389 protein-coding genes, 10 tRNA genes, 3 rRNA genes, 10 pseudogenes and 2 CRISPR repeat arrays are annotated in these 461373 nt (G+C 40.1%); of the genes and pseudogenes, 205 read left to right on the top strand and 207 right to left on the bottom strand.

The genetic code is table 11. From position 1 onward, the window contains the following. The first annotated feature begins 1 nt into the window (after nucleotide 1). Nucleotides 2-433 (top strand): hypothetical protein, encoded by a 432-nt coding sequence (locus tag C6N34_RS07845; RefSeq protein WP_006275965.1) that lies wholly within the window; start codon nucleotides 2-4, stop codon nucleotides 431-433. Between the two features lie 193 nt (nucleotides 434-626). On the opposite strand, the gene C6N34_RS07840 is transcribed toward C6N34_RS07845, so the two are convergent. The 10 genes from C6N34_RS07840 to C6N34_RS07795 form a co-directional block, all read right to left on the bottom strand. Continuing rightward, nucleotides 627-905 carry a YggT family protein gene (locus C6N34_RS07840; protein ID WP_057179036.1) on the bottom strand — a complete coding sequence of 93 codons (279 nt, stop codon included), beginning with the start codon at nucleotides 903-905 and terminating at the stop codon, nucleotides 627-629. Nucleotides 906-933: 28 nt separating this feature from the next. Next, entirely contained in the window at nucleotides 934-1272 is a 339-nt protein-coding gene (locus C6N34_RS07835; protein WP_115538200.1) for a hypothetical protein, read from the bottom strand. 42 nt (nucleotides 1273-1314) lie between these two features. Beyond that, on the bottom strand, nucleotides 1315-1965 hold the full coding sequence (gene upp / locus C6N34_RS07830; RefSeq protein WP_006275962.1) for a uracil phosphoribosyltransferase: 651 nt from the start codon (nucleotides 1963-1965) through the stop codon (nucleotides 1315-1317). Nucleotides 1966-2051: 86 nt separating this feature from the next. Continuing rightward, entirely contained in the window at nucleotides 2052-3029 is a 978-nt protein-coding gene (locus C6N34_RS07825; protein WP_181406979.1) for a hypothetical protein, read from the bottom strand. Nucleotides 3030-3097: 68 nt separating this feature from the next. Next, a complete protein-coding gene (locus tag C6N34_RS07820; protein ID WP_115538199.1) occupies nucleotides 3098-4057 on the bottom strand; it encodes a hypothetical protein in 960 nt (319 codons plus the stop codon). Nucleotides 4058-4163: 106 nt separating this feature from the next. Then, a complete protein-coding gene (locus C6N34_RS07815; protein WP_147290736.1) occupies nucleotides 4164-5594 on the bottom strand; it encodes a hypothetical protein in 1431 nt (476 codons plus the stop codon). A gap of 37 nt (nucleotides 5595-5631) precedes the next feature. After that, complete coding sequence (locus tag C6N34_RS07810) at nucleotides 5632-6429, bottom strand: hypothetical protein (RefSeq protein ID WP_096547278.1); 798 nt, start codon at nucleotides 6427-6429, stop codon at nucleotides 5632-5634. Nucleotides 6430-6510: 81 nt separating this feature from the next. Further along, the gene (locus C6N34_RS07805; RefSeq protein ID WP_096547279.1) at nucleotides 6511-9771 is read right to left on the bottom strand and encodes a hypothetical protein; all 3261 of its coding nucleotides are present in this window, start codon (nucleotides 9769-9771) and stop codon (nucleotides 6511-6513) included. A 60-nt stretch (nucleotides 9772-9831) separates the two neighbouring features. After that, nucleotides 9832-11328, bottom strand: a complete 1497-nt coding sequence (locus C6N34_RS07800) for an FtsZ/tubulin family protein (protein ID WP_115538197.1) — start codon at nucleotides 11326-11328, stop codon at nucleotides 9832-9834. A gap of 6 nt (nucleotides 11329-11334) precedes the next feature. Further along, nucleotides 11335-11793, bottom strand: coding sequence for a hypothetical protein (locus C6N34_RS07795; RefSeq protein WP_236107480.1), 459 nt, complete (start codon nucleotides 11791-11793; stop codon nucleotides 11335-11337). 217 nt (nucleotides 11794-12010) lie between these two features. On the opposite strand from C6N34_RS07795, the gene C6N34_RS07790 reads away from it, so the two are divergent. The 10 genes and pseudogenes from C6N34_RS07790 to C6N34_RS07745 all read left to right on the top strand — a co-directional run bounded on the left by C6N34_RS07790 (nucleotide 12011) and on the right by C6N34_RS07745 (nucleotide 26107). Then, the gene (locus C6N34_RS07790) at nucleotides 12011-13417 is read left to right on the top strand and encodes a hypothetical protein (protein ID WP_115538195.1); all 1407 of its coding nucleotides are present in this window, start codon (nucleotides 12011-12013) and stop codon (nucleotides 13415-13417) included. A 245-nt stretch (nucleotides 13418-13662) separates the two neighbouring features. Then, nucleotides 13663-14547: a Uma2 family endonuclease gene (locus C6N34_RS07785; RefSeq protein ID WP_236107478.1), complete on the top strand. Its 885-nt coding sequence runs from the start codon at nucleotides 13663-13665 to the stop codon at nucleotides 14545-14547. A gap of 127 nt (nucleotides 14548-14674) precedes the next feature. Next, nucleotides 14675-15487 (top strand): annotated as a pseudogene (locus C6N34_RS07780) (Uma2 family endonuclease); the annotation flags it as partial. Nucleotides 15488-15848: 361 nt separating this feature from the next. Further along, nucleotides 15849-16661, top strand: a pseudogene (locus C6N34_RS07775) (Uma2 family endonuclease); the annotation flags it as partial. A 403-nt stretch (nucleotides 16662-17064) separates the two neighbouring features. Further along, nucleotides 17065-17985: a Uma2 family endonuclease gene (locus C6N34_RS07770; RefSeq protein ID WP_236107476.1), complete on the top strand. Its 921-nt coding sequence runs from the start codon at nucleotides 17065-17067 to the stop codon at nucleotides 17983-17985. A gap of 127 nt (nucleotides 17986-18112) precedes the next feature. Then, nucleotides 18113-18949: pseudogene (locus C6N34_RS07765) on the top strand (Uma2 family endonuclease); the annotation flags it as partial. A 275-nt stretch (nucleotides 18950-19224) separates the two neighbouring features. Then, the gene (locus C6N34_RS07760) at nucleotides 19225-21255 is read left to right on the top strand and encodes a type I restriction-modification system subunit M (RefSeq protein ID WP_115538180.1); all 2031 of its coding nucleotides are present in this window, start codon (nucleotides 19225-19227) and stop codon (nucleotides 21253-21255) included. After that, a complete protein-coding gene (locus C6N34_RS07755) occupies nucleotides 21252-22583 on the top strand; it encodes a restriction endonuclease subunit S (RefSeq protein WP_115538179.1) in 1332 nt (443 codons plus the stop codon). Before C6N34_RS07760 ends, C6N34_RS07755 begins: the two co-directional genes overlap by 4 nt. 46 nt (nucleotides 22584-22629) lie before the next feature. Beyond that, nucleotides 22630-25581: a type I restriction endonuclease subunit R gene (locus C6N34_RS07750; RefSeq protein ID WP_115538178.1), complete on the top strand. Its 2952-nt coding sequence runs from the start codon at nucleotides 22630-22632 to the stop codon at nucleotides 25579-25581. Between the two features lie 25 nt (nucleotides 25582-25606). Then, nucleotides 25607-26107, top strand: a complete 501-nt coding sequence (locus tag C6N34_RS07745) for a dihydrofolate reductase (RefSeq protein ID WP_115538177.1) — start codon at nucleotides 25607-25609, stop codon at nucleotides 26105-26107. A gap of 124 nt (nucleotides 26108-26231) precedes the next feature. Here the strand turns inward: C6N34_RS07745 and C6N34_RS07740 are convergent, their stop codons facing one another. Beyond that, nucleotides 26232-26798 carry a Uma2 family endonuclease gene (locus C6N34_RS07740; protein ID WP_096547023.1) on the bottom strand — a complete coding sequence of 189 codons (567 nt, stop codon included), beginning with the start codon at nucleotides 26796-26798 and terminating at the stop codon, nucleotides 26232-26234. 1354 nt (nucleotides 26799-28152) lie between these two features. Here C6N34_RS07740 and C6N34_RS07735 point away from each other — a divergent pair. Further along, nucleotides 28153-28665, top strand: a complete 513-nt coding sequence (locus C6N34_RS07735; RefSeq protein WP_006277555.1) for a DUF456 domain-containing protein — start codon at nucleotides 28153-28155, stop codon at nucleotides 28663-28665. Between the two features lie 19 nt (nucleotides 28666-28684). On the opposite strand, the gene C6N34_RS07730 is transcribed toward C6N34_RS07735, so the two are convergent. Then, the gene (locus C6N34_RS07730; RefSeq protein ID WP_256450146.1) at nucleotides 28685-29476 is read right to left on the bottom strand and encodes an extracellular solute-binding protein; all 792 of its coding nucleotides are present in this window, start codon (nucleotides 29474-29476) and stop codon (nucleotides 28685-28687) included. Nucleotides 29477-29576: 100 nt separating this feature from the next. Next, a CRISPR array of direct repeats spans nucleotides 29577-31967; the repeat unit is 36 nt; unit sequence GTCGCAATACCTATTCCTTCTTATGAAGGTCAAGAC. Nucleotides 31968-32945: 978 nt separating this feature from the next. On the opposite strand from C6N34_RS07730, the gene C6N34_RS07725 reads away from it, so the two are divergent. From C6N34_RS07725 to C6N34_RS17185, 11 genes are all read left to right on the top strand, one after another. Continuing rightward, entirely contained in the window at nucleotides 32946-35210 is a 2265-nt protein-coding gene (locus C6N34_RS07725) for a Cas10/Cmr2 second palm domain-containing protein (RefSeq protein ID WP_115538175.1), read from the top strand. Continuing rightward, entirely contained in the window at nucleotides 35207-36178 is a 972-nt protein-coding gene (locus tag C6N34_RS07720; RefSeq protein WP_115538174.1) for a hypothetical protein, read from the top strand. The genes C6N34_RS07725 and C6N34_RS07720 overlap by 4 nt, the downstream gene beginning before the upstream one ends. Further along, a complete protein-coding gene (locus C6N34_RS07715; RefSeq protein ID WP_115538173.1) occupies nucleotides 36175-36954 on the top strand; it encodes an RAMP superfamily CRISPR-associated protein in 780 nt (259 codons plus the stop codon). Before C6N34_RS07720 ends, C6N34_RS07715 begins: the two co-directional genes overlap by 4 nt. Before the next feature lie 21 nt (nucleotides 36955-36975). Continuing rightward, a complete protein-coding gene (locus tag C6N34_RS07710) occupies nucleotides 36976-37416 on the top strand; it encodes a hypothetical protein (RefSeq protein ID WP_057177044.1) in 441 nt (146 codons plus the stop codon). 41 nt (nucleotides 37417-37457) lie between these two features. Beyond that, nucleotides 37458-38972 (top strand): RAMP superfamily CRISPR-associated protein, encoded by a 1515-nt coding sequence (locus tag C6N34_RS07705; RefSeq protein ID WP_115538172.1) that lies wholly within the window; start codon nucleotides 37458-37460, stop codon nucleotides 38970-38972. 166 nt (nucleotides 38973-39138) lie between these two features. After that, complete coding sequence (gene csx2 / locus C6N34_RS07700; protein ID WP_115538171.1) at nucleotides 39139-40407, top strand: TIGR02221 family CRISPR-associated protein; 1269 nt, start codon at nucleotides 39139-39141, stop codon at nucleotides 40405-40407. A 181-nt stretch (nucleotides 40408-40588) separates the two neighbouring features. After that, nucleotides 40589-41695, top strand: coding sequence for a putative CRISPR-associated protein (locus C6N34_RS07695; protein ID WP_115538170.1), 1107 nt, complete (start codon nucleotides 40589-40591; stop codon nucleotides 41693-41695). 53 nt (nucleotides 41696-41748) lie between these two features. After that, a complete protein-coding gene (locus tag C6N34_RS07690; RefSeq protein ID WP_181407008.1) occupies nucleotides 41749-41943 on the top strand; it encodes a hypothetical protein in 195 nt (64 codons plus the stop codon). 49 nt (nucleotides 41944-41992) lie between these two features. Continuing rightward, nucleotides 41993-42256 (top strand): autotransporter domain-containing protein, encoded by a 264-nt coding sequence (locus C6N34_RS07685; RefSeq protein WP_115538169.1) that lies wholly within the window; start codon nucleotides 41993-41995, stop codon nucleotides 42254-42256. A gap of 357 nt (nucleotides 42257-42613) precedes the next feature. Further along, on the top strand, nucleotides 42614-42907 hold the full coding sequence (locus C6N34_RS17190; RefSeq protein ID WP_115538168.1) for a hypothetical protein: 294 nt from the start codon (nucleotides 42614-42616) through the stop codon (nucleotides 42905-42907). Next, the gene (locus C6N34_RS17185; protein WP_057177049.1) at nucleotides 42885-43205 is read left to right on the top strand and encodes a hypothetical protein; all 321 of its coding nucleotides are present in this window, start codon (nucleotides 42885-42887) and stop codon (nucleotides 43203-43205) included. The genes C6N34_RS17190 and C6N34_RS17185 overlap by 23 nt, the downstream gene beginning before the upstream one ends. Nucleotides 43206-43324: 119 nt before the next feature. Here C6N34_RS17185 and phoU read toward each other — a convergent pair whose 3' ends face one another. From phoU to C6N34_RS07650, 6 genes and pseudogenes are all read right to left on the bottom strand, one after another. After that, nucleotides 43325-43990, bottom strand: coding sequence for a phosphate signaling complex protein PhoU (gene phoU, locus C6N34_RS07675; protein ID WP_006276356.1), 666 nt, complete (start codon nucleotides 43988-43990; stop codon nucleotides 43325-43327). Nucleotides 43991-44037: 47 nt separating this feature from the next. After that, the gene (locus C6N34_RS07670) at nucleotides 44038-45378 is read right to left on the bottom strand and encodes an ATP-binding protein (protein ID WP_057177051.1); all 1341 of its coding nucleotides are present in this window, start codon (nucleotides 45376-45378) and stop codon (nucleotides 44038-44040) included. A gap of 366 nt (nucleotides 45379-45744) precedes the next feature. Further along, nucleotides 45745-46494: a winged helix-turn-helix domain-containing protein gene (locus C6N34_RS07665; RefSeq protein WP_057177052.1), complete on the bottom strand. Its 750-nt coding sequence runs from the start codon at nucleotides 46492-46494 to the stop codon at nucleotides 45745-45747. Nucleotides 46495-46797: 303 nt separating this feature from the next. Next, nucleotides 46798-47571 (bottom strand): 1-(5-phosphoribosyl)-5-[(5-phosphoribosylamino)methylideneamino]imidazole-4-carboxamide isomerase, encoded by a 774-nt coding sequence (gene hisA / locus C6N34_RS07660; RefSeq protein WP_057177053.1) that lies wholly within the window; start codon nucleotides 47569-47571, stop codon nucleotides 46798-46800. Between the two features lie 38 nt (nucleotides 47572-47609). Further along, nucleotides 47610-47701, bottom strand: a tRNA-Ser gene (locus C6N34_RS07655). Between the two features lie 66 nt (nucleotides 47702-47767). Further along, nucleotides 47768-47881 (bottom strand): annotated as a pseudogene (locus tag C6N34_RS07650) (IS200/IS605 family transposase); the annotation flags it as partial. A 35-nt stretch (nucleotides 47882-47916) separates the two neighbouring features. Here C6N34_RS07650 and C6N34_RS07645 point away from each other — a divergent pair. Both C6N34_RS07645 and C6N34_RS07640 read left to right on the top strand, forming a co-directional pair. Then, nucleotides 47917-48243: a DUF2499 domain-containing protein gene (locus C6N34_RS07645; RefSeq protein WP_057177057.1), complete on the top strand. Its 327-nt coding sequence runs from the start codon at nucleotides 47917-47919 to the stop codon at nucleotides 48241-48243. A gap of 6 nt (nucleotides 48244-48249) precedes the next feature. Continuing rightward, on the top strand, nucleotides 48250-48546 hold the full coding sequence (locus C6N34_RS07640; RefSeq protein WP_006276350.1) for a DUF3593 domain-containing protein: 297 nt from the start codon (nucleotides 48250-48252) through the stop codon (nucleotides 48544-48546). Between the two features lie 18 nt (nucleotides 48547-48564). Here C6N34_RS07640 and csaB read toward each other — a convergent pair whose 3' ends face one another. From csaB to C6N34_RS07615, 5 genes are all read right to left on the bottom strand, one after another. Further along, a complete protein-coding gene (gene csaB, locus C6N34_RS07635) occupies nucleotides 48565-49602 on the bottom strand; it encodes a polysaccharide pyruvyl transferase CsaB (RefSeq protein WP_115538167.1) in 1038 nt (345 codons plus the stop codon). Between the two features lie 20 nt (nucleotides 49603-49622). After that, complete coding sequence (locus tag C6N34_RS07630) at nucleotides 49623-51884, bottom strand: transglycosylase domain-containing protein (RefSeq protein ID WP_115538166.1); 2262 nt, start codon at nucleotides 51882-51884, stop codon at nucleotides 49623-49625. A gap of 54 nt (nucleotides 51885-51938) precedes the next feature. Further along, nucleotides 51939-52391 carry a signal peptidase II gene (lspA, locus tag C6N34_RS07625; protein WP_115538165.1) on the bottom strand — a complete coding sequence of 151 codons (453 nt, stop codon included), beginning with the start codon at nucleotides 52389-52391 and terminating at the stop codon, nucleotides 51939-51941. A 49-nt stretch (nucleotides 52392-52440) separates the two neighbouring features. Then, nucleotides 52441-53028 carry a biotin transporter BioY gene (locus C6N34_RS07620; protein ID WP_057177056.1) on the bottom strand — a complete coding sequence of 196 codons (588 nt, stop codon included), beginning with the start codon at nucleotides 53026-53028 and terminating at the stop codon, nucleotides 52441-52443. A gap of 97 nt (nucleotides 53029-53125) precedes the next feature. Next, complete coding sequence (locus tag C6N34_RS07615) at nucleotides 53126-54667, bottom strand: ATP-binding protein (protein WP_236107474.1); 1542 nt, start codon at nucleotides 54665-54667, stop codon at nucleotides 53126-53128. Nucleotides 54668-54803: 136 nt separating this feature from the next. Here C6N34_RS07615 and C6N34_RS07610 point away from each other — a divergent pair, with 136 nt between their 5' ends. The 9 genes from C6N34_RS07610 (at nucleotide 54804) to C6N34_RS07570 (ending at nucleotide 61937) form a co-directional block, all read left to right on the top strand. Beyond that, nucleotides 54804-55409, top strand: a complete 606-nt coding sequence (locus C6N34_RS07610; protein WP_057176898.1) for a vWA domain-containing protein — start codon at nucleotides 54804-54806, stop codon at nucleotides 55407-55409. Nucleotides 55410-55489: 80 nt separating this feature from the next. Continuing rightward, entirely contained in the window at nucleotides 55490-56263 is a 774-nt protein-coding gene (locus C6N34_RS07605) for an ABC transporter permease (protein WP_057176897.1), read from the top strand. A 124-nt stretch (nucleotides 56264-56387) separates the two neighbouring features. Further along, nucleotides 56388-57290, top strand: coding sequence for an ABC transporter ATP-binding protein (locus C6N34_RS07600; protein WP_057176896.1), 903 nt, complete (start codon nucleotides 56388-56390; stop codon nucleotides 57288-57290). Nucleotides 57291-57316: 26 nt separating this feature from the next. Continuing rightward, nucleotides 57317-57709: a DUF2358 domain-containing protein gene (locus tag C6N34_RS07595; RefSeq protein WP_057176895.1), complete on the top strand. Its 393-nt coding sequence runs from the start codon at nucleotides 57317-57319 to the stop codon at nucleotides 57707-57709. Nucleotides 57710-57752: 43 nt separating this feature from the next. Continuing rightward, nucleotides 57753-58940 (top strand): TRC40/GET3/ArsA family transport-energizing ATPase, encoded by a 1188-nt coding sequence (locus tag C6N34_RS07590; protein ID WP_057176894.1) that lies wholly within the window; start codon nucleotides 57753-57755, stop codon nucleotides 58938-58940. A 51-nt stretch (nucleotides 58941-58991) separates the two neighbouring features. Then, a complete protein-coding gene (locus tag C6N34_RS07585) occupies nucleotides 58992-59150 on the top strand; it encodes a hypothetical protein (protein WP_236107472.1) in 159 nt (52 codons plus the stop codon). Nucleotides 59151-59166: 16 nt separating this feature from the next. Further along, nucleotides 59167-59859, top strand: a complete 693-nt coding sequence (locus tag C6N34_RS07580; RefSeq protein ID WP_141302948.1) for an IS1 family transposase — start codon at nucleotides 59167-59169, stop codon at nucleotides 59857-59859. Between the two features lie 37 nt (nucleotides 59860-59896). After that, nucleotides 59897-60412 carry an HAD family hydrolase gene (locus C6N34_RS07575; RefSeq protein ID WP_236107470.1) on the top strand — a complete coding sequence of 172 codons (516 nt, stop codon included), beginning with the start codon at nucleotides 59897-59899 and terminating at the stop codon, nucleotides 60410-60412. Between the two features lie 7 nt (nucleotides 60413-60419). Next, nucleotides 60420-61937, top strand: a complete 1518-nt coding sequence (locus C6N34_RS07570) for a methyltransferase domain-containing protein (RefSeq protein ID WP_115538190.1) — start codon at nucleotides 60420-60422, stop codon at nucleotides 61935-61937. Here C6N34_RS07570 and C6N34_RS07565 read toward each other — a convergent pair. Further along, nucleotides 61913-63277 carry a TIGR03279 family radical SAM protein gene (locus C6N34_RS07565; protein WP_115538189.1) on the bottom strand — a complete coding sequence of 455 codons (1365 nt, stop codon included), beginning with the start codon at nucleotides 63275-63277 and terminating at the stop codon, nucleotides 61913-61915. The genes C6N34_RS07570 and C6N34_RS07565 overlap by 25 nt on opposite strands. A gap of 43 nt (nucleotides 63278-63320) precedes the next feature. Then, entirely contained in the window at nucleotides 63321-64226 is a 906-nt protein-coding gene (locus C6N34_RS07560; RefSeq protein ID WP_057176891.1) for an undecaprenyl-diphosphate phosphatase, read from the bottom strand. Nucleotides 64227-64395: 169 nt separating this feature from the next. Here C6N34_RS07560 and C6N34_RS07555 point away from each other — a divergent pair, with 169 nt between their 5' ends. Next, nucleotides 64396-65238, top strand: a complete 843-nt coding sequence (locus C6N34_RS07555) for a DUF3120 domain-containing protein (protein WP_115538188.1) — start codon at nucleotides 64396-64398, stop codon at nucleotides 65236-65238. Here C6N34_RS07555 and C6N34_RS07550 read toward each other — a convergent pair. Continuing rightward, complete coding sequence (locus C6N34_RS07550) at nucleotides 65206-65898, bottom strand: IS1 family transposase (RefSeq protein ID WP_141302948.1); 693 nt, start codon at nucleotides 65896-65898, stop codon at nucleotides 65206-65208. The two genes, C6N34_RS07555 and C6N34_RS07550, sit on opposite strands and share 33 nt — an antisense overlap. Nucleotides 65899-66096: 198 nt before the next feature. Here C6N34_RS07550 and psbU point away from each other — a divergent pair, with 198 nt between their 5' ends. Together psbU and nadB are read left to right on the top strand one after the other, a co-directional pair. After that, nucleotides 66097-66525, top strand: a complete 429-nt coding sequence (gene psbU / locus C6N34_RS07545) for a photosystem II complex extrinsic protein PsbU (protein ID WP_040008377.1) — start codon at nucleotides 66097-66099, stop codon at nucleotides 66523-66525. A gap of 92 nt (nucleotides 66526-66617) precedes the next feature. Further along, nucleotides 66618-68273 carry an L-aspartate oxidase gene (gene nadB, locus C6N34_RS07540; protein WP_115538932.1) on the top strand — a complete coding sequence of 552 codons (1656 nt, stop codon included), beginning with the start codon at nucleotides 66618-66620 and terminating at the stop codon, nucleotides 68271-68273. A gap of 54 nt (nucleotides 68274-68327) precedes the next feature. Here the strand turns inward: nadB and C6N34_RS07535 are convergent, their stop codons facing one another. Both C6N34_RS07535 and btpA read right to left on the bottom strand, forming a co-directional pair. Continuing rightward, nucleotides 68328-69326, bottom strand: a complete 999-nt coding sequence (locus C6N34_RS07535) for a vitamin K epoxide reductase family protein (RefSeq protein ID WP_115538931.1) — start codon at nucleotides 69324-69326, stop codon at nucleotides 68328-68330. A 41-nt stretch (nucleotides 69327-69367) separates the two neighbouring features. Then, nucleotides 69368-70180: a photosystem I biogenesis protein BtpA gene (gene btpA / locus C6N34_RS07530; RefSeq protein ID WP_115538930.1), complete on the bottom strand. Its 813-nt coding sequence runs from the start codon at nucleotides 70178-70180 to the stop codon at nucleotides 69368-69370. A gap of 672 nt (nucleotides 70181-70852) precedes the next feature. Between btpA and rimO the strand changes: the two genes are divergently transcribed. The 5 genes from rimO (at nucleotide 70853) to C6N34_RS07505 (ending at nucleotide 77112) form a co-directional block, all read left to right on the top strand. After that, nucleotides 70853-72172: a 30S ribosomal protein S12 methylthiotransferase RimO gene (rimO, locus tag C6N34_RS07525; RefSeq protein WP_057176887.1), complete on the top strand. Its 1320-nt coding sequence runs from the start codon at nucleotides 70853-70855 to the stop codon at nucleotides 72170-72172. A 76-nt stretch (nucleotides 72173-72248) separates the two neighbouring features. Beyond that, the gene (locus C6N34_RS07520) at nucleotides 72249-73742 is read left to right on the top strand and encodes a DEAD/DEAH box helicase (RefSeq protein ID WP_115538929.1); all 1494 of its coding nucleotides are present in this window, start codon (nucleotides 72249-72251) and stop codon (nucleotides 73740-73742) included. Between the two features lie 82 nt (nucleotides 73743-73824). After that, on the top strand, nucleotides 73825-75291 hold the full coding sequence (locus C6N34_RS07515; RefSeq protein ID WP_057176885.1) for a BCD family MFS transporter: 1467 nt from the start codon (nucleotides 73825-73827) through the stop codon (nucleotides 75289-75291). A 3-nt stretch (nucleotides 75292-75294) separates the two neighbouring features. After that, nucleotides 75295-76113 (top strand): inositol monophosphatase family protein, encoded by an 819-nt coding sequence (locus tag C6N34_RS07510; RefSeq protein ID WP_115538928.1) that lies wholly within the window; start codon nucleotides 75295-75297, stop codon nucleotides 76111-76113. Between the two features lie 48 nt (nucleotides 76114-76161). Beyond that, nucleotides 76162-77112, top strand: coding sequence for an MDR/zinc-dependent alcohol dehydrogenase-like family protein (locus tag C6N34_RS07505; protein ID WP_115538927.1), 951 nt, complete (start codon nucleotides 76162-76164; stop codon nucleotides 77110-77112). 51 nt (nucleotides 77113-77163) lie between these two features. Here the strand turns inward: C6N34_RS07505 and thiC are convergent, their stop codons facing one another. Then, nucleotides 77164-78537 carry a phosphomethylpyrimidine synthase gene (thiC, locus tag C6N34_RS07500; RefSeq protein WP_057176904.1) on the bottom strand — a complete coding sequence of 458 codons (1374 nt, stop codon included), beginning with the start codon at nucleotides 78535-78537 and terminating at the stop codon, nucleotides 77164-77166. 159 nt (nucleotides 78538-78696) lie between these two features. After that, the gene (locus C6N34_RS07495; protein ID WP_057176882.1) at nucleotides 78697-79587 is read right to left on the bottom strand and encodes a phosphodiester glycosidase family protein; all 891 of its coding nucleotides are present in this window, start codon (nucleotides 79585-79587) and stop codon (nucleotides 78697-78699) included. Nucleotides 79588-79623: 36 nt separating this feature from the next. On the opposite strand from C6N34_RS07495, the gene C6N34_RS07490 reads away from it, so the two are divergent. Further along, entirely contained in the window at nucleotides 79624-80199 is a 576-nt protein-coding gene (locus C6N34_RS07490) for an rRNA large subunit pseudouridine synthase E (protein WP_006276321.1), read from the top strand. A gap of 25 nt (nucleotides 80200-80224) precedes the next feature. Next, entirely contained in the window at nucleotides 80225-81223 is a 999-nt protein-coding gene (locus C6N34_RS07485; RefSeq protein WP_329606434.1) for a serine/threonine phosphatase, read from the top strand. Nucleotides 81224-81748: 525 nt separating this feature from the next. On the opposite strand, the gene C6N34_RS07480 is transcribed toward C6N34_RS07485, so the two are convergent. Next, nucleotides 81749-82702, bottom strand: a complete 954-nt coding sequence (locus tag C6N34_RS07480) for a heme o synthase (protein ID WP_115538925.1) — start codon at nucleotides 82700-82702, stop codon at nucleotides 81749-81751. A gap of 26 nt (nucleotides 82703-82728) precedes the next feature. After that, on the bottom strand, nucleotides 82729-83652 hold the full coding sequence (locus tag C6N34_RS07475) for a COX15/CtaA family protein (protein WP_006276317.1): 924 nt from the start codon (nucleotides 83650-83652) through the stop codon (nucleotides 82729-82731). Nucleotides 83653-84044: 392 nt separating this feature from the next. On the opposite strand from C6N34_RS07475, the gene C6N34_RS07470 reads away from it, so the two are divergent. From C6N34_RS07470 to C6N34_RS07460, 3 genes are all read left to right on the top strand, one after another. Beyond that, a complete protein-coding gene (locus C6N34_RS07470; protein ID WP_006276316.1) occupies nucleotides 84045-85049 on the top strand; it encodes a cytochrome c oxidase subunit II in 1005 nt (334 codons plus the stop codon). Between the two features lie 74 nt (nucleotides 85050-85123). Then, nucleotides 85124-86743, top strand: coding sequence for a cytochrome c oxidase subunit I (ctaD, locus tag C6N34_RS07465; protein ID WP_006276315.1), 1620 nt, complete (start codon nucleotides 85124-85126; stop codon nucleotides 86741-86743). Nucleotides 86744-86823: 80 nt separating this feature from the next. Further along, nucleotides 86824-87441: a cytochrome c oxidase subunit 3 gene (locus tag C6N34_RS07460; protein WP_115538924.1), complete on the top strand. Its 618-nt coding sequence runs from the start codon at nucleotides 86824-86826 to the stop codon at nucleotides 87439-87441. Between the two features lie 66 nt (nucleotides 87442-87507). On the opposite strand, the gene C6N34_RS07455 is transcribed toward C6N34_RS07460, so the two are convergent. The 11 genes and pseudogenes from C6N34_RS07455 to C6N34_RS07405 form a co-directional block, all read right to left on the bottom strand. Beyond that, nucleotides 87508-88278 carry an endonuclease/exonuclease/phosphatase family protein gene (locus tag C6N34_RS07455; protein WP_006276313.1) on the bottom strand — a complete coding sequence of 257 codons (771 nt, stop codon included), beginning with the start codon at nucleotides 88276-88278 and terminating at the stop codon, nucleotides 87508-87510. A 53-nt stretch (nucleotides 88279-88331) separates the two neighbouring features. Further along, the gene (locus tag C6N34_RS07450) at nucleotides 88332-89054 is read right to left on the bottom strand and encodes a response regulator transcription factor (protein WP_006276312.1); all 723 of its coding nucleotides are present in this window, start codon (nucleotides 89052-89054) and stop codon (nucleotides 88332-88334) included. A 379-nt stretch (nucleotides 89055-89433) separates the two neighbouring features. After that, nucleotides 89434-89856 (bottom strand): annotated as a pseudogene (locus C6N34_RS07445) (ATP-binding protein); the annotation flags it as partial. A 14-nt stretch (nucleotides 89857-89870) separates the two neighbouring features. After that, nucleotides 89871-90386, bottom strand: a complete 516-nt coding sequence (locus tag C6N34_RS07440) for an IS630 family transposase (RefSeq protein ID WP_074404718.1) — start codon at nucleotides 90384-90386, stop codon at nucleotides 89871-89873. Between the two features lie 74 nt (nucleotides 90387-90460). Then, a complete protein-coding gene (locus C6N34_RS07435; protein ID WP_006279024.1) occupies nucleotides 90461-90820 on the bottom strand; it encodes a helix-turn-helix domain-containing protein in 360 nt (119 codons plus the stop codon). Between the two features lie 68 nt (nucleotides 90821-90888). Beyond that, the gene (locus C6N34_RS07430) at nucleotides 90889-91086 is read right to left on the bottom strand and encodes a hypothetical protein (protein WP_147290760.1); all 198 of its coding nucleotides are present in this window, start codon (nucleotides 91084-91086) and stop codon (nucleotides 90889-90891) included. A gap of 23 nt (nucleotides 91087-91109) precedes the next feature. Further along, nucleotides 91110-91295 (bottom strand): annotated as a pseudogene (locus C6N34_RS17285) (ATP-binding protein); the annotation flags it as partial. A gap of 32 nt (nucleotides 91296-91327) precedes the next feature. Further along, a complete protein-coding gene (locus C6N34_RS07420; RefSeq protein WP_115539219.1) occupies nucleotides 91328-91957 on the bottom strand; it encodes a ribonuclease H-like domain-containing protein in 630 nt (209 codons plus the stop codon). A 62-nt stretch (nucleotides 91958-92019) separates the two neighbouring features. Next, nucleotides 92020-92622: a CAP domain-containing protein gene (locus C6N34_RS07415; RefSeq protein ID WP_057176877.1), complete on the bottom strand. Its 603-nt coding sequence runs from the start codon at nucleotides 92620-92622 to the stop codon at nucleotides 92020-92022. Between the two features lie 232 nt (nucleotides 92623-92854). Continuing rightward, nucleotides 92855-93547 (bottom strand): pirin family protein, encoded by a 693-nt coding sequence (locus tag C6N34_RS07410; protein ID WP_115539220.1) that lies wholly within the window; start codon nucleotides 93545-93547, stop codon nucleotides 92855-92857. 18 nt (nucleotides 93548-93565) lie between these two features. Further along, a complete protein-coding gene (locus tag C6N34_RS07405; protein WP_115539221.1) occupies nucleotides 93566-94078 on the bottom strand; it encodes a CAP domain-containing protein in 513 nt (170 codons plus the stop codon). Nucleotides 94079-94154: 76 nt separating this feature from the next. On the opposite strand from C6N34_RS07405, the gene C6N34_RS07400 reads away from it, so the two are divergent. Continuing rightward, the gene (locus tag C6N34_RS07400; protein WP_115539222.1) at nucleotides 94155-94865 is read left to right on the top strand and encodes a COP23 domain-containing protein; all 711 of its coding nucleotides are present in this window, start codon (nucleotides 94155-94157) and stop codon (nucleotides 94863-94865) included. Nucleotides 94866-94911: 46 nt separating this feature from the next. Here the strand turns inward: C6N34_RS07400 and C6N34_RS07395 are convergent, their stop codons facing one another. The 3 genes from C6N34_RS07395 to C6N34_RS07385 all read right to left on the bottom strand — a co-directional run bounded on the left by C6N34_RS07395 (nucleotide 94912) and on the right by C6N34_RS07385 (nucleotide 101011). Continuing rightward, on the bottom strand, nucleotides 94912-95289 hold the full coding sequence (locus C6N34_RS07395) for a response regulator (protein ID WP_115539223.1): 378 nt from the start codon (nucleotides 95287-95289) through the stop codon (nucleotides 94912-94914). Between the two features lie 69 nt (nucleotides 95290-95358). Further along, a complete protein-coding gene (locus C6N34_RS07390) occupies nucleotides 95359-98157 on the bottom strand; it encodes a PAS domain S-box protein (RefSeq protein WP_236107468.1) in 2799 nt (932 codons plus the stop codon). A gap of 79 nt (nucleotides 98158-98236) precedes the next feature. After that, nucleotides 98237-101011 carry a PAS domain S-box protein gene (locus tag C6N34_RS07385; RefSeq protein ID WP_236107466.1) on the bottom strand — a complete coding sequence of 925 codons (2775 nt, stop codon included), beginning with the start codon at nucleotides 101009-101011 and terminating at the stop codon, nucleotides 98237-98239. A gap of 355 nt (nucleotides 101012-101366) precedes the next feature. Between C6N34_RS07385 and C6N34_RS07380 the strand changes: the two genes are divergently transcribed. The 4 genes from C6N34_RS07380 (at nucleotide 101367) to C6N34_RS07365 (ending at nucleotide 108565) form a co-directional block, all read left to right on the top strand. After that, nucleotides 101367-102902, top strand: a complete 1536-nt coding sequence (locus tag C6N34_RS07380; protein WP_115539226.1) for a response regulator — start codon at nucleotides 101367-101369, stop codon at nucleotides 102900-102902. A gap of 292 nt (nucleotides 102903-103194) precedes the next feature. Continuing rightward, complete coding sequence (locus C6N34_RS07375; RefSeq protein ID WP_006278253.1) at nucleotides 103195-103926, top strand: foldase protein PrsA; 732 nt, start codon at nucleotides 103195-103197, stop codon at nucleotides 103924-103926. Between the two features lie 39 nt (nucleotides 103927-103965). Next, a complete protein-coding gene (locus C6N34_RS07370; RefSeq protein ID WP_115539227.1) occupies nucleotides 103966-106971 on the top strand; it encodes a peptidase domain-containing ABC transporter in 3006 nt (1001 codons plus the stop codon). A 28-nt stretch (nucleotides 106972-106999) separates the two neighbouring features. Beyond that, on the top strand, nucleotides 107000-108565 hold the full coding sequence (locus C6N34_RS07365) for an HlyD family efflux transporter periplasmic adaptor subunit (RefSeq protein ID WP_115539228.1): 1566 nt from the start codon (nucleotides 107000-107002) through the stop codon (nucleotides 108563-108565). A 71-nt stretch (nucleotides 108566-108636) separates the two neighbouring features. On the opposite strand, the gene ndhO is transcribed toward C6N34_RS07365, so the two are convergent. After that, nucleotides 108637-108864 (bottom strand): NAD(P)H-quinone oxidoreductase subunit O, encoded by a 228-nt coding sequence (gene ndhO / locus C6N34_RS07360; RefSeq protein ID WP_057176868.1) that lies wholly within the window; start codon nucleotides 108862-108864, stop codon nucleotides 108637-108639. Between the two features lie 129 nt (nucleotides 108865-108993). Beyond that, the gene (gene psaC / locus C6N34_RS07355; protein ID WP_071985099.1) at nucleotides 108994-109239 is read right to left on the bottom strand and encodes a photosystem I iron-sulfur center protein PsaC; all 246 of its coding nucleotides are present in this window, start codon (nucleotides 109237-109239) and stop codon (nucleotides 108994-108996) included. Between the two features lie 397 nt (nucleotides 109240-109636). Between psaC and C6N34_RS07350 the strand changes: the two genes are divergently transcribed. Then, a complete protein-coding gene (locus tag C6N34_RS07350; protein ID WP_057176867.1) occupies nucleotides 109637-109993 on the top strand; it encodes a DUF6464 family protein in 357 nt (118 codons plus the stop codon). Here the strand turns inward: C6N34_RS07350 and fmt are convergent. Beyond that, a complete protein-coding gene (gene fmt / locus C6N34_RS07345; RefSeq protein WP_057176866.1) occupies nucleotides 109983-110978 on the bottom strand; it encodes a methionyl-tRNA formyltransferase in 996 nt (331 codons plus the stop codon). The two genes, C6N34_RS07350 and fmt, sit on opposite strands and share 11 nt — an antisense overlap. Nucleotides 110979-111340: 362 nt before the next feature. Between fmt and C6N34_RS07340 the strand changes: the two genes are divergently transcribed. Both C6N34_RS07340 and C6N34_RS07335 read left to right on the top strand, forming a co-directional pair. Beyond that, complete coding sequence (locus tag C6N34_RS07340; RefSeq protein WP_115539229.1) at nucleotides 111341-112552, top strand: hypothetical protein; 1212 nt, start codon at nucleotides 111341-111343, stop codon at nucleotides 112550-112552. A gap of 312 nt (nucleotides 112553-112864) precedes the next feature. Further along, nucleotides 112865-116041 (top strand): DUF4114 domain-containing protein, encoded by a 3177-nt coding sequence (locus C6N34_RS07335; protein WP_236107464.1) that lies wholly within the window; start codon nucleotides 112865-112867, stop codon nucleotides 116039-116041. 29 nt (nucleotides 116042-116070) lie between these two features. Here the strand turns inward: C6N34_RS07335 and C6N34_RS07330 are convergent, their stop codons facing one another. Then, nucleotides 116071-116523 carry an NUDIX hydrolase gene (locus C6N34_RS07330; RefSeq protein WP_115539231.1) on the bottom strand — a complete coding sequence of 151 codons (453 nt, stop codon included), beginning with the start codon at nucleotides 116521-116523 and terminating at the stop codon, nucleotides 116071-116073. Between the two features lie 173 nt (nucleotides 116524-116696). After that, nucleotides 116697-117134: a cupin domain-containing protein gene (locus C6N34_RS07325; protein WP_057176862.1), complete on the bottom strand. Its 438-nt coding sequence runs from the start codon at nucleotides 117132-117134 to the stop codon at nucleotides 116697-116699. A gap of 262 nt (nucleotides 117135-117396) precedes the next feature. On the opposite strand from C6N34_RS07325, the gene C6N34_RS07320 reads away from it, so the two are divergent. Both C6N34_RS07320 and cobW read left to right on the top strand, forming a co-directional pair. Beyond that, nucleotides 117397-118800 (top strand): amidohydrolase, encoded by a 1404-nt coding sequence (locus C6N34_RS07320; protein WP_115539232.1) that lies wholly within the window; start codon nucleotides 117397-117399, stop codon nucleotides 118798-118800. A 78-nt stretch (nucleotides 118801-118878) separates the two neighbouring features. Then, on the top strand, nucleotides 118879-119952 hold the full coding sequence (gene cobW / locus C6N34_RS07315; protein ID WP_057176860.1) for a cobalamin biosynthesis protein CobW: 1074 nt from the start codon (nucleotides 118879-118881) through the stop codon (nucleotides 119950-119952). A gap of 74 nt (nucleotides 119953-120026) precedes the next feature. Here cobW and C6N34_RS07310 read toward each other — a convergent pair whose 3' ends face one another. The 4 genes from C6N34_RS07310 to C6N34_RS07295 all read right to left on the bottom strand — a co-directional run bounded on the left by C6N34_RS07310 (nucleotide 120027) and on the right by C6N34_RS07295 (nucleotide 121682). Next, the gene (locus C6N34_RS07310; protein WP_057176859.1) at nucleotides 120027-120245 is read right to left on the bottom strand and encodes a hypothetical protein; all 219 of its coding nucleotides are present in this window, start codon (nucleotides 120243-120245) and stop codon (nucleotides 120027-120029) included. A 104-nt stretch (nucleotides 120246-120349) separates the two neighbouring features. Next, entirely contained in the window at nucleotides 120350-120658 is a 309-nt protein-coding gene (locus C6N34_RS07305; RefSeq protein ID WP_057176858.1) for a DUF3181 family protein, read from the bottom strand. A 19-nt stretch (nucleotides 120659-120677) separates the two neighbouring features. Then, entirely contained in the window at nucleotides 120678-120935 is a 258-nt protein-coding gene (locus C6N34_RS07300; RefSeq protein ID WP_040010320.1) for a hypothetical protein, read from the bottom strand. A 90-nt stretch (nucleotides 120936-121025) separates the two neighbouring features. Beyond that, entirely contained in the window at nucleotides 121026-121682 is a 657-nt protein-coding gene (locus C6N34_RS07295) for a helix-turn-helix domain-containing protein (protein ID WP_115539255.1), read from the bottom strand. A gap of 273 nt (nucleotides 121683-121955) precedes the next feature. Between C6N34_RS07295 and C6N34_RS07290 the strand changes: the two genes are divergently transcribed. Then, entirely contained in the window at nucleotides 121956-122255 is a 300-nt protein-coding gene (locus tag C6N34_RS07290; protein ID WP_115539233.1) for a ferredoxin, read from the top strand. An 83-nt stretch (nucleotides 122256-122338) separates the two neighbouring features. Here the strand turns inward: C6N34_RS07290 and C6N34_RS07285 are convergent, their stop codons facing one another. Both C6N34_RS07285 and C6N34_RS07280 read right to left on the bottom strand, forming a co-directional pair. After that, nucleotides 122339-123916: a SpoIID/LytB domain-containing protein gene (locus C6N34_RS07285; protein WP_115539234.1), complete on the bottom strand. Its 1578-nt coding sequence runs from the start codon at nucleotides 123914-123916 to the stop codon at nucleotides 122339-122341. Between the two features lie 130 nt (nucleotides 123917-124046). Then, the gene (locus tag C6N34_RS07280; protein ID WP_115539235.1) at nucleotides 124047-125210 is read right to left on the bottom strand and encodes a glycosyltransferase; all 1164 of its coding nucleotides are present in this window, start codon (nucleotides 125208-125210) and stop codon (nucleotides 124047-124049) included. 130 nt (nucleotides 125211-125340) lie between these two features. Here C6N34_RS07280 and shc point away from each other — a divergent pair, with 130 nt between their 5' ends. Next, nucleotides 125341-127263 (top strand): squalene--hopene cyclase, encoded by a 1923-nt coding sequence (gene shc, locus C6N34_RS07275; protein ID WP_115539236.1) that lies wholly within the window; start codon nucleotides 125341-125343, stop codon nucleotides 127261-127263. Here shc and C6N34_RS07270 read toward each other — a convergent pair. From C6N34_RS07270 to C6N34_RS07240, 7 genes are all read right to left on the bottom strand, one after another. Beyond that, the gene (locus C6N34_RS07270; protein ID WP_115539237.1) at nucleotides 127250-128407 is read right to left on the bottom strand and encodes a SpoIID/LytB domain-containing protein; all 1158 of its coding nucleotides are present in this window, start codon (nucleotides 128405-128407) and stop codon (nucleotides 127250-127252) included. The genes shc and C6N34_RS07270 overlap by 14 nt on opposite strands. A 100-nt stretch (nucleotides 128408-128507) precedes the next feature. Then, a complete protein-coding gene (locus C6N34_RS07265) occupies nucleotides 128508-130712 on the bottom strand; it encodes a GumC family protein (RefSeq protein WP_236107462.1) in 2205 nt (734 codons plus the stop codon). A 186-nt stretch (nucleotides 130713-130898) separates the two neighbouring features. Then, a complete protein-coding gene (locus C6N34_RS07260; RefSeq protein WP_115539239.1) occupies nucleotides 130899-131558 on the bottom strand; it encodes a DUF1361 domain-containing protein in 660 nt (219 codons plus the stop codon). Between the two features lie 19 nt (nucleotides 131559-131577). Continuing rightward, nucleotides 131578-132039: a hypothetical protein gene (locus C6N34_RS07255; RefSeq protein WP_072149048.1), complete on the bottom strand. Its 462-nt coding sequence runs from the start codon at nucleotides 132037-132039 to the stop codon at nucleotides 131578-131580. 48 nt (nucleotides 132040-132087) lie between these two features. Further along, nucleotides 132088-132852, bottom strand: a complete 765-nt coding sequence (locus tag C6N34_RS07250) for an energy-coupling factor ABC transporter ATP-binding protein (RefSeq protein ID WP_102939209.1) — start codon at nucleotides 132850-132852, stop codon at nucleotides 132088-132090. An 11-nt stretch (nucleotides 132853-132863) separates the two neighbouring features. Continuing rightward, complete coding sequence (locus C6N34_RS07245) at nucleotides 132864-133511, bottom strand: energy-coupling factor transporter transmembrane component T family protein (protein WP_057176848.1); 648 nt, start codon at nucleotides 133509-133511, stop codon at nucleotides 132864-132866. Next, entirely contained in the window at nucleotides 133504-134427 is a 924-nt protein-coding gene (locus C6N34_RS07240) for an energy-coupling factor ABC transporter permease (RefSeq protein ID WP_006279062.1), read from the bottom strand. Before C6N34_RS07240 ends, C6N34_RS07245 begins: the two co-directional genes overlap by 8 nt. A 251-nt stretch (nucleotides 134428-134678) precedes the next feature. Here C6N34_RS07240 and C6N34_RS07235 point away from each other — a divergent pair. The 3 genes and pseudogenes from C6N34_RS07235 to C6N34_RS07225 form a co-directional block, all read left to right on the top strand. After that, nucleotides 134679-134960 (top strand): annotated as a pseudogene (locus tag C6N34_RS07235) (helix-hairpin-helix domain-containing protein); the annotation flags it as partial. Nucleotides 134961-135120: 160 nt separating this feature from the next. Continuing rightward, nucleotides 135121-135555 (top strand): ferritin-like domain-containing protein, encoded by a 435-nt coding sequence (locus C6N34_RS07230; protein WP_115539240.1) that lies wholly within the window; start codon nucleotides 135121-135123, stop codon nucleotides 135553-135555. A 72-nt stretch (nucleotides 135556-135627) separates the two neighbouring features. Beyond that, complete coding sequence (locus tag C6N34_RS07225) at nucleotides 135628-136575, top strand: FTR1 family iron permease (RefSeq protein WP_115539241.1); 948 nt, start codon at nucleotides 135628-135630, stop codon at nucleotides 136573-136575. 3 nt (nucleotides 136576-136578) lie between these two features. Here the strand turns inward: C6N34_RS07225 and C6N34_RS07220 are convergent, their stop codons facing one another. Next, nucleotides 136579-137175: a molybdenum cofactor guanylyltransferase gene (locus tag C6N34_RS07220; protein ID WP_115539242.1), complete on the bottom strand. Its 597-nt coding sequence runs from the start codon at nucleotides 137173-137175 to the stop codon at nucleotides 136579-136581. 26 nt (nucleotides 137176-137201) lie between these two features. Further along, nucleotides 137202-139940: a CBS domain-containing protein gene (locus C6N34_RS07215; RefSeq protein ID WP_115539243.1), complete on the bottom strand. Its 2739-nt coding sequence runs from the start codon at nucleotides 139938-139940 to the stop codon at nucleotides 137202-137204. Between the two features lie 118 nt (nucleotides 139941-140058). On the opposite strand from C6N34_RS07215, the gene psbZ reads away from it, so the two are divergent. From psbZ to C6N34_RS07190, 5 genes are all read left to right on the top strand, one after another. After that, nucleotides 140059-140247, top strand: coding sequence for a photosystem II reaction center protein PsbZ (gene psbZ, locus C6N34_RS07210; RefSeq protein ID WP_006279055.1), 189 nt, complete (start codon nucleotides 140059-140061; stop codon nucleotides 140245-140247). 155 nt (nucleotides 140248-140402) lie between these two features. Further along, nucleotides 140403-140906: a 6,7-dimethyl-8-ribityllumazine synthase gene (ribH, locus tag C6N34_RS07205; protein WP_006279054.1), complete on the top strand. Its 504-nt coding sequence runs from the start codon at nucleotides 140403-140405 to the stop codon at nucleotides 140904-140906. A gap of 101 nt (nucleotides 140907-141007) precedes the next feature. Next, nucleotides 141008-141079 (top strand) — tRNA-Gly (locus C6N34_RS07200). Between the two features lie 183 nt (nucleotides 141080-141262). Continuing rightward, the gene (locus tag C6N34_RS07195; protein ID WP_006279053.1) at nucleotides 141263-141670 is read left to right on the top strand and encodes a hypothetical protein; all 408 of its coding nucleotides are present in this window, start codon (nucleotides 141263-141265) and stop codon (nucleotides 141668-141670) included. 15 nt (nucleotides 141671-141685) lie between these two features. Further along, a complete protein-coding gene (locus C6N34_RS07190; protein ID WP_115539244.1) occupies nucleotides 141686-142915 on the top strand; it encodes a glutamate-5-semialdehyde dehydrogenase in 1230 nt (409 codons plus the stop codon). Nucleotides 142916-142943: 28 nt separating this feature from the next. Here the strand turns inward: C6N34_RS07190 and gcvP are convergent, their stop codons facing one another. After that, complete coding sequence (gene gcvP, locus C6N34_RS07185) at nucleotides 142944-145844, bottom strand: aminomethyl-transferring glycine dehydrogenase (RefSeq protein WP_115539245.1); 2901 nt, start codon at nucleotides 145842-145844, stop codon at nucleotides 142944-142946. A gap of 115 nt (nucleotides 145845-145959) precedes the next feature. Here gcvP and C6N34_RS07180 point away from each other — a divergent pair, with 115 nt between their 5' ends. From C6N34_RS07180 to hypB, 18 genes are all read left to right on the top strand, one after another. After that, the gene (locus C6N34_RS07180; RefSeq protein WP_057176842.1) at nucleotides 145960-146631 is read left to right on the top strand and encodes a pentapeptide repeat-containing protein; all 672 of its coding nucleotides are present in this window, start codon (nucleotides 145960-145962) and stop codon (nucleotides 146629-146631) included. A gap of 167 nt (nucleotides 146632-146798) precedes the next feature. Next, nucleotides 146799-147623: an SDR family oxidoreductase gene (locus C6N34_RS07175; protein WP_115539256.1), complete on the top strand. Its 825-nt coding sequence runs from the start codon at nucleotides 146799-146801 to the stop codon at nucleotides 147621-147623. A 9-nt stretch (nucleotides 147624-147632) separates the two neighbouring features. Further along, the gene (gene trmFO, locus C6N34_RS07170; protein ID WP_006279048.1) at nucleotides 147633-148991 is read left to right on the top strand and encodes an FADH(2)-oxidizing methylenetetrahydrofolate--tRNA-(uracil(54)-C(5))-methyltransferase TrmFO; all 1359 of its coding nucleotides are present in this window, start codon (nucleotides 147633-147635) and stop codon (nucleotides 148989-148991) included. 74 nt (nucleotides 148992-149065) lie between these two features. After that, nucleotides 149066-149138, top strand: a tRNA-Arg gene (locus C6N34_RS07165). A gap of 434 nt (nucleotides 149139-149572) precedes the next feature. Further along, nucleotides 149573-150223, top strand: coding sequence for a dTMP kinase (gene tmk / locus C6N34_RS07160; RefSeq protein ID WP_006279047.1), 651 nt, complete (start codon nucleotides 149573-149575; stop codon nucleotides 150221-150223). 16 nt (nucleotides 150224-150239) lie between these two features. Continuing rightward, nucleotides 150240-151181, top strand: a complete 942-nt coding sequence (gene holB / locus C6N34_RS07155) for a DNA polymerase III subunit delta' (protein ID WP_115539246.1) — start codon at nucleotides 150240-150242, stop codon at nucleotides 151179-151181. Nucleotides 151182-151649: 468 nt separating this feature from the next. Then, nucleotides 151650-152150 carry a DUF2231 domain-containing protein gene (locus tag C6N34_RS07150; RefSeq protein WP_006279045.1) on the top strand — a complete coding sequence of 167 codons (501 nt, stop codon included), beginning with the start codon at nucleotides 151650-151652 and terminating at the stop codon, nucleotides 152148-152150. Further along, complete coding sequence (locus C6N34_RS07145) at nucleotides 152147-152755, top strand: DUF2231 domain-containing protein (RefSeq protein WP_057176840.1); 609 nt, start codon at nucleotides 152147-152149, stop codon at nucleotides 152753-152755. The genes C6N34_RS07150 and C6N34_RS07145 overlap by 4 nt, the downstream gene beginning before the upstream one ends. 60 nt (nucleotides 152756-152815) lie before the next feature. Next, nucleotides 152816-153757: a cytochrome c oxidase subunit II gene (locus tag C6N34_RS07140; RefSeq protein ID WP_057176839.1), complete on the top strand. Its 942-nt coding sequence runs from the start codon at nucleotides 152816-152818 to the stop codon at nucleotides 153755-153757. Nucleotides 153758-153799: 42 nt separating this feature from the next. Then, the gene (locus C6N34_RS07135; protein WP_115539247.1) at nucleotides 153800-155473 is read left to right on the top strand and encodes a cytochrome c oxidase subunit I; all 1674 of its coding nucleotides are present in this window, start codon (nucleotides 153800-153802) and stop codon (nucleotides 155471-155473) included. Nucleotides 155474-155560: 87 nt separating this feature from the next. Continuing rightward, complete coding sequence (locus C6N34_RS07130) at nucleotides 155561-156151, top strand: cytochrome c oxidase subunit 3 (protein ID WP_057176837.1); 591 nt, start codon at nucleotides 155561-155563, stop codon at nucleotides 156149-156151. Nucleotides 156152-159711: 3560 nt separating this feature from the next. Continuing rightward, a complete protein-coding gene (hypF, locus tag C6N34_RS07125; RefSeq protein WP_115539248.1) occupies nucleotides 159712-162111 on the top strand; it encodes a carbamoyltransferase HypF in 2400 nt (799 codons plus the stop codon). Nucleotides 162112-162157: 46 nt separating this feature from the next. Further along, nucleotides 162158-163705 (top strand): ATP-binding protein, encoded by a 1548-nt coding sequence (locus tag C6N34_RS07120; protein WP_057177074.1) that lies wholly within the window; start codon nucleotides 162158-162160, stop codon nucleotides 163703-163705. Nucleotides 163706-163813: 108 nt separating this feature from the next. Beyond that, nucleotides 163814-164092, top strand: coding sequence for a HypC/HybG/HupF family hydrogenase formation chaperone (locus C6N34_RS07115; protein WP_057177073.1), 279 nt, complete (start codon nucleotides 163814-163816; stop codon nucleotides 164090-164092). A gap of 15 nt (nucleotides 164093-164107) precedes the next feature. Continuing rightward, a complete protein-coding gene (gene hypD / locus C6N34_RS07110) occupies nucleotides 164108-165235 on the top strand; it encodes a hydrogenase formation protein HypD (protein WP_006276834.1) in 1128 nt (375 codons plus the stop codon). 7 nt (nucleotides 165236-165242) lie between these two features. Further along, the gene (gene hypE / locus C6N34_RS07105) at nucleotides 165243-166346 is read left to right on the top strand and encodes a hydrogenase expression/formation protein HypE (protein WP_115539257.1); all 1104 of its coding nucleotides are present in this window, start codon (nucleotides 165243-165245) and stop codon (nucleotides 166344-166346) included. Between the two features lie 35 nt (nucleotides 166347-166381). After that, nucleotides 166382-166723, top strand: coding sequence for a hydrogenase maturation nickel metallochaperone HypA (gene hypA / locus C6N34_RS07100; RefSeq protein ID WP_006276832.1), 342 nt, complete (start codon nucleotides 166382-166384; stop codon nucleotides 166721-166723). Further along, nucleotides 166714-167595, top strand: coding sequence for a hydrogenase nickel incorporation protein HypB (gene hypB, locus C6N34_RS07095; RefSeq protein ID WP_115539249.1), 882 nt, complete (start codon nucleotides 166714-166716; stop codon nucleotides 167593-167595). The genes hypA and hypB overlap by 10 nt, the downstream gene beginning before the upstream one ends. Here the strand turns inward: hypB and C6N34_RS07090 are convergent. Next, nucleotides 167555-168493, bottom strand: coding sequence for a phosphoribulokinase (locus C6N34_RS07090; RefSeq protein WP_115539250.1), 939 nt, complete (start codon nucleotides 168491-168493; stop codon nucleotides 167555-167557). The two genes, hypB and C6N34_RS07090, sit on opposite strands and share 41 nt — an antisense overlap. 197 nt (nucleotides 168494-168690) lie before the next feature. Between C6N34_RS07090 and C6N34_RS07085 the strand changes: the two genes are divergently transcribed. The 5 genes from C6N34_RS07085 (at nucleotide 168691) to secF (ending at nucleotide 174063) form a co-directional block, all read left to right on the top strand. Continuing rightward, the gene (locus tag C6N34_RS07085; protein ID WP_115539251.1) at nucleotides 168691-169353 is read left to right on the top strand and encodes a class I SAM-dependent methyltransferase; all 663 of its coding nucleotides are present in this window, start codon (nucleotides 168691-168693) and stop codon (nucleotides 169351-169353) included. 50 nt (nucleotides 169354-169403) lie between these two features. Continuing rightward, the gene (locus C6N34_RS07080; RefSeq protein WP_115539252.1) at nucleotides 169404-170480 is read left to right on the top strand and encodes a D-alanine--D-alanine ligase family protein; all 1077 of its coding nucleotides are present in this window, start codon (nucleotides 169404-169406) and stop codon (nucleotides 170478-170480) included. Between the two features lie 118 nt (nucleotides 170481-170598). Further along, the gene (locus C6N34_RS07075; protein ID WP_115539253.1) at nucleotides 170599-171582 is read left to right on the top strand and encodes an alpha-ketoacid dehydrogenase subunit beta; all 984 of its coding nucleotides are present in this window, start codon (nucleotides 170599-170601) and stop codon (nucleotides 171580-171582) included. Nucleotides 171583-171703: 121 nt separating this feature from the next. Beyond that, nucleotides 171704-173110, top strand: coding sequence for a protein translocase subunit SecD (secD, locus tag C6N34_RS07070; RefSeq protein WP_057177067.1), 1407 nt, complete (start codon nucleotides 171704-171706; stop codon nucleotides 173108-173110). Continuing rightward, nucleotides 173107-174063 carry a protein translocase subunit SecF gene (gene secF / locus C6N34_RS07065; protein WP_006276825.1) on the top strand — a complete coding sequence of 319 codons (957 nt, stop codon included), beginning with the start codon at nucleotides 173107-173109 and terminating at the stop codon, nucleotides 174061-174063. Before secD ends, secF begins: the two co-directional genes overlap by 4 nt. A 33-nt stretch (nucleotides 174064-174096) precedes the next feature. Here secF and C6N34_RS07060 read toward each other — a convergent pair whose 3' ends face one another. From C6N34_RS07060 to C6N34_RS07045, 4 genes are all read right to left on the bottom strand, one after another. Beyond that, the gene (locus C6N34_RS07060) at nucleotides 174097-174321 is read right to left on the bottom strand and encodes a hypothetical protein (RefSeq protein ID WP_006276824.1); all 225 of its coding nucleotides are present in this window, start codon (nucleotides 174319-174321) and stop codon (nucleotides 174097-174099) included. Between the two features lie 8 nt (nucleotides 174322-174329). Further along, nucleotides 174330-174584 (bottom strand): hypothetical protein, encoded by a 255-nt coding sequence (locus tag C6N34_RS07055; RefSeq protein ID WP_057177066.1) that lies wholly within the window; start codon nucleotides 174582-174584, stop codon nucleotides 174330-174332. 192 nt (nucleotides 174585-174776) lie between these two features. Beyond that, nucleotides 174777-175826, bottom strand: a complete 1050-nt coding sequence (locus tag C6N34_RS07050) for a 3-deoxy-7-phosphoheptulonate synthase (RefSeq protein WP_115539254.1) — start codon at nucleotides 175824-175826, stop codon at nucleotides 174777-174779. Then, nucleotides 175795-175941, bottom strand: coding sequence for a hypothetical protein (locus C6N34_RS07045; protein WP_006276821.1), 147 nt, complete (start codon nucleotides 175939-175941; stop codon nucleotides 175795-175797). Before C6N34_RS07045 ends, C6N34_RS07050 begins: the two co-directional genes overlap by 32 nt. Before the next feature lie 28 nt (nucleotides 175942-175969). Here C6N34_RS07045 and C6N34_RS07040 point away from each other — a divergent pair, with 28 nt between their 5' ends. Then, nucleotides 175970-177367, top strand: a complete 1398-nt coding sequence (locus C6N34_RS07040; protein ID WP_057177064.1) for a glycosyltransferase — start codon at nucleotides 175970-175972, stop codon at nucleotides 177365-177367. A gap of 81 nt (nucleotides 177368-177448) precedes the next feature. Here C6N34_RS07040 and C6N34_RS07035 read toward each other — a convergent pair whose 3' ends face one another. Continuing rightward, on the bottom strand, nucleotides 177449-178474 hold the full coding sequence (locus C6N34_RS07035; protein ID WP_057177063.1) for a glucokinase: 1026 nt from the start codon (nucleotides 178472-178474) through the stop codon (nucleotides 177449-177451). 129 nt (nucleotides 178475-178603) lie between these two features. On the opposite strand from C6N34_RS07035, the gene pdhA reads away from it, so the two are divergent. Together pdhA and C6N34_RS07025 are read left to right on the top strand one after the other, a co-directional pair. After that, nucleotides 178604-179641 (top strand): pyruvate dehydrogenase (acetyl-transferring) E1 component subunit alpha, encoded by a 1038-nt coding sequence (gene pdhA / locus C6N34_RS07030; RefSeq protein WP_057177062.1) that lies wholly within the window; start codon nucleotides 178604-178606, stop codon nucleotides 179639-179641. Nucleotides 179642-180047: 406 nt separating this feature from the next. Further along, the gene (locus C6N34_RS07025) at nucleotides 180048-181706 is read left to right on the top strand and encodes an IS1634 family transposase (protein ID WP_115539016.1); all 1659 of its coding nucleotides are present in this window, start codon (nucleotides 180048-180050) and stop codon (nucleotides 181704-181706) included. 149 nt (nucleotides 181707-181855) lie between these two features. Here the strand turns inward: C6N34_RS07025 and C6N34_RS17055 are convergent, their stop codons facing one another. Then, nucleotides 181856-182347, bottom strand: coding sequence for an RDD family protein (locus C6N34_RS17055; RefSeq protein ID WP_329606433.1), 492 nt, complete (start codon nucleotides 182345-182347; stop codon nucleotides 181856-181858). Nucleotides 182348-182577: 230 nt separating this feature from the next. On the opposite strand from C6N34_RS17055, the gene bchI reads away from it, so the two are divergent. From bchI to C6N34_RS06980, 7 genes are all read left to right on the top strand, one after another. Next, nucleotides 182578-183690 (top strand): magnesium chelatase ATPase subunit I, encoded by a 1113-nt coding sequence (gene bchI / locus C6N34_RS07010; protein ID WP_115538480.1) that lies wholly within the window; start codon nucleotides 182578-182580, stop codon nucleotides 183688-183690. 176 nt (nucleotides 183691-183866) lie between these two features. Then, nucleotides 183867-184916 carry a class 1 fructose-bisphosphatase gene (gene fbp, locus C6N34_RS07005; protein WP_006276816.1) on the top strand — a complete coding sequence of 350 codons (1050 nt, stop codon included), beginning with the start codon at nucleotides 183867-183869 and terminating at the stop codon, nucleotides 184914-184916. 206 nt (nucleotides 184917-185122) lie between these two features. Then, complete coding sequence (gene zwf, locus C6N34_RS07000; RefSeq protein WP_057177060.1) at nucleotides 185123-186652, top strand: glucose-6-phosphate dehydrogenase; 1530 nt, start codon at nucleotides 185123-185125, stop codon at nucleotides 186650-186652. 32 nt (nucleotides 186653-186684) lie between these two features. After that, nucleotides 186685-188055, top strand: coding sequence for a glucose-6-phosphate dehydrogenase assembly protein OpcA (opcA, locus tag C6N34_RS06995; protein WP_115538481.1), 1371 nt, complete (start codon nucleotides 186685-186687; stop codon nucleotides 188053-188055). A 409-nt stretch (nucleotides 188056-188464) separates the two neighbouring features. Continuing rightward, complete coding sequence (locus tag C6N34_RS06990; RefSeq protein ID WP_115538482.1) at nucleotides 188465-190309, top strand: CheR family methyltransferase; 1845 nt, start codon at nucleotides 188465-188467, stop codon at nucleotides 190307-190309. A gap of 250 nt (nucleotides 190310-190559) precedes the next feature. After that, a complete protein-coding gene (gene ppsA / locus C6N34_RS06985; protein WP_369806411.1) occupies nucleotides 190560-192998 on the top strand; it encodes a phosphoenolpyruvate synthase in 2439 nt (812 codons plus the stop codon). Between the two features lie 130 nt (nucleotides 192999-193128). After that, complete coding sequence (locus tag C6N34_RS06980) at nucleotides 193129-196221, top strand: PAS domain S-box protein (RefSeq protein ID WP_115538484.1); 3093 nt, start codon at nucleotides 193129-193131, stop codon at nucleotides 196219-196221. On the opposite strand, the gene C6N34_RS06975 is transcribed toward C6N34_RS06980, so the two are convergent. From C6N34_RS06975 to C6N34_RS06960, 4 genes are all read right to left on the bottom strand, one after another. After that, entirely contained in the window at nucleotides 196213-197325 is a 1113-nt protein-coding gene (locus C6N34_RS06975; RefSeq protein WP_115538485.1) for an ATP-dependent 6-phosphofructokinase, read from the bottom strand. The two genes, C6N34_RS06980 and C6N34_RS06975, sit on opposite strands and share 9 nt — an antisense overlap. A gap of 39 nt (nucleotides 197326-197364) precedes the next feature. Next, a complete protein-coding gene (locus C6N34_RS06970; protein WP_115538486.1) occupies nucleotides 197365-198411 on the bottom strand; it encodes a dihydroorotate dehydrogenase-like protein in 1047 nt (348 codons plus the stop codon). Nucleotides 198412-198423: 12 nt separating this feature from the next. Next, nucleotides 198424-202026: a pyruvate:ferredoxin (flavodoxin) oxidoreductase gene (gene nifJ / locus C6N34_RS06965; RefSeq protein WP_115538487.1), complete on the bottom strand. Its 3603-nt coding sequence runs from the start codon at nucleotides 202024-202026 to the stop codon at nucleotides 198424-198426. Nucleotides 202027-202253: 227 nt separating this feature from the next. After that, the gene (locus C6N34_RS06960; RefSeq protein ID WP_057177919.1) at nucleotides 202254-202511 is read right to left on the bottom strand and encodes a HetP family heterocyst commitment protein; all 258 of its coding nucleotides are present in this window, start codon (nucleotides 202509-202511) and stop codon (nucleotides 202254-202256) included. 505 nt (nucleotides 202512-203016) lie between these two features. Between C6N34_RS06960 and pgmB the strand changes: the two genes are divergently transcribed. Then, nucleotides 203017-205056 (top strand): beta-phosphoglucomutase, encoded by a 2040-nt coding sequence (gene pgmB, locus C6N34_RS06955; protein ID WP_115538488.1) that lies wholly within the window; start codon nucleotides 203017-203019, stop codon nucleotides 205054-205056. Between the two features lie 7 nt (nucleotides 205057-205063). Here the strand turns inward: pgmB and C6N34_RS06950 are convergent, their stop codons facing one another. Continuing rightward, nucleotides 205064-205729, bottom strand: a complete 666-nt coding sequence (locus C6N34_RS06950) for a PAP/fibrillin family protein (protein WP_115538489.1) — start codon at nucleotides 205727-205729, stop codon at nucleotides 205064-205066. A gap of 259 nt (nucleotides 205730-205988) precedes the next feature. Here C6N34_RS06950 and C6N34_RS06945 point away from each other — a divergent pair, with 259 nt between their 5' ends. Continuing rightward, complete coding sequence (locus C6N34_RS06945; protein WP_006276802.1) at nucleotides 205989-207308, top strand: NYN domain-containing protein; 1320 nt, start codon at nucleotides 205989-205991, stop codon at nucleotides 207306-207308. A 49-nt stretch (nucleotides 207309-207357) separates the two neighbouring features. Here the strand turns inward: C6N34_RS06945 and C6N34_RS06940 are convergent, their stop codons facing one another. Then, nucleotides 207358-208143, bottom strand: coding sequence for an ABC transporter ATP-binding protein (locus tag C6N34_RS06940; RefSeq protein ID WP_057177916.1), 786 nt, complete (start codon nucleotides 208141-208143; stop codon nucleotides 207358-207360). Nucleotides 208144-208448: 305 nt separating this feature from the next. Between C6N34_RS06940 and C6N34_RS06935 the strand changes: the two genes are divergently transcribed. After that, nucleotides 208449-209801: a serine/threonine-protein kinase gene (locus tag C6N34_RS06935; RefSeq protein ID WP_115538490.1), complete on the top strand. Its 1353-nt coding sequence runs from the start codon at nucleotides 208449-208451 to the stop codon at nucleotides 209799-209801. 28 nt (nucleotides 209802-209829) lie between these two features. After that, nucleotides 209830-210870: a PstS family phosphate ABC transporter substrate-binding protein gene (locus tag C6N34_RS06930; protein ID WP_057177914.1), complete on the top strand. Its 1041-nt coding sequence runs from the start codon at nucleotides 209830-209832 to the stop codon at nucleotides 210868-210870. Between the two features lie 322 nt (nucleotides 210871-211192). On the opposite strand, the gene C6N34_RS06925 is transcribed toward C6N34_RS06930, so the two are convergent. The 5 genes from C6N34_RS06925 to pflA all read right to left on the bottom strand — a co-directional run bounded on the left by C6N34_RS06925 (nucleotide 211193) and on the right by pflA (nucleotide 220298). After that, nucleotides 211193-213961, bottom strand: coding sequence for a bifunctional acetate--CoA ligase family protein/GNAT family N-acetyltransferase (locus C6N34_RS06925; protein WP_115538491.1), 2769 nt, complete (start codon nucleotides 213959-213961; stop codon nucleotides 211193-211195). 36 nt (nucleotides 213962-213997) lie between these two features. Further along, the gene (locus C6N34_RS06920) at nucleotides 213998-214444 is read right to left on the bottom strand and encodes a hydrogenase maturation protease (RefSeq protein ID WP_006278677.1); all 447 of its coding nucleotides are present in this window, start codon (nucleotides 214442-214444) and stop codon (nucleotides 213998-214000) included. Between the two features lie 33 nt (nucleotides 214445-214477). Continuing rightward, entirely contained in the window at nucleotides 214478-216754 is a 2277-nt protein-coding gene (gene pflB, locus C6N34_RS06915) for a formate C-acetyltransferase (protein WP_115538492.1), read from the bottom strand. A 58-nt stretch (nucleotides 216755-216812) separates the two neighbouring features. After that, nucleotides 216813-219431, bottom strand: coding sequence for a bifunctional acetaldehyde-CoA/alcohol dehydrogenase (gene adhE, locus C6N34_RS06910; RefSeq protein ID WP_115538495.1), 2619 nt, complete (start codon nucleotides 219429-219431; stop codon nucleotides 216813-216815). Nucleotides 219432-219527: 96 nt separating this feature from the next. Beyond that, nucleotides 219528-220298: a pyruvate formate-lyase-activating protein gene (gene pflA / locus C6N34_RS06905; protein WP_057177910.1), complete on the bottom strand. Its 771-nt coding sequence runs from the start codon at nucleotides 220296-220298 to the stop codon at nucleotides 219528-219530. 449 nt (nucleotides 220299-220747) lie between these two features. Between pflA and C6N34_RS06900 the strand changes: the two genes are divergently transcribed. Beyond that, the gene (locus C6N34_RS06900) at nucleotides 220748-221131 is read left to right on the top strand and encodes a pentapeptide repeat-containing protein (protein WP_115538493.1); all 384 of its coding nucleotides are present in this window, start codon (nucleotides 220748-220750) and stop codon (nucleotides 221129-221131) included. Here the strand turns inward: C6N34_RS06900 and mnmE are convergent. Beyond that, a complete protein-coding gene (gene mnmE, locus C6N34_RS06895) occupies nucleotides 221090-222472 on the bottom strand; it encodes a tRNA uridine-5-carboxymethylaminomethyl(34) synthesis GTPase MnmE (RefSeq protein WP_115538494.1) in 1383 nt (460 codons plus the stop codon). The two genes, C6N34_RS06900 and mnmE, sit on opposite strands and share 42 nt — an antisense overlap. Nucleotides 222473-222483: 11 nt before the next feature. Here mnmE and C6N34_RS06890 point away from each other — a divergent pair, with 11 nt between their 5' ends. From C6N34_RS06890 to hpnH, 3 genes are read left to right on the top strand one after another with little or no spacing between them, the layout of a single operon-like run. Next, entirely contained in the window at nucleotides 222484-222684 is a 201-nt protein-coding gene (locus C6N34_RS06890; protein ID WP_057177908.1) for a hypothetical protein, read from the top strand. Between the two features lie 52 nt (nucleotides 222685-222736). After that, nucleotides 222737-223723: a hopanoid-associated sugar epimerase gene (gene hpnA, locus C6N34_RS06885; RefSeq protein WP_057177907.1), complete on the top strand. Its 987-nt coding sequence runs from the start codon at nucleotides 222737-222739 to the stop codon at nucleotides 223721-223723. An 11-nt stretch (nucleotides 223724-223734) separates the two neighbouring features. After that, a complete protein-coding gene (gene hpnH, locus C6N34_RS06880; protein WP_057177906.1) occupies nucleotides 223735-224751 on the top strand; it encodes an adenosyl-hopene transferase HpnH in 1017 nt (338 codons plus the stop codon). Nucleotides 224752-224835: 84 nt separating this feature from the next. Here the strand turns inward: hpnH and C6N34_RS06875 are convergent, their stop codons facing one another. From C6N34_RS06875 to C6N34_RS06865, 3 genes and pseudogenes are all read right to left on the bottom strand, one after another. Continuing rightward, on the bottom strand, nucleotides 224836-226383 hold the full coding sequence (locus C6N34_RS06875) for an AAA family ATPase (protein WP_236107460.1): 1548 nt from the start codon (nucleotides 226381-226383) through the stop codon (nucleotides 224836-224838). 156 nt (nucleotides 226384-226539) lie between these two features. After that, complete coding sequence (locus tag C6N34_RS06870; RefSeq protein WP_211942032.1) at nucleotides 226540-228084, bottom strand: AAA family ATPase; 1545 nt, start codon at nucleotides 228082-228084, stop codon at nucleotides 226540-226542. A gap of 192 nt (nucleotides 228085-228276) precedes the next feature. Then, nucleotides 228277-228456: pseudogene (locus tag C6N34_RS06865) on the bottom strand (photosystem II q(b) protein); the annotation flags it as partial. Between the two features lie 173 nt (nucleotides 228457-228629). Here C6N34_RS06865 and C6N34_RS06860 point away from each other — a divergent pair. Beyond that, nucleotides 228630-228884: a hypothetical protein gene (locus C6N34_RS06860; protein WP_147290748.1), complete on the top strand. Its 255-nt coding sequence runs from the start codon at nucleotides 228630-228632 to the stop codon at nucleotides 228882-228884. A gap of 168 nt (nucleotides 228885-229052) precedes the next feature. Next, the gene (locus tag C6N34_RS06855) at nucleotides 229053-229340 is read left to right on the top strand and encodes a hypothetical protein (protein ID WP_115538614.1); all 288 of its coding nucleotides are present in this window, start codon (nucleotides 229053-229055) and stop codon (nucleotides 229338-229340) included. A 230-nt stretch (nucleotides 229341-229570) separates the two neighbouring features. Here the strand turns inward: C6N34_RS06855 and plsY are convergent, their stop codons facing one another. Next, the gene (gene plsY / locus C6N34_RS06850) at nucleotides 229571-230254 is read right to left on the bottom strand and encodes a glycerol-3-phosphate 1-O-acyltransferase PlsY (RefSeq protein WP_115538613.1); all 684 of its coding nucleotides are present in this window, start codon (nucleotides 230252-230254) and stop codon (nucleotides 229571-229573) included. Between the two features lie 17 nt (nucleotides 230255-230271). Further along, a complete protein-coding gene (locus C6N34_RS06845) occupies nucleotides 230272-231429 on the bottom strand; it encodes a DUF3086 domain-containing protein (protein ID WP_057177925.1) in 1158 nt (385 codons plus the stop codon). 153 nt (nucleotides 231430-231582) lie between these two features. Here C6N34_RS06845 and C6N34_RS06840 point away from each other — a divergent pair. Both C6N34_RS06840 and C6N34_RS06835 read left to right on the top strand, forming a co-directional pair. After that, nucleotides 231583-231654, top strand: a tRNA-Gln gene (locus tag C6N34_RS06840). 84 nt (nucleotides 231655-231738) lie between these two features. Beyond that, nucleotides 231739-233010 carry a hypothetical protein gene (locus C6N34_RS06835; protein WP_006278690.1) on the top strand — a complete coding sequence of 424 codons (1272 nt, stop codon included), beginning with the start codon at nucleotides 231739-231741 and terminating at the stop codon, nucleotides 233008-233010. Between the two features lie 159 nt (nucleotides 233011-233169). Here the strand turns inward: C6N34_RS06835 and ileS are convergent, their stop codons facing one another. The 4 genes from ileS to C6N34_RS06815 all read right to left on the bottom strand — a co-directional run bounded on the left by ileS (nucleotide 233170) and on the right by C6N34_RS06815 (nucleotide 238975). Then, the gene (gene ileS / locus C6N34_RS06830; protein WP_115538612.1) at nucleotides 233170-236061 is read right to left on the bottom strand and encodes an isoleucine--tRNA ligase; all 2892 of its coding nucleotides are present in this window, start codon (nucleotides 236059-236061) and stop codon (nucleotides 233170-233172) included. A 92-nt stretch (nucleotides 236062-236153) separates the two neighbouring features. Next, the gene (gene cysW, locus C6N34_RS06825; protein ID WP_006278420.1) at nucleotides 236154-237011 is read right to left on the bottom strand and encodes a sulfate ABC transporter permease subunit CysW; all 858 of its coding nucleotides are present in this window, start codon (nucleotides 237009-237011) and stop codon (nucleotides 236154-236156) included. Continuing rightward, nucleotides 236998-237873: a sulfate ABC transporter permease subunit CysT gene (cysT, locus tag C6N34_RS06820; protein ID WP_057177901.1), complete on the bottom strand. Its 876-nt coding sequence runs from the start codon at nucleotides 237871-237873 to the stop codon at nucleotides 236998-237000. The genes cysW and cysT overlap by 14 nt, the downstream gene beginning before the upstream one ends. Nucleotides 237874-237898: 25 nt before the next feature. After that, nucleotides 237899-238975 carry a sulfate ABC transporter substrate-binding protein gene (locus tag C6N34_RS06815; protein WP_115538611.1) on the bottom strand — a complete coding sequence of 359 codons (1077 nt, stop codon included), beginning with the start codon at nucleotides 238973-238975 and terminating at the stop codon, nucleotides 237899-237901. 315 nt (nucleotides 238976-239290) lie between these two features. Between C6N34_RS06815 and C6N34_RS06810 the strand changes: the two genes are divergently transcribed. The 4 genes and pseudogenes from C6N34_RS06810 (at nucleotide 239291) to C6N34_RS06795 (ending at nucleotide 243828) form a co-directional block, all read left to right on the top strand. Next, nucleotides 239291-240349 carry a sulfate ABC transporter substrate-binding protein gene (locus C6N34_RS06810; RefSeq protein ID WP_115538610.1) on the top strand — a complete coding sequence of 353 codons (1059 nt, stop codon included), beginning with the start codon at nucleotides 239291-239293 and terminating at the stop codon, nucleotides 240347-240349. Nucleotides 240350-240434: 85 nt separating this feature from the next. Then, the gene (locus tag C6N34_RS06805; RefSeq protein ID WP_115538609.1) at nucleotides 240435-241598 is read left to right on the top strand and encodes a GuaB3 family IMP dehydrogenase-related protein; all 1164 of its coding nucleotides are present in this window, start codon (nucleotides 240435-240437) and stop codon (nucleotides 241596-241598) included. A gap of 294 nt (nucleotides 241599-241892) precedes the next feature. Continuing rightward, a pseudogene (trxA, locus tag C6N34_RS06800) lies at nucleotides 241893-242213 on the top strand (thioredoxin); the annotation flags it as partial. Nucleotides 242214-242454: 241 nt separating this feature from the next. Next, nucleotides 242455-243828 (top strand): D-alanyl-D-alanine carboxypeptidase, encoded by a 1374-nt coding sequence (locus C6N34_RS06795; protein ID WP_115538608.1) that lies wholly within the window; start codon nucleotides 242455-242457, stop codon nucleotides 243826-243828. 86 nt (nucleotides 243829-243914) lie between these two features. On the opposite strand, the gene lysS is transcribed toward C6N34_RS06795, so the two are convergent. The 4 genes from lysS to C6N34_RS06775 form a co-directional block, all read right to left on the bottom strand. Then, nucleotides 243915-245477, bottom strand: a complete 1563-nt coding sequence (gene lysS, locus C6N34_RS06790; RefSeq protein WP_115538607.1) for a lysine--tRNA ligase — start codon at nucleotides 245475-245477, stop codon at nucleotides 243915-243917. An 82-nt stretch (nucleotides 245478-245559) separates the two neighbouring features. Further along, entirely contained in the window at nucleotides 245560-246024 is a 465-nt protein-coding gene (locus C6N34_RS06785) for a DUF29 domain-containing protein (RefSeq protein WP_057177894.1), read from the bottom strand. Next, the gene (locus tag C6N34_RS06780) at nucleotides 246021-246836 is read right to left on the bottom strand and encodes a TlyA family RNA methyltransferase (protein WP_115538606.1); all 816 of its coding nucleotides are present in this window, start codon (nucleotides 246834-246836) and stop codon (nucleotides 246021-246023) included. Before C6N34_RS06780 ends, C6N34_RS06785 begins: the two co-directional genes overlap by 4 nt. 60 nt (nucleotides 246837-246896) lie before the next feature. Then, nucleotides 246897-248903 (bottom strand): glycoside hydrolase family 10 protein, encoded by a 2007-nt coding sequence (locus C6N34_RS06775; protein WP_115538605.1) that lies wholly within the window; start codon nucleotides 248901-248903, stop codon nucleotides 246897-246899. A gap of 1006 nt (nucleotides 248904-249909) precedes the next feature. Between C6N34_RS06775 and C6N34_RS06770 the strand changes: the two genes are divergently transcribed. After that, nucleotides 249910-250992, top strand: coding sequence for a septal ring lytic transglycosylase RlpA family protein (locus C6N34_RS06770; RefSeq protein ID WP_057177891.1), 1083 nt, complete (start codon nucleotides 249910-249912; stop codon nucleotides 250990-250992). A 143-nt stretch (nucleotides 250993-251135) separates the two neighbouring features. Then, complete coding sequence (locus C6N34_RS06765; RefSeq protein WP_115538604.1) at nucleotides 251136-252734, top strand: bifunctional pantoate--beta-alanine ligase/(d)CMP kinase; 1599 nt, start codon at nucleotides 251136-251138, stop codon at nucleotides 252732-252734. Here C6N34_RS06765 and C6N34_RS06760 read toward each other — a convergent pair. From C6N34_RS06760 to C6N34_RS06750, 3 genes are all read right to left on the bottom strand, one after another. After that, nucleotides 252716-252862 (bottom strand): hypothetical protein, encoded by a 147-nt coding sequence (locus C6N34_RS06760; RefSeq protein ID WP_181884031.1) that lies wholly within the window; start codon nucleotides 252860-252862, stop codon nucleotides 252716-252718. The two genes, C6N34_RS06765 and C6N34_RS06760, sit on opposite strands and share 19 nt — an antisense overlap. A gap of 72 nt (nucleotides 252863-252934) precedes the next feature. Beyond that, nucleotides 252935-254068: a DNA-methyltransferase gene (locus C6N34_RS06755; RefSeq protein WP_236107458.1), complete on the bottom strand. Its 1134-nt coding sequence runs from the start codon at nucleotides 254066-254068 to the stop codon at nucleotides 252935-252937. A 13-nt stretch (nucleotides 254069-254081) separates the two neighbouring features. After that, the gene (locus C6N34_RS06750; protein WP_115538603.1) at nucleotides 254082-254276 is read right to left on the bottom strand and encodes a hypothetical protein; all 195 of its coding nucleotides are present in this window, start codon (nucleotides 254274-254276) and stop codon (nucleotides 254082-254084) included. A gap of 862 nt (nucleotides 254277-255138) precedes the next feature. Between C6N34_RS06750 and C6N34_RS06745 the strand changes: the two genes are divergently transcribed. From C6N34_RS06745 to C6N34_RS06735, 3 genes are all read left to right on the top strand, one after another. Next, complete coding sequence (locus C6N34_RS06745; protein WP_115538602.1) at nucleotides 255139-255714, top strand: Crp/Fnr family transcriptional regulator; 576 nt, start codon at nucleotides 255139-255141, stop codon at nucleotides 255712-255714. A 184-nt stretch (nucleotides 255715-255898) separates the two neighbouring features. Then, complete coding sequence (locus C6N34_RS06740) at nucleotides 255899-257533, top strand: iron uptake porin (protein ID WP_115538601.1); 1635 nt, start codon at nucleotides 255899-255901, stop codon at nucleotides 257531-257533. A gap of 121 nt (nucleotides 257534-257654) precedes the next feature. Next, entirely contained in the window at nucleotides 257655-258320 is a 666-nt protein-coding gene (locus C6N34_RS06735; protein WP_115538600.1) for a conjugal transfer protein TrbI, read from the top strand. Nucleotides 258321-258832: 512 nt separating this feature from the next. On the opposite strand, the gene groL is transcribed toward C6N34_RS06735, so the two are convergent. Continuing rightward, nucleotides 258833-260470, bottom strand: a complete 1638-nt coding sequence (gene groL / locus C6N34_RS06730) for a chaperonin GroEL (RefSeq protein WP_115538599.1) — start codon at nucleotides 260468-260470, stop codon at nucleotides 258833-258835. 89 nt (nucleotides 260471-260559) lie between these two features. After that, on the bottom strand, nucleotides 260560-260871 hold the full coding sequence (groES, locus tag C6N34_RS06725) for a co-chaperone GroES (protein ID WP_006278399.1): 312 nt from the start codon (nucleotides 260869-260871) through the stop codon (nucleotides 260560-260562). A gap of 416 nt (nucleotides 260872-261287) precedes the next feature. Here groES and C6N34_RS06720 point away from each other — a divergent pair, with 416 nt between their 5' ends. Both C6N34_RS06720 and C6N34_RS06715 read left to right on the top strand, forming a co-directional pair. Continuing rightward, nucleotides 261288-262538: an RNA-guided endonuclease InsQ/TnpB family protein gene (locus C6N34_RS06720; protein WP_115538598.1), complete on the top strand. Its 1251-nt coding sequence runs from the start codon at nucleotides 261288-261290 to the stop codon at nucleotides 262536-262538. A 391-nt stretch (nucleotides 262539-262929) separates the two neighbouring features. Next, nucleotides 262930-263562, top strand: a complete 633-nt coding sequence (locus C6N34_RS06715; RefSeq protein WP_006278397.1) for a response regulator transcription factor — start codon at nucleotides 262930-262932, stop codon at nucleotides 263560-263562. A gap of 120 nt (nucleotides 263563-263682) precedes the next feature. Here the strand turns inward: C6N34_RS06715 and C6N34_RS06710 are convergent, their stop codons facing one another. The 4 genes from C6N34_RS06710 to C6N34_RS06695 all read right to left on the bottom strand — a co-directional run bounded on the left by C6N34_RS06710 (nucleotide 263683) and on the right by C6N34_RS06695 (nucleotide 268354). Continuing rightward, nucleotides 263683-264795: a hypothetical protein gene (locus C6N34_RS06710; protein ID WP_057178156.1), complete on the bottom strand. Its 1113-nt coding sequence runs from the start codon at nucleotides 264793-264795 to the stop codon at nucleotides 263683-263685. Nucleotides 264796-265072: 277 nt separating this feature from the next. Continuing rightward, a complete protein-coding gene (locus C6N34_RS06705) occupies nucleotides 265073-266704 on the bottom strand; it encodes a tetratricopeptide repeat protein (protein ID WP_057178157.1) in 1632 nt (543 codons plus the stop codon). 6 nt (nucleotides 266705-266710) lie between these two features. After that, nucleotides 266711-267490 (bottom strand): MBL fold metallo-hydrolase, encoded by a 780-nt coding sequence (locus C6N34_RS06700; protein WP_057178158.1) that lies wholly within the window; start codon nucleotides 267488-267490, stop codon nucleotides 266711-266713. An 87-nt stretch (nucleotides 267491-267577) separates the two neighbouring features. After that, nucleotides 267578-268354 carry a circadian clock KaiB family protein gene (locus C6N34_RS06695; RefSeq protein WP_006278392.1) on the bottom strand — a complete coding sequence of 259 codons (777 nt, stop codon included), beginning with the start codon at nucleotides 268352-268354 and terminating at the stop codon, nucleotides 267578-267580. Nucleotides 268355-268798: 444 nt separating this feature from the next. Here C6N34_RS06695 and C6N34_RS06690 point away from each other — a divergent pair, with 444 nt between their 5' ends. Further along, nucleotides 268799-269170, top strand: a complete 372-nt coding sequence (locus C6N34_RS06690; protein WP_057178160.1) for a hypothetical protein — start codon at nucleotides 268799-268801, stop codon at nucleotides 269168-269170. A 281-nt stretch (nucleotides 269171-269451) separates the two neighbouring features. Continuing rightward, nucleotides 269452-270573 carry a non-hydrolyzing UDP-N-acetylglucosamine 2-epimerase gene (gene wecB, locus C6N34_RS06685; protein ID WP_006278389.1) on the top strand — a complete coding sequence of 374 codons (1122 nt, stop codon included), beginning with the start codon at nucleotides 269452-269454 and terminating at the stop codon, nucleotides 270571-270573. A 15-nt stretch (nucleotides 270574-270588) separates the two neighbouring features. Here the strand turns inward: wecB and C6N34_RS06680 are convergent, their stop codons facing one another. Genes C6N34_RS06680 through C6N34_RS06670 form a run of 3 tightly spaced genes read right to left on the bottom strand, consistent with a single transcriptional unit; the run spans nucleotide 270589 to nucleotide 273595 of the window. Continuing rightward, complete coding sequence (locus C6N34_RS06680) at nucleotides 270589-270741, bottom strand: hypothetical protein (protein WP_167317754.1); 153 nt, start codon at nucleotides 270739-270741, stop codon at nucleotides 270589-270591. A gap of 32 nt (nucleotides 270742-270773) precedes the next feature. Further along, nucleotides 270774-272744, bottom strand: a complete 1971-nt coding sequence (locus C6N34_RS06675; RefSeq protein WP_115538597.1) for a serine/threonine-protein kinase — start codon at nucleotides 272742-272744, stop codon at nucleotides 270774-270776. Between the two features lie 23 nt (nucleotides 272745-272767). Then, nucleotides 272768-273595 (bottom strand): squalene/phytoene synthase family protein, encoded by an 828-nt coding sequence (locus tag C6N34_RS06670; protein ID WP_006278387.1) that lies wholly within the window; start codon nucleotides 273593-273595, stop codon nucleotides 272768-272770. A gap of 151 nt (nucleotides 273596-273746) precedes the next feature. Between C6N34_RS06670 and C6N34_RS06665 the strand changes: the two genes are divergently transcribed. Together C6N34_RS06665 and C6N34_RS06660 are read left to right on the top strand one after the other, a co-directional pair. Then, a complete protein-coding gene (locus tag C6N34_RS06665; protein WP_071242574.1) occupies nucleotides 273747-274493 on the top strand; it encodes an HAD family hydrolase in 747 nt (248 codons plus the stop codon). A 5-nt stretch (nucleotides 274494-274498) separates the two neighbouring features. After that, nucleotides 274499-274571: transfer RNA gene (locus tag C6N34_RS06660), tRNA-Ala, on the top strand. Nucleotides 274572-274755: 184 nt separating this feature from the next. On the opposite strand, the gene C6N34_RS17000 is transcribed toward C6N34_RS06660, so the two are convergent. The 3 genes from C6N34_RS17000 to C6N34_RS06650 form a co-directional block, all read right to left on the bottom strand. Continuing rightward, nucleotides 274756-274884 carry a hypothetical protein gene (locus C6N34_RS17000; RefSeq protein ID WP_268906692.1) on the bottom strand — a complete coding sequence of 43 codons (129 nt, stop codon included), beginning with the start codon at nucleotides 274882-274884 and terminating at the stop codon, nucleotides 274756-274758. Nucleotides 274885-274981: 97 nt separating this feature from the next. After that, nucleotides 274982-277102: an AAA family ATPase gene (locus C6N34_RS06655; protein ID WP_057178164.1), complete on the bottom strand. Its 2121-nt coding sequence runs from the start codon at nucleotides 277100-277102 to the stop codon at nucleotides 274982-274984. Nucleotides 277103-277145: 43 nt separating this feature from the next. Next, on the bottom strand, nucleotides 277146-277964 hold the full coding sequence (locus C6N34_RS06650; protein ID WP_057178165.1) for a hypothetical protein: 819 nt from the start codon (nucleotides 277962-277964) through the stop codon (nucleotides 277146-277148). Nucleotides 277965-278272: 308 nt separating this feature from the next. Here C6N34_RS06650 and C6N34_RS06645 point away from each other — a divergent pair, with 308 nt between their 5' ends. The 5 genes from C6N34_RS06645 (at nucleotide 278273) to trxA (C6N34_RS06625) (ending at nucleotide 288977) form a co-directional block, all read left to right on the top strand. Then, entirely contained in the window at nucleotides 278273-284056 is a 5784-nt protein-coding gene (locus tag C6N34_RS06645; protein ID WP_115538596.1) for a phytase, read from the top strand. A gap of 174 nt (nucleotides 284057-284230) precedes the next feature. Further along, entirely contained in the window at nucleotides 284231-285625 is a 1395-nt protein-coding gene (locus tag C6N34_RS06640; RefSeq protein WP_115538595.1) for a cation:proton antiporter, read from the top strand. Between the two features lie 168 nt (nucleotides 285626-285793). After that, nucleotides 285794-287665 carry an N-acetylmuramoyl-L-alanine amidase gene (locus C6N34_RS06635; RefSeq protein WP_115538594.1) on the top strand — a complete coding sequence of 624 codons (1872 nt, stop codon included), beginning with the start codon at nucleotides 285794-285796 and terminating at the stop codon, nucleotides 287663-287665. 37 nt (nucleotides 287666-287702) lie between these two features. Next, complete coding sequence (gene murI / locus C6N34_RS06630) at nucleotides 287703-288560, top strand: glutamate racemase (protein WP_006278378.1); 858 nt, start codon at nucleotides 287703-287705, stop codon at nucleotides 288558-288560. Between the two features lie 99 nt (nucleotides 288561-288659). Beyond that, complete coding sequence (trxA, locus tag C6N34_RS06625) at nucleotides 288660-288977, top strand: thioredoxin (RefSeq protein ID WP_115538593.1); 318 nt, start codon at nucleotides 288660-288662, stop codon at nucleotides 288975-288977. 36 nt (nucleotides 288978-289013) lie between these two features. Here the strand turns inward: trxA (C6N34_RS06625) and prmA are convergent, their stop codons facing one another. Both prmA and serA read right to left on the bottom strand, forming a co-directional pair. Further along, a complete protein-coding gene (gene prmA, locus C6N34_RS06620) occupies nucleotides 289014-289919 on the bottom strand; it encodes a 50S ribosomal protein L11 methyltransferase (RefSeq protein WP_115538615.1) in 906 nt (301 codons plus the stop codon). 57 nt (nucleotides 289920-289976) lie between these two features. Further along, nucleotides 289977-291557, bottom strand: a complete 1581-nt coding sequence (gene serA / locus C6N34_RS06615) for a phosphoglycerate dehydrogenase (protein WP_006276725.1) — start codon at nucleotides 291555-291557, stop codon at nucleotides 289977-289979. A gap of 117 nt (nucleotides 291558-291674) precedes the next feature. Between serA and C6N34_RS06610 the strand changes: the two genes are divergently transcribed. Both C6N34_RS06610 and C6N34_RS06605 read left to right on the top strand, forming a co-directional pair. Further along, nucleotides 291675-292352, top strand: a complete 678-nt coding sequence (locus tag C6N34_RS06610) for a ComF family protein (RefSeq protein WP_006276726.1) — start codon at nucleotides 291675-291677, stop codon at nucleotides 292350-292352. Nucleotides 292353-292377: 25 nt separating this feature from the next. Then, on the top strand, nucleotides 292378-292845 hold the full coding sequence (locus tag C6N34_RS06605; protein WP_006276727.1) for a PPC domain-containing protein: 468 nt from the start codon (nucleotides 292378-292380) through the stop codon (nucleotides 292843-292845). Between the two features lie 1138 nt (nucleotides 292846-293983). Here the strand turns inward: C6N34_RS06605 and rrf are convergent. The 3 genes from rrf to C6N34_RS06590 all read right to left on the bottom strand — a co-directional run bounded on the left by rrf (nucleotide 293984) and on the right by C6N34_RS06590 (nucleotide 298722). Then, nucleotides 293984-294101: ribosomal RNA gene (gene rrf / locus C6N34_RS06600) — 5S ribosomal RNA — on the bottom strand. A gap of 77 nt (nucleotides 294102-294178) precedes the next feature. Further along, nucleotides 294179-296999: ribosomal RNA gene (locus tag C6N34_RS06595) — 23S ribosomal RNA — on the bottom strand. A 235-nt stretch (nucleotides 297000-297234) separates the two neighbouring features. Next, nucleotides 297235-298722: ribosomal RNA gene (locus C6N34_RS06590) — 16S ribosomal RNA — on the bottom strand. Together the 16S, 23S and 5S rRNA genes form the textbook arrangement of a ribosomal RNA operon. Before the next feature lie 469 nt (nucleotides 298723-299191). On the opposite strand from C6N34_RS06590, the gene ctpC reads away from it, so the two are divergent. Further along, nucleotides 299192-300457, top strand: a complete 1266-nt coding sequence (gene ctpC, locus C6N34_RS06585; RefSeq protein WP_057177343.1) for a carboxyl-terminal processing protease CtpC — start codon at nucleotides 299192-299194, stop codon at nucleotides 300455-300457. Nucleotides 300458-300607: 150 nt separating this feature from the next. Here the strand turns inward: ctpC and C6N34_RS06580 are convergent, their stop codons facing one another. Next, nucleotides 300608-300949 (bottom strand): hypothetical protein, encoded by a 342-nt coding sequence (locus C6N34_RS06580; protein WP_235528923.1) that lies wholly within the window; start codon nucleotides 300947-300949, stop codon nucleotides 300608-300610. A gap of 96 nt (nucleotides 300950-301045) precedes the next feature. Here C6N34_RS06580 and C6N34_RS06575 point away from each other — a divergent pair. From C6N34_RS06575 to C6N34_RS06520, 13 genes are all read left to right on the top strand, one after another. Further along, a tRNA-Tyr gene (locus C6N34_RS06575) sits at nucleotides 301046-301131 on the top strand. A 31-nt stretch (nucleotides 301132-301162) separates the two neighbouring features. After that, nucleotides 301163-301234, top strand: a tRNA-Thr gene (locus tag C6N34_RS06570). A 149-nt stretch (nucleotides 301235-301383) separates the two neighbouring features. Continuing rightward, nucleotides 301384-301686, top strand: coding sequence for a 30S ribosomal protein S14 (gene rpsN, locus C6N34_RS06565; protein ID WP_006276731.1), 303 nt, complete (start codon nucleotides 301384-301386; stop codon nucleotides 301684-301686). Between the two features lie 92 nt (nucleotides 301687-301778). Continuing rightward, nucleotides 301779-301976: a helix-turn-helix domain-containing protein gene (locus C6N34_RS17180; protein ID WP_072149081.1), complete on the top strand. Its 198-nt coding sequence runs from the start codon at nucleotides 301779-301781 to the stop codon at nucleotides 301974-301976. Between the two features lie 114 nt (nucleotides 301977-302090). Next, nucleotides 302091-302429 (top strand): cytochrome c6 PetJ, encoded by a 339-nt coding sequence (gene petJ / locus C6N34_RS06560; RefSeq protein WP_115539369.1) that lies wholly within the window; start codon nucleotides 302091-302093, stop codon nucleotides 302427-302429. A gap of 147 nt (nucleotides 302430-302576) precedes the next feature. Continuing rightward, on the top strand, nucleotides 302577-303686 hold the full coding sequence (locus tag C6N34_RS06555) for an energy transducer TonB (protein WP_115539370.1): 1110 nt from the start codon (nucleotides 302577-302579) through the stop codon (nucleotides 303684-303686). 211 nt (nucleotides 303687-303897) lie between these two features. After that, entirely contained in the window at nucleotides 303898-307149 is a 3252-nt protein-coding gene (gene carB, locus C6N34_RS06550; RefSeq protein WP_236107456.1) for a carbamoyl-phosphate synthase large subunit, read from the top strand. A gap of 616 nt (nucleotides 307150-307765) precedes the next feature. Continuing rightward, nucleotides 307766-308722, top strand: coding sequence for an RNA polymerase sigma factor, RpoD/SigA family (locus C6N34_RS06545; RefSeq protein ID WP_040008653.1), 957 nt, complete (start codon nucleotides 307766-307768; stop codon nucleotides 308720-308722). Nucleotides 308723-308951: 229 nt separating this feature from the next. Further along, the gene (locus C6N34_RS06540) at nucleotides 308952-309299 is read left to right on the top strand and encodes a DUF760 domain-containing protein (RefSeq protein ID WP_006276736.1); all 348 of its coding nucleotides are present in this window, start codon (nucleotides 308952-308954) and stop codon (nucleotides 309297-309299) included. Between the two features lie 121 nt (nucleotides 309300-309420). Further along, entirely contained in the window at nucleotides 309421-309840 is a 420-nt protein-coding gene (gene mutT / locus C6N34_RS06535; RefSeq protein ID WP_006276737.1) for an 8-oxo-dGTP diphosphatase MutT, read from the top strand. Nucleotides 309841-309862: 22 nt separating this feature from the next. Next, nucleotides 309863-310726, top strand: coding sequence for an alpha/beta fold hydrolase (locus C6N34_RS06530; protein WP_115539372.1), 864 nt, complete (start codon nucleotides 309863-309865; stop codon nucleotides 310724-310726). Nucleotides 310727-310792: 66 nt separating this feature from the next. Next, on the top strand, nucleotides 310793-311404 hold the full coding sequence (hemJ, locus tag C6N34_RS06525; protein WP_006276739.1) for a protoporphyrinogen oxidase HemJ: 612 nt from the start codon (nucleotides 310793-310795) through the stop codon (nucleotides 311402-311404). A 53-nt stretch (nucleotides 311405-311457) separates the two neighbouring features. Continuing rightward, complete coding sequence (locus tag C6N34_RS06520; RefSeq protein ID WP_115539374.1) at nucleotides 311458-312330, top strand: DUF6671 family protein; 873 nt, start codon at nucleotides 311458-311460, stop codon at nucleotides 312328-312330. 348 nt (nucleotides 312331-312678) lie between these two features. Here C6N34_RS06520 and C6N34_RS06515 read toward each other — a convergent pair whose 3' ends face one another. Continuing rightward, nucleotides 312679-313839, bottom strand: a complete 1161-nt coding sequence (locus C6N34_RS06515) for a zinc ribbon domain-containing protein (RefSeq protein WP_115539375.1) — start codon at nucleotides 313837-313839, stop codon at nucleotides 312679-312681. Between the two features lie 51 nt (nucleotides 313840-313890). After that, on the bottom strand, nucleotides 313891-314730 hold the full coding sequence (locus C6N34_RS06510; RefSeq protein WP_115539376.1) for an alpha/beta fold hydrolase: 840 nt from the start codon (nucleotides 314728-314730) through the stop codon (nucleotides 313891-313893). Nucleotides 314731-314883: 153 nt separating this feature from the next. Here C6N34_RS06510 and C6N34_RS06505 point away from each other — a divergent pair, with 153 nt between their 5' ends. Next, on the top strand, nucleotides 314884-316398 hold the full coding sequence (locus C6N34_RS06505; RefSeq protein WP_236107447.1) for an AAA-like domain-containing protein: 1515 nt from the start codon (nucleotides 314884-314886) through the stop codon (nucleotides 316396-316398). 73 nt (nucleotides 316399-316471) lie between these two features. Continuing rightward, complete coding sequence (gene dacB, locus C6N34_RS06500) at nucleotides 316472-317986, top strand: D-alanyl-D-alanine carboxypeptidase/D-alanyl-D-alanine endopeptidase (RefSeq protein ID WP_115539378.1); 1515 nt, start codon at nucleotides 316472-316474, stop codon at nucleotides 317984-317986. Nucleotides 317987-318130: 144 nt separating this feature from the next. Here dacB and cobO read toward each other — a convergent pair whose 3' ends face one another. Beyond that, nucleotides 318131-318808, bottom strand: coding sequence for a cob(I)yrinic acid a,c-diamide adenosyltransferase (gene cobO / locus C6N34_RS06495; RefSeq protein WP_115539379.1), 678 nt, complete (start codon nucleotides 318806-318808; stop codon nucleotides 318131-318133). A gap of 107 nt (nucleotides 318809-318915) precedes the next feature. On the opposite strand from cobO, the gene C6N34_RS06490 reads away from it, so the two are divergent. Both C6N34_RS06490 and purB read left to right on the top strand, forming a co-directional pair. Continuing rightward, the gene (locus C6N34_RS06490; RefSeq protein ID WP_006277976.1) at nucleotides 318916-320016 is read left to right on the top strand and encodes a homospermidine biosynthesis protein; all 1101 of its coding nucleotides are present in this window, start codon (nucleotides 318916-318918) and stop codon (nucleotides 320014-320016) included. Between the two features lie 169 nt (nucleotides 320017-320185). Further along, a complete protein-coding gene (purB, locus tag C6N34_RS06485) occupies nucleotides 320186-321481 on the top strand; it encodes an adenylosuccinate lyase (RefSeq protein WP_057177333.1) in 1296 nt (431 codons plus the stop codon). A 122-nt stretch (nucleotides 321482-321603) separates the two neighbouring features. Here purB and hemH read toward each other — a convergent pair whose 3' ends face one another. Then, nucleotides 321604-322767 (bottom strand): ferrochelatase, encoded by a 1164-nt coding sequence (gene hemH / locus C6N34_RS06480; RefSeq protein ID WP_057177332.1) that lies wholly within the window; start codon nucleotides 322765-322767, stop codon nucleotides 321604-321606. Nucleotides 322768-322845: 78 nt separating this feature from the next. Here hemH and C6N34_RS06475 point away from each other — a divergent pair, with 78 nt between their 5' ends. Both C6N34_RS06475 and C6N34_RS06470 read left to right on the top strand, forming a co-directional pair. Beyond that, entirely contained in the window at nucleotides 322846-323484 is a 639-nt protein-coding gene (locus C6N34_RS06475; protein WP_096545958.1) for a class I SAM-dependent methyltransferase, read from the top strand. Between the two features lie 189 nt (nucleotides 323485-323673). Continuing rightward, nucleotides 323674-326448, top strand: coding sequence for a cation-transporting P-type ATPase (locus tag C6N34_RS06470; protein WP_096545956.1), 2775 nt, complete (start codon nucleotides 323674-323676; stop codon nucleotides 326446-326448). On the opposite strand, the gene C6N34_RS06465 is transcribed toward C6N34_RS06470, so the two are convergent. Further along, nucleotides 326449-327807, bottom strand: a complete 1359-nt coding sequence (locus C6N34_RS06465; RefSeq protein ID WP_115539380.1) for an NAD(P)/FAD-dependent oxidoreductase — start codon at nucleotides 327805-327807, stop codon at nucleotides 326449-326451. 217 nt (nucleotides 327808-328024) lie between these two features. Between C6N34_RS06465 and ilvC the strand changes: the two genes are divergently transcribed. Next, complete coding sequence (gene ilvC / locus C6N34_RS06460; protein WP_115539381.1) at nucleotides 328025-329020, top strand: ketol-acid reductoisomerase; 996 nt, start codon at nucleotides 328025-328027, stop codon at nucleotides 329018-329020. Between the two features lie 84 nt (nucleotides 329021-329104). On the opposite strand, the gene C6N34_RS06455 is transcribed toward ilvC, so the two are convergent. Further along, nucleotides 329105-330223, bottom strand: a complete 1119-nt coding sequence (locus C6N34_RS06455) for an ATP-binding protein (RefSeq protein WP_115539382.1) — start codon at nucleotides 330221-330223, stop codon at nucleotides 329105-329107. Nucleotides 330224-330458: 235 nt separating this feature from the next. On the opposite strand from C6N34_RS06455, the gene C6N34_RS06450 reads away from it, so the two are divergent. The 7 genes from C6N34_RS06450 to C6N34_RS06420 are packed head-to-tail and all read left to right on the top strand — an operon-like array spanning nucleotide 330459 to nucleotide 334483. Next, nucleotides 330459-330794, top strand: a complete 336-nt coding sequence (locus tag C6N34_RS06450) for a cation:proton antiporter subunit C (RefSeq protein WP_096547717.1) — start codon at nucleotides 330459-330461, stop codon at nucleotides 330792-330794. Nucleotides 330795-330815: 21 nt separating this feature from the next. Continuing rightward, a complete protein-coding gene (locus C6N34_RS06445) occupies nucleotides 330816-332273 on the top strand; it encodes a cation:proton antiporter (protein WP_115539383.1) in 1458 nt (485 codons plus the stop codon). Continuing rightward, a complete protein-coding gene (locus tag C6N34_RS06440; RefSeq protein WP_115539384.1) occupies nucleotides 332270-332653 on the top strand; it encodes a Na+/H+ antiporter subunit E in 384 nt (127 codons plus the stop codon). Before C6N34_RS06445 ends, C6N34_RS06440 begins: the two co-directional genes overlap by 4 nt. A 2-nt stretch (nucleotides 332654-332655) precedes the next feature. Then, the gene (locus C6N34_RS06435) at nucleotides 332656-332919 is read left to right on the top strand and encodes a hypothetical protein (RefSeq protein WP_115539385.1); all 264 of its coding nucleotides are present in this window, start codon (nucleotides 332656-332658) and stop codon (nucleotides 332917-332919) included. Then, a complete protein-coding gene (locus tag C6N34_RS06430; RefSeq protein ID WP_115539386.1) occupies nucleotides 332903-333193 on the top strand; it encodes a monovalent cation/H(+) antiporter subunit G in 291 nt (96 codons plus the stop codon). Before C6N34_RS06435 ends, C6N34_RS06430 begins: the two co-directional genes overlap by 17 nt. Next, a complete protein-coding gene (locus C6N34_RS06425; protein WP_115539387.1) occupies nucleotides 333186-333773 on the top strand; it encodes a DUF4040 domain-containing protein in 588 nt (195 codons plus the stop codon). Before C6N34_RS06430 ends, C6N34_RS06425 begins: the two co-directional genes overlap by 8 nt. Nucleotides 333774-333775: 2 nt before the next feature. Further along, a complete protein-coding gene (locus C6N34_RS06420) occupies nucleotides 333776-334483 on the top strand; it encodes a Na(+)/H(+) antiporter subunit B (RefSeq protein ID WP_115539430.1) in 708 nt (235 codons plus the stop codon). Between the two features lie 219 nt (nucleotides 334484-334702). Here C6N34_RS06420 and C6N34_RS06410 read toward each other — a convergent pair whose 3' ends face one another. Then, a complete protein-coding gene (locus C6N34_RS06410) occupies nucleotides 334703-335128 on the bottom strand; it encodes a DUF29 domain-containing protein (protein ID WP_115539388.1) in 426 nt (141 codons plus the stop codon). 149 nt (nucleotides 335129-335277) lie between these two features. Between C6N34_RS06410 and def the strand changes: the two genes are divergently transcribed. Further along, nucleotides 335278-335850 (top strand): peptide deformylase, encoded by a 573-nt coding sequence (def, locus tag C6N34_RS06405; protein ID WP_057176994.1) that lies wholly within the window; start codon nucleotides 335278-335280, stop codon nucleotides 335848-335850. A 2-nt stretch (nucleotides 335851-335852) separates the two neighbouring features. Continuing rightward, nucleotides 335853-336056, top strand: coding sequence for a hypothetical protein (locus tag C6N34_RS06400; RefSeq protein WP_115539389.1), 204 nt, complete (start codon nucleotides 335853-335855; stop codon nucleotides 336054-336056). 22 nt (nucleotides 336057-336078) lie between these two features. Here the strand turns inward: C6N34_RS06400 and aat are convergent, their stop codons facing one another. Continuing rightward, entirely contained in the window at nucleotides 336079-336672 is a 594-nt protein-coding gene (gene aat, locus C6N34_RS06395) for a leucyl/phenylalanyl-tRNA--protein transferase (RefSeq protein ID WP_096545937.1), read from the bottom strand. A gap of 26 nt (nucleotides 336673-336698) precedes the next feature. Between aat and C6N34_RS06390 the strand changes: the two genes are divergently transcribed. Further along, nucleotides 336699-337028, top strand: a complete 330-nt coding sequence (locus C6N34_RS06390) for a hypothetical protein (protein ID WP_006276054.1) — start codon at nucleotides 336699-336701, stop codon at nucleotides 337026-337028. 59 nt (nucleotides 337029-337087) lie between these two features. Beyond that, nucleotides 337088-337912, top strand: a complete 825-nt coding sequence (locus C6N34_RS06385) for a hypothetical protein (RefSeq protein ID WP_236107445.1) — start codon at nucleotides 337088-337090, stop codon at nucleotides 337910-337912. A 22-nt stretch (nucleotides 337913-337934) separates the two neighbouring features. Here the strand turns inward: C6N34_RS06385 and C6N34_RS06380 are convergent, their stop codons facing one another. Then, nucleotides 337935-339239, bottom strand: coding sequence for a YcjF family protein (locus C6N34_RS06380; protein ID WP_235678408.1), 1305 nt, complete (start codon nucleotides 339237-339239; stop codon nucleotides 337935-337937). A gap of 129 nt (nucleotides 339240-339368) precedes the next feature. Further along, nucleotides 339369-340058 (bottom strand): annotated as a pseudogene (locus C6N34_RS06375) (protein kinase domain-containing protein); the annotation flags it as partial. 298 nt (nucleotides 340059-340356) lie between these two features. On the opposite strand from C6N34_RS06375, the gene C6N34_RS06370 reads away from it, so the two are divergent. Continuing rightward, the gene (locus tag C6N34_RS06370) at nucleotides 340357-341601 is read left to right on the top strand and encodes an FG-GAP repeat domain-containing protein (protein ID WP_006276057.1); all 1245 of its coding nucleotides are present in this window, start codon (nucleotides 340357-340359) and stop codon (nucleotides 341599-341601) included. 51 nt (nucleotides 341602-341652) lie between these two features. Here C6N34_RS06370 and C6N34_RS06365 read toward each other — a convergent pair whose 3' ends face one another. The 7 genes from C6N34_RS06365 to clpP form a co-directional block, all read right to left on the bottom strand. After that, entirely contained in the window at nucleotides 341653-342246 is a 594-nt protein-coding gene (locus tag C6N34_RS06365; protein ID WP_057177006.1) for an anthranilate synthase component II, read from the bottom strand. A 48-nt stretch (nucleotides 342247-342294) separates the two neighbouring features. After that, nucleotides 342295-342765 (bottom strand): diacylglycerol kinase family protein, encoded by a 471-nt coding sequence (locus tag C6N34_RS06360; RefSeq protein ID WP_057176991.1) that lies wholly within the window; start codon nucleotides 342763-342765, stop codon nucleotides 342295-342297. Between the two features lie 216 nt (nucleotides 342766-342981). Further along, nucleotides 342982-343506 (bottom strand): rRNA maturation RNase YbeY, encoded by a 525-nt coding sequence (gene ybeY, locus C6N34_RS06355; protein WP_115539392.1) that lies wholly within the window; start codon nucleotides 343504-343506, stop codon nucleotides 342982-342984. 14 nt (nucleotides 343507-343520) lie between these two features. Continuing rightward, nucleotides 343521-343676, bottom strand: a complete 156-nt coding sequence (locus C6N34_RS06350; protein ID WP_072149056.1) for a DUF3285 domain-containing protein — start codon at nucleotides 343674-343676, stop codon at nucleotides 343521-343523. Between the two features lie 129 nt (nucleotides 343677-343805). Further along, nucleotides 343806-344456, bottom strand: a complete 651-nt coding sequence (locus C6N34_RS06345) for a flavin prenyltransferase UbiX (protein ID WP_057176989.1) — start codon at nucleotides 344454-344456, stop codon at nucleotides 343806-343808. A 110-nt stretch (nucleotides 344457-344566) separates the two neighbouring features. Continuing rightward, nucleotides 344567-346888 carry a ribonuclease R family protein gene (locus C6N34_RS06340; protein WP_057176988.1) on the bottom strand — a complete coding sequence of 774 codons (2322 nt, stop codon included), beginning with the start codon at nucleotides 346886-346888 and terminating at the stop codon, nucleotides 344567-344569. Nucleotides 346889-347294: 406 nt separating this feature from the next. Next, the gene (gene clpP, locus C6N34_RS06335) at nucleotides 347295-347900 is read right to left on the bottom strand and encodes an ATP-dependent Clp endopeptidase proteolytic subunit ClpP (protein ID WP_006276063.1); all 606 of its coding nucleotides are present in this window, start codon (nucleotides 347898-347900) and stop codon (nucleotides 347295-347297) included. A 62-nt stretch (nucleotides 347901-347962) separates the two neighbouring features. On the opposite strand from clpP, the gene C6N34_RS06330 reads away from it, so the two are divergent. From C6N34_RS06330 to C6N34_RS06310, 5 genes are all read left to right on the top strand, one after another. After that, nucleotides 347963-348115, top strand: coding sequence for a hypothetical protein (locus tag C6N34_RS06330; protein WP_161489518.1), 153 nt, complete (start codon nucleotides 347963-347965; stop codon nucleotides 348113-348115). 216 nt (nucleotides 348116-348331) lie between these two features. Then, nucleotides 348332-348970, top strand: coding sequence for a hypothetical protein (locus tag C6N34_RS06325; protein WP_006276064.1), 639 nt, complete (start codon nucleotides 348332-348334; stop codon nucleotides 348968-348970). Between the two features lie 16 nt (nucleotides 348971-348986). Further along, nucleotides 348987-349793, top strand: coding sequence for a pentapeptide repeat-containing protein (locus tag C6N34_RS06320; RefSeq protein WP_057176987.1), 807 nt, complete (start codon nucleotides 348987-348989; stop codon nucleotides 349791-349793). 209 nt (nucleotides 349794-350002) lie between these two features. Next, the gene (locus tag C6N34_RS06315) at nucleotides 350003-351175 is read left to right on the top strand and encodes an aromatic ring-hydroxylating dioxygenase subunit alpha (protein WP_057176986.1); all 1173 of its coding nucleotides are present in this window, start codon (nucleotides 350003-350005) and stop codon (nucleotides 351173-351175) included. A 440-nt stretch (nucleotides 351176-351615) separates the two neighbouring features. After that, nucleotides 351616-353490 (top strand): bifunctional serine/threonine-protein kinase/formylglycine-generating enzyme family protein, encoded by a 1875-nt coding sequence (locus tag C6N34_RS06310; protein ID WP_115539393.1) that lies wholly within the window; start codon nucleotides 351616-351618, stop codon nucleotides 353488-353490. On the opposite strand, the gene fabD is transcribed toward C6N34_RS06310, so the two are convergent. The 4 genes from fabD to C6N34_RS06290 form a co-directional block, all read right to left on the bottom strand. Next, nucleotides 353446-354369: an ACP S-malonyltransferase gene (fabD, locus tag C6N34_RS06305; protein ID WP_115539431.1), complete on the bottom strand. Its 924-nt coding sequence runs from the start codon at nucleotides 354367-354369 to the stop codon at nucleotides 353446-353448. The genes C6N34_RS06310 and fabD overlap by 45 nt on opposite strands. Before the next feature lie 40 nt (nucleotides 354370-354409). Next, nucleotides 354410-355411, bottom strand: a complete 1002-nt coding sequence (locus C6N34_RS06300; RefSeq protein WP_057176984.1) for a beta-ketoacyl-ACP synthase 3 — start codon at nucleotides 355409-355411, stop codon at nucleotides 354410-354412. A gap of 189 nt (nucleotides 355412-355600) precedes the next feature. Next, nucleotides 355601-356626, bottom strand: a complete 1026-nt coding sequence (plsX, locus tag C6N34_RS06295) for a phosphate acyltransferase PlsX (RefSeq protein ID WP_006276070.1) — start codon at nucleotides 356624-356626, stop codon at nucleotides 355601-355603. A gap of 64 nt (nucleotides 356627-356690) precedes the next feature. Continuing rightward, nucleotides 356691-357317: an SDR family oxidoreductase gene (locus tag C6N34_RS06290; RefSeq protein ID WP_006276071.1), complete on the bottom strand. Its 627-nt coding sequence runs from the start codon at nucleotides 357315-357317 to the stop codon at nucleotides 356691-356693. A 182-nt stretch (nucleotides 357318-357499) separates the two neighbouring features. Here C6N34_RS06290 and C6N34_RS06285 point away from each other — a divergent pair, with 182 nt between their 5' ends. Beyond that, entirely contained in the window at nucleotides 357500-358192 is a 693-nt protein-coding gene (locus C6N34_RS06285) for a DUF1997 domain-containing protein (protein ID WP_181407014.1), read from the top strand. 63 nt (nucleotides 358193-358255) lie between these two features. Here C6N34_RS06285 and C6N34_RS06280 read toward each other — a convergent pair whose 3' ends face one another. Continuing rightward, nucleotides 358256-358726: a DUF4079 domain-containing protein gene (locus tag C6N34_RS06280; protein WP_057176982.1), complete on the bottom strand. Its 471-nt coding sequence runs from the start codon at nucleotides 358724-358726 to the stop codon at nucleotides 358256-358258. A 149-nt stretch (nucleotides 358727-358875) separates the two neighbouring features. On the opposite strand from C6N34_RS06280, the gene C6N34_RS06275 reads away from it, so the two are divergent. Together C6N34_RS06275 and C6N34_RS06270 are read left to right on the top strand one after the other, a co-directional pair. Then, nucleotides 358876-360132, top strand: a complete 1257-nt coding sequence (locus C6N34_RS06275) for an ankyrin repeat domain-containing protein (RefSeq protein ID WP_115539394.1) — start codon at nucleotides 358876-358878, stop codon at nucleotides 360130-360132. 1 nt (nucleotide 360133) lies between these two features. Next, a complete protein-coding gene (locus C6N34_RS06270) occupies nucleotides 360134-360670 on the top strand; it encodes a DUF4330 domain-containing protein (protein ID WP_006276075.1) in 537 nt (178 codons plus the stop codon). Between the two features lie 51 nt (nucleotides 360671-360721). Here the strand turns inward: C6N34_RS06270 and C6N34_RS06265 are convergent, their stop codons facing one another. Beyond that, nucleotides 360722-361465 (bottom strand): WecB/TagA/CpsF family glycosyltransferase, encoded by a 744-nt coding sequence (locus C6N34_RS06265; protein ID WP_006276076.1) that lies wholly within the window; start codon nucleotides 361463-361465, stop codon nucleotides 360722-360724. A 94-nt stretch (nucleotides 361466-361559) separates the two neighbouring features. Between C6N34_RS06265 and C6N34_RS06260 the strand changes: the two genes are divergently transcribed. Next, on the top strand, nucleotides 361560-363236 hold the full coding sequence (locus C6N34_RS06260) for a SpoIIE family protein phosphatase (protein WP_115539395.1): 1677 nt from the start codon (nucleotides 361560-361562) through the stop codon (nucleotides 363234-363236). A 3-nt stretch (nucleotides 363237-363239) separates the two neighbouring features. Further along, on the top strand, nucleotides 363240-363668 hold the full coding sequence (locus C6N34_RS06255) for an ATP-binding protein (RefSeq protein WP_006276078.1): 429 nt from the start codon (nucleotides 363240-363242) through the stop codon (nucleotides 363666-363668). On the opposite strand, the gene C6N34_RS06250 is transcribed toward C6N34_RS06255, so the two are convergent. Continuing rightward, nucleotides 363665-364447 carry a PD-(D/E)XK nuclease family protein gene (locus tag C6N34_RS06250; RefSeq protein ID WP_115539396.1) on the bottom strand — a complete coding sequence of 261 codons (783 nt, stop codon included), beginning with the start codon at nucleotides 364445-364447 and terminating at the stop codon, nucleotides 363665-363667. The two genes, C6N34_RS06255 and C6N34_RS06250, sit on opposite strands and share 4 nt — an antisense overlap. A gap of 111 nt (nucleotides 364448-364558) precedes the next feature. Between C6N34_RS06250 and queG the strand changes: the two genes are divergently transcribed. The 3 genes from queG (at nucleotide 364559) to C6N34_RS06235 (ending at nucleotide 367643) form a co-directional block, all read left to right on the top strand. Continuing rightward, complete coding sequence (queG, locus tag C6N34_RS06245; RefSeq protein ID WP_115539397.1) at nucleotides 364559-365533, top strand: tRNA epoxyqueuosine(34) reductase QueG; 975 nt, start codon at nucleotides 364559-364561, stop codon at nucleotides 365531-365533. Further along, complete coding sequence (locus tag C6N34_RS06240; RefSeq protein ID WP_115539398.1) at nucleotides 365508-366164, top strand: HAD-IA family hydrolase; 657 nt, start codon at nucleotides 365508-365510, stop codon at nucleotides 366162-366164. The genes queG and C6N34_RS06240 overlap by 26 nt, the downstream gene beginning before the upstream one ends. A 126-nt stretch (nucleotides 366165-366290) precedes the next feature. Further along, nucleotides 366291-367643 (top strand): C1 family peptidase, encoded by a 1353-nt coding sequence (locus tag C6N34_RS06235; RefSeq protein WP_057176977.1) that lies wholly within the window; start codon nucleotides 366291-366293, stop codon nucleotides 367641-367643. 113 nt (nucleotides 367644-367756) lie between these two features. On the opposite strand, the gene C6N34_RS06230 is transcribed toward C6N34_RS06235, so the two are convergent. The 4 genes from C6N34_RS06230 to C6N34_RS06215 all read right to left on the bottom strand — a co-directional run bounded on the left by C6N34_RS06230 (nucleotide 367757) and on the right by C6N34_RS06215 (nucleotide 369889). Further along, nucleotides 367757-368566: a TPM domain-containing protein gene (locus tag C6N34_RS06230; protein WP_006276082.1), complete on the bottom strand. Its 810-nt coding sequence runs from the start codon at nucleotides 368564-368566 to the stop codon at nucleotides 367757-367759. 174 nt (nucleotides 368567-368740) lie between these two features. Beyond that, nucleotides 368741-369148, bottom strand: a complete 408-nt coding sequence (locus C6N34_RS06225) for a hypothetical protein (RefSeq protein ID WP_006276083.1) — start codon at nucleotides 369146-369148, stop codon at nucleotides 368741-368743. 14 nt (nucleotides 369149-369162) lie between these two features. Beyond that, a complete protein-coding gene (locus C6N34_RS06220; RefSeq protein ID WP_057176976.1) occupies nucleotides 369163-369522 on the bottom strand; it encodes a YtxH domain-containing protein in 360 nt (119 codons plus the stop codon). A gap of 97 nt (nucleotides 369523-369619) precedes the next feature. Next, the gene (locus C6N34_RS06215; RefSeq protein WP_236107443.1) at nucleotides 369620-369889 is read right to left on the bottom strand and encodes a hypothetical protein; all 270 of its coding nucleotides are present in this window, start codon (nucleotides 369887-369889) and stop codon (nucleotides 369620-369622) included. A gap of 186 nt (nucleotides 369890-370075) precedes the next feature. Between C6N34_RS06215 and C6N34_RS06210 the strand changes: the two genes are divergently transcribed. From C6N34_RS06210 to C6N34_RS06200, 3 genes are all read left to right on the top strand, one after another. Next, a complete protein-coding gene (locus C6N34_RS06210; RefSeq protein ID WP_115539400.1) occupies nucleotides 370076-370789 on the top strand; it encodes a hypothetical protein in 714 nt (237 codons plus the stop codon). A 164-nt stretch (nucleotides 370790-370953) separates the two neighbouring features. Further along, nucleotides 370954-371739, top strand: a complete 786-nt coding sequence (locus C6N34_RS06205) for a DUF1350 family protein (RefSeq protein WP_115539401.1) — start codon at nucleotides 370954-370956, stop codon at nucleotides 371737-371739. 216 nt (nucleotides 371740-371955) lie between these two features. After that, a complete protein-coding gene (locus C6N34_RS06200; RefSeq protein ID WP_115539402.1) occupies nucleotides 371956-373089 on the top strand; it encodes a PP2C family protein-serine/threonine phosphatase in 1134 nt (377 codons plus the stop codon). Here C6N34_RS06200 and C6N34_RS06195 read toward each other — a convergent pair. After that, nucleotides 373086-373412, bottom strand: coding sequence for an STAS domain-containing protein (locus C6N34_RS06195; protein ID WP_115539403.1), 327 nt, complete (start codon nucleotides 373410-373412; stop codon nucleotides 373086-373088). The two genes, C6N34_RS06200 and C6N34_RS06195, sit on opposite strands and share 4 nt — an antisense overlap. Before the next feature lie 112 nt (nucleotides 373413-373524). Further along, complete coding sequence (gene moaC, locus C6N34_RS06190) at nucleotides 373525-374019, bottom strand: cyclic pyranopterin monophosphate synthase MoaC (RefSeq protein WP_057176972.1); 495 nt, start codon at nucleotides 374017-374019, stop codon at nucleotides 373525-373527. A gap of 40 nt (nucleotides 374020-374059) precedes the next feature. Here moaC and C6N34_RS06185 point away from each other — a divergent pair. Continuing rightward, nucleotides 374060-374133 (top strand) — tRNA-Arg (locus C6N34_RS06185). Between the two features lie 68 nt (nucleotides 374134-374201). On the opposite strand, the gene C6N34_RS06180 is transcribed toward C6N34_RS06185, so the two are convergent. The 8 genes from C6N34_RS06180 to C6N34_RS06145 all read right to left on the bottom strand — a co-directional run bounded on the left by C6N34_RS06180 (nucleotide 374202) and on the right by C6N34_RS06145 (nucleotide 381551). Continuing rightward, a complete protein-coding gene (locus C6N34_RS06180) occupies nucleotides 374202-374999 on the bottom strand; it encodes an LmeA family phospholipid-binding protein (protein ID WP_115539404.1) in 798 nt (265 codons plus the stop codon). Between the two features lie 119 nt (nucleotides 375000-375118). Beyond that, complete coding sequence (locus C6N34_RS06175; RefSeq protein WP_057176970.1) at nucleotides 375119-375718, bottom strand: hypothetical protein; 600 nt, start codon at nucleotides 375716-375718, stop codon at nucleotides 375119-375121. A 37-nt stretch (nucleotides 375719-375755) separates the two neighbouring features. After that, nucleotides 375756-376994, bottom strand: coding sequence for a glycoside hydrolase family 10 protein (locus C6N34_RS06170; RefSeq protein ID WP_057176969.1), 1239 nt, complete (start codon nucleotides 376992-376994; stop codon nucleotides 375756-375758). A gap of 328 nt (nucleotides 376995-377322) precedes the next feature. After that, nucleotides 377323-377619 (bottom strand): hypothetical protein, encoded by a 297-nt coding sequence (locus tag C6N34_RS06165; RefSeq protein WP_236107441.1) that lies wholly within the window; start codon nucleotides 377617-377619, stop codon nucleotides 377323-377325. A 36-nt stretch (nucleotides 377620-377655) separates the two neighbouring features. Continuing rightward, complete coding sequence (locus C6N34_RS06160) at nucleotides 377656-377847, bottom strand: RNA-binding S4 domain-containing protein (protein WP_006276096.1); 192 nt, start codon at nucleotides 377845-377847, stop codon at nucleotides 377656-377658. A 2-nt stretch (nucleotides 377848-377849) separates the two neighbouring features. Continuing rightward, complete coding sequence (gene glcD / locus C6N34_RS06155) at nucleotides 377850-379343, bottom strand: glycolate oxidase subunit GlcD (protein ID WP_057177001.1); 1494 nt, start codon at nucleotides 379341-379343, stop codon at nucleotides 377850-377852. A gap of 61 nt (nucleotides 379344-379404) precedes the next feature. After that, nucleotides 379405-381132, bottom strand: coding sequence for a succinate dehydrogenase/fumarate reductase flavoprotein subunit (locus C6N34_RS06150; RefSeq protein WP_057176968.1), 1728 nt, complete (start codon nucleotides 381130-381132; stop codon nucleotides 379405-379407). Nucleotides 381133-381233: 101 nt separating this feature from the next. After that, nucleotides 381234-381551 (bottom strand): hypothetical protein, encoded by a 318-nt coding sequence (locus tag C6N34_RS06145; RefSeq protein ID WP_006276099.1) that lies wholly within the window; start codon nucleotides 381549-381551, stop codon nucleotides 381234-381236. 290 nt (nucleotides 381552-381841) lie between these two features. On the opposite strand from C6N34_RS06145, the gene C6N34_RS06140 reads away from it, so the two are divergent. Further along, a complete protein-coding gene (locus C6N34_RS06140; protein WP_115539405.1) occupies nucleotides 381842-382603 on the top strand; it encodes a metallophosphoesterase family protein in 762 nt (253 codons plus the stop codon). Nucleotides 382604-382627: 24 nt separating this feature from the next. On the opposite strand, the gene C6N34_RS06135 is transcribed toward C6N34_RS06140, so the two are convergent. Genes C6N34_RS06135 through C6N34_RS06125 form a run of 3 tightly spaced genes read right to left on the bottom strand, consistent with a single transcriptional unit; the run spans nucleotide 382628 to nucleotide 384385 of the window. Continuing rightward, entirely contained in the window at nucleotides 382628-383482 is an 855-nt protein-coding gene (locus C6N34_RS06135; RefSeq protein WP_057177000.1) for a M48 family metallopeptidase, read from the bottom strand. Between the two features lie 7 nt (nucleotides 383483-383489). Continuing rightward, nucleotides 383490-383936 (bottom strand): cyanase, encoded by a 447-nt coding sequence (gene cynS, locus C6N34_RS06130; RefSeq protein ID WP_115539406.1) that lies wholly within the window; start codon nucleotides 383934-383936, stop codon nucleotides 383490-383492. Between the two features lie 59 nt (nucleotides 383937-383995). Continuing rightward, nucleotides 383996-384385: a hypothetical protein gene (locus C6N34_RS06125; protein ID WP_040008191.1), complete on the bottom strand. Its 390-nt coding sequence runs from the start codon at nucleotides 384383-384385 to the stop codon at nucleotides 383996-383998. 270 nt (nucleotides 384386-384655) lie between these two features. On the opposite strand from C6N34_RS06125, the gene cofG reads away from it, so the two are divergent. Beyond that, the gene (gene cofG / locus C6N34_RS06120; protein WP_057176965.1) at nucleotides 384656-385591 is read left to right on the top strand and encodes a 7,8-didemethyl-8-hydroxy-5-deazariboflavin synthase subunit CofG; all 936 of its coding nucleotides are present in this window, start codon (nucleotides 384656-384658) and stop codon (nucleotides 385589-385591) included. Between the two features lie 67 nt (nucleotides 385592-385658). Here the strand turns inward: cofG and C6N34_RS06115 are convergent. After that, nucleotides 385659-385731 (bottom strand) — tRNA-Val (locus tag C6N34_RS06115). Between the two features lie 162 nt (nucleotides 385732-385893). On the opposite strand from C6N34_RS06115, the gene C6N34_RS06110 reads away from it, so the two are divergent. Genes C6N34_RS06110 through C6N34_RS06095 form a run of 4 tightly spaced genes read left to right on the top strand, consistent with a single transcriptional unit; the run spans nucleotide 385894 to nucleotide 388947 of the window. Next, entirely contained in the window at nucleotides 385894-386496 is a 603-nt protein-coding gene (locus C6N34_RS06110; protein WP_057176964.1) for a metal-binding protein, read from the top strand. An 8-nt stretch (nucleotides 386497-386504) separates the two neighbouring features. Beyond that, entirely contained in the window at nucleotides 386505-387344 is an 840-nt protein-coding gene (gene mazG / locus C6N34_RS06105) for a nucleoside triphosphate pyrophosphohydrolase (RefSeq protein WP_057176999.1), read from the top strand. A gap of 26 nt (nucleotides 387345-387370) precedes the next feature. Then, entirely contained in the window at nucleotides 387371-387943 is a 573-nt protein-coding gene (locus C6N34_RS06100; RefSeq protein ID WP_115539407.1) for an L-threonylcarbamoyladenylate synthase, read from the top strand. 35 nt (nucleotides 387944-387978) lie between these two features. Beyond that, nucleotides 387979-388947, top strand: a complete 969-nt coding sequence (locus C6N34_RS06095; protein WP_057176962.1) for a sensor histidine kinase — start codon at nucleotides 387979-387981, stop codon at nucleotides 388945-388947. On the opposite strand, the gene C6N34_RS06090 is transcribed toward C6N34_RS06095, so the two are convergent. Further along, the gene (locus tag C6N34_RS06090) at nucleotides 388907-389368 is read right to left on the bottom strand and encodes a GNAT family N-acetyltransferase (RefSeq protein ID WP_006276109.1); all 462 of its coding nucleotides are present in this window, start codon (nucleotides 389366-389368) and stop codon (nucleotides 388907-388909) included. The genes C6N34_RS06095 and C6N34_RS06090 overlap by 41 nt on opposite strands. Nucleotides 389369-389840: 472 nt before the next feature. On the opposite strand from C6N34_RS06090, the gene C6N34_RS06085 reads away from it, so the two are divergent. Further along, nucleotides 389841-390554: a rubrerythrin family protein gene (locus tag C6N34_RS06085; protein ID WP_115539408.1), complete on the top strand. Its 714-nt coding sequence runs from the start codon at nucleotides 389841-389843 to the stop codon at nucleotides 390552-390554. 30 nt (nucleotides 390555-390584) lie between these two features. On the opposite strand, the gene C6N34_RS06080 is transcribed toward C6N34_RS06085, so the two are convergent. Genes C6N34_RS06080 through pilM form a run of 3 tightly spaced genes read right to left on the bottom strand, consistent with a single transcriptional unit; the run spans nucleotide 390585 to nucleotide 393189 of the window. Beyond that, complete coding sequence (locus tag C6N34_RS06080; protein ID WP_115539409.1) at nucleotides 390585-391322, bottom strand: pilus assembly protein PilO; 738 nt, start codon at nucleotides 391320-391322, stop codon at nucleotides 390585-390587. Next, nucleotides 391319-392089 carry a PilN domain-containing protein gene (locus C6N34_RS06075; RefSeq protein ID WP_057176959.1) on the bottom strand — a complete coding sequence of 257 codons (771 nt, stop codon included), beginning with the start codon at nucleotides 392087-392089 and terminating at the stop codon, nucleotides 391319-391321. Before C6N34_RS06075 ends, C6N34_RS06080 begins: the two co-directional genes overlap by 4 nt. A 29-nt stretch (nucleotides 392090-392118) precedes the next feature. Continuing rightward, nucleotides 392119-393189 (bottom strand): type IV pilus assembly protein PilM, encoded by a 1071-nt coding sequence (gene pilM / locus C6N34_RS06070; RefSeq protein WP_115539410.1) that lies wholly within the window; start codon nucleotides 393187-393189, stop codon nucleotides 392119-392121. 37 nt (nucleotides 393190-393226) lie between these two features. Here pilM and C6N34_RS06065 point away from each other — a divergent pair, with 37 nt between their 5' ends. Next, on the top strand, nucleotides 393227-394501 hold the full coding sequence (locus C6N34_RS06065) for an ABC transporter substrate-binding protein (protein ID WP_006276114.1): 1275 nt from the start codon (nucleotides 393227-393229) through the stop codon (nucleotides 394499-394501). Nucleotides 394502-394578: 77 nt separating this feature from the next. On the opposite strand, the gene C6N34_RS06060 is transcribed toward C6N34_RS06065, so the two are convergent. The 3 genes from C6N34_RS06060 to C6N34_RS06050 form a co-directional block, all read right to left on the bottom strand. Next, nucleotides 394579-395967, bottom strand: a complete 1389-nt coding sequence (locus C6N34_RS06060; RefSeq protein ID WP_115539411.1) for a bifunctional folylpolyglutamate synthase/dihydrofolate synthase — start codon at nucleotides 395965-395967, stop codon at nucleotides 394579-394581. A gap of 37 nt (nucleotides 395968-396004) precedes the next feature. Beyond that, on the bottom strand, nucleotides 396005-396130 hold the full coding sequence (locus C6N34_RS06055; protein ID WP_006276116.1) for a photosystem II protein Y: 126 nt from the start codon (nucleotides 396128-396130) through the stop codon (nucleotides 396005-396007). 156 nt (nucleotides 396131-396286) lie between these two features. Then, on the bottom strand, nucleotides 396287-396832 hold the full coding sequence (locus tag C6N34_RS06050) for a gamma carbonic anhydrase family protein (RefSeq protein WP_057176956.1): 546 nt from the start codon (nucleotides 396830-396832) through the stop codon (nucleotides 396287-396289). Nucleotides 396833-397033: 201 nt separating this feature from the next. Here C6N34_RS06050 and C6N34_RS06045 point away from each other — a divergent pair, with 201 nt between their 5' ends. The 3 genes from C6N34_RS06045 (at nucleotide 397034) to C6N34_RS06035 (ending at nucleotide 400958) form a co-directional block, all read left to right on the top strand. After that, the gene (locus C6N34_RS06045; protein WP_057176955.1) at nucleotides 397034-397546 is read left to right on the top strand and encodes a TIGR02652 family protein; all 513 of its coding nucleotides are present in this window, start codon (nucleotides 397034-397036) and stop codon (nucleotides 397544-397546) included. An 81-nt stretch (nucleotides 397547-397627) separates the two neighbouring features. Continuing rightward, nucleotides 397628-398074 carry a VOC family protein gene (locus tag C6N34_RS06040; protein WP_057176954.1) on the top strand — a complete coding sequence of 149 codons (447 nt, stop codon included), beginning with the start codon at nucleotides 397628-397630 and terminating at the stop codon, nucleotides 398072-398074. A gap of 40 nt (nucleotides 398075-398114) precedes the next feature. After that, nucleotides 398115-400958 carry a M16 family metallopeptidase gene (locus tag C6N34_RS06035; RefSeq protein WP_115539412.1) on the top strand — a complete coding sequence of 948 codons (2844 nt, stop codon included), beginning with the start codon at nucleotides 398115-398117 and terminating at the stop codon, nucleotides 400956-400958. Nucleotides 400959-400990: 32 nt separating this feature from the next. Here the strand turns inward: C6N34_RS06035 and C6N34_RS06030 are convergent, their stop codons facing one another. Both C6N34_RS06030 and C6N34_RS06025 read right to left on the bottom strand, forming a co-directional pair. Continuing rightward, nucleotides 400991-402541: an AAA family ATPase gene (locus C6N34_RS06030; RefSeq protein WP_057176998.1), complete on the bottom strand. Its 1551-nt coding sequence runs from the start codon at nucleotides 402539-402541 to the stop codon at nucleotides 400991-400993. Between the two features lie 70 nt (nucleotides 402542-402611). Next, on the bottom strand, nucleotides 402612-403958 hold the full coding sequence (locus C6N34_RS06025; RefSeq protein WP_006276122.1) for a trans-splicing intein-formed DNA polymerase III subunit alpha C-terminal partner DnaE-C: 1347 nt from the start codon (nucleotides 403956-403958) through the stop codon (nucleotides 402612-402614). A 63-nt stretch (nucleotides 403959-404021) separates the two neighbouring features. On the opposite strand from C6N34_RS06025, the gene C6N34_RS06020 reads away from it, so the two are divergent. Then, the gene (locus tag C6N34_RS06020) at nucleotides 404022-405290 is read left to right on the top strand and encodes a molybdopterin molybdotransferase MoeA (RefSeq protein ID WP_115539413.1); all 1269 of its coding nucleotides are present in this window, start codon (nucleotides 404022-404024) and stop codon (nucleotides 405288-405290) included. Between the two features lie 21 nt (nucleotides 405291-405311). Here the strand turns inward: C6N34_RS06020 and C6N34_RS06015 are convergent, their stop codons facing one another. Continuing rightward, entirely contained in the window at nucleotides 405312-406892 is a 1581-nt protein-coding gene (locus C6N34_RS06015) for a B12-binding domain-containing radical SAM protein (RefSeq protein WP_006276124.1), read from the bottom strand. A 390-nt stretch (nucleotides 406893-407282) separates the two neighbouring features. Here C6N34_RS06015 and C6N34_RS06010 point away from each other — a divergent pair, with 390 nt between their 5' ends. Then, nucleotides 407283-407918 carry a CPP1-like family protein gene (locus tag C6N34_RS06010; protein WP_057176951.1) on the top strand — a complete coding sequence of 212 codons (636 nt, stop codon included), beginning with the start codon at nucleotides 407283-407285 and terminating at the stop codon, nucleotides 407916-407918. An 18-nt stretch (nucleotides 407919-407936) separates the two neighbouring features. On the opposite strand, the gene ptsP is transcribed toward C6N34_RS06010, so the two are convergent. The 7 genes from ptsP to C6N34_RS05975 form a co-directional block, all read right to left on the bottom strand. Beyond that, nucleotides 407937-410435 (bottom strand): phosphoenolpyruvate--protein phosphotransferase, encoded by a 2499-nt coding sequence (gene ptsP / locus C6N34_RS06005; RefSeq protein ID WP_057176950.1) that lies wholly within the window; start codon nucleotides 410433-410435, stop codon nucleotides 407937-407939. An 87-nt stretch (nucleotides 410436-410522) separates the two neighbouring features. Continuing rightward, nucleotides 410523-411302 carry a photosystem II S4 domain protein gene (locus tag C6N34_RS06000; RefSeq protein WP_006276127.1) on the bottom strand — a complete coding sequence of 260 codons (780 nt, stop codon included), beginning with the start codon at nucleotides 411300-411302 and terminating at the stop codon, nucleotides 410523-410525. Between the two features lie 45 nt (nucleotides 411303-411347). Further along, the gene (locus tag C6N34_RS05995) at nucleotides 411348-411848 is read right to left on the bottom strand and encodes a hypothetical protein (RefSeq protein ID WP_040008162.1); all 501 of its coding nucleotides are present in this window, start codon (nucleotides 411846-411848) and stop codon (nucleotides 411348-411350) included. 51 nt (nucleotides 411849-411899) lie between these two features. Then, a complete protein-coding gene (locus tag C6N34_RS05990; RefSeq protein WP_115539414.1) occupies nucleotides 411900-413705 on the bottom strand; it encodes a TolC family protein in 1806 nt (601 codons plus the stop codon). A 130-nt stretch (nucleotides 413706-413835) separates the two neighbouring features. Further along, complete coding sequence (gene kaiC / locus C6N34_RS05985) at nucleotides 413836-415389, bottom strand: circadian clock protein KaiC (RefSeq protein ID WP_006276130.1); 1554 nt, start codon at nucleotides 415387-415389, stop codon at nucleotides 413836-413838. 46 nt (nucleotides 415390-415435) lie between these two features. Continuing rightward, nucleotides 415436-415780 carry a circadian clock protein KaiB gene (kaiB, locus tag C6N34_RS05980; RefSeq protein ID WP_006276131.1) on the bottom strand — a complete coding sequence of 115 codons (345 nt, stop codon included), beginning with the start codon at nucleotides 415778-415780 and terminating at the stop codon, nucleotides 415436-415438. Then, a complete protein-coding gene (locus C6N34_RS05975) occupies nucleotides 415780-416262 on the bottom strand; it encodes a circadian clock protein KaiA (RefSeq protein WP_236107438.1) in 483 nt (160 codons plus the stop codon). The genes kaiB and C6N34_RS05975 overlap by 1 nt, the downstream gene beginning before the upstream one ends. Nucleotides 416263-416696: 434 nt before the next feature. On the opposite strand from C6N34_RS05975, the gene C6N34_RS05970 reads away from it, so the two are divergent. Next, nucleotides 416697-419903, top strand: a complete 3207-nt coding sequence (locus tag C6N34_RS05970; protein ID WP_057176948.1) for an ATP-binding protein — start codon at nucleotides 416697-416699, stop codon at nucleotides 419901-419903. Here the strand turns inward: C6N34_RS05970 and C6N34_RS05965 are convergent. Next, nucleotides 419882-421711: an ArnT family glycosyltransferase gene (locus tag C6N34_RS05965; protein ID WP_115539417.1), complete on the bottom strand. Its 1830-nt coding sequence runs from the start codon at nucleotides 421709-421711 to the stop codon at nucleotides 419882-419884. The two genes, C6N34_RS05970 and C6N34_RS05965, sit on opposite strands and share 22 nt — an antisense overlap. A gap of 44 nt (nucleotides 421712-421755) precedes the next feature. After that, the gene (locus C6N34_RS05960) at nucleotides 421756-422313 is read right to left on the bottom strand and encodes a hypothetical protein (protein ID WP_115539418.1); all 558 of its coding nucleotides are present in this window, start codon (nucleotides 422311-422313) and stop codon (nucleotides 421756-421758) included. Between the two features lie 81 nt (nucleotides 422314-422394). On the opposite strand from C6N34_RS05960, the gene C6N34_RS05955 reads away from it, so the two are divergent. Together C6N34_RS05955 and C6N34_RS05950 are read left to right on the top strand one after the other, a co-directional pair. Then, complete coding sequence (locus C6N34_RS05955; protein ID WP_057176946.1) at nucleotides 422395-422727, top strand: DUF565 domain-containing protein; 333 nt, start codon at nucleotides 422395-422397, stop codon at nucleotides 422725-422727. A 39-nt stretch (nucleotides 422728-422766) separates the two neighbouring features. Beyond that, complete coding sequence (locus tag C6N34_RS05950; RefSeq protein ID WP_115539419.1) at nucleotides 422767-423834, top strand: glycerate kinase; 1068 nt, start codon at nucleotides 422767-422769, stop codon at nucleotides 423832-423834. On the opposite strand, the gene C6N34_RS05945 is transcribed toward C6N34_RS05950, so the two are convergent. From C6N34_RS05945 to C6N34_RS05935, 3 genes are read right to left on the bottom strand one after another with little or no spacing between them, the layout of a single operon-like run. Next, nucleotides 423802-424503 (bottom strand): DevA family ABC transporter ATP-binding protein, encoded by a 702-nt coding sequence (locus C6N34_RS05945; RefSeq protein WP_057176944.1) that lies wholly within the window; start codon nucleotides 424501-424503, stop codon nucleotides 423802-423804. The genes C6N34_RS05950 and C6N34_RS05945 overlap by 33 nt on opposite strands. Before the next feature lie 41 nt (nucleotides 424504-424544). Further along, nucleotides 424545-425699 (bottom strand): ABC transporter permease DevC, encoded by a 1155-nt coding sequence (gene devC / locus C6N34_RS05940; RefSeq protein ID WP_057176943.1) that lies wholly within the window; start codon nucleotides 425697-425699, stop codon nucleotides 424545-424547. Between the two features lie 37 nt (nucleotides 425700-425736). Then, nucleotides 425737-427173, bottom strand: a complete 1437-nt coding sequence (locus tag C6N34_RS05935; RefSeq protein WP_006276140.1) for an HlyD family efflux transporter periplasmic adaptor subunit — start codon at nucleotides 427171-427173, stop codon at nucleotides 425737-425739. Nucleotides 427174-427487: 314 nt separating this feature from the next. Between C6N34_RS05935 and pdxA the strand changes: the two genes are divergently transcribed. Next, on the top strand, nucleotides 427488-428555 hold the full coding sequence (gene pdxA / locus C6N34_RS05930) for a 4-hydroxythreonine-4-phosphate dehydrogenase PdxA (RefSeq protein WP_115539420.1): 1068 nt from the start codon (nucleotides 427488-427490) through the stop codon (nucleotides 428553-428555). Here the strand turns inward: pdxA and C6N34_RS05925 are convergent. From C6N34_RS05925 to C6N34_RS05900, 6 genes are all read right to left on the bottom strand, one after another. Then, on the bottom strand, nucleotides 428538-429266 hold the full coding sequence (locus tag C6N34_RS05925) for a phycocyanobilin:ferredoxin oxidoreductase (RefSeq protein WP_115539421.1): 729 nt from the start codon (nucleotides 429264-429266) through the stop codon (nucleotides 428538-428540). The two genes, pdxA and C6N34_RS05925, sit on opposite strands and share 18 nt — an antisense overlap. A gap of 40 nt (nucleotides 429267-429306) precedes the next feature. Next, nucleotides 429307-429900, bottom strand: a complete 594-nt coding sequence (locus C6N34_RS05920) for a Maf family protein (protein ID WP_071241659.1) — start codon at nucleotides 429898-429900, stop codon at nucleotides 429307-429309. Between the two features lie 106 nt (nucleotides 429901-430006). Then, nucleotides 430007-430567 (bottom strand): photosystem II reaction center PsbP, encoded by a 561-nt coding sequence (gene psbP, locus C6N34_RS05915; protein ID WP_006276144.1) that lies wholly within the window; start codon nucleotides 430565-430567, stop codon nucleotides 430007-430009. Between the two features lie 44 nt (nucleotides 430568-430611). After that, a tRNA-Lys gene (locus tag C6N34_RS05910) sits at nucleotides 430612-430683 on the bottom strand. A gap of 58 nt (nucleotides 430684-430741) precedes the next feature. Beyond that, the gene (locus C6N34_RS05905; protein ID WP_115539422.1) at nucleotides 430742-431614 is read right to left on the bottom strand and encodes an aldose epimerase family protein; all 873 of its coding nucleotides are present in this window, start codon (nucleotides 431612-431614) and stop codon (nucleotides 430742-430744) included. 65 nt (nucleotides 431615-431679) lie between these two features. Next, on the bottom strand, nucleotides 431680-433437 hold the full coding sequence (locus tag C6N34_RS05900; protein ID WP_181884059.1) for an N-acetylmuramoyl-L-alanine amidase: 1758 nt from the start codon (nucleotides 433435-433437) through the stop codon (nucleotides 431680-431682). A 30-nt stretch (nucleotides 433438-433467) separates the two neighbouring features. On the opposite strand from C6N34_RS05900, the gene C6N34_RS05895 reads away from it, so the two are divergent. After that, the gene (locus C6N34_RS05895) at nucleotides 433468-435111 is read left to right on the top strand and encodes a CTP synthase (protein WP_057176938.1); all 1644 of its coding nucleotides are present in this window, start codon (nucleotides 433468-433470) and stop codon (nucleotides 435109-435111) included. Between the two features lie 21 nt (nucleotides 435112-435132). Here the strand turns inward: C6N34_RS05895 and urtE are convergent, their stop codons facing one another. The 5 genes from urtE to urtA all read right to left on the bottom strand — a co-directional run bounded on the left by urtE (nucleotide 435133) and on the right by urtA (nucleotide 440270). Further along, nucleotides 435133-435831 carry an urea ABC transporter ATP-binding subunit UrtE gene (gene urtE / locus C6N34_RS05890; protein ID WP_057176937.1) on the bottom strand — a complete coding sequence of 233 codons (699 nt, stop codon included), beginning with the start codon at nucleotides 435829-435831 and terminating at the stop codon, nucleotides 435133-435135. 7 nt (nucleotides 435832-435838) lie between these two features. Then, complete coding sequence (gene urtD, locus C6N34_RS05885; RefSeq protein WP_115539424.1) at nucleotides 435839-436585, bottom strand: urea ABC transporter ATP-binding protein UrtD; 747 nt, start codon at nucleotides 436583-436585, stop codon at nucleotides 435839-435841. Beyond that, a complete protein-coding gene (gene urtC / locus C6N34_RS05880; protein ID WP_115539425.1) occupies nucleotides 436539-437705 on the bottom strand; it encodes an urea ABC transporter permease subunit UrtC in 1167 nt (388 codons plus the stop codon). Before urtC ends, urtD begins: the two co-directional genes overlap by 47 nt. Then, complete coding sequence (locus C6N34_RS05875; RefSeq protein ID WP_057176935.1) at nucleotides 437698-438852, bottom strand: ABC transporter permease subunit; 1155 nt, start codon at nucleotides 438850-438852, stop codon at nucleotides 437698-437700. Before C6N34_RS05875 ends, urtC begins: the two co-directional genes overlap by 8 nt. A 128-nt stretch (nucleotides 438853-438980) precedes the next feature. Continuing rightward, the gene (gene urtA / locus C6N34_RS05870) at nucleotides 438981-440270 is read right to left on the bottom strand and encodes an urea ABC transporter substrate-binding protein (protein WP_006276152.1); all 1290 of its coding nucleotides are present in this window, start codon (nucleotides 440268-440270) and stop codon (nucleotides 438981-438983) included. 280 nt (nucleotides 440271-440550) lie between these two features. On the opposite strand from urtA, the gene C6N34_RS05865 reads away from it, so the two are divergent. Further along, nucleotides 440551-440994, top strand: coding sequence for a DUF2267 domain-containing protein (locus tag C6N34_RS05865; protein ID WP_057176934.1), 444 nt, complete (start codon nucleotides 440551-440553; stop codon nucleotides 440992-440994). A 16-nt stretch (nucleotides 440995-441010) separates the two neighbouring features. On the opposite strand, the gene C6N34_RS05860 is transcribed toward C6N34_RS05865, so the two are convergent. The 6 genes from C6N34_RS05860 to mutL form a co-directional block, all read right to left on the bottom strand. Further along, nucleotides 441011-441688 carry a J domain-containing protein gene (locus C6N34_RS05860; protein ID WP_057176933.1) on the bottom strand — a complete coding sequence of 226 codons (678 nt, stop codon included), beginning with the start codon at nucleotides 441686-441688 and terminating at the stop codon, nucleotides 441011-441013. A gap of 104 nt (nucleotides 441689-441792) precedes the next feature. Then, entirely contained in the window at nucleotides 441793-442737 is a 945-nt protein-coding gene (gene cysK / locus C6N34_RS05855) for a cysteine synthase A (protein ID WP_057176932.1), read from the bottom strand. A gap of 18 nt (nucleotides 442738-442755) precedes the next feature. Beyond that, nucleotides 442756-443205 carry an RrF2 family transcriptional regulator gene (locus C6N34_RS05850; RefSeq protein WP_006276156.1) on the bottom strand — a complete coding sequence of 150 codons (450 nt, stop codon included), beginning with the start codon at nucleotides 443203-443205 and terminating at the stop codon, nucleotides 442756-442758. A 171-nt stretch (nucleotides 443206-443376) separates the two neighbouring features. Then, entirely contained in the window at nucleotides 443377-444987 is a 1611-nt protein-coding gene (locus C6N34_RS05845; RefSeq protein WP_115539426.1) for an iron uptake porin, read from the bottom strand. A 259-nt stretch (nucleotides 444988-445246) separates the two neighbouring features. After that, a complete protein-coding gene (locus tag C6N34_RS05840; RefSeq protein WP_115539427.1) occupies nucleotides 445247-446350 on the bottom strand; it encodes a glycosyltransferase family 1 protein in 1104 nt (367 codons plus the stop codon). A 243-nt stretch (nucleotides 446351-446593) separates the two neighbouring features. After that, nucleotides 446594-448246 (bottom strand): DNA mismatch repair endonuclease MutL, encoded by a 1653-nt coding sequence (gene mutL, locus C6N34_RS05835; protein WP_115539428.1) that lies wholly within the window; start codon nucleotides 448244-448246, stop codon nucleotides 446594-446596. A gap of 107 nt (nucleotides 448247-448353) precedes the next feature. Between mutL and C6N34_RS05830 the strand changes: the two genes are divergently transcribed. Then, nucleotides 448354-448686, top strand: coding sequence for a rhodanese-like domain-containing protein (locus C6N34_RS05830; RefSeq protein ID WP_006276160.1), 333 nt, complete (start codon nucleotides 448354-448356; stop codon nucleotides 448684-448686). A gap of 86 nt (nucleotides 448687-448772) precedes the next feature. Here the strand turns inward: C6N34_RS05830 and C6N34_RS05825 are convergent, their stop codons facing one another. From C6N34_RS05825 to C6N34_RS05800, 6 genes are all read right to left on the bottom strand, one after another. Then, nucleotides 448773-449201 carry a DUF7680 family protein gene (locus C6N34_RS05825; RefSeq protein ID WP_115539429.1) on the bottom strand — a complete coding sequence of 143 codons (429 nt, stop codon included), beginning with the start codon at nucleotides 449199-449201 and terminating at the stop codon, nucleotides 448773-448775. Next, a complete protein-coding gene (locus tag C6N34_RS05820) occupies nucleotides 449177-452503 on the bottom strand; it encodes an ATP-binding protein (protein ID WP_236107436.1) in 3327 nt (1108 codons plus the stop codon). The genes C6N34_RS05825 and C6N34_RS05820 overlap by 25 nt, the downstream gene beginning before the upstream one ends. Beyond that, nucleotides 452500-453015 (bottom strand): IS630 family transposase, encoded by a 516-nt coding sequence (locus C6N34_RS05815; protein ID WP_074404718.1) that lies wholly within the window; start codon nucleotides 453013-453015, stop codon nucleotides 452500-452502. Before C6N34_RS05815 ends, C6N34_RS05820 begins: the two co-directional genes overlap by 4 nt. Before the next feature lie 74 nt (nucleotides 453016-453089). Beyond that, nucleotides 453090-453449 (bottom strand): helix-turn-helix domain-containing protein, encoded by a 360-nt coding sequence (locus C6N34_RS05810; protein WP_006279024.1) that lies wholly within the window; start codon nucleotides 453447-453449, stop codon nucleotides 453090-453092. 68 nt (nucleotides 453450-453517) lie between these two features. After that, the gene (locus C6N34_RS05805; protein WP_115538289.1) at nucleotides 453518-455530 is read right to left on the bottom strand and encodes an SNF2-related protein; all 2013 of its coding nucleotides are present in this window, start codon (nucleotides 455528-455530) and stop codon (nucleotides 453518-453520) included. Between the two features lie 95 nt (nucleotides 455531-455625). After that, entirely contained in the window at nucleotides 455626-457956 is a 2331-nt protein-coding gene (locus C6N34_RS05800) for a DUF1156 domain-containing protein (RefSeq protein ID WP_181884002.1), read from the bottom strand. Between the two features lie 29 nt (nucleotides 457957-457985). Between C6N34_RS05800 and C6N34_RS05795 the strand changes: the two genes are divergently transcribed. After that, a protein-coding gene (locus tag C6N34_RS05795; RefSeq protein ID WP_236107022.1) for an IS1 family transposase occupies nucleotides 457986-458673 on the top strand; the annotation gives its coding sequence in 2 pieces (ribosomal slippage) (nucleotides 457986-458249 and nucleotides 458251-458673; 687 coding nt in all). A gap of 56 nt (nucleotides 458674-458729) precedes the next feature. Then, a CRISPR array of direct repeats spans nucleotides 458730-460622; the repeat unit is 36 nt; unit sequence GTTTCCATTGATTCCACTTCCCAGAGGGAAGCGGGT. Nucleotides 460623-461373 lie beyond the last annotated feature (751 nt).

Below are 461373 nucleotides of genomic sequence, written 5' to 3'. Positions count from 1 at the left end.
TATGCGTTTAAAATCAGTTATCCTAGTCTTTTTTGTTTGTTTAACTAGTTTTCTTGGATTGATAATTACTCCATCAGCTTTAGCATTAACTAGTATTAAACTATTCGATTTATCCTATCAAGATTGTCCTTCAGACCTAGCTCAAGGTGCTGTAGTCAGTGGTAGTTCCAGATTCGCTAACTGTTTTATCATCACAGGTAAGGCACAAAATGGCACTTACAAAACTGTTTATGATGCTGACGTATATGGTAGAATCTATGATGCGAATAATGACCCCATCTTACAAAATCGCTCCCGCTTGGGGTCAATTGCCCAAGTACCACCCGGTATCAGTAATTTTGAGTTAAGAATTTCCGTACCAGCTAATCAACCAACTCCACTCAAGTTGAAACAGTTTAAAGCATCAGGATTTAGCGCCATGATCCGAAAATAGATACTAATACCTGTTTAAATCATACCCACAGGTAAAGGTATTCGCTAGAAAGTTCTCAAGGTATTTCCTAGTTTTCCGAGTGTAAGTATAAATATAAGGTGAACGTAGGTTGGGTTGAAGTATGAAACCCAACGCCTGCATGGGTCTCGTTCCTCGACCCATCCTACAAATAATTGTGCCTCCCTACTTAGGTCTAAAATCCCCCTAAAGAAGTTGCACTACTAAGGTTCTCCAACAAACTGGAGACTATATTAAGCACCAAGAAGGCCAAAATAGGCGAAATATCAATACCTCCCAGGGAAGGAATGATATTGCGGAACAGATTGAGATAGGGGTCACTAACCTGACTTAATGCAGCAAATGGCTGATTGTACCAGTTAATTTGTGGGAACCAGGTTAGCAGAACTCTGACAATTAGCACGTAGCTATAAATTTCCACAAAGGAGGCTAAAGTTTGGAAAAGTAAATACATAGTTAGGAGAGGTTTCTACCTTAGATGATTATTCCTGAATTAACGAGGATTGAGAAGAACCAGGGGAACTACTATTAACACTGTTTAATTGTTCTCGCACATCATCAATTGTAGCATTGAGCTGGGCAATTTTGTCTTCTAGAGACCGCCTTGCTGTTTCCATGGCGAGATCTTGACTAACTGCTGATTTCATGTGTTTTCTTCTCGTCCCACCTTTACCCATTTCTAAATCATCACTGTTACCTCCATCCTCCGTTTCTGCTCTTTCCCTTCTCGATGCTAATACCGTGCCCAAAATGCCACCTACCACACCTCCAACAATTGTCCCCAGTAGAAACCCACTGCCAAACCCATCTTTCTGACTCATACTTTCACCGCCTTCAATAAGTAGTAGCTAATATGGTAGCTTTTAAGTACCAAAAATGCGATCGCCTGCATCTCCTAGTCCCGGCACAATGAATCCTTGGTCATCTAGATTTTCATCAATAGTGGCACTGTAGACGACCAATTGAGGATAAGCAGCATTTAGTCTTTGCAAAGCAGGTTTTGCCGCGATTACACAAACAATTCGAGTTAATGCTGGTTCCACACCTCTTTGTGTCAATTCTGCCATTGTTGCCATTATAGATCCTCCTGTGGCCAACATAGGATCGACAATTAAGACCCTAGTGTCGGGGGCAAATTTTTCCGGTAACTTATTGAGATAACAGGATGGTTCCAGGGTTTTTTCATCTCGGGTTAATCCCAAATGATAAACACTAGCTAAGGGTAACACAGTTTGTGCTCCTTCCCATAAACCCAATCCCCCACGGAGAACGGGGACAGCTGCTAAGGGTACTTGTGAATTGATAAAAGTAGCTGAGCATGGAGCTAAAGGTGTTTGAACTACGCTTTCTTGAGTAGGTAGCCATTCTCTAGTGGCTTCATAGGTTAACCACCTTCCTAATTCGGTAATAGCAGAGCGGAATAGCACTGAAGGGGTAGCTGCTTCACGAGCTACAGACAACCAGTGTTTAATTAAGGGATGGGGTGGGACATAAACAAGGAGTTGTGGTTTCATGGAAGAAATTGTTGAGTGGACAGGATCAAAAGTCTTCATAGTAGTATACAATAGGCATTTTAATCCGTGAAGACTTAATACTCTAGTTAATCTCTACTTGACCTGCTCTCTAAAGATTCTAAGCGTACCCTGAGTAAATCTATTTGGAGTCTAATATCTTGGGATCTCAACTGCTCCAGTTGGGAGCTAATATCATTTAATTGACGGTCTAACTGTCGATTAGCTCTCCTGAGTTCCAAATTGGTATTTGCTTGATTATCTCTTATTTCCCAAATAAGAGATTGCCAATCTTCCTGGGGGGTAACTTGTTCTAATTGAGATTTTATCTCATTTAACTGTCGGTCTAATTGTTGATTAGCTCTCATGAGTTCCAAATTGGTATTTGCTTGATTGTCTCTTATTTCGGATATAGAAGCTTGCCAGTCTCCCTGGGAAGAAATATGTTCTAATTGAGATTTTATCTTATTTAACTCCTGATGAATTTTCGAGATTTCCGAATTGGTATTTGTCTGATTATTCTGTATAGACTTGTGCAAAGATTTAGCCAGTGAATCTTTTCCACCATGATTAGTAAACTCTAAAATCCCCTTTTCCTCCATTTTCCATTCCCTTCCACTGGGTAAAGTCTGGAATCTTGCGGGTTTAATTAATAAATAATGATTATCTGTAGAAGGACTACCACCCTGAAAATCAAATACTTTAGCCATGCTTTTTAGTCTATAAATATAAGACTTAACCTCAATAGAGGGTATAACAAAAATGTTATCTTCATCCGAGACAATTAACCAATACTTACCATAGTCATCGGGTTGTAAAATAATGGGCTGGTCTCCATCCCGATAACTTGCATCAGTTAACTGTGTAACAATTGAGTTTCTGAGTAAAACCCCGGGTACTTCATTATAAACTTCTATTATTTCCTCTTCCGAGATATTTACGGGAATAATTTTTTCCATATTACAAGCACCAGTAACCATGACCGGGCCATTGTTTCTTGCATCAGCTGTAGATAGGTAGCTTTCTATCTTTTGAATTCTAGCGAGGATATCATCTGAATTAACCATTTTCCAACTCCAGTTATTTAAATTACCACGTAACTAAAACTAATTAGACCAGCTAAAATTATTATAGGTTAAAATTCTAACTCTCCCCGTTGAAATAGCTCCCATTTACTACCCTTTAAGAAAACGATTGCTGGATTAATCAACTTAAAACTTTTCCTACTATTGGGATCATATTTAATACATTCAAAAAACACAGATATAGCATCATAATTACGACTAGTAACTCTCATGTTAAATTTAGGAACAAGATAGATCATATTTCGTTGATTGATAATCCAATAATTACCCTGTCTGTTTTCTTCTAAAACAGGCCTAGTGTAACGACCAGAACGACGGTCGCGAGCTGTAAGTTTAACCTCTGATACTCTAATTACCATATCAGCTAGCAACTTAACTTTGCCATTATACAGTGCTATTATAGGATTATCAAAAATATTGGGTCCTAATTTTGGTGTTTGATATGGTTGATCTGTTGGTGGTTTAGGTTGAGGAATTTCTTGTGGGATTTGCTGAGGAATTGGGGAGACTTGCTCACCATCAGACTTATCCGAGTTAGTTAAGTTATTGATTGTGTCCGTTAAGGTTTTTTGTCTAACTAGCACCACCTGTAATTGATTTTCCAAAGCATCGAGTCTTATCACACTACTCTTATGGTAGCGATAAATTATGTTAAAGTCTTTAATCAAATTTGGATTTTCTGTGACTTGAAATAATACAAATAAACAAATAAACATACCAGCACAACATAGCACAGCCACCATTATTATGACTTTTTCCATTTCATCTAATCTACTTTTAATTTCCGCAAGTTCCTTCGCATTATTATTTGGCTTAGGATCTACCTTGGTGGGTAAGGATTCAGGTGCTGGAGTATTACTATTAATAATCTTACTACTTAAAGTAGAAATCCGCTGCTTTAGGTCAAAATATTCCACCCAATCATCCACAGCACGAACATGGGGAAACAACAGTAATATGCTAGATAATGTGAGGGTGAGGTAAAAATGGTACTTCAAACGGTACTTCATAAGTTAGTTCCATATTGGTCATTTTTATGTTTGGGTTTATATATAAGTGGGTGGGTGGAATTAAATATAATATGAACGTAGGTTGGGTTGAAGTATGAAATATGGGTTAAAATTCCAACTCTCCCCGTTCAACTAACTCCCATTTGTCACCGGTTGAGGAAACTATTGCCGGACTAATCAGTCTAAAATCCTTAAAATCATTTATGCTCTTGTGATCATATTTAAAACACTCAAAAAATAGAGATATTGTACTATAATTATGACTATTAATTCTGATGTCAAATTTAGGAACAAGATAGTTCACAGTACCTTCGATGATAACCCAATAATTACCCCGTCTAGTTTCCTCTAAAACAGGTTGAGTATAACGACCCAAGCGACGCTCATAAGCTGTAAGTTTAGCCTCCGACACTGGAATTGCTCTATCAATTAGCACATTAGCCTTGTTGTTATAGAGTACAATGATAGGATTTTCCAAATTATTGGGTATGAATGGTAATTTTTGTGATTGATAACGTTTATCTACTGGTAGTTTAGGAGGTTCGGGAATTGAAACTTGCTCACCATTAAACCTATCTAATTTACTTAAGTTATTGATTTTCTCAATTAAAGTTTTTTGCTTATCTCGTATGACCTCTAACTGGGTTTCTAAATAATTGAACTTTTTCATAGTATTATTGTTAGATTGATCAAGTCTGTTAAGTCGTTTGATCATTTCTGGATTTCCTATGATTTGAGACAATACATATATACAAACAAAAATACCGATGAAAAAGATCAAACCTATGATTATTGCTGTTTTCTCCATTCCATCTAATCTACTTTTGAGTGCTGCGAGTTCTTTCGCATTATTATTGGGTTCATTATTATTTGACTTAGGATCCACTTTGGTGGAGGAAATTGGGATATTGCTAATACTGTTAGTACTTAATACTGCTACTGATTTTATCCCAGTTTTACCAGTCAAAGATTGAATGGTTGTAATCTCCTTTTCTAACTGTTGGATTTTTGCATTAGTAAATTTCTCTATTTCTTCCTGTGTTGTTTTGCCAAAGTTTCCATAATATTTTTTGTTTACTTTTTTTTTGGCAAAAAACCCCAAATATTTTTGTATTCCAGTTACTCCTTTCGGTTCTAATCCATTTTCCAAGTATTTGGTAGCACGGTCAAGTTCTTTAAGGATAGCATTACTCCTAGCAACCGGGGGAGATAAGAGGGGAGTTTGAGGTAAGGTAGCAATCTCCTGCTTTAGGTCATTAATTTGGGCAAGAACCGCACGAGAGTTCAAATTTCCAGTATCTTTTTTATCTTGAACAAAATTCTTTAAATTCCGATTGAAGGATCTTACCGCATTTTTTAACCCTGCAAATTTTTCTGGGATATTCTGTTGCTGATTGACACCTATGGCAATATTAGTTATATTACCCGGTGGTGGATCTTGCACCAGATCATCTACAGCACGAACGGGAGAAACCAAGAGCAATATACTAGATAATGTGAGGGTCAGGTAAAAGTGGTGTTTCATAAGTTTATTCATAGTTTTTTATAAGTTTTTTTAATTTTTATGTTTGGGCTTATATTTGTGTTTTAAACTCTAAGATTCCAGTGTCTTGTAATTGCCATTTTTCTTGATTAGGAATAGGGATAACCTTAGCAGGTTTAACCAGCATCATATCATCTAAACTTACATGCTCATTGTCGTCATAATTCCGGAAATCAAATAACACTGATATAGTTTTATAACTGTGCTGATTAATTTTATGCTTGAGTTTTGGCACCAAATATTGATTAGCAATAATCCAATAGTCTCCCCTACCTCTGGAATTCAACTCAAAAATTGCTGGATCTTTGCCACCAGACCAACGATGAGACTTGCTTTCTTCCGTTTCAGAAACATCTATCTTATCTGTAAATTCCGCGTGATTATTATAATTCTCCACCAAACTAGTTATTTCTGGGTCATCAATTTCATAGTTACTTACTTGTTTATCCTCCTCATAATCCCCAGGCCTAGTTGTTTGTGTTTGATTACCGAAAGAGTCTTTTTCTTGGCTTTTTTCATTAATTTGCCGTAGAATACTGAGCATTTCTGGCAAATTCTGAGTATTAGCCTGGATATCCTCTATTTTTGCCAAATATTGTTTTAGTAATGAATGATTTCTTTCCTGTAAAAGTGAACATTCCTTCTGCAATTGAGATAATCTGTCCCAGGTTTTTCTGGCCCACTTTACTGTTTGTAGTTCACCTGATACTGCTCTCATATTATGAGGAGCTGGGAACAAATGCCAACCACATTGTGGACAAAACTCACCTGTTTCTATACTTATATTATACTTGTTATATTTCCACCCACATACAGGACAATCTTGCATCTTTAACCTCCACATTATATAAATGATAAACTTTGGGCAAGGGAGCGGGCAATTTAGTTTGCCCACTTGTAATCTGCGGTCTTACTTTCCGGCCCATTCTTTGCCTAGAACCCTCAAAAGAGCTTTTAATGCCATTATAAAAGGTGGTTCTTGCCTAATATCTTCAATACTACCTCGGATACTATTAAGATCATTTCTCAATTCTCTTTCTGTTGCACGCCACAATTTTGCATTGTAGTCTGGATCTGGGTCATCTAAATTTTCCTTAACCTGGTAGGTTTCTAATGGTTTCACACCCTCAATACGTAGTTCATCTAGGCTGGTATGAAAGGAATTTAAAAACAATTTCAACTGATTGAAAGAGATTTGATATGTACTAATATCACTTCTGAAATTTAAACGATCGTGATAGTCAAAAGTTTGACCATTAATAATACAGTCCTCACCAGCAATAATCGGATCTCTATCATTCCTACCCAAACCTCTTAATCTTCTCTCTCTTAAAACCAAACCACAAGCAGCTTCATCCTTGGGGTTTTGACTTAGAAGTGTGGGTTGGTCTGTCTGAGGTAATTTGGCAGCAATACTCATCATTTTATTAAACAAAGCATTAATTTCTGAATGGCGATTAAATTCACCACCTTCTGCTAACCAGTGTAATAAACGAGAGCCATTGCCACCAATATAAACCGATGTAATTTCATCTCTAGAGTATTTTTGCTCTTGAGACAAAACAGAGAGAATTTGACCTATATAGAAGTATAACCCAGAAATACCAATTGCCATCAGACGTATAAGTCCTTGAAATTCCCTATCTTCTTCAAATCTGTCTCTTTTCTTTTCTAGCCAATTGGCTGATTCTAAACGCATCCAAACATCCAATTTAGCATAGAAAGCAGCACCCTTGAGCTTACCCTTAATGTCTTTGATATTTGGATCTAATTTTTTCAAAAAATCAGGGTTCATTTCTATAAACTGGGAAAATAACTCCCTACCCGCTAACAAAATAGAACACTGATCTAGCAGTTGATCATCTTGCCAAATAGAAATGTCTGAAGTCCCACCGCCCATATCAATACAAGTACTACCAACTAAATCATATCCTTCTTGTTCAGCAAAGTATTGTCCAACTGCTAGACTTTCAGTCTTAAAATAATTAGGATCATCTCTTGTGGGAGTCTTATGGATAATTCCCGTAGTATCTACTAATGCTCCAGTTAATAAACTCCACCTCTTAATATATCTATTCTGTTCTGTTGAAGAAAAGGCGGAGGGGAATGATAAAGACCATTGAATCTCTCTTACACCATTCTTAGCCGCTAAAGCTGTAATATGCAATGCCAAATGTTTGAGAAACAGTTCGTTAGCGGTCAGGTTAGTAGTTGTCCATTTCAGGTTAGTTTTTATCCATGGTTGTTCAGGATCAAACGATTGGAGATCAGGAATATAAATACGACCATCCAAAATTGGACTTACCTGGTCTTCCCCAGCATTAGTTTTACCCTTAGTTGTCAGCACAGTAGAAAGGGGAAAAGGCTTATCTTCAGGGATAAAATTTTCGGGAATGAAAAATTCAAATAAGGCAGGGAATCTAGTATCAATAGAAACATCAGTAACTTGACAGTGGAGATTTTCTAGATCTAAACGTTCTACCAATCTGTCATTTTTATTGACATAGACATTGGTAAAAGATGTGCCAAAATCAACACCAACTACCCATTGACCCCCTAGGTTGATAGGTTGTGGAGTTGGTAATAAAATTAGACCAATGGTGTTTTTGTAATTATCTTTACATTTAAGAAAAGATGGAAACTCATTCAATTTAGCTACTTGATAAATTTCATTTTTTTCTGAAAAACTATGGGTTTTTTCAGCAGTAGGAAAACTGACTTGAAATGTTTCTTCTCCTAAACCAGCATCGTAGTAAAAGCCGTAGTATTCTTTCCATCCCTGCACCTGGAAATTAGGCCATATTTCTAACACAGGAACTTCGGAAATGATATTTTCCTCTAAAAGAGGATATTCTTTGTAAACATAGAAATTCTGAGGTGTTCTCCCTTCCTTAATTCCATACAAGGGTATGGTTAATGTAACTTTGACTAAGGATGTGCCACCACCATTTCTATTGATCTGAAACCCGACTATTTTGCTAGATAAATATTCTGGAGTAAAGTAATCCAATAGAATCGGATTAATGGGAATTAAGGGTGTAATAGGCGCACTTTTAAATGTTAGGGATTGGGCACCTTCAGGAAGTAGAGCATTAGGTAATATTCCCCCCTGGTCAATAAATTTCAATTCGGGTAAAAACAGCTCTTGTGACTTGACACAAATTACTTCTCTACTTTTATTCCATTTTTCTATATCTTCAGGGCGTAAAGCAGCTAAGGTTTTACCTTCATGAACCCAAATATTTTGGGATGGCTCATTCCAACTGTTAGCTATATCTCTATCGATGATTAACAGGGGTTTAACATGGGGTTTATTGATGCTAGGAACAACCCGAATATTAGATTCTCTTGGTTGCACCTTTACGGGAAAATTTAGTCCCCATAAAGCTCCCTTGTTTAAGGAAACATCGAAAAATGTTTGATTATTGGTTAATTGGAAATCAAGTCCCGATGTTACTCCCAAACTGCGAATAAAATCATTGATTAGTCCAAATATGATATTTACTGCTTTTTTAGTATTATCTCTTTCTCCATCATTAGCTCTGCCAATTTCCTCTTTGAGGTTGTTTAACCAAAAAACTAACTGGGCTTTTTCAGTGCTATTCAAATACCCATGTACAGGTTCAAATCCCATTTTAATTGGATTCCACCAAGGTAAACCATCCCAAATACCTTCTTCTGATGGGACAACTAAGGTGCTGGGAGAAGTCATCCCCACAGGGTTATTATTCCAGGTGAAAATATATAAATCTTCCCAGGGATTTTTATTATTATTGAGCTGGTAAATACTATTTCTGTCATCTGGTAACAGCTCATACAGAGAACGAGCAAAAAGATTTTTATCTTTCCTAGCTCCCAATTCTAAAGGTTGAGCCTTAATAGGAAATGCCCGCACTTCAGCTAGAGCCAAAACTGTTAACATTCCTTGCCACTGGACAATAATTTGTTCCCGAATGGGATATTTATCATTATGTAATGCCATTTCTACTGATAAAGGACGGGCCCAAATAGTAGGCACAGAACTTATATTTTTGATTTCCCCTGGCGCCGCGTAATCTAAACTTGTGCCAACTTGATCAAAGGTAGTTGGTGCTTGGGCATCCCACACACCAGCAGTTCCAGATTTAACATCGCAATCATCTTTGAGTTGGGGTAACAATAAATGAGCCATATCTAAATTACTTACCTTGTGAATTATGTTAAATCAAGCATTTTTAGTCTGCGAATCTAATCAACAAACATGATATAAAGATTTGGCTAGACCAATAGTTCCCAAATTTGGAGGGTCTATTTTTTCAGGTTTTAAACTTTCTTTGAGTTTCTGAATTGTGTCCTCAGATTTTTTATTTCTATCTCGAGGGTCAGCCTGTGCAAATATTAAATTTGCTAAATTATAATCGTTCAAATTTCTAAGGTGATCTCCGTGAAATAATTGAATAGTTTCCCCTGGCGATTCATGAATATGCCCTAACCAGCGCAAATAGTCCTTACACCAAGCGGTAATTTTTTCTATTGCTCTTTGTTGTTCAGCATCATTAAAATCAACATTTGACTTATTACCTCCCCCCAAAATTCCTCTGGGAGCTGGGAAGAATTTCACAAACCAACTCGTACCAGCACGATGTCTAAATTCCTTTTCTCCCAGGTCCTTAGCTTTTTTTAATTCTGGGGCAATATTAGATAACCAAGCAAAGGCAAAACGGGTGGCTTTCAACATTTCTGCACGTACTTTCTCATCGTCTGGAATATCCCCCCAGTTTAGGATTTTTGGATTTTCTCGGTTCATTAACACCACTTTTTTTTCACCCGTTAGGGGGTTTAATAAAAATTCTCTCCCAGCCAATGCAGCATAGAGTTCAATAAAGTGAGGATCATTACATTGAGTGTTTTTACCTATACTAAATTTCCTAACTGGGGATAATTGTTGATTGCCCAATAGATAGACTACGTCAAATGTTTCCTGAGGTTGACCGCCATAATAACGGAGTGCCGCCTCTGTATTTAAAAGAAACTGTTCAGAACGAGCATAAACTTCCTCTGGATTCTCTTCAGGCGTAAAGCTGAAATAAGGTAAGACAAATAGACAACCTAAATCTACGTTATCCCTAATTTTTAGTGTTTCCAGTCTATTATGAATTAATCTGCCAATGGTTGGTAGTCCTGAAGCTCCTGTTCCGCCAAAAATTGAACCACATAAAAAGATTTTTGGTCGCCTTCCTCCCCCAGCATCCCGTTGAATTTGCCCCATCAAATTTCCCCAAAAACCATTATCAGCAGTATCCATTCTTACTTGGCTCATCACCGCCGCCCCAATGCTAGGTCTTCCCCTAAAACCCACATCCAAGCTGGCTTCTCGCTCTTTTGATGTATAAAGTACATCAAACAAGTTACCTAGAGGTGCATCATTTTCTTTAATCAGATTGTATTTAAAAATAACTGCCAGGTTTTTGTTGGTAACATTGTCATTATCAGCAAATGGTGACCATACAGGCAAGGATTGAATCGCTGTTTTCATCCACGGGTGTTTACCTTGTAAACCCAGTTCATAACATTTATTATATATGTCTAAACTCTCTAAAGCTCTGTTGACATTCCCATTGGTTTCATCAGTGTCCACAAACAATAACTTTAGGGACTCTTCCCCAAAGAGCCCAATGGAGGTTAATTGAATGATTGCTTCAATGGATTTAGCCCCAGTACCACCAATTCCAATTATATAAGTTGACATCTATCCTCAGTCTCCCATTATTTTATGACGCAAGAAAAAGGCGAAAGGTGGAATGTATTTTACCGCTTCCGGGGAACTGGTTGCTGTTGGTAACCAGTATAGCCAGATGGCATCCAGCAGAAAAAAGAAAATCAGTGAAAGTTGGGCTTCGCTACTCCGATTAATGTAAAAAACCGCGATCGCAATGGTCAGCATTGGTATTATCCCCAATAACCACCACAGTAATCTCCATCGAAGTGTAGCAGCTCCATCATTAAAGCGATTCCTAACTGCTAGTGCACACCAAATAACTGTTGGAATAAAACAAGCAAGAAACATGACGATAGCGGCAGTATTATAGTCACTAGCCAGCCAAGAACCTACTGGTATTTGCTGAATAGGTACAATTTGATTCTCATAGAGCAGCTTTTGTCCCCAAAACATTGCTATGCCACCAACTAAGAAGAGTACAATAATTGTAATCATTTCCCTCGATCTCATTGACCCCCCTTATTTTTTGTAGTGTTCCTGTTGTCGTTTGGTTGAAACTCAGTATGGTTATTTTTCCTTATGCTAACATACTACTCTATGATTTGCAATAGAACTGGTGGTAAAGTTACTTAATATTATTTTATAATCAGTAATAATATTGCTGACAGAATAGAATTAGTAATAAAATAGTTTTGACAAATAGGAGTTAAAAATGATACACAAAGTATACTTCCGCAAAGGCTTGATTGTCTTGTTACTTAGTCTTTTTATAGTAGCTTGTAACAAGGAAGAAGAGCTAAAATGCGAACTTCCCCATACTCCTGTGGAGAATACTAATACTAGTAAATCAAATAATCTCAATGTGAGCATTTACCTAGATGGTAGTGGCTCCATGTTAGGATATGTGAAGGGCGGAGAAACCAATTATGTTAAGACTCTTAGATCTATCAGAAATGTATTTGAGTTAAGTGATAAATTACCAGTTGAATATTATCGAATTGGTAGTCCCATGCAAAAAATTACCAGTAGTGAATACTACAATTCTGGAATTAGTTCCGTATTTTATGATGGCAGTAGTAACCAGTTTCCAGAAGTTTCCAGTCCCATAGATGCTGCTATTGTTCCCCCAGAAAAGGAGCAGAAAAAAATGACTGTCATTATTACTGATTTGCAGCAAAATAGTGGAGACGTAACCAAACTAAATAAAGTAATTAATGACACTTATTATAATATTGAGAATCGAGATTATGCGGTAGGAATTTGGGCTATTAAAAGTGACTTTGATGGTAAGATTTATTTAGAAGGTAACAATCCAAGAAGTTTTAACTACAGCACAGGTCAAGAACCAGCAAAGTTTCGTCCATTTTATGTATTATTTATCGGACCCTATGGGGATATTAAGCACTACTTTAGTCAGCTCAAAAAATACAATACAAACCAGGATTTACTAAATAGTGATAACAGCAACTTAATGATCTTTCATCCCGATCATGTATTGGATAAAATCTCTGTTTTAGATGGGACACCCATATCCTTACCACAGGGGATTACTGAAGTTTTTGCCCTAGCGAAGGAGGGGGTTACGGTTAGCAAAGGCAACCAGGAAATGCTAAAATTGAATTCTTCTTTAAAGCAGAGTTCAACCATTAACTATACAGTGAATTTACTCCATTCAGAATATAGTTTACTGGTAGATCTAAGTATGATTCAAGCCCAGATAAAAGGTAAAAAGTTAGATAGGTTTAATCGTAAGTTTGTAGAGGTAGATAGCAATTCAGAAATAATTTCAGCCATAGAATTAAAAGATTGGCAAATTCTGCCCAAAGAAAATCAAGCCAAATTTGCAGCAGTGATCCAACCTGATAAATTATCTGAACCGGGTATTTATAACTTACAGTTTGATCTAAATACTCCTTCCTTAGCGGTTCCCAATTGGTGGAAAGAATGGGATTGGCAAACCAGAACCGGAGAGGAAGACGGTTCCAAAACCTATAATTTACAAGAATTTTTTACCGCCCTAAAAGTTAGAACGGAAACTATGCAATCCGAAATTGCCAAAAGTCCTCAGCATTCAGGATGGTTTATTGGTAGCTTATGCTATGCGATTCAGAAAGATTAGAAAAATTAATATATAGTTTTTATATATAGTTTTTAAAATCTGAACACCGTGGGATCTCTCCTAGGGAGTGCTTCGCAATCGTCCGTTCTAATCTTGATAAAGACATTTCAGCCCCCTTTGTAGGCTGGGTTTTCTCAACCCAACCCCCGAAGATCAATGAGATCCCCTGATTACCAAACTAAAAAAAGTTGCTAAAATTAGGTTAAATCCCCCTGAGCTGAGGGGAAAACCCCCTCTTACCAACCGTGTCCCAACCTTCAACCCAAAATGTAACTCCCCCTAGGGAACCTTTCAACCTACCAGACCATACCCAGTTACCAGACTCTGATGACAATTTTGTGAAAAATTTCCAAGAACACCCGCAAAGCATAATATTAACCACATCAATTGAACCATTACTGAAAAAAATCCATCCCAATGGAGACTATTGTATAGGACAGGATAGTGGCATATATTGGCGATTCACAGAACCTCCAGAAAAAGGGGTAGAAGCACCAGACTGGTTCTATGTTCCCGGAGTGCCATCCAGACTAAATGGGCAATTGAGAAGGTCTTATGTGCTATGGAAGGAAAAAGTACCTCCCTTCATAGTGATAGAATTTGCGTCTAAAAATGGAAAGGAGGAAAAAGACAGTTCTCCTCCACCAGAAGGGGATGAAATAGATCCAGAAACCGGGAAACTAAAAAAAGCGGGGAAGTTTTGGGTGTACGAACAAGCGGTAAAAATACCATATTATGCCATATTTAATGGTTTTAAGGGTACACTAGAGGTATATCATTTAGAGAGAAAAAGATACAAAGAAATAAAGGCGAATAGGCGAGGACACTATGCCATACCGGAGATGGGCATAGAATTGGGAATACTGTATGACAACCAGAAACCACCCACACCGTGGTTAAGATGGTGGGATAATAAGGGGGACTTGTTATTGACAGGAAATGAGCGTGCAGAACAAGCGGAAGTTATCGCTATTCGTGAGCGTCTAGCTAAAGAACAGGAACGAGAAGCTAAAGAGCGAGCAGAAGCGATCGCGTCTCAGGAACGAGAAGCTAAAGAACAGGAGCGCCAACAAAAAGAAAAACTAGCTGCTTATCTACGTTCCCTTGGGATTGACCCGAAGAAAATATAAAATCCTTATGCTAAATATAATGCGGGTTGGGTTCCAAACTATCAGATATTTCCCCGGTCAAAAAAAACAACACGAAACCAAAAACAGTTGCTAAAATTAGGTTAAATCCCCTTAGCTGAGGGCAAAAATGAACCCCGTACCCCCTCTTACCGTGCCCCAATCTTCAACCACCACCCAAAATGTAACCACTTCCCTCCCTGAGGAACCCCTGGACCTACCAGACCATACCCAGTTACCGGACTCCAATGACGATTTTGTGAAAAATTTCCAAGAACACCCACAAAGCATAATATTAACCACATCAATTGAACCATTACTGAAAAAAATCCATCCCAACGGAGACTATTGTATAGGACAGGATAGTGGCATATATTGGCGATTCACAGAACCTCCAGAAAAAGGGGTAGAAGCACCAGACTGGTTCTATGTTCCCGGAGTACCATCCAGGCTAAATGGGCAATTGAGAAGGTCATATGTGCTATGGAAGGAAAAAGTACCTCCCTTCATAGTGATAGAATTTGCGTCTAAAAATGGAAAGGAGGAAAAAGACAGTTCCCCTCCACCAGAAGGGGATGAAATAGATCCAGAAACCGGGAAACTAAAAAAAGCGGGGAAGTTTTGGGTGTACGAACAAGCGGTAAAAATACCATATTATGCCATATTTAATGGTTTTAAGGGTACACTAGAGGTATATCATTTAGAGAGAAAAAGATACAAAGAAATAAAGGCGAATAGGCGAGGACACTATGCCATACCGGAGATGGGTATAGAATTGGGAATACTGTATGACAACCAGAAACCACCCACACCGTGGTTAAGATGGTGGGATAATAAGGGGAATCTCTTATTGACAGGAAATGAGCTTGCGGAACAAGCGGAAGCGATCGCTATTCGTGAGCGTCTGGCTAAAGAGCAAGCAGAAACTATCGCATCTCAAGAGCGTCTGGCTAGAGAGCAAGCAGAAACTATTGCATCTCAAGAGCGTCTAGCTAAAGAGCGAGCAGAAACTATTGCATCTCAAGAGCGTCTAGCTAAAGAGCGAGCAGAAACTATTGCATCTCAGGAACGCATGGCTAAAGAACAGGAACGAGAAGCTAAAGAACAGGAGCGCCAACAAAAAGAAAAACTAGCTGCTTATCTACGTTCCCTTGGGATTGACCCAGAGAAAATATAAAATCCTTATGCTAAATATAATGCGGGTTGGGTTCCAAACTATCAGATATTTCCCCGGTCAAAAAAAACAACACGAAACCAAAAATAGTTGCTAAAATTAGGTTAAATCCCCTTAGCTGAGGGCAAAAATGAACCCCGTACCCCCTCTTACCGTGCCCCAATCTTCAACCACCACCCAAAATGTAACCACTTCCCTCCCTGAGGAACCCCTGGACCTACCAGACCATACCCAGTTACCGGACTCCAATGACGATTTTGTGAAAAATTTCCAAGAACACCCGCAAAGCATAATATTAACCACATCAATTGAACCATTACTGAAAAAAATCCATCCCAACGGAGACTATTGTATAGGACAGGATAGTGGCATATATTGGCGATTCACAGAACCTCCAGAAAAAGGGGTAGAAGCACCAGACTGGTTCTATGTTCCCGGAGTACCATCCAGGCTAAATGGGCAATTGAGAAGGTCATATGTGCTATGGAAGGAAAAAGTACCTCCCTTCATAGTGATAGAATTTGCGTCTAAAAATGGAAAGGAGGAAAAAGACAGTTCCCCTCCACCAGAAGGGGATGAAATAGATCCAGAAACCGGGAAACTAAAAAAAGCGGGGAAGTTTTGGGTGTATGAACAAGCGGTAAAGATACCATATTATGCCATATTTAATGGTTTTAAGGGTACACTAGAGGTATATCATTTAGAGAGAAAAAGATACAAAGAAATAAAGGCGAATAGGCGAGGACACTATGCCATACCGGAGATGGGTATAGAATTGGGAATACTGTATGACAACCAGAAACCACCCACACCGTGGTTAAGATGGTGGGATAATAAGGGGAATCTCTTATTGACAGGAAATGAGCTTGCGGAACAAGCGGAAGCGATCGCTATTCGTGAGCGTCTGGCTAAAGAGCAAGCAGAAACTATCGCATCTCAAGAGCGTCTGGCTAGAGAGCAAGCAGAAACTATTGCATCTCAAGAGCGTCTAGCTAAAGAGCGAGCAGAAACTATTGCATCTCAAGAACGCATGGCTAAAGAACAGGAACGAGAAGCTAAAGAGCGAGCAGAAACTATTGCATCTCAGGAACGCATGGCTAAAGAACAGGAACGAGAAGCTAAAGAACAGGAACGAGAAGCTAAAGAACAGGAGCGCCAACAAAAAGAAAAACTAGCTGCTTATCTACGTTCCCTTGGGATTGACCCAGAGAAAATATAAAATCCTTATGCTAAATATAATGCGGGTTGGGTTCCAAACTATCAGATATTTCCCCGGTCAAAAAAAACAACACGAAACCAAAAATAGTTGCTAAAATTAGGTTAAATCCCCTTAGCTGAGGGCAAAAATGAACCCCGTACCCCCTCTTACCGTGCCCCAATCTTCAACCACCACCCAAAATGTAACCACTTCCCTCCCTGAGGAACCCCTGGACCTACCAGACCATACCCAGTTACCGGACTCCAATGACGATTTTGTGAAAAATTTCCAAGAACACCCGCAAAGCATAATATTAACCACATCAATTGAACCATTACTGAAAAAAATCCATCCCAACGGAGACTATTGTATAGGACAGGATAGTGGCATATATTGGCGATTCACAGAACCTCCAGAAAAAGGGGTAGAAGCACCAGACTGGTTCTATGTTCCCGGAGTACCATCCAGGCTAAATGGGCAATTGAGAAGGTCATATGTGCTATGGAAGGAAAAAGTACCTCCCTTCATAGTGATAGAATTTGCGTCTAAAAATGGAAAGGAGGAAAAAGACAGTTCCCCTCCACCAGAAGGGGATGAAATAGATCCAGAAACCGGGAAACTAAAAAAAGCGGGGAAGTTTTGGGTGTACGAACAAGCGGTAAAAATACCATATTATGCCATATTTAATGGTTTTAAGGGTACACTAGAGGTATATCATTTAGAGAGAAAAAGATACAAAGAAATAAAGGCGAATAGGCGAGGACACTATGCCATACCGGAGATGGGTATAGAATTGGGAATACTGTATGACAACCAGAAACCACCCACACAGTGGTTAAGATGGTGGGATAATAAGGGGAATCTCTTATTGACAGGAAATGAGCTTGCGGAACAAGCGGAAGCGATCGCTATTCGTGAGCGTCTGGCTAAAGAGCAAGCAGAAACTATCGCATCTCAGGAGCGTCTGGCTAGAGAGCAAGCAGAAACTATCGCATCTCAGGAGCGCCAACAAAAAGAAAAACTAGCTGCTTATCTACGTTCTCTTGGGATTGACCCGGAGAAAATATAAAATCCTTATGCTAAATATAATGCGGGTTGGGTTCTAAACTATCAGATATTTCACCGGTCAAAAAAAACAACACGAAACCAAAAACAGTTGCTAAAATTAGGTTAAATCCCCCTAGCTGAGGGCAAAAATGAACCCCGTACCCCCTCTTACCGTGCCCCAATCTTCAACCACCACCCAAAATGTAACCCTCCCTGAGGAACCCCTGGACCTACCAGACCATACCCAGTTACCGGACTCCGATGACGATTTTGTGAAAAATTTCCAAGAACACCCACAAAGCATAATATTAACCACATCAATTGAACCATTACTGAAAAAAATCCATCCCAACGGAGACTATTGTATAGGACAGGATAGTGGCATATATTGGCGATTCACAGATCCTCCAGAAAAAGGGGTAGAAGCACCAGACTGGTTCTATGTTCCCGGAGTGCCATCCAGACTAAATGGGCAATTGAGAAGGTCATATGTGCTATGGAAGGAAAAAGTACCTCCCTTCATAGTGATAGAATTCGCGTCTAAAAATGGAAAGGAGGAAAAAGACAGTTCCCCTCCACCAGAAGGGGATGAAATAGATCCAGAAACCGGGAAACTAAAAAAAGCGGGGAAGTTTTGGGTGTATGAACAAGCGGTAAAGATACCATATTATGCCATATTTAATGGGTTTAAGGGTACACTAGAGGTATATCATTTAGAGAGAAAAAGATACAAAGAAATAAAGGCGAATATGCGAGGACACTATGCCATACCGGAGATGGGTATAGAGTTGGGAATACTGTATGACAACCAGAAACCACCCACACCGTGGTTAAGATGGTGGGATAATAAGGGGAATCTCTTATTGACAGGAAATGAGCTTGCGGAACAAGCGGAAGCGATCGCTATTCGTGAGCGTCTGGCTAAAGAGCAAGCAGAAACTATCGCATCTCAAGAGCGTCTGGCTAGAGAGCAAGCAGAAACTATCGCATCTCAAGAGCGTCTCGCTAAAGAACAGGAACGAGAAGCTAAAGAGCGAGCAGAAGCGATCGCATCTCAGGAACGCATGGCTAAGGAACAGGAACGAGAAGCTAAAGAGCTAGCGGAAGCGATCGCATCTCAGGAACGCATGGCTAAAGAACAGGAACGAGAAGCTAAAGAACAGGAGCGCCAACAAAAAGAAAAACTAGCTGCTTATCTACGTTCTCTTGGGATTGACCCAGAGAAAATATAAAATCCTGATCTATAAATACAAGTATTATTATGCAAAATTTTGGAGAAAAGGTCAATTTCATTTGGAGTATCGCCGATCTTATCCGGGATACCTTTAAGCGTGGCAAATATCAAGATGTCATTCTTCCTTTTACCGTGTTGCGCCGCCTAGACTGCGTACTTCAACCAACCAAAGTGGAGGTCTTAGAAGCCTACGACCATTACAAAAACAAACTAGATAACCTGGACTCCTTCCTGTGCAAGAAATCGGGCTTTGCTTTCTACAACAGCGCCCCCTACGACTTTCAGAAGCTGCTGGATGATCCCAAGCACCTTGCTGCTAATTTGAAACTATACATTAACAGCTTTAGTGCCAATATGCGCGAAGTGTTGGAGAAATTTGACTTTCCCAACACCATTGATAAGCTGGAACAGTCGGAGCTGCTATTTTTGGTTACTGAGCGGTTTAAGAATATAGACCTACATCCGGACAAAGTTTCTAATCTGGAGATGGGATATATATTTGAGGAGCTAATCCGTAAATTCAATGAGGCCCTGGATGAAAATCCGGGAGAACACTTCACACCGAGGGAGGTTATCCAGTTGATGGTCAACCTCATCTTCGCTCAGGATAAAGCCCAATTGAGCCAGGAATACATTAACCGCACAGTTTGCGATCCTTGCTGCGGTTCAGGAGGAATGCTGACTATTGCCAAAGATCGCATCCTCGAACTCAATTCCAAAGCTCAAGTATTTCTTTTTGGACAGGAAGTGAATCCGGAAACCTTTGCGGTGTGCAAATCCGATCTGTATATGAAGAGCATAGATGGCAAAGATGCTGAAAATATTAAATTTGGCAGTACTCTTTCCCATGATCAGCACAGCGACAGAACCTTTGACTATCTCCTGGCCAATCCACCCTACGGAAAAGATTGGAAGCGGGACAAAGATGCAGTGGAAGCGGAAGCGCAAAAACCAGGTGGTCGTTTTTCAGCAGGAACACCACGCATAAGTGATGGTCAACTCCTATTTTTGCAGCACATGCTCTCACGTATGAAACCGGTTGAGCAGGGTGGAAGTCGCGTGGCCATAGTGATGAATGGTTCGCCATTGTTTACCGGAGATGCGGGAAGTGGCGAGAGCGAGATTCGGCGGTGGATTTTGGAGAATGACTGGTTAGAAGCGATCGCAGCTTTGCCCGAGCAGCTTTTTTATAACACGGGTATTGCCACATACATCTGGGTTCTAACCAACCACAAGTCTCCTGAGAGAAAAGGGAAGGTGCAACTCATTAACGCCTCTGAGTTTTGGATACCGATGCGGAAGAGTTTAGGGAGTAAGCGACGGGAGGTCAGTTCCCAGTATATTGAGGAGATAACCAGAATTTTCCAGAGTTTTGAGTCTTCAGAAGTCAGCAAGATTTTTGACACTCAAGATTTTGGTTATCGTAAAATTACTGTTGAGCGTCCCCTGCGATTAAACTTTCAGGCATCACCGGAGCGCATAGTAAAGATTAAGGAGCAACCTGGATTTATTAGTTTGGCGGTAAGCAAGAAAAAGAGCGCCGAGGTAAAGGCAACTGAGGAACAGGCTGGCAGGGAGCAGCAGAGGCTAATTTTGTCCATGCTTTATAACTTACCAGATACATTATATAAAGATCGTGACCAATTTGAGAAGGTGTTAAAGAAAGCGATAAAGTCCCAAGGATTAACGATAGGAGCGCCGGTTTACAAGGCAATTCTTGCTGCACTTTCTGAGCGAGACGACACCGGGAAGGTTTGTGAGGATAAGCAGGGACATCCTGAAGCTGATTCTGAGTTAAGAGATACTGAGAATGTGCCACTCAAGGAGGATATTAGGGAGTATTTTCAGCGGGAAGTGGCCCCCCATGTACCTGATGCTTGGATTAGCGAGAGCGTGCGGGATGTTAAGGATGGAGAGATTGGCAAGGTGGGCTATGAAATTAATTTCAACCGGTATTTTTATAAGTATGAGCCCCCACGGGCGTTAGAGGAGATTGAAGCGGAAATTAAGGCAATTGAAGGGGATATACTGGAAATGTTGCGGGAGGTAGCAGGATGAGTGAGGTAGAGATTAAGCAGGAGAGAGGATGGAAGCGGTATCCAGCGTATAAGGATTCTGGGGTTGAGTGGTTGGGGGAAATTCCGGAGGGTTGGGAGGTGAGGAAAGTTAGTCATGCTTTCCAAAAAATAGGAAGTGGAACAACACCTTCTACTAATCATTATGACTATTACGAAGGTAACATTCCTTGGGTGAATACATCAGAGCTAAGAGAAAAGGTAATCACTGATACAAGTGCTAAGCTAACCAACAAGGCTTTACTAGATCATTCTGTTTTAAATTTATATCCTCCTGGAACCTTGCTCATAGCCATGTATGGGGCAACAATTGGGCGATTAGGTATCCTTGGGATAACTGCTTGTACTAATCAAGCCTGTTGTGCATTAGCTAATCCAATTTCGATAAATGCAAAATTTGCATTTTACTGGCTATGGATGAGGAGAAATGAATTGATACTCTTGTCTTCCGGAGGAGGACAACCAAACATAAATCAAGAGAAAATTCGCTCTATTCGTATTCCTGCTCCCCCCCTCACTGAACAACAAGCGATCGCCCGATTTTTAGATAGAGAAACTGCCAAAATCGACACCTTGATTGCCAAGAAGGAGCGATTAATCGAACTTCTCAAGGAGAAGCGCACCGCACTGATTAGCCATGCGGTCACTAAGGGACTAAATCCTGATGCTCCGATGAAGGATTCTGGGATTGAGTGGTTGGGAAAAATTCCGGAGGGTTGGAAAATGATACGATTGAAATATGTAGCGCCAGTCTCTTCGGTGAAGTTAACTCAAAAACCCGACCACCTACCTTACCTCGGACTTGAACACATTGAATCAAAAACGGGAAGACTTTTATTAGATACTCCTGTAGAGAATGTGGAAAGCACAGTTTCTTGTTTTGAAAAGGGTGACGTACTTTTCGGCAAGCTACGTCCCTACTTAGCAAAAGTATTTTTGGCTGAGTTTCAAGGGGTAAGTACTACTGAGTTATTGGCATTAAAAACGAGTCAAGAGGTCAATGGTAAGTTTCTTTTTTATCAACTAATCGCAGAAGGATTTATTAATCAGGTTAACTCTTTTACCTATGGGACTAAAATGCCTCGTGTTAGCCCAGAACAAATAACCAGTCTTTTCATCACCCTCCCCCCCCTCTCTGAACAACAAGCGATCGCCCAATTCCTAGATAGAGAAACTGCCAAAATCGACACCCTAGTCACCAAGACCCGCATCAGTATTGACAAACTCAAAGAATACCGAACAGCACTCATCTCAGCTGCTGTCACAGGTAAAATTGATATAAGAGAGAATCTAACTCCATCACCCAATTAATACAACCCCAATACACCTGAAAAAATATCAAAAAATTAAATCCCAAATGATCGACACCTCAGAAAAAAACCTTGAAAACACCATCGAAACAAGCCTCCTGCAAAACGGTTACCAGCGCCGCACCTCCAGAGATTACCACCCCGCCCTCTCCCTCATCACCCAGGATGTGCTTAACTTCATCCAAGTCACCCAACCAAAAGAGTGGCAGAAATTTACAACCCAATATGGTGAGGACGCGGATAACAAACTCCTAAAACGCCTGGCCGAAGTCATCAAAAACCGAGGCACCTTAGAAGTCCTCCGCAAAGGTATCAAAGCCAATGGCTGCCGTTTTCAACTTGCCTACTTCCAACCCAATACCAGACTCAATCAAGAAACCCAAAAACTCTATCAGGCTAATTTATTTACTGTTGCCAGACAACTCCACTATAGCCAGAAAACGCCCACCAAAAGCCTGGATCTGGTCCTCTTCCTCAATGGACTACCCCTCTTCACCGCTGAGCTAAAAAACCCCTTTAAAGGTCAAAACGTGGAACATGCTATCAAACAGTACCGCACCAACCGGGATCCCAAAGAACCACTCTTTACCCTTGGCGTTTGTCTCTCCCACTTTGCCATAGACCCAGATCTGGTCTATATGACCACCCACCTTCAGGGTGATAAAACCCATTTCCTACCCTTCAACCAGGGGAACTGTGGAGGAGCGGGAAACCCACCCTCCACCCTTAGTTTCAGCACCGCTTACCTATGGGAAAAAACCTGGCAAAAAAATAGTGTCCTAGATCTCATCCAGAACTTTATCACTCTGGTTGAAGGAGAAGACGACAAGGGGAGGAAAACAGGGAAAAAGAAACTCATCTTCCCCCGCTATCACCAACTTGATACAGTGCGTCATTTGTTAGAGGATGCCAAATCCCAAGGCCCGGGAAAATCCTACCTCATCCAACACAGCGCCGGGAGTGGTAAAAGTAATTCCATTGCCTGGCTTGCTCACGGACTTTCTAGCCTCCATAACTCCCAAGATCAGCTGGTGTTTGATTCCATCATCGTCATTACCGATCGCCGGGTCTTGGATCGCCAATTACAACGAACCATCCGTCAGTTTGAAGACACTCCCGGATTGGTTGAGAATATTGACAAGACCTCCCACCAACTCAAAGAGGCCCTGGAATTAGGAAAAAAAATCATTGTCACCACCTTGCAAAAATTCCCAGTTATCGTTGACCAGATCCAGTCCCTCACGGGGAAGCGATTTGCAGTAATTGTAGATGAGGCCCACTCCTCCCAAACTGGGGAAAGTACCAAAAAGCTCAAATCTGTATTAAGTGTCACAAGCCTAGAAGCAGCAGAAGCGGAAGAAAGTAAGGAAGAAGAGGATTTAGAAGATCGTATTGTTGCTGAGGCGAAAAAACGCGGGAGAATTCCTAACCTAAGCTACTTTGCCTTCACTGCGACCCCCAAAGCCAAAACACTAGAGTTATTTGGCACAAAACAACCCGATGGTAGCTTTGCTCCCTTTAGCCTCTACTCCATGCGCCAAGCCATTGAGGAGGGTTTTATTTTAGATGTACTGGAAAACTATACTACCTATAACACATATTTTAATCTTCTCAAAACTATTGAAACCGATCCAAATTATGATCGGAAAAAAGCCGTATCCCTACTGCGAAACTTTGTCGAATTGCACCCACACACAATTAATCAGAAGGTGGCGATTATTATGGAGCATTTTCATGAGAAAGTTGCCCACCAAATTGATGGCAAAGCCAAAGCCATGATTGTTACCCGTTCCAGGCTACATGCAGTACGTTACAAGCAAGAATTAGATGAGTATATTCGCCAAAATGGCTATCCCTATCAGTCCCTAGTCGCTTTTACGGGAACAGTCAAGGATGGTGGAGAATTTACTGAGACCAATATGAACTCCAGGTCTTCGGGTATACATATTGCCGACAATGCAACCGCAGAAACCTTTAACCAACCTTCCTATCACTTTTTGGTAGTGGCTAATAAATTCCAGACTGGTTTTGATCAGCCACTACTAGTAGCAATGTATGTGGATAAGAAATTGAGTGGAGTAAACGCGGTGCAGACCCTTTCGCGCCTGAACCGAACACATCCCAATAAATTGGGAACAATCGTACTAGACTTTGCCAACGAAGCATCGGAGATAAAGAAGGCTTTTGAAGAGTATTACGATCGCACAATTCTAAGTGAGTCTACTGATCCCAACCAGCTTTATGACCTTCAGTCCCAACTTGGTGACTACGGTTTTTATGGACAAAAGGAGGTAGATTCTTTTGCCGAGATTTATTATGGAAAACAGGGGACACAGGATAAATTATACACTGTTTTAGCACCCGTAGTAGAGCAATATAAAGAAGCTACAGTAGAAGAGCAATTTAACTTTCGGGGTCAGCTTCAAGATTTCATCCGATTATATGCTTTTATATCCCAACTATTACCTATTCCAGACGGGGAGCTAGAAAAATTCTATGAATTTTTTCGCCACCTAATCCGTAAGCTACCTATTAAAACCCATACCCTTCCCCTGGAAGTGCAGACAAACATCGAATTAAAATCTTACCGCATCCAAAAGACCCATAAAGGCAAAATTGAACTAGAAAGAGGAGTGAGAGAAACAAGAGGTAATTATTCCATAGGAGCAAGTAAACCATCCACAGAGAACATAGAACCTCTTTCAAAAATCATTCAAGAAATCAATCAGCAATTTGGCACTGATTTCACTGACAATGAACGGGTATTTATTAAGCAATTAGAAGATAAACTAGACGAAAGTAATCCCTTGAAATTAAGCTTCAAAGTGAACACTCCTGAAAACATAAGACTTGTTTTCGATAACCTCACCAATGACCTGATGCAGGATATGATAGAAACTAATTTTAATTTCTATAAGCAGTTTAGTGATGATCGAGAATTCAAAAATCACCTTCTGGAACTTTTGTTCAAACGGTATGTAGAGCGAATAAACAGTTAACCTTTAGCAAGGAATATCATCCGTTATGACTCTTATTAGTCTCATAGCTGCCATTTCCCAAGATCGTATTTTAGCTGATTCCAAAAACGAACACATTCGCGGGGGTATTCCCTGGGATATTCCTAGTGATGGACGTTATTTTAAAGAAACTACCTGGCGACATCCTGTAATTATGGGTCGTAAAACCTATGCCACCTTCAATCATCCATTACCAAATCGTACTAATATTATTGTAACTAAAAACACTGACTATCAAGCGCCAGGATGTGTAGTTTTTCATTCTTTGGGGGAAGCAATTAAATGGACCAAAATGAGTGAAACAGAAGAGATATTTATTGCTGGTGGAGAACAAATTTATACCCAGGCTATGGAATTTGCGAACAAGCTATATTTGACCATTGTGGAAGGGAATTTTGAAGGTGATATACATTTTCCTGAATTTAGCAATTTTGGCAAATTAACCAAAGAAGAAAAATTAGAAGAAAATGGTTTTAAGTTTAAGTTTATAGAAATTGAACGTCAATAACTTTGGGAATAGTGCTGGGATTATATTTATAATCATCTGCAATTATTTCACCTTATACGTCAAGTCTAACGTAGGTTGGGTTTTCTCAACCCAACATTATCATCTTAAATCAAGTTATCCTGGCTCATCTTAAAATCTCATTTACAGTTAACTTGACCTCGGCAAATAAGGGGGAACAAATCACTTCATCATCCATAAAAACCCGCTCCTCATACAAACCTTCCACCCACTCCAAAACAGTCACTTTTTGCCCCATTGGATCAACAATCCAATATTCATTAATACCTCGCGCTGCATACTCAGAACGCTTGTAACGATAATCTCGCTTTTCTTGATTAGGACTTACCACTTCAACTACCAATAAAGGGGGTGGCATATCCATTAAAATTAGAGAGCGTGTAGCATTTTGCATCACCTGTGCCAACTCTTCAGAAAATACCACCAAATCAGGAACACGCACCCCCACCATGCGACTATTTACCGCTATTTCCGTTTTCATACTCAAGCGGTAATAGGGAATACCTAATTGAGAAAAATAGATTAATAAAAACACCGCTATGCGCCGATTGATTTCACTTTCAAAAGGCATAAGAATTATTTCCCCATTTTCCAATTCATATAAATAATCTGTCCCATCATCATAATTAAGAAATTCTTCAAAAGTCATCTTTTTAGCAGTAGTAGCTACCATGAAAATTACTCCTATAAAATATAAATTAACCCAATTTTAGCACTTGTTTTTGGTTTTGTGTTGGTTTTTAAAAAGGGTAGAAGGTAGGTTGAGTTGAAGCATGAAACCCAACACCTCCATGGATTACACTTATGTTATCATCATTTTTTAATGAAACTGGGCGCAGTCCCCACTAGCAATAAGTAGGTCAGTGGAATCAAATATAAGATAAAAGTAGGTTGGGTTGAAGCATGAAACCCAACATCCCCATGGATTACACTTATGTTATCATCATTTTTTAATGAAACTGGGCGCAGTCCCCACTAGCAATAAGTAGGTCAGTGGAATCAAATATAAGATAAAAGTAGGTTGGGTTGAAGCATGAAACCCAACACCCCCATGGATTACACTTATGTTATCATCATTTTTTAATGAAACTGGGCGCAGTCCCCACTAGCAATAAGTAGGTCAGTGGAATCAAATATAAGATAAAAGTAGGTTGGGTTGAAGCATGAAACCCAACACCCCCATGGATTACACTTATGTTATCATCATTTTTTAATGAAACTGGGCGCAGTCCCCACTAGCAATAAGTAGGTCAGTGGAATCAAATATAAGATAAAAGTAGGTTGGGTTGAAGCATGAAACCCAACACCCCCATGGATTACACTTATGTTATCATCATTTTTTAATGAAACTGGGCGCAGTCCCCACTAGCAATAAGTAGGTCAGTGGAATCAAATATAAGATAAAAGTAGGTTGGGTTGAAGCATGAAACCCAACACCCCCATGGATTACACTTATGTTATCATCATTTTTTAATGAAACTGGGCGCAGTCCCCACTAGCAATAAGTAGGTCAGTGGAATCAAATATAAGATAAAAGTAGGTTGGGTTGAAGCATGAAACCCAACACCCCCATGGATTACACTTATGTTATCATCATTTTTTAATGAAACTGGGCGCAGTCCCCACTAGCAATAAGTAGGTCAGTGGAATCAAATATAAGATAAAAGTAGGTTGGGTTGAAGCATGAAACCCAACACCCCCATGGATTACACTTATGTTATCATCATTTTTTAATGAAACTGGGCGCAGTCCCCACTAGCAATAAGTAGGTCAGTGGAATCAAATATAAGATAAAAGTAGGTTGGGTTGAAGCATGAAACCCAACACCCCCATGGATTACACTTATGTTATCATCATTTTTTAATGAAACTGGGCGCAGTCCCCACTAGCAATAAGTAGGTCAGTGGAATCAAATATAAGATAAAAGTAGGTTGGGTTGAAGCATGAAACCCAACACCCCCATGGGTTACACTTATGTTACCATCCTTTTTTAATGAAACTGGGCGCAGTCCCCACTAGCAATAATTATGCAAGTTATCTATCTACTCTTAGTTGCTGTAATGTTCCTGGGAATTATTGGTGCTGTAGTTCCAGCTATCCCTGGAAGTAGTTTGATTTTAATATCTATTATCATCTGGGGAATTGTGAGTAACTCCTTTGCTGCTATTAAAATTCCTCTGATTGTGACAATCATTGTTTTACTTCTAAGTACAGGAGTTGATTTCCTTGCTGGTTATATTGGTGCGAAACAAGCGGGTGCTAGTAAGTGGGGACAAATTGGCGCATTTGTGGGTTTATTAATGGGATTTTTCGGATTATTACCTGCTTTACCTTTTGGTGGACCATTACTAGGTATTCTATTTGGACCTCTATTAGGAGCAATTGTGGGTGAGTTTCTTTACCAAAGAAGATTATGGCCTGCGGTGAAAGCTGGTATTGGAATCACTGTGGGAACGCTCGTGGGAAACTTGATTCAAGGTGTCCTAGCCATCAGCGCAGTCATAGTATTTTTATTGACAACTTGGTCCCAAGTATACTGACCCACTTACTCCTGCTATATTATGACGATGATTGCAACTCTTGAAGAATTGCCTTTTTCAAAGTTTTACGAATTTCAGCAAACCCAGAATTAGGATAAGCATCAGCATTTTCACAAGTCTGATCACAGTCTTTTCGCAACACCAAAGCATCAGCAAATAATAAAGGATTACTGCCTTCAGATAAGGGTAGAGAACTTAATTGTACATCAGAATTGCTGCTATTTTTCAGAATATAATTGAGTCTTTCTGAATAACCAAAAAAAGCATCAACTTCATTATTAACAAATGCTGCTGCACCACTATCTAAATCGCTATATTTATCAAAGCAGGGGTTAACATCTCCCACTTGACAATTTTGAGCAAATTTTCTGAAAGATGTGATCACCTTTGGATTTAAAGTGGTGGATAAAGCAGCATTAATTTGTTTTGTTCCATAGGTATCCGCCCACCCATCTAAATACAGAGCTGGTAAGTTCCAACTACCTGTTAAATCTCCTGCTAAATTAGGTGTATCCGGAGTTATTGCTGTTAAGATATTCAACAATTTTTCTACGGATTTGGTTTTAGCTACTTTGTCATTCCGAGAAATAATAAAATGTCCACATAATAAATGGGGAACACCATATATATCACCATTGACTGTGACTCCTTGTAAACCTGCAGGATACCAATCTTTGATATTTTCAGGTTTATTCCATGTTTTGACTACATTTGCTTTGACTAAATCACCTAATAATAATGTATCTACTTCAACGAGATCATAACCATCTTGTTTGCTAGGGTTGGTTAACCATTGTTTTAAAGTGTCTATGTCATAAAATCCTTCTTCTTCTGGGTTGAGAGGTTTTAATACTAAGTCAATGTTGGGATTTTGGGTTTCAAACTCACTTTCAATTCTGTATCCCTCAGTTGTCGCAATACCTATTCCTTCTTATGAAGGTCAAGACGGTGTGCTCAAACTGCAGAACTATAGTACCCAGTAGTCGCAATACCTATTCCTTCTTATGAAGGTCAAGACTTCTAGCTTTCTCCCCTAAACCCTAAATTTTTTCCAGTCGCAATACCTATTCCTTCTTATGAAGGTCAAGACAGAGTTAGGCTGCCGTGATTGGCAACCAAACCCAAACCGTCGCAATACCTATTCCTTCTTATGAAGGTCAAGACTTCCTCGGGAAAGTATAGCTGCGAGGTAAACCCTCACGCAGCTGTCGCAATACCTATTCCTTCTTATGAAGGTCAAGACAAGACCACTTGTGCAGGGCTATATCCCTATATTATAAGTCGCAATACCTATTCCTTCTTATGAAGGTCAAGACGGAGCCCGAAAGGTTCTTCGACAGACCAGTATTCTGTCGCAATACCTATTCCTTCTTATGAAGGTCAAGACTGAGTTTAAGGAGTTGACTACGGGTGCTTCTACACGGGTCGCAATACCTATTCCTTCTTATGAAGGTCAAGACTTTGTACTGTGTAGGTTTTACCGCTACCAGCTTCTCGTCGCAATACCTATTCCTTCTTATGAAGGTCAAGACAAATAGACGCTGAATTAAGTGTTCTGTTTGACGTAGAGTCGCAATACCTATTCCTTCTTATGAAGGTCAAGACCTCGTAGTTAAATGCTACATAAACGAAGTTGAGGAAGTGGTCGCAATACCTATTCCTTCTTATGAAGGTCAAGACTTTTTAAAGCCCCTTTATGGGGTTTTTTCTTTACTTCTGTCGCAATACCTATTCCTTCTTATGAAGGTCAAGACAAAAATGGTTACAGTGGAATTATAGCGACATAGGAGTCGCAATACCTATTCCTTCTTATGAAGGTCAAGACGTAAAGGCAATGGAGACTTGGGCCGGGTATATTTTTTGTGTCGCAATACCTATTCCTTCTTATGAAGGTCAAGACGAAAGAGATGAAGTATTGAATGAAGTTATCGTTAGGTTGTCGCAATACCTATTCCTTCTTATGAAGGTCAAGACATTTTGATTTTTACCACCATTGAAGGTGGGTATAGAGGTCGCAATACCTATTCCTTCTTATGAAGGTCAAGACGTAAGGTCAAGGTAGCAAGGGTCAAGGGAGGGGTCAGTCGCAATACCTATTCCTTCTTATGAAGGTCAAGACGAGCCTAATGAAGTGGTTTATGAGTTGAATCCTTCTTGCGTCGCAATACCTATTCCTTCTTATGAAGGTCAAGACCTCTACTCCTAACCTACCCCTTGCCCCCTTGCCTTACCGTCGCAATACCTATTCCTTCTTATGAAGGTCAAGACAGATCACGAGTGTACTTATCTGTTACTAATTCTTTTAGAGTCGCAATACCTATTCCTTCTTATGAAGGTCAAGACCTTACTAGAATTTTCACTGCCACTCAGGATCTTTAAGTCGCAATACCTATTCCTTCTTATGAAGGTCAAGACTGTCTAGTTTTTGTCCAGTGGTAGATAGACTTTTCCTTAAGTCGCAATACCTATTCCTTCTTATGAAGGTCAAGACCTCCTGTTCATGAGGAGGAAACTCCTGTTCATGAGGAGGAAGTCGCAATACCTATTCCTTCTTATGAAGGTCAAGACTTAAGGTTTTTAGTATGGAGATAGTTTTCTATTGTCGTCGCAATACCTATTCCTTCTTATGAAGGTCAAGACTTTACTACCTGTAGATATTCCCTATAAATGGGAAGAGTCGCAATACCTATTCCTTCTTATGAAGGTCAAGACATAAAAACAGTACAGTACATTACTCGTTTTTATAATGTCGCAATACCTATTCCTTCTTATGAAGGTCAAGACTATACATTCTTAGGAGGATGTATGTCTTGTTTTAATTGGTCGCAATACCTATTCCTTCTTATGAAGGTCAAGACCGGCTAAGCGGTTATCCGACTAGGTTTCAGCTTGTCACGGCTGTCGCAATACCTATTCCTTCTTATGAAGGTCAAGACCCCCTTCCACCCCTCTACCTGAAGTACCTCTACCTGAAGTAGGTCGCAATACCTATTCCTTCTTATGAAGGTCAAGACCTTCTAATTTGTGATGAATAAACCGTATAGCACTACCAGTCGCAATACCTATTCCTTCTTATGAAGGTCAAGACTTCCCCTCTAGCGGTTCCCCTCTAGCAGCTCCCCGTCGCAATACCTATTCCTTCTTATGAAGGTCAAGACTTAAGTTTTTTCACGCGCGTCAGCAATGCCTTAACTGGTCGCAATACCTATTCCTTCTTATGAAGGTCAAGACCAAAGACAGTTATCCTGAGTAACGGAAACGCTTACGTCGCAATACCTATTCCTTCTTATGAAGGTCAAGACCCCCCCATTTTAACACCTTACCCTGACTGGTGTCTAGACCCACTTTGCGAAGGTCAGCAAAATTTCTCTGTTTTTCACCCCCACTACCCTCAAAATAATGGCTGAAACCCTTACACCACAAGGCTGCGAGGTTCCCAACGAAATAATAGGCATTCCAGCGTTTTTTCTTGACCTTCGCACTTTCTTCGTTAATTACTGATTTTTCTGTCTTTATTTTTATCATTATCCTTTGCTATTACTGAAATATTTATACCGATTTTTCCCCATTTGTGCCACTATTATAACACATTTACAGGAAAATAATTCCCTAAAACTTATGTATATTTTATTTTTTTGAGACCACTTCATTCTCACCCCCTATTAGGTACTACATTGACTGGGATATTTCATTACTCGCATAAAAGTTTTTAGGTTAGATAAAATGTCGTAAAATACCTACCCAAATCCCTATCTTACCCAAATATCTATCTAAAGATAGATGTAACTATTCCCATAGATAGGGGACAAAGTTTTTATTACCAGGTTAATATTATAGATAACGACAACCGCTCATTAATGTCTACTCAAACCTGCCCAGATCTTAACAATCTGGGTAGGTGGGGTGAGCGTGCATGACTCCGCCATAAAAAAGAGTTACCTACCATCAGGTAAGGTTGGCTACGAAAGACAGGTCACGACACCTACAAATTAACTCCAGTTTGTAGCTCTGTCGGTAACTTCAACAAAAGGCGAGACATCTTAGAAAGCCCTCTGAACTACCATGACAAGCCTGTTTTTCATTGTCGAGGAACACATTACTAAGGACTGGTCAAACCGACCAAATTAAACATCGAAAAGCCTATTCATCGTAAAGACGGTTACAGTTATGCCTAAAAAAGTACCCAAACAGAAAGGAATGTCTAGCTATATCCAGAAATTGTCGAACAGCAGCCAACCCCAACCTATCATTACAAATAACCAAAGGGGGATCTAAAACAATTGGTATTCATCGAACCACAACCCATCCAATTCCTGCCACTACAGCAGCAACTATACCCAGACCCTAACCTAACCACTGAAAATCCTGGTTTCGCCATCCATCCAGTTACCGGAGAATGGCAAGATACAGACCGCCTCAGAAGTAAATACCCCTGGGGGGGTGGCGCTAGTAACTATGCCTTTGAACAGCTACCTCCAGAAATCTCTCCCCATCATTTCCTGGGCACTCTGGTCTTTGGACCAGTCCAGTCCTTCCTCGGTGCGGGTCAACGGTTAAGAGATTGGGCTGTGGCATCTTGGTTGTGTCATTACCTGGCAACGGCTACTATCTATCATTGGGAAAAACAGGGGGGTTCTGTTCTTTTACCTCTCTACAGAAGTTCTCCCCTCCTACGATGGATGAATACTGGTGTTTCTCCAGACCCCCAATCTTTTTGGCGCCCTGAGTTACCGAATGTTATGACTGGTGTGGTTCCCTGCACTACCGATGAAGCAGCCCAAAACTGGTTAGAAAATATCAAACACCTTTTACTCCAAGAATGGTCTTTACTCATTAAAAATATTGAAAGAGTTGTTGTTGAGCAAGAGCGCACCGAAAAAAAAAGACTATTAGATGGTGTCGGATGGCAAGTCATTCACCGTGACCATAGGTTTTTATGGTCTGTTTATCACACCTGGGCACCCATTACCCAAGACCCACCCCTGAGTATTACTCAAGTGAATAAACAAATTCACGATGAGCTAGAAAAGCAAAAACTCAGTCGCCAATGGCAAGGAACCTGGTGGAGTGGAGTAACTAGTCCTACCGCTGGCTCCCTTTCTGTCTGGCATCCCGGGTTGTTACCCATCGACAGAAATGGCACCTGGGGTATACCCCCCTCCGAACTCGATCACTGGTGGGCAGGTCTCCTTCGACACCATTCTGCTCTTTTCAGCTCTCGGGAAAAACTAAATAGCATAGAGCTGATTAAACGCTTAGCATCCCTACCCGACTATATTCAAAAAGCTCTGGAGATGCGGTGGGGTCATATTCCTCCCGCGTGTCCTTGGGGCAATTTTCCTGAACAAACCGCAGTTGCAGCTGCTTGGGTTCCCCTACTAGGCCAATCTATTCCTTGGAATAATAGGCTACAAGATGCAGCGGAATACTTTGGGTTAGAACCTAGACGCTGGGGTTTACCCTTAATAGATAGATCTCACCCCGGATATATTCATCCCGAGGTGTTGGAACGACGCAATCTAGAAAACTGGAGTCTGGATCAAGACCTAGAAGGGGTCGAACAAGACTGGAAAGATTTCAACCTAGACCAATGGACTACGCCAATTCAATGGCACGTGGGATGGCGGGGTGACGGAGACCACATTGGTAAGTGGCTCTCTGGTAGTCAGTATGAACGGGAAAATTTACTCTGGCAAAAATGGCATCCCACACCCCAGCAAATTGAAGATTACCATCTCAACCTAGTCCCCGCCCAAATTCCTAATCATACCCATCGCCAATTAGACCTACCCCATGTTCTGGATCTATCTGTTCTCTTTAGTCACTGGAACAAGCTGTTGTATCCCCTGGTAGAAGAACAGTACCCTGGCAAGGTTATCTTCGCTGGAGGAGATGACTTCCTCCTCCTGGGTCCTTTACCCCAAGCTGTGGAGATGACCAGTGATTTATATCGCTTATGGTCTGGTAGAACCACTGCCCTCACTTCTATGTTGGAGCCACCAGTACCAGGTTGGGTCAAGTATCGGGAGTCTGTTTATCCGGTTCCTAGCGAAATAATGACCTTTAGTTTAGGAGTAGTGATTGCCCAAAGACGTATACCCCAGGCATTATGGCATAGTCATCTCAATGAAGCCTATAAGAAAGCTAAATCCCAGGGCAGAAACCGGGTTTGTGTAAGGGTGTTGTTCAATAGTAATCAGATTATAGAGTGGATCTGCCCTTGGTTCCTGTGGGATATACTGATGGGAAACAACTTGGTGCAGTCAGATAACCAACTAAATAGATGGGAGAAACTATTGCAATATATGGAACCTGTCCGCATGAAACAACCCAATCTAGCCCTGGCAGAAACCGCCCTAGAAACCCTATGGCAAAGTGTAGGTTTAAATCTCTCTTGGAACCAAGTACGCCCACAATCTGAACATGATACTTTTTTAAGCGAATGGGAATGGTGGACTAATTGGGTAGCCCTGCGAGTGTTTTTAGCCAGACAGGAACAAAACCGAGACCTTTGGATGAAAAGATTTAGGGAGGATGGCTTATGACCTGGTATAGTATCACACCGACAGGCACCATAACCCTAGGAAATTTGACCCCAGTAGGGCAAAACAGTGGGCTGGTGGGGTGTCGTTGGCCACCCAATGGTAACCAACTAGCTGCAGCTCTTAATCTACCCAAAACCACCCAAATGTGGGGACCTTTTTGGTTACACGAAAAAAATCTCTACTTGTCAGTTCCGCAAGGTGTTTATACCCATAGACTACCATTAAGACAGAACACAAAGGTATTAGATTTATATCGTATGTATTGGCAAGAAAAGTGGCAACTACATCACCAGACAACCCCAGACATAGAAATTGAACAACTAGGGGGAAAATATCTCATCAAAAGTCAGGATTTTCGTCAATTGTGGGAACAGGGATTTTTAAACCAGGTAGAAGTTCAACCGCTTCCTTGGCAAACTCTAACCCTGAGTCATAACCGACGGGAGGACTTTCAGGTGGTAGAAGAGGGAGGATTATACGCTGAAAAAACTATCTTAATGGCCAGCAAGTGGTCAATAGTGATAAAAGTAATAGGGGAAGGAGAACCGCAAAAATATGGAACCCTAGGAGCAGGAGCTACTCCTATTGTGACCGTACCCTTAGAGAACCTAGAAAGCGAAAACTGGGAATTTTTAGGAGCAGAAATACCAGATGCGGATGGTGCTGTATTATTAACAAGTGCTTTGTGGAGTAATGGAAGAACTAAAACCTCCCATCCTTACCCAGACCAGCATAAACCCCTAGCTTACCTAGCCCAACAAGGGGAACCCTGGCAGACCTGGAAAACAGTTTCCCACAAGCTCACACCAGAAAGAAAATTAACCCCCGGTGAGTGGCTCACACCAGCAGGAGCCATTTACCGGTGGCATAAAGCCCCCATCACCAAAAGCGGACCCTTCCTGGATCCATTTAATCGTCATGTGTGGGGATATGGACATTTGTGGTTATTTAAAGAGAATCTAATATGAAAGCAGGAAACATTTGGATAGTATGTAGAGAGCCCGTCCACATAGGAGGAGCAGACAGTGAAAACCGGGGTAATAACAATCCTATTTTTCGCCTACCGGATAGAACACCAGTTATACCAGGTAGTTCTTTGCGAGGTGCGCTCAGGGAACACGCGGAAAAGGAAAAGGAGTTTCAGCCTTTTGTAGGAGAATGGTTTGGGGGAGATACAAGTGCTGTATCACCAGGTAATATTTCCTTGGGATGGGGATGGCCGGTTTGGTGGCCTGTTCATGTATTGGGATATGGTAACTGGTGGGTAAGCTTTCCTGACTGGTTAAACAGATTTGCAGATCTCACGGGGACAGAAATTCCTCCTTTACCAGACAATTTACTTGTCACAGAACCAGAACTAGATAAAAGAACAGTGTATTTACGATGGTTAAAGCTATCTAATATCGCTTACTTAGATCCAGGTAAATTGCCCTTACCCCCGGAACTACAAGCCCATAGGAAGCGACTACTAATCCTGAAAAATGAATCTATTAATACCCTGGTAGATATGGGCATGGTACGCCAACCGCGAGTTAGCTTGAAGGAAAATGCGGATAAAGACGGTAGTTTGGTAGACAACCTGTTTTCCGTAGAAGGCATACCACCGGGAGCGAGTTTTGTAGTGTCATGGCACAGTCGCCAACAACAAACAGAAAAGTGGGAAAGTTTTCTCCATAGAGAACATCACCTGGGAGGACTATGGGGAGTTGGCTACGGGCGCATAATTGTCGAGAATATTAAGTAATCAGCGTAGGTGGGAGTACAGATGACAACATCATTCTATGACCTAGACCAAAAAGTGTTAGCAGAATTAAGGAAAGGGGCTACTGATTTGAGCGCCATAGAAAAATGGCAAGGAAAAGCCAGTGGTATAGGTGAATATGTTTCCAGTTGGGGTGTTGAGAGGTTTTGGGCCCTTTCTCGGTCACCCAAACTAATTGGTGGTGAATTACCGGATGGTGTGGGGGGAACAGATGAGCAACGGCGCTATTTTGCCTGGGGGGTAGCCAGGGTAACTTTATGTCAAGTGGTGGGTTCTGAATTGGGAATAAGGGCTAATATGAAGACAGAAGATTTTCAAGCTAGATATGCCCAGCTGAATTTCAACCAACAAATATTAGTTACAGAAATGCTGCTAGAAATAGCAGATACAATCCAATTTTGGACAATGCGTCTAAAAGAAACACTGCAAAGTAATGCAAAGTAATAATCAATTCAACTAACTATAAAAAACACTGAGATAAAACTATGTCCTTACCAACAGAATTACCCAAATGGTACAGAGTAGATACAGAAGAAGAAAAAGGCTGGACACCCCAAACCACGGACATAATAGAAGGACCACCGGAAAATAGGGAGGTGCGCCAAGCCTGGTATGTGAATAATTCATACACGCCACAAAAATCTAACCCCATTCTCAGGGTGCAAATTTTAACTCCCATACAAGTAGGGGGAGGAAGTCTAAGCGAGGGAATGATTTTGCCTGCACAAATAGGGGGATATCCTTGTATACCTGGATCTAGTCTGCGGGGGTCATTACTGAGCAGAATTAGAAAGGTGTGGTCTCAAATGGGGGGTGAGGAACAGCAATTTTGGCAAAGACTTGTGCAAGAGGATAGAAGTGGATGGCGCTGTAGGGAGATTAGATTTGAGAGTGTACCTCTGGACAATGTGGAACCCTATCCCCTGAATGGCCAGCAATCATGGCAAGTATATGGGGAGAACGTAAGGGCTTTAAGCGTGCAATGGCAAGCCTCACCCAAGGAACCTCCTTCATTGCAACCAACTCTTTTAAGCATAGTAGTGAATACCCGACAGGAAATAAGACAAGACGAAAGGGGATGGTTAAAAAATAGATTAAAAGAGACCTTAGAGGAAGAAGGAATAGGGAGAGGGAAAAACTCTGGATTTGGGAGATTAGTAGAGAGAGAGAGAATCAGCCAAGGAGATTGGCAATTAAGGGTGCGGGGGGCAAAACCGGGGATACAAGCACACAACCGGGGAATGAACATAACAGGGAAGTATAGGTGGTCGCCACAGGTATTAAGAGCCACCCTGCGGGGTTGGTTTTTGCGATTAGCATTAAGGGAATTTTCCAGACCGGATGCAGAGAAATTAACCACCTATATATTTGGTGGATTTGGGTCACCAGCGCAACTGAATCTAGTGAGTTATAGAATGTTTGCGGGTAGGGAAATAGGCGCAGGGAACCGGGGAAATAATCGTGACTACAGTAATATACCGAGCGCGGTGGTAAATCAGGATTGGCAAATAGGAGTTAAATGTAACCAAGAGTGTAGGGGATTAGTAGATAGATTGCTAGAACTAGCCCAGAGATTAGGGGGGATAGGACCGGGATGGAGAAGACCACCCCATGACATGCGCAATGGTGTGGTTTTTCGTGGTAGTGAATTTATCACCCAAACAGAAAGTGAAGAAATGGAGTTATCCCAGCTGTTTAGTAGATTGCAGGAAGATATTAGGGATTTAGGCACACAACTGAGCATAACGATAAATACAAATACAGAGCCAGGTTGTATTGACAGTGTGTGGGAGAGTACAGACACCGAGACCTGGGAGCAGATAGTCCATGGGGTGTGTGCCACAAGTAATAGAAATAAACCTCAATGGTGTGGTTCCACTAACAGACCTTCTCTCTATGCGGTGAGGGAAAAGGAAAACAGTTGTGTCATCACTAGTTTTGACCCAACAGTGAATGGTACTTTAGGGAGCCAAGGCTTTACCCGCATTTGGCCTGTATAGTTTATTAGCGGGCTAATATCCCCAGATCAACGTAGGTTGGGTTGAAGCATGAAACCCAACACCCCCATGGGTCTGGTTACTCGACCCATCCTACAAATTGTGCCTCCCTACTTAACATGTAAATCAAACAACATTTCACAACACTAGTAAATAATCTTGAAAACACATGAAAATTATTTCTTTTCTTGGCAACAGTAATTACGCTGAGACAAATTATATCCATCCCACCACTAGTCAAGCAGTAAGGACCAAATTTTTTCAGGAAGCCCTGGTTGAATTTTATCAACCTGATACATTGTATGTATTATTAACACCCACAGTAGCTAATGACCCCCCCAGAAACGGAACCATATCTAATTGGCAAGGATTACAAGAACAACTAGCTAATAAATCCGTTAAATTAGAGCCTGTTTTTGATATTCCCGAGAGTAATTCTTTGGATGATAGTTGGTTAATTTTTGATAAAATTACTAATTGTTTAAACGAGGGCGATCGCGTTATTTTTGACCTTACCCATAGTTTCCGTTCCATTCCAGTTATTGCCTTATTAGCTATTAGCTACCTACGTACAGTAAAACAGGTGAAAATTGAAGGCGTCTTATATGGAGCTTTTAAGTCTAATTCTCAAAATCCAGACACCCCCACCTATGATTTATTGCCCATGCTCAGCTTATTAGACTGGCTTGCTGCCGCAGATAGATTTGTCAAAGTGGGTGATGGATCCCCCTTAGCAGAGCTGTTAAAAAATACTATTTCTAACGATGAAAAAAGAGATGATCCAACCCTACGACCTCTAGCTAGAGAATTTAAAGATACTGCTGACATCATTAATCGAATTTCTCTGGCTATAGCTCTTGTGCGTCCTGTAGAAATTTTAGAAGAAACCACAAAATTAGAGGAAATTATCAAAAAAGCAGAGAGTAGTTTTGATAAAAGAGCTAAACCTTTTGGACTGATTTCCCAAAAATTAACCCAGGAATATGGACAATTTGCCCTAGAAAATCCCACTAATAGTGGAAATTTAGCTCAAGGACTGAGATTACAATTTCAACTAATAGATTGGTATATAAAAAGACATCAAGTTGTGCAAGCTATGACCTTAGCAAGGGAATGGCTAGTTTCCGTTTTAGCATATCGATTGGGTGAACAGGATCCACTAAATAAAGACCAGCGAAAACAGGTAGAGAATGCGCTCAATAATGGACAAATTAAACTTCGTGGCAAAGAAATAACATTAATTTCCCCTTGGGATGATGAATTTGAAAAACTACCTGATTTTAATTTGTTTTCCCTAGAATGGGGTAAGTTAACCCAAATTCGCAATGATATTGCCCATGTGGGTATGAACAAGAGTCCTCAAAAAGCAGAAAGTTTAGAAACAACAGCAGCTCAGATTATACTTGAGTTAAAGACCATTGCTGATACCCTTTCTTAACAAACTTGTTTAAGTGAGTGAGTCGAATTAAATATAAGATAAACGTAGGTTGGGTTGAAGCATGAAACCCAACATTCCCATGGGTCTGGTTACTCGACCCATCCTACAAATTGTGCCTCCCTACTTACCTCCCCTATCCCTCAAACTATAAAATTATCCCTTGTAACCAGAAACCTTGATCATGGAAAATCCTTTATTTGTTTTCTCACCCTGTGGCACAAGTTTATTGACCAATCAAGCAGCTCAAGAAGAAAGAGGTTTAGTCAGTAAACATGCTAACGCAAAACACATTGAAGACATACCTCTAGAAGATAGCCTGAAACTGCGATCGCTTGTCAAGAGAGTAGAAGAAAAACTAGCATCTGCTGATCTTGAGTTAGCAGGTAAGATGTCAGCGGAGCTAAATGGCATTATTAAACTTTATAATGGTAAGTTAGAGAAGAAAGCAGACACTCACTATTTGCTTTGTACTGACACCTGGTTAGGGGAACAGACAGCAACCTTAGTAGAACAATGGTTAAGAGAAAAAGGTTTTATAGTTGATAAAAACCGACAGACGGATCTGCAAACAAAAGATATTGATTCCTTTCAAATTGCCTTATCAGATATAGTAAAGTTTTTTGAAAAAACCATACCTGGTTATAGAAAATCTCAATATAAGATTATATTTAACTTAACTGGGGGATTCAAGAGTGTGCAGGGATTTTTACAAACCCTAGCCACATTTTATGCAGATGAGACAATTTATATCTTTGAAACAGCCAAAGACCTGTTGCGCATACCAAGATTACCAGTGAAAATGGTAGTAGAAGACAGCGTACGTGACCATCTTAAAGTTTTTCGTAGACTAGCAAATGAAATGAAAACTACTGACGTTATTGGAGTACCAGAAACCCTATTAATGAGGGTAGGAGGTGAAGTTTCTTTATCTCCCTGGGGAGATTTGGTGTGGGGAAGGACAAAGAAAGAGATTTATGGGGAGAAATTGCATCCTTCACCCAGCGAAAAGGTAAGTTATGGACCTAAGTTTGAGGATAGTCTGAGGGGAATATCAGCGGATAGATTAATATTAATTAACGAGAGAATAGACCAGTTAGCAAAGAATTTAGAATCAGGAGGTAAATATAATGTATCATCCCTTGACTTAAAAGCACTCAAAGGAAATCCCCGTCCTCCCTCCACCCATGAAATAGACGCTTGGTCAGACCAGGATGCCAAAAGAATCTTTGGTCACTTTGAGAGTGGAAATCATTTTGTTTTAGATAAACTTGATAGTGGTTTACACTAATTTAAGTGGGTCAGTAGAATTAAATATAAGATGAACGTAGGTTGGGTTGAAGCATGAAACCCAACACCGGGTCTGGTTACTCGACCCATCCTACAAATAATTGTGCCTCCCTACAAGGAATAGCGATCGCTGCAGCCTTGTGGCGTAAGGGTTTCAGCCATTATTTTGAGGGTAGTGGAGGTGAAAAACAGAGAAATTTTGCTAGAAGGAATAGGTATTGCGACTGTGGACTTCTTGTAGCAGGGTAGGTTCCCAGTCATGGTCTTGAGTGAGCTTCATAAGTCATGTTAATCCACTTTGTTTTTTCAGTATTTTGGCATTAATTATGAACATGAACTTGCTAATGAGTCGCGCAATATTACCACTGAACTTGTTAATCAACCCGGGTTAACTTGGAATACAAAAATTAATACTGGCGACCGCGATTATTTACGGTTAAAACTGGGAATGCAAACTAAGTTTGTGAATAATTTATCTGTTAGTTTGGGTTATGAAACCCTGCTGGGTAAACAAAATGTCAGCGATAATTATATTAATGGTCAAATTCGTTGGCAATTTTAAGTCGCACTGTGGGTGGTACAGGTAACCTATGGGGGTGTTGGGTTTCATGCTTCAACCCAACCTACGTTCATCCTATACTTAATTCCACTCACTTACTCGGGTGGCACAAAAGAACTTGATTTAAGAGTGTGTAATTCCTTTGGAAAGAAACTTGGGTGGAGAGAAGTAGGACATTAACATAAGGTTTTAGGACTTTACCAACTGATAAAGTAGCTTCGCTACTTTATCCCACTGAAATTAAATCTAAAAGAGATGCGATCGCATCTCTTTTATGTTGGATAAGGTCAACCATTATGAGTTCGTTTTTATTAGGTTTTAGAATAAAGTTGTTAAGGTTATTTTTTTAAAAACTCCACCATGGCTAAACACTTTAACACTGCTGGACCATGTAAAGATAACATCCACTATATGCTCTCTCCCACCGCTCGCTTACCGGAGTTGAAAGCACTAATTGATGGAGAAAATTACTTTATCATTCATGCACCAAGACAAGTAGGCAAAACTACTGCCATGATAGCCCTCGCTCAAGAATTGACTGATAGTGGGGAATACACTGCCATCATGCTTTCTTTAGAAGTAGGGGCGCCCTTTTCCCGGGACCCCGGTATGGCTGAACGTGCAATTTTGGATGAATGGCAAGAATCCGCATGAATTATTGGAAGCATTTCTGGAGTTTTGGCGACAACATGGAGAACCACTACTCAAAAGTGCGCCCTACCATGAGATTGCTCCCCATTTGGTGTTAATGGCATTTTTACATCGGGTAGTGAATGGTGGTGGCACATTAGAACGAGAATATGCCATTGGTTCTGGGAGGATGGATATTTGTTTACGCTATGGCAAAGTGGTGATGGGTATAGAGTTAAAGGTGCGCAGGGAAAAGTTAGATCCCTTAACCAAGGGTTTGACCCAATTGGATAAATATCTGGATGGTTTAGGATTGGATTAGCTTCCGTATCGTGCAGCTAGAGGGTATTAGGGAGTGCTTATATCCCATTAGTTTGTTGGGTTTCCTATTAAACTCAACCTACATCACTACAGACAAAACCAGTCGTTTTTCAGCCGACTTTACCTTTGACCTGTGACAATGTATGCTACCCTTTGACCAATATTGGTAGCATGATCTGCCATTCTCTCTAGACACTGAATTGCTAATGTTAATAGTAGAATGGGCTCCACTACCCCGGGAACGTCTTTCTGCTGCGCCAAATTACGATATAGTTTTTTGTAAGCATCATCTACTGTGTCATCTAATAATTTAATCCTTCTACCACTAATTTCATCCAAATCCGCTAAAGCTACCAAGCTGGTAGCTAACATAGACTGGGCATGATCGGACATAATGGCAACCTCTCCCAAAGTAGGATGGGGGGGATAGGGAAATATTTTCATTGCTATTTCTGCCAAATCTTTGGCATAGTCCCCAATACGTTCCAAGTCTCTAACCAATTGCATGAATGAGCTTAAACAACGAGATTCTTGGTCTGTGGGAGCTTGATTGCTCATAATTGTGGCACAATCGACTTCTATTTGTCTGTAGAAGCGATCAATTTTTTTGTCTAATCTGCGTATTTGCTCAGCTGCTGTTAAATCTCGATTAAATAGAGCTTGGTGACTCAGACGGAAGGACTGCTCTACTAAAGCACCCATACGTAAAACATCTCGTTCCAGTCTTTTAATGGCACGTATAGGCTGAGGTTTTTCAAAAATTGTATATTTCACAACAGCTTTCATATTTTTAATCTCGGGTTTAATATATTTCTAGCTATTATAGTCTTGATTCAGAAATATCCGCTATCATGTTGAACCACCTGGGGAAGATGAATTTGTATCCAAGCACCACCGGTATCAGGATGGTTCATGGCCCTGATTTTGCCACCATGAGCTATAATTATTTGGCGGACAATGGATAAACCTAAACCACTACCAGTAATTTCTACTGTTTCATTCTCAGAGCGCGACTCCCGGTGTCTAGCTTTGTCCCCCCGATAAAATCTTTGAAAGACATGGGGTAGATCCACGGGAGCAAATCCAACCCCGGAATCAATAATGTTAATTTCTAAAATTTGGTTTGATATTGTACCTGTCTCTGGAGCAACTCCATTAATAGACTTCTCTCCACAAACTGTATTCATTTCAATAAAAATAGTACCGTTGAGGTTGCTGTATTTAATACAGTTATCTAACAGATTAAGAAACACTTGATAAATTCGGGACTTATCAGCACATATATAGACCTTTTCTGGACCGGAGTAGGAAATGCTAAGATGCTGGTTAGCGGCTAGGGGCTCTAAATTCTCCCAGACTGAAAAAATTAGGGAGCGGACTTCTAGCATTTCCAAATTCAGTTGGATGGAGGAGGTTATTTCCATCTGGGTCAGATCCAACCAATTTTGGACTAAATTAATTAGTCTGTCAACTTCTTGCATCAAGCGGATGACCCAACGGTTCAAAGGAGGATCTAAACGAGTTTGCAGGGTTTCTGCAACCAGACGAATGGAAGTCAGAGGTGTTCTCAATTCATGGGCCAGGTCTGAAAAAGAACGGTCACGTTGCTGATTAATGTCTACAAATTGTTGATGACTTTCTAGAAACACACCCACCTGTCCCCCCGGTAGAGGAAAACTGTTAGCTGCTAAAGACAATGGCTTTAATTCTAAGGTACCCTGACCATGATCTCGGGAAGGGTGAAAAATCCACTCTTGCATTTGCGGTTTTTGCCAATCCCGGGTTTGTTCAATTAACTGATCCAGTTCATAGGATCTCACTAATTCCAGTAGTAACCGTACTTGACCCGGTTGCCATCTTTGTAAATGTAGCATTTCCCGTGCGCACTGATTACACCATAGTAGTTGATTTTCTTCATCTACTTGTAAATATCCCAAGGGCGCAGCATTCAGCAACTGTTCATAAGCTTTGAGTGACAAGCGTAAGTTTTGTTGTTCATCCCTAACGGTACATATTTTACGATGTAATCCAGCTAATAGGGGCAATAATATCTTTTCAGCGTGGGGGTTTGAGGGTTGGGTTAACTGCTCTAAATGGCTGTTAAGTTGAAATTGTTGCCAAAGCCAAAAACCAAAACCGATTGCCAAACCCAGAAGAAATCCCAATAAGAACATTTGATCGTAAGTGTGCTATTTGACCGGAATTAAAGGGGTAGAATGCAAGTATGGTCTTTATAGGACGGCTTTTTTTGATTGTTAGATTATTAATGTAATCTGATTACTGTAATCATAACCGGTAGGGACTGCTTTTGGAAAATGCGATCGCCTAGGTATCTGTGACCATTCCTGTGCTACAGGTTAGACTGGATAAGATAACTGATCCACGCCGAATTTTATGTCCAATCAAGATGACAACTCCCAAAATGATAACTCCCGTGAGAAGAGCCAAAAACCCCAATCCAGCGGATGGTTTAAAATAAAAAGACCACGACCACCCAAAGGAATAGGAAAACCAAAAACAGAATAGCCGAGATATAGAAATCAACCAAATCTATAGCCAAAACCCCTGACTGTGACAATATATTCTGGATGGCTAGGGTCTAACTCTAATTTTTCCCTCAGCCATCGAATATGAACATCCACTGTTTTACTGTCACCGACAAAATCAGGACCCCAAACCTGGTCTAATAACTGTTCCCGTGACCACACCCTGCGAGCATAACTCATAAATAATTCTAGTAACCGGAATTCTTTCGGTGACAAGCTCACCTCCCTCCCCCTCACTAACACCCGACATTCCTGAGGATTCAAACTGATATCTTTATGTTTTAAAGTGGGTATTAAGGGCAAATTGGAAAACCGCTGACGACGTAACAAAGCACGACACCTAGCCACCATTTCTCTTACGCTAAAGGGCTTAGTTAAATAATCATCCGCCCCTACCTCCAAGCCTAGCACTCGGTCAGTTTCACTACCTTTCGCACTCAGAATTAAAATCGGTATGGAATTACCTTGGTGACGTAATAAACGACAAATATCTAACCCGTTAATTTGTGGCAACATCAAGTCTAGCACAAGCAGATCGAATGATAACTCACCGGGTTGGGTCTCTAAATTTCTGATTAGTTCCACAGCACAACGACCATCTTTAGCAGTCATAACTTCATAACCTTCACCCTCTAAGGCTACTACAAGCATCTCTCGGATCAGTTCTTCGTCTTCCACTATTAAAACGCGACTAACTGGTTCAATAGAGTTGTTGGAGTATCTAGGCAATTCAGTAGTATACATTGATAACAAAAGTTTGTAAGAATGTACTGGTCTTGGTTTCCAACTAGTTATGATCCTCACAAATTGAGGTCACATATTGGAGAACACGGAATTATTGTATTCAATACAACAATTTGCCTAAATTATAGTTCAAATAGTTGTTTTATAGAAATTTTGTCGAATATTTCCACATTTGTGCCTTTTAAGTGAGTGGGTGGAATTAGATATAAGATCAACGTAGGTTGGGTTGAAGTATGAAACCCAACACCCCCATGGGTTTCGTATTAAACTCATCCTACAAATAATTGTGTCTCCCTACTTAGTTCAGGCAAAACTAGAGAAATCCAAAGTGGGTGGAATATCCTGAATTCTTCCAGGACCTATAGCCCGCAATGCTTCTGGTAAACTAATATCTCCAGTATATAGGGCTTTACCGACAATTACTCCTGTAACCCCCTGATGTTCTAAAGATAATAAGGTTAATAGGTCAGTAACAGAACCCACACCCCCAGATGCAATCACGGGTATGGAAATGGCAGATGTCAACCCTCTTAATGCTTCCAAGTTTGGTCCCTGAAGTGTACCATCACGGTTTATATCAGTATAAATAATAGCTGCGGCACCCAATTCCTGCATTTGGGTTGCTAGTTGGGGGGCCAAAATTTGAGAAGTTTCTAACCAACCCCTGATAGCAACTAGACCATTCCGCGCATCAATGCCAACCATAATTTGGTGGGGGAATTGTTCACACAGTCCTTGAACCAAATCTGGTTGCTCTACTGCTACAGTCCCCAGAATTGCCCACTGTACCCCAAGACTAAATAACTGTATAACGCTGGATCTGTCGCGTATTCCTCCGCCAACCTCAATAGGTATGGAAACAGCATTGGTAATAGCCTCTATAGCAGATAGATTAACTACTCTACCAGCTTTTGCTCCATCTAGATCTACCAAATGTAGTCTTGTTGCTCCCTGGTCTGCCCACATTTTAGCGGTTTCTACAGGGTTATGGCTGTAAACCTGGGATTGTGCATAGTCACCCTTATAGAGTCTTACACAACGCCCCTCTAATAGATCTATTGCTGGGATAACTTCCATGACTAGTTAGTGAATAAGTTAATTTTAGTTGAGCTAAATGGAGAAGGAGGGATTCGAACCCTCGGATGGACCTTACGATTCCATCAACAGATTAGCAATCTGCCGCTTTCGACCACTCAGCCACCTCTCCAGGTCTATTAAAAATTATGATACAGCAATCATAACAGACAATTTTTGGCTTGTCAAGAGATTTTTTTCAAGTGGACAACTGAAAATCATGAATATAAAGTTTAACAATTTCTACTGGCGCTCCTCCAACAGTAGATATAAAATATGAGTTAGTCCGCAATGAGGGCAGTCTTGATTTTAATAGTCAAAGCTCTCCCAAGCCATATTTATAATCCCATGAACGCTCTTTCAATTCCCACCTGGATTATCCATATTTCTAGTGTCATTGAATGGGTAGTTGCCATTTCCCTCATCTGGAAATATGGCGAACTGACCCAAAACCATAGTTGGAGGGGATTTGCCCTAGCTATGATACCCGCCTTAATTAGCGCCCTATCTGCTTGTACATGGCATTATTTCGATAATCCCCAGTCCTTAGAATGGTTAGTTACCCTCCAGGCTACTACCACGCTAATAGGTAATTTTACTCTTTGGGCAGCAGCAGTGTGGGTTTGGCGTTCTACTCGAGCCAGTGGAGTTCTTAACATCTCAAATAAGGAGTAGACCGTCATGATCTCAAAAGAAACTCTATTTGCTCTCTCCTTGTTCCCCTATTTGGGTTTCTTGTGGTTTATCAGTCGCAGTCCACAAATGCCACGTTTAGCACTCTATGGATTCTATGGCACTTTAGTATTTGTTGGCGTTACCATTCCAGCTGGTATTTACGCCAAGATTGCCTACCAAGAAGCTCTAGCAAATATAGACTGGCTTCATGGCAGTGCTGAGTTATTCTTAACTCTTGCTAATATTTTAATTGTCTTGGGTTTTAGTCAAGCTGTACAAAATCTAGAAACTAAAGGTAAATAAACTAACATCCTTACCATACTAATTAAATACTCGGTACAACAAGTCGCGGTGTAACAGGGAACCATCCAACAGAGACTGTAATTTATCTCTTGACAAAGACTCGGTATTGTGATAGAAATCCAACCAAGTTTTGGCAATTAAATTAGGATCATCGGGTAAATCTGGAAGATTCCAACCTGGTATGGGTAAATCTTCCATCAACCTGTTGATTTTAGGATCATAACTTAAAGCAAAACAACGACACCCTTCACTAGCAGCCATAATTAAACTATGTAGACGCATTCCTATTACCATATTCACACCTCTAAATGCGCCTTTTAAAATTTGTGGTTTATCTAAACAAAAAACCTGGCTATTATTTGGTAATTGAGAGTGAATTTGTTGGGCAATTTCTAAATCTTCGGTTTTTTGAAATGGTAGAATTAGGATAAATGCTTGGGTGTGTTTTTGCAAATCAACCAATCCACGGATTAGATTTGCTAATCTATCCTGTGTCAACTGGGGATGTTTTCTCAAGGTAACTGCAATTCGTGGTTTTGGTAGACCCGCTAATTCTGGTACTGACTCAGATGCTAAACCCCACACTGGATCAGGTGCTAGGATATGTGGTATGTGCCAACCTGATAATAACCCAGCACTTGAGCGATCGCGCACACTCACACCCAAACAACCGGCAAAATTTCTTTGAGCCAACCAACGGTTTTGTGGTAGGGATAGGGGACCTATACCCTGGCCCCAGGCTATGGTTTTTAGACCCATAAATTGGGCCAAAGCCATTAATCCCCCATAATACAAGGGATTAATACTACTGGTTGCATCCTGCATTAAACTACCTCCACCCCATATAAATCCTTGACAAGAGCGTAAAGCTCGAATCAAGGGGATAAATGCCATCCGGTCATGACTTTCTACCCCATAATGTGTAGTGGTTAGTTGGGGACTACCGGACAGAACTACGGGAGTGATGTGAGGTGGTAGCATTTGTAAAAGAGTAGCCAAGAGAGCTTCATCACCACCATTACCCTTGCCATAATAACCAGAAAGTAAAACACGCATTATAAATCGCCCCGTCTTAGCTACTTAATTTGTCGCATATAATTTCCCCATAACTGTGCTGCTTGACCACTACTACCAAGGGTAGGAGAGTTGTTATCATTACCCAGCCAAATACCAGTGACCAATTGACGACTGGGAATAAAACCAATAAACCACAAGTCCACATTTTTATCTGTGGTTCCAGTTTTACCTGCTTCCTCACCCATTCCTATGGAAGCAGCACGACCAGTGCCCCTAGCTACCACAGCTTGCATCATGTCAGTCATAGTGTTAGCTACATTCTTTTTTAACACTGTTTGATTAGCTTTGGGATTTTGAGTAAAGGAATAAATCTCCCGACAGGTTTTTAAATTATTCCGATCTTCACAATCACTACTATCTAGAATTCGGGTAATAGCGTGGGGAGGATTCCATACTCCTCGATTGCCAATTGCTGCAAACGCACCGGTCATTTCCAGAACATTGACTACACTTTGACCCAGAACTAAACCGGGAACTGATTCCAAGGAGGATTTTATCCCTAACCTCTGGGCCATTTCTACTACCTTATTTAATCCTACCTCCCGTGCAAGTCTTAGAGCAATAGGGTTTTCTGACAGTGCAAAACCGGTAGCTACATCTAAGCTACCACCCCCACTGCGACAAGGTCTATAGGTAAATCCTCCCCAGGGAAAAGAATTACAAGAATAGCTCTTATAGGTGGGTATTCCTGCTTCTATAGCTGCAGCATAGGCAAAAACTTTAAAAGTAGATCCAGGTTGTCTTTGAGCTTGTATAGCACGGTTAAATTGGCTTTCTTTGTAATTTTTCCCCCCGACCATGGCTAATATGCTCCCAGTTTTGGCATCTAGGGTCACAATTGCTCCCTGGGAAAATCGCAAGTTGGAGCCAACCTTATTTACCGAATTTTGCAAGGCTGACTCAGCTTTAGCTTGAATTACTGGGTCTAATTTAGTTTCAATGATGTAGTTACCTTCTCTGGCTGCTCCTGCACCCAAAATTGATTCTAACTCTTGAAAAACGTAGTTGTAAAAATAGGGAGCAATAGTTTTAGCTTGTCTTTCACAAACTTTAGGACTGAATTGTACAGGAGATCTTCTGGCTCGATTTGCTTGAGTGGAATTAATCGTACCCATATCTAACATGCGTCGAATGACCCGATTCCGATAATCTGCTGCTGCTAATTTCCTAGGTCCATCTCCACAAAAGTCAAACCCATTGGGTGCAGGTAATATTCCCACTAAAGTTGCTGCTTCTGACAGGGTTAATTCTTTGGCAGATTTTTCAAAGTAATATTTAGCCGCATCTTCAAAACCAGAAGTGTCAGCTCCTAAAAATACTCGGTTTAAATAGGTAAGCAGGATCTCATCCTTGCTATAAAAGGTTTCTAATTTTAAGGAGACAATAGCTTCACGAATTTTTCTTCCTAAAGAATCCTGTCTACCTACATAATCACGAAATAAACTCCGTGCAAGCTGTTGGGTAACCGTACTAGCCCCTTGTTGCACATTTCCACTCTGTGTGTTAATGAATACTGCCCGCAAAATTCCTAGGGGGTCAACTCCAAAGTGCCAATAATAGCGACTGTCCTCCGAAGCGACTACTGCACCGGGTATGTAAGGACCGAAATCTGCTATTTCTTTAAGATCTACGTGAGAGATATTGCGGGGTTCTCGCAATGGGGTGTAGGCATCCCGGGCATAAATTACTACTGGTCCACTGGTTGCGGTGGGTAGGGGGTTAACGTCAAATTTTGTCCATTCCCAAACGATGGCCAGGGCAAATAAGGCAGTAATACCACTGATACCATACATTCCCCAAGTAAGAAATTTAATATGAGCAGGGGGTGGATCAAGATACTCAAGACTTACTGAAGCAGCTAGTTCTGGTGGACCCAGGGTAACAATATCACCATGTCTAAGTTTGAGAGATTTGACTCGGCGTTTTCCTAAGTAAATACCGTTAGTGGAATTTTCGTCTTTGATAGTGAAGACCGGGTTGTTTTGGCTTGAGTCCCTAGTGAGGGAAAGGTGAACCTGGCTAACTACTGGGTTAGGAACGATGATATCACAGGATCTGGAACTGCGACCTAAAATGTAACGTTCTCCCAATAGGGGATAGGTTTGGCTTTCTTCCCCGTTTTGCACCCACAGTTCCGGTACTTTGGCATTGGGTTTTAAAGCTAGTTTAGAAAAGTCTACTCTAGCTTGAATGGTATTTACAGCTTGAGTGATTTGACCAAGAAAGGTTTGGGGTTTTCGGGGTGGTTGTTGGGAACTCATGGTCTAGGATTGGGTAAAGTTAATTTATATCAAAATTAATTAGGAGTTTTCTGCTTAGGCTTTTTTCTGGGAACCAATTAGTAGACAAACAATACCTATACTAATAAATGAGTCTGCTAAATTGAAGACCGGGAAGTTGAATATACGAAAGTCCAGAAAATCTACCACATAGCCCAATATGAATCTATCAATACCATTACCTATAGCTCCCCCTAAAATTAAACCATAACCCAATTGTTCCCATACACTTAATAATGGCCCCCAAAGAGCGATCGCCACTAAAAGTAAACTTACGACTAGGGATAACCAACGTAACCACTCAACCTTACCACTAAAAAGACTAAAAGCTGCACCTGTGTTAGTTACGTATGTCAGATGAAAGACTCCTGGTAGTAAGGGCAAGGTTTGGTGTAAATCAAAGCTTTTAACCACGGACAACTTTGTCAGTTGGTCCAGAGCAAAAGCTATTACAGCAGCAATCCAAAACAGGCGATTTTTTAAACCCATGACAATTCTAGCATTAATTATGTGAGACGCAAAAATTACTAATGAGACATTAATAAAACATAATGTGTCGTAGGAGGTAAGCTATGACAGTAACAGCACAAAGCACGGCCAATTGTCCAGGGAGGGAAAACCAGGAATATTTAAGAATACCCTCCATTAAGGACAAATTTTGATTGTCCCCCCAGGAGAAAAGATAACTGGTTACCAAATAACAAATACCGCAAATGTGAATAGTTAACAATCCGCACAGACAACTAAAACCTAAGCTTTCTAATCGGGGTCTGGCTTTAAAGGCAAAATGTCCACAAATCCATGCTCCTGGAATAAACCCCAGTAAGTAACCAAATTGGGAAAGCTTAAGATATGCTATGCCTCCTCCTTGAGTAAATACCGGTAATAAGGTCAAGCCCATCACTAAATAAGCAATTTGGGAAAGGGCACCAGCACTTTTACCCCCTAAACAACCAACAAACAGTACAGCAGCAATTTGATAGCTAGTACCTAGAGGGAAGGTTTTAATTCCCTGTTGACTCCAGCTCCAGGGTAAGCTGGTACCGTATGCTTCTAAAAAGGTGCCGCCAATGGTCAACAGCAAGCCAATCATAGACCATAATAATTGATGGGAAGCAGCAAACATGGATTAGTTAATAACTAAATTAGATAAATAAACATTGCTATTGATTTGGAAGTGTCCAATCTCCCCAGTTCGGGATTACTGAGGGTTTGGCACTTTTCTAACTGCGAATTAGGGTAATAGTGCGCCCAGTGGGACTAAGAACCTCCTCCGTACTAATCCTCTCCCCCATGGGTGGTAAACCAGGACGGCGATCGAAAATCACTAACCAACCTGTATCTAATCCTAACCCATCCAGATATTTATCCAGTTGGGTCAAACCCTTGATTAACGGATCTGACTTTCTTTCACGCCACACCTTGAGTTCCATACCCATCACCACCTTGCCATATCGTAAACAAATATCCATTCTCCCAGAACCAATGGCATATTCCCGTTCTAACGTACCACCACCATTTACCACCCGGTGTAAAAATGCCATTAATACCAAATGGGGAGCAATCTCATGGTAGGGCGCACTTCTGAGTAATGGTTCCCCGTGTTGTCGCCAAAATTCCAGAAAAGCATGTAATAATTTATCAGGTAATAGTTCCCCTTGTTCATTTAGCCACAGAGGTTCAATTGCTCCAATAGAAACCCTAGTTGTATAACTTAGTACTAAAGGTAGAACTTCTTTATAAATTGGATTGGCAATTTCCAGTCCTTGTCCTTGATCTCGACACAGACCTAAATCCAGCACGTAACGAATATCATCCGGTGGTACGTCGGGTAAGTCCTCACCTGCTAAAATTGGTTCAATAATAGCTTTGACCCGCTCTTCCCGTAATCTTTCTGCTAAACTATCTAAATGGGTATCCTGACGCTGGATGAGAATTTCTTTGGCTTGGTTAATCACCTCAGCAGTAATGGGTTCATTCACATCCTGGACTAACACCTGGGTAGCTTGACGAGCTAGGGCGTTGACTAACCATGGTTGTCCATCGGTTAAATAATATGCCTGTTGAACTGCTCCCAGGGTAAACACCTGTCCCGTAGCTGTTGTATGTTGTTCATATAGATTTTGGACATCTGTAAAAGTAAAATTACTTAAAGTTAGGGATTCAGCCTTGATATTAAACGGACTAGACGTATTGAATCGTTCACTTCCACCGGATTTAACCTTATAGTCCCGCACATCCCGCATGCCAATTAAGCCCACCGAATGGGGGAAACCCTGGGGACGACGGGGAAAACCATCCCGTAACTGTCGCAATACTGAAATCAAGGTTTGATTTTGTAATGAGTCAATTTCGTCAATGAAGACTACTAGGGGACGAGGAGAGCTTTTTGCCCAACTTTTCAGGAAAGCACCAATAGTCTCCCTGCGCTCTGGGTCAAAAGGGGGATGGAGGTCTTCCGGAAGCCAAATATCAATCCCATCTTGCCAAGAACCCAAAATAGCCCTTTCAGCACGTTCTGGTTCATCAGGAAAAACCGACCCCACTTCCACGGAGAGCATCACTGCTGTATACTCCCCACTATCAGTTAATTCTTGAGCTAAAGCTATCATAGCAGTGGTTTTGCCTACTTGTCGCGGTGCATGAATGATAAAGTAATTTTCTCCATCAATTAATGTTTTCAACTGAGGTAGTCGTCCTGTGGGAGAGAGCATATAGTGGATATTAGCTTTGCAAGGGCCAGCAGTGTTGAATTGTTTAGGCATAATTGGCAATAAGTTAAGGTACTACTGTGGTTTAAATTTATCCCATTTTTCTAACTGGGAATTAGGATCCCCTCACCTTGCGCAAAAATGCCAGGTAAAAGATAAAATAAGAGTAAACTAATATTTAGAGTGAAATATGATGAGCGATCGCGACTATACACTAATCATTGATAAAAGTGGGAGCATGTCAACTCCGGATCAACGGGGTGGAAAAACCAGATGGGAAATAGCTCAAGAATCTACCATAGCCCTAGCCAGAAAGTGTGAGCAATTTGACCCAGATGGTATTACTGTTTATGTATTTTCCGGTAGATTTAAACGATACGAAAATGTGACAGCAGCAAAGGTTGCCCAGATATTTCAAGAAAATGATCCTGTTGGTACAACCAATTTAGCTGGAGTGCTTTTAGATGCTACTAATCAATATTTTCAACGTAAAGCATCTGGTCAAGCCAAACCAAATGGTGAAACCATTCTAGTGATTACTGATGGCGAACCGGATGATCGGAAAGCGGTTTTTGAAGTAGTTATTAACGCCTCTCGCAAAATAGATAAAGATGAGGAATTAGCAATTTCTCTAATTCAAGTAGGTACAGATGCGCAAGCTACAAAATTTCTCAAAGCTCTCGATGACCAGTTACAAAGTGTAGGAGCTAAATTTGATATTTGCGATACTGTGACTTTAGATGACTTGGAAGAGATGAGTTTAACAGAAGTTTTAATGAATGCAATTACTGATTAGTGGAATTGTAGAAGGTTTTGGAAAATTGTGGGTGACATGGTAGCATAGACCTCGGGTAATTTGGCAAGAGACTAATTAATATGAAATATTGGCGTGAAACCCTGGCTATAGCTCAGCGTATCTTAACGGAACTACTACGACGCAGACGAAGTCTAATTTTTTGGACTATTTTCCCAGTTTCTATTTTGATACTTAATGGCTTTGTTTTGTCAGAACGGGGAGAACTAGCCATGGAGGTAGCCTTAGAAAAAGCTGCACCTTCGAGTTTAGTGGGTGCGGCACTATTTTTTAGTTGTTTGGGTGGAACTGTTGCAACAGTTGTTGCGGAGAGAGAACAACAAACTCTAAAACGATTATTTATTTCACCTTTAAGTGGCACATCTTATTTTCTGGGAATTTTTTTAGCCCATAGCTGTATAGGAATTGGACAAACTCTGCTAGTATATATAGTTGCTGGGTTCTGGGGTGCAACCTTTCAAGGTTCAATATTATTAGGAATAGTCATTATTTTCTTGAGCATTATTGCATACGTGGGTCTGGGATTTGTCCTCGGGACACAACTAGCTCGTCGTACGGAAGACGTTAATGCTTTGGTAGCTACTTTTGGCGTACCCCTGTTAATTTTGGGGGGGACATTTTTTCCAAGTTCCCTATTTCCTAAAACTCTATTAGATATTGCTAAGTATAATCCTATTTACCACATGAATGAAGCTCTTTTAGGTGTTTCCGCTAATGGAGAAAAATTTAGCGATGTGAGCTTACACTTGCGCTTTTTGTTATTTTTTGCTACACTTACTCTCGTTTGTGGTTGGATATCTTATAAACGGATGTTGATGGTAGAAAAAAGACTTTAAACCAGTATAGTCACAAATAAATATCCTATTTCTATAGAAAGAGTTGACTTTGGTGAATTAAAGCCAAAAGTGGGGAGTATGATCCAATTCCAGCTCCCATTCCTGAAAAATATCAATTACCAAGATGCTTAAAATTAAAAATTTAAACAAGTCCTACAAAAACCGCAAAGTTCTACAAAATTTAACATTTGCCATCCAACCGGGAGAAGTTTATGGTTTACTGGGTGCTAACGGAGCAGGTAAAACAACTACTATTAATATTATTTGTAATCTTCTTAAAGCAGATAGTGGTCATGTCACAGTAAATCATCAGCCAATTTCTGGTTCTACAAAAAAACTCATTGGTATTGCTCCCCAGGAAAATATTCTATATAAAACCCTCTCCTGTGCGGAAAATCTGAGATTTTTTGCTGAGATTTATGGTTTAGACTCCAAAACCAAACAAAAACAAGTAGTGACTACCTTAAAATCCGTAAACTTGTTAGATAGAGCAGATAGTCCTGTAGAAACTCTCAGTGGAGGTATGCAAAGGCGTTTAAACATTGCTGTGGCTTTAGTACATCAACCTCAATTATTGATTCTTGATGAACCAACCACAGGACTAGATATTGAAGCTAGATATGAAATTTGGGAATTAATTCGCAATTTAAAAAATCAAGGTATGACCATACTGCTAACCACTCACCTACTAGATGAAGCTGAAAGACTTTGTAGTCGGATTGGAGTTTTAAAAAATGGTCAGATATTAGCTGAGGGAAGTTTAGCAGAATTAAAAACCCGGGTTCCGGGGAAGGAAATTGTTTTGGTGCAAACCAAAGAAGAAAGTACAGCTATATCAGTAGGTCGGGAAAATGGTTTTATTGTTCGACGGTATGGGAGTGATTTAGCCTTTTTACTACCAGAACCAATAGAACTAAAAGAATTATTGACTAAATTTGATGGTATAGAGATTGACTCTATTTCCCGCCAATCCCTGCGTTTAGAACATATTTATGTAGAAATTACCCAAGCGGATTTGAGTTTGTAGTTAGGTCACCTATTACTTTTATTTGTATGACGAATATTATCGAAACCCTAAAAGCAGATTACCAAAGATTTCCCCTTGAGCAGACTTACAGCATTTATGCACTAGATGTTTACTTTCAAGATCCAGTTTTTAAATTTCGTGGTTTAGAACTTTACAAGTGGATGATTAAATTTATTCACATATTTTTCACTAACTTACGGATGGATTTGCACCACATCGAACAAGACAAAAATATGATTAAGACCGAATGGACATTAAGCTGGAATGCATCCCTACCCTGGAAACCGAGAATTTCCATCTCTGGATGGACCCAATTAGGTCTTAATAATCAAGGATTGATTAGTTCCCATATAGATTATTGGCACTGTTCACGTTTAGATGTACTAAAACAACACCTATTTTCCGTAAAGAAAGGATAATGTAAATAAATGTCAACAAAATTCAGGTAGGACAGAATCATTCATGCGCGTAATTTTAATGACTGGTAAAGGTGGAGTAGGTAAAACTTCCGTCGCCGCTGCAACTGGATTGCGTTGTGCAGAGCTAGGTTATAAAACATTAGTTTTAAGTACAGATCCAGCTCATTCCTTAGCAGACAGTTTTGATTTAGAGTTAGGTCACGATGCAAAACAAGTGCGTCCCAACTTATGGGGTGCGGAACTGGATGCTTTGCAAGAACTAGAGGGTAATTGGGGAGCAGTGAAACGTTATATTACCCAGGTGTTACAAGCTAGGGGTTTAGAAGGGATCCAAGCAGAAGAGCTGGCAATCTTACCGGGGATGGATGAAATTTTCGGTTTGGTGAGAATGAAACGTCACTACGATGAAGGGGTATTTGATGTTTTAATTATAGACTCTGCTCCTACTGGTACAGCTTTAAGACTATTAAGTTTACCAGAAGTTGGTGGTTGGTATATGAGGCGGTTTTATAAACCTTTTCAAAACATATCAGTAGCCCTGAGACCATTAGTAGAGCCTATTTTTAAACCCATAGCGGGATTTTCTTTACCAGATAAGGAGGTAATGGATGCACCATATGAGTTTTATGAGCAAATAGAAGCCTTAGAAAAAGTTTTAACTGATAACACTCAAACCTCGGTTAGACTAGTGACTAATCCAGAAAAAATGGTAATTAAAGAATCATTACGAGCTCATGCTTACTTGAGTTTATATAATGTAGCTACAGATTTAGTCGTGGCCAATAGAATTATTCCGGAGGAGGTTGCGGATCCATTTTTCCTAAGATGGAAACAAAATCAAGAACAATATCGACGAGAAATTCATGACAACTTTCTCCCGTTACCAGTGAAGGAAGTCCCCTTATTTTCCGAGGAGATGTGTGGTCTAGCTGCATTAGAGAGATTGAAGGATACTTTGTATCCGGGTGAAGATCCCACCCAGGTTTATTATCGAGAGACGACCATTAGAGTGGTGCAAGAAAACAACCAATACAGCTTGGAGCTTTATTTACCGACTATTCCTAAAAGTCAGATCCAATTAAGTAAAAGTGGAGATGAATTAAATATTACTATTGGTAATCACCGACGTAATTTAGTTTTACCCCAAGCTTTAGCTGCTCTTCAACCTGCGGGAGCAAAAATGGAGGGTGACTACCTAAAAATTCGCTTTGCTAACAATGTGAGAGTTTAGTTAGTATGCAGTAATTATTACTCCCTGGGTTACCAGGGATTATTTTTAACAATGATGAAAGCACAATTAACCATTCAACAATTGCTTCTTGCAGCAGCAGACTTTACCCAAATAGAGTCTACACATAATGAACCCGCACTTTACGGAGTAACTGATGGAAAGCGTGTTGGGACATACTGGGAACATAGGCGTTGCATAATAGAGGTATGAATTGAGGTAATCTACTGTGCATTGTCCAAACTGCGGGTCTTCCAAAATCAGAAAGAATGGCAAACGTCGAGGTAAACAAAATCACATTTGTGTTGATTGTGGTCGTCAATTTATCGATGTCTATAGTCCACCTAAAGGCTATTCAGAAGAAGTTAAACAAAGTTGCCTGCGCTCTTATGTTAACGGTATGGGATTTAGAGCAATTGAACGCGATAAAGGCGTTCATCATACAACTATTATTTACTGGCTAAAACAAATTGGTTCCATACTTCCAGATGCTCCACCAGTTGAGGAAACACCCTTGGTAGGTGAGCTTGATGAGTTGGAGACCTTTGTGGGATCAAAAAAAAACAAAATATGGTTGTGGACAGCAGTAAATCACTTCCGTAAAAATATCCTGGCTTGGGTTGTGGGAGACCACAGCTCACAAGCATTTCAACCTTTGTGGGACATCGTTAAACTCTGGCAATGCTTTTTTTATGTTACTGATGGGTGGAGGGTTTATCCGAGTTTTATTCAGCCAGAGGATCATATTGTGAGCAAAACATATATGACTAGGGTAGAGGGTGAAAATACACGTTTACGTCACTACTTAGCGCGACTACATAGAAAAACGCTATGCTATTCAAAATCTGTAGATATGCTTAGGTATTCAATTAAATTATTACTTCACTATTTAAAGTATGAAGTAATACCCGCGTTTAGTTGATTCATCCCGCAAATATGCAACGCCGGAACATAAATTCATGGATTATTTATCCGAAAACTACAGCTATCAAAGGGGTAATTCAGCTGCGGGTATTGATATTCCCGATCTTGAAGTTGATATAAAAACAACTAGTATAAAGCAACCTCAATCTTCTTTTCCTTTTAAGTCTGCTACCCAAAAGATATTTGGGCTGGGATATAATCTTCTTGTTTTTGTCTATGCTAAATATGACAATCATCAAACTAGAACCGGAAGATTAGAAATACAGCATACCATTTTTTTGGACAAGAGTAGGACAGCGGATTTCCAAACAACTGCAGGACTATTAGATATAATAAGTCACAATGGTAAAAAGGATGATATCATTGCATTTTTGATGTCTAGAAACTTACCGGTTGATGACATAGTAGTAAGTCAGTTAGCCGAGAGAATTTTGGAATCAAGTCCAAATCAGGGCTACCTGACAGTCTCTAATGCTCTTCAATGGAGATTGCAATATAACCGTGTTATTCAAGAAGCAGGAAATATATCAGGTATCATTAGAGTTGGATAGTTAAAAAATGGCTAAGTCATCACAGAAATCGGAATTTGGAGATTTTCAAACACCTGACAATCTAGCAAAATGTGCAACCCATCTTCTTAAGGATAAGTATGGTGTTCGTCCAGATCTAATTATAGAACCTACTTGCGGAAAAGGAGCCTTTATTAGAGCTTCCTTGACTGAATTTAAACACACCAAAATTGTGGGTTTCGACATTAATGAAGAACACATTCAATATGCAAAAACCTCCTCATTAAGATACCCCAATTCAGAGAATGTAACTCTTTGTGTACAGGACTTCTTTAGCATGAATTGGGATGCTTTTTTGGCTGATTTTGTGGGGTCTATTTTGGTAATTGGCAATCCTCCCTGGGTAACCACTAGTGAGCTAACTATTCTCAACAGCAAGAATTTACCTTCAAAGTCAAACTTTCAAAATCGTCAAGGTATTCACGCCATCACCGGTTCCAGTAATTTTGATATTTCAGAATGGATGCTTCTCAAACATGTCCAATGGCTGACTAAAAAAGAGGGAACTTTAGCAGTTTTATGTAAGTATTCAGTCGCTCGGAAAATTATTAATCAGGTAATAACAAAATTCGGTAATAGATTTTCTGCTGATATTTATCTGATTGATGCTAAAACATTGTTTGGAGCATCCGTAGATGCTTGCTTTTTCGTTTTGTCTAACAGTGGCAATACTAATTGTGATTTTAAGATTTATCAAGATCTACAATCAGACCAGACTATATATTCAATTGGAAACAGAGATGGGAGAATGGTTAGGGACACTACCAAGTATGAAAAATGGAAACATTTATCTGGACAAGATTTAAGATATACTTGGCGTTCTGGGATCAAACACGATTGCTCTAAAATAATGGAGTTTCAATGTGTTGACGATGGGTTATTTATCAATGGAATGGGCGATAAATATTTTCTTGAGAGGGAATATTTGTATCCCCTTTTGAAAGGTTCTGATATTGCTAACAGTAGAATTGATTCTCACCACAAGTTTGTCTTAGTTACTCAGAAATCAGTAGGTGAAGATACAATAATTATCCGCGATAAAGCACCTAAAATTTGGCAGTACCTGCTTGAACATGACCAGTTTTTAAAAACTAGAAAGAGTTCAATCTATAAAAATAAACCTCCCTATTCTATATTTGGTATAGGGGAATATTCCTTTAAAAATTGGAAAATTGCCATATCTGGACTTTACAAAAAACTAAATTTTTGTCTTGTTGAACCTATTGGTAATCAACCGGTAATGTTAGATGACACTGTCAATTTTTTGTCTTTTGATACCCAGAGGGAAGCAGAATTTATTTTCAGTCTTATTACTTCTGATCCATCTATTGAGTTTCTTAATTCAATGATATTTTGGGATGAAAAACGACCAATAACAATAGATATTTTGCGCAGAGTCTCCCTGAAAGCTGTCGCTCGGGAAATAGATGTTTTAGAAATATATTTAGCATTGGGTCAGGTGGTGAGATCTAATCCTAATGGTCAGCTGGAGTTGGCGATAGTATGATCCATATTCCCCCCAACTTCCCCCAAATCTCTGATTAAATCCTCCACTCCTGCAACTGGTAATATCCTAACATCCAATTCCTTAGATACCTGTGCTACAGTCATATCATCCAAAAATACTAATTCACCATGTTTGAGCATGATGCTGGGCAATAATAAACCATCACCTAAATCCTTCCCTTTCAGGTGGTAGAGTAAATCATGTCCAGTTAATAACCCGGTAACGGTGATATTTTGTCCCCAATAGTCACTATATAGTGCAACCATATTTACCCTTAAACCTTCAACTTTATTTAACCTGTCAACCAGGGGTGTAAATGCTTTCTCTACCGCATTTCCCACTACCCAAGTTAATGTTTTCTCAGGAGAAATTTTTGCCGGTAGTAATTTATTCGCTACTTGATTAAATTCCTTCATAAATAATCTTATGGAACCTACTCCATTATCTATTTGTGGATATTCTTCATACTCCTCCTGTGCTGGTAGTTCCTCACCACCAATTAAAAACCATTCATCCGCTAACCAGACTACCCGAGAATCATATTTCTGCTTAAATTCTTGACCAAGCATTTCTACCTGACCTATTACTTCCCTGGCTTTTTCCCTGGTTACGGGAATCAACTCATCCTGTGAGGGACGAAATCTGGTTAAACCCACAGGAACTACTGCTACTGATGCTACTGTGGGTACTTCCCCCATATAAAAGGATGCTAAATCTCTTAGTGTTCTTTCCAGGTGTGAACCATCATTAATTCCAGGACAAACTACCACTTGAGCATGAATTTGTAAGCGTCTTGCTTGAAACCATTTAATTTGCTCTAAAATCTCTCCAGCTCGACTATTTTTTAAAAGTCTAATTCTTATTTCTGGTTCTGTTGCATGAACTGAAATATATAAGGGTGATAGTCTCATTTGCTCAATTCTTTGCCATTCTCTTGTAGGTAAATTGGTCAGGGTTAAATAGGAACCATACAAGAAACTTAAACGATAATCATCATCCTTTAAATATAAGCTGGAGCGTTTACCAGGTGGTTGCTGGTCAATAAAACAAAAGGGACAGCGATTATTACATTGAATTAAGTTATCAAATAAAGCTGTGCCAAATTCTATTCCTAGGTCTTGGTCGTAGTCTTTCTCAATTTCAACTTGATGAATTTTACCATGTTTATCTAATACTTCTATTTCTAAAATTTCATCTGCACACAAAAACTGATAATCTATTAAGTCGCGGGGTTTGATTCCGTTAATGCTCACAATGGCATCACCTGCTTCAAATCCAACCTCAGCAGCAATGGATTCGGGTATAACACTGGTAATTTTTGCCGGTTTAATCTCAGACATGATAATTTTTAACAGCTTTATTTTAGACTAATCTCAGTTTTCATCACCCCTGCCAACCATTAGCAAGTGCCAATAAAATTGCTCCGCCAAAAGCTAGTCTATACCAAACAAAGATAAAAGTGTCTTTAGTTTGTAAATAACGAATTAAAAATGCAATTGACAGGTACGAAAAAATAAAGGTCGAGATAATTCCTATAACCAATAACAAAACTATATTCTCTGGTAATTGCCCCTCTTGAAAGAGATGAAATATTTTTAAGCTCTTGTATAAGGTGGCTATGGTCAAGGTGGGAAAACCTAATAAAAATGAAAATTTTGCTGCTGTGTCTCTTTCTAGTCCTAAAAACAAGGCTGTGGTCAATGTGGAACCAGAACGAGAAACCCCAGGAATTAAGGCTAGGGATTGTCCTATCCCTACTAAAATACCATCTCGAATTTGCAAATGATCAAATCCCCGCTTGCGATCGCCAATTTTTTCAGCCAATCCCAATAAAATAGCCATGACTACTGACATTGTACCAATAATTAGGGCGCTTTCGGGCAAAATGTCCTTTAACAAAAAACCAAGAACTAGTGCTGGTATGGTTCCAACAGCAATACCTATTACAATTTTCCACTCTTCCCTTTGCCAGTCCTTATCCTTAAACCCTTCCACTGCTCCTTGAATAATACTGGCAATCAATGACCGAAAATACAATAAGATTGCCACCACACTGCCAAATTGAATCGCATCAACAAAGTCTTTAGCCCCTAACTCTTTCCAACCAAATACTTTAGTAAAAATTAATAAGTGAGCTGTACTACTAATCGGTAAAAATTCGGTAATACCTTGGACTATACCTAAAATAAACGCTTGTAACCACTCTAGATTAGCTTGATTGCCGTTCTCAGCCACAGCAAGCATTGGTGATAATAGTAACTCATTAGCTGTTCCTAAGATTGTGATCATGAATTAGACTCGCTTGATACGATGACATATCCTAGCAAGTTATTCTCAAGTTGTCCAACCTAACAGTTCATTTTTTGCGCCTTGTGCTTTATGATCAAAATACCCCTGGGGGGGATTTTACAGTGTGATACTGTAAAAAGATAAAGTTTAGTAACAAATATTAAAAACTTTGATTAATAACACACTCTCATCCTACAAAACTGTGAACTCCTCTATTAAAAATGATTTACATACCTCCGAGAGCAAGGCCATAAGTATGGATGAGTTCCATTCTCCTCTGTTCTTATTACCCGCCTTACCGAAAGCGATCGCCATCAGTCAAAGTTGGTTAATATTTGGAGCTGCGGTGTTTTTAATATCCGTACCGGTATTTATAGAGGCACCTTTAGTGCGATCTTTACCGACTATAAGTCTAGCCATTACTGGATTGTGGGTGTGGTTAAGTTTACAATTAATGTCGAATGAAAAAACTTATATTTGGGGTGATTTACTCTTAGGATTTAGTCTTACCTGGTTAACAGGGGCAATTTACTGGGGTTGGTTACGGTGGGAACCACTGTGGCACTTACCCATAGAATCCATATGTCTACCCATGGCCCTTTGGTGTTTACACAGAAATTGGGGTAAAATCGGTAACTGGTTTTATCTTGGCTCTCTATTTGGTACAGTCCTAACAGATGTATATTTCTACCTAGTAGACCTAATGCCCTATTGGCGGCAAATTATGCAAACTGATGTTCTAGGAGTATCACAAATATTTAAAAATGCCTTATTACAAGTACAAACTCCCTGGGGACAAGGCTGGGCTATAGTTTTAGCTCTATCACTATTAATTGCTGGTTTACTACCATTAAAAAATAAACAAAAGCATTGGTATGCATTTAGTGGAGCAGTTTTGAGTACAATCCTAGTAGACAGTCTATTTCTAGTAGCTGCGATTCTGGCTAAAAATTCTGGCGTTGCATATTTGCGGGATGAATCAACTAAACGCGGGTATTACTTCATACTTTAAATAGTGAAGTAATAATTTAATTGAATACCTAAGCATATCTACAGATTTTGAATAGCATAGCGTTTTTCTATGTAGTCGCGCTAAGTAGTGACGTAAACGTGTATTTTCACCCTCTACCCTAGTCATATATGTTTTGCTCACAATATGATCCTCTGGCTGAATAAAACTCGGATAAACCCTCCACCCATCAGTAACATAAAAAAAGCATTGCCAGAGTTTAACGATGTCCCACAAAGGTTGAAATGCTTGTGAGCTGTGGTCTCCCACAACCCAAGCCAGGATATTTTTACGGAAGTGATTTACTGCTGTCCACAACCATATTTTGTTTTTTTTTGATCCCACAAAGGTCTCCAACTCATCAAGCTCACCTACCAAGGGTGTTTCCTCAACTGGTGGAGCATCTGGAAGTATGGAACCAATTTGTTTTAGCCAGTAAATAATAGTTGTATGATGAACGCCTTTATCGCGTTCAATTGCTCTAAATCCCATACCGTTAACATAAGAGCGCAGGCAACTTTGTTTAACTTCTTCTGAATAGCCTTTAGGTGGACTATAGACATCGATAAATTGACGACCACAATCAACACAAATGTGATTTTGTTTACCTCGACGTTTGCCATTCTTTCTGATTTTGGAAGACCCGCAGTTTGGACAATGCACAGTAGATTACCTCAATTCATACCTCTATTATGCAACGCCAAAATTCTTAACCATGGGAGAGCAGCTAAGTCATAGAGTGTCAATCAGAAGTTGTATAGTAGTTTTTGACTCCTACAAACATTCCCTCAGTGGAATGAGAGCGGACTACCCGTAGTTAAAAGAGTTGATTTTTGTTTGATGGAAAGAGGAAAGAAAATTGTGAAAGGATTAGTGCGTTTATTAACAGTTTTTAGTTTGTTACTCGGATGCTGGGGATGGTTAGGAACAACCCAAACAGCTCAAGCTTGGGATTTTAGCCGTGTTAACCTACCCCAAACGCCAATTTTGGCAATTGCTCGGCAAAATAAAGCTGATCAGAAACTAGCAACGGATTTTGGTAAAAAAATAGACCTGAATAATACCAACATTGCCCGATTTCAGGGGATCAGAGGGTTTTATCCGGTTCTGGCTAAAAAAATCATTGCTAATGCTCCTTATGTTAAGGTAGAAGACGTGTTGGAAATTAAAGGTTTGAGCGATCGCCAGAAACAACTTCTACAAAATAATTTAAGTCAATTTACCGTAACAAAATACGATGCTGAATTCAACGAAGGCGATGATCGTATTAACAACGGTATTTACAGATAAGACAAATACCTAATGGGTGAGGAGGGGTGAAAAATTTTCTCCCCCTAATCTCCCGTTTTCTGATTCCTTGTTTATACCCATATACCTTAACCTTGACTGAAATAGATATCAATCAGACATTTGATGTACTAGTGGTAGGTGCTGGTGCTGCTGGACTATATACAGCTTTATGTTTACCTGCATCTTTACGAGTTGGCTTAATTACTAAAGAAAACCTTACCCTATCTGCTAGTGATTGGGCTCAGGGTGGTATTGCTGCTGCCATATCCCCAGAGGATTCACCAAAACTCCATATTGAGGACACCTTAAAAGCTGGTGCAGGTTTATGTGATATTAAATCGGTAGAATTCTTAGCTCATAAAGCTCCCGATTGCATTCAGGCTTTATTAAATTTAGGTGTGGCCTTTGATCGTCATGGTACAACCCTAGCCTTAACCTTAGAAGCTGCTCATTCTCGTCATCGAGTGCTCCATGCAGCAGATACTACAGGTAGGGAAGTAACTACCACCCTAGCAAATCAAGTATTATGTCGTCCAAATATTCAAGTAATTCAACAGGCTTTAGCCCTTTCTATCTGGTTAGATGCAAAAACTGGACACTGTCAGGGAATTAGTCTGTTTTATGAAGGAGAAGTAACTTGGTTAAGAGCGGGTGCAGTAGTTTTAGCCACAGGTGGTGGAGGTCAAGTATTTGCTCAAACTACTAATCCAGCAGTGAGCACAGGTGATGGGGTGGCCATAGCTTGGCGCTCGGGTGCGATTATTCGCGATCCAGAATTTGTGCAATTTCATCCTACCGCTTTAATAAAACCAGGAAGGTTTTTAATTAGTGAAGCTGTAAGGGGAGAGGGAGCCCACTTAATTGATGATCAGGGACGACGTTTTGCGTTTGATTATCATCCCGCAGGTGAACTAGCACCCAGAGATGTGGTCAGCAGAGCTATCTTTAGTCATCTACAACGTACCACCAAGGATTTAGCCACTGCCCATGTTTGGTTAGATATGCGTCCCATAGGTTCGGATAGAATCCGCCAAAGGTTTCCTAATATTATTAAAGTTTGTCAGTATTGGTCCATAGATGTATTTAATCAACCTATTCCCGTATCTCCCGCAGCTCATTATTGGATGGGTGGTATTCTCACGAATTTAGAAAATTGCACTTCCATTCCCGGTTTATATGCTGTGGGGGAAACTGCTAGTACTGGTGTTCATGGTGCCAATCGTCTGGCCAGTAATTCCCTACTAGAATGTATAGTGTTTGGGGCACAGATGGCTGATTTGAAATTGCCATCGGTAGTACCATCCAATTTACATCCCAGTTCCTGGGAATGTAATTTAACCGAGTGGGAAAGCCAAAAATCAGTATTAGAAAGTATGAGAGAAAATTTGCCCCGACTAGTTTGGCAAAGTGCGGGTATTTGTCGAGAACAAGTAAGTCTAGACCGGGCGATCGCCCAGGTTGTATTTTGGCAAGGGGAATTTGCCAGTTTACCTTTGAGTCAGTTTTTAAAAACCTTACCTGGTGGAACAGCGGCTAAATTTAATTATTCCGATATCAACCAGTTATTACGTCTATGGGCAGAAACCCAAAATTTATTAGATGTAGCTTATTTAATTCTTAAAAGTGCTGCTTTTAGGAAAGAAAGTCGAGGTGGGCATTATCGTTCAGACTATCCAGAAGCGGTTAATGAATGGCAAGTGCACACAATGATCCAAGATGATCGTTGGTGGAAATCTGAGGGAATTTAGGCTAAAACTCCTAGTATGGAATCAATGGGAGGGAGTGGGTAATCAGTTGTGAAATCACCGAAAGTATTTGAAATTTTGTGGACCCATATAACCGCTAAGTCTAGCTAAATCACTCAAATTTTGCACTCCACCATAGATTTTACCGTTAATTATCCAAGAGGGGAAGCCCTGAATCTTTGCCGCTTGACACAGCGCTGGTTTGCCTTTAGGACTGTCTGCAGCACATTCTACTGTAATATTATTATTATTGATGATTTGATAGGCTTCTTTACCAAAGAGTAGCTTCTGTTCATGACAATGGGGACACCAATAGGCAACGTACTCTTTAGCACCAATTTTTACTAAGTGCTGGGCTAGGGCAATTTCCGATTCTCCCGAAGTGGTGGTTATTTCCCAACCAAAATTAGGATTGGGTTCTTCCCTGGGTGAAAAAGTAATACGTTGTTGACCGGAGGTGGTAGTATCAGTGGTGATATCAACGGGGGGTTTGGAGTAAATACCTAAAGTGGTAATTAGTGTGACCACAACAACTATCAACCCAATAAATAGAACTTGACCTATATCCTCCCATTCTCTTCCTAAAATGGTCAAAATCAGCATACTCAAAGCAAAAATTGCTGATGCAATACAGTACCAACATACAGCTTGCAGTTGAAATGCTAGAACATACATTAAATAGCCACTGAACACAGTCATGGCGATCGCTCCGATCAATAGTAGCCACCAACTTAAATTCTCTATTTGTTGTATATTCTTGCTTTGATTACTTTTCTTGCTATCCTTTGATATTAGCAAAATAGGAGATAGAGCTAGTATAAACATGACCATGTATGATAACAAGCCAAACAGAGCCAAAGGTTGACCAAACACAGTTCCCCAGTAGCTGGAGAGAACATCCATACAACCCTGCTCCCCAACATTGCATACAGGCGTACCACCTGTTAACTTTTCGTAAGTAAGATAACCCGTGTTAAGAATACCAAGAGTGGCGATCGCCCCGAGGAGGGGACGAGACCAATAATGAATCCAGGGAGTAGAACGACGACGAATCATAATTGTTTATCAGTTTAGTTATTAGCAGTATTATTGAGCAATTAAATTTTTGTAGTAATGCTTCTATGAGCAGCTTCTACAAATTGACTCACACGGGTAGGATCAATGGGTTGAGAGATTTGACCATGACGTTTGAGAGAGCTGGAAACAATGACTCCATCAACTACTGGCATAAGAGTACCAATATTTTCCCAACTGGCACCGCTACCGATAAATACTGGAGTAGTAGCAGCAACCCTGCTAGCCAATTTTAAATCTTCCAAGCTGGGAGGACTACCAGTTTCCAAACCCGATAAAATCACCCCATCAGCCAAACCCCGTTCTATAGTGTCTTTAATAGCCACACTCAGATGAGGATGACCCAGGGGACGAGCATGTTTAACTAATACATCAGCCAGAATTTTCACATCGGAACCTAATTCTCGACGATAACGGAGTAACTGGTGTGCCCTGCCTTCTATCAATCCTTGATCCGTATCCATAACACCGGTCAAAACATTAACACGAATAAATTCAGCCTTTACACAACTGGCTATCGCCATAGCACTTTCCGCATCGTTTCTTAAAACATTTAAACCCAGAGGCAAAGTGACCAGATTTTGAATTCTCTGCACTGCTAGGGTCATAGCACTAACCACAGCAGGATCAACGTGATTTTTAGTAAAGGGGGCGTCGAAAAAATTTTCTACAATTAAAGCATCCACACCACCACTGGCCAAGGCGGTAGCTTCCTGTTCCGCGCGGTCAATTACTGCTTTCAGACTACCTCCCCAGCGGGCTGATGTGGGTAAAGGTAACAAATGAACCACACCAATAATAGGTTTACGAGTTTTGAATAGTTTATATAAGTTCACGTTTTTAATTTCACTAGAGCATTCTTCAATCCAGGGATGGGGAAGTTTAGGGGGAGTTCTCCACCAGATTTAACTGGTCATTGTCTTGATGCGTTTTAGCGTGTTATTCAGAAATTAAAAAATCTCCTCATGCTCAAGATGTAAATTGCTGTTAAACCTTTCATAAGATATGTTAAGATAAAACTTGGCTACAAGAGGAGCTTGCCACTCAAAAAATGCAAGACAAATGTCCTGATTTTTCAGTACCTGGCCGTATGTAATATACAGCACAGTTCTAAGAACTAGGTCGTGGAACTGCTTGATGGGTTTAGTCGCCTTGGCGATTTCCCGGAGGGTAGCAACTTCTCAAAAACAGCCCTTGGGGCGGCTTCCCGACGGGTAAATTAACAACGCGCACGCTAGGGTTTTGTAAAATACCATTAAGCGAATCGTTAAAAAATATGAAGAGTGTCCTAACTACCCAAAGACACCAGAATTTACCCGAGGAAACAAAATAACAAAAACATCATAACATAACCTCAATCATCAAGTATGAATGGGGTCAGACCGTGACGAGCATGAACTAGAGATCTAGAGATAGATATCAAAAGAGAGTGTTCAATGCGGATTTAAGGTGCAAGGAAGGTGTCCATGAACTTGTGTTAACGAAAAAAGTGAAGATATATTCAAGATATGGGTGATAAGCCAACAATTGCCATTTCACACCTGGGCTGCGAGAAAAACCGAATAGACACAGAACACATACTAGGACTGCTGGTAGAAGCGGGATACGGTGTGGATACGAACGAGGATCTAGCAGACTATGTGATAGTAAATACCTGTAGTTTCATTGAAGCTGCCAGGGAAGAATCGGTGAGAACCCTAGTGGAGTTAGCGGAGGCCAACAAAAAGATAGTAATTGCTGGTTGTATGGCCCAGCACTTTCAAGAACAACTATTAGAGGAGTTACCAGAAGCGGTAGCGGTAGTAGGGACTGGGGACTACCACAAGATAGTAAATGTGCTTGAACGGGTGGAGAAAGGAGAACGAGTCAAACAAGTTAGTGTTGATCCCATATATATAGCGGACGAAAACACGCCCCGTTATAGAACGACCACAGAAGGAGTAGCTTATCTTAGAGTTGCTGAAGGCTGTGACTATGGTTGTGCATTTTGTATTATTCCCTATTTGAGGGGCAAGCAGCGATCGCGCAGCATTGAATCAATAGTAGGGGAAGCCAAGCAACTAGCAGCGCAGGGGGTCAAGGAGCTAATTTTGATTTCCCAGATTACGACCAACTACGGGTTAGACATTTATGGTCAACCTAAATTGGCCGAGTTAATTCGCGCCTTGGGGGAAGTAGACATTCCCTGGGTAAGAATGCACTACGCCTATCCCACAGGAATAACACCGGATGTGATTAAGGCAATTCAAGAAACGGCGAATTTCCTTCCCTACTTAGATTTGCCCTTGCAACATTCCCATCCTGAAATACTGCGCGCCATGAATCGTCCCTGGCAAGGTAGAGTCAATGATGGAATTATTGAGCGGATAAAAACCGCACTACCGAAAGCAGTGTTGAGGACAACATTTATAGTTGGGTTTCCTGGGGAGACACAAGAGCATTTTGATCATTTGTTGGAGTTTACCGAGCGACATCAATTTGATCATTTGGGAGTTTTCACATTTTCACCGGAAGAGGGAACTCCAGCGTATGACCTACCAAATCAGTTACCACAGGAATTGATGGTAGAAAGACGGAATCAACTTATGGAAATACAACAGCCCATTTCCCTGCGCAAAAATTGGCAGCAGGTGGGAAAAATAGTTGATGTCCTAATTGAACAAGAAAATCCCCAAACAGGGGATTTAATAGGACGTTCCGACAGATTTGCCCCAGAAGTAGATGGTCAAGTGTATGTTCAGGGGAAAGCCAGCTTAGGAACAATAGTGCCTGTGAAAATCACCACTGCGGATGCTTATGATCTATACGGTGAAGTAGTCATGGCATAGCAACCGAGTGCAAATACAAGTCCAAATACAGATCTAAATAGAGATCCACAACTCAGAATAAAACTTAGGAGAATTAATGAGTAGTATTACCTTTCAAGAACTAGGCATTTCCCCAGAACGTGCGACCCACTTAGAAAACATGGGGTTTACCACACCGACCAACATCCAGACCCAAGCTATTCCCCAATTATTGGCGGGAAGGGACGTAGTAGGTCAGTCTCAGACTGGTACAGGTAAAACAGCGGCTTTTTCCTTGCCTATATTAGAGAGACTAGATCCTAACAAGAGAGCAGTACAGGCTTTAGTGTTAACTCCCACTCGTGAATTAGCAATGCAAGTTCATGACGCCATTTCCCAGTTTATGGGTGATAGTGAGCTGCGAGTATTAGCCATTTATGGTGGTCAATCCATTGACCGACAAATGATCCAATTAAAACGGGGCGTACATGTAGTAGTGGGGACTCCAGGAAGGGTAATTGACCTCTTGGAACGCGGTAGTTTAAAACTTGACCAAGTGAAATGGTTTGTTTTAGACGAAGCGGACGAAATGTTAAGCATGGGATTTATTGATGATGTGATCAAAATTCTCTCCCAAGCACCCCAGGATCGTCAAACTGCGCTTTTTTCAGCTACCATGCCCCCCTCTATTCGCCAATTGGTGAATAAGTTTCTCAATTCTCCCGTCACAGTAACAGTGGAGCAACCCAAAGCTACACCGACTAAAATTAATCAAGTAGCCTATTTAATACCCAGACACTGGACTAAGGCTAAAGCCCTACAACCAATTCTGGAGATGGAAGATCCGGAAACAGCCTTGATTTTCGTGCGTACTCGTCGTACTGCTGCGGAGCTGACAAATCAATTGCAGTCCGCTGGTCACAGTGTAGATGAATACCACGGAGATTTGTCTCAACAAGCTAGGGAAAGATTATTAACCCGGTTCCGCAATCGTCAAGTACGATGGGTAGTAGCAACAGATATTGCTGCGCGGGGGTTAGATGTTGACCTACTTTCCCACGTGATTAACTTCGACCTACCAGATAGCGTAGAAACCTACGTGCACCGGATTGGGAGAACGGGACGTGCTGGTAAAGAAGGAATAGCAATATCACTGGTTCAACCCTTTGAAAGAAGAAAGCAGCAGGCTTTTGAACGTCATAATCGCCAAAACTGGCAAGTATTGTCAATTCCTACCAGAGCCCAAATTGAGGCTAAACATATTCAGAAGTTGAAAGAGCAGGTTTCGGAAGCTCTCGCTGGCGAAAGATTAGCCTCCTTCCTTCCTATAATTAGTGAATTGACGGAAAAATATGATGCCCAAGCTATTGCAGCGGCAGCTTTACAATTGGCTTATGACCAAACCCGTCCTGCTTGGTTACAAAATGGAGTAGATATTCCCGTGGAAGAGCCTACACCCAAGCCAAAAATCAATAAACGACGTGAGAGTAGTGATGGTAATGGAGCAGGTCGTAGTCGTTCTTGGTCTAAATCTGACTATGGTGATGACAGCAGACCCACACCCAAACCCAAATTGAGACGTCGGGAACCATCGGTTAGTCCCAGCAATTAGGGTCACAATCTAGGTTATAGCTTGAGCCAGATAAGCGTTCTGGCTCACCTATGCTGCAAATAACTTTACCTTTAAACAAATTATGACAGACCATATTCTTAGCATATCTCAAGACCCTATTAATGTCCCCAAGATAAGTTTCCTGACTATGCTGAGGTTGGGCTTGTTTCAGATGGGTCTGGGTATTATGTCCCTTTTGACATTGGGCGTATTGAATCGAGTCATGATTGATGAATTAACGGTTTTGCCCTTTATTGCAGCAGGAGCGATCGCAATGCACCAATTCGTCAGTCCAGCTAGAATTTGGTTTGGTCAAAAATCTGATAGTCAGAAGATTTTTGGATATCATCGGTCTGGATATGTTTGGATTGGAGCAGCTCTATTTACTAGCATTTCCTTTGTAGCTTTACAAGTAGTGTGGCAATTGGGAACCAGTTTGCAAAATACCGGTTGGAGTCTACAAACCTATGGCTGGTCAGCGCTATTAGCTTTGATATTTGGTATGTATGGGTTAGCGTTGAGTGCCAGCTCTACCCCGTTTACTGCTCTTTTAGTGGATATTACTGATGAAGATGACCGCCCCAAACTAATTGCCGTTGTTTGGTCCATGTTAATGATGGGAATTGTCATTGGGGCTAGTATCAGTTCTAGATTGTTAGAAAGACCGGAAATTTGCGGAACTGCCTTGTTAGCATACGATCCATCCCAGATGAATAAGTTGGTGGATATTAGCAAGTTACAAACAACTATTAACCCAGTATTTATCATTTTACCGGGGGCGGTCTTTGTCCTCACCCTACTGGCTACCTTAGGTATAGAAAAAAAATATTCTCGCTACGGAATACGTGGCAATATGGTGGAAAGGGAAGACCAAATTACCTTGGGTAAGGCACTAAAAATTCTCACAGCCAATCGGCAAACAGGTATATTTTTTGGGTTTTTAATGGTATTGACCCTAAGTATTTTTATGCAGGACTCAATTCTGGAACCCTATGGTGGAGAAGTTTTTGGAATGTGTATTTCCGAAACCACCAGATTAAATATTCCCTTTGGTATAGGGACTCTTCTGGGTATTGGCTCCACTGGATTTTTACTTATACCTCGATTAGGCAAAAAACAAACTACTAAAACTGGTTGTATTGGTGCTGCCATGAGTTTTTGCTTGATTATTATGGCAGGGTTCAGTCAAAACTCTGGACTATTAATGGGCAGTTTATTCTTTTTTGGTTTAGCCTCTGGTGTAATTACAACAGGTGCTACTAATTTGATGTTAGACTTAACAGCAGCAGAAACCGCTGGAACCTTTGTTGGAGCTTGGGGTCTATCTCAGGCTATGGCTAGAGGTATGGCAACGGTTTTAGGTGGTACTGTGTTAAATTTGGGGAAATTAGTATTTACATCTCCCATGTTGGCCTACGGGATGGTGTTCGCACTCCAAGCCATAGGAATGCTATTGGCAATTTGGTTGTTGCGTCGTGTGAATGTGGTAGAATTTCAACAGAATAGCAAACAAGTTTTGGCTTCCGTGTTGGAAAGTGAATTAGACTAACCAATGAATGATTTTTGGAACACAATTTTAGATTTTTCCCAAGACATAACCAGCGAAGTGGGAAAACAATTAATGCGCGACTTTGGCAAGGTTCACGCTTCTCAAAAGGCTGATGGTAGTTTGGTAACCCAATCTGATCAGTGGGCCGACCAAGCAATTAGAGATGCGATCGCTGCCAATTTTACTGGTTATGGCATTTTAAGCGAAGAGGGTGATCATGTTTTCCCCCATACAGAGTGGTGTTGGGTAATTGACCCTTTAGATGGTACCACTAATTTTACCAGGGGTATTCCCATTTGGTCAATTTCCCTGGGTTTACTTTACCGAGGAACTCCCATTTTTGGTTATGTTTTTGTCCCACCCCTAAATCAAAGATTTCATGGTTTTTGGTCTGGAGATTCCGGGTTACAAACGCCAGTGGGGGCGTTTTTAAATAATCATCCTATTCATACCAGCAAGGAAGAAGCCACTAGTAATCACTTTTTTAATCTTTGTTCTCGGAGTACGGGCATAATTCGACCGGGTTTTCCTTGTAAGTTAAGAATGTTGGGGGTTGCTAGTTATAATTTTTTAACTGTCTCTAGCGGAGCAGTTTTGGCAGGTATGGAAGCCACCCCTAAAGTATGGGATATTGCTGGCGCTTGGGTAATTTTACAGGCTGCTGGTGGTACTTGGATATCTCTGAAAGATGCTCCTTTCCCCCTATTGTCAGGTCTAGATTATGGCGATCGCTCTTTTCCCACATTAGTCATTAGTGATACAAAAGTTGAATCTACTTTTAGTCCCTTCGTGGCTGAGTTTAAATCCAAAGTAGGTCAATAATATTAAAACCCAAAAAAATATAAAAAACCTATACACTCTAAAATAGCTATGAAAGGAATTTGGTTAGAAAACAATCAATTACAACTGAGAACAGACTTGCCCATTCCTGAACCACCAGAGGGAGAAGTTTTACTTAAAGTTTTACGTGCGGGTATTTGTAATACCGATCTGGAGTTAATCAGGGGATATTATCCCTACAATGGTATATTAGGACATGAGTTTGTGGGAGTGGTGCAAACAGGGCCAAACCATTTAATCAATCAACGGGTGGTGGGCGAAATTAATGCTGCATGTGGTTATTGTCGTTTTTGTTTGGAGGGGAAACCCACCCATTGTGAAAATCGCACGGTGTTAGGGATTGTGAATCGTCATGGTGCATTTGCGGAATATTTGTCTCTACCAGAAAAAAATATACATCTTGTACCCCCGCAGGTCACCACCGATGCAGCAACTTTTACTGAACCTATAGCAGCAGCTTTACAAATTCAAGCCCAGGTTAAAATCACTCCCCAACAGAGAGTTTTAGTGGTGGGTGATGGCAAATTGGGACAATTGATAGGTCAGACCTTAGCCTTAACCGGTTGTGATTTGTTGGTTGTAGGAAGACACCAAGAAAAACTAGCCAATCTTTCTTCTAGAAACATTAAAACTGGTTTAGTCAATATGGTAGAAGATAGATACTTTGATATTGCCATTGACTGTACAGGAAATGCGGAAGGATTTGCGGTTGCACGTCGAGCTTTACGTCCCAGAGGTATATTGGTTTTAAAAAGTACCTACGCAGGAAATTTAAGTTTGGATGCTTCTGCTCTAGTAGTTGATGAAATTACCCTAGTAGGTTCTCGTTGTGGAGCATTTACTCCAGCACTGGAACTATTAGCCACAAACCAGATAGATGTAACATATTTAGTTCATGGAACTTATCCCCTAAATGAGGGTTTAGCCGCTTTTAAAAAAGCCCAGACCAAAGGAGTTTTGAAAATTCTGTTAGAGATGTGACAGTAGGAATTGTAGCAGGTAGAATGCCTGCCACAATCTGTGAGTTCGGACTTAGACTTGACCCACAGGTTCCTTCGCTAGAAACTGCTCCAGTTCTGCGATCGCATCAGCATCCACCTTAGTTTGCATAGGACAGAACTTAGGACCACACATAGAGCAGAACTCTGCTTGTTTATAAACTTCCTCTGGCAGAGTTTCATCATGATATTCTCGAGCTCGCTCTGGGTCTAAAGACAACTCAAATTGACGATTCCAATCAAAATTGTATCTAGCCTTAGAAAGCTCATCATCCCTATCTCTAGCACCGGGACGATGTCTACCAATATCTGCTGCATGGGCGGCAATTTTATAAGCGATCAAACCATTTCGCACATCTTCAGCATTAGGTAAACCCAAATGTTCCTTAGGAGTTACATAACACAACATAGCTGTGCCATACCATCCTGCCATAGCAGCACCAATAGCAGAAGTGATATGGTCATAACCGGGTGCAATATCAGTTACCAAGGGACCAAGGACATAGAAAGGAGCCTCTGAGCATTCCTCCATTTGTTTACGGACATTAAACTCAATCTGATCCATAGGAACATGACCGGGACCTTCCACCATCACTTGCACATCATGTTCCCATGCTTTGCGAGTGAGTTGTCCTAGGGTTTTCAACTCTGCTAATTGAGCTGCATCGGATGCGTCATGGGTACATCCAGGACGTAGGGAATCTCCCAGACTGAAACTAACATCATATTTTTTAAAAATCTCAATGATGTCTTGAAAACGGGTATAAAGGGGATTTTGCTTGCGATGTAACAACATCCACTTAGCGAGAATTCCGCCACCACGGGAAACAATACCCGTGAGACGGGTTTTTACCAAAGGTAAATGTTCTATTAATAAACCCGCGTGAATAGTTTGATAATCAACCCCTTGTTGGGCGTGTTTTTCAATCACATGGAGAAAATCATCAGCGGTAAAATTTTCCATCTTACCGTGGACACTTTCCAGAGCTTGATAAACTGGCACAGTTCCGATGGGAACCGAAGAAGCATTAATAATAGCAGTGCGAATTTGATCTAAATTACCACCACCGGTGGATAAATCCATCACCGTATCAGCACCATACTTAATAGATAATCTCAGCTTATCTAATTCTTCCTCCACATTAGAGGAGGTAGGAGAAGCTCCAATATTAGCATTAACCTTGCAACGGGAAGCGATACCAATGGCCATTGGCTCAAGATTAGTGTGGTTAATATTGGCAGGGATAATCATTCTTCCCCGCGCCACTTCCTCTTTAATTAGTTCCGGTGGTAGATTTTCCCGTTTGGCAACATGGTGCATTTCCTCAGTGATGACACCTTGGCGAGCGTAATACATTTGTGTAACATTAGGTTGTCCAAGTCGCTTAGCTACCCATTGACTTCGCATATTATTATCCTCAATATAATCAGCTTCCGCTCTATAGGATTTACCCAAAGCTACCCAGATCTGTAAAGATATGGACTTTAGAACCTACTTCCTGTTTCATCGTAGTCTCAAGATGATTCTTGAAAGGTTTGTCTACTCCACAAGCTATCTCGGTAGAGCTTACCTTCTGGTTTGAAACCTTTCCCAGGATAATTTTAATTCTTCTGGTGGTGGATTTTTACCATCATAAACCAAAATCACATTGGTCAGTTTTCTTGTTGGTGGGACCAAAATTACATTATCTGATGCTAAGGCTCTAGATGATCCACCGTCTAAATTCATTGCTTCATAGCAACCCATGGCTTTCATCGCCTCCGCTTCTTCATCTAAATATAACTTCTCATCAAAACTAGCCAAAAACAGTCTTTTGCCATCTTGAGAGAAACCAATTGCGGTTCTGAGACTAGCACCTAAAACAGTAGGGTCTTTAAAACCTTCAAGACGGGGATTAAGCGAAACTTCACCATTACGCAATAATCTTGGTCCAGAGGTAATAGAAAACCAGTGTTTATTCCATACTGGTCTACCGTCAACCCTTGCTGTTATCATTTCTGGTCGATTACCAACACCCAATCCCAAAGTGGTGCCAAAGTTTTCCCATGGACTATATTTTAAAAATCTTCCACCTGCGACCAGATTACCCATAACCGTTTTTTGGGGATTTGTGGAAGCAAAAGTACCATTTACCACTACCGCAGCGCCAGAGCGAGCAACCAATTGGTCAAAATTCTCATCGCCATTGGTTCTACTAATTGTATTGGCAAAATTGGCATCGTTCGGTAAACCAATGGTCACAAAAATATTAGGGTCTTTCAAATCAATGATTGTTTGATAAAATGGAATACCGTTAATTTGACTTCTATATGCTCGCACAGTCGGTATGATAGTTGGTGTCACACTCGGTTGACTAGGTGTAGTGGGTCTAACGGGCAAATCCAATCTCCAAATCTGGGTTAAAAAGGCACCTCCAAAAAGTAAAAAGGAGCGTCTAGGAACTTTAAATTTGGTCATAATAGAACCTTGTCAAGTGTTGAAAGCTAAGAAATGATGGCTCACAACTTCAAGTATATTATTTTTCATAAGCCCTATGGAGTTCTGAGCCAATTTACCCGGGAACTCCCCGAACATGTTACCCTCAAAGACTATATTGATGTCCCGGATGTTTATCCTGTGGGGCGTTTAGATTGGGATAGCGAGGGTTTATTGTTACTAACCAATGATGGTAAATTACAACACCATATTGCCAATCCCCGTTTTGGTCACCAACGTACCTATTGGGTACAGGTAGAACGCATTCCTGACCCAGTAGCTATTGCCAAATTGGGCCAGGGAGTGGAAATTCAAAATTATCGCACTCTTCCTGCTCAGGTTAAACTGTTATTGGAAGAGCCAATTGTTGGTGAGCGTTACCCTCCCATCAGGTTCAGGAAAAACGTTCCCACCGCTTGGTTGGAAATGACCCTCAAGGAAGGAAAAAACCGTCAGGTTAGACGTATGACTGCTGCTGTGGGTTTTCCTACCTTACGGTTAATTAGAGTCCGTATAGCTCAACTACAATTAGATGATTTACCGGTAGGTACCTGGCGCTATCTTAGTCCTGTTGAGGTCAACTTAATTGTTTAATGGAGAAATCGCTGGAATTTTTAGTATGCTGATTTGTCCCACTTGTCAATTTGAAAATCCCCATGACCATAAATTTTGTCAAAGCTGTGGTACTCCTCTGAATTTAGGGTCTGTTAATTCCCAGTCTAGTTTGGGCGAATCGCCTACTTTGTTACAGGATGATGGAGAACAAAATCCGTTATTGTCGGACACCGCCCCAACATCTTTGCTGTCTAAGCATTTAAAAACTGTGGAATATGTAGCGGGTACTAATGTGGGTCGTCAACGGCAAAAAAATGAGGATTACTTTGGTATTACTAGTGAGCAACAAAAGGTAGAATTACCTCATGGTCAGTACTTGCAGGTAAGAGGTCTATACATTGTCTGTGATGGCATGGGTGGACATGCTGGAGGGGAAGTGGCCAGCGAGTTGGCTGTTAATACTATTAAACAATACTTTGATCAGCATTGGGTTGAGGGAGAATTACCAACCCTGGAAATGATTCGCCAATCTATACTGGTGACTAATCAAGCTATTTATGATATTAATCAGGAAGCTTCGCGCTCTGGTATTGGTCGCATGGGTACTACCCTGGTTATGTTAATTATGTCCAATAATAAATTGGCAGTTAGTCATGTGGGAGATAGTCGAATTTACTCTGTGACGATAACTAAAGGATTGGAGCAAATCACTGTAGATCATGAAGTTGCCCAGCGAGAAATTTCTAAGGGTGTAGATGCTAAAATAGCTTATTCTCGCCCTGATGCTTATCAATTAACTCAAGCTTTAGGTCCTAGGGATGGGGTTTATCCCGATATCAGTTTCTTGGAGGTATGTGAAGATACGCTATTTTTGCTGGTTTCCGATGGTCTATCAGATAATGACTTGTTAGAAAATCATTGGCAAACCCACCTCTTACCTCTACTCGTTTCTAATGGCAATTTGGAATCAGGTCTTAGTAATTTAATTGATTTAGCCAATGAGTATAATGGTCATGATAATATTACAGCTATTCTAATTCTTGTGAGAGTATTTCCTAGGTAAGGAGACTGTCTGTGGGGGAGACCGGGAATCAATTCCAGGTCTCAAAGCGCAAGTCGGTTTAAAACCGACTGGTTTTGTCGTGGGTAATCGTAGGTTGGGTTGAGGAACGAAACCCAACAAACCAACGGCATATATATAAATGCGATTGCTAAGCACTCCATACAGGAGATCCCCAGGGGATTAACCATAATTGTTTAAATTAACCCCTACCTGGAGACTGTCTGTGGGGGAGACCGGTCTCAAAGCTCAAGTCGATTTTAAACCGACTAGTTTTGTCGTGGGTAATCGTAGGTTGGGTTGAGGAACGAAACCCAACAAACCAACGGGATATATATAAATATCTTGATCTTGTTTTTTGGCAAAATCAATAAAAAAATTACTTTCTATGTAAAGTGTAATCATTAAATGTTTCTTTCGTTCAGTTTTGTAGTGTCCATTTTTTCATACTTGTGATTATAGAGCTTTTGGAGTCCTTAAAAAGCGATCGCGCCAGACGATCGCTTTTTGTTTGTTTGTGGAAAGTTCCTAACCGACCAAATGGAAAGTGTGGAGGATTGTACTCACCAAATAATGGGTAAAGGGTAAACTATCAATTACCATTCCTAAACACAATAGCATCATGTAAGAAATAGAGTACAAAAACAACTCTTTAGCAATAGTTTTATCTTCTGGATTTTGCAATAATCGCCAGGATTTGTGAAGAAAGATTCCACCCAAGGTCATGGCTATTACCACATAAACAATCCCACTAGCATGTAAGGGATAAAACAACAATACCGTAGAGGTCACAGTAATTACCGTATAAAACCAAATCTGTCGGACGGTGGCTTGATTACCAGCGACAACGGGTAACATAGGAATCCCAACTTTTGCGTAGTCATCCCGAATCATCATGGCCAAAGCCCAGAAGTGGGGGGGTGTCCATAAAAATACAATAGCAAAAAGTAACCAAGCTGCCCAACTCAAGGTATCTGTAACTGCTGCCCAACCTACTAAAGCGGGAATGGCACCAGCTGCACCCCCAATAACAATGTTTTGAGTGCTATGGCGTTTTAGCCAGTGGGTGTAGACTAAAACATAAAAAACAATACCAGAAAATGCTAAAAGTGCAGCCAGTAGATTGGCAAAAACAGTTAATAGGGTAAAGGAGGCTATAGCTAGGGCGATCGCAAAAACTAAAGCATCCCTAGATTGCACCTTACCAGAGGGCATAGGGCGGTGACGTGTCCTTTCCATTTCATAATCTATATCCCGGTCATAGATACAGTTAATGGTTTGGGCGCTAGCTGCTGCTAGGGTTCCACCCAAAAGAGTCACTAATAATAGCCAAGGGTCAACTTGTCCTTTAGCGGCGATCCACATACTACCAGAAGTAGTAATCAAAAGCAGCGGAATAATCCGAGGCTTAGTTAACTGATAGTAGCTGTGAATCACTTGCAAAAATGAATCATGGTGACGAGAGACATTAGTCTCAATCATGTTGGTTATACTTCCTTTATCAATTACTAGTTATTTAGGTAACTAGGGTTACTAATACTTCTGTCTCGTAAAGCCAGAACCGTAAAAACTACTAGAGTGCCTAGCAAAGTTGCTCCGACTGCTTGGTGGGTTACGGTGAGAGGTTCAACTTGTAAATGTAATCGGAAGGTGGCGAAACCCAACAGCAATTGTAAAATTAACAACCCACCTGCTAGATTAGCCAATTTTCGCAAAGCGGGATGTAATGCTGGGGTACGCCAGGAAATAAAGACCATGGCCAAAGTTGCTACCGTGGGGGGTAATAAACCAAAAATATGGCTATACATAACACCACACAACTCTTCCCCTGCTAGACATTGATGTAATGCCCAACGAGAACCTACCAAAGCACCTAAAAGACTTTGTAGATAGACCAAAACTGCAGCTGTTAAACCCACCCAAGGAAGTTTGCCTACAGCGCCTGTTCCTTTGTAAGGACTAAGGAATGTACCAATGACTAATAGAGTAGTGAAAAATAAGAGTGCGGTTGCTAAATGGGCAGTTACAATATCAAACCGCAACAATTCAGTCACAGTCAGTCCGCCCAAAACTCCCTGAAATACGATTAATAACAGAGCAAAAGTAGCAGCTCCTGGTAACCATAGAGGTAAAACACGACGATACCACCAACATAAACCTGTCAAGGCGATCGCACTTAACCCAATTAAAGCAGCATCTAATCTATGGAACCACTCCAAGAAGACTTGAAGATTCATTTGTTTAGTCGGCACTAATTCGCCATAACATAAGGGCCAGTCTGGACAAGCCAAACCAGCATTCATTACGCGAGTAGCACTACCTATAGCCATCAAAATCAAAGTGGCTATACAAATTTTCCAAACCAGGCGCCGAATAAGTTCCTGGGGATGATTCGCCTCCTGATTTTGTTGTTCTAGGACAAATTCACTCATGAACGATACCCGATCCACTCTAGAGAATGAAAAAGACACATACCTACACCTTAACCTATGGGTCAAGATTGCCAGATGGGCTTTCCTTTATAATTTGAATCCTCCAGGGCTATCTTGACTGTAAGATTTAGGCATTTTTTAAGATACCGATAATTAGTTGTTGACAAATTTGCCAACTTTTGGCTCAATTTTTGCGGATTAGAGACCAAGTGGGGATAAATTAGCCAATTTGCCCAAAAAATAGCACCTTATGTTGCCATAATGCTACTAGAAGCAACATGAGAAAAACTTAACAAAAATTTTAGACATCGCGACCCAATCTTCTCACAGCTGCACTACCTTGGTATATGGGTTACTAAATAAATTCAATCAAGTAAAACCTCAAATAAGCCGTGAAAATTCCAAATTCCATCTGGACATTACTCATTGGCATCGCTCTCACCTTAACTAGTCTCTGGTACGGTCAAAATCATGGGCTGTTACCCACAGCAGCAGCAGATGAAGCTGTATTAATAGACGGTCTGTTTGATGCGATGTTAACTGTCTCTATAGGGATATTTCTCTTGGTCGAAGGTATTTTAATCTACTCAGTATTTAAATACCGTCGGCGTGCGGGTGATAACGAAGACGGTCCAGCTATTGAAGGTAACATTCCTCTGGAAATACTTTGGACAGCAATTCCAGCAGTGATAGTCCTGGGCATTTCTGTATACAGTTTTGATGTATACAATCAAATTGGGGGATTAGATCCTCATGGAGGCCATAATGCTCCCATCATGGAGGAAGCTAAGGTTATGCCGGGTACTGCTATTGCGGCTACTCTCAGTGACAAGCCAGTAAATAGCCAAAATTCCCCCACTTCCATGGAAATTGCCCAGGCAGAAAATACATCCAATGAAGCGGAACCACTAGTGGTTGAAGTCTCAGCTTTACAATACGCTTGGATATTCACCTATCCAGATGCGGGGATAACCACAGGTGAAATTCACGTCCCTGTGGGTCAACAAGTACAGATGAAGATGACAGCTAATGATGTAATTCACGCCTTTTGGGTTCCAGAATTTCGTCTGAAACAAGATGTAATCCCCGGTAGGGAAACTCGAGTCCGCTTCACTCCCAGAAAAGAGGGAACCTATACTGTGGTTTGTGCAGAATTATGTGGCCCCTACCATGGCGCTATGCAAACTCAAATCGTAGTAGAGTCAAAACAAGCCTTTGATACCTGGGTTCAGGAACAGTTAATGGCGGAAAAAGAAACTATTAATCAGGCGATCGCCGTGAATCCCTCCGCTATGTCAGCTGATGAATTTCTGTCCCCCTATATGCAAAAGATGCATATTCACCCAGAAAGCTTAGGAATAGGAAAGGTACTTTTAGAATCTTTCTCAAAGTCATAGCTGGTAAAGATATGGCTTAAATATATCGGGAGAAAACACCTTTTGAACTTCCTAAATGGAAAGCCCCTATAACTATGACACAAGCTCAATTACAAGACACTTCTCACCTAGCCATACCCCATGAAGAATTGGGGGGAAGAAAGTGGTGGGAATTTTTTACTTTTAATACCGACCACAAGGTAATCGGGATTCAATATCTAGTGACATCGTTTATTTTTTACTGTATTGGTGGTGTCATGGCAGATTTAGTCCGGACAGAATTACGGACTCCAGAAGTAGATTTTGTTACACCAGAAGTTTATAACAGTCTGTTTACTCTCCATGCCACAATCATGATTTTCCTCTGGATAGTTCCAGCGGGAGCGGGTTTTGCTAATTATCTGATTCCTTTGATGATTGGAGCTAGGGATATGGCTTTTCCCCGCTTGAATGCGGTGGCTTTCTGGATGATTCCTCCTTCAGGTATATTATTAGTTGCTAGCCTAGTGGTGGGTGATGCTCCAGATGCTGGTTGGACCTCCTATCCTCCCCTGAGTTTAATGACCGGTGAGGTGGGTGAAGCCATTTGGATTATGAGCATTCTGTTACTAGGTACATCCTCAATTTTAGGAGCAATTAATTTTTTGGTCACCATGCTGAAAATGCGTGTTCCTAGCATGGGGATTCATAAAATGCCCCTGTTTTGCTGGGCTATGTTGGCAACTTCTGCTCTAGTTTTATTATCTACACCTGTTTTGGCAGGAGCCTTGATTCTACTAGCTTTTGATTTGTTAGCAGGAACTACCTTTTTTAATCCCACTGGTGGTGGTGACCCCGTAGTTTACCAACACATGTTTTGGTTCTACTCCCACCCAGCGGTGTATATTATGATTCTGCCATTCTTTGGCGCAATTTCAGAAATTATACCAGTTCATGCTCGCAAACCCATTTTTGGTTATAAGGCGATCGCCTATTCTTCTCTAGCGATTAGTTTTTTGGGTTTAATTGTTTGGGCCCACCACATGTTTACCAGTGGTATTCCTGGTTGGTTACGGATGTTTTTTATGATCACGACTATGATCATCGCCGTGCCCACGGGGATCAAAATCTTTAGTTGGTTAGCAACCATCTGGGGAGGCAAAGTGGAATTAAATACTCCCATGTTATTTGCTATTGGTTTTGTGGGTACTTTCGTCATTGGTGGTGTCAGCGGCGTAATGTTAGCTTCTGTCCCTTTTGACATTCACGTTCATGACACCTACTTTGTAGTTGCCCATTTGCACTATGTACTGTTTGGTGGTAGTGTGTTGGGGATTTTTGCCGCTATTTATCATTGGTTTCCCAAAATGACAGGGAGAATGATGAATGAGTTTTGGGGTAAGGTTCACTTTGCTTTAACTATTGTTGGGTTAAATATGTCCTTTTTGCCCATGCACAAATTAGGACTAATGGGTATGAACCGTCGTATTGCCCAATATGACCCAAAATTCACCACCTTAAATGAAATATGTACATACGGGGCTTATATTCTAGCTGTTTCCACTTTACCCTTTATTATCAATGCTGTATGGAGTTGGTTATACGGGCCCAAAGCTAGTAATAACCCTTGGCGTGGTCTGACTTTAGAGTGGATGACCACCTCCCCACCAGAAATTGAAAACTTTGAAAAACTACCCGTTTTAACCACAGGTCCCTATGATTACGGCGTGAAATAAAACGAAACCTAAATTTTGCAGCAATTGTAGGGGAAAGGGGGAATTAACTAGCAATTACCAATTTAGTACCGTCAAAATTTATGCAAAGTCAAATTGTGGACACTGCTGAACTTACACCAAATCATCAGCTTCATGTGGATGGTCATCATGAAGCACACCCGGATTATCGTTTGTTTGGTCTGGTTGTCTTTCTCATTGCTGAGGGGATGATTTTTATGGGTATGTTTGGAGCTTATCTAGCTTTCCGCTCTACCTTATCTATATGGCCACCAGAAGGTACACCTGAATTAGAACTATTATTACCAGGTGTGAACACTATAAATTTGATTGCTAGCAGTTTTGTTATGCACAACGCTGATACAGCAATTAAAAAAAATGATGAAAAAGGTATGCGTATATGGTTGGCTATTACTGCTGCCATGGGAATAATTTTTCTGTTTGGTCAAGTTTATGAGTATACCCATTTGGAATTTGGTCTAACCACCAATCTTTTTGCCAGTGCATTCTACGTCTTGACTGGTTTCCACGGTTTGCATGTTACCTTGGGAGTCTTGCTAATTTTGTCCGTTTTGTGGCGATCTCGTCATTCTGGACACTATAATAGTCAAAGCCATTTTGGTGTAGAAGCCGCGGAATTGTATTGGCACTTTGTAGACGTGATCTGGATTGTTTTATTTGGATTACTTTATTTACTGTAAGTTACATTTTATAGCCCTAGTGAACGCTATAGCGCTCTATCTAGGGCTATGCAGGGTTTTCGGCTTTTAGCCTCCAGTAAGACCTAATTTGACAATTACCGGAAAATGATCCGATGGCCATATACCCTCCCATTGCTGATCGTCAATAATGACCTGATTAATTTGCCAACGGCGATCGCAATATATTGTATCTCTAGGATCCCAAGCTTGACCTGTAAAGTCGTGGAAGGTTTTTTGTGATTCTACAGGAAGATTGCCCAGAGCATCTTTAATTCTATAATTATCAGCGAGAATAATTCTTTCCAAACTTCTAGGACCAGCGTTAAAATCCCCTGTTAACAATAAATAGTCTTCCCTGGGAAAATTCATTAAGCGCAAACTCACTAAACCCGCACCCAACTCCCTAGCTCTACTAACCTCATGATCTAAATGAGTATTCATGATAGTCAGAGAAAAACCTAAATCCTCCGCAATAAAATTGGCCCAAGTGACCATTCTGGGTAAACGAGTTCCCCAAGTAATACTACCGGGGATTTCTGGGGTGTCACTCAGGTAAAAATCCTGGGTTTCCCTCAGCTGCAACTTTCCCCTCTTATAGAAGATCGCGCAGTGTTCACCTTTTCCTGTTCCAGTGCGATCGCCCCCCACAAATTCATAGTCTGGTAAAAGTACCTGTAAATCCCTAAGTTGATGAGGTTGACCCTCCTGGGTTCCCCATAACTCAGGTTGATAATGTTGGATCATACAGGCGATCGCCCCTACACGTTTTTGCCAACACCTCTCACCCGGATCTGGTTTGTCGCAGCGGAGGTTGAAAGTCATAACTGTGATTTGCATTACACTACTTAGGTAAATCCCTAGGGAATAATATATAACAAATATATTATTCCTCAAATTGAAACTCTATTATGTTCAGGAGATTCAAACTTGTAACCATAACCACGTACTGTTTTAATAAACTCTGGAGTGCTAGAATCAACCTCCATTTTTTTACGCAGTTGACCGATATGAACATCAACAACCCTTCCATCACCCACATAGTCACACCCCCAAATTTTTTGAATTAGCTGGGGACGACTCCACGCTTGTCCGGGGTGACAAGCCAAAAAATGTAAAATATTAAACTCTAAAGCAGTTAAGGCCAAAGGTTTATCGTTGAGTGTGACTTCCCGACCTTCTGGGTTGATTGCTAACTGTTTAAAAATAAGGCGTTGTGATTGAGTGGGTTGAATATAACGTATGCGTCTTAGGAGAGCATCTACTCTAACTTCTACCTCCGCTAGACTAAATGGTTTGGTCATAAAATCATCCGCACCACCAGCTAGGACTTTAATTTTGTCAGTTTCATCATTACGACTGGTGAGCATAAGAACTAAGACATTGGTTCGACTTTGCATATCCTGACAAAGTTTGTAACCATTTACATCTGGTAAGTTCCAGTCTAATATCACCAGAGATGGATTAAACTGCTCAAACAATGCCATAGCACTTTTACCATCAGCAGCAGCTTCTGTCTTATATTTTCGACTTAAAAACCGATGAACAAGATTTCTGACACTGAAATCGTCATCTACAACCATAATCTTGGGAATATTTGTAGCGAGGTTATCCATAGTCTCATGCAGTTTATTAATTGGGCCTTTTTGTAGTGACAGATGGTTTTCCTGTTTTTTTGTGATTTTTGCTCCACATACCCAAAAATATTAATTTCCCTCTGATGCGGTAGGAACAATATTTTATTATTGGTATAATTGCTATGCAATTAGCGTTTTCCCTGAACTTTAACCAACTACTACTTTAACCGCCAAAAATTGTATCGTGAATGTGTGATTTTGGGATTTTTTTGATTTTTTTTTGTATAAAATATTATTACCGGTCACATTGCTGGAGGGTTGATAGTTTTGGTAACTTTGAGTGCAAACGCAGTTTCGATAACAGATAGGGCGCATCCATACTGAGTTTCCCATAGGGCGATCGCTCTTCTTTAACAAATCACCCCCGAATCACCGTAATCATTCTGCCATCTGGACTCTGGGCAATTTCTGTAAAGGTGCGATCGCTTATTGGTGGCAAATCCGGACGGCGATCAAAAATTACCAACCAGCCCGTATCCAGATTTAATCCTGATAGGTACTTATCCAATTGCTTCAAACCTTCTACTAATGGATCAGGTCTTCCCTCGCGCCATACCTTTAACTCCATTCCCAATGTAATTTCACCATAGCGCAAACAAATATCCATTCTTCCCGAACCGATCGCATATTCTCTTTCCAATGTACCGCCACCATTGACCACACGGTGCAAAAATGCCATTAGTACAATATGGGGCGCAATCTCTGGATAGGGTGTACTTTTAAACAATGGTTCCCCGTGTTGCCGCCAAAAATCCAAGAAAGAATCTAATAAAGCCTGTGGGCTTACAGCAGTTTTCATGTAAATAAACCACAATGATTGAACCAATTAAGCGCATCCTCTGCTGTAATATAATTTACTGCACTTGTCATGGCCTCATTTAGGGCTTCTAATGTTCGTGCCTCCCGACTACGGAGAAATTGCTTTAATTTTGACCAACACAATTCTATCGGAGATAAGTCTGGAGAATAGGGGGGTAAAAACTTAACTTTTGCACCGACTGATTCAATTGACAATCTCACGCGCTCGGCATAATGAACCTTTAAATTATCCATAACAACAATAGCCCCTTTCCATAATTGAGGTACTAAAACCTGATTTACATAAGTGAGAAATACTTCTGTATTTGTGCTTCCCTCTACAGTCATTGCTGCCAGAATTCCATCCATATTTAAAGCCCCAATCAGAGAAATATTTTTGCCCTTGTTTCCTGGTACGCTACCAATTGCTCTTTGTCCATCTTGGCTTCTGGCAAACAACCTTGACATCCCTAAATTTATCCCCGATTCATCTAAAAACACTAAATTTCTAATATCAACTGTATCTACCCAACGACGATAATCATGCCTTAATTCTTGAACACGTGGAGTCTCCTGTTCACTGGCATTTAGACTTTTTTTTTATGACGTAGACCCAACTTTTCTAAGGCTCGATGCATGGTTGTGATACTAACACTAGTGCCCGTCGTTTCTCTCAGGCGATCGCACAATTCTGAAAGTAGTAAATCATTTTTCTCATCCAGCCAAGACTTGATCATGTTTAAATATTGGCCTGCAATTACAGGCTTTTCATATCCTCCACATTGCTTTGGCTCAACTTGCCCAGTTTCACGATAACGACGTACTAAATTTCTCACAAATGATAAGCTGACCTTGAATCTTTCTGCCAACTGGCGTTGAGATCCCTCTTGAGCAACCCATGCTACAATCACGCGATTACGCAAATCTATTGAATAAGGTTTTGGCATATAATTTGACAGTACTTCTACTCTATTTTAGTTTATTACCCTTATTATAGCTTATCTTATTTTGTAGTTTAACTACATGAAAATTGCTGTAAATTACCATTGGAGTCTAGCCATGTGGGATAAACAGAGGTTAAAGAAGCGATCGTGATGGAGGCTAGTACCTTAGGAATTACTTCTCGATAGATTGGATTAGCAATTTGAATTCCGCCCCTAGCATCGCGGTTGCATAAGCCTAAGTCTAGAACATAACGTAGGTCATCTTCCACAATATTAGGTAATGCTTGTCCTGACTGTTGGTTAGATCTTGGGCGAGGGTAAGCATGGCGGTGGTTTTCCCCACTTGTCGGGGGGCATGGATCACAAAGTAGTTTTCCTGAGCGATGAGGTTTTTGATCTGGGGGATGCGCTCTACAGACGAGAGCATATAGTGAAGGTTGGGCTTACAGGGACCTGCGGTGTTAAAGTGTTTTCTCATTTCCAGTTTTAGCAATTTCTAACAGTCTATGACTAGTGTTCAAATAGTTCTTTAAACTGCAAAAGATCCAAAGAAACTAAAGTAGGTAAAAAACTAAAACACTCCTGTGCTAATTGCCAGCGTTCTTCTCTTTGCAACATTTGAGAAAGTTTTTGCTTTAAACTAAGCAGATAGCGTACATCATTAGCAGCATAGCTTAGTTGAGCATCAGATAAACCCAGCGGATTCCCCCAGTCCGAACTCTGAGAACTTTTATCCAATTCTACTTGCTCTAGCTCTTGTACAAGCTCTTTCAATCCATGACGGTTTGTGTAAGTACGAGCCAGCTTACTGGCAATTTTCGTACAAAAAACAGGTTGGACATGAATTTTCAGGTTGTGACGCAAAGTGGCCAGATCAAACCTGGCAAAGTGAAAAACCTTGACAACATGGGTTGATTCTAGAAGTTGTTGTAGGTTAGGGGCGTGGGTTTGTCCCTTAGCAATGCGGACAGCAGTCACCTTACCTTCAGGGTTACATAGTTGAACCAGACAGAGACGATCTCGCTGTGGTAGCAAACCCATAGTTTCTGTATCCACAGCTAAAGCATCTGACCTTAAATATTCCGAGAGGGTAGGGTAGTCTAGATCCCCATCAACTACCTGAAAATCATCTAGTTTCATGATTTTTCACCAAAACATTTACAAAACAATTACCTTATGTAATAATCTTATCAGAAAATTGCTTAAAAACCTGGGGATCTGGAGGAAATTTTTCGGGAGTACCTGTGGGGTGTATTGATAAATATTTGAGTCAGATAAACTTCACCTTTATCATTTTTAGCTACTCCCACCCCTGTCAGTTCAAACTTCCCTCGAATATTTCGCAAATGTCCCGGACTATTAAGCCAACCAATTATTGCTTGTTTTGCTGGTTCATTATACCCTATGTTAAATGCCACATTTTCCGCAGCATTATTATATTGCAAATGGATGGATTTAACCCGTTGCTCAAAACCATGATGGCTAAATTTTACCGTACCATTAGCCATATTTTGACTATGAATTCTTGCCTGTTTAGTGATGTTTAAATTCAAGGTTAATTTTGATAATCCTTGAGCAACACGATACTGATTAATTTCTTCAAAAACCAATTTTTCTAACTTGTTATTCTCATGCTTATTACTCTCATTATTCTGGTGGGAAGCAACAGCTCGGGTAGAACCATTAAATGAGGGAGCAGATGAGATTTTTTTAGTAACATTACTAGCGGAAATAGCATCAGTTACCAATCCACTGGTAAGGACAAGTGTAGTTAAACCAATTCCGAAAGCAGTTTGTCGGAACATAGAGAAATCCCCAGATAGTGTATGAGTTTGTTGGACATATACTCTATCTTTCAATGCTCAAAAGAACTACCAGGAAGGATACTTCCAGTATATGTCTATGGTGGATGGTACTTTTGGTGCTATCCTCAATACATTCTCAACTACAAAATATATAAAAAACAGTATCTTGTGACAGATACCTGAATAGTTTATGGGGAAAATTAGGTTAGAAATTGATTAACAGATTAAGGTCTCATGATGATAACATAGGTACTTCCATCACCAACAGCTCGGATTGTTGAAAGACTTGAATGTGCAGATCTTCCTCCAGTCCCAGTCCATCCCGAGGAAATAGCTCTTTGCCATTGACGTTTGCAAATCCTGATATTACGAACACATACACACCTTGACCTTTTCCGTGCAACTTATATTCCACACTAGTTTCTTCTAGATCTGCCAAATAAAACCAAGCATCTTGATTGATCCCTAGTCCTTCACCATCAGGAGAAACCACTGTTTGCAACTTTTGCCTGCGATCGATAGGATTGAAGGCTTTTTGTTCATATCTAGGCTGAACACCCATTTTCTTGGGTAAGACCCAGATTTGAAGGAGTTTGAGATCCTCGTCACCATCGTTGAATTCCGAATGGAGGATACCTGTTCCTGCACTTATGGACTGAATTTCTCCCTTTTGTAGCACTTGAGAGTTTCCCATACTATCTTCGTGTCTAAGAGAACCTTGAAGAGGTATGGTCACAATTTCCATATCCCTGTGGGGGTGGGTGGCAAATCCCCTACGAGCAGCTATATGGTCATCGTTAATGACGCGAAGAGCCCCAAATCCCATACGAGAAGGATCATGATAGTTAGCAAAGCTAAATGTGTGTTTCGCTTTAAGCCACCCGTGGTCTGCCCTACCCCTGGTGTTTGCTCCATGGTAAATCATTGGAAACCTCGCCAAAATTTATCTTGATTTTAAAAAAACCTGGGTGAAAAAAATTTCCCCTTTATTATTGACCGCAACACCAATACCAGTTAGGTTGTAATCACCTCGGATGTTTCTTAAATGTCCCGGACTTTTTAACCAACCTCGAACCGCAGTAGTAGCAGGATCTTGGACTCCTTGATTATAAGCCACATTTTCCGCTACAGTACGGTAGGTAATGTTAATTGCTTTAACTCGTTTATCAAAGTCTTGATGACTAAAGGGAACTTTGCCACTAGCCATGTTTTGACTGTGAATCCTAGCTTGGTTATCAATGCTAAGGTTACGGGTTAGGGTAAGTAACTTCTGATTAACACGATACTGATTGATTTGTTGGAAAACTTGAGTTTCTAAGTTGGCACTATTCAAATTGTTCTGAGCTAATTTATAGCTGTTATTGATTAGAAAAGATGGAATTAAGTTAGTTACTCCACCATTAGTAGATGCAATTAAAAGCCCTGCACCAATAGCCGAAATACTTATTTTTAACATAATTCTTTAAATCAACTTTAGTTGTATGCTACTATAGTAAGGTGAATCCTAACCATATTACCAATTCTGACAACTTATGGCTAGAACTATTCTCTCTTTACACCTGTCCTTATTTGCTTTATTGATTGGTAACTCAATCGCTTTTGGACAAACTGGTGTAGTTGTCCCCACCGTACCCTCAGACTCAACCACCCCATCTAATCCCCCATCCAGCACACCCACCCAAATACCGAGTCCCAATAACTCCAGCACCACTAGGTTCAGTTGTCAATACTATGATGGTAAATATACTGTTATGTATCAACCCCAAAGTCAACCAGGGCGATTTTTTGCCTGGGCCATACCCCAGTCCTTGGGTGGTGGTTGGAACCCGCAAAACCGCTGTCAGGCGATCGCCAGTCGTCTAGAATTATATCGTCCTGATGGTTTGCAAGAGTTGCAAATTGCCAGACAAAATAATGAGAATATTATCTGTGTTACCACTGAAGCTGTTTCTACCTGTCGCATAGTTTTAACAGTACCACGAAGCAAGGATCCCTATGCTGTCCGCAGCAGCATTTTTAGTAACCTAACTGCTGCAGACCAGGGACAGCAGACTATTGGTGTGAACACTTATACCAACTCTCCTAGAAGATCGGGTAATAATCCCCATTTCCGGGGGGGAATTAACTTAAAACCCTTTTTGTCCATGGAAGATGGTGGAACAGGTACTAATCTCAATAATGGATTATTAATTCGCAGTCGCACTCCAGGAAAAACCATTTTAAATCCCCGCCTATTTCGTTGACACTCCCCGGTCCAAAGACGCGCGGATTCTACATTCATCATTGTGATCAATTGTCCCACGCCAAAATTTCCCGCACTTGTTTCCAAATGATTAGGGGATTAAAGGGTTTACTGATTACCCCCGCAACACCCATATTGCTAAAACGTTTCTTGTCCAAAGACGATGTCTTGGCAGTAAGTAAAATTACTGGTATGGATTTAGTCAATGGGTCAGACTGTAACTGATCCCACACTTGAAAACCATCCGTATCAGGCATTGTTATGTCCAATAATATAGCATCTGGCAATTGGGATCTAGCCTTTTCTAGCGCCTCCTGCGCGGTAGCAGCTAAACTAGTCCGCCAACCGGCAAATTTTTCTAAAGAAATACGGACAACTGCACGAATGTCTTGCTCATCATCCACGATCAAAATATGTTTAGCCATGATCCGACTAGTTACTACACAAAAGGTTCTCTTATATCTTGGGTTTATCCATGGTAGCCTAAAAAATTATTACAGCGGTAGTGTGAAATAAAAGGTGCTACCACTACCCAATATGCTCTCAACCCAAATTTTTCCCTGGTGTTTTTCCACAATATTTTTACAAATAGCTAATCCTAAACCTGTACCACCCTTTTGACGAGAGTCAGAAACATCCACCTGTTCAAATCGCTCAAAAATAGTCTCTAACTTATGTGGAGGAACACCTTTACCGTAATCTTTTACCGCAACAATAATCTCTTTATTGCTCACTGTGGCGTATATCTCTACTTTATTACCAGCATGGGAAAACTTTATACTATTGCTTAATAGGTTGGTCAGGACTTGAACAATTGTTTCCTCGTCAGCTAAGATTTCTATGTTAGCTACATCAAGTGTGTTGTAGGAAATTTCAATGCTTTTTTGTTGCGCTATTGGTCCCACTGTTTCCATTGCTTGTTTTACCATGATATTAATATCACAAAGCTCCAAGTTTAGTTTCATTTTCCCTGAATCCAACATTTCTAAATTCAAAATATTATTGACAAGACGTAACAGTCTTTCACTATTACTAACAGCGATTTTTAACATCTGTTCTGCTTCCTGTGGTTCATCAACTAAAATTCCTGTTGCTAAAATCTCCAAAGCACCTTTAATAGCTGTTAAAGGTGTGCGTACTTCATGGCTAACTACAGAGACAAATTCATTTTTTAGTTGCTCAACTTCGTGTCGTTTGCTAATATCCTGAATCTGCCAAATAAAATGCAGGGGGTTCCTATTGACATCACATAATAATGAAACATTCAACAACACCCAAATAATTTTTCCTGATTTATGTAAACAGGATTTTTCCACTTGATAGTTAGTTATTTGACCGGAGAGAAACTGGTATGCCAAATCAAAATCTTTTGGTAACTTCTCACCTGTAATAATTTCTGTCACCTTTTTAGTGAGTAAATCTGAAGAATCATAACCCAAAATTTGACATAGTGATCTATTCACCCTGATGAAATATCCATTTAGTGAAACTAGAGCCATACCACTACCAGCATCTTCGAAAGCAGTGCGAAATCTTTCTTCACTTTGTCTTAAATTTTCCTCAGCTTTTTTGCGATCAGTAATATCTTTAATGATAGAAATCACACAGTTTTTCGTATCTATTAAAATACTTTCACAAGATACTAAAGAGGTTTTTAATTCCCCAGATTTTGTCAGCCAATCAAATTCTAAATTTCGGACATATCCTTGATTTTTCAGTTGTTCCTTGAGTAGTAATCCCTGTTCAGGATTAGATACCAAGGATAAATTATCAAAACTGTAGCCGATCAATTCTACTTCCGAATAACCCGTTAAATGTAAGAAGCTGGGATTGACATCTAAGAATATATTCTGCACCCTATCGGTAATAACAATTGGGTCAGGGGAGCTGCGAAATATTTTAGTAAACTTATCCTGAGATTCCTTTAAAGCAGTTTTAATTTGTGTAAATGATAGTGCCAACTCCCTTGACATAGCCTGAAAAGACTCACCTAGCTGACCTATTTCATCACGCCGGTTTAGGATTAATTTTAACTTTAAATTTAAGTCTGAATCTAAACTATTAAAACTATTAAACCTATCTTCGCTTAGTTTTTTAGCCGCAGTATGCAAATCCTTAATCGGTTGTATTATCCAATGGGCTAAGACTATACTCAATCCCGCAAATATAAATAGTGTAATTGCTGAAAAAATAAAGGTTCTATTTAAATTAGTATGAATCTTATGCAGAAAATCAGATTCTGGCAAAACAGCTACAATTAACCAATCCAACCCATATTCATCCTGATAAGGGTAAATATGAGAAAAATACCTTTGGTTATTACTACTATTAAACTCAAAACTAGTCGCTTCCCGAATTTTATGCAAGTTTCCCCAACGCTGAAATAATACTTTCGCTGTTTTAGAAATTATTGAGTTACTACTTTTTGTAGCAGATAATCGTATTAACTTGATGTTTTTACCAGTTTTGCTATCTTTAACAATTTTCATAAAAGGTTTTTCATTGGTGGAAGTAGCGATTATATCTCCTGACCTTTCTATAATGAATAACTTTCCTGATGGTGAGAACTGCAAGTTTTGCAAGTATAAACCAATATGGTCTAAAATTAAATCACAACCTACAACGCCAATAAATTTATTATGGCGATAAACAGGACTAACAGCAGAAATCTTTGCCGTAGGAATATAAAGATAGGTATGTACGGAAGTCCATGTTTGTTGATTTTGATTTTGAGCTGTTTTAAACCACAAAAGGTTTCTATATAAAGAAGTTTTAGTTTGTTCGGGGATAATTTTGACATATTTTCCCTGTTGATCTAAAATGTAGATACGTCGTTGACCACCATAGGATGGGTGTAAACCACCACCCAGGTAAGAATTTGGTGGTGAAATTATGCCCATTTTGTCTAGTACTGCAAACATAAAAGTACCATTAATACCGCCAAAATAAATAGCAGTTGGCTCTTTATATATTTTAACTTGATTAAAAAAGTATAGTCTCAATTCTTCCCAATTCTCCGGGTTAAGATAGGAGTTTTGAATCCCATCACGATTTATGCCTACTATTCTTTGTGGTGTTTCTAAATGTGTCCTGATATGGTCCCGAATCCGGTCTGTTGTCAACATCATTAATTTATTCGTCAAGTCATTTACTGATTCTTCTCCAGTATGATAGGATATATAACTAACTATTCCTACACAGGTGATAATTGGTGTTAAGTAAAATATACTTAGTAATGTTTTAAGAGGGACTTTTCCAAAAATATGGTTTAATGTTGTTGTGTACTTATTCATATAATGAGTCCGACAAAATACCTGTAAAATAAGCAATTCTATTATATCTTGAGTTCCTACATGGTAGCATAAAAAACTACTAGAGCGGTAGTGTGAAATAAAAGGTGCTACCACTACCCAATATGCTCTCAACCCAAATTTTTCCCTGGTGTTTTTCCACAATATTTTTACAAATAGCTAGTCCTAAACCCGTACCACCCTTTTGACGAGAATCAGAAATATCCACCTGTTCAAATCGCTCAAAAATAGTCTCTAACTTATATGAAGGAATACCTTTACCGTAATCCTTTACCGCAACAATAATTTCTTTATCGCCCATTGTGGCGTATATCTCTACTTTAGTACCAGCATGAGAAAATTTTATGCTATTGCTTAATAGGTTGGTCAGAACTTGAACAATTGTTTCCTCGTCAGCTAAGATTTCTATGTTAGCTACATCAAGTGTGTTGTAGGAAATTTCAATGCTTTTTTGTTGCGCTATTGGTCCCACTGTTTCCATTGCTTGTTTTACCATGATATTAATATCACAAAGCTCCAAGTTTAGTTTCATTTTCCCTGAATCCAACATTTCTAAATTCAAAATATTATTGACAAGACGTAACAGTCTTTCACTATTACTAACAGCGATTTTTAACATCTGTTCTGCTTCCTGTGGTTCATCAACTAAAATTCCTGTTGCTAAAATCTCCAAAGCACCTTTAATAGCTGTTAAAGGTGTGCGTACTTCATGGCTAACTACAGAGACAAATTCATTTTTTAGTTGCTCAACTTCGTGTCGTTCACTAATATCCTGAATCTGCCAAATAAAATGCAGGGGGTTCCCGTTAATATCACATAATAATGAAACATTCAGCAACACCCAAATAATTTTTCCTGATTTATGTAAACAGGATTTTTCCACTTGATAGTTAGTTATTTGACCGGAGAGAAACTGGTATGCCAAATCAAAATCTTTGGATAACTCCTCACCTGCAATAATTTCTGTCACCTTTTTAGTGAGTAAATCTGGAGAATCATAACCCAAAATTTGACATAGTGATCTATTCACCCTGATGAAATATCCATTTAGTGAGACTAAAGCCATACCACTACCAGCATTTTCAAAAGCAGTGCGAAATCTTTCTTCACTTTGTCTTAAATTTTCCTCAGCTTTTTTGCGATCAGTAATATCTTTACAAACGGAAATCACGCAATCTCTACCATTAATTAAAATCCTTTCGGAAGATACTAAAGAGGTTTTTACCTCCCCAGATTTTGTCAGCCAATCAAATTCCAAATTGTGGATGTGTCCTTGATTTTCTAGTTTTTTCCTGACTAACAACAGCTTTTGTGAATCACATGGTAGACATAAACCTTCAACACCATGATTAATTACTTCCATTTCTGAATAACCCGTTAAATGTAAGAAGCTGGGATTGACATCTAAGAATATATTCTGCACCCTATCGGTAATAACAATTGGGTCAGGGGAGCTGCGAAATATTTTAGTAAACTTATCTTGGGATTCCTGCAAAGCAGTTTTAACTCGTATAAATGATAGTGCCAACTCCCCAGCCATAGCTTGAAAAGATTCACCTAGCTGACCTACTTCATCACGCCGATTTAGGATTGATTTTAACTTTAAATCCAAGTCTAAATCTAAACTATCAAACCTATCTTTCCTTAGTTTTTTAGCAGCAGTATTCAAATCCTTAATCGGTTGTATTATCCAATGGGTTAAGACCATGCTTAATCCTGCAAATATAAATAGTGTAATTGCTAAAAAAATAGAGGTTCTATGGAAGTTAGTATGAATCTTATCCAGAAAATCAGATTCTGGCAAAACAGCTACGATTAACCAATCCAACCCATATTCATCCTGATAGGGGTAAATATGGGAAAAATACCTTTGGTTATTACTACCATTAAACTTAAAACTGGTCGCTTCCCGAATTTTATGCAAGTCTCCCCAACGCTGAAATAATACTTTTGCTGTTTTAGAGATTATTGGGTTACTACTTTTTGTGGCAGATAACCGTGTTAATTTTACATTTCTATCTGTGTTGTTATCTTTAACAATTTTTATAAAAGGTTTTTCATTGGTGGAAGTAGCGATTATGTCTCCTGACCTTTCTATAATGAATAACTTTCCTGATGGTGAAAACTGTAATTTTTGCAAGTGTAAACTAACGTGAGTGAGAGCTAAATCACAACCTACAACCCCAATAAATTTATTATTACGATAAACAGGACTAAAAGCGGAAATGATAGCTGTGGGAATATAAAAATAGGGATATATTGGTGTCCATGTTTGTTTATTTTGATTTAGAGCAGTTTTAAACCACGGAAAATTAATGGGTGTAAAGGGTTTAGTTTGTCCAGGGATAATTTTGACATATTTTCCCTGTTCATTCACAATATAAACCCGTCGTTGACCAAGATAGGATGGGTGCGTACCACCCCCCAAGTAAGAATTTTTGGGTGAAATTATTCCCATCTCGTCCTGAGCGGAAACTATATATGTACCATTAGCACCACCGAAATAAATAGCTGCTGGGGTTTTATATACTTTAAGTTGACTGAAAAAGTATAATCTCAATGCTTCCCAGTTTTCCGGGATCAGATAGGAGTTTTCTATTCCCTGACGATTTATAGCTACTATTCTTTGTGGTATTTGTAGATACTTATTGAGATGATCTCTAACCCGTTCTGTTGTTGATGTCATCAACTCGTTAGTCAACTCATTTACTGATTCTTCTCCAGTACGATAGGATACATAGCTGACCACTGCCACACTAGTGATAATTGGTATTAAGTAAAATATACTCAGTAATATTTTTAGAGGAATTTTTCCGAAAATCTTGTTTATTGTCATTGTATCTTGGTATGTTGCATTCATAGAGATAATCCGAAAAATTGGTCACGGAATGAATCAGCTTCCTTGTATCTTGAACCTCTCTATGGTAGCCTGAAAAACTACTGCAGGAGTAGTGTTAAATCAGATCTACTGCAAAAGCGGGTGAAATTAAAACACTTGCACTAACAACGACTAAAACGCTAGTTGCATTAAATTGATGCAAATTTAGGATAATTTGGGGATCAGCTAGTGACTTTGATTAACCATTACTAAAAATGGGAGCACTTCTGTAAAGTAAAATCACCATAGGGATAATAGGCGGATCTATATAACCAACAAAAAGTCTTGTTTAATTCAATTGTTAATCTTGATTATGAAAATCCTGATCGTAGATGATGATACATCCCTATGTCAACTTGTTAAAACCTCACTGGTTGCCCATCGCTATGTGGTGGATATAGCTACTGATGGTGAAATGGGTCTAGAAATGGGATATCAGTTCAATTATGACCTGATTCTACTGGATATACTTATGCCCAAATTAGATGGGCTAAGTTTGTGTCACACGCTGCGCCATAAGGGTTATCAAGGTCAAATTATTATGGTAACCTCAAAAACTACACAAGAAGATATTATTATCGGACTAGATGCTGGAGCGGATGACTATTTGATTAAACCATACTGTATTCATGAATTACTGGCACGAATTAGGTCTTGCTCTAGAAGAATTGGTGCTAAGCCTGGTCTTATTACATTAATACATAATAAGCTTTCACTTAATCCTGAGTTAATAGAAGTAAAGTATGATGAATTAAGTATTAACCTTAGTCGCAGGGAATTTCAGCTTTTAGAATTATTTTTACGCCACCCACAAAAAATCTTTACCCGGGGTCAGATCATAGACAAATTATGGTCAATAGATAATTCTCCTACGGATGGTGCAGTGACTAATTTGGTTAAGGATCTGCGAGGGAAACTTAAAAAAGCTGGGATGCAGGAGGAAGTGATTGAAACTGTTCATGGACTGGGCTATCGTCTTACAAGCAAAAGGGAATTAGAACGGGTAGAAACTATACCAACCCAAACAAGCTTACCAATAACAGATTCTAGTATAGGTGAAGAACTGGATTTAATTGAACAAGTTAAGGCAGAATTTGAAATATCCTTATCCAATAAAATTGGGAACATAAGAGCGGAACTTGTTAAATTGGAAACAGAAATAACTAATGGTCAACAACAGCAATATCTGATGAGAATGACCCACAGTTTGTCCGGTAGCTTAGGTACTTTCGGCTACCCCCAATGTTCCCAATTAGCCGCTAAAATGGAGAATATTCTGGTGAAGGAATCTTTGACTAATGTAGACATTCAGGCAATTGATTCCCTCATCCATGCTTTAGAGTGGGAAGTTACCCAAGAAAGAGAAAAAACAAATCACAATTTCAGCATTTTTTCTGATGTTCCCTATATGGTTCACCCCCAGGATTTCCTTGCTGTTCTTAATCGAGAATGGCAAATGCTAAGTTCTGATGGTCTGCCATTAAGTTTGATTTTTTGTGCTATTGATAACTTTGATGTAAATCAAGGGACAACAAAAAATAGCTCTAATCTCCGTCAAATTGCTTTAGTTATACGTAAATACATTTACCCACCTAGTTGCTTTACTTACTATAACCAGGGGAGCTTTGGTGTTCTATTGCCGAATATGTCTTTGGATGCTACCGTGCGTCTTGCCCATGATCTTCATCAAACTGTGGTTGGTACGGTAGAAGTCTCACTTAGCCTTGGTATTACTGGTACATTACCCAGGTCCAGGTCTACGGTTCAAAAACTCTTAAATACTGCTAATCAGGCACTTATAGGAGCTAAAAGATGTGGTGGTAATACCTTTTGTCTTTATCCCGGTTAAAAACGAAGTTATTTAAGATTAGCCGCAGTATTTTCTGCCAAAATGCCAAATCCAGCTGACAATTTGCCTAAGTTGTGATAGGTTGATGAAGTGCTTTGTAAACACTGGTGTATCTGTTACTTAAAATTGACAGACTATATGTTTTTTTCCCACTAAACCTACTTGGCTACACATAATTTGGAGAGTAAAATCATGCAATGAACTGACAATAAACTTAACACTTAGATAAATTTGCGGTAAAAAGTTTGGGCTGATTTTTGCAACCATAAGTAAATCTGCTGATATTAATGATATGAATCCAGTTCTACAATTTGGCAACGTCTCTGGACAGGAAAGTTATCATACACTGACCGCCCCAGAAGTACTAAAATTATTGAATAAGTACCAATTAATACCACCACTGCTTAAAGAGGTGATTATAGAACAGGCGATCGCCCAGATTTCTTCTACACCGGAGGAGGAGCAATTGGCCTATGAAAAGTTAAATCAACAATATCAGGGACAAAAAGAACAGGGAATAAGTCAAGAACAGTTACAAAGTATGGCGACTCGTCAACTAAAACTCGAAAAGTTTAAGGAGGTGACTTGGGCAAAAGAGATAGACTCGTACTTTTACCAACGTAAACCCCAATTAGATAGGGTTATATACTCCCTAATTACCACTGCTGATATTGGTATTGCCCAAGAAATATATTTTCGTATTCAAGAAGGGGAGCAGTCGTTTAACCAACTTGCCCAGGAATACTCTCAAGGACCGGAAGCTCAAACTGGCGGATTAGTCGGTCCAGTGGAATTACAGTCTCTTCATCCACTATTGGTGAGAATTTTATCCACAAGTCAACCCCAGCAGCTATCACTACCAACCCCCATAGGAGATTGGATAGTGATAGTGCGGCTAGAAAAATTATTGCCCGCCCAGTTAGATAATGGGATGCGCCAAAGGTTGCTCAATGAGCGGTTTCAGTCCTGGTTACAAGCACAAGTTTCACCCCAAAACTGGCAAATTAAAGAGTCAGAAAATTAATTAAATGACTAACCCTGCACTTAATTACACTTAATCAGTATGAACTACAGCAGTCAGGAGTTTTCGGAATTTCTGCAAAAAATTCCGGGGTTTGAAAAATTATCCCCAACGGAAATTAACCATTTATTGTCAAAACAACAGGCCCTGCGTTATCGGTTGGGTCAGAAAATTATCGGTAAGGAACAACTACCGGAACGGATAGTAATTGTTTACCAGGGTAAGGTGAGACTCCTGGGATATCATCCCCAAAGCCAATTGCCAATTACCCTCAAAATGTTGGAACCAGGAGCAGTAATTGGCGAAATTAGTTACCTGCGACAGATAGCATGTGAAACGGCGATCGCCTCAACGGAGGTAATATGTTTAACCTGGAACCCCGTAGATTATCTATCGGTATTTTCTCAAAACTCTGATTTTGGCAAGGAGCGCCAAGAAGAAAATCACATCATAGAGGTTTTTGATGTGATCAGCCATCATGTAGCTCAAAAAGCCTATGGAAATCTGAATTTGAAGGATATAACCCGAGATATTTTACCAGAGTCTAAAATCCAATATTTACCACCAGGAAAAACTCCATTAGACCAACTAGAAAGTGATAGAACATGGTTTGTGAGTAGTGGTCAGATTACAAATTTCCCTGTGAATTCTCAGATACTATCGAGCAACAATCGAGAGGTTTTACAGGTTACAGGAAAAAGTCCAGCCCGGTTATTAGGTATTAGTTCTCAAGTGTTATTGTTGTTGGAACAACAAGAGAATAGGGAACTAGAAAAGATAGAAGATCCATGGGAAACCAAAGATGTTATAGATATTCCCTTTGCCACAAAGGGAGAATTTTCCCCCCAGGAAAATAAAAAAGCAAAATCCAGAAAAAAACAACCGAAATATCCTTTTTTTGGGGGGCGAGATGAACTAGATTCTACCTTGGCTTGCTTTCAAATGCTGGCGAAACATTTCCAGGTTCCCCTGCGTAAGGAGGTAGTTCGTAGGATTTTAAGTGATAACCTTAAACGCCAAGGTAATGTATCTTTTCAACTTTGCGCCTATGTGGGGGAAGTCGTTGGGTTAAAATCCCAGTTAGTAGATATTGATGCCACTAAAATTACGGAGATTCAGACACCAGCTATTATCCAGCACCAGGATGGTTACGCTGTGGTTTATGAAGCAGATGAAAATAGAATAGTTGTAGCTATTCCATCCCGGGGAATAATCAACTATAAACCCAGCAAACTCCTACAGCAAATACCAACCGATGATACTAATCTACAACCTCAAATCAAAGTCCTCCAGATTAGTCCCACCTCCGAAACTCCTCAAGAACGCTTTGGACTACGTTGGTTTCTCCCCTACTTATCACGTTACCGCCGGGTTTTAATAGAAGTCTTTATCGCTTCATTTTTTGTACAACTGGCCGCATTGGCAAATCCACTGGTTATTCAGTTAATTATCGATAAAGTCATAGTACAAAATAGTATTAGTACCCTGAATGTTTTGGGGGTGTTACTATTAGCTGTTGGTGTGTTTGAAGCTATATTAACTACTTTACGAACCTATTTATTTGTGGATACCACTAACCGAATTGATATGGGTTTAGGTTCACAAATTATTGACCATTTACTCAGACTACCACTGCGTTATTTTGAACGCAGACCCGTGGGAGAATTAGCTACTCGAGTGAATGAGTTGGAAAATATTCGCCAGTTCCTCACAGGAACAGCTTTGACAGTTGGACTAGACGCAGTATTTTCGGTGGTTTATATCGTCGTTATGCTGTTTTATAGTTGGGAACTAACTTTGGTGGGACTGGGAACTATTCCCCTCTTTGTCGTGATTACATTAATTGCTGCTCCTACCGTTAGCAGACAATTGCGCACCAAAGCAGAACGCAATGCCACTACCCAGTCCTATTTAGTGGAGGTAATGTCTGGTATTCAAACGGTAAAGGCCCAAAATATTGAACTGCGATCGCGCTTTTCTTGGCAAGAGCGTTATGCCAAGTTTGTTTCCGCAGGTTTTAAAACAGTTATCACATCAACATTAGCCAATTCCACCAGTCAGTTTCTGAATAAACTAAGTAGCTTGTTAGTGCTGTGGGTAGGAGCTTATTTAGTTTTACAAGGAGAATTAACCCTAGGGGAATTAATTGCCTTTAGAATTATTTCTAGTTATGTTACCAGTCCCATACTAAGACTAGCGCAAATCTGGCAAAACTTCCAAGAAACAGGTTTGTCCTTAGAGAGATTGAGCGATATTGTGGACACACCTCAGGAAGCAGAAGTAGACAAAGATAATATTCCCCTACCTAGTGTTGTTGGTGCGGTCAAATATGAAAATGTTTGCTTCCGCTTTGCGACTAACGGACCCCTGCAACTAAATAACGTCAGTTTAGATTTTCCAGCGGGCACATTTGTGGGGATTGTGGGACAAAGTGGCTCAGGAAAAAGCACCATGATGAAATTACTCCTCAGACTTTATAACATTGAGTCTGGGAGAATTTTTATTGATGGTTACGATGTCAACAAGGTTGAGCTTTATTCCGTCAGAAGACAAATCGGCGTGGTTCCCCAAGATCCCCTGTTATTTGATGGAACAGTATTCGATAATATAGCCCTAACCAATCCTGACGCTACCACAGAGGAAGTGGTAGAAGCAGCTCAAATAGCAGTTGCTCATGAATTTATCATGGGTCTGTCCAATGGTTATAACACCAAAGTTGGGGAAAAAGGGTCGAACCTGTCTGGAGGACAAAGACAAAGAATTGCCATTGCTCGTTCCATACTGCAAAAACCTAAAATATTAGTTTTAGACGAAGCCACAAGTGCCCTAGACTATCCCACAGAAAGGCAAATATGTTTAAATTTAGCCAAGGCATTTCGTGGCAAGACAGTTTTCTTCATTACCCATCGTCTCAATACCGTCAGTAATTCAGATACGATTGTAGTTATGGATGGGGGTAGAGTGGTGGAGCAGGGTAGTCATCAGGAACTAATGACTGCTAAAGGACACTATTCCTACCTTTACCAGCAACAGGAAGTCAACCTCTAATTATCACTCAACCAACCCAAGGAACCTTATGAGTCAATTTAATGATCATCCAACTAATGGCAATGGTAATGGCAAACCAGCTAGTATAGGAGTGCTTCAAACCCCATCAAAAGCCAAAGCAGGGAATTTAAGTTATGCTTATCAAGACAGCTTTGAACAATCCATAGTTTTACGACAATCACCCATCTGGTCACGCACAATCATGATTACTTTGATGCTTGTGGCCTGTTTTGGAGTGGGTTGGGCTTATTATGCAAAAATTGAACAAGTAGTTCCCGCTACAGGACAATTAAAACCAGAGGGTACGGTAAAAGATGTACAAGCACCCATTAGTGGGGTGGTGAAGTCTGTTCATGTCAAAGATGGACAAGAGGTGAAACCAGGGGATCTATTATTAACATTTGAATCCGTTGCTACCCTAGCTGAGCTGGGCGCCCTCAATAAAGTTCGTGCTGCTTTAATCAAGGAAAATGACATCTATCGTCGTTTGATGAATGCAAGCGGTGCTATTAGCTCAGAACTGAATTTTCTGGGTGGTAGTCTACCAGCAGAGTCGGCATTTTTGTTAAAAAGTCGCATTTCTCTGGTGGAAGAAAACCAACTGTTACGTTCACAATTGGGAAATTCCAGACCAGAAACAGGAGTTGGAATTGATGAACAAAAAAGACTAATTGTAGCTAGAAAAGAGCTGGAATCTCGCTCTAATGCAGCTAAATTTGAGGTAGAAAAAATTAGAAAGCAACTGTCTCAAACAATAGTTAAGAGAAAGGACACACAAAACAGTCTGTCCATTCAACAAGGAATCTTAGATAGGGTAGAAGTCCTGGCCAAAGAGGGGGGAATTTCTCAACTGCAATATCTCAATCAGCAACAACAAGTACAAAATTTAAAAGCGGAAATAGCCCAGTTAGAAGAAGAAGAAAAACGCCTGGGCTTCGATATTCAAAGAGCAGAACAAGAGGTGACCAATACCATAGCAGTGACTGACAAAAATGTCTTGGAAGAAATTGCTACTAACAAGAAGCGCATTGCCGAAATAGACAGCCAGTTTATGAGAATAATTTTAGACAATGAGCAGAAGTTGGCAGATATTAGTAGCAAAATTTCCCAAACCAAATTAAACGTTAAATATCAAGAACTGCGTGCGCCCGTATCAGGGATAATATTTGACATGCAAGCAAAAAACCCCGGTTTTGTCGCCAATCCTACCCAAAAGCTATTACAGATTGTCCCCAATGATAAATATATAGCGGAGGTATTTATCACCAATAAGGATATTGGATTTGTGAAGGAGGGAATGAAGGTGGATGTGAGAATTGATTCGTTCCCCTTTAGTGAGTTTGGTGATATCAAAGGTAAAGTAACTAATATCGGTTCAGATGCTTTACCTCCTGACCAGACCCATCAGTTTTATCGCTTTCCAGCGCGAGTTAGTTTAGATAAACAAGCTATGGAATCTCAAGGTAGAAGTATTCCTTTACAGTCTGGTATGGCCATTACTGCTAATATCAAAGTGCGTGAGGAACGGAGCGTTATGAGTTTGTTTACGGAAATGTTTACTAAGCAAGTTGAGAGCTTGCAGGAAGTAAGGTAACAGGTTAGTCATCTCTGAACATATTGCAGGAGGTTGAATTATACTTTTACCCTCCTACAACTGACATAAGACTAAGAAGCCGCGTCTTGTTGTATAGTTAATTGGTCTAGCTTCAACCAAATATTTGGCGTGGGCACTTTACCAAACTTCACTAAAGCGTAATCTCCCTTAATATCCACCACTTCCCCGGAACTTTCAAATAAATAGGAAGGAAAGCGCCCATCACTAGCTTTAGCTTCCAGACTATTTTCTAACTTTTCGCGCAGGGCACGAACCATATTTCCTTTTTTAATTGCCATAACTTTCTAATTTATATTGCAGGTTGTATTCCAGGAGCAGAGCTGAGCCAAGAAGAATCAAGTTAAATCATAGATTTCTTCCCCAGCTCAGTTCTTGCTACTTTTTGCCCAGGTATAGGTCAGCGTAGATTAATATGCTAGACCCATGCTGCGAGTTGTTTCAGCCCCAAGGTAAACCCGAATGCTCAAAAAGTCAGTTGGGCAAGCTGTTTCACAGCGCTTGCAACCTACGCAGTCTTGAATACGGGGTGAAGAAGCAACTTGAGCGGCTTTACATCCGTCCCAAGGAACCATTTCTAGAACGTCAGTGGGGCAAGCGCGTACACATTGAGTGCAACCGATGCAGGTATCGTAGATTTTTACGGTATGAGACATTGAAAAAACTACTCCTTTGGTGGTGTTCTTCTCTGGAGAAGGAATAATATCAAGGCATAGTTTACCCCAGTCCAGGCTAAGCTGTAAGTAAAAGGCTACATAACTTTAAACAATTTAATAAGCTCCCCCAACAAAATGATTTCCCAAGAACCCGTCCATGGAGGTTTAATCAACAAAAGGACTGACTGGTATGGAATTTGCCGCCCCCCCCACAACTTGAAGAAATTTTAAAGAATTGTAAAGCCTCCCATCAATTACTTAGCGCTCAATCTATATTATAGCTTTAGCCATAAGTGGGTGGGTGGAATTAAATATAAAATCAACGCCCGCATGGGTTTCGTTCCTCAACCCATCCTACAAATAATTGTGCCTCCCTACTTAGCGCCATATATAAATTATGCATCCAGACTCTTTAGCAACTGAGATAATTTTGACCAGTCCACAGCGGTATCTTGGTAAGTTACAACTTGATTGGGCTCCTCAACCGGGAAATTATTTAGATTTTGAGGGGAAAACCTATGCCGTTTTAGAACGCCATCACAGGTATCAGTTCCGAACTGGACGCTACAGGTTACATAGAATTGCCATCTACGTTCAAACAGCTAAAAGACCATCGGAAAAAAGTTTTATAAATGGACGTTGGGTAGTGGGGGATGCCAATTGTAAGTATAATGCCCACTCAGAAATTATTCGTTGTGCTGTCAACCCAGATGGTCCGTGTGATTCCTGTAGTTCTTACGTTGCTAACCAATAGTTTCTCCCACTGTCAAACGACTACCATTGACAAAATCCCATCCCGACTGAAGTTTTTTGCCTGTTGGTTGTACCTCTCTCAACCACAAACAACCTTCCCCAGTTTGAACCACAGCACCCAATCCTTTAATAATACTGAGGACAGATCCTGGCGATGCTAATTGGGCGGACAAATCAGGCACTTTCTCAAGTTTGGACTGGATTTCCTTTGGCAACTCCTGAATGTAGGCGGACTCTAGGGGAACAGTGGCGACGATTTTTAAAGGTTGATGACGAAAGGTGGTGATGCAGTTGGGGTAAAATCCTCGGATCTGATTGTGTAGTTCTATAGCTGTTCTTGACCAGTCTAAATAATAGTCTTCTTTATTAATTAATGAGGCGTAGGTAGCTAAGGAATCATTTTGAGGAATTGGTGTAATCTCTCCATTTCTAAATTTGGTTAGGGTTTCTATTAACAGGTTTCCACCAGTTTCAGCTAGTTTATCCGCAATAACTTGAGCATTATCTAATAGTCCAATTGGTAAGCTGGCTTTTAAAAGCATATCTCCTGTATCCATACCCGCATCCATTAACATAGTTGTCACACCAGTTTGTCTTTCTCCTTTGTGTATAGACCACTGAATGGGGGCAGCACCTCTATATTCCGGTAAAATTGAACCATGTACATTAATACAACCTAATTTTGGCATGTTGAGGATTTTTGTAGATAGAATTTGCCCATAAGCAACTACTATAAAGAAATCCGCATTAAGTTCCCTTAGTTTAGTCAAGGTCCCAGAATCCTTCTTAATTCTTTCTGGTTGCCATACAATCAGATTATGAGCCTTAGCCAAGGTTTTAACTGGAGAGGGCGTAAGTTGATTCCCCCTTTCTCTGCGTTTATCCGGTTGGGTGACAACTGCTAAAACCTGAAATCTAGAATCATTCAACAATTTTTTTAAGGTGGGAATAGCAAAATTAGGAGTGCCAAAAAACACTATTTTCATCGGAGGTTGGTTAGTTTTAAGGAGGTAGTTTTTCTGATTGGATGTCAACAAGTTTTAATTAGCGGTGACAAAGATACTCTAGCCATAATAGAATATCTTTGCCATGAATCAAAGGATTTATATAACTTCGCTTTGTACTATGCTAGACAAACTTGGTTTAAAACTAAGTCTCTTTAGAGCGGGGAGAAGTCAACTCCTCAGTTGACTCTACCACAAAGGTGCACGCTACCATAGTTTTGTTAGGTAGGATAGGTAAATACCCTCCTGAGTTATCATTTTTTGCTATGTATAACATTTGCACTCTTCCTTGCACACACAAAGCTACTTGCCCAGCACCTTAAATCTCATCAATAGTGAAAGCCATGCTTAAATCCCTCCCTCAGTCAGGATGGTTCCACCCCCAGCCACGTTTTAATCGGGTTGTAGTTGTTATATTAATAGTAGTACCTATCTTGAGTACGTCAGCCTATTTTAGCTTAGCAAGACAATCCCAAGTAAAAATAGACAAAAGTACCTCACAATCGGGTGGGTCCAAAGATTTATCTGGATTTAATTCCCCATCAGTCAAATTGGGTCCTACTTTACCCGTAACCCAGACACCTAATAAAAGCAGTTCTGTGTCTTCCCGATCTAAAATCTCTAACAAAAAACAAAATGCAGTTAAGCTGGAAAGAGAAAATATGTTAGGTGTGAAGGAGATGGAAGAAAGTACCAGCACTAGAACAAATAGATCCGCCATATATGATAAGGGAGTTAATCATCCAAAAAGTAAAAATTATCCAAATCAAAGTATTGCTACGGGTGTAATCCCTTCCGATGCAAGAAGTTCACAAATTGTACCTACAGAAGAGCAGGTAAGCATATCCAATGGAGTGCCAGCAGATCCCATTAATAGTCCCCATCCCATACCCTGGAAGTGGATAGTAATGACCCAGGAAGCAATTGGTGGTCAGGGACGTTCAGGAGTGCGGCAATATCGCAGCACTCCTGTGGTATCTCCTGATGGTAGATATGCAGTTTATAGTCGGGTACAACTGGAAGTAGAACCGGAAATGCACAATAGCCAGGTTAGTAGTCTGTTGTTTATTGAAGATAGACAGACTAAAAGATTGAATATCCTGGCTAAAACATCAGACGCTGTTGATATGTTATCAAAGAATGGAAAATTTACCCCAGAGACCAACAATCAAGGTAAGATAGGGATTTTAGTCCCGGTTAGTTGGTCAGAAAAAGGGGATCAGTTTTTAGCCAGAAAATTTGTGGGCACTTTCAACACAGCAGATGTAACAGATAATGCAGTCATTTGGAATCGCCAACAAAATGCCACCACCACAGTAGTTCCCCCTCCAGGAGAAGGGGAGCATGAGAAAATTGCCATTTTATTGGGTTGGAGCAAAAAACAACCCAATTATGTGCTATTCCGCTCAGGTGAGTTAGGAGAAGAAAACTGGCCATTAGTGCAAGTTAGTGGTGATGGTAAGAACATTAACATGAATATTAGTGATGATCAACCTATAATTTTTGGTAATAAGGGACAAACTATTTGGTTAGATCCTGAAGTTGCTGCTAGATAATATAGTGCGTGCTAGAACCTTAGGGAAGAGGTGAAAATAAATAAGGGCCTAGCCCTTATTTATTTGGGTAAAACCATTAAGAAAAACTTACAATTCAACAGTTGATAACAAAATAACTTCATAATTGAACACTTGACAATTGATAGCACTGTATCTACGATATGATTATTACAGGTGTTTGATAGAAAGTCAATGTACAAACCCACTGCTTATAGCTTAAAACCTTGACATTTTCTAGCGATAAACATTAGGCATCTGGCATGGAAAATTTTTTGAAATTGGGTTTTTGTTTCCCTAATTCAAGCAATGAATATGGGTATTTTGCCATGGAGATTGAGAGATACATCTATCAACAAAAACACAATTAATAGCAAACAGCAAGCAAATAAAAATACCACAGAAATTATGACTAAAAAATTTGTTGACCTCTCCACACTTGATGGAAAAAATGGATTGACCATCATCAACGGTAATGATAAAGATGACAATTTAGGGTACTCAATTAGCAATGCTGGAGATATTAATGGTGACGGAATTAATGATATTATTATTGGGGCACCTTTAAGTGATCCCAATGACCAAAGTAATGCGGGAAACAGTTATATAGTATTTGGTAGCAACAACGGTTTTGCCAACATTATAGACATCTCGACCTTAGATGGAATCAATGGGTTTACGGTTAATGGTGGTGGAATAGGCGATCAATCAGGTCGTTCTGTAAGTGCAGCAGGAGATATTAATGGTGATGGTATTGACGACCTGATCATTGGCGCTCCTTTTGCGGACAGTAATGGAGATGACTCTGGAGCAGCATACCTAATATTTGGCCGCAGGAGTTTTAGTTCTCTCCCCACTATTAACCCCTCCAATCTGGGTGATAACGGTTTTATTATTAACGGTCTAAATCCTCAAGACCAATTAGGTTATAGGGTCAGTGGTGCAGGTGATATCAACCAAGATGGTTTTGATGATGTAATTATTGCTGCACCTCCCAACGCTTACGTCTATCCCCCAGTGACAGGTGATCAAGCTGGTAAGGTTTACGTAATATTTGGTAGCGAGAAATTTAATCCCAGTAATCCCAATTTTGATCTCAATAGTCTTAATGGCAATAATGGCTTTGTTATCAATGGTTCTAGAGCAGATGACTACTTAGGTGTTGGTCTCAATAGAGGTGGAGACTTTAACGGTGATGGAATTGATGACTTGATTATTGGCTCACCCTTTAATGATTTCAACGGTTTCCGTTCCGGACAAGCTTATGTAATATTTGGTAGGAAGGAATCATTCTCATCTTCCTTAGATGTCTCCCAACTTGATGGTGTTAATGGGGTTGTCATCAATGGACAGGAGGGCGATCAATTAGGATTCTCCGTTAGTAGTGCGGGGGATATTAATCATGATGGTATTGGGGATATAATTGTCAGCGCCCATGATGCAGATCCCAATGGGATAGATGCAGCTGGCGTGGCTTATGTTGTATTTGGTGCCCGTACCCAGTTTAGTTCCCAACTAGACTTGTCCAATCTTAATGGTAATAATGGGTTTGTAATTAACGGTATTGGCGAACTAGATAAGGCAAGCTGGGCTGTAACTGGTCTAGGAGATGTGAATGGTGATGGAATTGACGATCTTCTGGTTAGTGCTAGTCATGCAGATGCTAATAATGATAATTCTGGACAAGGTTATGTAATCTTTGGCGGCGATAAATTTAGTTCTGCTATCAATCTTGCGGAAATTGATGATACCAAAGGTTTTATCATCAATGGTAAGTCAGAAAACCATAATTTAGGTTATTCAGCTAGTGGTGTGGGAGATATCAATGGTGATGGTGTCAGTGATATACTGATCAGCGCTCCCTTTGCTGGTTCTGGGGAAGTCTATGTAGTTTTTGGCAAAAATAGTCCCACAGATACCGGAGAAATTACTGATGAAGTAACGGAAGGAAATGGTGGTGAATCCGACATAATCAATGAAGCTCCTAGCGGTTTGTTTTTAAAAACTAACAATAGAGTTGATGAAAATGGTCTGGAATCAAATGTAATTGGCACTTTTACAACTGTGGATCCGAATGCGGATGATTCTTTTACCTATAGCTTATCCGATGATGAGAACTATCCTGACAATGGTTTATTTAGTATTCAGGATAATCAATTAATCAGCAAGGAGTCCCTCGATTTTGAAAATCAGCCCATTTACACCATCAGTGTGATTACCACAGATAGGGGAGGACTATCCTTAACCGCAGAATTCACTATTGATGGAACTGAGGATGAAATTACCGGTGGAGTTATTGAAGATAACAACAGCGAATCTGAGGGGACTCCCGATGAAATTCTGGATGGAGTTATGGGAGAAGGTGATAGCGATAATAACTCAACGGAAGGATCTGGATCTGATCTTACCGATTCCCCTGACATTCCATCCACATCAACGGGATCTGATCTTACCGATTCCTCTGACATTCCATCCACATCAACGGGAAGCGCTGATAATATCTTGAGCAGTAATAATAATGTCCTGAGTAGTAGCACTACTAGGGTTGAATTTCAGCTTATGGATAAGATTCCTGCTTCCATACGTGAATTAGGAGTATTTACTGTTGATGATCCTAGTGGTAAGATTAACGGTATTGCACCTGGTCAGGTTGGTTATTCAGAAGCTGCTTTAGCGAGAAGTAAGGTAGTTTTTTCCATTCTTTCCAAAACACCTAATGAGTTTAATAACGCAAATGTCACCAGAATCTTAGGGTTTCAGGAAGCAAACCCCAATTTGAGATTCTATGTTATAGATAATGGCACTACTGATTCTGTTAAAAATGGCCTGTTGCCAATTAATCAGGTAACTTTTTTAGACTCTTCAAATCTTCAGGTAACACAATTGCCTGATAATAGTTTTTCCTTGCAGTCCAACGATCTAGTTTTCAAAGCTAGACCTACTACTAAACCCTTACCTATGGGGGCAAATTTACAGGAGAAGTCCCAGGGAGAAAGTATAGATTTACGCGGGGTAACGGGTCCCGTAAATGCCCAATTTACAGTTTATAGGGAGGCGAGCTTTGATAATTATGTGGGCTTTTATAAGGTAACTGATGAAAAGGGTGGCATTGATACCAATAATGATGGAACTGCGGATTTGCTTCCGGGAGACGCTGGTTACATTCAAGCTGCTGTTAATCAACATTTAAGTGGTTTGGGTTTAAATGTTCCTGATGGAAATAAGTCTACTTTTAATAGTACCTTATCAGGAGGAGGGCTGTATGTGCCATTTATAATTGTCAATGGCAGACCCGACACTGTTCTTAATAGCGATATTTCCGCCAACTCCAATCCCGACATATATTTCACATATTTAGGTGCTAACCCTGATCGGGTTGACCATGTTCGACTTTTAGGAGACAACACCTTTGGTTTTGAAGATCTCAGAGGTGGTGGGGATAGGGATTACAATGACTTAGTTGTTCAAGTTAATATGTCTGCTAATGTTTAATTTTCTAGGTCTCTGACTCATCTACGCGATTAGAAACCCATAGTTTCTAATCGCTCGCTAGTAAAAACCCTGACTTGTTCTTGGGAATTTTGCAAAATTTTTTTCAAATAGTTCTCCTTAACTATAATAGCAGCATGATTAATATCTAGCCATATTCGCTGTCTTTGACTTGCTTCTGGCCAATCCTCTAAGATTTTTTCTACTGGTAACCAAAATAGATGAACTTGATAAATATTGCCCCGTTTACGATATTTATAAGCACCAAGCTTTTGGGTATTAACTTGACCAACTACACCTGCTTCTTCCCATGCTTCCTTTGCAGCTGAATCCGGTGGTGTCATCCCCTTACAAATTCCTCCCTTGGGAATTACAAGGCTTTGCCGTTTACGACTGGTGATTAATAATACTTCTACTTTCCCGTCACACAGGCGATAGGGAATTACTCCTGACTGTTTACAAATTTTGTTGTTTTTCTTCCTCATCTTCCTCATATTATTGACATAGATTTCTGTTGAGCTAATCTTTCAATTCTAATTAAGGGAATACCTATAAGATGATTATTATGGTAGAATGTGGAATCTATAGTATATGTCTTTAGTTACATCTTTCTGTTGCGCTATTGCTATCTTGTAGGTTGGGTGTCCTTAGACGGAGGTCAAAGTCTTCCTAAAACCGACAGATCTTCCACATCCAGGTCTACAGGTATCCCACTTCTAATCAGTTCCGAGAAATCCTCATTAGGAATCATAACAGTAAGTATATAAAGACGAGTTTTACCCGTATTTCTAATCAGATGGATCCCCATGGGTGGTACTAATAAACTATCTCCAGCTTTGATATTTACTTTTTTACCGTCACAAATTGCTATACCTTCTCCCTTGAGAATGAAAAACATTTCTATGGCCCATTGATGGCGATTGGGTGGAGTTTGTCCACCAATATCAAAAATTTCCACACAGCAAGTTAAAGAAGTATTAGCTGTGTTGGAATCGAAGATAATTGCTAACCGATTGGTATCGTGAGGGCTAATACGGTATGCTTGATAATCTCGAGGAGATTTTATCACGGGAATAATACAATGATGACTAATCATAGAATTAAGAATTTTTACTTAGTTTTGTTATAATGGTAACTAGCTTGATTTTACAAGTCACAACGCCGTCTAGACTTAACTTTACCTGTCAATCTTTTACTAATCCTTAGTTCACCCCCAGCATTTCCATAATGATTGGTTCAGCATTCAAAATGATTGCTAAATTTTTAACTACAAACAATAACAAACAACAAATAATAATAATTCGGGAGTTAGGGAATTAACTTTAAAAAAAGGTAAAATTTACAAAAAGGCAAAAATGATGAATTTCACTATTAAGAATGCCCTAAGTCCGGTGAAAGAAGGTTATACAACCCTAGATATTCAAGTGATGGAGGGTATAATTACTCAGGTGGGGCAAAATTTAAATGTCATTGGTACTCTAATTGATGGCCAAGATAAACTGGTGCTACCAGGTTTTTTTAACGCTCACACCCATTCCGTAGAAAAATGGCAACGGGGAATTATCCCTCCCTTACCTTTGGAGTTATGGTTAGCGCACTTATGTGATTTTTCTCCCTTAGATATGGAAAGAGTCTATCTTAGTGCTTTAGGTACCGGGGTGGAAACTCTATTGTCTGGAGGTACAAGTGTTGTAGATCATTTGGTGTTAATTCCAGGTCAAGAATTAGAAACCATTGCTACAGTAGTTCGAGCTTATCAAACATTGGGAATTAGAGCTTTTATTGCACCTTTAATTCAAGATGAACCTTTAACTGCAGGAATGCCAGAGGGGAAATTATTGGCTAGTCATGAATATTATTGTCGCTCAACCGATGAAACTTTAGCTATTGTGGAACAAGCTGTAATTAACTTTCACCAACCGGAGAAAGGGACAAGTATTTTAGTTGGACCCACGGGCATTCAATTATGTACAGATGCTTTATTTACAGGTTGTGTAGCATTAAGCGATCGCTATCAACTTAGTCGTCATAGTCATTTATTAGAAACCAAGGCTCAGGAAAAGTTAGCAGCTGAAAAGTATGAATGTAGTGCGGTTAAACATTTACAAGAAATAGGTTTTTTAGATGAAAAGACTAGTTTAGCTCATGGTGTTTGGTTAAATGATACTGACATAGAAATTTTAGCCTTAACTAAATCTACTATTGTTCATAATCCTTTAAGTAATTTGCGTTTGGGTAGTGGTATTGCCCCGATTTTAAAATGTCTTAGAGCAGGGGTAAATATCTCTTTTGGTTGTGATGGTGCTTCTAGTAATGATTCTCAGGATTTGTTAGAAGCAATTAAAATCGGCTCAATTTTACATAACATTACGGATCCAGACTATAGGTCTTGGATTACACCTAAGCAATCTGTGGAAATGGCATGTTTGGGTGGAGCTAAGGGATTAGGCGTACATAATCATTTAGGTTCTATAACTGTAGGTAAAAAAGCGGATTTAGTTCTTTATGATTTAACAGCTTTATCGTTATTACCCCGTACAGACCCCATTGGTTTATTAGTTTTAGGTCGTCCTGTAAATGTTATTGATAGTGTTTGGGTTGATGGTAGACCAATTGTTGTTAATGGTAAATTGACAACTATTGATATTGACGAATTACGCCAGGAGTTATTTGACCGCAGTGGGTGGGAAGCTGGGAGAGAATCACCCACTCTAGGCAAAATTGAGTCCCATTATCGACGAATCATGAGTTTATCAACCTAGCTCGGGTATGAGAATTTTCTATATAATTTAGGTCAATTTTTTGCTAAAATCAATAGGTAGAAAAATAACTCAGTCAATATGGCCGCAAAAATACCCGTAACAGTAATCACAGGATTTTTAGGGAGTGGTAAAACTAGCTTGATTCGTCACTTACTACAAAACAACCAAGGACGACGCATAGCAGTACTGGTAAACGAATTTGGTGAATTAGGAATAGATGGAGAAATATTAAAATCTTGCCAAGTTTGTCCAGAAGATGAAAATTCAACCAATCCCCAAAATCAGGAAAATACCCAAGAAAATACTAATATATTTGAATTGACAAATGGTTGTCTATGTTGCACCGTACAAGAAGAGTTTTACCCTACTATGCAGGAGCTAATTAAACGCCGTCATACTATTGATTGTATTGTCATTGAAACATCCGGTTTAGCACTACCTAAACCTTTAGTGAAGGCTTTTCGTTGGCAAGAAATTCGTAGCGCTGCTACGGTGGATGCTGTGATTACAGTGGTAGATTGTGCAGCAGTTGCAGCGGGCACCTTCGCTAGCGATCTACAGGCGATCGCACGTCAGAGAGAAAAAGACGACAGTCTAGAACATGAAACGCCATTACAAGAACTGTTCTCAGATCAACTAGCTTGTGCTGATTTAGTGATTTTGAATAAAACAGATTTGGTTGATGAGCAACAAAAGTCTCAGGTTTTAGAATTGGTTACCCAGGAATTACCCAGGGAAGTGAAAATTGTTGCCAGCGATTATGGTAAACTTGACCCATCCATATTGTTGGGATACCAAGCAGCAGTTGAAGATAATTTAGATCAGCGTCCTAGCCATCATGACGTGGATGAGGATCATGACCATGATGATGAAATTAACTCGACCCATCTAATTTTTAATCGTAGTTTTGACCCAGAAAAATTGCAGGACACACTACAAAAACTGGCAAAAAAACAGGAAATTTATAGAATTAAAGGATTTGTTGCTGTTCCTAATAAACCTATGCGATTGGTCATGCAGGGAGTAGGCACACGATTTGACAAATTTTATGATCGCCCCTGGAAACCCAAGGAAGAAAAACAAACCCGACTAGTTTTCATTGGTCGAGATTTACAGTCATCAAGAATAGAATCTGAATTAGCTGCTTTGTAGGTCACAATTTCAACCAGACCCGTGGTGCCTTAACACACAGGTAGATGTTTTTAAAAACTGTGAACCGTCCAGCACTATCTGGATCTCAAACTCCGATAATGTGGATCCCGCCAACATCTGGGTAATTCTTCTCCAGAGGGAAAAACTAAATCCTGTTTTTCATAGATATCCATGTCCTGCTCCTCCTCTCCCTCTTGGTCTTTTCCATGGACTATGCTACTATTGGGGTCCAGTAGTTCCTGAAAATCAACAATCTTAACTAGGTCTACTTTACCTTTGACTTGTAAAAACATATTCAACTCTCCTTAGAGAAAAGTTATACTTGTTGTTTATCCTAGTTTAGTTGTTGAAACACGATCACTACCAGTAAATTGCATCAATGTTGATTAGAGGTTCTCTAAAACTCTTGTTGATATTTTTCCAATATATCAACCAAATGAACTTGACATTGGAGAGGTAACAGGTCAATTAAAGGAACTTCCTTTCGACCACCACCAATTTGGATCTTGATACTTGACAACAATCCTAAAACTCGTTCTTCTGTGACACTGTGCTCAATCAGCAAGGAATAGCATCTTTCTGCTAAAAGATGATGGAGCTTGGCATCGGTTAGATACAAATGCCACTTGGCTATATCTATGTAAACATTATCACCTATTTCTGATGCTAGAGATTCTAACAACTCAGTACTATTAATTTTAGCCATAGTTTGAATTTCTCCTGATCTAATCCTTTATTTGCTGTCCTTCCTCATAATTAGCAATCAATGTAATATAGAGCAAGTGCAAGAGGATAACCCCCACCCACAGGAGGGTTAGTGGGGTTAACCATTCCCAAGATGTGGATTTGAGAAAGTGGAAAAACCACAGACCAGAATTAATGGTCGCAGCAACAGCTATATGAAAGGCAAAATTCATCCGATCATCTAGCTTACGGAATTCTGGGTCTTTACGGTCGGGTTTACGTGGCCAACGAGGAGGCATAAATAACAGGGTGATGCGGTGTTTAGGTTTACCATCTAATCCCATACTAAAAATAAACGCTCACCATGTCAACTCCCACCAAAAGACTTTTTACATTCTACTGACTTTAGCTCGATAAAGTAGTTTATCTCCTTGCCTATACCCAATATAAACTACTTTTACAGATTCACCTATTCCAGCAGTACCCTGCAACAATTCCTGATATTGGGGATCGTAGGGCACTTCTGCTCCTACAGATGCGATCGCCTGTATTCCCCAGGTAGATAAGAGTTTTTCTAATGGTTTTTCCACTAAGGGTAATATTTTTATTGCTTCTAGTTGGGGGTTTGCCCTGACCTTGTGTGCAGCAGTAGGAAAAAACAATAATAAAGACTCTATAATTTGTAATGTGTTTTGCTGAAACTCTTTTTCCAAAACTTCCCGCTGCTGTTCTAGCTTAACTAGCGATCGCTCGTATTCTTGTTGTATTTGAACTAGTTGTTGCCGTGTCAAGTCAGAATCTAGCTGTTTAGTCTCCATCTGATGACGAGGATCGGAAAAAATCTCCACCAGTTGATTCAAGGAAACCCCTAAGGTAGCAGACAAATTCTGCAACACGTTGAGTTTCATCCCTGATACGCATCCACGCCGTAGGCGTAATATTTGCCTGTCTGAGATAGCAGCGGTGCGACCAAGATCTTTAAAACTGGAAATGCCAGCTTTGCCCATTAAAATCCGCAATTGGGGTGTAAAATCCGTGGAAGACATAAAAAAACCTGCCAAGTCTAGAGTTGTATGGTTGGCCTTCATCCTTCCAGCAGGAGATTGTGCCACACTCAATTACATAACTAAAACTTATCATTTGCGGGGAACTGAACTTCATTACTAATCGTAGTAGATTTTTCGTTACAAGATTTAACTTTTCCCCTAGTATCAGAAATTGAGGTAAATAAAAACCGATGGCTGTTCTCAAAAGACAACCTATCCATTGGTTTTATTGGCCTGTACTTCACACTCCCGATCACAAAAGAGGAATAACACATGCCTACTTACAAAGTCACACTCATCAACGAAGCTGAAAACGCTACAAATACAATAGATGTTCCTGATGACACCTACATTCTAGATGCAGCTGAGGAAGCAGGTTTAGATCTTCCCTATTCTTGTCGCGCTGGTGCTTGCTCCACATGTGCTGGTAAACTAAAGAGTGGTTCAGTTGACCAATCTGACCAATCCTTCTTAGATGATGATCAAATTGAAGCTGGTTATGTTTTGACTTGTGTTGCATATCCTACCTCAGATGTAGAAATATTTACCCACAAGGAAGAAGAACTTTACTAAAAGTTACCCGTTATCCCAATCAAATGCCGCCCTACGATTATGAGACTATAAGAGTATGGCGGTATTATTATGTTGGTCTATCCTTATCTACGGAAAATTTCAATTTTTGTACCCGGGTAATAAAAGGTAAGAATTTTGTCACTTGACCAACCTAATTGGGCTAAATTTTGAGACCCTGTTTGACTTAAACCTACTCCATGTCCTAACCCCCCACCAATAAAAGCATATCCCCATACCTGAGACTTTCCCTTATTTATTGGTTGTAAGTAAAACAGTGTACTTACAGGAGCTGCAAAAGCACTACGAACCTCATCTTTGTGTAAATCGAAGATTCCAATATCCGTTTTGACAGCCAATGCTAAAATTCTGCCACTGGGACTTCTTTTAGTAATGGACATCGCTTCAATATTCTTAAAATTGGCATACTGACTATTTTTCGCTTTTAGAAACTTTTGTAAATCTTTAGTAATATCCTCTAAACTTGTTTCTCTACGCCAACGAAATACATCCCATTTACTTTCGTTAAATCCTTGTTCCAAACTAATAAACTGACGAAAATTCTCTTCATCAGCCAAACTTTTCTGGGACAGGTTCCAAATGTCTTTAGGCCCATCTACCACGGGACGTAAATAAGGACGATCTTCCCCATTCCAAACATCACTAAAATAAGCTGTTACACCTCCCGTAGTGGAAGAATATAGAGCATCCACTAGCTCGTTCTTATAGGTTAACACTTTACCTCTAGTGCTGGCGATCGCCTGATCGGTTTTTTTACTTGCGCCATTCAATCCATCATATACCTGACAGTGGGTATCCGCACATAGCTGATAGTTATCCACAGCAAATCTATGTATATTGCGTAGGGCATAAGTACGAGCGATAATTGCTTGAGCTTCAAGAGCTGCTTCGGGTGCTTTTGTGCCAATTTCATAGGGTATAACTCCTCGTAAATAAGTTTCCACACCTACGAGATTTACCAAAGAGTAGCTACCATAGGCATTAGGTTGTAAATACAAATTACCAGGAAAAAGTTTTTTACCACCGGGTTTTCGGTTATTATTAACCCATATCTTTCCCTTGCGACTAGTAATTTCCAGATAACTACTAGTGTATTGACGACCATTAACTTCCCAGGTTACCCTAGCTACTTGTTTAATAACCTGCGTATTTAAATAAGGTAGTTTATCACCGGATGTATGAATGCTATTCAATAATAAACGTCTAAGTAAAGGAGTACTATAAACATCTCGCTTTGCCCAAACTTGCCAACGTTCTGGCTGGGCTATTTCCACTTCCAGACCCTGAGAACGCCACTTTTTGGCACTGTCTTCTGCTGTTTCAAAAGTCCGATAATCTCCCAGCACCAATACTTCCCACACTTGGGGTTGTCTGAGAGTTTCCATAATTGGAATCAGCTCAACAGTGTTAGCAGTAGAAATCACAGTTTTTTGTCCATCATTTGTCTGCCATTTTAGCGTTAAATCGTCACCAGAAGTAGCTTTGAGGTTTAATTTGTCCGTCTTAACCGAAGCAAATCGTTGTACAATGCCAATTTTCAGTTCCCTATCTTGACTGCTGATAGGATCGGAAGCTCCCGTCAGTCCCAATAGGGAAAGGGTGACTAGTATATTGCATGCAGAACGCCAGAAAAATATTCTCATGAAAACTTCAATGAAACCTGATTGAGTAATAGACGACGGTCACCCATAAACCCATAACATAATAATCGTTGATTTTTGCCCAAATCCCGACAATTACTACTAAATATTAGACTTTCTCCAGGAAACCCACCTAATAAACTCTACCTTTCCAGCTACCACCTTTACCTTGCCAATGACGATAAGCTGAATCTACGGTCATAAAGGTATAAAAGAGGGCAATTAGGGGTAAAAACCCGGCAAACCAGAGAGGACATTGGTAAAAGATAATGATGGGTAAATAAGCAAAACTCATTAATAGCCAAGTTATTAAACCCAGGGGAGAAATCAGCACATTATTTATACCTAAACCAATAATGATTCCCACCACAGGTAAGATATAAACTATCACCATACCCAACACACTACCCATTAATAGTAAGGGAGAGTAACTTAGCTGAGTATAGGCGCTGCGAGCTACCATGTTCCAAATAGTTTCTAAGGAATTATAGGGACGTAAACTGACAGTTAGGGAACTTAGTCCTAACCAAATTCTTCCCCCCTGGGATTTCACAGCTTTGGCTAAAGAACAATCATCAATTAAAGCGTGACTAATTGTTTTTAGTCCTCCAATTTTTTCTAGGGTTTGCTTACGAATTAAAACGCATCCACCCGCTGCTGCAGCCATAGATTTTTTGGGATTATTGACCCAAGCAAAGGGATAGAGTTTTTGAAAGAAGAAGACAAAAGCAGGTATTAATAGTTTTTCCCAAAAACTTTGACACCGGAGCTTGACCATTATAGATACTAGATCTAAACCTTTTGTTTCTGCTTTGTGGACTAATTGACCTAAATTGCTTATATGATGTTCTATATCCGCATCGGTAAACAAAAAATAATCTGGGTTTAATTCCAGAGCTTTTTGCACACCCTGTTCCATTGCCCAAATTTTGCCAGTCCAACCTGTGGGTAAATCCCTACCAGTCACAACTTCTACTTGGTTAACCCGACCAACTGCATAAGCTGCTTCCTTGGCAAAATCGGCCGTACCATCCCTACTTTGGTCATCCACTAGAAATATATTCACCTCACCTGGATAGTCTTGTAACAAAAGTGATTTTATGGTTGTGGCTATAAAATATGCTTCGTTACGTGCTGGAATTATTATACAAATTCTAGGTAAAAATGTGAAGTTATTTGTTGTAGGGGTTATGGGCTTTAATAGTTGATCTACCCGCCAAAACTGCCCCCAAAATAAAAGCAAAAACAACCAAGTCCCTAAGGATAAAACCATCAAACCTAATAGAATTTGTTCCATCTCCGCTTCTCTAAGGTATTAGTTTCATCAGAAATATACTCGAATATAGATAAATATGATAATATAATAGGTATCACCAAGGCTAGGTGGCAAAACTCCACGGAGGGGGATCTGTTAAAATCAACGTTTTATGCAAACACAACCTAGGACAAATATTAAGGAAATTACCCAGGCGATCGCAGCTAGTCAAGAGCATCTATTGTCAATCCAGAGACCAGAGGGCTATTGGTGGGGTGAACTAGAGTCAAATGTGACTATTACTGTAGAAGTTTTACTGTTACATAAAATTTGGGGAACCTGTGAAAATAGGGCTTTATATAAAATTGAAAATTATTTGCGATGCCAACAAAGAGAACATGGTGGTTGGGAACTATACTATGGAGATGGGGGAGATCTTAGTACCAGCGTGGAAGCTTATATGGGCTTAAGATTATTGGGAGTACCTGCAACGGATACAGCACTGGTAAAAGCTAAATCCTGGATTTTAAAAAAAGGTGGCATTAGTAAAACCCGCATTTTCACCAAATTACATCTAGCATTAATCGGTTGTTATAACTGGCGAGGGTTACCTTCATTACCGCCCTGGGTCATGCTATTACCAGATTATTTCCCCTTCAATATTTATGAGCTTTCCAGTTGGGCCCGTTCTAGCACAGTACCATTATTAATAGTCTTTAATCAAAAACCAGTCTTTGATATAGATTCTCCCATTAGTTTAGATGAGCTATATGCTGAAGGAATAGATAATGCGCAGTGGGAACTGCCAAAAAACAATGATTGGTCAGACATCTTCACCCTATTAGATGATGGGTTCAAATTGGCAGAAAGTTTAAATTTAGTCCCATTGCGAGACCAGGGGATAAAAGCAGCAGAGAAATGGATTTTAGAGCGTCAAGAGTCTACGGGGGACTGGGGAGGAATTATTCCTGCCATGTTAAATTCCCTATTAGCTTTAAAATGTCTAAACTATAAAGCAGACGACCCAATTATTTATAGAGGTTTAAAGGCGGTTGATAATTTTGTCATCGAAACAGATAACAGCTACTGCGTGCAGCCTTGTGTCTCTCCCGTATGGGACACAGCCTGGGCAATTCGGGCCCTAATTGATTCGGGTATGGCTCCGGATGACCCAGTAATTGTTAAAGCTGGGGAATGGTTAATAGATAAGCAAATAATAGATTATGGAGACTGGGCTGTCAAAAATAAACAAGGCCAACCTGGTGCTTGGGCATTTGAATTCCACAATCGCTTTTATCCTGATGTGGATGATTCTGCTGTGGTAGTGATGGCCTTACATCAAGCCAAATTACCCAATGAAAATCTAAAAAAACAAGCTATTAAACGAGCTGTGAATTGGATTATATCCATGCAATGCAAATCCGGGGGTTGGGCCGCTTTTGATATTGATAATGACCAAGAATGGCTAAATTATATCCCATACGGTGATTTGAAAGCTATGATTGACCCTAATACTGCGGATGTTACCGCTAGGGTAATTGAAATGTTGGGTGTTTGTAAACTATCCATCCCATCCCAGAAGCTAGATCAAGCTATGAATTATCTGCTGGGGGAGCAAGAAACAGAAGGTTGTTGGTTTGGACGTTGGGGAGTTAATTATATCTATGGAACTAGTGGTGTACTATCAGCTTTGGCCTTGATTAATCCCCAGAAATATCTTAGTAATATAGAAAAAGGTGCCAACTGGTTGAAACAAGTACAAAACCCTGACGGTGGTTGGGGTGAAACCTGTTTGAGTTATGGTGACCCCAACTTTAAGGGAAAAGGTGATAGCACACCATCTCAAACCGCATGGGGATTAATGGGACTAATTGCTGCTGGTGAAGCAAAGCAAAAGTTTGATTTGGCCACTATGGAAAAAGCTGTTAATTACTTATTAACAACCCAAAGATTAGACGGTACTTGGGATGAGTCATACTTTACCGGAACTGGTTTCCCCGGTCATTTTTATCTCAAATATCATCTCTATCAACAGTATTTTCCCTTACTAGCTTTGGGGAGATATAGGAGAATTGTGAACTCTACTTGGCCTTAATCGGAGTTAAAGCTACACCCTTGTAGTAGTATCCTAGGATTTGTAAGTGGTTGAATCCATTTTTGGCTAGAATATAAGCTCCCCATTGACTCATTCCTAAACCATGGCCAAAACCTAATCCTTGTAGAACAAAGTTACCATTTACATCTTTATTCACCGTGAAACGGGTGCTTCTAAGCTTGAGGATGGTACGAACTTCTTCACCTTTGAGAACCTTGCTTCCTTGATCACCAACAATTCTTAAGGTTTTAACACTCCGAAAAGGAGATAAAGACTCAATCATTATTTCCTTCACATTACCCACACCGGGAACACGGGCACTAATTTCTTCCGAACTGAAAGTGGTGTTCCAGTTACATTCCCTGATGTTTTGGTCAAAATCTTGAACTGCTCGCAAGTAAGGAAGAGGGTTCCCCCATACATCCTCCACATTTTCCGTATGTCCACCAGAACAAGCGTGAAATGCTGAAAGAATAATTTGGTTCTCATAGGTGAGAACCTGACCTGCAGTTTTATCAACCGCACTATAGGTTCTACGAGATTCACTACTTACACCGTGATAAACTTGCCAACTATCAGGACTATCCCCTAGGTCATAGAGAGGATTGTTCCGTTGTTCCTTTCTCTTGTACAAAGCATAGGTACGAGCTGCGATCGCCTGGGCTTTGAGAGCTTCTTCATGCCAACTAGAGCTCATTTCTCCACCAACCACACTGTAGAGATACTCTTCTAGATCTACCCAGTTGATAGCAGTTATACCTTTTCCCGTGGGTACAATAAGAGTTCTACCACGAAACCAGCGATCGCCTATGTAGACATATCCTTTAGCAGTAGGTTCAATCCAAAATAAACCAGACTGCCATCTGTCTAAAGCTACTCCTCCTGGAATTGCCTGTGCTGCATAGGAATTACTACCTGTTAGTTCTCCTAAATTGCGTCCAGAACCATCCTTAACCACAGCTGTAGTGGATGCACCAACCTTAATTTGCTCAACTTCCTTTTCGATAGCTATACGCAAAATAACGGATGCTTGAGCGGGAGCGGTGAAAGCGAACCATAAAATAATAGCTATCCACCAATTTTTGCTCCAACGGTAAGGAGATAAAGAGTTTAGTAAAGTATTCAAGTGTAATTGGTTTTTCATGCTAATAATACTAATAATTGAAGTTAAAAGCTTTTACCAGTTTACACGAAATTTCTGTGCTAGGCAATTTTCTGCTGGTTATTTCCCAGGTTCAACAGGGTTAAAAATTAAAGTTGGTATCAGAATGGTGGAATTGATTAGAGACAATACCAATTAAATTGAAATCGCTCAATATTTCCCTAGCTTGTATGAGTTGATCTGGAGTTAATTGTCCAATTTTTCCCACCATGACAATACTATTAGAAACCGATGCCATAATTCTAGCTTCCACACCATCCAATAGGGAACAAGCATCAATAATTACCAGGTCATAAATACCATCCAATACTTCCAGTAACTCCTGGAATTTTCCCGATGTCAATAAACTAACTACATTATCTGGTTGTGGTCCTGCGGTGAGAACATCAATCAGGGGATGAATGGGTTGAACATAATTGGCAAATTGTGTCTTGATATCGTCCAGCAATAACAGAGATAAACCCCAATCATTATGAATTGACAGAACTTTGTGCAATTGGGGAGAGCGTAAATTTCCATCAATAACTAATACTCTTTGGTGCATATTTGCCGCACTAGCACCTAAGCCTATAGCCAAAGTTGTTTTACCCTCTCCTGGTAATGCAGAAGTCAACATTAAAGATTTAAATGGCAGGGAATTATGGCTGACTTGCAGATTATGATAAATCATATCCAGGTTCCGATTACCGGATAAGCTAATTACATCCCTTGTATTTTCTGCAATTGCTGCTGTTTCTTGTTTTCGTTGAATTATTTCTTTTAATCTAGTTTTGATTCTGCTTTTCCAACTATTTTTAAAAATAGATGTGCCTAATTGAGGGAGAGAACCAAGTAAAGGAATGTTGGCAATGTTTTGTAAGTCTAGGGGTGAAATAATTGCCCGGTTGAACATTTCCCGTACCAACACTACAATAATACCCAAAATTGGTCCGGTTACTATTCCTCCCAGAATCAATAGCCATTTTCTGTTACCAATATAAATTCCTATATTTGGTGTCTCTAAAACTTCCAACTGAAAACTGCTTTGAGCAATTTTCATTCCCAAAGACTGTTGAAATTGTAGCATTTGTCCGAGATTCTGTCTCTGGATTTTTGTTGCTGATAATAGCTGATTATACTCTGTAATAATCCCCGGAAATTTACTCAAAAGCTCGCGAATTTCAAGTTCAGATTTAGCCAATTTATTATCCTGCTCAACCAGCTGAATTTGTTGTTTTTTGAACTGGGATAAGTCTTCGGATAATGTCTTTTCTATTCCTGCAATATATTCGGGGTTTAATTTATCCTTTGTTGAGTTATTGACCTGGGAAAGTTGTAGTTCTTTTTTCAGAACCTCCAGTTGCATTTTGTGTTTTTCTTTGAGCCTAATTACCACCGGATAGCTTTCAGTATAACGAGAAAGTTGTTGAGCTAAGTTAGCTTCTGTCTTTCTAATTTCTGCAACCAAGTTTTGATAATTTTTACCATCATTTAAACTGGCGAAACTTTGTTGGTTTTGGAAAGATAAGAGTTTTCTTTCTATATCTTTGATTCTTGCATCTAAATCTTTAATTTGAGACCTATAATTTTCTCGTTGCTTTTGAATATCAGTCAAAGATTGGAAGAAGACTTTCGTTTGTATTTGTGGATCAATAAGACTATGTTTTTTTTGAAAAATAGCCAATTTTTTCTCTGCAGCTAAAGCATTAGTTTGCAATTTTGGCAATTGACTATTTACGAAATTCATTCCTTGACTAAGACGCTGATTTTTTACTTCCAGATTATAATCTTGATAAGCCTTTTCTAGAGCTTGTAGCACTCTTTGTGTTTTGACTGGATTGGAATCTTTAAATGAAATAACAAATATGGGGTTATTAACTTTAGATGTTGATGAAATATTATCAGCAAGTCTAATTTCTAACCGCCCATCTGTGCCAAAATCAACCTTGTCTCTAATATCTTTTAGTTGAATATCTGGATAATCTTTATGTAGTAAATCCACTGCTTTTTGTAAAATCTTGCCACTGAGCAAAAACCTCATTTGGTGACCATAAGAGTCAGTTTTATTAGAAGTCTGATTAGATCTTAACTCTGGTTCCAAATCATCACTAATCATGACCTGCATGGAGCTTTGATACATGGGTTTCGTGATAACAGCAATCAGACTTGTAACTGAAATTACTCCACAGGAAATACCCATGATCAAAAAGCGCCGATATGAGAGAATTTTTGATATTTTTCCTATATCAAATCTTTTTTTTGTCTGGGTATTAACCATCGATTTATCATTGAGAATAGTTGTGGTCACTAGACAAGTCCTCTAATATTCAAACTATATATATAGAGATTCTTCTAATGTCTATTTTTGGCAGACATTATGTAGTTATTGTGTAATCAACTAACAGATTCACTCTGATATATATTATGTCAGGACTATAATAGTAACTTTATCTCCAGAAATTTTAAAGCTTTGATAAACTTTTTGCTAAGGTTTTTATAGCCTTCCTATCCTGATATTATCTTGAGTGGAAACTTTTCTTTCTTGTCTAGAAATAATTCCTAGGGTAATTTGTTTCATCAATGAGTATAATGCCCAGAGAATTATGAAGCTGATAAGGATAATTACTAGCGGTTGTTTTCCTAGTAATTCTTCTATACCTTTAGTTAATATTGTATCTGGTTGAGTAACTAGATCCCAGCTGTTAAAGCGTAAGAAACGGCCCCAATAAATGCCAACAGCATTTAGTATATGGGTAATTAATTCTACTGGCAGAATCCATGAACTCCCCTGGATCCGGTGCAAATAGTGACCTAAATTAATGAGAGAAATAACATAAGCTTGAAATCCAGCCAGGATGACTAATAAATATGTGGGAATTAAGATTAGTGTAATTACCCAAATTGATGGAATATTGCGAATGTCATCAATCAGATGAATGACATCAGTTAATAGGTAGGGAGCATTGGGTAGAAAAGCATAGAACACTAAAAATACTGGCCACCAAACTAAGGATGGTTTTTGTCTCCCACGAAATAACCAAATACTTAGAACTAAGGGGATAAATGCTAAAAATAAGTTCCATGTCATCCATCTGATATTTATTTGTAATACCTGGATAACTTTCACTATTAATTCTATTACTTCTGCTTTCATGATTACAGGTTCACTCGCTTTATTTGTTTGGGTTGCAGTACTTGTTTAATTTGTTTCCCAAAGTGTCTAATTGCTTACCAGCTGCTTCTGCTGTAGTTAAGGATGACTCTATTCCCCTTTTAGCGTACCTAATTTTTTCTTGTCCAGATGGGGAGTTTAATGTTTTCTTTGCTTCACTAAGAGATTTAGCAGCTTTACCAATGTAATGGCTAAGACCAGCAAAATTTTGGCCCAGGTCACTCTGGAATTTTTGCAGTTGTGGATCGGTTAGGTGCAATTTTTTAATTGCTTTACTCGTGTTTCCCAAGTCTTGCGCTAGTTTTAAACTGGTTGCAATTTGAGAACCCTTACTTTGATCAATCATCATACTACCCTCACTCACAGCTTCTAATAATTGTTGACACTGGGAGACTTTACTCTGAGTACAACCGGTGACCAGAAAACCTATATATAGACAAAGGCATGCCATACTCTTACGCATAATTTATAGGGATAAAATAGTTTTTATCTGTTTCTTCTTCTGCTTCTCTCACCAACCTACCGGTAAACCCAAGTCATCTAGAGTTTTACCATCTGCTAACAGGGGTTGAATTGGACGGTCTATTTGAATTTTACCATCTGTTAGCACTAACGCACGTTGGGTGACTTTACCCAACCAGTTTAAGTCATGGGAAGCAATTAACAGAACCTGTATGGGCAATTTTAATAGGACTTGGGCTAAATGTCTTCTCCATGCAGGATCTAGTCCGGTGGTTGGTTCGTCTAAAATCAAGATTTCTGGCTCTAAAGCTAATACTGATGCAATTGCAGCTAAACGTCTTTGACCTCCAGATAGTTCATGATGGGAACGATGGGCATATTTTTCTAAACCAAAATCAGCTAGTAGTTGTCTGGCCTTTTCTTTAGCTACCACTGGTGCAACACCATAGTTGAGTGGTCCAAAGGTAATATCTTCTAATACTGTTGGCATAAACAGTTGATCATTGGCATCCTGAAAGACAAATCCAATTTGTTTACGTATTTTTGCTACGGTATTTGGCTCCACCGGAACCCCATTGATGGTAATTGTGCCACTCTGGGGATACTTTAACCCAATTAGGTTTTCTAAAAGAGTACTTTTCCCTGAACCAGTAGCACCAATTAAAGCCACGCGATCGCCTGTTTTTAATTTAAATGAAATATTTTTTAAGATTGTACACTTATTTGTATAAGCATACACTAGACTTTTCACTTCTAGGACAAGGGTCTCAGGAAACAAGTGGGTTATGGAAGAATAGGAGGTTAAGGATGTCAAAACTTATTACTTTAATATGAACTAACAGTGATATAACTAGCAATAACAATTACTAAAATAATTGTCAAAAGTTCTTGTGGTTTAGGTTGGAAATCCATGGGAAGTTGACCGTTGTAACCACGGGTAATCATAGCAGCATAAACTCGCTCTGCTCTTTCTAAAGTCCTTAAATACAAAGCACCAATCATAGCCGCACTAGCATAACGTAACCATCCCCTAGTACCACTTAAACCACGCAGTTGGGCACCGCGCTGCATCCGGTGAATTTCGGCCAGCAGAATTTCTAGGTATTGTCCTGCTAGGAGTAAATTTTCTTTTAATACTAGAGGAATGGGTAATCCTTTGAGCGCAATGCCAAAACTGTGGGGTGGTAGGGTAAGTAAAAAGCTGTTCATCACTATTAAACAAATCAGAGAACGAACTAATAAAAAACTGGCCTTTTCCCACCCTAGGGGTAATGCTACCAAACACAGGAAAATTAATTCCCCACCCAGTAACCCACCCAGTTTCACTATCTCTACCCCTAATATCACCACCCATACTAGAGCGATCGCTCCATAAATGTATAATTGCAGCCAACTGTGATACTTTAAAAAAGCCGTTCCGATGACTACAATTAAGGATAGTTGTAAGCGTAATGGCAAGGATATTTTAAGCATTTTTGGGTTTAATCACCTTAGCAATCCCAAAGGCTACGGCAAAGCAAGATGCTGCACCTAACAAACCAGTAATGCTTGTACCAATTTGCCCTAATCCGTTAATTTCATAATCAGCAAAGGGGGTGGGTACCACAATTCTGACTTCTTCGGCCAATTTAATAAACCCTAAATTCTCCGCTGCTTTTTCTAAGCCATCTGGCCATGCGGAAGCAAACAAGGATATAACTCCAGCAATCAGCAAAATGCTCACCACTGGTATTAACCAACCCCGAAATTTCTCTTCCTCTCCTGGTAGTAAGTCTGGACGTGATCTGGCTAAATACGCTAGTACACCCCCGGTAATTAATCCTTCCCCTATACCAATTAGAATATGTATACCCGTCATTGTAGGTAAGACTAAATTCACCGGTGCTGTCCCAGAAATCGCTAACTCAATAGCACAGGCGATCGCTGATACTACTACACTAATTCCTGCTGCTATACCTGCTGCTAGGGGTAAACGTTGTACAGAACCACCCAGCAAACGCTGTAAAGTCTGGGTTAATATCCATGCTACCCAAACCCCAATTACTCCTAAGTTTAAAATGTTAGCTCCTAAAGCAGTAATTCCACCATCGGCAAACAACACAGCTTGAATAATCAAAACCGTCCCTAAACAGAGAATTCCCGCCCAAGGACTGCCTAAAATTATTGCTCCTAATGCAGCACCTGAAAGGTGTCCACTCGTACCTCCAGCTACGGGAAAATTCACCATTTGCGCAGCAAATATAAAGGCTGTGGTTAGTCCTAATAAGGGAGCTCGACGTACTCCAAAGGCAGTTTGCGATCGCCTGAATGATATAAATAATGCAGCTGCACTAGCTAAACTAGTAGTTGTTGCTACTGGTACTGAAATAAATCCATCTGGTATATGCATAAAAACCCCGGATTTTTGTTTTTTTGATACTAGGTTAAGCAATACTGGGCAATACAATTACAAACTCAAGAGATATCAAAAGAGACATCAAATTTACAGGAAACTATATTTTGCTTATTTTCACAATGCCATATGGGAGGATATTTTGACAGAATTTTAGGATATTTTTAGAATGTTTTCTAATGGAAACAATTGCCACCTGAAACTTTCACATCAAACCATAAATATTTGTAAATAGTTATAATAGTTTAGAATATGAAGCAGCGGTAGCTAAAAACAAAATCACCGCCCCCATAGAGTATCAAGATTCCCGTGGTTTCGTCATCTACTCCCATGAACTATATCAGGGTGTTTCCCCACAAATGGCAACAGTGAATCCGGAAGCACAAAAAGCCATAGATACAGCTCTAACTGAACTGCTACAAGTTTGGCCTTCTGCTATCCCACCTAATCAGATAGTGAAAACTCCCGAGCAAGTGAGCTCACTGGTTAAAACCATAGAAGAAAATGCCAAATTTTTCACTATGATGTAATCTGTAAGCTAGTTTAGCCAGGAAAAACCATCTAGAATAAGGAATTAAGTGAAAAAAAGAGGGAAAAAGTTAGCAACTTCATCCAGATAGTTCAGTTAAAAACCGTATAACTGCTCACTCAAGTCCTGACAAATTTTCATTTTTCTTATCTCTACAACCAATGCGCGAACTAGATCACCCAAAGACAATTGACATTCTCAACACCATCATGGAATTTGAACTAGCTGGAGTAGTGCGCTACACCCATTATTCCTTGATGGTCACTGGACCAAATCGCTTGCCAATAGTTGCTTTTTTTAAAGCTCAAGCCAGCGAATCTCTAGTGCATGCACAACAAGTAGGAGAAATTTTAACCGGTTTAGATGGACATCCGACTCTCAGAATTGCTCCCATGGAAGAAACCTTCAAGCATAGCGTCAAGGATATCTTGCAAGAAAGTTTAATCCATGAAGGAAAAGCACTGGATATGTACAAATCACTTCTAAAGAATGTTACTGATGCTAGTATTTATTTAGAAGAGTTTGCCCGGAACATGATTGGACAGGAAGAGATGCATAATCTCGAACTCAAAAAGATGCTCCGAGACTTCAGTTAATAGAATAAAGATACCCAATAAGTTGGGTATCTTTAATATCCATGAAAACCTTATTAATTAAATTAATTGACAATGAATTTTAGTGTTGCTCTACCTACATTTGTGATTACCCTACGGGAAGGCGTAGAAGCTGCTTTAGTAGTTGGTATTGTCCTAGCCTTATTAAATAAGTCCAAACAATCTCAATTGAATATTTGGGTTTATGCGGGCGTGGTAGTTGGTATTATTGTGAGTGGTTTAATCGGTATTTTATTTACCGGACTAATTAAATTTTTAGGATCTGTTAATCCGGAATACACCAGTATAGTTGAACCGATTTTGGAGGGAATATTTAGCATACTAGCTATCATCATGCTCAGTTGGATGCTAATTTGGATGACCCAACAGGCTAAATTTCTCAAATCACAAGTTGAGGTAGCGGTCAAACAGGCTTTAACTAAAAACAACAATGCTGGTTTAGGAATTTTCAGTTTAGTACTAATTGCCGTAGTCCGTGAAGGTTTTGAGACAGTTTTATTTATAGCTGCTAATTTTCAACAAGGGTTGTTGCCAACCATGGGAGCAATTGGCGGTTTAGCAACAGCAGCAGGAATTGGGGTTTTGTTGTTTAAACTGGGTGTAAGAATTAACATTGGGAGATTTTTCCAAGTCATGGGAATTTTATTAGTTTTAATAGTTGGGGGACTATTAGTTTCTGGACTGGGACATTTTGATGATGCAATTGCTAGTTTAGCTCTTAGTAGTCGTGCATCAGAAAATCTTTGTTTTTACTATGAACACTTTACCAAAATCCATTCTTGCATTTTGGGTCCATTAGTTTGGAACTCCAGTTCAATATTACCCGATGAAAAATTTCCGGGAATTATTTTCAAATCCTTATTTGGTTATACGGATAAGCTCTACTTAGTACAAGGAATGGGATACTTACTGTTGTTAACTACTGTTGGTGGTTTATATTTTCGTAGTTTGAACACCAGAAATAATCCACCTAGAAAAAATACCCTAACCACTCAAGAATAGGTATTATTCCAGTTCATCTTCTTTAGTTACCATCCTTAAATCATCAGGAGTATTGCAGTTAAACAATATATGTGGTGTTGATAGGGGTAGAGTAGCAACTGGATATAGTTTGAGCCACCCTTGAAAAGAACGCCCTCCTTGATTAATAAAATCCAAAAGTAGGGGTAAACAACTAGTGCGATAGAAACCGCAAAGAGGTTCCCAACCATAATCGTTTTTCGCTAACCAGGCAATATTTTGGGGTTGTGTATTGTCCAATTCCTGTACCCAATCTTGGAAAACTGGAATTTGCAAATTTGGTAAATCACAAGCTAATAACAAAACCCATTCTGTGACTGTTTTTTCCATTCCCCTAGCAAAACCTACTAGGGGACCTTGGGTATGGTTTGGGTCCTCTTGAATAAATTCACATCCTGGTAAATATAGATCTTCATATCTTTCCACCCAGGGTGTGACCACATATATCTTGTTAGTACAACTTTTAGCCACATGATAGACCTTTTCTAACAAAGGGACTCCCCCAATGGGAATTAGAGCTTTGTCTTTGCCCATTCTAGAACTTTTACCACCCGCCAAAATTATGCCACTCAATTCTGTCATAGGTCATAGTGTAGTAAATCTAGTTTTTAAAAACTGGATTCGTCTGAGTTTATAGCTTGAGCTAAAAATTCCATTGCTTGGGTCTTAGTCTTAATTTTACCATCCAGAGTAGCAATCAATAAATGATCTAAAATATGCTTGAAAATTGGACCTGGTTTGTAACCCATTTTTTTTAAGTCATCTCCCTTTAATAAAGGTTGAACATGCACTAAATCCCTCCAATAATACCAGATTTTTCTTCTAATCTCTCGGGAACTTTTTACAGCTATCAACATTAAAGTTCCGGAGTCATATTTTTGTAGTAGGTTAAATATTGCACTGGCTAATTCACAATTTGGCAACTCTCTATTTATTTCTACCTGTGCTGCTCCCAGCTTCTTGAGTCTATTTACACTGCTGTCTGATAATTGTAAGTTTTCTGCCACCTTACTTCCATACTCTGGTTCTAAGCTGCTAATTAATATCTCTAACCGTATTAACCAAGTAGGTGGTAATTGTTGAGCTGGTTGCCAAAATCTGTCTTGAATTTTCAATAGTTTTTCCAATAAAACCAATTCTCGCAAGATGCCATAATTTAAATTACAGGTATAATGAATACATTGTAAAGCTCCTAACTGATCTAATAATTTTAAAGCCGATTGCCAATAGGGTGCTTGTAAAATCAGTTTTAATTCAGCTTTCAATCGAGTATGCAAAGCTGGTGTTTTGATATTTTCTTGCACTGTTCTATCATAAACACCACTATTAATGGCATAATGGATGTACTCAGCAGTTCGCTGTTCAATGGCAAAACCAAACCTGATGGCAAACCGCACTCCTCGATAAATTCGGGTGGGATCTTCAATAAAACTATTGGGGTGCAAAACTCTAATTTTTCGGGATCTTAAATCTATTAATCCACCAAAAAAATCTAGTAATTCACCACAGTGGGGAGATGTTAATCTTAGTGCCATGGCATTAATTGTAAAGTCTCTTCTATATAAATCTTGCCGAATGGAACTGGCTTCTACTTCTGGATTTGCTGCAGGATAAGGATAAAATTCTGTTCTAGCTGTGGCAATATCTACCCATAAACAATCTAATTCCGGATCTTTATGCCACAATAACGCCGCAGTTTGAAATGCTCCATGAATTTCTAAACGGCTATTTTGATAAATTTGCTGTAGCTCCCTGGCTAATTCTACTCCAGCTCCCACATCTGCACTTTGATGAAAACCATCTACTACTAGGTCAATATCATGGAGCATTAATTGGTTGCTTGGATCATTCTCTAATAGCAAATCCCTAACCGCCCCACCAACTAAATACAAATGCCAACCTCTTGCTTGCGCTGCTTGGGATGCTCTAGTTAATAATTGCCAAAATTGGGGAGCAAGTCGATGTTCTAATTCCAGGTTTAACTTAATTGAATCTAATTCCTGACCATTACTCTGTGGTGCTAATGGCAAATTTTTAATTTCCAGTTGGTGCAGTTGTCTGAGAAGGTCAGTTCTGGTGACAATACCCACTAAATTACCATTTTCTAAAACTGGCAATCTGCCAATGTTATAAGTTACCATTAAGGACTCGATTTGTGGTAATTCGGTGTGGGGTGTAATGGTTTTTAAATCCGTGGTCATATACCCTTTAACCGGTGCATGACCAAAACCATGATGTAGGGCAATATCTAGGTCTCTTCGGGAAATAATACCTACTAACTTGTCTTGGTTATTGACCACAGATAACCCAGAATGTCCATAACGTAATAATATTCTTTGAGCTTGAGCAATTGTGGTTTCTGGTCTGATAGTTCTCACAGGAGAAGACATTAAATCTCTGGCTATGGGTGGTTGGGGAATTTGCAGTTTTAGTCCAGCTAATAGGTTTTCTAAAACTATGGCTGAACTGGTGTTTTTAACATTTAAGGATGCTGCTTGAGAATGCCCACCACCATCAAATGGGGTAAATAATATATTTAGGTTAGTATGGGGAATTTGGGTTCTACCAATTACTGTTAATCTTAATTCGGCATCGTTATATGTATATTCATGGGCTAAAAGTAAGGCATCAATTTCTGTTAACTGCATCAGTTGCGCTGCTAAACCTGATAGCCCAGGAACAAAATTATCTGTTTTCAGGGTCATCCAAGCAATGGTGTACCCCCTCCAACACAAATATTCTAGTCTTTGTAAACATTCACCTAATAATCTTTGAATTTCTGGTGATAACCCAGGATCTCTATAGGTGGCAATTACTCCTAGATTTGCTCCCCTCTCCATTAACCAAGCTAATGCTACTGCATCTCTCGCTGTAGACTGACCATAGGTTAGGGAACCTGTATCTACATGAATGCCTAAAGCCATCACTGTAGCTTGAGCAGCATTAATAATTATATTCTCTTTAATTAACTCTTCTACTATTAGGGTGGTTGTTGCACCTACTTCACTAATATATAACCTAGTGGCAATAATGTCACTCTCTTGATTGATATGATGATCGTAAACTGTAACTTCTACTAGATTGGCTAGGTCTAACCATGCTTGGACTTTACCTAAACGATTGCGCTGTTGGGTATCTACTATGCTTAAGAAGCGAATATGCTCAGAGTTGACAGAACGTTTTTCAATTAGGGGATACTCATCTCGATATAGGGAGAGAAAGTCTCTTACTGGTGGATGGGCTCCTCCAGTCAATACTATTTTACTACCTGGTTTAAGACAAGCTAATCCCACCGCCGCCCCTAAAGCGTCAAAATCAGCAGTTGTGTGACAAAGAATTATTTCCATAACAGGGGGGACTTCCCAATATAAGGGATTTATTTGATGATAAAATTATGTAACTCTGTCTATGATAACGCGACAGTCCGTTTACAAGTCATGATTTCGGTGTATTGGGAAAAGTAAAATGACCATAGTATTCCAATTTGCTTTAGTATCTTTGGTTTTGTTCTCTTTCGTCCTGGTGGTAGGTGTTCCTGTTGCTTACGCAACCCCTCAAAACTGGGTTGATTCCAAAAAGCTCCTTTGGCTCGGTTCCGGAATTTGGATTGCTTTAGTCCTTTTGGTTGGTGTATTAAACTTCTTTGTGGTTTAAAGAACAATTACCAATGGACAAAAAACCATAATCTAAAGATTAGAGGAGCTGATAGTTATTAACTTAACTGTTTATACTTATCCACTCTTCTATCTTTTTACCCTAAGTTACAGTTAAACAAATTTAATCCTTTATATTTACTTAAAGAGGCAATAATGGCAGTTTTTGAGGGAACATTTACTCAAGCGGAAGCTTTAAAGTTTGCTCTGGTTATTGGTCGCTTCAATGACCTCGTGACTGTAAAGCTGTTGGAAGGATGCCAAGACTGTCTCAAGCGTCATGGGATAAATCCTGACCCCCAAGGAAATCAAGTAGATTATGTTTGGGTTCCCGGTAGTTTTGAAATTCCCACAGTGGCGCGTCAGTTAGCAATTTCTCAACGTTATGATGCAATAATATGTCTAGGTGCAGTAATTAAGGGACAAACACCTCATTTTGATTATGTATCCGCTGAAGTATCTAAAGGAATTGCTGCAGCCAGCTTTCAAACTGGTGTGCCAGTGATTTTTGGGATTTTGACTACAGATACCATGCAACAAGCGTTGGAAAGAGCAGGGATTAAAAGTAATCACGGTTGGAATTATGCCATGGATGCCATAGAAATGGCTAGTTTGATGCGCCAATTGCGCCCCAATCTGGCAAAATCAGTCCAATCCTAAATTCCTGGAACAAAAATTATTGGATTATTATTTAGGAATTTTTTAAAAATAGGGGTTGACAATCTACCAAAAATCTGAGATATTAGGAGTGTGTTGAATATGCGGGTATAGCTCAGTGGTAGAGCGCAACCTTGCCAAGGTTGATGTCGCGCGTTCGAATCGCGTTACCCGCTCTGAAAAAAGTATCACCAATTCAATTTTGGTGAAATGTGGCGGTTTTGATTTTAGTCAGAATATATTAGAGGAGGCGTGAATCTCAAAACTTTGGAGTTTAATAACGGTCTCCTGAAATTATGTTGTTCTTAACCCAGAATGAATTCACCCCCTCAACCTCGCTACAGATATTTACACTCGTCGTGCCACCTCAGAAACTAGAAAAAATAGACCTAGATGCGGATCATGCTTGTCCCTGCAGGCATCGGGGCCGCCTAGTACCCATCACCCTAACGGATGCTTTCGGATGCGATCGCTGTCAACAAATATTTGTTGTAGAAGGTAATGGTTATGTACTAGAACAGCTCTGTACTAATTACCCCTATAAGCGAACTTGGTCTTGGACTGGGAGAAAATGGAACCCAATGCAACCCAAATTAGGGAAAAATCAATTTCCCATGGTTTTAGCCATGATCTTGTTATTCGCGATTATTGGGTTACCGTTAGCATTCCGATTTACCAATGGTTCAGGTATGATTATTTGGGCAACTATTGTGGTATTATTAGCCACTCTACCTGCAATTATTGCCTGGTTCAATTATAGACCTTGATTTTATTGTTAGTACATGAACATTGCCAAACGTGCTTATCATGCTGCCATCAAATTAGGTACAACTAAAGGTGCGGAACGGAGTCGCGCCGTTTTGGCAATGGCCAGGGCACTAAAATGCTCCTTTGATGATATTCTGGAAGCCAATACCCTTGATTTGGAAGCAAGTAGGGAAATGGCAGTTCCAGAATTAATCCTGGACTGGCTTAAACTTACCCCTAGTCGCTTGCAAGCAACCGTGGATCTGCTGGAGCGATTGGGGGAACTATCCGATCCCCTACGACGGGTGAGAACTGCTGATTATCAACAGGAAGATTCTCAAAGTTATACCCAACTTATGCCCTTGGGTGTAATTGGTTTTATTTATGAGGCTTTACCGGAATTAGGGGCCATTGCCGCCGGTTTTTGTCTGAAAACTGGTAATAGCCTTATTCTCAAGGGAAGTACGGAAGCTAGTCATTCCAATAGAGCGATCGCAGAAATTCTCCAAACGGCGATTTTAGATGCGGGTCTCCCTAGTGGTTGTGTAGAATTAATTACAGCAGAACATGGCACTTCTATCAGGGATTTAGTGACTCAGGAAGACTATTTAAGTTTGGTTATTCCTTATGGACGTTCCAGCTTGATTCAACAAGTAGTTAGACAAGCAACCTGTCCCATATTAAAATCAGCTATGGGGAATTGTTACCTTTACTGGTCTTTAAATGGGAGCTTAGAAATGGTACGATGGATGGTCTTGGATAGTCATGAAAGCGAACCGGATCCAGTAAATGCTATTGAAAAGGTTTTAGTCCACCGTCAGTCCTTACCATCCTCCCTATCTGCACTGTGGAACAGTCTAAAAGACAGGGGTTTTCAACTCAAGGGAGATGGCGAACTAGTACAAGCTTTTCCCCAACTGCAATTGGTTCAAGATGAGGAATGGGGAACTCCATATTTAAATAAGACCATCGCTTTCAAATTGGTAGATACCCTAGATAGTGCGATCGCCTGGATTAATCAATATAGTAGTAGTCACGCGGATGCTATAGCCACAGAGTCTTACCAAGAAAGCAGACAATTTGCCTTAGGTGTTAACAGTGCATCCACATATATCAATGCTTCTCCTCGATTTGCTCGTAATTCTTCCAGGGGAGATGCGGTGTTTTTGGGAATGTCAAATCAAAGAGGTCAAAGGAGAGGTTTCATTAGTTTAGAAACTTTGACCACTGTGAAACATATTATTCAGGGGAATGGGAGATTTTAGAGTAGGAGGGCCATCCCCTCCTACTATTTTACATGTACGAATCTAAAGGTAAACAAGAACAAACAAAATTGCGATCGCCAAAAGCGGCGTCTATCCTACCTACACTCGGCCAAAACTTAAATTGACGAGTCCAGTCCGTAGGGTAAGCAGCTTGTTCGCGGGAGTAACAGTGGTTCCAATCACCAACAATCAAACTTTGTATAGTGTGGGGGGCGTTTTTCAAGGGATTATCTTCCGGATTCATAATACCAGACTCGAGGTGCAAAATTTCCTGACGAATGGCAATTAGTGCATCACAAAAACGGTCCAACTCAGCTTTCGACTCACTTTCCGTAGGTTCAACCATGATTGTTCCTGCTACAGGCCAAGAGACCGTAGGAGCGTGAAAACCATAGTCCATGAGACGTTTAGCAATATCATCCACCTCAATGTTTGCTGATTTTTTTACTCCTCGCAGGTCTAAAATACATTCATGGGCGACAAAACCATGTTTACCCTTATATAAAACAGGGTAAAAAGATTCCAATCGCTTGGCAATGTAATTAGCATTCAAAATAGCGATTTTGGTTGCTTGAGTTAGGCCATCTGCACCCATCATAGCTATATACATCCAGGAAATAACCAAGATACTGGCACTTCCCCAGGGTGCAGCAGAAACCGCACCGTGGTCACTATCTAATTTAACCACAGAATGACCTGGTAGAAACTCCACCAGATGGGGAGCAACACCAATGGGACCCATTCCTGGACCACCACCACCATGGGGAATACAAAAGGTTTTGTGTAGGTTCAAATGACAAACATCCGCACCCAAATCACCGGGACGACAAATACCCACCTGGGCATTCATATTAGCTCCATCCATATACACCTGTCCACCATGTTGGTGAACTAGGGCACAGATTTCCTGTATAGTTTCTTCAAACACCCCATGGGTTGATGGATAGGTAATCATTAAAGCGGCCAGCTCACGACTATGTTTTTGTACCTTGGTGCTTAAATCTCCCAAATCGATATTACCACATTCATCACAAGCGACAGCTACCACCTTCATACCACACATAACTGCACTTGCGGGATTTGTGCCATGAGCAGATTGGGGAATTAAACAGATATTGCGGTGTCCTTCTTGTCTGCTTTGATGATATTCACGAATGACTAATAGTCCTGCGTATTCTCCCTGAGAACCAGCATTAGGTTGTAAAGATATAGACGCAAAACCGGTGATTTCTGCTAACCATGTTGCCAATTGTTGAAAGAGGATTTGATAACCTCTAGTTTGGGTAATTGGTGCAAAGGGGTGAATTTTGCTAAATTCCGCCCAACTAACAGGAATCATCTCCGAAGTAGCATTTAACTTCATAGTACAGGAACCTAAGGCAATCATAGAAGTTGTCAATGATAAATCCTTAGTTTCCAACTGATGTAAATACCGCAGTAATTCAGTTTCAGAATGGTGACTATTAAATATGGGGTGGGTAAGATAGGGACTAGTGCGAATTTGACCCAGATAGGAATTAGTTTCCCTAATTTCTTCAACTTTGAAGGGGAAACCATACCCATCCCCTATTCCATTAGCAAAAGCGAAAATCTGCCACAAATCTATCACATCTGTAAAACCTGTGGTTTCATCCAGGGAAATTCCTATATCCCCATCATCAAAAATCCGCAAATTGATGTTTCTCTCATCTGCAGCTATCAGGAGTGTTTCCAAACTCCTATTTCCTAACCCCACACGCAGGGTGTCAAAGAAGTTCCTATTCAGGACTTCATAACCCAATTTTTCCAGTCCTGCTGCTAAATCCTTAGTCAGTTGATGAATATTTTCTGCAATCTTTTTCAGTCCATTGGGACCATGATAAACTGCGTACATACTCGCCATTACCGCTAAAAGTACCTGAGCTGTACAAATATTGCTAGTAGCCTTATCGCGACGAATATGTTGTTCACGGGTTTGTAAAGCCAAACGATAGGCCAGCTTACCGTGAACATCTTTAGACACCCCCACAATTCGCCCTGGAACTGACCGTTTATACTCCTCCTTAGTAGCAAAATAAGCCGCATGAGGTCCACCAAAACCCAAAGGAATACCGAATCTCTGGGTACTTCCTATGGCAATATCCGCTCCCAATTCTCCTGGTGGTGTCAATAAGGTCAAACTCAATGGATCTGCTGCTATGGTCACCAATGCACCCTGAGCATGGGACTGGGCTATAAACTGGCGATAATCGTGAACTTTACCATCTGTTCCAGGATATTGGAGAATAGCACCAAAAATTGGCTCAGCAAAATCAAAGGTTTGATGATCTCCAATAATGATTTTAATTCCCAAAGGTTTAGCTCGGGTTTGGAGCACATCAATGGTTTGAGGGTGACAGGTGCTGGAAACAAAATAGTTAGAGGATTTGTTTTTGCACACACCATAACTCATGCTCATGGCTTCTGCTGCTGCTGTTGCTTCATCTAATAGAGAAGCATTAGCAATTTCCAATCCAGTTAAATCAATGATCATGGTTTGGAAGTTTAATAGTGCTTCCAAACGTCCCTGGGCAATTTCTGGTTGGTAAGGAGTGTATGCTGTATACCAACCAGGATTTTCTAAGATGTTCCTTTGAATCACTGGGGGAGTAATACAGTCATAATACCCCATACCAATGTAAGAGCGGTAGATTTGATTTTTATTGGCTATTTGTTTGAGTTTAGCCAGTGCTGTATGTTCAGGTTGTGCAGCTGGTAGGTTCAACTCCTGAAAAAAGCGAATTGAGCTGGGTACTGTTTGCTCAATTAATTCCTCTAAGCTAGATAGACCCAAGGAGTTTAGCATCTCCTGGATATCACCTGCTTTCGGTCCAATGTGTCTACTGACAAACTCTCCCAGTGGAGGGGTAGTTTCAGTCAAAATCTGACGATAAGTGGGATTGGCTACCACAAATTATGCTCCCAATGCTATGGTTTAATATATTCTAATGATTTTGAAATATTAGGGAAGAGGGAGGTTCATTTTCTTCTGAGCATGTCAATTGATTTTCTACTAATAAATCATCATGAGCGAACTGGAGCGTTATTACACACTATTAGACTTAGAGCCTGGTGCAACCATAGAAGAGATTAACCAAGCTTACAAAGATTTAGTTTTTGTTTGGCATCCTGATCGCCTACCTAAGGATAATCACCGCTTACAGAAAAAAGCCCATGATAAGATCAAGGCCTTAAATCAAGCACGGGAAAAATTACGCTCCTTTCAAGACCAGTCTCAACCTGGACATAATTCTGAGCCACCTACATCCAAAAAGTCCCCTTACCCACCACCACAGACTAACTATTACCGACCAAATCAACACCCTCCCCAAAATCCCGATCTCAGTGGTAGAGATTTTAGCCATGCTAACCTCAGCAATAAGGACCTATCAGGTAGAAATCTTAGCTATGCCAATTTAAGTGGATCTAATCTTAGTGATACTTTTATGCACAAGGTTAATCTTAGAGGTGCAAATCTATCAGGAGCTAATTTATTCCGAGCCAACTTACTATTGGCAGATTTAAGAGAGGCAAACTTACGTTCAGCCAATTTAATAGGTGCAGATCTCAGCGGTGCAGATCTGCGAGGTGCTGACCTAACTGGTGCTAGAATGCGCTCAGGGGAGCGTCTCCTGGTCAAGCTAGTGGGTGCAAACCTTACAGGAGCCATTATGCCTGATGGTGCAATTTATGGTTAAATAGAAAAGAGTATCCTGTATAACGGAAATTGTGCTTTTCATTTACATATCATGCTAAATCCTATTCCTAAAAAGTATCAGCCACAGGTAGTAAAAATAAGCACGCTGCCAGTAACCGCAAGGTTGGCATGAGTAAGGTTAAGTATTTTTTTGGTGTGTAAATGATTATGAATGTAGCAATTATTGGTTGTGGGTATGTTGGTTATGCGGTTGCTAAGTTTTGGCGGCAAAATCCGAGTTTTAGGGTTACTTTAACTACTACCAGTGAGCATAAAGTCTCAACCCTACAAGAAGTAGCAGATGCAGTTGAAGTCACTATGGGTGATGACCAAGTCGTTTTAAATAGGGTTTTAAAAAATCAAGATGTGGTTCTATTAGCTGTAGGTGCTAAAAGTAGTAGCAGTTATGAAAAAACCTATTTGGAAACTGCTAAAACAGTAACCTCTTTAATAAAATACCATCCTAAAATTAAACAATTAATTTACACAAGTAGTTATGCGATTTATGGTGATAGAAACGGTGTGTGGGTAGATGAGGAGACACCACCAGCTCCACCCAATTTGAACAGTCAGATTCTTGGCAAAACCGAGGAAATTTTACTAGCAGCAGCAACGGAGAATCTGCGCGTTTGTATTTTGCGGTTAGGGGGAATTTATGGACCAGGAAGAGAATTAATTAAAATATTTAGCAGAACAGCTGGCACAACCCGTGAGGGAAATGGCGAGGAAATCACCAACTGGGTACATTTGGATGATATTGTGAGAGTTGTAGAATTTGCCCGTTGGCAACGGTTACAAGGGATTTATAATTTAGTAGACGACAGTCATTTTACTAGTCGAGAACTCATTGATGGTGTTTTAAAAACTCATAATTTGCCCAATGTAATATGGGATGCTACCAACAAAAGTACTCGTCAGTATAATACCTGGGTTTCTAACCAAAAACTCAAGGATGCGGGTTATCAATTTATTCATCCCCATATTGTTTTATAAAATACGACTATGATATTAGAACTCATAAAAGAACCAATACAAGTAATAGGCGGTGGACTTGCAGGCACAGAAGCAGCATGGCAAATAGCTCAAGCAGGAGTACCCGTGATTCTACACGAAATGCGTCCCCAACGCTTTAGTCCCGCCCATCATACGGAAAACTTAGCTGAACTAGTGTGTAGTAATTCCTTTGGAGCTATGGCAAGCGATCGCGCAGCTGGGTTACTGCATGAAGAACTGCGACAACTTGACTCTATAGTTATTAGTAAAGCGGATGAACATGCAGTACCAGCGGGTGGTGCTTTAGCGGTAGACAGGGGAAAATTTGGAGAGGATCTCACCCAGACCTTAGCCAATCACCCTTTGATTGATTTACGACGAGGGGAGGTAAAGGAAGTTCCTGCGGGGATAGTGGTTTTAGCCTCAGGACCACTAACCAGTCCCCAATTATCCGCTGATATTCAACAATTCACGGGATTAGAATATCTCAACTTCTTTGATGCTGCTAGTCCCATAATAGTAGGGGATTCCATTAATAGGGATATTGCCTTTATGGCTTCCCGTTATGACAAAGGTGAGGCGGCCTATTTAAATTGTCCCATGAGTAAACAGCAGTATTTAGAATTTCGGGAAGCACTTTGCCAAGCGGAACAAACAGAATTAAAGGACTTTGAAAGAGAGACGGCGAAGTTTTTTGAAGCCTGTTTACCCATAGAAGAAATGGCACAAAGAGGGGAGGACACCATGCGATATGGTCCCCTGAAACCGGTGGGTTTAACAGATGAAAGAACTGGAGAGCGTAACTACGCAGTAGTACAGTTACGACAAGAAGATAAAGCTGGCCAACTATGGAATATGGTAGGGTTTCAAACCAATTTACGTTGGGGGGAGCAAAAACGGGTGTTTAGAATGATTCCCGGTTTGGAAAACGCCGAGTTTGTTAGATTGGGAGTAATGCACCGGAACACTTTTTTAAACGCGCCCCAGTTAGTTTTACCGACCCTGCAATTTAAACAACGACATACCCTACTAGCAGCAGGACAACTAATTGGTACGGAGGGTTATACCGCTGCATCTGCTGGTGGTTGGCTAGCAGGGACTAATGCGGCAAGAATTGCCCTAGGGAAGGAACCTCTCACCCTACCGAACACCACAATGATGGGATCTTTATTTGAGTTTATTAGTGGTGCAGCGCCCAAGCATTTTCAACCCATGCCACCCAATTTTGGCATAGTTCCAGATTTGGGCGTTAAAATCAAGAGCAAACCAGAAAAATACGGGCGTTATCGAGATAGATCATTAGCGGATTTAGATGAGTGGAAGTCCCAATATTTTTCTTCCTTGAGTGGGAATCTTAACAATTCTTAATAAATTATTGGTGAAATAATTCCAGCTAACCAGTAAAACCGTGTTACAATGGCATTATACTTTTGGGAGTATGAGGGCGCGTGGCTCAGTGGATAGAGCAACAGATTCCGGTTCTGTGGGTCGGGGGTTCAAATCCCTCCGCGCTCGCTTAATGTAAATTGCCAGATTATTTGTCCGCGATAAAAACCTATGAAAAAGGCTTGAATACAATCCAAGCCTTTTATATATACCAGGTGTTTACCATATATCGATAAGTCTACGTTCTATTTTCTGCTATTTCATCTATCCAATGGAAGTGTACAAACTTAGTTTTTCAACATATAGCCATACAATGTCTATCAACTAAGTTTATAGCGTTTTGGCTAAAGCTATACTTTAGGAAGATGAGATTATATTTTTATCAATCTAAATTAATAAGCATGGTAAACACTTGGTATATATCTAGGCTTGGTCAACAACCAAGCCTTTTCATTATGATATATAATTGGCATTGTAGCACATAATCTAACCGCAAGACCCTTTCCTAAGCATTCTTCCTCGATCTATAATGTGGTCGTTTTCAAACCACAAATACTATAAGTATGATAGGTAAGTTAATTGTCTTTGAGGGAGTGGAAGGATCAGGTAAAACCACTCAAATGCAAATGTTGGCGCAGTGGTTACAAACCCTGGGAATTTCTTTTTTGCTAACTCGCGAACCAGGAGGAACACACCTGGGACAAAATTTAAGAAAGTTGCTGCTGGAAACATTTTACGAGCAACCACTGGACGAAATGGCAGAGCTGCTATTATATACAGCAGACCGTTCACAACATGTTAGCAGTATTATTAAACCAAACTTAGCAACCGGGAAATATATTCTGTGCGATCGCTATACAAATTCCACTGTTGCTTATCAGGGGTATGGTAGGGGGTTAAACATGATTATAATTGACCAACTTAATCAGATTGCTACTGGAGGTTTAGAAAGTGACCTAACCATTTGGTTAGATATAGATGTAGAGATAGGACTAAGTCGTAAACGTGGTCAAGCAGAACTGGATAGAATGGAGCAAGAAACAATAGAATTTCACCATCGTGTGCAAGAGGGATATAATAAAATAGCTAAAAACCATCCATCGAAGATAATTCGGGTAGATGGTAATCGGGAACCGGAATTAGTCCAGGAAAACATCAGGAAAATTTTAATTGACAATTTGTTTGTAAAATCGTTGGTGAACACTACTGCTTAGACACCATTCCATTTTCATGTTTGAAGAACTGATAGGACAGCAACAAGCCATAGAACTATTAACTGCATCCGTGAAACAAAACCGTATTGCACCAGCTTACTTATTTGCGGGGAAGGATGGGGTAGGGAGAAGTTTAGCAGCAACGTGTTTTATCCAACTACTGTTTGCTGGTTCTAGAGATGGTGAAGAATTGTCCGTTTTAAAAAACCGTGTTAGTCAAAGAAATCACCCAGACTTATTCTGGGTAGAACCCACCTATCAATATCAAGGAGAAAGACTAACCGCAGCACAAGCAGCAGAAAAAAAGGTTAAGCGTAAAGCACCACCGGTAATTAGATTGGAGCAAATTAGGGAAATCTCTCAATTTTTATCCCGTCCTCCCTTAGAGTCTGTACGTAGCGTGGTAGTAATAGAGCAAGCAGAGGCTATGGCTGAATCTGCTGCTAATGCTCTACTAAAAACTTTAGAGGAACCAGGAAGAGCAACTTTAATTTTAATTGCACCTAGTCCGGAATCTATTCTACCCACATTGGTTTCCCGGTGTCAAAAAATTCCCTTTTATAGGTTAGACAGTAGTAGTTTAACTCAGGTGTTAACCAGAACAGGAAACCTAGAGATTTTAGAACACCCAGAAATCTTAAACCTAGCTGCGGGGAGTCCGGGAAGTGCTATTTTGGCTCACCAACAACTACAAAGCATTAATAGCGAATTACTCCAGGAAGTAAAAAAATTGCCCACCTCATACTTACACGCCTTGGAATTGGGTAAAAGAATTGATCGGGAGCTAGACACGGAAGGACAGCTATGGTTAATTGAATACTTACAACAGTATTATTGGCAAAAAACACATAAACCACAGATTATTCAAGAATTAGAAAAGACTCGAAAAAACTTGTTGTGCTACGCTCAACCGCGACTGGTTTGGGAATGTACATTTTTAGCAATTTTGCGAGTATAGACCTTTTTTTGCGATGTGTCATGGATCCATCTATAGAAAGCTACCAAAACTATACTTTACCAAGCAAAGCAATAATTCTTAAATGTAAAATAGTAGACATCAAAATATTTTCTTTGTATTTCATAATAGCTACATCCAGTGAAGTTGAATATCATGGCTATCTACCATTTTGTCAAACTTTTAGTTTTGACCGAGTTATGATGGGTTAGCGTAACCCATAAGGTATTTTTAAAAAAATTAGAGGACAAAAAGTTACGCAATACCGCAATATAAGGGTGTCCAATAATTATGACTTGTAACCACAAAATGCTGAAAAATCACTAGGGAATCAATCTAAAAGTAACGCTAGATGAACAGAATAAAAGCACAAGAATATGAAAATCTGGTAGTGACTGATGAATATAGCTCAGCGAAAATTGGTGCCAGCTGTAAATACTGGACGAGCATCTAACTAAAGAGGAGAAATTAATGTTTGAGTATTTAACCTCATTGAACGACCACAATTTACCCTATCCAGATCCACTCCATCCGATTGTGGTTCACTTCGTAATTGCCATGATATTATTTGCATTTTTTTGTGATGCAGTTGGCTTTTTCACAGGAAAAACCAGATTTTATGAAGTGGGATTTTGGAACTTGTTTGTAGCTACAGTTTCTATTTTCATAGCAATTATTTTCGGTCAGTTTGAAGCTGGTTTAGCCAAACCCTACAATATTGTGAAATCAGTTTTAAACTACCATACCCTAATTGGTTGGTCACTGTCAGGAATTTTAGCTGCAATCACAGCTTGGCGTTATGTACTGCGTGCGCGTAATCCACAAAAATTGCCGGTGCACTATTTAGCTGTGGGATTACTGGTGACCATACTAGTAGGTTTTCAAGTATATCTAGGTGATGAACTGGTATGGGTTTATGGCATTCATACAGTACCAGTTGTGGAAGCAGTAAAGGATGGAATCTTGAAATGAATTCAGAACTAATTGATCAAGTAAGTGCTCAAATGGGAGCCAACGGATTACCCTACACAATCCCCATTCATCCAAATCTAGTTCACCTAACTTTAGGACTGTTTATCATTGGAGTTATTTTCGATTTAGTAGCTGTTCTATTTCCTATAGACCACTTCTTGTTTAAATCTCTGGGTTTAACTGTCAACCGAGCTCAATTATTTGAAGTTGGTTGGTACAACATGGTAGCTTCATCTGTAATTACATTTTTTACAGTTGCTGCGGGTTTTTATGAAATGTTATTAGCCACTCCACCGGTGAACCTCAAGAGTTCTTGGGGAATGCAAGCTATGGAAACCATGATGTGGCATGGTGTAGGTGGTGTTTTCTTATTAGCCTTAATGGTAGGAATGACCTTTTGGAGAGGATGGCAACGTTATATAACCTATAAAGATGCCGATATGCAGGTAGGTTGGAGTTATATTTTTGCCGGAGTTTTGATCATGGTAATTATGTACGCGCATGGAACTCTAGGAGCCCAATTAGCAGCAGAATTTGGTGTACATAATACGGCAGATAATTTGTTGAGAATGGGAGAGGATGTCAACAGTGTATTGGGGAAATAGTTAACCTATTCTATTTGCCTATTGCCCATTTTCTCTTAGTAAATTCACCCAGACATAACTATGAATATCCGGTTAATTGTGAATATTTTTCTTGTGATGACTCTAGGAATATTCATCACCTTCCTGAGCATCTTTATTGGTAAACAATCCTATTCTTGGTTACCACCGCAAGCTGCAGCTGAATCACATTTGATAGATAATCTATTCAGTTTTTTAGTAACCATAGGAGCCTTTATTTTTCTGGGGGTTACAGCAGCAATTTTATATTCTGTCCTATTCCATAGAGCCAGAATCTATGACTTTACTGATGGTCCACATATCGAAGGAAATATTACCCTAGAAATTATTTGGACTGCTATTCCCATCATGTTAGTCCTATGGATAGCAACCTACAGTTATCAAGTTTATGAAACTATAGGAATCCAGGGACCTGGTCACTTATTACACTTACATAATCCTCTTCCTATCCAACTTAGCTTAGGAAAAAAAGAGCAAGAACCAACCGCAACAAGTTTAGATAAACCTCTGGAAAACATAGATGTAGTTGCTAAACAATGGGCTTGGATATTTAGCTATCCTCAACAGGGTATTACTAGTACGGAACTGCATTTACCCAGCAATCAACGTGTACATTTAGCACTGCAATCAGAAGATGTACTCCATGGTTTTTATATTCCAGCATTTCGAGTTAAACAGGATATTGTTCCTGGTAAAACTATAGACTTTGAATTTACCCCAACTCTCATTGGTAAATATAGTCTTACCGACTCTCAATATAGTGGTACTTACTTTGCGACTATGGAAGCAAAAGTAATAGTCCAAGCACCAGAAGATTATGAAAACTGGTTAAAGAAAGCAGCTAGTCAAAGTCCTACAGCTGCTCCCAATCAAGCAGCTACAGAATATGCTCAGACCCACAATAAAAACATCCAACTGGGTTGGAAAACTGTTCCACCTGCTGCACCTCCAGTGGTCAATTTCGTGGGTGATAGTCATCTTTAAGTTCAGCTAATATCCAATTTGTAAAATGTAACATCTAAAATCATGACTAACATATTACTTAATCTTGGTGGTGAATCAAATCATCACCCAACACCAACTCACTGGAAAACCTATTTCACCTTTAGTACAGACCATAAAGTCATAGGTATTCAATATCTAGTAACTTCCTTTATTTTCTTTCTTGTCGGTGGAATTTTCGCTATGATTTTGCGGGGAGAACTAGTTACTCCCGAATCTGACTTAATAGATCGCACGGTTTATAATGGGATGTTTACCATGCACGGAACAGTGATGCTGTTCCTATGGACATTCCCCTCCCTTGTAGGTCTAGCAAACTATCTCGTACCCATCATGATTGGTGCGAGGGATATGGCATTTCCCCGTCTCAATGCAGCTGCTTTTTGGATGGTTCCTGTGGTGGGAATTTTACTCATGTCCAGCTTTGCAGTTCCCGGTGGACCTGCTCAAGCTGGTTGGTGGGCCTATCCCCCAGTCAGTTTACAAAATCCTACTGGCAATTTAATTAATGGTCAAGTTCTTTGGTTATTAGCTGTAGCTATTTCCGGTGTTTCCTCAATTATGGGCGCAGTGAACTTTGTCACCACCATTGTCAAAATGCGTGCCCCAGGAATGGGGTTTTTTAAAATGCCTTTGTTTGTTTGGGCAGTTTTTAGTGCTCAAATTATTCAATTATTTGGACTCCCTGCTTTGACAGCTGGAGCATTAATGTTATTGTTTGATTTAACAGTGGGAACGGGATTTTTTAATCCTATTAATGGTGGTAATCCAGTTATGTTTCAACATTATTTCTGGTTTTACTCCCATCCTGCAGTTTATGTGATTATTCTCCCAATATTTGGTATTTTTTCAGAAATCTTTCCTGTTTATTCCCGCAAGCCATTATTTGGATATAAGGTAGTGGCTATTTCTTCCATGTTAATTGCGGTGGTTAGTGCTATTGTTTGGGTACACCACATGTATGTGAGTGGAACTCCTGGTTGGATGCGGTTATTGTTCATGCTGACTACTATGTTTGTCTCCGTTCCTACGGGAATTAAGGTATTTGCTTGGGTAGGAACGATTTGGGGAGGCAAAATTAAATTAACCACTCCTATGTTGTTTGCGCTGGGTGGTTTAATCATGTTTGTTTTTGCTGGGATTACTGGGATTATGCTCTCGTCGGTTCCCATTGATGTTCATGTGAATAATACCTATTTTGTAGTGGGACATTTCCATTATGTACTATATGGAACGGTAACTATGGGAATGTATGCTGCTATTTATCATTGGTTCCCCAAAATGACTGGAAGAATGTTTAATGAGGGTTGGGGAAGGGTGCATTTTTGGTTGGCATTTATTGGTACAAATTTAAACTTTTTACCTATGCATCCTCTGGGTTTGCAGGGGATGTTAAGAAGAGTTGCTTCCTATGCACCAGAGTACACGTTTTGGAATATTTTGGCTAGTCTGGGAGCATTTCTGTTAGGAATGTCCACTTTACCATTTATTTTCAACATTTTAGTTTCTTGGTTAGACGGTGAGAAAGCTCCACCTAATCCTTGGCGAGCTATAGGTTTAGAATGGCTCATTTCTTCACCTCCATCGGTAGAAAATTTTGAAGAAATTCCTATCATTATTAGTGAACCATACGGTTATGGTAAGTCGGAACCATTAACCGCTAATCTGGAGAATTCTACCATGGAAATGGTTGAGTAAATATCACCTCACCTGAAAGGGGCGAAAACGCCTCTTTCTTTTCTTGAAAAAACCTATTTCTATAACCATTATCTAAGGAGAACTATCATGGAAAGCTCGCTCAACAATCCTATTCAATCTCAACATGGTCATGATGAAGAAGGCAGTAAAATGTTTGGTTTTATTGTTTTTCTACTTTCGGAAAGTGTCATATTTCTCAGTTTTTTTGCTGGTTATATCGTCTATAAAACTACCAATTCCAATTGGCTTCCTGCTGGGGTGGAAGGACTGGAAATAGTAAGTCCCACAATTAACACAATTATTCTGGTTTCTAGTAGTTTTGTAATTTATTTGGCTGAAAGACGTTTACAAAAACATGATTTACCTGGATTTCGATTATACTTATTAGCCACAATCGCTATGGGTACTTATTTCTTATATGGTCAATATGTGGAGTGGAGTCAACTGGAATTTGGCTTTACTTCCGGTACATTCGGCGGTATGTTTTATTTATTAACGGGATTTCATGGGTTACATGTTCTCACAGGTATTCTATTGCAGTTGATAATTCTCATGCGCTCTTTTCTTCCTGGCAATTACGATCATGGTCACTTTGGGGTAAACTCAACCTCTTTGTTTTGGCACTTTGTTGATGTTATTTGGATTATTCTGTTTGTACTTATCTACGTTTGGCATTAAGCCATTCTTATTCCCTCCTCGACGCTACCTAAGTGGGTGGGTGGAATTAAATCTAAGATGAACGTAGGTTGGGTTGAAGTATGAAACTCAACGCCCCCATGGGTCTCGCGACCCATCCTACAAATAATTGTGCCTCCCTACTTAATGTGGTCTTTTTTCAACCACCAATATTTGATATTCGGATCGACAATCCCCTTTATAAGAGTGATCGCATTTCCCAACCCCTCCTAATATTTCACCAACCCTAATATGTATTACGCGCCAGAAAATTTTCCATTGGGGGGTTGACTACTTGACTTGACAATGATATATTTTCATTATGGGAATCTGTGTGCCCATATAAGGTCTTTTTTCAACCACCAATATTTGATATTCGGATCGACAACCCCATTCATAAAGGCGATCGCATTTCCCAACCCCTCCTAATATTTCACCAACCCTGTATTACGCGCCAGAAAATTTTGCATTGGGGGGTTGACTAATTGACTTGACAATGATATATTTTCACCATGGGAATCTGTGTCCGCATATAAGGTCTTTTTTCAACCACCAATATTTGATATTCGGATCGACAACCCCCTTCATAAAGGCGATCGCATTTCCCAACCCTCCTAATATTCCATCAACCCTAATATGTATTACGCGCCAGAAAATTTTCCATTGGGGGGTTGACTAATTGACTTGACAATGATATATTTTCATCATGGAAATCTGTGTCCGCATATAAGGTCTTTTTTCAACCACCAATATTTGATATTCGGATCGACAACCCCATTCATAAAGGCGATCGCGTTTTCTAACCTCCCCTCAAATATTCCACGAACCCTGTATTACGCGCCAGAAAATTTTCCATTGGGGGGTTGACTACTTGACTTGACAATGATATATTTTCATCATGGGAATCCGTGTCCGCATATAAGGTCTTTTTTCAACCACCAATATTTGATATTCGGATAGACAACCCCCTTCATAAAGGCGATCGCATTTCCCAACCCCTCCTAATATTTCATCAACATCTCATATTCCTGGATAGACAACCCCATTCATAAGGGCGATCGCATTTCCCAACCCTCCTAATATTCCATCAACCCTAATATGTATTACGCGCCAGAAAATTTTCCATTGGGGGGTTGACTACTTGACTTGACAATGATATATTTTCATCATGGGAATCTGTGTCCGCATATAAGGTCTTTTTTCAACCACCAATATTTGATATTCGGATCGACAACCCCATTCATAAAGGCGATCGCATTTCCCAACCCTCCTAATATTCCATCAACCCTGTATTACGCGCCAGAAAATTTTCCATTGGGGGGTTGACTACTTGACTTGACAATGATATATTTTCATCATGGGAATCTGTGTGCCCATATAAGGTCTTTTTTCAACCACCAATATTTGATATTCGGATCGACAATCCCGTTCATAAGAGCGATCGCATTTCCCAACCCTCCTAATATTCCATCAACCCTGTATTACGCGCCAGAAAATTTTCCATTAGGGGGTTGACCACTTGACTTGACAATGATATATTTTCACCATGGGAATCTGTGTCCGCATATAAGGTCTTTTTTCAACCACCAATATTTGATATTCGGATAGACAACCCCCTTCATAAAGGCGATCGCATTTCCCAACCCCTCCTAATATTTCACCAACCCTAATATGTATTACGCGCCAGAAAATTTTCCATTGGGGGGTTGACTGCTTGACTTGACAATGATATATTTTCATCATGGGAATCTGTGTCCGCATATAAGGTCTTTTTTCAACCATCAATATTTGATATTCGGATCGACAACCCCATTCATAAAGGCGATCGCATTTTTTAGTCCCCTCTCCTAATATTCCATCAACATCTCATATTCCTGGATAGACAATCCCGTTCATAAGAGCGATCGCATTTCCCAACCCCTCCTAATATTTCACCAACCCTAATATGTATTACGCGCCAGAAAATTTTCCATTGGGGGGTTGACTGCTTGACTTGACAATGATATATTTTCATCATGGGAATCTGTGTGCCCATATAAGGTCTTTTTTCAACCACCAATATTTAATATTCGGATCGACAATCCCCTTCATAAGGGCGATCGCATTTTTTAGTCCCCTCTCCGAATATTCCATCAACATCTCATATTCCTGGATAGACAATCCCGTTCATAAGAGCGATCGCATTTCCCAACCCCTCCTAATATTTCACCAACCCTAATATGTATTACGCGCCAGAAAATTTTCCATTGGGGGGTTGACTGCTTGACTTGACAATGATATATTTTCATCGCGGGAATCCGTGTCCGCATATAAGGTCTTTTTTCAACCACCAATATTTGATATTCGGATCGACAATCCCCTTCATAAGGGCGATCGCATTTTTTAGTCCCCTCTCCGAATATTCCATCAACATCTCATATTCCTGGATAGACAATCCCGTTCATAAGAGCGATCGCATTTCCCAACCCCTCCTAATATTTCACCAACCCTAATATGTATTACGCGCCAGAAAATTTTCCATTGGGGGGTTGACTACTTGACTTGACAATGATATATTTTCATCATGGGAATCTGTGTCCGCATATAAGGTCTTTTTTCAACCACCAATATTTGATATTCGGATCGACAACCCCCTTCATAAAGGCGATCGCATTTCCCAACCCTCCTATTCCATCAACCCTGTATTACGCGCCGGAAAATTTTCCATTGGGGGGTTGACTAATTGACTTGACAATGATATATTTTCATCATGAGAATCTGTGTCCGCATATAAGGTCTTTTTTCAACCACCAATATTTGATATTCGGATCGACAACCCCCTTCATAAGGGCGATCGCATTTCCCAACCCTCCTAATATTCCATCAACCCTGTATTACGCGCCAGAAAATTTTCCATTAGGGGGTTGACCACTTGACTTGACAATGATATATTTTCACCATGGGAATCTGTGTCCGCATATAAGGTCTTTTTTCAACCACCAATATTTGATATTCGGATAGACAACCCCCTTCATAAAGGCGATCGCATTTCCCAACCCTCCTAATATTCCATCAACCCTAATATGTATTACGCGCCAGAAAATTTTCCATTGGGGGGTTGACTACTTGACTTGACAATGATATATTTTCATCATGGGAATCTGTGTCCGCATATAAGGTCTTTTTTCAACCACCAATATTTGATATTCGGATCGACAACCCCCTTCATAAAGGCGATCGCATTTCCCAACCCTCCTAATATTCCATCAACATCTCATATTCCTGGATAGACAATCCCGTTCATAAGAGCGATCGCATTTCCCAACCCTCCTAATATTCCATCAACCCTAATATGTATTACGCACCAGAAAATTTTCCATTGGGGGGTTGACTACTTGACTTGACAATGATATATTTTCATCATGGGAATCTGTGTCCGCATATAAGGTCTTTTTTCAACCACCAATATTTGATATTCGGATAGACAACCTCATTCATAAGAGCGATCGCATTTTCTAACCTCCCCTTGAATATTCCACCAACCCTATTAGAATATAATATGAATATGCTTTTGCAGTAAAAACATGAGAACAGAGCAAATAAGAGTTAGGGGTACTGTTCAGGGTGTAGGTTTTCGTCCCACGGTTTACCGCTTGGCTAAAAATGCTGGTTTAAAAGGAGATGTATGTAATGATGGGGATGGAGTTTTAATCCGGATTGTAGGGAGTGAGGAAAAGATAACTGCTTTTGTGCAGCAACTGTATGACCACTGTCCACCCCTAGCTCAAATTCATGAACTAATCAGGAGTCCACTTTCTGGGTCTAATGATTTCCATGGTGATGAACTCAAAGAATTTATCATTTCTCCCAGTATGGAAACACCAGTGAAAACGGAAATTGTTCCCGATGCTGCAACCTGTGATGAATGTCAAAAGGAAATTTTTGATCCCTTTAGTCGTTATTTCCGCTACCCCTTTACTAACTGTACCCATTGTGGACCACGGTTAAGTATTATGCAGGCCATTCCCTACGATAGAAATAATACTAGCATGGTAGATTTTCCTATGTGTGGAGAATGTAACCAGGAATATGAAGATGTGAATAATAGACGTTTCCACGCTCAACCCGTAGCTTGTTTTCGTTGTGGTCCCCGCGCATGGTTAGAACGTGCTGATGGTCAACCTATCACTGGGGATATGTTTTCTATGTTGGATGAGGTTGATGCAGTTTGTACTTTATTACAAAAAGGTGAAATCGTTGCTATTAAAGGGTTAGGCGGTTTCCATTTAGCTTGTGATGCTACCCAAGAAACTGTAGTTGAAAAATTACGACAGCGAAAAAAACGTTATCATAAACCTTTTGCTTTAATGGCTAGAGATATCAATATAATATCTCAATATTGTCAGATTTCTGATTTAGAAAAAGATTTATTAACTAGTCCTGCTGCACCAATTGTTTTATTAAAAATTAATCCCCAAAATAACTTGCCACCTAACTCAGTCAAATCCCAAATAGGGAATCCCATAGCCAGGGCGATCGCACCTGGTCAAAACACTCTGGGTTTTATGTTGCCCTATACTCCTTTACATCATTTAATTCTCAGGAGAATGAATGTTCCCATAGTTCTGACCAGTGGTAATATTGCCGATGAACCTCAATGTATTGATAATTCAGATGCTAAAAAAAAGTTAGCTCCAATAGCTGATTATTTTTTATTACATAATCGAGATATTATTAACCGAGTAGATGATTCAGTAGTGAGAGTAGTTAATCAAAAAATCCAAATTCTCAGACGCGCTAGGGGATATGCACCAGCACCGATTATTTTACCACAAGGTCTTGAAAAGACACCACCTATTTTAGCCATGGGTGGGGAATTGAAAAACACCTTTTGTTTATTGAGAGCAGGTGAGGCTATTTTATCACAACATTTAGGAGATTTAGAAAATGCCTCCGCTTTTGCTACCTATCAAGAAACCCTAAATTTATATCTCAATTTATTCGCCCATAAACCAGCAATTATTGCCATTGATAAACATCCGGAATATTTATCATCAAAACTGGGTAGACAATTAGCAGTCAGTAATGAAATCCAACTTTATGAAATTCCACATCATCATGCTCACATTGCAGCTTGTCTAGCGGAAAACAAAATACCTTTAAATAGCCAGCCAGTATTAGGTGTAGCTTTTGATGGTTTAGGATATGGAGAAGATGGTAATTTCTGGGGAGGAGAATTTTTCCTGGCTGATTATTCTAATTACCAAAGACTGGCTACCTTTAAACCAGTACCTATGATAGGGGGAAAACAATCTATTTATCAACCCTGGAGAAATACTTATGCTCACCTCAATAGTGCTTTAAATTGGCAAGAGGTTCAAGAACAATATCCATCTCTAGAAATTGTGCAGTTTCTACAAAAACAACCTTTGAAATTGCTAGATCAAATGGTGGAAAAAAATATTAACTCACCCCTTGTATCATCTGTTGGTAGGTTATTTGATGCGGTAGCAGCAGCAATTGGCATTTGTCGAGAAGAATGTACCTACGAGGGACAAGCAGCTATAGAAATGGAGTCCTGTATTAGTCCTGAAATACTAAATGATATATCCAGTTATCCATCACATCAAAATATTGAAAAGTTAGATGGAATGTACTATGTAAACACAGCTTCTATATGGAAAGGAATCTTAGAGGATATAAACCAACAAGTTGGAATAGGGGAAATAGCTGCCAAGTTTCACCTAACTCTAGCCCATTTGATTATAGAAACAGTTAAACAATTGAGTCAAGAATATAAAACTAATCAAGTAGCACTAACCGGGGGAGTATTTCAAAACCGAATTCTTTTGCAGCAAACAACTAAATTACTGCAAAATATGGGCATGGAAGTTTTTACCCATAGTAAAGTACCTCCAAATGATGGAGGAATATCTCTGGGACAAGCTATGATTGTTGCAGCTAGATGTGGGCAAAATGCCTAACTAAGCGTTCCGACCCAAGAATCAATCTAAATTATAGCTCACAATTATGCCTAAATACTTTAATACTGCTGGACCCTGTAAATCCGAAATCCACTATATGCTCTCTCCCACAGCTCGACTACCGGATTTGAAAGCACTAATTGACGGAGAAAACTACTTTATAATTCACGCGCCGCGACAAGTCGGCAAAACTACAGCTATGATAGCCTTAGCACGAGAATTGACTGATAGTGGAAAATATACCGCAGTTATGCTTTCCGTTGAAGTGGGATCAGTATTCTCCCATAATCCCCAGCAAGCGGAGCAGGTTATTTTAGAAGAATGGAAACAGGCAATCAAATTTTATTTACCCAAAGAACTACAACCATCCTATTGGCCAGAGCGTGAAACAGACTCAGGAATAGGCAAAACTTTAAGTGAGTGGTCCGCACAATCTCCAAGACCTCTTGTAATCTTTTTAGATGAAATCGATTCCCTAACAGATGAAGCTTTAATCCTAATTTTAAGACAATTACGCTCAGGTTTTCCCCGTCGTCCTCGGGGATTTCCCCATTCGGTGGGGTTAATTGGTATGCGGGATGTGCGGGACTATAAGGTTAAATCTGGTGGAAGTGAACGACTGAATACGTCAAGTCCTTTCAATATCAAAGCGGAATCCTTGACTTTAAGTAATTTCACTCTGTCAGAGGTGGAAGAACTTTACTTACAACATACGCAAGCTACAGGACAAATTTTTACCCCGGAAGCAATTAAACAAGCATTTTATTTAACCGATGGGCAACCATGGTTAGTAAACGCCCTAGCTCGTCAAGCCACTCAGGTGTTAGTGAAAGATATTACTCAACCCATTACCGCTGAAGTAATTAACCAAGCCAAAGAAGTTCTGATTCAGCGCCAGGATACCCATTTGGATAGTTTGGCAGAGCGCTTACGGGAAGATCGGGTCAAAGCCATTATTCAACCCATGTTAGCTGGATCGGACTTACCAGATACCCCAGAGGATGATCGCCGTTTCTTGCTAGATTTAGGCTTGGTAAAGCGCAGTCCCTTGGGAGGACTAACCATTGCCAATCCCATTTACCAGGAGGTGATTCCTCGTGTTTTGTCCCAGGGTAGTCAGGATAGTCTACCCCAGATTCAACCTACTTGGTTAAATACTGATAATACTTTAAATCCTGACAAACTCTTAAATGCTTTCCTAGAGTTTTGGCGACAACATGGGGAACCATTACTCAAAAGTGCGCCTTATCATGAAATTGCTCCCCATTTAGTTTTGATGGCGTTTTTACATCGGGTAGTGAATGGTGGTGGCACTTTAGAACGGGAATATGCCGTTGGTTCTGGAAGAATGGATATTTGTTTACGCTATGGCAAGGTAGTGATGGGCATAGAGTTAAAGGTTTGGAGGGGAAAATCGGATCCGTTAACGAAGGGTTTGACCCAATTGGATAAGTATCTGGGTGGGTTAGGATTAGATAGAGGTTGGTTAGTAATTTTTGATCACCGTCCGGGATTACCACCCATGGGTGAGAGGATTAGTATGGAACAGGCCATTAGTCGAGAGGGAAGAACCATTACAGTGATTCGTAGCTAGAGCGGTAGATATCAGATGATTGAACCTCAATTATTGTGCAACGCCACATTTTCTTTCCAAAGATGTATGTTAAACTCTAGTAAACTCTAATTAGGTCGAGAAAAAGATATGTGTTTAGGAATACCTGGACAAATAATAGAAATCAGCAATCCAGAACATAAACTAGCAATAGTTAAGGTTGGAGGAGTTAAGCGTCAAATCAATATAGCATGTATTGTTGATGAGGAACACCCACCCGAAAAATGTCTCGGAGATTGGGTGTTAGTTCATGTGGGTTTTGCTATGAACAGAATTAATGAACAGGAAGCAGCAGAAACCTTAGCCCTTTTACAGGAAATTGCTAACAGTTATGGTGATACTAAAGACCTGCAAAGGAGCGATTTATAACACCTTGGTAAAATTATGAAATATGTAGATGAATTCCGTAACCCCGAAAAAGCTCAAGGTTTACAAAAAGAAATTGCACAACTGAGTCTTCAAATCTCAAGAAATTCCCACAAAAACAAACACCTGAAAATAATGGAAGTGTGTGGTGGTCACACCCATGCGATTTTTAAATATGGCATTGAGGAAATATTACCAGATAATATTGAACTGATTCATGGACCTGGATGTCCGGTATGTGTCATGCCAAAAGGTAGAGTAGATGATGCGATCGCCCTTTGCCAAAACCAGCAGATTATTTTCACTACTTTTGGGGATGCTATGAGGGTTCCAGGGTCTAAAACCAGCTTGTTACAAGCAAAAGCTGAGGGAGCAGATATTAGAATGGTCTATTCTCCTCTGGATAGTTTAAAGATTGCCAAGGAAAACCCTGAAAAAGAGATAGTATTTTTTGGTTTAGGATTTGAAACCACTGCTCCTAGCACTGCATTTACCATATTACAAGCAGCAGCAGAAAACATTAGAAACTTTAGTTTATTTTCCAATCATGTATTAGTTATACCAGCATTGGAAGCATTATTAGCAAATCCAGATTTACAACTAGATGGTTTTGTTGGTCCAGGTCATGTAAGCATGGTTATTGGAACAGATCCATATGAGTTTATTCCCGAAAGATATCATAAACCGATTGTCATTTCTGGATTTGAACCATTGGATATTTTCCAATCTATATGGATGTTATTAAAACAAATAGAAGAAAATCGGTGTGAAGTAGAAAACCAATATAATCGGTTAGTTGAGAAAGGGGGAAATCAAAATGCCATTCAAGCCATGAATCAGGTTTTTACAGTTCGCGAGAAATTTGAATGGCGGGGGTTGGGAGAAATTCCTAATTCTGGTTTGAAAATACGTCCCGAATATGCTCAATTTGATGCAGAAGCCAAATTTACTATTCCCAATTTGAAAGTGCCCGATCATAAAGCCTGTCAATGTGGAGAAATTCTTAAAGGAGTTTTAAAACCTTGGGAATGTAAAGTATTTGGCACAGCTTGCACACCAGAAACACCCATAGGAACTTGTATGGTTTCCTCTGAAGGTGCTTGTGCAGCATATTATAAATATGGCAGATTATCAGCTCTTATATAGCAATTGTATGGCAATAGATAAAAATCAGAAAAATCAAAATCCCCTATTTCAAAAAATAGCACAGGTAGGTCGTCGCTCCCATCAAGTTAAAGATAGCCATATTAACCTATCCCATGGTAGTGGTGGTAAAGCTATGAGCGATTTAATTCATGATGTATTTGTGAAAAATTTCCATAATGAGATTTTATCACAATTAGAAGATCAGGCAAGTTTTGATTTATCAACCCTGGGAAAACTGGGAGATAGATTAGCATTTACCACCGATTCTTACGTGGTAGATCCCTTGTTTTTCCCCGGTGGCAATATTGGTGATTTAGCTGTTAATGGCACAATTAATGATCTGGCAGTTGGGGGTGCTAAACCCCTATATTTAAGTTGTAGCATGATCTTAGAAGAGGGTTTGCCATTAGAAACATTAAGAAAAGTAGTGGGGAGTATGCAACATGCTGCTCAAAAAGCGGGAGTGCAAATAGTTACAGGAGACACCAAGGTAGTGCATCGTGGTTCTGCGGATAAATTATTTATTAATACTGCTGGGATAGGGATAATACCCCAGGGAATTAAAATTTCACCTCGCCATATTCAACCGGGGGATATGGTAATTATTAATGGAGAAATAGGGAATCATGGTGCGGCAATTTTAATAGCTAGAGGAGAATTAGAATTAGAAACAGATATAGAAAGCGACAGTCAACCATTGCATGAACTGGTAGCTGAAATTATCAAGGTCTGTCCTGATATTCATGCTATGAGAGATGTAACTAGGGGAGGTTTGGCGACAGTATTAAACGAATTTGCCCAAACAGCAAATCTAGGGATAAAAATCAATGAACAGACCATTCCCATTAGAGAGGAGGTGACTGGAATGTGTGAAATACTTGGTTTAGATCCATTGTATTTAGCCAACGAAGGTAAAATAGTGGTTGTTGTTCCCCAGGAGCAAGCAGAACTGGTATTATCCACCATGCAAGATCATCCCTTGGGAAAACAAGCAGCAATTATTGGACAAGTAGTTGACCAACTACCTGGAATAGTTTTTTTAAAAACTGTTTTTGGTGCAGAAAGAATGGTGGATATGTTGGTGGGAGAGCAGCTACCGAGAATATGTTAATCTAATAGTATTCGGGATATTAGGATATATAAAATATGCACGAATTGGGAATAACTCGTAACATTATTGCCCTGGTCAGCGAAAATGCCCACAAGCATCGAGTTAAGCGGGTGACGTTGGAAATAGGTAAATTATCTGCCATAATGCCAGATGCGATAGAATTCTGTTTCGATATCTGTGCCCAGGGTACAATAGTTGAAGGAGCAAAATTAGAAATTATAGAGATCCCTGGAATGGCCAGATGTCAACAATGTGGTGTCACATTTACGGTAGATAAACCTTTTGGAATCTGTCCCTGTGGTAGTGTACAGTTGGATTTAATTACAGGTCAGGAATTAAAAATTAAGGAAATAGAAGTGGAGGAATTATGTGTGTAACCTGCGGATGTGATAGCAATCAAGAAGCCAGAATTACTAATATGAATACCCCTCCTGTAAATTGGGACTATCATACCCATACCCTAGCTGATGGAACCCTAATTAGCCATTCCCATATTCATGAACATCATCACCAACATGACCAATCTCCAGCAAATATTCATGCTAAAATTCACCACACAACCATATCACTAGAACAGGAAATTCTAGGCAAAAATAATTTAATAGCTGCTCAAAATAGAGGGTGGTTTAAAGGGCGAAATATCCTAGCTCTCAACCTGATGAGTTCTCCAGGTGCAGGTAAAACCACTCTGTTAACTCGCACAATTAATGACTTAAAACACAAGTTAAATATTAGTGTAATCGAAGGAGATCAGGAAACCACTAACGATGCACAAAAAATCCAATCCACAGGTTGCAAGGTAATACAAATAAATACGGGTACAGGTTGTCATTTAGATGCAGCTATGATAGAAAGGGGAATACAGGAACTTCAACCTCCCTTGGATTCTGTATTGATGATAGAGAATGTGGGCAATTTAGTCTGTCCCGCATTATTTGACCTGGGGGAGCAGACTAAGGTTGTCATTCTCTCAGTTACAGAAGGGGAAGATAAACCCATGAAATACCCCCACATCTTTCGTCTCAGTGATGTTATGATCCTGACTAAAATAGATTTATTGCCCTATTTACAGTTTGATGTGGAAAAATGTATTGACTATGCGAAAAAGGTTAATCCCCACATTCGGGTTTATCAAGTTTCTGCTACCACTGGTGCAGGCTTAGATGATTGGTATGGCTTTTTGTCTCATCACACCCTCGCTCCTTCCTTTAAGAATGCCCTTGGGTCGCCTTCAACATGTGATAGGTAACTATCAATTGTGTTATTGCCAATGGATAACTTTGCAAAGTTTCCCCAGTTGTGCCAGCAATCTTACCCAGTTCAGGATTAATTTCGCGATCGCACACATTTCTAAGATGGGGCATATCATTACACATAACATGCTCTATTTTATTAACCTGTTCTAAAGTTGCGTGTCCATCAACTTCTAACACGTCAACTGGTTTACCCATATCCCTATCCAGTCCCAAACGCACAGGTGATTCTGAGTCATCATTATCTGGATGAAGAATTTGAGTAAAATCAGGATGGGGAATAGTAGGGCGCAAGATTAACCGGACATTAAGATGTCCACCATTTTCTGTTTCATTGTCATTGGGGGGATAGAAGGTAACTACAATATCAGACCATTGACGTTGAGGACGAATAAACTGTTCTGAATCTGGTTCCCGCTTTTCTAATTCTGCTAACACTTGTTCTTTGGTATAACCCCGCTTTTGGGTATCCCTTTTAATCTTCCAATCAGCTCGTAGAGATTCTGGAGGAGCTAGATAGACTTTGACATCATAAGCGTCACGTGCAGCACGGGTAGAATAGCCCAGTAACCCTTCAATAATGACAAACTTATTGGGTTTAATGTATTGAGGTGGTTCAAAGGTTCCCGTTTTATGACTATAGACTGGTTTGAGAATAGGTTGACCCGTGCGTAAAAGAGCCAAATGTTGTTGCATAATGTCCAGATGGTTACAGTCTGGATGGAGAGCAGTAATGCCAGTTTCTGCCCTTTGCTGACGGTCATACCGGTGATAATCATCAGTACAGATGAGAGTTACATTTTCTGGTCCTAGCACCTGGGCTATACCCCTAGTGAGGGTAGTTTTTCCTGCAGCGCTATCACCGACAATACCGAGAATAATTGGACGACTCATCTTTACCCCCTTAAATACAAACCGCTGATGATATCACATAATAACACCTGGCTCTCCAAGAACATTTTTTAGATTATAAGTTTAAACCTGGGAACGAAGATCAACTTTTTGCATGACCGCAACATCTCTCAACATATTCAGCTCTGCTCCCAGTGCGCAGAAGATATAATGGATAAAAATCACCCTTATACCATACCATGACAAATCAAACCTTGGGTTTAGGAACGGATTTATATAATTACCTCCTGAGAAATTCCCTGCGCGAAGTGGAAATTCTCAGCGAATTACGTCAAGAAACTGCCAAGCTGCCAATGTCCATAATGCAGATCTCCCCAGAGCAGGGACAGTTTATGGCACTGCTAATTAAAATCTTAGGAGCAAAAAAGACCTTGGATATAGGAGTATTCACAGGTTACAGTTCCCTGGTAGTGGCTTTGTCTTTACCTGATGATGGCAAAATCATTGCCTGTGATATCAGCGAAGAGTACACTAGTATGGCTCGAATATACTGGCAAAGGGCGGGAGTCGCAGATAAAATTGACCTGCAACTGGCTCCAGCATTAGAAACTCTAGATAAACTATTAGCAGCAGGGGAAGCAGGAACCTTTGATTTTGCCTTTATAGATGCAGACAAGGCGAACTATGAAAATTATTATGAGCGATCGCTAGAATTAATTAGACCTGGTGGATTAATTGCGGTAGACAATGTGCTTTGGTCAGGAAGAGTAGCAGATCCAGAAGTACAAGACAACCAAACCAGCAAAATTCGTGCATTTAATGAAAAAGTACACCGAGACTCAAGAATCACCCTCAGTCTAGTCCCCATAGCAGATGGATTAACACTGGCGAGAAAAAATTAACAAATCAATATGTTAATCTATCACCTTGAGAGATTCTTGAGGAAAAGAAAATGTCAAAACTGAGGGTGGGGTTATTATTTGGTGGACGTTCTGGAGAACACGAAGTTTCCATAGTTTCCGCAGGAGCAATTGCCAAGGCCTTGACTACGGGAGAGAATAGCCAAAAATATGAGGTATGTCCATTTTACATTCAAAAGGACGGGGTATGGCAAGGGGAGGAAATAGCTAGAAAAGTCTTAGAATCGGGTTCAGCTCAGGAAAATACCCCCAACACAGCCAATTATTTATGGCAATTTCCTCAGAAATCTCCCCAAATTGATTTGTGGTTTCCCATATTGCACGGACCCAATGGAGAGGATGGAACTATTCAGGGATTACTCACCTTGATGCAAGTGCCTTTTGTGGGGTCTGGAGTTTTGGGATCAGCCATGGGAATGGATAAAATTGCTATGAAAACAGCCTTTGCCCAAGCTGGTCTACCCCAAGTCCAATACCAAACCGTTACTAGAGCGCAAATTTGGTCAAATCCCTGTGTGTTCCCTAAACTGTGCGACCAAATTGAGACCACATTGGGTTATCCTTGCTTTGTTAAACCAGCTAACCTAGGTTCATCCGTAGGTATCGCTAAAGTACGCTCCCGTCAAGAACTAGAAACGGCTCTAGATAATGCTGCTACCTATGATAGACGAATTATAGTTGAAGCTGGAGTAGTTGCTAGAGAAGTAGAATGCGCAGTTTTGGGTAATGACCATCCCCAAGCCTCTGTGGTTGGTGAAATCAGTTTTAATAGTGATTTTTACGATTATGAAACCAAATACACCCAGGGAAAAGCTGACCTGTTAATACCCGCACCTCTATCACAAACAGTAGTTGAACAAATTCAAGAAATGTCTCTAAAAGCCTTTGCAGCAGTTGATGCTGCTGGTTTAGCCAGGGTAGATTTCTTTTATGTGGAGTCCACCGGAGAAATATTAATCAACGAAATTAACACCTTGCCAGGATTTACATCCACAAGCATGTATCCCCAACTTTGGGCAAATACCGGAATTAGCTTTCCCCAACTAGTTGACCAATTGATTCAACTAGCAATTGAACGCCAACCAACCTCAGACCGATTGACAAATTGATGGATTGAGGATACAATCGGAGATTGACCATGATTACAAATCAATAGTGCAATCGCCGACGTTATTATAGACGGAGGCGCGATAGAATTTGAAAGGAATAAATTTTGATAAAGGTCTAATGGCAGAAACACTATTTTTCAACGCTCTGCGGGAAGCAATTGACGAAGAAATGTCCCGCGATCCTAGCGTGTTTGTACTAGGCGAGGACGTGGGACACTACGGCGGTTCCTATAAAGTTACCAAAGACCTGTGTAAAAAGTATGGTGATCTGCGAGTCTTGGATACCCCCATCGCTGAAAATAGCTTTACCGGATTAGCTGTAGGTGCAGCCATGACGGGATTAAGACCTATAATCGAAGGTATGAACATGGGCTTTTTGCTCCTAGCATTCAACCAAATTTCCAACAATGCGGGAATGTTACGGTACACATCCGGTGGTAACTTTAAAATCCCCATGGTTATTCGTGGTCCAGGTGGAGTGGGTAGACAATTAGGAGCAGAACACTCCCAAAGACTGGAAGCCTACTTCCAAGCAGTTCCAGGCTTAAAAATTGTTGCTTGCTCCACACCCTATAACGCTAAGGGTCTATTAAAAGCCGCAATCCGGGATGAGAACCCAGTGTTATTTTTTGAACACGTTTTGCTTTACAACTTGAAAGAGGATTTGCCTAGGGAAGAATACATCCTCCCCCTAGATAAAGCGGAGATAGTTCGTAAAGGAAAAGATGTAACTATTCTCACATATTCACGGATGCGCTATCATGTAATGCAAGCGGTGAAAACTTTGGAGAAACAGGGACATGATCCAGAAGTTATTGATTTAATTTCTTTGAAGCCTCTTGACTTTGATACCATTGGTGCATCAATTCGCAAAACTCACCGGGTGATAGTGGTGGAAGAGTGTATGAGGACGGGAGGAATTGGAGCAGAACTAACCGCCTCTATCAATGACAGATTGTTTGATGAACTGGATGCACCTGTATTGCGTCTCTCTTCCCAAGATATTCCCACACCTTACAACGGTAACTTAGAAAGGTTAACCATTGTCCAACCAGAACAGGTGGTGGAAGCAGTGGAAAAAATGGTTGCTTTGCGGGTTTAATAGCTTAATTTTCGGGGCTTAATTTTCGGGTTATAAACCGCTAAGATTGAGTATCAGCAAATGCCAAAGATACTCAATCTTCCTTATCTTTTTTATTAATGTAAATTAATTTTAGATCCCTATGCAAAAATACAGATCCGTATTAGCCTTAATCATAATTTTACTTATTGCAGCAATAGCAGTAATTGTTAAAATTCCAGTGCCCTTGGGATTAGACCTGCAAGGGGGTTCTCAGTTAACAATTCAGGTGAAACCAACAGAGCAAATCAAAGAGATTACAGACAGGGAGCTGGAAGCAGTTAAAAAAGTTGTAGAAGGGAGAATTAATGGTTTAGGAGTTTCTGAACCGATCATTCAAACCGTGGGCAAAGATAAGATTCTCGTCCAGTTACCCGGGGTAAATGACCCACAACAAGCAGAAAAGGTACTCGGTGGTACAGCACAATTAGAGTTTCGTCTACAAAAGCCAGATACGGAAACTTTATTACAGAGTTTAAGAGTATCTCAACTGGATATAAAAAGTAAACAAGAAACTTTAAGAAAGGGCAAAGATGAAAACGCCATTGCTGCAAATCAAGCGGAATTAAAGAAAAACTATCAGGCGATCGCGGAGTTATTTGCCAGCACGGATCCACCCCTAACAGGTAAATACCTAAAAGATGCTTATGGAGAGCCTACCCAAGGAAACAATTGGAACGTGGCCCTGCGCTTTGACAATGAAGGTGGGGCCCTATTTGCCGAGTTGACCAAACAATTGGCGGGGACTGGACGAGGGATTGGTATTTTTTTGGACAATGAGTTAATTAGCTCTCCTAGTGTAGGAGTAGAGTTTGCAGCCACTGGCATCACTGGTGGGTCAGCAATTATAACCGGAAGATTTCAAGCGGAAGAAGCAAATAATCTAGGTGTGCAGTTAAGAGGGGGAGCCTTACCCGTACCGGTGGAAATTGCCGAAAGAAGGACAGTAGGTGCTACCCTAGGTCAAGATAGTATTCAAAGTAGTATCTATGCTGGTATTGGAGGGTTAGCTCTGGTTTTAGTCTTTATGGTTTTATACTATAGACTACCAGGATTAATTGCTGATATCTCCCTAATCATTTACGCCATTTTAACCTGGGCCACATTCTCTTTGTTAGGAGTTACCCTTACCCTACCCGGTATAGCAGGGTTTATCCTGAGTATTGGTATGGCAGTAGATGCTAATGTACTAATTTTTGAGCGTACACGAGAGGAGTTAAGATCTGGTAAAACTCTTTATAGATCTGTCGAATCTGGTTTTTACCGAGCATTTTCCAGCATTTTAGATAGCAATGTTACCACCTGGATTGCTTGTGCAGCCTTATTTTGGTTAGGTTCCGGATTGGTGAAAGGATTTGCTCTCACTTTAGCATTGGGGGTTGGGGTTAGCATGTTTACCGCCATTACCTGTAGTCGCACTCTTATGTTTTTAGCCATATCCTTTCCATCTTGGCGGAAACCGGCTTTGTATTGTCCCAAATTAGCAGATAGGACGGAGATAATTAAATGAGATTACATGTTAACAAATGGCGAAATATCTGGTGGGTTTTTTCATCAGTAATTATTATTAGTGGGATCATATCCATGGTGATTTCTTGGCAAATACCCACGATTAAAGCTCCTTTGCGTCCCGGATTAGATTTCATTGGTGGTACACGGTTACAATTGGTCCGGGATTGTAAACAACCAGGTAATTGCAACCAACCTATAGATATTAACGTGGTGCGAGAAGTTGCCAAAGAACAAGGTTTAGGGGAAAGTAGCATACAGTTAATTTCTGATAATGGCGAACAAAATGGCATCACCATTAGAACAAAAAACTTAGATACGGATCAGCGTGTTAAATTACAAAGTGCCCTAAGCCAAAAAGTTGGTGTTTTCGACCCACAGAAAAACCAAATTGATGATGTAGGTCCAACCCTGGGGAGAGAACTGTTTAGGTCTGGAATTATTGCTTTAATAGTTTCTTTTATTGGGATTACAATTTACCTAGCTGTGAGATTCCAATGGGACTACGCAGTTTTTGCCATAATTGCGCTGTTACATGATATTTTGATTACAGTGGGCATATTTTCCATTTTTGGTTTAGTTTTTGGTATAGAGGTAGATAGTTTATTTATCGTAGCATTGCTGACGATTACGGGATTTTCTGTTAACGATACGGTTGTAATTTATGACCGGATTAGGGAGAATATAAAAACCAGTCCTCACATACCCATTGATAGGATTGTTGATGACGCAGTGGATCAGACATTAAGTAGGTCAATAAATACCACTCTAACTACCATGTTATCATTGGTGGCTATTTTTATATTTGGTGGAGAAACATTGAAGTATTTTTCCCTGGCCTTGATTATTGGTTTTGGGGCGGGTGTGTATTCTAGCATTTTTATTGCCAGTACCCTTTTAACTCTGTGGAGAGAAAGGAGCAGCGTTCAAACCTACACCGAAATAGAAACTTAGGGTTACCCGGGGGAATTATTATCCCCCCAGAAATCATTTCATCCGGAAATCTTTTAACAGAAAAGGCATTATCATACCAGTAGTTAAGCTGCTAATGGTAATAGGAATACATAGGGGAATTGAAGTCTGTGCTAATAGGACTAATAATCCCACACCGAAACTGGAAGCAATGATAGTTTGACGGGTAAAGTATAGGGGATCGCGAAATAATTTCCCCTTGAACAACAGTTTGAGCGAAAACCACCCTAATTCTAACATATTTACTCCTAATAATTACCCAGAAAGTTTAATAGTAGTAATCCTAATATCAAAGTGGGAATTACCCCAGCAGGTGCGAACAAACTGCCAATTATGGCTGCGAATTTAAAACCTAAATCTTTACCTGCAATCATCATTCCCCCCAGGGCACCACCAACCATAGATAAAATAACAGCAATCACTAACCAGGTGGAGATTGTTGCCCAATTGATATCCGTATTTAGGCTAGATATAAATACTCTAACTCCCGCATCGTTTATCATGTTTCCTCCTTGTGATGATATAGCTATAGCAAGATAAGATGAACGTAGGATAGGTTTCATACTTCAACCCATCCTACAAATAATTGTGCCTCCCTACTTAGGCGATCGCAATATTATTATGCAGAATCGCATATTCTTGGGAATATTTTTGGTAATTAAAAACTTTTAGTGCTTTGAGGAATGTAGGATTCGTTAATCTCCTCCGAGTTGAGCATGAGCAGCCAAAATAATTTTTTCTGTTTCCTCCCAACTAATACATTGATCAGTTACGGAGACACCATACTTTAAACCCTCCCGGTTACCGTTGATTGGCTGATTACCTTCATATAAATTTGATTCCAGCATCATACCCACAATAGAGGTATTCCCATCAACTATTTGCCCAATTGCACTTTCTAAGACCCGAGGTTGCAATCTATAGTCTTTATTGGTATTACCATGACTACAATCAATAACGATTCTTGATGGTAAACCTGCTGTTTTCAACTGTTCTTCTACCAATCTCACATTCTGTGGATCATAGTTGGGTTTAGTACCCCCTCGCAAAATTACATGACCATGGGAATTGCCTCGGGTTTCAAATACACTGACCTGTCCTTTTTGATTAATACCTAAAAAATGGTGAGTGCTTTGGGCAGATTTGAGAGCATTCAAGGCCACATTAATATTGCCGTCTGTGCCATTTTTAAAACCTACTGGCATAGAAAGACCACTGGCCATTTCTCGGTGGGTCTGTGATTCTGTGGTTCTTGCTCCAATTGCTGACCAACTCACTAGTTCGCTAATATATTGCGGAATAATTGGATCTAATGCTTCTGTTGCTGTGGGTAGTCCTAATTCTGCTAGTTTTAATAGCAAACTACGAGCAATTAAAATTCCCTTTTCTACTTTGAACGAATCATCCATGTCCGGATCATTAATTAGTCCCTTCCATCCAATAGTGGTTCTGGGCTTTTCAAAGTAAACCCGCATGATTAATAGCAATTTATCATGGACTTTATGTGCTAGGAGTTTTAACTTTTCTGCATATTCTATAGCAGCTTCTGGATCATGAATAGAACAGGGGCCAACTACAATAAATTTTCTGCTGTCTTGAAAATCTAAAATATTCTCTAGTTCTTCTCTATACTGTAAAATCGTGTGCTCAGCGGATTTAGTTAAAGGTAGTTTTTCTTTAACTTGATTAGGAGTTGGTAAAACGTGGGAACTCTTAATGTTGGTGTTGACTAATTTGTTGATCATGATGCAAACTCTGGATGGGTGCCACATCTTTTTGGTGTAGACCAACACTGTACACATTTTTGCCAAAAATTTCAATCCCTCCCCTAATTGCTCCAGTATTTGGTAAACTTAACATAAATAACGGTGTTGCGAGCAAAATAACTATGCCAGCGAATTCCTGGACAGATCAGGACTCCTATACAGCAAATTCTGATGGTCTAGACTCCCTGCTATCTGACCTTTCAGCCCAGGGGAAATCCAAAAATGGGATTAAGGATATTTGCTCCCGCTTTCAAGGACGCAGACCTAAGGCCATTCTGGTCCTAACCATGGTTTGGGGGGGAACTATTGCTTTACATTTAGTTTCCTGGGGTTTTGCTTTTATTCTCGGTCTGACCACTATCTTGGGTGTTCATGCTCTTAGAATCATTTTTGTCAGACCCCGCCACCACCATAAGCAAATACAAGGAGATTTACCCTCTGTATCGGTCTTAGTCTCAGCTAAAAACGAACAGGCAGTTATTGCTAGATTGGTGCACAATCTTTGTAGTCTGGAATATCCCCATGGCGAATATGAGGTGTGGCTTATTGATGACCACAGCACAGACAAAACTTCTGAGATATTAGCACAATTACAGCAAGATTACAAACAACTCAATGTCTTTCGTAGAGATGCTAATGCTACCGGTGGAAAATCTGGGGCGCTAAACCAGGTCTTACCAATGACTAAAGGTGAAATTATTGCCGTATTTGATGCTGATGCCCAAATTAGTCCGGATTTATTGTTACAGGTTATACCCACTTTTCAACGAGAAAAGGTCGGTGCTGTACAAGTTAGAAAGGCGATCGCCAATGCTAAGGAAAATTTTTGGACTAAGGGACAAATGGCGGAAATGGCTCTTGACACCTGGTTCCAACAACAACGCACTGCTATTGGTGGGTTGGGTGAATTGCGGGGTAATGGTCAGTTTGTGCGTCGGGAAGCTCTCAATGGTTGTGGTGGGTGGAATGAGGAAACCATCACTGATGATTTGGATTTAACCATTCGCTTAAATCTAACTGGTTGGGATATAGAATGTATGTTCTATCCACCCGTACTGGAAGAGGGTGTGACCAATGTGGTGGCCCTTTGGCATCAACGTAATCGTTGGGCTGAGGGTGGATACCAGCGTTATTTAGATTACTGGGATCTCATCCTCAAAGGTCGCATGAGAGCAGGTAAAACCGTTGATTTACTGATTTTTATGCTGATTATGTATATTATACCTACAGCAGCAGTACCGGATTTACTTATGTCTCTGATTCGTCATCGTCCTCCTATATTAGCGCCTATTACTAGTTTATCTGTCACTATGTCTTTTATTGGCATGTTCTCTGGTTTAAAGCGCACTCGACAAGATCAGAAAAACTCTAATTATTTTATGCTACTTTTACAAACTATTCGTGGCAGCATTTATATGTTGCACTGGTTAGTGGTTATGAGTAGCACTACAGCTAGGGTGTCACTACGTCCTAAACGCCTCAAGTGGGTTAAGACGGTACATACTGGTTCCCAACATTAATAAAACCTGCATACAGGGTTGGTGGAGAAGGAATTTACTTCAGCGGTAGTTCCTTGGCTTCCATCCCGAAAAACCATAACCTCAAAGTCTGGATGCAAACAGAGCAGCTCCTATTAATCCTACCTGTTCGTTGACAATTATATGTACGGGGATATTTTGGAGTAGGGAGGTCATGGTACCTCCCTCAACAAAATTTTTCAGGAAGTTGCCATTTTGCATCAGGGGTAAATTTCTAGGAGCTATACCACCAGAAATATATAATCCTCCATAAGGTAATAGTTTTAAAGCAAAATTGTGGGCTTCCGCACCATAACAACTGACAAATATTCTCATTGTTTCTATGGACAGGCGATCGCTGTTATTGAGCGCTGCAGTGCCAATAGCAGCTCCTGGATCAGATCCTCCCTGACCGTTTTCCCAGTTTCTGACAACTTGAGCGATTTCTGGGTTTTCCGCTTCTTGGGTTGTATCTCTGAGGAACTGGTAAATGGAAATTATCCCTAACCCGGAAACCACCCTTTCTATGGAGGAGCGAGCAATCCCATACTTATTGAGAATATATTGTAATAGTCTAAATTCTAATTCATTCCTGGGAGCAAAGTCTCCATGACCACCCTCTGTGGCAAAAACCTGATAATTTTCACCTTGTTGAATTAAAAATGCTTCTCCTAAACCTGTCCCCGCTCCAATTACTCCTATTGGTGCACCGGGTTGGGGTGGGACATCTTGTAGCGTAATTAAATCCTGGCTTTGTAAACCTAAAATGCCATAACCCACAGCTGCAAAATCATTAATCAGAGACACTGTGGGTATATTCAGTTCCTGTGCCAGTCTTTCCCCCTCCAAAAACCAGGAGAGATTAGTTAACTTCACCTTATTGTTTACCACAGGACCTGCGATCGCAAAACAGGCTCTTTCCGGGGCAAATATAGTTCCTGTAGCAGTTTGTCCCGCCTCTAAAAAGCGAATTACAATTGGTACTAAATCATCAAAATCTCCACTACGATAATTGTCCTCATATAAGGTGCGTAAACCCAGGGATGGGGAAAACTCCACTAATCTGAGTCGAGTTCCAGTACCACCTATATCTCCAGCTAGTAATTGCATAAGTGATGTTCTTGTGATTTATTAGTTAGTTTTCCTGTAATACAGCCAATATAATAGGAGTCAGTGGAAAATTCACCAACCATCTGTTTTATAGCAGATTATCTTTTACGATAGGAACAATTTACAATAATGGTTCAAGAACGCACGTTACCCAAATTTGACACCGCTACAGTCCAAATCACTAGAGAAGAGGGGCTGGGACTATACGAGGATATGGTACTAGGACGCTATTTTGAAGATAAATGCGCCGAAATGTACTATCGGGGAAAAATGTTTGGGTTTGTCCATTTATATAATGGACAGGAAGCAGTTTCCAGTGGTATAATCAGGGGTGCAATGCGTCCTGGTGAGGACTTTGTTTCCAGTACCTATCGTGATCACGTACATGCTTTGAGCGCAGGTGTGCCAGCTAGGGAAGTAATGGCGGAATTGTTTGGTAAGGCCACAGGATGTAGCAAAGGGCGTGGTGGTTCCATGCACATGTTTTCTGCTGAACATCGGTTATTGGGTGGTTATGCTTTTGTGGCGGAAGGTATTCCGGTAGCATCTGGAGCAGCCTTTCAAAGTAAGTACCGTCGAGAAGTATTAGGAGATGAAAGATCAGATCAAGTAACCGCTTGTTTTTTTGGTGATGGAGCTGCAAACAACGGTCAATTTTTCGAGACCCTAAATATGGCAGCACTGTGGAAACTACCAATTCTGTTTGTAGTAGAAAATAACAAGTGGGCAATTGGTATGGCGCACGAACGAGCAACCTCGGATCCAGAAATTTACAAAAAAGCCAGTGTGTTTAACATGGTAGGAGTAGAAGTAGATGGTATGGATGTTTTAGCAGTGCGTCAAGTTGCCCAAGAAGCAGTAGCTAGAGCCCGTGCGGGGGAAGGACCAACTTTAATTGAGGCCCTTACCTATCGTTTCCGTGGTCACTCCCTAGCTGATCCTGATGAATTGCGTAGTAAAGAAGAAAAGGAGTTTTGGTTTTCTCGCGATCCCATTAAAAAGTTAGGTGCTTATTTAGTGGAGCATAATTTAGCGGTAGAATCAGATTTAAAACAGATTGAGAAGAAAATACAGAGTTTAATTGAGGATGCAGTCCGTTTTGCCCAGGAGAGTCCTGAACCTGACTCTAGTGAGTTATATCGCTTCATTTTTGCTGAAGACGAGTAAAAGCGAATAAGGTGCCTCCCCGGTTTCCAAAACCAGGGAGGCTCAATATTATGGTAGGGGATTAGCACCCATAAGAATGCGGAGGCGAGCTAGAATTTTTACCCATTAATCCTGGTATTATGGTTTAATTACCAAAGTGCCAGCAAGCATATCATGTAGGGCCTGTTTTTTCTCCGTGAAGGCTGCCATTATATCCCACATTCCGCACCCTAAGCTGTGACAGATCAAAGAGGATCCTAATGTAGTACATAATAACTAAAATTAATTCAGGGATTAAAGGGCTTAATGAGAATAAATAGCATTAATAGAGACATGGTGTGAGAAAGTAAAGTTTGGTAACAAAAAAGAGAATTGATAACCAAATAAGAAATAATTGATTGCAACAGAAATAGTAGAGGAAACTGTTGTGAAATTAAAAAGTGAAGAAATAGAAATTCAGAATATAGACCATCTAGGGATAGTAGCAGGAATAATAGATTCAATCGGAATAGTGGAAATAATAAATGAATTGATAGGAGTCGAAAAAGACGAAAAAGTAAATGCAGGTCAAGTAGTAAAAGCCATGATAATAAACGGGTTAGGATTTGTCTCAAAACCGTTATATATGTTTCCTGAATATTTTGAAACAATAGCCTGTGAACATCTAATAGGAGCAGGAGTAAAACCAGAATATCTCAACGATGATAAACTGGGGAGAGTCATGGATAAGATGTTTGAAAAAGGATTGAGTACAATCTTTTTTATCATCGCAGTAAAAGCTGCCCAAAAATTTGGAGTATCACTATCAACATCACATCTAGACTCATCATCAATGCACGTACATGGGAAGTATAACACTAGCTTACAAGAAGTAATATTTGAGAGTCAAAAAATAGGAGATAACCAAGAATTAGAGGAAATGACAGCGAAATTACCAAAAGAAATAACTATTAGTTATGGTTATTCTCGTGACCATCGTCCAGACTTAAAACAATTCATTATAGAAATGATATGTTCGGGAGATGGAGACATGCCAATATTTTTAAAACTAGCATCGGGCAACCAAGTAGATTCATCATGTTTTGGTCAAATAGCAGTAGAATATCAAAAACAATTAGAAGTTAATAGTCTTATGGTGGCTGATTCGGCTTTATATACAGAATCAAACCTGAAAATGATGTCAGAATTATCTTGGCTGTGTCGAGTACCAGTAAGTATAAAAGCGGCAAAATCATTAATCTTAACAATACCAGAATCAGAATTTATTGATAGTACAATACCAGGATATAAACTAGCATCAAAAATAGAAAATTATGCCGGAATAGAACAAAGATGGTTAGTAGTGCAAAGTCAAGAGAGGAGAGAATCAGACTTGCGTAAGCTCACCCAAAAAATTATCAAATCAGAATCAAAAGCCGTGCAAGATTTGAGAAAATTATCACAAGAAGAATTTGCTTGTGAAGCAGATGCTATCAAGGCATTATCAAAATTATCAAAACAGTTCAAATATCATAAAATTAACGAGAGTACAGTTACTCAAGTCAAATCTAATAAAAAAGATAGTTCAGGAGAAACATCCTATCAAATATTAGCAAAAGTCTCGGAAGATGAACGTAAAATTAATAGAGAATCCCTGAGTGCGGGACGTTTTATTATTGCTACTAATGTTTTGGATTCAAAGGAACTGAGCAATGATTCCATGCTCAGTGAATATAAAGCCCAGCAGTGTTGTGAAAGAGGGTTTCGTTTTCTCAAAGACCCATTATTTTTTGCAGACAGTATTTTCCTCAAAAGTCCTAAAAGAATAGAGTCAATGGGGATGATTATGGGTTTATGTTTACTGGTTTATACTTTGGCTCAACGTGAAATTAGAGCCGCACTCAGAGAGTCTAAATCAACAATTAAAGACCAATTAGGTAAACTAACTAACCGCCCTACTTTACGCTGGATTTTTCAATGCTTTCAGGGTATTCATTTAGTTGAATATAACAATGAAAAACAAGTCTCTAATTGGACTAAAGATAGAGATTTTATCTTGAATCTTTTGCCAAATGATTGTTTACGTTACTATCGATTAGTAACTTAATTATTGTCTCTATCAATTTAATTTATCATGTTTAAATGAGCTATTTGATTTACAGCTCCATTTTGCTATGTCTATAATCTTGTTTTTACCCTGGAAAAATTAGTCTATTTTATGATTTTACCTTGAATATCTTAATTTTATTTATTTGTTCACCTCTCTGGGTAATGTGAATTCTTATTGCTGCTTATTGAGAATAGATTTTGATGACATTTTTGCTGATTTACTGTTTCTCGAATGCTTTTTTCACTCTCTATGTTTATTTTTATGCTAACTTTGATTTTTATCTCAGTAATTTCCCTCCCCGATAGTTGAGGGTGCGGAATGTGGGTTATATAGCCTATCAGAAGAACCAGTCCTGAGAGAAATTTAGCAAAATACCTGCCAGTCGCTCTAGCAAAGGAAATTGGCTCGCCGTTCATATCGGTCACAACTATACCTAAAGCCTGCTTTCCTAAAGTTGCTTGCTTGTCAGAACTCTCCAAGATTGCAAAGTACAGCCAGTTCGCTACTATACTAACAACAATCGCAATAGCACCAGCTTTTTTGCCCAGAACAAATCCCAACAACGATCCTATAATTGATAGTATTATGGAATCAATAAGCCAGGCCAAAAATCTTGGCCAGAAAGCAGCGTACCTCATAACGGGTTCTCCTAGATAGTGTCAATTGACATAGTCAAAATACCGTAGATAGGAAACTACAGATCCATAAATTAAGAAAAATTTAATACTCGGAATCGCACCTTTCTTAGGTTTGTTGTGAATCCCCTGCGTCTTTAGACAGGGGAGTTGTCAATAAAGATCTCAATCGCCTCTAAACATGGCAAAATAGGGAGTTGTAATCGAAAAAAATATTGTTAAGGTAATTTTTAGTGACTTCAACTGCTCAATCTAAGACAAGTACACGCCGCGTAGTCTTCCCATTCACCGCCATTGTTGGTCAGGAAGAAATGAAACTAGCCCTATTGCTCAACGTAATTGACCCCAAAATCGGTGGCGTAATGATTATGGGCGATCGCGGTACTGGTAAATCTACCACAATTCGGGCTTTAGCGGATTTATTGCCAGAGATTCCTGTAGTGGCTAATGATCCCTTTAACAGTGATCCTAGCGATCCGGACTTGATGAGTGATGAAGTACGTCAACAAGTAGCCGAAGGTTTAGAAATTGCCATTGGTCATAAAAAGGTGCAAATGGTGGATTTACCACTGGGTGCAACGGAAGACCGAGTTTGTGGTACCATTGACATTGAAAAAGCTTTATCCGAAGGTGTGAAAGCGTTTGAACCGGGTTTATTAGCCAAAGCCAATAGGGGTATTCTCTATGTGGATGAAGTCAACCTATTAGATGACCACTTAGTGGATGTACTGCTTGATTCTGCTGCTAGTGGTTGGAATACGGTGGAACGGGAAGGCATTTCCATTCGTCATCCAGCGCGATTTGTGTTGGTTGGTTCAGGAAACCCAGAGGAAGGAGAACTGCGTCCCCAGCTACTTGACCGGTTTGGGATGCACGCAGAAATTCACACTGTCAAAGAACCTGCTTTGCGGGTGCAAATTGTGGAACAACGCTCAGAATTTGATCAAAATCCGGCTCAATTTCTAGATAATTATCAATTTCAGCAAGAGTTATTACAGCAGCAAATTGTCAGTGCACAGGAGCTATTGCCAAGTGTAAATATTGATTATGATATGCGAGTCAAAATTTCCGAAGTTTGTTCACAGTTAGATGTGGATGGGCTAAGGGGAGACATTGTGACTAATCGTGCAGCTAAGGCTTTAACTGCATTTGAAGAACGGACGGAAGTTACAGTTGAAGATATTCGTCGAGTCATTACGTTGTGCCTACGTCATCGTTTACGTAAAGACCCTTTAGAGTCTATTGATTCTGGCTATAAAGTAGAAAAGGCTTTTGCTCGTGTTTTTGGCGTGGAACTACCGGAGGATGTAGCAGGCAAAAATGGCACCAAAACTGGAGTTCGTTGATGAGTTAGGGTTGTGGGTGTAATTTGTCCCCTTGCAGATGGTTAGAGCTATAAACTATAATGAGAGTTAAAGGTAGCGCATCAAAACTATAAAGAATGGAATTGGAAGAGAGATCATCAAAACAAGAAGATTGCGATCAAACAACACTCCCAAGCAGGCTATAGGAAATGACACAAATGAAAGCAAATTCAGAACCATCCACAGATAAAACCTTAGACAGAGATTGTACAACCCTGTCTCGTCATATTCTGCAACAGATGGAAAGCTTTGACTCCCAAGCCCAAGACCTAAGTGCCCTAATGAATCGGATTGCTTTAGCAGGTAAACTAATCGCTCGTAGATTCACCCGTGCGGGATTAATGGAGGATGTTTTAGGTTTTACGGGGGAAACCAATATCCAAGGTGAAACCGTCAAAAAAATGGACATCTATGCCAACGAAGTATTTATATCCGTATTCAAGCAAAGTGGACTAGTTTGTCGTCTTGCTTCCGAAGAGATGGAAAAACCCTATTACATTCCAGAAAACTGCCCAATTGGACGTTACACCCTATTATATGATCCCATTGATGGTTCATCCAACACCGACATCAACTTGAGCTTGGGTTCAATTTTTTCCATTCGACAACAGGAAGGAACAGACTTAGACGGTGAAGCAAAAGACCTCTTAAACCATGGTAGAAAACAACTGGCAGCTGGATATATACTATACGGACCCAGTACCATGTTGGTATATAGTATAGGTAAAGGGGTACATTTTTTCACCTTAGATCCCAGTTTAGGAGAGTTTATTCTCACAGAAGAAAAAGTAAAAATTCCCCAACATGGGCCTGTATATAGTGTAAACGAAGGCAACTTTTGGCAATGGGAGGAACCATTTAGGGAATATATTCGCTACGTTCACCGCACGGAAGGCTATACAGCACGTTATAGTGGGGCTATGGTTAGTGATATTCATCGGATACTAGTACAAGGTGGTGTATTTCTGTATCCTGGGACATTACAAAAACCAGAAGGTAAGTTAAGATTATTATATGAAAATGCACCCTTAGCATTTCTGATAGAACAAGCGGGAGGTCGTGCTAGTAATGGAAAAATAGACATCTTGGACTTAGTGCCAACCAAATTACACCAACGAACACCGCTAATTATCGGTAGTAAAGACGACGTAGCCAAAGTAGAGTCATTTTTAGGGAAGGATTTAGGACAGAAAGCTGCCAATTCCTAACCTAGAAAATATGAAAGTTGATAGGGATCTAAAACTATTCCAGTCCCGTATGAACTCTTTAAAAGAGAAAATCAAGATATTGTCACCAGTATAGGTATTGTTAATGGAAGGGTACGGCCAGGAAATCTGGTTGGTGTAACCATTACATTAAGAATTACCTGATGTCAAATTAAAAATCTCAACAAAATCTCAACCCTCAAATCCCTATGGTCAGTTTGTTAGAAAATCCCTTGCGCGTTGGGTTACAACAACAGGGGATGGCAGAACCCCAAATTATTGTGATTTTTGGTGCTTCCGGTGATTTAACCTGGCGTAAACTTGTTCCTGCTCTGTTCAAACTCCGTCGAGAAAGACGCATTCCCCCAGAAACCACCATTGTGGGTGTGGCCCGTCGTGACTGGAGTCATAACTATTTTCGGGAACAGATGGAAAAAGGTATGCGAGAAGCCCATCCTAAAGTGGAATTAGGAGAGCTTTGGCAGGACTTTTGTCAAGGTTTATTCTACTGTGCAGGTGATATAGACAATCCAGAAGGTTATCAAAAACTGAAAAATTTCCTTGCCGAACTTGATCCCCAACGGGGAACAAGGGGGAATCGGATGTTTTACCTTTCGGTTGCTCCCAATTTTTTCCCAGAAGCAATTAAGCAATTGGGGGGAGCGGGAATGTTAGAAGACCCATACAAACACCGTCTAGTGATTGAAAAACCCTTTGGTAGGGATTTAGCATCAGCACAAAGCCTGAACCAAGTAGTACAAAAGGTTTGTAAAGAAAACCAGGTCTACCGTATCGACCACTATTTGGGCAAAGAAACCGTTCAAAATTTGCTAGTGTTCCGATTTGCCAATGCTATCTTTGAACCCCTGTGGAATAGGCAATTTGTGGATCATGTGCAGATCACCGTTGCTGAAACCGTAGGTGTGGAAGATCGGGCAGGATACTACGAGAAGTCCGGAGCCTTACGGGATATGCTGCAAAATCACCTAATGCAGCTTTATTGTTTGACAGCTATGGAAGCACCTAATTCCATGGATGCGGATAGTATTCGCACGGAAAAAGTAAAGGTATTACAAGCTACTAGATTGGCTGATGTTAATAACTTATCCCGTTCTGCTATTCGGGGACAATATAGTGGGGGGTGGATGAAAGGACAACCAGTTGCTGGTTACCGGGAGGAACCGGGGGTGGATCCTAACTCAACAACACCTACTTACGTAGCCATGAAATTTGTGGTGGATAACTGGAGATGGCAAGGAGTACCTTTTTACCTGCGAACTGGTAAAAGGATGCCCAAAAAAGTGAGTGAAATTTCCATTCATTTTCGGGAAGTTCCTTCCAGAATGTTCCCTTCTGCGGCCTTACAAGCAAATGCTAATATTTTAACCATGCGGATCCAACCCAATGAGGGTATTTCCTTACGTTTTGATGTAAAAATGCCTGGTGGAGATTTCCGCACTCGTTCTGTGGATATGGATTTCACTTACGGTTCTTTTGGTATAGAAGCCACATCAGATGCTTATGACCGACTCTTTTTAGACTGTATGATGGGGGATCAAACCCTATTTACTCGTTCAGACGAAGTGGAAGCAGCTTGGCGTGTAGTAACACCTGCGCTTTCCGTATGGGACTTACCATCAGATCCTGATACCGTGCCTCAATACGAAGCAGGTACTTGGGAACCAGCAGAAGCAGAATTACTGATTAATCAAGATGGTCGTCGTTGGCGCAGACTCTAGAATCACAGATCCAAACAGACAAGTGCAAAAATATGGTAACTGAAACTTCTACAATTTATTCCCTGCAAGCACCTAAAGACATTTCCGTGACGGATATTGAAAATGAACTGGCTCAGATTTGGCAAAGTTACGGTATTCAGGGTGAAAATGGAACTTTACCAGCAGCTATTCGTGCTACCACGTTTACTTTAGTGGTGTATGAGCCAGAAGAAACCCAATATCTATTGGCAGCAACTGGTTTTTATACTGGTCCAATTGATGGTATTTTGGGACCTCACACCAAAACTTCTATTCGAGAGGTGCAGAAAAAACACGGTCTGTCGGAAACTGGTATTCCCACATCAGAAACCATTAGTGTCTTACGGAAAGAATATTTCAAACTTCAGCATAGTGGAGAACACGGAGACAGTCATGGTGCGGCCATGGGTTATACTCACAGTCCTACCAGTCCCACCATTGCTGATGAAATCGCCTTGCGTAACCCTTGTCGAATTATTACTTTATGTCCCATCGCAGGGGAAGATGAAGGGGTAAAAGCACAGGTTTCTGCTTATTGTCCCATTCAAAAACAAAGTTCCAGCACCCTGGTTTGTTGTGAATATATCACTCTCACGGGAACTACCACGGCGCTGGAACGAATTGGTGGCATGATCCCAGCTTTATTAATTGGCGGATTGCCCAAGTTTTTATGGTGGAAAGCTACTCCTGACTCCCAAAACCCTCTATTTAAGAGATTAGCAGCAGTTTGTAATAATGTAATTGTTGATTCCTGTAACTTTAATTCTCCTGAAAAGGATTTATTAACTCTACAGGATTTAGCAGATACGGGTGTACCACTGGCTGACTTAAATTGGCGCAGACTTTCTGCATGGCAAGAACTAACCGCTGAAGCTTATGATGCGCCTCAACGTAGAGCAGCTTTAAGACAAGTTGATCGGGTGAATATTGATTATGAAAAGGGCAATCCCGCTCAAGCCTTATTATTTTTGGGTTGGTTAGCCAGTCGTTTAGAATGGGAACCGGTTTCTTATCAGAAGGAATCGGGGGACTATGACATTACCAATATTGTTTTTGTATCTAAGGATCAAAGACAAATAGCAGCTGAGTTGGCGGGTGTTCCAGTTGCTGATATTGGTGAAATCGTAGGTGATTTAATTGCTCTACGATTGAGTTCTTCTAATCCTGAAGCTAATTGTGGTACAGTGATTTGCACGGAAACTGGCGGATGTATGAGAATGGAAACTCAGGGTGGAGCCCAAAGTGCTGGATTGTTTCAACAGGTTAATTCCCTTGCAGAACAAAAACCAGAGTTCTTATTAAGTCAACAAGTGCAACGTTGGGGTCGTGAAGCTTTGTTTGAAGAAAGTTTACAGGTAATTACCAAAACCATGAAGTTGCTTTAGTTACACTAGTTTTCTAACCAGTATTAACCATAGGGAAAATACTGGTTAAAGAGAGCTAATTCTATTGCGTAATTCAATCAAATCGGGTACGGATTAATATCAAGGTAATTCAACGCCCAATCAAAAAAATTGTCTAGACTAATGTATTTGGATTTCTGGCGTTGCATAGCTTTTTGAATATCTTTACCATGAAACCAATGTTCCAGATATTTTGCATGCCAATAATTGTCAATTAAGTCAGCATCCTATCAGGAGGGCTTTAAATTTGAGACAATTCTTGCCATAATATAGCTTTAGCCAAAGCACTATGGATAAAGTTGATGAGTAGGCTTCTTGGTTTATCTCGTACCTCTGCAGCCATACAACTGCTAAAATCCATTAGTAACGAACCTTTAGTGATTTTTGAGAAATGAATCTTGAACAAAAAGATCCTTGTTTTGAAAGGTTGCTCACTTACATTAGACAAAACCGAGGTTTTGACTTTACCGGTTATAAACGATCTACCTTAGTCCGGAGAGTAACTAAACGCATTCAAGCACTAAATATAGATAATTTTATAGACTATATGGACTATCTGGAAGTTGATCCAGAAGAATTTAATAATCTGTTTAATACCATTTTAATCAATGTAACTGATTTTTTTCGGGACGTTTCAGCTTGGGATTACTTGGGAAATCAAGTGATCCCTAATATTATTAAAAGCAAAAAAAAGAATGAACAAATTCGTATATGGTGTGCTGGTTGTGCTTCCGGGGAAGAAGCTTATACCCTAGCTATACTGATGACTGAAAATCTGGGTGCAGAAGATTTTCGTCAGCGAGTAAAAATTTATGCTACAGATATAGATGAAGAAGCTCTTAATCAGGCTCGACAGGCATTATTCCCTGTTAAAAGTGTTGAATCCGTACCTAGAAAATTCCGTGATAAGTATTTTGATTTAACGGGAAGTAATTATATTTTCCGTCAGGATTTACGCCGTTCTGTGATTTTTGGCAGGCACAATTTATTTATTGATGCTCCTATTTCTCGCCTAGACCTATTAGTATGTCGTAATACGTTAATGTATTTTAACTCTGAGATTCAGGGTCGTATTATGGCTAGGTTTCATTTCGCCTTGAATGATACTGGTTATCTGTTTTTAGGAAAAGCAGAAATGTTGTTAATGTATTCTAGTTTATTTATGCCTGTAGACATAAAAAATAGATTATTTACTAAGTTATCATCAACAAATATACGCGATCGCCTGCTAGTTATGGCCAACTCGGTAGATGACGAATCCAGTCGTCAGTTATCTCAAAACATTCGTCTGCGAGATTTAGCTTTTGAGTCAGCACCCGTAGCAGAAATAGTGATTGATATCAATGGTTTATTAATCATTATTAATGAAGCAGCTCGCAATTTATTTGGCTTGTCAAAAATGGATTTAGAGCGTCAGTTTTATGAGTTGGAGCTTTCCTATCGTCCCATAGAATTGCGTTCTTTAATTGAGCGAGCATATAATGAGCGTCGTCCCATTACTTTAAACAGTATAGAACGCTATGTTCCCAACTCGGAACAACAGTATTTTGATGTGTTAATTACACCCTTACAAGAGAATGATTTGAGTCTATTAGGAGTGAGCATTGCTTTTAATGACGTTACCCGTTATGTGGAGCTACAGGAAGCATTACAACGTTCTCGTCAAGAATTAGAAACGACCAATGAGGAACTGCAATCTACTAATGAAGAATTAGAAACGACCAATGAGGAACTGCAATCTACCAATGAAGAGCTGGAAACTACTAATGAGGAATTACAGTCCACTAATCAAGAACTAGAGACTATGAATGAAGAATTGCATTCTGCCAATGAGGAGCTGCAAACTATTAATCAAGAATTAAGCGAACGTACTTTAGAACTGAACCGAAACAATGTTTTTATCAATTGCATTTTCAAGAGTTTACAAAAAGGCATAGTAGTTATTGACAAAAACTTTAGCATTTTAAACTGGAACGAATTGGTAGAAGACTTATGGGGACTGCGTTATGATGAGGTAATCAATAAATCTCTATTTAGTCTGGATATTAGTTTACCCGTAGAGGAATTGCGAGCGCCCATTTTAGATATTCTCTCGGGGAAGACAGATTTCCAAGAAGTGCGCGTAGAATCTACCAATCGTCGAGGTAAAATTATTGAGTGTTATGTAGGTCTAACCCCTCTGATTGATAAAAAAATAGAGGGAGTGGTTTTAATTATGACCGGTTCTCAAGGTTGAGATAGTTGAGATGAATTTTTTCCTCACAAGTTCCTCAAGTTTTTTTTCTATAAAAGAAATTGTCAAAATAAAAACGCAGAAGCACTAAATTAACACTGCTAAATTGACATAAGTAGGGAGGCACAATTATTTGTAGGATGGGTTAACCGATGCGGGCGTTGGGTTTCATACTTCAACCCAACCTACGTTCATCTTATATTTAATTCCACCCACCCACTTATTCGTAGTTTTCTAGGGAATCAAGATCATGATGCAACAAATCCAAACCAATCAAGAAACTACTCAACTGAATAAAGAAAGAGCATTAGTTCTTCCATTTAATACCGTTGGCATTGCGGATATTCCTTTTGTGGGGGGTAAAAATGCTTCCCTAGGGGAAATGATCCAACAGTTAACTAAACAAGGGGTGAAAGTTCCCACGGGATTTGCCACTACCGCTTATGCTTACAGATATTTTATCGCGACTGCAGGACTCGAAACTAAACTCAGAAGCATTTTTGCTAATTTGGATGTAGATGATGTTGAAAATTTACACCAATGTGGTAAACAAGCTAGATCCCTGATGCTAGAAACCCCATTCCCCGTAGAATTACAAGAGGCGATCGCCCGTTCCTATCAGACCCTGTGTCAAGAATATGGTGCTAATCTTGATGTGGCGGTACGTTCCAGCGCAACCGCCGAGGATTTACCTGATGCCAGTTTTGCGGGTCAACAAGAAACCTACCTAAATGTTCATGGAATTAAAGGTGTTCTGGATGCTTGCCATAGATGTTTTGCCTCTATCTTTACTGATCGAGCAATTTCTTATAGACAACTGAAGGGGTTTGACCACTTTGAGGTTGCTCTATCAGTAGGGGTGCAAAAAATGGTACGTTCAGATCTAGCAAGTTCTGGAGTGATGTTCTCCATTGATACGGAGACCGGTTTCAAAGACGCAGCTTTAATTACTGCAGCTTATGGACTAGGTGAGAATGTGGTGCAAGGTGCTGTTAATCCAGATGAATACTTAGTATTTAAACCCACCTTAAAACAGGGGTATAAACCCATTCTGCAAAAACGTTTGGGAACCAAAGAAATTAAAATGGTCTACGATTTAGGTGGAACCAAACTCACCAAAAACGTTTCTGTATCTCCAGCACAGAGGAATAAATTTGCTTTAAACGACGATGAAATATTACAATTAGCAAATTGGGCCTGCATTATTGAAGACCATTATTCCCAAGTGCGTGGTACTGCAACACCTATGGACATAGAATGGGCAAAGGATGGCATTACGGGAGAACTATTTATCGTGCAAGCGAGACCTGAAACCGTACAATCACAAAAATCTAAAACTGTTCTTAGAAGTTACCAATTACAAGAAAGGGGTGATGTCTTATTAACAGGACGTAGTGTGGGGGAAATGATTGGTCAGGGTCAAGCTAGAGTAATTCTTGACGTTCATCAGATTGGAATGTTTCAATCCGGAGAAGTGTTAGTCACTAATCGTACTGATCCGGATTGGGAACCGATTATGAAGAAGGCCAGTGCCATCGTGACCAATTCCGGTGGTAGAACCTGTCATGCGGCAATTATCGCCAGGGAAATGGGCATTCCAGCTATAGTTGGTTGTGGAAATGCGACAACAGTTTTGAAAACAGGACAGGAAATTACCATCAGTTGTGCTGAAGGTGAAACAGGTAAGGTCTACGCAGGATTATTAAACTTTGCCATCCAAGAATTACCTTTGGATAATTTACCTCGTACCCGCACCAAAATTATGATGAATGTGGGTAACCCAGAGGAAGCTTTGGGTTTAACTGCTATTCCCAATGATGGGGTGGGTTTAGCTAGGATGGAATTTATTATTGCTAACCACATCAAAGCTCATCCATTAGCACTGTTACACTTTGACGAACTAGAAGATGAACTGACCAAACATAAGATAGGGGAATTAACTGCCCAATATGAGAACAAAGCGGAATTTTTCATTACCAAATTGGCCGCAGGTATTGGCACAATTGCTGCTGCATTCTACCCTAAACCAGTAATAGTTAGGTTATCTGACTTCAAGAGTAATGAGTATGCTAATCTTTTAGGTGGTAGACAATTTGAACCCAAGGAAGAAAACCCCATGATTGGGTGGCGTGGTGCTTCTCGGTACTACGATCCCCGTTACCGGGAAGGTTTCGCACTAGAATGTAAAGCTATGAAACAAGTGCGAGATAATATGGGCTTAACCAATGTAATACTCATGGTTCCCTTCTGTCGCACCCCCCAAGAGGGAAGACGGGTGTTGGAAGAAATGGCAAAACATGGTTTGGTTCGTGGAGAAAATGGTTTAGAAGTCTATGTGATGTGCGAACTACCCAGTAATGTGATGCTCGCGGATGAATATAGTCAAGTTTTTGATGGTTTTTCTATTGGGTCTAACGACTTGACTCAGTTAACCCTAGGACTAGATAGGGATTCTGAGTTGGTTGCCCATTTGTTTGATGAACGTAATGAAGCAGTAAAACGTACCATTAGAAAAGCGATCGCCACTGCTAAGGAGTGTAATCGAAAAATTGGTATTTGTGGTCAAGCTCCCAGCGACTATCCAGAGTTTGCCAGGTTTTTGGTGGAGTTGGGCATTGATTCTATCAGTCTTAACCCTGATTCTGTAATTAAAACCATGTTAGAGATTGCATCAGCAGAAGGTATGATGTAAGGTTGAACAGTGGCTCAAACTAGAAAAATCTACCATATCCCTAAATTCTGGAAAAATTTAGGGATATCTGGGGAACAAAATCATCCTCAAGTTCTTCATCCACTTTTTAGATCCAAGTTCTTATCTCCCAATGTATCCACCTCCCGATTTTTCCCAGGACCAGCGAATTGAGCAGATAAGTTTAGATTCTACCAGGGATACGGATTTAGATGTGTATCAGGTTATGGATCCTCAGCCCTTATTGATCAGTCCTGACACTTCCGTATTAGACGCAGTTGTTTTAATGAACCAGAAACGGAACCATGGACATCCTGGATCCCAATTTCCTCAGTCTGGAAATTGTTATACAGACAGTGACACGAAATGGGAGGTAACTGGCTACGTTTTAATCCAAACAGACAAAAAGCTATTAGGAATATTCACTTTAACAGATTTGGCCAGAGTAGTTGCTAGTGGTAGCAATCTTGCTGAAACGAAAATTGTAGAAGTGATGACCCAACCAGTCACCACACTCAAACTGTCAAATATATCAAATGTACTAAATATTGGAACTTTAGTATCAACCTTTAGCAGGAATGAAATAGATCATTTACCAGTAATAGATGATCAGGGTAAAGTTGTAGGAATTATCAGACAAAGTGTGTTGTGGAAACAACTGGATCCTGGAAAAGATGCTAATGCTATCCAGAGATTAACAGAGGATAAAATTGAGCAAGTCAATATTCAAGAAGAATTCCAGCAAACCATAGAAGAATTACAAATTATAGAAGAAGAACTCAGACAACAAAATCAACAATTAGTAATTGCCCATGAGTTAGCTGAATTGGAAAGAAACCGCTATCATCAATTATTTGAACTTACACCCTATTGTTACTTGGTAACTGACAAAGTGGGCATAATTAAAAATGCCAACCGAACCGCATCAACCTTACTTTCCGTAGAAAAACAATACCTAATAGGTAAACCAATCATAGTCTTTATTGCTCCAAAATATCGTCAGCAATTCACTTGCCAAATAGCAGATTTTCAACCACAACAAGAATCACCAGAGCAAGAAATTTACCTGCAACCAAGAAAAGGAAAACTTTTTCCAGCTAGTGTGAAAATAGTTGGCATATACGATCCCCATAAAAAAGAACATAGTTGGATCTGGTTAATTAACAATATTAGCGATCGCAAAAAAGCCGAGGAAGTGTTGACCAGAGCAGCGGAGGATTTGGAACAGAGAGTAGCAAAACGTACAGAAGAATTGGTGCAACTGAATCAAACCTTGCAAGCAGAAATCAGACAACATCAAAAAACAGAAATAGCACTACGAGAAAGTGAAACGAGACTGACCTTAGCCCTAGAAGTTGCCAAAATGGGTATATGGGATTGGAATTTAATCACTAAGGACTATATGTGGTCTGAAAGTGTTGGGCCAATGTACGGACTGCCAAGAGGTACTATATCTCCATCCTGTTATGAAGATTTACTCAAGTTAATTCATCCAGAAGACGCAGAAGTTTTAAGTAATAAATTAACGATAGCCCTAGATAAAAAAAGCGGATTTACCATTGAATTTCGTGCTATTTGGCCCGATGGTAGTTTACACTGGTTAACTAGCACGGCACAGGTTTTCTGTAACGAAAAAGGGGAAGCTACCCGCATGATTGGCACAGTGCAAGATATATCCGCCTACAAACAAAAAGAACAAAAACTCTATGAACAAGCAGCTCTACTAGATATTGCCACTGATGCTATTTTTGTGAGAGATTTTCAGACTGAGATATTATTTTGGAATCAGGGAGCGCTCAGGATATATGGTTGGACTAAGGAAGAAGCCATAGGTAAACATCTGAGGGATTTATTTTGTCAAAAAACAGCGATGAAACAAGAGGTAATTGCCCTAAAAGCTGTGGTTAGATCGGGAAGTTGGCAAGGAGTATTACGCAAATACAAAAAATCCGGAGAACAGGTGACAGTTGAGAGTCGTTGGACACTCATGTTTGATGGAGATGGACAACCAAAATCTATTTTGATTGTGGATACAGACATCACAGATAAAAAACAACTAGAAGAGCAATTTTTACGCACCCAGAGACTAGAAAGCATTGGCACTTTAGCTTGTGGTATTGCCCACGATTTAAATAATATATTGACACCTATTTTAGGCTCAGCTCAACTGCTCAAACGTAAATCTCTCCAAGACCATATTACCCATCCCCAATTGTTGACCATGATTGAGGACAATGCTACACGAGCTTCTTCCTTGGTTAAACAAGTTTTCTCTTTTGCAAAAGGAGCAAGTAATGAATGGACAATTGTGCAAATTAAACACCTAATTTTAGAAATTGTTAACCTTGCTAAACACACTTTTCCTAAGTCCATTAAGTTGAAAACTAAAATAGCTAATAATCTGTCCACTGTGTTTGGAGATAGTACCGAATTGTATCAGATAATGATAAATTTAGTGGTTAATGCTCTCAATGCTATGCCATCGGGAGGAGTGCTAACTATAGCAGCGGAAAATACTTTTATTGATGGGAATAATCTGATAAACGAAAAATTACAACAGGGACACTATATTGTCATTACCATCATTGATACGGGAATAGGAATGTCACGAGCAGTAGCAGATAAGATCTTTGAACCATTTTTTACCACTAAACAAAATGGTGTGGGATCTGGCATAGGTTTATCCATAGTCTCTAGAATTATTCAAAAGCATAATGGTCACCTGCAATTCTATACCGAACAGGGACAAGGAAGTAAATTTGAAGTGTTTCTACCATCCATAGAAGCTCCACACCCCCCCCTTCCCCAAGAATTACCCACAGAAATAGGAAGAGGGGAATTGATTTTAATAGTGGATGATGAACCACAAATTCGGGATGTGACTAGGATGATTTTAGAAACCCACAATTATGACACCCTCACTGCTAGTAATGGTATGGAGGCGATCGCCATTTATGGTCAATATAAACAAGATATCAGTGTAGTTTTAATGGACATAATGATGCCAAAGATAGATGGCATCGCTACTATTCAAGCCATGAAAAAGATTAATCCATTGGTGAAGATAATTGCTTGCAGTGGAATATCCACTATAGAAGCAATTCCAAAATCTGCTAACATGAAAATACAAGGAGTTTTGCTAAAACCCTATAGTGCCAGCGATTTGTTAAGTAGTATGAGCATGGTGATTAGGGGAGATTCCTCCCCCATGAATTTCCTAAACTAAAACCTTAGTCATTTTTTCAGTAAGTCCTACATATATACCTAAAGCATGAGCAATCTCTACCAAATCTGATTTTGGATCTACAAGCTGAGGACTTTGATTCAAAGAACTTTCGATGGGAATACTTGTAACTTTGCCATTTTGCCAGGCCAACATTTGATGATTTTTCCCTTGAGCAACTAAATCCACTGCGGTTTTACCAAAAGCGGTAGCAACTAGACGGTCTAGAGCGGAGGGAATACCACCCCTTTGAATATGACCTAGTACAGAAACCCTGGTATCGAAACCATGGGCAAAATTGGAAATTTGTGCTGCAACATATTGACCACGACCACATTTGGCAGATCCAATGTTAGCATCTGGTATATTCTCCACAGTCACCCTATGACCATTATTTAAATCTTCTGAACAGAGTGTAGCACCTTCAGCAACCACCACAATGGCAAATTTCCTTTTCCAAGTATCTCGAAGTTCATTCAAATGGTCACAAATACCCTGAATGGTATATGGTATTTCCGGAATTAAGATTACATCCGCACCACCAGCAATCCCAGAATGGAGAGCTAAATGACCAGCAGTGCGTCCCATAACCTCTACAATCATTACCCGATCATGACTAGCAGCAGTGAATGTGAGACAGTTGATGGCATCCACAATAGTATTAACTGCTGTGTCAAAACCTATAGAACGTTCGGTCAAAGCCACATCATTATCAATGGTTTTAGGAATACCAACTAAATGCCAATTCCCCATGGTAGCCAGTTCATGGATGATTTTCAAACTTCCATCTCCACCTACAGCAATTAGAGCATCCAAACCCAAAGCTTCATAACCGGACAAAATTTCTCCAGCAGCAGCAAGGGTATCTCCCTCATTAATACTACCTAAAATTGTTCCCCCCATATTCAATAAAGGATCTATTCCCCGTAAATTCCAACCATGTATACTTAAGGGGATAGTTTGTCTTTGCTGTAACCCTTGGGTAGCATAAGGAATGCCAACCACTTCCCAATTATATGTTAGTATGGCGTGACTTACGACTGCGCGAATCACACAATTTAACCCCGGACAGTCTCCACCACTTGTGAGGATACCAATGCGTTTCATATTACTAACTACCTTAAATTTCTTAATACCAGTGACTTATTATCTGTGACCAATTAACTTATCTGCGTTGAGATTTGTATCTTTTTTTTCCGATCCCGGTTGATAACTTTGCAAAACTTTCATATATTGAGCCCTTTCAAAAGCGGTAGGATCAGGACAGTTGAGCTGACTCATGGTACCTTGCATTTGTCTAACGGATTCGTATTCGTGGGTCTCCATCCATTTAATCACATCCTCCTGTAATGATTTAAGGTAATTAATTCCATTTCGCAAAATTACAGAGCAGAGCATAGTTGTACTTGCACCCACCATAAGCATTTTAATGATATCCTGAGCATTGTGAATACCACTAGTTGCAGCAAGACTACCATGAATATGACCATAGAGGATCGCTATCCAGCGCAGGGGTAACCGCATGGCTTGGGGCGTACTTAAAAGAACCTGGGGTTCAACCTCTAGGGTTTCTAAATTAATGTCAGGTTGATAAAACCGATTAAATAAGACCAGTCCATCAGCTCCAGTACGGTCTAAACGTTTTGCCATATTAGCAGTATTAGTAAAATAGGGACTGAGTTTGACGGAAACGGGAATTGTCACCGATTTTTTGACTGACTGGAGAATATCAATATAATTCTGTTCTACTTCCGCACTGGTTAAATCTGGATTGGTAGGAACATAGTAGATATTTAATTCCAGTGCAGATGCTCCTGCTTGCTGCATCAGTTGGCCATATTCTGTCCACCCACCAGGAGAGAAACCGTTTAAACTGGCAATGATGGGAATATTGACTTGCTCCTTAGCTGTGCGAATATGTTCTAAATATTCTTGTGGTCCAACGCGAAAATCTGCTGGTTCAGGAAAATAGGTCAACGCTTCTGCAAAACTTTCTGTTCCATAGGTAAGATGATGATGGAGTTCATATTTTTCCAAAGTCAACTGTTCTTCAAATAGTGAGTGCATCACCACAGCACCCGCACCCGCATCTTCCATCAATTTGATGTTATCCACCTCTTGAGAAAGAGGAGAAGCAGAAGGTACAAGGGGTGATTTTAATTCCATTCCTAAATAGTTGGTAGTCAGGTTCATAATGGGTATGTGTTATTCTTGTTGTTCTGAGAATTTTCTAGCAGCTAAATACTGATACATTTGCCAGCGAGTATTCACATCTTCTTGAGCGGATTGGAGTAAATCCTTAGCTCTTCCAGGATTAATTTTGGTGAGCATTTTGAACCTATTTTCCATATACATGGAATTTTCTACAGGTATTCTGGGGTGGCGAGAATCAAGCTGTAGAGGGTTTAATCCCTGTAGCAATCGTTCAGGATGATAACGATATAATAACCATCTTCCTGAATCCACAGCAGCTTTTTGATTTTGCATGGCTGTACTCATATTAATACCATGAGCAATACAATGACTGTAGGCAATAATTAGGGATGGTCCATCGTAAGCTTCTGCTTCTAAAAATGCCCTTAATGTGTGTTCATCTCTTGCTCCCATGGCCACACTAGCAACGTAAACATTACCATAGTTCATGGCCATTAAACCTAGATCTTTTTTAGCTGCTGCTTTACCTCCCGCAGCAAATTTAGCTACTGCACCTTTGGGGGTAGATTTGGACATTTGTCCACCAGTATTAGAATAAACTTCTGTGTCTAATACTAAAATATTTACATTAGTTCCACTAGCAATAACATGATCTAATCCACCGTAACCAATATCATAGGCCCAACCGTCACCTCCAATAATCCACACACTCTTTTTCACCAGGTAGTCAGCTAGGGATTGGAGATTTTTGATCTGGTTGCTGATTTCAGATTCCCCTAGTTCCTCCAGTCTTTGTTTGAGAACTGACACCCGTTCTCTTTGTTCGTAAATATCCGCTTCGGTTTTTTGTTCACAGTTGAGAATTTCACTAACTAAATTTTCCCCTATATGGGATGCTAATTGTTGCAGTAAATAAGCTGCTGTTTCCTGTTGTTTATTTATAGAAACCCGAAAACCTAGACCAAATTCCGCATTATCTTCAAATAGACTATTAGACCAAGCTGGACCTCTTCCCTGGGAGTTTTTTGTCCAAGGTGTGGTGGGTAAATTACCACCATAGATAGATGAACAACCCGTCGCATTGGCCACAACCATGCGATCGCCAAATAATTGACTCACTAATTTAATATAAGGTGTTTCACCACATCCTGCACAAGCACCTGAGAACTCAAATAGGGGTTCCTGCATTTGTTGTTGATTGATATGGTGCAAATTTAGAGTCCTCCGATCTGGATTTGGTAAATTCAAGAAGAAATCCCAATTTTCCCGTTCCTGTTCTCTTAATGGTCTTTGCTGTGCCATATTGATAGCTTTTTTCTTAGGTTGGGCTTTATTTTTGGCTGGACACACATCAACGCACAAAGCACAACCTGTACAGTCTTCTGCTGCAACCTGAATGGTAAATTTCAATTCATGCCAATGGTGTTCTTTAGCATTAGCGGTTTTGAAAGTAGGAGGTGCATTTACCAGTTCTTCAGGTTGATAAACCTTACTTCTAATTACCCCATGAGGACACACCATGACACATTTACCACATTGAATACAAACTTGGGGATCCCAAACTGGTATTTCCTGGGCAATGTTGCGTTTTTCCCATTTTGATGTTCCCGTGGGATATGTACCATCCACAGGTAAACAACTAACTGGTAAATCATCCCCTTCTCGAGCCATCATTTTGCTTAACACATCTTTAACGAATATGGGTGCATGATCGGGGATAGGTGATTCTAGGGGGGAGGTAGCTAATGCTGCTTTTGGGGTAATTTGGTGTAAATTGTCTAGGGTTTTATCCACTGCTTGTATATTCATAGCCACAATTTCTTCACCCTTTTTACCGTAGGTTTTGCGAATGGATTTTTTAATCTTTTCTATGGCTTCTTCCCTAGGCAAAACACCAGAAACAGCAAAGAAACAGACCTGCATGACGGTGTTAATATATCCACCCATACCTGATTCTCTGGCAACTTTGTAGGCATTAATTACATAGAATTTGATTTGTTTATTGATAATTTCTGCTTGCAAAGAGGTGGGTAATTTATCCCATACTTCTTCTGGGTTATACGGGGAATTGAGGAGAAATGTGCCACCGGGAACAAGGTCTTTCAACAGGGGAAATTTTTCCACAAATTCCCATTGATGACAAGCTAGGAAATTAGCCTTGGTGATTAAATAAGTGGCACGAATTGGTTGAGAACCAAATCGTAAATGAGAAACGGTAACTGAGCCAGATTTTTTAGAATCATAGACAAAGTAACCCTGGGCATAATTGTCAGTTTCCTCGCCAATAATTTTAATTGAGTTTTTGTTCGCACCAACTGTACCATCAGCACCTAAACCATAGAATATGGCTCTCACAATACTATCCGCTTCAATGTTAAATTCAGGATCATATTCTAAACTACTATGGGTCACATCATCCCTGATACCAACAGTAAAATGATTCTTAGGATATGTATTATTAGATATATTCTGATTTGGGACTCTGGGAAGTAAATGGTCAAACACAGCTTTTACCATAGCAGGTGTAAATTCTTTTGATGATAACCCATATCTACCACCTACCACCTGAATTTTATGGAGTTGGGCTTCTCTTAATGCTGTAACAACATCTATATATAGAGGTTCACCAATTGCTCCCGGTTCCTTAGTTCTATCTAAAACTGCCATACTTAGGGTGGTCTCTGGTAGAGCATCAATAAACCTCTGGGTGTCAAAAGGTCTATATAGTCTTACTTTAACCACACCCACTTTTTCTCCCTGTTGATTGAGATAGTCCACTGTTTCATGGACTGTTTCACAACCTGAACCCATGAGGACAATTATTCTCTCAGCTTGTGGATCCCCATGGTATTCAAACAGTTGATATTGACGACCTGTCATTTGACCAAACTCATCCATTACTCTTTGGGTAATGTCCGGACAAGCTAAGTAAAATGGATTCACTGTTTCCCTTGCTTGAAAGTAAACATCAGGATTTTGGGCAGTTCCCCTTAATACTGGATTATCAGGTGTTAAAGCTCTTTTACGATGGGCTATAACTAACTCTATGGGAATGAAACTTTTTAACTCCTCATTGGTGAGGATTTCTATTTTATTTACCTCGTGGGAAGTGCGAAAACCATCAAAAAAGTGTAGAAACGGTATGCGAGACTCTAAACTGGTGCGGGTAGAAATCACTGCCAAATCCTGTGCTTCCTGCACTGATGCTGCACATAACATGGCAAAACCAGTGCTTCTGGTAGCCATGACATCGCTATGATCCCCAAAAATTGATAATGCTTGCGCTGCGAGCGATCGCGCTGCGACGTGGAATACGGTGGAGGTAAGTTCACCAGCAATTTTATACATATTGGGGATCATTAGCATTAATCCCTGGGAAGCAGTAAATGTGGTGGTCAGGGAACCGGTTTGTAAAGCTCCATGTACAGCACCCGCAACACCACCTTCACTTTGTAACTGTACCACCGTGGGAACAATCCCCCAAACATTTGGTCGGTTATCACTCATCCATCCATCGGAGGATTCGGCCATGGGTGAAGATGGTGTAATTGGATAGATGGCAATCACCTCATTCAGTGGATAAGTAACTCTAGCAACTGCTTCGTTACCATCTATTATGCCGTGGATTTGATTTTTACCTTTATTTTCGGGCATAATTCCCTAACCTAATTGATTATTGACTTTAGTAAACATACGTGCTTAATAGATATATGTAATACCGTGTAGGCATTAATATTCCCAGATTCCCTTTTAGGATATAAGAAAAAGTTGAGGAACTTGTGAGGATAGAGAGTAATTTAATGTAAAATTAGTGCGATCGCCCAAGCAGATTATATAGGGGTTTCGCACCAAAAGATTTCATAGGTTTTTACCGGAGGTTGTTAAGAATGACTATTGATGGTCTCCAATACTTCTTGTGGGGTGGAAATAGCTGTGGTGACTACTGAGTTGTTTTCTTTAGCGATTCGACTATAGGTACGCTGAGGTATATAGTGAAGCGGGTTATAACCCATAGATCTTAAAATAAGGACACAAGCCCAAGAATATCTACCATTAGAAATAGCAGTAAGTATGTGATTGAGTTCTTCTGGGGTAATGGGACTTTCGAAATTACTAGTGGAAGAAGTGGAGTAGTTCATAATAACCCTGATATTATTTTGGTCGGATATTGGTCTAAATTCTTAGGTGAAAGATTTAGCCATTCAAGAGAAGTCTTGATTTAATAGGAAAACAATTGTGATGATATGTAGAATACTATGTTTTTTGGTTTTTTTTAGCCACTCTGGCAAATTATATCAAAGGTCACAATCCTCAAGCTTATACTTCAAGAATTATTTCAGGAAGTAATATTTTCATACTTGAGTCAGATGCAATTACTTTAGTAATTTATTTACATTGAGTCAATGTAAGTGGGTGAGCGGAATTAAATATAAGATCAACGTAGGTTGGGTTGAAGTATGAAACCCAACACCCGCATGGGTTACCTACCGCTAACCCATCCTACAAATAATTGTGCCTCCCCACTTAAATAGAAAGCTTCTATATATTCAGCTTATCAGTCATTTTGTTAGCAAAAACGTTCATTGTTTGAATTTTATTGCTCCTGAAGATAATGATCCTAAAAAAGCAATTTTTGACTAAAAAATGGAAAAAAATCAAGATTTTATCTACACAGATTGGATTTTAATTGAAACTAATTTTAGACCAGAACAACTACATACCAGAGAAACTATTTTCACTATTGGTAATGGTTACCTAGGGATACGAGGTAGTTTTGAAGAAGGTTATCCTTGTGCTTCACCTGCTACCTTTATTCATGGGGTTTATGATCCTATTCCCCCCCTTTACACAGAAATGGCTAACTGTCCAGATTGTCTACCATTAGTAATTACAATTGAGGGCGATCGCTTTGGTCTAGATCAAGGTACAATACTACAGTACAATCGGGAACTTGATTTGCGCCAAGGAATTCTGAGTCGTTCTTTACAATGGCGCAGTCCCAGTGGTAAAACTATAGATATCTATCTTGAAAGATTTGCCAGCATGGCAGATCAGCATGTGCTATGTCAACGTTGCACTTTAACTTTCTTAGACTTTGATGGGAGAATTGAATTGCAAAGTGGGATTAATGGGTATCCAGAAAATAGGGAATTTAATCATTGGGAACGACTAGATCAAGGAAAGCTGGACCAGGGATTCTGGTTACACAGTCGTAATCGTCAAAGTCGACTTGATATGGGAATAGCGGGAAAAATTAATCTTTTGGGAGTAGAGGGCCATTCGCAAGTCAATGCTGCTCCTAGTTATCCCAGTATTAGTGCAACTTTTAGGTGCTCACCAAATCAGACCATCACCATTGAGAAGATTATCACCCTATTTACCTCAAGAGATGTTCCAGATCCACTATTAGCTGCAAAGTCTAAACTCTATTATCTTCCAGACTACGTTACCTTACATAATGCTAATCAACAAGAATGGAATCAAATTTGGCAACAAAGTGATATTTTGATTGAGGGGGATAGTAAAGCAGCTTTTGCTATCCGTTATAATATTTTTCAAATGCTAACTGCTGTTTCTCATTACGATGAGAAGGTCACCATACCAGCTAAAACCATCTCCGCTTTTTTCTACCACAGTCATGTGTCTTGGGACACAGAAATTTTTATCTTGCCATTTCTGATTTTTACCCAACCAGTCATAGCTCGTAATCTACTAAATTATCGCTACCATGTTTTAGCGACGGACTTAGCTAGATCCGATGAAGCATATCAAAAATTTATGCAAACAGCAATGTTAGGTTTAGAAGAAATTATGGGAAGTACCATAGATGGTATTCATGGCGCTAGCGCAGGTGCTGTTTGGCAAACTGTAGTTTTTGCTTTTGGAGGTATTCAATTTATCGATGATCAACCCGTTGCTTATCCCCATTTACCCCCAGGTTGGACAAGATTACAGTTTAAATTATACTGGAATGGTGAATGGCATAATTTTGATTTACACCCAGGAATAGTTACTCAAAAAAAATCTCGTCCCATAGGGGGGATTATTTCTGATTTGGATGGAGTGTTGATAGACACTTGTGAATATCACTACCAGTCTTGGCAAAAATTAGCCAATGAAGAAAAAATACCTTTTAACCGGGAAATTAATGAAAGTCTCCGAGGAATCTCCGATTGGGATTTTTTAACTTCCATAATAGGCGATCGCCAATATTCAGAATCGCAATTAAGGGAGATAATGGAGCGGAGGAACAGATATTATATTCAACTCATCCAAAATATTACCCCTGACAATTTACTCCCAGGGGTCAAGTACCTAATAAATGATCTACGTCGGGTGGGTTTAAAAATAGCTTTAGGTTCCTCCAGCAAAAATGCTCGATTACTTGTAGAGAAACTAGGAATTGGGGAAGAAATCGATTCTATTACAGATGGTTATAATGTAAGCAAACCAAAACCAGCACCTGATTTGTTTTTATTTGCAGCTCAACAATTAGGAGTTATTCCACGACAATGTGTAGTATTTGAAGATGGAGCATCAGGTATAGACGCAGCCCTAGCTGCAGGTATGTGGGTAGTAGGAATAGGATCACCGGAAAAGGTAGGGAGTGCCCACATTGTGGTACCCAATTTAGTGGGTACGACCTGGGAAAAACTGCAAAGGAAATTACAAGATCTTGCTTAACAACAGGTCAAAAATTAATATTGTGGATATCATTGACCTTGTGTAAAATAAACAGACCTTGATCACCTCCCCTACCAATTCGGAAATTCTCATCCAGGTAAGTGATATCCAGACTGGGAACTCTTCCTTTAGGATTATTAGCAGGTGCAACGTTTAATGGGTTAAGCATGGGAGTGCTAATACCCAAAACTTCATCAATGGCTAAATAACGTTTATCAAAATAGACATTAATACGTTGATTAGGTAACCCGGAGTCATCCAAATCTGCTTCAAATCTAGCTGTTACCTTAACACCACCACAGACAATTTTCCATGGGTGTTTCACCTCAGCAAGATTGAAAAATTCTGCTTGTGCTACGTTAATCACCTGAAATACCTGACCTACCTGTAGTCCCAGGGGGAGAGAATCTAAAACCCTAATTTCCCTAGCTGTGGAGTATTCTAACTTCCAAGCTCCATTAAGTAGATTAATAGCATTGCGCAGGGGTTGAGGATTGGGATTCAGTCTTTCTAGTTCAACCGTCAACTCCTCCATTCGGAATGCTTGATTCTCCTCTATCTTTATATTAGTAATTGGGGCACCCATGGGCTGACCACCGTTCTGTTTAGTCAGTGACTCACGTAGTGATTCAATTAACGCTTGTAATTGTTCCTTAACTGTTTGATAATTCATAGAATAGTAGTTAACTTACGGAGAAATAGGGAATCGCCAAAACTCTTGTCTTTATAAGCCAGAGATGAAGCATCCCACGGCGGTTCTAACCAACTTTCTATATATTGACATTTTGTCCCCAATATGTCAATGTAACCATGCGATCGCTCCCCTTAAATATTGCCATAAACGGGAATAGTTGCACCCCTTGAGACAAGACTCGTCAAATCCTTTCACAATAAATATTTAGGCTTACTGTAGTTTACAAAGGTAAAATTATATGTCGATATTTAACACAGCCATATTTTATGACATTGAAAACCTCACTAAGGGCTATAGCTTTTCTAAAGACTTTATTAAGGAATTATCATTAAAGCAGATATATCGCCAAATTCTAGAGGTAGATATTGTTAATAAAATCTGTTTACAGAGAGCTTATGCAAATTGGAGTGACCATAGATTAAGTTTACTCAGAGGAGAAATTAACGAATTAGGTATAGACCCAATTCAAATTTTTGGATTCGCACGTTATCACAAAAAAAATGCTGCTGATATTCAACTAGTAGTTGATACCATGGATATAACTATTCGTTTTCCCCACATTGAAGTGTACGTAATTGTATCCGGAGATGGAGGTTTTGCTTCTCTAGCAAAGAAATTACATGAGTATGGTAAGCAAGTTATTGGTTGTGCTTACGAGAATTCAGCCAATGATATTTTTAAATCAGTATGTGATTACTTTATAAAACTAGAACTTCCTGAAGAATATTCTCCAGAAGATATCAACACAGATCCTAAAAATACAACCTTTGGCAATAATAAAGGGTTAGGCGTTGGCATAAATCATCCTTTGGTGGTTAGGATGGCAAACAATATTCAAACCATTCATCAAGCAGATAAGAAAACGATTTTTTCTCATGGTCAAAAAATTATTAGTTGGTTTGGTCAAGACCCAGAATCCAGAAGACAAATGTATGGTCATGGAATTCCTCTTTCTACGGTCAGGGAAGCATTCAAATATGCCATACCAGAATTCAAACCAGAAATGGTAGGCTTTATGAGATTTGCAGAATTCTTGCAATTTATTTGTGCAAATACAGAATTGTGTGTGGGAACTCTTCCACCATCAAACACACTACTGGTTTTTAGAAACTCTATTCCCAATGGGGTGGTTATACTCTCAGATATATTAAATGAAGATTTACACACACCCGAACGCTATCAGAGCTTATTGGCCAGTGGCAAACCTAGAATCACAATTGAGGACAAATACAGTCTAGAAATATTTGTTGATACTTTGATTTCAAAACGTGACATATTAATGAATATCTCTGAAATATTGGATATTTTTAGTCAGGAGCTTCCTACTTTTGAAAGTAATAAGCTGAATAATCTTTGTTTATCTTTAATTCACTGTAATATTTTGAAAGGATACCCAGAAGACGACAACATATCAGAGCAAAAATTTCACATTAGTCCGGATTTTAAAGACACGGCACAAATTTTGGAACATGTCAAACAAACAAGTCTAAATAAACTAATTTCTATCCTGGTTGATGACTTCAAAACAAATGTTTTTGAAGAGGTTATTTCCTTTTAAATTCTCCCTACTTAGCGATCGCAGTTGTGAGGAAAGAAAACTTAGTTTGTTAGCATCCCAAATATGCTTCCAAAACTTGGGGGTTGGTCTGAATTTCTACGGGAGTGCCAACGGCTAAATTTTGACCTTCTGCTAGTACCCAAACACGGTCACATAGGGACATAATCACATCCATGTTATGTTCAATAATTAAAAAAGTTAGTTTTTCTTCCCGATTCCACTTAATAATGCGATCGCATATATCATCTATTAGTTTAGGGTTTACTCCAGCTGCTGGTTCATCTAATAGTATTAGTTTAGGGTTTGTCATTAAGGCCCTTCCCATTTCTAATAATTTTCGCTGTCCACCGGATAGACTACCTGCATAATCATGAGCTTTGTGTGCTAAACCGACGGATGTCAACAAAGACATTGCTCTTTGGGTGATTTGTTTTTCTTGTCTGAGGACTATATGATGCTCGAATTGCACCCGCCAAAAATTCTCACCCGTTTGTTTTTGTCCTGCTAACAACATGTTTTCTAGGACTGATAAACGGGAAAGGGTTTTAGCCACTTGAAAGGTGCGAGTTAGACCTTGCTGAGCGATTTGAAAGGGTTGTAAGTTATGAATTGGTTCCCCGTTAAAAATTACTCTCCCTTGATCTGGACGGATGAAATTGGATAGTAAATTAAACAGAGTTGTTTTACCAGCGCCATTAGGACCTATGAGTCCGGTAATACTACCCTGGTTAACCTCAATATTGGCATTTTTTACAGCTTGAATTCCACCAAAACTTTTACAAAGTCCAGTTGCTGATAATAGGGGGAGTTGGGGAATTTTTATATTAGTTACCACAGTGATTTTAATTTTTGAGTTAGTCTTTGGGAAATATCAGACGTTAATGAGCGGAGTCAATTATATGGGGGCACAGATTTTATCATTATAGCACACGAGTATATCATGGTGAAATTTGCCAGTCAACCCCCAGCAATTCTAAATTTGAAGTAGTTTAAGCTACAGCTTAAATTTGAATTAGCGGTATTTTTTGCCGGAAATAGGTAAAGTTTGATAACTCTCTCGGTAATTTAAACCTGCAAGCAGCTATAATGTCAAGTGATTAGTATTATTTTTACGCCTATGAATACCTTATAACTAATGATATGGAAGTCTACTGCACTCGTCCTCACTGTCCACGTCCGCAAAATTACTTCCCGGACTTAGACAACATTACTACCCTGCAAGCTACCCAACAAAAATACTGTGTTAGTTGTGGTATGCCACTGTTATTAGATGGTCGCTATCTGCCTGTAAAATTACTGGGAATAGGAGGATTCGGAGCAGCATTTTTGGCACGGGATCGCCGTATCCCGGGAATACCAAATTGTGTAGTTAAACAATTTCAACCGTCCACAAGCTTGAATGCGGCTCAGTTAGATCTAGCACAAGAGTTATTTGAAAGAGAAGCAACGGTTCTAGCCGATGTTGGTATGAACCATGACCAAATTCCCTATTTATTTGCGTTCTTTCCCGTAGTGGTTCCTAGCTTGCAACCGGGAAGACAAGATCAGTTTTTTTATCTGGTACAAGAATATATTGACGGAAAAAATCTTGAAGAGGAACTACAGCATCGAGGCAATTTTTCCGAAACAGAGGTCTTGGTTATTCTCAAAGAAATTTTACCCGTCCTACAATTTATCCACGATAGAGGTATTATTCATAGAGATATTAAACCATCTAATATTATGCGCCGACAAGATGGTAGACTATTTTTGTTAGATTTTGGCTCTGTTAAACAAGTCACTAGTGCTAAAGTATCTAGTGCTTCCACTGCTATTTATACTCCAGGCTTTGCTGCGCCAGAACAGACAACCAGAGGTCAGGTGTTTCCTTCTACAGACATATATGCACTTGGGGTAACAATTCTAACTCTACTCACTGGAAAAGAAGCCACAGAGTTATTTGATCCCCAGATCAATCAGTGGCGATGGCGACAGGAGGTAAAAATTAGTCCCCATCTAAGTGGTATACTAGATAAAATGCTGATGCCTGCTATTAATGAACGTTTTAGTTCAGCTACAGAGGTATTATCAGCTTTAATACCTTCCATAACCATACCTGATCAACCCCAGCCATCGAATCTCCCTTTTAAAGGCCTAATGGTTAAAAAGTTTTCATTTGGGGAATTGCTATTGAGAGGCGCCGTTACTGGTTTTGAGGGAGCATTAATTGTAATTGCGGTTGGTCTTTTAGTCGAGACACCGATAATTAGACTGGCTATTTCCCTAGTGATGGTAAGCAGTTTAGTGGTGGTGCAAAGTCAGGGGTGGTTAGCGGTAAAAGACCTGTTACTTATTCTATTAATTAGTTTTTTAGTCATATTCTTGATTGCTTTATTGCCAGGGGGGTTAGATATTCAAATAGTGGTTGTGTTAGGTATAGCCTCTGCATTGATTTGTATTGGCGCAATTACCTTATTTAGTCTGATTCATAAAATTCTATCAACAATTCTTTGAAGAACTTAAAAAGGGTAAAAAACTACTTATGACTCAAAAAAACCAAACCTTAATTAATCTGCTATCTCTAGTTGCTACCACCACCCTAATTTTTGGAGGTTCATGGTTTCTAATGGAACGGTGGGGACAAATTGTGAACCATCAAACTAATAATCAAAACTCAGCCCAAAAATTTAATATTTTCAAGGTTTTTAACACTTGTGATATATCAAACTCACTAGAAGGAACATATAGCTATGGTGGAAGTACAACCTGGGCACCCGTGCGTACAATTGCTGATAGTATTTTGCAGCGGAATTGCCCCCAGTTTATCCTGCGCTACACCCAACCTGTAAATCAGAGTCCAGGTTCAGGAACAGGTATTCGAATGTTGATAGATAATCAACTAACTTTTTCTCAGTCTTCCCGTCCATTAAAACCAGAAGAAAATGTCAAAGCTCAACAAAAAGGTTTTAGTCTGCGAGAGATTCCTGTGGGAATTGATGGCATTGCGATCGCAGTTAATCATAGTTTGAATATTCCTGGACTAACCATTGTTCAAATCAAAGATATTTATACCGGTAAAATTACCAATTGGCAACAGGTAGGGGGTCCTAATTTAGGGATTAAGCCCATCTCTCGTGATAAACAAGCTGGCGGTACAGTGGAGTTTTTTGTGGAAAATATCCTAAATAAGGAGAACTTTGGCGCTCAGGTAATTTATATTGGTACGACAACGGAAGCTCTGAGGAAAATAGATGCTACTCCCGGGGGAATTTACTATGGTTCTGCACCCGAGGTTGTTCCCCAATGTGGGGTCAAATCCTTACCAGTGGGTAGAGTTAGTGGAAAATTTATAGCGCCCTATCAAAAACCAGAGGTTCCTCGCTTCAACTGTCCTAAAGAGCGCAACCGGTTAAACATTGAAGATTTTCGCAATGGTAACTATCCCATAACCCGAAATTTGTTTGTTATAACTAAGCAGAATAATCAAATAGATCAACAGGTGGGAGAAGCATACGCCAACTGGCTTTTAACCAATGAGGGTCAGGAATTAATTGAAAAATCTGGATTTGTGAGGATTAGATGATGAACACCTCTTAGCCCTGATTCCTTATAGTTTTTAAAAAAATGGTTCAGGTAGTTGGGGCACCATCGCCATCTCTAAAATTGGAGGAATATGAAAAAGTTGAACAAGTATTTGTGAACTTTATTAAATCTGGGATTAGTTCCGTAAATCAAAATAAATCCCAAAAGCGAGCTCCTCAATTTCCAACCTCGATGTCAGATCTTAGTAATTAGGGAGGCACAATTATTTGTAGGATGGGTGGAGGAACGAGACCCATGCGGGCGTTGGGTTTCATACTTCAACCCAACCTACGTTCATCTTATATTTAATTCTACCCACCCAGTTATAGATAGATTTCTGCTTTCAAGATAGTTCCATCCTCAGTTGGAAAAATCTCAAAACCCAAGTTTTGACATACCTTCTGCATGGCTATATTTTCTGCTAGGATCTCAGCAAAAATCACAGATATTTTCTCATTCTTGGCTATTTCCATTAACCTTGTGAGAATTTCTGTACCTAACCCGTTGCGCTGGTAACCATCAGTGACCAGCATGGCAAATTCCGCACTATTACTACCATGTAATTTACTTAATCTTCCTACTGCTAAAATTTCCTTCTGTTGAGTATGTGGGTCTTCCTGTTCAGCAATTAAGGCCATTTCCCGGTCATAATCAATAAAACAGATCCTGGTCAGTCTTTCATGGGTAACTCTTTGACTTAATTTGATTAGATGAAAATAACGAAAATAAATAGTTTCTTCCGATAATGTGTGATGAAATTTGACCATCAATGGTTCATCCTCAGGACGAATAGGACGAATAATCACCTCCCTACCATTTTTCAATCTCCAATTGGACACATATTGATGGGGATAGGGACGAATTGCTAATTTAGGTAATTGCTGCTCTTCCATCTCAGCTGGATGTAATACTATTCTGCCATCTAATGCGATTAAACCACCTGGATGATCGGGTGTGGGGGGAATTGCTAATAAAGGATTAATATCTATTTCTTTAATCCACGGTTGTTCTACTACCAAATGACTAAAGACTACTAACAGTTCCTCTAAAGCTTGCATATCAATACTTTGTCTACCCCTGACCCCCCTTAAAGCTTGATAAATTTTAGTCTGCTCCATCATCCGACGTGCTAGGGTGGTATTTAGGGGTGGTAGAGCAATAGAACTATCTTGAAAGACTTCTACCAATTGTCCTCCGGTGCCAAATAATAATACTGGACCAAATTGGGGATCCAGACTACTACCAATAATTAATTCATACCCATTAGTTTTGACCATGGGTTGTACGGTTACACCTAAAAAATCCTCTGGTCTAGCTTTTTCTAAAACTGAGGTTTCTATAAAATGATAGGCTTTTTTTACTGATTCAGCATTTCTTAAATTTAACTGAACTCCCCCCACATCCGTTTTATGGGTAATTGTATGGGAATACAATTTTAATACTACAGGATAGCCAATTTTTTCCGCCCATTCTATCGCTTCTTGTGCACTTTTGGCAATGGTTCCTCCCACTACTGGAATGCCATAAGCTGCTAAAATTTCCTTGGATTCAAATTCAGTTAAAATTGTTCTTCCCGCTTTTCTAGCTTCTGCAATAATAGTTGTCACTAAACCACAATTGCGAGTATTACTATCACATTCCAATGCGGGTAATACGGGGGTTTCATAAATACCCTTTAAGTTATAACTATAGCGCCACATATAACTAAATATCCTAGCAGCAGTATCAGGATAGGAATATGTGGGAATCCCCTCAAGGTTGAGAATTTTTTGCCCTTCTGCAATATCCTCTCCACCCATCCAACTGGCTAAAATAGGTTTGTCCTGCATTTGAGAATAGGGCTTTAATTCCTCAGCAATCTTGGTGGGATCAGTCATAGCTTGAGGAGTCAAAATTACTAATAAACCATCACTATTGGTATCCTTACTGGCAATTTCTAAGGCTTTTGTATAACGTTGTGGATCCGCATCTCCCAAAATATCTATGGGGTTATTATGACTCCATTGGGGAGGTAATATATGATTTAAATTTTCCATAGTTTGGGGAGAAATTGCTGCTAGTTCTCCCCCACTTTCTATCAATGAGTCCGTCGCTAATACTCCCGGTCCACCCGCATTGGTGAGAATGGTTAATCTAGGACCTTGAGGATAAGGTTGTTTTGCTAATACTTCTGACATATCAAATAAATCAGAAATACTATTAACCCTTAATACTCCACATCTTTTAAATGCTGCATCTAAAACCGCATCACTTCCTGCTAATGAACCCGTATGGGAAGCTGCTGCTTTTGCTGCTGCTGCTGTACGACCTGCTTTAATTACTATAATTGGTTTGGTTAATGCTACTTCCCGTGCTGCTGATAAAAAAGAACGAGCATTACCAATAGATTCCATATAAATAACTATACTTTTAGTGTGGGGATCGTCTCCTAGATAATAAATTAAGTCTCCCCAACTAATATCTAACATTGAACCTAGGGAAACAAAGGCGCTAAAACCTACATTTTCCTGTAAACTCCAGTCCAAAATTGATGTGCATAATGCACCACTTTGACTCAGAAAACCCACACTCCCTGGTTGGGCCATTTTACTAGCAAAGGTGGCGTTTAAACCAGAAATGGGATTCATCATTCCTAAACAGTTTGGTCCAATAATTCTGATCTTTCCTCCCTGTGCTACAGATAATATTTCTTTCTCTAAAGCAATTCCTTTTTCACCTGCTTCCTTAAAACCAGCAGAAATAATAATTGCTCCTTTGATTCCAGCTTGCACGCAGTCGGCAATAATTTTTGGCACTGTGGGTGCAGGAGTAGCAATTACAGCTAGGTCAATTTTTTCGGAAATATCAAAAATTGTTGGATAGGCTTTTATACCCAATACACTGTGACGATGGGGATTAATGGGGAAAACTGTACCATTGAATGGATTGGTAATTAAGTTCCATAACAAGGTTCTACCCACACTCCCAGGTTTTTCACTTGCACCAATAACTGCTACGGTTTGGGGTGCAAAGATCCCATCCAGTGCACTAGTTTTCTCAGTGCGCAATATATCAGATGCTTTATCTAATCTCAAGGGTATAGATGTTTCCATGACTGCTCCTTGTTTTTTAACATGTACTTACCTCAATCAATGAACTAATGTGTCTAGTTTTTGAGTGATTTTATTGAGGGCGATCCCTATGGCCTTTTTTCCCAGGGGTGAAATAGGGTCACCCAATTGAAATTTTTCTCCTGGGACTATGACTAACCACGCGGAAGGACAATTACCATAGAGAAATTGAGATAAAGTTAGTAGAGATTGTGGATCACTGCTATGGGTGTGAGTGTAATTCAGCGGTGATGGTAATAGTGATTGTACCTGAACCTGATTATACAGGGAATTAATACAAGTGTCCACAAAAATTGCTAATCGAGAATTAGCTATGGGTTCAGCTAGTTCAGGTGTTAACTGGTGAACCGCAAGTGATTGGACGCATGGTAAACGCCACCTTTGTATCACTTTGGCTATTAGTGGTCCTATTCCGTCATCACCAAATAATTCGTTACCATAACCAATGACTATTGCGGTTCCCATAGTTTTTACCTTTTTTATCAGAATTGTTGGATGTTAAATGCTTTTGTGGAATGTCCGTTTAATCACATCTAATTGCTGTTCCCGAGTTAACTTAATGAAATTTACAGCATATCCAGAAACACGAATTGTCAGTTGAGGATATTTTTCTGGATGTTCCATAGCATCAACAAGTATATCTTGGTCTAGAACGTTGACATTGATATGATGACCACCATTATAGAAATAAGCATCCAGCATTCCTCGTAGATTATTAATTTTGTCTTGGGAATTTTTACCTAAAGCATTGGGAACAATAGAAAAAGTGTAAGAAATTCCATCTTGAGCGTGTTGATAAGGAAGTTTGGCTACGGATTCTAAAGATGCGATCGCTCCTTTTGTATCTCTACCATGTAGGGGATTTGCTCCGGGAGCAAAAGGTTCGCCAGCTTTTCTCCCATCAGGGGTGTTACCAGTTATTTTGCCATAAACCACATTGGAGGTAATTGTTAAAATTGATTGGGTTGGTACTGCTTGACGATAGGTTTTTTGTTGACGCAGTTTATCCATAAAACTGCGAACAAGATTGACAGCTATTTCGTCAACTTGATGGTCATTATTACCAAACTGAGGATAATTCCCCTCAATAGCATAATCTATTGCCAAGCCTTTTTCATCTCGAATTACCTTGACTTTGGCATATTTAATTGCTGAAAGGGAATCTACTACTACGGATAAGCCAGCAATTCCACAAGCCAAGGTTCGATAAATATCACGATCATGTAACGCCATTTCCAAACGTTCATAACAGTATTTATCGTGCATATAGTGAATCACATTGAGCGTGTTTACATATAACCTAGCCAACCAGTTCATAATTTTATCAAACTTATCTACTACTTCTGAGTAATCCAAATATTCTGAAGTAATGGCATCAAAACCTGCAACAATTAACTGCCCAGTTTTTTCATCTTTACCACCATTAATAGCATATAATAAAGCCTTAGCTAAGTTGGCACGAGCTCCAAAAAATTGCATTTGTTTACCAATTTTCATGGCAGAAACACAGCAAGCAATGCCATAATCATCCCCATATTCTGGGCGCATGAGATCATCATTTTCGTACTGAATGGAACTGCTGTTAATAGATACCTTGGTGCAAAAATGTTTAAAATTAATCGGCAAATCCTGTGACCACAAGATAGTTAAATTTGGTTCTGGTGCAGTGCCTAAATTAGATAAGGTGTGGAGAAATCGGAAACTACTTTTTGTCACCAGAGTCCTACCATCTTCACCCATTCCACCAATACATTCTGTTACCCAGGTGGGATCACCGGAGAATAATTGATTATATTCAGGCGTTCTTAAAAACCTTACCATGCGCAGTTTAATTACAAAATGATCGATGATTTCCTGAGCTTCAGATTCTGTCAGAATCCCATTTTTTAAATCGCGATGAAAGTAGATATCTAGGAATGTAGAAACCCTACCCAAGGACATAGCTGCACCATTTTGTTCTTTAACAGCACCCAAATAAGCAAAGTATGTCCACTGTACAGCTTCCTTAGCACTAGCAGCAGGTAAACTAATATCAAATCCGTGGCTATTAGCCATAACTTTCAATTCTGTTAAGGCTCGAATTTGCTCAACAAGTTCCTCATGTAGTCTAATTGTAGACTCTAGCATATCATCTGATTCTAATGAGGCTAACTGTTCTTTTTTATCCAGAATTAACCGATCAACTCCATACAATGCTACCCGACGATAATCACCAATAATTCTTCCTCTCCCATAAGCATCTGGTAATCCAGTAATAATCCCAGAATGTCTAGCCAATTTCATTTCTTGGGTGTAACCGTCAAAAACACCATCATTATGGGTTTTACGATATTTTGTGAATGTTTCTTCCGTTTGAGCATCAAGGTGATAACCGTAGGATTCTAAGGAGTTTTTTACCACCCGAATACCACCAAAAGGCATAATAGCTCGTTTTAGGGGTTTTTCCGTTTGTAACCCCACAATCTGCTCTAGATGAGAATCAATATAACCGGGAGCATGAGAAACAATATTTGATGGCACTTTAGTATCAGCATCTAAGATTCCTTTTTCTCGCTCTAATTTCATCAAATCACAGACCATAGTCCATAATTTCTGAGTGCGTTCAGTTGGAGCAGTTAAAAAGCTATCATCTCCCGTATAGGGTTGATAATTACATTGAATAAAATCCCGAACATTAATTTGTTCATCCCAGTTACCACCACAAAAATCTTGCCACTGTGGATGTAAATTACTGTCGGATATATTTTGCGTTGAATGTTCTACATTTGCTATCATAATTACCTCCAATGTCATCTAATTCAATTCTCACATATTCCCCATTTCCCTTCTTTATTTATTGACCCAAATTTCCCCAATAGGCCTTGATATACAAATCCTGTAAATCACTAATCAGTGGATAACGGGGATTAGCACCTGTACATTGATCATCAAATGCTTGCTCAGCCATTATTTCTAATTTCTCGTAGAAAGTTTTTTCATCGGTTTTAATCACATCCTTAATAGTTGCTGGAATCTCCACATCCTGTTTCAGTTTTTCCACAGCAGCAATTAATAGATCTACCTTCTCATCTTCCGTAGCACCTCCCAAATGTAAGTGGTCTGCAATTTTGGCATAGCGCCACTTGGCATTTGGATATTCATATTGGGGAAAAATAGCCTGTTTAAAAGGTGCATCGGTTGCATTGTAGCGAATCACATGGGAAATCATCAAAGCATTAGCCAACCCATGGGGAACATGGAATCGGGCACCTAGTTGATGGGCAAGGGAATGACATATACCCAAAAAAGCATTTGCAAACGACATGCCAGCTATTGTAGCTGCATAATGAACTTTTTCTCTAGCTTTAGTATCTTTAACTCCATTTTTATATGCAGATGGTAAGTATTTAAACAGTAGTCGAATTGCTTCTAAAGCCAATCCCTTAGTGTATTCAGAAGCGCAGATAGAAACATAGGATTCAAGAGCATGAGTCAGCGCGTCAATTCCACCATAAGCTGTTAGTGACTTAGGCATATTTAGCACTAATTCCGGATCCACAATTGCCATACTAGGAGTTAGTGCATAATCAGCTAAAGGGTATTTGATCCCCGTTCGATCATCCGTCACCACTGCAAATGGTGTCACTTCTGAACCGGTTCCTGATGTGGTTGGAATGGCGACAAATATGGCTTTTTGTCCCAAGCTAGGTAGTTCGTATACTCGTTTGCGAATATCCATAAACCGCATCGCTAACCCATCAAATTCCGTTTCTGGATGTTCATACATTAACCAGATCACCTTAGCTGCATCCATTGGGGAACCACCACCAACTGCAATAATTACATCTGGTTGAAAACCATTAGTTTGAGCTAGTCCTTTATGAATCGTAGTTAAAGATGGATCAGGTTCCACATCACAAAACACCTGGGTCTTAATGCCAATTTCTTCCAGTACGCTGCTGACTTTAGTTGCGATTCCCAATTCAAATAATGGTTGATCTGTAATAATCAAAGCCCGACTTTTCCCTCTTAAGTCCCCTAGTGCAACTGGTAAACAACCATATTTGAAATATACTTTTGGGGGAACTCGAAACCATAACATGTTCTCCCGTCTTTCCGTTACAGTTTTGATGTTGATCAGGTGACGGGGACCAACATTATCACTAACGGAATTGTTTCCCCAACTACCACACCCTAAAGTAAGGGAGGGATCAAGACGAAAGTTATATAAATCACCAATTGCACCTTGAGATGAAGGCGTATTAACTAACACTCGACTAGTGCGCAGGGTATTTTCAAACTCCGTAATTCTATCTCGTCTTTCTGGTGCTGTATAAAGGACAGAGGTGTGTCCCATTCCAGCAAACTCAATTAATTTTTCAGCTATAGTTACAGCTTCCAGAAAATTTTTGGCTCGGTACATAGCTAAAATGGGGGAAAGTTTCTCATAAGATAATGGTTCCTGGGTGCCCACTTCATCTACTTCTGCAATTAAAACTTTAGCTTCTTTAGCTATATCTAGTCCAGACATTTGAGCCAATTTGGCCACAGATTGACCAACTATTTCTGGATTTAACCGACCATTAATGAAAATTAAATCTCTAATCTTTTGCTTTTCTAGGTCATTTAAGAAGTAAGCACCACGGCTAAAAAATTCTTGTCGCACATCTTCGTAAACATCATCTAAAACTATTACGGATTGCTCACTAGCACAAATCATGCCATTGTCAAAAGTCTTGCTAATCAAAATTGAAGAGACTGCCATTTTAATATGGGCAGTTTCATCAATTACTGCTGGGGTATTACCCGAACCCACACCCAAGGAAGCATGACCTGAAGAATAAGCTGCACGAACCATTGCAGGTCCACCAGTGGCTAGAATTAAATTTATCTGTGGATGCTGCATTAACTGTTGTGATAATGCTACTGTTGGTTCATCAATCCATCCAATAATTCCTGCAGGAGCTCCAGCTGCTACTGCAGCATCCAGAACTATTTTGGCCGCTTCAATTGTGCATTTTTTGGCACGAGGATGGGGTGAAAAGATTATCCCATTACGGGTTTTAAGAGCCAGTAAGGCTTTAAAAATAGCAGTTGAGGTGGGGTTGGTAGTGGGTACAATCCCTGCTAATATGCCCACAGGTTCGGCAATTCGCTGAATTCCAAACTGTTTATCATCTTCGATAATGCCACAGGTTTTTTCATTTTTGTATTTGTTGTAGATATATTCGGAGGCAAAGTGGTTCTTAATTACTTTATCTTCTACAACCCCCATTCCTGTCTCTTCTACTGCCATTTTGGCCAGGGGTATTCTCCCCGCATTAGCAGCACGAGCAGCTTGTTTAAAAATGTGATCTACCCGTTCTTGGGTATATTCGGCATATTTGGCTTGAGCTGTTTTAACCTCTTGAATGAGAATTTGTAGATCTTCTGAAGTTTTGACTGGGTTTGTAGTTTTTTGGGTTGTATACATGGTGGTAATTTTAGTAAATTTATGAGCTATATAGGTTGTCAACTTAGGTATGGAAAATTGGGTGTCAGTTACTTGATTTGTTTTTAAAAATCCGATTCATTCCACCTTAACTCCATAGTGCTTGAAAATATCTTTGACTTTCTCTATTTCTTCCAGACTAGGAGGAATAGTATTCCCAAGTTCATAGTGATATCCTAGTTCATGCCATTTGTATTCACCTAATTTGTGAAAAGGTAAAATTTCTACTTTTTCCACATTGTTTAATTGGGATACAAACTTTGCTAGTTGATGGACGTTTTCATTACCATCTGTCACATGGGGAACTAGAACAAATCTTACCCATGTTGGCTTATTAATCTCCTGTAAATATTCGGCAAATCTCAAGGTTGGTTCGATGGAAACTCCCGTAACATGAAGATAGGTGTTAGGATCAAAAGACTTGATGTCTAATAAAACTAGGTCTACAAATTCTAGTACGGACTTGGAGGTGGTTAAATCGGGAAATCCAGAAGTATCTAAGGCAGTATGAATGTTTAATTTTTGACACTGACGAAAAACCTCTCGGACAAATTCCGGTTGTAATAGGGGTTCACCACCACTAATGGTAACTCCCCCACCAGTAAATTTCATGTAGGACCTATATTTTTCTATTTCTGTGACTAGTTCTCCTACAGTTATTTCTTTTCCTGTTTTCATGTCACGGGTGTCAGGATTGTGACAATACAAACATCTTAATAAACAGCCTTGGGTGAAAACGACAAATCTTATACCTGGACCATCCACCGTACCACAGGTTTCTAGTGAGTGAATGTGACCTAATATTTGAGAACCCGAATGATTGAGACTTTGAGAAGTTCTGGCATTCATGGGATATATAATACAATTAGATAGATTGGTGAATTCAAAGATCTGTTTTCTTTCATATTAAGTAGGCAAAATTATACATTAGCATTTGTTTGTGTTTTACCTGTGGGAAAACAATTGCCAGTGACCATTTTTGAGCCAAAGTCAACTGAATTAAATGTTTTAGTATATGATGATGTACATGAGTTATTCCGTATACAGGACATAGAGAGATTTGAATCGCCTACCGGTATTTCTAAGTGTTGATACATTTTGCACCCCCTAAGTTGTCGTGAATGTGATAAAATTGCGATTATAAGGTAGTCAACAATCAGAAATTCTAAATTCTCCTGATTGATTTTTGATTTACCTTAAGACTACTGGGAAAATTTGAGGAACTTGTGAGGAAACATCCCCAAAAATTAATAAATTAAACCAAAATCTTCATAAAGTTATAAATGTGAGGCTTTTATATGTCCGAAGTAAGTACTCCACGTCCAATCAATAGTCCTGACGAACTGGTGAAAAGTTACACGGGGGGAATCAGATATTTCCAAAATGCACAACTAAGGGAAGCTGATTTGCATAATCTGGATTTAAAGGGTTCTGATTTAAGTTATGCCGATTTGAGCAGTGCCAATCTAAGTAGGGCTAATTTGCGCGGATGCGATTTAAGCTATGCTGACCTAAGTGATGCGAACTTAGAAGGTGCAGATCTGCGGGGCGCTATGCTCTTTTATACAAATTTACGCCAAGCTAATTTACAGGGTGCTAAGTTAGATAATGCTGATTGGGATAAAAACTCTCCTTATCCTCTATTTCCCAATACAGAACCTACTAAAGATGCGGTCCAATAATGATTCGGTTACTTCTTCTCCGGTAATTTCTCCCAGTGCGTGAATTGCTCCTCTTAAATCAATTGTCCAAAAATCCAGGGGTAATTGGTCTACAATGGTTTTCTGCACTTGTACTAGATCTATTTGAGCTTTGATTAGAGCTGCTGCTTGTCTTTGATTAATAGCTAGGTCTAGATCCCCAGCTACAATCTTTTGAGTTTGTACTACTTCTAGAATCGCTTGCTCTAAATCTTCAATTCCTCGGTTTTGAGCAGCAGCAGTTTTCACCGCTTTCTCTATGTTTGGACTACATATACCCCCTAAATCTTCCACTAGATCAATTTTGTTGATAACTAGGATCAATGGACGGTGTTTTACTTGTTGATAAATTTCCTCATCTCCACTTTGCCAACCCGCTGTAGCATCAATGGTCAATAATACTAAATCCGCACTGTTAGCAGCTTGACGGGAACGCTCAACCCCAATTTTTTCCACCTGATCTACTGTTTCCCTAATTCCCGCAGTATCCAAAACTTGAATGGGTATTCCCCCCACCACTAACTGGGACTCTACTATATCCCGGGTGGTACCCGGTAAATCAGTCACTATAGCGCGATCGCATTGACTCCAAGCATTTAACAAACTAGATTTTCCCACATTGGGACGACCAACAATAGCAACTTTTAAACCGCTTCTTAATAATTCACCTTTCTCTTTAGTGCTCAATAACCTAGCAATTTTCACACTAATTTGATTTATTTGAGTAATTATTCTTTCCTGGTCTAGAGGGGGTAAGTCCTCTTCAAAGTCAATTCTAGCTTCTATCTCCGCTAAAATATCCAAGCACTGATTACGTAGGGATCTAATCGGTCGAGCCAATTTCCCCCGCAAACCCGCTAATGCTGTTTGTGCTGCTTGAGGAGATTTAGCACCCACTAAATCAGCTATGCTCTCAGCTTGGGTTAAATCCAATCTACCATTTAAAAAAGCTCTCAGGGTAAATTCCCCCGGTTGAGCTAATCTTGCACCATTTTCTAAACACAGCTGTAATACCTGTTGTACTGGTATGATTCCCCCATGACAATGAAATTCTACCACGTCTTCCCTAGTGAAAGACCGAGGTGCTTTCATAATCAGTAATAAAGCTTCATCTACAACCTGTTTGGTTTCAGGTTGACGCACAAACCCATACAAAATCCGGTGACTTTCCCAAATCTGTTTCCCTGGAGTATAAAATAAAGTATGGGCGATCGCCATTGCTTGGTCACCCGAAACCCGCACAATACCCACACTACCCTGTTGGGGAACAACAGCAGTAGCTATAGCGGCGATCGTCCCAGCATGAGATAATAACTTTGTCATAAAAACTAACTATGGAACCAACAATTAATTGCGCCGAAGCCTGTGTTAATGGCTGTGTACTAGGAGATAAATGTCCCCATACTGAGTATAGAGCAGCCACAACAAAATTCATTCAGGACACCCCCCTCGATAAAATGTTAGAAATAGCTGAGGAGAGACTGCGGAAAAAGATAATGGAACCACCCAAATGGGTTTTTCCTGAAGATCCCTAAGATTAACATCCAAACTAGAGATACAAAATTGACGAGATAGAGGGGGGATAACATGCGGGCTTTTGTCACTGGTGGTACGGGTTTTGTAGGTGCTCACGTAGTTAGATGTTTACTGCAATCGGAATATAAAGTAACAGCACTAGTACGTAAAAATAGCCGCCTAGAAAACTTAAAGGGTTTAGAAATAGACATGGTGATAGGGGATCTGAATGACCCAGGAATCTGGGAGCAGATGCGGGGTTGTCATTACCTGTTTCACCTAGCAGCTCATTATTCCCTGTGGCAAAAAGACCGTCACTTATTATATCATCATAATGTAGAGGGGACGCGCAATCTTTTAAGATCAGCTCAAAAAGCGGGAATTGAACGGACAGTTTATACCAGCTCTGTAGCAGCTATAGGAGTGGGAAAGTCAGGAGAAATTGTAGATGAGACTCACCAAAGTCCCTTAAACAAACTAGTAGGAGATTATAAAAAGTCCAAATTTCTAGCAGAGCAGGTGGCAAAAACAGCTGTTCAAGAAGGTCAAGACATAGTAATAGTCAATCCTAGCAGTCCCATAGGTCCTTTAGACATTAAACCCACACCCACAGGAGATATTATTCTCAGATTTTTGCGCCAGCAAATGCCAGCTTACGTAAACACAGGTTTAAACTTTATTGATGTGCGAGATGTAGCTCAAGGACATTTACTGGCCCTAGAAAAAGGAAAAACAGGCGATCGCTATATTTTAGGGAATGAAAATCTGAGTTTAAAACAACTGCTAGACACACTATCAGAAATCACAGGAATCAAAGCACCACAATTGTCCCTACCATCTTTTATCCCATTAAGTGTAGCTTGGATAGAAGAGAAGGTTTTGGCACCTTTAGGAAAAACCCCCACAGTTCCTATAGACGGAGTTCGCATGGCACAGCAACCAATGTATTATAATGCTTCCAAGGCCATCCGCATCTTAGGACTACCCCAGTCTTCTGTTCGGGTAGCACTCCAAGATGCTGTCCGTTGGTTTGTGTCTAATGGTTATGTAAAATACTAGAGGGGTTTTGTATGGCAATTAATCTGCAACAAGCGATGGATATTGGGAAGTACCTATTCAAACAACGTCTATCAGGAAAAAAACGCTTCCCTTTAGTTTTGATGTTAGAACCACTGTTTCGTTGTAACTTAGCCTGTTCAGGGTGTGGAAAAATCCAGCATCCCACGGAAGTTCTTAAACAAAACTTGTCACCAGAGCAGTGTTTTGCAGCAGTGGAAGAATGTGGTGCACCAGTAGTTTCCATTCCGGGAGGAGAACCCCTATTACACCCACAAATTGATCAAATTGTCCAGGGTTTAGTAGATCGTAAAAAATACGTATACTTATGTACCAACGGATTGCTTTTAGAAAAGAGCCTGCATAAGTTCAAACCATCTCCCTATCTTACCTTTAGTGTTCATTTAGATGGAATGAAAGAGTGGCATGATCACTGTGTAGATAGAAAAGGAGTGTTTGATGTTGCTGTAGCGGCAATTCGTGCTGCTAAATCCCAAGGTTTTCGCGTTACAACCAACACCACTATTTTCACCGGTTGTAATGTAGAAGAAATGCAAGGGTTCTTTGATTTTCTAGAAACCTTGAAAGTTGATGGGATGATGATTTCTCCCGGTTACAGTTATGAATGGGCTCCAGACCAAGATCACTTTTTACAAAGGGAACAAACTAGAGCATTATTCCGAGAAATTCTCGCCCCCTATCAATCAGGAAAGAAAAACTGGAACTTCAATCACAACCCCCTGTTTTTGGATTTTCTCATTGGTGAGAAGGACTATGAATGTACTCCTTGGGGTAGTCCCAGTTACAGTGTTTTGGGATGGCAAAAACCCTGTTACCTATTAAACGAAGGTTATTATCAAACTTTCCAAGAGTTGCTAGACCAAACCGATTGGAGTAAGTATGGGCGCGCTAGTGGTAATCCTAAATGTGCCGATTGTATGGTGCATTGTGGTTATGAACCAACTGCAGCAATAGATGCTATGCAACCACAAAATATAGCTCGTTCTCTCAGCACTGTTTTTGGTAGATAAGCATAAATGGGGCGATCTAGCCCCTGTCCCTAGATATGGGGGGAAGATCCAACATTAATTATTTAAACAACAATGGCAATCGCCCTAACTGCGAATGACAGTAATGGTTCGTCCCCCCGGACTAATAGCTTCCTCCGTACTCATTCTCTCTCCCATGGGTGGTAACCCCGCACGGCGATCAAAAATCACTAACCAACCTGTATCTAATCCTAACCCATCCAGGTATTTATCCAGTTGGGTTAAACCCTTGGTTAACGGATCTAACTTTTCCTTCCGCACCTTTAACTCTATGCCCATCACTACTTTGCCATAGCGTAAACAAATATCCATCCTCCCAGAACCAATGGCATATTCTCGTTCTAACGTACCACCACCATTCACTACCCGATGCAAAAATGCCATTAATACCAAATGGGGAGCAATCTCATGGTAGGGCGCACTTTTGAGCAGTGGTTCCCCATGTTGTCGCCAAAATTCCAAAAAAGAGTCTAATAGGATTTGAGGGTTGAGTGTGCCATCAGGGTTTAACCAGTTGGGTTCCACCGAAGTTAAAGAGGCGATCGCCACGGAGGCTAAAGCTTTAGGTAAAATCTCTCGATAAATAGGGTTAGCAATTTCCAGTCCACCCCCGCGATCGCGACGGCATAAACCCAGATCTAACACGTATCGTAAGTTATCTTCTGGCGTATCAGCTAAGTCTTCACCAGCTAACATAGGTTGAATAATGTCCCTGACCCTATCTTCCCGTAATCTTTCTGCCAAGCTATCTAAATGGGTATCCTGGCGTCGAATCAGAATTTCCTTGGCTTGGTTAATCACTTCAGCAGTAATGGGTTGGGTGATATCTTTCACTAAAACCTGAGTAGCTTGACGAGCTAGGGCGTTAACTAACCACGGTTGTCCATCGGTCAAATAAAATGCCTGATGGATGGCTTCCGGGGTAAACACCTGTCCCGTAGCTTGCGTATGTTGTAAGTAAAGTTCTTCTACTTCTGATAAAGTAAAATTACTGAGGGTTAAAGACTCAGCCTTGATATTGAAAGGACTGGAAGTATTAAGTCTTTTACTTCCACCGGATTTAACCTTATAGTCCCGCACATCCCGCATACCAATCAACCCCACCGAATGGGGAAACGCCCGGGGACGACGGGGAAAACCTGAACGTAATTGTCTTAAAATAAAGATTAAAGCTTCATCTGTTAGGGAATCTATTTCATCTAAAAAGATTACAAGAGGTCTTGGAGATTGGGTAGACCACTCACTTAAAGTTTTGCCTATTCCTGAGTCTGTTTCACTCTCTGGCCAATAGGATGGTTGTAGTTCTTTGGGTAAGTAAAACTTAATTGCCTGTTTCCATTCTTGTAAAATAACCTGCTCCGCTTGCTGGGGATTATGGGAAAATCCTGATCCTACTTCCACAGAGAGCATTACGGCGGTGTATTCCCCACTATCAGTCAATTCTTGAGCGAGGGCTATCATAGCGGTGGTTTTGCCTACTTGTCGCGGCGCATGAATGATAAAGTAATTTTCTCCATCAATTAGCGCTTTTAACTCCGGTAAGCGAGCGGTGGGGGAGAGCATATAGTGGATGTTAGCTTTACATGGTCCAGCAGTGTTAAAGTGTTTGGGCATGGTGGAGGTTTTGAAAAAATAACCTTAACAACTTTATTCTAGAACCTAAGTAGGTGGGTGGAATTAAATATAAGATGAACGTAGGTTGGGTTGAAGTATGAAACCCAACATTAATGATTTAAACAACAATGGCGACGCATACCCAGTGCTTCGCGACTAACTACGAATAACGGTAATGGTTCGTCCCCCTGGACTAATGACCTCTTCCGTACTAATTCTCTCGCCCATGGGTGGTAATCCCGCACGGCGATCAAAAATCACTAACCAACCTGTATCCAATCCTAGCCCACCCAAGTATTTATCCAGTTGGGTCAAACCCTTGGTTAAGGGATCTAACTTTTCTTTCCGCACCTTTAACTCTATGCCCATCACCACTTTGCCATAGCGTAAACAAATATCCATCCTTCCAGAACCAATGGCATATTCCCGTTCTAACGTACCACCACCATTTACCACCCGATGTAAAAATGCCATTAACACTAAATGGGGAGCGATTTCATGATAGGGCGCACTTTTGAGTAGTGGTTCCCCATGTTGTCGCCAAAACTCCAGAAATGCTTCCAATAATTCATCGGGTAATAGCTCCCCCTGTTCATTTAACCAACGAGGTTCAATAACTCCAATGGAAGCTCTGGTTGTGTAACTTAACACCAAGGGTAGAACTTCCCGATAAATTGGATTGGCAATTTCCAAACCCTGTCCTCGGTCTCGACACAGTCCTAAATCCAGGACGTAACGAATATCATCCTGGGGTACATCAGGTAAATCTTCACCTGCTAAAATTGGTTCAATAATGGTTTTGACCCGCTCTTCCCGTAATCTTTCTGCTAAGCTGTCTAAATGAGTATCCTGGCGCTGAATGAGAATTTCTTTGGCTCGGTTAATGACTTCAGCAGTAATGGGTTGGGTAATGTCTTTCACCAAAACCTGGGTAGCTTGACGAGCTAGGGCGTTGACTAACCACGGTTGTCCATCGGTCAAATAAAATGCCTGATGGATGGCTTCCGGGGTAAACACCTGTCCTGTAGCTTGTGTATGTTGTAAGTAAAGTTCTTCTACTTCTGATAAAGTAAAATTACTGAGGGTTAAAGACTCAGCCTTGATATTGAAAGGACTGGAAGTATTAAGTCTTTCACTTCCACCGGATTTAACCTTATAGTCCCGCACATCCCGCATACCAATCAACCCCACCGAATGGGGAAACGCCCGGGGACGACGGGGAAAACCCGAACGTAATTGTCTTAAAATAAAGATTAAAGCTTCATCTGTCAGGGAATCTATTTCATCTAAAAAGATTACAAGAGGTCTTGGAGATTGGGTAGACCACTCACTTAAAGTTTTGCCTATTCCTGAGTCTGTTTCACCCTCTGGCCAATAGGATGGTTGTAGTTCTTTGGGTAAGTAAAACTTAATTGCCTGTTTCCATTCTTGTAAAATAACCTGCTCCGCTTGCTGGGGATTATGGGAAAATCCCGATCCTACTTCCACAGAGAGCATGACGGCGGTGTATTCCCCACTATCAGTCAATTCTTGAGCTAGAGCTATCATAGCGGTGGTTTTGCCTACTTGTCGCGGCGCATGAATGATAAAGTAATTGCGACCATCAATTAGTGCTTTCAAATCCGGTAGTCGAACCGTTGGGGAGAGCATATAGTGGATATCAGATTGGCAAGGACCAGCAGTATTAAAGTGTTTGGGCATGGTGAGAAGGAGTTTTTAAAAATAACCTTACCGATTTTATTCTAGAACCTCTATAGACCAGCTCATAAGGGATCTTCATTGAAACCAGCACCCAACACCCTCAACTCATGGCATTACTCAAATAATACGCCATAAAAAAAGCCCCCCACCAGGTGAGGAGCTTTTCATTTACCAGTATTGGTTATTAAATTATTAACCGTTGATTGCGGGAGCGGTTAATGCTACAGGTGCTACTTCACCAGCAGCTAGGTCTAAGGGGAAGTTGTGCGCATTACGCTCGTGCATTACTTCCATACCTAGGTTAGCGCGGTTGATTACGTCAGCCCATGTACCGATTACACGACCTTGAGAATCAATGATTGATTGGTTAAAGGTGCATGAGGATGTTATATATATGGTGGGGGTTTTCGCCTCCTGGAGGTATTTTATATGTATATAGACGAGTTTTTAAGTTTGTAGGTTGGGTTGACGCTAGGAAACCTAACATTAATGATTTAAACAACAATGGCGATTTCGCGTACCCAGTGCTTCGCGACTAACTGCGAATGACGGTAATAGTGCGTCCCCCTGGACTAAATAACTCCCAGGTAAGCTCTACCGAGATAGCTTGTGGAGTAGACAAACCTCTCAAGAATCATCTTGAGACTACGATGAAACAGGAAGTAGGTTCTAAAGTCCAGATCCGTGAAGTCTGGGTAGCTTTGGGTAGATCCTATAGAGCGGGTTCTAATTTTCGTGCCTCACGACTACGGAGAAATTGCTTTAATTTTGACCAACACAATTCTATCCGAGAACAGTAAGTTGGCAGAGCGATCGCATGTTGTGATGATTTAATTTTAGGGGGATACCCTAGGTAAGAGGTGCGATCGCAAACCACCCCCTACGAGCGATCGCCTGACCAATAAATGGGAGGTAAACCCTTCTAAGGCTATAGATTCCTTCCACGTTTAAAATTTAGAGAGTTAATTATGTCAAACAATAATAATTCGACAGAATCTTTAAAAGAATTACAAAATATTAGATATGAATTGGAAAACGTAAATTACGAATTAGAAAACTTAAATCGCTCAGAAGTAAAATTTTTATTAAACGAAGTTAAACAAATAAAAACGACTCATGAAGAGTTGTTAAAAGAAATAAGTTTGTTAAGAAGAAACTTGATAGATACTATTGCTAAAGGAGTTTTACTCGCTGCAATAGTCACAGCTATTTTTAGTACAATTTTTGTGGCTTGTTTATCAAGTCAATTTCGCTAAGTTTAAGTCTTAAAAACGATTTTCGTCAGGAGATAAACCAATAGCATCTTCTCAAGGAAAAATGATGATGTTGACTTCTCCCCGCTCTAAAGAGACGGGGATTGATTGGAACCGTTTTTGTGCAGAGGTTAGTTATGCCGAACGTTCCACAAGCGTACTCTAATTGGTGCAGGTGTTGAGTTTAATCAACCTAACCTACGTTCACTCAGCTTAGGTAAAAGCAAGAAACGTCAACCTTCCCCGGTTAGTTGTTCTGACTGAGTTTCCACCTTTTGTCCAATTTTTGGTTCTTTACCTGCTAATAGTCTGTCAATATTACTACGGTGACGAATAATTACATACAAACCACCAAGCAAGCTAAATATAATATAAGCCAAGGGTTGTTGAAAAACTACCATCAAAATGGAAACAGCAATTGCACCAGCAATGGAACTTAAAGAAACAATTTTAGATATGGCAATCATCACTACAAACACACCCAGAGTACCTAGACCTACTTGCCAATTTATTGCTAATAAAATACCTAAGCTGGTAGCTACTGACTTACCACCAGTAAAACCTAAAAATATGGACTTGCTATGTCCCAATATTGCCATCAACCCTACTGAGGTGACTAACCACGATTGCCATGCTTCCACATTTAAACTGCTATCCATTAAGTTCAATTGACTACTGTATAATATATACACTAAATTAATGGCTAGAACTCCTTTCAAACAGTCAATGATTAGTACAAAAGCACCTGGACCTTTACCTAAAGTTCTCAAAACATTAGTTGCACCAGTAGAGCCAGATCCGACTTGTCTAATATCAATGCCTTTTAATATTTTACCCACCAGATATCCTGTGGGAAAGGAACCCAATAGATAGGCTAATATAATTACCAACCCACACCACACAAACCAAATAGTCATAATTTACAACCTAGTTATTAGAAATCTTCATCATATCTATCTCGCATCATTTTAGGATCAGGCGCAAAAGCTAACCACAAAGGAAATTGCAATAGTCCTAAACTAACCTGCTCTTCAGAATCATCAATGATAATCAAAGGCATTTGATTAGACTTAATTAGTCTATCCGCCTTTTGGGCTAAAGCGGTAGCTGCTTCAAATAATACCACACCTCTGTCCGGACCAAAATCAGAACGACCAATACCCAAACAATCTTGTAAACCCCTGCGCCATTCCCCTAACCTTTCAGGACTATTCGCTAAAATTAGTGTACGCAGGCGATCGCCATATAGTTTGTGTAGAATTGATACTGCTGCGGAAGAAATCAAAACATTTTGCAGACGACTACTCATGGTTTGTAAAGCACCACGTCCACCCAGAGTAAAAAACCATTTAGAAACTCGTTCTACATGGACGGGTTCAAAAGTGCGTCTTAGTTGCCATGGAGGACCATAATAGTCTGGTTGATTGCGATACTGTTCTAATAGTCGCTGAATCTGCTTGGTTGTTTCCTGAAACTGTTGTTGAGCGAACTGTACACTAACAGACTGGCTTACATTAGATTTAACTTCTTTGGCAAAATCCTGCTTAACTTCCGTAGTTACCGATTTAAGTTTTTCTGGAATGGGAACAAGAGGTAATTGCTCCGCTGCGGTCACCAAGTCCTGTAAACTCCCTGTGAGGTAGTCCTTAAAACCCTGTACCCGAATTGCCAGATCCTGGGAAGTTCCTGCAAAACTTGTGCGCATTTCATTTTTAATGCGTTCTTGTCTCCGTTCTAATTGCTCCACGGATATTTGTAGATTTTGTTTACGTTGTTCTAAAAGAGATAATGACTCCTGCACTATTCTAGAAAGATTGGTTTGGGTCTCCGATACTTGACTTTGAAGCGCAATATAAGTTACTTGTAGTTGGGAGATTTCCGTTTTTAGTGCAGCTTGAGTAGATTGTAAATCAGCTACCTGTTCTGCTGTAACCGTATACAAAGAATTGAGATGGGGATCTGATTCCACCACCTGACTGACATAAGATTCAATTGGCGATAAAATTTCCGTCGGCGGTGGGGTTACAGGAGTAGTTGGTTCCTCCCACCCGTCATCCGTCAGTTTTGCAGTAGAAGATTCCTCTTGGCTCATAATCTCATCATAAAATAAATCAAGCGAGTCTATCACTATCTTGACATACTCCCTGACCAACAAGGTGACCTTAGATGTTGACAGAAAAAATTTTTTAAAAAAATACTTGACACCATCCTAGGGGTAACTGCTATAGTAGTGAAGTGAAATCAATGGGGCGTAGCCAAGCGGTAAGGCAGCGGGTTTTGGTCCCGCCATCCCTAGGTTCGAATCCTAGCGCCCCAGTTTTTAGCTTCCCAAAAATGCTATAATCACTACCATGAAGTCAAAAAAAACAACCTGCTTCATGGAATACAATAGGAGGGGAGAATGATACCTAATCCCGCTATTATGGGAGCCATAGAAAAGCTCGGCTACCGTGTTACAGTAGGTGATGTAGCTGCTAGATCTGGTTTGGGACTTGCTGAAGCAAATGAAGGAATGTTAGTTTTAGCTGCTGACGCAGGTGGGCATTTACAAGTAGCAGATACGGGGGACATTGTTTATCAATTTCCACAGAATTTTAGAACAATTTTAAGAAACAAGTATGTGCAATTGCGCTTACAGGAGTGGTGGGCAAAGATTTGGCAGGTGCTGTTTTATATAATTAGGATTTCTTTTGGTGTTTTACTGATTGCTTCAATTGTCATCATCACTTTAACTATAATTATCATTATTACTGCCAGCAGCTCAAATCGGGATGAAGATAATAGGGATGGAGGATTTAGGGGATTTGATATCTTCTTTTTTCCAGATTTGTTTTGGTATTTTAGTCCGAATTATTATAGTCAAGAAAGACGAATAGAAAGAAAAGAAAATCGGGGGAATGGGGAGTTAAACTTTTTGGAAGCAGTATTTTCCTTTTTATTTGGTGATGGTAATCCTAACAGCAAATTAGAGGAAAGACGTTGGCAACAAATTGGCAGTGTAATTACTAATAATCAAGGAGCAGTAGTTGCTGAACAAATTGCCCCCTATTTAGATAATTTAGGGGAAAAATACCAACAGGAATATGAAGATTATATGTTACCAGTTTTGGTCAGGTACAATGGTAAACCTCAGGTAAGTCCAGATGGACAAATTGTGTATTATTTTCCTGAATTGCAGGTACAAGCCAGCAAAAAAATAGATGAACCAGTAGATTTATTCTTAGAAGAGAACCCATGGCAGTTTAGTGCTGCTAATTCTGGACAAATTATGATGAGTGCCGGTTTGGGAGCGCTAAATCTGGTAGGAGCTTTAGTGCTAGGTAATTTACTCACTCAGACAGTTGGCTTAGAAGCGGGGGGACTAGTAGGTTTTGTGCAAAGTATTTATTGGTTACTGTTGAGTTATGGAATTGGCTTTTTGGGGATACCCTTGGGACGTTATTTTTGGATTCAATCGCGCAACCAAAAAATTGCCAGTCGCAACCGCGAGCGTTTAGAGCGAGTAAGAGTTCTCGCAGATCCTAGTGAGAGTTTACAAAAGAAAATAGACTTCACCCGTAACTTTGCCCAAGAAACAGTTATTGGCAAAGAAAATGTAATTTATGGTAGTGACAGAGATCTGCTAGAACAAGAATTTGAGCTTATTCCCCCTCGTGAACAGGAGGAAGAATAGCTCAATCTCAGCTTAGTTCCATTAAGTAGGGAGGCACAATTTCACAATTATTTGTAGGATGGATTAGCGGTGGCGTAACCCGTGCGGGTGTTGGGTTTCATACTTCAACCCAACCTACGTTCATCTTATATTTAATTCCACCCACCTACTTAGACAGGTCTAAAACTCACCCGCTAGGGACAAAACACATCTCTCACACAACAGGGGATGGTCTGAGGACTCTCCCAGATGAGTGGAATAATTCCAACACCTATCGCATTTCTCTCCCTCCGCATTTACCACCCCTATGGTCCAATTTTCTGTAGTTGTTGTATATTGCAATTGGGAGAGTTGGGTTAAATCCTCTGGGATTTCTACTTGTGATACTATGAGCAGGTATCTCAGTTCATCCACTCCATTCTCCCTATCCGGGTTGAAATGGAAGTCTTTGATGGTTTGAGATAGGGGTGAATGCGAATTGGTAAGGTGAACTAATATTTTGGCCTCTAAGGAGGAACCAATCCTTTTTTCCATCCGCACCTGTTCCAAGACCTTATTAACATCCGTGCGCAGCATCCTCAAAGTATGCCATTTATTTTCCAATTCAGGATTTTTCCACTGGGGATCAACCTTTACCCACCCAGCTTGAAACACTGATTTCTCACTTCTGGAATAGGGAATAAATTGCCAAATGTCTTCCGCAGTATGACACAACACTGGAGCGATCGCCCTGACTAGGTTTTCCAGGGCTATATGTAGGATTGTTTGACAACTGCGCCTTCTAAAACTATCAGCTGCGCTAATATATAATCTATCCTTGGCAATATCCAAATAAAAGTTAGACAGGTCTACAACGCAAAAATTCTGAACTGTTTGGAAAAATCGGAAAAATTGAAAGGTTTCAAAGGCTGCTGTTACTTCACTAAACACCTCGTATATACGATTCAACATGTACCGATCCAATTCCGGCAATTTTTCCAGAGAAACCGCATTTTTTTCCGGGTCAAAGTCATGTAGACTACCCAATAAAAATCTTGCCGTATTACGGATTTTATTCCTGATATCAGCTAGTTGCTTAATGATATTACCCCCTAAACGGACATCCCCGGAATAATCAACGGAGGAAACCCATAATCGCAACACATCTGCACCGTAGGCGGGGTCTTTTTTCTGATCCTTACCACCATTAATGATAATTTGTGGATCTACCACATTACCAATTGACTTACTCATTTTTCTTCCTTGTTCATCAAGGACAAATCCATGGGTCAATACGGTTTTATAGGGAGCAATGCCATTTACTGCTACGCTGGTTAATAGGGAAGACTGGAACCACCCTCGATGTTGATCTGAACCTTCTAAATACATATCAACGGGATAGGTTAGTTCCTGTCGCTGATTAGCTACAGCTGCCCAAGAAGAACCAGAGTCAAACCACACATCCATAGTATCCATACCTCGACGATATTTATGCCCATTACTACGGTAGGGTTCTGGTAAGAGTTCTGCAATTTCTAGTTCCCACCAAGCATCAGAACCTCGCTGGGCAATAATAGCTTGAACGTGATTAATGGTGTCCTCGTTTAGCAATACCTCCCCCGTTTCTTGGTCGTAGAATACGGGAATAGGAAGACCCCAAGCCCGTTGACGAGAAATACACCAATCCGATCGCTCTGCTACCATGGGGGTAATACGGTTTTCCCCTTGGGGAGGAATCCACCTTACTGAGGCGATCGCCTTTAAAGCATCCTCTCTAAAGCCATGAACTGAAGCAAACCACTGTTCTGTAGCTCGGAAGATAGTTGGTTTATTAGTACGCCAGTCATAGGGATATTTATGTTGATAAGCCTCTTCTTTTAGTAAAGAACCTGCTTGTGCAAGAGCATCAATAATTGCTTGGTTACCTTCCCCTAGAACATTCAAGCCAGCAAATTTACCAGCATCCTGAGTAAAATTACCATTTTCATCTACGGGAGCGAGGATTGGTAAGCCATAACGCTGTCCGACAATGTAATCTTCTTGACCATGACCGGGAGCTGTATGTACCAGACCCGTACCGGAATCGGTAGTAATATAATCACCACCAATAAGCACAGGACTTTCCCGGTCAAATAGGGGATGACGGTAGATAGTATGTTCTAAATCCTCACCTGCAAAACTCACCTGCACTCTCAAATCCACATTGAGAATGGTGGTCAAGCGGGGAACTAAATCAGTGGCCACAATCAGATATTTGTGGTGGAAAAGGGAAGTTTCATTAGGTAAAACCTCCACCACCGCATAATTTAATGACCCATTAACTGCGATGGCTAAATTGCCAGGTATGGTCCAGGGAGTAGTTGTCCACACAGCCAGTGCCAAATCGGGCATAAAAGGTGCCAAAACTGATTTCAGCTTTTCCGAAACCTTAATTACTGGAAAAACGGTGTAAATACTCCTAGAAACGTGTCCTTCTGGATATTCTAATTCAGCTTCTGCTAAAGCGGTTTTAGAACTGGGACTCCAATGCACAGGCTTGAGACCTCGGTAGATATATCCTTTTAAGTACATTCTGCCAAATACACCAATTTGGGCGGCTTCATACTCTGGCTGTAGGGTTAAATAGGGATGATCCCAATCACTCCATATCCCATAACGTTTAAAACTATTTAGTTGTTCCCTAACTGCTACTAAAGCAAAATCTTTTGCTTTTTGACGTAACTGTAAGGGAGTGAGATTTTGCCGTTCTGGGGACTTCATAGCTTGCAGGACTTTCAATTCAATTGGCAGTCCGTGACAATCCCACCCAGCCACGTATCTAACTTTACGACCTTGCAGTAATTGGTAACGGTTAATAATATCTTTGAGAATCTTGTTTAAAGCGTGACCAATATGCAATGAGCCATTGGCATAGGGAGGTCCATCATGAAGTATAAATAGTTCGCCCGGGTTTTCTTGAGCCAGGCGCGAGTAAATGTTATTTTCCGCCCAAAATGTTTGGATTTCTGGCTCGCGTTTTATTGCGTTTGCCCGCATATCAAAATCAGTTTGGGGGAGATTAACGGTATCCTTGTACTTTCCAGTTTCGGTCACGGTTTCATGCCTATATATTTGCTGTTATTTGGTCAATTATAGCCGTCAACCAGGTGAAGGTGGGAAAGAACGCCTATCCCACAATTAGTTTTCTAGTTTTCCCCATCATCCTTAATACGAGTTTTGCGCTCTAAAATCTCTTTTAACACCAAGGTGACCACTGCCAAAAGTGCTAACAAAACTGCTGCAGAAAAAGCCGCCTCCGTTTCATATTGTTTATAGGCATCCTCTACAAATAAAGGTAAACTTTGGGTAGTATTAGCGATGTTTCCAGATACTACAGAAACCGCCCCAAATTCCCCCATGGATCTGGCATTAGTTAAGATTAAACCATAAAGTAAACCCCAACGAATGCTGGGTAGTGTAACACGCCAAAATGTTTGCCACTCATTAGCTCCTAGGGTTTTTGCTGCTTCTTCCTGATCTTTACCAAACTCCTCCAATACTGGAATCACTTCTCTAGCAACAAATGGCATACTGACAAAACAAGTCGCTAGAACCATCCCAGGAAAGGCAAAGATAATTTGAATATCATGGGATTGCAACCAACCTCCAAACCATCCCTGTCTCCCGTATAGCAGAACAATCATTAGACCCGCTACTACGGGGGAAATGGAAAAGGGAAGGTCAATAATACTTAAAACTATTGCACGCCCAGGAAATTTATGCCGTGCGATCGCCCAGGCTGCACATAGACCAAATACAGCGTTAATAGGTACGGAAATTACTGCTAATAAGAGAGTTAACCAGGCCGCATGAAGAAAGTCTGTTTTGGTTAAGTTATTCCAGAAAGGTTCAACACCTTTAATAAAGGCTTGAACAAAAACATTAATAGCTGGAATATACTGTACCAGAAATAAATAACCAACTGCTATGGCAATTAAAACAGATGGTACCCAACTTTGCTGTTTTTGATATTGTGATTTTTGTCGTGATTTATTTGTTGTCATATCTTCTTGCCCAAGCCTGTAATAAATTAATTGCCACCAATAAAACCAGGGAAATCAGCAGTAAGACCACCCCTATTACTGTTGCACCCGAATAATCGTATTGTTCCAATCTTTGGAAAATCAATACTGGTGCAATTAAGTCTTGAAATGGTGTGTTAGAAGAAATAATCACTGTGGAGCCATATTCACCCACAGCACGGGAAAAACCTAAAGCCACTCCGGTTAAAATTGTCGGTAATAGGGGTGGCAAAATCACTTTCATAAATGTCTGCCATGGGGAAGCGCCCAAACTCCACGCAGCTTCTTCCACATCCTTTTCCATTTCTTGCAATACAGGTTGTACAGTTCGCACCACAAAAGGCAAGGATATAAATACCATTGCTACACCTACACCTAACCGAGTAAAAGAAACTTTAATTCCCCAAGGTGCCAATAGAGAGCCTAACCAACCATTATCACTGTAAACAGTCGCTAAGGTTAAACCGGCTACTGAAGTGGGTAAGGCAAATGGTAAATCTACGGTGGCATCCACAATTCGTTTTAAGGGAAAATCATACCTGACCAGAACCCAGGCCACTAGGGTTCCAAACACCCCATTAACCGCCGCCGCCAAAAGGGAAGTAATAAAAGTCACATTATAAGTGGCTAAAGCTATTTCACTGGTAGCAATTTGCCAAAACTTTGTTGGTGGTTCCGTACCAGCTTTGAGAAACATAGCCAAAACGGGTAAAAATAACATGACCAACAGGTAAAAAATAGTAATTCGCCATGTCCAAGATAAACGAGTCGCGCTATTTAACAATGTTCTGGCAAAACCTGGTCTGTTGGAGTTGCTCACATCTGTGGGTGTGGATAAGGTCATAATTCTAAATTCATAATTGATTCAACTATTTGCCCCGGGCTTGAATCTGGTCAAATAAGGCTCCATCATCAAAAAACTTTTTCTGCACGGCTCCCCAACCGCCTAAATCTTTCACTGTACTCAAAGTCTTAACGGGAGGATACTTATCTACAAAGGTTTTACTTTTTGCTACGGTAGTATTTACTGGACGAAAACCAACTTTGGCAAATTCCTCTTGAGCTTGGGGAGTAAATAAGAACTGAACAAAAGCCTCCACTACTTCCCTATTGTTATGTTTATCAACATTCCTATCTACAATCGCAATGGGATTATCAATGGAAATATTCACGTCAGGAATTGTGTAATTAACCTTCATTCCATTTTCCTGCGCTAAAAATATCTCATTTTCATAGTTAATCAAAGCATCCCCTTGACCCTGTTTAAAGAAGGCATCCGTCGCTTCCCTTGCGTCCTTTGTTAAAATGGGAACATTTTTATATGCTTGGCTCACAAATTCCTTAGCCTTGGCTTCATCACCACCAATCCTAATCACTGAGTTCCACAAAGTCAGAAAGTTCCAACGTGCTACCCCGGATGTTTTAGGATCAGCAGTAATTAGTTTTACATCATCCCTTGATAAATCAGCCCAGGTATTAATATTTTTAGGATTGCCTGGGCGGGTTACCAAAGCAGCTACAGACTGGGAAACTATAGCATTATTCGGAGCTTCTTTTTCCCAACCTGGTTGAATTAAACCTGCTTTTTCAATCTTTTTAGTGTCCAAGCCCAAAGCTAGGTGCACAACATCAGCGGGTAAACCATCAATTACCGCACGAGTTTGTGAACCAGAACCCCCATAGCTTTGTTTGAATATCACTTTTTGCCCATGCTCTTGTTGCCATTTTTCCACAAATTTAGGAATAATCGCTTCATGGGCGGTCTTTGTCACGGCGAAGGACACTAAAGTGATTTCCACCTCTTTCTTACTAGAGGAATTAGTTCCCCTATCTCCACAACCACTAACCACCACACCTAAAAATATACCTATTAAGCAAGGTGAAATAAAACTCTTGGTCGGTTTTACGCGCAGTATGCTTACGGGTAATCTACAACCCCAACCCATTTGTGTTCTCCTTGGTAATTTTAAAAATATGGGAAAGAAAACCTGACTTTGACGATAGACAATGAGGTGATTCTAGCAGGTTAGGGACAAAAGTTGCCCACTAGATCAAAAAAATTATTAGAAAATTATTAGATAAGTATTACTTATAATAAAGCTATAATCTATGATTTAATTAAATACACCGATTATACGGTAGATATTTAGTCTTTTAACTATTGATTTTGAGTGAGCGGTTTGATAGAGTCCAATCAGTAGGCTAATTACAAATTGCCTATCAACTTACAGTGGATTACAACAATCAGAGGAAAAGTTACCATGTCTATCAAAAATGTAGCGTTTTTAAAAACTACCAATACAGTGTTGGCGGTTATTTTAGGTGTTAGCACCGTATTACCCGTATTGGCGGGAAGTGCAAATCAAAACAAGTTAATTAGTCAGAAACCCAAGACCGTAGAGATTACTCTTGTAACTTATGCAGTTACAAAAGCTGCTTACAGTAAAATTATTCCCGAGTTCGTAGCCAAGTGGAAAAGGGAAAAAGGTCAAGATGTAATCATCAAAGAAAGTTATGGTGGTTCCGGTACTCAAACTCGTGCGGTGATTGATGGATTACAAGCAGACGTAGTAGGATTAGCACTAGCACTGGACACTAAGAGAATAGAAAAAGCAGGTTTGATTAACCCAGGGTGGGAAAAGGAAGCACCTAATAACTCTATAGTTACTCGGTCAGTTGTAGCCATAGAAACACGAGCAGGAAATCCTAAAGGTATTAATACTTGGAAAGATTTAACTAAACCAGGAGTAAAAATAGTCACAGCTAATCCCAAAACATCAGGAGGGGCAAGATGGAACTTTTTAGCTTTATGGGGGTCAGTGACTCGAAATGGAGGTAATGAAAAACAAGCCCTAGACTTTGTGCAGAAGGTGTTCAAAAATGTAGTAGTGTTACCCAAAGATGCTAGAGAAGCAAGTGACGCATTTTATAAAAAGAATCAGGGAGATGTACTACTGAATTATGAGAACGAACTAATTTTAGCAGCACAACAGGGTAAAGCAGATACAACCTACGCAGTGCCACCAACGAATATTTCTATAGAGGGTCCTGTAACCGTAGTGGATAAAATTGTGGATAAACGAGGTACTCGTGAAGTTTCGGAAGCATTTGTGGAATTTTTATTTACGCCACAAGCACAAAGGGAATTTGCCAAAGTTGGATTTAGACCAGTTAATTCCACAGTAGCCAAAGAGGTAGCCAGTAAATTTCCCAAAATTGTTAAGCTTTATACAGTGTCCAATTTAGGTGGTTGGGATGCAGTGCAGAAAAAATTCTTTGACGATGGTGCCATATTTGATAGAATCCAGTCTGCAAGATAATTATTAATGTTCATAGTTTTTTCCTCCCCCAATATCCCCCTAATTTTGATACCCTAGCTTAAACTGATTTGAGAAAGGTGCAAGAGTGGAAATTAAACTTGGGCGGGGAAAAAAGGCTCGCCGAGCCTATGGCATTGACGAAATTGCCCTAGTCCCCGGTAAAAGAACAGTAGATCCCAGTTTGGCGGATACTAGATGGAAAATTGGTAATATCGAAAGAGAAATACCAATTATTGCCAGTGCCATGGACGGGGTGGTTGATGTGGATATGGCTGTAAAGTTATCTGAGTTGGGAGCTTTAGGGGTTCTCAACCTAGAAGGAATTCAAACTCGCTATGACGATCCAAATCCCATTTTGGATAAGATTGCCTCTGTGGGTAAAGAAGAGTTTGTTTCCCTCATGCAAGATCTCTATGCCGAACCAATCAAGCCCGAACTAATTGAAAAACGTATTCAGGAAATTAAACAACAGGGTGCGATCGCCGCAGTTAGTGCTACACCAGCAGGAGCTGGCAAATATGGTGAAGTGGTATCTAGAAGTGGAGCAGATTTATTTTTCATCCAAGCCACGGTGGTCTCTACTGACCACATTTCACCAGAGTCCATCACCCCACTTGATTTAGTGCAGTTCTGCCATTCTATGCCCATACCAGTTATTTTAGGTAACTGTGTTACATACGAAGTAACCTTGAACTTAATGAAAGCTGGTGCTGCAGCCGTCTTAGTAGGTATTGGACCAGGTGCTGCTTGTACATCCCGTGGTGTCTTGGGTGTAGGCGTACCCCAGGCTACCGCAGTTGCTGATTGTGCTGCAGCTAGGGAGGATTTTTATCAAGAAACTGGTAAATATGTTCCCATTATTGCCGATGGAGGTTTAATTACTGGTGGAGACATTTGTAAGTGTATTGCCTGCGGTGCTGACGGAGTGATGATTGGTTCACCCTTTGCTAGAGCAGCAGAGGCGCCAGGTCGGGGTTATCATTGGGGTATGGCAACTCCTAGTCCTGTTCTTCCCCGTGGTACTCGCATTCGCGTTGGTACAACAGGTACCCTAGAACAAATTCTCAAAGGTCCAGCTGGACTGGATGATGGAACTCATAACCTGTTAGGGGCTTTAAAAACCAGTATGGGCACCCTAGGGGCTAAAAACCTCAAAGAGATGCAACAGGTGGAAGTTATAATTGCTCCTTCTTTACTAACAGAGGGTAAGGTTTATCAAAAAGCTCAACAACTGGGTATGGGTAAGTAAAGGTCAGTTAAGTTAGGTTGTGGAAAAAAAATTTGCCACTACTGTCAACAAACCTGCGAAAAACCATATCTGTAGCTTACAATAGAAATAGCGGAGACAAATGTTTCCGTTCACTCCTCACACCACACTCCGCCTGAACTTTATTTCGGGCGGTTTCTTAATTATTAGATCTTAGAATCTTAGAAGGAAAAATGAGGCACTTTCGGCAAAAGTCTCTGATCAAATCTCCAATATGTCAAGGTGTGATAGAATTGTCATAAAGCTCACAACTATATCAGATGAAGGTTTTTAGCAATGTCAGCAGCATTAGAAGTTACAGACGCTTCTTTCAAACAAGAAGTTATTGACAGTCCAATTCCCGTATTGGTTGATTTTTGGGCCCCCTGGTGTGGTCCCTGTCGTATGGTTGCCCCTGTGGTGGAGGAAATTGCTACACAGTATGCAGGAAAACTGAAAGTCGTTAAAATCAATACAGACGAAAGCCCAGATGTTGCAAGTAAGTATGGTATTCGCAGTATTCCTACACTGATATTTTTTAAAGGAGGAGAAAAGGTTGATTCCCATGTAGGTGCAGTACCTAAAACCACTTTGTCTAAAACTGTGGAAAAGATACTCGAAACAGAGCAAAAATCCACTTTGTCTAAAACTGTGGAAAAGATACTCGAAACAGAGCAAAGGGGTACAGAGCAGGGGTAAAGGTGGATTGTGGGTGTGGTGTCTAAATCCACACTGTTGCAAACTTGGCAAAAAAAAGCTATAATTTCAACCTGGGCGCGTTCTTCTTGCCCAGGAAATCTATATATTAATCTATTGAATATAAGATTATATTACATATTCTAATGTAAGGGAATTAAATATGCTGGAATTATTGGGTTCAGGTTTAATTTCTATTTGGCTGGATTTAGCGGGAATTAAAATTCAACCTGTCAGCGCTCTAGAAACACTAGCAGGACAAACCAGTCCGGGCTTTGTGATTGCCCCAGATCCAAGTCTGGTAGGAGCTATGACCACAAGGCAATATCTTCAAGGGTTAGTATCTTCTAAGTTAATCGAGCCCAATTTAGTCGGTCATCAGGGAATTTGGCTACAATCAGGTCCCATATTAATGGCCAATCACCAAGGTACTGTACCCCTACCTGCTGCATCCCTAACTAAGGTAGCTACTTCTTTAGCGAGCTTTAAAACCTTGGGTCCCAATTATCAGTTTCAAACACTAGTTGGTATTACTAGTCCTATAGTTAATCGGGTGGTCAATGGTGACTTAGTTGTTAGTAGTGGTGGCGATCCTATGTTTGTGGGGGAAGAAGCTATTGCTATTGGTAATACTTTAAATAAAATGGGTATTCAACAGATAAAGGGTAATTTGGTTGTTAGTGGCAAGTTTGCGATGAATTTCTCTAGCAATCCCAATGTAGCAGGTCAAATCTTTAAACAAGCCCTCAATCACAAAACTTGGAACCGTAATTTAACCTACCAGCATTCTATTATGCCTAAGGGAACATTGAAACCTCAACTGGTAATTAATGGTGCCATAAAGGTCGCTCCACCATCTCGCCACAATCAACTACTACCTCAAACTTTATTAATACGTCATCTTTCTTTACCACTACATCAAATCATCAAAGAGATGAATGTGTATAGTAATAATGAAATAGCTGAAATGTTATCGCAGTATATAGGTGGTGCAGATGTGGTTAGATCCATCTCATCTCAATTGGCTATGGTTCCTCAGTCAGAAATTCAATTAATTAATGGTTCTGGACTAGGAAGGGAAAATCGCATTTCTCCCAGAGCAGTTGCTGCTATGTTTATGGCACTTCAGCGAGAAGCAATGGCGAGTAATTTGAGCTTAGCTGATTTGTTTCCTACCTCTGGATTAGATAATCGCGGAACAATGCAGCATCGGAATATGCCAAATGCTACTGTCATGAAAACTGGCACTCTCAGTGATGTTAGTGCTTTGGCTGGGGTGCTTCCTACACGCGATCGCGGTTTAGTGTGGTTTACAATTATCAATCGTGGTAATCAAGTTTCTAGTTTTCGAGCTGAACAGGACAAGCTTTTACAACAACTGGCTAAGCAGTTGGCAACATATAATATTTTTCCCAAGACTCTTACCCCTCATTCGGGGAATAAATCCGTACTCTCCTTGGGATCACCCAATCGCAATGAAGTCATGTATAAAGTTCACTACACCTGCCAAAATAGAACCCTACGAAAATTGTGCTAAAAACTCCTAACTAATCTAAGCTACCCATAGAGTATGGATAGCTAGAATCTGTTTTTAAAAACAGCAGAAATCATCACGGAAAGAACCTAATGGTATAAGGCTGTGATTTCTTGTAATCTGGAAATAACGAAAGATTTTTCCAAATAGGAGAATAAACCCCCTGCTTTAGGTCCTTTTTCCTTGTTTAAAAATCCCAGATATAAGGCTTTAAAAGCATCCGCTGGAGGGATGTTTAACTCTTTAGTAGTGGAGAAAATCACGGTTTGTAATGCTTCTGCTTCCCAAGGGGTAGCACATTCCAGATTTTCAGCTAACTTTTGAATATAAGTTACCTGTTCTGAACTTAACCCACGGGCTTTTTCTGGCACTTGTTCTAAGTACAAAACTAACTTTTCTTCCTCATCCGCATAATCTTCTAACCATCTTTGAGCTGAAGCAATTCTTTGATTGACAATAAATTGGTCATACTCAGTTAAAGAATTAGCACTACGTTGCACAACTTCATCTTGAATATTTAACCGAGGGATTTGCAACAAAGAAATTAATGTGCTGTAATCAAAAGGCTGAAAAACCTTCACCTCATCCCCTAGTTGAGCATAAAATAAAGACATTAACTCTTCAGTTAATTCAGGATTAACCTCATACTTACTAATTAAGGTATCATAATCCCGAAACAGTCGAGTAATGGTTTCATAATTGGGGGCAAAATTAATAACCGTTCTTGGCTGAGTTCTTAACATTAAAAACCTTAATAACTCAGGTGGTAATAAATTAGCAATTTCCCTAGCGCTAGAACCCACACCCTTAGAAGAACTCATTTTTGTGCCATTGACAAGAATAAATTCATAAGGTGAATGAAAGGGAGGTTGTTTCTCCAAAACTTGACGACAAATGGCATTAGCCACATCCCTAGAACCACCTTTTTGAGAGTGGTCTTTACCGGCCATTTCAATAGTTACACCCAAAACGTCCCACTTGGCTACCCATTCAACCTTCCAAGGTAATTTGCCATTACCATTAAGAGGAGACACCCAAGCAGAATGACCACAACCTTGAACATAATTAGTGGAGTCCGGTTGACAAGTGTAAAAAACCTCGGAACCGTTATAATCTGTAACCACAGTGGTAGCTATCTTGCCACAATTTTCACAAATCACCTGAAAAGGGTACCAGTTTTCTGGACGATCTGCTTTACTGACCTGTTTATACACTTGTCTAACCAGGTGAGCATTTTTTAAAAAGATGTTGATATGGGAATTAACTTTACCAGAACGATATAAATCACGTAGGAAATAGGTCTCTGGTTGGATTCCTAAATACTCAAAAATCTCAAAAAACTCACCAATGAAATATTTAGCATAGTCTGGCGCACCTTCCCCAGGAGAAGGGACATTACACAAGGGAAAACCCAAATAAGGTTTAAATTTTTCCCGGTCTAAATATTTGGGCACCGTATCTAAAGCGTCATAGTCATCCACACCATAGGTGAATTTTACAGGCTTACCTGCATGTTTCAAGGCACGGTAAATAACGTCATGGATAACTACACCCCGCAATGATCCGACGTGAACCCTTCCTGAAGGGGTTTTAGAATCATTAACTACCTGGTAACCTTGTGCATCAGCAGCGATTTTATCAGCCCAAAACATTTGACATTCTATTTTTTTACAGTTTTCCTATTGTAACCTATATTATATTTATCGGATAGCAATTGCTCATCTTTTTTCATCATTAGTCTCCGGGCAAAAATTGGTCATTCAACACCTGTTCAGGGGTAAAAGGACACTGGGATGGGAAAGTTTCCGGTGATAATCCAGTTTCTTCCATGGCCCAATCTACAGCGGGGAGGTAGGATTCTGAAAAAATCTTCTCATAATATTTTTTTAAATAGGGGTGTTTTTGGATAGATTTATTAATTCGGCGTCGATGTTCTTTAATACTAGCTTTCCAACTACCAGAACGCTTTTGGGGTTGATATTGCCACTTGAGTAAATGGGCTAAAATCACAATTAAATTGTTTTCTAAGGCATCTTTTAAACTACCGCCCATTTCGGAAATCTCTTCTATTAAGTTGTCAATATCTATATGGTCAAAATTGCCCTGTTTTAAATTGTCAATGGTTGATTCTAACCACAATTGATAGTTCTCTTCATGGAGAGATTTTATATTTGAACTTATATTTGAACTATTGCTCATTTAGTAGTTAACTCCCTTACTGCTTTTTTAGTTAGCTCCTCGATGGTTATTAACTCCGGTTGGGAGACTTCACCTATCATGCTCAACCATAAAAGATATTCAATATTCCCCGCAGGTCCTGTGATGGGAGAAAAAGTCAATCCCCTATAATTCCATCCCAGTTGTAAAGCGGTTTGTAAAACCTGGAAAATTGCCTGGGCATGGTCTTTAGCATCCCGTACTACTCCCTTTTTACCTACACGATTTTTGCCAACTTCAAACTGGGGTTTGACTAATAACACCGCCTCTTTTGGTATTTGAGTTAAACGCCAAACTGCAGGTAGAACTTTACTAAGAGAAATAAAAGAAACGTCTACAACTGCTAAATCAGCAAAGCTATCTAACCCTAGATATAATTGTTCTGGTTGTAATTCTCGTAAATTTGTTCTTTCTTTTAAAATCACCCTACCATCATTTCTGATTTTCCAGTCAACCTGTCCATAACCAACATCAATACCATACACCTGTTTGGCACCATTTTGTAATAGACAATCGGTAAAACCTCCCGTGGAAATTCCCCCATCTAAGCAAATGCGCTCCCTCACAGAAATTTCAAACAGTTTTATTGCTTTGGCCAGTTTTTCACCCCCACGAGAAACAAAGGGGGGACGCTCTTTAATTTGAATTTCCGCACTTATGTCTATTTCTGTTCCTGGTTTATCTATTATTTGTTGATTGACCATTACTTCCCCAGCTTGAATTAGTCTTTGAGCTTGCTGACGGGAAACACATAGTTCTAGTTTTAGTAATAATATGTCTAGTCTTTCTTTCATTTTTTTAATCCAACACAAAGGGTAAATTACATATTTTACCCTTTTTTATCTCTCTTCAGTTCACGAAACTGTAATTGTCACACCTAAGCTCTCATTACCCAGTCTATCTACCGCACATACTGCATAATTACCTGGTTGTACAGTTGCAAAAGTAGTACCAGCAGATAAAATTCTTTGTATTATCCAGGTATCCCCAGTTTGACGATAGAGAGTCCAAGAGCGTACAGATCTATTATCTCCCCTTTGCCAATTTAGTTTTCCATCTTGAAAGGTTATATTTTGAGGAGGCGGTGGAGGTGTTTGATTTCTCCATAACATAGTAGGAACGATGGAAGGACGAGGGTAATACACCTGTTTAAATTGATCCCCAATCCCTTGACGATTTTCCGCTAGGGATTTCATGCTGAAAAAGATATTCCCTAGGGAAAAATTTTCAGCCAGGTTGCGAGAAATGACAATTTGTTTTTCAATTTCTGAATTTTTCCATACTTTACCATCTAGTTGTCCAATATTATTACCAGCGTAAATATGTCGCTGTTTAGTGTTGACTTCTGTCCACCATTTTAGCAGGGTTTCATAACTTTGTTGTGTTTGATCTGTCCGCCAATATAGCTGAGGTGCTAAATAGTCAATCCAACCTTCCTGTAACCATTTTTTTGAATCAGCATACAGAACGCTATAGGGATCTAAACCCACAATTCCTGCTGGTTGTCCCGGACGGTAAATACCAAAGGGACTAATGCCAAATTTTACATGGGCTTTGATTTTTTTAATGCCTTCCGATAACCTCCACACCATTTGATTGACGTTCTCTCTTCGCCAATCTTCCACACTCAATTTACCACCGCTATTTTTATAAGCACTGTATGTCTTTTCGTCGGGAAATGATTGACCAGATATGGGATAGGGGTAAAAGTAATCATCTAGATGAATACCATCTACATCATAACGAGTTAGTACATCAATAATAACATTATAAGCTCTGTCTTGAACAATTTTGGCACCAGGATCCATCCATAACTGATTACCCCATCTATAAACCACTTCGGGATTAGTTATGGCTATATGGGGACTAACATTAGATCCACTTTTGGTGGTGGTTTTTGCTCGGTAGGGATTAAACCAGGCGTGAACTTCTATATTACGCTTATGGCATTCCTCAATGGCAAATTCCAGGGGATCGTAAATCGGTTCGGGAGCTTTGCCTTGAGTTCCTGTAATCCAAGCACTCCATGGTTCTATGGGGGAAGCATACACCGCGTCTCCCTCTGGACGTACTTGCAAGATTAGAGCGTTGAAGTTTAAGGATTGCAGTTGTTTGATGATTTCCAGTAGTTCAGTTTTCTGCTGCTCCACACTTAATCCCGGTTTAGATGGCCAATCACTGTTCCAGACTACTGTTATCCAGGCGCCCCGAAATTCCCTCTGGTGACTCACCTTTACAGTCTTGACCCCTAAAGGTAGTGTGACAATATATGGTGAATTAATCTTTTGCACTCTACCTAAGTACACAAGGGCTTGATACATCATCACCGCCACGTCTCCACGAGTCGCTCCACTTTGGGGGTTCAGTAGTTTGATATTCGGATAGTTCACTACTAAACTATTCCCAGATGCGATCGCAATAGAATTAATGGCATAACTGGGAATATTTGCTGCATCTTCATAGGCCTGTGCCAGTCTACCCACCAGTTCGGGGGAAAACTGACTGGCAATTCCCAAAGCATTAACTATAACAACTAATACATCGGCTCTGGACACCCTATCATTGGGACGGAAAGTTTGATCAGGATAACCTGTCATCACTCCTGTCTCATATACTCTTCTGATCGCATTTCTAGCCCAGTAGTTATCCGGAACGTCTTTAAACGTTATATATTCCCTTTTTACTGGTAAGTTGATAATCGCCCCCATCATGGCTGCAAACTCTCCACGACTGACGGGGTTATCTGGGCGAAATGTACCATCAAGGTAGCCATTGAGAATTCGCCTTTGGGCTAATGCGCGAATGAATAAACTTGCCCAATGATTTTCAATATCTCTGAATGATGTAGTGTTAGATACCATTTTTTTTAGCTCAAGCCCACTAATATATCTATCCCATACTATACACTTTACATGCGAACCACATACTAAGCCAACATTAATGCTAACTTAATAAATACATAAACTAATGTAAAAGGTAACTGACTTTGCACTAATTGTAAAACACATATTTTAACTTATTTCAATAAAACAAACAAAATACACCAAATTTTTGCATATAGAAAGTTACTATCAAGCTAATACCTGGTTTTAATCAATATATTTGATAGATAAAGTAAATCTTATAAAAACGAAGTAACTTTTATTACCTTAAAAACCACGAATTAAGATTGAGCTGATTTTTTGGCTATTTCACCACTAGTATTATTTAATCCGTTAATACGGCTTATGTATACTGCTATTAATTTCTTATCAATATATTTAGTTAATCATTCCAAATACTTTTATACTTTACATTTTATCAGATTGATGTACTTTTTATATCATTTAAATCACATTTTTCTTACTGAACCATAAATCCACCAGCCAGTTAAGATGGGACTTTTATGGTATTTTACAGGAATATAACCACCAAAATAGTACGTAGATTTCTATCAAAGCATATTTTTTATAACTAAATACTCTATAAAACTTGTGTTTCAAATATAACTCTCACTACTGTATGGGGAATTATTGTCGGATTTAACGATCAAGATATTAGCCCAGTCAGCTAAGAGCAGGTTAATATGGCTTCCTAAGAAAAAATTATTTACCATTTGAAAAAAAATGTTACACGTCCAAAAAGCTGATTTACAAAAGGTTTGGAGTGAAAAAAGAGAATAATGACAGGAAGCAACAAAGCCAGACCTACGGTAAATCCCTGATCCCCAATCCCAAAAATTCATGTTAGTGTAATCGGGTTACAAATCAAAAGTGAAAACGGAACGATTTCGCGTTGTCCTCTCGGTTACCAAAACCTGGTAAAAGACACAAGGACATCAAGAAGTAAAAAAAACAAAAGTTCTAGAGTCGCTTTAAAAACAAACTCATGAATCAAAAAAATTTGTGGACTACTGCTGCCGTGTTTCTATCTGTTGCGAGCCTACCTGCAATGGGTTTTACTCAAACAGCTAAGGGGAGTACCCCAATTAAACAAGCATCTACCAAAGGTGATGCGGTAAAAGTGGGAGAGTACCAGTCCCCAACACGGGAACCTGAGCTAGAGGGTGTGACCAGAATTCAACCACATAGCCTACAGGGTCGTCAAGCAGCAACTCTTTACATCCGAAATACTCCAGTTCTCACCTTTTTGGGTTCTCGCGGAGAAACAAAGGTGGGGAGTAGTAAAGTTGTAAAATACGGCAACGTAAACACCGGTAAGTCACCCCAAATTACCAGCGGGGGCGGTATTAGGGGTGCGAAGGAGTCTCCCAGATCCATTTTGGTCAATGACCCAGTATATAGAGCCAGCTTAGTAGCAGCGAAAATTAACCAGCTAGTGCTAGACAGTGCAGACGGTAGACAAGTTACCGTCAGTTGGAATCCCAAAGGGAAATATTCTACCAACAATCGTCCGAGTGGGAATAAAAGTGTACCCACTTCAGTAAATCCAGGTTATACAATTAGATTTGACGGCAAAGAGCTGGTGGAAATCAATGAATCCACCCGGTTAGCAGATGGTACAAACGATCTGGCAAAGGATGCCTTACAAGCAACCAATCATTTGAGAAAAATTCTGGGAGAAACAGCTGAGGTCAGGGAAATTGCCAACTTACCCAAGCCAGGAAATATATCTATACCCAAACTCCCCCAAAAAGTTGCTATTGGTGGGATCAGAATCAACTTTAGAGGTATGGCCTCCTGGTATGGTTATGATTGGGCTGGGAGAAAGACGGCCAACGGGGAAAGATTTAATCCGGAGGCCATGACCGCAGCCCATCGCAGTTTACCTCTGGGGACAAAAGTTCGTGTCACAAACACTCACAATGGTCGTTCCGTAGTGGTGCGAATTAATGACCGTGGACCATATATAGGTGGTCGAGTTATTGACCTTTCTGTGGGCGCCGCCCGAATCTTAGGGATGGTTAGTAGTGGTGTTGCTGCAGTACGGATTGAGGTTCTAGGTAGATAATACTTTTCCTCGACTCTACCTGTGCACTTATCCATACCTTGGCATAGCTCCGGAGGTGGCCAGGGAATTCAATTCCCTGGCTCGGAGATCAGGTTTTTTCATTGGAGATTATCAGCTATACCAGAACACTTTAAAGGAATTTTGTGCGTGTACTAACAACTATATCAAGTTTACGATGTTGCCTACAGGAGCGTCGTCAGCAAACAAATAATAAAAATAATACTCAATTATTGAGTGAACAAGCTCAGTGGTTTCCTACTCCTGTTGGGTTAGTGCCTACCATGGGCGCACTTCATATAGGTCATTTAAGCCTAATTCAAAGGGCTAGAGAAGAAAACCATACGGTAGTAGTCAGTGTTTTTGTTAATCCGCTTCAATTTGGACCTCAGGAAGATTATCAACGTTACCCTCGGACTTTAGATCAGGATAAATTACTTTGTGAACAAGCGGGAGTAGATGTTATTTTTGCACCTAGTCCTGAAGAAATGGGAATTTCTGGCAAACAAGAAAATCAGGTTACACAAGTTTTGCCTCCATCTGGTATGATTAACGGTTTATGTGCTAGTTATCGACCAGGACACTTTCAAGGTGTGACGACTATTGTCACCAAACTATTTAATGTGGTACAACCAGATCGAGCTTACTTTGGAAACAAGGATGGTCAGCAACTAGCTATTATTAAACGCCTAGTGGCTGACTTGAATTTTCCTATAGAAATTGTTGCTTGTCCAACAGTACGAGAAGCTTCAGGTTTAGCTTTGAGTTCTCGTAATCAGTATTTGACTGACACCGAAAAAGAGCAAGCTGTCTTATTGCATCAAAGCTTAGTTGAAGCCAAGACAGCTTTCAAATCTGGTATTCGCCATAGTGATCAGCTTCTAGGAATAGTCCAAGCTGAAATAGCAAAATCTACGAATATCTACGTGGAATATATTGAATTAGTTGAACCAAGTACACTAATGCCTTTAAACGAAATTCAGGAAGAAGGAATGTTGGCGATCGCAGCCCGCATTGGTAATACAAGACTAATTGACAACACAATTTTATCTGATGTGAAGACTAGACAACCAATTATCGCCATTGACGGTCCCGCTGGTGCTGGTAAATCTACTGTAGCTAAACAAGTGGCAACACAGTTAGGGCTAGTGTATTTAGATACAGGAGCTATGTATAGAGCCATAACCTGGTTAGTGTTACAAACCGGCACTGATCCTGAAGATGAACAGGCGATCGCCTGTTTAGCGAGAGAGTGTAAAATAGAACTGATTGCCACGGAAAATCCAGAAATTCCGCTAGAGGTATGGATAAACAATCATAATGTTACCAAAGAGATACGCAGTGGAGAAGTAACAGCAAAAGTATCAGGTGTATCTGGTCAAAGTGCGGTTCGTCAGTTCCTAGTGAGAGAACAGCAAAAATGGGGTGAGAAAGGGGGTTTAGTCGCTGAAGGGAGAGACATTGGTACTAATGTTTTTCCTGATGCGGAAGTAAAAATATTTCTTACAGCTTCAGTAGAGGAGCGGGCCCGTCGTCGCCAGCAAGACTTTATTAAACAGGGGCGAGGCGAAGTGAGTTTAGAGCAGTTGAAGCAAGAGATTCAGGAAAGGGACGAAAAAGATAGCACCAGAAAGATTTCCCCTTTGAGAAAAGCGTCAGACGCGTTAGAAATAGAAACTGATGGACTCAGTGCGGAGGAGGTAACGGCGAAAATTGTGGATTGTTATCATAACTTATACCTGTAACGTTGATTGCTTCTATTATAGAGTTGAAGCGATCGCCTAAGCACACCTTGTCTTTTGAATAGGGACATAACTTTGATAACGGGTGCCACTGTAATTGATGTAACAGCAGTGTTAAAGTGTTTAGCCATGGTGAAGTTTTTAAAAAATAACCTTACCGATTCTATTCTAGAACCGATATTTTTAACATTCAAAACTTCTGCTTATATAAATAATTCCTGTTGTTGAAAATTAGATTCTGCCATACGACTATTAGCTAGATTAACATAATCAGGATTGATTTCAATTCCTAAATAATGACGATTTAAATTTTTAGCTGCTAAACAAGTTGTACCACTACCACAAAAAGGATCAAGGACAAAATCTCCTTCTTTACTTAATAACTTAATAAGTTCCTGAATAATATATAAAGGATAAACTGCTGGATGATGATTATTTTTAGTTACTTCTACCGGACTTTCTATAATATCCTTTTTCATGGCATTTCCTAAAATTCTAATAATAGTAAATCCATTATTTTTGATTTGGTTATTTCTACCTCCATTTTGACCACCATAAGCCAATTTATGCACGCCGTTTATTTTCATTCTAAATCCTTCAATGTCGCCATTATGCACTGCTGAAATTGCCTCGTTTAATGCTTTAATGGCATTTGCTTTTTGTTCTGCACTCGAGTCAGAATTTTTAATTAATTCCAGGTATTTTTTACCTAATTTATCTGATGGTTTAGTTTTTGCTGTTTTATTGAATGTATCTAAATGTTGTAAATAATTATCTAGATTAAAATAGTAATCTTTAGATTTAGCAAATATGAAAAAAGGTTCTGTAGCTTGTATTAACTTTTTTTTATCCTGACGTGGTGTAGGGTTAAGTTTTGACCAAGTAATCTGATTAATCAAAAAAATATTATTATTTTCAGTAGCTTGAATAGCAAATTTATAAGGTATGAGGGATAAACTTCCATTAATATATTTATCTCCCAAATTAAAAACTATTGCTCCTGTGCTTTTCAAAACTCTTACACATTCTTGAAAAACAGTTAGTATATTGTTTAAATATTCTGCTTCTGTGGATTCATTACCGATTTCTAAATCACCATTGCCATAATTACGCTGCTGAAAATATGGAGGTGAGGTAATAATTAAATCAAAAGTATCATTTTCTATTTGTTTAAGAACAGATAAGTTATCACCAAAGATAATTTTATTTTTAAAGTGTGATATTTCTTGTAATGGCATATTTATAAGCATAAAATTGGAATTAAACATGAACGTAAGTTGGGTGAGGCTTGCCATTGCACGCTTAAAGCCCTTACGTTCTCCCCATATACTTGCCATGATTGCTGGCCATTCAGGGGATAGGGTTCCACATTGTCCAGAGGTACACTCTCAAATCTAATCTCCCTACAGCGCCATCCACATCTTGCCATTCTCCGGTAACTGGATGGATGGCGAAACCAGGATTTTCAGTGGGTAGGTTAGGGTCTGGGTATAGTTGCTGCTGTAGTGGCAGGAATTGGGTGGGTTCTGGTTCGATGAATACCAATTGTTTTAGATCCCCCTTTGGTTATTTGTTTTGTAATGATAGGTTAGGGTTCTGGTTAAATATAATATTAACCTGGTAATAAAAACTTTGTCTTCTGTCTATAGGAATAGTTACATCTATCTTTGGACAGAAAAATCAGTAATTAACGAAGAAAGTGCGAAGGTCAACAAAAAACGGTTGGCACTTCTTCTGCTGTACGTAAGCTTGACCTTCGTAAGAAGGAATAGGTATTGCGACAATTGGTTGACAACCAAAAAAAGGTGTGTTATGGTAGTGTCCTGACCTTCTTAAGAAGGAATAGGTATTGCGACTAGAAACCCCCCAGCCACAAACACATCCGCATTAGACTTAAATAGTCTTGACCTTCGTAAGAAGGAATAGGTGTTGTGACGTAATAAGGCTGTTGGAAACAACCTTATTACGTGACATTCATCAGGGTGCAAAGACGCCTGAAATTGTCTACCCAGAAAGTGACGGTCAACCGATGGCGGACAATACTAGACGATTGTCAAAGTCAACCGCCCCACCCACAAGGGGATGGGGTTTTGCGCTCGATCAATAAATTATTACCTGCACGACAGCTTACCCTTGGGGGTCTTAAGCTGGGTTCAATTTTTTACCAGATGATAACTCATTCTTAACCTTTTAATTATTAATCTTTGCTATTGTAGTCAGATATTGTCAAACAATATGTTACGGCTTTAGCCAAAGGGTGATAGGCTCTTAAAATTGCCTTTAAACCATATAGCTAAAGCTTGTAGAGCTTAATAACTGATTATAAAGTCTAACAATTATTAAGATGTCACTATTTAACATTGCAGTAACTAACCTTTACTAATAACCCCTTCTGGCATTTCTGGCAATGAACCCTACTGAAAATATCATCCATCTACCAAGAAAGCATTTGCCGCAACAGATACTCACCCAGCACTCAATCATTCCGGTCAGAAATGATGTTCTGTGGCGGATTGAGCGTGGTGTAGTGCGCACCTTGACCTGGAATGAAGAGGGCACGGGTATTACCCTAGGTTACTGGGGACCTGGAGATATTACTGGTCATGCTTTGTCAAAAGTCACACCTTATCAAATTCAGTGTTTAACTAGTGTAGAAGCAACAATCATACCTCCCCATTTGTGGCATGAACACATTGAGTGCTTGCTATCCCACATTCAACAGACAGAACAAATTTTACATATTTTGCATTGTAAGCCCACGTCGTTAAGATTGTGGCATTTTTTGCTGTGGTTAGGGGATAAATTTGGTAGGGATTTGGAACAGGGCAAGTTGATTGATTTGAACCTGACCCATCAAGATATTTCAGAGGTGTTGAACACAACCAGGGTGACAATTACCAGACTGTTGCAGAAATTTGAGGTCCAGGGAAAAATATCACGTCACAAACGCAGTATTATTCTCCGGTTGAGCCAGGTAGAATAGCCATTCTGGCTTGGAGATAGCCAAGGCTATAAAAAATTAAAATTTATAATTTGTGTTCCGGAACAAAAATAGTGTATAGTAGTCAGTAAGGGTATGATATGTAAATTCCCCGAACCATCAATGGATTTGATGATAGGGATTTAAATCTTCCTGATTTTCTTTAGGTGTGAGAAAAGGTAAAAACATGACAAAACTATTTTGGAGTGTTCTCAGAGTGAGTCCGGTTGTTGCAGCTACCATCCTTTCTGCCAACAGCGTATTAGCAAATGAAGTGAAAGAGCCAACCACCAGCGTTGCTCAATTGTCGTCTGATAAGATTAGTCAAACAACTTCTGTTTCTCAGTTTCGTGACGTCCAGCCAAGAGATTGGGCGTTCCAAGCATTGCAATCCTTAGTTGAGCGTTATAATTGTATTTCTGGTTATCCCGATGGTACATTCCGTGGTAACCGCACCCTAAACCGCTTTGAATTCGCGGCTAGTTTAAACGCTTGTTTAGAAAGAGTTAGTGAGCTAATTGCTTCTTCAACGGCTGATGCAGTTAAAAGAGAAGATTTGGCCACCTTACAGCGTTTACAAGAAGAATTTTCCGCTGAATTGGCTACTCTCCGTGGTCAAGTTGATGCGTTGGAAGCACGTACTGGTGAGTTGGAAGCTAATCAGTTCTCCACCACCACCAAGTTGAAGGGTGAAGCTATTTTTGGTCTTACCCAAGCTTTTGGAGACCGTGTAGCTGGCGGTACCGAGAAAATTAATTCCAACTTCACGTTCTCTGACCGGGTAAGGTTGACTTTGGAAAGCAGCTTTAGCGGTAAGGATAAGTTGCAAACTAGGTTAAATGCTGGGAATATTCGCAGTCTAGCTAGCAATGCTGCTGCAGGTGGCACGGGTACTAACATGGCTCGTTTGGGTTATGACAGCACTGCGGATAACGCGCTTTCAGTTGATAAACTCAACTACGCCTTCAACCCCCTTCCCAATCTTAGTGTGAAGGTTGATGCCATAGGTGCTGACCTAGATGACAACTTTGAAGCCTTTAACCCTGACTTTAAGAGCAGTGGATCAGGTTCCATCTCCCGTTACGGACGTTTTAGTCCCATCTATCGTCAAGCTCGTGGTGGATCTGGTATCGCACTGAACCTCAAAGCTAATGACGCTATCACCCTGGGTGCTGGTTACTATGCTAGAGGTAGTGCTACTGCGTCTGACCCGGGTCCCAATAAAGGACTTTTTGAGGGCGACAGTACCATTATTGGTCAGTTGGCGTTTAAGCCGAATCAGGCTATCAATCTCGGATTAACCTACGCCCATGTTTACCAAACATCTGGTGGGTTTAGTGGTGGGTTTGACAGTACTGGTGGTGGTGCTGCTGTAGGTACTGTAGGTACAACATTAAATGCAAGATTAAATGGAAAAGTCGAAACCAGTAACTACGGTGTGGCATTGAACCTAAAAGCTACTCCTAGCATTTCATTAGGTGGTTGGGCAGGCTACACAACTGTGAGCACCTTGGGAGGTACTCCCACCAGTGGAGATGTGTGGTACTGGGCTGGTAATGTGGCAATTAAAGACTTCCTGAGAGAAGGCAACACCCTTGGTTTCGTCTTCGGTCAACCTCCCAAATTCACTGGCGGTAAGAGTGGAGGTACTAATATAAACGGAGAAACTGATACTTCCTTACACGTAGAAGGCTTGTATAAAATCAAAGTTTCTGACAACGTTCTCATTACCCCAGGTGTGTTAGTCATCCTAGATCCTGAACACAACAAAAATAACCCCAATATCTATGTAGGTACACTGCGTACCACCTTCAGCTTCTAAGCTCAACATTGACTTAGTAACCTGTTAAACTCTAATAACCCGCCCTAGGGCGGGTTATTATTTGGAACCTATTTTGCCAGGATTAGGTCATACTATCCAAGACAATTATTGGTAATATCTTATGAGTGGTCTAATAACTTGGAAATCAACTGCTGCTGCATTAATGACCATAGCCATTAACACAGGGGCTGTTATTCCCTGGATCTACCCTAATCCTGCTCAAGCACAATTTAACTTTAACCAACCGCGCACGATTACCATTCCAGCTAATGTGACCCTACCTGTAACCTATGAAAAAGAAAAAATAATTCTCCAACCAGGGGAAAGAATACCCCTGACCCTGAGAATAGCTAATGATATTATGGATAGTAATAGAAATATCTTAATCCCTGCTAATAGCGAGGTAACAGGAGAATTGACACCGGTTAATTTAGGTGGCAATAATAGAAGGGGGGTAAGATTCGTCGCTACAGAATTGGTGTTTCCTAATGGTAAAACCCAACCAATTAGTGCCAACTCCAGAACCATCACTAAAACTGAAACCATCACTAAGGGAAGTAACACTGGTCAAATTCTAACCGATGCTGCTATTGGTGCTGGTGCTGCAACCTTGATAGCTCTGGTCACTGGTAATAAAAAGGTGGAGGTTTTAGAACCCATTGGTGGTGCAGCAGCGGGCGCTTTAGCCAGTGTGTTACTGAGAAAAAACAGGGCTGATGTGTTTGTTCTACGCCCAGAACAGGATTTGGCTATTACATTAACTAGCAATCTGGTGCTATCCCGCTAATATTCCTTAAATCATAAGCAGGAGCGTAACCCATGGGGGTGTTGGGTTTCATACTTCAACCCAACCTACGTTCATCTTATATTTAATTCCACTTACCCACTTGGGGGAAGGTGTCAAATCTTCCCCCACATTAGGGATTAGTAGTCCAAGTCTCCACTAGCAGGAGCAGCTTCCTTCTCGCTAATATTCCTTAAATCATAAGCAGGAGCGTAACCCATGGGGGTGTTGGGTTTCATACTTCAACCCAACCTACGTTCATCTTATATTTAATTCCACTTACCCACTTGGGGGAAGGTGTCAAATCTTCCCCCACATTAGGGATTAGTAGTCCAAGTCTCCACTAGCAGGAGCAGCTTCCTTCTCGCTAATATTCCTTAAATCATAAGTAGGAGCGTAACCCATGGGGGTGTTGGGTTTCATACTTCAACCCAACCTACGTTCTACGTTCATCTTATATTTAATTCCACTTACCCACTTGGGGGAAGGTGTCAAATCTTCCCCCACATTAGGGATTAGTAGTCGAAATCTCCACCACCCATACCAGCACCACCAGCAGGAGCAGCTTCCTTGGGATCTGGTTTGTCAACCACAATACACTCGGTTGTTAGTACCATACCAGCAATAGAAGCAGCATTTTGCAGTGCGGAACGGGTTACCTTCGCAGGATCTACAATACCCGCAGCTAACATGTCAACGAATTCGTTGGTAGAAGCGTTAAACCCTACGTTGAACTCTTTCTCTTTCACTCTTTCAGCAATTACAGCACCGTTTTGTCCAGCGTTTTCTGCAATTCTCTTTAAAGGAGCAGGTAAGGCACGGGCAACTATTAAAGCACCTGTTAACTCTTCACTGGTTAAGGTTTTATTGGCCCATTCCTCTAAGTGGGGTGCTAGGTGAGCTAGGGTTGTACCACCACCAGGAACTATGCCTTCTTCTACAGCAGCTTTGGTAGCATTGATAGCGTCTTCTAAACGCAGCTTCTTATCCTTCATTTCGGTTTCGGTAGCTGCACCAACTTTGACTACTGCTACACCACCAGAGAGTTTGGCTAGACGCTCTTGCAGTTTTTCTTTGTCATAGGAAGATTCAGTTTCATCCATTTGACGACGGATTTGTTCGCAACGAGCTTTTACTGCAGCTTCATTACCTTCAGCTACAACGGTGGTGTTGTCTTTGGTAATGGTGATGCGGCGCGCTTTACCTAAACTATCTAGTTTGGTGTTTTCTAGTTTTAAACCAGCATCTTCTGTGATTACTTGTCCACCAGTTAGAACTGCAATATCTTCTAACATGGCTTTACGACGATCCCCAAAACCAGGAGCTTTCACTGCTGCTACGTTCAGTACGCCGCGTAGACGGTTAACTACTAGGGTAGCTAGAGCTTCTTTTTCAATGTCTTCAGCAATGATGACTAGGGGTTTACCTTGACGTGCTACTTGCTCTAACACAGGTACTAAATCCTGCACTAGGGCAATCTTCTTGTCGGTAAGAAGAATATAAGGATCGTCAAATACTGCTTCCATGCGCTCAGCGTCGGTAGCAAAATAAGGGGAAATATAACCCTTATCAAAACGCATACCTTCGGTGATTTCCAATTCTGTGGTCATGGATTTCCCTTCTTCCAAGGAAATCACACCCTCTTTACCCACTTTATCCATTGCTTCCGCAATCATTTGACCCACTTCTTCATCGTTACCAGCAGAAATGGAGCCTACTTGTGCAATGGCTTTGGAATCTTCCACGGGACGAGCATGTTCCGCAATCTTGTCTACTAAGAATGCTGTGGCTTTATCAATACCACGCTTTAACTGAATCGCATTAGCACCAGCAGCAACGTTACGGAGACCTTCCTTCACAATTGCATGGGCCAATACGGTGGCTGTGGTGGTACCATCACCAGCAGCATCGTTGGTTTTAGAAGCAGCTTGGCGAATCAAGGAAACGCCTGTGTTCTCAATATGGTCTTCTAATTCAATTTCTTTAGCAATGGTGACACCATCATTAACAATTTGTGGTGCGCCAAATTTCTTCTCTAGAACTACGTTACGTCCTTTGGGACCTAGGGTCACAGCTACAGCTTCGGCCAAAATGTCAATACCTTTTTCCAAAGCTCGACGGGCGTTTTCGTTGTAAATGATGCGCTTTGCCATAATCTGTTTACTTCTTGAATTGCTTATGTGTTAACTATCAACTTTTTAGGGTAGCTTCTAGGGTAGTTCGTTCTCCTACCCAACTACTATTACCCAACTACTGCTAGAATGTCTTTTTCAGAAAGTAGTACAAATTCGTCTGTACCCAGTTTGATGTCTGTACCTGCATACTTGGAATATAGTACTTTGTCCCCTACTTTCAGCTCAATTTCTTGACGGGTTCCGTCATCATTACGCTTACCAGGTCCTAAAGCTACTACTTCCCCTACCTGGGGCTTTTCTTTTGCTGTGTCGGGCAAATATAAACCACCTGCTGTCTTTTCTTCAGCTGCTGTGACTTTTACAAACACGCGATCGCCTAGGGGCTTAACTGTGGATACGCTTAGAGATACTGCTGCCATATTTTTTCCTTATCTTTAAATGTCGTTGATTAGCACTCTCAACTCCTGAGTGCTAATGTACCGAAAAAAGACCACAAATGGCAACAATCTTATCTGTACGGTTTTCCGAACCAGATAAATTCTCAATAGGTGAGGAAAACGGAATCAACTAGATTTTTGCCTTTCTACACTGTATTTAGCTATATTTATTACCTGCTAATCAAGCGTAAATACTGAATTATTTTAGTTGTCTGGTTCTGTTGCGTAAGTAGTGAATATTTTTATATGAACAACTTTATTTCCAAATGAGGAAAATTGTTATAGAAATGTAGTCAAGGAATCGCTGAATGAGTAACAATACAGGAGTTCCCAACTTTTGGCTATTGGTGCAACCAAATTTCGTCAATTTCCACATTCTACTTGCAGGAGAAAACTAGATGCAGTTAGTTAAAACGCATCCCATTTACAAAAATGATAAGTATTGGCAGGGATGTGATTTAATCTGCTTTAGAGCCAAAAGTCTCTACAATTTGTGTACCTATTATCTAAGGCAGTCTTTCTTTAAAACAGGCAAGATACTCTCTAGTGGGAAGCTGTATAGCTTAGTGTTTAGTTCCAGAGCTTATCAGGAGATGGCAGTTACTCACAGAGGTTTGTCAGTCATTAGACAGGTATTACAAAGGTGGAAAAATTATATCAGATCTTGGCAAGATTGGCAAGCTAATCCATCTAAATATGTGGATCCACCAAAAATTCCCAATTACAAACACAAAATTAAGGGACGCTTTCCAATTGTCGTATACAATGTATATCAGGGTTGTCCAACCATGGATCAACCATCCCTGGTCCAAGGAATGTGCCAGTTATTTGAGGGTCTATTTGAGGGTGATGTGAACGATTCCATTGGTAAGGCTAGAAAACTGGTAGAAGCCATGATTATTCCCAGGAATAATGGCTCATATCTCCTCAAATTCATTTATGAGGTGCAAGAGCCTACAACTAGGTCTACACGAGTTATAGCTGGTATAGACCTAGGAGTTAATAACCTGGTTGCCTTAACAACTAATAGTTCAACTATTAGACCTTTATTGGTGAATGGTAAACCGTTAAAATCCCTCAATCGACTGTTCAACAGAAAGCTGGATCTAATAGGATCCTATCAGTCTGAGAGTCAACCTAGTCAAAGATTGGGTGGGATAACCACCAAACATCATAACCGATTAGATAACTATCTTCATCAGACCTCCTCTATCGTAATCAATTATCTCAAGTCTAATGGTATTAAAACCTTAGTAGTGGGAAAGAACGATGAATGGGAAAAAGAGACTAGGATGGGTACAAGCAAGAGACACAACTTTATGCCAATACCCCATAGTAGACTCATTGATATACTGAAACATAAATGCCGACTAGCACAGATTGAACTAATCACAGTTAATGAGGCATATACCAGCAAGTGCTCTGCTTGGGATTTTGAACCCATAGCAAAACATCAAAAATACTTGGGGGAACGATTACATCGAGGACTATTTAGATCCGCTAATGGTCAGGTTATTAATGCAGACCTCAATAGTAGCCTGAACATAATTAGAATGTATTCCTCAGAGGCGTTAACTGCCGAGAGGATAGGGAGTTGTGGCGTTCAACCACTAAAGGTGAATCCTTTAGCAAGAGTTAAACAGATATAGAAATGTAAAATCGGTTCTCCAATTTTATTTTCTTGTGTGATTTAACTTCAACGCTAAAACTTGGATATTGTATGGGCAATAGTAACCTAATAGAAATGCGGGTAGGGTTGTAAAAATCATCTTTAGCTCAACACTGAACTTGTCAAAATGATTGAATCAGATTCTTGCACCCGCTTCTGGCAAAGGAAAATATAATAGCGCATTATAAATACTTTTGCTCTCCGTATCCTTACTAGACCTTTGTCATTAAGTTACTAGTATTATGTAAGGAGTAACAACCACCCTCCCAAACCACAACCAACAGGAATGAGTTAGGTGGAAAGAAGCTCCTCCATCCCATTCCGGGAAGGATCTAAGCGCGAAAAATGCCAACGCTATAAAAGAATTCAGCATGAAAGACCAAAAACGACTTTTACTGATTGATGACGATCCTAATTTAATTCTGCTAGTCAGAGACTATCTAGGATTTAGGGGATATGACGTTCTAACAGCTGAAAATGGGCGAACAGCTCTAGGTGTTTTAGAACAGGATATTCCCGATATGATCATCTGTGATGTGATGATGCCAGAAATGGACGGTTATACCTTTGTTGAACAGGTGAGACAAAACGAGCGGACTAGTTGGGTACCCGTTCTTTTTCTGTCAGCGAAAGGACAAAGTGCGGACAGGGTAAAAGGGTTAAATAAGGGAGCTGATGTATATATGGTCAAACCCTTTGAACCGGAAGAACTTGTGGCCCAAGTAGAATCCTCACTCAAGCAAACCAGTCGCTGGAAAGAACATCAAACCAAGGTAGGGGAACCTGGTTCTCGCATCCAAGTTCCTTTTGATGTTCAATTGACCCCCACGGAACTAAAAGTAGTTCAATTTGTGGCTAGGGGTTTAGCAAATCGGGAAATTGCTGAGGAATTAAATGTCAGTCAACGTACGGTTGAAAGCCATGTATCTAATATGTTAGGCAAAACTAACCTGCATAATCGTACTGAGCTAGCACGCTGGGCAATTGAAAATCAAATGGCTTAAAGCCATAGCCATGTAGTTGAATGAAATTTTGAGTTTTGAATTGATGTCTTTATCACTCAAAGCTCAAAAAATCATTCTTCTGAATTTTAGAACTGGATGAGTGGGTTAAAAATCCCTGTTTTAACAAGCTCTATATATTACCCTTCCTGGATATTCTTCCTCATTTATTTTTGCGTATAAGCGAAGGCAGGATAGAACCTCTCCTGGAGTTCCCCCATCCTCCAGTTGTAAATCATCCTTAGTGTACTGGCAAATATCAGCATATAGTCCTGATAGTTGCTTGATCTTGATGTTATTACCTGCTTTCGTAGCTTGATCAGCCATTTTTTTGAGTATACGTCTTGATTCTTGTTGTAGTTTTCCCCACCAGGAATATCTTTCTGCTGGGGGGACAAATACTAGAGAATGTATTGCTTCATCTAGATCTAGCCAACTGCGTAAATTGATGATGCTGCTGGAATCATCATTAAGTTTTTGGTGACGTTGCAGGCGATCGCTAAATGATTCCAGATATAATTGCTTTTGTTCGGGATGAGATTGAAAAGAGATAATATCAAAGCTAAAGACACTTTTTAGGGCGTGATGTAGGTCTGGGTCGATATCAATGAAACTAGTATATAAGGAGAGGAAACTGGTTAAAAAATGCCAATTATCGGAGTTATGTAATTGAGCCAGGTCTGATTTGAGCAAAGCTTTTTTAGACAAAGAGAGTCCGGGAGAGACGATTGTGCCATTTAGACCGGGATAAATAATTTCATCGCGCACAAAGGGTAAATAACGAAGATGCACATAATCTTCCAGGGCACCCAGTTTTTTGGCAATTTCCAGAGAGCGGTTTTTCCAGATTGTAGCCAAATCTTCTGGTAAGCGCAGCAACTTGTGGTGAATTTCATTCCAGAGATCACAGTCATTATCACTGTGTAAGGGTTGGTCTCCCAAGTAAAACCTGACCTCTAAATCAGAATTAAAAATTTCCCCTAATTCTGTAAGTAATTGACCAGATGTGGAATCATGGATTGCGAGTTCAACATCTTCAAACTCTCCAACTGAATTCAACTGTAAAAGACCATCAATTTCCCCAATGACCTGGGAACATAAATCATAGCCTGGATCTGCGGGATATGCTGTTTTAGCCTGTCCTAATGTTTCCTTGAGTCCGTATAGGTTAAACCTCAATAGTTGAGAAATAACCGAATCTTGAGTTGCTAATAATTGTTGTAGATGTGGAATCATATTTCATCCCTCCTGGAGAGCGGTGGGTTGTTGATGGTCAGATTAAAAATAAGGATACTTGAGCTATATTATCATGCTAGTAAGTAGGGAGGGACAATTATTTGTGGGATGGGTTAGTGGTAGGGTAACCCATGGGGGCGTTGGGTTTCGTATTAAACTCAACCTACGTTCTTTAATTCCACCCACCTACTTATCATGAAACTGGTCAGGTTTTAAAAAGGGGGTTTTTAAAAAAATTCCAGTCTTTTATCCAGTGGAAAAATTTGTTAAAAATCCATCAGAAATCTAGAATATCCAAGGATTGTTCGATTTCTACATCTAAGATCATGGCTTGGGTTTCTTTGTATTCTGCTAACCTACCATCTTGCCAATATATATCCGCCGCCTTTTTAAAATCTCCACTTGCTGTCTGTTTATTTCCCATAATTAACCAGCAGTTCCCTCTATAATAATATGCATCACCGTAGTTGGGTTGGGTTTTGATAACCATGCTAAAATCATCCACCGCTGCTTCATATATTCCCTTATTAAAATAGATTTTACCTCGTTGATAATAAGCATCTACATAGTTAATATTTAGAGCGATCGCCTGATTATAGTTTTCTAGTGCTTCTTCGTATGCTCCCAGCTGATAGAGATGATCGGCTCGATTTTTATAAATAACTTCATCATGGCATTTAATGTTAAACAATTCTCCTAGATCTCCTACCAATATTGGTTGATCTAACAAATCGGGATGAATACTAACTGCTTGACTATAGTCTTCTGTTGCTCCTTGATAATCTCCTATTAAATAACGAGCTTCGGCTCGATTTTTGTAGTTAATTGCCAATTCGGGGTTAATAGAAATCGCCTGGCTAAAATCTTCTATGGCGCTGTGATAATTACGTGACTTATAATGGGCTAAACCTCTTTTATTGTAAGCATTGCTATGATTTACATTGGCATTGATTACCTGGTTATAGTTGAAAATTGCCATATCATAATCACCTAATTTATAATAGGCTAAACCAAGTTTATAGTAGGCATAAATGTCAATATTACCAACATTATCAGTATATTTATGGCTGAGATTAAGTTCAGCTTGGAGTTCCCCTTGGTAATAACTGTTTTTTTTATTGTTTTGTAATGCTTGACTATAATTACTAATTGCCACAATATAGTCACCATCATCAAAATGTTTATCCCCCAATTTCACATAAAACTCCACCACATCTCTCCCCATATCTGGTGCTGGTAAATTGTGTGAGTTGTATAAACCGTTTGTATTAGATGAAATTACCTCTTGAGAAATGCCATTACTAATCATGGCTGGTAAATCTTCTAAATATGCTAATAAACCTCCACCATATAACAACTGATCAATACCAAACGAGATTCTGCCAGTTTTTAACTTAATCATTTTTGTCGGGAGAAACCCAGCTAAAAAAAGATGATATGCGGACTGAGCTTCCGTCACCTCCTCCCGAATTAAAATACAAACAATAACTGCATTTTTTCCTACCTCTTGGGAACTCACAGACCATCTCACCTTATCAAAATCCCCGTGACGAGATTTAACTTCTATCCCAATCCAGGGATGTGCAGTGACGGTAAAATCACTTTTACCATCCCCACCTAAACGCTTTTCATAATCAACCTCAGTGATAAAATCTGCTAATCTTTCTTTAACTACTTCTTCACCTAATTTACCTTTGAGATTACTAATAAACACATCGCGCACCGTAGAGGTACGCTTATACTTTTCCGCCATAGACCAGCAAAATTCCCTCAGAGATTTCAGTCTTTGTCCGGAAATAATGGTTAATTCACTATGACTTCCTGGTATTTCACAATTTAATAAACAACCAGAATTTAATCTTTTAATAAAATCTGACTGTAGGGATCTCAATAAATTAATCCAGTCCATATCCTCCTAAACGGAAATCCTTTCTCCAGGTTTAGGTTCAATTACCTGTGTAGATAAACTATTTAATTCTAATAACTCCTTAAACTCTGCCACATTCCCCTTTGCTTGTAATACCTTACTTAATATCCCATCAAAGAACACATCTCCACCAGCAGCGGTAGGGAGCATAATTTGGGGTTTTAACAATTTGGCAACTTCCAAAGCACTATTCATACCTTTAATTACTGGACCTAGGAGAGGCAAAGATAAGTTAATTATAGGTGTGATGACTACATCTACTGGACTCAATTCTTCAAGTGCGGATGAATGATAACCATGTGGTTCATAATATAGACCCACATTATTGGATATATTTCGGATCACATAACCATTTTCTCTCACATTGGGTCCTACAGGAGAACCAGGAAGAGCTTTAATTTCTAATTGGTCTTTTAAGGTGCTATTTTTTAAAGTGTCCTCTAAGGTAAAACTTTCACCGTGATGGAGAGTCTTCACTTGATAATATCCCAATTTCTCTACCACCTTAGCTGCTTGGGGGGAACCGAGAACAGGTATATGTCTATCCAACTGTTTAAGAGTCGGTGGATGAGCATGATCTTCCAAACCTTGAGATAACAAAATTAAGTCTATATTGTTTGGTATGGGACGATCCTGCAGGCGATAACTTTTGAATAGCCAATCTACATTATTAAAGGTTAAATCTCCTACCAACCAGGGATCTAAAAGAATGCGCCACCCCCCAATTTCTAATAGCCAACTGTTACTGTCAAGCCAGGTAAAATACATACTTTTCACTGTAGTTTTAAATAGGTTAAGATGTTTATATCACTTATACATTATAATACTTATTTGCCAAGGATTGGTTTCCCCCTCCTAAAAATTATCTTTTTTACCCAGGGTCTGTAACACCTTTTCCACATTATCCAAATTACCAACTATCCGACGAACAGGATGGGGCCAAATCTTAACTAATGTGGGTGTGGCTGAAACCTGATCTATCTCCGCTTGCTCCGGATGTGTTAAAACATCAATTACCTTGAGAGTGTAAGGAACCCCCAAGTACTCTTCTAATAATTCATGTAGTTTCTCTAAAATTCTTTCAGTGGATATGTTATGACCAGCAACAAATAAACGTAAAACATAAACTTCATGATTCTGTATTATCTGTTTTTGATTGACATGCTTCTGTGAATAAGGCATGGACATACTATCTAAACGCACGATCAAATCGTGATCCTCCCATAATTGGGGAAAGGTTGAACGGTAACTCTCTATTACCATGGGATCACATACATCCTCTCGCCAAGGTGACCTTTGCCACACTTCATTTCCTGTCCCAAAAATTGCTCCCAATACTGGCTGATAGCTCATTACCGCAGGATAAGCCTCCGCAAATGTCTGTATTTTTTGTGTACGTGGATTTAACCAATGATCAATTGTAGCTGTATAACAAGGAACTAAAAAATGGGGAGGTTCTGATAGATTCAGTATTTCCTGCAAGACCCCACACAAATGCAAATGCCATCGCTTCTGTTTACTCGGATCAATACAGTAAATTAAATCTCCCCCCGGTGTAAACAAGGCAATCCCTTTAAACACTTGAGGTAAAGATGGTTTATCTATATTTGTACCTAAGTTATAAATACTCATTAAATTTAGTTAATACCTGTTGTTTGTTATTAACACTGGTCACTGTCAATGCAGAGCATTTATTTTTGTGGAACCGCGTTACCTAAATTATAGGTCACTACTAGCCTTTTATTTTCCATTTCAATTATGAGAGATAAGGAGACTTTTATTAAGAAATGTTAAGCAAGTTAGAAGACAGATTTTGGGTAAGATCCATGGGCATTGCTATTCCCAAAGTTATATATCCAGGGATATATGGGGAATTAGGAGTAGTGAACCAAACCCGGTTTGGGCATCAAATCCATGATTACGAAAAATTAAGTGTAAAGATTAATAAAGAAATGCTCATCTTTTTCTTCAGGTTCTATATACTGAATTTCACTGAATGAAAACAGTGATCTCAAGAATTGAGCAAAACTGAAATTCAACTTTAAACCTTGCTGTGTAATTTTAGGAGGAAAGATCATGGTTGTGGCTCAAAGCTCTAATCAAGGGAAGATGTACTCCTTGTTAATGATGAAAAGCTTTTTAATTTGGACTTTCACATTAGCAGTGTGCTTGTTAGTAGTAGGTTTTCCACTAGTTGTAGTTATGGCTACAGTAGGTTGCTTACTCTCTATTGTTTTGCAATCTGTTATGCCTGCGAGCGCTGTTTTACTCGTAGCAGGTACTTTAGTAATTTTCAATGTTATGTCAGTTTTAATCGTGGCAGGTGTCTTGACTGCTAAGAGTGTTCATCCCAAAGAAGTTAAGTGGTTAAGTTGGCTATATGGTGATGCGGAAAGGGTGCAAACTACCGTTTATGCTTCTTGTCCTTTAACTTGTGAGATCAAATGATTAATATAAGTTTGACATGTCAATTAATAGCGGTAGCCACCTGTAGGGAGGGTAGGCGATCATCTACCCGACTCTCATTTTCAGCCATAAACTCTGTTTATAGAGTTTTAGTTAGAGCTACAACTTGATAGGTCAAATTTAAAAAAACAGTCCATCTGCCCGGTTAAGCCGGGTTTTTTCGTGTTTAAGAGAGGGGAAAAAATTTTGTTTTAACGAATGGGAATGATTTAGGATAGAATTATGGCTGCTGTACTATTTCATGATCAATAATTCGATAAGTAATGACTAAAAAAATTGGCATTGTTTTAGGTACTCGTCCTGAAGCAATTAAACTAGCACCAGTAATTCAGATATTTAAAACTGTTGCGGACTTAGAAGTAGAAGTGATTCTTACAGGACAGCATAAGGAAATGGTCGCACAAGTAATGGTGCTGTTTAACCTGAAAGCGGATTGGGATCTAGAGATTATGCAGCCTAAACAGTCTCTTAATGATATTACATGTAGGAGTTTGCAAGGTTTAGAGACTTTATATAAAAAGCTAAATATAGACTTAGTGATTGTTCAGGGAGATACAACAACTGCCTTTGCAGCAGCTTTAGGAGCTTTTTACCAGCAAATTCCGGTAGGTCATTTGGAAGCGGGGTTGAGAACTGACGATCTGTTTAATCCCTATCCGGAAGAAGCTAACAGAAGATTAATTTCCCAAATTAGTCAATTACATTTTGCACCTACCTCCTTAGCGGTAACCAATTTACAGAATTCCGGTGTTTTAGGGGAAATCCACCTGACTGGTAACACCGTAATTGATGCGTTGTTGAACGTAGCAAAAGCCAACCCAGCTTGTGATATACCCGGTTTAAAGTGGGGAGAATATCGAACTATTTTAGCCACGGTTCACCGACGAGAAAATTGGGGGGAACCACTGCAAGCAATTGCTCAAGGTTTCCTAGAAATTTTAGATCGGTTTTCCGACACAGCTTTATTATTACCACTACATAAAAATCCTACTGTTAGAGAGCCATTACAACAAATACTAGGTAAACACCCCCGGATTTTTTTAACAGAACCATTAGATTATGCGGAGTTAGTAGGAGCAATAGGGCGCTCTTACTTATTGTTAACAGACTCTGGTGGACTGCAAGAAGAAGCTCCTAGTCTTGGTAAACCCGTGTTAGTGCTTAGAGATACTACAGAAAGACCAGAAGCGGTAACAGCGGGTACGGCTAAATTAGTAGGAACACAAACAGATAGAATTGTAACTGCTGCTAGTGAGTTGTTAAGTGATAAGCAAGCATATTTATCAATGGCAAATGCTATTAACCCTTTTGGAGATGGTCATGCAGCAGAGCGAATCTTGAAAATTGTTCGCAACTATTTAGGGCTGACCGTGGACGGAGTGTAATATTAGTTGTGATTATCAGTAGTCACTGTCAGCTACACAAATACCTTTACACTTAATTCCATTAGTAGCAGTACGTTTACAATGGGGACAAAGAATCCTTTCCTCTTGACAACCGGGTAGGTTGTTTTTATCAGTTCTGCTTTCATCCTTTCCCACGATTTTGTTCATAATTATGAAACCATTTGTTGATGTTGATATTTTTATTGAACAGGTTCTGGAGTGGTTTCCGGGGTGGGGGTTTCTATGGGTTCTGGTGCGGGAGGATTTTCTATGGTAAGAGAGAATTCGTAGTCTTCAGGATTTGATGCTGTGGAAACTACAACAAATTCATAAAATCCACTTTCTGGTAATATTTGGGAGAGTTGACGCGATTTTGAATCTTGCAAAAATTTTGTCTTACCAGATGGAGAATAAACTGACAGTAAAACCTCCGTGTTTGCATCCAGTTGCACCTGCATATTTTGGTCTTTAACCAATTTGGCAATGAAAACTTTGCCTCCTCCTGGATCTAGAGTTCCCCTAGCCATTTTACTTGTATTACCAGGATCCAATACTATTTTTTCCCAGGCCGTGTTTTCCATGATGTCATTGAGTCTATCGTTGGCAAATCCCTGCCAAACTTGACCGAGAGGTTTGGAAATAAAATTCTTACCCTTTTGCTCAGGAAAAATACGTAAAAGAGCAGCATCAGCTAGGTCATATAGGGCATTACTACTAACGTTTTTGCTGTTAATTACCATTTGCCATTTTTGTCGAGTGGATGATGTATAAGTTCCTAGCTGTCTACGTGAGTTTTCGCTGAGGATAGCAAGTTTTTCCACAACTTCCATGGCAGTTTTATCCCATTCTTTCCGTAAACTTTCATCCTCCGGTTCGCTGCTAAGAGTCCTTCCTGTTAGACTGGGGTTTTTTTCCCAAAATACCTGATTCACCAAACTGCTAAAGAACCTAGAATTGATGTTTAGTTCTTCCAGGCGATCGCGCAGTTTTTGCTTACGTTGTTTTTCTTCTGGGGAGTAATTAGCGGTGGGATCTACAGAGGGTGTAGTGGTGGGTGTGGGAGATGCGACACTGGGGGTGTTAGTTGGCTGATAACGATTATTAAACCCCCACCATAATAGTCCTGCACTGGTGAATATAGCCATAGTAACCATCATTATGTTAGTTGTGGTCCAAACACCCGTGGTTTCAGGTGTGGAGGTCATGGGTGTAGATGGTTGAGAAATTGCCATTGTTTGACTAGTGAGCGACCCAGACATAGGAGAACTCACCCTTTGGAAGTTAAGAGCATCTAAAACCTGATTGGCTGTTTGATAGCGATCGCCTGGTTTATAGGAGAGCATGCGGTCTAAAACTTGACCTAGGAGTGGACTGAGTCTAACTTCTCGTCGCCATTGCCACTGTAAGGTTTGAGTATCAATTATTTCCTGGGGCATTTTACCTGTAAGTAATACTAAAACAGTTACAGCTAAAGCATATAGGTCGCTATGAGGGTAAACTAAACCTGTTTGCATTTGTTCTGGTGGTGCGAATCCCACTTTGCCTAATAAGGTGCCACTACTAGGAGTATTTTGACCGGATTGGTAATACTGAGAAGCTAAATTTGCAGCAACTTGTTTTACTCCTCCGAAATCAATTAGTACTGGCAACTGATCGGAATTTCTTAGAATTAAGTTATCAGGGGAAATGTCTCGATGAATCACCCCCATGCTGTGAATGTATTGCAAAACTGGCAGAATTTGTTCTAAGAGTTGACGAACTGCAGTTTCAGAAAATTTTAGCCCCTGTTGTTGTTGAGTATTGAGTAAAGAGCTATAGGTTATTCCTTGGACGTAATCCTGGACTAAAAATAGATATTCCTTTCCCTCGAGGTTAATGGGCAATAATTCCCGAAACCGGGGTATTTGAGGGTGTTCTAACTGATAAAGTACAGTGGCCTCCCTTTCAAATAGTTCTTGGGCTTTTTTAACAGCTTCTGGAGTTTGGACAACAGGAGAAAATTCTTTTAAAACGCAATACTCCCGAAATCGGTTCATATCCTCAGCTAGGTAGGTACGTCCAAATCCCCCCTGTCCTACTTGGCGTATAATAACATAGCGATCGCTCAGAGTTTTTCCTAAAAGATTTGTGTTCATGGATGAATAATTTGGGACTGGTATTTTCTTATCCATCCCCACCCGGGGGATGGGGTTGTTTATACTACTGCATTGACATTAATGAGATTTTCGATTAGAGCATAGACATCATGACGACTGAGTTTTTCCTTACCATTAGCTAGTGCATCCAGAGTACCATGGGCCAAGGCCAGGGGAATTTGACAGAATTGTAGAGCGGGTCCAGGAGGAAGACTATTAGTATAACTATCCGCTAAAGCTAGATGACGACGAGCATACTGTTGAAGATCCTGGTGATTCCAACCCTCGGGGAAAAAATTTACCCCACGGGTTAAATCTTCACTATTATTACGTAGGATATTTACTGCTTGTAACCCTCGACCAAAGGCGATCGCTTCCATGCGGTTAGTCGTGGTTCCATCATACCATGACCATAAATCTGAGAGTAACAAACCTACTGCACCTGCAACGCCAAAGGTGTAACGGTCCAGGTCGTATTCATTCTTAATTTGCCAATTTATTTGTGACCAGTAAGCCATTCTATCGGCCATAGCTGCTGTTGCATCCCAAATGCGAGGTGCAATGCTTTCTGGTGCTAAAATTGCCCATTCCCTAATCCTGACACTGACCTCAGGTAAGGAATCTTCATAACCCTTAAATCCCATGGAAAAAGCATCCACTGCAAAACCATCCACTCCTGCTTGTAGAGTTTGGCTAATGCTTTGTAGTAAAATTCCCTTAGTATGATTTTCCAGAGTTGGATGGTCCTCAATCTCGTCAATAGCACGCATACACAAGTATGCTGATGCCACAGCTTCTTGTAGTCCTGATGGCATAATGCTAATTGGAATATAAAAGGTTCTACTAGTTTCCTTGAGAATTTGTAAAGCATCCCGACGTAAATCCATCACTCCACTCCTATGTTAAGTTTCACACCACAACCTACTATTTTATGTTTTGGGTGGGAAATTTTGTATCCTCAACCCGTTCCGTATTCCCTATTAGTGTACACATTCCTGTAATAATGGGAATGTTAGTTATGTTTACTTAGATTTTTATATGCCTTTAAAAGCAGTCCTGTTCGATTTTAATGGAGTGATTATTAAAGACGAATCAATACATTTAAAACTGATAGATGAGATTCTGGTGGAAGAAAATTTACAACCCCAAAAGCCAGATGAACGTTTGAGATGTTTAGGAAGGAGCGATCGCGCTTGTTTTGAGGAGTTATTAAAGCGTCGTGGAAGGGTGGTCAGTCAAGACCATTTAACCAACCTGCTGCGAAATAAAGCAAACAAATATATTAAGGAACTAGAGAGTCTGGAACAGTTACCGCTCTATTCTGGAATAGAGGATTTAATTATACAGGCCCGGTCTCAAAATTTGCCCGTGGGTCTAGTTAGTGGTGCCCTGGTTCGAGAAATAGAGTTGGTCTTAGAACGTGCTAATATAAGAGAATATTTTCAGGTGATCATTGCAGGTGATGATATCGCTACTAGTAAACCTCAACCGGAAGGGTATTTATTAGCCGTGGATAGACTTAATCAAGTATATTCTGATATAAATGTTGATTTAAGTTTACAACCCGAAGACTGTTTAGCCTTGGAAGATACCTTAGCTGGCATAGAAGCGGCGAAACGCGCTAGAATGAAAGTTGTGGGAATTGCTAATACTTACCCCTTTCACATCCTCCAGCGTCAAGCTAACTGGACAGTAGACCATGTAAGGGATTTAGAGTGGGAACGAATTTGGGAAACTTTTGAGCAGAAAGATTGGAAAAATGGAGAGCGTGTTACAATAGGGTAAACCTAGGGGAATTAGCTCAGTTGGTAGAGTGCTGCGATCGCACCGCAGAGGTCAGGGGTTCGAGTCTCCTATTCTCCATTTGTACATGTCGCTTGCCAGATTATTTGTCCATATTGCCAAATTAAATGTCGTTTTTCTCAAATTGATGTCGCATAGACTTAACATTTAGTATTTAAACCCTTGCTCGGCTTCTTTCTCTTAAATAAATCTCATCAACCTTTAGTTTGAGACGATATTATCTTCTGATAGAACAACATAGTTTTCAAGGGTATCCTCGTAATTTTGCGATCGCCTGACGACGTACATCACTAGGCTCTGTAATACTAACACGTCCATAAGATAAAGAACCTACAGTTAGTGCGATTGGTTGTACAGGGTTTAACTCTAACAAACGACCAATGCGATCTTCTCTTTCAAGGCGGACTAAATCATCAATTGCACCTAAATAAGATTCACCCCTAGCTTAACTAAGGGAGATTTGAGTTTGATTAAGAAAAATCAGGGCACCACAGAATTATTTGCTCTTCCGGTTTGGATGTGGATCCCAAAATTTTCACTTTCTTTTCCTGATACAATAAATCAATTAAATTTTGAACACTAGCTGTTTGAGTCTCAGGAAACTGAAACTCCTTAAGTGTATTATCAATTGCAGTTTTTACTGCAATACATTGGTTAATCTTAACTAAATTAAACAAGAAACCTTTGACAACTTCTAAATTTTCCTCACGGTTTTCACTGGTGTGTGGATTTGAGGTTTTACTAACAATCCCCAAAGCCTGTAATAAGTCACACCCGTGTAAAACTTTTGACCTTTGCACAAAATCTTCTAACTTTCGTAAATCAACTGTTTTACCACCAATGAGTAAATCCTGGGACTTAGCAGAATTCACCAAACTTTGATAAGTTGCTAAAAAATGAATTCCAGTCAAACTAGACCTAATATGAAGGTTGTGTGTATTTACGAATATCTGTCGATAAATTTGGTTACCAGATGATTCAGGGTTACCCACATTTCCACTACGAATTAAGTAAAGTGTTTCACAGGCCTTTTTTTGAATAGCTGTTTGACAAGCACTCATAATATGATAAAAGCTATTCATATTATGTTCTTCTGTCCAGACAACGCCAGTTTTTTGGTTATTTTGAGGATGGAGATAACTAAAGGAATGGGTGGTATACTTGCCACTAATTAGTTTAGGTTGAATTTCAGGAATATCCATGGCACATATAGCATATATGAGCATTTGAGTCAAATCAGATGATGACAATAAAGATATTTTGCTATATTTCTGCTGGCTTTTTTTATACTCCTGTTGCCATAATAATTCGAATTCCGATTGGTTTATATCCTGGTTAGCTGAAAATGTAGCATTTTGACCCTTAACATCCACTTTTTGGTTTTGGGAACCGTCATCCACAACCGTGTTCTGGGGTGGTAATTCCTCCTGCGCTGCACTATAATTCCCATTGAGGGAGAGCTTATATTCCTGATACTCCTTCCGACCCAAAACTAATGTACTTCTAGGTGTGCTTTTACCACCAGGGTAGTTTCTATCTAATATTTCTCGACTGAGAGGAAAAAGAGGAGATTCTGGTATGGGATAGGCTAATCTGTGTAGTGGTTTGAGCTGACAAATCCACAGTGCTTCCGCTTGTTCTATACTAATATTTTGTAACCTGATTTGTTTTTCAATTCCCGCTTTATCAGCTGGAAGAATACTGTCACGATTCCGCTCCCAAGTATCAGAAATAACACTGATAATTACTAGGAAATTCTTCAAATTATCACCATGAATGGTTGTATTAACATTCATAAAAGGCTGAATTTCCAAAGTACCTCCGGGTTGCTGAGGCATGGTATCAAGGTTATCAAAACACAAAACTATCGGTTGGGTTTGGGTAGAAATTTTACCAAAATTGGCTAAAATATTTTTGGCAGCTTCCTCTGTATCAATGCAGCTTTTAACTTTAATTAGTTTCATGGATTCTTCGCTTAGGTCATCTCCCCTTAGCCATTCACATGCCAAATCATATAAATCTGGATTGGTCAGATCATGGAGCACACCAAAAAAAATATCAGGATGATAGATTCCTTTCTTATAAGTACTTTTGAGGTGTTTAATAAATTTTGGGCGATCGCCTCTTAGGAGTTGCCAAAAATTGGTATTGAATATTTTCTGTTTGACACCACTTTTAGTAAATGCACTGAGACTTTTTAGCCACAACATTAGCTGCGATTCTTGTTCTCCTTCAGGAATTTGCAGTAAACTATCAACGGTACGACGGAGAATATGTCGCCATATTTCAGCACTACTGCTCCAATTACAAAAAACATAGGCAAAAAAGGCTTTGGAATTCAACTTACGTTTCAGTCTACCCAGGAGATAACTTTTACCAGATCCAGAACTACCCCTTATCAAAACTGTCCGACTGCGATGATCTTTGGCTACTAGCTCGAGTAGACTTTCAATTTCTTTTATTGCTTCTTGGTGAATTGAGTCTACCATCACTGTGGAATCTTGCTCTTCTACCCAAAAATCAGTGGGCTTTATTTGGATTGAATCAAAGGGGTTAGTTTGGCGTTTGATAATGTCATTAATGTGTGTCATGGATGTAAAGGGTAAACAACTGAAAGTGAGTAATTATTGGCTCTTAATTAACTATAATAAAAAACAATGGACCACCAATATTCTGGGGGATTCCCGCATCAATCTGAATTCCAGTATAATTGGTTACTTCCTGTAAAGGATCAAAATCAATTTTATTCATCTTTTGCAATCTATATAATGCCTGATCTAGATCATCTCTTGATAGGGGCGGTTGTAATTTCTCTCGCACATGGAAGATGGGTAGGTAATTTTCTGTACCCAGTTCTCGATCTAAATTTTCAATAGTTTGTAAAATTTCTTCGTCAGTTATTTCCCTAGGAATTACTGATTTTTTTCCCTGGGCATTCTTACGCAAAAATTGTATGTACGCACCCAGCATGTCTAAACTGATTACAGGATGAGAATCTTTTTGTGGTATGTACTCATCACGTAAAAACTCAAGTCCTCTATCTGTGAGCCAAACTTGTGCTTTCGTCCTTTTTATCTTCTGTTCTACCTTTATTAAACCCCGCTCACTCAGGATTTTTAAAATTCCGTCTTTTTCATCGGACTTTAAAGATTTAATCTTAATTTTACTAACCTCTATTTTCTGATTGCTCTTAGCTATATTTTGTAACACCTTTATTTCTTCAGGCGCTATGGGTAGTTGGGAAGATTCAATCTGTAATGCAGCTTTACCAGCAGGTAAGATCTGCGCTGAAACAATTTCTCTGGAGTAATCTACATATTCTCTCTTTTCTAATTCTTGACAAATTTTACTTTTTTCTTTTTTAAAATATTCAAGCGCAGAAGAAGTCCAACCAGCATTATGATCTGGGGATGCCAGTAGTCTTAGCATAAATTTTAACTGGTTTGTATTCATAGTTAATCTTATTTGTATGTCAGGTATAGTTTTTAAAAGTCATTGTCCATTATATACACTTTTGGTAAACAAGGCCTATGAGTGTGTTTAACTATTTTAACAAAAATAGTTAGCATTCACGATCCATACCCAAAAATTTCGGGTCAAAAATTCTTTAACCTTGAACTTTTCCTTATCTTTAGATAACTAAATCTTAACGTCTTGGAGTTAACGTTGTGTGATTAGAGGTATTGCTATGTAGCAATTAACTTAATTGATAACTTCAACTGCTTCTAGCTCAACATAAACCCCAACCCCAAAGGTGAACAATGGCAACTATTAAAACAGTCCGTTTTTCCCAGTTCAATGCTTCCCTTAACCGTAATACTAGCAATCAGTTAGTTACAGATTTATCTACCACTACTAATGCCCAGGCCAAATCAGTAGCGGAAATAATTCAACGCGCTAACCCAGATGTACTGTTAATTAATGAATTTGATTACGTTCAAACCAATCCCACCCAAGCTATTCAACTTTTGCAACAGAATTATCTTGGTGTGAGTCAAAATGGAGCAACACCCATCACCTACCCGTACTTCTATATTGCTCCTTCTAATACTGGTATTGCTTCTGGATTTGACTTAAATAACAATGGTGCAGTGGTCACAACACCTGGTGCTGCTGGATATGGTGATGATTCCTTTGGATTTGGTAATTTCCCTGGGCAGTTTGGCATGTTATTACTGTCTAAGTATGAAATTGACACGGCAAATGTTCGCACCTTCCAAAACTTCTTATGGAAGGATATGCCAGGCAATTTATTAACTAATGACCCCACGGTAGATAATCCTGCTACTACCACAGTTAATGAAAATCTTGGTAGCTTTTATTCACCCGAAGAAATTGCCGTACTACGTCTTTCTTCCAAAAGTCATTGGGATGTACCCATCAAGATTGGTAATCAAACCATTCACGTTCTAGTTAGTCACCCCACTCCACCCGTATTTGACGGTACAGAAGACCGTAATGGCAAACGTAATTACGATGAAATTAGATTTTGGAGTGACTATATAACTCCTGGTAAGGGGGACTATATCTATGATGACACGGGTAAAAAAGGTAGTTTAGCATCTGGGTCTAGTTTTGTCATTATGGGCGATGAAAATGCCGATCCCCAGGATGGAGACAGCTACAATCAGGCCATTTTGCAATTGCTCCAAAATCCTAATATTAATACCAATTTTATCCCTACCAGTTTAGGCGCTGTGCAACAGTCAACCTTACAGGGAGGAGCAAATGTCAATCACCGGAGCAACCCAGCTTTTGATACATCTGATTTTGCTGATACAACCCCCGGTAACTTACGTTCAGATTATGTTTTACCTTCTACGGATCTCAAAATTGCCAATTCAGCAGTTTTTTGGCCGGTTAATACTGACCCTAACTTTGCACTGGTAGGAACCTTTAATTCTAGCTTACCTGGTGGTTTTCCCAGCTCCGATCATCGCCTAGTACTGGCTGATATTCAAGTTGACCCAACCCCGGGAGGAAAGACAGTTCCCAATCTAAAGTTTGTGGGTCAAAAAACCTTTGTCACTGGTTTTATCCCCCCCGGTACTCCAGGAAAAGTTAATGGCACAGACACCCCCATGGGTGGTTTATCCGGTGTTGTCTATGATGTGGCTAAAGGTCTCTTTTATGCTATCTCTGATGACCGTTCCCAATTTGGTCCAGCTCGATTTTATACTTTTACCCTGAATCCTGCTACTAGTGACATCACCTTTACTAATGTTACTCCGATTACGGATACCAGTGGTAATTTATTCCCAGCCTTGAGTCTTGGCCCAGAGGGTATTGCTCTCACTAGCAATGGAACTGTGTTTATTTCCTCTGAAGGTGAGGCTAATCCCTCAGCAGGTCGTGTCACCAACCCCTTTATTAAAGAGTTTGATTTGACTACAGGAAAGGAAATTAGAACCTTGCTTGTTCCCAGCAAGTTCTTACCTGTGGTTCAAGATACTAATGGTGACGGGGTCGTTAATACTGGTGATACTCAAACATCCGGGGTGCGCAATAACTTGGCTTTTGAAAGTTTGACTATTTCCCCTGACCAAAAAACTCTATATACCGCCACGGAAAATGCCTTACTACAAGATGGCGATCGCACGTCCTTAACCGCTCCTAGTCGTTCTCGTGTTATTCAGTATAATTTAGTTACTGGACAACCGGAAAAAGAATATTTATACTTGGCAGATGCGATCGCCAAAGCACCTACAGGTGGTACAGCAGCAGATAGTGGGTTAGTGGACTTACTAGCGATTGACAATCGTGGTACTCTATTAGCCTTGGAAAGGTCTTTTGCGGTGGGACAAGGTAACACCATCAAGATCTACGAAGTGACTCTTCAAGGAGCAACGGATATCACTACAATTAATTCCTTGAGTGGAATAACTAGTGATCAACTAGCAGCGATTCAACCTGTACAAAAACGCCTGGTCCTCAACCTTGATACCCTAAATTTACCCAATAGTGATGGGAACCATCCTACGGGAACGGACAATATAGAAGGATTGAGCTTTGGCCCCCGATTAGCTGATGGTCGTCAGTCCATAGTATTGGTCAGTGACAATAATTTTGGTGCGACCCAATTTACCCAGATCCTCACTCTGGGTGGGGAACTATTACCTACTGTAATTCCCACGGTAGAAACCCGCCCGGATTTATTTGATGATCCTACTTTACCAACATCTCAAAGAGCAGATGCGGATGACCCAGCCATTTACGTCAATAGTCAAGACCCCAGTAAGAGTATCATTTTAACAGCGGTGAAAAATGCTGGACTGCGAGTCTATGACCTAACGGGCAAATTATTACAGGAAATTAATCCTGGGTCAATTCGCTACAATAATATTGATCTCCAATATGGCTTCACCCTGGGTGGAGAAAAGATAGATATTGCGGTAGCAAGCGATCGCCAAAACGACAAGTTGGTGATTTTCAAAATTAATCCCCAGGGAACAGGTGGGAACTATTTAGAGAACATCACTGATAGTAGTGTCACTACTCTGTTTCAAAGCTTACCCTTTGTTGCTCCTTACTCATCATCATCCCGCAGCGCCTACGGAATAACTATTTACCGTAGCCTGGCAACTAAAGATTACTACGTGTTTGCTTCCCGTCGTCAAACGGGAGATGTGGCTCAATTTAAACTGATTGACAAAGGTAATGGCAAAGTAGGCTATGAACGAGTTAGAGAATTTACCATTCCTGCTCCTAGTGATTCTACCCGTTCTGCTCAAACCGAGGGTATGGTAGCAGACCAGGAAATGGGCTTTGTTTACATTGGTCAGGAGGATGTGGGAATTTGGAAATTCGATGCAGAACCCAATGGTAGCAACGTTGGTAAACTGGTAGATAAGGTTAAATTTGAAGGTGGTCAAAACCTTACAGATGATGCGGAGGGTCTCACAATTTACTATGGCAAAAATGGCACCGGTTACCTATTAGCATCTAGCCAAGGTGATAACAGCTTTGCCGTTTACACCCGTGAAGGTAGCAATGATTTTCTGGGGAGATTTGCTGTTGGCAGTAATGGCGCAATTGATAGCGTGCAGGAGTCTGATGGTGCAGATGTGATTAATCTACCCCTAGGCGCTAATTTCCCCATGGGTTTATTTGTCACTCAAGATGGCAATAACGAACCCGCTAAAATTACTGATGGTGAGAACATCAACAGCAATTTTAAATTGGTCCCCTGGGAAAATATTGCCAATGGTTTCCCCACATCTTTAAAAATTGATACTACCACTTTCAATCCCCGCACTCCCATAGCCCAGTCCCTAGTTAACGGAGTTGCTAGCGGTGACACCACCCAAACTTCTACCATTCTCTGGACCCGCAGTCTTTTCACCGGACAGGTGACCTTTGAATATGGTACAACTCCAGACTTTAGTACCATAGTTGGCAAAAAGACAGTCAACGTAACCAATACTACTCAACCAGTTAAAGTATTAGTAGATGGACTTACACCGGGAACCAATTACTACTATCGGGTCAGCGATGTAAGTGGTGGAACTGCTACTGGTAAGTTTAGCACAGCAGCTACCTCCACAACTAGAGCTGGGTTGAAATTTGGAGTCTCGGGTGACTGGCGTGGTGAATTAGCGCCCTATCCAGCCATTAATAATGCGGATACAGCTAATTTGAAATTCTTTGTCCAACTGGGAGATACCATTTATGCTGACGTTCCCTCACCAGGACTCAAGGATAGCAAGGGAGTGGAAATACCTCAAGCTACTACCCTAGAAGACTATCGAGCTAAACACTCTGAAGTATACGGACTACGCTATGGACAAAATACCTGGGGAGACCTAAGAGCATCTACCTCCATTTTAACTACTATAGATGACCACGAGGTTTACAATGACTTTGCTGGTATGTCTCCTTCTGGCACGGGTTTAACCAATGACAATCCCTTCTATGAAAATGGGTTGCAGGCTTTCCAAGAGTATAACCCCATTAGCGATCAGTTTTATAGTCAAACCGGTGATAGTAGAATTGATGGAGAAAGGAAACTCTATCGCTATAACACCTATGGTAGTGACGCAGCTACTTTTGTATTAGATGCTCGCTCTTTCCGAGATACGGAACTACCCCCCGTTACCAACCCAGGTGATTCAACTCAGGTTGGCAATTTCCTGGCCCAGTCTTTTAATCCCAATCGCACCCTGTTGGGAAGACCACAGGTGGAAGATCTCAAAAAAGACCTCCTGCGCGCAAGCAACAGCGGTATAACCTGGAAGTTTATCATGTTGTCAGGACCAATCCAAAACCTGGGTGTAGCAGCAGCAAGTGACCGCTACGAAGGATATGCAGCTGAAAGAACGGAACTTCTCAAGTTTATCGATGACAACAAAATTAAAAACGTTGTTTTTGTTACTGCTGATTTCCACGGTACAATAGTAAATAATCTCACCTATCAAACCGCACCCGGTCAAGCTCAAATTCCTACCAATACCTGGGAAATTATTACTGGTTCCGTAGCTTACGATGCTCCCTTTGGACCAACAGTGGCTGGTTTATTCCTAACACCACAGCAAAAGGCATTTTATGATTCCTTACCTACAATTAGTGATGGGGATAGTGTTGTAAATGACAAGGATGATTTCATTAAACAAGCTATCAACAATGGATTACAACCTTTTGGCTACGATCCAATAGGTTTAAACAACAACCTTTCTCAAGTTGATGGGTTAATTAACTCTAAGTTACTACAAGGAGACTATATTGCGACTCACACCTACGGTTGGACGGAATTTAACATCAACCCAACTACTCAAAAGCTAACGGTCACTACTTATGGAATCAAACCCTATACTGAAGCTGAGTTAGTTGCTGATCCTAATGCTATTATCAATCTGCAACCCCAAATTGTCAGTCAGTTTGAGGTGGAACCAAATGCCAATAATGTTCCCCAAGCATCCCAGTTGGTCTTTGGCACCACGGATCGTGATGTTGTGGTAATTCCTTCCCAAACTGATGGTATTAAAGACCTAATCTTTACCGGTTCTGGAAATGATGAGGTAGACACTACTCTCAATACCTCCTTGGAAGGTTTTCCCAGGGGCGAAAATACTATTCACACAGGTAGTGGCAAAGACGTTATATACGCAGGTAATGGCGATCGCATTTTTGGTGGTAGTGGGGATGATGAAATCTACGCTACAGATGCCAAGGACTATCGCCTTTCCGGTGGATCTGGTAATGACGTTTTTCACCTAGGTGTGAATGGTCGCGCTTTAGGTGGTGATGGAGATGATAAATTCTTTGTTAGCGAAGGTGGGGGCAATTTAATTTCCGGTGGTGCTGGTGCAGACCAGTTTTGGATCGCTACCGGTGATATCCCCAAAGTTGACAACAAAAACCTTGCCAATACCATTGTGGATTTTCAGATTGGTACTGATGTTTTGGGTATTAGCGGTCAAGTCCAGAGCTTTGGCTTTAAGGATCTAACCTTAACCAATAACGACATTATCATCAATGGCAACACTATAGCTACCTTAATTGGAGTAAATACTAGCACACTTACTGTCAGTAACTTCAGTTTTGTTTAGTCTTGCTTAAACTACAGCATCTAAAGCTATAGTTTAAGTTTAAAAATATCGATATTTCAGTTTATACTTGATATATACTGGAATATCGATCTGATTTGAAACCACAGATAAAAAATATAAAGAAAGTGATATAAAAAGGTAAGGACAAAAAACTCATAAACATTTATAAAACCAATGCCACTCATAAATACAGTTGATGTGACCATTTTCACCAAGTTTACTATTCCCCTGTTGGCCAGCTCTACCAATGAGTCGGTGGACAATACCATCGTGGTAGCAGCAGTTCTCCTCAGTTTAGTAGTTATTTACCTAGCTAGTAAGTTAGGGGGCGAACTATCCAACAAATTAGGATTTCCACCGGTTCTGGGTGAATTAGTTGGAGGTGTGGTTGTTGGTACATCAGTTCTACACTTGCTAGTATTTCCAGAAGGTGGTACTGATAGCTCCAGTTCCTTGATTATGTCCTTCTTGCAAATTACCGCTGGGTTAACACCAGAAGCTACACCCGCAGTATTTGCTGCTCAATCAGAGGTGATTTCCGTTTTAGCAGAATTGGGTGTAATTATTCTTCTGTTTGAAATAGGGTTGGAGTCCAACTTAAAAGATTTGATGGAAGTTGGCATTCAAGCGTTTGTTGTCGCAGTGGTAGGAGTAGCTGTTCCCTTTGCAGCGGGTACTGCAGGGTTGATGATCATCTTTGGCATTGCTCCAGTACCTGCTATTTTTGCTGGTGCAGCTTTAACTGCTACTAGTATTGGTATTACCTCCAGAGTGCTTTCAGAAATTGGTAGGTTGAATTCCAAAGAAGGACAAATTATCCTTGGTGCAGCTGTCATAGATGATATCTTAGGAATTATCGTTTTGGCGGTAGTTGCTAGTTTAGCTAAAGATGGCGCAGTGGATGTGGGTAACGTAATTTATTTAATAGCCAGCGCTACTGGATTTATTATTGGTGCCGTAATTCTTGGTAATGTTTTTAATAAATCCTTCGTGGCGATCGCGGATATGTTGAAGACCAGGGGGGGAGTGGTAATTCCCGCTTTTATTTTTGCGTTTATCATGTCCTACCTGGCGGATATCATTAATCTAGAAGCGATATTAGGAGCATTTGCAGCTGGATTAGTTTTAGAGGAAACAGAAAAGAGAAAGGAACTGCAAAAGCAAGTTATACCAATTGCGGACATGCTAGTGCCAATTTTCTTTGTAGCAGTAGGAGCGAAAACAGATTTAGGAGTGTTAAATCCAGCTATACCAACCAATAGAGAAGGACTGGTGATGGCTACCTTCCTGATTACAATAGCGATTATTGGTAAAGTGATTACAGGTTTAGCCGTTTTTGGTCAGCCAGGTATTAACCGTTTAGCCATTGGTGTAGGTATGATTCCCAGAGGTGAGGTAGGGTTAGTATTTGCGGGAGTTGGTGCAGCTAGTGGAGTGCTTTCCAAACCTTTAGGAGCAGCAATCATTATGATGGTAATTATCACCACCTTTTTAGCTCCCCCCCTATTACGAGTTGTCTTTCCCCAAGGGGAATCTTCGGTTGCAATAGATTCCACCTCAGAGGTATAGGGGAAATGGGGAAATGGGGAAACTTGAAACTTATATTTGTATATTACCGTCCCGACATATAGTCCTAGCCAGGAGATGGTTATCTACAGACTTGGCAACCGCGACTTGGCAAAATTCTCAGATTGGGATATTGATTAAGTCTATGATGTTAAATATAGGAGAAGGGATTTGAGACTACACTACTTACTAACGGGAACAATTGGAACAGTTCTTTTACTGTCTTCACCTAGTTTAGCGGCTCAATTTGACTCTTGGCGGTTTGATGCTAACGAAAACAAGCTAGAAATTAGAACAACTAGACCTGTTCAACCACAAGCTCAATTAGTTTTTAACCCTACGCGACTGGTGATTGATTTACCGAACACCAAATTTGGTCAACCCCAAGTTGCTCGACCCATAGGTGGTGGGGTTCGTGTGGTTCGCATAGGACAATTTGATCCCCAAACTACCCGTGTAGTAGTGGAATTTAATCCGGGTTATACGGTTGACCCTCAAGCTATCAAGTTTACACCCGTCAGTGGTAGTCGCTGGATAGTACAACTGCCAAAACTAGAGCGGGTATCCTCCAACACCCCACAGGATAACAATAATAGAGATGACAATTCCAATTATAATTTAGCAACTATAGATTCTACCCAATCTCCACCAGAGTTTTCTTCAGCGGGAAAAACCCAAGTTGAAAAATTACAAACTACTGGAGATGGTTTCTTTATTCGCACTAGTGGTATCTCCCCCCAAGCTAGAATCAACCGCAGTGTTGACCGGACTACCATCTTCATGAATATTGTGGGTGCAAGTTTGTCTCCACAATTAACAGCAAGAAGCATCTTGGTTAATCGCCATGGCGTTACTCGGGTTCAGCTGATCCAATTGCGAACTACTCCTAGCACGGTGCAAGTTAGCTTTAAGGTGGATGCAAAAAGTCCCGATTGGGAAGTAAGCACTGTTGGTGATGGACTGGTGATTTTACCAGTGAAGGGATTTGTTAACTCACGGGAGGGAGGTGAAACCCTAACTCCTAATTTTCCTGATGTTAATGACGTAGAAAATAATAATGAGACCGGGACTGATACCATTGAATCGGTGCAGTTAAGCGACAATGGCACAGAATTATTAATTAAAGGCGGTCAGAAATCATCTGTAACTACAGGTTGGGACAGAGGTTCCGCCATGTTTCGCATTAGTATTAATAATGCCAAATTAGCACCTCAAGCTTCCAGAGTCAATCTACCACCTAACAGTCCAGTATTGGGAGTGCGTGTCCAGTCTGGGACGTTAAACAATGTAATTATTCTAGTACAACCAGCATCAGGAGTTCGTATTGGTCAACTTGGTCAAACTAGCAACGGAATGTTGTCTTTGCCAATCCAAAGGACCAGTCAGGTAAGATCGCCAATTGGCTTACCCCCCCTAGATCAGGGTGGAAGTAATCACTTACCAGATCCCAACGCCAAACCAGAAACCAATCCCCAACCTCGTCCTCGTCGCACTACCCCCAAGGGTAAATTGCTAGTCATGATTGATCCAGGACATGGTGGCAAAGATCCAGGAGCTATAGGGATTGCTGGAGTGCAGGAAAAAGATATTATTTTGCCCATTAGCCTAAGAATTGCTAAAATTCTGCAAGAAAATGGCGTAGAGACCGTATTAACCAGAGATGCTGACTACTTTGTCACCCTTCCAGGAAGGGTGGAAATGGCACAGCGCACTGGAGCTGATATATTTGTTAGTATTCATGCTAACTCAGCAGGTCTTAATCGTCCTGAAGTTAGCGGATTAGAAACCTATTATTATGATAGTGGTTTAGACTTAGCACGAACTGTTCACAACAAAATTTTGCAAAATGTCAATGTCAGGGACAGAAGAGTAAGGAAGGCAAGGTTTTATGTTCTGAGAAAAAATTCTATACCCTCGATTTTGGTAGAACTTGGTTATCTAACGGGAGAAGAGGATGTGGCTAATTTACAAAGGTCTACCTACCAAAATCAAATGGCCCAGGCCATTGCTCAGGGAATTCTCCAGTATTTAAAACAAAGATGAACTATTATTCTATAGTAGTCCCTGAACCCATTCCCCTATGCACTCATATCCCGTTTTTGAAGGTAATTCCCAAGCATTTTCCATTCAGGAAATTCCCAGCTGCTCTCCCATTGGTGTGTTTGACAGTGGTGTGGGTGGGTTAACTGTCCTGCGACAGGTTTATCAGCAACTACCCAATGAGTCGGTTATTTATTTTGGGGATACGGCCCATCTTCCCTATGGTATCCGCTCCCAAAAAGAAATCTTAGGATATGTCAGGGAAATACTCAATTGGATGGAACAACAAGGGGTGAAAATGGTGATTATGGCCTGTAACACCAGTTCCGCTCTCACTTTGGAAACGGTTCGTTTGGAATATAAATTCCCCATTTTGGGGATGATTTCACCTGCTACTAAGTTTGCTGTAAATGTGGGTAAACGTATTGGTGTGATTGCTACTCCTGCCACAGCTAAAAGTAATGCCTATCGTCAGGCAATAATGGAACTTAAAGTTAATGTTCAGGTATGGCAAGTAAGTTGTCCTGAATTTGTTCCCTTAATCGAACAAAATCGCCTTCATGACCCCTACACTCTTGCAGTTGCTAAATCCTATTTAGAACCTTTATTAGCACAGGAAATAGATACTTTAATCTATGGATGTACTCATTATCCTTTACTTGAACCTATAATAAAGACTCTCATACCAAATCACATCCATCTGGTAGATCCTGCAGTTCATGTTGTTAGGGTCTGTCAGCGAGAGTTAGAAATACTAAACATCAAAAATCGCCTTTTACCTATGCCCACTCGTTTTGTCGTTAGTGGGTCTCCTCAACAGTTTTCTCAATCGGGAACCCCATGGTTGGGTTATACTCCCTTGGTGGAGCAGTTTTCTGTTCCCTACTCCCTCCGTTAGGATATCTTATGATAGAACTCTAACTAGCAAGGATTTGGTTGATTTTTGTTGGTTGCCAACTACTATTGAGAAAGCAGTAACTGTTAGGTGTGTACCGTTATGACAACTAAAAAACAATTTAATAGCTTTGAAGAAATGTTATCTGGATCCGATGTACCCGTGCTGGTGGATTTTTACGCTGAATGGTGTGGTCCATGTCAAATGATGGCTCCCATCTTGGAGCAGGTCAATACTCATTTCCAAGGTCAGCTAAGGGTTGTAAAAATCGATACTGAGAAGTATTCTCAATTAGCTACTCAATATCGTATAGAAGCATTACCAACTCTCATCTTGTTTAAAAATGGTCAGCCAGTTGATAAAATTGAGGGTGTGGTACAAGCACCTCAATTAATTCAACATTTAAAAACTTTAATTTGATAGTTAGGAAATAATTGGGGGACTTAGGTCCTCTAATTACCTTCTAGCATTTAAACAACACCATTCTTGACGCTGCCAAACTTTATCTACTACCCAATTGTTTTTTTCCAACGTGGTAATTACGGATGGAGATTGTTCTACTAAAATACCACTAAATATCCCCCAGGAACCGGATTTGACCAGGTCTGTCATTTGTGGAATTAACTCAATAATTACGTCAGCTAAGATGTTGCAAACTATGCCATCTAGAGATTCAGTGAGGATTTCTGTTAGGGTATGTACACTACCTAGGGCACAGGTTAATTTTTCTGGATTGAGATGATTCAAAATACAATTACTATTAGTCGATTCTACTGCTAAAGGGTCATTATCTACCCCATAGACTTTTTTCGCACCTAGTAGAAGTGCGCCTATGCCCAAAATACCCGAACCACAGCCAATATCTGCAATTACTTGGGGAGCAGTAATACTAGTATGAATGCTATTTTGAGTTAAATATTTTTCTAAAGATTCCAGACACAATTGGGTGGTGGCGTGATTTCCCGTACCGAAAGCTACTCCCGGGTCAAGACGGATAACCAATCTGGATGTGGATGGGGGTATGGGTAGCCATGCAGGATTAATCAAAAACAGATTACCTATTTCCTGAGGGTGCCAATATTGCTTCCAACTGGTAGACCAGTCCTCTTCATTAATTTGATGCCAATTTAATTCGGGAGTAGGTAAACCAATAGCTATTGAGTCTTCATGTAATAATGTTGATAAGTTAGTAAGATCTGATAATTGTGCCTGTAAGGTGGAGAGATAAGCTCTAATTAATAGAAACCTATCCTTTTTTTCCACAGCAACGCCCCGACAACCGAAGGTTTCCAACCGCCAAAAGATAGAATCTTCCAGGTCAGGTGTACATAAAATTTGGATTTCCCACCAGGTATTTGTCATTATGTTTTGGTTATTAGTAGTGTTCATACTCAATTCCCCCACTTCCCCAAACCGAACCTATAGGGTTACTGTATAAGCATCCCGAATTCCAGAAACTTGTTTAATTTCCTCCAGAATGCCATCTGGTAATGGGTCATCAATACTCAAAGCCATAACCGCATCACCTCGCACAATTTTTCTCCCCACTTGCATGCTGGCAATGTTGACATTGAAACTCCCCAATAAGGAACCCAATTTGCCAATAATTCCTGGCATGTCTCGGTGCAGGGTAAATAGCATATATTTGCTGGGTGGTACGTTAATGGGGAACCCATCTACATCTGTGAGGTGTATTTCCTTTTCTCCTAATAAAGCACCGGTGACAGAATGAGTTCCTAATGTACCTGTAGCTTCTAAATGTAATGAACCCGCATAATCTCTGGCTGAAGCATCCCTAGTCTCAATGACTCTAATACCTCTTTCTTTAGCTTCTATGGTCGCATTAACATAGTTAACCCGTTCCCTTAACGCTTGATATAGTAGTCCTTTTAATGCTGCTACTACTAGGGGTTGACTTTTGTTGGTGGCCAGATCTCCTTGCAGTTTAACATTCAGTGTTTCTATTCTTCCACCTGCTAATTGTCCTACCAGATTACCCAGGGTTTCTGCTAACTGCATATAGGGTTTGAGCTCTTCTATAATGTCAGGCCCTAATCCGGGAATGTTTACCGCTGAGCGAGCTGGTAGCCCTAATAATACATCCCTAATTTGCTCCGCCACGTCTATGGAGACGTTTACCTGAGCTTCTGTAGTAGATGCACCTAAATGAGGCGTAAGAATTATTTCTTTGCCTAGCGATCGCAGGGGGGAATCTCCCAGGGGTTCAGACTGGAATACGTCTAGTGCAGCACCGGCGATTTTACCGTTTTTAATGGCATCCGCTAGGGCCAACTCATCAATTATACCACCCCTAGCACAGTTAATGATGCGGGTGGTGGGTTTCATTTTTCCTAGGGTTTTAGCATTAATTAAGTTAGTTGTTTCTGGTGTTTTGGGAATATGTAGGGTGATATAGTCCGCTTGTTGAAATAGTAGGTCTAGATCTACCAGATGACAACCGATTTGTTCGGCCCTCTCGGTGGAAATAAAAGGATCGTAGGCCAATAGTTTCATGCCCATGGCTTTGGCCACATGGGCTACATGGGAGCCTATTTTTCCTAATCCAACAACACCTAGAGTCTTTTTATATATTTCTGCACCAACAAAGGTTTTTCTATCCCATTCTCCCTTTTTTAGGGAGGTATTAGCATCAGGAATATGACGGGATAAGGATAACATCATTGCCAGAGTGTGTTCTGCTGCTGCAATGGTATTTCCTTCAGGGGAATTGACTACTACAATACCCTTTCGGGTGGCAGTTGGCACATCTACATTATCCACACCTACACCAGCACGACCAATAATTTTTAATTGGGTACCAGCTTCGATAATTTCTTCTGTAACGCGGGTTCCCGAACGAATCATGAGTGCGTCATATTCACCAATGATTGCTACTAATTCGGCTGGTTTTAAGCCTGTTTTGACATCAACTGTAGCTACTTGAGAGAGAATATCAATACCAGCTTGATCAATTGGATCGGAAACAAGAACCTTAGACATAAGTACGTAAACTAATGATGGCTAACAATTATAGGTTTTACCTGACCTTTTGGTAAAGTGAGGGTTGAAAATATTTTATGTGTTACACTAGGGTAGGGATAAAATCGATGATGGCTAATGACTATGCTGAAAGGTCTACTGAATCTCTTTTTGCAGAATACCTGTCCTCTTTGCCAACGTAATACACCAAATTTATTTTGTCCATACTGTAATCAACAATTGCAAAAAAGTTGTTTACACGACCCTAATTGCTCATGGCAACCCCCCATACCTCTTTTTGCTTGGGGTAGCTACGGGGGAATATTAAAAAGGGCTATTATGATGATGAAATATGAAAACCGCCCAGAAATAGCACTCTTTTTGGGCCAGCTCCTGGGAGGATCATGGTTGTTAAATTCTAGCTGTAAATATCAAGCTCCTGTAATCGTACCCATACCATTACACCCGGATAAAATGAAAATACGAGGTTTTAATCAATCTGAGCTTATTGCTAGAGGTTTTTGTGACGTGACAGGGCTCAGGTTAAAACCCCATGGATTAATGAGAATTAAACATACACAACCGCAATTTGGAATATCAGCTGATAACAGGCAAAATAACTTAATGGGTGCTTTTGATTTGGGTAAGGATTTTTTTAATCGCTATCCTAATAAACCTATATTGTTGATTGATGATATTTACACTACAGGAGCAACCGCTAATTCTGCTATACACAGCCTGGATGCTTATGGAATAAATGTCATTGGTTTGGCTACTGTAGCTAAAGCTATTAAGGATGATCCACAAAATATATAATTTATTCATAACCTGTTAACAAACTATGAAAAGTTACTATATACCCCTTTTTAAAAAGGTACTTATTCTGCCCATAACTTTTTTGTCAATAATTATTTACTCTCATCAGGCGATCGCCCAAACTGGAAATAGGGATAATATATATAATCCCATTCTATTAAAGCTAGAAGGGGAGATTACAGATAAATTGACTCTAAAGGACATTCCCACGGGTCAAGGGGGATTTGCGCGTGATTATCAAGTCAACCTGAACAAGGGAGATAATCTAGTAATTGATGCATCTTCGGAAAATTTCGATACAATTATCACACTTTTAGGTCCCAATGGTTTGACGGTAGGGGAAAATGATGATGGTCCAGATGGCACCAGTAATTCTCTGTTATTTGTCCGCATCACTGAAACTGGGAAATATATTATTAGAGTGAGGTCTTTTGGAGAAACTGGAGTTGGTAGCTTTAAACTCAAGGTGACAAAATTGTTGCCAGTTAAGTAAGTATTTCTAAGGTAAATGTTTTTAAAAACAAGCGATCGCTGGAAGCAAAATCAAACCGCCCACTCCATAATATAACGAATTCACGTACACCATAATTAACGGTGGGGTTTGTTGGGTTTCGTTCCTCAACCCAACCTACGGCAAGTGTTTTTAAAAATAGGCGATCGCAGTTTTGGAAGTAAAATCAAACTGCTCATCCTGTAATACAATGAATTCATGTACACTATAACTAACGGTGGGGTTTTGCATTAAGGTAAATGTTTTTAAAAATAGGCGATCGCTGTTTTGAAAGTAAAACCAAACCGCCCATAATTAACAGTGGGGTTTGTTGGGTTTCGTTCCTCAACCCAACCTACGGTAAATGTTTTTAAAAATAGGCGATCGCTGTTTTGAAAGTAAAACCGAACCGCCCATAATTAACAGTGGGGTTCCACATTAAGGTAAATGTTTTTAAAAATAGGCGATCGCTGTTTTGAAAGTAAAATCAAACCGCCCACCCTATAATACAACCAATTCACGTACACCATAATTAACGGTGGGGTTTTACATTAAGGTAAATGTTTTTAAAAATAGGCGATCGCTGTTTTGGAAGTAAAACCAAACCGCCCATAATTAACAGTGGGGTTCCACATTAAGGTAAATGTTTTTAAAAATAGGCGATCGCTGTTTTGAAAGTAAAATCAAACCGCCCACCCTATAATACAACCAATTCACGTACACCATAATTAACGGTGGGGTTTTACATTAAGGTAAATGTTTTTAAAAATAGGCGATCGCTGTTTTGGAAGTAAAACCAAACTGCCCATAATTAACAGTGGGGTTTGTTGGGTTTCGTTCCTCAACCCAACCTACGGTAAATGTTTTTAAAACCGGGCGATCGCTGTTTTGAAAGTAAAACCAAACCGCCCATAATTAACAGTGGGGTTCCACATTAAGGTAAATGTTTTTAAAAACGGGCGATCGCTGTTTTGAAAGTAAAATCAAACCGCCCACCCTATAATACAACCAATTCACGTACACCATAATTAACGGTGGGGTTTTACATTAAGGTAAATGTTTTTAAAAATAGGCGATCGCTGGAGTCAAAATCAAACCGCTCACTCCATAATACGTGGAATGAGCGGTTATGTAATAATAAACCTGGCATCGAGCTATTTTGACATGGGGCAACCCCCATACTATCGTCGCCGCAACAGCGTTTCACCTCTGAGTTCGGGAAGGGATCAGTGTGGTTCCACCGCACCATAGACACCAGGAAAACCTGTCGATTTCAAAGTTTCCACTTCAAAACCCTGAAGACTGCATATATTTCGATAAGAATGAATTACCTTTTGAGGTCAAGCCCTCGGTCTGTTAGGACTTCTCTGCTGCATACATTACTGTACTTCCACATAAAGCCTATCAACGGGTGTTCTCCCCGTGACCTTACCTACTCTCGTAGTGAGAACACTCATCTTAAGGTGGGCTTCCCACTTAGATGCTTTCAGCGGTTATCCTCTCCGAACTTGGCTACCCAGCGTCTACTCCTGGCGGAATAACTGGTACACCAGCGGTTCGTTCCTCCCGGTCCTCTCGTACTAAGGAGGACTCCTCTCAATGTTCTTTCGCCTGCACCGGATATGGACCGAACTGTCTCACGACGTTCTGAACCCAGCTCACGTACCGCTTTAATGGGCGAACAGCCCAACCCTTGGGACGTACTTCCGCCCCAGGTTGCGATGAGCCGACATCGAGGTGCCAAACCTCCCCGTCGATGTGGACTCTTGGGGGAGATCAGCCTGTTATCCCTAGAGTAACTTTTATCCGTTGAGCGACGGCCATTCCATGCTGCGCCGTCGGATCACTAAGGCCGACTTTCGTCCCTGCTCGACTTGTTGGTCTTGCAGTCAAGCTCTCTTTTTGCCTTTACACTCGTCGCACGGTTTCCAAGCGTGCTGAGAGAACCTTTGCGCGCCTCCGTTACCTTTTAGGAGGCGACCGCCCCAGTCAAACTGCCCACCTGAAACTTTCCTCTCACCGGCTTACGGTGATTAGTTAGAATTCTAGCTTCGCCAGAGTGGTATCTCACCGTTAGCTCCCTTCCCCCCTCAAGGAGAAGTTCTTCGCTTCCCACCTATCCTGCGCAAGCCAAGCCCGAACACAATTCCAGGCTACAGTAAAGCTTCATAGGGTCTTTCTGTCCAGGTGCAGGTAGTCCGTATCTTCACAGACATTCCTATTTCGCCGAGTCTCTCTCTGAGACACCATCCAGATCGTTACGCCTTTCGTGCGGGTCGGAACTTACCCGACAAGGAATTTCGCTACCTTAGGACCGTTATAGTTACGGCCGCCGTTCACCGGGGCTTCGGTCGTCAGCTTCATGTTTCCACTGACCAACTTCCTTAACCTTCCGGCACTGGGCAGGCGTCAGCCCCCATACGTCCTCTTTCGAGTTGGCGGAGACCTGTGTTTTTGGTAAACAGTCGCCTGGATCTCTTCACTGCGACCTGCCTTTCGGCAGGCACCCCTTCTTCCTAAGTTACGGGGCCATTTTGCCGAGTTCCTTAGAGAGAGTTATCTCGCGCCCCTTGGTATTCTCAACCTCCCTACCTGTGTCGGTTTCGGGTACGGGTACTATATGTTCATCACAACCCTAGCTTTTCTTGGCACTTTCCTTCACCACTCGACCGTCGTAACGGTCTTCCCAATCCATTCAGGGCGTGGCTATCTTTCATGCGTCCCTAGTTCTGCTCCCATATTGTAGTCCGGGATTGTTGACCCGGTCTCCATCGACTACGCCTTTCGACCTCGCCTTAGGTCCCGACTAACCCAGAGTGGACGAACCTGCCTCTGGAACCCTTAGGGTTTCGGGGCATTGGATTCTCACCAATGTTTGCGCTACTCAAGCCGACATTCTCACTTCCGTCTCGTCCACAGCTGCTTGCCGCTACTGCTTCTCACTACTACGGAACGCTCCCCTACCGATTATTTCTAATCCCACAGCTTCGGTACATCACTTAGCCCCTTTCATTTTCGGCGCAGGATCGCTTGACTAGTGAGCTATTACGCACTCTTTCAAGGGTGGCTGCTTCTAGGCAAACCTCCTAGTTGTCTTTGCAACCCCACCTCCTTTTTCACTTAGTGATGATTTGGGGACCTTAGCTGGTGGTCTGGGCTGTTTCCCTCTTGACGATGAAGCTTATCCCCCACCGTCTCACTGGCAATGTGCTCCTTGGGTATTCTTAGTTTGCCTCGATTTGGTACCGGTCTCCCAGCCCGCACCGAAACAGTGCTTTACCCCCCAATTTTTTCATTACCGCTGCGCCTCAACACATTTCGGGGAGAACCAGCTAGCTCCTGGTTCGATTGGCATTTCACCCCTAACCACCGCTCATCCGCCGATTTTTCAACATCGGTCGGTTCGGACCTCCACTTGGTTTTACCCAAGCTTCATCCTGGCCATGGTTAGATCACCAGGGTTCGGGTCTATAAATACTGATTAGCGCCCTTTTCAGACTCGGTTTCCCTTTGGCTCCAGCATTCCCGCTTTAACCTACCAGTACCTATAAGTCGCCGGCTCATTCTTCAACAGGCACGCGGTCATCCGTTTAATCGGACTCCCACTGCTTGTAAGCTCACGGTTTCATGTTCTTTTTCACTCCCCTCCCGGGGTTCTTTTCACCTTTCCCTCGCGGTACTTGTTCTCTATCGGTCACACAGTAGTATTTAGCCTTACGAGATGGTCCTCGCTGATTCATACGGGATTTCTCGTGCCCCGTACTACTCGGGATTCAGCTTCTATCCTTTGACTTTCGACTACAGGACTTTCACCCCCTCTGGTGCAGTATTTAGCTGCTTCGTCTAGTCTCTAGATTCGATGTTGCTGTCCCACTACCCCAAGAGGTATACCCCTTGGTTTAGGCTCTTCCCCTTTCGCTCACCACTACTCGGGGAATCTCTTTTGATTTCTTTTCCTCTGGCTACTAAGATGTTTCAATTCGCCAGGTTCGCTCTTTCCTGTCTATATATTCAACAGGCAGTGTTCAGGGTTGCCCCATTCGGATATTTCCGGCTCTCTGTTTGCTTCCAACTCCCCGGAACTTTTCGCAGGTAACCACGTCCTTCTTCGCCTCTGTGTGCCTAGGTATCCACCATGAGCCCTTATTAGCTTGACCACTTGGTTCTTCACTTGCTTCTATCTTTCGATTTCGGCTCTCTTATCTATCTATATGCAGTTTTCAAGGTTCTGGCTGGTTCTCACCAGCAGTCTAGGTCTTTCCTAGTTGCTGGGAATCACCGGAAATATAATACTTTGAAAGAGACTTGACCAATTCTCGACCGACCTAGAGTAGACCATTTGATTCTCTATTCGCCTTCGGCTTTCGATTCTTCAATGGGTAGGTCTCCCTAAAAGGAGGTGATCCAGCCACACCTTCCGGTACGGCTACCTTGTTACGACTTCACCCCAGTCACCAGTCCTACCTTAGGCATCCCCCTCCTTTCGGTTGGGGTAATGACTTCGGGCGTGACCAACTTCCATGGTGTGACGGGCGGTGTGTACAAGGCCCGGGAACGAATTCACTGCAGTATGCTGACCTGCAATTACTAGCGATTCCTCCTTCACGAAGGCGAGTTGCAGCCTTCGATCTGAACTGAGCTACGGTTTCTGGATTCGCTTGCCATCCCTGGCTCGCTGCCCTCTGTCCGTAGCATTGTAGTACGTGTGTAGCCCAAGACGTAAGGGGCATGCTGACTTGACGTCATCCTCACCTTCCTCCGGTTTGTCACCGGCAGTCTCTCTAGAGTGCCCAACTTAATGCTGGCAACTAAAAACGAGGGTTGCGCTCGTTGCGGGACTTAACCCAACATCTCACGACACGAGCTGACGACAGCCATGCACCACCTGTCTCTGCGCTCCCTAAGGCACTCCCAGCTTTCACCAGGATTCGCAGGATGTCAAGTCTTGGTAAGGTTCTTCGCGTTGCATCGAATTAAACCACATACTCCACCGCTTGTGCGGGCCCCCGTCAATTCCTTTGAGTTTCACACTTGCGTGCGTACTCCCCAGGCGGGATACTTAACGCGTTAGCTCCGGCACGGCTCGGGTCGATACAAGCCACGCCTAGTATCCATCGTTTACGGCTAGGACTACTGGGGTATCTAATCCCATTCGCTCCCCTAGCTTTCGTCCCTCAGTGTCAGTTACGGTCTAGCAAAACGCTTTCGCCACCGGTGTTCTTCCTGATATCTACGCATTTCACCGCTACACCAGGAATTCCTTTTGCCCCTACCGCACTCTAGTTCTGTAGTTTCCACCGCTTTTATTTGGTTAAGCCAAACTCTTTAACAGCAGACTTTCAGTTCCACCTGCAGACCCTTTACGCCCAATCATTCCGGATAACGCTTGCATCCTCCGTATTACCGCGGCTGCTGGCACGGAGTTAGCCGATGCTTATTCCTCAAGTACCGTCACTTTCTTCTTCCTTGAGAAAAGAGGTTTACGACCCAAGAGCCTTCCTCCCTCACGCGGTATTGCTCCGTCAGGCTTTCGCCCATTGCGGAAAATTCCCCACTGCTGCCTCCCGTAGGAGTCTGGGCCGTGTCTCAGTCCCAGTGTGGCTGATCATCCTCTCAGACCAGCTACTGATCGACGCCTTGGTGGTCCCTTACACCACCAACTAGCTAATCAGACGCGAGCTCATCTCCAGGCAATAAATCTTTCACCTCTCGGCACATCCGGTATTAGCAGTCGTTTCCAACTGTTATCCCCGACCTGGAGCCAGATTCTCACGCGTTACTCACCCGTCCGCCACTAGATGCCTAAGCACCCCGTTCGACTTGCATGTGTTAAGCATACCGCCAGCGTTCATCCTGAGCCAGGATCAAACTCTCCGTTTTGTTAAGTTTGCTTTTAGCTCTACTATTATGATTTGACTAACGAATCCTTTTGCATCGCCAGAATTCGTTAGCTTGAATTTCTTAGACGAGGAATGGTTGTCTTTATTCTTTCAAAGTATTATTTTGTCTCGGTTCGGTTGCGGGGCTTGTTTGCCTCACTCCAAATAATCTAACAACTATCTTTGGGAATGTCAAGTAGTTTTTTGAGATTTTTTAAAAAAGTCTCTAACCCAGTTATGACAATAATTTCAGCCTAAATCTTCCCCAAAAAACAATAGCAAAGTGAATCAACACAAATTAATATCTACTTGGACAAAACGCTATATAAAGGGATAATAACTAAAAACCGTTTGGGAATCTTTCGATAGCCTGCCAATTCTCCCCCGTTCCAGTACGGTAGAGCGTCAACTCAATCCTGTGTTATGTTAGTCATGTGACAATCAACTTTTCTCCTGGCATAACTGTCATTATGGTAATTACAAAAAGTAGACTTGTTCTAAGTGCTACAGCTGTGGCTGTTTCTACAATTGTGGTCGGTGGTCTTGGTATTCACTGCCGTGGTCAGGCCTTGTTTCAGTCCAGTCCCAAGGAACTGATAGATGAGGTTTGGCAAATTGTAAACCGCCAATATGTTGACGGTAGTTTTAATCAGGTCAATTGGCAAGCTGTTCGTCAAGAGTACTTAGGCAAGTCCTATGGTAATAAACAAATAGCCTATAAGTCAATTCGCGAAATGCTCAAAAAGTTAGGAGACCCCTACACTCGATTTATGGATCCGGATGAATTTAAAAATATGCAAGTTGATACATCCGGTGAGCTAACGGGTATTGGCATAACTATAAGTCAAGACGAAAAAACTAAACAACTAGTTGTGATTGCTCCTATTGAAGATACACCAGCATTTAAGGTGGGCATCTTGGCCAGAGATGTAATTTTAGAAATTAATGGTAAAACCACTCAAGGTATGGATACCAATCGGGCCGTCTCTCTAATTCGGGGCGAACCGGGAACTCAGGTCAAATTGAAAATCTCCCGAAATGGAAAGACTAAAACATTTGATATTACTAGGGCCAGAATTGAAATTCACCCAGTTAAATTTTCTCAAAAACAAACCCCTGCAGGTAATATTGGTTATATTCGCCTTAATCAATTTAGTGCCAATGCTAGCAAGGAAATGAGAGGTGCTATTGAAAATTTAGAAGCTAATCGGGTTGATGGCTATATATTAGACTTACGAGGTAATCCGGGTGGACTTCTATATACAAGTATAGATATTGCTCGCATGTGGTTAGATAAGGGAACCATTGTATCTACTATTGACCGCCAAGGGGAAAAGCAACGAGAATCCGCCAGAGATCGCGCTTTAACTAGTAAACCTTTAGTTGTATTGGTAGATAAAGGATCCGCTAGTGCTAGTGAAATTCTTTCTGGGGCCCTACAAGACAATAGACGGGCAATGGTGGTGGGTACACAAACCTTCGGCAAAGGTTTAGTTCAATCAGTCCGTCCTTTACGGGATGGATCGGGACTAGCAGTTACTATTGCTAAGTACCATACACCCGCTGGTAGAGATATTAATAAGCATGGTATTGATCCCGATGTAGTTGTAGATTTAACCGATGCCCAAAGACAAAATTTGTGGGTGAAGGAACGGGAAAAGCTGGCAACCCTAGAAGATCCCCAATTTGCTAAGGCATTAGATATTTTGGGTAAGGAAATAGCTAAAAATCCTTAGTAAGTAGGTGGGTGGAATTAAATATAAGATGAACGTAGGTTAGGTTGAACTATGAAACCCAACACCCCCATCGGTTATACCATCGCCAACCCATCCTACAAATAATATGGAAATCACCTGTGGAGCCAGTGGAATAAAATTATCAGGAACTTAACCTCTAGATACTCGGTTTTCAAACTCCTGGCGAGTGCTTTCAACTACACTCAAGGCGGATTCATAAATTTCCTCATGCTCTTGTTTGAGCCATCCTAAAAGATTAGCAAGTTGAGCATTCCGCAGGTCCAGATCAGCCTGAAAAATTATCGATGCTGCCATAGCCTCAGCATACTCGCGCTTGTGCCCTTGAGCCTCTATAGCACTTGCAAGAGCAGCCAGGGCTTGTTTGGTCACAGAAGCTGGATTATTTTCTATAGACATGTTTTCAATTGTGGTTGAATTGGCAAAATTGTGGACTGAACGGCTAATATACCAATTAGAGCGGGGAGAGGTCAACTATGGCTCAGCTATTTCACTATGCCAGAAAAAATTTTTCCTAACCCCTTGCCAAAATCAAAAAGTGCTGCTAACTTAGTAAAAGTGGAACAGAAAGGGTCGGTGTCCGAGCGGTTAATGGAGGCGGACTGTAAATCCGCTGGCTTGCGCCTACGCTAGTTCGAATCTAGCCCGGCCCACCACTTAATTAAACGTAAAAGCATACTATGGTTTGCCCGTGTGGCTCAGTGGTAGAGCACACCCTTGGTAAGGGTGAGGTCACGAGTTCAATCCTCGTCACGGGCTTAGAATAGCTAAAGAATTAGAAGTCATCAAAGACGATGTTTTTAGACCACAAATTTTGATAAATTTGAATTTTATTTGACTTGATAGAGACTTTCTGTAGATGTAGGATGTAATATAGGGAATGCGGCCTTTTAATAAATTGGATTTTTATGGCTAAAAAGAGCATGATTGAGCGCGAAAAAAAACGCGCTGGGTTAGCAGCAAAGTATGCTGCCAAACGAGAAGCACTGTTGGAAGAGTTTAGAACTACAGAATCACCTCTGGAAAAACTAGAGGTGCACCGAAAAATTCAACAACTACCACGCAACAGCGCACCTACCCGTCGTCAAAACCGTTGTTGGTTGACTGGTCGTCCTAGAGGTGTTTATCGGGACTTTGGACTATCTCGCAACGTTCTTCGAGAATGGGCACACCAAGGTTTATTACCTGGAGTTGTCAAGTCTAGTTGGTAATCGGGGACTATCTCATTATATAGCTCAAGCAGTTACCCATGTCTTAGGATAGTCCTGGATCAAAGCTCAAGTCGGTTTTCAACCGACTAGTTTTGTCATGGGTATGTTGGGAATTAAAACCCAATAACAAACAGGAGACTCTATTCCGTCAACATTGCGGAGTAACTAGACATAATTACAACTTTGGTTCTAAGAATCGCGCTAAGGCTATTTTTGAACTGGCTAAAACTCAAGCTAACGTGTCAAGCATCCGGAGAGATGCCACTCATAAACTCACTTATACATCCTGAGGACAGCCTAAGTTTGACCATCTGTCGTTTGACTAATGGAAAACAGGACCAATAAAATAAACGAGGAAATTTCCATTAACTCCGAAATCCAAGTTTGCTGTAAAGAGAAAACACATGAAGAGAATTATTTCCGTATTACTACTGGGTATTGCAATTTTCACACTTGCCTTCAGCAATTCAGCTTTAGCAGTGGATGCAGCAGCTGGAGCAAGTGTATTTAAAGCTAATTGTGCCCAATGTCATCTTGGTGGTAAAAACTTAGTCAATGCAGCTAAGACACTCAAAAAAGAGGCTTTAGAAAAGTATGGCATGTACTCCCAGGAAGCCATTGTTTCTCAGGTTACAAAGGGTAAAGGTGCTATGCCAGCATTCGGTAAGAGACTAAAATCTGCTCAAATTGAGAATGTGGCAGCCTATGTACTAGAACAAGCGGATAAAGGCTGGAAGAAGTAAGTTTATTGCTAGTAAACTAAATTACCATTAACGGTATTCTTCGCTCAAACATCTCCTATTGGCACTTGTGTCAGCCTAGGAGATCACATTTATGAACTATTCAACAAATCTCTGTCTCTTCAGAGCTAGGAAGTTTAATATTTAAGTATGGCATCTTCAAGGATAGTTCTCAAACAGCGAGAAAAAGAAGCCAGGTCACTAAAATCTTTTTTGATGTACAGTGTCATGGCCTCTTTCGTAATACATATTGGTTTGATAGGATTAGTTTTTGGGGAATTATTACGGAAATTTAAACAAGAGAATCCACAAGTAGTTGAACTGGAAATTATTGAGGAACCTGAACCTATAAAGGAAACAGTGACCAAACCACCAGAAATGAAAATCTCACCAACTGAGAGCAAATCTGGTAGTCTAAGTAGTGGAAAGATCACTGGTAATAAAAACTTTAAGGTTCTCATGCCCAGGGCCACTTTTCCTAGGATGGATAATCCTATTCCTGAACCTAAGAATTTAAATACGGGGGATTCTGTTGTCAAATATCCACTGAGTTCAACTATTCCTCGGGTCACAACAAGAAGAGTAGGGTCAAAAATTGCTCCTACTACTAAAGTGAGAGATCAGATCAAACCAAATCCTCAACTACCAATACCCAAAGTTATACAAACAGAAACTACACAACCTGTAGTAACAAGTATCACTAACACTAAGTTACCGATCGCACAGCCAACAACCGTCAGCGATGGAAACGCTCACAATACACCCATCGGTGGAACTGATGCAAATAATATTCCCCAAACACCACTAGGTAATGGGGTTGGAAATGGTAATGGGGTTGGAAATGGTGATGGGGTTGGAAATGGTAATGGGGTTGGGAATGGTAATGGGGTTGGGAATGGTGATGGTATTGGAAATGGTGATGGGGTGGAGAATACAAGAAAGATAGAGGAGACACCAACCCCTAAAGCGAGTCCCAACAGCGGTGCCATTCTAAGTCGTGTGGATTGTATCCGATGTCCACCCCTCAAATATCCGGAGGGAGCTAAAAGGCGGGGTAGAAGTGGCACAAAAACTACTGTTCATTTAATTCTGGACGCAGATAGTAATGGTAATATTACTTCTGTAATTGTGGATCGTCCCAGTGGTGATAATGAGCTGGATGAAGCTGCTAGGGAGGGGGTAGAAGAATGGAAGTTAAGACCTTTGGAGGGGGGTAGAAGAGGGGTAAGAACAACAGTTAACTTTGTGCTTAAACCTTAATAAAATTTAATAGAATTTAATACACTTCAAAATCACACGCTGAAACTTGCCTGATTTCAACTTTCTGTGTATCGCACACCTAACACGAGGAAATTCTAACTTCCTATGTGTTATGTATTTTCCATATTATGTTATGTATTTTCCATATATTTTGTTAACAGTTAGTTCATAATAGTCAAGATTTGTATTTTCCCGATCTAAAGTAAAAACTATGCCCCGTCGTCAAGATATCCACAAAATACTTCTGTTAGGTTCTGGTCCAATCGTGATTGGTCAGGCTTGTGAGTTTGATTACTCAGGTACTCAAGCATGTAAAGCTTTACGGGAAGAGGGTTTTGAAGTAGTACTAGTTAATTCTAACCCTGCTACTATTATGACCGATCCAGAAACAGCAGACCGCACCTATATTGAACCTTTAACACCGGAAATGGTAGCTAAGGTTATAGCTAAAGAACGTCCTGATGCTCTGCTCCCTACCATGGGTGGACAAACTGCTTTAAACATTGCCGTAGCTTTGGCTAAGAATGGCGTTTTAGAAGAGTATAATGTTGAACTGATTGGTGCCAAATTACCAGCAATTGAAAAAGCTGAGGACCGAAAATTGTTTAATGACGCCATGGAGAAAATTGGCGTGAATGTTTGTCCCAGTGGTACAGCATCCAGTTTGGAAGAATCAAAGGCGATCGCACAGAGAATAGGATCTTACCCCTTAATTATTCGTCCAGCTTTTACCATGGGGGGTACTGGTGGGGGTATTGCCTACAATAAGGAAGAATTTGAATTGATGGCCCAGGTGGGTATTGATGCTAGTCCTGTGTCACAAATTTTAATTGACCAGTCTTTACTGGGTTGGAAAGAATATGAGTTGGAAGTAATGCGAGACCTAGCAGATAATGTGGTAATTATCTGTTCTATTGAGAATTTAGATCCTATGGGGATACATACTGGGGATTCTATTACTGTAGCTCCAGCTCAAACCCTAACGGATAAGGAATACCAACGATTGCGGGATATGGCAATTAAGATTATCCGGGAAATAGGGGTAGAAACGGGGGGTTCTAATATTCAATTTGCTGTCAATCCGGTAAATGGGGATGTGGTGGTGATTGAAATGAACCCCCGTGTATCCCGTAGTTCCGCTTTAGCTTCTAAAGCTACTGGATTTCCTATTGCTAAAATGGCCGCTAAATTGGCTGTGGGTTATACTTTGGATGAGATTAAAAATGATATTACCAAAAAAACCCCCGCTTCTTTTGAACCTACTATTGACTATGTGGTGACTAAGATTCCCCGGTTCGCTTTTGAGAAGTTCCCTGGATCAGATCCGGTATTAACCACTCAAATGAAGTCTGTGGGTGAAGCAATGGCTATTGGCAGAACTTTTAATGAGTCTTTCCAAAAGGCTTTACGCTCTTTGGAAACTGGTCGTGCTGGATGGGGAGCAGATAAAGCGGAAAAGCTACCCAGTGGAGAACAGGTTCGCGCTCAATTACGTACCCCCAATCCTGAAAGGATTTTTGCCCTACGTCACGCTATGCAGTTGGGTCTGAGCAATGAGGAAATTTATGAATTGACTGCTATTGACCCCTGGTTTTTGGATAAATTGCACCAAATTCTGGAAACTGAGAAGTTCTTGAAACGCACACCTCTACAACAACTGACAAAGGTGCAGATGTATGAGGTTAAACGCAATGGTTTTAGCGATCGCCAAATTGCTTTCTGCACCAAAACTAAGGAGGATGAGGTTAGAGCATATCGTAAACAATTGGGTGTAATTCCAGTTTATAAGACTGTGGATACCTGTGCAGCGGAGTTTGAGGCTTTTACACCCTATTATTATTCCACCTATGAGGAGGAAACTGAAATTCTACCCACTGATAAGCCTAAGGTAATGATCTTAGGTGGTGGACCTAACCGCATCGGTCAGGGAATAGAATTTGATTATTGTTGTTGTCATGCAGCATACGCCTTAAAATACGCCAACTATGAAACCATTATGGTTAATTCTAATCCAGAAACGGTTTCTACAGATTATGATACCAGCGATCGCCTATATTTTGAACCTCTGACCAAGGAGGATGTTCTCAACATTATTGAAGCGGAAAATCCAGTGGGTATTATTGTTCAGTTCGGTGGACAAACTCCTCTCAAGTTAGCAGTCCCCCTACAAGAATACTTGGAGAAATCCCCATCCACAGTTACCCGTATTTGGGGAACATCTCCCGATTCTATTGATATGGCGGAAAATCGCGAGCGATTTGAAAAGATTTTGGAAAAACTAAAAATCGCCCAACCAGCTAATGGTATAGCCAGAAGTTATGAAGATGCATTAATTGTAGCCAAGCGCATTGGCTATCCAGTGGTAGTTCGTCCTAGTTACGTTCTGGGAGGAAGAGCTATGGAAATAGTTTACTCTGACTCAGAATTAGAAAGATATATGAGCTTTGCAGTTCAAGTAGAGCCAGAACATCCTATCCTCATTGATAAGTTCCTGGAAAATGCCATTGAAGTTGATGTAGATGCGATCGCCGATCATCAAGGGAGAGTAGTGATTGGGGGCATTATGGAGCACATTGAACAGGCGGGTATTCACTCAGGAGACTCGGCATGTTCCCTCCCTTCCATTTCTCTTTCCCCTGCGGTTTTGAACCAAATTAGAACTTGGACTGTAGAACTGGCAAAAGCCTTATCAGTAGTCGGCTTAATGAACATTCAGTTTGCCGTTGTGGGTGCTAGTAGCTATTCTCCCCAGGTTTACATTTTAGAAGCCAATCCCCGTGCCTCTCGTACGGTGCCATTTGTCTCTAAAGCTACAGGAGTTCCCTTGGCTAGATTGGCATCCCTAATTATGTCTGGTAAAACACTCGAAGAATTAAACTTTACCCAAGAAGTTATTCCCCAACATATAGCAGTTAAGGAAGCTGTTTTACCCTTTAATAAATTCCCTGGTACAGATACCCTATTAGGACCGGAAATGCGTTCAACCGGTGAGGTAATGGGTATTGACGTTGATTTTGGGCGAGCATTTGCTAAAGCAGAAATGGGTGCAGGGGAAAAATTACCACTCCAAGGTACTGTGTTTGTATCTATGAGCGATCGAGACAAGAGCTTAGTAGTGGAAGTGATCAAAGAATTTATTCAGCTAGGCTTTAAGGTGATTGCTACTCAGGGAACCAGTGAATTTCTAAGGGAACAGGGTCTACAAATTGAGACCATTCTTAAACTGCATGAAGGTCGTCCCCATGTGCTGGATGCCATTAAAAACCGACAAATTCAGTTAATCATTAACACACCTTCAGGACAAGAAGCCCGTACTGATGGACAATTGATTAGACGTACAGCATTAGGGTATAAGATACCTATAATTACCACCATAGCGGGTGCAAAAGCAACCGTAGCTGCTATTCGCTCTTTACAGAATATAAGCTTGGATGTCAAAACCATTCAGGAGTACTCTTTTTAAAAACCTATCTTCCCAAGTCTCCACATCAAGGAGAGTTAATGGCGTAATTGCAGGGGCTCACCCCCCTATAGGTGGAGGTGGGCATAACTGGGATTTAGAAATGACCCATATTGGTAACCGTTTATCAATATGGGTAAATTAATATGGTTATTATTGAGAGATATTAACAATTATGTGGCGATTTATAATGTAAATCCAACTGGAACGCTCAGGAGGGGAGTTAATAGCTAAAAATGATTATTGAGAAAGCGTTCTAGTTCGCCTTTGTCCTCTTTTGGGTAAATTAACCGTACTCTATAAAACCAAAAAAGTTCGGGTTTCCCGGTAGTCAACTTTTCTCATAAAAGTTACAATTCGTAATAATCACATCAAGTAAAAATATTTGACGGATTACTTAAAACATTGTATGTAGTTTATATGTACTTTTCAGTACCAATAAATCACCATAAACTCTAACAGTTAAAAAGCCTCTATCGAGTTGATATCAACAACCGACCTGATCGGGTGTATAAGTTACAAAACTTGAGATGGTTTCCCAGTTTACCCGAGTTGTAAAATAGTAAGGCATTAGCTAATGACACTACCAGCAAACCTAGCATCATTAAACAGTAACGCCATGAAAACCGCTCAAACACCCACGGACATAGTGCGGACTTACCTGCGGGAGATTGGCAAAGTACCACTTTTAACCCATGAACAGGAGATTTATTATGGTAAACAGGTGCAAAAATCCACAGCATTGTATGAGACAAAAGATAATCTAGCTCAAGAGTTAAACCGTCAGCCAAGTTTAGAAGAGTGGGCAAAAGCAGCGCAGTTAGATCCACAAGAATTAAATCGGTTGCTGGGTCAGGGGGAAATTGCTAAACGTAAGATGGTAGAAGCCAATTTACGTCTGGTAGTATCTGTAGCCAAAAAATATATTAAGCGTAATGTAGACCTACTTGATTTAATTCAGGAGGGTAGTATAGGGATGCAGCGGGGCGTGGAGAAGTTTGACCCCAGTAAAGGCTATAGGTTTTCCACCTATGCTTATTGGTGGATACGTCAGGCAATTACTCGTGCTATTGCAGAAAAAGCCAGGACTATTAGACTGCCCATACACATTACTGAAAAACTCAACAAAATCAAAAAAGCCCAAAGGTATTTATCACAAACCTTGGGAAGGTCACCCAGTATAGCTGAACTTGCTCAAGAGCTGGAAATAACACCTAAACAAGTGAGGGACTGTTTAGAAAAAGCTCGCCTACCCTTATCCCTGGACTTACGTTTAGGGGATAATTACGACACTGAACTGGGAGAAATGCTAGAAGACCCGGGTGCGTCACCGGAAGATTATGTGATTCAATCTTCCCTATCTTCCGAATTAGATCGGATGATGACCCATCTTACTCCCCAGCAAAGGGAGGTAATTAAACTGCGTTTTGGTTTGGTAGACGGTCAGTCTATGACCTTGGCCAGAATTGGAGAGGTGTTGAATATTAGTCGAGAAAGGGTGCGACAAATTGAAAGAGAAGCCTTAACAAGACTGCGTAGATGTAAAACTAGCATGAGTGAATATCTTGTTAGTTAAGTGGAAGACAGGGATTGGATATGGGACTTCGCCATTTACCAACCCTGTTCGGACAACTGATCTAATTTTTGTACGGTTAAACCTAATTTCCAGATTCAGAATAACCTGTTATATTAAGTGTCAGGTCGTAAGCCTAAATTTTTTATCATTTCAGATACAAAACCGTTAACTGGCTAATTATTTAGGTATCAATTATCAGATTACGTAGTTGTAGCAAAGGAGAGCAGCAGTGAGTAACCAACCTAGGGAAGTATCCGAGTTTTTTCATGGTGAAGTTGAGAACAGTAACCTCTTATGGCAATACGTTAAGTCTTTGAGTCCTGAAGCAGTAAATCAACTGTCTAAACCTACATCCTCAGAAGTATTTCAGGTGATGGAGCGCAACATTGTGGGACTACTGGGTAATTTACCCTCAGAACACTTTGGAATTGCCATTACCACCAGTAAGGAAAACTTGGGTAGATTGCTTGCTTCAGCAATGATCAGTGGTTATTTTTTACGTAATGCGGAGCAGAGGATGAACTTTGATCTGTCCCTGGATAAAACTGAAACAAGTAAAAGCGACAACAAGGAATAATACACCTGTGGGCGTTGGGTTTCATACTTCAACCCAACCTACGTTCATCTTATATTTAATTCCACCCACCCACTTAAACCAAAATAAAAAACTACTATATTTTAGATTTTAGTTTTTAAATATGACAACTCCTAACCCTCAACAGAACACCATTCTTCCCCATAAAATTATTGGGGTTGGGGTGATTTGGAATCAGGAAAAACAAATTTTAATTGACCGTCGGTTACCCACAGGGTCCATGGCCAATCTATGGGAGTTTCCTGGTGGGAAAATGGAGGAAGGGGAAACCATCCAAGATTGTATAGTGCGGGAGATTAGGGAAGAATTAGGCATTAAAATTGCCGTGAGAGAACATTTGATAACCATTGACCATACCTATTCCCACCTGCAGGTCACCTTGAGGGTCTATCATTGTGACTACCTGGATGGTACTCCCCAGACCTTAGAGTGTGCTGAATTCCGTTGGGTCAATTTAGATGATTTAGAGCAGTTTGAATTTCCTGCTGCAAACGGACAGATTATTGCAGCTTTAAACAGATAATATTCGCCAATTCTCAAATTAAATGTCAATAACAGAACATAAAATAACAGTAAACTCACTAGAATGGTTTTATAGACAAGCTGAACCCATGGGCAAGAGCAATCTATTACCCGTATTATTGCTACATGGTATAGTTTCCCAAAGTTACAGCTGGAGAAATATTATACCAGCATTAGCAGCACAAGGGACAAAAGCAATTGCTCCCGATTGGATTGGTTATGGTTTTTCAGGTAAACCTGAAAAGCAGGATTTTGCTTACACACCGGAAGCATTTATTCACGCCCTAGAAGACTTTGTTCAAGCCATTGATTTACCAAAATTCTCCTTAGTGGTGCAGGGGTTTTTGGGTTCGGTGGGACTTCAATATGCTTTACGTCATCCTGAGAAAATTGCCAACATTGTTATTTTAAATACCCCCATTGGCACTAGTGCCAAACTTCCATGGAAAATCGGACAAATGGGTTTACCCATAGCAGGGGAAATAATAACTCAAGACCCCTTATTAGTGGATAGAACCTTAGAAAGCGGTAGCTGTTATCGCATCGAAGACAAAGATTTGGACATTTATAGAAAACCGTTTTTAAAAACCTCCGCTTCGGGAAGGAGCTTGTTATCAACCATTAGAAACTTACAACTGGATGCAGTAACCAAAGAAATCGAAATGGGATTTCAGAAATGGCAAAAACCGATTTTAGTGCAGTGGGGAGCTATTGATCCTTGGTTGTCTGTAGAACTGGCGGAGAGTTTTGCTCAATCTGTACCCGATGTTGAAATCATAAAACTTAACAATGTGGGTCATTATCCTCAAGAGCATTACCACGAGGTGATTTTACAGGATTTATTAGCCTTTGTGCGCTTGACCAATACCCAGTCACAAAAATCCTGATCAGGTAGACTAATTATACAATCATCTACAATTGTCTGTAACTTGAATCGGAGTGATTGAGAACTTATGGCTTATTATTGGTTTAAAGCATTTCATATTGTTGGGTTTGTAGTCTGGTTTGCTGGTTTATTTTATCTAGTACGGTTGTTTATCTACCACGCTGAGGCCAATCAAGAACCTGAACCGGCTAAGACCATACTGAAAAATCAGTATGAAATCATGGAAAAACGTCTTTATCATATCATCACCATCCCCGGAATGATCGTCACCTTAGCTATGGCGGGTGGCATTCTTTATACCAATCTTGATCTATTTCACGAAACCTGGTTGCATTTCAAGTTGGGGTTTGTAGGTATTTTATTAGTTTATCATCATTACTGTGGTAGATTGATGAAACAGTTGGCTGCAAATGAGTGCAAATGGAGTGGACAGCAACTAAGAGCTTTAAATGAAGCACCAACTTTGCTACTAGTTATTATTGTCATGTTGGCTATTTTCAAAAATAATCTCCCCACTGATATTACTGCTTGGGTAATTTTTGGATTAGTGATTTTGATGGCTGCTAGTATTCAGATATATGCCAAAATTCGCAGACGAAATAAAGAAAAGTTACTAGTGCAAATGAATCAAGTTAATCAAAACAATCCAACTGATCAGATTCCCCAAGTCCAAAATTAGACTGAGGTAGAAAAAGGGGGGAAATGGGGAGTAATGAAATCATCTAAAGTAATATGTCCCAAGAATTATTAAATAGTTTATTTATCAATCGGGTAGCCGTTTTGGCAACCATGCACCATAAAGAAAATGTCATTGCTCCATTATTAAAAAAGCAACTGGGGCTAGAAGTTGTCGTTCCCCCAAACTTTAATACCGATCAATTTGGTACGTTTACCAGAGATATAAAACGTCCAGATACCCAAATAGTCACAGCTAAATTAAAAGCCAAAAAAGCAATGGAAATGACTGGGGAAACTATAGGTATAGGAAGTGAGGGTAGTTTTGTGCCTCATCCTAATTTTCCTTATATTTATGCCAATAGAGAAATTGTATTACTTTTAGATCAACAAAATGACTTACAAATTGTGGGAGAGGTGTTTTCCACAGAGACTAATTTTAATCATTTGGTGATCAATAGTTTTGAAGCAGCACAAAAATTTGCTGCTAAAGTTGGTTTTCCTGACCATGGTTTAGTGGTTTGGTTTGAATCTTCCAATGGGCAAGATACTGAAATTATTAAAGGTATCACCACTCAAGAACAGCTATATGAATCTGTAAATTTTGCCTTAAATAATTCTCCCCATGGTAATTTACATATAGAGACTGATATGCGAGCGCTTTATAATCCCACCCGCATGAACAACATTGCAAAAGCTACTCAGGATTTGGTGGAAAAAATTTACAGTTGTTGTCCTCAATGTGGTACACCTGGATTTAGTATTACCGACAGAACTCAAGGTTTACCATGTGAAAGTTGTGGTCAACCTACCTCATTAACTATGGGAGTAATTTACCAATGTCAAAAGTGTAATTTTATAGAAGAGAAGTTATATCCCGATGGTAAATTTTTTGCCGATCCTGGATTATGTCCATATTGTAATCCCTAATCAGTAGGTGGATGGAATTAAATATAAGATGAACGTAGGTTGGGTTGAAGTATGAAACCCAACACCCCCATGGGTCTCGTTACTCGACCCATCCTACAAATAATTGTGCCTCCCTACTTAGTCTCTATAGCAATGCCCAGAAAATCAGAATAAAGCCCCCTCTTGAAACTTTTAATTATGTAATTATGAAACAAATTAAAATTGCAAGAGGAGGTTTGGAGCTAAAGTCCGGTAGGGTAATCGGGCTATTTAATATATAGTCTTGATTGGATACAAAACCAGTCTCTCTTTAGATAGATAAATTTTGTCTACAAATTCTCTATTGGTATAATTTGCCATCTACAGTTTTTAAAAACCGTCTCCCAACTGCAAATTACTAGAGATAGTTTTAAAGATATCCACCCCTCCCAAAGAATAATCCTCTAATTTAAAATCTGCAAAAGGTTTTTTCTCTAGTCTGTCTCTCAAGGCCTCATCTAAAATAACTCCCTCATCTTGTTTCTTTACCCCAATAATAATAATGCTCCTTTGATATGCAGTTAAATCTTGATCACTCTGACAATCTTTTCTTTGAAATTGTCCAAGATTCAATAGTCTATAGGCTTTAACACTCAAGCTATCACTAAAGAGTTTTTTCACCAATAACTGAATTTGCTTGGATCTTTCCAAAGCACGACTCTGTTCCGATTTTATATCACCTTCACAGGAAGCTGTCCCTACGGAAATAATCTCACTGGGATCTTCCATGATTGTTTGTATCCCTTCCTCTTGTAATCTGGATTTTAAGGATTCAAGATTAATTGTTTCATTATTATACTTAATCTGATAGGTACTACCCAACTGCCATTTATATTCTACTGATAAAACTGCTATATTGAATTCTGCTACTCTACCTTGACTGTCTTGACCCTCTTCGTATGCAAAGTAGTCTACTTCCCCCTTTTTAATCGGTAATTGTCCATAGTCGGAGGGAAAAACCACAAATCTATTATCCCTATTGGTAAATGCTACTAACCACAGCAAAAACAATGAACAAAGTAATGCCCAAAGTAATGCTACTAGTGGTAGTTTTGCCAATGGCTTTTCTGAATTTTGACCCAGGTTTTGTTTGGTGTTTGTTTCTGTGACTATTTGTGTATTTAAACCGCCCATCACATTTTTTTCCACAACCATACAGTGAAGGGTCATCCCTGTGCTGGTTTGATGGGTAAAATACTCTGGTGCCATATCATTTTGTTCCAATTGGCCTAGATCACTCATTTCTTGTTCAAATACTTTTTTGGCTTCGTCATCATTAGATACTTGTTGTTTCAGCACTTTAAGTATTTTTAGTATGTCTTGTTGATAGACCTCATAAACTTTACTGAATCCAGTGTGATCACTTAATAAACGTACTACCCGATAAGTTCCTAATAATTCCAATGGGGAACCACAACTTTGACAAAAGTAGTTTCTATCGTTATCTGGATGCTTTGGTTGGGGACAAACAGGGTTTATGCAAAGACTCATAGTTTAAATACAAGTTAAATATAAGTTAAAATAGAATGAGACTAAATCAAGCTATATTGATTGTGCTAAGAATTCAGCTATAGTAAGATTAAATTCTTCTGGGTTACTTAGAAACGGCCAATGGGTTCCTGGGATCTTTTTCCAGGTGAGGTTTTTAAGGTTGTCTTTATAAGGTTTGATTTGCCAATCTTGGCGATTCACTCCTTTTTCAGGTTGAACAAACAGGGTGGGTATTTCCACGGGGTGAATAAAACCAGCTACTTCTAATACTGCATCAAAAATTCCGTCACGAGCGGCCACGGTAAATTTACTACCCCACGTGCCATCCGGTTTTTGCTCTATTCCCCCTTGAAAAACTTGTTGTTGCAAATCATTCCATTCTCGAAAGTGAACCAGTTTTTTGATTTTCTCCTCAGCTGCTTCATAACTGCTAAATGGACCCATAGTTTGTAAAGATGGTAATACGTTATACAACAAAGGAAAGATTAATTTAAGTACCCTAGGCATCTTCCAAATAAAAATCGGGTCTACTAAAGTCATAGTTTTTAACCTCCCTGGATTTTGCCTAGCCCAAATAGCTGCTAGTTTACCTGTCCAAGAGTGACTAACTACATTAGCACTCAACCAACCAAGACTATTCATTAAGGCTTCCAAATCAGCGATCGCACTTGTAAAGGAATAATCTGTTTCCGGTTTACTGCTGTTACCATGACCACGCATATCGGGAGCTATAACATGGTAATTTGGGGACAAATAATCGCCCAAACTTAACCAAACCAGGGCATTATCAGCCATCCCGTGGAGTAGTAGTAAAGGTTCATGACCCTGACTCCATTCCAAATAGGAAATTTCCATATTAGGTATTGACAGTGTTTTGCGGGTGTGACTCATATTAAGTAGAGGAATAGTACTCGATGATCTAGCAGAAAATTAGCCATTGGTCAAGAAAAGTGGTAGAATGACTATCATATTTTAACACCTCTAATAAGTTGGAGGATGAAAGAGTTCAACACAGTAGGTATTTGCTTACCTAAAAAGCACTACATGTGCGACGTAACCACTAAATTCAATAGATGTCGCCATCTAATCGAAAGTGGTAAATATTTTGCCATTAACTTTCCGAGGCAATACGGAAAAACCACCATGCAGCATCTCCTGGAAAAAAGTTTTCAGGGGGTGGAAGAATATCTGGTGATCAGTACCAGTTTCGAGGGTATTGGCGACCTACCATTCCAAAGCGAAGAGCAGATGGCATCGGTAGTCCCCGCAGTTTTAGCCAAAGGTTTGTTCTTCAACAATCCAGAACTCGCTGAATGGCTTGAAGTTAAGTCCGGGCAAATCAACAGCTTCAAACAGCTTTCAAGATTTGTCAGTGACTGGGTTAGGGAATCCAGACTAAAAATTGTCCTGCTCCTAGACGAAATTGACAAAGCCAGCAATAATCAGGTATTCATCAGTTTCCTAGCCATGTTGCGGGATAAATACCTAGCAACAGCACAAGGTAGGGATGCTACCTTCCACTCGGTGGTCCTGATCGGAGTCCACGATGTGAAGACCTTAAAGTTGAAGCTCGATCGGGATGAAGAACGTAAACTGAATAGCCCCTGGAACATTGCTGTGGACGTGGATATTGACTTCACCTTCAGCCAGGAGGAAATTGAGCCAATGCTCGCGGAATACGCAAATGATCATGGATTTAAAATGGACTGCCCTGTTTTGGCTCGCCTTCTGTTTTATTATACCAGTGGCAATCCCTTCCTCGTTAGCAAGATGTGCCAGGTGGTTGACGAGATGCACCAGAACCAGCGACCTTGGTCAGTTAATGATATTGAGGATGCTTATAGGCATTTAGTGGATGTATCCTACTCCACCACTAATTTTAATGATGTGTACAAGAATCTTGAAAATAATCCCGACTTTTCCCAGTTAATTCGGGCAATAGCTATTGATGGGGAGGATTTAGTCTTTGACCGGGGTAATCCCTTGATTGATCTGGGGGCGACCTATGGTATTATCAAGAACAATTCAGTAGGTAGATGCGACATCGCCAACAAAATCTACGAGTTCAGAATTATCAGCTATTTTATTTCTAAACGGGAAACCGCCCATGAACATCTTGATAGATACCGAGATAGCAGCTTTATAAGCGACGGTAAGCTCCAGGTCAGCTTGATTTTGGAAAGGTTCCAGTGGTTTATGCGGGAGCATCATTCCTCTTGGGACAACGATTTCCTGGAGAAGAACGGGCGTATGTTACTCATGTCTTTCTTCCGTCCGATTATCAACGGTAATGGATACATGTTCAAGGAAAATGTGGTCGCGGAAAACCGTAGGATGGATCTGGTTGTCACCTACAGAAACCAGCGCTACGTGATTGAACTGAAAATTTGGTACGGTGAAAAGCGTCTTCAGGATGGGATTGAGCAGCTTTGCAGCTACCTGGAATCCTACGGACTAAATGAGGGATATATACTCATTTTTAACTTCAACAGTAACAAAACCTACGATATACGGGAGATTGATCACCAGGGGAAACACCTCACTGCTTTCTTCGTGTAGCAGCAAAGAAAGTAGGTTAGGTTTAGGAATTAAACTCAACATCATCTGTTTAATTAATTGTTAATTGATTATAATGAAGAAAAAGCAAAAAAAGTTTAAGCATACTGGTAGACATATTACTGCTTATATAATACTAATAATTGTAATTATCAGTATTAACACTATTATTAAACAGCCGATTGTAGTAGGGCAAACACCCAGATTAGATACTGAAGAAGAATTAAAGCACACTTGCGCATCTCAAATACCATCTTCCATAGAGAAGATAATCAATTCTCCTACATTTGAAAGAATGAGGTGGGGAATTTTGATTAAAAACCTATCATCTGACCAAATTCTTTACAGTCGGGATGCCCAAAAGTATTTTATTCCTGCATCTACCACCAAAATATTAACTGCAGCAGCAGCATGGCAAAAACTGGGCAAAGACTTTCGCATTCGTACCTCAATTCATCAAGGAGATGAAGGTAATTTTTATTTAGTTGGTAGAGGAGATCCCAGTTTTAATAATGCCCAATTAACCGCCCTAGCTCAGAAATTGCAGCAACGGGGAATTCGGTCAATTAACAAGCTAATTGTGGATGATAGTTACTTTCAAGGAGAATACATTGATGCCAGTTGGCAATGGGAAGATATACAAGCTGATTATGGTGCCCCAGTCAATAGTTTAATGGTCAATGAAAATACTGGAATTTTGACTTTATCTCCCAACAAGATAGGAGAAAAATTAAACATTACTTGGTCTAACGATATGGAATTATATAGTGGAATAGAAAATAATTCTATCACTGTTGCTGAAAATGAGTCGAGATTTTTCCAAGTCACCAGAGATCTAAAAGGTCAAGTATTAAAGATTGATGGCAAACTGCCTATTAATTCCCCTTCTCAAACCATAGGGTTATCAGTTATTGACCCCATAGATAACTTCTTAAAAAACTTGCGTTTGACCTGGGAAAAAGTAGGGATAAACGTTAAGGAAATTCAACCTATTTTTGAATACCAACACTATAAAATAGCTGAACAAAAGCCAGAAATAGCTGTCGTTGAATCCCTTACCTTGCCAGATTTACTCAAAGAAGTGAATAGGAATAGTAATAATCTCTACGCCGAATCTTTACTCAGACATTTAGGTAATAGTGAATCAACTAACAAAAATGAAACCACTGTAAACCAAGGCTTAAAAATACTAAAAACTACCCTGAGTGAATGGGGAATAGAACCTAATACTTATATGATTGTGGATGGTTCTGGACTATCTCGCAAGAACCTAATTAGTCCAGAAGCATTGGTAAAAATATTACAGGTGATGGCAAAATCACCTGATGGCAATCTGTTTCGTGCATCCCTAGCTACCGGTGGTATGAATGGTACCCTAAAAAATCGGTTTTTAAAAACTCCTGCTTGGGGAATAGTTCAAGGAAAAACAGGTTCCATGACTGGTGTAATTTCTCTATCTGGATATATTAATGTTCCCAATTATGATGATTTAGTGTTTAGCATGATAGTTAATCAATCACAACACCCATCAGCAGTCAGGAAAGCAATGGATGAAATCATCATTTTACTGGCAAAATTGCACAAATGCTAGTTGACACACCGCCAAACCAGCAATTATAAATAATGCAGGAATGCAGGTTGGGCGATCTGGAAAATTAATTATCATCATAATTTGTTGGGTTTCGTTCCTCAACCCAACCTACGAGACGGTCTAAATTTAGAATTTCTGTCACCACTAATACTCAATTCCTGGTTGAGCTTTAACTCCTTGATCCTTAAATGGGTGTTTGATCAGAGTCATTTCCGTAACTAAATCCGCTTTTTCAATTAAAGCTGGTGGAGCGCCCCGACCAGTTAAAATGACGTGCTTATCAGGGGGTTTTTGAGCTAAACCTGCTAAAACTTGATCCACCTTTAAATAACCAAGTTTTAGGGCAATATTAATTTCGTCTAACAAAACCAAGTGAAACTCAGGATGGCGAATAAACTCTAAAGACTTCTCCCAAGCAACATTAGCCTTATCTAAGTCCCTGTCCCGGTCTTGGGTTTCCCAGGTAAAACCCTCACCCATGGCATGAAATTCCAGTTGATCGGACCAGGAGCTAAAAACCCGCTTTTCTGATGGTTCCCAAGCACCTTTAATAAATTGCACAATTGCCACTTTATATCCATGTCCCAGTGCTCTTACTATCATACCCAAAGCAGCAGTGGTTTTCCCCTTGCCATGACCAGTATTAACTATAATTAACCCCTTTTGAGGAATGGCATCCGCTATACGTTGATCTTGTATCTGTTTACGACGCTGCATTTTCTGACGGTACTGCTCATCGCTCAAGGATGATGACATGACCTCATCAATCAACCCACCAATTTCTTGATCCTCGCCCAACTGATCCGATGTGTTTCTACTCATCCGTGTATCTTCATCCCATGAGAACTGGAAAAAATTAAGCCTCCAAATATCTCATATTATCTCTCATATCATTAGAATCGGAATACTGACTATGGGAAAGTGAAAAAATGTCAAAGAAACAAGGTAAAAAAATTGCACCCGCACCAATTTCATCGAATATTAGTGTAGTTGACTTAATTAATAACTACTTCACTGCTTATAATTCAGCTCGGTTAAGAGAGGCGTGTAAATTACTAACTGAGGATATATTCCAACCGGGTGTAACGGTGGGATTAAGTCTTTCTGGTGCTATGACACCAGCAGGATTTGGTGTTTCCGCTTTAGCTCCTTTAATTCGTCATGGTTATATCGACTGGATGATTAGCACCGGTGCCAATCTTTATCATGATATGCACTATGGTTTAGGTTTTGACCTGTTTGCAGGTAGTCCCTTTTTGGATGATGTTAAATTACGGGAAGAGGGAACAATCCGAATTTATGACATTATCTTCGGTTATGATGTGCTACTAGAAACTGATGCTTTTATTCGTAAAATATTGCAAGCAGAACCCTTTCAAAAGCGCATGGGAACGGCTGAATTTCACTACCTGCTTGGCAAATATGTACGAGAAGTGGAAAAGCAGTTGGGGGTAGAAAATTCCTGTCTCCTAGCTACAGCTTATGAATATGGCGTTCCTATTTATACTTCTTCTCCCGGTGATAGTTCTATAGGGATGAATGTAGCAGCCTTGGCGTTAGAGGGTTCAAAGCTGGTATTAGATCCAGCTATTGATGTAAATGAAACTGCGGCTATTGCTTACGGAGCAAGGGAAGGAGAGGGGAAAAGTGCAGCGGTGATTCTGGGTGGTGGAAGTCCCAAAAACTTTCTCCTTCAGACCCAACCACAAATTCACGAAGTCCTGGGTTTAGAAGAAAGAGGACATGATTTCTTTGTTCAATTTACAGATGCACGTCCAGATACTGGTGGATTGTCTGGTGCAACTCCAGCAGAAGCGGTGAGTTGGGGTAAAATAGATCCTGACGAGTTGCCCAGTACAATAGTTTGTTACACTGATAGTACAATTGCCCTGCCTTTGATTACGGCATACGCATTAAATCAGGGTCAACCACGATCTCTAAAACGATTATACGACAGACGAGAAGAGTTATTAGACACCTTACAAAAAGACTATTTGGCAGCAAAACAGCGTGTTCTAGTGGAAGCATAATAGATAATATTAGTCCCCCTTTTAGGATTGGGGGGACTGCCAATGTCAAATTCTTTTCTCTAGTTTTATTTTAGGCGTGTGTAAATGTTATTTAAAATAATCCTACGGAAAAATTTGATGCAAACCCTAATTAGAAGTAAAATATGACAGTTGTATTATATGTCTGAATGTGATTGAGCGTTATACCTTGCCCGAAATGGGCAATCTGTGGAGTGAATCCTATAAGTTACAAACCTGGCTACAAGTGGAAATTGCTGTGTGTGAAGCTCAGGGCGAACTGGATTATATTCCCCTAGCAGCGGTGGATGAAATTAAGGCTAAAGCCAAGTTCGATCCTAAGCGAGTACTAGAAATTGAAGCAGAAGTTCGCCATGACATGATTGCTTTTCTCACTAATGTAAATGAATATGTAGGTGATGCAGGGCGTTATATTCATCTGGGCTTAACTAGCTCGGATGTCTTGGATACAGCATTAGCACTACAGTTAGTCGCTAGTTTGGATCTATTATGTCAAAAGGTGGAAAATCTCATCCAGGCAATTCGCATTAAGGCTCATGAACATCGTTATACTGTAATGATTGGGCGATCGCATGGGATTCACGCGGAACCAATTACCTTTGGATTTAAATTAGCTGGTTGGTTAGCTGAGGTTCTCCGACATCAGGAGCGGTTACAATTACTCAGGAAAAATGTTGCGGTGGGTAAAATATCGGGAGCGGTGGGAACCTATGCTAACATAGAACCACGTGTAGAGGCGATCGCCTGTGCAAAACTGGGACTCAAACCTGATACTGCTTCCACCCAAGTAATTTCTCGGGATATTCATGCTGAGTTTGTACAACAACTAGCTCTTTTAGCAGCTTCCATAGAACGCTTTGCCGTAGAAATTCGCAATTTACAAAAAACTGATGTTTTGGAGGTGGAAGAATACTTCTCCAAGGGACAAAAAGGCTCCAGTGCCATGCCACACAAACGCAATCCCATTCGTTCCGAAAGACTAACTGGTATGGCTAGACTAGTCAGAAGTCATGCGGGTGCAGCATTAGAAAACGTAGCTTTATGGCATGAAAGAGACATTTCTCACAGTTCTGTGGAGCGGGTGATGCTTCCTGACGCTTGTATATTAACTGACTTTATGCTCCATGAAATCATTGATTTAATCACTAATCTTTTGGTGTATCCACAAAACATGGCAAGAAACCTTAACTGCTATGGTGGAGTAGTGTTTAGTCAAAGAGTTTTACTGGCCTTAATAGACAAAGGAACTAGGCGAGAAGAAGCCTATGCCATAGTTCAACAAAATGCCCACATAGCGTGGAACAACCCAGAAGGTAACTTCCGTCACCTCATTACCCAAGATTTGCGTGTCCGAGAAAAATTATCTGACTCGGAAATAGATGCCTGCTTTGATGCAAAGCAGCACTTAAAATATTTAGATCAAGTGTATGAGCGATTAGGTATCTAGTTATATATTGATAGAATTGGGTAGGCGTTCTGGCTTAGTTGGGTTAGGTTATAGCTTTAGCCAGAACACCTTAGAAAGGGTTGATGGGTAAAAACGAGAGTTAGGTAGGGCTTGCTCCCATCCTACAAGAGTCCTATGGCGTGAAGTAAACCCCTACCGGTAATTATTTCAATAATCAGAGCTATAAAACCTAACATGGCAATTCTACCATTCCATACCTCAGCACTGGTTGTCAATCCCCATTCCCAACGCTCTTGAGGGTACATTTTTACCTTTTTCCTCATTTGGGTAACTTGAGATAATTTTAGACTGGGCTTTTCCAAAGCATCAACCACCAATTGGGCCAAGGCTTCAATAAACAGTGGATGAGTATTAGGTGCAGCTGCACGTCTAAAATTCTCAATACCTGCTTCATGAGCTATTTCCCGATACTCAATATCTATCTCCTGCAGGGTTTCTATGTGTTCAGACACAAAACTAATGGGTACAACCACCAAATCTCTGACCCCTTTAGCTCCTAACTCTCTGAGTGCGTCTTCCGTATATGGCTGCAACCACTCCACAGGACCAACACGACTTTGATAAGCCAAAGTATAGTTGTTTGTACTGTTAAGAGTTCGCATAATTAAGTCTGTACACTCTTCAATTTCTTGCTGATAGGGATCACCAGCTTCCACAACATAACTTTTGGGTACGCCATGGGCACTAAAAAAGATATGCACTTTCTCCGGATGGGGAAATTGATGTAGCTGGTCATTAATTAGCTCCACCATGGCATTTAAATAGCCCGGTTGCTTATACCATGAAGCAATAACCGTATATTCTGGTGGCTGAAGTTGGGGATTTTCTTGCCAGAGTTTTTCCAATAGTCGGAAACTAGAACCACTGGTACTAATGGAAAATTGGGGATATAATGGCAAAATTACCAGCTTTTCAATTTTATCCTCCCCTATTTGGGCGATCGCCTCTTCTGTATAGGGATGCCAATAACGCATCCCCATGTAGACTGTAGCTGACTTACCCATACCATGGAGTTGAAATTTTAAAGCCTCTCCCTGTTCTTCAGTAATGCGTCTAAGTGGTGAACCGCCACCAATTTGCCGATAGTTGGCCTGAGAAGTTTTTGTGCGTCTCGTGGCAATAAACCATGCCAATGGCTTTTGCATCCAACGAAATGGTAGGCGAATAATTTCGGGATCTGAAAATAGGTTATACAAGAATGGCCCGACATCTTCCAGTTTGTCAGGTCCACCAAGATTGAGTAATAATACGCCTACACGACTCATAGCAGTTACTTGCCCCCAATCCTTACTTTTTTTATTATTATTAATAAATATAAAGCTTAACGCTCAGGAAAGATTTCAATGGCGACAATTTTTAGGGATTTGAGTTATCGTTACCAGTGGCTATATGATAGCATATCTAGTGTAGCTGCGTTAACCGTGGGTGGGGAGCAGCGTTTTCGTCAACTGGCTCTTCAAGGTTTAACAATAAACCCTGACACTCGGATTTTAGATCTATGTTGTGGTAGTGGTCAAGCCACTGCATTTTTAGTCAAGTTATCACACCATGTTACCGGATTAGACGCTTCCCCCATATCATTACAAAGAGCGAAAAATAACGTGCCAGATGCTACATATATAGAGGCATGGGCAGAAGATATGCCTTTTGAGGACAATACTTTTGATGTGGTACACACCAGTGCTGCTTTACACGAGATGGAAATTGAGCAACGGAGGAAAATTATCCAAGAGGTAAACAGGGTATTAAAACCAGGAGGAATTTTCACTTTAGTAGACCTTCATCCTCCCACTAATCCCCTATTTTGGCCAGGTTTATCATTATTCTTTTGGTTATTTGAAACTTCAACAGCTTGGGAGTGGATCAAAACAGATGTAGTCGGGTTACTAAAGGAAAATGGTTTTGATGTGGGCCGACCAGTATTATATGCTGGAGGTAGCCTACAGGTTGTCAAAGGGGTTTTAGGCAGTTCTAAATTGTAGAAAATTGGTCTAAAGCCAAGTTGCTTTCGTTAATTAGTCAATATAAGTATTGTGGGAACAGACCTATGAGTGTTAACGCCGAATTTAAAGGTTTCTGCTCCACCGTTCCGTTGGGATGAATCGGGGGGTATTCTTATTTTGGCGTGGCCAGCTAGATCGTGTTCTACTTAATCATGATTGGGAAAAACCATGGCTGTACATTCCGCATCTAAAATTTATCATGCACTTTCTTGCTCTGAGATTATAGAAAATCTTAAGAGTAACGCACAGACTGGGTTATGCGCAGAAGAAGTGGCTCTACGCTATGAAAAGTATGGCCGGAACGAACTGCAATTTAAGCCGGGCAAACCAGAATGGTTAAGATTCTTACTACAGTTTCATCAACCACTTCTATACATTTTGCTACTAGCTGGAACCGTGAAGGCCCTTCTCGGTTCTTGGATAAATGCAACCGTCATCTGGGGAGTAACGGTGATCAATGCCGTTATTGGCTACGTGCAAGAAACCAAAGCAGAAGGAGCGATCGCCAGTCTATCCAAAGTCCTTACAACTGAAACCATTGTATTGCGAGAGGGGCAACCTATGAGGATTCCGGCCAGAGATCTGGTGCCTGGGGACTTAGTTGTGCTCACATCGGGGGATAAAGTCCCAGCGGATTTGAGATTATTGCGGGTTCGCAACTTACAGGTAGATGAATCAGCCTTAACGGGGGAGTCCGTTCCGGTTGAGAAATCAATCCAAATTATCCCGGCTGAGAAACCACTAGCTGAACGTCAAAACATGGCTTATGCCGGGAGTTTCGTTACCCTTGGCCAGGGAGAAGGCATTGTGGTGGCCACTGGCAATAGGACAGAGGTAGGAGAAATTTCCCGATCCATGGAAAGCAGAGTGAGTCTAAGTACGCCCCTGACCCGTAAATTTGAGAAATTCAGCCACACCTTGCTCTATGCTATCTTGACTTTGGCAACCTTCACCTTTGTAGTGGGACTGGGACATGGCAAGTCTTGGGTGAATATGTTTGAGGTGGCGGTAGCATTGGCAGTCAGCGCTATTCCTGAAGGACTGCCTGCTGTCGTGACCATTGCCTTGGCCATCGGAGTCAATCGTATGGCCAAACGCAATGCCATCATTCGCAAGTTACCAGCAGTGGAAGCGTTAGGTAGCGCGACGGTGATTTGTTCAGATAAAACTGGAACTTTAACAGAAAACCAGATGACCGTGCAGGCAATTTATGCGGGAGGTCAACACTATCGCGTCAGTGGTGGCGGTTATAGTCCAAAGGGTGATATTACTTTGGTCAAGGATGAGAATCAGATTGCCTTTGAGGGCAAACAAACCGCGCCCGTCTTAACAGATTGTTTAATGGCAGGGGTGTTATGTAACGACTCCCGGCTAAAACAAATGGGAACAAATTGGTCAGTAGTTGGTGATCCAACGGAAGGGGCCTTAATTGCTGTAGCGGAAAAAGCAGGGATCACTCAGGTGCAACTTACCGCCGACAAACCTCGATTGGATGCAATTCCGTTCGAATCTGATTATCAATACATGGCGACCCTGCACAATGCCGAGTCTCGGATCATTTATGTAAAAGGATCGGTAGAGGCTTTGCTGAGTCGTTGTACCCAAATGCTTGATGCCCAGGAGCAACAGATTCCCCTCAAACCTACCCAAATCAAACAAGAGGTCGAGACAATGACGAGTCAGGGTTTACGGGTGCTGGCCTTTGCTCAAAAATTCTTATCGTCGGATCAGCACACAATCGATCATGAGGATATTGCAACTGACCTGGTCTTTCTGGGTTTACAGGGCATGATTGATCCACCTCGTCCGGAGGCCATTGCTGCGGTTCATGTCTGTCAGTCAGCATGCATTCAAGTTAAGATGGTTACCGGTGATCACATTGGCACGGCACGGGCGATCGCACAACGAATGGGGATTAAAACTGCTGCTGGAGTAATTGCCTTTTCAGGGCAACAATTAGCTCAAATGAACGAAGGGGAAATCAAACAAGCAGCAGCTGAAGGTTCAGTGTTTGCCAGAGTTACCCCATTCCAAAAGCTGCAACTAGTAGAAGCACTCCAAGCCCAAGGCCATATCGTGGCAATGACTGGTGACGGTGTTAATGATGCCCCAGCCCTAAAAAAAGCTGATATTGGTATTGCAATGGGTAAAAATGGTACGGAAGTTGCACGGGAATCTGCTGACATGCTGTTGACTGACGATAATTTCGCTTCCATTGAAGCCGCAGTGGAACAAGGGCGGACTGTTTATCAAAATTTACGCAAAGCGATCGCCTTTCTACTACCCGTCAATGGCGGAGAATCTATGACTATTTTGATTAGTAGTTTGTTGGCAAGGGAATTGCCAATTTTACCCTTGCAGGTTCTGTGGTTGAATATGATTAACTCAATTACAATGACTGTTCCTCTAGCTTTCGAACCTATATCCCAAGGAACAATGGGACAGCCACCCCGCAACCCTAATGAAGGATTACTAACTTCAAAACTGCTCGGACGCATTGTGTTAGTGTCGCTGTTCAATTGGATTTTGATTTTCGGAATCTTTGAATGGGTCAAGGTTCAGACAGCAAATATAGTGCTGGCTCGCACCATGGCAATTCAAGCTCTGGTTGCAGCTCGAATGATCTATTTGATTAGCATCAGCCAACTGGGTACGAGTATTGTTCAGTATTTTCGTGGTCGAGCTAGTGGGATCCCTAATGTCCCGATTCTTATTCTAGGAACTACTATCGCAACAGCTCTACAAATTCTCTTTAGTCAGTGGAGTGTAATGAATGTCTTATTTGCTACAGCTCCTTTGACTTCGTACCAATGGCTGGTTTGCTTGCTACCGATACTACCCATGATCCCAATAGCAGTTCTGAGCAATTGGATTGATCCTTCCTCCCCGCCCTATCTCCCCAAACAAATAAAATTAAATGGGAATAGGCGGGATAACCTCTAATTAAACATTCATTGGTTGCTTGGCATGCAAAGGCTTATAATTTGCTTGCTCTTCATCTGAAGCATGTTTGATAATTTCCTTGCCAGTGATTAGTCTAGCTCTGCGACTGCGAGTAAAATAGCTCCACATCCACTGAATCATCACAACCAACTTGTTATCAAACTCAATTAAGAAGTATATATGAATAAACAACCAAAACAACCAAGCCAAGAAACCCCTAATTTTAATAAAGCCCAGATCTACAACTGCCGAGTGCTGTCCAATCATAGCTAAACTACCCCTGTCCATATAGTTAAATGATGGAGTCCCTTCTCCTAAGAGACGGTTTTTGATTAGCTTGGCTACATATTCTCCCTCTTGCATAGCTACAGGTGCAACACCGGGTAAAGGTTTACCACCTTGATGACAGAAGTTAGCCAAATCGCCAACAACAAAGATATTTGGGTATCCTTTAATACTCAAATCTGGTTCAACCATAACACGACCAGCGCGGTCACATTCGACGTGGGTTGTTGCCATTAAGACCTTGCCCATAGGTGAAGCACTCACACCAGCTGCCCACAATACGGTTCTAGCGGCAATTGTTTTTACCTCATCACCCTGCTTAATAGTAACAATATCATCTTCAATATTAGTGACCAAAGTTTTGGTTTGCACTTCCACGCCTAACTCCGCCAAAGAATCTGCCGCTGTTTGGGAAAGTTCCGGTGCGAAGGGAGGAAGAACCCTATCTAAACCTTCCAACAGTAGAACCCGAGTTTCCGAGGTATCAATATTGCGGAAATCCTCCTTCAGGGTTTTTCTAGCCAATTCAGCAATAGCTCCAGCTAATTCCACACCGGTGGGACCACCACCAACCACCACAAAAGTCAACAAAGCCCGCCGTTTAGCTGGATCAGTTTCCTTTTCTGCTGCTTCAAAGGCGGTAAAAATCCGTCGGCGCATTTCTATGGCATCCTCTAGGGTTTTTAACCCGGGTGCAAACTCCTCCCAGTTATCCTTACCAAAATAAGAATGCTTTGCACCAGTAGCCACAATCAGGGTGTGGTATGGAACTGCTTCACCTCCCACCATCACCGTCTGATCTTCAGGGTTAATATCACTTACTTCCCCCAATAAAACCGTAGTATTTTTGTTCTTACTTAGGATGGAACGCAAAGGAGAAGAAATATCCGCAGGGGATAAAGCCCCCGTAGCCACCTGGTAAAGCAAAGGTTGAAACAAATGGAAGTTCCGCCTATCTATTAGCGTTACATTCACATTAGTTTTAGCTAATGCTTTAGCCGCATATAGTCCGCCAAAACCACCACCTACGATTACCACATGATGGGGTGGGGTATTGCTAGAAGATTCAATCATAACAATTATTTTCCTTATATTACTGCTGCTGTAACTATTCTTAACATTTTTGTATCAAAGTTGTCACAAACATTTCTGTTAATTGTGAACTTTTGAAGGAAAAATAAAGGTAACCTGGAATAATCATTGCTCACCCATGGGATAGCTGGTGAGCAAATTGAGGTATGATGATGAACCGACAATTTATTTACCACTTTGATAAACAGGAGATGCTTTCATGGCGCGTATGTATTATGATGAGGATGCCAACTTAGACTTTTTAGCGGGAAAAACCGTAGCTATTATTGGTTATGGTTCCCAAGGTCATGCCCACGCGCTAAACTTAAAGGATAGTGGTGTAAATGTCATTGTAGGTTTGTATCCTGGTAGCAAATCAATTATAAAAGCTGAAGCAGCTGGGTTAACCGTAAAAAACGTAGCTGATGCTGCTAAAGCTGCTGACCTAATCATGATATTATTACCTGATGAAGTACAAAAGACAATTTACACAAATGAAATCCTGCCTAATTTAGAAGCAGGAAATATTTTAGCCTTTGCTCACGGATTCAATATTCATTTTGGGCAGATTGTTCCCCCAGGGGATGTGGATGTAATTATGGTTGCACCTAAAGGTCCTGGTCATTTAGTCCGTCGTACCTACGAACAGGGACAAGGAGTTCCAGCCCTATTTGCCGTATATCAAAATGCTACAGGTAAAGCACGAGACCGAGCTATGGCCTATGCTAAAGGTATTGGTGGTACTAGGGCGGGTGTGTTAGAAACCACATTCCGGGAAGAAACCGAAACGGATTTATTTGGGGAACAAGCAGTATTGTGTGGTGGTTTGAGTGCATTAATTAAAGCAGGTTTTGAAACTCTAATCGAAGCTGGTTATCAACCAGAGTTGGCCTATTTTGAATGTTTACATGAGGTTAAACTGATCGTTGACTTAGTTGTTGAGGGTGGTTTAGCGACCATGCGTGATAGTATTTCTAATACCGCCGAATATGGAGACTATACTCGTGGTCCCCGGGTTGTAACTGCCCAAACCAAGGCTGAAATGAAAAAGATTCTCAGTGAAATTCAATCTGGACAGTTTGCACGGGAGTTTGTCTTAGAAAACCAAGCTGGCAAACCTGGTTTTACAGCCATGCGTCGTCAGGAAGCTGAACATCCCATTGAGGAAGTTGGCAAGGATTTACGCGCCATGTTTAGTTGGTTGAAGAAAGCTTAATTAATAGCTTTAGCCAGAACGCCTATTCAGTACTTTGCCCATCAAGCTTGTTTACAGCGTTCTGGCTTGCCTCCAGGTAGCTGCTTAATTTAGTCTTTGTTTTAACCATAAGGCTAATAGAGGTAGTGCTAATTTATAACCCTGTTGGGCACTATAAATTAAACCCTTAGTCTGTAGTCCTGTTAGGGAACCTTGCAAAGTTCCACCTCGAGAAAGTCCATGTTTTTGAATATATTCTTTACTTTGAGGTTTGTCTGTGGGATCTATGGCTAAACATTCTAAAAGGTGAATCTGATTACCGGGTAGTAACATCAATAAAGATTCATAAGTTATGGATAAATCCCTCAGCATTGCTTCTATTACTTGTCTGACCTTTTCTTCTTTAATTAATCCTTGTTCATGTTGTAAACTCGATAGTCTATGAATTAATGCCATCGCATCACCAATGCTCCCCTGAACCGCATCTAAAAATATGGTTAGTGCTTGAGAATGACGATCAAATTTAAGATTTTGTTTTTCCAAAACTTCCCGGGCCCAAACTGCCATAACATCCCTTTCTAAAGGAGCTAATTCAATTTTTTCCATTGCATACTTCTCCTCATCTTGATGATGGCTTGTTTCGGCAATTGTCGCTAATATAACATAACTCACATCCGGATGACTATTAATTTCTTGTCTCAAGGTAGATTCCCATACATTATGACGATCCCAAGAGCGAATATGGGGAAAACTTTGCAAAATTAATACCACTCTTCGATTTAAATCGTTGGCTATATTTTGCAACAAGTCCAATAGCATAACAAATGCCTGCCACAGTTTTTTATCATTGAGACCATGAGATAATTTGAGCCTAGTTTCTGTATTAAAAATAAACAATTCTCCACCATTTTGCTCCACCCATGTCTCAATTTTGCTCACCTCCCAATTATGATTAATTGTTTCTGTGAACAATTGCAGTAGTCTCTCTCCATCGATCGCACGAATACAGTCTATTTCTAATATTAGAGCGCCTACCTCTTGAGCTGCAATCTTAACCAATGTTCTTCTACCACTACCAGGTACTCCCGTGATTAATAAGTCCCTATCATGTAAAAGTATGTTTGTAATAAGCTCAAACTCGTGAGAACGACCAATTAATTGTAATGGGGTAGATAAATCAAAGTTAACAGATTTCTCCTCCGTAGCTGTTGACATTAGAAACATAACTTATTTACTATCATTACTATAATTATTATTGAACTTGAGCAGGTAGACAGCACTAAAAAATGGTGCTATTAATATTATAACACTTTAAAATTCCAAATATAAATTTTCCTACCTGAGTGGGGAGGCATGATTATTTGTGGGATGGGTTGAGGAGCGAAACCCATGGGGGTGTTGGGTTTCATACTTCAACCCAACCTACGTTCATTTTGATTAAGAGGTGTATAAAATTATGATAATGGAAGCATGTGTGTTGCTAACAATATTGTTGGGATTTTTTGGGATAATTTTCAAAAAAAATCTAGTGATGAAGATCATCTCCATGGATGTGATGAGTACGGGGGTAATAGCCTTTTACGTCTTTATTGCATCCAAAGCAGGTTTATTTACTCCCATTCTTGGGGAAGTGAAAAAAGGTAATTATGCTGATCCTGTTCCCCAAGCAGTTATTTTAACAGCAATAGTTATTGGCTTTTCAATTCAAGCTCTGATGCTGGTGGGAGTAATGAAACTAGCTGGAGATAATCCTACCTTAGAAATTGATGAAATCGAGAAGAATAACGCCCCATAAATTTAACGTGGATTAATAAAGATGAATACTATAACAACGGTTTGGGTAGGTATCCCATTTTTTCTGGGATTTATGGTTTTTTTGGTCCCACGACTTAATAGACACCTGGCATTTTTAGGTACATTAGCTAGTGCTGTTTATGGTATAGGGCTATTAATTAATAAACCACAAATTCAACTTAATTTATTGAACAGTTTTGGGGTCACCTTAGTGGTTGACCAGTTAAGTGGCTACTTTATCTTAACCAATGCTGTGGTAACAATTGCAGTAGTTTTATACTGTTGGAAAAGTGACAAAAATGCCTTTTTTTATGCCCAAGTTCTATTGGTTCATGGCAGTTTGAATGCGGCTTTTATATGTGCAGATTTTATCAGTTTGTATGTGGCATTAGAAGTAAGTGGAATAGCTGCATTTTTATTGATAGCATATAGTAGGAGTGATCGCTCAATTTGGGTAGGTTTGCGCTATCTATTTGTTAGCAACATTTCTATGTTATTTTATCTCATGGGGGCTGTATTAATTTATGAAAAAAGCTTATCTTTTAGTTTTTCTGCATTAAAAAATGCACCACCAGAAGCCATAGCATTAATTTTGTTGGGACTGTTAGTTAAAGCAGGAGTTTTTGTCTCTGGTTTATGGTTACCTGTCACTCACGCTGAATCAGAAACACCAGTTTCTGCAATACTTTCGGGTATTGTAGTTAAGGCCAGCCTTTTACCCCTATTACGTTGCGCTGCGATAGACGAAAATATTTATCATATTGTGGTAATTTTTGGCGCAGGAACAGCTTTAATGGGTGTATATTATGCGATTTTAGAAAAAGATACAAAACGGATGTTAGCCTTCTCAACTATATCCCAGTTGGGATTTATTTTAGCTGCACCAGAGGTAGGAGGATTTTATGCACTAACCCATGGAATGGTTAAATCATCCTTGTTTTTAATTGTTGGTTCTTTACCGACACGTAACTTTAAGGAGCTGCAATCTCAATCAATTAATACTGTGGTTTGGATACCCTTAGTTCTTGCCAGTTTATCGATTTCTGGATTTCCCTTATTGGCGGGGTTTCCTGCCAAGGTTTTGACTTTGAGAAACTTCACATCTTGGCAGTTTGTCGCCATGAATGTCGCAGCATTAGGCACAGCGATTTTTTTTGCTAAATTCATTTTTCTTCCCCATAAGTTCAATGATAAGCTAGGGACTAAACAAGATGTAAAATCTGGGTTTTGGATAGCAGTAATTGTGTTAATTGCTGGTTTATTCATTACTAATATTGTATATTTACCAGCCTACAATTTTGGGGATATACTTAAAGCAATTGTCACTACTGTAATTGGTTGGCTGATATATCATTTAATTCTGCAAAAGTTAGCTCCACAATTAGCTGTTCATCTACCACATACATTGGAGAAGTTTGAACATTTAGTAGGTGTAATGAGTTTAACCTTAATCTTTTTATTTGGGATGGCATTATCATGATTGGGCACTTAATACTAAGACTGACAATTTGGTTTTTGCTGACAGCTGATTTTAGCACCGTTAATATTATAATTGGCGTAGCTATTGCATTTTTACTACCTAGAGGTTACAGTTCCAGGGCAAAATTTACGGAATGGTTAAGAGTATTTGGTCAGGTACTAGTTGCCATTGTTGTAGGTTTTAAAGAGGCGTTTGAGATCATCTTGTTTCCCCATTATCAGGAAGAAATTATCAGAGAAAATGTGAAAAATAAACATTCATATTTACTGATATTCATGGATATATTTCTGATTACGTTCACACCTAAAACTATTGTTTTTAATCATAATGAACGGGGATTTTACGAAGTCCATCAAATTAAACCTGGAGGTAAAAAATAACTATGTATTTACAAATTGTTTTAGTAGCAATGATTGCTGGTTTGTTAATTCCCATTTACGAGGTATGGAAAACAGATAATACCTGGCAATTAATGTTGTCTCTAGGTAGTATTTCTAGTAAAGTATCAATCATAATTTTAGTCATTTCTGTTGTGCGAGATGATTGGATGATTGGAGTAGTAGCGGCAATTATTTTAAGTTTGGGAAATGCAGGATTTATGTTATTAGCACATGTGATAAGGAGGTTAAATGATGGATCTTATTAGTTATATCTTGATGACAATTGGGATTTTATTCTGGTTTTGGGGAACTTCCCATTTAGTTAGTGATAAATCAGTACTATTCAAATTGCATGGACTTTCTGTAGCTGATACCCTGGGTTCAATGCTGATCATACTTGCCATTTTATTCATAATTCCCAGTAAATGGCCACTACTACTTTTGGCAATTATTTCCCTGGCGATTTGGAATACTATGTTGGGTTATGTAATTGCCCATTGCTCAACGGAAGATATAACCCCAGAGGTGGAAAATGAATGATTCTTATCTCTATATAATTGTTGCTTTGTTACCCCTAACTGCGGGTTTATTGGTTACCCAGGTTAACCCCTATCATGGATTAATTTTGCGCGGAGTCTTAGGTGCGATCGCCGCTTTGGTAGATGCAGTCTTAGGGGCGGCTGATGTAGCTTTAACAGAGGCATTAATGGGTACCATGTTATCTGTAACTTTGTATGCCATAGCAGTACGTTCTTCTTTGGTTTTACGTTTAGGGGTAATGGAAAATGAATTAATAGTAGAAAATCAAGATGGGGGGATTGAAAAACTAATAGAGGATTTTCGCCGGGTTTTCAGTAAACATTATATGAGACTGGAAGTTCTGACCTACAACAATCAACAAGCTCTCCGAAATGCCTTAATTTCTAAAGAGGTTCATGCTACCTGTTTCCCCACCTTATTTAGGGATGAGCCAACAAAAACTGAAAACCAGAATTATCAAACAGAAGTTAGAGTTCACCGTGTTTATAACATCATTGAGAGTGAAATCCTGCCAAGAAATACAGGGTTAAAAAATTTAGAATATGTTGATATTTTAGTACCGGAGGAAAAACACCCATGAAAATGAGATTAGTTTATATTCTAGCTGGGATAGCATTGTTTTTAAAAATGTTATTCCTCTCCGATGTGGCGTCTAACTTATCTGGAATGTCAACTATAAAAGACACCATGTCCAATATAGTTCCAGCGGGTATTTCCATCACGGAAAAAGTAGTTGCTGAAAGTGGGGTTGTGAATGCAGTGTCGGGAATTATTTTTAGGAATCGCCTTTACGATACGATTTTTGAGGTTATTGTATTCACAATTGCCATTTTAGGATGTAATTTTTTACTAGCCAGTGAAAATCCATCTTGTACTATTTATCAGTTCAAAGATAGAGCATCTATCACCCTAGCTCGTTTGGGAGCAACCATTGCAGCATTAGTGGGTATAGAATTAGCAATTAGAGGACATCTAAGTCCTGGGGGGGGATTTGCTGCAGGTGTTGCAGGTGGAACAGCAATAGGTTTAGTGGCAATTACTTCATCTTATCAATGGATGGAGGATATTTATCAGCGGTATCGTGCAGCTATATGGGAAAAGATTTCAGTTTTGATTTTTATCGTGTTATCAGTGGTTACCTTATCGGGATTTGAGTTACCTCATGGAGAACTGGGGAAATTATTTAGTGGTGGGATCCTACCCATATTAAATATTATTGTTGCACTGAAAGTGGCGTTGGGATCTTGGGCAGCAGTTTTGATTTTTATTCGTTATCGAGGTTTATTATAGTTGTTAATTAACTTTAACTTGTTGTTTAAAGCTAACCTACGAGGCGATGCGATCGCACTAAACATGTATGCTGGAAATTCCTGGGACAGTTCTCAATTAAGTTCAGATGTCCCTGGGAAATTCTAAGCAATTCCTGTTCCAATCCTAGCATTTCGCTGGGTCTAGGTTAACAGGAGGAATTATATCCCAAAACCAGGAGTATTCGGGGGGTAAATTCTATTACAGTATTCTTTCAACTACGTCTTGAAGGGAATAAGGACAGTCTTGTGGCATATCTATTTCAGCCTCTTTCATTGCGTCTAATCGGGCAGTAGGATACATTTTGTTTACCCACTCTTGACAAAAATAGCGTTTTAGGCTAGGACTATCCTCCAAATATAAATCAAGATTCTTTCTCTCCCTTTCAATGGTAATTTGCCAACTTCGAGAGCGTTTTTCAGGTTGGTGGTCCCATTTAAGTAAGTGATGGAGAATTAGACGAACACTACTCAATAATCTATCTCTCTCTCGTTTAGACAAGTCTCTAATTTCCTCTACCAGATTATCTATATCTAGATCTTCAAAACGTTTGGCAGCAATTAGGTCGGCCATCCTTTCCGACCATAGGGCAAAATCTTGCTCATATAGGGATATTTGAGACTTCATTTGGAGATCCAAAATTGGTGACCAGGATATTTTGCCATACTTTAGAGCCTAGAGTTCACTTCTTTGATGAAAAATTCCCCTGAAAATCAGGATAGAATTAATTAGGCACTTATTAGTCATTAGTCGTTCATCTAATCGTTAATCTAACTATGTCCTCTGGTATCACTGTCGAAAAGAAAAAGTTAACAAAACCTCCCCTGAAACTTCATTACTTAGGTGACCGGGTTCTCCGTCAACCTGCTAAACGGATCACTAAAATAGATGATGAACTTCGTCAACTGATCCGAGATATGCTCCAAACTATGTACAGCGAAGATGGTATTGGTTTGGCCGCACCTCAGGTGGGAGTTAATAAACAGTTAGTTGTTATTGACTGTAACCCTGATAAGCCGGAAATACCCCCATTGGTATTGATTAATCCTGTAATTAAACAAGTTAGTAGTGAGCTTTGTGTTGCTCAAGAAGGGTGTTTAAGCATCCCCAAAGTTTTTTTGGAGGTCAAACGCCCAAAAATTGTAGAAATTGCCTATAAAGATGAATATGGCCGTCCTCAGACCCTAAAAGCTGATAATTTGTTGGCAAGATGTATTTTACACGAGATGGATCACCTCAATGGTGTGGTATTTGTTGATCGTGTGGAAAATTCTCTCAGTTTGACGGAGGAACTGTCTAAAAATGGTTTCTCTCATCAAGCTGTTAAACCATTAGTCGAGGTGATCTAGCTGTGTATTTAACTCCCAAAAGTGGCCTGTTTTTAGGTGGTTCCTGTATAACAGCGATCGCTGCTGTTGGTTCGGTATTTGAACTCAGTTATGGCCAACCTAATTTTGGTTTCCAAACCACTGCTATTATTTTGGCTATTAGTATTCCTGTGACCGTCTTGTTGTTTGTTGCTGCGGTCAAGGACGCACGAGCGAATATTAAATAGAGGTGGCGAGTAATCTCCCTGTCTATGGAAAATCGCAGGGTGCTGCAATGGCTAAACCCAGTAAGGTGTTATATTCCTCAACGTGAATGGAATAAGCACCAAATCTGGCCAGGTGGGGATTCATTATTTGTGCGTCAAACACAAGAAATTTCCTCTCCCGCAGTCTTTCTACTAGTTTAACCATGGCTACTTTGGATCCTTCAGGGATGTGATAAAACATGGACTCACCAATAAAAGCACCACCGATGACAATTCCTAGAATCCCCCCTGCTAATTGATCACCTTGCCAGGTTTCAAAACTGTAAGCATAACCAGCTTGATACAATAACCAGTAGATTTGTTGCAGTTGGGGGGAAATCCAGGTAGTTTCCCGATTGGCACACCCCCTAACTACTCCCATAAAATCCCGGTTGATCTTGACTGTGAATCTCTGTTGATTGAGAGCCCTTTGTAAGGACCTAGGATAGCGGAATCTTTCATCTAGGGGAATTAGGGTGTGTTCCTTACTTCTATACCATCTAAGTTGATTATACTCATCGGCCATGAGAAAATATCCTTGAGCATAACCTTGAATAATAATATTAACATCATAAGTATCATCAGTATCACGTTTCATCGTTTTTTAAAAACACCAGAATTCAAATGAACCAACCTATTTCTCCTATTACTTTACCACCTGCAGAAAATCCCCAAATCGAGGGGGAATGGTTACAAAAACGACTTCTACAGTGGTTGGATACGGAATTCCTCCCGGAAGTGGTTAATCAGAAAATTGCCCAGCGCGCAGCCCAGATTTTTGTTAGACAACGTATGGAGGGGGAAAATGATTTGGGTTCCTTGGTGATTGCTATTGTGACCGAAATGCAGTCTTTTGATTTTTCTAAAAGCTTTTATGGGGAATTTGCGATCGCCAACGCAGTTAGCGATCTGTTATTGGATAGTTTAGGGATTGACCGTTGTTGTGGGTACTAACGGGTAACTATTATTTGAGTATGACAGTAAGCAAACCGGTGAACTACCGAACCCAGTCTATGGATACTTCGTTCGCAGCTGAACAAGTACAGTTTAGACTTTGGCGAAACATGAGTTCAGGTGAAAAAGAATCTCTATTTAAACGAATAACAAAACGCGGTTCTATATTAGCATTAGCGGGAATTAAAAGCCAATTTCCTAATGCTTCAAAAGAAATAATAAGAGAATACTATATTAGAAAACGCTTAGGAGATAAGTGGGCTAATTTATTATCGGGTTTAAAATATGAGAGAGATTTAATGATAGAGGATCCAATTTGGTTAGCACTGGAGTTAGCATCTATCTTGAGTTCATTGGATATCATTTATTATGTGGGAGGATCAGTTGCTAGTTCTCTCCAGGGGGAGGTGAGACTCACCCAGGATTTGGATGTAATCGCCAACATTGAAAATAGTCAAATTCAGCCACTAATTAGGGCCATGACAGATCAATTCTATATCAGCTATACTGCTGTGGAAGAAGCTGTGAATGGAAAGACTTTATCATTTAATGTCATCCATTTAACTACCACGGAAAAAGCTGACATTTTTGTGATGAAAGAGGATGAATTTTCCCTTTCTCAAATGTCTCGTCGTGTGCTACACCTTCCGGATGGGGATAGGACTAAATCTTTCTATATCTGTACACCGGAAGATACAATCCTACAAAAACTGCTCTGGTTTCGGATGGCTAACAGCGAATCTCAAAAACAGTGGCGAGATATTTTAGGTGTCTTAAAACTCCAAAAGGAACTTCTCGACTTTGACTATCTTGGAGAATGGGGGAAAAAATTAAATTTAACAGACCTACTTCTACAAGCTCTAAGAGAATCTGGGAATGGATAGCCACCCAAACTATTACAGCATCTCATTCCTCCTTTTGCGTATTCTCTTTAGATTGAAAAGTCTGTTCCATGACATTTTGAATTGTTTGTAGATCGGGTTTTTTACCACCCATTAAATCTCCAAAATAAACACAAGCAGCTTCACCCAAAGACCAGGTATAAGCACCCGCCCAAGATGCTGCAATTACAGTGCCAAAACCGGGGATAAATTTAATTAATTCTCTTCCTATAGCTTGAGCCAAAAAACCACCTGTAATTGTACTAACAATTCCACCTGCTTGGGAAGGGGTCAAAGTTTGACCATATAATTTGCCCAAAAGTCCAACCATGGAAACTTGTAAAGCTGTTAAAACTGGCATAGTAGTGAAGGGTAAAGGTACTGCTGCTAAAGTAGTGGCCATAATGGAAAAAGGTAAAATATATCTTCTAGCGGTATCACGATAAATATTGCCTAATTTATCTCCCGCTTGTTCATCTAACAACTGATAAATTGTCTTAGCTTCTGCTTCTGGTAAAAGACTGGTTAAACTATCTCGAAATGCTTCTAGTCCATAAAAAACTGGACTATAACCATCTTCCTCTAAGGTAAAATCTACCAGAGTTGCTCGGTCATATAACCCGGAAAAGTTAGCTTTAATTTCATCAAATGCTCGATTAATTTCTGCAAAATTTGGTGGATAATCAGGGTGATTTTTCATATCCGGTGGATAGATTTCATGTAAACATGTTACTGCCAATAAACAGGGAATATGTGTATACTGCTGACGTAATTTTTGGGCAATATTTCGTAGGGTATCGGTGGCAAAGTCGTTGATTTTTACAGTTAGTATGAAAACTCTTGCTCGCTTGGTTCCAGTATTTAAATCCTTAATTATCTCTTGAATAATAACCTCTGTATCTTTGTCAGTATCGCCCAAACCTACTGTGTCTGTAAAGATAATTAATGGTAAATCATTATTAGGATAGATATATCTTTCTGTATTTTGAGTGTGGGGACGAAAACCCTGACCAATAATCTCTGGAGACACACCTGTAAAACCCCTAACAATTGAACTTTTACCAGTTTGTGGTTTCCCAAGTAATAAAGCTTCTGTAGTGGGTAATTGACTAGTAACTGTGGCCAAAATTTCTGCCACTTGACTATCATTAATACTAAACCATTGTTGCACACTTTGTTTCCCTTTCTCTACAGCACGGGAAACTAATGTTTGCCAATAATTGACCGGGTTAACATCTGATTTAGTTTCGGACTGATTCGACTCAGCAAAATTTAATTCTTTTATCACTTCACCAACTGACTGGTAACGTTCACGGACAGATGCTGTCATTTTATCCAAAATTCTTCCCAGTTGGTCAGTGACAGAATTAGTACCTAGATGGTTACGCCATAAAAATTTTTCTGTTGTGGTATCATAAAAGCTAGTAGGGTCAACATTAGTGACCAAGTACATACAAGTTACACCCAGACTATATATATCACTACTAAATGTGGCTTGACCTCTAATTTGTTCCGGAGCGCAATATTCCATGGAACCAATAACTGTACCCTCCTTCATTTCAGCTTGTCCATCCACCACTTTAGCTGCACCAAAATCTACTAAGAAAAGTTTACTGTCCATAGCACGACGAATTATATTTTCTGGCTTAATGTCACGATGAATAACCTGCTTTTCATGGACAAATGCTAGAATATTTAACAACTCTATTAATAGTTCCCTTATCTGGGTGGTGGAGAACACTCCTTTTTTCTGGAGTTCTACCTCCAAAGTATCACCTTCTATATACTCTTGAACTAAATACTGACGATTATCCTCAGGGTGGGTAAAATAATCGAACAGTTCTGGGATTTGGGGATGTTGGCCCAACTCCTCTAATTGTCTTGCTTCTTGATTAAATAGACGGGATGCTTTGTCAATAGTGTCTGTTCCTTGAGCTTGGGGTAAAAATTGTTTAATGACACATAAAGGTTGGGAGGGTTTTCCCGTATCTGTTGCTAAAAATGTGCGTCCAAACCCTCCCTGTCCCAGAATTTTTCTGGGAATGAATCTTTCTCGCAGGATTAATTTGCTACCACATTTTTGGCAGTATTTACAATTGTCTGGATTGTAATTTAAGCAGTGCGGATTTAGACAGCAGATTGTATTCATCTTACTCACGCCCATATGAATTTTAAGTTGGTAGGATTCTTGTCAGTAATATAACGAGTATAATACAAGATGGTAATAAAATATGGTTTGATGATAGCGTAGCGTTGGGTTTCATACTTCAACCCAACCTACGTCTATCTTATATTTAATTCCACCCACCCACTTAGTGTCAACTAATCAAAGATATACAGAAACAATCACAATTAAATGAATTTGTTTTCACAAATGTTTGTAATTTACAGAATCTTCATTTTTGATCCATTAAAACTTGATATTAATTACTCATAAAAAAACCAGCATGACCAGTAATAACAACAACTATTCAGAATCCTCCGGACTGGGAGTATTTTCTATTAGCAAATCAGGAGATTTGACGACAGATCTCAATACTTCCTTCCCTATTAATGTTTCTCCTGAACCCCTAGCAGAGCAACCCATATTACCTACCACACCACCATTGGGTGAATTGCCAAAAATACCTATTAGCGCTAATCCTAATCCCAATCCCTATTTAACCAGCGCCGCTATTGTTCCCGATTTCAATGGTGACGGTAAAACAGATAAAATGTGGGTGAATGTACAAACAGGTGAAATTTTTGTTCGTCTAATGGATGGTACAAGAATCATAGAACAAGCTTCTTTAGGTCAGTACGATCTAAGAACTTGGAGTTATAAAACTGCTGATTTTAACAGCGATAATAAAACAGACTTCTTGTTGCGTAATGAGACCACGGGTGAAAACCTAGTGGTGTTGATGGATGGTACAAAAGTTGCCAGTTTCTTAATGTTGGATAGGGTAGATCCAGGTTGGAAAGCGGAAATTGGCGATTTTAATGGTGACCGTAAAACCGACATTTTCTGGCGCAATACCACTACTGGTCAAAATGCAATTTGGGAAATGAATGGTACTAAGGTTGTAAATGCTACTATGTTGGAAACAAAGGATGTGGCCCTAACAGCTACCATAGTTGATTTTGACGGTAATGGTAAAAGTGATATTTTTTGGCGTGATAGTTTAACTGGTGCCAATAGTGCTTGGTTTATGAATGGTACTGAAGTCACTAACTATGATTTACAAGCTCAGGATGGCGCCTGGACTAGCACTCTGGGAGACTTCAATGGTGATTTAAAAACAGATATTTTGTGGCGTAATAACACCACTGGTGAAAACAAAATTTGGACCATGAATGGTGTTTTTATCACTGAAGGAGTTGTCAACACCTTAGGTCAGGGTTGGACTGCTAATATCGGTGATTTTAATGGTGATGGTAGAACGGACATTTTCTGGCATAATAGTTCTACCGGAGAAAACACCGCTTGGTTAATGAATGGTACTAGTATTCAGTCTGAGGCCTTTTTACCCAGCAATCCCCCTGGTCTAACAGCTTCTCTTGGTGATTTTAATGGGGATGGTAAAACCGATATTTACTGGAGAGACCAACAAACCGGTGCAGATAAAATCTGGAACATGAATGGTACTATAGCTAGTGAAACTCCTGTTTCTGAAGTCGATAGGTTGACTCCAGAATGGTACACTGCATAGGTTAATACATTCCCAGGGCGATCGCTTGATCGCCACTTTCCATTGACAGCGTCAGGTCTCTAACTCCCGGAGAAAATTAGACAGTAACTGCTTACCAGCTATAGTTAACACACTCTCTGGATGAAATTGCACACCTTGGATGTGAGGATAATTCCTGTGTCGCACTCCCATGATTGTTCCATCTTCTACCCAAGCAGTAATTTCTAATACATCTGGACAGGTTTCACGCTCAATGACTAAACTATGATATCTTGTAGCGGTAATAGGATTTTCTAATCCTTGGAATACTCCCACACTGTTGTGAAGCACTGGAGATGTTTTACCATGCATCAATTCTGTTGCTGCAACAACTTTACCCCCAAATACTTTGCCAATGCTTTGATGACCTAAACAAACACCCAAAATTGGCAAGCTGGAACCTAACTTTTCAATTACATCCAGGGAAATCCCCGCGTCTTCAGGACGACCAGGACCAGGAGAAATCACTAGTCCATGGGGTTTTAATTCTCTAATTCCCTCCACTGTAATTTTATCGTTACGAAAAACTTTTAGATCCGCAGCAGCAGGAAACTCCACTGCCAGCTCCCCCAAATACTGCACCAAGTTGTATGTAAAACTATCATAATTATCAATGACTATAATCACAATTCGCACCCACAAGTGTTAATTAAAAGAACTAATTACAAATACTAACTACCATTCTGATAAGAATATAGTTGTGATTAAACGTATTAAAGGAGGAAGCAATAGTGTGACTGCCACTATTAGTGATACCATGGCTGAGATAAGCACAGCACCAGCAGCACAGTCTTTAGCCACTTTCGCCAATTCATGATAGGTCTGCTTAACAGTTAAATCCACCAGAGATTCAATGGCTGTATTAACTAACTCCAAGGTTAAAACTAAACCACTTGTAATACTAATTATGGCTATTTCTACTGGTTTAAGATGGAGAAAAATACTCAAACCAATCACGAAAGCACAAGCAGCTACATGAATCCGAAAGTTACGCTGGGTCTGAAAACCATAGCTGATTCCAGCCCAAGCGTATTTAAAGCTGGCAAGCAAGTTAGAAGCTATTTGCCAAGAAAATTCCCTTTCCGAAGATACAATTTTTGGTAAGCGCTTTGGTGGTGTTGGTGGTATTGAAGTCTTGGGGAACATAGGATGTTGGAGATTCAAAAATTAAGTGTAATCAGAATGGGTGGGAGGAGACTGAACACATTCTAAGGGACTAATTTGAATTTGTCATAACTTTAAACAATTTGTGACAGAATTACTATCAATATGGCCATAATAGTCGGATGGAAGGAGATTTTAAATCTTGTTTAAACTGGTTTGAGCGGCAAAGAACCTACTCCTGTTCGTTATAATCTCTACTTAAATATTACTAACAATACCAACTGATTTTAGCAGCATTGATTGTTTGTTTAACATCTCTATCAAACTTTTCTCATCAGGATGATCCCAGCCCAAAAGATGCAATAAACCATGGGCACTCAACCAAGCTAACTCTGTAGTTAAACTATGTTCCCGCTCCTCAGCTTGACTAATGGCGGTATCTATAGATATGACAATGTCACCCAAATATAAGGGTTGACTGGCTAGCATTTCCTCGGTGTAGGGGAAATTATTCTCCAGTGCAGCAAAAGCCAAAACATCTGTTGGTTGGTCTTTCTGACGATATTGGGCATTCAATTCTTGAATTTGGGCATTATTGGTTAACTGCAATCCGATTTCATAACTCAAAGCCCGTGGTAGTTCGACAGCAAGCAGGGTCAACCACTGGCTAAACCACATATACCATTTTTCTTCTGATACTTGATTAGTCAAGTTCAAGTCATAACTATTTTCAATAAATAACTCAACTTGTAATTGAGTCTGTACTTTGGTTTGGGAGGACACAGAATTTCCTTTATTTAGCGAGTGAGGTATGCTAGACCAACCAGAACAGCTAACAATCCCATGGTAGTTAGTCCGAAATGTTTGAGGGAGGTGCCACCTTTTCTGACCATGTTTCGCATTGCCAGCTTCACATAACTAGGTTTTGATTCGTTTACAGGGGTGTTACTCATAATCTCTGTGCGGTTGTCCTCTAACTGTAAATATTTGAAATACCTGAACTTCAAATTTATCTACTATTATCTAGCTCATTTTCTCCCTTGTCAACTTTACTTGTTCGTTCTTGTTTAATTAGCTCTAATTTAAATATGACCTTGCCAGCGCTTAATGGGTATACAATCAATGTCCAATTGATCCAAAGCACGAGCAACCACAAAATCTACTAAATCGTCTATGCTCTTAGGATTATGATACCAAGCAGGGATGGCGGGGACAACCCTAACCCCTGTTTCAGCTAGGGTAGTTAAATTCCGCAGGTGAATCAAGCTAAAGGGTGTTTCTCTGGGCACAATTACCAGTTTGCGCCCTTCCTTAACTTGTACATCTGCTGCTCTTTCTAGCAAATCGGAACTTAAACCTACCGCTAGTTTCGCTACTGTACTCATGCTACAAGGAATAATAATCATCCCTAAGCTTCTAAAAGAACCACTAGCAATACCAGCACCTACATCGCTCCAGGGATGACAACGTAATTTACCCATGGAGGTGACACCAGCTTGCGATCGCCAGAATTGCTCCTGAGCGATCGCTTCCGGAGGCATACGGATGTTTTGCTCTGCTTGCCAAACTGTATAAGTAGATTTAGAGGCAACCAGTTCTATACTATAATCGGATTCTAGTAGAAACTTAAGGGCGCGCACAGCATAAATCAAACCAGATGCTCCAGATACTCCTATTATTAGAGGTTTGCTATGATTTCTGTCATTGTTACTTTTATCAATGTGATTAGACACGAAGTTTCTCAAAAAAGTTAGTAGGTAACATGGGGTTAATAAATGTCAAAAGGCATTAGGACAAAGATGTGTCTTAAACCCCTAGCCTTTTAACTGTAATCCACAAGTGGTTAATCTATATCAAAGGGTGGGGTTTGATCAGGTAGGTAGATATTTGATCTGTCATCATTGGTTGTTTCCGAACCATTAATTTTACCATCTGCTCCAGTGGTAACTAAATCAATTTGTTGACGATAGTAGTCTACACTTTTGACCTGTACAAATACCTGATCTCCTAAGCGATAGGAAGCGCGATTTTTTCTACCAAATAGGGCTTGTTGTCGAGCGCGGTATTCATACCAATCATCCTTGAGAGAACTAACGTGAACTAATCCCTCTACTCGTAAAGGGGTGGCTAAATGAGAACCAACTTCCTCGGTTGGGGGAACTTCTATCTCCACAAAAAAACCGTAGGATTGAACCCCAGTAATCACACCAGGAAAGATTTGGTTAATCTGCTGTTTCATCACCTGTGCTTTTTGTAATCCAGCTAGATCAGTTTCAGCATCATAAACTTGTTTCTCTCTCTCATTAATCTGGACCAGAATCCTGTTTAATTCTGTTTGTAGCTCTTGTTGTACTTCCGGAGGTAAAACATTCCAGTTAATTTCTTGATGAGAAGAAGAATGACGTAGATTAACCCGCTCCTTGACACGACTATTACGGCGATCGCGCCCATACTCAAGAACAGCATGATACACTCTTTGCATAACTAAATCTGGATACCGACGTAAAGGAGAGCTAAAGTGTATATATGCTGGCAGTGCTAATCCAAAGTGAGGTGCTTTAACAGTACTATAAACGGCAGGTTTTAGAGTATCCTGTAGTAAGTAAGTCAAAACCTGTTCTGATGGGGATTCAGCAAAAACGCCTGTTAAATGTTGATAATCCACAGATTGAATTTCCAACTCGGGGTCTATGATTAATTCCACACCCAAATTAACTGCCAGTTTTAGCATTTCTTGAACATCTTGAGAATCGGGAGATCCCTGAACACGCCAAAGTGCTGGAATATCCAAAGCACTCAGGTGTTGACCCATTAACTGATTAACCATGAGGATTAACTCCCTCAAAACCGATCCCAGTGGTGAACTGTCGGGAATAATTGCTCCCATACTACCTTCATCATGGTAAGGATTGTAACCCAATGGTAGATTCAGCTCTAAGCAACCACGAGATAAACGGTCTTTCTTGATGATTTGAGCCAAAGATGTTAAATCATTTAACATCTCTATCACCCGGGTTAACTCTGATGACTCACCTGCAAGGAACGACTGGGCCTGTTCATAGGTAATACTTGTATCTACATTGACTACACTCGGTTGAATTTCCCACTCTGTAATCTGTCCCTTCTCAATATCAATATTGATGATAAAAGACAAAGCCAGGCGATCGCTATCGGGTAGTAAAGAACAGCACTCTGCTACTGTATGAGGTAGCATGGGCAAGATGAGATTGCCAAGGTGAATAGTTTTTCCCCGTTTCAGTGCTTCCCGATCCAAAATTTCATCCGGGTGGATATAGACAGATAAATCTGTAATGTGAACCATCAATTGCCAGTTGGTGACAGAATGCTTCTCCAGACTAAAAGCATTTTCCACCACTCCATCCCCATCTACCCCCTCTATAGTCAGAGTAAATACACTCCTTAAATCCAGACGCTCGCGCAGATTGGCCTTGAGGAGATTTTTCGGTAACCTAGCTGCTGCATCTAATACATTTTCTGCAAAGTTCCTGGATAGGTCGTGTTTGCATGTAACTAAATCTATATCAGCAGCGGCTTCAGCATCCGTACCAAGAATTTGTACAACCTGACCCAGGGGGGGATATTGTGCCAAGGGATAGCGGATCACCTCCACATGTGCCAGATGATCGATAGCGTCTTGCAAATTAATTCCATTGCTCACCAATTTCAATTCAAACAGCAATCGGTCATCTAAAGGTACCGCGCGGAAACCACCTTCCACTTGCTTAATCCGTGCCAATAAAGTGTGATTAGATCGCTCTAAAATCAACTTTACCTCACCTTCAGGAGAACGACGACGACTTCCCTCCTTGAGGATGCGAACTAATACGCGGTCTCCATTCCAAGCGTGACTAAGATGACTTTCTCGAATGTAAATATCTTCTGCACCTTCGGGATCCTGGATAGCAAAACAAAATCCCTTGCTGGAACAGCGCAGCTTCGCTTCTATCAGCCCCTCCTCTGATACGCGACGATACTTACCCCGGTCCTTAACTAAAAGTCCAACTTTTTCGAGCACCTCCAAAGCAATATGAAGTTTTTCCAAACTATCCTCATCTTCACAACCCAATTTTTTTTCCAGAACCTTCCTAGCTACCAATTTGTCATCGGTAAAATTGGCAAGGAGTGTAGCGATTGAAAATTCCATGCAGTGAACTGGCCTTTGGTCAAAACATCATTTTTCTTGTTATCTGGTTCTTACCTGTATATCCTCACAGTCTACACATATTGCCAACGATTTACCCGTTCCCTTAGACTCTCGTAAACGTATGAATCTGAGTTTTAACCAAGAGAAACTGCCGATTTACCCAATTATTTGTAAAATTGGTGACAATCAGGTTGGCAACTGAATGAGCAATGACAGCGAACTCCATCTTCATTATTGTAGATTTAGAGCACACTCGCAGAAAATACTCCTAGACATTTTAGTTGAGGTAATCACCATAGCATTATTAATAGCACTATTAAAGGTATCACTAGCACTCGAATCCAAATTTCCGCTGTTGAAATTCTGGAGAATTGGATGATGGGGATTACTCCCAATCATCCACAGTTTATAGTAGGGCCAGGGGGCGACTACCAGCTGCATGTCGGTCAATTACTTGGTCAATAAGTCCATATTCCCTGGCCTCTTGGGGAGACATGAAAAAATCTCGCTCCGTATCTTCGGCTATTCGGTCAAATGGCTGACCAGTATGTTCAGCCAAATATTCGTTTAGCTTGCGTTTGTGATATAGAATTTCCCGAGCTTGAATTTCTATATCTGTAGCTTGTCCCTGAGCACCGCCTAATGGCTGGTGAATCATGATGCGCGAGTGAGGTAAACTCATACGTTTACCTTTAGTACCTGCACTCAATAGAAAGGCCCCCATACTGGCAGCCAGTCCTGTACAAATAGTACACACATTAGGGCGGATGTTCTTCATAGTATCAAAAATTCCCATTCCTGCTGTCACTGAACCACCGGGAGAGTTGATATACATATAAATATCTTTCTCCGGGTCTTCAGAGTCTAAGAACAGCAGTTGGGCCACTATTAGATTAGCTAAACTGCTATCCACCTGTTGCCCTAAAAAAACGATCCGTTCGCGCAGCAAACGTGAATAGATATCAAAGGCGCGTTCGCCTCGACCCGATTGTTCAATAACGATAGGAATCATGAGGTTATTTGTAGCTATTTACCCTTTATTTTATTCGAGGTTCGAGAGAATGGACTGGATTAATGGCCATATCTCATATTTCAAGAGGAACTTTTAATGGCACTTCCGGTCTGGGTTATAACAGACCCGAATATCATAACATATCATCGGGTAAATCCCAAGGCTGTATTCAGATTAGTGGTTCAATTAATCAGATTAAAAATGCTATTTATTAAGTGGGGGGAGTGTTATGCTACAAAGACTCATACAGGCAGTTTTCATTACTTTTCTACTTTACCTAGTTGTCATTCTCAATCTGACTCATCAAACTTCCCCTAAACCCATCCTACCAGTGTCAGACATTTCTTTGTTATAGTTGTACCAAAATGCGCGTTTTTTCTGAGAAGATATTTTGGTAAACTGTTGACACGAACAGACGGAGGTGCAAAACTTTGGGCATAGAATTACGCAGTTACGTATTTCTAGACAACTTACAACCGCAACATGCGGCATATATGGGAACAGTGGCCCAAGGTTTTTTACCTTTACCGGGTGACACTTCCATCTGGATTGAAATTTCACCCGGTATTGAAATCAATAAAATTACTGATGTTGCCTTAAAATCTGCTTCCGTGCGTCCAGGGTGGCAAATAGTAGAAAGACTATATGGAATGTTGGAACTACACTCGGGATCCCAGGGGGAAACAAGAGCAGCAGGACAAGCAGTTTTGGACCTATTGGGAGTCAAAAAAGAGGACTGTCTCAAACCACGAGTCATTTCCAGTCAAATTATTCGCAACATTGATGCTTATCAAACTCAGCTGATCAACCGTAGTCGTCGTGGACAACTGTTATTAGCTGGACAAACCCTCTACGTTTTAGAAGTTGAACCTGCTGCTTATGCAGCATTAGCTGCTAATGAAGCGGAAAAAGCTGCTGCGATTAATATTCTAGAAGTTTTACCAGTGGGTAGTTTTGGCAGACTTTATCTAGGGGGAACAGAACGAGATATTTTAGCTGGTGCTGCTGGAGCTTTAGCAGCTATTGAAAATGTTCCCGGTCGTGCTCCCCAAGGCCATCGTAAAGAATAGTGACAGGATAACTAAAATGGCAATTGAAACACATCTTACCCTACTCAAAGCAGGTGCTGTTACCTGGTTAGATTGGAGAGCACGAAACCCAGAACTTCAAGTTGATTTAAGTACCTCTAATTTAAGAGGGGAGAATTTTCGTGGTGCTAATTTCCAAAATGTCAATTTAAATCAGGTGGACTTTAGCCATGCTTTGCTGGTAAGAGCAGATTTTCAAGATGCCAATTTAAGTGCTGCTAATCTAAATAGCGCTAAATTAGTTCAGGCAAATCTTAGAAAGGCTAATTTAAGTGTCGCTAACTTGCAAAATGCCAACTTAATGCGTGCAAATTTAGATGGAGCAGTTCTAATTGGAGCAGATCTAAAAAATTCAAACCTACAGGATGCAGTAGTTACCAGTGCCAACTTAATTGGAACTGACTTTTATTATGCCAATTTAAACGGTGTTGATTTCGCTTATAGTAAACTTATACGCAGTAATCTGAGTTTTGCCAACTTAATCGGAGCTAATTTAATTGGTAGTAATTTACAAGACTGTAATTTGTATGAAGCTGAAATTATAAATAGTTACTTATATAACACAAATTTATCCAGAGCCAATTTAAGCAGATCCCATTTAGGAAGTTCCTATTTATGTCGCGCCAATTTCATGGAAGCTAATTTAACTAGTGCTGACCTAACAGGTGCTAATTTAAAAGATGCTAATTTAGCTGGTGCCAATCTTCAGGGAGCGAATCTTAGATGTGCTAATTTAACAGGTGCTAATTTAACAGGTGCCAATTTACAAAACGCCATTTTACCTCCCGTTTTTATTTGTAATTAACGGTAAAGATATACTTGATAAGTAGGTGGGTTGAAGTATGAAACCCAACACCCCCATCGGTTACGCGATCGCCCCTACAAATAATTGTTTAATGGATAATGGAGAAGAATGAGAGTTGGCTACAGCTATAGTACTGAAAACAACTGTTTTTGTTCTGGGAAAATGATATTGCTAGATTACCCAGTTCACCACAAGTGTAGATTCTGAAAATGAAGCCTAAACCCATAAATTCTAACTATACCAGAAAGCCAAGAATATTTAACCAACCAGAGCGTTTTATTGAAGGTTGGTACTGGGTGCTACCTTCCCATAAATTATTAGTTGGTGAGGTAAAACCTATCACTATTTTGGGGAAAGAATTGGTAATCTATCGTGGAGAAGATGGACTGGTAGTTATCTTCGATGCTTACTGTCCACACATGGGTGCTCATCTTGGGGAGGGTAAGGTGAAAGGTAATGAACTACGTTGTTTTTTACATCACTGGCAATATGATCAAGAGGGTTTTTGCACCAAGATTCCCTGTTTGGATGAAAGCATAGATACTACAGCTACTAAATCTATTAAAGCTAGAAATTGGCCTACCGAGGAAAAATATGGTTTGATTTGGGTATGGACAGGAGAAAATCCTCAGCAATCTTTACCTTTTATTCCGGAGTTGGAAGTTGCAGAACTAGATATAGCCTTTGGTGGTAAGTTTCTCATCCATTGTCATCCTCATATTGTGATGGTTAATCCTATTGATGCTCAGCATTTTTACAATATTCATAGACAAGTATGGGAATCTAGTTTTCAAAAACAAGAACTGAATGAGAATGCAATTATTTTCAGGTACAATCAGCAGTGTAATAACTATAATTCTAATTCTCCAATTAAAATTCTCCGATTTTTGCTTAATCCACCTATCAGCTATCATCTTTGTTACTGGTATGGGATCACAATGATAGTCAGGGTGGAAATTAGGTTTTTACATTTTCAGTTTAACTGTCACATCCTTTATGCACTGCGTTTAATAGAATCAGGAAAAACCACGGGAATAAGAATTTTTATCGCTAAAAAACGTCCAGGTATTATTGGTCATATATATGGCAAATTCCTTCTTTGGTTGAGTAAAATCGTGATTAATGCCATTAACTATATGTCAAATCAACACGGTAGACTTTTTCCTAAACCGGGGAAAAATAATCGTAACAACATTCAGTTTAACTTACAACATCCCCTAGAACTAGATCAACCAATTATAGAATTTATTAGTCATTTAGAGAGACAAAAACCTCTCAAATGGGGAACCTGGAGCTGGGAAAGGTTCACAGACAACCAACAAATGGAGTCACAAAAACCTCAAAACGTCCAAAAATGGCGGGATGACTTAGCTAATGATTGATTATAGTGATTATAGATTAGTTGGGTTACGCTACTACAAATAATTGTACCTCCCTACTTAAATAAAAATGAAGTGGTTTGGCCACTTCATCAATTCCCAGGTAGAACCTTGGTATCCAGTATAGCGGTGACCAAAATTGGAAATCGTATAAAATCCAACAGAACGTAAAGTTATTTTACCATTTTCTCAATTACAGATTTTTACCCATCAAACTTGTTTTCAGCTCTAGTAGATTAAGTCCCTATTTTACCATGATCAATTAATGCTTATTCTAAACATTACCATTAATCCCAAAATAATATGATGTTATAAGTCAATTATAAATCTATGCACCCACATATATAAATTTATTGATTCTAATTCAAAACTGAAACTTGAAAACTGAAAACTGATAAAAAATTGGGTCGGAATTTGCACAAAATTCTCTCTTACTAGGACCTATGCAAATCTGTCAAAATCCCAATTGTTCTAACCCGTTCAACCTCAACCACAGTAGATTTTGCATCGTTTGCGGACATGATAAATTTGGTGAAATCCTCAGAAACCGCTACCGCGTTTTGCGGTTATTGGGTGAGGGAGGTTTCAGCAAGACGTATGCTGCAGAGGATGTGGATAGATTAGACGCACCCTGTGTAATTAAACAATTTTTTCCTCAGGTTCAGGGAACTGTTGAACGTGCTAAAGCAGCAGAATTTTTTAAGGAAGAAGCTTATCGCTTATATGAACTAGGAGAAAATCATTCTCAAATTCCCCGCTTACTAGCTTACTTTGAACAGGGTTCAAGTTTATATTTAGTTCAGGAATTTATCATTGGTAAAACTCTATTAGAAGAGGTGAAAGAACGACCTTATACTGAAGCTCAAATACGTCAACTGTTATTGGATTTATTACCGGTTCTGGATTTTATTCACCACAAAAATGTTATCCATCGGGATATCAAACCTGAAAATATTATTCGTCGTAGTTTGGATAATAAACTTGTATTAATTGATTTTGGGGGTGCTAAACAAGTCACTAAAACTACCATGGCTAGACAAGCAACAGCTATATACACTTTAGGCTATGCACCAACAGAACAAATGGCAGGTTTTGCCTGTCATGCTAGCGACCTATATGCTTTAGGTGTAACTTGTATACGTCTATTGACCCAATGTTTACCCGTACAAAATAGTTATCAACTCAAAGATCCTCTTTATGACCCTATGAGAGCAAAATGGTTATGGCAAGAATTTTTACAGGGTAGAGGTGTTATAGTTAGTCAGCAATTAATATATATTTTGAACCGTTTGCTACAACATTTTGCCCAGGATAGATATCAGTCAGCAATGGAAGTTTTATATGACCTACAAAATGATTTTTCTCATACCCTAACCAGTGATTTCAATTATATCAATTCCGACGAATCAAAAATTAACTTGGGTACTCCTATTATAGAAGTAGCAACCACCCAGCAAAAACTTGCTGTGAATGTTCCACCCTTGGAAATCTTCGAGTTTCAGACCATGATATCCCATCAAGAAAATGATAAAGTTAAGCATGAAAGAAGAATAGGAAAATTCTTTACAGAAGAACTAAATAAACATCTCTATTTAGAAATGATATTAGTTCCCGGTGGTAGTTTTTTAATGGGTTCACCAGAATTTCAAGGTAATGGGGATGAACATCCCCAACATCAGGTAATTGTTGAACCATTTTATATGGCTAAATATCCCATTACCCAAGCACAATGGAAAGCAGTAGCAACATTACCAAAGGTTACCCAAAATCTCAACCCCAATCCTAGCAAATTTAAGGGGGTCAATTTACCTGTAGAAAATGTCTCTTGGTACGAAGCAGTGGAATTCTGTTTACGTTTATCATTAACCACTGGTAGAAATTATCGGTTACCAAGTGAAGCAGAATGGGAATATGCTTGTCGTGCGGGAACTACTACTGCTTTTTACTTCGGTGAAACTATTACTCCAGACTTAATCAATTGTAATGTTAGTCAATCTTATATAGCGGATTTTGGCAGAAACTTCACTCCACAAATTACAGAGGTTGGTAACCTGAACTTAGCAAATGCTTTCGGATTGTATGATATGCACGGTCTGGTTTGGGAATGGTGTGCTGATCCCTGGCATAATAATTACCATGGCGCTCCTAGGGATGGTAGTGTTTGGGATACAAATGGTGATATTAATCGTCGGGTATTGCGTGGAGGCGCTTGGAATTTTAGTGCAGAACTTTGTCGTAGCGCCAGTCGCAGTTGGAATGAAGCAGAGGGTGGTTTAAGAATGTCCGGTTTTCGTGTGGTTCTTTCCTTTTACGGGTGAGCTTGAAATTTGTTCAAGATTCTGGATGTTTTTCAGTTCTATACCCTGAACAGTACGTTTGATTAACCCGGTTAATACATTACCCGGTCCTATTTCTATTACTTTCTCAATCCCAGATTGTGGTAGTTGTAAGGAAATTTCTCGCCACCTTACTGAACCTGTCATTTGTTCAATTAAACGTTCCTTCAAAACCTGTGGGTTGGTGCTGGGAATTGGGTCAACGTTGGAAGATACGGGAATTATTGCTGTCTCAAAAGCTATATCTTTTAATATTGCTTGAAATTCCTCGGATGCACCCTTCATTAATGGCGAATGAAATGCACCAGAAACTTTTAGGGCAACTGCTCGTTTTGCCTTTACCTGTGACATTACAGCTTCTACTGCTGTTGGTATACCTGAAATTACAACTTGAGCTGGACTATTATCATTCGCTAAAACAACACCAGGTGTTTTAGCAATCTCTTCTTCTAATTGCTGTCTGTCAAAATTAAGTAATGCTGCCATCATTCCCCCAGCTGCATTATCCATTATTTCCCCACGTCGTTTGACCAGTTGCAATCCGGTTGACCAATCAAATACACCAGCTACATACAGGGCGATATATTCTCCCAAACTATGACCAGCAACTAAGTCTGGTTTTTGCCCTCTTTCTCGTAACAGGTCTGCTATAATACTTTCAACTACATACAAACAGGGTTGAGTGTAAACTGTTTGTGATAATTTAGCTTCGTCACCTTGACAGATTTCATCTACGGACCACCCCAAAATATTTCTGGCCTGGTCGAATTTGGCTTTGGCAGATTCTATACTTAGTAGATCTATTCCCATATTTAAGCACTGAGAACCTTGTCCGGGAAATACCCATGCAGTTTTAGTCATTTGATATTTGGTTGCTGATAATTGGTCATTAGACTTGTTATTATTTACCCCATTGGAAAATTGCTGCACCCCAACTCAACCCCGCTCCGAAACCGGATGTAACGATTATATCATTGGATTGGATTTTTCCCTGGCGCACTGCTTCGTCTAACGCTAGGGGAATAGAAGCAGCAGAGGTATTGCCATAATTAGCAACGTTACTAATTACTTTATGATCGGGTATGTTAAGTCTTTGCGCAACAGCGTTAATAATTCGCTGGTTGGCTTGGTGCAAAATCAACCAATCTATTCTCTCTACAGTCAAATTAGCACTAAATAGAGCTTTGTCTATCACTTCTGGAACTTTTTGCACAGCAAAACGATAAACCTCTTTACCGTTCATTGTGATGGGTTCATAACTACCTATAGGAGTATGAATATTTGGTTTGAGCTCTTGGGTCTTACCTCGGTAACTCAAATTCAGATAGTGGTTTTGTGTACCATCACTTTTGAGGGCAAATCCTAATAGGCGATCGCTCTTATTAGCTTGCAATACCACTGCTCCTGCTCCATCACCAAACAAGATGCAGGTGCGACGATCTTGCCAGTCTACCCAACGAGAGAGGACATCTGCACCTATTAGAAGTACATTTTGGTAAACTCCTGTTCTTATGTATTGGGCCGCAGTCACCAGTCCAAAGACGAATCCAGAACAAGCTGCGGTTAAATCAAAGGCCACAGCCTTAACGGCACCTATTTCAGCCTGTACTTGACAAGCACTGCCAAATAAATCATCTGGAGTAGAGGTTGCCAACAGGATTAAATCTACATCTTCTGGTTTAATCCCAGCTGCTGTTATTGCTTGTTGACTAGCATCAGTAGCTAAGGTAGTTAATGATTCGGGAGGTAGTGCCAACTGTCGTTGACAAATACCTGTTCTTGTGGTAATCCAATCCTCGGAAGTTTCTACCAGTTGAGTGAGCAACTGGTTATCTACGGTAGTTTTTGCTATGGCTGACCCACTACCCGTAATTGCTATACCTTGTAGGAATAAATTTTGCACTCCTAATCTCCGTTGTCATTTGTTCACGGTCAGTTTAATTGACTGACGAAACCACCGTCATTTGGGTTGAGCGAATTTGCTAGAGGTGGAGATTTTCTGCAAAAACATCAGGAAGCAGTTAGAATTGAGCTAACCGCTTCTAGAAAGCTATGCGGATAGGCTTAACAACCTCAAATTCATCTAGAATTCTTACTGGGGTTCACCCTGTAGAACTTTGTATTTGGACTGTAGTCTTTCTAGCACTTGATTATCTACAGCTTCTTTGGCCATGCGAATGGCGCTAAAAATAGAGGGTGCTTGGGAACTACCATGGCCAATGAAACAAATTCCATTGACTCCTAATAGTAAAGCTCCCCCATGTTCAGCATGGTCCATGCGCTGTTTAACTCGCTTGAGGTTAGGTTTTAAAATCGCTGTGCCAATTTGTCCTCTAATACCTTGGGGTAGTTCTTCCCGCAGTATTTGTAAAATTACACCCCCTACCGCCTCCGCAAATTTCAACAACACATTACCAACAAATCCATCACAGACAATCACATCAAATTCACCGGACAATACATCACGTCCTTCTGCGTTACCACTGAAATTAATTTGAGTGTTTTCCCGTAATAACTCGTGAGCACGCACAGCAGCTTCATTGCCTTTGTTTTCCTCTTCACCGATATTTAATAATCCCACTTTTGGTTCACTGATTCCCAGCACGTATTGGCTATAAATCGAACCCATCACCGCAAACTGTTCTAAAAATTTGGGGCGACAGTCTACATTAGCACCAACATCAAGTATTAATACTGGCTTACCTGCTTTTATGGTAGGAAATACTGTGCCAATAGCGGGACGATCAATGCCCGGCAACCTACCCAGTCGTAATAAAGCTGATGCCATTGCTGCTCCGGAATGACCAGCAGAGAATATAGCATCAGCTTGATTGTTTTTAACTAAGTCCATTGCCACATTGACAGAAGCTCCACGCTTTCTACGAACAGCGCTTAAAGGTTCTTCGTCCATGCCAATTGTGTCCTGGGCTGGGACAATTTCTATTCCTAACCTATTGCTTTTAAGGGGTATGACAGCTTCAATTTGTTGGGGATCACCTACTAGCAAGATGTGAACGCCCAATTCTTCTTTCGCTCGCAGTGCGCCAGCAACAATTTCGGCGGGTGCGTAGTCCCCCCCCATAGCGTCAATCGCGATTCTTACACCAGTCGTTCCCATTGCTCCTAGCTCAAAGAGACCTTATAAATTTTATCAGATTGTTACAGTTAAGAGTTCAAAATTATTAACTGGAACTGAGTGGTTTAGCAATTATTTCCACAATCTGATTCCACCTGGCTTTTTCAAACAATGATTCTACACAAACCCGAGCTACTTTTTTCCTAGAAATGCTACCTTCAAATAAGGTATCAGGACCCTGCATAATAACTTCATCAGAGTTATCATCATTTTTTAATCCTCCAGGTCGCACAATTGTATAAGTTATTCCGCTTTTTCTAATAAACTCTTCGGCTTGTTTCTTCCAAACTAAAATTAACCAGAATAGGTTGAGAGGATGGAATAACTGGGAAACGCATAGGGAAGAAACTAGGACAAAATGTTGAATTTTTCTATCTTGAGCTGCTTTGACTAGGTTTTTTGTCCCCTGGAAATCTACCTGATAGGGACCAGTCGGGTCAAAACTCGGTCTAGCACCAGTTGCACATAAAACTACTGTGCTGTCACCTAAAGCAGCAACCAGGGTTTCAGGTTGCAAAATATCCCCCACAATTAATTCAACTTGGGAAGGAAGAAGATTTCGAGCTTTTTGCTCGTCTCTCACTAGCGCTCGCACGGGAATATTTCTGGACACTAGCTCTTCTACTATCCGCTGACCTGTTTGACCTGTTGCACCTGCTACAAATGCTTTCATAATTAAGGTTATCCTAGGAAACAATATGTTTGTTGGTTTCGTTATTTATTCTAAGGAATCTATGGATAGGATGACATAATGGCATAATAGTTATATACGCACAACTGTCTTGTAGATGCTTTTTTCCATATCTTTATGAAAATTGAATTTTTGTCTGAGCAAGCTACCTCAGCTTGAAAATCATGATTGATACGCAATATACAAAAACTTTTGACTATAGAGAGAACGGAATTATGGTAGCAAATAATTGGGAATTTCAGTCTTTAGAATTAGGAGTAGATGAGCTTGATTCTTCTTTGTCAAGTCCTATATCTCATCTTATTAGTGAGGACGCATTAACAGAAAACTATGAAGCATTTCCTAGTAAATTCTATAGTCATCATCGAGAGTTTATGAAAATGCAAGCATCTAGTGAACAGGTGATGGAATATTTTAACTGTCATTCAGCATGGTTTATACGTTGTGCCCAACCTATGGTAGTTCATCCCCTGGGTGAGAATGGTTATACATTGGTAATTGGTAGATTTGGTGCTTTTGGTTATGAAGTAGAGCCAAAAATAGGTTTGGAATTGTTAGTCCCCGGAAAAAATCAATGTCAAATCCGCTCCATTCCCATCCCCAACTACCAATCTCCCGGTTACCACATTAACTATAATGCCCATATGCAACTCATTGAAAATACACCAGGTATTACCAGAGTGGAATGGCAATTGGATTTAACTGTTTGTTTACAATTCCCCAAGTTTATCAGACGCTTACCAAGTTCCCTCGTACAGTCCACAGGCGATCGCCTGTTAAATCAAGTTGTCCGTCAGGTATCTCGTCGCTTAACTCGTAAGGTACAAGAAGACTTTCATGGAAAAAGTGAGAGTTGACCAGGCGTTCTACCTCATTTACATCTAGGGAGAGGATTTACCCTCCCTAGTATTATAACTATTCTAGGCTTGACCAATAATTTTGAGAACAATTTCTACACCAGACACAGCTTGCCAAATAAAAAGTCCCAAAATCCCAAAATTCAATAGAATATGTGTGGCCCGGGCCCAATTAGCTCCTTTTTGCATAAATGGAGCTAATGCAGCAGAAAAAGCAATTAAACCGGTCATGCCTAAACCAGCTAGGAGATGGGGGCCAACAAATAACTTACCATTGTTAATATAGGTAACCGCCATTCCCCCAATAGAACCCCCTACCATCAACGCTAGGAGTACAGAGCCAATTTTGTGGTGCTTATCGCTATATTTACCCTTAATTAGTTGTTTCTTCTCTTCTCCTTGGGCATTTCTGGTACGCTGTACTTGTAACCCTAAGTAAGCTGCATATAATGACAGCGCTAACAATATCCACATGATTGCGGGATGGAAAAATTCCAAACCGAATTTTACGTCTGGAGTAAGTTCTAAACTCATGGTTTATTTACCTAAAGTATTAAATCTTTATAAAACTTAGCATAAATTACGGCAAACACTGCAAAAAGTGATTTACTTGGGTTCTCCATAATAATTCATCAATTATAACACTACAACTAATTGTATTTACTTAAATTGAGGTTAATGAGATGATTGATTTACTTACGGCTGCGAAAAATGGTAATGTTCAGCAGGTTCGTCAATTACTGGCATCGGGATTTCCAGTAGATACAGGCGATCGCCATGGTACGACAGCATTAATGTTTGCTGCTAATTTTGGCTACACGGAGATTGTACGTTGCCTATTGGATTTTGGAGCTGATATTGATTTACCCAGGAAACTCCATGGTTTAACAGCATTAATGTTAGCTGCTGCACATAATCAAGTTGACGTGGTAAAATTGCTAACATCTCAAGGAGCAAATACAAATGCAGTCAATGAAGATGGAAGCACAGCATTAATGATAGCAGTAGAAAAAGGCTACATTGAGACCGTGCAAAACCTGTTAGATTTTGGAGCAGATCCAAAAATTGTAGACCAACATAATGAGGATGCATTTAAACTAGCAATTAGGCAGAATAATAGAGTTATATTGAACATTCTCGTAAAAAACAGTCAAACTAAGGGTGAAACTGAAAGCCTGTTAATTATGGGAGCAGATAATGGTAACCTAGAGATAGTGAAAACATCTTTATTATATGGTGTTAACTCTAACCTAGAGAATAGTGATGGAACTACAGCACTACTAGCTGCTGCTGCTGGCGGACATACTGAAATTATCCAAGTTCTGTTAGATCGGGGTGCAGAGATTAATCACCAGGATCAAGAAGGTGAAACAGCTATGCACTTTAGCGTTGTCGAAAACCACCTAGAGACAGTGCAAACCCTAGTGAATAGGGGTGCTAACCTAGAAATCAGAAACAATTTGGGAGACACCCCCCTAATTTTAGCAGCATTTCAAGGATACCAAGAAATAGTCAGGGTTCTACTTGATGCAGGAGCAGATGGTGGCAAAAAGAATTTGGGGGAATTCCCCTTGACCTTGGCAGCATTCCAAGGACATACTGAAACGGTCAAGGTTTTATTGGAAAGTGGGGTTAATATCGATGTTATAGCTGAAGATGGCAAAAGTGCCCTAGTTAAAGCTATAATCGGTAACCATCCAGAAATTTTTCAACTACTCCTGACAAAAGGAGCAAATGTCAACCTACAAGACCCAGTGGGTGTCACACCCTTAATGTATGCTACTGCACAAGGATATACCCAAGCGGTGGATATGTTAATTCAAGCTGGAGCAAATGTAAACATAAAAAATCAAGGTGGGTATACAGCCTTAATGATTGCCAAATCTAACAATTATACGAAGACAAGTAATTTATTAATACAAGCAGGTGCGAAGGAGTAGAATGAATATTCTAGATGCCAAGGGGCGGCTATTCGGTAAAATTAACTTCCTAGATCTAAGTGCAGCACTAGTAATATTGCTAGTGATAGTTGGCATTTTTATATTCCCTGGGACTTCCGGTTCTGTAGCTCAGATAGGTACGAAAACAGTTCCCATAGAAGTAGACCTAATAGTAAGGGGTTTAAATGTCCGAGACAGTCAGCAACTATTTAAACAGGGATTTACCAAAGGTGGTAAAACTAACGTAATTATTCGTAACCAACCCTACGGACAAATTGGGATTAAATCCATTCAAGAGTTAAAGAGAACCCTCCTAGTACCCCAACCAGATGGTTCAATTAAGGAACTACCAGATCCAAGAAGTAATAATTTTAGTACGGATTTTCTACTGACCTTAGAGGGTAAAGCACAAGTTACGGATAATGGGCCCGTCTTGGGTAATAGTAAAGTAAAAATTGGCATGCCTTTTGAACTAGAAGGGTTTAACTACAATTTCAACGCTTCTGTGATTGATATTCGGCTCAAAGATGGTAAATAGCCTTGATTAGTTGAGCATCTATATGGAGAAATGCTCCCAACGGTTTCCATCTTAATGGTTTTTTGAAGTTAGAGCTTGAAATAAGAACTCTGGTAAGGAAAGCATTCGACGCCAGCGCCAAGGTTCTTGATATAAACGATAAAGCCATTCTAAATTATTATTTGCCAACCATTGGGGTGCACGGGTTTTGCCACCAGACCAAATATCAAAACTACCGCCCACCCCAATCCATATCGCCTGAGGGCATAGGGTACGGTTTTTAGCGATCCATAGTTCTTGACGAGGAACTCCTAAGCCTACAAAAATGACTTGAGGTTGTAACTCCGTTAAAGTCTCCAGTAATATTTTTTCAGTTTCTGGGGAATGATATCCAGAGTGAGTACCGACAAAATTCAAATTAGGAACTTGTTGTTGCCAAAACTCCGCAGCTTTAGCTGCTACTCCTGGAGATCCGCCATAAAAAAATACCTTTGTAGATGGTGCTTTTTTACTTAGTTCTTGGAGTAGACCTTCTGCTAATTCAATACCAGGAAAACGCTTTACCTGCTGTTTGAGTATGAAACGTAAATACAATACCACTCCTGCGCCATCTGGGATAACCAGGTCAGCGTTTTCAATAACTGTGGATAAACTTGGGTTCCGTCTAGCTTGCATAGTCATTTCCGCATTGAGAGTCACCACATGGGTTCCTCTACCCTGTTGAAGAGACTCTACTAACCAATGGGGGTAATTTTCCACCACATGAACCGGTAACCCCAAAACGGAAAATTTTTCAGGTGACTGATAGGTTAACATCGTATTTTAAATTAGACTAAACTAAGCTCACACCAAACTTTACACTAGTTTATCAAGTTTTTCGGAAACTTTTGACCTTTTTCAGCCCAGTAGTATGGTTAATTACGACAATGATGTGCAAAAACCTAAATTAATGGTGGTGGATGATGAACCGGACAATCTAGACCTGGTGTATCGCACTTTCTGGCGTGATTTTGAAGTCTATAAAGCTAACAGTGTCAGTCATGCTTGGACTATCTTGGATCAGGTGGGAGAAATGTCAGTGATTATTTCTGACCAAAGAATGCCAGATATGAAGGGTACAGAATTTCTTAGTCAAATTGTTGAACGTTTTCCTGATACCATTCGCATTCTTCTTACTGCTTATACTGATGTGGAAGATTTAGTAGATGCAATTAACTCAGGTCGAGTATTCAAATATATTACCAAACCATGGAAACCCCAACAACTTAGAGCATTAGTTGAACGGGGAAGGGATACTTACAATTTATTAAAAACTCGCACCAGAGAGTTACGTCAGGCTTTGAAAAGAGAGTCTTTATTTAATGCTATTACTAAGATACTTAGAGATTCCCATAGTTATACAAGTACCCTTGATAAAATGGTAGCTACAATTGGAGAGAAATTTGCAGCTAGTAGTTGTTTGCTAAGGTTAGTAGAAGGTGATATCCTAAAAACATCTATATTTTTGTATTGTGATTTTGATTGTCTAACCCCTGACTTACCCAAGGAGTCATTAAGCTTAATTCAAAAAATTATATTGGGGAGAAAATATCAAGTAGTTCAATATACAGATAAGGTCAATCACGCCCATTATTTAATCGTTCCCTTTTCTTATCAGGATGATCTACTAGCCGTAATGACCCTGTGTAAATGCACTGTGGAAATACCATGGGAGCAGGAGGATATAGAACTGATTGGAGATGTAGCCAAACAAGCATCCCTGGCCCTTTCCCAGTCCAAGCTTGACCAAAGCTTAAAAGAGAAACAAGAACAGACTCGCCAAGAACTGCAAGTAGCACGTCAAATTCAAAACAATCTGCTGCGTCAAACTTTACCAAAAATTGACGGTTTGAAAATACAGGCGTGCTGTTACCCCGCACGAGAAGTGGGAGGAGATTTTTTTGAGGTGTTTCTCCATCCATCTGGTGAACTGTGGTTAGCAGTGGGTGATGTTTCCGGTAAGGGTGTACCTGCAGCTTTATTTATGGCTAGTGCTATTTCTCTTTTGCGTCGTGAATTATCTCAGGAATCACCACCACCGCCAAATATTGTCTTGCAAAATCTCAACTATGCTCTAGCTGAAGACCTAATCAGTGTAAACTATTTAATTACTCTTGTCATTGCCAAATATAATAAAACTACTCGAGAATTCATATATGCTAATGCTGGACACATTTATCCCCTATTATGGTCATATCCAGCTTCTCTAGCCCAACCTCAATATCTCACAACCCGCAGTGTACCTCTGGGGATTTTCCCTGAGCTGTCATCACAGTCTGGTAGATTAATTCTCGCTCCAAAAGACACCCTTCTACTTCTGAGCGACGGTATTACGGAAGCAAAAGTAACAATAAGCTCCAAATCACTAATTAAAAATAACAGTGGCACTCAGGCACTAACTTGGTCTATACTAAATCAAGAAGGTATTTGGCAACTTATACGGGAACAACCTCAACCTTTGTCCCTTGAACAGCTAATCGCTCAAATTCAAAGCGATAATCCTGTCCAAGAAGATGATCAGACCATTCTCTCTCTGGAAATTTTGTAAACGATGAAAAGTGAACTTTATGTACCCAGTGATTTAAGTTTTGTCAACACGGTCGAAAACTGGTTGTTGGCATACTTAAAACAACATTTGAGGGATTCTCTGGATTGGTCAAACCAATCCAGTCGTTTACGTCTTGCACTAGTTGAAGCATATTCAAATGCGGTTCGTCATGCTCACAAAGATAAACCAAATGTGCCAATTCTATTGCGTCTGGAACTGACAGATCAGAAACTAGCTATTGAAGTTTGGGACTATGGACATGGTTTTGACATAACCACCTACTTCCCTCCCCATCCTGAACAAAAACAAGAAGGTGGCTATGGTTGGCTGATTATGAATCGGTTGATGGATAAGGTTGAATATCATTTACAGGTCAATGGTGCTAACTGTCTCAAACTGGAAACGACTATTCCTTTATGGACGGTTTACTAAATCCTATTTACATCTTCAGCATAGCTATAAATCTCAATCCCCAAGTTTTGTGCTACTGACAAAGCTCTTGGGTCTACCATGGGAGAAATTACTAATTTCCGATCAACTCTTCTTTGATGATGTTTTTCATAAAATGCTACTTTCCGATCAAAGATATACATTCCTGCTTTGTCAATCGAGGATTTAATTTCACATAAAATTACCAAACCATTTTTGATAATCACATCTATTTCCACCTGGTCTGGTCTGCCAAAAACCTCTCCTTCATTGTCGAAATCAAGGAAGTTCAACACTTCCACGCCAAAAGAATCTTTTAAAATTCCTTTTAGTCCATTTCTGAAGCTTGCTTCCGATGATAAACCCCATCGCGAACCTAGGGAACCAACTGTACTTTCATGTTTCCGGTTCATTTGTTTAATTTCTTCTAAAATTCCCAGATTGTGGCGATTTTGCTCTTCCCATTTACGATTTTGCTCTTCCTGGTAAGACTGCAATTGTGCCATGATTTCACGATTGTGGCGATTTTGCTCTTCCTGGTAAGACTGCAATTGTGCCATGATTTCACGATTGTGGCGATTTTGCTCTTCCCATTTACGATTCTGCTCTTCCTGATAAGACTGCAATTGTGCCAGAGTCTGGTCGAATTTACTATCCGCGTCTTGTCTTCCAATATAATATTGCGACATGGAACCTAAAATCAAATTCTTGATCACAGGGTCTTCCACAATTAGTTGTTCCATTTGTTGTCTAATGAGAGTACTAATTTCCGCTTGGTTCACTGTTTTTCATCCTTGCTTAGGAACAACTCCATTATACTCCAAACTTTAGACTAGGGTTTTTCGCTATCTGTTATCTGTTGTATAATCAAACTACCTAACTCCTGTGTCCACATGTCCTCTTTAACTAGCTTAAGTACTCATACCATTAAAGAAAAAGCCTATAAATTAGGATTCCATAAAGTTGGTGTCGCAGTTGTATTGGGGGTGGAGAGTAAAGAAAAGGAAAGGTTGAGGAAATGGATAAGTCTGGGTTATCATGCTGACATGGATTGGATGACCAATCCAAAACGGGAAGATATAAAATTACTCATGCCAGAAGTGCGATCGCTCGTTTGTGTAGCGATAAACTATTATACACCCCATTCCCGTCCCCTGGGGGGAGAGTATGGGAAGATATCCCGTTATGGGTGGGGGAGAGATTATCATAGAATTCTGCATAAAAAGCTCAAACAATTAGCCACCTGGTTAGAATCACAGGGTGAGGGTATAAAAGCCAGATATTATGCGGATACAGGACCCATACAGGACAAAGTTTGGGCTGAGAAAGCGGGTATTGGCTGGATTGCCAAAAACGGTAATGTGATTACTAGGGAATATGGTTCCTGGGTATTTTTAGGTGAAGTATTAACTAATCTAGAATTAGAGGGAGATACTCCAGCTACCCAACACTGCGGTACTTGTAATAGATGTATAGAAGCTTGTCCAACACAAGCAATTACCCAGCCATTTGTTGTAGATGCCAATAAGTGTATTGCCTATCATACCATTGAAAATAGAGGAGAAACCCTGCCAACAAACATAGAAAGAAATTTACAAGGATGGGTTGCTGGTTGTGATATTTGTCAAGATGTTTGTCCTTGGAATCAGCGGTTTTCTCAAGTAACAGATGTGGTAGATTTTCATCCCTATCCTGGAAATTTAGCACCCAATCTGGTAGAATTATCGGGGATCACTGATGAGCAGTGGAGTGAAAAATTTCCTGCATCAGCTTTGAGACGGATTAAACCAAAAATGTTACGTAGAAATGCCCGTGCTAATCTTACCACATTGAAACTAAATAATGACTCAAAAAGTAATCATCTTTGACTTTGATGGCACAATTGCAGATACATTAGACGCTTTGGTAACAATTGCTAATCGTCTAGCCCGGGAGTTTGGCTATATGCAAATATCTGCTAAGGAATTAAAACTATTAAGAAATTTAACTGCTAGACAAATTATTAAGTATTCAGGTGTATCCCTATTTAAAATACCCTTTTTAGTTAAAAGAGTGAAAGGAGAATTAAAAAATAAAATCAAGGATTTACAACCCATACCAGAAATTCCTGAAGCACTAAGAGAGCTAAGTAATCAGGGATATAAATTAGGGATTATTACCTCTAATGCACAAGAGAATGTCCATCAATTTCTCAAGTGTCATCAGTTGGACAATCTATTTGAATTTGTTCATTCGGGGGTAACAATTTTTGGTAAGAATACTATCATGAGTAGTGTAATTAAACAAAGACAAATTAAGCCCCAGACTGTCATTTATGTAGGTGATGAAACCAGAGACATAGAAGCAGCTAAAAAAGCCAATGTGCAAGTTATAGCAGTTACTTGGGGGTTTAATTCTCCTGAAGCACTAGCTAGGGAAAATCCTGACTTTTTGATTGATCATCCCAGGGAACTGCTGGAAGCGATTAATCATTCATTTGCTGAACCTAGTCCAAATTAAAAGCATGAGGTTATAGAATCTACCAGGGAATTATTGAGGAATTACAAATTTTTTGTGTGACATTTCATAGCATACCTAATATAGAATTTTGATAATTATTTTTGTGGGCAATCCACATCAGAGTTTATGTCTAAAAAAGCTGTATTATCCTACGTTGTAGATCGCAAAACAGGTGAATGGAGAGCACTGAGCGGTTGTAGCTCCTCCCCTTCAAGAATTCCTGGTTCTCAACTCTACGATACACAGAGGTTTAGCGAAGAAGAACTACCACCACAGGTGGATCTCCGTCCCTTTATGACCCCTGTAGAAAATCAAGCAGGTGCCAACAGTTGTACAGCCAATGCAGTTGTTGGTGGCTATGAGTATATAATGAACCGTCTAGGCAAAGATGTTGATTTCAGTCGTCTTTTTGTATATTATAATGCACGATTGCTAGGAATAGAGGCTTCCGGTGGTGATAAAATTCAAGACCAGGGAAGCAATATTTCCCTAGCATTGGTTAGTTTGCAAGAGCAGGGTATTTGTCACGAGTCAACTTGGAGTTATCATATAGCAGAAAATGGCAAAGTTAAAAACGTCAATACCAAACCTAGTTATGAGGCTTACAGTGAAGCTGCAGAACTAACTAGTATTGAGGATTTTCAATGGGAAACTCCAGAGCAAGTTAATCCTGACATATACTCAATGAAGCACTGCTTAGCAGAAGGATATCCTTTTATTTTTGGGCTAGTTTTATTTAAATCTTTTGATCGTGTTACAGCCCAGGGGAGAGTTCCTATGCCAGATCTAAATAGTGATGAGGGTAGAGAACAGCATGGGAATCACGCTATGCTTTGCGTTGGATATAAGGATAGTGCTCAAGTATTTATTGTCCGGAATTCCTGGGGTGAGGAATGGGGGGACTCAGGATATTGCTATATTCCTTATGAGTATATGACCAACCCAGACCTCTGCTTTGAATGCTGGAAAATTAAAGGGACAACAGACTTTGATTTAACTGCTGATGTTTGGGTGGAGGAGGATGAGGATTTTGACGAAGAATTTTATGAGGAAGAGGAACAAGAAGAAGAGGAAAGCTGTTATTTAACACTAGTAGAAGCGATCGCAGTAATTTGTTTATGTGGTGCGTCTGTAGATGACTTGTCTGAGGAAGAATCAGAGTTATTGATGGGACTGTATGAAACCTATGAGATTGACACAGAACTGCTGCAAGAAAAAATTGATAGTCTGGTAGAAATTGGTGGATTAGAAATGCTATATAATGCTGCCATACAAATTATTCTTGCTGAAGATGCAGCAATAGAAGCTTTTCAAATGTCTGTGGAGTTTGCTATTGCTGACGAATACTTCACCGATGAAGAATATGAATATTGGTCTCAATTAGCAGGGGATTTAGAACTAGATGGAGATACAGCTACAGCAGTTTTTAATGAAGTTATAGCAGAGTATGACTACGAAACCATTGATAGCCTTTTTTAGACTATAGTTTTTAAAAACTGGTGGCATGGTGAAATTCAATCATTAATACAAACACTGAAATTATGGAAAAATTCAGCGTGAGGAAAAAATGAACAACTTCACCATTCCTAAATTTAAGACTCATTCCTAGAAACAGGACGGCTAAAAACGGGGGAAAGATAAGCCACCAACAGACCTATCAAAAAGGCCGAAATATTGCGGACCAAGGGAACCCAATCACTGGTACGGGTAATCACAGGAGCAATACCAAAAGCAATAAACAAAATTCCCCACAACGGTGAAAAAATTAACGCCCATTGCCAAGCAAACACTTGTTTATCATTGCGAGGTTGGGCTGCAAATCCGCAAATTATCCCGCCAATAGCTGAGGTAATGAGGGTAAGTATCCATTGCTCTTTGGGTAATCCGGGAACCACATTACAACCCCCCTGAGCTAAACAACCTTTCACCGAATTTAGTGCTTGTAAAATAGCCTGATCTTCACCATTCTCCCTCACAAAATAGAGATTGCCAAAACGAGTTTGTAATTCAATCCAAAATGTACGCGGTAAGAGCTCATAAACTGCATCTCCCACACTAAAACTCAGAATGTTACCACCACGTGCATCTGCAACTAGGAGAATACTTTTATCATCTAGTCCCCAGTATTTAATTACTGCTCTCCCTGGAGTCCGGTCATATTGAGTCAATACCCGCAACTTCCAGCCAGTATCCACCTCAAACTGCTCTAATTCCTTTACTAACTTTTCTTCCTGTGGATCAGGTAAGGTTTTGGCTAGGTCAACTACTGGGGTAAAGGTATCAGGTAGCAAATCGGGATTTTCATAAGCTAGAGCTAATGGTGAGTTCGTTACCCAAATGGATGCAGCAAAAACAAAGACTGCAATGGATACTAGAATTTTTTGGCAAAAAGAACGCTGCATGGAATTTTCTATACGAATATTAAAGGTGAGAGTAAACAACTGCTATTTTTAGGTTACGAGAAAAGTGATATTTCTTTACAATTGTTTACTTTACCCTAATCTGATCACCTTAAACCATCAAAAACCAATATTCCCAAAAATTGCCAGTTATGGGGTATATACGTATAGCTTGAGTCATGATTTGGTGCGGATTCCCTGTAGGCTACGTTTATTAGATCCTTGATTGGTAAAGGTTTTCCAGGCAGTTCTCACACCAACCCAGAGACTGCGAGTGCTAATTTGCACATTATCAGCTTGCTTTTTAGCAGTATTTAAACCTTGATCTACTTGTCTAACTACTTGACCCGCACTTTTAATTCCATCACTGACATCTTCAGTTAAATCTGTGATGTCTAAACTCGTATTGCGGATAGCTTTTAGGGTGGGGGGTAACTCCCTAGAAAGAGTATCAAAGAACTTTTCAGCACTGCGCGAAGCTCGTGCTAATTCTTGTACAGCAGGTATGGCTACTACCAATACCACACTTAGACTAGTAGCTACTAATAGTAAAGATAGTCCCAGCCAAAATAAAGGATCAATCACGGTGACACTATAATTTATAGACTTTCTGGATTTTGGTGGAGATGATCTGGATTTTCATCAGCATTATGAGATTTTACTCTCTTTAATGACTCTCTTTCCCTTTGTGTAGCTTCTACTCCCGATGCGATCGCATCTCGCAACCTATCTAAGGTGTCATCCCAGTTTCTAACTACATTAGCGGAGAGTCTATCTGTTTGTATTTGCACACTGGTGGATATATCCTCTGCCAATTCTGGTAAAGCATCCGCAGATTTTTTCAAGAGCTTACGGGTTTCTTTGCCTGTACGGGGTGCAACAAGCAAGCCTGCTAAAGCTCCAATTGTAGCTCCCAGCATTACACCACCAATAAATATTCCGGAACGATTATTAGACATTTTAAGACATTTTAATTCTTTATAACAGAAATTTGCGAAAAACTCCCAGTCTTGAGCTAGGGATAGGAACAGTATAATTCTTTTAGGGTTGAATGGGCTATTTTTGCACTTTCTGAGCTAATAATCTCCAAGCGGATGTGGTAAGAAGTTTCACCAGTTGAAAGGTTTGCCAAGCTTGTTGAAGTTGCTGTTTTAGCATTTGCTGCTTTTGTCTCCAATAATAAATTTGTTCTCGTTCTCCATTAATATTATCCCGTATTGTGGCTAGAACCCCATAACTAGCTGATTCCCTACTTTCTAGATTATTGGCTATTATTGTCAACTTGTGTTTAAGTTGCCACATTTGCCAAGCTAGGTATAATAGCATCAGTGAAATCACGATATTAGTCAGGAAAACTATGACTATGGTTATCATGGTGCTGTGGTTAGTGTTTTTGCTGTTTAGGTACTGGAAACCCAACAATTAATGTACCACAGTTCACAGTTTTGTTGACAAATCTACAAGAGTTATTAATAATTTGATCAGTCCTAAGTTAGTAGAGTTGGAGGGGTTGTGCGTGACGATTTGAAGAGTCTGCGAATTACAGATAAAGAATTGCAAGACCTAACTAACTTACCCGTAGATAATCAATTCCCTATTATAACCGATTCCCTCTACCAGTTGGGGAAGTTATTACTGGACAAAGTTCAGGGTTCTGAGGGAGCTACAGTGGTTTTTATTAGCTCTTCTGTTCTAATTTTTACATATTTGCTTTTCGATTGGTTAGTTAAAGATTTAGTAGCTTGGATTACTTTACCATCATGGATATTACTTATTTTAACCCTGGTTTGGCTAAGTGGTGTTAGTCAGGGGGTGTTATATTTGTGGTGGAAGTACAAAACCCGCTTCTTCAAGAAGAACATGACTAGCTCCCTAAAGGTCTTATTAAATGACGTTTCCAGATATAATTCCATTATTCATGCCATAAATATTAATGATCAAATAGAAGCAGCAGGTAATCCAGCAGTAGGTATACAAAACAGAGATAAAGTGATTAAATCTCTAAAATTCACCAAGTTAGATTTAGTCAGAGCGTTGAAAACCGAAAGAATTTTGCGAGAAAATAAAGCGTTTATCTTAACTAATTCGGATCTGTTTACCCACAATTTATCCAGTTTAAGCACTATGGAAGTTAGTGAAAAGGCAGCAGAACACGACCGGTTGCTAAATGAAGCATTACAAATTGCTATGGATGTTAAGCAAGAAATGAGAAAACTACAAGACTAGTCTAAAAGATTCTTTATCTACTTTGCGCAATAGAAGGTAATTAGCTAGTTAATCACTTGTCAACTTTCAATGACTATTGCTATACTGAGTGGATGGGTGAAATTAAATATAAAAATAATTGCACCTCCCTACTTATAGAAACAGAATAATCAGGTGAGAATCCGATGGAATGGAAAGAAATAAGAGGTAATTGGGTAATTGTTCCCCGTCACCCCGTTGGAATCATTCATTTTTTGGGAGGTGCATTTGTCGCTAGTGCACCCCATTTGACCTACCGTTGGTTATTAGAGCAGCTTGCTAACAAAGGTTACGTCATAATTGCCACACCATTTGTCAATGGACTAGATCACCAGGCGATCGCCCAATCAGTTCTACTGAAATTTGAAAGGACTTTGGAACGTCTACATTATTATGGGGAATTACATAAACTATACTTACCAATTTATGGAGTTGGACACAGCATGGGTTGTAAGCTGCAATTATTGATTGGCAGTCTTTTTGAAGTAGAGCGAGCGGGTAATATTCTGATTTCCTTTAATAACTACACTGCTAAAGACGCTATTCCTCTAGTGGAGCAACTAAATTCTACCCTCATGAGTGATTTAATGATTGAATTTAGTCCCACACCCACAGAAACTAATCAAATTATCGAAGAATCCTATCAGATTAGACGCAACCTATTAATCAAATTCCACAATGACAATTTAGATCAATCAGCAGAGTTAACGAAAATTTTAAAAAACCGTTTTTCTCAAATGGTTACCGTAAAAACTCTCTCCGGAAACCACACAACTCCTTTAGGTCAAGACATTAAATGGCAATCAGGAAATTCCTTTACTCCCCTAGATGCTATAGCCCAGTGGTTTAAACAAGAGGTTTATAGAGATTTACACCAGCTGCAAAAAGTAATGCTATTCTGGCTTAACCCTCTAGAGTCTTTATCGGATTAACATAAATAGCTCAAGTTTTTATCAGCTTTTCATTCTAGATTCCTAATTTGTGGACATAATGTAAGTGGGTGGGTGGAATTAAATATAAGATGAACGTAGGTTGGGCTGAAGTATGAAACCCAACGCCCGCATGGGTTTCGTTCCTCAACCCATCCTACAAATAATTGTGCCTCCCTACTTAAATAGAATACTGATGATATAAATCTTCTAAACCTTATGTTCCAAATTTTAGTAATTGATGATGATTCTTCAATCCAAATCCTTCTCAAAAGGATCTTAGAAAAACAGCATTATCAAGTTATCACAACCAGTAATGGGAGAGAGGGGATTTTGCAAGCTGTTGCTTCTCCTCCTGCTCTGATTATTTGTGATTGGATGATGCCTGAATTAAGTGGTTTAGAGGTCTGCAATTTTATTAAAAATCACCCAAATTTATCTAGTACATTTTTTATTTTATTAACATCCTTAGATTCAGTATCAGATCGGGTTAAGGGACTAGACTCGGGAGCAGATGATTTTATCTCCAAACCCATCGAACAAAATGAACTACAAGCTAGAGTTAGAGCTGGACTACGTCTACACCAGTTAAATCGAGATTTACAAACCCAAAAGCTATTGTTAGAAACCGAGCTGTCAGAAGCTACAGACTACGTCAAGTCCCTTTTACCACTACCTATTAATCAACCAGTGAATATTGATTATATGTTCTTACCTTCTCGAAAATTAGGAGGAGATTGTTTTGATTATTATTGGTTAGATGGTGATCACCTGGCAATTTATCTATTGGATGCTGTTGGTCATGGACTTAGGGCCACTCTCCCGGCAATTTCTGTGTTAAATTTACTTCGTTCTCGCGCACTTAAAGGAGTAAATTATTATCAACCTAGTCAGGTATTATCAGCTTTAAATGATGCTTTTCAAACTGATGATAAAACCGAGAAGTACTTCACAATTTGGTATGGTGTATATAACCATGTAAATCGACAATTAACCTATGCTAGTGCAGGACATCCACCAGCAGTTTTACTGTCACCAAAATCTCTTAATGTTGATATAACACTTCTCAAAACCCCGGGTATGCCCATTGGTATGTTTTGCCAAGCTAAATATGTGGATGAAATTTGTCAAATTGGAGAATTAAGTAGTCTTTATATTTTCAGTGATGGAGCTTATGAAATTACTAATTTTGATGGAATTCTTTGGAGTTTAGAGGAGTTTATTCAATTATTAGTTAGATCCCATAATCTACCTAAATCCCAACTTGAATATGTAATAAAATATTTGGTTAGTTTAAACTCCAAAGAAATTTTTGATGATGACCTAGCCATCATCCAGATTAAATTTGATTAGGTCTTATTCACCAATTCGCGATGAAAGTCATCCTGGTTAGCAAATATTTCAAATATCTCATCGATACTGGTTAATTCAAATATCATTCTTACTTGTTCACTCAGGGAACAGAGTACCATTTTAATGCCCGCTTTTTGTAAATTTTTAAAAGCCAACACTAGATATCCTAAACCACGACTGTCTAGAAAAGTAATATGTTGACAATCAATTAAAACCACTTCGGCTTTACTCTCTACAATTTTGGCAATATTTCTCTGAAATTCTAATGCACTTTCAGAATTTAAATTTTTGGTAAGGGTGAGAGTTTGTACTTGCTTACTCATAATTACTTTGTATTTACTCTATTTGATATTAATTTGGCTGTTTTCTCTCCAGTATATAACAAGCAAGAAAATTCAATATGCTAATTCAATATCATTTATAAAAATTAGAGGCTTAACCTTGCCAAGAACCTGATTTACCACCGGTTTTACTCACTAAACCTATAGATTGGATTTGAATAGACTTTTCTAAAGCTTTAGCCATGTCATATAAAGTCAAAGCAGCTACAGAAACAGCCATAAGAGCTTCCATCTCTACACCGGTTTCTGACTTGGTTTTAACTGTGGCATGAATTTCATACCCGGGTAGTTGCTCATCTAGTCTAATCTCCACTGTGACCTTTTGCAAAGGTAAAGGATGACAAAGAGGAATTAAATTTGGGGTCTGTTTAGCAGCCATAATGCCAGCTATTCTAGCGGTAGCTAACACATCCCCTTTTGGTGCATTGCCCGCTTCAATCACAGCCAGAGTTTCTGGTAACATCCGCACCCTGGCCATTGCGATCGCTTCCCTAATTGTGGGGATTTTTCCTGATATATCAACCATTTGCACCTCTCCCTGGGTGGTGAGATGAGAAAGATCAGAAGATTTTGGCAAAAACTCTTGCATAATTTCTAAAGGGTATGCTAATATAGTAGAAGTTAATTAGGGGCGTGTAGCTCAGTGGACTAGAGCACGTGGCTACGGACCACGGTGTCGGGGGTTCGAATCCCTCCTCGCCCGTTTTGGGTGTACCTGATGCCAACCATTCCCACTTGTAGGATAACCGACCACGATGGTCGGTTATTCTTTTAGTACCCACTTTGGGGAATGTGGTCTATTTCCGCATATCCACTAAAAATTAACTTTTCACCTTGGGTTTCTAAACGATTTAACCGCATTTTTACCCCATCTAAATCAAAACGGTCTAGGTCTACCATCCCATCTAAGATCGTGACCAGAGCTGCGCCTAATCTTTGAGAAATTTCTCGCTGTTGATCTGGTACTTCATCTAATTGGAATCTGGCATCCTTGAAAGAAACCCGTCTTCGTTTTTCAATACTGATACTAATTGTCATACTTAATGGTACAAGTTCGCCATTGTTAATGTCAGCTTTAGCTATAAGATGTAAGCGATTTTCAGGTAATAACTGTATTTTAATTTCAGGAAAGGAAACTGGTTCACCATTAGATATTTCCATTAAAGCTGGTTCAGAAAGGTTTATTAAACGCTTTTTCACCAATTCAGCCTTAAAAGCATGATTGATACCTGATTCCAATAATACTACCTGTGCCACAGCTTGTGTGGGTTGTTTTAGCTTAAGTTTGCCACTTAAAACCGAGCTAAAGTCAATAGACACAGCATCGGTTTCAAAACACATTTCCTCTATAGCGAAGTCTCTACGGATAACTAGGCCCTGTCCACTCATCTTAAAGCTATCAATACTCCCCTGCAAAAGTTTGCTGGAAGGATAGCAACGCACAAGGACTTCTACTGACTCGCTCTGGGTAAATAAGTGGCGAATCGTTTGACTGGCAACTGTATTGAGCATTCGCTCTCCCCAGTCGCTACCTTTGGGATCTGTTAAACCAGCAAGTCCGCTTAACATTAGATTCTGGGTCTCTAGAAGTTCTTTATATTTTTGTAACAAATTGTGAAGAATTATGCAAGAGATCCCGGGATTATTAATCAAAAATTCGAGTGGGGAGGGAGAAGATTGACTATTTACTAGTACTTGGCCTCATCTATTTTTAAAAACCTGTTCGCACTAATGCTAGTTAGAATTCCCACTATTAACCATCCAATGCTCAAACCAAATACTTCACTTAAAAATGAGCTTTTACCAGTTAAAATACCAATTAGAGATCCAATAGTAAAGCCTAGGATACAGTTAATAGCATTCACAAACACCCATGACCATTTTTGGGGAACTGATGGGGGAATGGCTAAACAGGACTGTGACAATCCAATAACTAAACCACCAATACCAGAATCAATCATACTAATTAAAACACGATTATATAAGGTGTGTGTAGACAAGACAAACCATCCCATTGTACCAATACCTATGACTGTAATTAGCACCCATCCTAAAACTGTTGATATAATCCAATTTAAGGGAGGAATAATTTTTCTTAGAAGATAACTTTGGGGAATAGCGATTGCTAACCCACCAATAGCCGCATCTACAACTTCCAAATCAGATTTTTCACCGACTTCAACTACTAGCAAACTGAGGAGAAAACTAGCTAGGGTTGTAAAACTCCATATTGATATAAAACAGAGATCTGCAAATTTGTGACTCTTGAGTTGTAGTGGTTCGGTCATTTTGATTATGTAGTGAGAGATTGTTGGCTGAAATTTTTCATTGTATTTTCCTAAAGAAAACAGGTCTAACAGCTGGATGTTCGAGGATTTTTAAAAACGTTCTGCGTCTTTGTTGAGGTGATTCAGGGGAGATGTAACCCCAGAGACTTTCCCAGTAAAAAAAAGAAAAACCCAAAAACCGACTATCTCGTACAATTTGCACCTTTTGTTTAACACTGTGAATATTAACAGGACTGGTTAGAGTACCTGAAGAAATACCAATACTGACAGGAATTTTTTTCACAGCTGATTGAACTGCAGGTTTTTGAATTTCGGCAATAAAAGATAGATTATCATCTCGATAGACCTGCAAAACCAACTCATCGACTAAATTTTTCTTGACCCAATTTTGCCAGTCTTGTAGATAGTATTTATAGGCATAATCCTGGGAATTAGGTGAAACAGATATTTTAGCTTGGGGCTTAATCTTCTTCACTTCCCCACGAATTCTTGTCAGTAAACTAGTGATTTTATTTGCCCGCCAACTCATCCACTCAGAATTGAAAGGGTCTGAGGGAGGAATTTTGCCTAGATGTTCCTTTTGGTATAGCTTAACTGTAAATGGGTCATAACCAAATTGCACAGGCATTCCAAAATGATCGTCTACTTGAATACCATCTACATCATAATTTTTAACCACTTCTAAAATTAAATCTAGAATGAAATTTTGCACTTGAGGATGGAGAGGATTTAACCATAGTTGTTGATTAAAAATGCTGGAACTGTCAATATCTTCCCGCAGATTGGCATTTACATAATTTACGCCTTTTCGACCATTAGTTAACCATTCTGGATGCAGTCTAGCTAAATTAGAATTAGGTGGAGTCATAAACCCATATTCAAACCAAGGAATCACGGTTAAATTTTTCTTTTTGCCCAAGGTAACTATTTTTTTCAAAACATCATTTCCCCCATTCATAAAATTCAAGAATGGCTCGGTAATATCACCTGTAACCGATTGGGCAACTTGACTTTGGTAGAAAGTGTAGCCTCTGTTCCAAACTACAGGATAAATCGTATTGAAATTGAGTTCTGCTAATTGATTAATAGCTCGTTCTATACCCCAAGGTACAAAAAGTACCCCGCTGGCTACATTGGTTAACCAAACTCCTCTAATTTCTGTTAATAGAGGATTATTTGTTGTTTTTAAATCAACGGAATTAGAAGCAACAGAAAACACAATAACACTGAATAAAAACCCTACAGCAATGAACAGGTTAAACAAACGACTGATCATGATATCATCATACTATCATCTCATGAAATTACTATGCTAACCTATGTGTGGGTGTGCTGACTTAAAAATAAGATTAATTTATAAACAAGATTAATTTATTAATATGGTAAGTAGGGAGGCACAATTATTTGTAGGGGCCATGGCGTAACCGATGGGGGTGTTGGGTTTCATACTTCAACCCAACCTACGTTCATCTTATATTTAATTCCACCCACCTACTTAATAAAATATATATGATACTTTTTCGACATTTTAAGGTTCCAGGGGGGGACTCAAGATAAATTATGCCCTCACTCCCTGGGTGAGTAAATATCTTGCTCTGTTCTTCTTAACTGTGATAGAAATCATCCAATCTGATTTCTTTCCAAATTTCGGAAACCTGCCAACCTGTATTACCAACAGAATAAACTATGGCATTATCTCGCAGGGGAATGTAATTGATGTAAAAACTATCGGTTTCAATTAGGCCTGATTCTGGAAGTAGGTCTTCCAAATTATCTGTAATATCAGGTTCAGAACTTTCTTCCTGCACCTCCGTGTTCTTGAGCTGTTCTAGAAGCAACTTTTCAGATTTTTTAATTAGTCTCATATTTGATTGATCTATAGTCATAGGTAATTTCAGCATGATTCCTGATTATGGTCTGGGAAAATTGGGAAACTGTTAGGAAATAATATCTCCTACCTTAAAAGTCTTCCCAGTCACAGTTACTATATCATCAACTAGTAATTTTCTCCCCCTTCGAGTTTCAATCATATCATTAACTTTCACCTCACCATTAACAATCATAATTTTGGCTTGACCACCAGTGGAGACAATGCCTAAGAATTTTAAAAACTGATCGAGTTTAATCATGTTTAAAACCTTTCTATATGAGGTGAAAGTTGTGAAGAAAATTGTGCACTTGAAGATGCTTTTGCACCTTCTCCACAGGTACGCGGTGTGGGAAAAATTTTCCCTGGATTAGCTAGGCTCTGAGGGTTAAAAACCTCTCTTACCCATTGCATAGTTTCTAAATCCGTATCACTAAACATATCTGGCATATAACACTTCTTGTCAGCGCCTATACCATGTTCTCCAGAAATGCTACCACCAACTTTCACACATAACTTGAGAATTTCTCCTCCCACTTCTTCCACCTTTTCTAATTCTCCTGGTATGGAATTATCAAATAAAATCAGAGGATGTAAATTACCATCTCCTGCATGAAAAACATTGGCTATTCTATAACCATATTTTTGGCTTAAAGCCTCAATTTCTGTGAGAACATAAGGTAGTTGGGTGCGAGGAATAACCCCGTCTTGAACGTAATAATCTGGGCTGATATGACCTGCTGCAGCAAAAGCAGCTTTTCTACCTTTCCACAATTTCAATCTCGTTTCCGGGTCCGATGCAGCTGTGATATTACGCGCTCCATTCTTTAAACAAATATCTGTCACCTTTTGTTTATTAGCATTAACTTCTACTGCTAATCCATCCACCTCTACTAATAAAATTGCCGCTGCATCGCGGGGGTAGCAATTAGTAGCTACCACATCTTCTACAGCATTAATACTAATGTTATCCATCATTTCCATACCACCGGGAATTATACCCGCACTCACTATATCAGACACACTAGCTGCAGCAGCTTCTACGCTGGTGAAGTCCGCTAGTAATACACAAATTGATTCGGCAGTTTTGAGGATTTTCAGGGTAATTTCCGTAGCAATGCCTAAAGTTCCTTCTGAACCCACAAATACTCCCGTTAAATCGTAACCGGGCATTTCCGGAATCTGTCCGCCAAGATCAGTAATTGACCCATCAGGAAGAACTATTTTTAGACCCAACACATGGTTAGTAGTCACACCGTATTTTAAACAGTGTACACCTCCAGAATTTTCCGCAATATTACCACCAATAGAGCAGATAATTTGACTCGAAGGATCCGGGGCAAAGTAAAAACCTGCACCACTAACCGCCTGAGTTACCCAACTGTTGATAATTCCAGGTTGGACAATAACACGTTGGTTCTCTAAATCTATCTTGAGAATTTGCCGCATGAGAGAAGTGACAATTAATACTGAATTCTCCAATGGCAAAGCCCCACCAGACAACCCTGTTCCCGAACCTCTGGCAATAAAGGGTATGGAATACCGGTTACAAATCTTTACTACTGCTGCCACTTGTTCAGTGGTGCGGGGTAAAACTGCCACCGCTGGTCTTTGACGATAACTGGTTAAACCGTCACATTCGTAGGTTATTAGTTCTTCTTTCCGTTGAACTACACCTTTTTCACCTAGCACGGCTATGAATTCTTTAATAATTGGTTTCCAATCTATTTCTTTTTTATCTTGAGTTTTATTCAGCATAGTTTCTTTTATTGGTAGCACCATTTTCTCACATTATATTTGCCATGGGTTTGCGGTATCTTTAATATTTCCTCTCCTGGGGCTCAAACATGTTTACTACTACTGGCATATACTCTATTCTAAGATTTAATGGTGAGTAGTAAGCCATACTATGCTTTAAAAATTGATGATCATCTCGACTGGGAAAATCTTCTCTAAAATGGGCACCTCTACTTTCTCGACGACTAAATGCTGATGCTAATATGGTTTTACCAACCACCACTAAGCTCTTTAACTCCATAGCCTCTACTAATTCCGTATTCCAACACTTACCCTTGTCATCTAAGTGTATCTGACAAGACTTAGCTTCAATTTCTTCAATTCTTTCTAATCCTTCTTTCATTAGTTCTGCGGTTCTAAATACTCCACAAAAATCTGTCATTGTGTCCTGAAGTTGTTCACGAATTTGATTGATGCGATATTTTCCCGGTTGTGCTAACAAACTCTCAATCTCTTCCTCGGTCGCTCTTATATAATTTTGTTCATCTATAACTGGTAGTTTACGGTTTTGTACATATTCCGCCAGTTTCGCTCCGGTGCGTCTGCCATAAACTACACATTCTAATAGCGAGTTACTACCTAAACGATTGGCACCGTGAACAGATACACAGGCAGTTTCTCCAGCGGCAAAAAAGCCCTCAACTAACTCAGTGCTATTGCAACGTACTTGTCCATCGGTGTTCACCGGAATACCACCCATACAATAATGAATGGTGGGACGCACTGGCATGGGTTGGGTGACCGCATCCACACCCACTAACCTATGGGCCTCTTCCCAACAAAAAGGTACTCTACTCATGATTTTTTCCCTTCCTAGATGTCGTAAATCTAAATAAACAAAGGGTCCACCAGCAGTTCCGTCTAAACTAGCACCTCTGCCTGCGCGAATTTCGTAGGCGATCGCCCTGGATGTAATATCACGAGGTGCCAGCTCCATGCGGCTAGGAGCATAGTTCACCATAAAACGGTCACCTTGAGCATTAATTAAATAGGCACCTTCTCCTCGAACCGCTTCGGAGATCAGCACTCCCACTGGATATAGACCAGTGGGATGAAATTGGACAAACTCCATATCTTCCAAAGGTAGTCCAGCTAATGCGGTCATTGCCAAACCATCACCCGTAGAGGCATAATCATTTGAAGTAGTGTTGTAAACACGACCATAGCCACCAGTAGCAAACATAATTGCCTTGGCGCGTAGAACTGCAATTTTACTATCTAGTAAGTGGAACATAACTAAACCTTTGGCTTCATTATCTTCCATAATCAGTTTAGTCACATACCACTCTTGATATATTTGTACCCCATAGCGGCGCAAATTACTAACCAACTCATGGAGGATGGCGTGACCGGTTTTATCAGCTGCGTAACAGGTGCGATTATGAGAATGTCCACCAAAAGCCCTTTGAGCAATTCTCCCATCTGGTAAACGAGAAAATAACACTCCCAGATGTTCTAAATCAATCACCACATCTGGTGCTTCTTGAGTGAGAATGGCCACAGCATCCTGGTCTGCTAAGTAATCCGAACCCTTAACCGTATCGAAAGCGTGAGCTTGCCAACTGTCTTGAGTATCCACATTTTTCAGGGAAGCAGCCATTCCCCCCTGAGCAGCTACCGAGTGAGAACGAATAGGATGGGTTTTAGCCACCAGTGCTACTTTTAAGCTAGGATCCGTTCTGGCAATTTCTAATGCTGCTCGACATCCAGCTAAACCACCACCAACAATAACTACATCATGTTCTATCATCGTCATCAACCCCCTATTGGAAAAAAATACCCTGTTTGGGAACAGGGATGTTATTTTCAGTCGTCATTAAACCGGTAAGCACCACCCATATTTTACTGATTTCAACTGGTGGCTTGAATCGGTTTTTGCACCGGAACACCATCTGCTGTCGCTTGTGTTTTTGTTTCCAACTCGACAGCATTTAGCTCTATATGGTTTAATAGAGTGGTGACAAAAGCAAACAACAGAAAAGGGAGAGTAAAAACAACCACAAGTCCTACCGCAGCTAAAGCATATACAGGTCTTCTAGCACCTATTAATGCTAAAGCCGAAGCTAGACTAAGTGTAATTGTGATTAACCAAGCAACAATTTGACCGTAGATATCACCAAATGTGAGGGTACAAACAAAGCGATAGTTTTGAATATTATTCTTATTCATCATTGCCTCCCGTCTATCCTATAGGTTCTACCTTAAAATCATGATTGCTCTAAGATTAATTTCTCAATATTTTTCTAAAGTTTGTAATATCACTTAACATTTACTGTCAACAACCCACCTCCGAGGGTATCCAGGAGTTCTCTAAAGATGATTTGCAGAAAAAATCAACCGCTATATCTGAAAACCAACTCACAACTGTGTAGTTTAAAACTAGCAGAGTAAAAATACAACGTTTAATCTAAGATCTTTATCTTAATGACTTTTAATTTATCAGACAAATTGAAACACTTATGAGCGCAACTAATTCACGGCGAATTATTATCGGGGATGTACACGGTCACTATCAAGGTCTAATGATCCTAATGGAAAAAATAGCACCTAACTCAGGGGATCAGGTATATTTCCTGGGAGACTTAATAGACCGAGGTCCACAAAGTGCTCAGGTGGTCAAGTTTGTTAAAGAAAATAATTATCCCTGTCTCCTAGGTAATCATGAGGAAATGCTTCTGAATGTGATGATTCATCATTACACATCAAATAAGGCTGTACAATCATGGTTATATAGCGGGGGACAAGCTACCATGGCCAGTTATAGATCCGCAAGAATACCTCAAGAAGATTTAGACTGGTTTAGCAGTTTACCTACATATCTTGATTTGGGAGATATTTTGTTAGCCCATGCGGGAGTCAATCCAAATAAGTCTTTATCTGAGCAAACAGGAGGAGATCTATGCTGGATTAGAGAGGAATTTCATAGCATGGAAACGCCCTACTTTACAAACAAACTAATTATTACGGGACACACAATCACCTTTACCTTGCCAGGAATGAGACCTGGAGAGTTAGCACAGGGTCAAGGGTGGCTAGATATTGACACTGGTGTATATCATCCCCGCAGTGGTTGGTTGACCGGACTGGATATAACTAACAAGTTGGTTTACCAGGTGAATGTTTTTAAAAACACCACTCGCTGTTTACCCCTGGAAAAAGCGGTAAGCAGAATCAATCCACAAGAAATTAAACTTAGTGGTCGCTACAAACAAGTTGGATAAGCGTTCTGGCTCCCCTCCACAAAGCTATCGGAATAGTACTTGCAGATTGCTTTTGTAACTAGCACTGTCTAATCCACCATTAGAATTGATTTGTGGAAATTGATTGATTTGTTGTTGTAACCGATTAATTCTGTCCCCGGTTGCAGGGTGGGTACTCAAAAAAGTTGGTATGGAACCCTGTGACTGAAGTTTTCTCATGAAAGAAACTGCTGCTGTGGGTGAGTAGCCACTCCGTGTTAAAATTCTTAATCCCCTAGCGTCAGCATCAAACTCATCCTTGCGACTTCTAGGACGATTTAAGGCTAGATCTACGCCAATAGCTACAGCTTGACTACGATCCAAACCAGTTATACTAGCTACACCACTAGCAATAGCCCTTTGTTTCATTTGCTCGATTAAATGTTTGCCCTCAATATGACCCATTTCGTGTCCAATCACACTGGCTAACTCGGCTTCATTATCAGCAGCTTTTAATAATCCAGTATGAATATAAACAAAACCACCTAAAGTAGCAAAAGCATTAATTTGTTCATCTTCCACAACTTGAAAGGTATAGGGAATATTGGGGCGGTTAGCATTAAGTACCAACCTTCTACCCAGTTGAGACACATAGTTAGTTAGTTGCTGATTACGGGAAATTCGTACTTCTTGACCTACCTGGTCATTCATCTGTCTTCCCAGTTCCACTTCTTGATTAGTGGATAAATTAGATAGTTGTAGTATTTGTGCACCCTGAAGTAAGAGAGGTAATAAATCTATGGCGCGACTGGGCAGGGACGTACTCAAACACAGACTTAGAGCAACAATGGATGAAATTACAGGGTAGACCCAGCGACGTTGCCATAAACGGTAAATTGGCAAAAACCTATTCCAGTTCATAAATTTACTACCATTTTTTATAGGGTAAGAATTTGCCATTCATGGTCACTTTTACCCGGTCACCTTTCTCATCTTCTACCTTCTCGATGTCAAGGGTAAAGTCAATGGCGCTCATAATACCATCACCAAACTTCTCATGAATTATTTCTTTTATAGGATAACCATAGACTTGAATAATTTCATAGAAGCGATAAATTAAAGGATCCGTTGGAACCACAGGACCTAAACCTTTACTAGGAAAAGAGGTTAAAGCAGCGACTATATCCTGACCTAGACCTAAAATATCGGCGATTTTGGTTGCTTCTTCTACACTGGTGCTGTTTTGACCATAAAACAAAGAGGCAATCCAAACCTCATCTCTTCCTATTAACCTTTCTAGATCCGCAAAGCTCAACCCCTTGGCTTTTTTAGCTGCTAGTAGTTTTGCTGTGAAAGATGGCAATTCAACTGTCATAATTCTCTTGGTTTGTAGTGCTTACATCAGGATAACCTACAATTGATGCTCCCTCCATTTTAAGCTAAGGTTTCTGGACAATAGCCTAAACCTCTAACAAACTGTTGTCTAAACGCCTCAATTTCCTCTTTTTCTGAACCACCATGGGAGACAATGGCTATTTGGTAGCGTTGCATTACTTCTATGGGACTTTGTCCTGCTTCTAAACTCCAAAATGCCATTTGTAATCTCATAGGCGGTTCATAGCTAATCCCTAGCTCATTACAAAAAGCTCGAAAATCACCGTCTTCTTGAGTAGAAATTGCCTCTTTTAATTTAATCCTGATTACCCAACCATTAATTTGATGAATTACGGTGATAAAGGAAACTGGCATTTGTGGGCGATTGTAGAGGTGCTGAACAACTCTTAAGGTGAGACTGGCATTGCCTAGATAATATAAGTATTCTATCATGGTATTTGGGATCAAATCCAATCCTACACTCATAATTTTCTTTCCATAAGGATAATTCTTTCTAGGGTAAAAATCCCCCTTTTTATATGGGGAGGTTTACCCAATCTTATGGCTTTGGAAAAGACGCTTATTCAAAGGTTCAGGGGAGTGTCAAAAAGATACTCTACTAAAATTTATTCATATTTTTATATCCAGACCTAAAAACCCATATATATTAAGTACTACGGACTTTATACTTTTGTAAACATTTTCTGGTGATTTTTCATAATGTTACCACTCCCCAACCAGATAGTCACTTATAGCCCCGCATACACTCTTGTTCCCACCTATGAGTGTTTTAATAAGTGCACCTATTGTAACTTTCGCTCTGATATAGGTTCCCATCCTTGGATGACCTTAGAGCAAGCAGAGAAAATTTTATTCTCCCTGAAAGGTCAAGGTATTTGTGAAATCCTAATTCTCAGTGGTGAAGTTCACCCTTTATCATCTAGACGTCAGGAATGGTTGGATCTGATTTATGACCTATGTGTCCTAGCTCTTTCTATGGGGTTTCTACCCCATACTAATGCTGGAATTCTCAGTTTTTCAGAAATGCAAAGGCTTAAAAATGTCAATGCTTCTATGGGGTTAATGTTGGAGCAGTTAACCCCTAAATTATTACATACTGTTCACCGCCATGCACCTAGTAAAATTCCAGAGTTACGTTTACAACATTTACAATGGGCCGGAGAGTTACAAATTCCCTTTACTACTGGTTTGTTATTAGGAATAGGTGAAAATGAAGATGATAGACGACAAACCCTCATGGCTATTACTGATTTACATTTAAAGTATCAAAACATACAAGAAGTTATTTTACAACCCCATAGTCCGGGATCTGAACAAACCTTTGATGAAGTTGCTTTTGATCCTTATCAGCTACCCCGGGTCATAGCTCAAGCGCGGGAGATTTTACCATCGGATATCACCATTCAAATTCCCCCCAATTTAGTCCCCGAGGAAAACTGGTTATTGGCTTGTTTGGATGCGGGAGCTAGGGATTTGGGAGGAATTGGTCCCAGGGATGAAGTTAATCCTGATTATCCCCATCGGGAAGTAAATAGACTTAGGGAAGTTTTACTATCTGGTGGGTGGACCCTACTACCACGCTTACCTGTTTATAAAAGAACTCATTCTGTTTTGGGTGCAATGGTTTTTTCTTAATCATTAGCACAACAGAATGCCCAGTCTTTGACTGGGCATTCTCGCACACGTTAGTTGTTGTTTTAAATGGGCAGTACCAGACTCGAACTGATGACATCCTGCTTGTAAGGCAGGCGCTCTACCAACTGAGCTAACCGCCCTTGTTTTTTCACCTTATTAATATAACACAAGCTTTTGGAATTTGGCAAGGGGTTTAGAAAAAATTTTTTTTGATTTTGGGACTTTCCTAATGGCAGGTTATTGGCTATACTGGGCAGGTATTAGTTGTTAAGTTTTGAATTTTGAGGTGTTAGTTTTCTCCAATGCCTTCTGGACAAACACATGACCGCATTACTATCTGGTCTATTCCCCTAGTTGCCAGTGTAACTTTAGTTGCTACTGGTAGCGGTAATATGACTTTGGTGGTGCTGGGGGGGTTTATGTTTGGCGGTTTGATGTTTGGCCCTGACTTGGATATTTATTCTCGTCAGTTCCAGCGCTGGGGTTGGTTCCGTTGGATTTGGTTACCCTATCAACAAAGTTTGCGTCACCGCTCTTTTTTGTCCCACGGCCCAATTATTGGTACTACTCTTCGGGTAGTTTATTTAATGGTATTTATAGCTGCTACTACTGGGTTAATTTTATTAATACTCGCCAGTTTTTCTAACTTATCTGTGAACTGGGGTGACATTTGGGCAAGGGTGAGACAAAATATGTCTACATACGCCAGAGAGTTTTTTGCCTGGTTTGTAGGTTGTGAACTTGGTGCTATGAGTCATTACCTCAGTGATTGGACAAGTTCTACCTACAAACGTTTTCAAAAACAAGGTGTTCATGCTTTACTACCCAGTAGCAAAATTAGAAAACGTAAGATTCACAGTCGTCGTTCTCGTAGTTCTAAACCTAAAGCTGATAAAAAACAGTAATGCTAATTATGACAGCACAGAATAAATTTATCAATAGTAACATAGCTGATAACGCTCATTTAGTGGCTTTACAAGAGTTAATAGATGTGGTTGCTAAATTGCGATCGCCTGAAGGTGGATGTCCATGGGATTTGGCACAAACCCAAACCAGCTTAACTCCCTACATAATTGAAGAAGCATACGAAGTAGTAGACGCGATTAGTACAGGAGAACAAAGTGCTATATGTGAGGAGTTGGGAGATTTACTATTACAGGTAATATTACAAGCTCAGATAGCCAGCGAAAAGGGGGATTTTTCTGTAAAAGAGGTAGCTGAGGGTATTGCCCAAAAACTAATTCGTCGTCATCCCCATGTGTTTGGTGATGTGAAAGTGGAAAATGTAGAGCAAGTGCGCCAAAATTGGGATGAAATCAAAGCAGCAGAAAAAGGGCAAACTATGGCAACCCAAAAACTCAGTGATAAGTTAAATCGCTATCGTCGTAGTCTTCCACCATTAAATGCTGCTATGAAAATTTCTCAAAAAGCTGCTGAGGTTGGTTTTGAATGGAGTGATATTAAGGAAGTTTGGGATAAATTTCACGAAGAATTAGCTGAGTTTGACCAAGCTTTAGCTGGGGAAACACCAGAAAGACAAGAGTCAGAATTGGGAGATTTATTATTTGCAATTATTCAACTAGCTAGATGGTATAATCTTGATCCTGCTAGAGGTTTGGCAGGAACAAGTTTACGATTTGTTCAACGTTTAAGAACTATGGAACAGGTTATGGATCGTCCGATTAGTGATTATAAATTGGCGGAATTAGAGGCGCTTTGGCAACAAGCTAAAGCTAAATTAATAGATGGTTGATAAGGAGTGGTTTAAATAAAGACTGTATGAACATTTCTCTAGATCGTCTAATTCGTGGTGCTAAGGAGGGGAAAATAATTAGTTTCCCCACAGATACAGTTCCTGGGATGGCTACCATACCCACAAAAGCAGAATTAATATATATTGCTAAACAGCGCAGTTTAGACAAACCCTTAATTTTAATGGGAGCTGAACCGGAAAGTTTGTGGGAATATGTAAAAGGTAGTGATCAAGAATATGAAATTTGGCAAGAGGTGGTTAATAGATATTGGCCTGGTGCATTGACTCTAGTTTTACCAGCTAGTGATAAAGTTCCTAGGGTAATGAATCCTCAAGATCCTACCACTATTGGTATTAGGGTTCCCAATCATCCTATAGCTCGGGCAATTTTGGCACAAACCGGACCTATGGCAACCACGAGTGTTAATTTATCAGGAAAACCCCCCTTGGAAACACAAGCTGAAATAGCTGGAGAATTTCCAGATGTTCTCACTGAAGAATTGATAGAATATAAAGGTTTAGGAGTTCCATCTACCGTAGCCAAATGGACAGAAAATCATTGGCAAATTCTTCGTCAAGGTAGTATTATAATTGGTTAAGGTTGTTGGGCTAATATCTTTATTATGAAAAACCCATGAATTTTACTAACTTTTTATATTTAGCCATCGGAATTTTGCTAGGAATTGCCATTGATAAACTACCTATGAAATTATTTTCCAACTCAGCAAATTCATCTGGATATCAACCTAATCCGGATGAAAACAATTGGGAAAGATCACAAACACAAATTTTACAGCAGCTACACCAAACAGAATTGGCTTATGAAATGGCCAGGGAAATGAGCCAATTTCATGCGGGGTTTTTGGTCAGGATTAGTCATGAATTGCGATCGCCTATTAATGGATTAATCGGACTTCACCAATTAATTTTACATGACTTATGTGAAAATCCCCAGGAAGAAAGAGAATTTATTAATCAAGCATACGAAAGGTCGCTACAGTTTTTAAAAATCATTGATCAAATGCTAAATATTGCGAGAATAGAACATGGAACTAATCATCTGGTAATTGAATCCGTGGGCATAAGGGAGGTTTTTCAAGAGGTGGAAGAACTGACTTATATGTTAGCTGCTAATCGCAATTTCCCTTTGCAAATCTGTTTACCCCCATCGGAAATTTATGTGTTAGCAGATAAACGCTGGTTACGGCAAATCCTTGTAAGCTTGATAGATAACACAATTAGCACAATGGAATCGGGATATATTTGTCTTTTTATCAAATCCCCTGATGGCAATATTACTACTGATATAAATAATCATCTTGATATTTATCTGGATCTTCCTAGCAATACAGTAATTTCCCATGAAAGGTTAGAGACCTGTTTACGCATAACTGATAACCATGATTCAGAAATCAGAGATATGTCACCAGGAATGAAATTATTAATCAATCAAAGATTACTGGAAATGATGGGAGGGAAACTAGAAATTATTGAACCTGATTCTCCTCCCATCAGTAATGAGACGACAAATTTCACCCGATTGCAAATTACCCTACCCCAAATCACAAGTACTTCAATTCCTGAAGTTCTTCTTGCTCAATAGAACCTAATTTAGAATTATTATGTAGTACCATGGTGGTACTATTATTATGTTGAAATCCAATTTTCTCATAAAACTTTTGTTGATGAGTGGTCATTAAATAAACACGCTCTACCTGCATTAGAGGGTGGGATAAAATCCTCCTCACTAACCTCATTCCCAAACCTCTTCCTTGATAATCTGGATGAATTACCACATCCCAAATGGTAGCGCGATATATACCATCAGAATTCGCTCTAGCAAAACCAATTAATTTTTCTCTGTCCCAAACAGAAATTACCGGTTTACTATTAGCAACAGCTGTACTCAAATCCTCTATACTACGCCCTTTAGCCCAAAAAGCAGTATGATTAAATAAATGTTGAAGTTGATATATATCAATTTCTGTCAGGCGATCGCTAAAATGGATTTGAGGATTTTTCATGTATAGACACCCACTTGCTAGTATTGTCATTTCTGTTATGGCATATTTTTTGGCGCATTATCAAGAGAGAAAAGATTTTTAGAAAATGCCAACTTGGCAACCTAACAATTCAGAAGCAAGTTAAATTAAATTAGAGAAACAAAAGCTACTGTGCTGGGTTTGTCTCACAACAAAACAAAATGACCGATTGCTGCAATAGGAATGCTCATTCAATAACCCCAGTCGTTTAATTTTATTACCCCCCTAATTAACGACCAGGGTCATGAGTTTATTCCCGAATCGCTTCAGCAGCACTAAATAGAGTGGGAGTGAATGACGCTTGGTAATGTCTCCTCCCACTCTATTTTTTATGTTTCTTTAAATAAAGAGAACTGTTTAGAAATAATCTGTTATTTTAACGAAAAACATGTATGATCTAACCATAATAGACCTTATGAAATCATTCAATTAACCATCTTCAGGTCCCAAAATTATGAACTTGTCAAATTCCACAACTCTGCAAAATCTGGAAACTGCTTTCAGTGGTGAATCCATGGCAAATCGTAAATATCTATTTTTTGCTAAAGTAGCACGTCAATTAGGTTTTAATGACTTAGCAAAACTATTTAAAGAAACAGCAGAGCAAGAAACTGAACATGCTTTCGCTCATTTTGAGTTATTACATCCAGAGCTAGTTGTAAAAGATCCAGCTAGTTTAACCGATGACCAAAAAAGAGCTATTATGTCTAATTGTTTGTCCTTAGCAATTGAAGGAGAAACATACGAATATACTACTATGTATCCCAATTTTGCTGCTGATGCTGTAAGAGATAGGGACAATTTAGCAGTAGAAGAATTTACAAAACAAGCAGAGGATTCCAATGAGCACGCCAAAATCTTTCGCGATGCTGGTCACCGGTTTGGGTTGCTAAAGTTCATTGAAAATTATCATGCGGATCGCTATTCAGAAGCTTTAGAAGTATTAAATGGAGGAGAACCCGTAACTAGAATTGTCAAACCCGATCCCCAAACTCAAAAATGGATTTGTAGACAATGCAGTATGATTTACGATCCGGTTAGTGGTGATCCTGATTCGGGGATTGCACCTGGTACTCCTTTTGCAGAAATTCCTGATAATTGGACTTGTCCTATTTGCGGTGCTACGAAAAAGAGTTTTAAGATCCTGGAAGAAAAAGTTGGTGTTTGAACCTGAACCTTGATCAATAACCTAAAATTGCTATTGTAGGGGAGTTTTAGCAGTTGTTTCTGATACTTCTGGGATGGGTATGACTAATTCAAAGGAGGTTAATATTTTACCTGTGTTGACTATTTGTTGAGTATCTATGGTGGGAGCTAGGAGTTGACATTTATATTTGTCAATTAATAACAGAGGTGGCAATTTTTCTAGACTTGCCATAATGGTTTGAATTTGGTAGAAATTGCCTTCGATTTCTACTTTAATAATCTGTCGTTTTAGTTGGTTTTTTAGTGATTCTCCCAGACTGTTATCAGTAACAACTTGTGGTTTGTCATCCAGGGGAGTAAATTTTTTCAATTTGGCTTTGATATAGGGATTACCCAAGGACTGACTATTAGTAAATTCTATAATTTGGTTCATACTAAGAAGTATATTATTCAGGTTTTTCTCATCCCCCATTAAGGATAGAACTTGACTTTTTTGCTGCTGGGATAGGGCCAATCGTTTCTGAATTAGATTAATTCGTTGAGCTTGCTGATTTTTTTGCTCATGCTCTTGTTCGATTTGGATAATTTTCGTTTTCAGTTGATTATGTTTTTCAAACTCTGGTATGAGCATATTCAGTATGATATAACCACACCCTAGTAATCCTAAGACACCGATTATTAACCCAGTTACCATGGGTGTGAAGGTAATACCAAATGCGATTGGGTAGGAAGATAAAGAATTATTAGAATTGGTTTTTTCAGGAAAATTTAAATCCTCATTAAATATCATTTACTAATAGCTCCTATTCTTTCTAAATGACGAATTTTTTCCACTAATCCCATGGCACCTTTTTTTTCTAATTCCCTAACTAGATTGGATACTGGCACATCAGTTAGACTAATTGTCATATTATATTTAACAACTTGAAGTGGTTTAAATTCCATGGATGACTGTTGGGTTACTATAGCACCAGTTACTGGGGGTGCATCAACTAATTCTGCCATATTAATTCGACTATTTTTGGCATTAAATAGTTTAGATTTTCCTATATTTAAGAGGAATTGGTTTACAGCTTTAAAATTTAGAGCATAACCCGTAATTTCTAATTGCTCTGTCTTGGTAGATAGGGTAGTAATTTGCTTATGCTCAAGACTTTCAATTTGAACTTTGCTAGGAATCCTATTGCCCAGTTCCTGTAAAATAACTGACCAGGATCTCATTTGCTCAAATACTGTGACTAAGTTCTCAGTTTGTTGTTCAATTGTAGTGGTTTGTTCCCGGATTTTTTGCATCTGAATTAATTGCTGATCTAGGTTTTGACTGTGGTTGTTTAGTTGGGCAACTTCCCCTTCTAAACCGCTATTTTGGTCTTGTAACCACCACAAACTACTCCATGCTAAAGCTGGAAAACATAAACCCAATCCCAATCCCACAAATATGGGGATAAAATTTCTCTTATTGATTGACTGATTTATTGAGTTAACCTCATTCCCATACTCTACCTTTAATTTGCTACTTGAGCGATGCTGGAGAAAATTAATTTCTAAATTGTACATAGGAAAATATTATATATATAATGGACTATCTATATTTGACGCATCCCTAAACCTAAGACCACTGCTAAACTAGGATCCTGTGACGAGGGAAATTTATCCCTGTCCACTAATAGATCTTCACAAGGATTAATTCTACTGGTTGTAAAACCCAATCTATCAGTCAAAAACTCATCTAGCTGTTCCATCCCTCCTCCAGCACCAGTTAGAAAAATTTGGGATACCTCCATAGACTCAATTTGATTAATACAAAAATCAATAGTACGACCTATCTCAGCTGCTAATTGCTCTAGCATGTCTAATTCTGATTCTGCTCTATAAGGAATAGTCATTAACATCATTTCCCGTGCAGGTAAACTTATCTCCCTAGATATAGCAGTTTCTAATTGAAACGTACCAATAGCAATAGTACGGGAAAACTGTGGCACACCATTGATAATCATGGCAACTTCTGTATGGTCAAATTCAATATTGACTAACACTACAGCTTCTTCAGGTCTCAATATTAATAGGTGCTTTTGGATAGTTCTAATAGTAGCAAAACTTTTAATTTCTAAAACCTCTATTTTCAGTCCAGCTAGAGCAAAAGTGTGAATATAACTGTCCGTAATTTCCCTACGGGTAGCAACTAGGAGAACCTGTGCTTTTTCTATGCCATCTTGATCTATGAAATACCCCAACTTTTGATAGTCTATATCCGCTTCCTCTCGTGGATAGGGTAAATATAATCCAGCTTCCTGATTGATAAATAAATCATATAACTCTTGGCCCTCCAACTCTAATGGTGCGGGAATTATACGCACAATAGCATGTTTTTCGGGTATACAAGTTCTAATCTGAGTGGTTTTGATTTTACTTTCCACTATTGCTTGTGAGATAATTTCTCCCATCCTGGGACAATCACAAATTTCACCATTGACCATTATCCCTTCTGGAATAGGAAATGTGCTCAATGACTCTATTCTTAAACCCTGACGCACCCTGTGCAGTTGGGCTATATTTAGCCTATCTCCTGTCAGTTCCACACCCACACCCCTAGTAGACTTACCCAGAAAATTACCCCAGTAACTTAAAAAGTCACTAAAACCTAAGTTTTTTACCATTGATCTACGCTACTTTTGTAGAAATTTTAACAAATTTATGCCAAAAATCCGATCATCAAAATTTTCACGGCTCACTGTTTTAGGTCTAGTAGGATTACTAGCCAGCTGGGTAGTTAGTTGTACCACAGCAAATGTGGGAACGACTGTTGAATTTTGGACTATGCAACTGCAACCGGAATTCACCAGTTATTTCCAAGGTTTAATTTCCACCTTTGAATCCCAAAACCCTGGTATTAAGGTTAAATGGGTAGATGTGCCTTGGGCTGCCATGGAAAGTAAGATTTTAACGGCTGTATCCGCAAAAACCCCACCAGATGTGGTTAATTTAAACCCAGATTTTGCTGCCCAATTAGCGGGACGAAATGCCTGGTTAGATTTGGATGCCAAGGTATCACCTGAGGTTCGTTCATCCTATTTGCCAAACATATGGCAAGCCAGCACTCTTAATGGTAAGAGTTTTGGCATTCCCTGGTATTTGACCACCCGCATAACTATTTATAACACTGATTTACTCAAACAAGCAAGTATCTCTAAACCACCAGCAACCTATCAGGAACTAGCCCAAGCAGCACGACAAATTCATGACAAAACGGGCAAGTATGCCTTTTTCACCACCTTTGTTCCTCAAGACTCAGGTGAGGTTTTAGAATCTCTTGTGCAAATGGGTGTTAATTTAGTGGATAAGCAAGAGAAAGCGGCTTTTAATACACCCGAGGGTAGGGCTGGTTTTAAATACTGGGTGGATCTATATCAGCAGGGACTATTACCTAAGGAATGTTTAACTCAGGGTCATCGTCACGCTATTGATCTATATCAGTCGGGAGAAACTGCATTTTTGGCATCGGGGGCTGAGTTTTTAAAAACTATTGCCAACAATGCTCCACAAATCGCTAAGTCTTCTACCATAGCTCCCCAAATTACGGGTAATACGGGTAAAAAAAATGTAGCTGTGATGAATGTTGTTATTCCTCGTAGCAGTAAAAATCCGGATGCAGCACTCAAATTTGCTTTGTTTGTTACCAATGATGACAATCAATTAGGTTTTGCAAAAGCAGCTAATGTTTTACCATCAACTGTTAGAGCATTATCTAACAGTTATTTTCGGGAAGTTCCTGCTAATGCTTCTACTGTGGAAAAAGCACGTATTATCAGTGCGCAAGAAATGCAAAAGGCTCAGGTTTTAACTCCTAAAATGAAGGATTTTAAATTGCTACAAAGGGCAATTTACGAAAATCTTCAAGCAGCAATGTTGGGACGAAAAACTGTAGATCAAGCTGTTGCTGATGCTGCCAAACAATGGGATAGTAGGTAGGAATTGGTCACAATTCGCCAAAGCTAAAGAATATAACTGCCAGAATACCTCAAAACTTGAGGGGATGTTCTGGCTGCCTATTTTGCAGGACTAACCTGGGAAAAGAAGTGACCAATTAAGTACAAAGAACCACATAAAACAACCGGGCCATTTATATTTGTACTATTATTTCTATTATTATTCGTATTATCTTTAGTTTTTAACAAACCAAAGGCAGCATTTAATGCCAAAAATATATCCTCATATATTGCACAAAAATCTAAGTCCGGACAAGTTTCTAAAGCCAGAGCCTTTAAATAATCTAGGTTTGCATAATCACTCCCCGGTACTGGTACTAGGTATAATCTATCTTTTGTCTTTAACAGCTCTCTGAAAATATCTTTATGGTCTTTTGTAGTTAGCATCCCCATTACCCAAGTTATATTTTTGTTTCTATCTCCTATACTGTCTACATAATTCCTCAAAACCTCTGCTGATTCTGGATTATGTGCACCATCAATTAACAGTTGGTGATTTTTCCAATTAAACCATTGCATTCTTCCTGGCCATTTAGTCTTCTCCATACCCTTAATTATGGCTTGACCAGAAATCTCCCATCCTTGTTTTTGCAACATTCCTAAACTCGCTAATGCTAGAGCGGAATTAGTGAGTTGAATTTCCCCTTTCAATGGTAATGGATATTTAATTGCTTTAATATGCCCCCCCGGTTCTACGGTTTGATATTCTGCCCACCCAGGACTAATTTCTCTTGCAGGTGATACGACCATAATTGGACTTTCCAGTTCTACACCCCTGCATATCACTGCTTTCTTGGCATCCTCTGGCAATTTCCCTATCACTACCGGACATCCAGCTTTAATGATCCCCGCCTTCTCTCTGGCAATATCACTGATGCTTGAACCTAGCTGCTGCCAGTGATCCCTACTAATTGAGGTGATTACTGTTACTAATGGTTGATCACAAACATTAGTAGCGTCTAATCTCCCCCCCAGTCCAACTTCTACTACTGCTATATCCACTTTCTCCTGGGCAAAGTATAGCCAGGATGCTGCTGTAATTATCTCGAATTGTGTGGGCTGCTCTTCATTTGAGTTAATCACAGCTTTCACTCTTTCGATTAATTTAGTTAGTTCTTCACTTGCAATGGGCTTTTCATTGATACATATACGTTCATTCCAGTCTATTAAATGAGGCGAAGTGTATCTACCTGTTTTGTAACCTGACTCTGTTAAAATGGAGGATAAATAGGCGCAAACTGAACCCTTACCATTAGTTCCCGCAACATGAATTATGGGAACCTGTCTATGGGGACTATTTAAGGTCTCTAGTAACTTGACAATACGGGTAAGTCCTAAGTTAACACCAAAGTGCTTGAAAGGTTGAAGTAAAGAATCCACGGCATAATAGGGAACTAAGTAAGGAGTAGATGGCAAGTTGACAGTTAGGTAATTGAACGCACCACTCATTGATTATAGATGGGGTGCGTTCAACCGCTTGCATAATTTAGGCTTCTTTATTTAAAAAGGCTTGTACTTGTCTTAGAGCTGCAGCACCTATATTAAAGGCAGCCCAGCTTGCGGCAATAACTAAGGGTGCTAGGACAATTACTATGCGGGTATCAATGTTCATATCGAGAAAACCTCTGTTATATGGGAATTAAAGTGTTTGTAACTTTTCCAGCCCTAAAGGGGTGGAGCGTCAACCCGAAGGTGACAGCGGAACAATAATGTTCGTGAGGGGATGGATACTTTATCCGCTCCCTTCTTAATTTTTACCTCAAGTTGGTCATTTTTCCAAGGGAGCAGAATGTGGGATAAAACCTATGTCCTTCCCCTTTCCTGCATGGACTAGGGCTAACTGATGATATTTTTCGGCATGTTCAAAAAGTTCCGCCGCTTCAGTTTCTGTTACTTGACGGACTATTTTACCGGGTACTCCAACGACAAGAGAATAGGGAGGTATGTCTTTGGTTACTACCGCACCTGCTCCCAGGATGCTACTATGACCAATACGAACCCCATTTAAAACTATTGCACCAATGCCAATTAAACTACCTCGTTCAATGTGGGCAGAATGTATCACAGCACGATGCCCTACAGTAACATGGTCTTCTAAAATAGTAGGTAGACCAGGATCTCCATGTAGTATAGCTCCGTCTTGTACGTTTGTGCATTCCCCAATTTCAATCCGTTCCACATCTCCCCTAACCACTGCACTATACCAAATACTCGACCTTGCTGCAACTTTAACCGATCCAATTACAATGGCATTGGTGGCTATAAAAGCGGCTTGAGAAAAATCCGGAGATGTCCAATAGGAAGCAGTAGACACGATAGAATTTTGATATGGTAACCAGGAACACTGGAAAAACTTCAACCTAAGAAATTGGTTGCATAATTAGCATATCACAGTCATTTGTCCTGTACAATCAGTAATAACTGCTGGGGATTGCTTATCCTTATCTTTTGACCCAGGGTGTTAAATCCAACCTATTGGTGCTGCTAAATATAAAACTATGCTTGTACACACTTCATGATGAATCCAGGCTTACAGTACCCAATATTTGGACCTGAAATACAGTGTCCACACTGTCGCCAGACCATTCCGGCGCTGACTTTGACTGATACTTACTTGTGCATACGGCACGGTGCTTTTGAAGCTAATCCCAAAACTGAGGAGTTAGTACATCTCCAGTCGGGTCGTCACTGGCGCAAATGGGGTAATGAATGGTATAGACAACATACTCATCCTGATGGCATACGCTTTGAAATTCATGAGGCGCTAGATAAGCTCTATACTCAGGGTTATCGTGCTACAAGAGTGATTATTGCCCGGCGTTATCAAGAGCTAATGAGTGGTTACTTGGAGCGAAGTAGTTCTTGGCGGTCAGAACAACCGGAAACAGGTAATGCTCGATTGTATGGTTTACCAGTGGAGTTTGGACCAGATCCGCTTGATGAGCCATGCTGGGATGTGATTAACTTTGATTTGGATAAGGAACCAGGCGCTCCCGTGCGTTACCCCTATTTCCGACTGTTTGAGTAAGCTGTCGTGCAGCTCGTCTCTCACCTAACCTGATTAGGTGAGTCATTATTCCGTCCTCAAATCCCTAAACTATGCCAAACTATGCATCATGTTTCTATTAGAACGGGTAATATTCATCGGGCAATCGCATTTTATCAAGAACTAGGTTTTGTAGTTGGCACTCGCTTCACGACAGGTTATACTTTAGCTTGTTGGTTGGAGGGATTAGATAGTCGCATCGAATTGATTCAAATTCCTCAACCCAAACCCGCACCGGATGCTTTTACGGATGAGAATTATGTGGGTTATTATCATCTTTCCTTTGATCTCACTTCCCGAGTGTCAGATTTATCTGCTTGGCTGTTAGAATTGCAACAGAAAATGTCTTTGGTTTTGGAACTATCACCCCTGAAAGTTCTTTTAGAACCTACTCAACAACAAATAGGCGATCGCATTTTAGAGGTAACTTTTATTGCTGACATGGATAATTTACCATTAGAGTTTATCCGTTTTTTGCCAAATAGTTTAAGCGTAGAGAATAAAGGTTAAATACTACGAATAGTATATTTAGTGATATGTTTTAAAATGTATGCTTGCGATTTTTGCCTTTTACCGGTCTCGTTTATTCTTACTGTTATTTATATTATCATTCTCCCTTACCCTAGGACTGTATTTGGGAGATATATTCCATATTCCCCTGGGGTTTATGGAACCGAAATCAGAAACCTACCAAGCAAGATTAGAAAAAATACCCCCACAAGCACTGGAAATAAATAATCGTAGAATGGTTGGCAACGTCCAAAAAATAGTTCTATCCAACGGGTTAACAGTATTAACCAGAGAAGTACACAGCGCTCCAGTTGTGACAGTACAAGTTTGGTATAATGTAGGTTCATCCCAGGATAGTTCAGGGATGAGTGGGATTGCTCATCAACTAGAGCATATAATGTTTAAAGGTACAAAAAAACGTCCCATACAATTTTCTAAAATATTTAACAGGTTAGGTAGTAACTCAAATGCATTTACCAGTTATGAACAAACAGCATACTATCATACTGTATACAAAAATCAACTACAAGCATTACTGGAATTAGAAGCGGATAGAATGGCGAATCTGCTAATTGATAGTCAAGATTTAGCCAGCGAAAAGCAAGTAGTGATTTCCGAATTAGAAGGTTATGAAAACCGTCCCAAATACCGTCTCAAAAGGGCTGTAATGCGGTCCATATTTCCCCATCATGGTTATGGGTTACCCACGGGTGGCACTAAAAGCGATGTAGTCAATTTGACCGTTGAGCAGCTCAGGGAACATTATGAAAAACACTATCATCCCAACCATGCTGTTTTAGTAATTGTGGGAGACTTTACCACCAGCAAAACCTTGCAAGCTGTTAAAGAAATATTTGGTAAAATTCCTCCGAGTCAACAATTACCCTCATTTCCCCCTTCTCCTGTTTTCCAACCTTCCAGTTCACCGATAATTCTGCGGGAACCCGGGGGGAAAAAACTTTTGCAAATAATTTATCCACTTCCCAATTTGCATCATCCAGATATTCCCGCTTTGGGAGTAATGGACTATATTCTGACTGGGGGAAAAAATTCCCATCTTTATCAAACTTTGGTCTCCTCTGGTTTGGTTACAGACCTTTCTGCTCGTGTTGTGAGCTTGCGACAAGGTGGTTGGTATGATTTATCGGTGATTCCTGCACCGGATCAAGATTTACAAACCGTATACTCTACTATTGAAAGCGCAATCACCGAACTTGTTCAAACAGGTATTAAAAACAAAGATATGGAACGAGCTAAAAAACAAATCATAGCATCAGTAATTTTCAACAGACAAGATGTAACTAGTCAAGCCATGCAATTGGCTAATGACCAGCTAATTGCTAATGATTACGAATATACAGAAAAATATTTAGAAGGAGTTAGTCAAGTAAATGCGAATCAGGTTATTAATGTTACAAAAAAATACTTAACTAAAAGTGCAGTAATTGGTTTTTTTGTACCTGATCAAAACACCTCAAATAGTTCTTATCAAACTCCGGGTGTGAAAACTGAGGAATTCTTAGAACAGGTACCATTAGAACACTTAAACAGTAGAGAGCAAGTGAGTGATGCTGAGGTAACCAAGTATTTACCATCTAGCAATAACAGTGAGATTCCCATAGTGAGAGCTATAATTCCCCAAAAGTTAAAGCTAAATAATGGTTTAAAGGTACTATTGTTAGCAGACAGAAGCATTCCTACAATTACAGTAGCTGGATACATTCAGGGTGGTAAAGAATTTGACCAAGCACAAAAAGCTGGCTTAGCATCCTTGGTAGCAGATAGCTTGATGAATGGAACCACAACGCAAAGTATGTCTGTGATTGCAGAAACCTTAGACAGTAGAGGAGCGAGTTTAGAATTTACTGTATTTAGGGAGGGAGTCCGATTACTAGGAAAAAGTCTGAGAGAAGACTTAGCCATATTGTTACATACTGTTGCTGACGTAGTCAAAAATAGTAACTTTCCCGCCAAAGAGTTAGAAATCAGTCGTCAAAAGGCCATAAATGAGCTAAAGTCAGACTTACAAGATGCTGATGAAGTAGCAAATCGCAAATTTATCCAAGCACTCTATCCGTCAAATCATCCATTACACATCTTTCCCACCTTAGAAAGTATACAAAAACTGAGCAGGGAGGATACGTTGAATTTTAGACAAATGTATTATCGTCCAGATAATATGGTTTTAGCAATAGTAGGTGATTTTGAACTTGCAAGAGTTAAATCACTATTAGAAATGGAGTTTGCCAATTGGCGAGTTGGTGGGAAAGCACCAGCAGTACAATATCCACAAGTAGCAAGAAAAAAACGAGGTTTCCAGATTAATTACCCATTACTAGGGAAGTCACAAACCGTCACCTATATGGGAAATCTGGGTGTAAAACGTCAAGATCCGAGATTTTACTCAGCTTTAGTATTAAATCAAATTTTAACAGGGGATACCGTATCCGGTAGGTTAAGTTCACGAATAAGAGATGAATTAGGCTTGACATATGGTATTTACAGTAATTTGCAAGGGGGAAAGAACTCAGGGACTTTTATTATAGAAATGCAAACTAGTTCCCAACATACTCAGCAGGCCATATTGAAAACTCGTGAAATTCTGCAAGACATATATCAAACAGGAGTCACCAATGGGGAAATAGCAGCTGCAAAACACTCCTTGATTAGTAGTTATAATCTTTCCTTAGCTAAACTCCAGGAATTAACTACCAGAATTTTAATGAACGAATTTTTTGGACTTGAGCAGGTGGAACTACAAACTTTCCCATCAAAGATCCAAAAAGTTACCAGGGATCAGGTCAATCAGTTAGCACGTCAGATTCTCAATCCTGATCAACTTACAGTAGTTACAACAGGAGACATTAAAAGCTTGTCGCAATAGGTTTTAATTAATAATTAACCGTGTCACACTTCCTAACCTCGAATTACCGTAATATTTCTCCCCTGGGGACTAATTGCCATTTCCGTGGTTGTTCTTTCGCTTATAGGTAGTAAATTAGGACGACGGTCAAAAATCACCAACCATCCCGTGGGCAAATTTAATCCTGATAAGTATTTATCCAACTGTTGCAGTCCCTTTTTTAATGGGTCTGAGCTACCTTTTCTCCACACCTTTAATTCCATTGCTAATACTTCTTTCCCATAACGTAAACATATATCCATTCTTCCCGAACCAATAGCATATTCTCTGTCTAAAGTTCCCCCTCCATTTACCACTCGATGTAAAAATGCCATTAATACTAAATGGGGTGCTATTTCTGGATAGGCGGCGCTTTTTTGTAGTGGTTCTCCATGCTGGCGCCAAAAGTCTAAAAATGCCTCTAGCAGAGCTGGAATATTCAATAGACCTGTAGTTGTTAACCAGGTGGGTTGGATCATGGGTAAACTGTCTTGAGTTCCCCGGGATAACATACGAGGAATTACCTCTTGATAAATAGGATTGGCAATTTTTAATCCCCCTTCTTGACTACGTATAACTAATCCTAAATCGATTAAATAACGCCGGTCGTCTTCGGGAGTATTGGGCAATTCTTCCCCCGCTAAAATAGGTTCTATGATTGCTTGAACCCGGTTTTCTCTCAATCTTTCTGCTAGACTATCTAGGTGGGTATCTTGTCTTTGAATTAGGATTTCCTTGGCTTGATCAATCAGGTCTATAGTAATAGGAATCTGGGGATCTGTGGTTAAATATTCTGTAGTTTGACGAGCTAGAGCATTAACTAACCAGGGTTGACCTTGAGTCAAATAATAAGCACGGTGAACAGCTTCTGGTGTGAATATCTGTCCCGTAGCTTGGGTGTGTTGTTGATAGAGGTTAGTTACATCTTTTAAACTGAAGTTATTTAGGGTCAGGGATTCTACTTTAATATTAAAAGGACTGGCAGTATTTAATTTATCACTACCTCCAGATGCAACTTTATAATCCCGCACATCCCTCATACCAATTAGGGCTACACACTGGGGAAATCCTTTGGGACGACGGGGAAAACCATCCCTCAATTGACGTAACATACTAATCAATGTTTCGCCCTGGAGAGAGTCAATTTCATCAATGAATACTACCAGTGGACGAGGTGATATTTCTGCCCAAGTGGTTAAAGCAGCATTTATTCGCTGTCCGGGTGATGCTGCTGGCCATGTGGGTGGTTCCAGGTCTTGCGGTAACCAGAATCTTGCTGCTTGTTGCCAAGCACCTAAAATTGCCTGTTCAGCAACATCCGGTTGATGATTAAAAGCACTACCTATCTCTACCGATACCATCACTGCCGTATATTCCCCACTAGCAGTTAACTCCTGGGCCAGGTTTAACATGGCTGTGGTTTTTCCTGTTTGTCTCGGTGCGTGGATGACAAAATAGTTTTGTTGGTCAATTAACCGCTTTAACTGTGGTAGTCTTTCCATTGTGGGGAGCATATAGTGTATATCTGATTTACACGGACCTGCTGTGTTAAACCATTTAGTCACTTTGTTCATTGTTTTAGTTTGGTGATATAGAAAATTTCTCTTAACCTCGAATTACCGTAATATTTCTCCCCTAATCACTTAACTGTTTACCATGAGCACTAAACTGAGCATTTCTGAGGGAGTGGACGGTAAGACTTGCATCTTGTACCCAATACTGCTTACCAAACCTAACCACTTGACGGTAACTTCCCGCTTGAACAATTCCAATCACAGGAACTTTGGCTTTATCTTTATCCCCCGATTGTTCTTTTAAAATAGAGCGTAAATGATGTTGAGTATCAATACTACTGGCTTCGTGGGGATTTAATTCCACTACTACCATCTGAATTTTCTCTACCTGCTCTGCATCTTCCACCAGCAATTGGGTCTGTTCATCCCGTTTATCTACCTTCCCCCACACAATTAATCTGGCATCAATTTCTAGTATTCCATTAATCCGCTCATAGGTTTTGGGAAACACAACTGCTTCTGAGGTTGTGGTTAAATCCTCAATTTGCAAAATTGCCATTTGCTCCCCTTTTTTGGTCATCACTTTTTTGACGTGGTTCAGCATCACCACTACACAAACTAGGTTTTTATCCTTTTGCTCTCCTAAATCGACAAGATTAATGGGCGCTAATAAAGATGAAGATTGTTTAATATTTTTTAAAGGATGGGCTGATACATAAAAACCTAATAATTCTTTTTCCATTCGCAGTTTTTCCTGGGGGGGATAGTCTGACACTGGGTCGGCTTTAGGTATGGACTTAAATCCATTTTTACTACTTGTGGACACGTTACTAATGCCAGTACCCATGAAGTCAAATAGGTTTCCTTGACCAATAGCTCTATCTTTAGCACGGGATTGGGCCCATTCATATACTAATTCTAAATCTTTAACTAATTGATGGCGGTTCGACTCTATTTTATCAAATGCTCCACATTGAATTAATGACTCTAGGGTGCGACGATTGACAACCCGTAAATCAATGCGATCGCAAAAGTCACCTAGAGATGTAAATTCTCCTCCTTGTTGACGAGCATCTAAGATACCAGCGATCGCATTTTGTCCCACATTACGCACTGCGGAAAATCCAAATAATATCTTCTGATCTGCTGGTGTAAAATCTAACCCAGAACGATTAATATCTGGTGGATCAATTTCAATCCCCATGTTATTACAATTGTTGAGATATTTCTGAACTTTGTCCGTATCCCCACTGTTAGCTGTTAACAGTGCTGCCATATATTCCAAGGGATAATTAGCTTTTAAGTATGCTGTTTGGTAAGTGACATAACCATAGGCGGTAGAGTGAGATTTATTGAAACAGTTGGAAGCAACCAAGCCATTTTTGATGATAAAATTGTGGTCTTTGGCAACTCCAATGTCATAAACATCCGCTTTTCCTAAATATCGGCGAGAAACTATTTTCACCATAATCCTAAAGGAGAAAGTTGTGGTACTATCTGGTATTATAAAGTGAATCTATAATAACCAACAATGCTATCAGTTAGAGATGCGGAATCTACTATTTTAAATGCAGTAAAACCACTAGACAACCAAAGAGATATAGAGTACATAGACTTATTGACCGCAAATGGACGAATTTTAGCCAGTCCCGTGGTTAGTTCTCGGGGTTTCCCCCATTGGGACCATGCCCTAATGGATGGTTATGCAGTGCGTTATCATGATGTACAGCATGCCAGGGCAGATAAACCAGTTATTTTGCAAGTTGTAGCGGAAATTAGAACTGGTGATGAACCTTCTGTAACCCTTGAATCGGGACAAGCTGTAAGAATTTTTACCGGTGCTATGATACCAAAGGGTGCTGACACGGTAATCATGCAAGAAAAAACCCACCGTCAGGAAAACCGGGTTTTAGTGTTCATTGCACCCCAATCCCATGAGTTTGTCATCCATCAAGGGGAATTTTACCAAGCAGGAAATGATCTTTTACCTTCCGGAATCGTCTTGAGTGCTACGGAAATTGCCCTTTTAGCTGCTGCTGGTAGGGAAAAAGTCAGTGTTTTTCGCAATATACGAGTAGCTATTTTTTCCACAGGCAATGAGTTGGTAACATTGGAGGAGTTACCAAAACCTGGACAGATATTTGATTCTAACCAGTATGCTCTGGCTACCTTGATGCGCCAGTTGGGGGCTGAAGTGTTATTATTAGGGATCGTACCAGATGATCCCATCGCCCTAGAACAAACCATAGATTACGCAATTACCAGTGCAGATATTGTAATTTCCACTGGGGGGGTATCTGTAGGTGACTATGATTATATATACAGAACGTTAGCTTCTTTGGGGGCAACAATTCATTTTAACAGAGTTAAAATGCGTCCTGGAAAACCACTAACCTTTGCTACTTTCCCAAATGAAGGACTAAACTATGCGGGAATCGACAAATTACAGAAATTATATTTTGGTTTACCAGGGAATCCTGGATCCGCTTTAGTGACTTGTTGGCGGTTTGTGCAGCCAGCGGTCAGAAAAATGTCGGGAATGGCTAGGGGGTGGGAGGGGAAATTACTCAAGGTAAAATCCTCGTCAGAATTACAATCCAATGGCAAAATGGAAACTTATATTCAGGGCGAGTTGAAGCTGAGAAATGGTGAATGTGAGTTTTGCCAAGCTGAGGGTAAACACAGCTCAGCAAACTTGGTCAACTTAGCTCAAACTAACGCTTTGGCAATCTTACCCGTGGGTAAAACCATTGTCCATCCGGGGGAGGAGGTTTGGACTTTGATGGTAAAAGAGTTTTAAAATTGGGGGGATGGTCCGTCCCTAAACCCCTACTTTTTCCTTTTGTGGGACCACATAAGGTTTTTCTGCTCCTTGAGCTAAATAAACAGCTAGTTGACTTTCAATTTGATCTCGAACAATTTGGCGGTATTCCAAGAAATGTTCGTTGTGGGCGCAAGTTGCCAAATAATGTTCTGCCACCTGGGGATTATGTTTGATAATGCTAAATAGATGATGCCAAAATTTCCACCGGGTTTCTCTTTTAATTCCCTGTCTCCAAATAACTATTAACAGGGCTTTTACGATTACCCAATCAGGCATTTTGAAGGGAGCTTTCCACTTGGGTGAACCCATGAGTAGAAAACACCTATAGGTACGATCTAAATACTTAATGGGATCATATAAGGCGCAAAAAGCATCAACATATTCCTTGGCAATGTCCTCCAAAGGACGGGTGGGGATAAAGTTCATTAAAGTTGTCTGATTAATATTCCCATCCTGATTTTCCCTTAGTCTTCCTTCCTTTTGTAACCGATGCCATAATGCAGTGTTTGGCAATGCTTGTAACATGGCAAAGGTGGTGGAGGGAATGGCAGCTTGCTCTGCAAATCTGACAATGCGATCGCCTGCACCTTTTTGTTCCCCATCAAAACCAATAATAAAGCCTGCCATGGGTCGCAGTCCCGTCTTAATAATAGTTTGTACCGATTCTGCTAGGGAACTGCGGGTATTTTGAAATTTTTTGGTTAGTTGTAAACTATCTTCATCGGGGGTTTCAATGCCCAAAAATACTGCGGCAAAACCAGACTCAACCATCAATTCCATTAATTCGGGATCTTGGGCTAAATCTATAGATGCTTCCGTGTCAAACCGGAAAGGATACTCATGTTCTGCCATCCAAACCTTTAACTCTTTAAGCAATAATTTAACATTACGTTTATTGCCAATAAAGTTATCGTCAACCATGAATATACCACGCCGCCAACCTAACCGATAAAGACAATCCAACTCAGCTAAAAGTTGTTCTGGAGTTTTAGTTCTGGGTTTTCTGCCATAGAGGACAATAATGTCACAAAACTCGCATTGAAAAGGGCAACCTCGAGAAAACTGCACTGACATCATGTCATAGGCACTAAAGTCTAGCAAATCAAATCGAGGAATTGGTGTGCTTGTGACATCTGGTTTTTCCGTAGCCCGAAAAATGCCCGATTTCTGACCGCTTTCTATGGCGGTGACAAACATGGGTAGGGTAATTTCCCCCTCATCCAAAATCAGAAAATCCGCTCCCGCTTCTTGTACCTCTTGGGGTGTGGATGTGGGGTAGGGCCCACCTAAAGCTACTAATTTACCACGACGTTTTGCTTCGCGTACTTGATCTAACAGGTCTTGTTTTTGGACAATCATAGCTGAGAAAATAACCACATCAGCCCATGCCCATTCCTCTTCTGTAGCGGGACGAATGTTACGGTCTACTAGTTTAAACTCCCATTCCTGGGGTAAAATAGCAGCTACTGTAATGAGGCCTAAAGGTGGTAGTAGGACTTTTCTATCTACCAGGTCGAGGATTTTTTCATAGGACCAGAAGGTTTTGGGAAATATGGGATAAACCAGTAGGACACGCATAACATCACCCCTCACGAAACTTATCTTCAGTTACTTAATTATATGGCATAATCTTAATTATATGGCATAATATGGTACTATATTACATGACTAGAACTAAACCTGAGTAGGGAGACAGAATTATTTGTAGGATGGGTCGAGGAACGAGACCCGTGGCGTTGGGTTTCATACTTCAACCCAACCTACGTTCATCTTATATTTAATTCCACCCACTTAAACCTCATTTCTTATTAATAGTGATAACTAAATTCTAGTTGGCCATTCCAAACAGCTACGTTCAGTCTATTCAAAACACTTGACGAGGTGTTTGGCAGTTTTGTTCCCCTCTATCAAGAGTGCTATCCTCTTTAAACGGAAAAAGTATCAATAAGATCTAAGCCAAAAACAGCTATGAGCGATCAAAGTCCCTACGAAAATCTTGGGGTGTCAAAAGATGCTAGTTTCGATGAGATTCAAAATGCTCGAAATCGCCTGTTAGAACAGTATGGTAGTGATAATAGGATTCGGGAAATTGTTGAAGCAGCTTATGATGCAATTCTAATGGAGCGTCTGCGAATGCGTCAGGAGGGCAAAATTAAGGTTCCTGAAGGAATTCGCTTTCCTGAAATGCGAATGCCATCCCCCCAAAAACAAGTTGTTAACCCCAGCGCTTACTCCCCGTCTTGGCTACAAAGATTTTGGGATCAGCCCAGTGTCTCCGACATACTATGGCCAGCAGGTTCTTATTTAGGGTTAATTTCTATCAGTATGTTCGTCGACTATAATACAGCACAAGTATTACAGTTAACATTACTTGTGGGGTTAGTTCTAAGTATTTATTTCATTAATCGCAAGGAAAACAAATTTCTGAGGGCGGTTTTGTTGACATTGGTAACTCTGGTACTGGGTTTAATGATGGGAGGTCTGATAGCTGGGGGAATACCATTGGATAGCCTGTCAATTTTAGGAAAGTCAATTTCTCCTAACCAGTTCTCGGCTGTGCTAACATTTATTTTAATGTGGTTTGTTAGTAGCTTTCTCCGTTAACTTCCAATTTCTTTTCCCTTAACCTATGGGATAAACCAACTCCCTGACTCTGGAAGCTGAATCCTGGTTCAATGCCACCCTGGCTAAAACCTGGGATTCAGTGGTAGTCAGTTGGGAAATGACCTGCTTTAAGGGTGCGATCGCCTGGGGATTAGTACTCAGTTCGTCTATTCCCAAACCTATAAGAATAGGTGCAACTGCGGTTTCAGCGGCAATTTCACCGCATAGTCCGACCCAAATATTAGCTGCGTGCCCGGCTTCTACCGTTTGTTGAATCATCCGCAGCACGGCTGGCTGTAAGGCATCAGTTAAATTTGCTACTTTAGGATTAGTGCGATCGCATGCCATAACATATTGACTCAGATCATTTGTACCAATACTAAAAAAGTCTACTTCTTTGGCCAGGTGATCGGCAATAGCTACAGCGGCTGGGGTTTCAATCATAACTCCTACGGGCAGTTTGGCATCAAACTCCATACCATCTTTTTTAAGCTCTGCCATGGATTGGTTTAAAATTGATTTAGCGGCACGTAACTCAGTTAAAGTACTAATCATAGGCCACATAACTTTAATGTGGTGTTTAGCGCTGGCTCGTAAAATAGCTCTTAATTGAGTTTTGAGTAAATAGGGATGTTCCAAACAAAATCTAATGCCGCGCACACCCAAAAAGGGATTAGTTTCCTGGAGAGTAGAGCCCAGATAGGGTATTTGTTTATCTCCTCCCACATCCAAAGTGCGGATAATCAATGGAAGTTCCCCTAAAGTTTGGGCAATATCCTGATAAACTTGTAACTGTTCTTCCTCCGTGGGTGGTTTAATCTGTTCCAAATATAAAAATTCTGTTCGTAGCAGACCCACACCTTCTGCACCATAGCCAACAGCAGCTTTAGCATCAGCCACACTGCCAATATTGGCGAATACATGAATTCTTTGACCATCGCGGGTAGTTGCGGGTTGGTGGGCCTTCTTTCTAGCTTCAGCTTGATTAGTTTGCCAGACTTGACGTTTATTTTCTAGAGCAGTCAATACAGATCCCTCTGGTTCTATCCACACCCTACCACCTTCACCATCCAGAGCAATTACAGCACCATTTTCCACGGTCAAAACCTGGGAATCCACACCAACCACTGCAGGAATACCCAAAGTTCGGGCAATAATAGCACTATGAGAAGTAGCACTACCAGCAGTCATACAAATCCCCAATACCTTGCGAGGATCCAACCTAGCTGTATCCGAGGGAGTTAAATCCGTCCCCACTACAATTGATGGTTCCAAGATATGTAATTCCGTGGGCAAATTACCCAGCAGAATTCTCAATACCCTTCTTCCCACATCTACCACATCATCCACTCTCTCCTTCAAATAAGCATCTTCCAGTTGGCGATAGGAGTTGGTTACCTCTTCCACTACCGCTTGCCATGCCGCCTCAGCGTTTAATCTATCTTCTATAATATACCTACGAACAGCATCTAACATTACTGGATCTGCCAGAAATAAAAGGTGAGCATCAAATATTGCCGCCTCCGCATCACCTATTTGCACCGATGCGTGGGAAAGCAACATCGTAATCTCCTGTTTCGCCCTTTGGATAGCATGTTGTAGTCTTTGCCACTCAATTTCCACATTCTCTATGTGGTATTCCGTAATAGACACAGGAGCTAATTGATAATGAACTACAGGAGCGATCGCAATGCCAGGAGAAGCGGCGATTCCCGTAAATTGACCAGGATTGTCGGGGAGGGGGGAGATGGGGTGGGTTGGCAATTCCAGAACAGCATCTTGCTCTCCGAAATTATGGATAATTAAGGACTGTAGAGCTGTAATTGCCTCCTGAGCATCCCTACCCCTAGCAGTAATTAATAATTCATGTCCTTGACGTACGCCCAGGGTAGCAACTTGGTTAATACTATCACCTCTAACTGCTTCCGTATTTCTAGTTAAATTCTGCACCTGAATTTTCGCTTCAAAACGGCAGGCGGTAGCGACAAACTGAGCTGCAGGTCGAGCATGTAGACCAAGACGGTTTTTGATTTGAATGCGAAGTTCCTCTGTGGGAACAGTACCGTCAATATTGTTAGAATCGTTATGTAAGGGATGAGCGATTAAATTTAATTGATGAGATTTAGCCAGCAAAGCACCTTGAGCTTCCCTTAGAACCTCCTGAACATTTTTGCCAGTACTAGCAGCAACAGTAGCAGCAATAGCACCTTCCACCAAGGGAGCATCACACAAATAGATTTTATCCCGTTGTGCTGGTGGTAAAAACTCCAATGCCATTTCTGCACTCATAAGAGCGCTACCCAAATCCATCAATACAATGACCCCATCCTCAGAGAATACAGAAGAGATGGCTTGATAAACCTGAATTGGATCTGTACCCAATGGGTTTGTGGGGTCATCCACACCCGCTGCGACAGCAAGGGAAATTTTTCCCTGTACCATTTGTGCAGCTAGTTCTTGTGCTCCTAGAGCTAATTGTTTGCTGTGGGAAACAATAACAATACCAACCACTGTCACACCTTTAGCAGTTACCCATTCAATTATGAATCGAAGTTATAGAAAATTTCTATTTATTTAGCTTATATTTAAGGTTGTTAACCAGATCTACATATACCTAGTCAACTGGATTCGATATCTGTCCTTTTTGGTGACAGCAATTTCGCCCACTTGCAAACGCCCTTTACCGCGAATTGCTATTAAGTCTCCCATTTTTAACTGGTAACTGCTTTGAGTAATCTCCTTCCAATTGACACGCACATCCCCGGAATCAATTAAATCAACCATTTTACTTCTAGACATACCAAAACCAGCAGAAGCAATGGCATCCAATCTTAAAGAAGCTTCTACTGTAGTTAATTCCTTCTTTTTGGGTTCCCTAATTTTTAACTCGCTAGAATCTATGACCTGAGTTTTCACTGGCACAGAACGCACCTGTTGCAAATTCATGGTTAAAAATTCTGCCAGTTCTGGAACTACTATTGCTTGGGCTCCCCTCTCCCCTAAAATAATGATATCTCCTGTTTTTTCTCGCACAATCCCCGTACCTAGCATAGCCCCTAAAAAATCCCGGTGGGTGGCAGTGTCAAACAGAAAATTTCCAGCTATGTCTAAAACGGTAACAACCACTTGGGATATATCTAAAGGCATTTCAGAACGAGCGATAGCCACTCGTTGACGTTCAGCTTGGAGATATCCACCCCAGGCTACTAAATGCACCTCCATTAACCGGCTAAAAACTCGTTCAATTTCAGCTAACTCTGGGGGAGATAAAAAGTCAGTTATTACCACTTCCCAGGTCTTTATAGCCTGTTCTGCTTGGTCAATTACATGGGCAATAATATCGCGGTTTTCAACACCCTTTAACAGTTCTTCTCTTGGCAACATAATTAATCTTCAAAGTGGGGTTTGACTAGTTTTTAAGCTGCTTTACTAACCATTATCTGCATAACCTTGAATATTCTCTGGATCATACTGACGGAGAATGCGTGTAGCTTGGCGAGTCAGAGCTTCTGAACCTTGAACTACAATTAGGTATTTCCCAGCGGATAACCGGTTGCGATAGGGTAAAGCATCACCACCACCAAAAATCAAACCTACACCACCTCCCACAAACACACTACCCATAGCACCACTAGCAGCGCCCAGTAAACCCCCAATTATATGATTACCAATTTCCCCAGCCCAGATAAACGTGTCTAAGCCAGTAATTAAACTAAATGTAAACCCAGCAAAAAAGCCAAATGGTATTAACCAAAATGCCATGAGTTTAACTTGTTTTTTAGCCTCTTCATTGGGATCTATTAACCCAAACTCATCAGCAGTTTTATATCCCCTACCCAAAATGGAGCTAGTAATACCCTCCTTTTCTAAACTCAAGTAGGCCGATTCGGCCTGGATACGATCTGGTAGCACAGCAACAAGATAATTCATATAAAATTCATGAAAACACAATTTTCCCCATTTCCTGAAATCCCCCATGGATCAAGACTTTTGAACCGCCCTAGAGGTGACATATCTCTGTAATCTGGTTAGAGCTAAATTGTAATTCAAAATAGCCCGAACACGATTAGCCTCCGAACGGGTAAGTTCACTTTGGGCATTGATAACATCGGTTTGAGTTCCCACACCAGCTTGGAAACGTAGTCTAGCCAGTCTCAGGGATTCCTTAGCTTGATCTAGAGCAGTAGCAGCAGTTTGCACGTTTTCCAAATTGGCTAGGTGACTGGAATAGGCTTCCTCCACTTGAAAACGAACCTGATTACGCCTTTCAGCAAATTCAGTCTCCGCAATGGCTATTTCAGTTTTAGCCCTAGCTGCTCTGGCCCGGGAAGCACCACCATCATATAGGTTCATGCTGGCTCGCAATCCCACAGAATAACCATCGTTAATCGCCACTCCGTCGTTAAATTGATCTAATAAGTCATATCTGGCAATGAAGCTAATTTGCGGACCTAGTGTGGCTAAGGCTTGTTTTCTTTGTTGTTCTCTAATATTCCTCTCTGCCAATTTTTGCTGCAGTTCGGCACGGTTTTCATAAGCTAGAACAATACTATCTTCTAAACTGCTTTTCCATAATCCCGCTAACTGCACCGGATCCGAAGCGGTAATACTCACAGACTGAGGTAAGTTCAATCTCAGGGACAAACGACGACGAGCTATAGCCTGCTGGGATAGGGCATCTGTCAGTTCTTGTTGAGAATTGGCTAAATTAACCTGCGATCGCAACACATCAAATTTGGTTCCCACACCTGCTCGCTCTAATGCTTGAGCATCCCGTAAGCTGGCTTGGGAATTTTCCACTGCGGAGCGAGCAATTCTCACGCTCTCATCTGACTGTTGCAAGCCATAATACTCCGTAGCAACATTTAAACGAATTTCTTCCGATTGCCTTTCCACCTCAAATTGTTGGAGACGCACTTGTTCTTCGGCTTCCTTAATAGCTGCCGTTCTTCTACCTGATGTGTATAAGTCATACCGTAGTTCTGCCTGAGAATCAAATACGGAGGTAGCGTCTGGATTTTCAGAGGGTATATTGAGACGTTTAGCGGTTTGTCTTTCCTGGAGAGTAGCACTGGAACTACGACTTCTGGTCACACCACCGAGTACATTCAAGCTAGGCAACAAAGCAGCTTGTGCCTCCCTTAAAGAGGATTGACTACGTTGTAACTGCAAAACAGCCACTTGTAAATCATTATTATTCTGCTTGGCCAATTCCAAAGCCTGTTCTAAACTAATTGCCTCTGTTGTCTGCACCTTAACTCCTTGAGAATCTTGAGGTACATCCAAAAAGTTGGGGTTAGGTTTAAAACGTTCCAAAATCGTCTGAGTAGAATCCGATGTAGGGTTCACAGATTGGGAATTAGTTTGTGCTATTCCCGAAGGATTGTCCTTAGGTAATGTTATCTGAGCTACCTGATTATAAATTTTCCCTGATATCACCTTGGGGTTAACCGGGGATAAGGACAAAACTGTTTTGAGCTTGGTTGGCGATGGTACATTAGCACCATTTACCACCGGGAGTGGACTAGAACTAGGCAGTTCCGGTAAAACAGCTTGACCAAAATCAAGCTGATAGTCAAAAAGTGGTGCATGATCAACCGTAGTTGCAGCCAGCTGCCAGTTGTTTTCCACAACAGAAACTTTAGGATTCGTCGCAGTCGATACAACAGGAGAAGAAACCAGTTTCAAATCATTAGCCTTGAAGGTTCCAGCCCAAGCAGGCTGAGTTGTTAATACTGCTGCTGTCACACCGGGCAAGAAACTATGAAATAATTGCTGTCCTTTCACCGCATCCCCTCACACAAAGAACCATCTGCGAGCAAAAAAAGTTGTCTTCCCACAGAATATAGCATCATAACCAAGGAAACAAATAACATGCTACTATACCAAACATAACTTCATTTTGGCATTTCACAGTTTATTTATCTTCGAACCGTTTAACAATGCGAGAAAGTTCTGCTTTCTCATCTATACTAACTCGGGTAGGTGCCCCACTGACGATTCTCTCGTAATTCCTAAAGGAATCTTTAATATTGGGTCCATCTGCTGTAATGTTGTATTCTCTAATTCCCTTATCATGCCAAGAACCACGCATTTTAAATACATTTATTGCCCGGGACATTTCCCCATGGATTTCTACATATTGTAACATAATAATTGTGTCGGTAATAGTAGAAATGTGAGAATCGGTGATCGAGTGAGATCCCATAAACTGGTCACTGGTATTAGTGAAGAAACCGGTGATTTCTTCTTGTTTAGCATAGCCAGTTACACCAATGACAAATTGGCGGAAGGCATTATTACTTACACCTCTAGCTAAGGCTGAAAGAGAGTCAATAGCAATACGAGCTGGCTTGAAGTCGGCAATCTCTGATTTAATAATTTGTAAGTGATCCTCTAAACCGGTAGATTCGGGGTAGGTACAAATTATTTTTAATAAACCCTGGCGTTCCAACTCTTCAAAGTCAATCCCCCAAGAATAAGCGTTACGCGACAGTTGGGCTCGAGACTCTTCATAGGCAAATAGTATGGCTCTTTCACCGCTAACACAGCCATCCTGGATAAATTTACTTACCAGGAGGGTTTTTCCAGTACCAGTAGCCCCAGTAGCTAAAATAATTGAGTCTTTGAAGAAACCTCCCCCACACATTTCATCTAGGGTATTAACCCCTGAAGAAACCCGAACGTTAGAAGATCTTTGTGTTAACCGCATTGCTCCCAAGGGGAATATATTCACCCCTGCATTGGTAATCGTAAAGGGATATTCACCTTTCATGTGGGTTGTACCGCGCAGTTTGAGAATCTCAATGGTCCGTCGGCGGCGTTCTCCCTCCAAAACGTTACGAACAATCACTACGTTATCAGACACAAATTCTTCCACCCCAAAGGAAGCTACTGGTCCATATTCTTCACCCCTTTCTGTAGTAATAATTGTGGTGACATTCAGCTGTTTTAGACGGGCTACTAACCGAAATATTTCTCTTCTTACTACCCCTATGGCTTCATACTGTTGAAATACGGCGGTAATTGAGTCTATAGAAACTCGGTTAGCTTTGTATTTACGAATGGCATACTGTAATCGTTCAATCAAAGCTGAAAGGTCGAAGTTCCCCACTATGTCCTGTCCTTCAGGATCTGGGGAAGCATCCAGAATAAACAGTTTTCCCTGTTCAATCAGTTTCTGCAGGTTCCAGCCAAAAATGTGGGCGTTTTTGATAATGTCACTGGGAGACTCCTCAAAGGTAACAAATACTCCCGGTTCATCAAAGTGGGTAATGCCATTATAGAGAAATTGTAATGATAATAGGGTCTTTCCGGTTCCAGAAGTACCGCTTAACAGAGTGGTTCTGCCAATTGGTAACCCACCATGGCTAATATCATCAAACCCCTCTATCATAGTGCGAATTTTCTCTACTCCAGCGCTGGTAGGGGTTGGCTGTTCTTTTTGTTCTTGTTTCTCCTGGTCGCTCATTGCCAATTGTATACTTGATCTTAAATGGTTAATTGTCCCATACGGACTAGTTTATTTCCTCAATTTTGTGATCATCTATGTTATCCCACTCCTCCTCGCTCAGCTCTTCATAGAGTAAGTCTAGACCTATTAACACCCTCTCCCGATCAGACAGATCTCCAATGATCTTGCGCACCGGCGGTGGTAAAATCTTTGACAGTGTGGGTGTGGCTAGAATTTTATCTTCCTCTGCTAATTGTGGACTCTTGAGAACGTCTATCACTTTTAAAGCATAGACTCCTTCAAATTCTTTCTCTAATATGTTTTTTAATGTGCTTAATGCTCTCACAGAGTTGGGCGTGTTACCAGCTACATATAGCTTTAATACATAAGTCTTTTTGGTTTTATTCATCAGGTTATCCTAGAAGTTGAACATCGATAAACCTCACACAAATTGGCTAGTACATCTATGAGTGTTAGTCTATAGTCTAGTAAGGTTTCATCACTCCTCCCCTCTAATTTTAGCTGTTTAGAAAATTCGTCAATCAGCTCCATGTGAATTTCTATAACCTGAAGCACAGGAATATTAGCACAAAATAGGGTACTGATAAACTGGTCAATTGTTGTTTTTAAATTCTGGTCCACACTAAAATAGTTGAGCAAAATCCTCCCGTAATCCAACTTTAGCTTTTTTAATAGCTCCTGTCTTTCTCCATCGGTCATGTCTTGAAACTGTTGATTTGTGTGTGAGTTTTCACAAGCCAGAACAAGTGTGTAACCTTCTTTGTAATCAAGACCTAGGTATCTTTTTTCTTTAGTATAATTTAATAAGTAAGTTCCAGGTAGTTCTAATCCTGATATGCCTGATCTATTATTTATAGAGACATTACTCATGGATACGCTTATAAATGAACCCGGTGTTAGATTTATAAGAGTGTTGATTAGATTATCATAGTGTGTAACTAAACTATAGAGGAGTTTTTCCAGTGCAGGATATAGGAATAATATAACTAATATCATTTATGTTGGTTTGCTTGTATATTTGGTTAATATGGAAATAACCATAGCCGCACTTTTCTCCCAAATGAAATCGCCAGCTCATAGTCATTAGATTACCACACTGATAAGATAAATAAACAAAATTGAAGTATTGTCTCAATATTAATCATTATAATTCCTCAAGGTTCTAAAACCAATATTTGGAGTAATAATTGTTTTAGCCATGACCGTTGCTGACGCAGTTCCTATGACATTAGTGTGTTGGCAGTCAGTGACCCGGTCAAAGTGCCTGTGGATACTAACTACAGCAAAAAAGACCCCCAAGGCTTATGTTAATGCTAGAATGCCCACTTTATGATTTTCTGGCAACTGTACCTACCTGCTCCGAAACAACTACTCTAGCAGTAGTTATGGAAATTTTTGCCAAGGAGCAGTGTGACCGTCTAGTGGTGCTCAATTCCCAACATTCTCCCCTGGGAATGTTGTCTACCACTAAATTAATGGGTAAATTGTTGACCACTGGTGAAAAAACACTTTTAAATCTGGAACAACCTATCTCTATCTGCCATTCTAATCTTATTTCCCCACTAGAGACTATTGTAGCATCCAATTCCCTAAATAAACTGGGCCTGTTGTTACGCTATCCAAAACATCAAAAGAACTCAAGTTTAGACTGGGCCTTAGTTGACTCAGATGGGAAGTTCTTGGGTTTACTTGACAGTAAACGCCTATTAGCTTTTTTTACTAGTCATAGTAAGGTTATTAAGGAAGACAATCCTCCCCAGAAAACTGATGATATTCAGAGGAAAACAACTCGCCCCTGGCAAAGAAATCCTTTTGTTCAATTGTTAGAGCGATTACCTTGGCCCTTGATGTTGCAAACCGGAAACGGTGAGATCCTAACTAAAAATCCTGCTTGGTGGGAACAATTGGGAGTTTTGAAGGATCCTGAAGGGATTAGAATGCAGGTGGAAAGCATTTTAACAGCAGTTAAAATGCAAGTTCCACAACCTATTCATAATCACACCCGTATCAGTGAATATGTAAAATCTAGTTTCTCTATAGAAAAACCTTTAGAGATAAATAAACTTAATTTAAAACATACACAAGATTATCAACCAGATTTAAACACAATAGAGGAATCCTACAGTAAAGCCAATGATTCCCCCAATTACTGCTATCTAGACTCTCAACAGGGTACTTGTATCTGTGTGGTAGAGGTGCAAAATGGCCAGGAACGAATTTGGCAGTTTGCTAAAATCCCCCTAGATAGTCGAGAACTGAAAATCTGGGGTCCGGAATCACAATTGACATTAACAAAGGAAAATTCACAACTTTTAACCAAGGACCTATGGTTAGTCTTGGCCACAGATGTAACCGAACAACAACAACTTTTTAAGGAATTAGCTGCTAAAAATGCGGATTTAATTCAACTTAACCGGTTAAAAGATGAATTCCTAGCTTGTATTAGCCATGAGTTGAAAACTCCCCTAACAGCAGTTTTGGGTTTGTCAAGACTTTTAGTGGATAAGAATTTAGGAGAATTAAACGAAAGACAAGCTCGCTATGCAGGACTCATTCATCAAAGTGGTCGTCATTTGATGAGTGTGGTGAATGATATTTTAGATTTGACACGCATGGAAACTGGACAGATGGAACTCACACCATCACCAGTACGAATTCAGGAAGTGTGCGATCGCGCTTTGGTAGAAGCCAGATCGGTACATAATCAAACAGGAAGAAAGGGTGAATCATTGCCCAGTCATGAATTTAGCTTGAGCATTGAACCAGGACTAAAAGAAATAGTGGCGGATGAACTAAGGTTAAGACAGATGTTAGTGCATTTGCTGGGCAATGCCTTCAAATTCACCGAAAGTTTTGGGAAAGTGGGACTGCGAGTAAATAGATGGGAAGGATGGATTGCTTTTACAGTATGGGATACGGGAATTGGTATTCCTGACCACCAACAACATTTAATCTTCCAAAAATTCCAACAGTTAGAAAACCCTCTAAATCGCCAGTTTGAGGGTACTGGGTTAGGATTAGTCCTCACCCGGGCATTGGCGCGGTTACACGGAGGAGATGTAAGTTTTTTATCTCGTGAAGGTAAAGGTAGTCAATTTACCTTGTTATTGCCACCCTCCCCGCCAAAAACAAGTTTTACAGACACATCGGGGGGAAATGGGGAAACACCTCAATTAATATCTTCTCAGCGTTTAATTTTGATTGTGGAAGCAGTCAGTAGATATATAGAGGAAATTACCCAACACCTGAAAAGTTTGGGATATCGGGTAGTAATTGCTCGTTCTGGAACTGAAGCGCTGGAAAAAGCAAGACGATTACAACCGAAGACTATATTTTTAAATCCTCTACTACCTCTACTTTCTGGTTGGGACGTGCTAACTCTGCTAAAATCAGACAGTGCGACTCGACACATTCCCGTAATTATTACGGCTACAGGTGCAGAAAAAGAACAGGCTTACTTAAATAGAGCGGATGATTTTTTGAGCTTACCAGTGGAATATTCGGCTATGGTTCCCATAGTAGAAAGATGGTGTATGGTAGCAAAATCAGAGAAGATAGATTCTCCGTCGGAGGAACCCTTACCCACACAAAAAACCTTAAAAATCCTTAGACTAGTTAGTGCAGAACTGGAATCCAATCCCCATCCCTCTTTAACAGAGCATCGGGTAATAGAAGTGGATGATTTAGAACAGGCGGAAATTTTGGCCAGGGTATGGCAGTTTGATGTGATTTTGTTAGATACTGATAATGTCAATGCGCAGAAGTATTTACAGCAGTTACCTCAATATCCCAGATTGGCCAAAATACCTCTAGTTACCTGTGATGCAGCTACTACCCTAGCAGCATCTCAAATACCTGGGTTGGGAGTCTTTCCTTGCTTGACGCCTATGGGCAAAGAAACGATACATGGTCATAATTTAGATCATTTAGTATCCGTATTGGAAATTGCCTCTGGTATTGGTTGTCCTCCAAATATATTAGTAGTGGATATAACCATGTTAAGTGATTTACCCGATGTGAACAGTAAACACGCTCATAGTAGAGTAAGTAACATTCAGAGATCAGACTCTCCCCAATATTCTTTAAAGCATATGATGCAGTCACAGAAATTGGTGGCAAAGCAAAACTCTACAAGTAAGGTTCAAGTGGGTGGAGAATGGTTTCAAGCACTGATTCAATATTTACAAACTGCTGGTTTTAAGGCGGGGATAGGTAACTGTTGGCGGGAGTTAGTGCAACAAATCATTCATCAGAGTGTTGATTTGATATTACTCTGTATTGGGGAAGCTACAGCAACTCAGGAAATAGAAAATGTATTAAATTCCCTTGCAAATTTGCAGGTGAAGTTACCTCCAATTTTAGTGCTTGATAAAAGGACGAGTGATATTAATGTGAATTTATTGGGAAGGTTGGGCAAGGTTAATCAGGGTGTTGCTACTCAGCTATTACCTCGTTCTATTTCCATGGAAGACTTATTAGGTGAAATTAATCAAGCCTTAGAAAGAGAATGACTCTTTTTTATGGGTGGTAAAGGTACACGAATTAGATGGTAAGCACCTTTTTTACCCATAGGTTTATAATTTTCTAGTGGTAAACTCATGGTCATGAATTCTTGCTGTTCCAATAAAAGCAGTAAGGAATGTGAATTTTTAGTAGTGACACTTTGGGTGCGAATGTAATCCAACGCTTCCTGTGCATCCTCCAGATAGGTGACTGCTTTTCGGGAATAAAAACTTACGGTTGGTTTTTGAAAACCTACCATGACTAATTCCTCATGGGGTTTTATTTCAGATACAGCAAGTGCGGATAATTGTCTTAAAGGAGCTTGACGTTCTTCATCCATCATAAATAATGCAGGCATAAGCACAAGTGCTAGGAATATTACAAATGCCAGAATATTGGTGGGAAGAACTATTCTATAACTACGAATTAAGTTTAAACAGGCAACCGCAATAGCCGTAGTTAACCAAATCCACCCCCCCAGGTTAGTCAAACCTGAATGTTGTAGTTTTTGATAAAATTCAGGAGCAGCTGAGTCTGTACCGAAAAGTTGTAAAACATGAAGTAAAGCGATCGCAATGGTTAATGAAAAAGCCACATTTGCCCAACTGCTGAGACGAAAAGATTTATCAGTTGGTTTATGAGTAAATAAATCGCTACTAAACAAACCTATAAGAATACCTGCAGCTGGCATAAGGGGTAATACATAACTAGGAAGTTTTGTGGTAGCAATGGTGAAGAAGATAAATACACCCAGGAACCAAAAACAGGCAAACAAACCCAAGTGTTGAGAACGTTCTTGTGATATTATGTAAGAGCGCCAGGAGTTCTGCCAAAATTTCCACCCTATGAATTTGATTAAAGCTGCTGGGAGAAATACAGAGTAGGGTAGAAAACCAAATAACACCACCAGGAAATAAAAATACCAAGGAGCTGAATGACCGTTCACCACTTCTGTGAAACGTTCTATGTTGTGATAGCCAAAGAAGGTATTAATGAAGTTCCATCCATTGCGCCAAGTTACTAAAACATACCAAGGGGCATTAATGATTACAACAATGAATATGCCAAGGACTGGTTGAGCTTCTTGCCATAGTTGTTTAAACTTGCCTAGATATAAAGCAAAGGCAATGAGAATAAATCCGGGGAGAACTATACCCACAGGTCCTTTGGTGAGAACCGCTGCACCCATCAAAACATAACTGGTGACATACCATGGATTAGGCCAGCGGGAGGGGGGAGAATTCTGGGCATAACCCACAAAAAAACTGAGTAAAGAACAAGCAATACCACCAGTGAGTAGCATATCTGAAACCCCTACCCTTCCCCAAACAATCATTTCTGGGTTGAGAGCTATCATACCCGATGTCAGGGTGGCTATAAAATAACGACGAGGGAGGTTAGTTGTTTGGTCTAATCGGTCTTTTTCGGTAAAGTGCCACTTTACTACATAAAAAGACATAACTGTGACACTAATAGCAGCTAAGGCTGAGGGTATGCGTACTGCCCATTCATTGACACCCATAATCTTATAAGCGATCGCCTGGAACCAATAAATTAAAGCTGGCTTATCAAACCGTGTTTGACCATCGAAAAAAGGTGTGATCCAATCTCCAGTGATCAACATTTGTCGGGATGCTTCAGCAAACAATGGCTCAGTTTCATCTATTAGTCCCACACTTCCCAGGTTCCATATAAACGCAATAAAATTAATTCCTAACAACCAGATTAGGGTAAAAATTGTTATCAATATGGAATTATCGCCCACGTTTTGAAACCAGTATCTTATAGGAGATAAATTAATTGATTTTAGCCTCATAAAGTCACGACCCGCAAATACAAACTAAAAATGAATTGAGTTAATTAAGGGACAAGTGTTAATTGCCATTCTCTAGTTTTGGGATCCCATAATGGATCAGAGGTTTCCCCCACAATATACGGTCCCCAATAACGTCGTGAGCCATCTTGAGCAAAAGCTACCAAAATATCCCCTTTTTCCAACTTCAAACTACCATCTGGTAAGGACAGTATTAAACCTCCCTGACTACCTTCTTGGGGAGCAAAGTCCCAATGAGCAGGAATTAAACCTTTTTTCCCTGAAGGAGAGGATGGGGAATGTCGTAACAACAAGGCTAAACGAATTGGTTGATATGTCTTATTACTGATGCGTAAATTGCCAAATTTGCTCTTTTCCAGTGTTCGGTCACTAATTGTCTTAGGTTCAACCTGCTGGAACTGGGGACTTGGTGTAGCTGTATCATTTTCCAAAAGTGGTGATTTCTCTGGTGCTTGCGATATACTATCGGAGGGTTGGGAATCAAAGGACACAGTCAGTCCTAAACATCCCCCCAGTAGCCCTAGCATAATTAATGTAAAAGTTATAACTGTGAATTTAAGATGTGCGGGGGATTTGATAATCATAGTTTTCAGTAATAGTTTGCGAATAGCAGTTAGACATTAGATAATTAACTCTTGTCCCATTTCATTCATCCCCCAATCTATATGCAGAATACTCGTCTTAACAATTTGTTAGATACCATTGCCACAAATGTGGCACAATGGTTCATGAACCCTTGGCGACGATTATGTCTGTTGTTGATTAGTTGGCTATTTGGTTTTTTTTTGGGATCAGTAGTTTCCACCACCGCAGGACAACAAGCTCAACTGGATATATGGGCCGCTGCTGTCTTGGTTTTACTGACGGAAGTTGCCAGCAGATTGTTCTATAGTCGTGGGTTTTTTTCTCAACGAGCCATTTGGGTCGAATCCCTCAATTGGCTCAAGATTGGTTTAATATATAGTCTGTTTTTAGAGGCCTTCAAATTAGGTTCCTAGGGTAGAAAGTTGTTTTGAGTAAGTTCGTGAGTATCAGTTATGAGCAACAGTTGGCTCAGTCAGGTCTCACTGGCAAGTTTACTTGCGGGTGAAAGGGAACATTGGCAAGTTTTAGCACAAGAAGTTAGGACATGGGAAGCTGGGGCAAAGCTATTTGGCATTACCCCTGAGAATGTAAACCAGGTTGTGGAAGAGCGATTATCTCTTCTTAGGTGTGTTTTTCCGGATTTTAAGCAACTGTGCGAAAATAACCTGCAAATACCCACCCAAACCATGTTACAGGCATTATGGGACTTATGGCTACCCCTGGGGGTAAAAATTGCCTCGAGCAGAAAAAGTTTAGGGAGGCCTATGATTCAGGGGATTTTAGGTCCCCAGGGCACGGGTAAAACCACAATGTGCCAGATCCTCAACCTGGTTCTCCGACACTTGGGATACTCTAGTTTAAGTCTATCATTGGATGATTTATATAAAACTCACAGCGATCGCGTGAAGTTAAGAGAGCAAGACCCCCGATTGATTTGGCGAGGTCCACCAGGAACCCACGATATTCACCTAGGTTTAAGCCTACTGGATCAGATTCTCCAAAACAAGTTTCCCGTGACAGTTCCCCGTTTTGATAAATCCGCCCTTTGTGGAATAGGCGATCGCACTACCCCAGAAATAATAGATCAAGTTGATATAGTGTTATTTGAAGGTTGGTTTGTGGGGGTGTTACCCATAGACCCAGAAACATTTACTAATGCACCAGCACCGATTATCACCCCAGAAGATCAGGCTTTTGCCCGTCATAGGAACCAGCAGTTAGGAGCTTATGTACCTCTGTGGCAAAAAATAGATAGTTTAATAATACTTAAACCAACTGATTACAGATTTTCTTTAAAGTGGCGTAAAGAAGCAGAACATAAAATGATTGCTGCGGGTTTTTCAGGTATGAACGATGGACAAATAGAAGAATTTGTCAAGTATTTTTGGCGATCATTACATCCAGAATTATTTATGGAGCTCTTAATAAAATCACCCCCAAAATCATTGCCAGTAGATTTGGTAATAGAAGTTAAGGAGGATCATTCATTAAGTTATGGTGGAGGAGTCGCGGGTCAATAAACCATCTTCCATTTCTAGAATGCGATCAGCTATATCGAGGATGCGATTATCATGGGTAACCAGTAGAATAGCAGTACCTTGTTCCTTAGCCAAGCGCTGCATAATTTCTACCACATCACGTCCGGACTGTTTATCTAGCGCCGCTGTAGGTTCATCAGCCAAAACGAGGGGGGGATGATTGACTAAAGCACGGGCGATAGCAATTCTTTGTTTTTGCCCCCCCGATAAATTATCGGGATAATAGTTAATTCGTGAACCCAGACCAACTGCTTCCAGCATGGTAGTTGATTTTTTCATAGCCTGGAGTGGAGAAATATTATCATTTAATTCCACTGCCATTTGCACATTTTGTCTAGCAGTTAAGAAACCCAATAAATTGTGTGCTTGAAAAATGTACCCGATATTGCGTCTAATTTGTACCAATTGATCTTGACGAGCTGCCAATAATTCCTTGCCCAAAAACTTGAGACTACCCTCTTGAACCGAGCGTAAACCACCAATGAGACTTAATAAAGTAGTTTTACCTGAACCTGAAGGACCAGTCATAATGACAATTTCTCCCGAATATACATCCAGATTGATGTCAAAGAGAATTTGCCTTTTGAGGATTCCCTTACCATAGTAGTGGTTAAGATTTTTAACAGAGATTACTGGTTTCTTATAATTCATATATGACTCCTAATATTAATGAGTGATGTTGTGGAGAGTTTTTAAAAAATATCTGCTGGATCGGCCGAGCGTAACTTTCTAATGGCAATAGCTCCGGAAATAAAACACATAATAATAGTTAATATCAATACCATGATTGCTCGACCGTAGCTCATCATTACTGGTAAAAGTGTGGCATTTTTAGCGACCTGGTAAAGGAATAGAACGGAAAAAAAGCCAGGGACATAGCCTAAAATTGCCAACATGAAAGCCTCTTGTAAAATCACACTTAATAGATAGTTTTGGGTGTAACCTATAGCTTTAAGAGTGGCATATTCTGATAGATGATCTGTTACCTCCGTATAAAGAATTTGATAAACAATCACAGTTCCCACAATAAATCCCATGATTGTCCCCAAAGTAAAAATAAACCCGATAGCAGTACTAGTTGCCCAATAGTTTCTTTCAAAATCTATAAATTCCTGCTTAGTTAAAACATTCACATCTGGTGGTAAATAGCCTCGCAAATAGGTGGCAACTTGATTAACATCTGCTCCTGGTTTAATGCGGACTAACCCAATATCAATTAATCCCAGTTGACGATTACGAAATATCCTCAAGAAATTCACATCACTAGTAATTAAATTACCATCTGCTCCAAAGGATGCACCCAAAGTAAATAATCCCACTACTTGAACCCGTCGTCTTTTAATCTCTGCTGTAACAGTTTTACCCTGGTCGAAATCACTAGCAATTGGACCATATTCTACTCTGGAAGAACGGTCAAATAATACCACATCAGGAAGTTTTAATTTATCAATATTGTTAGAGACTCCTGGTAAATCAAAAACATTATATTCTGGATTAAATCCAAAAGTCAGAATACTGCGGGAACGACCAGTAACTGGATTTTTCCAGCTAGTATAATCTAAATAGATAGGATGAACAGACGAAACACTGGGTGCATCTAAAGCCTTATATAGCCGTCGCGAGGAAAAAGGTTTCATGGCCAACACAGCATTAGATTGATTATTAATAATTACAATATCGCCCTTTAAACTGCTGTGCATTCTCACATTACTATAATATAATGCATCTCGAAAACCTAACTGCATAAACATCAAAATATCAGCAAAAGCAATACCTGATAAAGCCACAGCTAGGCGAGTTTTTTCTCTTGTTAGTTGTAGCCAAGATAGAGGTATTTTCTGTAACATTGTGAAAAATGATGAAGTGATTGGTAGAATGACTACTCTATTTTTTTCGACTGGATTGATCCGTATTAATTTCCACCATTACCTTGGCATTAGTTAACCCAGAAACTCGTTGACTATCTTGAGGAGAAAGAGAAATTTTCACTTCCACCACCCTAGCATCAATATCCGCTGCTGGATCTGTATTTAACACATCCTTTTTACCGATTTTTCTGCCAATTTCCGTGATATTTCCTGGAATTTGCCCACTAAATGCACCATTATCACTAGTGACAGTAACCAGCTGTCCCATACTAACCCTACCGATACTATCCTCCGGAATTTCAGCCACCACAAACATTTGATCAGTTTGTCCAATTTCCGCAATCCCATTAAGATTCATTACCTCTCCTGATTTGGTATGGATCTTGAGAATTTCTCCCCTAGTTGGTGCTTTTACATAACTCAGTTGTAAATCTGATTGTGCTTTTTTAATTAAGGCAATGGCACTACTAACTTGAGCCCGTGCGATTTGTAAATCCATAGGACTAACATCTAGTAGTTTGTTTAATCTAGACCTTTCTTCGTCAATTTGTCTTTGTAATGTGGACAAGGTTTGATTACGGGTAGCAATAGCCTCCAATAATTGCTGTTGTAAAGTAGCAATAGTTCTCATTTGGTTAGCTCTAGCTTCAGATATTTGCTGCTGTAATGTTGCTATTCCCTGTTTTAAACTAGCTTGACTCTCCCGTAACTGCTGGGTAGTAGTTATAGCATTGACACTTCTTCTATCCCTTTCTTGTTGAGAAATAGCACCTTGTTTATATAAAAAATCATAGCGTCCGGCATCAACTTGAGCATTACGCTGTTCTGCACGCACACGCTCAACAGAAGCTCTCAGTATATCCCTTTGTCCAATCAATTCTGCTTCTAATCTTTTAACCGTTGCAGATTGGACAAGTTTTTGCCCACTCAATTCAGCAGCAATTCTAGCAATGGTAGCTTGTTGGGTTTTTTCTTCTCCCTGTAATTGTGCTTGCAACCTATAAATCACCGCGTTCTGGGTTTGAATATCTCTTGGTGAGGAGGATTTGACCTGCGCTAAATTAGCGCGAGACTCCTGTAATTTGGCTCTTGCTTCTTCCACAGCGGCCATGTTAGAATCTCGACTATCTAAAATTGCAATTATCTGTCCTTTTTGTACTTTTTCTCCCTCTTTTACCAACAGTTCCTGAACTCGAGAACCTGCAGAAAGTCCTGAGTTAGGTGCAGCTATTTTGATTACTTCTCCCCGTGGTTCTAGTCTACCTACAGCAGTAATTGTATTGGGCGTTTGAGAGATAGATGTGGGAGATGCTAGTTTTTTTAATTGTTCGATTCTTGCTGTTGCTAAAAATCCAGCTGCAATAGCTACTGGCATTGCCAGAGCAATTTTTAACCAAATTGGTGATTCCAGAATTTGTTCTGTTAACTTTGGCTTTTCGCTCACTCTTGACATGCTATCTTGCCTTTTTGTTTAAGTTATGATTTGTGCAAATAAGAGTGGCCTAAATTCTCAAATGTAGATTTGTGACAAATCTTCCGAAATTTGCCTTTAACTGTGCCATATTTTTTCAAATGTATTTAAAAACTGTTCCTCCAATAACTTAAATTTTTTTCATGCCATTTTTCACTCCTTATGGTTTTACGCTCCATCAAATAAAGGTTAAATAAATTATTTAAATAAAGTCTACATTTTTTATTTATTTAAAAACGTAATCTGGCTTACAATTACCATATCAACAATAACTGGTTTCATAACTGGTTTGAACAATGACTAAAACCCATTCCATTCCCCGTTTAGCAATCACTCAGGGCGATCCAGCTGGTATCGGTTCCGAGGTGATTTTAAAAGCTCTGGCCAATCCCCAACTCCATAAAAACTGCCATTTAGTAGTGGTTGGCAATCGTGATTTACTGACCAGGACCTATGAAAATTTAACCTCTCTGACAGAAAAGACTGACCCACTTTTACCCAATCCCCGTCAATTGGATATTATTAACCTGGATCTACCCAGTCTCACAGACATTATCCCTGGAGTGGGTAATCAAGCTAGTGGTGCAGCTAGTTTTGCTTATATGGAACGGGCGATCGCTCAAACTTTAGCAGGTGAATTTGATGGGATTGTTACCGCTCCTATTGCTAAATCCGCTTGGAAAGCAGCTGGGCACCATTATCCCGGACAAACCGAACTTCTGGCTCAAAGATCAGGTATAGACCGTTTTGGTATGCTATTTGTCGGGCGATCGCCCTTTACTGGTTGGACTTTAAGAACATTATTAGCTACCACCCACATTCCCATAAACCAAGTATGTCAAACCCTAACACCAGAGTTATTAACGGGAAAGTTAGATTTACTCGAGGAGTGTTTAGCAACAGACTTTGGGATTAAAACAGGTAAAATAGTGGTTGCGGGTTTAAATCCCCACAGTGGAGAAATGGGACAGTTAGGGACAGAAGAAATAGACTGGTTGATTCCCTGGTTACAAAGAGAAAGGGAAAAACGACCACATTTACAATTGGAAGGACCAATACCACCGGATACAATGTGGGTAAAACCCGGTCAGGCCTGGTACGGTCATTCTTTAGTTACAAATCCTGCTGATGGCTACTTAGCTCTTTATCATGATCAGGGTTTAATTCCAGTTAAATTAATGGCTTTTGACCGAGCTGTTAATACCACTATCGGGTTACCATTTGTCAGAACTTCACCAGATCACGGAACCGCTTTTGATATTGTTGGTAAAGGTATTGCTGATGGAACCAGTATGCAAGCAGCTATAGAATTAGCTATAGAGTTAGTAAATCAAAGACTGGGATCTTTAAGGCAAATCGAATAATACAGTAGTCATGTAGTTTTCCGCCCACTGTTCACCAAAAGCTTTTTCTAAGACCCGTCGAGTCTTATCATTTTGTTGTTGTTTTGTACAATAGTTATGTTGTCCCGCAATAATTGAGGGAATCTTTTCTGCTGGGACGGGAACGGAGATAATTGCTTGACTGCAATGGATTTTTAAAAACTCTCTCACTCTATTTAAAAACAACAATTCTTCCTCTAAAGAGCTAGGACGAATAAACAGACAGAAATCTGAAAATATATTCCCCCATTCAGGTAAATCCCGGGGTTGGGAAAAATTAACTGGGGTTAAATTGCCTAATTGATGATGATAATTTTCCGGTAGGGTTCTCTCCAAATTTACAGGAGAAAGATCTGCTATAGCTGCACTAATTTGACCCCTACCTCCCACTAAATCACAACCAAACATGGGTATATCATACTCCTTGCGAGGGAACATCACACAGTGTAAGATATCTAACATATTGCCAACTCTCGCTAGTTCTAAGTGCATTTTGCGGAAGTGAACAGTCTGGTAACAGCGATTTTCAATTACCAGTTTTTCCCCTTCTAATCTACCTTCCACATACCCCAAATCCTCAGGTAACTCATAGGGTGATAACTGGAGGTGTTCATGCCAAACTTCTTCGATTGTATTAGCTAGTTGCTGAATTAAAGGATGTTGTTTTTCCCGTAGAGAAGGTTGAGAGGACATATTGTTCTGTATCTTGTTTTTATTTTTTTATTAGTATATCCTATTGCCAAAAATCTGTTACCTCATAACCCAGTTCCCCTAACATTTGCCTTAGTAAGGGTAAACTTAGTCCAATTACATTACTATGGCAACCCATAATTTTTTCTACAAATAAACTGCCAAAACCTTCTAAAGCAAAACCACCAGCACATTTTAGTGGCTCACCGGTTCTCACATAGTTGATAATAGCATGGTCAGTCATTTTGGCAAAATAAACTCTAGTTATTTGACACTTAATAATGGTCTTTTTCTGTAGGTTATCCATTAACACGTGACCCGTATACAAATCACCCCAATTCCCCTGCATTAAGCGCCAACGAGATATCGCTACCTCCACATTTTCTGGTTTACCGTAAATCTGATTATCCATAGCTAATACGGAATCGCACCCCATGATCAAAGCAGCAGGAAAACGCGGGGAAACAGTTTCAGCTTTACATTGAGCCAGTTTATTGACTAATTCCTGCGGGTTACTCAGTTGTACTTGTGACTCATCAAAATCACTGGGATAAATGATTGGTTCAATCCCCACGGTTTGTAGTAAGCGATGACGAGCAGGAGAAGCAGACGCAAGCACAAATTCGGGAATGTTCATGATTCAGTTCATGATTTAATTTATAATTTCAATACTTCACCAGTTAATTTCAGGAGTTGTGTTCTTAGGCGGATCACACTCCTGACCCGGGACATTTGCTAATCCACTAATACACCTGAAAAGAACTGACAACCTCATCAATGGTTCGTTGTAATTTTCGCCAACGTCTTTCTGGTACGGAAGCATTAAATGTAAACAATTTACCACGGCTAACCGCCACACTGGCTACATTGTGTCTTGATTGACCATTGCCCAGTTTAACAGCATACTCTAGGAAGTAGTAATTATTACCATTAATTTCCTTTTGTGCCACATTAACTAATTCTGCTGAACGTCCAGAACCTTCGGGAGCAAGAGCAGATTTACCCAGTTTATATCCTACTTCTGTTGGGGTTCCCAGTTCTGTTAAACTCTTACCTTGAGGAACGGGACTAATGACCACGGATACATTTTCAGAGACTTCTATTAAATCATGAAACACCACATCAGGACCGTTAGCCACTTTCACTTGTAACCAACCATTAGGATAGGAAAATTGATAACCATCCTCCGTGTCCACAAAACTCCTAAATCCAGCAGCTATGGCCATATCAGGGTAAATAGTGATGAAAGTAATAGCCAAAGTAAGAACCAGGATGAATTTTATTTTTTTAATTTTTTGCCACATTTTTGTATGGTAAATAACTGGGACAACCAAATTGTACAACTGTATGGGTCACCCGGGATTCGAACCCGGAACTAATCGGTTAAAAGCCGAGTACTCTACCGTTGAGTTAGTGACCCTTTCGTTTTTTGCAACTTTTTCAATATACCAACCTCTCGTCACTCTGTCAAGGACTTGTTAGAGAAAATTTGCGGTCAATTTTATAGAAGTGGTTTTGCTAGTGTGGGGAGCCAAAAGGGTAAGATTTTCCCCGGTGTTGAGGGAGTTACGTCCAGCAGTCCAGGGTTCTAGACAATAAAAGTCTTTACCCTGCACGGTCCAGAAGACCAGCACCACATAGGTTGGATCATATTCGAGGCTTAATTCTAATTTACGGTCGTGATCTTTGACCTTGGCTGATTGACTGCGCAAATCCCCAAAGGCAAAATCCAGTTCCTCCTGTTCAAGGTCAAATTTGCCCGCAAAGGAGTAAATTTGCTTGGTTTTTTGATCCAGATATTGTCCAGAGGGAATGTCAAACTCTAGCAGAGATTTATTTCCACACTGAAAGTAGGGATGAAATCCAGTTGAAAAAGGCATTGTCTCATCTGAGAGATTGTGATAAACTTGATCAACCGTCAAAGAATTGGCTCTTAGCGTATAAGTAAAAGTTACTCGAAAGTCAAAGGGGTAGACGGTACGGGTTGCATCGCTACTGTTTAGGACTAAACTAAGACTTGCTCCATTTTCTGTAGCATTACTGGTTACTTCCCAGGGTAATTCCCGGGCGAAACCATGTTGCTTGAGTGTATATTGTTTCCCGTTGTGGCTGTAAGTGTTATCGGGTAGATTACCACAAAGGGGAAATAAAATTGGTAACCCACCTCGCACACTGAGGTCAGGATGGGTAAATCTTTCTTTGTCCAAGTAGAAAATTTCGCGATCCTTTAATGACCATTGGGTCACAATACCACCTCTTTCTGGGACTACCTCCAGATGGGAATCAGCATCACTGTCCGAGAGGGAATAGGTCTTGTACTGTTTTTGTGTTTCGGTGATTGTAAATCCCATAATTGAGTGGTTGAAAGACTACCATCATTATAGCAATTATGGTAACTTGATGACATCTGGAAATTCTACTTTTTCTCTTGTGATTTCAACCACTTAGTTACACCCTCCGCTAGGGTTTTCGCCATCTTTTTCTGTGTCTGGGGGTTGACTATCTCCTCAAAGTCTTGAGGGTTGCTCATAAAACCTAATTCTAATAGAACCGCTGGTGCATGACTAGGACGAGTTAAAGCTAGATTATTCCAAAATACCCCATAGGATGGTTGTTTGAGTTGACTGACAACATAATTATGCAAGAACACTGCTAAACCGTGCGATTGGGGATGGTACCAAAAGCTACCAAAACCTCTAGTGTTTTCTGCATCACCATTATCAGGTAAGGAATTATAATGTATGGACAAGGCGATCGCGGGTTCTTCCCTACTGATGATCTCTTGTCTTTCTACTAAAGATACTTCTCGATCATCTTCTCTGGTCATAACTACAACAGCACCGCGCTTGACCAATTCATCTCGCAGTAGTTTAGAGACTAGTAGGTTTACATCTTTTTCCGCATATCCTGTGGGACCAATAGCACCGGACTCTTTACCACCGTGACCAGGATCTATTACTATTTTTATACCTGATAATGGTAACCGTCTTGCTAAAGCAATAGTTGGTTGGTGACGTAAAGTTAAAACTAAAGTACTATTCTCATATCTTAACTTATATCCCCACTGTTGCAACTTTTTAAGGTTAAAAGTGTAATTTACCTGATCTGGTGTGACCTGTTGCCAATCCAGACGAGAAATTAAAGGATCATCGTCTAGTCGAATAGTATCAGTCTGAGCAGTAGTGTTGTAAAGAGTAAGAGTAAAAGTGCGATCGCCTTGTTGAACTTTCAGGGGTACAGGTACTTGTAGGGGAAATCGTATCTCGGTCATTTTGGGCAATTGACTATATCCCACACTGCGAATAATAGTTTTTGGCGGTGCTGCTCCGGGTATAATTTGGATTTCCTTCCTATTAACCCAAACCCCATAATCTAATCTGAACCAATCACCTTCCTGACCTGTAATCATTACTCTTGTACCCTTGGGTAAGGGAGTCATTCGAGAATAATCCGTACTGGGACCCGTGCGAGTTACGCATGATTCTGATGTGACTTCTGCAACAGATAACTGAGCAGGATGAAGAATCTGAATTTTGCCAGGAGCAGTTTGAGATATGGTTTGATTATTTAATGTCAAACTAAATTGGGGTTGTCCTAAATCAGCAACACTGGTGACTGTTGTACAACCCTGGTATTTGTTAGGAATATAGCCAGTGGGTTGGTTTCTTCCGGTTAGCACGCTGGAATTGGCGGGTAAATTAGCCTGTAACGGTTGTGGTTTCAAAGAAACCATCTGCTCCCCTAACTTGACAAACACAGTAGCTTGAGGAGGTGCAATGGCGCTAAAACAAATTAGTTCTCCTGGGAGTCTAGCTAGATCAACTCCAGGTTGGAGAGAATCCCGAGCAAAACCTAAACCTGTTGGTAGTTGTGGTTGGGTGGAAACCCTGGTCACCCTAATCTCCTGCTCCTGATTTTGGTAACGGATTTTGAACAGGTTTTCTCCTAATTGCAGGGGGAAGCTAGGAGAAAAATGTCCAGATTGACTGCGTTTAACCTTCCGACCATTAATTACTACCTCCCCTTGGGGTGGTGCTGTACCGATAAAAAATATTTTTTCTGTACTGGTTTGGTGATTTTTCGGTGGAAAAACTACTAGAAGTGAGTTCTGAGCCACAGTAACAGAGGAGGTAAGCAAACAACCGAATATTATTATTCCTATGACCTTTTTCACGGCAAACACACAAGATTTATTGAAAATACTATGACTAAGTTTATCTTTGTAACTGGGGGCGTTGTTTCCAGTATTGGTAAGGGAATTGTAGCAGCAAGTTTGGGAAGATTGCTGAAATCTCGAGATTATTCTGTCTCTATTCTTAAACTTGACCCCTACATTAATGTGGATCCAGGAACAATGAGCCCATTTCAACACGGGGAGGTCTTTGTGACCCAAGATGGTGCTGAAACAGATTTGGACTTGGGCCATTACGAACGATTTACGGATACTTCTATGTCTCGCCTAAACAGTGTTACTACTGGTTTGATTTATCAGTCTGTAATTAATAAGGAACGTCGTGGAGACTATAATGGTGGCACTGTTCAGGTAATTCCCCATATTACTAATGAAATTAAAGAACGGGTAATTAGAGTTGCTAAAGAAACAAATCCTGCAGCGGTAATTACTGAAATTGGTGGCACGGTGGGTGATATTGAGTCCCTACCGTTTTTAGAAGCTATCCGCCAATTACGCAAAGAAGTGGGCAAACAAAATGTTTTGTACATGCACGTGACACTTTTGCCATGGATTGCTTCAGCAGGAGAAATGAAAACTAAACCTACCCAACATTCTGTTAAGGAATTACGATCTATTGGTATTCAACCAGATATTTTAGTTTGTAGATGCGATCGCCCAATTCCGGTGGGTTTAAAACAAAAACTCTCAGAGTTTTGTGATGTTCCTGTGGAGTGTGTAATTACCTGTCAAGATGCTAGTAGTATTTATGAAGTACCCCTAATTTTAGAAAAAGAAGGACTAGCTCAACAAACCCTAGACCTATTACAAATGGAACAGCGAGAACCGGATTTAACCCACTGGGAAACCATGGTAGAGCGTATGTCTCATCCCCAATCTCCTGTAGAAATTGCCATAGTTGGTAAATACGTACGTTTAGGAGATGCTTATCTATCTGTAGTAGAATCCCTACGTCATGCAGCGATCGCCACTTATGGGGATTTACGTTTAAGATGGGTCAATTCGGAAATACTAGAAGTAGAACCACCAGATAATTATCTTTTGGGAGTAGATGGTATAATTGTCCCTGGGGGTTTTGGCATTCGGGGTGTGGATGGCAAAATTAGTGCCATTGAATATGCTAGAAACCAACAAATTCCGTTTTTAGGATTATGTTTGGGTATGCAGTGTTCAATAATTGAATGGGCACGGAATGTAGAGGGTTTAGTAGGTGCCAATAGTGCTGAGTTTGATCCTAAAACTGATTATCCAGTAATTAATCTTTTACCGGAGCAACAAGACGTAATCGATTTAGGCGGTACTATGAGATTAGGATTATATCCCTGTCATGTTCAGCCAAATACCCTAGCTTTTGATTTATATCAAGAGGAGGTGATTTATGAACGTCATCGTCACCGCTATGAGTTCAACAACCTTTATCGTAATCACCTATTGAATTCCGGTTATGTGATTAGTGGTACTTCCCCGGATGGACGTCTGGTGGAAATTGTGGAATATCCCCAGCACCCATTTTTCATTGCTTGTCAGTTCCATCCGGAATTTCAATCTCGTCCTAGTCACCCCCACCCCCTGTTTAAAGGTTTTATGGAAGCTGCTATTTCCCATACTCATCAGGGAAGTACCCCCTACGGGTTTCCTCAGTTCCCTAGAGTATGATCAGCATTGATCAGTAGTTTGTTAAACTGCCAAAAAGCTTTGAATTACATCCTGGCTCAATTCATTGGTAGGTCCAGAAGCTACAATTCCACCTTTTTGCATAGCATAATAGTAATCAGCTTGACGAACAAAATGTAAGTGCTGTTCCACCAACAGAACAGAAACTCCCCTAGTTTCCACAATCCGACGCACTGCGGACTCAATTTCCAATACTATAGAGGGTTGAATACCCTCCGTTGGTTCATCTAAGAGCAGTAATTGGGGATCCCCCATGAGAGCGCGAGCGATCGCTAATTGTTGTTGTTGTCCACCACTTAAATCACCACCTTGACGATGAAGCATGGTTGCTAGAACAGGAAACAAGCTGAAAATTTCGTCAGAGATCTCCATTTTTTTTGGTCTTTTTCTCCTAGCTTCCAAACCCAGTAAAAGATTTTCCTTTACTGTGAGTCGGGGGATAATTTCCCTACCTTGGGGGACATAACCAATACCCATTTTTGCCCGTTGATCTGGTGACTGATTGTTAATCATATTACCAGCAAAGTGGATTTGACCATCTCTAGGATTTAGTAATCCCATAATGGTTTTGAGTAAGGTGGTTTTACCCACACCATTACGTCCAATAATGCAAACCATTTCTCCTGACGCAATTTTTAAATCAACATTGCGCAAAATATAACTTTCACCGTAATAAACATTGAGATTGGAGATTTGTAACATAAATTCTCTATTCCTGTTGCTGTCCCAAATATACTTCAATGACACGGGGGTCATTTTGCACTTGTTTGAAATCCCCTTCACATAATACGGAACCTTCATGTAATACGGTGACTTTGCGAGCAATTTGCCTGACAAATTCCATATCGTGTTCAATGACCAAAATAGAGTGATCTTGAGAAAGTGTTAACAATAATTCCCCAATATTGTAGGTTTCTTCATCTGTTAAACCTGCTACAGGTTCATCCACCAATAATAAATCAGGGGATTGAGCAACTAACATGCCAATTTCCAATCTTTGTTTTTCACCGTGGGAAAGCAATCCAGCAGGAATATCAGCTTTAGAAGTTAACCCGATAGTTACCAATAACTCTTTAATAGTTTGTTGTTCACGAAAATGAGGACTGCCAAATAGGGTAAAAAAAACGCTTTTCTGTCTATTGCTAGTGAGTTCTAGATTTTCCCGAGGAGTGAGATTTAAGTAAATTCTGGGCGTTTGGAACTTGCGTCCAATTCCTAGGCGAGCAATTTCATGTTCACTCAAATTACGTAGATTTCTACCCTTAAATAAAACTCGACCCTGGGTTGGTTTAACCTTACCAGTAATCACATCGAGAAAAGTGGTTTTACCCGCACCATTAGGACCAATCACCACTCGCAATTCCCCCTTTTCCATGGTGAAATTCAGGCGATTTATGGCCTTAAATCCATCAAAACTCACGGTTACATTTTGAGTTTCCAAGATTTTTGCGTTCATGTTCTACTTCTGCATCCTGTTCTAAACTTGGATATGTAATAACTTTGCTTGACCTATTCACAAAGGCTAGGGTTTGAGTTTTTAACCATCCCATCATTCCATCTGGGAGAACTGTAACTACCACCAAAAACAGCGCACCTTGAAAAAATAACCAGATTTCCGCAAATTGTTCACTTAAAAAGGTTCGTGCATAGTTAACTAGTAAAGTTCCTAAAATCGCACCAGTTAGGGTTCCTCTTCCCCCCACCGCTACCCAAATTACCATTTCAATAGAGAATCCAATATCCATTGCTCTCGGTGACACAGAACCACTTTGAATGGCGTAGAATGCTCCTGCTATCCCCGCGATCGCACCGGAAACTGCAAATACCAAAACTTTATACTCTGTAGGATCATATCCACAAAATCTGACGCGAGTTTCATCATCTCGAATTGCCATTAACAATCTTCCAAATCTACCAGTGGTTAACCAACGACATAGACCATAGGTAAATATTAAAAATATAATTGTTAGGCTATACAAAACAAGTTGCATTCCTCTATCAGTCAAATTTATACCTAACAGGGTTTTAAACGCCGTTAAACCATTAGTACCATTAAATAGCTTCTGTTGTCCGTTGAAAAAGTTAAAAAATATGATCACCGCTGCTTGTGTAAGAATGGAAAAATACACACCCTTAATGCGGTTACGAAAGACTAAATAACCCAAAACTCCTGCTAATAAACCTGGAATCAAAATAACCGCAATTACAGCAAAACCGAAGGAGTAAAAGGGATGCCAAAACCAAGGTAATTCTGTTACCCCATATAATCCCATAAAATCAGGTAATTCACCGGAGGGAACTTGCAGTTTTAAGTACATGGCTATGGCATAACCACCTAAACCAAAAAAAATGCCATGGCCTAAACTGAGTAAACCTGTGTAACCCCAAATCAAATCCAACCCCAAACCCACAATCGCTAGGGATAAAAATCGCCCTAGTAAATTTAGGCGAAATTCTGTCAACACAAGTGGCATAATTACAAGTAGCAATAATGCGATCGCCATTACTACAGCAATTTCCACCAAAATAGACTTTTTAGCCTGATCTTTCATCATCTTCTGACCTTGGTTAAACATCAATATTCCGACCTTTTTGGGGGAAAATTCCCGCTGGTTTCCACTGCAAAAAACCAATAATCAGTGCAAAAACCATCACTTTTGCCATACTAGTAGTGGCAAAAAAATTGAAAAAATCCACCAAGGGTTGAACACCAGAAGATAAAAAAGCTAGAGTTCCCGATCCCACAATAAAGTTAGCAGTACCAATAGCCAAAGCAGCTACAATCGTACCTACTAAGTTACCAACCCCCCCCACAACCACTACCATGAAGGTATCTATAATATAATTCTGTCCGGTATTCGGACCCACGGAACCCAGTAAGCTAATAGCACAACCAGCTATACCAGCTAATCCGGATCCCAGGGCAAAGGTAAGAGCATCAACTTTTTGCGTAGGTATACCCAAACAAGAACTCATAGCACGATTTTGAGTCACAGCTCTAATTCTTAAACCCCAGGGGGAACGCTGTAAGAATAAATAAATTGCTGCTACGCAAATTCCCGTTAAACAGATAATAAACAAGCGAGCAAAGGGTAACTGCACACCGGCCAAAGATACACCGGATTGTAACCAACTAGGGGCGGTCACATCAACGTTTTGAGCCCCAAACCAAGGTTGAACCATGGAGGACTGTTGACTAAATAACTGTCCCAAACTCATGGCAATTCCCAAGGATAAAACTAAGATCATTCCCTTCACTCTGTAACCAAATTGGGGGAACCGCTGACGCGAATTTAAAATTCTTACCCCCCCAAAGAATAGTACGCAAAATGAGAGGATACCAATCACTAGCACTGAATTTACACTGCGGACAAACTGCTGAAAAATTAAACTTACTCCCCAAGTAGCCAAAAGGGTTTCTAAGGGTCTACCATAAAGATGGGATATCACCCCCCGCTCCAAGACTAAACCTACTAAAGCAGTGACTAAAAAGGCAATAATTAAAGCCAGGAAAATATAACTATCAAACCAAATACCACCTAACTGTTTACAACCAAGCTGTACTACAAAAGTAGTATAAGCTCCCAGCATCATCAATTCTCCATGGGCCATGTTAATCACGCCCATCAGTCCAAAAATAATGGAAAGTCCTAGCGCTGCAACTAATAGTACCGCCCCAATGCTAATTCCATTAAATATTGCTTCTAAAAATCCTGTTAACACCAATTTATCCTCAAAAAATTCATGAGTCATTTTTAAAATGACCCATGAAAACTTAATTAGGTCTAAGGGGGAATGCTTAACCCACACTTGTAACCACGAACCCTTACACAAGCTTTAATTTAATCAGACTAGGTTTGTTTGTACTTGCCACCTTTGGCAGGATCTGACCAGTCGCAAGCAAATCCCTTGGTCTCTTTCACATATTGATTCCAGGGAATAGGTTCTACCGGTGCAGGGGTAGAATAAATAATATTAAACAAGCCATCATCTCTAACTTCACCAATACGCACAATCTTGGATATATGATGGTTACCATTCATGGTCACTTTACCTTCGGGTGCATCTATGGTTTGACCATAAGCAGCTTGGCGCACCTTGACTAAATCCGTACTTCCAGCTTTTTCTACCGCCTGTTTCCAAAGGTAGACGGCAATGTAAGCAGCTTCCATAGGATCATTAAGTACCCTATCTGCACCATATTCCTTCTTGAAAGCCTCTACAAACTTTTTGTTGGCTGGTGTATCTACAGTTTGGAAGTAATTCCAAGCTGCATAATGTCCTTTTAAGTATTCCACTCCAATGGCCTTAACCTCTTCTTCCGCAATACTCACGGACATAGATGGATACTTCTCTGGGGTCAAACCCGCACCTTTTAATTGTTTAAAAAATGCCACATTACTATCCCCGTTTAAGGTATTATAAATTACTCCACCTTTGGGTAGGGCCTGTTTAATTTTGGCAATGATAGGAGTAACTTCCACATTACCCAGGGGTAAATAATCTTCACCAACTGTTTTACCACCAAGTGCTTCTAATTGAGCTTTAATTATTGTGTTAGCAGTGCGGGGAAAAACGTAATCTGAGCCAACTAGAAAGAATTCCTTACCCTTGTTTTTCAACAACCAGTCCACAGAAGGTTCGATCTGTTGATTGGGAGCTGCTCCGGTATAAAAAATGTTTTTAGAACATTCCTGACCCTCATACTGTACAGGATACCACAGCATGTGATCTTTTTCTTCAAACACTGGCTTGACGTTTTTACGACTAGCAGAGGTCCAGCAACCAAATACTACAGCTACCTTATCTTGTTCAATTAGTTTAGTAGCTTTTTCTCTGAAAGTATCCCAGTTAGAAGCGCCATCTTCCGTAATGGCTTCAATCTGTTTACCTAATACTCCCCCCTGAGCGTTAATTTCCTTAATTGCTAGGTTTTCTGCGTCTACCACACTTTTTTCACTGATGGCCATTGTACCACTTAAAGAGTGTAAAATCCCTACCTTGATGGTGTTACCACCTGCGGAGGAATCAGCGGGTGTAGTTGTTTGTGTATTATTAGCACAAGCTTTAAGTAATACGGAGCTACCAAGAGCAGCAGAACCATAGATGAGGAATTTTCTCCGGTTAAATTGTGTAGTCATAACTATTGATAAATTTTGGGTTTAATCTTTAGACAACAGATATTAGTATGGAATTTTACGAGAAAAAAGTGTACAAATTTACAATTTATTAATTTTCTGGTAAAAAGTTAATCAGACTTTACTTACATACAATTATACGAAGCAAGAATATACGACTTTGGCTAGAAGTTGAAAAATATCAATCCCTTTAAAATTTCAGTTCATGGACTAGAGTTGATCAAGTCATGGATTCGCAATCCTAAGTGAGTTGGTAAACATCAGTTAAATCGGAGCAATTATCATGACTATAACTGGATTAGATACCTTTGATGCAACTTTACACAAAACAATTCCTTGGATCAATGATTTAGCAAAAGAGTTGGGTTGGGAAAATAAACACCAAGTTTTTCAAGGTTTACGAGCTACTTTACATGCTCTGCGCGATCGCCTGACAGTGGAGGAAGCTGCTCATTTGGGGGCCCAATTACCTATTCTTTTAGGTGGATTTTATTATGAAAATTGGCGACCTGGTGCAAAATTACCCAAGGATAGAACTAAGGATGCTTTTCTCCAGCACATTCGTGACTATTTCCGCAATGTTAATGCTGACATTGACCCAGAAGTTTTGGTGCGTGCTGTTTTTAAAATTATTGCCCAAAGGATCTCCCGTGGGGAAATTGAAGATGTGGTAAGAATACTACCCCCTTGCTTGCGAGAACTTTGGCCAGAAGCGGTACGAACTTAATTTTTGCCTTTATTTTTCACTTCTCCCTGGTGTTTGAACCTGGGGAGAAGTCAAGTAGATGTTTAGCAATTCTAAACATCTCCTTACCAGTATGCAAATAACGATCATCATAACTCAGGGGAAAATATGCCAATTCTTCTAATCCGTCACTAACCTGATTTAGAGCATAATAAAGATGAGCAGCAGATGTGGCTAAACTGGGAGGATTAGGTAAAGAACGAAAGGCGGTTTGGGCTTTTTTTAACTTGTCTCGACAAGTATCTAAATATGCTTGAAATTCATCTATTAATTGTTCGTCAAAGGGATCCGCTGCTAAATCTTCTAGTTGCTGCTCTAGGGAAGACACTATACTACAAAGCCAACGATTAATTGGTTGATAAACTAACTTTAACCACTCTTCTACCTTTTCATCTGCTTCTTTTCCCCCTGGTTTTTTAGTTTGGCGTGGATTTTCCCTATTTCCAGTGCGTGGGTGTGATGTGTTCCCTATTTGTTCATCATATTTTACCCTCTGCTCAACATCACTTAAGACTTCATAAGCTGCATTAATCTTAATAATCTCTTCGTGGTCAGCAGTATCCTGATTACTATCAGGGTGGAACATCTTGACTAGTCGGCGATACGCTTTTTTTATTTCAGCAGCAGTCGCCTTATTGTTTATTTGTAGTGTTTGATAATGATTCGAATCATGCATGATTGAGCGATCTGGTGGCGGATTTTTTTATCTGGTGGTAATTTGATTCCTTAGGGTATTTGCTATGGTTTTCTGATTTTGTGCCCCCTTCCCCTAACAATAGGTTAACTGATTTCCAAATCTTGGAATAGGGGTGTGCTTAGGTATCTTTCCCCAAAACTAGGTTGAATCATGACGATTAAACGCCCTTGATTTTCCGGACGTTGGGCCACACGAACCGCTGCACATAAAGCAGCTCCACTAGAAATTCCAGATAATAAACCCTCCTCCCTAGCTAACCTCCGACTAAAGGCGATCGCCTCTTCATCAGTTACAGCAATTACCTCATCAATTAATTCTACCTTTAATACTTGAGGAATAAAACCAGCTCCAATTCCCTGAATTTTATGGGGCCCAGGTTTACCACCAGATAATACTGGACTATTTGCTGGTTCCACTGCGATCGCTTGGAAACTGGGTTTTTTTGACTTAATGAACTCAGCGACACCAGTAATAGTACCTCCGGTTCCCACACCGGAGATAACCATATCAACCTGACCATCAGTATCTTGCCAGATTTCTTGAGCTGTTGTTTCCCAGTGTATTTTAGGATTAGAGGGGTTACGGAATTGCTGCAACATATATGAGTGTGTGGTTTTTTCCACAATTTCTTGGGCCTTACGAATAGCGCCACTCATTCCTTCAATACCTGGTGTGAGTTCCAACTGAGCGCCATAAGCCCTTAACATTGCCCGCCTTTCCGCACTCATGGTTTCTGGCATTGTTAAAATTAACTTATATCCTCTTGCGGAAGCTGCCATAGCTAAGGCGATACCCGTATTACCAGATGTTGGCTCCACCAATACTGTTTTACCAGGGGTAATTAAACCTTCTTTTTCCGCATCATTGATCATACTAACACCAATACGATCCTTGACGGATGCTGAGGGGTTCATACTTTCCAACTTAACCACAATTTGTGCATAACAACCTTCCGCTTGGGGAATATGGTTTAACTGCACTAAAGGAGTTCTACCAATTAGTTCCGTAATGTTTTTAGCAATCTGCATCATTTTCCTTCCTTTAAATCAAATATAGTACATGATATCTAACTGTCTTCTGAGGGTTCTTTTTTCACAAAGATCTTCCAGGGAGTATTTTTCCAGGACTAAATTGGCAGCTTGACGAGCTTCTTTCCAAATCTCATCAATAATCCCACTATCAGCAGTTTTGGGGGCAGTTTTCGGGTTGGTATTATCTTCTGCTATCTTGATATCTAAACCTTCTAAACATTCCAAAATATCAAGAAGAGTGATTTTTCGTGGTTCTCGCGCCAAGAGATAACCACCTTTAGACCCTCGTTGGCTTTTAATAATACCTCCGCGTCTCAAAGTAGCCAGTAACTGTTCTAAATACCGGTCTGGTATGTTTTGTTGGTTAGCGATTTGTCGAATTTGCATCGGTTCACCATTTTGGTAATGGGTGGCCATTTCTAATAACGCCAGAATTGCGTATTCAGATTTACAGGATAGTTCCACGGGATGAAATTTTTACAATAAAGGAACAAAACAAGAAAATTACTGAACTTTACACTTGCTTATTCTTATTGTACTCCACTTGTTCCATGGAGAATCGGGGAAATCTTACAAGTCAAGGTCATAAAAAAACCCGCCTGGGGACGGGTTCTAATCTTAATGCTAATAAATGATTTAGAAAGAAAACTTTGTTCTTAGCGTACCAATAAAAGTATCTGGTTGATTATCGTTTTGACCAATTGCAGGTAGCCAAACTAAACCAGGAGTAACGGAGATGTGGTCAGAAACCTGATACCTATAGAAACCTTCAATTTGGTAGGGAATATTCCGATTTCCTACACCACCATCATTACTAAAGGAGTAGGGTTGGGCTCCGCCAAAAATTCCCAAAACGTTCCCTTTTTTACCCATATCAGGTAGTGCTACACCCATGCCATAACTCCACGCTTCATAATCATCATTCACCCCAAAGCCAGTGATATCATGGTAGGAAATAAAACCAGTAATGGCTAATTTATTAGTGGGGTGGAAAGCTGCGGACAGTCCGTAGGAATTACTGGAGGAAGCGCTAATTTGGGAACCAGTTAGGGCACTGTGACCCAAACTATTGGCTTGAGGAGTACCCACCACTGCACCATTATCCCGTCCCGAGTCGAATAGGGTACTACCCACCCCATGATAACCATGTACGTAAGTAGCAGCCAAGGCTAAACGATTACTCAAGTTGAAGTTTAACTGACCCAGAGCTGCATAGTTACCATCAAACAAACCACCTCCACTAGCAGGGTTTTCCGCGCCAGAGGTTCTGTTTCCCGAGGCTAAGTATCCTATACTCACGGAGCTGGATTTAACCCCACTACCACCTTCACCCAGAGGTATATTTACCGCAACACCCGAACCACCTCCAATCCGATAAATGGGGTTTTCAGCCGTAAATGTACTTAGACTACCATCATCATTTTTATCAGAAAAATAGGGATTATTAACTCTTACATAATCACTATGTTGACCACCTGTAGCTGCTAGATAAATCCGCGCCCTACCTAAAGGTGTTTGATAGGTGAGTTGATCCAGTTCAACGTTATTACCTGGATTAGTTTTGCCAATTTCAAAGGTTTGTTTAGTTTCCCCCGTATTGCCAAATCCCTGGGCATTACCCGCAGTTAAACGGGTATCTAACACGTCTTTACCGGTAAAACTGCTTTGCAGGTTCAAACGGACTCGATTTTGCAAAACTGTCTCTCCAGGAACAGAATCATTTCCTGAAGAATCAGTGAGGACAAAAATTGCCTCACCTTTTAATTTAGTGGTGGTGGAGAATTGATTAGCTTCTAACTGCGCAGTACGCTCTTCCACAGTATCTACACGACTACGTAAAGTTGCTAGTTCAGCGGAGAACTCCTCTTGCAATCGCTGTATAGTAACTAAATCTTGTTTAGTCACCATATCTGCTGTTGCTGTAGCGATTAATTCATTTACTCTCCCTAAACAGGAATTTAATGCTGCAGCAAACTCATAACGGCTTAATGCCCTTTTACCACGAAAGGTACCATTTGGATAACCAGAAACACAACCATAACGTTCTACCAGGGACTGTAATGCTTGAAACGCCCAGTCTGTAGGTTGAACATCGGAAAATTGAGAAACAGGGGTAAATTGAGCTAGTTCTGAAGAAGATTGGGGAGCTTCTGTGGTAGAAGCGATCGCTGTTCCAGACGCTAACAGCGCTACTCCTAAAACCGCAGGACTAACTACCATGGATTTCCACACAAAATTATTAGACATTTCTACTATTCCTCACACCAAATACAAATCGGTTTACCCATGTAATCACATCTTGTGATGTATTTTGAAGTGGCAGATTTTGTGATCACCTGATTTACCAATAAATGAAGCGCAGAAGCGTTAAGGCAATTTAACGCCTTTATTTTGGCACCGTGGGTTTTCACACTTGTAGAAGTGTATTTTCATTATATTTGAGCTAATGCTCCAGTTATATTAAATCTAGCACAGAATTGGAGTTTATTCTTTTGTTGGTTATTTATTAATATTTTGAGAATTTAGTAAAGTTAAGGTTCCCCTGGGGAGTTAATTTACCAATTATATAATCTGCTACCACAGTTTCACAGCATTTATCTTGCCAAAAAGTTAATGACTTATGGTGCATTTCTTGCATCAAATCTTGATTATCTAATAGCTCTTTTAAGACCTTGGGTAATTGTTGCCAATTTTTGATTTGAATTGTTGGCACTCCTTTTAAATACCAGCGGTCAGGTAATGCTTCGGTTACCAACACACAGCCATATTTCATACCCTCAAATAAACGGGTTGTTTCCCAGGATGTTCCCCTAGGGACAACACAGATTTTTGTATCCATCATCAGTTGACTGTAACTCTGGTCATCTTGTTTACTTCTCTCGTGGTAACCACCTGTCATGGATAATTCTATTTTCAGTTCAGGATAGTTATCTTGCAACTTTTTCAGGGTTGATAACATCAATTCTCGAGATAATATTTTAGGGGTTCCTAACCAGAACTTGACCGACATAATTCCGTAATTTCTGTGCATTACACTCCCGGAAAAATAGGTGTCATAAATCCGCTCCTGGATATTTTTAATGGGCAGATATTCTGATTTATTATACCCTAGGGGAACATCATAAATTGGCGGAATTTTTTCTTGACCTAATAACCAGTGTTTAGATTTATGCCAACGGTAATTTATCCACCCGGGTATACCAACAAATAGAATTCTTAAAAACTGAATTAATGTCAGTAAGTTCAAACGAGAAGGCTCTAAAAAAGGATTACACCCTAGAATAGTCTGGGTTCCTATACACTTAAATACCGCTCTGACTTTATGAGCATAGTTGGGTATACGATACCATTCATCTCCCAAAACAAAAACCACAACATTGCTTCCGTATGATGGTAGTTCGTCAATTTCACTCCAGGTGATATAAAAAATTAGACCACTGAGCAGACAACTTTGTTCTATCTTCTGAAATATTTGCCCAAAATAACTAGTCAGAGCAAATTCTATGGGTGGTTTAGGATCATATATATTCCATGGAATTGGACTTTCATGTTTACTAACATAAAGATAATACTGATTAGCTATGTTATTCATAAGTGCTATCTTTTTCATGGATAAGTTTATTTATCTGCCATAAGTAGGGAGGCACAATTATTTGTAGGATGGGTTTTATACTTCAACCCAACCTACGTTCATCTTATATTTAATTCCAACCACCCACTTATTCTAATTTTTTCTATGAGGATTTTCAATAGACAGGAAACTTATCATTTACCATTATTAATTATTTATAATTTTATTTATAACCTTATTTATAGTTTTTAAAAAATCAGAACACCCTTCAATCCGGTTTCTTTAAATCCCATGACTCTTACCCACCACCCAATGACGACGGAAAAACCTGGCTAGAGTTGACTCCTCTAATGTTAAACAAATAGGTCTACCGTGGGGACAGGTGCGGGGATTACGGGTGCGTTGCCAATCATATATCAATTGTTCCATTTCCACTAAGGTCATAGGTGTACCATTGCGAATCGCAGTTCGACAAGCAACTGCAACTTTGGCAGCTTCTAGGTTTCCCCCCATGCTCAATTCTAACAATGCTTCTCCACAGTCTTCTCTATTTTTTAACATCTCCGGTACACTGCGTACCGCCCATAGGTTTTCTCCAAAACATTCAATATCTAAATTAATTTTTTCCAGTTGTTTGACCTGTTCGGTAGATAATTGATAAAGTACAATAGGAGATTCTACAGGTACAATTTGCCATTGATCACAGAGTCTTTCGTATATCACTCTTTCATGGGCTATATGTTGCTCTATTAACCACATACCTTCTGAATATTCGGCAACAATATAGGTGTTACTTGCTTGACCAATTACTTTTAAGTCTATTAAATTTGATCCTTTGTTCTCTTCTGGGTTAGAATGGGAAAAATTATAATCACCCTTGGTTTCAGCCAATTTGAATAAATTGGTTATCCTACCTGTCTGCACCGACTCTTTGATAGTAGAACTAGCAATGCTAAATGCTTGATCAATACTCTCGGTAACTTTTTGTTGCCAATAAGTCATTTTGTTCAGGTAAATTTCGTTTTTGGCGGGGTTGCGATTCCAGTTAATTTGATCCGGTTGGATAGTCAAATGTACAAAACAAACTGGATAGCGATCGCGTGGTAGGGTTTTATAAAATGCTCCAAAAACCGCCTCTTCTAGCTCTGGTGACTTGACTATTCTACCATTAATGGCTATTTTCACCCAGTCAGGTTTGTGTCGATGACACCGATCAGGTAAGCCCACTACTAAGTTAATTGTCGAGTCTAATTCTGGTATTGTTAAATTTATTCCTTTTAGATCACCTGGCTTAACTTGATTGAGAATTTGCGGGATTATTCTTTCCACAGCAGGTGCTGGGTAAATTGTAAACCATTCCGTTTTATCTTGCCATACCTGATAGGTTACCTGGGGATGACACAAAGCAATTTGCTGGATTGTCGCTTGGACTTTTTTTAACTGCTGATTTTTATTTGGTAATCCTTGTCGACGTTCAGCATAGTTACCAAACAAATTATCCACCGTTACTACAGTACCAGGTGCGATCGCCACTACTTCCGTTTTAGTCACATTGCCATTTTTATTGTAAACCACCCGCCATCCTTGGTTTTCTCCTGCACAGCGACTGAAAATTTCCAGTTCCCCCAAGGTAGTTAAGCTATGTAGTGCTTGACCACGAAACCCCAAAGTTTTAATTTTCCATAAATCAGCAGCATGGTGGATTTTGCTTGTACTATGGGCGATCGCAGCTTGTTCTAAATCCTCCAGACTCATTCCCAAACCATTATCTGTGACGCGTACTCGCCATTGTTCTGGATACAGGGAAATAACTATGCGTGTTGCACCTGCATCCAGGGAATTCTCCACCAACTCCCTAACGACAGCACTTAGACTATCAATTACTTCTCCCGCTGTGATTAAATAAACTACTTCCGTTGGCAAAGATTGAATCATAGATAGTGTAACTGACAATTAGAGGAATTTCAATTAATAGCAAAAAAAACAGAACTAGAAAATTATTTCTGATAGATTGCGTTTAAAGTTATAAGCAAAGCCAGCTTATGAGTAATTTAACTGCTGAAGCTAGTGAATTGATAGCCCGTTTGCGATGGGGACAGCCCGCATTAACAATTGTTGACCTGCGCGATCGCCCCACCTATAATCATCATCGAATAACCGGAGCGATTTCCATCCCTTTGGGAAATTTAGCCGAACGTGCTAAATCCAGTATACATCAAGACCGTCAAATTTACGTTTACGGTGAAAATGACATGCACGCCACCCAAGGAGCTAATATTTTGGAGTCAGCTGGATTTAGGAATGTAGGGATTATTTCCGGGGGTTTACCAGCTTGGAAAACATTTGGTGGACCCACGGAAGGATTCAAACCGTAGGAGGAGACAGGGAATGAATTCCCTGTCTCCAGGTTGCGAGTGCTGCGCGAGCTCCCGCAGGGAGTGCTGAGCAATCGCTCGAGGATCTAATCACCCAACAAAACCCTAATTGCTCTTAAAGCTTGGCTGCGTTTACCATTACTAACTTTAGCAAACCAATAATGAGATTCCTCATAACTCATAGCTTGTATTCCCTGGGCAATATTACTTATTCTTTCTGCTTTTGAAAGCGGTTGTACAGTCTGAAATAATAAAGCTAGGTTCACTCCCGTTTCCTCGTTTAATACATAATGAGCTTGCCTATTATGCGTTAAAGTCTTTGGATCGTAGTTATTCGCTTTCAAACAATCATAAACCATCTCCCGAACCTGTACTAATATACTACTTTTTAACCTGCCAATTCGTTTAGCAGCAGGACGTTTCTTTTCTCCTGCTTTTTTATAGGCACATTGATATAACTCAACAGCAAAGTTATTATTATCCGTGGGCACTATTCGCAACTGAAATTCCTGCATGTGAAAACTCTTAATAGGTAACTTTGGCAACTAAGTTCAAATTGTCTACTGGATTCCGTTCCAGCGATTTTTGAAGATCTCTTATTTCTCCCCCTTCTACCATACATAATTGGTGACAAAAATTTAAACTCCAATTTCAATAGTAGATCTGCTTTCACCAGGGGATTATTTAAAAAACTAAGCATTATTCCCTGAAAAACTTTAAATCCTTTCTCTGGTCCTTGGTACTCCAATCTCACAAACTGCTCCTCTAAGCTAATTGTGGCTATATGGTTGATATACAGAGGTAATTTGGCTACTAGAGGAATAGCTGTAAATAACTTCCTATAGTCCATGGGTTCTGTCACAGAAATTTCTATTTCTTGAATTCCCGCTGGTTTATTGTCCTTAATAAAATCACTCAGTTTCACAAAGCTACTATTTACCGTTCCTGCATAGCTAAATATTAATGGTTTGACCGCAAAAATACTTCCTGATTCTGCTGCACTAAATCCTCCAACTGTAGTCTTTCTCGTGCTATCACCATACCTCTCACCTTCATTACCACCTCCTCCTATAAACGCTGTGGTTTCCTTCTCCAAAATTTCCCCATTCCCATAATCCACAACTATTTTAAAAATTGTGGTTTCCCCAATCTCAGTGCTATATTCATCCCGGGGTCGAAACTCCTTATCAATAATCTTTCCATTTTCATACATTTGTACCTTCAACCCTCCCGATGCTCTCCACCCCACTCGAACAGGTTTTTTCATATCCTTACTAAACATCACCTGCGCACTTATTTCAATCTCTCTTGGTTTTGGCAGTTCTAAAATCCCCGGACGATACAACTCCACTCCCTCCGAAAACTCTATAGAATCAGGAACTTTCAAGTTTTCAGCTTTAATAAACACCTTCTCTCCAATTTTCATATCCCAGGAACCATCCAAAATCCCATTGCGAATGGTTTCCCTCAACTTACTTATTTCTCCGTCTAAAAACATCTTCAAACTCACATCCTTGAAAAACGCTTCTTTCATTTCCTTAGTTTTCCAATGATCAATCCCCGCTGGCCACACTTTTTGTACTATATAACTAGGTGCATAAGCAGCTGCATCCTCCATTCTAATCTTTCCACAATCTCTTAATTTCTTCAGCAACACTTCCTGCTGCTTCTTTTTAGCATCACCTGAATCCTGCGCAGGCAAAGTATAGTGCATTAATCCCTTTGGTGCTTTCACCCGATCGCTCTCAGGGTAAAATAGGTGACGGTAGGTATTGCCAATTGACACCCTTACATTTAACTTAAAATTGCCTTCCCTTTCCTTGAGCTTTTTCCGTTGACCCTCGGATAAATCCTGTAACTTATCAGCAGACCTCATTATATTTTCTATAGCAATATATTCCCTCATGTTATCCAAACTACGTTCTAACTCCTGCTTATTAGCCACCAGGAACAATAATCGATTTTTATAAATCCGGAATTTTCCCGATTCTCCCGTGTTTTCAAAAACTTTTTCCACTAAAGTGGGCGCAACTTGGGTAGTATCAGAAATAGTTGCTTCATCAAAATCTATTACACATAAAGCTATATAATCCGCCACATCATCCACATCACTGGGATTCACCGGACCAGAAACCAGTTTAAAACAATGATCTGCAAAAATTGTATCCCGTTCCCTTCTTAAACGTTCCTTCGTTTCTGTAGTAGTTACTTGCTCCTTTTCTTGAGCAATCACCTTATTGAGTGATGGTTCTTCTTTAAACCTAGCAGTAGATGTAAATTGGTCATAATCTAAATACCAAGCAACCTCTCCTAATCTCTCTAAAACCGTTTGTACAAAACCAATATCCATACCAGGTGTGAGCAAACATAAATTCAGTTCCGAAACCCGAATACCTGCTGCAGTCCCTTGGTTGATAGAATTAAGAAAAATAGTTCTGGTAACCCAGCTAGTAAAAGGTGGTTTGTCTGCTGCACTCCATTCCTTATCCTGTATTTGACTATGTGCTTCGCGACCATCTGGATTGTAAATATCTGCTTGGATAGGTATTCGCATCAGTGGTCTATCCAAACGAGAAGTTAAATCACTGGTGATTTCTTCCTCCATACCCAGGGGAATATGATGGGGATGGATCATAGGAATCCAAAAAGGTGAATTTTCACCCATTATACCTGAATTCTCGGCTAAATCTTCCAATTCTTGCCAAAGATAGCGAATAACTATAGCCAATAACCGTAATGCTCCCCTCGTGCGCTGGAAATTAGGAATGGATGCTATCTTCTTAGTCAGTAGATTAAATAGTTCAGGATGAAATGGATAGCTCTGTTCAATACTTTCAGCATAACTACTATCCTTACATCCACTAGGTAGATCTAATCGACTGTTCTTATAAACTTGCATATATTCCCTCCCAGCATCCCTTGCCGCATTAGAACATATACTACTAAACATTCTTTGCTTAACTATATTATATATCTCCACATCCGTACTAGGTTTGATAATTCTTTCCTGTCTAGCAGAAATAGAAAGAGCTTCCCTCACCTCCCTCGTTTCCTCTCCAAAACTGTCACTAGCGGAAGCCAGAGTATATACCAATACGATATTATTAGTAGAAGCAGCTAAATCCATGAGCGCAAACAAAAAAGCTATAACCTGTTTAGCCAAATCACTCTCACCTACAGTTATTCCTTTTGCCCTTCTCAAATACATTGCTACTTCATCCAGAATAATCACCGTAGGAGCATCCTGAATAATTCTTCTCAACACATCCGTTCCAGGACTAACTCTCATTTCATCCGCACCCTTGAGCAAGCTATAACCTTCTACTCCCCCCAATTGGTAAGCAATTTCTCCCCACAGAGTATAAGTCCTAATTCCCGTATCCCTATGAAACACCCCATCCGCAGGTTCTAAGTCTTGACAGGCAATAGCCCCAGCCTTAACCGCATAACTTGGTATAATTTCAATATTATCAGTAAATCTCTCTATACCGGGAATCTTTCTACCATGTTTAGCAATGTGCCATAAAGCTATTTCATCATGGGTTTTACCACCACCAAAGCTAGTCTCTAATCGAATGATAGGTGAACCTACCATATTTCCACTTAGTCTACCAAATACTTCGGTAATTAAATTTTTTAAGCCATCAGTAGCAAAAGTATTTTCAAAAAAGGTTTTCGGGTCATTATATACTTTAGGTGCTGTACCTTTTACTACCGATTCCAACTTAGCAGCGAATAGATCTAACGACAGTTCCCCTGCTAAAATTTCCTCCCGAGGAGCGCAGGTCTTAAATATGGTACTTACAGCAGTTTTCATGTAAATAAACCACAATGATTGAACCAATTAAGCGCATCCTCTGCTGTAATATAATTTACTGCACTTGTCATGGCCTCATTTAGGGCTTCTAATGTTCGTGCCTCCCGACTACGGAGAAATTGCTTTAATTTTGACCAACACAATTCTATCGGAGATAAGTCTGGAGAATAGGGGGGTAAAAACTTAACTTTTGCACCGACTGATTCAATTGACAATCTCACGCGCTCGGCATAATGAACCTTTAAATTATCCATAACAACAATAGCCCCTTTCCATAATTGAGGTACTAAAACCTGATTTACATAAGTGAGAAATACTTCTGTATTTGTGCTTCCCTCTACAGTCATTGCTGCCAGAATTCCATCCATATTTAAAGCCCCAATCAGAGAAATATTTTTGCCCTTGTTTCCTGGTACGCTACCAATTGCTCTTTGTCCATCTTGGCTTCTGGCAAACAACCTTGACATCCCTAAATTTATCCCCGATTCATCTAAAAACACTAAATTTCTAATATCAACTGTATCTACCCAACGACGATAATCATGCCTTAATTCTTGAACACGTGGAGTCTCCTGTTCACTGGCATTTAGACTTTTTTTTTATGACGTAGACCCAACTTTTCTAAGGCTCGATGCATGGTTGTGATACTAACACTAGTGCCCGTCGTTTCTCTCAGGCGATCGCACAATTCTGAAAGTAGTAAATCATTTTTCTCATCCAGCCAAGACTTGATCATGTTTAAATATTGGCCTGCAATTACAGGCTTTTCATATCCTCCACATTGCTTTGGCTCAACTTGCCCAGTTTCACGATAACGACGTACTAAATTTCTCACAAATGATAAGCTGACCTTGAATCTTTCTGCCAACTGGCGTTGAGATCCCTCTTGAGCAACCCATGCTACAATCACGCGATTACGCAAATCTATTGAATAAGGTTTTGGCATATAATTTGACAGTACTTCTACTCTATTTTAGTTTATTACCCTTATTATAGCTTATCTTATTTTGTAGTTTAACTACATGAAAATTGCTGTAACTTATAAAAATGACGAGCGTAATCACTAACAGCTATATACAGGGGAATTTCACTGAATGGTTCCAGGGCAATAGCATTATCTTGCACGATTCTTTTAGGTATATCCCGTTTTAATAAACCTCTTTTATAATATTGCCTTAAAGTCTCACGAGTATGACGAAACATTAAATCCTTTAAAGGAGTATTAGTAGTTAAAAATTGCCGAGAACCATTCAAAAACGACTCATCCCCCAGGATTTTTTTATAATTCAATATTTTCTGGGATTTGTGCCAAGTATCCTGAATTCTATAAGCTAACAGTTTATCTTGTTGTAAAAGTAATTGCTGTAAATTAGGGCAAGGTTTTCCCCCTTTTTGAAAATAGTCCCCACACATCAGCTGCCAAAAATCTATTAACTCTGGTTTAATGGACAGAGCTGAACATTGATTCAGACTTTCGAAATAATAACAAAAATTATCACTGTAACTCCAATGACCCTCTAATCCTAAAAGATTCAGTAAATCAAAAATCTCTATCACATCAATTTGCATAGGAGTAGCAGACAGCAATATTAAGGCTTGAGTCTTTTCTCTTAACCTTTGCATCAACCTTAAAAGCAGATTAGGAGTTTCCTTTCTATTTTGGGGACTTTTTCTTCTAGCATGATGAGCTTCATCCAGAATCACCAGATCCCAACAATCAGCTGCCAAAAGTTGCTCTATTCGGTCAGCTCTTCTCACTAAATGAGAAGAAGCAAGTATTAAATTCTCAGCATTCCAAGGATTCCCACAAACCCCCTGTTTACCCCTTTCACTCCTTTTCATTAAAAATTCACTTTCAACAGTTAAGGAACTTTGGGTGTAACTCCAAAAATGTAGATTAAAATTCTCCCTCAATGCTTTTTGCCATTGTGACTGTACACTAGCAGGACTCAAAATTAGGACACGTTCTATTTTCTTTGTCAACAATAGATAACGTATAATCAACCCTGTTTCAATAGTTTTACCCAACCCCACCTCATCCGCAATTAAATAACTTGTAGGAAAGGTTTCTCCCACCCGGCGTAATATTTTAATTTGATGTGGCCAGGGAGAAATAGGTATAGATTTGAGACAGTAATCTAAACACCCTGCATTTTGGTCTATATTTGTTAACTCCCTGAAACACTGTTTTTCCTCTTCCGTAATAAATGGAGTTTGTTCAACCCGTGCTTCACTCACACCTACCATATCTTTTTGGTGGTGTAGCATCTGTGAAAAGTCATCCTCTGGAACACAATCAAAATCTAGGTCACCAGTAGGTTGGCAAATAGGAGTATAGCGCAGTAATCTTTCTCGCACCGCATCCGGAATATCAAAGATCCGCACATTAGGGCAAATATCAAACCAAAGTTGCTCAAAACGACAAACCTCCTCCTCCACTCTATCTAGATCCCTTCCTCCCTCCCAAGAACAATACACATGAAACGACTCAACATTTTTTTCCCATCCCCCAATAGACTCATTATTCGACCCATTAAACACCAATTTATCACCATTAATATCAGTAAAAATCCCCACCTTCTCATGAAAAATATGTTTGGAATCTAACTGTTCTACATCAGGTAAACCATTTTGTTTGAGAGGAACAGCTATTTTTATATCCAGACATTCATTAGCAATTAACCAACTGAGAATTTCTAAGTGTTTTAACTGAGCGAAATTTTCTGGGGGAGTAAAACTAGCATCCAAACGCTCCCATAAAGCGTCACGCAAGGAATATCCTTTTTGGATAGCTTCCAAATCTTGTGAAGTAAACTCACATCCCATAATCAGACGCATTTTACCCCCATTATCAACCATTGTTCCCAAACCCCTAGCCACCCTACTCAGTATGTAACTACTAAAAAAACCCGACTTTCTATCATATTCAACAGCAGCAGATAGAGCAGGAATATAGAAATCAGCAATTGTATTGTCACCATTGCTAGAATAACTGATTTTCCAAGACTTATTCCGTAGACTTTTCACAAATCCTAAACCCTTTTATAAATAGATCTCCCCCAAAAAAATAACCCATAGCTCCAACCACAGACCAAAACAGTTTTTAAAAACCTCCATCACACCTAAAATAGAGGTATTTGAGTTGGCCCATCACTTGTTCCAGATAGATTAAATGGCAACTCCATTTGTTCATAAGACACCTTCGCCTTTATCTCATCCATAGCCAACCATAAATCCAATAACACCTTCTCCTCTATAATTCGTTTTCTTTCATCCTTTATCTGAGGAATCACCTTCAAAACCAACTCAAAAGTTTTCATAAAAGCATCCATACTCACCAACTCAGTATTTTTTAAAAACCTTCTGACAAACTCTATTTTTTGTTCTATTTGATAAATGCAAATTATAGCATGAATTCCATCTACCAAATTCACACCAGAAAACTCCCTATCTACTACAGAAAAAGCCCGTTTCTTCAACCTTTGTTCTGGAGTTAACAGCTTACAAAAACCACTAGCAGAATCCAACAACTTATATTTTTTCACCAAATCAGAAACATCAAAACCCCCCACAGCCAAAGCCAATTGTCTAGCTTCATCAAAAGGAAATTCTCGCGCTTCAAAAGTATCCCAAGCCAGAATATACCATTGAGTCAAAGTATCCACCCCATGAAAATCCTTCCCCGCCAACAACCTTTCTAATCGGTATGATACTATAGCTTGACGCACTTCTTCAAAAGCTGCTTTAGGCTCTACTTTAATTCCTGTACTATCCAATATAGAACTATAACGGGTAAACACACTTAAAGCACTACCATAAGCTGTCAAACATAAATCAATACCCGGAGGCTTAATTCTTTGACGGGGGTCTTCCACCCTATCCGGTGCAGGTCTAGAATCTGCAGTTAGGGAGCGTTCAATTTCTGGAGCTTTACTCAAGATAGTATTACGTAATTCCAGACGCACATCATCCCACCAACCTTGTTCAGCATGGGGATAACGTTTACGACACACTAATAGAACGGTGCTAGAAACCGCATTTTTTTGAGCCTGGTGGAGATTTTGAGGATTTTCTGTACTAACCGCCCAGGAAGCTGTAATTTCAAAACCAGCATCCATCAGAGACTTGGCTAAAATATCCCAAGCACCAGAATCTTTATGATTGAATTGAACAGTCATCACTCCATCATCACGCAAAACCCGGTGGTATTCAGCAAAAGCCATGGACATTTTTGCCTCATAGTCTTGATTCGCTAGGATTTCTGGGGATATTCCCATATTCCTAAACCGGGAAGGATTAGCGACAGCTTCTCTTTCTTTATCTGTTAGTTCCAGATAGAAAAGTTCGGGGAATATATCTCCTAGACTGCGTTTTAGCCACACATAGAAAAAGTCTGCTAGTTCCGCATATTGAATGGTTGAATAATAAGGAGGGTCGGTAATTATTGCATGTACTGATTTATCAGCAATATGTGTTAAGTTATCCGCTGATGCTGACTCTATTTGAATTGATTTCTTATCTATGGGAATATCATACTTTTCTGTCTTTCCCACATTTTTTCCTAATAATGAACAAAGACTTTTATAGTCTGAGGCAAAAACATCAGCACATGATCGCCACAATTGACCATCACCAGCTCTTTCTGGATAATTCCACATCAAGTTAAGTGCATGTTGGGATGATGCGCCTTCAGAACCTGCTCTGGGGGGATTCCAACGTCCTAATCTACAGTTTTCATCAACACATCTATCCAAAACCAAAGCCAAATAAGTTGATATAGCTTGTGATTTCTCCCATTCATATTCAGATTGAATCAGATTTTTCGCTTCATTTATAATTTCTAAATATGTTACTAGCGTCACCAGTTGCCTGGGATTAAAAAACTTACTCCAATCATTAATACCCATGGCAAATAACCTATGAGTTTCTTGACCATCTGTCACTTCTACATCCGGAAAAAATCCTTTAATCTTCCAGTCTTCAATTTCATGTTCTATGTAATTTTCAGCTTTTTTCACCCCCATAATATCTAAATCATTTGGTATTCTAAACTCCAGACTTCCCTTTCCCTTTTTATAAGCTACCGCATATAATTGATAGCCTAAACCTTCACCTTGAGCTTGCCTTTTAATAAAATCATCCTCAATTATATTCCCACAATTAACACACTTACCCACCCCCCTTCCAATAGTAGTTGTAGTATCCGGATCATATTCCCCATCATCTGTTGCAATCGTCGTCCCCTTCCCCTTTTTTCCCCTTATTAATTCAAAATCAACCCGCTTATTCTCACCATTACCAATCGGTTTTACTGCATACCAATCACTAGTCACTTTTCGTGCTTGTCCTTTACCACCATAATTACTAGTTTTACTTAACCACCAATTAGGACTTAAAGGAATAACAGACTGACAATGGGGACAAACAACCGTGTGGGCCCATAGGCGTTGCATAATAGAGGTATGAATTGAGGTAATCTACTGTGCATTGTCCAAACTGCGGGTCTTCCAAAATCAGAAAGAATGGCAAACGTCGAGGTAAACAAAATCACATTTGTGTTGATTGTGGTCGTCAATTTATCGATGTCTATAGTCCACCTAAAGGCTATTCAGAAGAAGTTAAACAAAGTTGCCTGCGCTCTTATGTTAACGGTATGGGATTTAGAGCAATTGAACGCGATAAAGGCGTTCATCATACAACTATTATTTACTGGCTAAAACAAATTGGTTCCATACTTCCAGATGCTCCACCAGGAAACACCCTTGGTAGGTGAGCTTGATGAGTTGGAGACCTTTGTGGGATCAAAAAAAAACAAAATATGGTTGTGGACAGCAGTAAATCACTTCCGTAAAAATATCCTGGCTTGGGTTGTGGGAGACCACAGCTCACAAGCATTTCAACCTTTGTGGGACATCGTTAAACTCTGGCAATGCTTTTTTTATGTTACTGATGGGTGGAGGGTTTATCCGAGTTTTATTCAGCCAGAGGATCATATTGTGAGCAAAACATATATGACTAGGGTAGAGGGTGAAAATACACGTTTACGTCACTACTTAGCGCGACTACATAGAAAAACGCTATGCTATTCAAAATCTGTAGATATGCTTAGGTATTCAATTAAATTATTACTTCACTATTTAAAGTATGAAGTAATACCCGCGTTTAGTTGATTCATCCCGCAAATATGCAACGCCAATTTGGGATATATTACTCCTATCCCTATAAAGTTTCCATTGATTCCACTTCCCAGAGGGAAGCGGGTTTTTTGACCTGAGTCAGTATACGACTCAGTCATATGCTGAGTTTCCATTGATTCCACTTCCCAGAGGGAAGCGGGTATTTAGTAAATTAGCGTCTTCAGGATTAATGACTTTTGTTTCCATTGATTCCACTTCCCAGAGGGAAGCGGGTACTGCCTCCCAATCCCGACATCCCTCAAGAGGGTTGTCACGTTTCCATTGATTCCACTTCCCAGAGGGAAGCGGGTAGCTTTAAAAGAACTTAAAGAAGGCCGCTCTGAACCTGTTTCCATTGATTCCACTTCCCAGAGGGAAGCGGGTCCTCTTCTAATTTAGCAAACCACTCCTGGTTTACTGTTTGTTCATGAAGTTTCCATTGATTCCACTTCCCAGAGGGAAGCGGGTTAAAGGTAATCAGTTTGAGCGTACCCTGGAAACAAGTTTCCATTGATTCCACTTCCCAGAGGGAAGCGGGTTGTAAGTTGAATTTAACAGGAGATTAAGGCTATGGAGTTTCCATTGATTCCACTTCCCAGAGGGAAGCGGGTTCTTTCTCCTTTCTCTTTCTTGCGGGTGCAGAGGAAAGTTTCCATTGATTCCACTTCCCAGAGGGAAGCGGGTTTCTATTGTCCTTATGTACCTGTAGTTTCCGTAGGGGTTTCCATTGATTCCACTTCCCAGAGGGAAGCGGGTCAACCGCTTCTACAATTTATGTATCTGTAATATCACTGTTTCCATTGATTCCACTTCCCAGAGGGAAGCGGGTGACACAAACTTACCGGGCCCCCACCCAAAAGTGGGAAGTTTCCATTGATTCCACTTCCCAGAGGGAAGCGGGTCAAAAATAAGGGTAAGAGGTAAAGCAAGGGGTAGGGGTGGTTTCCATTGATTCCACTTCCCAGAGGGAAGCGGGTCGCTTACTAGTTCCCTAACATACTTTGCTGGAACTAAAGTTTCCATTGATTCCACTTCCCAGAGGGAAGCGGGTGCTAACTGATCCTTTCCATAATAAAGTTTAAAAAATAGTTTCCATTGATTCCACTTCCCAGAGGGAAGCGGGTAATTTTCAGTATACGAGTAGTTGACAAATTTTTTGTTTCCATTGATTCCACTTCCCAGAGGGAAGCGGGTTGACGCAAAAACAAATTTCTGATGTGGTTTTTTTATGTTTCCATTGATTCCACTTCCCAGAGGGAAGCGGGTGTTTTCACCACCACTTTTATAGTGGTGTAGTAAATAAGTTTCCATTGATTCCACTTCCCAGAGGGAAGCGGGTTTATTAGATGCAGGACTGAGAGACATTCTATTTGAAGTTTCCATTGATTCCACTTCCCAGAGGGAAGCGGGTTGTCAAGTCAAGTCAAGTCTAGTCTGGTCTGTGTTAAGGTTTCCATTGATTCCACTTCCCAGAGGGAAGCGGGTTTGGGGTTATGTTTAGCAAAAAAGAAGAGCTTGTTATTTCGGTTTCCATTGATTCCACTTCCCAGAGGGAAGCGGGTTAAAGCCCCACCTAAACTGTGTCCACAAATTGTTAAGCGTTTCCATTGATTCCACTTCCCAGAGGGAAGCGGGTCCAAGGGACGAAAGTTCCGTTTCGTTGAAGTCGAAGTCTTGTTTCCATTGATTCCACTTCCCAGAGGGAAGCGGGTTGGTGGAGTCCACGTTTGGTTGCTCTCTGATCAACTAAACTTCGATGTTTCCATTGATTCCACTTCCCAGAGGGAAGCGGGTTAGTCTTGCACCGTTCCCCATGGAAAAAAAGTAATTGGGTTTCCATTGATTCCACTTCCCAGAGGGAAGCGGGTGAGGGTACATACCCATCGTATCGCCAACTTATGCCGAAAGTTTCCATTGATTCCACTTCCCAGAGGGAAGCGGGTCCCTCCATTTTAAGCCCTTGCCCTGACTGGTGTCTAGACCCACTTTGCGAAGGTCAGCAAAATTTCTCTCTTTTTCACCTCCACTACCCTCAAAATAATGGCTGAAACCCTTACCCCACAAGGCTGCGAGGTTCCCGACGAAATAATAGGCATTCCAGCGTTTTTTCTTGACCTTCGCAGTTCCTTCGTTAATTACTAGTTTTAGTGTCATTTGTATTACTTTACTTTTTAAATATACTTGGTTAATAAAATTTAAAATAAATCCTGGAATTCCCCTATTATAGAGGATTTATAGAATAATAGTCAATATTGTAGAACCAACAATATAATGTAACATTTAAATTTTCTAATGTCAGTCGTTTATTAGAGATTTTAGAGAACAAATCCAGCCAGGTTCTAGATGAGATGAAAAAACTATCCGAACCACTGTTTTTATTAACACTACTACTGGCGATCGCATGAGATTCAAAATACCCAATAGGCATCAAGTATAAAGTTTATAGTGGATTACTAGCACACCAGTATACCACAAAATCTATATATAAATATAGCAACTTAAAACATTAGCAAAATGGTAAAGTCTAGAAAACAGACTGTGTAAGAGCGATCGCCTATGAGGAGTGCTTCGCAATCGCCCATCTGCAAAAAAACACTGTACTAGGACAAATGTTACAATAGTAACCTGTAAGATGCGATCGCTTTTAGTCCCTTACTCTGACTGGTGTCCAGACCCACTTTGGGATGGCCTACC

The sequence above is a fragment of the Cylindrospermopsis raciborskii Cr2010 genome (assembly GCF_003367075.2).
Classification (GTDB): Bacteria; Cyanobacteriota; Cyanobacteriia; order Cyanobacteriales; family Nostocaceae; genus Raphidiopsis; species Raphidiopsis raciborskii.
Note: the sequence above shows the minus strand (reverse complement) of the source record. Positions and strands in the feature narration are given on the sequence as shown.

What these genes read in the sequence shown, in the direction of transcription:
- C6N34_RS05830 (WP_006276160.1), top strand. Translation starts at nt 448,354, where the DNA reads ATGAGTAATTTAACTGCTGAAGCTAGTGAATTGATAGCCCGTTTGCGA.
- C6N34_RS05935 (WP_006276140.1), bottom strand. Translation starts at nt 427,173, where the DNA reads ATGTCAAGAGTGAGCGAAAAGCCAAAGTTAACAGAACAAATTCTGGAA.
- C6N34_RS07805 (WP_096547279.1), bottom strand. Translation starts at nt 9,771, where the DNA reads ATGGCTCATTTATTGTTACCCCAACTCAAAGATGATTGCGATGTTAAA.
- C6N34_RS05800 (WP_181884002.1), bottom strand. Translation starts at nt 457,956, where the DNA reads ATGCAACGCCTATGGGCCCACACGGTTGTTTGTCCCCATTGTCAGTCT.
- C6N34_RS06065 (WP_006276114.1), top strand. Translation starts at nt 393,227, where the DNA reads ATGCCAAAAATCCGATCATCAAAATTTTCACGGCTCACTGTTTTAGGT.
- zwf (WP_057177060.1), top strand. Translation starts at nt 185,123, where the DNA reads ATGGTCAGTTTGTTAGAAAATCCCTTGCGCGTTGGGTTACAACAACAG.
- C6N34_RS07260 (WP_115539239.1), bottom strand. Translation starts at nt 131,558, where the DNA reads ATGAAAGCAGAAGTAATAGAATTAATAGTGAAAGTTATCCAGGTATTA.
- psaC (WP_071985099.1), bottom strand. Translation starts at nt 109,239, where the DNA reads ATGTCTCATACCGTAAAAATCTACGATACCTGCATCGGTTGCACTCAA.
- pdhA (WP_057177062.1), top strand. Translation starts at nt 178,604, where the DNA reads ATGGTTCAAGAACGCACGTTACCCAAATTTGACACCGCTACAGTCCAA.
- aat (WP_096545937.1), bottom strand. Translation starts at nt 336,672, where the DNA reads ATGAAACGTGATACTGATGATACTTATGATGTTAATATTATTATTCAA.
- cobW (WP_057176860.1), top strand. Translation starts at nt 118,879, where the DNA reads ATGGCCGCAAAAATACCCGTAACAGTAATCACAGGATTTTTAGGGAGT.
- C6N34_RS07305 (WP_057176858.1), bottom strand. Translation starts at nt 120,658, where the DNA reads ATGGCTAAAATTAATAGTACTGAGTTGTTAGAATCTCTAGCATCAGAA.
- C6N34_RS07050 (WP_115539254.1), bottom strand. Translation starts at nt 175,826, where the DNA reads ATGATCAACAAATTAGTCAACACCAACATTAAGAGTTCCCACGTTTTA.
- C6N34_RS07115 (WP_057177073.1), top strand. Translation starts at nt 163,814, where the DNA reads ATGTGTTTAGGAATACCTGGACAAATAATAGAAATCAGCAATCCAGAA.
- C6N34_RS07080 (WP_115539252.1), top strand. Translation starts at nt 169,404, where the DNA reads ATGTCAAAACTGAGGGTGGGGTTATTATTTGGTGGACGTTCTGGAGAA.
- C6N34_RS06100 (WP_115539407.1), top strand. Translation starts at nt 387,371, where the DNA reads ATGAACATTTCTCTAGATCGTCTAATTCGTGGTGCTAAGGAGGGGAAA.
- C6N34_RS07665 (WP_057177052.1), bottom strand. Translation starts at nt 46,494, where the DNA reads ATGTATACTACTGAATTGCCTAGATACTCCAACAACTCTATTGAACCA.
- C6N34_RS07180 (WP_057176842.1), top strand. Translation starts at nt 145,960, where the DNA reads ATGAGCGAACTGGAGCGTTATTACACACTATTAGACTTAGAGCCTGGT.
- C6N34_RS07695 (WP_115538170.1), top strand. Translation starts at nt 40,589, where the DNA reads ATGGAAAATCCTTTATTTGTTTTCTCACCCTGTGGCACAAGTTTATTG.
- C6N34_RS06140 (WP_115539405.1), top strand. Translation starts at nt 381,842, where the DNA reads ATGAGCGCAACTAATTCACGGCGAATTATTATCGGGGATGTACACGGT.
- C6N34_RS07190 (WP_115539244.1), top strand. Translation starts at nt 141,686, where the DNA reads ATGAACATTGCCAAACGTGCTTATCATGCTGCCATCAAATTAGGTACA.
- C6N34_RS07295 (WP_115539255.1), bottom strand. Translation starts at nt 121,682, where the DNA reads ATGTCTTCCACGGATTTTACACCCCAATTGCGGATTTTAATGGGCAAA.
- rimO (WP_057176887.1), top strand. Translation starts at nt 70,853, where the DNA reads ATGGGTGATAAGCCAACAATTGCCATTTCACACCTGGGCTGCGAGAAA.
- C6N34_RS06205 (WP_115539401.1), top strand. Translation starts at nt 370,954, where the DNA reads ATGGAATGGAAAGAAATAAGAGGTAATTGGGTAATTGTTCCCCGTCAC.
- C6N34_RS07620 (WP_057177056.1), bottom strand. Translation starts at nt 53,028, where the DNA reads ATGTTTGCTGCTTCCCATCAATTATTATGGTCTATGATTGGCTTGCTG.
- ribH (WP_006279054.1), top strand. Translation starts at nt 140,403, where the DNA reads ATGGCAGTTTTTGAGGGAACATTTACTCAAGCGGAAGCTTTAAAGTTT.
- hypE (WP_115539257.1), top strand. Translation starts at nt 165,243, where the DNA reads ATGGCAATAGATAAAAATCAGAAAAATCAAAATCCCCTATTTCAAAAA.
- C6N34_RS07145 (WP_057176840.1), top strand. Translation starts at nt 152,147, where the DNA reads ATGAATTCAGAACTAATTGATCAAGTAAGTGCTCAAATGGGAGCCAAC.
- C6N34_RS07570 (WP_115538190.1), top strand. Translation starts at nt 60,420, where the DNA reads ATGGCTAAGTCATCACAGAAATCGGAATTTGGAGATTTTCAAACACCT.
- C6N34_RS06670 (WP_006278387.1), bottom strand. Translation starts at nt 273,595, where the DNA reads ATGGATTTACGTCGGGATGCTTTACAAATTCTCAAGGAAACTAGTAGA.
- hemH (WP_057177332.1), bottom strand. Translation starts at nt 322,767, where the DNA reads ATGAGTCGTGTAGGCGTATTATTACTCAATCTTGGTGGACCTGACAAA.
- C6N34_RS07705 (WP_115538172.1), top strand. Translation starts at nt 37,458, where the DNA reads ATGTCCTTACCAACAGAATTACCCAAATGGTACAGAGTAGATACAGAA.
- C6N34_RS06145 (WP_006276099.1), bottom strand. Translation starts at nt 381,551, where the DNA reads ATGAATAAGAATAATATTCAAAACTATCGCTTTGTTTGTACCCTCACA.
- C6N34_RS06860 (WP_147290748.1), top strand. Translation starts at nt 228,630, where the DNA reads ATGACGGTAATAGTGCGTCCCCCTGGACTAAATAACTCCCAGGTAAGC.
- C6N34_RS06690 (WP_057178160.1), top strand. Translation starts at nt 268,799, where the DNA reads ATGGTTGTGGCTCAAAGCTCTAATCAAGGGAAGATGTACTCCTTGTTA.
- pflB (WP_115538492.1), bottom strand. Translation starts at nt 216,754, where the DNA reads ATGATAGCAAATGTAGAACATTCAACGCAAAATATATCCGACAGTAAT.
- C6N34_RS05965 (WP_115539417.1), bottom strand. Translation starts at nt 421,711, where the DNA reads ATGAGGCTAAAATCAATTAATTTATCTCCTATAAGATACTGGTTTCAA.
- C6N34_RS06680 (WP_167317754.1), bottom strand. Translation starts at nt 270,741, where the DNA reads ATGAACAAAATCGTGGGAAAGGATGAAAGCAGAACTGATAAAAACAAC.
- C6N34_RS07285 (WP_115539234.1), bottom strand. Translation starts at nt 123,916, where the DNA reads ATGAGAATATTTTTCTGGCGTTCTGCATGCAATATACTAGTCACCCTT.
- C6N34_RS07325 (WP_057176862.1), bottom strand. Translation starts at nt 117,134, where the DNA reads ATGATTAGTCATCATTGTATTATTCCCGTGATAAAATCTCCTCGAGAT.
- C6N34_RS07610 (WP_057176898.1), top strand. Translation starts at nt 54,804, where the DNA reads ATGATGAGCGATCGCGACTATACACTAATCATTGATAAAAGTGGGAGC.
- C6N34_RS06530 (WP_115539372.1), top strand. Translation starts at nt 309,863, where the DNA reads ATGTCAATAACAGAACATAAAATAACAGTAAACTCACTAGAATGGTTT.
- C6N34_RS05970 (WP_057176948.1), top strand. Translation starts at nt 416,697, where the DNA reads ATGTTAATGCTAGAATGCCCACTTTATGATTTTCTGGCAACTGTACCT.
- C6N34_RS07410 (WP_115539220.1), bottom strand. Translation starts at nt 93,547, where the DNA reads ATGATTTACCATGGAGCAAACACCAGGGGTAGGGCAGACCACGGGTGG.
- C6N34_RS06440 (WP_115539384.1), top strand. Translation starts at nt 332,270, where the DNA reads ATGATTGGGCACTTAATACTAAGACTGACAATTTGGTTTTTGCTGACA.
- C6N34_RS06420 (WP_115539430.1), top strand. Translation starts at nt 333,776, where the DNA reads ATGAGATTAGTTTATATTCTAGCTGGGATAGCATTGTTTTTAAAAATG.
- upp (WP_006275962.1), bottom strand. Translation starts at nt 1,965, where the DNA reads ATGAAACCACAACTCCTTGTTTATGTCCCACCCCATCCCTTAATTAAA.
- shc (WP_115539236.1), top strand. Translation starts at nt 125,341, where the DNA reads ATGCAAACACAACCTAGGACAAATATTAAGGAAATTACCCAGGCGATC.
- plsX (WP_006276070.1), bottom strand. Translation starts at nt 356,626, where the DNA reads ATGGGAACGACTGGTGTAAGAATCGCGATTGACGCTATGGGGGGGGAC.
- C6N34_RS07800 (WP_115538197.1), bottom strand. Translation starts at nt 11,328, where the DNA reads ATGTCAACTTATATAATTGGAATTGGTGGTACTGGGGCTAAATCCATT.
- C6N34_RS06445 (WP_115539383.1), top strand. Translation starts at nt 330,816, where the DNA reads ATGAATACTATAACAACGGTTTGGGTAGGTATCCCATTTTTTCTGGGA.
- fmt (WP_057176866.1), bottom strand. Translation starts at nt 110,978, where the DNA reads ATGAAAATAGTGTTTTTTGGCACTCCTAATTTTGCTATTCCCACCTTA.
- urtD (WP_115539424.1), bottom strand. Translation starts at nt 436,585, where the DNA reads ATGAACGCAAAAATCTTGGAAACTCAAAATGTAACCGTGAGTTTTGAT.
- C6N34_RS07075 (WP_115539253.1), top strand. Translation starts at nt 170,599, where the DNA reads ATGGCAGAAACACTATTTTTCAACGCTCTGCGGGAAGCAATTGACGAA.
- C6N34_RS06315 (WP_057176986.1), top strand. Translation starts at nt 350,003, where the DNA reads ATGAAGCCTAAACCCATAAATTCTAACTATACCAGAAAGCCAAGAATA.
- C6N34_RS07755 (WP_115538179.1), top strand. Translation starts at nt 21,252, where the DNA reads ATGAGTGAGGTAGAGATTAAGCAGGAGAGAGGATGGAAGCGGTATCCA.
- C6N34_RS07395 (WP_115539223.1), bottom strand. Translation starts at nt 95,289, where the DNA reads ATGGCTAAACATATTTTGATCGTGGATGATGAGCAAGACATTCGTGCA.
- C6N34_RS07750 (WP_115538178.1), top strand. Translation starts at nt 22,630, where the DNA reads ATGATCGACACCTCAGAAAAAAACCTTGAAAACACCATCGAAACAAGC.
- C6N34_RS07370 (WP_115539227.1), top strand. Translation starts at nt 103,966, where the DNA reads ATGAACTACAGCAGTCAGGAGTTTTCGGAATTTCTGCAAAAAATTCCG.
- groL (WP_115538599.1), bottom strand. Translation starts at nt 260,470, where the DNA reads ATGGCAAAGCGCATCATTTACAACGAAAACGCCCGTCGAGCTTTGGAA.
- C6N34_RS07035 (WP_057177063.1), bottom strand. Translation starts at nt 178,474, where the DNA reads ATGCAATTACTAGCTGGAGATATAGGTGGTACTGGAACTCGACTCAGA.
- C6N34_RS07400 (WP_115539222.1), top strand. Translation starts at nt 94,155, where the DNA reads ATGGCTAGAACTATTCTCTCTTTACACCTGTCCTTATTTGCTTTATTG.
- C6N34_RS06235 (WP_057176977.1), top strand. Translation starts at nt 366,291, where the DNA reads ATGTCTAAAAAAGCTGTATTATCCTACGTTGTAGATCGCAAAACAGGT.
- C6N34_RS07460 (WP_115538924.1), top strand. Translation starts at nt 86,824, where the DNA reads ATGCAAAGTCAAATTGTGGACACTGCTGAACTTACACCAAATCATCAG.
- ppsA (WP_369806411.1), top strand. Translation starts at nt 190,560, where the DNA reads ATGCAACAAATCCAAACCAATCAAGAAACTACTCAACTGAATAAAGAA.
- C6N34_RS07320 (WP_115539232.1), top strand. Translation starts at nt 117,397, where the DNA reads ATGAATTTCACTATTAAGAATGCCCTAAGTCCGGTGAAAGAAGGTTAT.
- mutL (WP_115539428.1), bottom strand. Translation starts at nt 448,246, where the DNA reads ATGATTCAATCTTTGCCAACGGAAGTAGTTTATTTAATCACAGCGGGA.
- C6N34_RS06610 (WP_006276726.1), top strand. Translation starts at nt 291,675, where the DNA reads ATGACTATGCTGAAAGGTCTACTGAATCTCTTTTTGCAGAATACCTGT.
- C6N34_RS06770 (WP_057177891.1), top strand. Translation starts at nt 249,910, where the DNA reads ATGAATCAAAAAAATTTGTGGACTACTGCTGCCGTGTTTCTATCTGTT.
- csx2 (WP_115538171.1), top strand. Translation starts at nt 39,139, where the DNA reads ATGAAAATTATTTCTTTTCTTGGCAACAGTAATTACGCTGAGACAAAT.
- C6N34_RS05905 (WP_115539422.1), bottom strand. Translation starts at nt 431,614, where the DNA reads ATGGGATTTACAATCACCGAAACACAAAAACAGTACAAGACCTATTCC.
- C6N34_RS06465 (WP_115539380.1), bottom strand. Translation starts at nt 327,807, where the DNA reads ATGATTGAATCTTCTAGCAATACCCCACCCCATCATGTGGTAATCGTA.
- C6N34_RS06260 (WP_115539395.1), top strand. Translation starts at nt 361,560, where the DNA reads ATGGTTAATTACGACAATGATGTGCAAAAACCTAAATTAATGGTGGTG.
- C6N34_RS06360 (WP_057176991.1), bottom strand. Translation starts at nt 342,765, where the DNA reads ATGTTCCCCAAGACTTCAATACCACCAACACCACCAAAGCGCTTACCA.
- C6N34_RS06515 (WP_115539375.1), bottom strand. Translation starts at nt 313,839, where the DNA reads ATGAGTCTTTGCATAAACCCTGTTTGTCCCCAACCAAAGCATCCAGAT.
- C6N34_RS07835 (WP_115538200.1), bottom strand. Translation starts at nt 1,272, where the DNA reads ATGAGTCAGAAAGATGGGTTTGGCAGTGGGTTTCTACTGGGGACAATT.
- C6N34_RS07220 (WP_115539242.1), bottom strand. Translation starts at nt 137,175, where the DNA reads ATGACAGAATTGAGTGGCATAATTTTGGCGGGTGGTAAAAGTTCTAGA.
- C6N34_RS07560 (WP_057176891.1), bottom strand. Translation starts at nt 64,226, where the DNA reads ATGATCACAATCTTAGGAACAGCTAATGAGTTACTATTATCACCAATG.
- C6N34_RS06015 (WP_006276124.1), bottom strand. Translation starts at nt 406,892, where the DNA reads ATGCGTGTCCTACTGGTTTATCCCATATTTCCCAAAACCTTCTGGTCC.
- C6N34_RS06950 (WP_115538489.1), bottom strand. Translation starts at nt 205,729, where the DNA reads ATGAATTATCAAACAGTTAAGGAACAATTACAAGCGTTAATTGAATCA.
- C6N34_RS06380 (WP_235678408.1), bottom strand. Translation starts at nt 339,239, where the DNA reads ATGACAGCATCTGTCCGTGAACGTTACCAGTCAGTTGGTGAAGTGATA.
- pgmB (WP_115538488.1), top strand. Translation starts at nt 203,017, where the DNA reads ATGGAAAAAAATCAAGATTTTATCTACACAGATTGGATTTTAATTGAA.
- lysS (WP_115538607.1), bottom strand. Translation starts at nt 245,477, where the DNA reads ATGTTTTGGGCTGATAAAATCGCTGCTGATGCACAAGGTTACCAGGTA.
- C6N34_RS07040 (WP_057177064.1), top strand. Translation starts at nt 175,970, where the DNA reads ATGCCAGCGAATTCCTGGACAGATCAGGACTCCTATACAGCAAATTCT.
- C6N34_RS06425 (WP_115539387.1), top strand. Translation starts at nt 333,186, where the DNA reads ATGAATGATTCTTATCTCTATATAATTGTTGCTTTGTTACCCCTAACT.
- C6N34_RS07405 (WP_115539221.1), bottom strand. Translation starts at nt 94,078, where the DNA reads ATGTTAAAAATAAGTATTTCGGCTATTGGTGCAGGGCTTTTAATTGCA.
- C6N34_RS06320 (WP_057176987.1), top strand. Translation starts at nt 348,987, where the DNA reads ATGGCAATTGAAACACATCTTACCCTACTCAAAGCAGGTGCTGTTACC.
- C6N34_RS07565 (WP_115538189.1), bottom strand. Translation starts at nt 63,277, where the DNA reads ATGTCTGAGATTAAACCGGCAAAAATTACCAGTGTTATACCCGAATCC.
- C6N34_RS06785 (WP_057177894.1), bottom strand. Translation starts at nt 246,024, where the DNA reads ATGAGCAATAGTTCAAATATAAGTTCAAATATAAAATCTCTCCATGAA.
- C6N34_RS06270 (WP_006276075.1), top strand. Translation starts at nt 360,134, where the DNA reads ATGAATATTCTAGATGCCAAGGGGCGGCTATTCGGTAAAATTAACTTC.
- secD (WP_057177067.1), top strand. Translation starts at nt 171,704, where the DNA reads ATGCAAAAATACAGATCCGTATTAGCCTTAATCATAATTTTACTTATT.
- urtE (WP_057176937.1), bottom strand. Translation starts at nt 435,831, where the DNA reads ATGTTACAAATCTCCAATCTCAATGTTTATTACGGTGAAAGTTATATT.
- C6N34_RS06925 (WP_115538491.1), bottom strand. Translation starts at nt 213,961, where the DNA reads ATGGAAACATCTATACCCTTGAGATTAGATAAAGCATCTGATATATTG.
- C6N34_RS07335 (WP_236107464.1), top strand. Translation starts at nt 112,865, where the DNA reads ATGGGTATTTTGCCATGGAGATTGAGAGATACATCTATCAACAAAAAC.
- C6N34_RS06695 (WP_006278392.1), bottom strand. Translation starts at nt 268,354, where the DNA reads ATGAGTATTTATAACTTAGGTACAAATATAGATAAACCATCTTTACCT.
- C6N34_RS06220 (WP_057176976.1), bottom strand. Translation starts at nt 369,522, where the DNA reads ATGTCTAATAATCGTTCCGGAATATTTATTGGTGGTGTAATGCTGGGA.
- C6N34_RS07585 (WP_236107472.1), top strand. Translation starts at nt 58,992, where the DNA reads ATGATGAAAGCACAATTAACCATTCAACAATTGCTTCTTGCAGCAGCA.
- C6N34_RS06980 (WP_115538484.1), top strand. Translation starts at nt 193,129, where the DNA reads ATGTATCCACCTCCCGATTTTTCCCAGGACCAGCGAATTGAGCAGATA.
- C6N34_RS07845 (WP_006275965.1), top strand. Translation starts at nt 2, where the DNA reads ATGCGTTTAAAATCAGTTATCCTAGTCTTTTTTGTTTGTTTAACTAGT.
- hisA (WP_057177053.1), bottom strand. Translation starts at nt 47,571, where the DNA reads ATGGAAGTTATCCCAGCAATAGATCTATTAGAGGGGCGTTGTGTAAGA.
- C6N34_RS05810 (WP_006279024.1), bottom strand. Translation starts at nt 453,449, where the DNA reads ATGCCAAAACCTTATTCAATAGATTTGCGTAATCGCGTGATTGTAGCA.
- C6N34_RS07600 (WP_057176896.1), top strand. Translation starts at nt 56,388, where the DNA reads ATGCTTAAAATTAAAAATTTAAACAAGTCCTACAAAAACCGCAAAGTT.
- C6N34_RS07820 (WP_115538199.1), bottom strand. Translation starts at nt 4,057, where the DNA reads ATGAAGTACCGTTTGAAGTACCATTTTTACCTCACCCTCACATTATCT.
- fabD (WP_115539431.1), bottom strand. Translation starts at nt 354,369, where the DNA reads ATGACTAAAACTGCATGGGTATTTCCCGGACAAGGTTCTCAGTGCTTA.
- C6N34_RS06025 (WP_006276122.1), bottom strand. Translation starts at nt 403,958, where the DNA reads ATGGTGAAAATAGTTTCTCGCCGATATTTAGGAAAAGCGGATGTTTAT.
- C6N34_RS06150 (WP_057176968.1), bottom strand. Translation starts at nt 381,132, where the DNA reads ATGATAGAACATGATGTAGTTATTGTTGGTGGTGGTTTAGCTGGATGT.
- C6N34_RS07390 (WP_236107468.1), bottom strand. Translation starts at nt 98,157, where the DNA reads ATGAATAAGTACACAACAACATTAAACCATATTTTTGGAAAAGTCCCT.
- C6N34_RS07300 (WP_040010320.1), bottom strand. Translation starts at nt 120,935, where the DNA reads ATGCCTCCTCGTTGGCCACGTAAACCCGACCGTAAAGACCCAGAATTC.
- C6N34_RS07310 (WP_057176859.1), bottom strand. Translation starts at nt 120,245, where the DNA reads ATGTTTTTACAAGTCAAAGGTAAAGTAGACCTAGTTAAGATTGTTGAT.
- C6N34_RS07120 (WP_057177074.1), top strand. Translation starts at nt 162,158, where the DNA reads ATGCCTAAATACTTTAATACTGCTGGACCCTGTAAATCCGAAATCCAC.
- C6N34_RS06330 (WP_161489518.1), top strand. Translation starts at nt 347,963, where the DNA reads ATGGCCATATCTCATATTTCAAGAGGAACTTTTAATGGCACTTCCGGT.
- C6N34_RS06815 (WP_115538611.1), bottom strand. Translation starts at nt 238,975, where the DNA reads ATGGGTTGGGGTTGTAGATTACCCGTAAGCATACTGCGCGTAAAACCG.
- C6N34_RS06810 (WP_115538610.1), top strand. Translation starts at nt 239,291, where the DNA reads ATGTCTATCAAAAATGTAGCGTTTTTAAAAACTACCAATACAGTGTTG.
- C6N34_RS07605 (WP_057176897.1), top strand. Translation starts at nt 55,490, where the DNA reads ATGAAATATTGGCGTGAAACCCTGGCTATAGCTCAGCGTATCTTAACG.
- C6N34_RS07490 (WP_006276321.1), top strand. Translation starts at nt 79,624, where the DNA reads ATGGCTCACAACTTCAAGTATATTATTTTTCATAAGCCCTATGGAGTT.
- murI (WP_006278378.1), top strand. Translation starts at nt 287,703, where the DNA reads ATGCACTCATATCCCGTTTTTGAAGGTAATTCCCAAGCATTTTCCATT.
- C6N34_RS07060 (WP_006276824.1), bottom strand. Translation starts at nt 174,321, where the DNA reads ATGTTAGAATTAGGGTGGTTTTCGCTCAAACTGTTGTTCAAGGGGAAA.
- hypF (WP_115539248.1), top strand. Translation starts at nt 159,712, where the DNA reads ATGAGAACAGAGCAAATAAGAGTTAGGGGTACTGTTCAGGGTGTAGGT.
- C6N34_RS07150 (WP_006279045.1), top strand. Translation starts at nt 151,650, where the DNA reads ATGTTTGAGTATTTAACCTCATTGAACGACCACAATTTACCCTATCCA.
- C6N34_RS06075 (WP_057176959.1), bottom strand. Translation starts at nt 392,089, where the DNA reads ATGTACAATTTAGAAATTAATTTTCTCCAGCATCGCTCAAGTAGCAAA.
- C6N34_RS05865 (WP_057176934.1), top strand. Translation starts at nt 440,551, where the DNA reads ATGACTATAACTGGATTAGATACCTTTGATGCAACTTTACACAAAACA.
- C6N34_RS05955 (WP_057176946.1), top strand. Translation starts at nt 422,395, where the DNA reads ATGCAGAATACTCGTCTTAACAATTTGTTAGATACCATTGCCACAAAT.
- C6N34_RS07280 (WP_115539235.1), bottom strand. Translation starts at nt 125,210, where the DNA reads ATGGAACAAATTCTATTAGGTTTGATGGTTTTATCCTTAGGGACTTGG.
- C6N34_RS06505 (WP_236107447.1), top strand. Translation starts at nt 314,884, where the DNA reads ATGTGCGACGTAACCACTAAATTCAATAGATGTCGCCATCTAATCGAA.
- C6N34_RS07240 (WP_006279062.1), bottom strand. Translation starts at nt 134,427, where the DNA reads ATGCATATACCAGATGGATTTATTTCAGTACCAGTAGCAACAACTACT.
- C6N34_RS06045 (WP_057176955.1), top strand. Translation starts at nt 397,034, where the DNA reads ATGATGAATCCAGGCTTACAGTACCCAATATTTGGACCTGAAATACAG.
- C6N34_RS07630 (WP_115538166.1), bottom strand. Translation starts at nt 51,884, where the DNA reads ATGAGTTCCCAACAACCACCCCGAAAACCCCAAACCTTTCTTGGTCAA.
- C6N34_RS06280 (WP_057176982.1), bottom strand. Translation starts at nt 358,726, where the DNA reads ATGAGTTTAGAACTTACTCCAGACGTAAAATTCGGTTTGGAATTTTTC.
- hypA (WP_006276832.1), top strand. Translation starts at nt 166,382, where the DNA reads ATGCACGAATTGGGAATAACTCGTAACATTATTGCCCTGGTCAGCGAA.
- C6N34_RS05950 (WP_115539419.1), top strand. Translation starts at nt 422,767, where the DNA reads ATGAGCAACAGTTGGCTCAGTCAGGTCTCACTGGCAAGTTTACTTGCG.
- C6N34_RS05845 (WP_115539426.1), bottom strand. Translation starts at nt 444,987, where the DNA reads ATGTCTAATAATTTTGTGTGGAAATCCATGGTAGTTAGTCCTGCGGTT.
- C6N34_RS06085 (WP_115539408.1), top strand. Translation starts at nt 389,841, where the DNA reads ATGAACTTGTCAAATTCCACAACTCTGCAAAATCTGGAAACTGCTTTC.
- queG (WP_115539397.1), top strand. Translation starts at nt 364,559, where the DNA reads ATGTCCTCTTTAACTAGCTTAAGTACTCATACCATTAAAGAAAAAGCC.
- C6N34_RS07330 (WP_115539231.1), bottom strand. Translation starts at nt 116,523, where the DNA reads ATGAGGAAGAAAAACAACAAAATTTGTAAACAGTCAGGAGTAATTCCC.
- C6N34_RS06285 (WP_181407014.1), top strand. Translation starts at nt 357,500, where the DNA reads ATGATTGATACGCAATATACAAAAACTTTTGACTATAGAGAGAACGGA.
- urtC (WP_115539425.1), bottom strand. Translation starts at nt 437,705, where the DNA reads ATGTTTAACCAAGGTCAGAAGATGATGAAAGATCAGGCTAAAAAGTCT.
- C6N34_RS06255 (WP_006276078.1), top strand. Translation starts at nt 363,240, where the DNA reads ATGAAAAGTGAACTTTATGTACCCAGTGATTTAAGTTTTGTCAACACG.
- secF (WP_006276825.1), top strand. Translation starts at nt 173,107, where the DNA reads ATGAGATTACATGTTAACAAATGGCGAAATATCTGGTGGGTTTTTTCA.
- C6N34_RS06875 (WP_236107460.1), bottom strand. Translation starts at nt 226,383, where the DNA reads ATGCCCAAACACTTTAACACTGCTGGACCATGTAAAGCTAACATCCAC.
- C6N34_RS07810 (WP_096547278.1), bottom strand. Translation starts at nt 6,429, where the DNA reads ATGCAAGATTGTCCTGTATGTGGGTGGAAATATAACAAGTATAATATA.
- C6N34_RS05960 (WP_115539418.1), bottom strand. Translation starts at nt 422,313, where the DNA reads ATGATTATCAAATCCCCCGCACATCTTAAATTCACAGTTATAACTTTT.
- def (WP_057176994.1), top strand. Translation starts at nt 335,278, where the DNA reads ATGTCCTCTGGTATCACTGTCGAAAAGAAAAAGTTAACAAAACCTCCC.
- groES (WP_006278399.1), bottom strand. Translation starts at nt 260,871, where the DNA reads ATGGCAGCAGTATCTCTAAGCGTATCCACAGTTAAGCCCCTAGGCGAT.
- C6N34_RS07590 (WP_057176894.1), top strand. Translation starts at nt 57,753, where the DNA reads ATGCGCGTAATTTTAATGACTGGTAAAGGTGGAGTAGGTAAAACTTCC.
- C6N34_RS06665 (WP_071242574.1), top strand. Translation starts at nt 273,747, where the DNA reads ATGCCTTTAAAAGCAGTCCTGTTCGATTTTAATGGAGTGATTATTAAA.
- C6N34_RS07225 (WP_115539241.1), top strand. Translation starts at nt 135,628, where the DNA reads ATGAATTTTAGTGTTGCTCTACCTACATTTGTGATTACCCTACGGGAA.
- C6N34_RS06890 (WP_057177908.1), top strand. Translation starts at nt 222,484, where the DNA reads ATGGAACCAACAATTAATTGCGCCGAAGCCTGTGTTAATGGCTGTGTA.
- mazG (WP_057176999.1), top strand. Translation starts at nt 386,505, where the DNA reads ATGACAGCACAGAATAAATTTATCAATAGTAACATAGCTGATAACGCT.
- clpP (WP_006276063.1), bottom strand. Translation starts at nt 347,900, where the DNA reads ATGATTCCTATCGTTATTGAACAATCGGGTCGAGGCGAACGCGCCTTT.
- C6N34_RS07510 (WP_115538928.1), top strand. Translation starts at nt 75,295, where the DNA reads ATGAATGATTTTTGGAACACAATTTTAGATTTTTCCCAAGACATAACC.
- plsY (WP_115538613.1), bottom strand. Translation starts at nt 230,254, where the DNA reads ATGACTATTTGGTTTGTGTGGTGTGGGTTGGTAATTATATTAGCCTAT.
- C6N34_RS07615 (WP_236107474.1), bottom strand. Translation starts at nt 54,667, where the DNA reads ATGCCTAAACAATTCAACACTGCTGGCCCTTGCAAAGCTAATATCCAC.
- psbZ (WP_006279055.1), top strand. Translation starts at nt 140,059, where the DNA reads ATGACCATAGTATTCCAATTTGCTTTAGTATCTTTGGTTTTGTTCTCT.
- hypD (WP_006276834.1), top strand. Translation starts at nt 164,108, where the DNA reads ATGAAATATGTAGATGAATTCCGTAACCCCGAAAAAGCTCAAGGTTTA.
- C6N34_RS07055 (WP_057177066.1), bottom strand. Translation starts at nt 174,584, where the DNA reads ATGATAAACGATGCGGGAGTTAGAGTATTTATATCTAGCCTAAATACG.
- C6N34_RS06055 (WP_006276116.1), bottom strand. Translation starts at nt 396,130, where the DNA reads ATGAACATTGATACCCGCATAGTAATTGTCCTAGCACCCTTAGTTATT.
- ctaD (WP_006276315.1), top strand. Translation starts at nt 85,124, where the DNA reads ATGACACAAGCTCAATTACAAGACACTTCTCACCTAGCCATACCCCAT.
- cynS (WP_115539406.1), bottom strand. Translation starts at nt 383,936, where the DNA reads ATGACAGTTGAATTGCCATCTTTCACAGCAAAACTACTAGCAGCTAAA.
- C6N34_RS06900 (WP_115538493.1), top strand. Translation starts at nt 220,748, where the DNA reads ATGTCCGAAGTAAGTACTCCACGTCCAATCAATAGTCCTGACGAACTG.
- C6N34_RS06275 (WP_115539394.1), top strand. Translation starts at nt 358,876, where the DNA reads ATGATTGATTTACTTACGGCTGCGAAAAATGGTAATGTTCAGCAGGTT.
- C6N34_RS17055 (WP_329606433.1), bottom strand. Translation starts at nt 182,347, where the DNA reads ATGAGGTACGCTGCTTTCTGGCCAAGATTTTTGGCCTGGCTTATTGAT.
- C6N34_RS07420 (WP_115539219.1), bottom strand. Translation starts at nt 91,957, where the DNA reads ATGAAACTAGATGATTTTCAGGTAGTTGATGGGGATCTAGACTACCCT.
- C6N34_RS06645 (WP_115538596.1), top strand. Translation starts at nt 278,273, where the DNA reads ATGGCAACTATTAAAACAGTCCGTTTTTCCCAGTTCAATGCTTCCCTT.
- hypB (WP_115539249.1), top strand. Translation starts at nt 166,714, where the DNA reads ATGTGTGTAACCTGCGGATGTGATAGCAATCAAGAAGCCAGAATTACT.
- C6N34_RS07790 (WP_115538195.1), top strand. Translation starts at nt 12,011, where the DNA reads ATGATACACAAAGTATACTTCCGCAAAGGCTTGATTGTCTTGTTACTT.
- C6N34_RS06545 (WP_040008653.1), top strand. Translation starts at nt 307,766, where the DNA reads ATGAAAACCGCTCAAACACCCACGGACATAGTGCGGACTTACCTGCGG.
- C6N34_RS07505 (WP_115538927.1), top strand. Translation starts at nt 76,162, where the DNA reads ATGAAAGGAATTTGGTTAGAAAACAATCAATTACAACTGAGAACAGAC.
- C6N34_RS07480 (WP_115538925.1), bottom strand. Translation starts at nt 82,702, where the DNA reads ATGATTGAGACTAATGTCTCTCGTCACCATGATTCATTTTTGCAAGTG.
- C6N34_RS07140 (WP_057176839.1), top strand. Translation starts at nt 152,816, where the DNA reads ATGAATATCCGGTTAATTGTGAATATTTTTCTTGTGATGACTCTAGGA.
- hemJ (WP_006276739.1), top strand. Translation starts at nt 310,793, where the DNA reads ATGGCTTATTATTGGTTTAAAGCATTTCATATTGTTGGGTTTGTAGTC.
- dacB (WP_115539378.1), top strand. Translation starts at nt 316,472, where the DNA reads ATGAAGAAAAAGCAAAAAAAGTTTAAGCATACTGGTAGACATATTACT.
- C6N34_RS07270 (WP_115539237.1), bottom strand. Translation starts at nt 128,407, where the DNA reads ATGAAAAACCAATTACACTTGAATACTTTACTAAACTCTTTATCTCCT.
- C6N34_RS07595 (WP_057176895.1), top strand. Translation starts at nt 57,317, where the DNA reads ATGACGAATATTATCGAAACCCTAAAAGCAGATTACCAAAGATTTCCC.
- devC (WP_057176943.1), bottom strand. Translation starts at nt 425,699, where the DNA reads ATGTTACAGAAAATACCTCTATCTTGGCTACAACTAACAAGAGAAAAA.
- rpsN (WP_006276731.1), top strand. Translation starts at nt 301,384, where the DNA reads ATGGCTAAAAAGAGCATGATTGAGCGCGAAAAAAAACGCGCTGGGTTA.
- carB (WP_236107456.1), top strand. Translation starts at nt 303,898, where the DNA reads ATGCCCCGTCGTCAAGATATCCACAAAATACTTCTGTTAGGTTCTGGT.
- cysT (WP_057177901.1), bottom strand. Translation starts at nt 237,873, where the DNA reads ATGACCTTATCCACACCCACAGATGTGAGCAACTCCAACAGACCAGGT.
- C6N34_RS06835 (WP_006278690.1), top strand. Translation starts at nt 231,739, where the DNA reads ATGATACCTAATCCCGCTATTATGGGAGCCATAGAAAAGCTCGGCTAC.
- C6N34_RS06775 (WP_115538605.1), bottom strand. Translation starts at nt 248,903, where the DNA reads ATGGTATCTAACACTACATCATTCAGAGATATTGAAAATCATTGGGCA.
- C6N34_RS06650 (WP_057178165.1), bottom strand. Translation starts at nt 277,964, where the DNA reads ATGAATACAAACCAGTTAAAATTTATGCTAAGACTACTGGCATCCCCA.
- C6N34_RS06700 (WP_057178158.1), bottom strand. Translation starts at nt 267,490, where the DNA reads ATGTATTTTACCTGGCTTGACAGTAACAGTTGGCTATTAGAAATTGGG.
- trmFO (WP_006279048.1), top strand. Translation starts at nt 147,633, where the DNA reads ATGATATTAGAACTCATAAAAGAACCAATACAAGTAATAGGCGGTGGA.
- C6N34_RS07375 (WP_006278253.1), top strand. Translation starts at nt 103,195, where the DNA reads ATGAATCCAGTTCTACAATTTGGCAACGTCTCTGGACAGGAAAGTTAT.
- C6N34_RS06470 (WP_096545956.1), top strand. Translation starts at nt 323,674, where the DNA reads ATGGCTGTACATTCCGCATCTAAAATTTATCATGCACTTTCTTGCTCT.
- C6N34_RS06350 (WP_072149056.1), bottom strand. Translation starts at nt 343,676, where the DNA reads ATGAGTAACACCCCTGTAAACGAATCAAAACCTAGTTATGTGAAGCTG.
- C6N34_RS07645 (WP_057177057.1), top strand. Translation starts at nt 47,917, where the DNA reads ATGAACGCTCTTTCAATTCCCACCTGGATTATCCATATTTCTAGTGTC.
- C6N34_RS07350 (WP_057176867.1), top strand. Translation starts at nt 109,637, where the DNA reads ATGCATCCAGACTCTTTAGCAACTGAGATAATTTTGACCAGTCCACAG.
- C6N34_RS06230 (WP_006276082.1), bottom strand. Translation starts at nt 368,566, where the DNA reads ATGCAGCGTTCTTTTTGCCAAAAAATTCTAGTATCCATTGCAGTCTTT.
- C6N34_RS05820 (WP_236107436.1), bottom strand. Translation starts at nt 452,503, where the DNA reads ATGAAAACTGCTGTAAGTACCATATTTAAGACCTGCGCTCCTCGGGAG.
- C6N34_RS06605 (WP_006276727.1), top strand. Translation starts at nt 292,378, where the DNA reads ATGAAAAGTTACTATATACCCCTTTTTAAAAAGGTACTTATTCTGCCC.
- C6N34_RS06920 (WP_006278677.1), bottom strand. Translation starts at nt 214,444, where the DNA reads ATGGGAACCGCAATAGTCATTGGTTATGGTAACGAATTATTTGGTGAT.
- C6N34_RS06755 (WP_236107458.1), bottom strand. Translation starts at nt 254,068, where the DNA reads ATGGCAAGTATATGGGGAGAACGTAAGGGCTTTAAGCGTGCAATGGCA.
- pilM (WP_115539410.1), bottom strand. Translation starts at nt 393,189, where the DNA reads ATGGTAAAAAACTTAGGTTTTAGTGACTTTTTAAGTTACTGGGGTAAT.
- C6N34_RS06555 (WP_115539370.1), top strand. Translation starts at nt 302,577, where the DNA reads ATGGCATCTTCAAGGATAGTTCTCAAACAGCGAGAAAAAGAAGCCAGG.
- C6N34_RS07475 (WP_006276317.1), bottom strand. Translation starts at nt 83,652, where the DNA reads ATGAGTGAATTTGTCCTAGAACAACAAAATCAGGAGGCGAATCATCCC.
- C6N34_RS06945 (WP_006276802.1), top strand. Translation starts at nt 205,989, where the DNA reads ATGTCGATATTTAACACAGCCATATTTTATGACATTGAAAACCTCACT.
- C6N34_RS05860 (WP_057176933.1), bottom strand. Translation starts at nt 441,688, where the DNA reads ATGCATGATTCGAATCATTATCAAACACTACAAATAAACAATAAGGCG.
- C6N34_RS05995 (WP_040008162.1), bottom strand. Translation starts at nt 411,848, where the DNA reads ATGAATTATCTTGTTGCTGTGCTACCAGATCGTATCCAGGCCGAATCG.
- C6N34_RS06845 (WP_057177925.1), bottom strand. Translation starts at nt 231,429, where the DNA reads ATGAGCCAAGAGGAATCTTCTACTGCAAAACTGACGGATGACGGGTGG.
- C6N34_RS05975 (WP_236107438.1), bottom strand. Translation starts at nt 416,262, where the DNA reads ATGAGTAATGTCTCTATAAATAATAGATCAGGCATATCAGGATTAGAA.
- C6N34_RS06735 (WP_115538600.1), top strand. Translation starts at nt 257,655, where the DNA reads ATGAGTGGTCTAATAACTTGGAAATCAACTGCTGCTGCATTAATGACC.
- C6N34_RS07825 (WP_181406979.1), bottom strand. Translation starts at nt 3,029, where the DNA reads ATGGTTAATTCAGATGATATCCTCGCTAGAATTCAAAAGATAGAAAGC.
- C6N34_RS07515 (WP_057176885.1), top strand. Translation starts at nt 73,825, where the DNA reads ATGACAGACCATATTCTTAGCATATCTCAAGACCCTATTAATGTCCCC.
- C6N34_RS06455 (WP_115539382.1), bottom strand. Translation starts at nt 330,223, where the DNA reads ATGTTTCTAATGTCAACAGCTACGGAGGAGAAATCTGTTAACTTTGAT.
- C6N34_RS07495 (WP_057176882.1), bottom strand. Translation starts at nt 79,587, where the DNA reads ATGACCAAATTTAAAGTTCCTAGACGCTCCTTTTTACTTTTTGGAGGT.
- cysK (WP_057176932.1), bottom strand. Translation starts at nt 442,737, where the DNA reads ATGCAGATTGCTAAAAACATTACGGAACTAATTGGTAGAACTCCTTTA.
- C6N34_RS07380 (WP_115539226.1), top strand. Translation starts at nt 101,367, where the DNA reads ATGAAAATCCTGATCGTAGATGATGATACATCCCTATGTCAACTTGTT.
- C6N34_RS06740 (WP_115538601.1), top strand. Translation starts at nt 255,899, where the DNA reads ATGACAAAACTATTTTGGAGTGTTCTCAGAGTGAGTCCGGTTGTTGCA.
- C6N34_RS06390 (WP_006276054.1), top strand. Translation starts at nt 336,699, where the DNA reads ATGAACCAACCTATTTCTCCTATTACTTTACCACCTGCAGAAAATCCC.
- C6N34_RS07485 (WP_329606434.1), top strand. Translation starts at nt 80,225, where the DNA reads ATGCTGATTTGTCCCACTTGTCAATTTGAAAATCCCCATGACCATAAA.
- C6N34_RS06200 (WP_115539402.1), top strand. Translation starts at nt 371,956, where the DNA reads ATGTTCCAAATTTTAGTAATTGATGATGATTCTTCAATCCAAATCCTT.
- C6N34_RS06970 (WP_115538486.1), bottom strand. Translation starts at nt 198,411, where the DNA reads ATGAACCTGACTACCAACTATTTAGGAATGGAATTAAAATCACCCCTT.
- trxA (WP_115538593.1), top strand. Translation starts at nt 288,660, where the DNA reads ATGACAACTAAAAAACAATTTAATAGCTTTGAAGAAATGTTATCTGGA.
- C6N34_RS07230 (WP_115539240.1), top strand. Translation starts at nt 135,121, where the DNA reads ATGCGCGAACTAGATCACCCAAAGACAATTGACATTCTCAACACCATC.
- C6N34_RS05920 (WP_071241659.1), bottom strand. Translation starts at nt 429,900, where the DNA reads ATGAACATTCCCGAATTTGTGCTTGCGTCTGCTTCTCCTGCTCGTCAT.
- cobO (WP_115539379.1), bottom strand. Translation starts at nt 318,808, where the DNA reads ATGAGTAGAAACACATCGGATCAGTTGGGCGAGGATCAAGAAATTGGT.
- csaB (WP_115538167.1), bottom strand. Translation starts at nt 49,602, where the DNA reads ATGCGTGTTTTACTTTCTGGTTATTATGGCAAGGGTAATGGTGGTGAT.
- C6N34_RS05945 (WP_057176944.1), bottom strand. Translation starts at nt 424,503, where the DNA reads ATGAATTATAAGAAACCAGTAATCTCTGTTAAAAATCTTAACCACTAC.
- C6N34_RS07535 (WP_115538931.1), bottom strand. Translation starts at nt 69,326, where the DNA reads ATGATTCGTCGTCGTTCTACTCCCTGGATTCATTATTGGTCTCGTCCC.
- cofG (WP_057176965.1), top strand. Translation starts at nt 384,656, where the DNA reads ATGTTACCACTCCCCAACCAGATAGTCACTTATAGCCCCGCATACACT.
- C6N34_RS06490 (WP_006277976.1), top strand. Translation starts at nt 318,916, where the DNA reads ATGTCAAAGAAACAAGGTAAAAAAATTGCACCCGCACCAATTTCATCG.
- C6N34_RS06040 (WP_057176954.1), top strand. Translation starts at nt 397,628, where the DNA reads ATGCATCATGTTTCTATTAGAACGGGTAATATTCATCGGGCAATCGCA.
- C6N34_RS06720 (WP_115538598.1), top strand. Translation starts at nt 261,288, where the DNA reads ATGCAGTTAGTTAAAACGCATCCCATTTACAAAAATGATAAGTATTGG.
- C6N34_RS07715 (WP_115538173.1), top strand. Translation starts at nt 36,175, where the DNA reads ATGAAAGCAGGAAACATTTGGATAGTATGTAGAGAGCCCGTCCACATA.
- C6N34_RS06165 (WP_236107441.1), bottom strand. Translation starts at nt 377,619, where the DNA reads ATGCTGAAATTACCTATGACTATAGATCAATCAAATATGAGACTAATT.
- C6N34_RS06520 (WP_115539374.1), top strand. Translation starts at nt 311,458, where the DNA reads ATGTCCCAAGAATTATTAAATAGTTTATTTATCAATCGGGTAGCCGTT.
- mutT (WP_006276737.1), top strand. Translation starts at nt 309,421, where the DNA reads ATGACAACTCCTAACCCTCAACAGAACACCATTCTTCCCCATAAAATT.
- C6N34_RS06430 (WP_115539386.1), top strand. Translation starts at nt 332,903, where the DNA reads ATGATGGATCTTATTAGTTATATCTTGATGACAATTGGGATTTTATTC.
- C6N34_RS17185 (WP_057177049.1), top strand. Translation starts at nt 42,885, where the DNA reads ATGAATGGCAAGAATCCGCATGAATTATTGGAAGCATTTCTGGAGTTT.
- C6N34_RS07455 (WP_006276313.1), bottom strand. Translation starts at nt 88,278, where the DNA reads ATGCAAATCACAGTTATGACTTTCAACCTCCGCTGCGACAAACCAGAT.
- C6N34_RS06290 (WP_006276071.1), bottom strand. Translation starts at nt 357,317, where the DNA reads ATGAAAGCATTTGTAGCAGGTGCAACAGGTCAAACAGGTCAGCGGATA.
- C6N34_RS07690 (WP_181407008.1), top strand. Translation starts at nt 41,749, where the DNA reads ATGAAACCCAACACCGGGTCTGGTTACTCGACCCATCCTACAAATAAT.
- C6N34_RS07740 (WP_096547023.1), bottom strand. Translation starts at nt 26,798, where the DNA reads ATGGTAGCTACTACTGCTAAAAAGATGACTTTTGAAGAATTTCTTAAT.
- C6N34_RS06240 (WP_115539398.1), top strand. Translation starts at nt 365,508, where the DNA reads ATGACTCAAAAAGTAATCATCTTTGACTTTGATGGCACAATTGCAGAT.
- C6N34_RS06010 (WP_057176951.1), top strand. Translation starts at nt 407,283, where the DNA reads ATGAGCGATCAAAGTCCCTACGAAAATCTTGGGGTGTCAAAAGATGCT.
- C6N34_RS06195 (WP_115539403.1), bottom strand. Translation starts at nt 373,412, where the DNA reads ATGAGTAAGCAAGTACAAACTCTCACCCTTACCAAAAATTTAAATTCT.
- phoU (WP_006276356.1), bottom strand. Translation starts at nt 43,990, where the DNA reads ATGAAAGCTGTTGTGAAATATACAATTTTTGAAAAACCTCAGCCTATA.
- pdxA (WP_115539420.1), top strand. Translation starts at nt 427,488, where the DNA reads ATGACTAAAACCCATTCCATTCCCCGTTTAGCAATCACTCAGGGCGAT.
- C6N34_RS07130 (WP_057176837.1), top strand. Translation starts at nt 155,561, where the DNA reads ATGGAAAGCTCGCTCAACAATCCTATTCAATCTCAACATGGTCATGAT.
- ndhO (WP_057176868.1), bottom strand. Translation starts at nt 108,864, where the DNA reads ATGGCAATTAAAAAAGGAAATATGGTTCGTGCCCTGCGCGAAAAGTTA.
- C6N34_RS06870 (WP_211942032.1), bottom strand. Translation starts at nt 228,084, where the DNA reads ATGCCCAAACACTTTAATACTGCTGGTCCTTGCCAATCTGATATCCAC.
- moaC (WP_057176972.1), bottom strand. Translation starts at nt 374,019, where the DNA reads ATGCAAGAGTTTTTGCCAAAATCTTCTGATCTTTCTCATCTCACCACC.
- C6N34_RS05825 (WP_115539429.1), bottom strand. Translation starts at nt 449,201, where the DNA reads ATGCAGGAATTTCAGTTGCGAATAGTGCCCACGGATAATAATAACTTT.
- C6N34_RS06990 (WP_115538482.1), top strand. Translation starts at nt 188,465, where the DNA reads ATGAATCTTGAACAAAAAGATCCTTGTTTTGAAAGGTTGCTCACTTAC.
- C6N34_RS06705 (WP_057178157.1), bottom strand. Translation starts at nt 266,704, where the DNA reads ATGGACTGGATTAATTTATTGAGATCCCTACAGTCAGATTTTATTAAA.
- C6N34_RS07670 (WP_057177051.1), bottom strand. Translation starts at nt 45,378, where the DNA reads ATGTTCTTATTGGGATTTCTTCTGGGTTTGGCAATCGGTTTTGGTTTT.
- C6N34_RS06060 (WP_115539411.1), bottom strand. Translation starts at nt 395,967, where the DNA reads ATGAGTGGTGCGTTCAATTACCTAACTGTCAACTTGCCATCTACTCCT.
- wecB (WP_006278389.1), top strand. Translation starts at nt 269,452, where the DNA reads ATGACTAAAAAAATTGGCATTGTTTTAGGTACTCGTCCTGAAGCAATT.
- C6N34_RS06080 (WP_115539409.1), bottom strand. Translation starts at nt 391,322, where the DNA reads ATGATATTTAATGAGGATTTAAATTTTCCTGAAAAAACCAATTCTAAT.
- C6N34_RS07770 (WP_236107476.1), top strand. Translation starts at nt 17,065, where the DNA reads ATGAACCCCGTACCCCCTCTTACCGTGCCCCAATCTTCAACCACCACC.
- C6N34_RS06340 (WP_057176988.1), bottom strand. Translation starts at nt 346,888, where the DNA reads ATGGAATTTTCAATCGCTACACTCCTTGCCAATTTTACCGATGACAAA.
- C6N34_RS06760 (WP_181884031.1), bottom strand. Translation starts at nt 252,862, where the DNA reads ATGGCTAAACACTTTAACACTGCTGTTACATCAATTACAGTGGCACCC.
- C6N34_RS07090 (WP_115539250.1), bottom strand. Translation starts at nt 168,493, where the DNA reads ATGAGTCGTCCAATTATTCTCGGTATTGTCGGTGATAGCGCTGCAGGA.
- C6N34_RS06510 (WP_115539376.1), bottom strand. Translation starts at nt 314,730, where the DNA reads ATGAGTCACACCCGCAAAACACTGTCAATACCTAATATGGAAATTTCC.
- prmA (WP_115538615.1), bottom strand. Translation starts at nt 289,919, where the DNA reads ATGACAAATACCTGGTGGGAAATCCAAATTTTATGTACACCTGACCTG.
- C6N34_RS06975 (WP_115538485.1), bottom strand. Translation starts at nt 197,325, where the DNA reads ATGAAACGCATTGGTATCCTCACAAGTGGTGGAGACTGTCCGGGGTTA.
- C6N34_RS06960 (WP_057177919.1), bottom strand. Translation starts at nt 202,511, where the DNA reads ATGAACTACTCCACTTCTTCCACTAGTAATTTCGAAAGTCCCATTACC.
- C6N34_RS06855 (WP_115538614.1), top strand. Translation starts at nt 229,053, where the DNA reads ATGTCAAACAATAATAATTCGACAGAATCTTTAAAAGAATTACAAAAT.
- C6N34_RS06745 (WP_115538602.1), top strand. Translation starts at nt 255,139, where the DNA reads ATGAACCCTACTGAAAATATCATCCATCTACCAAGAAAGCATTTGCCG.
- ilvC (WP_115539381.1), top strand. Translation starts at nt 328,025, where the DNA reads ATGGCGCGTATGTATTATGATGAGGATGCCAACTTAGACTTTTTAGCG.
- C6N34_RS06370 (WP_006276057.1), top strand. Translation starts at nt 340,357, where the DNA reads ATGACCAGTAATAACAACAACTATTCAGAATCCTCCGGACTGGGAGTA.
- C6N34_RS06035 (WP_115539412.1), top strand. Translation starts at nt 398,115, where the DNA reads ATGCTTGCGATTTTTGCCTTTTACCGGTCTCGTTTATTCTTACTGTTA.
- C6N34_RS06930 (WP_057177914.1), top strand. Translation starts at nt 209,830, where the DNA reads ATGACTCAAAAAAACCAAACCTTAATTAATCTGCTATCTCTAGTTGCT.
- C6N34_RS06180 (WP_115539404.1), bottom strand. Translation starts at nt 374,999, where the DNA reads ATGTTAAGCGGACTTGCTGGTTTAACAGATCCCAAAGGTAGCGACTGG.
- C6N34_RS06095 (WP_057176962.1), top strand. Translation starts at nt 387,979, where the DNA reads ATGAATTTTACTAACTTTTTATATTTAGCCATCGGAATTTTGCTAGGA.
- C6N34_RS06215 (WP_236107443.1), bottom strand. Translation starts at nt 369,889, where the DNA reads ATGCTATTATACCTAGCTTGGCAAATGTGGCAACTTAAACACAAGTTG.
- C6N34_RS07385 (WP_236107466.1), bottom strand. Translation starts at nt 101,011, where the DNA reads ATGACAATAAACAAGATTTTCGGAAAAATTCCTCTAAAAATATTACTG.
- fbp (WP_006276816.1), top strand. Translation starts at nt 183,867, where the DNA reads ATGAAAGCAAATTCAGAACCATCCACAGATAAAACCTTAGACAGAGAT.
- petJ (WP_115539369.1), top strand. Translation starts at nt 302,091, where the DNA reads ATGAAGAGAATTATTTCCGTATTACTACTGGGTATTGCAATTTTCACA.
- C6N34_RS06935 (WP_115538490.1), top strand. Translation starts at nt 208,449, where the DNA reads ATGGAAGTCTACTGCACTCGTCCTCACTGTCCACGTCCGCAAAATTAC.
- C6N34_RS07290 (WP_115539233.1), top strand. Translation starts at nt 121,956, where the DNA reads ATGCCTACTTACAAAGTCACACTCATCAACGAAGCTGAAAACGCTACA.
- C6N34_RS07815 (WP_147290736.1), bottom strand. Translation starts at nt 5,594, where the DNA reads ATGAATAAACTTATGAAACACCACTTTTACCTGACCCTCACATTATCT.
- C6N34_RS06675 (WP_115538597.1), bottom strand. Translation starts at nt 272,744, where the DNA reads ATGGATAAGAAAATACCAGTCCCAAATTATTCATCCATGAACACAAAT.
- C6N34_RS06170 (WP_057176969.1), bottom strand. Translation starts at nt 376,994, where the DNA reads ATGATCAGTCGTTTGTTTAACCTGTTCATTGCTGTAGGGTTTTTATTC.
- nifJ (WP_115538487.1), bottom strand. Translation starts at nt 202,026, where the DNA reads ATGCCCGAAAATAAAGGTAAAAATCAAATCCACGGCATAATAGATGGT.
- C6N34_RS07435 (WP_006279024.1), bottom strand. Translation starts at nt 90,820, where the DNA reads ATGCCAAAACCTTATTCAATAGATTTGCGTAATCGCGTGATTGTAGCA.
- C6N34_RS06020 (WP_115539413.1), top strand. Translation starts at nt 404,022, where the DNA reads ATGCTATCAGTTAGAGATGCGGAATCTACTATTTTAAATGCAGTAAAA.
- C6N34_RS07340 (WP_115539229.1), top strand. Translation starts at nt 111,341, where the DNA reads ATGCTTAAATCCCTCCCTCAGTCAGGATGGTTCCACCCCCAGCCACGT.
- C6N34_RS07415 (WP_057176877.1), bottom strand. Translation starts at nt 92,622, where the DNA reads ATGTTCCGACAAACTGCTTTCGGAATTGGTTTAACTACACTTGTCCTT.
- C6N34_RS06110 (WP_057176964.1), top strand. Translation starts at nt 385,894, where the DNA reads ATGCCTTCTGGACAAACACATGACCGCATTACTATCTGGTCTATTCCC.
- C6N34_RS07720 (WP_115538174.1), top strand. Translation starts at nt 35,207, where the DNA reads ATGACCTGGTATAGTATCACACCGACAGGCACCATAACCCTAGGAAAT.
- urtA (WP_006276152.1), bottom strand. Translation starts at nt 440,270, where the DNA reads ATGACTACACAATTTAACCGGAGAAAATTCCTCATCTATGGTTCTGCT.
- C6N34_RS06435 (WP_115539385.1), top strand. Translation starts at nt 332,656, where the DNA reads ATGTATTTACAAATTGTTTTAGTAGCAATGATTGCTGGTTTGTTAATT.
- C6N34_RS06795 (WP_115538608.1), top strand. Translation starts at nt 242,455, where the DNA reads ATGCTGGAATTATTGGGTTCAGGTTTAATTTCTATTTGGCTGGATTTA.
- C6N34_RS07760 (WP_115538180.1), top strand. Translation starts at nt 19,225, where the DNA reads ATGCAAAATTTTGGAGAAAAGGTCAATTTCATTTGGAGTATCGCCGAT.
- C6N34_RS05840 (WP_115539427.1), bottom strand. Translation starts at nt 446,350, where the DNA reads ATGAAAAAGATAGCACTTATGAATAACATAGCTAATCAGTATTATCTT.
- C6N34_RS05925 (WP_115539421.1), bottom strand. Translation starts at nt 429,266, where the DNA reads ATGTCCTCTCAACCTTCTCTACGGGAAAAACAACATCCTTTAATTCAG.
- psbP (WP_006276144.1), bottom strand. Translation starts at nt 430,567, where the DNA reads ATGTGGCAAAAAATTAAAAAAATAAAATTCATCCTGGTTCTTACTTTG.
- C6N34_RS07215 (WP_115539243.1), bottom strand. Translation starts at nt 139,940, where the DNA reads ATGGAAATAATTCTTTGTCACACAACTGCTGATTTTGACGCTTTAGGG.
- C6N34_RS06175 (WP_057176970.1), bottom strand. Translation starts at nt 375,718, where the DNA reads ATGACCGAACCACTACAACTCAAGAGTCACAAATTTGCAGATCTCTGT.
- C6N34_RS07175 (WP_115539256.1), top strand. Translation starts at nt 146,799, where the DNA reads ATGAATGTAGCAATTATTGGTTGTGGGTATGTTGGTTATGCGGTTGCT.
- C6N34_RS06475 (WP_096545958.1), top strand. Translation starts at nt 322,846, where the DNA reads ATGGCGACAATTTTTAGGGATTTGAGTTATCGTTACCAGTGGCTATAT.
- C6N34_RS07450 (WP_006276312.1), bottom strand. Translation starts at nt 89,054, where the DNA reads ATGGATAACCTCGCTACAAATATTCCCAAGATTATGGTTGTAGATGAC.
- C6N34_RS07640 (WP_006276350.1), top strand. Translation starts at nt 48,250, where the DNA reads ATGATCTCAAAAGAAACTCTATTTGCTCTCTCCTTGTTCCCCTATTTG.
- pflA (WP_057177910.1), bottom strand. Translation starts at nt 220,298, where the DNA reads ATGAATGCCAGAACTTCTCAAAGTCTCAATCATTCGGGTTCTCAAATA.
- serA (WP_006276725.1), bottom strand. Translation starts at nt 291,557, where the DNA reads ATGTCTAAGGTTCTTGTTTCCGATCCAATTGATCAAGCTGGTATTGAT.
- C6N34_RS05895 (WP_057176938.1), top strand. Translation starts at nt 433,468, where the DNA reads ATGACTAAGTTTATCTTTGTAACTGGGGGCGTTGTTTCCAGTATTGGT.
- C6N34_RS07135 (WP_115539247.1), top strand. Translation starts at nt 153,800, where the DNA reads ATGACTAACATATTACTTAATCTTGGTGGTGAATCAAATCATCACCCA.
- C6N34_RS06715 (WP_006278397.1), top strand. Translation starts at nt 262,930, where the DNA reads ATGAAAGACCAAAAACGACTTTTACTGATTGATGACGATCCTAATTTA.
- C6N34_RS07735 (WP_006277555.1), top strand. Translation starts at nt 28,153, where the DNA reads ATGCAAGTTATCTATCTACTCTTAGTTGCTGTAATGTTCCTGGGAATT.
- C6N34_RS07575 (WP_236107470.1), top strand. Translation starts at nt 59,897, where the DNA reads ATGGATTATTTATCCGAAAACTACAGCTATCAAAGGGGTAATTCAGCT.
- C6N34_RS06090 (WP_006276109.1), bottom strand. Translation starts at nt 389,368, where the DNA reads ATGAAAAATCCTCAAATCCATTTTAGCGATCGCCTGACAGAAATTGAT.
- ctpC (WP_057177343.1), top strand. Translation starts at nt 299,192, where the DNA reads ATGGTAATTACAAAAAGTAGACTTGTTCTAAGTGCTACAGCTGTGGCT.
- C6N34_RS07795 (WP_236107480.1), bottom strand. Translation starts at nt 11,793, where the DNA reads ATGATTACAATTATTGTACTCTTCTTAGTTGGTGGCATAGCAATGTTT.
- C6N34_RS06160 (WP_006276096.1), bottom strand. Translation starts at nt 377,847, where the DNA reads ATGATTAAACTCGATCAGTTTTTAAAATTCTTAGGCATTGTCTCCACT.
- C6N34_RS07745 (WP_115538177.1), top strand. Translation starts at nt 25,607, where the DNA reads ATGACTCTTATTAGTCTCATAGCTGCCATTTCCCAAGATCGTATTTTA.
- C6N34_RS17190 (WP_115538168.1), top strand. Translation starts at nt 42,614, where the DNA reads ATGGCTAAACACTTTAACACTGCTGGACCATGTAAAGATAACATCCAC.
- C6N34_RS06640 (WP_115538595.1), top strand. Translation starts at nt 284,231, where the DNA reads ATGCCACTCATAAATACAGTTGATGTGACCATTTTCACCAAGTTTACT.
- lspA (WP_115538165.1), bottom strand. Translation starts at nt 52,391, where the DNA reads ATGGGTTTAAAAAATCGCCTGTTTTGGATTGCTGCTGTAATAGCTTTT.
- C6N34_RS07365 (WP_115539228.1), top strand. Translation starts at nt 107,000, where the DNA reads ATGAGTCAATTTAATGATCATCCAACTAATGGCAATGGTAATGGCAAA.
- C6N34_RS06385 (WP_236107445.1), top strand. Translation starts at nt 337,088, where the DNA reads ATGGATACTTCGTTCGCAGCTGAACAAGTACAGTTTAGACTTTGGCGA.
- C6N34_RS06410 (WP_115539388.1), bottom strand. Translation starts at nt 335,128, where the DNA reads ATGAAGTCTCAAATATCCCTATATGAGCAAGATTTTGCCCTATGGTCG.
- C6N34_RS06135 (WP_057177000.1), bottom strand. Translation starts at nt 383,482, where the DNA reads ATGAACTGGAATAGGTTTTTGCCAATTTACCGTTTATGGCAACGTCGC.
- C6N34_RS07520 (WP_115538929.1), top strand. Translation starts at nt 72,249, where the DNA reads ATGAGTAGTATTACCTTTCAAGAACTAGGCATTTCCCCAGAACGTGCG.
- C6N34_RS07245 (WP_057176848.1), bottom strand. Translation starts at nt 133,511, where the DNA reads ATGCTTAAAATATCCTTGCCATTACGCTTACAACTATCCTTAATTGTA.
- C6N34_RS07840 (WP_057179036.1), bottom strand. Translation starts at nt 905, where the DNA reads ATGTATTTACTTTTCCAAACTTTAGCCTCCTTTGTGGAAATTTATAGC.
- C6N34_RS06780 (WP_115538606.1), bottom strand. Translation starts at nt 246,836, where the DNA reads ATGAAAGAAAGACTAGACATATTATTACTAAAACTAGAACTATGTGTT.
- adhE (WP_115538495.1), bottom strand. Translation starts at nt 219,431, where the DNA reads ATGTATACAACCCAAAAAACTACAAACCCAGTCAAAACTTCAGAAGAT.
- C6N34_RS07085 (WP_115539251.1), top strand. Translation starts at nt 168,691, where the DNA reads ATGACAAATCAAACCTTGGGTTTAGGAACGGATTTATATAATTACCTC.
- C6N34_RS07045 (WP_006276821.1), bottom strand. Translation starts at nt 175,941, where the DNA reads ATGTTAAGTTTACCAAATACTGGAGCAATTAGGGGAGGGATTGAAATT.
- C6N34_RS07255 (WP_072149048.1), bottom strand. Translation starts at nt 132,039, where the DNA reads ATGCGTAAGAGTATGGCATGCCTTTGTCTATATATAGGTTTTCTGGTC.
- C6N34_RS06000 (WP_006276127.1), bottom strand. Translation starts at nt 411,302, where the DNA reads ATGTTGCCAAGAGAAGAACTGTTAAAGGGTGTTGAAAACCGCGATATT.
- kaiB (WP_006276131.1), bottom strand. Translation starts at nt 415,780, where the DNA reads ATGAATAAAACCAAAAAGACTTATGTATTAAAGCTATATGTAGCTGGT.
- hpnA (WP_057177907.1), top strand. Translation starts at nt 222,737, where the DNA reads ATGCGGGCTTTTGTCACTGGTGGTACGGGTTTTGTAGGTGCTCACGTA.
- tmk (WP_006279047.1), top strand. Translation starts at nt 149,573, where the DNA reads ATGATAGGTAAGTTAATTGTCTTTGAGGGAGTGGAAGGATCAGGTAAA.
- kaiC (WP_006276130.1), bottom strand. Translation starts at nt 415,389, where the DNA reads ATGAGCGACCAGGAGAAACAAGAACAAAAAGAACAGCCAACCCCTACC.
- glcD (WP_057177001.1), bottom strand. Translation starts at nt 379,343, where the DNA reads ATGCTGAATAAAACTCAAGATAAAAAAGAAATAGATTGGAAACCAATT.
- opcA (WP_115538481.1), top strand. Translation starts at nt 186,685, where the DNA reads ATGGTAACTGAAACTTCTACAATTTATTCCCTGCAAGCACCTAAAGAC.
- C6N34_RS06710 (WP_057178156.1), bottom strand. Translation starts at nt 264,795, where the DNA reads ATGATTCCACATCTACAACAATTATTAGCAACTCAAGATTCGGTTATT.
- C6N34_RS06655 (WP_057178164.1), bottom strand. Translation starts at nt 277,102, where the DNA reads ATGACACACATTAATGACATTATCAAACGCCAAACTAACCCCTTTGAT.
- C6N34_RS07710 (WP_057177044.1), top strand. Translation starts at nt 36,976, where the DNA reads ATGACAACATCATTCTATGACCTAGACCAAAAAGTGTTAGCAGAATTA.
- thiC (WP_057176904.1), bottom strand. Translation starts at nt 78,537, where the DNA reads ATGCGAAGTCAATGGGTAGCTAAGCGACTTGGACAACCTAATGTTACA.
- holB (WP_115539246.1), top strand. Translation starts at nt 150,240, where the DNA reads ATGTTTGAAGAACTGATAGGACAGCAACAAGCCATAGAACTATTAACT.
- C6N34_RS06265 (WP_006276076.1), bottom strand. Translation starts at nt 361,465, where the DNA reads ATGTTAACCTATCAGTCACCTGAAAAATTTTCCGTTTTGGGGTTACCG.
- mnmE (WP_115538494.1), bottom strand. Translation starts at nt 222,472, where the DNA reads ATGACAAAGTTATTATCTCATGCTGGGACGATCGCCGCTATAGCTACT.
- cysW (WP_006278420.1), bottom strand. Translation starts at nt 237,011, where the DNA reads ATGACAACAAATAAATCACGACAAAAATCACAATATCAAAAACAGCAA.
- hpnH (WP_057177906.1), top strand. Translation starts at nt 223,735, where the DNA reads ATGGCAATTAATCTGCAACAAGCGATGGATATTGGGAAGTACCTATTC.
- C6N34_RS06310 (WP_115539393.1), top strand. Translation starts at nt 351,616, where the DNA reads ATGCAAATCTGTCAAAATCCCAATTGTTCTAACCCGTTCAACCTCAAC.